Here is a 461373-nt window from a genome sequence, read left to right as displayed (position 1 = left end):
CATTTTCACATTCTTTTTAATAATAGAGAATAACGCTGCTAATAAAAATACGAACGTAAAGCTATTAAAAATCGCGTTTAACATTGGTAAAATCGTTACATCAAAATGTACTTCTCCTTCATAGCCAACAGGTCCAAAGAACAAAAATAAAATAATCGCATTTACAATTACAGAAAGCGTTATCACAATAGGAGCATAGCTTTTCTGATTTGTTGATTGATCCACCAAAATGGTCACTCCCTCTTCCTTCAAGTATGTATACATAACCTCACTATTTTAACATATTATTCACAGTGTAAATGTGACAATAGTTTGACACAGCAAGACAAGACAAAGAAAAAAATCCTTCTTAATAAAACTTCTTAAGAAGGATTTTATCGCTTTATTATTCAAATAGCAATGCGATTAGTTTTTGTTAAAAAATGTATCGCTATATGCTTGAAAAATTTCAGACACTTGATATCCCATTAATGAAATTGCTGTTAATGAAAAGAAACCAATCATAAGAAATCGAAACCACATATAAATCTCCTCCTTGTATTTAGCTTAAAAAACATTCGCTATATTACAAGTTGAGTGGCACTCTTCATCGTCACTTTCCTTTTTCCTTACAATTGCTGTAATAAATCGAATCATAAAGAAAACTACAAAAGGAAATTGTTCGTAATTCACATTGGCATAGTTTAGCAACGGCTCGCGCTGCACATCGAACGGAGATGAGAAGGAATAGAACATACCTTGCTCTTCCATATATACAATTACAATTTTCATGCAAAATACGATTCCTAGAAACGAAACAATATCTTGCCATTCTGTCGTATATAACAGGTTATACAGCTCTAATACATACTCTTCCATCATCATCCCCCCTTCCTTTTTTACCATTTTGCTCGCCTTCGTATAAAAAGTCAAGAAAAAAGTTTATATTCACTATGACAATAGTAATTACTTGTTTCTATGATTATATATGATTCTTTTATAGCAATGATTGGGTGTAACTCTCTTCGAAAATAAGAAAATTAGAATCGAACAGATTCCTCATTCTTACTTTTAGGATGCAAAACTGTGATATTTTTATTTCTATTAAAAATAAAATAAGAAAGTATTATAAGAACAGTAACAAACATTGTTAAAAATGCTTGTGAACGTAAAGTATCAATTGCGAACATCGCAACTAAAACTGCTATAATAGCAGCAATTGTAACATACGTTACATACGGAAAAAGCCACATTTTCACTTTCAAATTTTGTTGTTCTACTTTCCCCATTTTTTTACGCATCTTTAAATGCGAAACTGCAATAACGAGATAAACTAGTAACGCAATCCCGCCAGATGCATTCACTAAAAACAAAAAGACTTTATCTGGAGAAATGTAACTAAACACAACTCCAATATAAGCGAAGAAAGTTCCAAATAAAACCGCTCGAACGGGAACACCACTACTGTTCAATTTTAAAAATGACTTTGGAGCATCTCCTCTTTCTGCCATTGAAAAAAGCATTCTTGAATTTGTATATAAGCCTGAATTTAAGCAAGAAAGTACAGCTGTTAAAACGATAAAATTCATAATTTGTGCTGCCGCTGGTATTCCTATATGTTCAAGTACAGCTACAAATGGACTTTTTAATATGTTTGCTGAATTCCATGGCAGTAGCGTGACAACTACCGCTATAGACCCAATAAAAAATACAAGAATACGCCAAATCACACTGTTTGTTGCTGTTTTTACTGCTTTTACAGGTTCTGCAGATTCACCTGCGGCTACTGCTACAATCTCTGATCCCATAAATGAAAATATAACAACAGTAATTCCAAGCAGGACCGAACTTATACCGTTTGGCATAAATCCACCTTGTCCAATTAAATTCGAAGTGCCGGGTGCTTCTGTTCCTGGAACAAATCCTAAAATAACAGCAAGACCTAGACAAAGGAACAAAACAATACTTATTACTTTAATAAAAGAAAACCAATATTCAAACTCTCCAAATGATTTCACCGAAAAAACGTTCGTCAGCGTTAATAAAATTGTTAATATTAAACTTAATAACCAAAGCGGTATTTGTGGAATCCAATATTGGATAATACCAGCACCTGCTGTGGCTTCTATTGCAATAACAATTACCCAAAAAAACCAGTATAACCAGCCTATTGTATAACCCGCCCAAGGACCAATCGCTTCTCTTGCATACGTTGCAAATGAACCACTTGTCGGATTAACAGCTGCCATTTCTCCTAGCATTCTCATGACGAAAATGACTAGAAGTCCTGCTAATGCATATGAAACGATAGAACCTGGTCCTGCCGAATGTACAACTGCACCACTTCCAACAAACAAACCAGCCCCTATTACGCCGCCAATTGAAATCATTGTAATGTGGCGTATTTTGAGGTCTTTCTTTAGATTTTTATCCAAATCTTGTACATCCCCTTCCAAACTAAATTTTGAAACTTATGTAAGAGTACTGTGCGAAAGATTTTGTCCTATACTTTAAAATATATCAAAATATTCTGAATTTAACAATTGCAATTCAACCTTCTTCAAAAATTATTACATTAGGTTTAATACTTTCCCATACACAATTGTTGAGAAAATTATAGTCCCCTTACAATAGAAAGAATTTTCAGATATTATTAAATAAACAAGATTATACATCTAGACAACTTTTTGTATAGGAGTGTTGATATGTTAAACAAGTTCAAATTTTTTTGTTGTATTTTAGTAATGTTCTTACTTCTACCGCTATCCCCTTTCCAAGCACAAGCAGCAAACAATTTAGGTTCAAAATTACTCGTTGGATACTGGCATAATTTTGATAACGGTACTGGCATTATTAAATTAAAAGACGTTTCACCAAAATGGGATGTAATCAATGTATCTTTTGGTGAAACTGGTGGTGATCGTTCCACTGTTGAATTTTCTCCTGTGTATGGTACAGATGCAGAATTCAAATCAGATATTTCTTATTTAAAAAGTAAAGGAAAGAAAGTAGTTCTTTCAATAGGTGGACAAAATGGGGTCGTTTTACTTCCTGACAATGCCGCTATGAATCGTTTTATTAATTCCATACAATCTCTGATCGATAAATACGGTTTTGACGGAATAGATATTGACCTGGAATCAGGTATTTACTTAAACGGAAATGACACTAACTTCAAAAACCCAACTACCCCTCAAATCGTAAATCTTATTTCAGCTATTCGAACAATCTCAGATCATTATGGTCCAGATTTTCTATTAAGCATGGCCCCTGAAACAGCTTATGTTCAAGGCGGATATAGCGCATATGGAAGCATATGGGGTGCATATTTACCAATTATTTACGGAGTGAAAGATAAACTAACATACATTCATGTTCAACACTACAACGCTGGTAGCGGGATTGGAATGGACGGTAATAACTACAATCAAGGTACTGCAGACTACGAGGTCGCTATGGCAGATATGCTCTTACATGGTTTTCCTGTAGGTGGTAATGCAAATAACATTTTCCCAGCTCTTCGTTCAGATCAAGTTATGATTGGGCTTCCAGCAGCACCAGCGGCAGCTCCAAGTGGTGGATACATTTCGCCAACTGAAATGAAAAAAGCTTTAAATTATATCATTAAAGGAGTTCCGTTCGGAGGAAAGTATAAACTTTCTAACCAGAGTGGCTATCCTGCATTCCGCGGCCTAATGTCTTGGTCTATTAATTGGGATGCAAAAAACAACTTCGAATTCTCAAATAACTATAGAACATATTTTGATGGTCTTTCCTTGCAAAAATAACAAAGTAAAACTATAATTAGCCCCCATCAATCGGACATTTATGGGCAATCAATGCAGGATAAAAACAACAATAGGACCCTTTATAGGTCCTATTGTTGTTTTTTATTTATGAAAATTACTTTGTCACATCTAAAGTTTTAAGAAACTGTTTTCCATCGCCCAACATCGCACGTTCCTCCGAATCATATTGTTAAATATTCTAGTCACTCTTTTGCTTCAACACAAAAACTGAAAGTTCAGGTACACTACAAAATCTAACAGGCATCCTAGTAGTCCCAATACCACGATTTACATATAAATATAACTGCTTACTCTTCCCCTCCACTTCATACATACCTTCAACATAACTCTCAGCTAGTTTGGTAGTAATTAACGGACCTACAAAAGGGATTTTGACTTGTCCTCCGTGACTATGTCCTGACAGTTGAAGATCAACTGGGTAACGATTTATTTTGGTTACAACATCCGGCTCATGTACTAATAACATGTTGAAATCATTTTGTTTCAAGTTTTTTAAAGTTGAATCTATTTTCGGCTTCCCTAATAGAAAATCATCCAAACCTGATATTGTAATATATTTGCCGTTTTCCACTTTAATTTTCTGCACTTCATTTACTAATACAGAAAAACCAGCTTCCTCCATATATTTTTTGTAAAATAAACTACCGCCCCCGCCCCTATCATGATTCCCAAACACAGCATATTTCCCTAAGGGAGCATAAATTTTCTGCAAAATAGCCTTCGCTCCCTCTCTTTCTGCACTATAAGAACCAAATTTATCTATTAAATCTCCGGTAAAAACTACTATATCTGGATGTAATTCATTCATCTTCTCCACCAAATGTTCAAGTTGCTTCAATGTAAACTCTGGCCCTAAATGTACATCTGAAAACTGTAATATTTTTTTATTATTAAATTCTTTAGGAATTGCAGAAGCTTCTATTTCATTCCATGTAACTGTTACGAGTTTTCGTTCTATTTCTGTCGCATAATAATACAAACTTACTAGTATCATTAATATACTTATAAAACTAATAATAAATATCTTTACGATTGATTTTTTTCGTTCTTTTTTTACATGATTCGTATTCATGTTTTCACCTCTAGAAACACTTTAAATCCTTATTGTTACATTAATGTGACAACATGAACAATGTTATTAATATGTAATTTCCTCCCTATTCACTTTGACAATTTTATACAGAAGTCATACCATATTTTTATAATACATATATTTTCGAATCTTTTTCTATTCATTCCATCATTTTATTACGGAGGGGTTATTCATGTCTGTATTTACACCAGAAGAAATTACGGAACTTGCTGCGAATTCCGGAAGGAAAAAAGCTCATTTATCATTACTCCCTATGCTAATTCTCAGTTTTTTTGGCGGTGCTTTTATCGCATTAGGGTATTTACTCGATATTCATGTTATTGGAACAATGCCAAAATATTGGGGATCATTTACTAGTTTTCTAGGCGCTGCTGTATTCCCTATTGGTCTTATTCTCGTTATTCTTGCAGGCGGTGAACTAGTAACTGGTAACATGATGACAGTTTCTATGGCTTGGCTTCAAAAGAAAATTACTTTATTTCATTTCATACGAAATTTAGTTATTGTTACGTTTAGCAATTTCATAGGGGCTGTATTTGTAGCCTACTTTTTCGGCCATATCGTCGGCTTAACTGAAGGAGCTTTTTTAGCGAAAACTATTTCTATCGCTCAAGCGAAACTACAAGATACACCATTGCAAGCATTTATTTCTGCAATCGGATGTAATTGGCTCGTTTGTTTAGCTGTTTGGCTCAGTATGGGAAGTAAAGAATTTATCGGAAAGATTATCGGTATTTGGTTCCCAGTTATGACTTTTGTTGCAATTGGATTTCAACACGTTGTAGCAAATATGTTTGTCATCCCAGCCGCAATTTTTGCCGGTCATTTCACTTGGGCTGAATATTTTCCAAACTTTATTTTTGTTTTCTTTGGAAATTTAGTAGGAGGTATGTTATTTGTAGCACTACCTTACTTCATATCTTATAATAAGAAACTATCTTCTTATCAAGAGAAGACTGAAATGAAGAACAAATCTCTGTCGGCTTAAATAGAATGTCTATAAAGAACCCTAAAAATATTACAAATTTCATTTTTTTTGCGAATATATGTACGTACACTTGTTCTCGAATGTTTTATACGTTATAATAACAACTTAAATAGCATTATTTACATATGAGGTGAAAAACATGAACAAAACAGAATTAATTAAAAACGTAGCACAAAATGCTGAGATTTCTCAAAAAGAAGCTACTGTAGTTGTACAAACTGTAGTAGAATCAATCACTAACACTTTAGCTGCTGGTGAAAAAGTACAACTTATCGGATTCGGTACATTCGAAGTTCGCGAAAGAGCTGCTCGTACAGGCCGTAACCCACAAACTGGTGAAGAAATGCAAATCGCAGCTTCTAAAGTACCTGCTTTCAAAGCTGGTAAAGAACTAAAAGAAGCTGTAAAATAATGAAAAAATATCCTTCTCATTTATGAGAAGGATATTTTTTCATAACATAATTAATAAAAATCTGACCATTATGCTGTTTCTTTTGTTCTTTTATGCAAATAAAATCTTTACTTTCAAAAAAAGGTTTTGCGGTAATGCTCGCCTCTGTATATATCTCCCTATGTCCCAAGTTCACTGCTTCTTTTTCTAACTTCTGTAGTATGTATGAAGCGACTCTTTTCCCTTGATAATCTTTATGCGTAAATAAACGATCTACGTAACGATCATCGTTATAATCCCCAAACCCCACAATCATACCTTTATGATCCGCTACATAGCTAATATTCTTTTCTAAAGACTGTAACCAATTTTCTCTATCTAGTCGCTCCGGTGCCCACGCCTGTAGCTGTAACTCATTATAATCTTTTGCATTAACCGTATGAACTGTTTCATAGAACAATTGTAATACTTGATCTAAATCTTTTTTCTGGAATGTTCTAATTATAATATCTTTTAACATATATAAGTCTCCTTACCAAACTACCTCTTAACTTTTCTACTACATACGATTCTATATTTCTGCTTTATTATATCGTTTTAATTTCTATACGAACAAAAAAACAATACTTATTCAAGTATTGTTTTTTAATTCTATTCAATTACTTAATGTAGCTTTTTAAGGTTTTAATTTAACTCTTTGTAATCGTAATGCATTTAATACAACGGATACAGAACTAAATGCCATCGCTGCTCCAGCAACCCAAGGGGCTAAGAAACCTAATGCCGCAATTGGAATTCCTAACGCGTTATAAGCTAATGCCCAGAATAAATTTTGTTTAATATTTCTTATCGTCATTTTACTCATAAATATCGCATCAGCAATACTATTTAAGTCACCGCGGATTAACGTTATATCCGCTGCTTCCATCGCTACATCCGTTCCCGTTCCAATTGCCATACCAATGTTCGCTGTAGCAAGAGCAGGAGCATCATTTATCCCGTCTCCAACCATCGCTACTTTCTTACCATTTGCTTGCAGTTTTTTCACTTCTTCTGCTTTTCCTTCTGGCAATACTTCTGCAATTACGTGATCAATACCAACTTGCTTTGCAATTGCCTGAGCAGTTTGTGTATTATCTCCTGTAATCATCACAACGTCTAGACCCATTTTTTTCAGTCTTGCGATAGCTGCTTTTGAAGTATCTTTCACAGTATCTGCAACGGCAACTATACCAGCATATTCTTTATCGATTGCAATAAGCATTGCTGTTTTTCCTTCTCGTTCTAGCGCTTCCATTGATTTAGAAACTTCTTCAATATCAATATTGAATTTCTTCATTAATCGACGTGTACCAATTAATAAGTGTTTTCCTTCTACAACTGATTCGATACCAAATCCCGGAATCGCTTCAAACGTTTCTGAACTTTGGATATCAATTTTCTTTTCTTTAATTCCTTCTACAATCGCTTCTGCAAGCGGATGTTCAGAATTTCTTTCTGCTGCCCCTACTAATCTAAGCAGTTCATTTTCATTGAATCCATCTGCTACAATTACATCTGTTAATACCGGCTTCCCATTTGTCACTGTACCCGTTTTATCTAGAATAACCGTATCTAATCGGTGCGTTGCTTCTAAATGCTCTCCACCTTTAAATAAAATACCATACTCAGCCGATCTTCCTGATCCTGCCATAATAGATGTAGGCGTTGCAAGACCTAATGCACATGGACAAGCAATAACAAGTACTGCTATCATTTTCTCAAGTGCTCCGCCAAAATCACCAGGTGTAACAAATATCATCCATACTGCAAATGTGATAATCGCAATCACAACTACAACCGGTACGAAAATACCTGAAATTTGATCTGCTACCCTTTGAATAGGAGCTTTTGAACCTTGTGCCTCTTCTACTACTTTAATAATTTGAGCTAATGCAGTATCTCTTCCTACCTTAGTTGCTTTCACTTTTAAAAATCCATTTTTATTTATTGTCGAACCTATTACTACATCCCCAATTGACTTATCAACAGGAATACTTTCACCCGTTAACATCGATTCATCAATTGCTGACTTTCCTTCTACAATCTCACCATCTACTGGTATTTTTTCACCAGGCTTTACATAGACGATATCACCAGCTACTACTTCTTCAATCAAAATTTTTATTTCTGTTCCATCTCGCACAACTGTAGCTGTCTTCGCTTGTAAACCCATCAATTTTTTAATTGCTTCTGATGAGCGCCCTTTTGCTTTCGCTTCAAATAATTTACCTAAAATAATTAATGTAATAAGTACCGCACTCGTTTCAAAATATAAATCTGTCATATGTTCCGAAGAACCAATAGATTGAATACTTAAATATACACTATAGAAGTACGCGGCCGACGTTCCAAGCGCCACGAGAACATCCATATTAGCACTTTTATTGCGTAACGCTTTATAAGCCCCAACATAAAACTGTCCACCAATGATAAATTGAACAGGAGTTGCAAGTGCTAGTTGCACCCAAGGGTTCATTAACATATCCGGTAAATAAATAAATGACGTAAATGAGAAATGACTAACCATTGCCCACAATAATGGGAAAGATAAAATAAACGAAATAATAAACTTCTTCTTTTGTCTTTCAATTTCTTGTAATCGATGATCAGTTGATGCATCTTGATCATCTGGTTTCACTTCTAATTTATATCCTAGCTTCGTAATCGCACTCTTCATTTCATTTACATTAACTTCATCAGGGTTAAAGTCTACTGTGGCTGATTCTAAAGCAAAATTTACTGTCGCCTTGTTCACACCATCTAACTTATTTAAACGCTTTTCAACTCTATTTGCACATGCTGCACATGTCATTCCTGAAACAGTAAATTCAGCTTTATCACTTACAATTCCATATCCTAATGATTCAACTTTTTCTTTAAATTGTTGCGGATTTGTTTTAGTTGGATCGTACATTATTTTTGTTTTTTCAAGCGCAAAATTTACATTTGCCTCATGAACACCTTCTACTTTTTTTAGACCTTTTTCAATTCTATTTGCACATGCCGCACATGTCATTCCTGATATTTGAAGATTGGCCTCTTTTTTTTCATTCATGTCTCTCACCTCTATATACCCTTATGAGGTATAATGATTAGCAAAATAAATCGTACTTCATTTAAAGTACGATTTATTTCCATATCTAAAAATAATTATTGAACATCGTATCCTTGATCTTCGATTACAGCAACGATATCTTTTAATGTTACAGCAGACGAGTCGATAGTAACTTCAACAGTTCCTTCTGCTAATTGAACCTTCACTTGTTCAACACCGTTTAGCTCTTTCACACTGCTTTCGATAGCATTTACACAATGTCCACAAGACATACCTTCAACCTGTAATGTTAACTGTTCCATTTAAAATCCTCCTCTTGTTTATTCATTGTTTGTTAATCACAATTACATCTTACCATACCCCCCTAAGGTAATCAATGGTTTTGTATCATGATTTTTCAATTATTTTCTAAAAGTTTATTTTACACACACTTTTTCACTACAATACACCCAAATCCAATATGAGGGTAAACAAAAAAACAAGCCAGTTAAATACTAGCTTGTTTTTACGCTTTTGAAAAACGTTCAAATACTGTCATTAATTCTTCAATTGCTTCGTCACCATTTCCATTTTTAATAGCTCCTGAAACACAATGACTCGTATGATTTTTGAGAACGCCCATTCCTACTTTTTTCATCGCTGCATTAATCGCTGAAATTTGCACTAAAATATCTACGCAATAACGATCATTTTCAATCATGTTTTGAATACCGCGGACCTGTCCTTCAATTCTCTTTAATCTATTTATAATCTGTTCTTTTTCTTTTTCTGATCTATGTGTTACTGCTTCATGCTCTTTATGATCCATATTATCACCTTCTTAAAGTTTCTCTTCATCCAATAAAACAATTGTTTTTTATGAGTATACCAATTATAGCATTAAATATCTACGCATGATACCCCATAAGAGTATATTTACACTTTATGATTATTCTTAACAACGCATTAGCTTCTTAATCTCAATTTTCAGTATACCCTTTCCTTTTTGTCAAAAAATCATTATATCTCTCATCAAAATTCAATAAAGTGAAACAAGAATAAGCGGAGATTACCCGCCCCCGCTTATTCTTCGTCTATAATGTTTTAATTTAAATTTTCAGATATTTAACCCGAGAATTTTTTCTTTCCATATATAATTATTGCTGATCACATACTTTTGTATCATTCACTACTGAAGTTCCTTCAACGGTTACCGTATGAAAACAGTCATTTACTCGAACTGTCACAACATTATCTTGCCGATCAATGATATGATATTCATTAAAATTTTTATTTAGAGCACTGCGAATTTGTTCTCCTTCATAAATTGGAATGCCATGTGATAGAACCCAAATAAGTCCAGCGATAGCAAGAATAGTTTTCATACGATCTACCTCCTTGGGAATATAGTGAACTTTTCATCCATACTTTTTCAGCTCTACAAATCATGATCGGAATAAACCAAGCCTTTTTGGAAATAAGTTCATTTCGTCTATTTTATGTTTATGCTAATTGTGACCGTTTTGTGACAACTTTTTGTCTCTTTAGACGAAAAGTTGAAACAAAACTTTCGAAAAGGACAATTCTACACATTAAAAAAGGTTATGGAATGTTTCATCCATAACCTTTTTTCCTATACGTAACTAATAAACCTCAATCCTTTACTTAAAGACGTCGGCACAACAGATGCATGATTCTCCCCTTCAGCTTCATAAAACTTAAATTTAAGTTTATCGTGGTTTACTTGGAGAAGGCGCTCTGATAATTCATTTGCACCTACAACCATATGCTCTCGTTCAAGTGATCCAACTGTAAGGAACACTCCTGTTTCAAACTTAGCATTGTTTAATTCATGTATAAGGTTCTCTTCTTTTTCAAGAACGGATTTATTATTCCACCATATAGATGGACTACTAATAAAATAATTTTGAAAAGCGTTTAAGTTTGTAAATAGTATATGCAAAGCAAATAGTCCACCTAAAGAATGTCCAAATAACGTTTGCTTACTTTTATCAATCTCAAAATTCTTTTCAATTTGTGGTTTCAGTTCTTCTTCAATAAAAGTAAAGAAATTATGTGCTCCTCCTGTTTTAGGCCACGGTTTACCGTCTGGTTTTAAAGGGGCATCTTTTGAAATTACGCTAGGCGTAAAATCATAGCACCTTTCTTCCCCTGAAAATGCGCCTTCAATCGGATAACCCACTCCAACTATAACAGCTGGTGAAACACCAGTTTTTTCCGCTCTTACTGATTGTATTTTAACTGCTTCATGAAATGTTTGAAAAAAGGCATTGCCATCTAATACGTAAATAACGGGATATCCTGAATCCGGTGCTGGTTGCCTCGGCTTTGAAATATGAATTTGATATTCCTTACCTTCTAATTTTGAATACATTTTCCACTGCTCTGTATTAGATGTTATAATCTGCTGTTTTTCAATTATAGTATTCACCCTATCCCCCCCTTTTAACTTGTTACATATATTTCGATTTTTTCTTCTTGAGATACAACGCTATCATAACCGAAACAAACAGGAGCCCCATTATACGGATCAATCATGACACGCGCATCAATATGAAATACTTCTTTTAACACTTCATTTGTAATGATTTCTTCTGGGCTACCAGTTGTAACAATTTCGCCTTCCTTCATTGCAATAATTTCATCTGAAAACCTTGATGCATGGTTAATATCATGTAATACCATAACAACCGTACAATTATGTTCTTTATTTAACTTCTCCACAATTTGTAATACATCTAATTGATGAGACATATCAAGGTATGTAGTTGGCTCATCTAATAGCAAAACTTCTGTCTCTTGTGCTAATGCCATCGCTAGCCATACCTTTTGTCTTTGACCACCTGATAAATTTGCAATTTGTCTCGTTCGAAATTCAGAAGTTTTCGTTATATCTAATGCCCAATCAATCATTTCTTTATCTTTTGTCGTTAACTTATTTACGTTATTTCGATGTGGATAGCGTCCATAAGAAATTAATTCTTCCACTTTAAGCTCACCTGGTGCAATTGGAGTTTGCGGGAGTAAAGCTAACTGCTTCGCAATTTCTTTCGTTGGAATTGTATGTAAATCCTGTCCTTGCAAATATACTTTACCGCTTTTTTGTTTTAAAATTCTTCCCATTGTTTTTAACAATGTCGATTTACCGCAACCGTTTGGACCTATAATTGTCGTTACTTTTCCTTCTTGTATTTCCACATTTAAATCGCGAAACACTGTAAGCTTTTCATAACTTGTTTCTAAATTTTTTGCACTTAAAATACTCACTTTTATTCCTCCTCTTACGCTTTCGCCTTATAAAGTAAATATAAGAAATACGGTACACCGACAATAGAAATAACGATTCCAACTGGTAGCTCTACAGGTGTAAAAACTGTTTTCGCAATAAAGTCTGAAGCAATTACAAGAAACATTCCGATTACGCCGCACGTAGGAATTATATACTTATGTTGAATACCGACAAGCCTTTTCGCTATATGCGGTGCCATTAAGCCAATAAAACCGATACTCCCTGAAACAGCAACACATGCGCTCACAAGCCCGATACTACTTAATAGTAAAATCGATTTCTCTCTTTCTACTGAAACACCTAAACTTGTAATACTCGTTTCTTCCAATTGAAATAAATCTAATAAATAAGCTTTCTTTTGTATAAGCGGAATTAAGATAATAAGCCATGGTAACATAGCCACAATATACTTCCAGTTTGCACTATATATGCTTCCAGACACCCACACTGCGGCCATTTCAAAATCAGTTGACTTCATTTTGAGTGATAAGTACATAGAAAAGGCTCCAAATCCTGATCCAATTGCAATCCCTGTTAATAAAAGTCGCTGCGAATCTAATTTACCGTTTTTCCAAGAAAACAGATAAATGATGATAGCTGCACCTAATCCGCCTACTAAACCAAACATTGGCATCATCATAATAGAAACCCAGTCTGTGCTTTTTAATTGCCCTTGAAAGAAAAACATAAAAATGACAATCGCTGTTCCTGCTCCGGCATTTACGCCTAAAATACCTGGGTCCGCCAACCCATTTCTCGTAATCCCTTGAATAACGGCACCTGCAACACCAAGGCCTAATCCTACTAATCCAGCAATTACGATGCGCGGAAGGCGAAACTCAAAAATAACTAAATCATGTTCTGGTACTGGATCAATTCTAAACAGTGTTTTAAATACATCTGTAATCGTAATGTCGAACGTACCATTTGTTAAACTAATATAAATAGCACATAGTATTAAAAATATAATAATCCCCATCGTCATTCCGAAACGTTGACTTGAACTTTTAAGCATGTCTCTCTCCTCCTCTAGTACGGATTAAATAAAGGAAGAAAGGAATTCCAATTAAAGAGGTAACGACTCCAATAGGTGTTTCAAATGGATAGTTTACAAATCTACTCAAAACGTCACATAACGCTAAGAAAATGCCACCAATAACACCTGCACATGGCAAAATCCACTTATAATCTACCCCAATTATAAAGCGCGTAATGTGCGGAATAATTAAACCTACAAAACCAACTTTCCCCACTAAAGCAACTGCTGTTCCTGTTAAGAAAATTACCGATAAAATTGCCATCGCTTTAACTAGTTTTGTACGTTGCCCTAAATTAATAGAAACCTCTTCGCCTAATGAAAGAATGGTAATAGATTTTGATATTAACAATGCTAAAATTATTCCAATTATCCCAAACGGTATCGTGATTTTAATGATATTAGGATCTACTTGATCTAACTTTGCATTAAACCAAAAACTAACATTTTGAGAAATTTGGAAATACGAAGCCATTGCAGCCGATACACTACTTAAAAATGTTCCAATAACTGTTCCTATAATCGCTAACCTAACTGGTGATAAGCCATTTTGAAGGAGCGAACCAAAACCAAACACGATACCGGCTCCTAGTGCAGAACCAATCATTGAACATACAACCATACCAATTGATGACATTCCCGGAAGAAAAATCATGCTAAGTGTAATAACAAAGGCAGCGCCATCCGTCACACCCATAATAGAAGGGGATGCAAGATAGTTTCTTGTCATCCCCTGCATAAGTGCTCCTGATATGGCTAGAAATGCTCCGACTAAAAGAGCTGCAACTACCCTTGGTAAACGTGAAGTAATAATAATATTATGATTTACATCGCTTGAATCAAAATGAAATAATGCGTTCCACACTGTTTCAGCGTCAATACTTTTTGCCCCATACAAAATCGAAAGTATAATTGTAAATAAGATGAGTATGGGTGCTATACATAATATAGTTACTGGTACTGCATTTGTTTTCTGCATATCATTCAACGCACCTTACTTATTGTATTATTTAGATAAATTTTTCACGGCTTCTTTTAAGAATGCTGTTTTACTCCAAGCTGTACCACCTTGTGCCATTGGATCTACAACATTTACAAATACTTTCTTTTCCTTCGCAGCATTCATACTTTGCCAAATTGGATTACTTTCAATTTCTTCTAACACTTTCGGGTTTTTATTTTCACTTGCCTCATATTGTAAGAAAATATAATCTGGGTTAAGTTCAGCAAGTTTTTCAAATGAAATTTTCTCTTGTGCTTTTACAGTTTTCAATTGTTCTGGAGCAGTTAGTCCAAGATCTTTATAAATTACAGGGTTGAAGTATACTCCTTCTGGATATAGGAATAATTCATTTGCTCTTAGTCTTATGACAAGTACTTTTTTATCTTTTAACTTATCTCCTAGTTTTGCTTTTGCTTTTTCAGCGTCCGAATTGTAATCCTTAATAATTTTTTCTGCTTTATCTTTTTTACCAGTTAATTCTCCCATTAACTTTAAGTTATCTTCCCAATTTGTTGAAACGTGTGATACCGGGAATGTAGGAGCTACTTTCGTAAACTTTTCAGCTGTTTCTGCTGGGAATTTCGTACTCGATGTAATAACATCTGGTTTTAATTGTAGTAATGTTTCGAAATTGGGTTGCATTTTCTCACCAACAGATTTAGCACCTTCTAACTCTTTTTCAAGATATTTTGGTAATTTACCACCTACAGTAATGGCACCAACTGGTTTAATTCCAAGTACTGCCGCATCTTCCATTGACTCTAAACTAGCTGTCGCAATTTTATCTACTTTTGCTGGCACTGTATACTCTTTACCTAAATATGTGATTTTTCTTTTTTCATCTTTTTTCGTTTCCGTAGCTTTTGTCTGTTGTTTTTGCTCGCCTGAAGTTTTATCCGCACTATTACATGCCGCTAAACCTACACTTAAAACTGTAACCATCCCTAAAGTAAATAATTTCTTGTTCATCTTTATATATCTCCTCTCGAATTTTCAAACTATATTCTCAATAAAATTTAACTATATGAACCTTGTCCCATATATATATTTCATTAGATTAATAATTTTATCCAGAACTCATTCCCGTTCACTTCCCCTAGACTATAATTCTTTTACGCCTTCATCACTTGATAATCATTTTCACTGATAATGATTATCGTTACTAAGTATATATTTAATATGAAATTATTTCAAGAATGATTTGAAAAATTTTAACAAACTGAATTAAAAAAAGAAGTATCTCCCTAATATTAGGGAGATACTTCTTTTTTTTAGAAATTTATATGTAATTCAACTGGACAATGGTCTGCCCCCATTACTTCACTATTAATTTTCGCTTCTGTTATTTGGTCTTTCATTCTTTCCGAAACAACAAAATAATCTAAACGCCATCCGATATTTTTCGCTCTCGCGCCCATACGATACGACCACCACGAGTATGCACCTTCTTGATTAGGATAAAGGTAACGATATGTATCAATAAATCCTTCTTCTAAAATACATGAAAATTTCTCTCGTTCCTCATCAGAGAATCCAGGATTTTCACGATTACTTTTCGGATTTTTCAAATCGATTTCTTTATGAGCAACATTTAAGTCTCCACAAAAAATAACTGGTTTCTTCTCATCTAATCGTTTGATATAGGACCTGAAATCATCTTCCCATTTCATTCTGTAATCTAATCGTTCTAATCCACGTTTTGAATTTGGTGTATATAACGTTATCATGTAAAAATCTTCGAATTCTAAAGTAATAAGTCGCCCTTCTTGATCATGCTCTTCAATGCCTAAACCATATGTAACTGAAAGCGGTTCTTTTTTCGAAAAAATAGCAGTTCCTGAATATCCTTTTTTCACAGCATAATTCCAGTATGTATAATATCCCTCTAAATTTAAATCAATTTGCCCTTCTTGTAATTTAATCTCTTGTAGACAAAATATGTCAGCACTTGATTCCTCAAGATATTCCAAAAATCCACCTTTTGCGATAACAGCTCGCAAACCATTTACATTCCATGAAATTAACTTCATTTATAGTCCTCCTCTTGATGTTTATTTCCAAATTTCATGCTATCACAAAATAGAAAACAATCATATTTTCACCTTTGTAATCTTGCTCTTACATTTATGAATACATACATACGCACTTTATTCAGGTTATACTAATTTCAGAGGTGATGTTCTATGCACAATGAAGGAGTTACATTAACAAATGAGTATTGGCAAGCAATTATTCATAATGATTCTTCCTATGATAGCAAATTCTTTTATGCTGTGAAATCAACTGGAATCTTTTGCAGACCATCATGCAAATCAAGAATACCGAATAGAAACAATGTACGAATTTTTCATCATGCAGAGCAAGCATTAAGTGAGAACTTTCGCCCGTGCAAACGTTGTAAGCCAAATGGGATCACTTTACCTAATGAAGAGTGGGTAGAACAAATTAAAGACTATATCGAAAAGCATTATGACGAATCCTTAACTCTCGACATGCTTGCGGAAATGTGTCACGGTAGCCCTTTTCATTTACAACGTACTTTCAAAAGAATAATAGGGTTAACTCCTATAGAATATATACAACAATTCAGGGTTCTTAAAGCAACCGAATACCTTTTACACACAAATCAATCTATTAAAGAAATTAGTACTGCTGTCGGGATAGAAAACCCAGAGTATTTCGCAACTTTATTTAAAAAGAAAACCGGATTTACTCCTACTGAATATCGAAAAAAGAACGAAATGAAAGAGGGATACGATAATGAATTCCTACAAAAATAATTATATATATTGGACGCTACTTACACATAAAAATTGGCGATTTCATATTGCTGCAACTGAAAATGGACTATGTTTCATTGGATCACAAGACGAAAACTTTGAAGAATTAAATATATGGGCTAGAAAAAAACTGCCCCAACATATATTGACCCATAGTCCAGATTACTTGCAAATATATACGCAAGAAGTTATCGAGTATTTAGAAAACAAGCGAGAAACTTTTACATTTCCTATCGATGCTTATGGAACTAATTTTCAATTATCTGTTTGGAATACGGTACGTGAAATTCCTTATGGAAAGACATATTCTTATACAGAAATTGCTGAAAGAATTCAAAAACCTAAAGCTGTGCGCGCCGTTGCTTCTGCTATTGCTGCTAACCCTCTTCTTATCACCATTCCTTGTCACCGCGTTATTGGGAAGAATGGGAAACTAACCGGATTTAGGGGTGGATTAGAAATGAAGAAAAAATTGCTTACATTAGAAAAGTTGCAGGTGGAATTCATATGACAGCAGAATATAATAGCGTATTATCTATAGCAGTTCCAAAAGAATTTTGTTTCCAAGAAAATTTACGTTATCTATCACGTTCTAACAATGAATGTATGTTCCATATTGAAGATAACAAAATTTATAAAGTTATCTCTGTTCAAGATGTAAATCCTTTAGTTGAAATTAGTGTGAATACAGATGGCAATATTCAAATACATTGTTTAGAAGAATCATATACATCTGAAAAATCGATACGTGAAGCTGTAGCTAACTATGTAAAAGAATGGTTTGATTTAACTACTGATTTAGCTCCCTTTTATACATTAGCTAAACATGATTTACTCCTTCAAGGACCAATTGAACAATATTACGGCCTTCGTACTTTAGGTATTCCAGACTTATTTGAGGCACTTTCCTGGGGAATTATCGGTCAACAAATTAACTTAACATATGCTTATACGCTAAAAAGAAGATTAGTTGAGCAATTTGGAAGTTATGTAGAATGGGACGGTAGAAAGCATTGGATATTCCCATCACCTGAAACAATTGCAAATCTACATGTAGAAGATCTCCAACAATTAAAAATGACGACTAGAAAATGTGAATATTTAATCGGTATTGCGAAGCTTATTACAGAGAGAAAACTATTAAAAGAGGATTTACTGCAAACACAAGATGTAAAGGTTGCTGAGAAACAATTAACTGCTATCCATGGTATAGGGCCATGGACTGCCAACTATGTTTTAATGCGTTGTTTAAGATTTCCTTCGGCTTTTCCAATTGATGATGTTGGTCTGCATAATGCAATTAAATTTATAACAGGTTCCGAAAATAAACCGACAAAAAATGAAATAAAAGATTTCGCGGCAAACTGGGCTAATTGGGAGTCTTATGCGACTTTTTATTTGTGGCGAGTACTATATTAAAAGAACCAAGTAGCACATTCGTACTACTTGGTTCTTTTTTAAGCTTGCTCCTCAAAACGTCTTGCAATTTCCACAATAACTTGAACAGCTTTTTCCATAGTATCTACCGAAACATACTCAAATTTACCGTGATAGTTTTCACCACCAGTGAAAATATTCGGCGTCGGTAATCCCATATATGATAATTGTGATCCATCTGTGCCTCCGCGAATCGGATGAATATTTGGTTCAATGTCTAAACTTTTCATTGCTTCATATGCAATATCAACAATTTCTCTTACCGGTTCAATTTTTTCAAGCATGTTATAGTATTGATCATTCATTTCTAAAACGACTGCATCTTCGCCATATTTTTCTTGCATAGTCTTCACAATATTTTTAACGTTATTTTTACGTGCCTCAAAATTTTCACGATCAAAGTCTCGAATAATATAATACGCTTTACTTTGCTCAACATCACCATTTAAAGAAAGTAAATGATAGAATCCCTCATAGCCTTCTGTATATTCTGGCGCCTCTTCTACTGGTAAATACCCGTTAAACTCCATAGCCAGTTTAGTAGCATTGCGCATTTTATTTTTCGCTGTTCCAGGATGTGTATTCGTTCCGTTAAACGTTAACTTAGCACCTGCAGCATTAAAACTTTCATACTCTAAACCACCTAATGGACCTCCATCCATCGTATAAGCGAATGATGCACCAAACGCTTCTACATCAAAATGCGCTGGCCCACGACCAATTTCTTCATCCGGTGTAAATGCTACTCTTATTTTCCCGTGCTTAATTTGCGGATTATGTATTAAATGGTTCATTGCAACCATAATTTCTGTAAGACCAGCTTTATCATCTGCTCCTAGAAGTGTTGTACCATCAGTTGTAATAATGGTATGTCCTTTATATGATGGTAATTCCGGGAACTGCTCTGGTGTTAACACAACATTTAGCTCTTCATTTAACGTAATTGCATTACCATCAAAATTTTCATGAATTTGTGGTTTGACGTTTTTCCCTGTAAAGTCTGTTGCCGTATCTAAATGGGCTAAAAATCCGATTACAGGAACATCCTTGTCCGTATTAGCTGGAAGTGTTGCCATTACATAGCCATTATCATCCATCGTTACTTCTGTTAAACCAATTTCTTTTAGCTCTTCCACTAATAACTTACCAAACTCAATTTGTCCTGGTGTTGTTGGTACTGTATGACTTTCTTCATTTGATTGCGTATCAATTTTTACATATCTCGTAAATCTTTCAATAAGTTCTTGTTTCAAGTTCATTCACTCCCTTTTATGTTCCTCCCTCCATTATAATCCTTAAAACGAAATATTTTAACTTTTTTGACTGTGAAGATGTATATTTCATTTACATTGTTAACACTTTTACATAACAAAAAGAAAATTAGTGAACATATTTAAAGTACAGCTTAATACAAATAAATTCACCCTATTTACGACTCTCATCGCAAATAGGGTGTTTCTGTTTTTATCTCGCAATTTAAGAATATATACTACTCATTTACAATAAAAGTATATACATCATCATAAATACAGCCATTTACTTTAATCACATACTTCCCAGGTTTATTAAAACTAATTGTGTATTTATTTAACTGAATTGCTTCTTTATCTCCAGAAAGAATATCAATGCTTCTGCCACTTAATACATACAATTCATTTAGATTCATCGTTACATCAATTGTATTGAAATTTTCTACTTTCACTTGCTGTGCTTCCGCAACGCTTACACTTGGTTCTAAAAACAGTAATCCACTTAATCCAATCGTCCCCGCTAAAGCAACTCCCGCAAACTTTTTAATCTGTTTCATTACAATGACCTCCTTATAGATTTTACGTAAAGGCAATGTCCTCCCTTACACCACAAAGCCTATATGTAATGAAATGAAAAGTAAACGGGGACTGTAAGACAAAATTCTACATCTTTTTCTCCTATTGAATATAAATCCAACGTTTGGAATTTTGACACATTTAAAATTGTTTCCCTAAACCAATTTCTCCATAATTTATTCAAAGACTGAATAATTACTTATTTATTTAACATTCTAACAATAGTTGATAAAGATGCTTTCTATTCAAAAAAAGACTTTGCTATAAAAATAACTTTTACAACAAAATCCATGCAACTAATTTTATTCAGCTTTCCATAATCTCTCTACATTCATTAATTGTTCTTCTTTAAATTCCATCTTATATATATCCGGTTTTGACGTATTCATTAAAAATTCAAAACCATATTGTTTATCAAAATAGTTCATCATTAATGTCATGACAAGCCCATGTGTACCAATTACAATTTTGCATCCTCGAAAATCCATTAAGATTTCTTTTAATACTTTCACTACTCTTCTCTGGCAATCTGCATATGACTCTCCTTCCGTTCGTGCAAAGTCCGGATTAGAGAACATCTTCTGTACAAGTGGATACACCTCTTTGTCTGATATAACCTGATCCTCACTTGAAAACATACACTCTTTAAGATTTTCATATACTACTATTTCTTTTTCATGGAAATTAGCTGACTCCTCTATCGTTAGCATAGCCCGATTATAAGGACTGGAAATAAAAGTATCAATCCTCTCCGCTTTTAATATGTCAGTTACTCTACGGGCATCCATATGTCCCCTCTCAGTTAATCCACGCATTCTTTCATTTCCTTCTAGTTTTGGTGATTCACCATGTCTAACCATATAAATATATGTGCTCATAATTTCTCCTTAAAATTTTTTATAAAGTGAAACTTTAATCAGCCCTCACTAATCGGGCTGCCCGGCAAATAGCGAGATAAGTTAATAAATCACGTTCATTTATCCCATTTCAACACTTAGGGTAATACTAAAATACTTTATAAACTGTGCTGATTTGTTCGTCTAATCCATTCTCCTACTAAACTCTCAAATAATTCAGGCTGCTCAATTTGCAAATTATGCCCTGCCATATCTAACACTGCTAATGTTGCCCTTGGATATTCTTCAATAATTTCTATAATATTTTGATAACCTACTGATATATCTTGTCTTCCAGTCAGTAAAAGAACGGGATTTTCATATTTTTCATGCTGAAAATCCATAGTAAGAGAGTAATTCTTTTGCAACCTTTCAATAAATTCATAATTAGCAACATCTAACCCAGGCTTAATTTCTTCTTTAAATCGCTTATATGTATATTCATTTGCTATTACAGCTAACTCACAAAACTCCTCTCTTTCTGTGGAAGTGAGCGTATTTAAAAATTCCTCATCTTGTACAATTACCTGTTTATCTGGAAGAATCCTTTTTTCTGGCTCCGCTACAACAACAGGACATACTAATAGTAATCCGCTAACTCTCTCAAACATCTTTGCAAGTATACCTTTGGCTAAATAGCCTCCATATGATTCTCCTACCAATAAAAATTTTTCAGTAGAAATGATTTCCTCAATAAATGTGATAAGCACTTCTACTATACGATCTGAACTATTTATCCAATTTGGAGCATTCGATTTTCCCATTCCAGGTAAATCAATATATATTCGCTTATAACCTTCATATTTCTGAAATACTGATTCCATACATTTCATCATTAACCTATGGTCAGGGGCGCAGCCATGTATGATAATGACCGGTTTACCCTCTCCCACAATTTCATAGTATATTTCTGCATCTTTAATTCGATATATCATAAAAAAGCCTCCCTATTTAGTGGCAATACTATTCCACTCTGTAAGAATACACGTTCTTATTTTATATCTTTTCTCAACATTTTCACAAATATTAATCTTCAGATTAAAAATAAAAAGCTCACAAAAAAAAGATACTCATCATTTTATATGCAATTTTGCATCTCCACTTACAAATCACTAAAAAAACTTTACAATTCAAAGGATGACTAAATATACAATTTCTATTTAAAGTCTTGATACAGTCTATACTATCAACTGCAATATTTTTTCAACTTTAAGAATACTTACACTCTTTAACACTTTCCTTATAAACATGATTTTTATAAGGAAATCTGATACAATTCTTAAATAATATTATTATGTATAGATATAACGAACATAGTGCATAATTAAAGAAGGTGATTTCATTGAAATTAAATAAAAATTTACAATTATGTATATTAATCGGAACATTAATATGCTATTCAATCTATTTTATGTTTTTCTATCTGTTCCCTACTCATTTTTCAAATTCAGATGTACGCTTCGCTTCACTTGTCGTTGAAGCCATTACATTTGTATCACTGATTTACTCTATATATTCTAAAAAAGTCAGTTCAAATCCGTTTTGGATATGTATTACAATAGCAATTGGTAGTTTTTTATTAGGGAAAATAGTATATACATATCAAGATAGCTTCTTCGAAATTCCAATACATCGTTTTACGGTTTCTGATGTATTTTACATGTTTTTTCTATTTTTCTGTCTTATCGCTTTCTGCTATAAAATCTTAAAGGAATGCAATAAATGGGAAAAAGCGTTCTTTATTTGTGATATATGCATAGTGCTTACTTCCATATTTACATTAGAATGGTATTTATTTAATCAACCAAATTTAAATATATTCGCTCTTTCACTAGGAGATGTTTTCCTTTCATTTTTATACCCAATTGCAGATTTATTATTTCTACTGCTAGGTGTTAGTCTCTTTTTCCGTCCAACAATTTTTAATTCCAAACGGAAAATTTATATCTTTATTTTTGTATTAATAAGTTCTGCAACTTTTAACTATATTTATTTTTACTTAAATAACCACTTATCAACTGAAACGATAATATTATTACGTCTTTTATATAGAATACCTATATTACTTATTGCAATAGCTGGCTCTATTTCAGAAGATCATAATAGCCATAAAAATTATTTCCTTGTAAACCCTATAATAGGAAAAAAAGCTTTAGTTGTATTTCCCTATCTTGCTGTTGCAATACTAATCGGGTTTACATTAAAAGAACAAACATCATCTTCAACTCTCATTACAGGAAATTGTATTACTTTTATTTTCGTACTCATTCGTCATTCTATCGTACGTATGCAAAACAATTCCTTAACAAAACGTTTGCAGGCATTTAATGCCCAACTAGAAGAAAAAGTTACTTTACGGACTTCTGATTTAGTTCATAAATCAGAGGCTCTTTCTCAAAAACAACAAAAATTCAAATCATTATATGAATATCATCCTGACCCTATTTTCACCATTGATTTAAATGGAATATTCTTAAATGTAAATAAGGCTGGGAGTGTACTACTTGGAGCACCAACAGATGAGTTACTCGGTGAAACTTGTTTTTCGATTATTTTAGATGAAGATAAGCATAAGCTAGCATTGGCGTTAGAGAAAGTGAAACAACAAGAATCGGCATCCTTACAACTTAGTTCTCAATATAAAGATGGCTTTACTTATTTTTTATACGTTACAATCATTCCTATTATAATAGACGGACAAATTTCAGGAAGCTATATTATGGTGAAAGATATTACTGCACTAAAAAAACAGCAAGAAGAAATAAAATATTTAGCATTCCATGACACTGTAACGAAAATTGGTAACCGTGCCTTTTTCCATAAGAAATTAAAGAGAGTTATAAAAAATGCTGAAATAACAGAAAGCGAGTTTGCATTATTATATTTAGATTTAGATCGCTTTAAAGCAATTAACGATACACTTGGACATTCATCAGGAGACTACATATTAGAAGAAGTAGCAAAGCGCTTCCAATCATGTCTTCCATCACATACTCATCTTTCAAGAATCGGTGGCGATGAATTTACAATCATAATTGAAAACTATACTGACGAAGATTACTTATTCCAATTATGTAACCAATTATTTAAATGCATGAAAAAGTCATTTATCATACATGAGCATAAATTAACTTTATCACTGAGTATCGGCATCGCTATTTATCCACATTCCGGAATCGATACCGCTACACTTCTGAAAAACGCTAATGTTGCAATGTATGATGCAAAAGCAAAAGAACTTAACTCTGTATCTATTTATGACGATGTAATCGCTAAAAAAATTGAAAGACGATTGCGATTAGAAAAAGATTTACCAAACGCACTACAAAATGAAGAATTGTTCCTTTTGTATCAACCTCAAGTTGATAGTGAATCTAATAAAATTATCGGTGCAGAAGCTTTAATTAGGTGGAATCATCCTGAATTAGGTATTATTTCTCCATACGAGTTTATTCCGATTGCAGAAGAAACACTACAAATTATTTCAATAGGTAAATGGACATTAGAGCAGGCTTGTAAACAAATGAAACGTTGGCACGCACTCGGATATTCACATTTAAAAATAGGTGTAAATTTATCTGCTAAGGAATTTGAACAAGAGGATTTTGTAAAATCTATTTCTTCTACTTTAACAAATACAGGTTTACCAGCAAGCTCTCTTGATCTTGAATTAACAGAGCGAATTGCAATGATGGATGAGCGAGAAACATTGATAAAACTGCGTACACTAAAAAGTTTAGGGATTCACATTTCTATCGACGATTTTGGTACAGGTTATTCTTCGCTAGCCTACTTACCTTTGTATCCAATTGATACGTTAAAAATCCCGAGAGAATTTATTACAATGTCTGAAACATGTGATGATGGAATGGAAATTATTAAAACGATCATCACATTAGCAAATACATTAGGAATGTCTGTCATTGCTGAAGGTGTAGAAACGAAAGAGCACGTAAATTTCCTTCAAAAAAATAAATGTCAGTTTATTCAAGGTTATTATTACAGTAAACCTATTCATATTCATGCATTTACTGAGCTATTAGAAAACGGCATTCACCCATAGTACATAACTAATTAGAACAAATATAGCAAAAAGGAAAGAAGATACCTTCTTTCCTTTTGTTTTTCTATTTACATTTCTATTACTTCACCACTTCATTTATTATATCTATTATTTGATGAATTCCCTCATCATTTGTTTTCTTATATCCATTCATGTTTTGAATATATTTCTCCTTATTTGTATACAACTTATTTACTGCATGTATAAATGTATTCGTACTTACTCTGTCTTGGAGTATAACTTCAGCATATCCTTGCCGTGAAAAATATTCAGCATTTAAAACTTGATCTCCCCTACTGGAACTGTTAGTTAACGGGATAAGCAACATCGGTTTCTTCAAAAATAACAATTCAGAAATAGCAGTAGAACCCGCTCTGGAAACTACAACACTTGCCATATTTAGTATATGCGGCAACTCGTCGCCTATATATTCAAATTGCATATACCCCTCCATGCCAATAGATGGGTCTACCTTTCCTTTACCACATATATGAATAATATTAAAGTTTAATAGTATTGTATCTAAACATTCCCTTACCATATCATTTATCCACTTAGCACCTTGACTCCCACCCATAATTAATAATACTGGTTTATCTTGCTGAAATTCACAATATCTTCTTCCTCGTAATACGTTACCCTTCTCAATTTCTTCCCTTACAATTGGTCCTACATAAACCTTCTTCTCATTACTTACATTTTCTCCTGTCTGAGGAAATGTTGTGCATAGCTTTGTAGCAAAAGGTAATGCTATTTTATTGGCAAGCCCTAATGTGCTATCTGGTTCACGTATAATTATAGGCACACGATTTAACCATGCTCCTATAGCTACAGGAACTGAAACAAATCCTCCTGCTGAAAAGATAACGTCAGGCTTTGTTTTCTTAATTAAATTATAACTTTGTAAACAACCGCGTATAATTTTAAAAGGATCTTTAAAATTCTCCCAATCCCAATATCTCCTAAGCTTTCCCGTTGAAACACTATTGTATTTAACATTTTGCACTAATGATTTTTCAATTCCATTTTTGGATCCAATATACTCGACTCTCCAGCCTTTCTCTATAAATTTAGGAATTAATACAATATTAATCATAACGTGTCCGGCTGTACCGCCCCCAGTAAAAAGAATCGTTTTGCTCATAACTTATACCCACCTTTATTATTAAAAATCTAGCTTTCTCTTTACCTTTTAAATGTAAATAAACTTATTATTTTTTATATAAATCTTTAACTCCACCTCTATATCTTGTAAAAGATCGTTAATGAGTTCATAAAAATCATTTCCATACTCACTACACTCGTATTGAGCAAAGATTTGAATCACATATCTAGTTTCCGTCTCTAATGCTGACTTTATTCGATTAACCCTTTTTTCTTCTACATACGCTTGATATTTATGTATTGCCTCATAAATAAGCAATACATGCGCTTCTTCATCTCTCCAGTCCAGCGTATCAACAATTGAAAGAAATAGCGTATTTTGATTATCTATTACTTCATAACCATTCATATATTTCTTACACCCTTTTTTGTTTTTCATTGCACGCAGATGTCACTACACTTCGCATACTCAAGTACATCTTTTAATGATTGATGAAATTCAATTTCTGGGATCCAACCTAAATTTTTTATTTCCTCTGTTGCTAAACTCTCATTTGAGTCGCTCCCACTTTTCTCTGTTTCCTCTATAAAAAAATTTAGCTGTGTTAATTCTTTATATTGTTCTAGTACATCTAATAAAGATCGTTTTACTCCTGATCCGATATTATATTGTTTTCCATTTATTCCATCTCGTAATAACACATGATACGCTTTGACCGCATCACGTACATCTAGAAAATCTCTACTATCTTTCAAACTGTTTACTTCGATAATAGCCTTACTTCTACCTGATTCTATATCTATTATTTTCTTTGCGAGAATCGAACAAATACCATTCGATACCCCTGGACCAATTAAGTTTGAGGGCTTTGCAATGATAATATTTGAATCCATTAATCCTCCCCAAGCCTCTGCAATAATGACTTGCATCGTTTTACTTAAACTATATGGATTTGAAATTTTCATTTCGTTCATACTATCTGCTTGCAAAGCAGATCCTATAACTAATGTTCTACAATGCGAGGCTTCTTGCTTAATTGCTTCTAATAAATATAACGTTCCTATTACATTAATCTCTATATACTCAAGAGCAGCTGTCCAAGATTCTATAACCGAATTCCTTCCCGCTAAATGCAATACGTAGTCTGGCTTTATTTGTTTCATTACCTTCATTACTTCGCTCTTATTAGTTAAATTACACGTAATACCATTTCTAATTTTTTCTCTATGTGCACGATTTTGAAACATAGGAATTACATGAAAGCCCTGCTCTAAAAAATAGTGGCAAGCATGGCGGCCTGTGAAACCATTTGCACCAGTTATTAAAAGGCTCGCATTTTTTTTCATCGCAAAAACCCTCCTTTTAATAGCATTTGTTTCACCTCATGTTTTGCAAGTAAATCTTGTTGAGAACTAAAACTCTTCACATCCACTAGCGGATAGCTAGAATAATATTCTTGAAGTCCTTCGATAGGAATCGTCGGTAGTACCACAAAATAATTTTGATCAAAACTTATACTTGTTTTACTCTCTACCTCAGATAGAAGCATTTCACTTAATTTTTCACCCGGTCTTATCCCTACCTCTTTCACCTTAATATTTTCTTTTTTTGAATCTTCAATTAATATTTCCGCTAAATCTGTTATTTTACATGCCGGCATTTTCATAACAAAGATTTCCCCGCCTCTACCTTGATATACGGCTTTAAATAACAATCCAACAGCATCTTCAACTGTTAAGAAAAATCTAGTCATATTCGCATCGGTAATCCCTACTTCTGAAGATCTTTTAATTTGTTGTTTAAAAAGCGGTACTACACTTCCACTCGTTCCTAAAACATTTCCACCACGAACACAAATGAATTTTGTTTTCTTCGTTTGTATATTCGCATGAACCATTAATTTTTCACCAATTGCTTTTGTCATCCCATACGTATTTGATGGATCAGCTGCTTTATCCGTTGAAACATATATAACTTTTTCAACTTGCATCTGTGTAGAGGCTTCAATTACATTTTGCGTACCATGTATGTTAGTTTTTATAGCTTCATAAGGATAATACTCACATACTGGAACGTGTTTTAAAGCTGCAAGATGGAATACATAATGTACACCTTGGCATGCATAGACTAGTTGATCTTTATCACGAATATCTCCAATAATAAATTTTAGCCTATCATCATTTATAAACTGTTGCTGCATTTCAAACTGAACCGTTTCATTTCTTGAAAAAACTCTAATTTCTTTCGGTGATTTTTCTAATAGTTGTTTTATAAGTTCATGCCCCCACGAACCTGTACCACCAGTAATTAAAATTATTTTATTTAACATTCCTTTTCCTCCTACGAAACATCTCAATTTAAATAATATTTATTGAATTATTTTCAATTGATTCAAATCATAATCGTCGTTTGTTACATTTAATTGACAAAATAAAAAAACAGAAACTATTAAACTTAGTTTCTGTTTTTCATTTCACCTCACAACAGTAAGATTTTCCATACTGTTTGCATGATAAATAAATTCCTTGTAAAAAAACACCGCTCATTTATTTCTTATACTCGTAATAAAATAAATAGAATGATTCATAGCCAATAATCATGTTTAAATTTATGAAAAAGGGAGGTAACGGAATGGACCGAAGCAATTCAAATCATACATATAACGGACCTTCCAAAGCACTGCCTCTCTCCCTATTCGACGTAAAAAATGAATTAAAACAAAAAAGCAAGCTTATTCCTTCTGACACCATGTATAAATTAACGAAAGAAGAACAACTCATCATCAACAAAATTAAAATACAAACAGAACAACTAAATAAAAATAATGTTACAAGAACACGCGCATACTACCAATTTTACATTCAATATCCAGAAATACATTGGGCACTGCTTGGACATATGGTATCACGTAACGGCGGTTGGAATATGACTGATTTAAAGGGGGATTTATATACGAGAATTTTATCAGAGAAAGATCAATTCATATTTTTTTCTTTTTTAGAAAGAGGGAATTGGCTTATTTTCCAAGATGTATACCCTCAATTTTTACTTTACGAACAAAGTGTAAAGAGATCACAAAAGTTATTTCACCTTCTCCCTCACCTAAATGTTTCTACATTTATGGAAACGATGTGGAACGATTTTTGGAAAACAGGCAACAAAAAAACATTAGCGATTGCAACTATTGTTAATGAACAAAACTACTTAGAAAAAAGAGTGATTCAAAATGTACAATTTAAAAAGACTGTACTAAATAGTATTGGATTTAAACTCTTTGATTTCTTTCAGTTTAATCATATTCTTTTCCCATTCTACGAAAATGATAAGAAACAAAAAGTATTACTATTTGGTGATACAATGAAACATTTCACTTCCTTACATGAACGGATATTAATTGGAAAAAGATTGTACTCATTATTATTTCGAGATACACATGTTTTATCTCAAATAATAAGCTGGGCTCAACACCATCCACATACAGGATCAAGGAAAGATTACTGGCCCCATTTATTTTCAAGTGTAAATGAATCTTTTTCCCGTGAGTTTTATAAGCGCCGAATAAAGAAATGCCAGTTACGAAATGGCGCTTATCGCATATACAGCCCTGCACTCATCTATGCATGGCGAGATATGAAGCATGAAGAAGTTGACAGTGAAGATTGGTTTACCGATTGGCAAGTTGTAAATTACTTAGTTGATAAGGAGGAAAATATAAATGGACAAATTACAGAAGACTACTGCAAAACACTCGAAAAAATTGAACTCGCCATTCTCGCAAAGAAAAATGTCCTCCTCCGAGAAGAAGAATGAGTTTCTAGCATTAGTAGTTACAATCTTTCTCTCTTCTATTATTGGAACTTGCTTAGATGCTTTTTTTGTTCATAAACAAATATATTCCTTTCCGGCTAGGCCCTTCTCATCCACATTTTCGGTTAATATAGCTTTTACATTGTTCGTACTGCCGATTTTAACAGTTATCTTTATACACATTTCAAAAAAATTATCTAAAGTTTCTAGAACTTTATTTATTATTTCAATCGGTATTTGTGCTAGCCTTTTTGAACAGATTGCTGAAAGTTTAGGTTTATTTGTACATAACGCGAATTGGAACCATACATATTCTTTATTTGGTTATATGATTTTTCATTCTTTTATTTGGAACGTATATAATTGGATAAAAAAATAAAGAGACCATTATAGGTCCCTTCTTAAGCATACTCTTCCGTTATTGCTAATGGTGCCAATGTTTGAAGGCTTTTAGAGCGTAAACGATAGGCAACGACTTTCTTCTTATATTGCTTAATGACATCAACATGTTCTTCATAGCTATATAGCGAAAATCTAATCTCTTTATTCCCTTTCTTCGTATCAATGACTATGGGTGTCCCTTCTCCGTGCGGCGGGAAATAATGTTTATCTAAAAACAAAGCCTCATTAAATTCATGAATAACTTGTAGTTTCATTTCTCCCTCTATATTTTTTCCATCTATCGATATAGAAGTATTTTCCGCCTCAAGCTTTTGATGCAATTCAAATTTACTAATAATTGATTCCACAACAGAAGTGGGCATGCTAGAAACTAATACTTTAATAGCTCCAAAAACAAATAATGTAACTATAAACCATGTTGTCATTGTTATCATCTCCATTACATTTAAAAAATAAATTTCGTTCCATACGGTATTAGTATACTAATGAGTATTCCAGTTACAATCATCGTTACCGAACCGATTGTCGCCTCTTTCTCGCCTTCCTTCACGAGACGGCTCACACCGATAATATGTGATGCACAGCCCATTCCAACTCCTTTTCCAATCGTACTTGTTATACTGAAAAACTTAAGTACTGTTGGTCCGATAATAGCGCCTGTTATTCCTGCAACAACTACAAAACTAGAAGTCATAGATGGAATACCACCAATTTGATCCGCTAATGATAGGGCAATAGGCATCGTTGCTAACTGTGGTAAAGTAGTTAATATAAGTTCCTTATCTATATTTAAAATTCCGCCAATCACTACATTCATACTCGTTACAGCCACTATACCTATCACTACTCCAATAAGTATCGATAAAAAATTTTTCATAAGTATCTTTCGCTCTTTAAATAGAGGTATGGCTAATGCTACAATTGCAGGGCTCAATAAGCTTGAAAGAATGTCTCCTCCATTTTCCCTATACTCATGATGAGAAATACCAAAAATGAAAAATAAACAAATCATAATTGCCGTAACTGTTAACACCGGTAACGTAAATGCAAACGTAAATTTTTTATATAGCTTTGTCGCCAAGAAATAAATTGCTACAGTAATAATAATTAAGACCATTTGAATCGTGCACCTTGTCGATTTTATTTTTTTGTTGTTATTAATAATTGACTTATATACCCTGAAACAATCAAAGTTACTACAGTACTTGCAACTACTAAAAAGAATATAATACTCTCCTTACTGAAAAGAAAAGACCCGTATTCCATGAGCCCTGTTGTCGAAGGGATTAAAAATAACGGTAAAAATACGATTAACTTTTCCGCACCTAACTCAAACCATTTTAACGGTAAAACGCGAGTGGAAAGAAGCAGGAACAGTATTAACATCCCTATTAAACTTCCTGGCATTGATAGATGGAATACTCCTTGAATCCACGTACCCACTAGGCTAAATACATATAGCACGCCTACTTGAAGTAAAAGCGTCACGTACTTCATTTCTTTCCCTCATTTCACTATCACACATCCATATTATGAAATCTCATTTAGCGTGTCGGCAAACCGTTTAATTCCAAGTTGAATTTGTTCTATATTCGCTCTACCAAACGTAAATCGTATATATTCATTTTTCGAACCTAAAACACTGCCCGGAACAAATGCGACACCATTCTGTATAGATTCACCTAATAAGTGATATTCATCAAACTTTCCTTTCACTTTACACCATACATGTATTCCACCCTCTGGCACGAAACATTCAACTCGGTCTCCCAATGTTCCTTCAAGCTCTGCAATTAATACATCTCTTCTTTGCTTCAATTGTCCACGAAGTATCGTAATATGTTTATGGAAATCCTTTGATTCTAAAAATTGATTTGCTACCCACTGCGTAAATACACTATGGCCAAAATCAACTTGTTGCTTTGCATCTGCTAAACGCTCAATTACACGTGTAGGACCAATTATCCATCCAATACGTAATCCTGATGCAACAATTTTTGATAATGAACTTATATAAAGAACATTTCCATTTTGGTCCATTGATTTTAATGTCGGGTTCACTTCTCCATTAAAAGAGATTAAACTATACGGATCATCTTCTACAATTGGTATACCGAACTCAGAAGACAGTTCTAAAATTTTTTTACGTCTCGCTAATGAAAGCACAGTCCCCGTCGGATTCTGATAATCTGGATTCAAAAACACCATACGAATGCGATGCTTTTTGTGCAAATCGATTAAGTCATCTGGATTCATTCCATGCTCATCAACAGGTAAATGAAATATGTTCAAACCGGCCGATTTAAACATTGGAAGCGAAAAACAATACGAAGGATCTTCAATCGCGATCGCATCACCAGGTTTTAATAAACATTGAACGATAAGATTAAGCGCCTGTTGTGCTCCTGACGTAATAAGAATAGAGCTTGAATCTGCTTCAATTTGTTTATATTGCTGAACATGTGCTGCAATTGTTTTTCTCAACATCTCATTTCCAAGTGGATGATCATAACCGAGGTTTTCCATAAATGTTTTCTCCGACAAAATTGTTCGAAATCTATCACTTGGAATTAATTCTGGTGACAGTTCACCGCTTGCTAAATTAATTAAATCATCTTTTTGTGTTTCCGTTCGAATTTGTTGAACGAGTGGTACGTTAGGTAAGAACGATCCATCCTCCACGTACCTACCCCAGTTCGGTATTCGTTTATGTGAGACACCCCATATGTCTGTATTGACCCGTGTTCCGCTTCCCTTTTGCCGTTCTACTACTCCAAGTGATTTTAATTCTTCATACGCAGCTACTATTGTACTCCGGTTCACCTGTAATTCCTTTGCTAACATACGCTCAGAAGGTAACTTACTATCAGAAGGAAATTCACCTGAAGAAATGCCTCTTTCAATATAATCCGCAATTTGTTTATATACAGGTGTCTTATCTGCACGATTTGGTTTCCATTCCATCTAGTTTCCTCCTTTCAAAACGAACTATCCTCATTTTTTACTAACAGTATTCACCGTAAAAATAGTATTAATTAGTCACATTTTCTTATCCGTAAATGGATATATCCAAAATGGTTCTCTTTCTGATTACTCAATAGCTTCTGAAATTCCAACTTCATACTCTCATTTCAATTCTTTTACAAACTATTAAATCATTACCGCGTACCATGTTACCCCGGCCAGTAGAACAAAAAGAAGAAGAATATAGATTGCAGATAAGTTTTTCACATTTCTTTTTGTAGACTTACCGTAATTCTCCTCCACGTTTCTTGCAACTAGTACAGTCCCAAATAGCGATACAATTACAATAATAACGACTAGTGAAATTGCAAAACTCATTGTCTTTTCACCTCTCTAAGACCCATCTATTTTAATTAAAGAACTTACATAAAAACCTTCCTCTTTAAAACGTCGATAACATACTACCTTTCTTCTCTTATCATAATAGATGTTTACAAAAAGCGGACCAACCACTTTCATGTTTTTTTGCTCATCCACTTAAAAAATAAAAAGCAACTGATCACTTAGGACCAGTTGCTTTTTTCACACGATAATTTTTCATTTAAAATTAATTCGATTTAAAAGTTTCGCCTTTTCATAATGAAACATCGACTGAGATAACTCAAAAATTGTTCCATTTACAAGATACACTGTATTTTCAATAAGAAGCGCCGGATCACCTTCATTTAATTCTAAAAGCTGTGCATTTTCTTTATTTACTTTTTCACAACTAATAACTTTATCAGCAAAACCAATATTTAATCGTAAATCTTCAATGAAATAACTGTATACAGAGCTTAATGCTATTTCTTCGTTCAAATATGGAATAATATCCTTTTTGAAATAACTTACTTCAATAGAGAATGGTTTAGCATCTACAATTCTTAAGCGCTTCAAAAAATACAACCTAGTTCCAGCTTCGCATTGCATCCGCTTTGCTATCTCTTCGTCCGCATCTATTACTTCCAGCTCTAACACTTTCGTTTCAATATTTTGTGAAACAAGATTTTTCGTTAATCCACGTAAACTTCCTAAATTAATGTAATCTGTTACAGAAGTTTCGCGTAAAAACATGCCACTACCTTGCACTTGAAAAATATAACCTCTATTCACAAGCTGACTAATTACTTTACGTATCGTATTACGGCTTACTTCAAATCGATTCATCAACGCTTCTTCTGTAGGTAGTTTTTTCGTTTCATTAAAAAGCCCATCTCGAATGTTTTGCTCTAACACATCTGCAATTTGTTTATACTTTGCACTCATACACTTTCTCCTAAAATACGCTTTTATCTGTTATAACTCTTCCCCTCTCGTTTCGACCACACGTTTATACCAATGAAACGAAAGTTTCTTCTTACGTTTTAAGTTATCATTATGATCGACAAAAATAAAGCCATATTGCTTTTTATATCCATTTAACCAACTTAAAAGATCAATCACTGACCATGCATAATAACCTTTTAAGTTAATTCCCTCTTCAATTGCACGCTTCATTACTTTTAAATGCGCTTCAATAAATTTAATTCTCGGAACATCTACAATTTCTCCGTCAATGATTGGATCTTCATCACCAAGTCCATTTTCCGTTACATACATCTTTATGTCACCGTAACGCGCTTTCAACATATGCACTCCCTCTAAGAAACCTTCGGGAGATATTTCCCATCCCCATTTTGTATATGTTTTATCATCCATTTTAACTGTTCGATAAAAACCATCAAAAGAAGGGTTACCTGGAGCAAGCGTTGAGTTTTCTCGAGAATGTTCCTCACTCTTTATATCCATATCGTATCTTTCTACTCGTATTGGTTGATAATAATTCAAGCCAATAAAATCATTTTCTTCTGCATTTTGTTTAATGATTTCTAATTCTTCAACCGTCCAATTAGGAGTCCATCCTTTTTCCTTTAATTGTTGTACAACATAAGACGGATACTCGCCTTTTAAAATTGGATCATAATACCAATACGTTTCATATTCATTCGCATGATTTGCTGCTTGTATATTTTCTTTTTGATCATCCACACTATAAGCTGGTAAGAAAACATGTGTAATCCCAATCTCACCATATTGTTTCAGCTGCTTGTACACCGCAACTGTTTTCGCGTGTGCATAAAATACATAATGAGTCGCTTGAAAATACTTTGGAACATCATTTTGTATTCCTGGTGGATGTGCACCTTTTAAATAACCTAATCCACAAAACATTACGGTCTCATTAAAAGTAATCCAATGCTTAACTCTGTCACCAAATGCCTTAAAACAAGTTTCTGCATATTTTACGAAAGCCTCTGCTGTTCTTTTATTCGTCCATCCACCATCTTTTTCTAACGGTAATGGTAAATCCCAATGATATAAAGTGACAAACGGCACAATCCCGTATTTTAAACATTCATCAATTAAGTTGTTATAAAATTCAATCCCTTTTTCATTTACCTTTCCATCTCCAGTCGGCAATATTCTCGCCCAAGAAATAGAAAAACGATACGATTCTAATCCCATCTCAGCCATTAAGCGAACATCTTCCTTATATCGATGATAATGATCAACAGCTACATCACCATTTGTTCCATTGTATGTTTTGCCAGGAATTTTTGAAAACTCGTCCCAATTCGTAACACCTTTTCCATCTTCATTCCATGCACCTTCTACTTGATAAGAAGCTGAAGCAGCTCCGAATAAAAAATCATGTGGAAACTTCATAGTATATACCTCCATTTCATTACAACAAATCAAATTCAATCATACATATAAAATTTATAGGTACAAATTTTATATGTATGATTATATCTTATGTTTTTATTTTTTTCTATTATAAAAGTACAATTTATATTGTTGGTTATTGGAAAAGAAATAAGAAGCGATATATTTTATCGCTTCTCACTCTCATCATCTTTATTCTTTTATTAATGACTTATTCGCTCTTATAACTTCTTGATACAATAATGGTGACCACTTTTCATTTATGTAGTCTTGAATTACCCAGCCTACTCTCGCAGGATTCTTTTGTTTTATATGGTTTGCAATTTCAGGATTTATATAAGAGGCATAGTAATATGGACTATTCCATGCTGTACCACCAGAAGACAAGCTTGTAAAATTTATATATAGATGATTTAAATCCTCGCTATTGTTCATCGTTTCATTCATTGTATCTTTAATAGATTTTACTTTCTCATCATAACTCACTTTATATTTATCTTGTACTGTTACATTTACATTTTGATTTACAGTTGTGGTAAACGTCTCATTATCTGGCCAATAAAAATTATTATATCCTCCAGATTCATTACTACCACTATATCTTTTTAGTAGTACAATTTTCCCACGAGCATCTCCAAGTTTTATATTTCCTTCTGTTTTTAAAAAGATAGGATCAACAAAATAATTTTTTTCAAACGTACTACTAAATGAATCTTCTGCCCCTTTCATATCCTCATACTCTTTTTTTAAAGACATAATAATCGTTTCACTCGGGTTATCTCTTAAAAATTGTTTCGCTTCGTTTATGAATTCATGCAGTGTTACATAAAGATATAATGGCCCATGATGAAGAACTATCGTATTATCATCTGTTAAACGTCCTCTTATATCAAAAATGCGAGCTCCATGGTCCATTTGATAGCGAAAATCATATTCTTGCGTCATTCCCCATACTTGCTTAATCGGATTTTGCAACTTGAACGTCCCACTATCGTGTGTTCCTGGAATTGAAATTCGTGCTAACGGGATATTATCAGGTATAGGTTGCATCCATTTCGACCAATTTTCAAGCTCATTAACAGAGCTAGCTGCAACTACTTGCTTATCATGTAAAGCAAATACAAATGTGATAAATATTGTACTACATATGAATAATTTCAAAATTAACTTCTTATTGCTCATTATTATCCCTCTCTTTTTCTGTTTTTATATCAAACTTATTGAATATAATATAAGCTAGTTCAGAAAAAATAAATAACATTTCATCAATATGAAATATTGCATAGAAGTAAAGTTAAAAAATCATTCACATATACTAAATTAGAAAAATTTAAAGGAACTTCATCTGAAGTTCCTTTTACTTATTTTATGTTCAATACGTATGAACCATCTGTATTCTCATATTTATAGACGTATAAATAATATTTACCTGGCTTTGCATTATAAGTTCCTTTAACTACATTGCCTTCATTTTCACCATATGCTACATAGTTATTTAAATCTGATTCATGATGAAGTACCCATGTCATTCCGATATTTTGTTCATTTAATAGAGAAATATTAATATTTTCCGGCGAGTCAATTTGGAAAGTAAATACATCTACTCTATCACTATTATGTAGCATTCCTTTCACCGGTGTATGAAAGTTAACTTTATTTGCCTGTCTAGGCTCATTATTTGGTTCATTTTCTGTTACTTGTAATTCATTCCCACCGTTTGGTTTTCTTTGTTCATAGCCTAAGTTTACTAGTATAGACTTCAAATCTGGTAAAACACCAATTTTATCTGCATATGGATCTTTAGATTTTGTTCCTGTGCTCTGGTTGCTTAATATTGCTCTTAGTTCACTAGGTCTATATGGTTGTCCTAAATTTTCTTTAGCAATGCTTTGTACTAAAGTCGCTGCCCCAGCAATAATTGGCGAGGCACTAGATGTTCCGCTAAAGCTTGAAGTATATAGATTTACAGCACTTCTACTTTGTTCAGCTGTAGTTGTATCTACATTTTCTCCCCATCCGTACACATCAATACGGCTTCCATAATTCGAAAACCACATACGTTCATGAGGGAAAGATGAAGAGCCAGCGCCTACCATAATTGCACCCGAATCTTTAAAATCTTTACTATTACGATTTAAGACTTGCTTACCTTTTCTATCTTTGAACTGGTCTAAATCATTCCACCCATTTGCTCCAGCCTCTATAATTACAATCCCTTTATCTGTACCAGCACGAATTGCATCAAAAATATCTGGTTGTACTTCAACAGGTAAATATTTATCACCATATCCATCAAAGGATGCTTGCGCCTCTAATAATAAAACATCCCCAGCTTCTAACTGATTTACAGCGCTTAATATTGCATCAGCCGTATTATACTGTCCGTTATCTCTTATTTGAGAGATAACCTTTGCTTTCGCTTTTGGCGCAATCCCAATATTCCCGACTTCATTGTCCTCAGAGGATACAATTCCTAGTACAGACGTCCCATGACCGACATGCTGATCTATATTTCTTCCAGACATTAATTCAATATTTTGATGTAATAAATCCTCATGATTTAATAGCCATCCGTATTCCATATCAACAAAAGTAATACCATTTCCATTACCGCCTTGAATTCCCCAGGCGAAAGGCGCATTAATACCGTATGGGGCTGCTTCAAGATAACCTTGTTTTTTAAATCTAGGATTGTTATTAGGATTAAGAGCTACACTTGATGATTGCACTTCAGGTGGCATTATTTTCTCTTGTTTCTTCATATACGCATCTTCTATTAAAGAAGATGCCTTTAACTTATCTACTATTTCTTCTTCATACCCACTATTTTGATTTTGAAGAATATAGTAGTTTAATAGACTTGTAGATACATGATTAGGTGCTTTCACTTCAAGGTTTTGTATTTGTTCCGGGCTTACAGATGTGAATAAACGAGTAAATGTTACATCTGGATATTCTGTCAAAAGATCTTTTATTATTTTATCATTCGTTTGAGATTGTATTTGCTTTTCAATACCATCTTCATATGGCAAATCCAAATCCGCTTTAAATTTTACAATGATTTGCTTATCTGTTTCTTGTTCTATCCCTAATTTACTCTGCTGTTCTATAGAATCAGCATATACACTATTGATAGTGCCTCCTGTTCCTAAAAGTGTTGTAATGATTACAGTTGACGCACACATTTTTTGAAATATTTTCATTACATCAATCCTCCTATTAATAATTATTAATCATTATATTAATCTATAATGATTAATTCTATAACGTATTCCCTTTCTACTAAATAGATTATAGTAATCAGAAATATGAACTTCAATGTATTTTCATATGCAATATTTCATATTCTGACTCTACACTAAACGAATATGAAACTTATAGTGATTATTTATTTTATATGTGCTAATATACTTACATTAATATATTACGCATATACACATTTCAAACTACATTACTTAATCGTTTCACCTTAATTTTTTCTTAGGAGGATTTACAATGAAATTACTAAAAATAAAACATATAATTCCTTTATCTGCGGCCGCAATTACATTCGTATGTAGTCAAAGTACAGCTGAAGCTTCTACCATTCATACAGTAAAAAAGAACGATACACTTTGGGGCATTAGTAAACAATACGGAGTTTCAATACAATCCATTAAACAGGCTAATAATAAAGGAAACGATAAAACCTTTATTGGCGAACAGTTACATATTCCAGGGTCCGTGAAATCAAATGAAATCACTGTTCCTCAAAATGCCAAGCCTGCGAACATTTCTGAACAAATTATTTATCAAGTACAACCGGGAGATTCATTAGAAACGATAGCAAAGCGTTACAATGTCACTGTCCAATCTATAAAACAAATGAACAATACAGTCGGAAACAAGCTTTATACAGGACAACATTTAAAAATCAACTCAAGTATTTCACAAAAAGAAAAAGACTTAATGGCACGCTTAGTTACCGCTGAAGCAGGTGGCGAATCCTATAAAGGAAAAGTAGCAGTAGCCAAAGTTATACTAAATCGTGTAAATGCAAAAGGTTTTCCAAATACAATAACAGGCGTTATTTATGAACCTATTAAATACGGATATGCATTTACTCCTGTTACAGATGGAAGAATTAATCAACCTGCAAGTGCAGAAGCAAAAATGGCTGTAGAAGAGGCTATCTCCACAAATGGAGTAGATTCAGACTGGATTTATTTCTACAATCCAAAAACATCAACGGACAAGTGGATTACGACACGTCAAACAGTAGCAGTAATTGGTAATCATGTGTTTGCTAAATAAGATTTAAAATCATTAACAGACCTCTTCACTTAAAAGGTCTGTTTTTTTCTATGTAAGATGTTATTAATCATATGACATAGTTATTTTTTAAACTGTTTCTTCTTTCAAATAAAAATTTTTGTATTTACTCCACCACTCGTAGAAATTAATAAAGCATCAAGTTCAAAAACTCCCACTTTATTAATAAAAGCTATTTCTTAACTTCATAAAATTGTTATACACTAGAAAAATAAAAAACAAACTATTCGTTAGCAGGTGGAAGAATATGTATGATGTTACGATTATCGGCGCTGGAGTAAGTAGCATTTTTATGGCTTATTCAATAGCTAAAAGTAACAAAAAAGTTTTAATTCTTGATAAAGGTAAAGCGCTAGAAGATCGCCATTGTCCTTTAGACGAAGGAAAAGTGTGTAATTGTACTACATGTGATAAATATTTCGGGTTTGGTGGTTTAGGCAAATCTGAAGGGAAATTTAATTATACAAACGGATTTGGCGGAGAACTTGAGAAAAAAGTCGGTAAAGAGGGTTTTTTACAACTCATGGCTGAAGTAGATGAAATTCTATGTCAGTTTGGTGGAAGTTCGGTTTCAAAATATTCTACTGAAAATTCAAGTCTCACTAAGAGAGCTGAAGCGTGTGGTTTACAAATGCTAACAACAGAAGTAAGACATCTTGGTACTACACTTTCCAGTAACATTTTTCAGCAGCTCTATGAATTTTTACTGACGAAAATAAAGATTCAATTTCATATAGATGTACAACATATTCTGAAACAGGAAGATCATTTTACAATAGATACAAATCAAGGAACAGTTCAAACTAAGCAACTAGTATTTGCAACTGGGCGCTCTGGGGCCGATTGGTTAAAAGAAATGTGCAGTTCCCTAAATATTTCTCAGGAGCAAACACGTGTAGATTTAGGAATTAGAGTAGAAATGAAAGAACATCAATTACGTTCTATATTAAAAGATACTTTTGAAACAAAACTTTCTTATCAAGGTGAGCATTTCACAGCAACTACTTACTGTATGAATCCAAAAGGACGCATCATTCGAAAGTACGAAGAAGGTTTAGTTATGCCTGACGGTCAAAATTTTCGAGAGCAAGGAACTGGCACTTCTAATTTAAATTTCACTTTATTTATTCCTAGCTATTTTCCAACTCTCAAAGAAGCAAATGTATACGCAAGTTCAATTATTAAAGGCATTAACCAAGGACGAGATCGGATTGTTATACAGCGCTTAGAGGACTTACTAAAGAAACAACCTACGGCGGAAAACAGCATGGAACATAGCCGTATACAGCCTACACTACAGGGGGATTATGGAGATTTGAATCAAGAAATTCCTCAATTATATATTGAAGGGCTCAAAGAATTTTTATTACGTTTAGAACAATTTATACAAGAACCTATTGATCAACATACTTTACTATATGGAATTGATGGAAAGTTCTATGCTCCTACGATAAAAATTAATAATCATTTTGAAACTAGTATACATGGGCTATTTTTAATTGGAGATTGTTCAGGCGTTACGCATTCATTATCTCAAGCAGCTGCAAGTGGTCTGTATGTTGGAAAGTACTTATCTGACATTTAATTTCTATCATTAAAATGTCAGTCAAATATTTTCAATTTCAAAACACTTTACTTACATATAGTAAAATTATATTAATAAACCCCCTATCCTTCCCTGCTAATAATTAACCGACAAAAAATCGGGATTTTACAAAATACATATGTAATATAACTGTATATTTAAAACGATTGACATTCAATTCTAATAAATTGAATGTCAACAGTTTTAAAAGTCTCTATCCATTTTCACTTTTATTTGTTCGATATTTTGTAACATCATCATAGTGTTTAATATGGTAGGATGTCTATAAGTCAATTTCACTACAACTATGACTTGTTCTGCCCGTTTCTCAAAAAGAGTTATATTTATGCTACTACGCTTTAAAAATCCCCATTGTATATATATGAATACTTCAAATTATTCCCTTTAGAAAACAAAGTCTAAATGGTTCATTACACTCTAATAGTTATAAAAACATAATATATAACTTTAGTTAAATAAATTATATAAAGAAGGTGTAAAAATGAAGAACAAAATAAATTTACAAATGCAAAATATAAGTTTTGTTATAATAATGGCTTTAGCGGTATGGTTAAAAACATATCTTATTACGCGATTCAGTTTTGATTTAAAAATCGAGTCTTCAACGCAAGAGCTCATTTTGTTTATTAGCCCTCTAGCCGCATCATTAGCATTTGTTGGATTAGCATTATTTGCAACTGGTGAAAAGCGAAATTATATAGCGCTCTGTATTAATTTCTTATTAACAATCGTGCTTGTTGGAAATGTAATGTTCTATGATTTTTATAGTGATTTCGTTACATTACCAGTACTTGGACAAACCTCAAACTTCGGCCAATTAGGCGGCAGTATTATAGAAATATTAAACTACAAAATTATACTCGCATTCGTAGACATTGTTTTCTTCTTTATTTTATTAAAAAAGAAATCATTGGTCTTTAAAACAGAACGTGTAACTCATTCTACGCGCTTGTTATACTTTCTTTTAACGATTGGTGTATTCTTTGCGAATCTACATCTTGCAGAAAAAGAGCGCCCTGAATTATTAACAAGATCATTCGACCGAGTCATGCTTGTCAAAAATTTAGGCTTATATACTCACCAAGTATATGACTTAACACTGCAAGTAAAAGCTGGGTCACAAAAAGCACTTGCTGATAGTAGTAAATTACAAGAAACTGAAAACTACGTAAAAGCAAATCAAAGCGAGCCAAACCCTAATATGTTTGGTGCAGCGAAAGGAAAAAACGTAATTGTCGTCACTCTTGAATCCTTGCAGACCTTCTTAATAGGCGCATCAGTGAACGGGCAAGAAGTTACACCATTCCTAAATGAATTCATAAATGAAAGTTATTACTTTGATAACTTTTTCCATCAAACTGGTCAAGGGAAAACATCTGATTCTGAATTTCTAATCGATACGTCGTTGTATCCATTAAATCGAGGAGCTGTATTCTTTACACACGGTAACAATGATTATACTGCAACTCCAGAAATTTTACGTCAGCAAGGTTATTTCACTTCTGTATTTCATGCGAATAACGCAACATTTTGGAATCGTAATATCATGTACTCTGCTCTTGGTTATGATCGTTACTATAATGAGCTTGATTACAAAATTACACCAGAAACAAATTTAAATTGGGGATTAAAAGATATCGAATACTTTGATCAATCAGTAGATATATTAAAAACTGTTAATCAACCATTCTATGCTCGTTTCCTTACTTTAACAAACCATTATCCATTTACGTATGATGAAGATACAAAATTCATTGAACCATACAACTCTGGTAATGGCGTATTTGATCGTTACATCGTAACAGCACGTTACTTAGACGAATCAATTAAAAAATTTATTGAACGTCTAAAGGCCGAGGGGCTTTACGATGATTCTATTATTGTCTTATACGGTGATCATTATGGTATTTCCGAAAAACATAATCGTGCAATGGCACAGTTTTTAGAAAAAGATCAAATAACAGAATTTGATACTTTAAATTTACAACGTACACCTTTATATATTCATATTCCTGGACAAACAGAAGGTCAAACTATTTCAAAGCCTACTGGACAAATCGATATGAAACCTACTATTCTAAATTTATTAGGTGTTGATTCTACGAATGATATTCGTTTTGGCCATGATATGTTTTCAGATGAATATACTGGCTTTGTTGTTTTACGTGATGGTAGCTTCGTTACAGATAAGTATGCATACAAAAACAACACTTTCTACGACCGTATAACAGGTGAAATTGTAGATTTACAAAAAAAAGAAGCTCAAGCCCTCATTAAACGTGCCCAAAATGAATTACGAATGTCTGACAAAATTATTGAAGGCGATTTATTACGCTTCTCAGAAAGCAATAAAATTAAAACTGGCGAAGTACAAACTAAAATTAAAGAAACAGAAAAATAATCTATATATGAAAAAGGAGCAACTTATTACAGTTGCTCCCTTTTACTTTTATTCTACGCTTGTTTCTAAAGCTACATCCGTATAGGTATTATCATTACCTATATTTAAAATTACTTCACATTGACGCAATCTCAATTCAAAGAGCATGATAGAATCATGATAGATTTCAGGATTTGATTTCATCTTATGTAATATCTCTTGTTTTTCTTGTATTTCTAAATGCGTGTTTTCTACAGCTTGCTTTAAAGAGTTAAATGGATTCCTAAAGAATATATTAATATCTCGCTCTTGTGTGTTTTCAAACAGCTCAAATTGCAAGAAAAATTTCTTCATAATAGAAGCCGTTACTTCAGTATAATCTTCATTTTCTACATACTGTTTGTATTTGTTATATAGCATAGATTTATTTTTAGGAAGAACTCCAAACAATTTACCGGCACTTTTCAGTAAAAATTGTGCTGGCGTAAATCGACGTAAAATATTTACTTCATCCATTTGTATTCTAGTCGTCATCCTGTCAGTATCTCTGCGCCAGTCATCAAGCACTTTAAAGTCACATTCTAACTGTATTCTATTTTCTCCAAATAGTGAATTAAGCCCTTCACTAAGTTCTTCTAAATACGTTTGACTTTGAAGAAGCTCATTATTAGAAGTTGCAATCCAATTTTGCATAGAAAGAGCCAGATTAGGTAACACAGTTTGTTCTAAATATTTATGCACTCTTTCATTCATTGCTTTATTTAGTTCCGTATCCATGTGCCCGAAATCACTTTCTTCACTAATTAAATTAGAACAGCTCTTTAATATCTTCGGAATATTTTCAGTAAGATCATTTGTAATTTCAGTCTTCATTGAACGATATGATTGTGTAATGAAATGAATTTTTTCCCTCTCAAATGTAGTAAGGTTATTAATGCTACCGTTTAGTTTCACTAGCATATCTTCATTCCAATTAATAGCATCCACCAGATTATTTTCTTTCTCAACACGTTTATCCAAAAGATATGTAATTGTTTTTCGAATGAAAAATAATAACTTTTCAGTACGTTCTGCATCGATATTTTTATGATTAAAGTTAAAATGAATAAACTCAGTTAAATCATTTAATTGTTGACTACTTGTATATAACGAGGAATAAGGGAAAATTCTCGCATACGGGAAATATGTGTTTATTCTCGTTGCCGTATCATGTAATACCCTTTTCACTTCTGCTTCACTGTAAATGTTATCGATTTTATTTAATAAGAAATGAATTTGTAAATTTGGCGTATGTTCTTGAATACTTAATAGAATGTCACGTTCTTTATCAGTAAAAGGTGAATCCGCATTCAATACGAACAGTAATTCGTCTACAGAATTTAAATATTCGAATATCTCATCTCTAGTGTCGTTATTCCTATTAAAGCCAGGTGTCACTACAAATGTAAGTTTATTTTCATTTAAAAATCTGCATGGTAATTTAAATTCAACACACGCTCTATCTCTATATGTTTGATGGTGCTGAGACATCATATTATGGTAATCAGAGACATCTTCCGTTGTTGTAATTGCTGAGTCTGTTATAGCGTTTATTTCTATATGAGCATCATTTTTTAAAACTACTACATTTGAAATTGATTTTTCTAATATATTTTCTCCTAATATAGAGTTAATAAATGTAGTTTTTCCGTTCCCTGAAGTTCCCGTTACTAAAATACGATTTGTTCTTAAATCTGCGAGCTCGTCAACTAACCATTTAAATCGGTGACCTATTTCTATATTCTGCTTTTGTGCCCACTGTGTAATAGATTCAAAAAGGTGTAAGCTGTACTCTAAGCCATTTACATGATTAATAGAATGTGACAGTAAGTTTTCCGCATGTTCTATATTTGCTGAATCTATTTTGGAAGGGAAAATCTCATCCCATGCCAATACAGCTGCAGATGGAAATACAGCATAAGATGGATTGACTACCTTTAACCAATTTGCTAACAGATTTGGTATGATATCGTTTAATTGTCTAAGCGTATATTGACCTTGAATTAATGCAAAGTACGTTTCTTCGTAAAGAGCAGAAACTTTGTTCCATATATCGGACGAATGTATTTCAATATGTAAGAAAAATTCATTTATTGTGTTAAGCCACAATAAGTAATTTTTTTCATTTTTATAACTGTTCCAGAGTGATGAAACCATTTGCGTAAATTGTACTTGATCTACATTATTTAATGTAGCTAATGCATCATAAAAATAGTCTGGTGAAATATGTTTAGTAAACCCTTTATCGATATATCCTTTTAACACCTCAAACCAAGGATACGATTCTATGCGAATTAACTCATTCACAGCAAGCTCTACTGCACTATCAAAATCTTGCTGTTCCTCATAAAAGGAACGGGCAATTTTTGTGACATTCGGATAATCAGGATTTAAAGAAACTGCTTCTTTAATAACACCGAAAGCTGAGTCAAAATTATTTTGCTCAATGTAAAGAGAAAGTAATTGTAGTCTAATTTCGGTCATCAATATTTTATTATCAGTAGTAATAGAAGTATAAATATTTTCAGCAAATGATAACTGATTCAGTTCGAAATAAGCATCCGCAATATTTTTTTGTGCCCATGGTGCTAATTCATTACTAACCTTCTCCCATTTAAAAATAGCTGCTTCAAAATCTTGATGACGATAATAAAATTCACCTTGTGCAAAACGAATATAAGACCCATCAGAAATCTCATTTTTTTCTTCGTTTACATAAGCTTGTCCAAGTACGTCAAGAGTTGGTTTTGTTTCATTCTCCATTAGGAATGTTTCATAATACATCTTTTTTATTAATTGTTTTTCTAATCTCATCTTTTCCCCCACTATATCTTGAAAATACATTTTTAAGATATGTCAATACTTTTTGTATGTATGCTTTTTATCTTAACAAAGAATATCTTTTGGAAAATTTCATTTTCCTTTCATTTTTCAAGTTAGATTGAATTTTTATGAGAAAAGTTTCAGTTTTTTTTCAATTACCTTTCAGTTATGAAACAGCATTAAATGTTCCTAATAACCTAATAACACTATAATATTCCACATTATATTATCAAGAAAACCCCATATAAACCATATTATAAAAACAATCTATATTGAATTTATATACATAATTAACTGTGCTGTCAAACAAAAAAAACAACAATAGGAGCCAACAGCTATTCATACCATTTCTTTCTCAAATTGTTTTCCTTTAAAATGTTTCAGTAGTTATGTAATTAAATTCCATTAACCTATATAAATAACTAGTCCAAAAAATATCTATATGCATATCATGTTATAGTAAAGAATTTAGGAGATCCTAAAAGGAGGCATTTTCATGTTTGAAGATAAATCTAAAATAAATTACCCATATGAATTTACTGAAACTACAACAGTTCCTCTAAAGAACCCCATTGATAAAAAATTCAAGAACGGCACAGGTACACATAACTTCCCAATTAAGAAGCACTATAAAGAGCAAGTTCTATACACTGAAAAAATTAATAATAATAAAAATAAGTAATTGTATAGATCTTTATAACAATTAGCTAAATAAGAAGCAACATTCAACCATGCATAGTTATTTAGTTAGTAATGATACAATTCATGCACATTTTAAAAAGTGCTGTATACAGCGCTTTTTTATACATAGATAAATTTAAGCTAACACAACCAAGAAATAAACGGTAAAATTACTCCACCATATTCTCGTTTAACTATTAAATCTACATATGAAAAGGGAGCAACAGTAAATGTTGCTCCCTTTTGAAATATAATTTATTCACTCTACATAACCCTCTTAAACATCTTCTCCAACTCATAAGTAGAATGATGCACAAGAATCGGTCTTCCGTGTGGGCATGTGTATGGGTTTGTTGTTGTACGTAATTCTTCCAGTAAGGCAAATATTTGATCGTTCGTTAAATATTGATTCGCTTTAATGGATGCTTTACAGCTCATCATGATGGCTGCTTCTTCACGTAACTTTTTAATATCCACTTTTTTTAGTTTGACAACTTGCTCCATCATTTCATCGATAATTTCTGTTTCTTGTCCTTTCGGGAACCATGTTGGATGCGAGCGGACGATAAAGGATTGATGGCCGAATTGTTCTAAAAATAGCCCAACTTTTTTTAGTTCTTCTAACTGTTCTTCGACACGTAAAAATTCAGTAAGAGATAGATCAATACGGTACGGTACAAGTAACTCTTGTACTTCTTGCGCTACCCTTCCTACTTTATCACGGAAGTATTCATAATTAATACGTTCCTGCGCGGCATGCTGGTCAATCATATATAAGCCTTTATCATTTTGAGCGAAAATATATGTTCCATGCATTTGTCCAATTGGATAAAGCGGTGGTAAGTCATTCCCGTTCATTTCAATCTCTTTTATTTCCCGAACTTCTTCTTCTAATTCCTCTAGTTCAAAATCCTCTTCATTACTGTCCCACGATTTCTCTTCTTGAATTGGTTCTTCGATTATCGGTTTAGTGGATGGTTGCCAACTTTGTTCTTCTCTTATGAGCGACTGTGGTGGTTGCCATTCTTGTTTCGGCGGTTGCCACAGTTGTGGTGGCTGTTTCACAGCCTGCGGTTCTTCTTGTTTTGCATCCATGCCAGTTGGTAAAACAATGTCCGGCATAGATGGTTCTTTCGGCTTCGCATGCTCAAACTGGAACTGTTCTTGCACACTTTCGTCTTTTTCTTTTTTCTTCGTTGTTACGCCTGCATCTGGAATGAGCTGTATTTTTTTAAATGCAGCTTGCAATGTTTCTTCGATCAGCTTTAGCAATTCTTGTTCTTTACTAAAACGAACCTCTAACTTCGCTGGATGTACGTTAACGTCAACTAGCATTGGATCCATTTCAATCGATAAGAAGCCAATTGGATACCGGCCAACTGGCAGTAATGTATGGTAGCCTTGCTGAATTGCTTTCATTAGTACAAAGTTTCGAACGTAACGACCATTTACGATCGTTGACATATAATTACGAGATGCTCTCGTTACTTCTGGTAATGTTACATAGCCTTTAATTGTAAAGTCTAAAGATTCAGCTTCAATTGGAACAAGCTTCTTCGCAACTTGAATACTGTAAATCGATGCAAGTACTTGTCTTACATCACCGTTACCTGATGTATGAAGCAATTTCTTTTCATTATGAAACAGTTTTAACGATACTTCTGGATGTGACATTGCAATACGATACACGATATCTGTAATATTCCCGAGCTCCGTATGAATGGTTTTCATATATTTAAGACGCGCTGGTGTATTAAAGAATAAGTTTTGTACTGTAATATCTGTTCCTTTTCGGCTCGCAGTTTTCTCTTGTTTTATAATGTCTCCACCTTTAATTATGAGGTGTGTACCAGGCGCATCACCTGTGCTAGTAATTAATTCTAATTCACTAACAGAGGCAATACTCGGCAATGCCTCACCGCGGAAACCGAGTGTTCTTATGCGAAACAGATCGTTTTCATCTTTAATTTTACTCGTCGCATGGCGTTCAAAAGCGACGATACAGTCTTCTTCTGCAATACCATCACCGTTATCAATGATACGAATTTTCGATAACCCAGCTTCTTCTAAGTGGATTTCAATAGATGTACTATTCGCATCGATAGAATTTTCCACAAGTTCTTTTACGACTGAAGCAGGGCGCTCTACTACTTCCCCTGCCGCAATTAAGTTAGAGAGTTGGTCATCGAGTTTGCGAATTTTCCCCATCTACTTACTCATCCTTTCTTTAACTTTTTCTGTAAGCGATACAATTCGTTCATCGCCTCTAAAGGTGTCATATCAAGTAAATCGATTTTTTTAATTTGCGCCAATACTGCTGTTTCTTTTTGATCTAGCAGAGGTTTGTCTTGTTTCTTCGAAGACTGTTCTCCTCCAAAGAAAGATAGTTGCGATTCTTCTTCAGTCTCTACTTTCGTTTCCTGTATTTCTGCTATTTCCTCTTTTACAACTACAGGTTCTGGAGCAGCTTCTTGTACTTTCACTTCTACTCGTTTTGGAATAATAATTTCTTCCTGTCCTTCTAGCTGTGCTAACACTTCTTTCGCGCGGGCGATTAAGCTATCTGGAAGCTCTGCAAGTTGCGCAACGTGAATTCCGTAACTTTTATCAGCTGCCCCGTCTTGAATTTTATGAAGGAATACTACTTTTCCATTCTCTTCAATTGCTGAAACGTGTACATTTTTCAGTTGATCTAAACTCTCTTCTAACACAGTCAATTCATGATAATGCGTAGAGAATAACGTTTTTGCACCAATTTGGTCATGAATATGTTCAATGATTGCTTGTGCAAGTGCCATACCATCATAGGTAGATGTACCTCGTCCAATTTCATCGAATAAAATTAAACTTCTTTCTGATGCGTTTGCAATTGCATTTTTCGCTTCTAACATTTCGACCATAAATGTACTTTGACCTGATATTAAATCATCCGCTGCACCAATTCTCGTAAAGATTTGATCAAATACAGGTAATACTGCTTCTGTTGCTGGTACGAAACAACCGATTTGCGACATAACAGTTACAAGTGCTAATTGTCTCATATACGTACTTTTACCAGACATGTTCGGTCCTGTAATTAAAAAGACATCCATCTTCTCTGGCATAATACAATCATTCGGTACATACAATTTCCCGTTCAATACTTTTTCAACGACAGGATGACGACCATCTTTAATAAAGATTTCACGCTTCGTTGTTAGTACAGGTTTTACAAACTGTTCTTCTTCACTAACTGTCGCAAAACTTTGCAGTACGTCTAATTCACTAATTACTTTTGCTAAATGTTGTAATTTCGGAATAAATACTTTTACTTCTTCACGAAGCGCTGTAAATAAATCGTATTCTAGTTGTACAATTTTTTCTTCTGCTTCTAAAATTAACGTTTCTTTTTCTTTCAGTTCATCTGTAATGAAACGTTCAGCATTAGCAAGCGTCTGTTTACGTTCATAGCGACCTTCTGGAAGTGCTGCAAGATTCGCTTTCGTTACTTCAATGTAGTAACCGAAAATACGGTTGTATCCGATTTTTAACGATTTAATTCCAGTAATATCACGTTCTCTTTTTTCAAGCTCAGCAATCCACGTTTTCCCGTTTTTACTCACGTAACGATATTGATCAAGCTTGTCATTATAACCATCTTTAATAATATCTCCATCTTTAATTGAAAGCGGTGGGTTTTCTTGAATACTTCTTCCTAGTAATTCTGTTAAGCTTTCACATGGATCTGCACCTTGAATTAATCTCGATGCATAAGCGTTATCTAACAAACTAATTGCTTCTAAAATAGCTGGCACTTGAAGTAATGAACGTCTTAATTGTAATAAGTCTCTTGCATTTACGTTACCAAATGCAACTTTTCCTGCTAAGCGTTCTAAATCATATACTTCTTTTAACTTTTCTTTTAAATCTTCACGTAAGAAGTAATCATTTACAAACGTTTCAACCATTTCTAAACGCTCTTCAATTCTTTCTTTCTGTATAAGTGGACGTTCCATCCACTGTTTTAACATACGACCACCCATAGCTGTTTTCGTCTTATCCAATAACCATAATAGTGATCCTGTTTTTTCTTTCGTCCGAAGTGTTTCTGTCAGTTCTAAGTTTCGCTTTGAATGTACATCAATTTTCATAAATTGATTCGTATAATAAATTTCTACTGGTTGCAAATGATCTAAAGAACGTTTTTGCGTTCTTATTACATAGTTAAATAAACGTCCAACTGCTTTAATTAATTTTGCTTGTGAAACATTTTTCACAAGATGTTCTAATCCTTCCGGAATTGCCGTTGCATCTTCATACGAAATCGTCATTTTCAATGTTTCAGTTAACTTGTTTAGTTCATCTTTAGAAAATGAAGAATCAACAACAATTTCTTTCGAACCAGTTGCATACACTTCTAATAAAATATCTTCTACTGAACCAGTCAGTAACGTTACTGTATTTTGTCCAGTCGTTAAGTCGTTACAAGCTAATGCATATGATCCATCTTCAAAATGTGTTAATGCGGCTAAGAAGTTGTTTTCTTTCTCATCAATTGTACGCCCTTCCATCATCGTTCCTGGCGTAATTAATTGTACTACTTCACGACGTACTACACCTTTAGCTGTTTTCGGATCTTCTACTTGCTCACAAACAGCTACTTTATATCCTTTTTCAACAAGTTGTTCAATATAGTTTTTAGCCGCATGATATGGTACACCGCACATTGGTATACGTTCACTACTACCACCATCTCGGCTCGTTAATGTAATTTCAAGTTCATGGGCTGCTTTAACAGCATCCTCAAAGAACATTTCATAAAAATCGCCTAAGCGAAAAAATAAAAAGGCATCTTGATAATCTGCCTTAACCTTTAAATATTGCTGTATCATAGGCGTATATTGAGTCATACTTTTCCTCCATAATTCTTACATGATAATCTATTTTCATATATGTCGCATTTCACGGACACTCTTATCTCCTATTTCAGGAGTCTTTCTTCATTATAACATATTTCATAAAGAATCATGTTCATTCAGCGCCACTTATGTAAAGTAAAAAGCTAGGAAGAACTTCTCCCTAGCTTTCTATTACTCTTCTTCTGCATCAACGATAAAGTTCGGATCTAATTCTTCAAATTCATCATCAGCAATTTGGAAATCATCATCTGATTCTACGCAGCCTTCAGGATTTACACTTACACAAATTTTCGTTTCTCCAACTACTTCTGTTACAAATTCACGTTCTACAGTTACAACAATTTTATTACCATTTGGTGATACAAGTGCTTCTAAACAATTTGGCGGCTGAATAACACGAGCAATAATTTCTAAATCGTCACCAGAAAAGTTTTTATCACGATAACCAATACTTACTTCGTCCGTGTAGTTCACACGTTCTGTTACAACTTCAGTCTTTGTATTTCCATCAAATGAATACCAAGTGTTCACATCATAGAAACCTTCAATTTCCACATGTTTTCCATTCTTTCTTGCTTCGTACGAGTGGTTAATTACCCAGCACCCTAAAATACTTGTTGGCTCATTATTCGATTCACATGTATGCGTTGACTTTGTATACTTACGTCCTTTTCCAACCACTGCTTTTGTAATAATCTCTCTAAATTCGGACATTCGTAACCCTCCTCAATCACTATTCACTTAATCATATGCGTGACAATAGCGGAATGTGTCATTCTTTTTTTTGAGAAGACCTTACGTTTAATCCACAAAAAAAGAGATGTCAATATGACATCTCTTTAACAACCACAATTTCCTTTTTTACTTTCTACTGCTGCGCCAGTTTCACCCTTTAGTACATCGCCACCAGTTGAAATTAATATTTCATCTGTTACGTTGTTAGAAATTGTACTAGCAACTAACTGTAATAAGTCATTTACGTATGTTTGTGAAGATTTAAATTGTTGTACGACTGGAATACTGTCTAACTTATCTTGCAATGCATCAATTTCAGCTTCTACCTTTTTTAAAGCTTCCCATTTCCCGTAATGTTGCAAGTTTACTGCTTGTTTTTGCAGTGCTTTAATTTCATCGATTGCGCGCTTTACATTTTCATTTTTATGAATTTGCGCCTCTGCTTTCTTAAAAAAATCAACTTCTTCTGTTTCAGAAATCATTTTTGCTAATTCTTTCGCTTGTTCAACAATGTCATCTTTCGAATATACTTTCATCTATTATTTCACCTCAATCGGCTCTTCAACTAATTCCCCGTTAAGAGACCAAGTTTTTGCTTCCGTTATTTTTACTTTCACAAGCTGACCAATTAAAGATTTTGAAGCGACGAAGTTTACAAGTTTATTCCTACGAGTATAACCTGCAAGTACTTCCGGATTATTTTTACTTTCCCCATCAACTAACACTTCTACAATTTGACCTTTGTAACGACTATTCTTTTCAATTGCCAACGTATTTACTAGTGTATTTAAGCGTTGAAGACGTTCTTTCTTTACTTCCATCGGTACATTATCTTTCATTTTTGCAGCTGGTGTACCTTCGCGAGGAGAGTAAATGAATGTAAAGGCAGTATCAAACCCTACTTCACGATATAACGACATCGTTTCTTCAAATTGCTCATCTGTTTCATTTGGAAAACCAACGATAATATCTGTTGTTAATACTGCATCTGGAATTGCTTCTTTAATTTTTCTTACAAGTTCTAAATAATGCTCACGCGAATATTTACGTGCCATAATTTTCAGCATATCCGTACTTCCAGATTGAACTGGTAAATGGATATGTTCTACTAGGTTGCCACCTTTGCCAAGCACTTCAATTAAGTGATCATCGAAATCACGTGGATGGCTCGTTGTAAAACGAATACGGGCAATATCAACTTTACGAAGTTCGTCCATTAAATCGCCAAGACCGTATTCTATATCTTCAAAGTCTTTACCATATGCATTTACGTTTTGACCAAGTAAAGTAATTTCTTTATAACCATTTGCAGCTAAATGACGAATCTCTTGGATAATATCTTCTGGACGTCTACTTCGCTCTTTTCCGCGTGTATACGGTACAATACAATACGTACAGAATTTATCACAGCCATACATAATATTTACCCAAGCTTTAATATCACCACGACGTACTTTCGGAAGGTTTTCAATTACGTCACCTTCTTTTGACCATACTTCAACTACCGTCTCTTTCGAGAACATCGCATCTTTTAGAATGTACGGTAATCTATGAATATTATGCGTTCCAAATACCATATCTACATGCTGATTTTTTTGCATAATTTTATTTACAACAGATTCCTCTTGAGACATACAACCACATACACCAATTAAAAGGTCTGGATTTCTTCGTTTGAGTGACTTTAAATGGCCTAGCTCACCAAACACCTTATTTTCAGCATTTTCACGAATTGCACAAGTGTTTAATAAAACTACATCTGCATCCTCAGTTGAAAAAGTTGGTTCATATCCAAGTGCGGTGAAAATACCTGCCATTACTTCCGTATCATGCTCATTCATTTGACAACCATATGTACGAATATAGAACTTTCTTCCTGTACCAAAATTGCGAAACTCTTCAGGTAAGCCAAAATCCCGTTCAATTTTAACTTCTTCTTTCCCGCGCTTTTTCGCATCCTTTAAGGAAGGTGGTTGATATACATTTTCAAAGTATTTACTATAATCTTTCTCTTCTTTTTTCGTAGAGGAATTTGCTTGTTGACTTGCTAATCGTTGTTGCTCGTTCATCGGTAATCTCCTTTCACCCTTAACTATACATACTCTATAGTCCATTTTAATGCGCCTAGACTCACCTCAAAAATGGTTAGATAGCTTGAGAGATAACTTGTCCTTTGAAACTTGAGTAATCAATCTAATCATTCATAAGAATGAAGTCTTCCCCACGCAAATAGACATTCCCTTTTTATCATTTCTTGTTGTCCTACCAAAAAGCATATTGCTTTATCCCTATAAACATTACCATAGTATGATGTATTTCGCCAATTTTAACAATAAAGAGGCCCTTTATTATCTTACATTTCATAAGCAATGAACTTGCCATTTTCATACAACGATTTATATATTATTTTATCATTCTGAATTTTCTAAGTAAATAAGACTACCCTATATTTTTGTACATAAAAAAAGGTTACCAAATCGGCAACCTCCTCTTCTTACATTACATAAATTCAGCAACAAGCTCATCAAACATTTTCTGATCCATATTTAAATCAGATTTCACTAAAGGCTCTTCACTATAGCCTTTAACAAGTTCTTGATATGATGGTTGCTTAGTATTTTGATAAATTAACCCTGTTACTAAACCGTTATTTTCCATTAAAGTTTGCATAGCCATCATGCGATTAGATGGATCATATCCCTCTACTGTGCTTAGTTTCGTTAAATTCTCTTTAAACCAATCGTAAGTATTTACTTTATTGTAAGTAACACATGGGCTAAATACGTTAATTAATGAAAATCCTTTATGGTTAATACCAGCTTCAATAATTTGTGTTAATTCTTTTAAATCACTCGAAAAGCTTTGCGCCACAAATGTCGCACCAGCTGTTAAGGCCATTTCCATTACATTTAGTGATGGTTCAATTGAACCTTGTGGTGTACTTTTCGTTTTAAATCCAGCTTCACTACGTGGTGAAGTTTGCCCTTTTGTTAATCCGTAAATTTGGTTATCCATTACGATGTACGTAATGTCGATATTACGACGAATAGAATGGATTGTATGACCCATACCAATCGCAAACCCATCACCGTCACCACCTGAAGCGATAACTGTTAAATCACGATTTGCCATTTTCACACCTTGCGCAATTGGAAGGGCACGACCATGAATACTATGCACACCATATGAATTAATATAACCTGAAATACGGCCTGAACAGCCGATACCAGAAATAACAGCAAGTTCATCTGGATTTAGGCCAACGTTAGCTGCCGCACGTTGAATTGCAGCTTGCACTGAGAAGTCTCCGCAACCTGGGCACCAGTTTGGCTTTACACTGTTACGAAAGTCCTTAAATGTTGCCATTTAATACAACCCCTTTTTTGCATTCGTTGTAAATCTCTTTCGGCAAGAATGGGTTTCCATCATATTTTAAAAGACTAGAAATTTTCTCACCATTACCAAGATTCATTTTCATAATGTTAGCAAGCTGACCTGTTGCATTGTTTTCTACTACTACAACACGCTTCGCCTTTTTCACAAGTGGATCGATTTCAGCTGTTGGGAACGGGTGAATTAAACGCACATGAGCATGGTTTACTTTCATACCCTCTTGTTCTAAACGCGTCATTGCCTCTTCGATCGCACCACGAGTTGAGTTAAATCCAACAAGCAATACGTCTGCTTCTTCATGCTTAACATTTTTATAAACAGGGGTATTAAACTTCAAGTTCTCCATTTTACGGAAACGTTTGTCCATTTGATCTTTACGGTTTATTGCTGATTCCGATGGTTTTCCAGTTTCATCATGTTCTACACCTGTAACATGGTGAACACCATTTTTCATACCAGGTAAAACACGTGGTGAAACGCCGTCTTCTGTTACTTCATAACGCTTGAAGTATGCTTTATTTTCACGTTCTGGTAATTCTACTTCTAAATCAAGCTTACCACGACGAATTTCCACTTTATCTAATTTAAGTGGTTCTACTGTTTGTTTTCCTAAAGAAAGCTGTAAATCTGTTAAGAAAATAACAGGAACTTGATATTCTTCAGATAAGTTAAATGCTTCTACAATGTCATAGAAAGCTTCTTCAACTGTACTTGGCGCCATTACGATTTTTGGAATTTCACCATGCGTACCGTAAATCATCGCCATTAAGTCAGACTGTTCTTGCTTAGTTGGTAATCCTGTACTTGGGCCGCCACGTTGTGTATCAACAATTACTAATGGAGTTTCTGTAATACCTGCTAAACCGATTGCTTCCATCATTAATGAAAGACCTGGACCAGCAGATGCCGTTAATGTACGAACACCAGCATAGTTTGCACCGATTGCCATTGTACAAGCTGCGATTTCATCCTCAGTTTGGATTACTGTTCCGCCGACTTTCGGTAATTTTTTAATTAAGTATTCCATAATTTCTGATGCAGGTGTGATTGGGTATGCTGACATAAAACGAGCACCACCAGCTACCGCACCAAATGCGATTGCATCGTTTCCAATCATAAACATGCGTTTTTTACCATCAGCTTTTTCAAGCTGCATCATGTTTACTTTCTCACCTAGTAATTCTTTCATATATTGAGAGCCGCGTTTAATTGCGTCCATATTCTTTTGAACGACTTGCTCTCCTTTACGACCAAAGATTTCTTCAACAACATCTAAATAAGCTGTTTCATCTAATCCTAATACTGCACTTGATGCTCCAACAGCAACCATGTTTTTCATTAATGATGTGCCTAATTCTGAAGCAATATCTGTAAACGGTATCACATATAGATTTACATCTGTATTGTCAGGTATTGTTGGATTAAATTTCGCATCCGCAACTACAATTCCACCTGGACGTAGTTCGTGGAAATTAAAATCAATTGTTTCTTGGTCAAAAGCAATTAAAATATCTAAATCATCTGAGATCGCTCGTACTTCTGTTGTACTTACACGAATTTTATTATTTGTATGGCCGCCTTTTATACGTGATGAGAAGTGGCGGTAACCGTATAGGTAATATCCTAATCGGTTTAATGCAATACAGAAGATTTCTCCTGTACTTTCAATTCCTTCACCTTGTTGGCCTCCAACTTTCCATGAAAGTTGACTAATCATCTCCTACACCCCTTTTGGCTGCATTCATTGTAGTGTATTTTTTTACAGTAATAGTTTAGCATTTTTTATGCAAATAAACTACAACGGACGCAAATTATGCCTCTTCTGATTTCCCTGAATCTTTAGTATAAAGCTATTTTGTTTTTCATTCTAGTATTAGGTCTTAAAAAAAGCAATAAAATCAAATGAATTAATTTTAATTTTTCTGAATTTTAAACCAAAACTTAAAAACTCATATGTTCTACAAAATTATCATATAAAAATCGTTCTACAGTAGATGCAGCATAGTGTTTACAAAGCTCATTCATTACATTTTCATAATCTCGATAAACTGATACATTTACAACTGTTTCTAAAATCCCATCAAAATCTGAACCAAATCCTATATTGTACTCTCCACCTAATGAACAAATATATTCGATATGTCTTACTATATCTGTTATATTTGCTTCATTTTCATTCGTTAGAAACTGCGGTACAAAAGTGACACCGATCATGCCATTTTTCTTTATAAGAGCTTTAAGTTGTTCATCGTTTAAATTACGTGGGTGCTCGCAAAGTTTCATACAATTTGAGTGGGAAGCAATAGGATTTTTTGCAATCTCTATAACATCCCAAAAACTTCTTTCATTCAGATGAGACACATCAGTCCATACATGTAGCGCATTCAGTTCTTGTACAACCCGTTTACCAAAATTCGTTAAACCCGCCCCACGTGTCTCTAGCGCACCATCAGCTAAGAGATTGGCATAATTCCATGTTAGTCCAAAAGAACGTACTCCTAGGCGATACAACAACCGTAATTTCATTGCTTCTTTTCCAATTGCTTCGCATCCTTCTAGTGTTAATATCGCTCCAACCTCGTCCTGTTTTAACATGTTAATATCATCTTTTGTCTGAATAAACTTTACACCTGGTAGGGATAAAATTTCATTATAAAAAATATCTACCATTTGTAATGCTGCTTCAAATCGGTTTTCATATGCCACTGTTTCTGGTACATATATAGCAAAACATTGTATACTTCCTTTTCTTCTCTTTAACTGTTCAAATGTAATATGTAATTGTGAATCATCGTTAAAATTCCTTTTCCCTTGTGCACTCCATAACTGAAGAAGCACGTCACAATGAGCATCAAAAATTTTCATTTTCATTCCTCCATTATAAAAACAACCTGTTTGCATACTGCAAACAGGTTGTTTAAAACTTAACGAGGTTCTACAATTAATTTTATTGCTGTACGCTCTTCGCCATCAATCATAATATCTGTAAACGCTGGGATACAAATCAGGTCCAAACCACTAGGCGCTACAAATCCTCTTGCAATTGCTACTGCCTTTACCGCTTGGTTCAATGCACCTGCACCAATAGCTTGAATTTCTGCTGTTCCGCGTTCGCGAATAACACCTGCAAGTGCACCAGCTACAGAATTAGGGACCGACGTTGCTTTAACTTTTAATATTTCCATTCCGCGTTTCCTCCTCGTTTCTTTAAAAAGTATTAGCAATTATTTCACTTTAACTTATATTCACGAGGAATGGCGCGTATTCCTGCTAAATTTTCGTAATTTTTCTAAAAAATTAAAATATAATAACTTACCTAAAATTTAACGAGAATTTACTCAAAAAATGGTTGATCGTCATTAATTAAAATACGTTCAATTTTCTTTGCTTTTCCTGTATTTGGATCCACATCAATTAACACTGCACTTAATTGCGTTCTACCATTTGTTACTTCAAATCGTACTGGTAAGTTTGTTAAAAACTTCTTCAATACTGCTTCTCTGTCCATACCTAATATTCCGTCATATGGCCCTGTCATCCCAACATCTGTAATGTATGCTGTTCCGCTTGGTAAAATACGGTTATCTGCTGTAGGGACATGCGTATGCGTACCTACTACTGCTGTAGCACGCCCATCTACATACCAACCTAGCGCTTGTTTTTCACTTGTAGTCTCCGCATGGAAATCAACAAAGATAATATTCGTACGTTTTTTCGCAATATTAATTAATTCATCCACTTTACGGAATGGACAATCAATCGGAGGAAGGAAAGTACGTCCTTGTAAGTTAATAACTGCAACTTCTGTTCCATTACAGTTCACAAAGATAAGTCCTTTTCCTGGAGTTCCTTCTGGGAAGTTAGCTGGTCTTGCAAGATATTTTGCATCATCGATGAATTCAAATACTTCACGATTATCCCAAGCGTGGTTTCCAAGTGTAACTGCTTGCGCCCCACATTCTAAAAAGTTTCGATATATTTTTTCTGTAATCCCACGGCCACCTGCTGCGTTTTCTCCATTAATGATTGTTACTGTAGGTGTATATTTTTTCTTTAATGCCGGTACGTATTGTTGAATCATACCTCTACCAGGAGATCCTACTACATCCCCAACAAATAATATTCTCATATGTCTTACCCTTTCTATGTACTGCATTTTTTATTGCTATAGCATCAAGTAAATTCCTTATAATATGTTTATTATAAGTTTGTTTCACTTTTATACTATATAACTAACTGTCTTTATTTTATCCAATTCCAACACAAAAAAATAAAGTGGTGTTTCACCACTTTATTTTGCGTATTCCACTGCACGTGTTTCACGAATAACAGTTACTTTAATATGTCCTGGGTAATCCAGTTCATTTTCAATACGTTTTCGGATATCACGAGCTAAACGATGAGCTTCTAAGTCATCGATTGTATCTGGTTTTACCAAAATACGAACTTCACGTCCTGCTTGAATTGCAAATGACTTTTCAACGCCTTCATAAGACTCTGAAATCTCTTCTAACTTTTCAAGACGACGAATATAGTTTTCAAGTGTTTCACTACGAGCTCCCGGTCTTGCAGCTGATAAAGCATCTGCTGCTGCAACTAAAACTGCAATGATAGAAGTTGGTTCTGTGTCACCATGGTGAGATGCGATACTGTTTATAACTACAGGATGCTCTTTATATTTCGTTGCAAGTTCAACACCAATTTCAACGTGACTTCCTTCTACTTCATGGTCAATCGCTTTTCCGATATCATGTAATAGACCTGCACGTCTTGCTAGTTTTTCATCCTCGCCAAGCTCTGCCGCCATAAGTCCAGTTAAATATGCAACTTCCATAGAGTGTTTTAAGACGTTTTGACCATAACTTGTACGGTATTTTAAACGACCTAAAATTTTAATTAAATCTGGATGTAATCCGTGAACACCCACTTCAAACGTTGTTTGCTCTCCGACTTCGCGAATATACTCGTCCACTTCACGTCTTGATTTTTCGACCATCTCTTCAATACGCGCTGGGTGAATACGTCCGTCCTGTACTAGTTTATCAAGAGCGATACGAGCTGTTTCACGACGAATTGGGTCGAATCCAGAAAGGATTACCGCCTCTGGTGTATCATCGATAATTAAGTCAATACCCGTTAACGTTTCTAACGTACGAATATTACGACCTTCACGCCCGATAATACGTCCCTTCATTTCGTCATTTGGAAGATTTACAACCGAAACGGTTGTTTCAGCAACATGATCAGCTGCACATCTTTGCATTGCAAGAGATAAAATCTCTTTTGCTTTCTTATCCGCTTCTTCTTTCGCGCGAACTTCACTTTCTTTTACCATAACAGCGATTTCATGAGAAACTTCACTTTCTACTTTACCAAGAATAATTGCTTTCGCTTGTTCGCGTGTCAGATTGGAAATGCGCTCTAATTCTGTTTGTTGCTTTTGAACTAACTCTCCCACTTTGCTTTCCAACTCTTCAATCTGTTGTTGTCTCGCTACAAGAGATTCCTCTTTCTTCTCTAACTGTTGCTCGCGTTTATCGAGCGTTTCGTCTTTACGATCAAGGTTCTCTTCTTTTTGCATTAAACGATTTTCTTGTTTTTGTAATTCGCTTCTACGGTCACGAATTTCTAATTCAGCTTCTGTACGAAGTGTATGAATTTCATCCTTTGCTTCTAAAAGCGCTTCTTTCTTAAGTGCTTCAGCATCACGATTCGCTTCGTCTAAAATACGTCTCGCTTCATTAGCCGCACCATTAATCTTCGCTTCAGCAATAGACTTTCGAACAAAAAAGCCAACAACTGCACCGACTGTTGCAAGCAAAATGGAGATGAGTATCCAAACTGTACTCGTCATGATTTCACCTCCCCTTGCTATGAATGAAAAAAGACTGTCGGCATGTACATTGAATTACAACATACAGCAAAGACCGTCGTCCCGCTTTTTTAAGGGACTTTCTTCATTTCACAATTAAAATGTCATATTATTATTTCGGTAAGATTTAAACCTTACTCCGAATATTACTTCTCTTCTTGAGAAGAGTATATTGTATATAAGAAAAAATATACATTCTCATTGTATCTATCGTAATTTTCATTGTCAAGCGTTGTCTACTTTTACTTTCTTTGCCTTCAGCCTTGAATGTGACCTAAATTTTAAAAGTAAGGAGCCTACTATACTGGAAAACCTTAGTAATTCCCATTTCTTTTACTTAAAATATTTAAATATCCCTCTTTACACAACGCATTTGAAGTAAAAAAATATTTTTTATCTATAATATTATGCTCCTTAATAGTAGATAAAAAAATAAAAGACACGAGGCCGTGTCTTTTATTTTTTTAATCAAGAAGAGTTGAATCTTCTGCGCCCTCAGCACCAGAATCTTCACTAATTCCGTGATGCTCACGAATAAAGAAGGCAATTTCTTCTCTTAAATCTGTATTTTCTTTTAAGAACTGCTTCGAATTTTCACGACCTTGTCCTAGGCGTTCTTCATTATAAGAATACCAAGCACCGCTCTTTTGAACGATATCAAGCTCAGAAGCCATATCCAAGATTTCACCTTCTCTTGAAATACCTTCTCCGTACATAATATCAACTTCAGCAACACGGAATGGTGGTGCTACTTTATTTTTCACTACTTTTACTTTTGTTTTATTACCAACGATGTCGTTACCTTGCTTTAATTGCTCCGCACGACGCACTTCAAGACGAACAGTTGAATAGAATTTCAACGCACGACCACCTGGAGTTGTTTCTGGGTTTCCGAACATAACCCCAACTTTTTCACGAATTTGGTTAATAAAGATTGCAATTGTTTTTGATTTGTTGATTGCTCCTGAAAGCTTACGAAGTGCTTGTGACATTAAACGTGCTTGTAAACCTACGTGTGAGTCACCCATGTCGCCTTCAATCTCTGCTTTCGGTACAAGAGCTGCTACAGAGTCAATTACGATAATGTCAACCGCACCACTTCGTACAAGTGCTTCCGCGATTTCTAATCCTTGCTCCCCTGTATCAGGCTGTGATAATAGTAATTCATCTATGTTAACGCCTAATTTTTGTGCATATACAGGATCCATTGCGTGCTCCGCATCGATGAATGCTGCTTGTCCACCTTGACGTTGTACTTCTGCAATTGCATGTAATGAAACTGTCGTTTTACCTGAACTTTCAGGTCCGTAAATTTCGATAATACGGCCACGTGGATATCCGCCTACCCCTAGTGCCACATCAAGTGCTAAAGAACCACTAGAAACCGTAGAAACTCTACGCTCCGCTTGTTCTCCTAATTTCATAATTGAACCTTTACCGAATTGCTTCTCTATTTGTTTTAACGCCATATCTAACGCTGCTTGACGATCACTCATTCAAAATTCCTCCTTAACTGAATTGCTAATCTTATTATACCTATTTTCAATTCAATTTGCCAACAAAAATCGAACATTTATTCGATTTTTTTATTTTCTATCAAATAATATCTAAATTTAACCGTAAAAAAACTAGAAGAAACTTATATCTCTTCTAGCTTTTTATATAAATGATAAAATCCATATTTTGCTGTTCGTTCTCTAATTTGTTGACGACTTCCGCTTAAATTAAGAGGAAAGACTACAGTTGGTTCATCCTTAATAGAAAGCCCAACAAATACTGTTCCTGGTTCTTTCTGTTCTGAAGCATCTGGCCCTGCTACACCAGTGAAACTAATTCCGATATCCGCTTTTAGTACATCCTTAACATTTTCAGCAAGATAACGAGCACATTCTTTACTAACTGCACCATCAGTATGCAACACTTCTTCAGGCACACGTAAAACATGTTGCTTCACATCATTATGATAACAAATGACACCGCCTTTAAACACAGAAGAAACACCAGCGTTTTCAGTTACTTGATTTCCAAAAAGACCACCTGTTAAACTTTCTGCACACGCTAAAGTTAACCCTTTTCTCTTCAATAACTCGATTGCCTTATAATGCAAAAATTCTTGGTCATATCCGTAGAAAAATTCTCCTACTCTTTCTAAAATCAAATCTTCCACATATTGAATTAGTTTCTCCGCTTCGCTAACATTTTGATGCTTAGCGGTTAAACGTAATGTCACTTCTCCATCATTTGCTAATGGGGCAATTGTTGGGTTTGTTTGTCCATCAATTAAATCTTGAACTTTCACCTCTAATTGGGACTCCCCAATACCGAAGAAACGAAGCACACGAGAATAAATGTTTTCTCCTGTTGTAAAATTACGTAAAAAAGGCTCTACGTAACTTACATACATTGGTTTCATCTCTTTTGGCGGCCCTGGTAATAAAATATAAACTTTTCCGTTCTTATTTACCCCCATACCCGGCGCCATACCGTGGTCATTTGCAAATACTGTTGCTCCATTTAAAACGAGCGCTTGCTTTTTATTATTCTCCGTAAATTCACGGCCTGTACGCTTAAAGTAATTACTTATTAAGGCTAATGCCTTTTCATCATACACAAGCTCTTCATCTAAACTAGCAGCTATCGTTTCTTTCGTTAAATCATCTTTTGTCGGTCCTAATCCACCTGTAAAAATAAGTATATCAGCACGTTCTTCCGCAGCTTCAATCGCCTTTTGCAATCGCTTATTATTATCACCAACAACAGTATGATAGTACACGTTAATTCCGATTGAAGCTAACTTTTCAGATAAAAACTGGGCATTTGTATTTGCAATTTGTCCAAGTAATAATTCAGTTCCAACCGCAATAATCTCAGCATTCATCCCAATTCCCCCATAAACTTCTATTTTGAGTTTACAAAAGCAGCTCTATTTTTCCAGAAATAATCCCATCCTGAAATAACAGTAAAGATTAATGCAATCCATATGAAGATATCCGCAACTGGAATATGGATTAAATTTAAAGGTACATCGTGTAATAAATATGCTGCAATCGCAATAATTTGTGTCCATGTCTTAATTTTTCCTAGCTGGTTTGCTGCAACTACTTCCCCTGTTCCAGCAAGTACAAGACGTAAACCAGTTACCGCAAACTCACGACTGATAATTACAATAACAATCCAAGCCGGTACATATTGCATCTCTACCAATGTAATAAGTGCTGCCGAAACAAGTAATTTATCAGCTAACGGGTCAAGAAACTTCCCTAAATTCGTTACAAGATTATATTTTCTTGCGTAATGTCCATCAATCCAATCTGTAGCTGAAGCAATGATAAAGATAAGTGCCCCCACTAAATGTTGAATCGGTAAATCAACATCACCAATTTTGTATGAACCCCAATCAAAGGGTGCTAACATAATTACCATAAAAATTGGAATTAAGAAGATTCTAGATATTGTAATTTTATTTGGTAAATTCACAGCTATTCCTCCATCATATCAAAAACATTTGTTCATCGAAAAAAAGTCATCGAAGCGATGACTGTTATTGTGCAGGTTGCTCTATCCCTTGGTTTTTTATCACCAATCTTTGGTGAAGTTCTTTTTCTGGATCCAATGGATAAGCGACCACTTGGCCATTCAGTTTAACTTCAACATTCGTTGCATTTCCAATATTAAGTCGCACTTCTTTTAATGTTGATACATCACGTTTTTCTATTTGGCCCTCTTGTACTGTAGCGTTTAGAATCACATTCCCAGCATCATCTTTAACATCTACATAACTCGCACCTTTACCCGATAATTCCAGTTCTAATGTTTTATTATTATGAATTTCCAAAGTAGATACCTTTCCAGTTGTTCCAACTACTTTCACTTCTTGCTGTCCAGTTGGTTGTGCTGGTTGCTCCTCTTTCTTTGGTTCTTCTTTCTTTGGTTCCTCTTTTTTTGGCTCTTCCGCTTTCACTTCATCTTTCTTCGTATCTAACGGAGAATCTTTCGCTTTTTGAACTTCAATTTTCTCACTTTGAGCACTCGGAACTTTTTCATCATCTTTTCCAGTTAACGCTTGAAACACAAACCAGATTACCACTCCAACTGCGATTACTAACAGCGCAACTAAGATTTTCGGCATGTGATCTGCAATTGGCCATGATGAAGATTTTTGCATTGTTTCTTGTGTTTTTTGTCCCGTTGATACTTGTGGAACTTCACGCTTTTCAGATTGTGGTATCGTACTCTGATGTTCTACGAGCAGTTCCTCTCCATTTAATCCAACCGCATCTGCGTATTGTTTAATGAATGCACGCGCATAAAAAGCTCCTGGCAATACATCATAATTGCCTTCTTCAATTGCCACTAAATGGCGTTTTTGAATTTTTGTAATCTCATGTAGCTGATCAATAGACAAGCCTTTCGCTTCTCTTGCTTCTTTCAGCTTTTGTCCCAATTCCGTCACTACTAACACCTCAATATTTCTTTAAAAGTCAAACATAGAGAAATTATTTTGCGTACCTTGCTCAATTTCATCTACTAAATTATATTGAATTTCTTCATCATAATCGTTACGCAACTCGATAATATAATCAAAATCATCCAATGTGTATTCTGACTGACTCACAAATACATCAGGATGTTCCACAACTTTCGTTGCAGGCAATCTCATAATTTCACGAACGAGCTGCCAATGTCTTTCGTTAGCACGCTTCGTTGACACAATTCCATCTAGGATGAAAATATTGTCATCGCTATACTCATCTTCAATTAATTGACTACGAACAGTTTGCTTAATAAGAGTAGATGATACAAATAACCACCTTTTATTTGCACAAACACTTGCAGCAACAATGGATTCTGTTTTTCCGACACGAGGCATTCCGCGTATCCCAATTAGTTTATGGCCTTCTTTTTTCATAATTTCTGCCATAAAGTCTACAAGTAAGCCTAATTCATCACGCACAAATCGAAATGTTTTCTTATCATCTGCATCTCGTTGTATGTACCTACCATGTCTAACCGCTAGCTTATCTCTTAGCTTGGGCGGACGATATTTCGTTACCGTTATGTTATCCATCGTATTTAAAATTGATTCAAGTCTAGAGATTTGCTCTTGATTATCACACATAAGAAGTAACCCACGTCGTGCATTATCTACACCATTAATTGTGACAATATTAATGCCGAGCATACCGATTAACGAAGAAACGTCACCAAGCAAGCCAGGTCGGTTTTTATGTATTTCATATTCAAAATACCATTCAATCATCCAAGATCACTCCCCTTGCTTACTTTACACCTACGTACTATATTATATGATTTCACCTTAATAGGGAAGCTAAATGTATAATCTACCCTGTGTAATTATTATACAAAAAAAGTAGAGAGGAGAATCTCCTCTCTACTTTTACTTATGTTGTACGAACTTAACCATTAAATTTGCAATTGTATGTTGCTCCTGTTCATCAGCAACTTTCCAAAGCTCAGCTAATAATTTCTCTTGGTCATTGCGTCCTTCTACCTCATTAGCAAGATAGTCGCCAACACGAAACGCCATATCTGATACCGCACCGCCATCTAAACCTTTGTCTTGCGCTTGCTCTAAACGTTCTCCTAAAAAGCTCTTCCACTGATCAAAATTATCTAATACTGACATAATTAAGCACCTCACTATTGAGTAATAAAATCATCCTTAATTTGTGCAACTATTCATTTTTTATGTAAGAATTTTTTAGCAGTGCCAACCGCCATTCACTCCGATAATTTGTCCAGTTATGTAAGACGCTCCTGGTGATACGAGGAATGAAACTGTTTTCGCTACTTCTTCTGGTAATCCTATTCTACCTAATGGTATATCTTCAGCAATTCCCATTTTATCTTCTTCAGAAAAAACACTTAACATTTCCGTTTCAATTGCTCCTGGTGCTACTGCATTCACACGTAATCCACTTAAAGAAACTTCTTTCGCTAAAGCTTTCACATATGAATTTTGTGCCCCTTTTACCATTGAATAAAGCACTTCACAAGAAGCCCCTATTTGTCCCCATATAGATGAAACAATTACAATATTACCACTTCTTCTCCCGATCATAGGCGGAAGTGCCATAGAAAGTAATTTATATACGTTCTTCACTTGAAGTTCTACCATATAATCCAATTCATCGTTTGTTACATCTGTTACTAGTCCAAAAATACTCTTCCCAGCTGCGTATACAATAACATCAATAGGATGTTCAATTTGTCCCCACAATTGCTCTGCTCCATCACTAGAAGCTAAATTCGCTTGAACAGGGATAACTTCTCCCCATGCCTTCTGCAATTCCAATACCTTTTCTTCACTGTTATTGTAATGAACATAAACTGTATATCCATCTTGAATTAATTGTTTCGAAATAGCAGAGCCAATTCCTCCGCTCCCTCCAGTTACTAACGCATACTTTTTCATAAAGTCCCTCTCTTATCTCTACAAGTTCAATTTTCACATAACTAAATAATACCCTCATCTTACAATTTTTCAATGATAAGATGAGGGTATCTTTTTAATTTTATTTTTTCGGTAACACCTGACAAATACTCATTTTGTCTTCTGATAACAATAATTTCGCTACTTCTTGTAAGTCTTGAACGGTTAGTCCTTCTAATACAGTCAATGCGTCAAATAGGCTAGATTCATTAAACGCGTATCGTGTAAATTGATTTGCAATATATTCTGGTGAATTCAACGAGCGTAAAAAACCACCAATTTTCTTTTTCTTCACTCGTTCTAATGCCGCCGCATCTAATTGATCATAATCTGTTTTTAATAAAATATCTTTTAAACGATTTGCCAATTCATCAGGTTGTTTCGTATCACCGCCAACCATTGCAAAACCGAAGTTATTTTCTTCTGTATAGTCATACGAGAATGAATCATCAATAAGCCCTTCATTATATAAAGTTTCGTAATGAACAGAACTTTTCCCAAATAAATAATCTAAGAGTAACGTAAGCGCAATTTCTTGTTTTAAAAGCGCTTGCCCCTTTTCCTTTAAATTAGTCGCTTTAATACCAACTAAACATTTCGGTGTTTGCACAGGCATTGAAATAATTTTTTTCTTTTCATTTACCTCATTTGGTTCTTCTTCAAATGAACGCACAATTTCTGGCTGGTTTTTATAATCTTTTTTCGCTTGATTTTCACGTACTAAATCCATTGTTTTCTCTGGATCAATTGCACCCACAACAAATAATAACATATTGCTCGGATGATAAAATGTTTCATAACATTCATACAATAAATCTTTCGTAATTTTACTAATAGATTCGATTGTCCCTGCAATATCAATTTTAATTGGGTGTTTTACAAACAAGCTATCAATTAACCCGAAGTACAAACGCCAATCCGGGTTATCTTGATACATTTGAATTTCTTGCCCAATTATCCCCTTCTCTTTTTCAACCGTTTTTTCAGAGAAATAAGGCTCTTGCACGAAGTTTAGCAATGTATTTAAATTTTGTTCTACGTTTGAAGTACATGAAAAAAGGTAAGCTGTTCGTGTAAAGGATGTAAAAGCATTTGCCGATGCTCCTTGTTTACTAAACAATTGGAAAGCATCGTGATCTTCTTTTTCAAATAATTTATGCTCAAGAAAATGTGCAATTCCATCAGGCACACGAATCATTTCTTCTTTCCCTAATGGTACAAATGTATTATCTACAGAACCATATTTCGTCGTAAACGTCGCAAATGTTTTATTAAATCCTTGTTTCGGTAAAACATATACATCTAATCCATTAGGAAGTTTTTCATAATAGAGTGTTTCTTTTAATTGCTCATAAACAATTTTCTCCATTTACTCTCCCTCCGTTCCTTGTAAAAAGTAAATTGTATCTAGTTCAATATTTTTAGCAACTTTTACAATTTCTTCTTTCGTCACACTTTCTATGCCTGTAAGCCATTCTTCAACTGGACGTGTACGATCTGAAATAATACCATGATATAGCATTTCTACAAAGCCACGTGGTGTATCAATTGCCTCTAATATTTGATTTTGGATGACACTTTTTGTTTGATGTATTTCTTCTTCAGAAAACTCTCCGTTTTGCATCGCAAGCATTTGTTCTTTAATAATCTCAACTGCTTTTTCATAATTTTTCGCTTCGATTCCTGACATAACAAATAATAAACCTTTATGACTTTCAAAGCGCGATGCTGCATAGTACGCTAAACTATTTTTTTCACGCACATTTACGAATAACTTCGAATGAGAAAAGCCACCAAACAATCCATTGAACAATTGCAATGCAAAATAATCTTCATCTTTATATGTGACAAATGTACGATAACCGATGTGTAATTTACTTTGTTTTAATTCTTGTTTTTCAACAACTTCTTTTTCTTCATTATTTCGTCTATGAAGGAGTACATTTCTTTCTCTCACTGGACGAGTTGAAATAGAAAAATACTTACTTACAAGATCAACGGCGTTTTCTGAAATATCACCAATAATATATAGATCCATTTCATCTTCCGCTAACACCTTTTGATAATATTGATACAAACTTTCATTTGTAATAGACATAACACTCTCTTTTTTTCCATTTGCACTTAAACGATACGGTTCTACTTTGCACATTTCTTCAATTAAACGCTCGTTTGCATAACGCATTTTATCATCATAAGTAGCTTCAATTCTCTGTAACAGTGCTCTTTTTTCACTTTCTACGATAGAAGATAGGAAACCGTTCCCCTCCGTTGCTGGATGTAACACAATATCTGACAACATAGAAAGCGCTTTTTCAAATAACGGTGGTGCATCATGTAAATAAACTTCATTTGCAATGTCTACATAAATGGAGATAATATGGTCTTCCCCTTTTTTACTTACATCTACCGCTAAAGAAGATCCGTATAATTCTTCTAAATATTGACGAAGACGAATTACAGAAGGTAATTTTTCTGTCGCACTTTGCAATACGTATGGCAATAGGGCACGCTCTGTCACCGTCTCCTCATTTAAAGGCGCTTTAAAACGAAATACAAAGGTATTCGTTTTATATTTATCAGTCGGAATAATATGTACGCGCAAACCACCTAACTCATGTAGTTGTTGTTCCATTAGTTTCATTTATAGCCCTCCTTTACGTATATAGGAATATTCCTCTTCAATATACAGTTTTTAGAAATAAAAAATCAACTTTTCTCCCTTATTATGCTTACATATGATTCTTTCTAAAAACTTTAATATGTAAGGAACATAGTAAAATTCCGTATTAAATATATTCTATGTAAAAAAGCCCACACTAATGTGCGAGCTTTTTTATACTTATAAAATACTTATCGTTTTCCTTTTTCATAAGGAGTTCCTAAAGCTTTCGGAGCTTCAGAACGACCTACAAAACCGACAAGCGCTAATATTGTGAATATATATGGTAATATCGTTAATAAAACACTTGGAATTTGATCTAATACAGGGATTGTTCCGCCCGTTACACTTAGAGATTGCGCAAAACCAAAGAATAGAGCTGCACCTAGTGCGCCTAGTGGATTCCACTTTCCAAAAATCATAGCAGCTAAAGCTAAGAAACCTTGTCCTGTAATAGTTGCCCCTGAGAAGTTATTAGAAATTGACATTGCAAAAATCGCTCCACCAATTCCAGCAAACACTCCTGAAATACAGACTCCAATATAGCGCATTTTATATACGTTAATCCCCATCGTATCCGCTGCCATTGGGTGTTCACCAACAGCACGTAGACGAAGACCGAACGGTGTTTTATAAATAACATACCAAACAACGAATGCTAAAATAATGGCAATATATGACGTTATTGGTACGTTCGAGAAAAATATTTTCCCTAAAACCGGAATATCCGAAAGGCCTGGAATATCAATCTTTTCAATACGATACTGAATAAAGTCAGTCTGCCCTTTATCAAAAATCTTCTTAATTGCAAATACTGTTAAACCAAGAGATAAGAAGTTAATGGCTACACCACTTACAACTTGATCTGCTCGGAATGTAATAGAAGCTACCGCATGAAGTAATGCAAATAACCCACTACCAATTGCCGCAAATAGTAACGCAATCCACGGAGTCATCGTTCCCCAAGTATCACCCATTAATAAGTTTGTAACGACTCCAATAAATGCACCAAATAGCATTAGTCCTTCTAATCCGATGTTTACAACACCCGATCGTTCACTAAATACACCACCTAGTGCTGTGAAAATGATAGGTGCCGATGTATATAACGTACCCGTCACAAGAATGGCTAATATATCTAAAAAGCTCATTTATTTCCCCTCCTTGCTCATGCGTGTAAGCGCCCATCTTAACACATAACTACATGCAACAAAGAAGATGATACATGCAATAATTACATTAATAAGCTCTGACGGTACATCTGCCTCAAAGTTCATTTGAGGGGAAGCACTTTTCAAACCACCAAATAATAAAGCTGAAAGGATTATACCAAACGGATTATTCCCTCCAAGTAATGCTACGGCAATCCCATCAAATCCTACTCCTGTAAACGAAGACATCGCTGTCATACTCTGGAATGTCCCTAATCCTTCCATCGCTCCACCAATCCCCGCAAATGCACCAGCAATTGTCATGGAGAATACTACATTACGAGAAACTTTCATACCTGCATATTGAGAAGCATGCTGATTAAATCCTACTGACTTTAATTCGTAACCTAAAGTTGTTCGATCTAATAAGAACCACATTAAAATAGCGATTAAAATTGCTACAATAATTCCCCAGTGTAGACGTGAACCATCAGTAATAGAAGCAAGCCAGTCTGAAGATAGTGACGCACTCTCTTTAATATCATACGTTTTGTCATTACCCGCATGTAAGAAACGCTTAATGATGTCATACGTTACATACAAAGCGATATAGTTCATCATAATAGTTACAATAACTTCATTCACTTGAAACTTCCCTTTTAAATATCCCGGAATGAAGCCCCAAATTCCGCCCACCAATGCTGCAAATAAAATAGATAATGGAATATGAAGGAAAGCTGGTAGTGAGACTGCATAACCGAACCAAACCGCTGCAAGCCAACCAACTAACAATTGACCCTCTACCCCGATATTAAATAAACCTGTACGAAATGCAAACGCCACCGATAAGCCAGCAAGAATAAGCGGTATCATTGTACGAAGCGTTTCACCAATCGCACTTGCGCTGCCGAACATTCCTGTCCAAAGTGCACTATAACCAACAATTGGATCATAGCCACTAACTAGCATTACAATCGCTCCTACAAGTAAGCCGAAAATAACGGATAGTACTGGGACTAAAATATTTATCGTTCGTTCTGTTAAAAGCTTTTTAGCCATTTGTACCCACCTGCTCCTTCTTTGTTCCTCCAGCCATTAACAATCCAAGCTGTTGTTCATTCGTTTCTTTCGCATCAACTATTGCTACAATTTCCCCTTCATAAATAACAGCAATTCGATCGCTAACATTTAAGATTTCATCTAACTCTAATGATAAAAGTAATACACCTTTTCCTTTATCCCTTTGCTCTATTAATCTCTTATGAATAAATTCAATTGCTCCTACATCTAAACCACGTGTTGGCTGTGCCGCAATTAATAAATCTGGATTTCGGTCTACTTCACGTGCAATAATTGCTTTTTGTTGATTCCCCCCAGATAGAGCGCGTGCTAACGTTTGCTCACTAGGTGTACGCACATCAAACTGTTCAATAAGAGCCTTTGCTTTTTCTGTAATTTTGCTGAAATTTAAAATCCCTTTCTTTGAAAATGGATTTTTATAATACGTTTGCAGAACTATATTATCTCTAACAGAAAAATCAAGAACGAGTCCGTGTTTATGACGATCTTCTGGAATATGACCAATTCCTTCTTCTGTTATTCTTCTAACAGGCCAATTTGTTATTTCTTTTCCTTTAATTGCAATAGAACCTGACTCAACTTTTCGTAAACCAGTAATTGCTTCTATTAATTCACTTTGTCCGTTTCCATCAATCCCTGCAATCCCAACAATTTCCCCCGCACGAACAGTTAAGTCAAGGCCTTTTACAGCAGGTAGTTGACGTGCATCGTGAACAACAAGGTTTGCAATTGAAAGTACCTCTTCTTTTGGCTTCGCGTCTATTTTTTCTGTTTTAAAATTCACTTGACGTCCGACCATTAATTCTGCAAGTTTATTTTCATCCGTATTTGCAACGTCAACCGTTCCAATCCCTTTTCCTTTACGAATAATCGTACAACGATCGCAAACTTCCATAATTTCTTTCAACTTATGTGTAATAAGAACAATAGATTTTCCTTCTTGCACAAGCTTTTTCATAATTTGAATTAGCTCATGAATTTCTTGCGGTGTTAACACAGCTGTTGGTTCATCAAATATTAAAATTTCTGCACCGCGGTAAAGAGTTTTCAAAATCTCAACACGCTGCTGCATACCAACTGAAATATCCTGTATTTTCGCATATGGATCTACAGATAAACCGTATTGTTCAGACAGTTTTTGAATTTCTTTAGCAGCTTCCTCAACAGCAATTTTCCCTTTTTTCTTCGGTTCATTTCCGAGAATAATATTCTCTGTAACTGTAAAATTATGAACAAGCATAAAGTGTTGATGGACCATTCCAATACCAAGGTCATTTGCTATATTCGGATTTGTGATTTTTACAGGTTTACCTTTAATTTTAATTTCACCCTGCTCTGGTTGGTACAAACCAAATAGTACATTCATCAATGTGGATTTCCCTGCACCATTTTCTCCAAGTAAAGCATGTATCTCACCCTGCTTTACTTGCAGCGTAATATCATCATTCGCTACAATGCCTGGGAATACTTTCGTAATGTTATTCATCTCAATTACGTATTCCATTGTGTTCCTCCTTTTAACAGGGAACATTCCCTATTACACTATTAACTTATTAAGCAATTCGGAAGTTTTATACATACAAAGGTTAGTTCTATGAACTAACCTTTGCTATTTCTCTATTTATTTTTTTAGAGAAGCTTCATATTCTTTATACTCTTTATCTGTAGCTGGCACTTTAATTTCACCGGCTGTAATTTTCTTTTCAAGCTCTTCTACTTTTGTTAAAATTTCAGGGTTAACTTTTTTCACGTTATCAGTTGTTTTTGAAATACCAATACCGTCATCTTTTAAGCCAAACTCTTCAATTTTCCCGCCTTTTAAATTCCCATCTTTTGCTTCTTTAGCTACTTTTTCTACTGCTACATCAACACGTTTAATCATTGAAGTTAATGTTACATTTTCAGGCATACCTTCTTGATGTTGGTCACGGTCAACACCGATTACCCAAACATTTTCACCTTTTTTCTTACGGTTTTTCGCTTCTGTGAACACACCGTTACCTGTACCACCAGCAGCATGATAAATTACGTCTACGCCTTGACCATACATTGCTGAAGCAAGAACTGTACCTTTTTCAGGCTTATCGAATGCTTCTGCATATTCAGATACGATTTCAATGTTTGGATTTACTGCCTTTGCACCAGCTTTAAATCCATTTTCAAATTTACTAATTAAATCACTTTTCATTCCACCAACAAATCCTACTTTATTCGATTTTGTTGACATAGCTGCTACCGCACCTACAAGGAATGATCCTTCATGATCTTTAAACGTAATACTCGTTACGTTCGGTGCATCTACAACAGTATCTACGATTGCAAATTGTTGTTTTGAAGATTCTTTTGCTACTTCTTTAATTGCACCTTCTAATTTATAACCAATTCCGAATGTTAAATCATATTTATCTTTTGAGAATTTTTTTAAATTCGGAATATAATCAGCTTCTTTTTCAGACTGAAGGTAACGATAATTTGTCTTTTCTTTTAAACCATTATCTTTACCAAACTTTTGTAACCCTTCCCAAGAAGATTGGTTAAATGACTTATCATCAACGCCCCCAACATCCGTTACGAGACCAACCTTGAAGTCTTTATTGTCTTTCGTGTCTTTCTTGTCACTGCTCGCCTTATCCGAGTTACCACATGCACCTAAAACTGTACTTGCTGCTAAAGTTAATGATAATAAAAGGCCTGCTTTTTTCTTCATACTAGAAACCCCTCCAAAAATGATATATATTTATTTATTCTTACGCTGCTGTTCCTTACTTCTTGCTGTCACCTCCCTAAAAAGGAATTTACCTACATACGCTTTCTTAATACGTGGAAGCTAAATTTATCAGCTCTAAAGTAATTGATAGAATATAAGATTGGCTCATCATTTTGATCATAGTGCATTTGTTTTAATACAAGCAGTGCTGTTTCAGGCTCACATTCTAAAATTGGTGAGATTTTAGGGTGATAGCCAATTGGCTCAATGTGAGCAACCGCATATGTTATGCGCTTATGCGTGTTATTATGTATCACCGTTAATAATGATTCCTCATTGTAACCCGATAAGTCTGGCAATATTTCTTTTGCAAGTTTATCGATACAATACACAACAGGTTCCCCATCTGCTGTACGCACGCGTTCAATCATCACTGCATTAAAACCATCTTCACTATTAAACTTCTCTTTTTCCTCTTCTGTTAAAGTTGTAGTAGATGATGATAAAAAGATTGTTCCTGGTGTTTTCCCCACACTAGAAATCATATCTGTAATACTAGAAAGTTGTTCTATTCCAGAAGAAAATAATGGCTTTGCATTTACAAATGTCCCTACACCATGTCTACGAATGACAACATTTTCTTCTTCTAAAATACGCAACGCTTCCCTTAAAGTCGCTCTACTTACGCCAAGTTCTTTCGCTAAATCAAACTCTGATGGTAACTTTTGTCGTTCTTTATAAGCGCCATCTTTAATTTTTTCTTTGATGTGATCAATCACCCGTAGATATAGGTGACGACTATCAGATTTTACTGACATAAGACTCCCCCGCATTTCAATTATTCGACCTCTGATGTAAGACTTCTTTTCTCTTTTTTCAACTTACAACATAGTACAAATGACTAAACACCAAAATAAGTGTAATTGTCGAATAAATAATAATAATTTTTTAAAATAAAATTTTCACTCTTTATTGCATAAAAAAAACTTTGCACCATAAACATTCCTCATTTCGAGAAAAAGTTCGGCACAAAGATCCTTTACATCCTTTGTTACACACTTTTCCCCTCATAGTCTAGCAATTCATGGTTGCCAGGTAGAAACTTATGGACCTTATCTCCAAGATTATATGAGGCAGTGATTCTTTTCGAAGTAATCTTACCACTTGCTCTCATACGTGTCAACAAAATCTAACATTTTTCTGCATTAAATATCGAACATTTACATAAAACATACTCAAAGTATTCGTATTCTAAAGGGCACCCCTAAATGTAAGCCCTTTCTTTATCGCTGAGTATAGTATATAACAAAAACACTATATAAAAAAGCCTAATTGTAAAAACAATTAGGCTTTTTTTAAGAACTTTTTTCTTGTACATCATTAATGAGTACTTCTCTCGGTTTACTCCCTTCATACGGACCTACTACACCATTCATTTCCATTGCATCAATTAGGCGAGCAGCTCGCGTATAACCTACTCTAAACCTACGTTGTAACATAGAAACAGATGCTGTTTGCATTTCCACTACAAGTTGAACCGCTTCATCATATAATTCATCTTCTACTTCCTGCTTCGTATCAGGAACATCTTGCGGAATCATATCTTCTTGATATTGTGCTTTTTGCTGTCCAATAACATATTCTACAACTCTCTCAACTTCATCATCTGATAAAAATGCGCCTTGTACACGTACAGGTTTCGATGCACCAATTGGTATAAACAGCATGTCTCCACGACCTAGTAGCTTCTCTGCACCACCACCGTCAAGAATTGTACGAGAATCTGTTTGAGAAGATACAGCGAATGCAATACGTGATGGAATATTTGCTTTAATAACACCCGTAATAACGTCAACTGACGGACGTTGCGTTGCAATAATTAAATGAATACCAGCAGCACGAGCCATTTGCGCTAGACGCATAATCGCATCCTCTACATCAGACGAAGCAACCATCATTAAATCTGCTAACTCGTCCACAATTACTACAATATAAGGTAATTCGGGTTGTTTCGCTTCTGATTGACTATTATGCTCTTTTATATAATCGTTGTATCCTTCAATGTTACGTGTACCACTATGAGCAAACAATTCATAACGACGTTCCATTTCACTCACAACTTTTTTCAATGCTTGCGATGCTTTTTTCGGGTCAGTTACAACTGGCGTTAACAAATGAGGCACACCGTTATATACATTTAGCTCTACCATTTTCGGGTCAATCATCATTAATTTTACTTCATGTGGTTTTGCACGCATTAAAATACTAACAATAATACCGTTAATACATACACTTTTCCCGCTACCTGTCGCACCAGCTACGAGTAAATGAGGCATTTTATTTAGCCGGGCTAATACAGCTTCACCTGTAATATCTCGGCCAAGACCAATTAACAACTTCTCTTCCGGATGATTATTAGCCTTAGAGTCAAGAACTTCCCTCAGCGTTACCATCGAAACTTCTGAGTTTGGAACTTCGATCCCTACAGCTGATTTCCCGGGAATTGGCGCTTCAATACGAATGTCCTTTGCAGCTAAAGCAAGGGCTAAATCATCACTTAAACTGACAATTTTGCTTACCTTTACCCCCATATCAGGATACACTTCATATTTTGTAACTGCAGGACCTCTATGCACTTTTGTTACTTTCGCTTTCACTCCGAAACTTTGGAATGTACGTTCTAATTTACGAGCATTCTCATAAATTTCCGCATTTTCATTTGTAACTTGCTTATTCTTTGGAAATTTTAATATATCAAGTGAAGGAAGCTTGTAATCTTTATTTTCTACATTTGAAAATTGAATAGGAGGTGCTTGCGCTTCACTCTCTAACGATTCAACAATTTTTTCTCCACGCTTTTTCTTTGGTTCTTCAATTGGCGGAGTCTCTTCAATAAACGGTGAAGTGATCAACTCTTCTTGCTCTACTTCGATTCGTTTATCCTCTTCTTCATTTACAGGATAATTCTCAGTGAAATTCGAAATAATCGGAGGATCAATTGAGATTTCTTCCATCGGCTCAATAATTTCTTCTTGTTCTGCAGCACGTTTGCTTCTTGTGCTTCTTGTTGTTTTTTTCTTTTCTGTTTGTTCAGCCGTTCTTTTGGCTCTCCAATCTTTATAATCCCCTTGCATCACTTGAAACTGACTTCTAAGAATTCTACCAACTGGAGCTAACACTTCTCCAATATGCTTATTTGTTATACAAAGTATACCGAGAATAACTAGAATAATACCAATGATATAAGCTCCTACTTCGTCAAATAAGAAGTAACATGTTGCGAACATAAGCGCACCAAACATACCACCACCTAAATGAACGCTATCTGGCCCCTTTTTCATTTCAAGAAAGAAGTTATCTTTCGTACTCACAATAACAGAAGTATTTTGCACTGCTCCATCTTTTGTAAGAAGGTTAAATAATGTAATATGACTAAACATTAATATCGCCAATACAATTAAATAAAATCCAATTAATCGTTTATTTAAAAGGTTCGGCCATCCGCGTTTTATAACAAAGGAAACCGATAAAGCTATTACACCTAACACACCAATTATGTACCACTCACCAAAGAAGAAGCGAAAAAATAACACAAACGATTTCCCTACAACGCCTAGCTGTAAAATCGTAATGATTGAAAGTGCAAAAAGAGTTAAACCGACGATTTCATAATACAAAGTTGGCTTTATCGTACGTCTTGCCTTTGCCTTCGTCCCTCTTTGCTTTTGTTTTGCCATTTCTTCACCTCGTGTTCTACATATAAGTAAAGCTCCCTTCAAAACGCTCTATTTATATGTCTGTTTTCTCTATTTTTCTGGTCTTTATATCTTCTATTTTTACACTTCTTGTAAAATGCTAAATAAACAGAAGAAAGCAGCCTACTCATGGCTGCTCAACCGTCTTGTTTTTTATATTATACCATAGCTTCTAAACAAAATCCTTCTTTTTGCTAAAAGGTTATTTTCTGACCGGGCTCAAACTCTAAATAGTGAAGTGGGTCCGTACTTAGCACACGTACAATAGAATAACATCCATGTTCCTCTTCAGAAACCATTAATTCCACACCATTTATATTTACAACTTTTTGACTTTCACATTGTGAATAATCGACCGGATACACAAGTTGCTCTGGCATAATTGTATATAAAATCATTGTAGCATTGTCCCTTCTGTACTATCTTCCGCACGAACATCTATTAATTCGTTTAATTTTCGAATCGCATTTCCAATACCGCCGACATCATCTATAAGACCGTACTTTACTGCATCCCCACCAATTACATTCGTCCCAATATCTCGCGTTAAATTTCCTTTCGCAAACATAAGCTCTTTAAAACGATCTTCTGTTACTTTCGAGTGCTTCGTCACAAAACGAATGACTCTTTCTTGCATCTTATCCAAATACTCAAATGTTTGTGGCACACCTATGACAAGACCTGTTAAACGAATTGGATGAATTGTCATCGTCGCAGTTTCCGCAATAAACGAATAGTCAGTAGAAACAGCAATCGGTACACCGATGGAATGTCCCCCACCTAAAACTAGAGATACTGTTGGTTTTGAAAGTGAAGCTACCATTTCAGAAATTGCTAGCCCAGCTTCAACGTCACCTCCAACTGTATTTAATATTAAAAGCAAACCTTCAATTTTCGGATTTTGTTCAATCGCAACAATTTGCGGAATGATATGCTCATATTTTGTTGTTTTATTTTGCGGTGGTAATTGAACATGACCTTCCACTTGTCCGATAATCGTTAAACAATGAATACGTGATTCATTCATCTGTGGTACATTTGTCTGTCCAAGCTGTTGAATTTTTTCAACTATTGAAGCCTCTTTTCCAGCTTCTTTTGGCTCAGCTTCTTTTTCTTCATTTGTATATCGATCACGTTCTGTCATTTCGCATCCCCTTTCACTCGTATATAACTATTATTTCTTAAGTTATAAATTTCATTCGATAGGGTTAAAAAGAAAAAAGATCACCCATAAGGGTGATCTTTTTATACTTCCATAATAATCGGTAAAATCATAGGTTTTCTCTTTGTCTCTTCGTACAAGAACTGTCCTAATAATTCACGAATATTTTGTTTTAACATTGACCATTCAATTGAATATTCTTTAATTGACTGCTCAACAATCATACGTACAATCTCTGTAGATCGTTCAATTAACGCTTCTGATTCACGAACATATACGAAACCACGTGAAATGATTTCTGGGCCAGAGATAATTTTCTTTTCATCTTTACCAAGCGTTACAACAACTACTAGTATTCCATCTTGAGATAACATCTTTCTATCTCGAAGAACGATATTACCAACGTCACCTACACCTAATCCATCAATTAAAACATTACCAGCTTGTACTTTACCGACTAAGTTTGCTTCATCGTCACCAAAAGCAATTACATCGCCTTTTTCTACGATAAAGATATTTTCTCTTGTAATACCTACATCTTCAGCTAAATATGCATGTGCTTTTTGCATACGGAACTCACCATGTACGGGTACAAAGTACTTTGGTTTCATTAAATTTAACATTAATTTTAATTCTTCTTGGCTACCGTGACCTGACACGTGAACTTTTCGTTCGCCGTAATAAACAACTTCAGCTCCAGCTCTAAATAACAAATCAATAATTTTTGATACAGATATTTCATTACCCGGAATTGGCGAAGCAGCAATGATAACAGTATCACCTTTACGAATTGAAATTTGTTTATGCGCTTGTTTTGCCATTCTAGATAGAGCAGCCATCGGTTCACCTTGACTACCTGTCGTTAAAATAGCTACCTTTTTCTCTGGGAAGTTGTCTACTTCTTGTAATGAAATAACCATACCTTCTGGAACATCTAAATAACCAAGACGTCTTGCAATGTCTACTACTTTCACCATACTACGTCCTACTACTGCTACTTTTCGCCCTGTTTCAGCAGCTGCATCAAATACTTGTTGAATACGATGTACATTCGATGCAAATGAAGCAACGATAATGCGACCTTCTGCGCCGTAGAACACTTTAGAGATTTCTACACCAACTTCTTTTTCTGAACCTGTATAGCCTGGGCGCTCTGCGTTTGTACTATCAGATAATAAGCAAAGTACGCCTTCATTTCCGATTTGTGCCATTTTACCAAGGTCTGCTCCACTATTTCCAATTGGAGTTTGATCGAATTTAAAGTCTCCCGTATATACGACTGCACCTTTTGATGTATGGAAACAAACGCCAACAGAATCCGGAATACTATGTGTCGTTCCGAAGAATGACACCGTTGTAGTGTTAAATTCTACTGTTGAATTTGAATCGATTGTTTTTAGGTCTACACGGCCTAACATGCCCGCTTCACCAAGTTTTTCTTGTATAAGTCCTACTGTTAATTTCGTTGCATAGACTGGAATAGATAATTTACGAAGTACATACACAATTCCACCAATATGATCTTCATGACCGTGAGTAATAAATAAACCTTTTACTCGCTCTTGATTTTCCACTAAATATGTAATATCAGGAATAACGATATCAATTCCAAACATTTCATCTCCCGGGAACATTAACCCTGCATCTACGATAAAGATTTCAGAATCAATTTCAACACAGTACATGTTTTTCCCGATTTCACCTACTCCACCAAGAGCAAATACTTTAACAGACTCATTCTCTTTTCTCTTCATGTTGTTGCCTGGTTTAAAAATCTTGCAAACACTGATTTCACTAAAATTGCAGAGACACCAGGGGAAACTCTACAACCACCATATTTTCACCGTCCAAGACGAATGTCCTTACCGTTATGCGATATCATGTCCTTGTTTATTTTTTAAACCAGGTTTCACCTCTCTTTCATTATATAAATCAAATATCTTATTCGATATGATATGAAAATTTAATTAAATTATAATTTTTCCCAATTTTGCTAAGCATACCCGTACTAAGCTACTTAGCCATATTATACCTGATACAAGAAATAGAACACAAGTTAAATCGTGCGAAAGAAAGAGGAAAAGAACGGAATGACAACAAAAGTATCGAACGTATTTCCTTTATATTTACTCCGATTTTATACTCCATATTATTTTGAAGAACTAGCCATACATACGCTAAATTCATTTCATAATAGGGAGTTTCAAGATTTATTTTTCTAGAATCCAACAAAAACACTTACAAAATGGAGTTTTTTTATGAATTACGTCACATTTGAGGGGATTTCTCTAAAAACAGACACCGTAGTTTATTACGTTTATGCCATAATATCTATCATTTTTTGACTCAGTTAAAGGGGTACGATTATTTTCTTATACACATAATGAAGAAGCGATTAATATTCTTATAAGAACACATATAAGTAAGAAAAAGAGGAAAAGATTTGCATATAGTAAAAAATGACCTAGTTCTACACTAGGTCATTTTTTATTAACGAGGGATAGATTGCATTACAGATTGTAACGTTACTCTTTCTTCTTCTGTTAATGGAAGAAGTGGTAAACGTACAGAACCTACATCTAATCCAACCATTTGTAACGCTGTTTTTACTGGAGTTGGACTTGGCGCCATAAATAATGAATCAGTTACTCTTACAAGTAATTGATGTAATTTTTGTGCCTTCTTAAATTCTCCTGCTTGAAATGCTGTAATCATTTCTTGCATTTCGTTTCCGATAACATGAGAGGCTACCGAAACGATACCTTTCGCTCCAACTGCCATAGCTGGTAACGTTAAACCGTCATCACCGCTGTATACCGCAAAGTCGTCCGCTGTTTTTTCAATGATTTCTGTCATTGTTAACACATCGCCGCCGGCATCTTTAATAGCAACAATGTTTTCTATTTCTGATAAACGAACAACTGTATCAACGGAGATTTGTACAATAGATCGTCCTGGAACGTTATATAGCATAACCGGAAGCGGCGTGCTTTCAGCAATTGCTTTAAAATGCTGATACATTCCTTCTTGACTCGGTTTGTTATAATACGGTGCTACTAGCATTACTGCATCCACACCAACTTCTGTTGCCTTTTTAGTTAAGTCAATAGAAGCATGCGTATTATTGCTACCTGTTCCAGCGATTACGGGCACTCTTTTATCGACAACAGATACGACATGGCGATATAACGCTACTTTCTCTTCTGAAGTTAATGTAGGAGATTCTCCTGTCGTTCCTCCTACCACGATTGCTGTTGTACCGTTATCAATTAAATAATTTACCAATTTCGTTGTCTTTGCAAAATCGATATTCCCGTTTATATCAAACGGTGTTACCATCGCGGTTGCAATTGTCCCAAAATCTATCATGGTCTCACTCCTTATTGTTCCAGTTGCTTTTCTTTTGAAAGCTCAAACGCACTATGTAATGCATTTACAGCCTCCACTAAATCAGTTTCTTTTACAAGAACCCAAATTGTTGTATGACTATCTGCCGATTGCAGGATTTGAATACCTTTTTCCGCTAAAGCTGTAACGATTTTCGCAGTAACCCCTGGGTATCCTGCCATTCCAGCCCCAACGATAGATACTTTCGCACAATGTTCTGTCACAATTGGCTCATATCCAAGGTTCTGTAATAATTTAACTGCATGACTTGATACATTATCACTCACCGTATATGCTACGCCAGTAGGTGAAATATTAATTAAATCAACACTTATTCCTTCGTTCGCCATCTCTTTAAACACATGTTGTTGCAAATCATATGCCGTTTCTTTTGCAAGCACTTTAATTTGCGTTACGTTTGATACGTGGGCAATGCCTGTAACAGGACGTTCTTCTACATCACGACCTCTTGTAGCACCGTCATATGCTGAAATAAGCGTACCTTCACTATCAGAATACGTAGAACGTACACGAAGTGGCACTTTTGCATGCATCGCAATTTCAACTGCACGTGGATGAACGACTTTCGCACCTTGATAAGCCATGTTACAAATTTCGTTATACGTTACAGTTTGAAGATGACGTGCATCTTTTACAATACGAGGATCCGCAGTCATAACACCTTCTACATCAGTGAATATATCGATGTATTCAGCATGAAGTGCAACACCTAATGCTGAAGCTGAAGTATCACTACCTCCGCGTCCAAGTGTTGTCGTATCACCTTTTTTCGTTTGTCCCTGGAATCCTGTAACGACGATTACATCTACATTTTCTAACTCTTCATGTATACGATCGCAATTCATTTCAATAATCTTTGCATTCGTAAAGTCATCATTCGTTACAAAACCAGCTTGTGCACCATTTAATGCTGCTGCTTTTATACCGTTCTCATTCAACATATTAGAGAAAACAATTGCAGAGATTAACTCTCCACACGATAATAATAAATCTTGCTCACGCTTAGAAATAGTAGATTCCTCTTGATTTACAAGACTTAATAACGTATCCGTTGCATATGGTTCACCTTTACGGCCCATAGCAGATACGACAGTAACTACTTTATAACCAGCAGCTAATGATTTTTTTATATGATGAAGCGCATGCTTACGTCCATTGTCATCACGTACTGATGTGCCACCAAATTTTTGAACAATTATTTTCATATTTTGCACCTTCTCTTAGCCGTTTACACTAATTGTAATTTTACTAAGCGCTCTGCAATTTGAACAGAATTCCATGCAGCGCCTTTTAATAAGTTATCAGATACGACCCAAAGATGGAATCCTTTATCGTTATTTAAATCTTTACGGATTCTTCCAACGAATACTTCGTTTTTACCTACTGCAGTAGCTGGCATTGGATATAACTGCTCTTCTGGATTATCTTGTAGAACAATACCTTCCGCATTTGCAAGTAAGCTCTTTAATTCTGCTACTGTTACGCCTTCTTTTTCTACTTCGATGTAAACAGACTCAGAGTGTCCTGATACAACTGGTAAACGTACACATGTTGCCGCTACTTCTAATTCAGGCATATGCATAATTTTTTTCGTTTCGTTAATCATTTTCATTTCTTCAAACGTAAATCCATTATCTTGGAATTTATCAATCTGTGGAATCGCATTAAAAGCAATTGGGAAATGCTTCTTATCACCTGATACAGGAAGAACATTTGCCTTAACTTCTTCGCCATTTAAGATTGCTTGTGATTGTTCATGCAGTTCTTCAATAGCTGCCGCACCAGCACCTGATACAGCTTGATATGTGGAAACGATTACTCGTTTTAAACCATATTGCTGACGAACTGGCTCAAGAGCTACTACCATTTGAATTGTAGAACAGTTTGGATTTGCAATAATACCATTATGTTCTTTTAAGTCGTTTTCATTTACTTCAGGTACAACAAGTGGCACGTTTTCTGTCATACGGAATGCACTTGTATTATCAACAACAATCGCACCGCGTTTTGCTGCTTCTGGCGCTAATTGTTTCGATACAGATCCACCAGCACTAAATAGTGCAATATCTACTCCTTCAAAGCTTTCAGGAGTTGCCTCTTGAACTGTAAATTCTTCGCCTTTAAATACAAGTTTCTTACCTGCAGATCGTTTAGATGAAAGTAACGTTAATTTCCCGATTGGAAATTCTCGTTTCTCTAAAGTATTTAACATTTGTTCACCAACTGCGCCGGTTGCTCCAACTACAGCGACATGAAAAGTTTTTTGCTTTTCCATCACTATGCCCCTTTCTAGATACCAATCCTTCTATAACTTAGAATCAGAAGGAGTATACAATACCCCTTCTAATCTTAATAACGTTAATTTTATCATATTCTACAGTAAGAATGATGGTTTCATCAAAAATTGTCCGTTTTTTTTCGTTTTTTAATTCATATATCTGAATTTTTCTACGACCACCGGTTGCAATTGCTTCCCTTGCAGCGCTTCTAATACTGTATCTTCAAGCAACTCCATACGAGCTACCATTGAGTTCGGTTTTTTCTCTGGTGCATCTTGCCCGAATGGGACGAAGTAGATGTTTTTTGTGGCCATTAGGCGCATGAGATTTACCCCATTTAATCCTAAAGCATCATTCGTCGAAACTGCCAATACGACAGGCTTGCCATTTCTTAGCGTCGCTTTTGCTGCCATTAGTACTGGAGAGTCTGTCATTGCATTTGCAAATTTACTCATAGAATTTCCTGTTAAAGGAGCGATTACCATGCAGTCTAATGGAATTTTAGGTCCAAGTGGCTCTGCTCCAACAATTGAATTAATTGCTTTAAAACCTGTTATTTCTTCAATCTTCTTAATCCACTCTGCTCCTTCTCCAAATCTAGTATTTGTTGATTGAACAGTGTATGAAACAACAGGACGTACTTCTGCTCCTTCAGCAATTAATTTTTCTAAGTGCGGCATAACTTCCTCATACGTACAATGTGAACCTGTAAATCCGAAACCAATTCGTTTCCCCTTCAAACTCATTTCTTTTCCTCCTCCTTTGCGATTGCATCTGCTGCTAATAAATGAGAAAGAACATTTGCTAAGATTTGCCCAGCCGTTTTTGGGGCAACAATACCTGGTAATCCAGGTGCTAGCAATGCTTTGACTCCTCTTTTTTCTGCATATCTAAAGTCGGTACCGCCTGGTTTAGAAGCTAAATCAATCACTAACGTATGAGCTGGCATTTTTGCAATAACATTCGCTGTTACAACGAGGTGCGGAATCGTATTAATTACAATATCGATATTTCCTACTTCTTTCTCTATGTCTTGCATATGAAAAGGAGAAAACATCATTTCTGTAATACGTGCAATATGTTCAGATCGTCTTGCTCCAACTTTGACATGGGCTCCTAATGATTGAAATGCTCTCGCAACACTCATTCCTGTTCTACCAAATCCTAGAACCATTACATTGGACCCATGAATTGTATAGTCGGTATGTTGAATTACCATCATTAATGTACCTTCTACCGTTGGAATAGAATTGTATATTGCTACATCATCACGATCAAATAATTTAACAAGTTTTCGGTTCGTAGTAGATACGAGATTTTCCAAGTAAGGTGTACCAATACCTGAATATATAGTAAAGTGTTCTGGTGTATTTTCAATTTGTTCTTTCGTTATTGAAACTTTTTCATTTGAAAAAATAGTATCTACTTCTCCTTTGGCATTTGTACCGGCAACCGGCAAAATAATTGCGTCTACAGAAGTGAAATCTAAATTTTGTATACTTTCTTTTGCTGCCCCTGTGAAACCATGATCTAACTGATCAAAACCTATCAAAGAAAGTTTCGCATCCAATTCAACTAGCTTACGAATTACTTCTAGCTGTCTTGCATCTCCTCCTATGACAGCAATATGCATCTCAGTCAACATTCCCTAATTCACCTTCTTTTTCTGTCATTTATAAGAAAAGTGCCTACTTTTTCTTTTTCCTCCACATCATATGTAATGTACGAGTTTATGGTGATTGAAAATCCAAATGCACATATGATTTATCAGGTTTCTATGTAGATACAAAAAAAGATGACCAAAATGGCCATCCTTCACTCCGAATTTGAACGATCTATACTATCACAAAGGAGCACGTGTCCGACTTTCTTTATTTGACTCCATGCCACCCTTACTTCTTGTGGTTCCTTTTTAAAACCTCCCCACTTCCCTACAGGTATTATAAGTGTTTGTATTTGTCCGTCTTTCTCATTAATCTCTAAATCCATATAACCTAAGACTCCCATTTTTTCCGCTTTTTCTATATCTACAACCTCTTTACCACTTAATTCACTTAATCGCATACACACTCCACTCCCCTAATGAATTTTTCATTTGCATTGTCTATAATTAGTACCTATTCTATATGTATAAAAAAAATAACCTTCTCTCATTTAAAAAGAAAGAAGGTTATTTTCAGATACATCGTAAAAATTGATTATAGTTTTATTCCTTTTGGAAGTTTTCCGTCTGGACTAATAAGTGCCGCAGAGAACTCGTCAGTAAACATATTGCGAATTAATCCGTCCACATTTTCTTTTGTTACAGTGTTTACACTTTCAATAATCTCATCAAGTGAACGATGTTTACGAAGAAGCAATTCATTTTTACCGTTACGGCTCATACGGCTATTTGTACTTTCTAAACTTAACATTAAGTTTCCTTTTAATTGCTCTTTACTATTCATAAGCTCTTTTTCTGTAATACCTGTATTTTTCAATGTCTCTAATGTTTCTTGCATTGTTTCATACAATGTATCTAATTGTTGGCTACCTGTTCCACCGTAAAGTGTTAACATGCCTGTATCTTCATAAGAAGAGTGGTAAGAAAATACTGAGTAAGCTAATCCACGTTGCTCACGTACTTCTTGGAATAAACGGCTACTCATGCTACCGCCTAAAACATTATTTAATACAATTAAGTTATAAATATCTTCGTGTCCCATTTGTAAGCCTTTATATCCTAGACATAAATGAGCTTGTTCCGTTTCTTTTTTACGGGCTACCTTATTGAAATGGAAAATTGGGCTATGTACTTGTTCACGGTTTGTTGTTCCTTCATAACTACCGAAATATTGCTCCACTGTTTGTAAAAATGCTTCATCAATATTTCCTGCGATTGATACAACTACATTTTCAGGTGTGTAATGATCTTTTATATATTGACGTAACGTATCACCTGTAAACGTATTAAGCGTTTCTTCTGTTCCTAAAATAGGATATCCAAGTGGATGCGTTTCATATGTTGCTTTCGTTAACATATCATGCACAATATCATCTGGAGCATCTTCGTACATTTTAATTTCTTCACATACGACATTCTTCTCTTTTTTCAGTTCTTCCTCATCAAATGTTGAATTAAAGAACATGTCTGCTAAAACATCTAAAGCATATTTAGCATGTTCATCTAGTACTTTTGCATAGTAACAAGTGTATTCTTTTGAAGTAAAAGCATTCACTTGCCCACCAATGCTATCAAATGATTCTGCAATTTCGCGTGCACTACGTGTTTCTGTCCCTTTAAAGAACATATGCTCTAAAAAGTGAGAAATCCCGTTATTTTTTTCATTTTCATTTCTTGATCCCGCATGGATCCAAATACCAATCGCAACCGATCTTACAGTTGGTATATTCTCCATAACTATTCTTACACCATTTTTACAAGTATATTTTTTAATCAAAAACTTTCCTCCTACTGCCAGTTTCTCTAAATAAGTGCTATTATTTAATGATAACAAGTTTAAGGATGAATGTCATGCAAATGTATTTAATCCACACGTTTTTCATCCAGTAATTCTGTTATATTCCCCACTTTATATCCTTGTTCCTTCAATTTTTTAATCATTGTATCTAATGCTTCTGCCGTTGACGAAGTAGGATGCATTAATACGATAGCACCTGGGTGTATTTTTCTCATTACTCTCTGCAATAGTACATCTGGCTCAGGTCGCTTCCAATCGATTGTATCGACAGTCCACATAATCGTTCCCATTTGGAAATCATCAGCGATTTTCACGACTTCATCCCGAAAACTTCCACTCGGCGGGGCAAACCATCTTACTTTTTGATTCGTTACTACTTCTATCATTCGATTTGTTTTTTGTAACTGCTCTCGTATTTCATCAGACGATAGCGTTTTCATATTAGGGTGAGTATAAGAATGATTTCCGACTTCTTGATTTGCATCGACAATCATTTTTGCAAATCGTAAATTTTCTTTCACCCAACGTCCTTCTAAAAAGAAAGTGGCCTTCACATCATGCTTTTTCAATATCTCTAATATGCGAGGCAAATACTCATTTCCCCATGCCACATTTATTGTTAATCCTACCATCTTTTTATTTGGATGGCCTCTATAAATTGGAGCGGGTGATAAATCTTCTAAATGAACACTCGGTGAGACTTCTTTGAATTCAAGATATTTTTGATCAAATTCCTTTAGCTTCTTCATATTATTATACGATGCTTCAATATCCACTTGTCTTCCATTATATCCAGGTGTTGCCTTCCATATTTTATCAATCATCGCATTTTGAGGTGCAATCTCATACTTTTTTGCATGCTTTTGAATTTCTTCATGCAAGTTATCTTGTGCAAAAACAGAATAAGAGCCTAAACTGACATATAAAGAAAATATACATATGTATGCCAATATACGAACTTTCATATAAACCCTCCCAAATTAACTATATAAAAACATTTTCTTCTTATCTTTGTTAATTTGAGCGTTATAATGAAAACTATACCTATGCTGACATAAAAATATATATAAATCATATTTTTACATAACAAAAAAAGCCAGTTAAACTGGCTTTTACTTATTGCTGCTCTTGTTTGTTTTCTTCTTTAGCAGCTTCTTTTTCTTGCTCTTCTTTTAGCAATACTTTTCTAGATAGATTTACGCGACCTTGCTTGTCAATCTCGATAACTTTAACTGTAATTACATCACCGATTTTTACAACGTCTTCTACTTTACCTACACGCTCAAGTGCAAGTTCAGAAATATGAACTAATCCATCTTTACCGCTGAATAATTCAACGAAAGCACCGAATTTCTCAACACGTTTCACTTTTCCTTCGTAGATTTCACCTACTTGTACTTCGCGAACGATATCTTCGATAATTTTCTTAGCTTTGTCGTTCATTTCTTGGTTTATTGAAGAAATGAATACTGTGCCATCTTGCTCGATGTCAATTTTAACGCCAGTTTCTTCAATAATTTTATTGATTTGTTTACCGCTCGGTCCGATAACGTCACGGATTTTATCTGGATTAATTGTCATTGTAATAATCTTTGGAGCGTACGCTGATAATTCAGTGCGTGGCTCTGGAATAACAGATAACATATGATTTAGAATGTGCACACGACCAACTTTCGCTTGTTGTAATGCCTCTTCTAAAATTTCACGAGATAGACCATCGATTTTAATGTCCATTTGTAGTGCAGTTACACCTTGTGCTGTACCTGCTACTTTAAAGTCCATATCACCTAAATGATCTTCCATACCTTGAATATCAGATAAAATTGTGTAATGCTCACCAGTTTTAACTAGACCCATTGCAATACCTGCAACTGGAGCTTTAAGTGGAACACCAGCATCCATCATTGCTAAAGTACTACCACAAATACTTGCTTGTGAAGTAGAACCATTTGATTCTAAAACTTCAGATACAAGACGTACTGTGTATGGGAAATCTTTTTCAGATGGAATTACAGGCTCAAGTGCGCGTTCTCCTAGTGCACCGTGACCGATTTCACGACGACCTGGTCCACGCATTGGTCTTGTTTCACCAACACTAAATGATGGGAAATTGTAATGGTGCATAAAGCGTTTTGATTCTTCTACACCAAGACCATCTAAAATTTGCACATCGCCTAATGCACCTAATGTACAAATACTTAATGCTTGTGTTTGTCCACGAGTGAACAAACCAGAACCGTGTGTACGAGATAAAATACCAACCTCTGATGCTAATGGACGGATTTCGTCACCTTTACGGCCATCTGGACGGATTTTTTCAACTGTAATAAGACGACGTACTTCTTCTTTTACAATTTTATATAAAATCTCATTTACTTGTCCTAATGTATCAGCGTCAGCTTCCTGCGCTTCGTAATGCTCAATAACACGCTTTTTCACTTCGTTAATTGCATCTTCACGTGCATGTTTCTCATGTACTTGAATTGCTGAATGCATATCTTCTTCAGCCATTTCACGTACAGCTTGGTTAAGATCAGCGTCAACTTCATAAAGTTTCACTTCTGATTTCTCTTTACCTACAGCTTGTACAATCTCTTCTTGGAATGCAATTAGACGTTTAATTTCGTCATGACCAAACATAATTGCTTCTAACATTGTTTCTTCAGGTACTTGATCTGCTCCTGCTTCAACCATGTTAATCGCATCTTTCGTACCAGCTACAACTAAGTGGATATCACTTTGTTCTTGCTGTTCTACTGTTGGGTTAATAACGAATTCGCCATTAATACGGCCAACTGTCGCACCAGCGATTGGACCTTCAAATGGAATATCTGAAATCGATAACGCTAATGAAGAACCAAGCATAGCTGCCATTTCAGAAGAACAATCTTGATCAACACTCATTACAATGCTGACAACTTGTACTTCGTTACGGAAGCCATCTGCGAATAGCGGACGAATTGGACGGTCGATTAAACGACTTGCCAAAATTGCTTTTTCACTTGGACGACCTTCACGCTTAATAAAACCGCCAGGAATTTTTCCGACTGCATATAAACGCTCTTCATAGTTTACTGTAAGTGGGAAGAAATCTACATTTTTTGCTTCTTTTGATGCAGTTGCTGTAGATAGAACCGCTGTATCGCCATATCTTACTAATACTGCTCCGTTCGCTTGTTTTGCAAGCTGACCAGTTTCAACTGTTAGCTGGCGACCAGCTAAATCTATCGAGAAGACTTGCTTTTCTTGACTCATTTAAGTACCCCTCTCAATTTAAAGTATTCAATTCTTCTATGTAAATGGATAGTATATCACAATATTCTACCTCTAGTATTGCCTAAAATTAAGTAAGCTATAAAGCGTAGAAGATATATTTTTACCTAACAAAAAAGCGGGAATATTCCCGCTTCTTTGACTATCGACGTAAGCCAAGCTTTGTGATTAATTCACGGTAACGTGTGATATCGCTATTACGAAGGTAAGTTAGTAAGTTACGACGTTTACCAACCATCTTTAATAGACCACGACGTGAATGATGATCTTTCTTGTGAGTACGTAAGTGCTCGTTTAGAGTGTTAATTTGCTCCGTTAGGACAGCAATTTGAACCTCTGGAGAACCAGTATCAGTCTCATGAGTTCTAAATTGTGCAATGATTTCATTTTTACGTTCTTGTGTTAAAGCCATCCTATTTCACCTCCTATTAATTAAACCCCCAATTACCTAGCAAGCGTCGGTGAGTCGCAATGCCAAGCAATGGTTGTCATAAAGTACATAACATAGAATACTACTTTTCATTTGAAAAAGCAAGTATATTCTTTTCGCTCATAAAATATTCTTGTGCTGTTTTCTTATCTTTTGCGATTTGTTCAACTAACTCATCAATACCGTTGAATTTCTTTTCTGCTCTTATACGCATATGCCACTCTACTGTAACATTTTGATCGTATATATCTTTGTTAAATTCAAATAAGTGCACTTCAATTGATAATTGACGCTCATCTTCTTTAAAAGTCGGTTTATATCCAATATTACATACACCATCGTACCATTCATCGTGAACTTTTAATCTCACTGCATAAACACCTACAGGTGGCAATAAATACTCATCACTTAAACCTACATTAGCTGTCGGGAAACCAATTTGACGCCCACGTTTGTCGCCGTGTATAACTGTTCCCGCTACAGTATAGGCTCTACCTAAAATAGATGGAATTTGCTCCATTTCGCCATTTCGAATTAACTTTCGTAATGCTGTAGAACTTACTTTCTCTTCTTGAAATTCAACTTTTTCAATCACAGTCTGTGTAAACTCCCCTCTTGCATGAAATGGTAAAGTCTCCATCTTTCCTTTTCCTAAACGTCCATATGAATAATCAAACCCTGCTACTACATGCTTTACATTTAAACCAATAATATAATCATCTACAAATTGTTGCGGTAATAACCCTGCAAATGATTCATCAAATTTAATCACATATAATATATCGATTCCTAAGCTTTCGACTATTTTTTCTTTATCACGCATTGGTGTAATATACTCCACATGCGCATCCTTTTTCCCTAAAACAACAGATGGATGAGGATGAAATGTCATAACTGCACTTTTATATCCTCGTTCGTCCGCTATTTTTTTCGCAGTTCGAATTACACATTGATGTCCTAAATGAATGCCATCAAAAAATCCTAATGCCATTACAGTAGGTGGTAATTCTAATTTATTTTGTTCATGTGGATGAGTTAAATGAATAAGTTTCACGCTTGAATTCACCTTTTTCTGTAATAATCCTTCCAATAATTCATTATAGCTTTAGTTCTTGATTATTCACAAGTACTTTCATCGGCTTTAACATGCCAGGATGTTTCGGATGATGTTCATAAATTGCTAAGCAACGATCATTTTTATCAAACACTGTAATAAATGGTGCTGTTATTTCTAATTCATTCTTTAAGAACATACCATTCTTTATTTTCTCTGCTTGCTTTTCATCTACAACCATTTTTGGAAACTTACTTAATGCTTCATCAATTGAAATGAAGATAGACTCTACTGTTCCATTTTGCACGTTTTCTTCAATTTCTTCAAATGATATGCAATCTTCTAATAAAAATTCACCAGATGCCGTTCTTACAAGGTGAGACATATGTGATGGGAAACCAAGTTTCTCCCCGATCATTACAGCTAACGTTCTTACATATGTTCCTTTACTACACGTTACACGGAAACGGAATGAAATATTTTCTCCTTCAAAAACTTCACGATCATCAAGTAATACGAATTCATGAATTGTAATTGTACGAACTGGACGTTCCACCTCTTGTCCTGCTCTTGCATATTCATATAATTTTTTCCCGTTTACTTTTACAGCCGAGAACATTGGTGGCATTTGTTCAATCGTGCCTGTTAATTCCGCAAGGACTTTCTCTACTTCCATACGAGTAATAGTACGATCTACATTTTTCGTTTCAACAACCTCACCAGAAGCGTCTTCAGTTGTCGTTGAAAACCCTAATGTTACTTCACCTTCATATGTTTTCGTTTCACTTGTTAAAAATTGTGCAATTTTCGTTGCTCTTCCAACGCAAATTGGTAATACTCCTGTTACATCTGGATCTAATGTTCCCGTATGACCAATTCTCTTTTCTCGCAATATCTTTCTTAATTTAAATACACAATCATGTGATGTCATGCCTTTTGGCTTATGTAATAATACTACACCTTCCATATATGTTCACCTCATCATAATTCTTTCGTATTAAATATCCAAAACTTATTTTGCATTGAAAAAATGGATAGACAAATGTCTATCCATTATTCTTCACGTTTACCGTCTTTATTAATTTCATGTAAAAGTGTATCAATTCGATGACCATATCCGATAGACTCATCAAACTCAAAGGTAATTTCCGGTGTTTTACGAAGACGAATACGTTGGCCAATTTCTGAACGAATAAAGCCTTTTGCCTTCGCTAAACCTTTTAAAGTATTTTCTTTCTGTTCTTCGTCACCTAAAACAGAAATATATACTTTAGCAATTTGTAAATCACCACTCACTTGTACATCTGTTACTGTAACAAATCCAATACGTGGGTCTTTGATTTTACGACTGATAATATCGCCTAATTCTTTTTTCATTTGCTCGCCCACACGGTTCGCACGTAATTTCATAACTCTTCACCTCATTCAATACCATTCCAAATGTGTTATTGTACGTTCAATTTCAGGAAATGAATCGATGTACTCAAGTACACGATTCATTTCTTTTTCACAGATAACACGATTTGAGGATACGGAAACAATTGCAATTTCTGTACGTTGCCATACATCTTGGTGCCCAACTTCAGAAACAGCTACATTATAGCGCTGTTTCACACGAGTTAACACACGTTGTAAAATTGCACGTTTCTCTTTTAAAGAATGCACATCGTAAATCATACACTCGAATGAGAGTGAAGCGATAATCATCGCTTCACTTCTTCCATAATGTACGCTTCAATGATGTCCCCTTCTTTAAGATCATTATATCTCTCAATTGTAATACCACACTCATAGTTTTGTGCAACTTCTTTTACGTCGTCTTTGAAACGTTTTAACGTATCAAGTTGTCCTTCGAAAATTACTACGCCGTCACGGATAATACGTACGCCACTATCACGCGTAATTTTACCGTCTGTTACATAACAACCTGCGATTGTTCCAACTTTTGTTACTTTAAACGTTTGACGAACTTCTGCTTGACCGATTACTTTTTCTTCGAATTCTGGATCAAGCATACCTTGCATCGCTGCTTCAATCTCTTCGATTACTTTATAAATAATACGGTGTAAACGAATATCAACGTTCTCTAATTCAGCTGTACGCTTCGCGTTCACATCTGGACGTACGTTAAATCCAATTACAATTGCATTAGATGCAGAAGCTAAAATGATATCAGATTCTGTAATCGCACCTACACCAGTGTGAATGATTTTAACTTTTACGCCTTCAACATCAATTTTACGAAGTGATGCTGCCATCGCTTCAACAGAACCTTGTACGTCTGCTTTTACGATTAAGTTAATTTCTTTTACATCGCCCTCTTGGATTTGTTGGAATAAATCTTCAAGGCTTAATTTAGATTTCTCACCACGTTGTGCAACTAACGCTTCTTGTGCACGTGATTCACCAATTTGACGAGCTTTCTTCTCATCAGCGAATGCCATGAAACGATCTCCAGCCTGTGGTACTTCGTTTAAACCAGTAATTTCAACAGGAGTTGATGGACCAGCAACTTTTACACGACGACCAATATCACTTACCATTGCACGAACACGTCCGAATGAAGTTCCAACAACGATTGGATCTCCAACTCGAAGCGTACCGTTTTGAACAAGTAATGTCGCGATAGTTCCTTTACCTTTATCAAGCTGCGCTTCGATTACTGTACCAGTTGCATAGCGGTTTGGATTTGCTTTGTATTCTTCTACTTCACTTACAAGAAGGATCATTTCTAGTAAGTTGTCAATGCCTTCGCCTTGAATTGCAGAAATTGGTACGAAAATAGTATCTCCGCCCCAAGCTTCTGGAACTAATTCATATTCTGTTAGTTCTTGCATTACGCGATCAGGGTTTGCAGCTGGTTTATCCATTTTATTCACAGCAACAATAATTGGTACTCCTGCTGCCTTCGCATGGTTAATTGCTTCAACCGTTTGTGGCATAACACCGTCATCCGCTGCAACAACAAGGATTGTAATATCCGTTACTTGTGCACCACGAGCACGCATCGTTGTAAATGCTGCGTGACCAGGTGTATCTAAGAATGTAATCTTCTTATCGTTTACTTCAACTTGATATGCACCGATATGCTGAGTAATTCCACCCGCTTCGCCTGCAGTTACTTTTGAGTTACGAATAGAATCCAGTAATGTTGTTTTACCGTGGTCAACGTGTCCCATGATTGTAACTACAGCTGGACGTTCTTTTAAGTTCTCTTCATCATCTTGCTCATCAATGAATGTTTCAAACTCAGTCTCGCTCACAATTACTTCTTCTTCTACTTCAATACCGTAGTCGTTAGCAATTAACTCAATTGTATCTTTATCCAAGTCTTGGTTAATTGTTGCCATAATTCCAAGCATGAAGAGCTTCTTAATAATTTCAGATGGCTCTTTGCTTAATTTTTTAGCAAGATCTCCTACTGTAAGGCTTCCAGAGAAAGTAATTTTATCTGGTGTTTCTACAATTTGAGTTTGTTGTCTACCAGCAAAGTTCTCTTGACGTTTGTCTTCGTTTCCTTTGCCTTTTTTCTTTTTCTTATTGCTGTTCTTTTTACTGCGAACAACTTTTTCTTCTACTTCAAACTCATCTGCAACAGAAGGTTTTTCAGTTTGATATTCATTATCTAATTTATTTACTACTTCATCGTCTAACATTGTCATATGATTCGAAACCTCGATATTCATTTCTTTTAGTTTTGTCATAAGATCTTTACTTGAGATATTATGTTTTTTTGCATATTCATGCACTCGAATTTTACTCATACCTTCACCCCCGGTAATTTGTATCGAGCATGCTACGCAGCTTTTTCGCAAAGCCTTCATCTAACACAGCTACAACGACTCGCTCATCTCTCCCAATCGCATGCCCTAATTGTTGTCGATTTTCGACCTTTCTCATTGGTACGTTGTAGTACGTAGTTTTATCTGTGATGCGTTTTGTAGTATTTACTGACGCATCTTCAGATAGCAATACAAGTTTTGCTTTGCCACTTCGTACTTCTTTTAAAACGAGTTCTTCACCCGAAATAATTTTCCGAGCCCGGTTTGCTAGTCCTAAAAACGATTTCCAATCGGACACTTATTTCGACTCCTTCTCAACAAGCTCAAGAAGCTCTTCATATAAAGAACCGTCGATTTTCGCTTTTAGATGATGTTCCAAAACATTTTTCTTTTGAGCTTGAAGAATGCTCTCCTTGTCCTTCGACAAGTAAGCACCTCGTCCTGATTTTTTCCCAGTTAAATCAATGGACACTTCTCCCTCTTTGGAACGAACAATGCGAACGAGCTCTCGTTTTGATTTCATTTCTTGCGTTGCAACACATTTTCGTAACGGAACTTTTCGATTGCTCATACTCATCACCTCTATTCGATTTCGTCTTCCACTGAATCGAATCCAAATGCGATTACGCTATCTTCTTCTGTTACAATACCAAGTTGTTTCGCATCAGACTCACTCTTAATGTCAATTTTCCAGCCTGTTAATTTAGCTGCAAGACGTGCATTTTGTCCACGCTTACCGATAGCTAATGATAGCTGGTGGTCTGGAACAACTACTGTTGTCGCTTTTTCTTCTTCATCTACAAGTACTTTAACAACTTGTGATGGGCTTAATGCATTTGCAACATATTCAACTGGATCATTTGACCAGCGAACGATGTCAATTTTTTCACCTTTTAATTCGTCTACAATGCGTTGTACACGTTGCCCTTTTGGTCCTACACAAGAACCAACTGGATCAACATCAGTGTTCTCTGCATATACAGAGATCTTAGAGCGATCGCCAGCTTCACGTGCTACAGAACGAATTTCTACAGTTCCATCATAGATTTCAGGAACTTCCATTTCGAATAAACGTTTTAAAAGACCAGGATGTGTACGTGATACGTAAATTTGTGGTCCTTTTGTCGTTTTTTCTACTTTCGTAATGAATACGCGAATACGATCATGTGGTTTGTATTGCTCATTAGGCATTTGCTCACTTACAGGTAATAAAGCTTCTACTTTTCCTAAGCTTACATAGATGAAACGAGCATCTTGACGTTGTACAATACCTACCATAATATCTTCTTCACGATCACTAAACTCAGAGTAAATAACACCGCGCTCTGCTTCACGCACTCGTTGTGTTACAACTTGTTTTGCAGTTTGTGCTGCAATACGACCAAAGTCTTTTGGTGTTACTTCAATTTCTAGTACGTCACCATCTTGGTAGTTTGGATTAATTTGTCTTGCTTCCTCTACAGAAATTTCAAGACGTGGATCAAACACATTGTCTACTACGTCTTTACGTGCTAAAACTTGAATTGTTCCCACTTCTGGGTTAAAGCTCACACGAACGTTTTGTGCTTGATTAAAATTGCGCTTATAAGCAGAGATTAAAGCTGCTTCAATCGCATCAATAATAATGTCTTTGCTAATGCCTTTTTCAGATTCTAATACGAGCAAAGCATCTAATAACTCAGTGCTCATGAAGATCCCCCTTCTAACTAAAACGTAACAGCAAGTCGCGCATTTGCGACTTTATCCATCGAAATTTGGATTTCTTTTTTACGTGTTTTAATTGTTAATAATAATGTTATTGTTGTACCATCGTAAGAAAGCAGTTTTCCTTCAAACATCTTTTCACCATCAATCGGCTCATATGTTTTAATTGCCACTTGTTTTCCTACCGCTTGCTGGAAGTCTTTTTCTTTCTTTAATGGGCGTTCCGCTCCAGGAGATGATACATCCAAAAAGTAAAGATGAGGAATTGGGTCCTCTTTATCTAAAGCTTCGCTTAAACGTTCACTTACCGCACCGCATTCTTCAATGTCGACTCCCTTTTCAGAATCGATGAATACGCGTAAGAACCAGTCTTGTCCTTCTTTCACATACTCTACATCTACAAGTTCAAGATTTAACTCTTCAACGATCGGCTGCGCAAATGCTTCTACAACTTCTGTGACTTTCTTATCCATAAACAGCCTCCTTCCTGCCGTCATGTACCATTTAAAAGAAGAAGACCCCGCCAATTTAAAAACGGTCTATCTTATTCTTTCTCGTTAGCTAACAAAAGCCCCTGCTGTTCAGCAGGGATTATCTGTCTTAGTATTACCAAATTTAAGAAGTAAAACTTGTAACAAAATATGTATATACGACAGAAATCTTTTACCTATCTACGTAGATAAAACATAGATAGTAACACGAAAGAGTGGGTTTCCCCACTCTTTTCTTTACACAATATACATGACATGGTTATCTCGGTTAATAGTATATCATAGGAAATGTTGATTTGCAAAGACTTTTCCTACCTACTAGAACAGTGATAACTGGTTTTGATCTGGTAAGTCTCCTAAACAACCTTGGCTATCTAAATACTCAATAATTGTTTTCGAAACCTTACTTCGCTGTTGCAAGTCTTCTTTTGATAAGAAGTCTCCATTTTTACGTGCTTCTACAATACTTAAAGCTGCGTTTGTGCCAAGACCAGGTACTGCATTAAATGGAGGGATTAATGTATCTCCATCAATAATAAATTCTGTTGCATGTGAGCGGTATAAATCCACCTTTTGGAATGAGTATCCACGCTCACACATTTCAAGTGTCATTTCTAGTACCGTTAATAAACTCTTCTCTTTCGGCGCAGCATCGAGTCCCTTTTGAGCAATTTCATCAATTCTTGCACGTATAGATGCTGAACCTTTCGCCATTGCCTCTACATCAAAATCATCTGCACGAACTGTAAAATATGCGGCATAGAATAACAGTGCAAAATGTACTTTAAAGTATGCGATACGTACAGCCATAAGTACGTAAGCAGCCGCATGGGCTTTAGGGAACATGTATTTAATCTTCTTACATGAATCAATATACCAACCTGGTACATTATTATTTTTCATGTCTTCTTCCCATTCTTCCGGTACACCTTTACCTTTACGAACCGACTCCATGATTTTGAAGGCTAATGATGGATCTAGACCTTGATAGATTAAATATACCATGATGTCATCACGACAACCGATAACTTCGCTCAGCGTACATGTACCGTTATAAATTAACTCGTTTGCATTACCAAGCCATACGTCGGTACCATGTGATAGTCCAGAAATTTGGACTAACTCTGAGAATGTCGTCGGTTTTGTCTCTTCTAACATCTGTCTTACGAATTTTGTACCAAACTCTGGTATACCAAGTGTACCTGTTTTACAGTTAATTTGTTCTTCCGTTACCCCTAACGATTCTGGACCAGAGAAAATTTTCATTACTTCTGGATCATCCGTTGGGATTGTTTTCGGATCAATACCACTTAAATCTTGTAACATACGAATAACGGTCGGATCATCGTGTCCTAGTATATCAAGTTTCAATAAATTATCATGAATCGAGTGGAAATCAAAATGCGTTGTTCTCCATTCAGCACCAATTGAATCAGCTGGATACTGTATTGGTGAGAAATCAAAGATATCCATGTAATCTGGCACAACGATAATACCGCCTGGATGCTGTCCTGTTGTACGTTTTACACCGGTACACCCTGCTACTAAGCGATCAATCTCTGCATTTCGAATCGTTAAGTTATGATCATTTGCATAACCTTTTACATATCCGTAAGCAGTTTTTTCCGCAACTGTACCAATCGTTCCTGCACGATATACATAGTCTTCACCGAACAGTACTTTCGTATAGTTATGGGCACGTGGTTGGTATTCCCCGGAGAAGTTCAAATCGATATCGGGTACCTTATCTCCTTTAAATCCAAGGAATGTTTCGAACGGAATGTCATGTCCATCTTTTACATATGGAATATTACAAGCAGGACATTCTTTATCTGGTAAGTCAAAACCAGAGCCTACAGAACCATCATTAAAGAATTCTGATTGCTTACACTTCGGACATACATAGTGTGGTGGTAATGGGTTTACTTCTGTAATTTCCATCATCGTTGCAACAAATGATGATCCTACCGATCCACGCGAACCTACTAGATATCCGTCTACTAACGATTTTTTCACAAGCTTATGTGAAATTAAATAAATTACGGCGAATCCATGCCCAATAATACTTTTTAATTCTTTTTCTAAACGTGCTTCTACAATTTCCGGTAGCTCTTCACCATAAATGCTACGCGCCATTTTATAACTCATATCACGCGTTTCATCATCAGCACCTTCAATTTTCGGTGTGTATAGATCGTCTTTTACTGGATGCACATCACCAATTAATGACGCAATCTTTTGTGTATTTGTTACAACAACTTCTTTCGCTTTATCTTCACCTAAGAATGAAAAACATTCTAACATTTCATCAGTTGTACGGAAATGTACTGGCGGTAATGAATGTCGATTTAACGGATTGGCTCCGCCCTGCGAACTGACTAAAATTTTACGATACATTGCATCCTCAGGGTCTAAATAATGCACGTTTCCTGTAGCAACAACTGGTTTATCTAACGTCTCACCTAGTTTTACTAAGTTAGAAATAATTGTTTTTAATTGACCTTCGTCTCGAACAAGTTCACGTTCTACTAAATGACGCAACACCTCTGGAGGCATTACTTCAATGTAATCATAGAACTGGGCAATTTCTTCTACCTCTTCAGGTGCCTTTTGCATCATTGCCTCGAAAACTTCACCTTTATCACAAGCCGTTCCTACTAAAATTCCTTCACGGTATTTTTTTAATAGTGACCTCGGCACACGTGGTACACGGTAAAAGTAATTAAGGTGAGAATATGAAACAAGTTTATATAAATTTTTCAATCCAACATCTGATGTGGCAAGTAACGTCATATGACTTGGACGGCCACGCTTATACGCATCCCCTTGTCCCATGCTATCATTTAATTGATCGTGATATTCAAATCCCTTTTCAATTACGTCTTTCAACATTTTCACAAGTAAATATCCCGTAGCTTCTGTATCATAAATCGCACGGTGATGTTGTGTTAATTCAATATCAAGTTTTTTACACATCGTATTTAATCGATGATTTTTCATTTCTGGGAATAAGAATCGTGCAAGTTCTAACGTATCAATAACGGGGTTATTCGTTTTTTCTAGTCCAGCCTTTTTAAAACCTACGTTAATAAAGCCCATATCAAAGCTCGCATTATGGGCAACAAGTGTATGGTCGCCCATCCATTCCTCAAACTTTTTAAACACTTCGTCCACTTCAGGTGCATCAGTTAACATATCATCTGTAATACCTGTTAATTCAATGATCGTCGCCGATAATGGTTGATGCGGATTTGCAAAAGATTCAAAGCGGTCAATAATTTCGCCACCCTTTACTTTTACAGCAGCCAACTCAATAACTGTATCGTATACAGCTGATAAACCTGTCGTCTCAACGTCGAAAACAACATACGTTTCCTCTGCAAGTAAACGATGCGCTTCGTTATATGCTATCGGTACACCATCATTAACTAAATTTGCTTCTACACCATATATAACTTTAACTCCAGCCTTCTTCCCCGCAGAATACGCCTCTGGGAAAGACTGAGCCACGGCATGGTCTGTAACCGCAATAGCCTCATGTCCCCATTTACCAGCTTGAGCAACAAGCTTAGAAACTGGAGTGACAGCGTCCATTTGACTCATCGGAGTATGGAGATGCAGCTCTACTCGTTTTTCGCCTTCTGGTGCTTTATCTTTACGAGACGGTCCTGTGATTTCATTAATATCATTTGCAATCATTACTAAATCTCGAACGAATGTATCGTTTTGAACAGAACCACGCGCTTTCACCCACATTCCTTTTTTCAAGGATTGCAGCATTGGAATATCTTCTTTGTCACGCGAGAACATTTTGATCATAATAGAATCCGTATAATCCGTTATTTTTAAAGTTAATAACGTACGTCCACTACGAAGCTCTTTTGTTTCTACATGGAACACATATCCTTGAACCGTTTTTCTTCTTTCTTCATCTTGAATTTCTCGCATCGGTGTAATCTCTTCATCTGGCTTAATAAGATACCCGAGTGTAATCGGTCCTTCATACACAACGCTGCTTTCTTCAGCTTGCTTCTTCGCCATTTCTTCCATAGCTTGTATAACACGCTCGCGGTCTTCTTGCTGCGTTTGTTCACGAAACTTTTGCATTTCTTCTGTATTTTGCTGTATATGTGTGTCTAACTGAAAACGCGGGAATCCAAAAACTTCGTATTGATCCCCTACTGGTTTCGCAACGTTTTTCTTTAAAGCAGTAGACTCCAACTCGTTATTCACATTTATTAGCAACTTCACTCCATTCACCTGTGGAAGCTGCTTCTTTAAGTATGCGAACATAGGTGAAAATGTAATTCGTTCCGTACAAAGCGGCCAATACGCCCTCACTTCTTCTTCTGTAAATTGTTTATTCTCTGTTTCTAATGCAAATGTTGTTCTTGCAATATGAGAAAATGATTGCTTAAGCTTTGTTTCTAGCAATTCATATAATTCTGTAGGCAAAATACGTGGCACTTGTAAATCAAAATGCCAACTTTTATTCGCTTTATCAATAACGAGCCTTTCAATACCACCGCCTTGTAAATATTGATTTATAAGGTCGTCTGGTATTTGCAACTGCTGGAGCAAAATTTGAAATCGCTCTTGTTGTTCATTTGTTAAAGACATAAGCACTCTCCTTCCATTTGCTATTATAAATTGAAACGTACCACAAAGAAAGATTTCTCACCTCTTCTTTTACAAAATACGTTTACAAAGAAAGAGAAGGTACCCCATTACGAGGTACCTCTTCTTATTTTAAAATATTTGCAATATATGTTTGAAGTTCTTCTACTTTTACTTCTTCAGACTCACCTGTAGCACGTACTTTCACTTCTACAATACCTTCGTCTGCTTTTTTACCAACTGTAACACGAACTGGAAGACCAAATAAATCTGCATCTGCAAATTTAACACCTGCACGTTCTGCACGATCGTCTAATAACACTTCATAGCCTTGTTCTTGTAATGAGTTGTAGATATTTTCACCCATTTCACGTTGTGCATCCGATTTCATATTTACTGGAATTACATGCACATGGAACGGTGCTACAGCTTTTGGCCAAACTAAGCCGTTCTCATCGTTAAACTGCTCTGCAATTGCTGCCACTGTACGAGATACCCCGATACCGTAACAACCCATAATAAGTGGTTGTGTTTTTCCGTTTTCATCCAGGAATGTTGCGTTCATTGCTTCACTATAACGAGTTCCTAATTTGAATACATGACCAACTTCAATTCCGCGTGCAAAAAGAATTGTTCCGTTTCCATCTGGAGATTGGTCTCCTTCTTGGATGAAGCGTAAATCTGTATATTGACTTACTTTAAAGTCACGTTCTGGATTTACATTTACATAATGGAATCCTTCTTCATTCGCTCCTGAACATCCGTTAACAATTGATGCTACAGCATGATCAGCAATAATTTCGATATCACCTGTTACATTAATCGGTCCTAATGAACCAACTTCACAATTTAATAATGCTTTTACTTCTTCATGAGAAGCAAGCTCAACAACTGAAGCGCCGTATACATTTTTCACTTTCACATCGTTTACTTCGTGATCACCACGAACAAGTACCACTACTAATTTCTCATCTACTTTAAACACCATAGACTTAATGCACTTGTCAGCTGCAATGTTTAAGAATGCGGATACTTCTTCAATTGCTTTTTGGTCTGGTGTTGCTACTTTTTCAAGTGCTTTTTCTGCTTCGTCACTCTTCGTATACGTAGCTACAACAGGAGCCATTTCGATGTTTGCTGCATAATCAGATGTGTCAGAGTATGCAATTGTATCTTCACCAACATCAGATAATACCATAAATTCATGTGTATCTTTTCCGCCCATTGCTCCAGAATCAGCAATAACTGCACGGAAATTCAAGCCACAGCGAGCAAAAATGTTAGAGTATGCTTTATATAAACGATCGTATACTTCATCTAAGCTCTCTTGTGTAGCATGGAAAGAGTATGCATCTTTCATTAGAAACTCTCTTCCACGTAATAAGCCGAAACGAGGTCTTTGCTCATCACGGAATTTTGTTTGAATTTGGTATAATGTTAACGGTAATTTTTTATATGATTTCACTTCATCACGCACAAGATCCGTAATTACTTCCTCATGTGTCGCTCCTAATGCGAATTCACGAGCATTACGATCTTTCATACGCATTAATTCAGATCCGTAAGAATACCAACGACCTGATTCTTGCCATAATTCCGCAGCTTGCATAGCTGGCATTAATAATTCTACAGCTCCTGCGCGCTCCATTTCTTCTCGAACGATACGTTCTACTTTGTGTAATACTTTTAATCCAAATGGTAGAAAGCTATAAATACCAGAAGCATTTTGACGCATAAAACCTGCACGAAGTAATAGCTGATGACTCTTAATTTCAGCATCAGCTGGAACTTCACGTAATGTAGGACTGAATACCATACTTTGTTTCATTTATTTGCACCTCTTCATTTTACTCTTACACGCAGTAAAACCCCTCACCTCGAGTTAGGTGAGGGATTTTATTCTACGAGCTCTATTTCATTATAAGTTTCACTTTATTTTACAAGAAAAACTTACGAATGTCATTCCAAGTTACAACTAACATAAGTAACATTAATAATGCAAAACCAATAAAGTGAACCATTCCTTCTTTTTGGCGATCAATTGGTTTCCCTCGTAACGCTTCAATTAAGAAGAAGAATAAACGGCCACCATCTAAAGCAGGAACTGGTAATAAATTAAATAAACCAAGATTAATGCTTAGAACTGCAGCTAAACTTAGTACACGCGTAAACCCATAATCTACAACTTGATCTGTTAGATTATAAATTCCTACTGGACCTGATAACTCATTAATAGAAAATTGACCAGTTACTAATTTAACAAGAGATTCAAAAATTAGTTTCGTCCATTGGTACGTTTGTTCAAATCCTGATTTAATAGAACCCATTACTGTTTTCTCTACAGGAGAATACACACCGATTCTACCAACTTCGTCTTTTCCTTCTTTATCGAGTGTTGGCGTTACTTTCACATTAAACTGTTCATTATCACGCTTTACTTGTAACGTAATTTCTTTATTTGGGTTTTCACGTACAATAGTAACAACATCTTTCCATGTACTTGTGTTTTTCCCATCAATAGCTTGAATTGTATCATTCTCTTTCAATCCAGCTTGCTGTGCTGCACTGTTATCCATCACTTTTCCGACCATTGGTTTGTCAATAGGAACCCCTTGTACAAATCCAAGAATCACAAAAATAACAAATGCTAAAATGAAGTTCATTGCAGGACCCGCAAAGATTGTTAAAGCGCGTTGCCCTAGTTTTTTCGAGCCAAATTGTCTATTATACGGAGCAATTTGAATTTCTTCCCCCGCAGTAATAATACGAGCCTTTTCATTCACTCGGAATGTTTGAAGCTCTTCCTCGTACTCTTCATAGCCCGAAATTGTTAAATTATGCTCCAAATCAGCTTGTTCGACTTCAATAACACGAACATTTGGATACTTTTCATATCCATCAAAAACTAATTTCACAACTTCATCTTTTTCATTTAATACAAGGCCAACCTTTTTCCCAGGCTTTAACTCAACTGTGTCCGCATCCTCGCCGGCCATTCTTACATAGCCACCAAGGGGCAGTAATCGAATCGTATACACCGTTTCATTCTTTTCAAATGAGAATATTTTCGGACCAAAACCAATCGCAAACTCGCGGCATAAAATACCTGCTCTTTTTGCGAAATATAGATGCCCTAGCTCATGGAAAAATACGAGTGCACCGAAAATTAATATAAAGGCAATCGCTGTATTCAATTCCATAACCACCTTTGCTAAATTTGTTCCATCACAAACCGTCTTGTGGCCGCATCAATTTCCAAAATTTCCTCTAAGCTCGGTCGTGCAATGACATTGTGATGGTTCATTGCTTTTTCAATGAGGTCTTCCAATGTTAAGAAACCAATTCTCTTTTGTAAAAAGGCTTCAACAGCTACTTCATTCGCTGCATTCATTACAGCTGGCATACTTCCACCTGCTTTTCCAGCTTCATACGCAAAACGTAAACAACGGAATCGTTCTTGGTCCATTTTCTCAAAATGCAACGTCCCTATTTCCCATAAGTTTAACTGTTTTGTGTCTGAAAGAGGCAATCTATCAGGATATGTAAGTGCGTATTGAATTGGTACTCGCATATCAGGTGAACCAAGCTGCGCCATTACACTACGATCTTCAAATTCAACCATAGAATGGATAATACTTTCTTTATGTAAAACAACATCGATTTGCTCATAAGGGATACCAAAAAGCCAATGTGCTTCAATTACTTCTAGTCCCTTATTCATCATTGTAGCAGAATCAATTGTAATTTTCGAACCCATTGACCAGTTTGGATGTCGAAGCGCATCTTCTACGGTCACATGATGCAATTCATCCCTCGTTTTATCACGGAAACTTCCACCAGAAGCCGTTATAATAAGACGAGAAATTCTTTTTTCATTTTCACCATTCAAGCACTGAAAAATAGCCGAATGTTCACTATCTACTGGAAGTAACGAAACATTATGTTTTCGTGCTGCTTCCATTACAAGATGTCCTGCAGTTACTAACGTTTCTTTATTTGCAATTCCAATTGTTTTTTTCGCCTCAATTGCACGAAGTGTTGGTAACAACCCTACGCTACCTACAACAGCATTTACTACAATCTCCGCATCTGGATGTAATGCTACTTCTAAAAGTCCTTCACTACCATATACAATTTTTGTATTACCAGAAACAGATTGTAATTTTAAAACATCTTCCTCTCTTTGCACAGAGACGATTTGCGGAGAAAATTCTTGAATTACCTTTACTGCGTAGTCAATATTTTTCCCTACAGAAAAAGCAACGAGACGGAATTGGTCTGGGTGCGAGCGTAATACATCTAAAGTTTGTGTACCAATTGATCCGCTTGCACCTAATAAACTAATGTTTTTCATGACTCCAACCCCTCGTTCATTTATTAATTGTATTGTAATAAAAAGTAGAGAATTGGTAAAACGAATAACCAACTATCTGTTCGGTCTAATATACCACCATGCCCAGGTAAAATTGTACCTGAATCCTTTACGCCATAATGACGTTTAAAAGCAGATTGTACTAAATCACCAATTTGTCCAAAAATAGAAATGATAATTGTCAGCACAATTAAAATTACTACATTCGATTCGACTGGGAAGAACACGTTGTAAACAAGTGCCACAATAATTCCACAAACGATACCGCCTAATGAACCTTCAATCGTTTTATTCGGACTAATTTCTGGCCACAATTTTCTCTTGCCCAATGCTTTTCCTACGAAATATGCGCCTGAATCAGTAGCCCATATAACAAATAATGCGCAAAATACATATTTAATTCCTAATATTCTCGTTTCATTTAAATATAAGAATCCCATTGCCACATATGTCGTTGCCATCAGTAAAAATGAAGCATTATCAAAAGTAAATGTATTCTTAGAAAGGACTGTATATGATAAAAGTAATAAAACAATCACAAATGTGATTTCCAATTTACCTAATCCAATCCATGTAAACAGTTCTGATGCACTACTTGGAATTAAAAGAATCCACAATAATACTGCAGCTAAAACTGTCGGTACTGAAATAAGCGTAAGCTTATTCATACGAATTAATTCATATAAACCTATAGAAGCAAGTGCATACACTAAAACCGTAAAAGGCACGCCACCGTATATTACGATGGGAATGAATAGCGCGGCAGCAACCACTCCAGTAATAATTCTCTGTTTCACTATCAAACCCTCTCTTTCTACACGCCTCCGAATCTGCGCCCTCTATGTTGAAAGTCAGTAATCGCATTTAGCAAATGTTCTTCTTTGAAGTCTGGCCAATACACGTCTGTAAACCAAAACTCCGAATATGCAATTTGCCATAACATGAAATTACTAATACGTAGCTCTCCGCTTGTTCGGATTAACAACTCTGGATCAGGTAAAGAACTCGTCATTAAGTAGGAGGAAAGCATTTCTTCACTTACCTCTTCAGAACGAATTTTTCCTTCCTCATTATCTTTCATCATATGTTGCACAGCAGAAACGATTTCATCTCGACTTCCATAGTTTAACGCGAAATTAAGAATTAATCCCGTATTCTCTTTCGTATCTTCCATGGCTTTCTCCATCGCTCTGCGTGTATGCGTAGGAAGACGATCTTTTTGCCCTATTACTCGGACTTGTACGTTTTCTTCAATCAATTCTGGTAAAAATGTACCTAGAAATTCTTCTGGAAGCTTCATTAAATAATCAACTTCCTTTTTCGGTCTTTTCCAGTTCTCAGTTGAAAAAGCATAGAGAGTTAACACTTTCACATTAAGTTTACTTGCAAATTTTGTAATTTTCTTTACAACTTGCATACCTTCATGATGTCCCGCAATACGAGGCATTGCTCTCCTCTTTGCCCATCTTCCATTCCCATCCATAATGATGGCAATATGTTCTGGGATATATCCTTTTTTCACTTCTTCAACGAGATGATCAAACGATGTGTCCTTTTTACCTTTAAAAAAAGGAAAGTTTTTAAACATCATTCATACCCTCCAGCAAGCAGACGTATGCCTAAAAGTGTAAAAAGACCCCCTTAAGAAGAGGGTCATATTTGCGAAGTTATCGCTATTACACTTCCATGATTTCTTTTTCTTTGTTTTTTGCGATTTCGTCAACTTTTGCAATATATTTATCTGTTTCTTTTTGGATATCTTCAGTATATCCTCTTAAATCATCTTCTGTAATCTCGCCAGCTTTTTCAAGCTTCTTAAGATCATCATTTCCGTCACGACGTACGTTACGAACAGCAACTTTTGCTTCTTCAGCATATTTTTTCACAACTTTTACAAGATCACGACGACGCTCTTCTGTTAGTGCAGGGAATGCAATACGAATTACAGTTCCATCATTAGAAGGGTTTAAGCCTAAATCTGCTTTTAAAATTGCTTTTTCAATATCACCGATAGAAGTTTTATCATAAGGTTGAATTACTAGTAAACGCGCTTCTGGAACTGTAATGTTCGCTAATTGCACAACTGGTGTTGGTGCACCATAGTAATCAACTTGTACCTTATCTAATACAGACGCGTTTGCACGACCAGCACGAACTGTTGCTAATTCACGAGAATAAGCAGCAACTGCTTTTTCCATTTTTTCATTTGAAGACTTCAATACTTGTTGTCCCATATTTATTTCCCCCTTACCACTGTTCCGATATTTTCGCCTAAAACGGCACGTTTAATATTACCTTTTTCCATAACTGAGAATACAATTAGTGGAATATCATTATCCATACATAGAGAAGAAGCTGTAGAATCCATTACACCTAAACCTTCTTTTAATACATCTAAGTAAGTAAGCGTTTCGTATTTTGTAGCTGTTGGATCAATAGATGGATCCGCATTATATACACCATCTACATTGTTTTTCGCCATTAAAATTACATCTGCTTCAATTTCTGCCGCACGTAATGCTGCTGTTGTATCTGTAGAGAAGTATGGGTTACCTGTACCTGCTGCAAAGATAACAACACGCTTTTTCTCTAAGTGACGAACTGCTTTACGACGAATGTAAGGTTCTGCAACTTGACGCATCTCAATTGAAGTTTGTACACGAGTTTGAATTCCGATATTCTCCAAGCTATCTTGAAGAGCTAATGAATTCATAACTGTCGCTAACATGCCCATGTAATCTGCCCCTGCACGATCCATGCCCATTTCACTTCCAATTTTTCCACGCCAAATGTTACCGCCACCAACAACAACAGCAACCTCTACATCAAGTTCTGCAATTTCTTTTACTTGTTCCGCAACTGACTTAATAACAGTTGGGTTAATTCCAAATCCTTGCTCTCCAGCTAAAGCTTCTCCACTTAGCTTTAAAACGACACGATTATATTTCGGTTTACTCATAATGAACCTCCAATTGCTTACATCTTTATTTTAAAAAAGGGAACACAATGTGTTCCCTAATCTGTATTAGTTACTACCTTTTACTTGGTTCATTACTTCTTCAGCAAAGTTGTCTTCGCGTTTTTCGATACCTTCACCAACAGCGTAGCGAACGAATCCTTTTAATGTTCCGCCTTTAGACTCAACGAACTGACGAACTTTCATATCAGGGTTTTTAACGAATGCTTGGTCAAGTAAGCAAATCTCTTCGAAGAATTTGCCTAGACGGCCTTCCACCATTTTCGCAACGATTTTCTCAGGCTTGCCTTCGTTTAATGCTTGTTGTGTTAATACTTGACGCTCATGCTCAACTTCTTCAGCTGTTACAGCATCGCGGTCGATGTATTTAGGGTTAACTGCAGCGATGTGCATTGCAACATCTTTAGCAGCAGCTTCATCAGTAGAACCTTCAAGAACTGTTAATACACCAATGCGTCCACCCATGTGTAGGTAAGCGCCGAATGCATCTGCATCAGTTTTTGATACGATTTCGAAACGACGAAGTGTAAGTTTTTCACCAATTTTAGCGATTGCTTCGTTGATGTGCTCTTCAACTTTTTTACCGTTTTCCATTGTTTGAGCCATAGCTTCTTCAACGTTAGCTGGTTTGTTAGTTAATAAGTGAGCAGCTAATTCTTTAATTAGTGTTTGGAAACCTTCGTTTTTCGCAACGAAATCAGTTTCAGAGTTTAATTCTAAGATTAAAGCGTCGTTACCGTTTGTTTCGATGAAAGTTAAACCTTCAGCAGCAATGCGGTCTGCTTTTTTAGCAGCTTTCGCAATACCTTTTTCACGTAAGAAGTCAATTGCCTTCTCCATGTCGCCATTAGTTTCTGTTAAAGCTTTTTTGCAGTCCATCATACCTGCGCCAGTTTTTTCACGTAATTCTTTTACCATTTGAGCAGTGATTGCCATACTTTTCATCCTCCTAAAATATGTATTTATACCTTTTATAAAGGTGTTTATACCTTAAAAAAGGTGATAAAAGGCCGAACCCCTTATCACCTTTCCAACTTTGTTACGCAGTAACAGTTTCTTCACCTTGTTTTGCTTCAAGGATCGCGTCTGCCATTTTAGATGTAAGAAGTTTTACAGCACGAATTGCATCATCGTTTGCTGGGATAACGTGATCGATTTCGTCTGGATCACAGTTTGTATCAACGATACCGATGATTGGAATGTGTAATTTGCGTGCTTCAGCAACTGCAATACGCTCTTTACGAGGGTCTACTACGAATAATGCACTTGGAAGACCTTTCATATCTTTAATACCGCCTAAGAATTTCTCAAGACGCTCTAACTCTTTTTTAAGTTGAACAACTTCTTTCTTAGGAAGTACTTCGAAAGTACCATCTTCTTGCATTCTTTCGATGTCTTTAAGACGCTTGATACGCTTTTGGATTGTTTGGAAGTTTGTTAAAGTTCCACCTAACCAACGTTGGTTAACGAAGTACATACCAGCACGAGTTGCTTCTTCTTTAATAGCTTCTTGTGCTTGTTTTTTAGTACCTACGAATAAGATGTCTCCGCCTTCAGCAGCGATGTCGCGCATCGTTCTGTAAGCTTCCTCAACTTTTTTCACAGTTTTTTGTAAGTCGATGATGTAGATACCGTTACGCTCTGTGAAAATGTAACGCTTCATTTTTGGGTTCCAACGACGAGTTTGATGTCCGAAATGAACACCAGCTTCAAGCAATTGCTTCATAGAAATTACTGACATAATATAGTTCCTCCTAAATGGTTTTTGATATCCTCCGTTTACTTCATCTCTAAGCGAAACTACAAACGTAGCACCAACACTTAAATCAGTAAACGTGTGTACTTTGTACTGACACCACTGCTTACTATATCATACTGAAATATTACAATCAAGTCGAAAATGCGAACAATGTAAAACTTTCTTTGTTCATACTCGAATTCTAGTATTACCAACCTTCTTTTCTTTTAAGCAAAAAAGTAAATACAATTAATAGTTTTCCCAGAAAACACGCTTATGACACTTTTCACAACCATCTTCTATCCATTGCACAAAAAAACTCTCCTCAATTGAGGAGAGTTTTTTATAAATTAGTTTGTTTTTAATTTAGCAAGTTCTTGTAGAAACTTGTCGTTTAGCACTTTAATGTATGTTCCTTTCATACCTAAAGAGCGAGACTCAATAACACCAGCACTTTCTAATTTACGTAGTGCATTTACGATTACAGAGCGAGTAATTCCTACGCGATCAGCAATTTTACTTGCAACAAGTAAACCTTCTGTTCCATTTAATTCTTCGAAGATATGCTCAATTGCTTCTAACTCACTGTAAGATAATGAGCTGATTGCCATTTGAACAACAGCTTTACTACGCGCTTCCTCTTCGATTTCTTCTGCTTTTTCACGTAAGATTTCCATACCTACAACAGTTGAGCTGTACTCAGCAAGGATTAAATCATCATCTAAGAACTCTTGACCAAGACGAGCTAATACTAATGTACCTAGACGCTCACCGCCGCCAACGATTGGTACGATTGTAGTTAAACCTTGACCGAATAATTCTCTGTTTTCTACTGGGAATGCTGTGTAAGCACTGTTCACATCTAAGTTTGAAGATGTTTCTGTAATGTTGAATAAGCTTTGTGTATATTCTTCTGGGAATTGACGTTCTGCAAGCATTTGCTTCATGCGTTCGTTTTCGATTTGTTGGTGAATTGCATAACCTAGTAATTTACCACGACGGCTAACTACGAATACGTTTGCTTCGATTACTTCACACATTGTGTCAGACATTTCTCTAAAGTTTACAGGCTTCCCTGCTGCGCTCTGTAATAACGCATTTAATTTTCTCGTTTTTGCTAATAATTCCATTTCAAAAGTTCCTCCTACATGTTACTCACATATTTTTTCATCACTTGGAAACTAGGGCGAGTCACCTGATGACACTATTACAAAATAAACTGGCTCACATCTTTATTTTTAGCAATTGTTGCTAATTTCTCCTCAACGTATTGAGGTGTTATCGTTATTTTCTCTAACGTAATTTCAGATGCTTCAAACGATAAATCTTCAAGGAGCTTCTCCATAATCGTATGAAGTCTTCTTGCTCCAATATTATCTGTATCCTGATTAACTTGATAAGCAATCTCAGCAATCTTACGAATAGCTTCGTCTGAAAATTCAATTTCTATACCTTCAGTCGCTAATAATGCCATATATTGTTTAATTAACGCATTGTCAGGCTCGATTAATATTTTAACAAAATCGTCTGTCGATAATTTTGTTAATTCTACTCGAATCGGAAATCTCCCTTGCAATTCCGGAATTAAATCCGACGGTTTAGACATATGGAACGCTCCAGCTGCAACGAATAAAATATAATCCGTTTTTACTGATCCGTATTTTGTCGCAACATTCGACCCTTCTACAATTGGCAGAATGTCACGTTGCACACCTTCACGTGATACATCTACGCTATTCGACTGCTTACCAGCAATTTTGTCAATTTCATCGATAAAAATAATCCCGAGCTGTTCAGCACGATAAACAGCCTCTTGTGTAACTTCATCCATATCAATTAAGCGCTGTGCCTCTTCATTTGTCAAGAGTTTTCTTGCTTCTTTTACAGAAAGTTTACGTTTTTTCGTTTTTTTCGGCATAAAACTTCCTAGCGCATCTTGGAAATTCATTCCCATTTGTTCCATGCCAGTTCCTTGTAACATATCAAACATGGAAGACTGTTGTTCAGTCACTTCAATCGATACAATTTCTTCTTCAAGAAGCCCTGCAGCAAGCTTTCTCTCCACATCTTGACGTTTCTTTTCGATTTCAACATCTTCTTGTGTATCAGACGTTTGATTCGAATTTTGAGCGCCTCCAAAAAGCATCTCTAATGGATTTTTGAATCCAGATTGCTTCTCCGGACTCGGCACTAAAATTTCAACAAGACGTTGATTCGCTTGCTCTTCTGCTTTATCTTGAACTTTCACTACCATTTCTTCTTTTACGATACGAACCGATGTTTCCACCAAGTCACGTACCATCGACTCTACATCTCTACCCACATATCCAACTTCTGTGAATTTTGTAGCCTCAACCTTAATAAAAGGTGCTCCAACGAGTTTCGCCATTCGTCGTGCTACCTCTGTTTTCCCAACACCTGTCGGTCCAATCATTAAAATATTTTTAGGCGCAATTTCGTCACGTAAATTTTCAGCTAATTTACTGCGGCGATATCGATTTCTCAACGCTACAGCAACCGCTTTCTTTGCGTCTTTTTGACCGATGATGTATTGATCTAATTTTTCCACAATTTGGCGCGGAGTAAAATGTAAATGCATATAAAATGCCTCCCTTACGATTCTACAATTCTTCAACAATTATGTTGTGATTCGTATAAACACAAATATCGCCAGCAATCTCTAAACTCGCTTTCGCAATTTGCTTCGCTGTTAAGTGTTCACTTGCATATTGCTTTAAAGCACGACCTGCAGAAAGTGCATAATTCCCACCAGATCCAATTGCTAAAATACCATCATCCGGTTCAATCACTTCTCCTGTACCTGAAACAAGGAGCATAGTTGTTTTATCCATGACAATGAGCATCGCTTCTAGCTGACGTAACATTTTATCGCCACGCCATTGTTTTGCCATTTCAACAGCAGCACGCTGCAAGTTGCCATTATACTCTTCTAATTTCCCTTCAAACATTTCAAAAAGAGTAAATGCGTCAGCAACTGATCCTGCGAAACCAGCTAAAACTTTACCTTGGAAAAGTTTACGAACTTTACGAGCTGTATGTTTCATTACAACAGCATTTCCCATTGTCACTTGGCCATCTCCAGCCATTGCACATTCTCCATTATGATGAACTGCAAATATCGTTGTAGCGTGGAAATTTCCCATAGAAAAAACTCCTTTATTTGTTTTTATAGCTTTTAAAGCAATTTATGCCCGCGGGTGATGCTTCATGTAAACAGAACGCAATCTTTCTTTAGAGACATGCGTATAAATTTGTGTCGTCGACAAATTTTCATGGCCTAATAGCTCCTGTACAGTACGTAAATCCGCCCCTTCATCTAGCATATGTGTAGCAAATGTATGCCTTAACATATGGGGACTTATCCGCATTGTCAGCGAAGCCTTTTTAATGAGTTCATTTAAAACATAACGAACCCCACGACTTGTTAGCGGTGTACCTTTCGCATTTAAAAATACCATATGAGAATCTTCGTCAGTCTTATTAACTAACTGTTTTCTCCCATTCTCTATATAAGTAATTAAAGAATCTTGCGCATAGCTTCCGAACGGAATATACCTTTGTTTTTTTCCTTTTCCCATTACTAAAATTGTTCCCACCGCAAAGTCAATATCGGTAAGTTGTAAATTGACACATTCACTCACACGGATCCCAGTCGCATACATCAACTCTAATAAAGCTTGATTCCTTTGACCTAATGGCGTTTCCGTGTCAGAAACTTCAAATAATTCCTCTAACTCTTCAGCATATAAAAACTTTGGGATTGACAATTCTTTTTTGGGGAGTGACGCAAGTGCAAACGGATTATCCTTTCGATAACCTTCACGCATCAAAAAACGATATAAACTTCGTAAGCTTGATACTTTTCTTGCGACAGATTTACGGGCTAACTTTTCATCGTGCAACGTCGTTAAGTACAAACGAACATCCGCGTATGTAACGTCTAAAAAAGAGGATATGCCTTCTCGTTCCATAAATTGCACAAAATGTTCTAAATCATTTTGATAACTTGCAATTGTATATTTTGAATAATTTCTTTCAATTTGTAAATATCCAACGAATAATTGTAACAATTTCTTCACATTCACACAACTCACCTCAATAAAGGCTACTAAATCGTATCACAACTTAGTAGCCTTTGCAAGAAATTTAACTAAATATTTACAAAATTTCGAATCGTTTCTAAAGCGCGTGCTGCGTACGCTTCATTTCGTTCTACTTTCTTTTTAATCTTCTTCTCTAACGGTGCAAATAGACCGAAGTTCGCATTCATCGGCTGGAAGTTTTTAGCGTTCGTTGCCGTAATGTAATTTGCCATGCTACCCATCGCAGTTACTGGCGGTAATACAACTGGCTCTTCACCTTGCACAAGACGCGCAGCATTAATTCCTGCTAATAATCCTGATGCTGCTGATTCAACATATCCCTCTACTCCAGTCATTTGACCAGCGAAGAATAAATCATCACGTTGTTTATATTGATATGTTGGACGAAGCAAATTAGGTGAATTAATAAACGTATTACGATGCATTACACCATAACGTACAATCTCTGCATTTTCCAATCCCGGAATTAACTGTAGCACTTCTTTTTGCGGTCCCCACTTTAAATGAGTTTGGAAACCTACGATATTGTATAAAGTTCCCGCTGCATCATCTTGACGTAACTGAACAACAGCATATGGCGTTTTCCCTGTTTTGGGATCTTCCAATCCAACAGGTTTCATAGGTCCAAATACTAACGTCTGTCTCCCTCTACTTGCCATAACTTCTACTGGCATACAACCTTCAAAGAAAATTTCTTTTTCAAACTCTTTTAAAGGCACTGTCTCAGCAGCAATTAGAGCCTCATAAAAACGATCAAACTCTTCTTCTGTCATTGGGCAATTTAAATATGCAGCTTCACCTTTGTCATAACGCGACTTTAAATACACTTTATTCATGTCAATGCTGTCTTTTTCTACGATTGGGGCTGCAGCATCATAGAAGTAGAAATAATCTTCTCCTGTTAATTCTTTCAATTTTGCAGAAAGATCAGGAGATGTTAATGGACCTGTAGCAATAATTGTCGGTCCCTCTGGAATATCTGTAATTTCTTCATTCATTACAGTTACATTTGGATGGTTCTTTACGTATTCTGTTACTTTAGCTGCGAACTCATGACGATCTACAGCTAAAGCACCTCCAGCTGGTACAGAGCACTCATCCGCCGCACGAATAATTACAGAATCCATTAAGCGCATTTCCTCTTTAATAACTCCAACTGCATTTGTTAAAGTGTTTGCACGAAGTGAGTTACTACATACTAATTCAGCGAATTTATCTGTGTGATGAGCTGGCGTTTGTCTTACCGGTCTCATTTCATATAATCTAACTTGGACACCACGTTTTGCAATTTGGTAAGCTGCTTCACTTCCTGCAAGACCTGCGCCAATGACGTTTACTACTTGTGTTGTCATTTATATCACCTTTCCTTTTCTTCCCGAAAAAAATGTGAGCAGTTACGCTCACATTTGTTGTTCTTCTTCATAATCGCACGAAATACATTGTACTTGCACGCCTTTTTTCAACTTTTTCTCTACAAGCATGCCTTCGCACTTCGGACACTTACGACCAATTGGCTTATCCCAAGATACAAAGTCGCATTCCGGATACGTACCGCACCCATAGAAAAGACGTTTCTTTTTATTACTACGGCGTTCAATAATTTGACCCTTATCACACTTTGGACAAGTAACACCGATTTCTTTCACAATCGGCTTTGTATTACGACAATCTGGAAAATTCGAGCAAGCCATAAATTTCCCGTATTTACCCATTTTAAAGACCATTGGGTGATTACATAATTCACAATCTTCCCCAGCTGGTTCATCTTTAATTTCCACTTCACGCATTTCTTTTTCCGCTTTTTCTAAACGCGGTTCAAAACCTACGTAGAAATCATCAACAATTTTTACCCAATTCGCATTTCCTTCTTCTACTTCATCAAGGCTTTGCTCCATATTGGCAGTAAATTCAATGTTAATAATTTCTGGGAAAAACTCTAAAATAAGTTCAATTACTATTTCACCAAGTTCAGTCGGAACGAAGCGTTTATTATCCAAACCTACATACCCACGCTTTTGAATTGTTTCAAGTGTAGGTACATATGTTGACGGTCTTCCAATTCCAAGTTCTTCAAGTGTTCTTACTAGGCGAGCCTCTGTATAGCGCGGAGGAGGTTGTGTAAAATGTTGCTTTGGTTCTAAATCCTTTGAAAATACAGTTTCCCCTACTTCTAAAGGTGGCAACATCTTATCCTTTTCTTCAGCACCATCATCTTTTGACTCTACATACACTTTCATAAATCCTGGGAACTTTACAACCGATCCACTTGCACGGAACTGAACATTGTTATTAATGAGTCTCGCTGTCACAGTATCCATTATAGCAGACGCCATTTGACTTGCAACAAATCGCTCCCAAATCAATTTATATAATCGAAGTTGATCACGACCTAAGAAACTTTTTAGTTCCTCTGGCTTTCTCATTACCGAAGTAGGACGAATTGCCTCATGCGCATCTTGTGCATTTGACTTTTTCGTTTCTTTCTTCTTTTCTGTTCCTATGTATTCCGTACCATACGCTTCAGTGATGTAAGTACGAGCCTCTGTTTGAGCTGTTTCTGAGATACGTGTTGAATCAGTTCTCATATACGTAATAAGACCTACAGTTCCTTGTTTTCCAAGATCTATCCCTTCATACAATTGCTGTGCAAGCATCATTGTTTTCTTTGCTCGCATGTTTAACTTACGTGCTGCTTCTTGTTGCAAGGAAGATGTTGTAAAGGGTAATGCAGGATTACGTTTTCGCTCTTTGCGCGTTACATTTTCAACTGAAAACGCATTATCTTTCATCTGTTCAATTATTTCATTCACTTGCGTTTCATTTGTTAATTGAACTTTTTCACCCTCTACACCGTAAAAGCTTGCTTCAAATGTGTCTTTTCCTTTTACAAATTCTGTTTTAATTGTCCAGAATTCTTCAGGTTCAAAGTTTTGAATTTCCCTTTCACGCTCGATGATTAAACGAACTGCTACAGATTGTACACGCCCTGCACTTAATCCTTTTTTTACTTTCTTCCATAATAAAGGACTAATATTGTAACCAACAAGACGATCAAGTATACGTCTTGCTTGTTGTGCATCCACTAAATCCATATTAATTGCACGAGGATGTTTAAATGATTCTTTGATTGCATCTTTCGTAATCTCATTAAACACAACCCGACAATCTGATTCAACGTCCACATTTAACGTATTCGCTAAATGCCAAGCAATCGCTTCCCCTTCACGGTCTGGATCGGCCGCGAGATAGACTTTCTTTGCTTTTTTCGCCGCTGATTTTAAATCTTTTAAGACGGGACCTTTACCACGAATGGTAATATACTTCGGAGTGAAGTTGTTCTTTACTTCTATCCCCATTTGACTTTTTGGCAAATCGCGAACATGTCCCATAGACGCGACAACTTTGTATTTTTTCCCTAAATATTTCTCAATGGTCTTCGCCTTAGAAGGCGACTCCACGATTACGAGGTAATCTGACATGCTAGTGCCTCCTTAAGAGGTGGATTCAAGTCTTCATTAATCTTATTGATTTCTCTTGTTTTTGTCAATCAAGAATGAATATACCATACAGTGCCAATCTACCATTTGTCAATAATTGTTTAATAAAAACATAAAAATATAAGGTTAATTTAAAATCTCTTCCAAGATATCTTCTGCATTTCTTACTAGTTTTGCTCCTTGCTGAATAAGATGATTCGTTCCCGATGCCCCCTCTACAAATATAGGTCCAGGAAGCGCAAACACCTCTCTATTTTGCTCTAACGCAAGGTCTGCAGTAATAAGTGTTCCACTTCTCGATTTCGCTTCTACAACTAAAACACCTTTACTTATACCACTAATAATCCGGTTCCTTTTTGGAAAATACCATTTTTTCGGTGCATAGTGCGGCGGATACTCTGTCAATAACAATATATATTCCTTCCACATTTCATATAAATGTCTATTTTCTTTCGGATACATAAAAGACAATCCATGCCCTAATATCGCAATAGTCGGGCAATGATGCCTTACTGTAATCTCATGAGACATTGTATCTATCCCTTTTGCAAACCCACTGACAATAAGCCACTCTCTTTCTAATAAAGGGTGTAAAATAAACTTCAAACTCTCATGACCATATAATGATGGTTCTCTCGTTCCAACAACTGCTAATTTATTTACTTTATTCAGGAAATCTTTCTCTCCTTTTCCATATAAAACGAAGGGAGGGTCTTGTATTTCACGTAATAATTGCGGATAATCTTCATCCCATATCGTTATATAAAAAATACGATTTCTCTCTAAATAAGATATATATTGCGGAAGATTTGAATTTTGAAGAAATTTTACTAGTTCTGAAGATTTTTTCGAGGATATTCCAGTGTAGTGTTCCATTTGTTTTTCGTTAAAATTATATATGTTCTTTAATTCTGGATCGACATATAGTAGCCTCTCCATCGCTTTCCAATAATCTGCTAGCAAGTAATGAACATGTAATAATCTCTCTCTTTTCATCTTGATTCTCCTTACCCATAATTTTTATTATGTAAACAGAAAAAAGTGTAAAAAGACACCCTCAAGTAAGAAGGTGTCTTTCAACAGATTAATAGTTTTTACAAGTCTCAAATAAACCTTTTTCTTTTAAAACAGAGATTAGCGTTTCTCCCATAACTGCTGGAGTTTCAGCTACTTTAATGCCACAAGCTTCCATTGTTTTAATCTTTTCAGCAGCAGTTCCTTTACCGCCAGAAATGATTGCACCAGCATGGCCCATACGTTTGCCAGCAGGCGCTGTTTGACCACCAATGAAGCCTACGACAGGTTTTGTCATATTAGCTTTTACCCATTCAGCTGCCTCTTCTTCTGCTGTACCGCCGATTTCACCAATCATAATTACAGCATGTGTTTCTTCATCTTCATTAAATGCTTTTAACGCATCAATAAAGTCTGTACCGTTAACAGGGTCTCCGCCGATACCTACAGCAGTAGATTGGCCAATACCTTCTTGTGTTAACTGATGTACAGCTTCATAAGTTAATGTACCAGAGCGAGATACGATACCAACATGACCTTTTTTATGAATATATCCTGGCATAATACCAATCTTACATTCATCTGGTGTGATTACACCTGGGCAGTTTGGTCCAAGTAAACGTGTATGTTTACCCGCCATATATCTCTTTACGTTTACCATATCTAATACAGGAATCCCTTCAGTAATACATACTACTAAATCAATTTCTGCATCAACAGCTTCCATAATTGCATCTGCCGCAAAAGCGGGTGGAACGTATACAACTGAAGCGTTTGCGCCTGTTGCTTTCACTGCATCTTCTACTGTATCAAATACTGGTACACCTTCAATATCAGTGCCGCCCTTACCTGGTGTTACACCACCGACAATTTTCGTACCGTATTCAATCATTTGTTTTGTATGGAATAAACCTTGAGAACCTGTAATACCTTGAACAATAACTTTTGTATCTTTATTAACTAATACGCTCATTTTTCTCCCCCGCTTTCTATTAGCCCACTAGTGAAACAATTTTTTGTGCACCGTCTGCCATAGATTCTGCTGCAACAATATTTAAGCCAGACTCATTTAAAATTTTCTTACCTAGTTCTACGTTTGTGCCTTCAAGACGTACAACTAAAGGTAACTCAAGACCTACTTGTTTCGTTGCTTCAATAACACCTTCTGCAATAACATCACACTTCATAATGCCACCAAAAATGTTAACGAAGATACCTTTTACATTTTTGTCAGAAAGGATAATTTTGAATGCTTCTGTAACTTTTTCTGCAGTTGCACCGCCACCAACATCTAAGAAGTTAGCTGGGTCACCGTGGTAATGTTTAATGATATCCATTGTAGCCATCGCTAAACCTGCACCATTAACCATACAACCGATATTTCCATCTAAAGGAATGTAGTTTAAGTCGTATTTTGAAGCTTCAATTTCTTTTGAATCCTCTTCATCAAGATCACGAAGCTCTAAAATGTCTTTATGGCGATATAACGCATTAGAATCAAAGTTTAATTTTGCATCTAATGCCATAACTTTACCTTCGCCTGTTGTAACAAGTGGGTTAATCTCAGCGATAGAGCAATCTTTTTCGATAAACGCACGATATAAGCCCATCATAAACTTCACAGCTTGTCCTACAAGCTCTTTTGGAATATTGATGTTAAATGCAATTCGGCGCGCTTGGAAACCTTGCAAGCCTACTGCTGGATCAATATATTCTTTAAAGATTTTTTCAGGTGTTTTTTCTGCTACTTCTTCAATTTCTGTTCCGCCTTCTTCAGACGCCATTAAAACAACTTGAGAAGTTGCACGATCTAAAACTAGACCTACATAATATTCTTTTTTAATATCGCAACCTTCTTCGATAAGTAAGCGTTTTACTTCCTTACCTTCAGGACCTGTTTGATGTGTCACAAGTGTAGTTCCTAAAATGCTTTCTGCATATGTACGAACTTCATCTAAATTTTTCGCAACTTTTACTCCGCCAGCTTTGCCGCGTCCACCAGCGTGAATTTGTGCTTTCACTACACATACATCTGTTCCTAATTCTTTCGCTGCTTCTACAGCTTCTTCTACTGTAAATGCAACCTTCCCGTTCGGAACGCTAACCCCATAGCTTCTAAGGACTGCCTTACCTTGGTACTCATGGATATTCATGGTCCCATCCTCCCCTGTTTTCCTGTTTTACTCGAAAAGTTTTTTAATGTTTAAAAAACATTACATTGCCATTGTATAAGATGATTGGCACGCTGTCTACAATAAAGTGTCAGAAAACTGAAATCGCTTTATTCTTTTTCGAAAATAGTAATGTTTATATGCCAAAATAAAAAAATAAGCTGTATATTTACAGCTTATTTTTGAATCATATCTTTAATTGGTGCGAATGACTTGCGGTGTTCATCTAGTACTCCATGCACTTCAATTGCCTCTAAATGTTGCTTTGTGCCATATCCCATATGTTGCTCAAATCCATATTCAGGATACTTCTCTCCCAGTTCTTTCATCATACGATCTCTCGTTACTTTTGCTATAATGGATGCTGCTGAAATCGAAACACTTTTCGCATCACCTTTAATAATTGATGTTTGCGGAATTGGTGTAGGAAGCTTCATCGCATCAATTAATAAATGTTGAGGTGTACAAGATAAATTTGCAACTGCATCTAACATCGCTTGTTTCGTTGCTTGGTAAATATTAATGTCATCAATAACTTGCGGTGATACAATTCCTACTCCAATTGCAATTGCTTGTACTTTTATTTCATCATAAAAACGCTCACGTTTCGCTTCACTCAACTTTTTCGAGTCATTTAACCCTGGAATATAAAAATCCTCAGGAAGAACGACAGCTGCCGTCACAACAGGCCCAGCCAATGGCCCGCGCCCTACTTCATCAATACCCGCGATATATGTGACCCCTTTTTCACGCAAAGCATTTTCATACTTGGACATTTCAAAAAACTTCTCTTTTTCTTTCTGTTCTAACTCTTTTTGTTTATACCACTTCAAAACGAGCTTTTGAACACCTTTTCGATCATCTTTCATTAACAGTTGAAAGCGATCATCTTCTTCATTCATAATTTCTTTCAATACATTTTCCGCTTCTTTTATCGTCATAGTTTGCATTTATACAAGCTCCTTTTTAAACATATCCAAAAAGAAAAGACGCACAAACGCACGTCTTATACTTCTTCTATTTTTTCCACATCTTCCACTTGCTCTCCAAACTCTTCCGGTGTTTCAAACGTCATTTTTCCAAGTTTGCCACCACGAAGCTCACGAAGCACAAGCTCAGATGTCTTATCATAATCAATCATTCCGCCGCCCATTAAGCAGCCTCTATTTTTTCCAATTGCATCGAATAATTCCACAATATCTTCTGGAATCTCATTTAAATTATAGCGTTCTTTCAAGCGTTCTGGATAATGTTTCTCCATAAAACGTAATGCGTAAACAGCTACATCTTGTAAATTTAAAATTGAATCTTTAATTGCACCCGTTGTCGCTAAACGAAGACCCACTAATTGATCTTCAAATTTAGGCCACAGAATACCTGGTGTATCTAACAATTCCATTTCCTTCCCAACTTTAATCCATTGTTGAGCTGTTGTCACACCTGGACGATCTCCTGTTTTAGCAATATTTTTCTTTGCCAATTTATTAATCAATGTAGATTTACCAACATTTGGTATACCTACAATTAATGCACGAATCGCTCTCGGTCTAATACCTTTTGCAACCATTTTATCAAATTTTTCTTTAACAAGCACTTTACAAGCTGCTGCAATTTCCTTCATACCTTGTCCAGCTTGCGCGTTAATCGAAATTGCCATATGGCCTTTTTCTTTAAAATATGCGATCCATTGTTTTGTTAAACGATCATCCGCCATATCCGCTTTATTTAAAACAACAAGCCTTGGCTTATGTGTAATGATTTCATCAATCATTGGGTTTCGAGATGATAATGGTAATCGAGCATCTACAAGTTCAATTACAACATCAATTAATTTTAATTTCTCCGTTACTTGGCGTCTAGCCTTCGCCATATGCCCTGGAAACCATTGAATTACCATGTTGCCACCTTCTTTTTCATTTATTTCACAATACGTGCGTCTTCTAACGGCCAATATAACATATTAGCTTTACCAATTACTTGATCCATTGAAATCGTACCGATTGAACGGCTATCTTTACTAAAACGACGATTATCACCTAAAACAAATAATTGATCTTTTGGAACGGTTTTCTTGCCTGTCATTTCTTCAAGATTAAAATCATATGTAAGCGGTCCGTCAGCAATTTGCTTTTTCTGCTTGTCTAAATACGGCTCCTCATAAGCCTTTCCGTTAACATACAGTTTATCATTACGATACTCTATTTCATCGCCTGGCAGGCCTATAATGCGCTTAATGTAATCTTTATCTTCTGTTGCTCGAAATACGATAATATCAAAGCGTTTTGGATCTCCAATGTGATAACCAATTTTATTCACAATCATTCGATCACGATCATGTAAAGTAGGTGCCATCGATACCCCGTCTACGAGAATTGGCGCAAAGAAAAACTGTCTAATAACACCAGCTAATACAACAGCAATCAAAATTGCCTTAATCCATTCCCAAAGTGAACTCTTCTCTTTTTTCATGCATTTCCCCTCCACGGTTATGTAAACTGCTCGTATTATACCAAAATTTCATATAGATTGGAAAAAGGGAGCTTGTGCATTTACAAGCTCCCATACATGTCTTATCGAATTTCTTTAATACGTGCTTTTTTACCGCGAAGGTTACGTAAGTAGTATAACTTAGCACGACGTACTTTACCACGGCGAAGTACTTCGATTTTCGCGATTCTTGGCGTGTGAACTGGGAATGTACGCTCAACACCTACACCGTAAGAAATCTTACGAACTGTGAATGTTTCACTGATTCCGCCACCACGACGTTTAATTACAACACCTTCGAAAAGCTGAATTCTTTCACGAGTTCCCTCAACAACTTTTACGTGTACACGTAAAGTGTCACCAGGACGGAATGAAGGAAGGTCAGTTTTTAATTGGCCTTTTGTAATTTCTGCGATTAATTGTTGCATATTAAATTCTCTCCTTTAAACAGATGCTCTTATAAAGTCTTAATAAATTACAGCGGAACATCGTTAATACGGCTACTGATTTCAGTAGCACAAATGTTATAATAGCATATTACTAGGCCTGTTGCAATAGCAAATATATGAAGTTATTACTGCTCTCGCTTTATTTCCTCAAGCCATTTTTTCTCTTGTTTAGATAACTCTCTCTCATCTAACAAATCAGGTCTACGCGTATACGTTCGACGCAAAGATTCCTTATGTCGCCATTCATCAATGTTTTTATGATTCCCTGACATTAATACATCCGGTACCTTCATACCACGAAAATCAGCCGGACGTGTATAATGAGGATGCTCTAATAAACCTGTACTAAACGAATCCTCTACTTGTGAAGCATGATTTCCTAGCACACCTGGCAAGAGACGTACAACACTATCAGTAATAACCATAGAGGCTAATTCTCCGCCCGTTAATACATAGTCACCAATAGAAATCTCATCCGTTACGAGATGCTCACGAATTCGTTCGTCATACCCTTCATAATGCCCACATACGAAGATCAAATGTTCTTCCCCTGCAAGCTCTTCCGCTTTCTTCTGCGTAAATCTTTCGCCCTGCGGACACATTAAGACAACTCTAGGCTTACGCTCTGTCTCTTTCGTCAAATCTTCTACAGCATCAAAAATAGGCTGAGGAGTAAGCACCATACCAGCTCCTCCGCCGTAAGGATAATCGTCTACACTATTATGCTTACTTGTTGTATAATCACGAAAGTTAACAACACGAAGGCTTACCGCTTCTTTTTCTTGTGCCTTCTTTAATATAGAAGATCCAAATACACCGGTAAACATGTCTGGGAACAACGTTAAAATATCAATTTTCATTATAGCAGCCCTTCCATTACATGAATGGTTACTAATTTATTTTCAATATTAACTTGAAGTACAACATCATCGATATAAGGAATTAAGAGATCTTGACCCTTCGGGCGTTTAATTACCCAAACATCATTTGCACCAGGAGATAGAATCTCTTTGATTGTCCCTAGCGCTTCTCCTTCTTCCGTTACAACACTGCAACCAATAATTTCATGATAGTAGTATTCACCTTCAGCAAGTTCACCTAACTGCTCTTCTGGTACTTTTATTAAAGAACCTTTAAACTTCTCTACTTCATCTACATTGTTATATCCTTCAAATGTTAATAAATCGAATGTCTTATGTTGGCGATGAGAAGTTACCTTCACCGGAAGGTAGTCTGTGCCTTTCTCATTCGATATGTATAACGTGTTTCCTACTTTATATCGCTCTTCTGGAAAATCAGTACGAGAAATAACACGGATTTCTCCTCTTACGCCATGAGTATTTACAATTTTCCCTACGTTAAACCATTTTGTCATAAATAGTATGTCACCCCTGGTTTCTATATAAATTAAGCATCTCCATTTCACAGATGGAACATGCACTCTCTATTTAAATGTTAAAAAAGGGAGAGGAATAACTCCTCGCCCTTTTTTACGTTTATTGAATTTCCAGTGTTACTTTTTCATCATTATGATGTCCCACTGAATACAAGAGCATTCGAATCGCTTTCGCAACTCTCCCTTGCTTTCCAATGACTTTTCCAACATCCTCAGGATGTACAGTTAATCGATACTTTATCTCTCCGTTGCAAAGTTCCTGTGTAACTTTTACATCTTCAGGATAATCGACAAGAGGCTTGACAATCGTCTCGACTAACTTCTTCATAGTCATTGCCTCAATTACTTACCTTGTTTAGATAAGTGGAATTTCTCCATGATACCTTGGTTAGAGAATAAGTTACGAACTGTATCAGATGGTTTAGCACCATTTCCTAACCATTTTAATGCTGCTTCTTCGTTGATCTTAACTTCAGCTGGTTGAGCAACTGGATTGTAAGTTCCGATTTCCTCAATGAAACGTCCGTCACGAGGAGAACGAGAATCTGCAACAACTACACGATAGAAAGGAGTTTTTTTAGCTCCCATACGTTTTAAACGAATTTTAACTGCCATTTATAAAGCACCTCCGAATTTATTTCACACAGATAATTATATTAGCAAAAAGACTATTGCTTTGTAAAGTATTTTTTCTTAACAGAGCCATCTTTTTTTCCTTACATGAATGGAAACTTCAATCCACCTAGTCCTTTTTTCTTACCTTTTTGCATTCCCGTCATCGTCTTCATCATTTTTTTCATGTCATCGAATTGTTTAATTAGACGATTGATTTCTTGTACAGTTGTACCGCTACCTTTGGCAATGCGCTTTTTGCGACTAGCATTGATTATTTCCGGTTGTTCTCGTTCTAATTTAGTCATAGAACGAATAATTGCCTCAATATGCCCAATTTGTTTTTCATCAACTTGTGCATTTTTCAGCCCTTTAATTTTATTTGCACCAGGAAGCATTCCTAACAATTCATCAAGCGGCCCAAGTTGACGCACTTGTCCAAGTTGTTCTAGGAAATCGTCAAGCGTAAACGAAAGCGTACGCATTTTTTGCTCAAGTTCTTTCGCTTTCTCTTCATCAACTGTAGCTTGCGCTTTTTCAATCAATGTTAAGACATCGCCCATCCCTAAAATACGGGATGCCATACGCTCTGGATGGAACGCTTCAATTGCATCTAGTTTTTCACCCATACCAGCAAATTTAATCGGCGTGTTTGTTACAGCCTTAATAGATAATGCAGCACCACCGCGCGTATCACCATCTAATTTCGTTAATACAACACCTGTTAAACCTAACTGTTCATGGAAACTTTGCGCAACATTTACCGCGTCTTGTCCCGTCATCGCATCGACAACAAGGAAAATTTCATCCGGTTTCGCAACTTCTTTAACTTTCGCTAATTCATCCATTAGTTCTTCATCAATATGCAGGCGACCCGCTGTATCGATTAAAACATAATCGTGATGATCTTCTTTTGCTTTTGCAATCGCTTGTTTCGCAATTTCAACAGGACTTACTTGATCTCCTAAAGAGAATACAGGCATGTCCAATTGCTTCCCTAATGTTTCAAGCTGTTTAATCGCTGCTGGACGGTAAATATCCGCTGCAACAAGCATCGGTTTACGGTTATGCTTTTTACGAAGCAAATTCGCAAGCTTACCTGTCGTCGTTGTTTTACCCGCACCTTGCAGACCAACCATCATAATAACAGTCGGTGGCTTATTAGCAACAGCAATTTTGCTTTGCTCTCCGCCCATAAGTTCTGTAAGTTCTTCCTGTACAACTTTAATTACTTGTTGTCCAGGTGTCAAACTTTTCATTACATCTTGTCCGACAGCACGTTCAGACACACGCTTCACAAAATCTTTTACTACTTTAAAGTTAACATCTGCTTCTAAAAGAGCTAGACGAACTTCTCTCATCATTTCTTTCACATCGGCTTCAGAAACTTTTCCTTTGCCGCGGATTTTTTGCATTGTCTGTTGAAGTCGGTCGGCTAATCCTTCAAATGCCATATTGCCGCCCTCCTAATCTAATTTTTCGATAGCTTCAACAACTTGTTTCATTTCTTCATTTACATGCTCTTCTTCGCTGATTAGCTGTTTTAGCTTTGCAACAAGTCGCTGTCGCTCTTGAAACTTTTGAAGTAATACTAATTTTTCTTCATATTCTTCAAGCATCGCTTCAGTCCGTTTAATGTTATCATACACGGCTTGGCGACTTACATCAAATTCTTCCGCAATTTCACCAAGAGATAAATCATCTAGATAATAAAGCGACATATAACTTCTTTGTTTTTGCGTTAACAACGATTGATAAAAATCAAATAAATAGTTCATTCTCGTTGTTTTTTCGAGCATGTTGGATCATCCTTTGTTAAGTGATTTCCCTTTACATGAATTAGTTTACATGTAGTCCAAAAGAGTGTCAAGTTTTTTTCTTAACATCATATATTTTTTATAGAAAAAGAAGCGGAAATACCGCTCCTTTCACTTATACTTCTTCTGTTTCTACTAAGTTCGCAAATAAACCATACACATATTGTTCTGGATCAAACTGTTGCAAGTCATCCATTTGCTCTCCTAATCCAACAAACTTCACTGGTACATCCATTTCGTTACGAATCGCTAATACAATACCACCTTTAGCAGTTCCATCTAACTTCGTTAAAACAATACCAGTTACATTCGTTGCTTCACGGAATGTTTTCGCTTGGCTTAAACCGTTTTGTCCTGTTGTTGCATCAATAACAAGTAATACTTCATGAGGAGCACCTGGTACTTCACGCTCAATTACACGCTTCACCTTCTCTAATTCTTTCATTAAATTTACTTTATTTTGCAAGCGTCCTGCTGTGTCACATAGTAATACATCTACCTTACGTGCTTTCGCAGCTTGTACAGCGTCATACATAACCGCCGCTGGATCAGATCCAGATCCTTGTTTAATCACTTCTACACCAACGCGATCGCCCCATACTTCTAATTGTTCAATCGCTCCAGCACGGAATGTGTCTCCTGCCGCTAATAGGACTGACTTACCTTCTGATTTAAACTTATGCGCCAGTTTACCAATTGTCGTCGTTTTTCCTACACCATTAACACCAACAAATAAAACAACCGTTAATTGGTCCTCTTGCATATTAATTTCGTTACTAAAATCGCTGTCGCCTTTGTAAATTCCTACTAGTTTTTCTGAAATAACAGCTTGTACTTCTTTTGGATCTTGAATGTTACGACGTTGTACTTCTTCTTTCAATTGGTCAATTAATTCCATTACCGTCGCAACGCCAACGTCTGCACCGATTAAGATCTCTTCTAACTCTTCGAAAAAATCTTCGTCCACTTTACGGTAACGATAAACTAAATCATTCACTTTATCCGCAAATGAATTTCTCGTTTTTTCTAATCCTTGTTTAAATTTCTCTGTAACTGTATCCGTTTGTTTTGAAATTTTTTCTTTTAGTTTTTTAAAAAAACTCATACTTTCCCATCCTTCCTATTCACTTGCAATAAGTTCTTCTCCGGCGTCTAAACGAACCGAAACAAGTTTAGATACCCCTGATTCTTGCATTGTTACACCGTACAACACATCAGACTCTTCCATTGTACCTTTTCTATGTGTAATTACAATAAACTGCGTCTCATTACTGAATTTCTTTAAATACTGTGCAAAACGAGCTACATTCGCCTCATCAAGGGCTGCCTCTACCTCATCTAGTACACAGAATGGTACTGGGCGTACTTTTAAAATACCAAATAAAAGCGCAATTGCTGTTAAAGCACGCTCTCCACCTGAAAGTAAACCTAAGTTCTGCAGTTTCTTCCCTGGCGGTTGTGCTACAATATCAATACCCGTATTTAGTAAATCCTCTGGATTAGTCATTACTAAATCCGCTCTACCGCCTCCAAATAATTCAGAGAATACCGATTGAAACTCCATTCTAATGCCTTCAAACGTAGTAGAAAAGCGTTTTTTCATTTCTTCATCCATTTCGGTAATAAGCTGGTGCAATGTCGCTTTCGCTTCTTCTAGGTCGTCTCTCTGCTCTAGTAAGAATGTATGACGCTCCGCTACACGTTCATATTCATCAATTGCCCCTAGGTTCACTGTACCTAACTCTTCTATAGATAATTTGATTAATTTTACTTTCTTACGCGCATCTTCTGCAGGCATTGTCATTGTATATTTTAGTTTTGCCGCTTCAAATGAAATCGTATATGTTTCACGTAAATGTTGTAATCTATTTTCCAACTCTACATCAAGTCGATTTATTCTCACTTCTTGATCTTTCAACATTTCAAGAATATATTTATGTTTACCTGTCGTTTCTTTCAAATTGCGCTCTAAATGTTCTACCCTCTCTTGCAACGATACACGTTGTTCACGACGAGAGCGAATTAATTCTGAAGTTTGATTACGATCATATGCTTTCTTCTCAATCATATTCGTAATTTGCTCTTCACCACTTGAATTAGATGTCATTTCTTGTTTTAAGAACGCTAAATCCTCTTTCGTTTTTACAAGTGTCGCATCCGTTTCTTCTTTTTCCTTCGTCAATCGTTCAACTTTTTCTTTTTGATTAAATAAGCGTTGTTGCTTTTCAGCTACCAGCACTTTTAACTCCGTCATTTCTTTTTGAACTTTTTCTTTCGAAGAATGTTGCTCACTTTTTTGTTTTGTTAAAGCTACAATTTTACTATCTAACTTAGTGATATCAGCTTGAAGATTCGTTAAAATCCCTTCTAACTCCTCTTTACGCCCTTGCATTTTTACTCGATCTTGTAAAAACCCTTCAATCTCTAAATCATAAATAGACAATCGATCATTAATACGATGTTCTTCTAATTCTAGACGATTAATCTCTTCTCTTAATTTCTGCTCATCTACACGATCTACTTCTACAGTTTGCCTTAGTTCGCGTATTTTCACTTCTTTTTCTTGAATCTCTTGTTTTACTGCTTTAACAAAGTTTTCTAACTTCATTGTTTTTTCTTCCATATCAGTTAACTTGCGAGTCCACTCTTCCAGTTCACGTTGGCGTCCTAATAAAGAAGATTTCGCTTGCTTTACCGCCCCACCAGTCATAGAACCGCCAGGATTCACTACATCACCTTCGATTGTTACAATGCGATAACGGTATTGCAGTTGTTTCGCCAACTCATTTGCTCCGCGTAAATCTTTCGCAACAATAACCGTACCTAATAAATTTGAAACTACATTTTCATATTTATTGTTGTACTGCACAAGTTCTGCCGCCACACCTACAAACGATGGGTGTTGATTTGCAATGCGTAATTGCTCAAATGATAAAGACCTGCTTTTAATAACAGCTTGCGGTAAAAACGTTGCACGTCCATGTTTATTTTGCTTTAAAAATGCTATCGCATTACGAGCATGCTCCTCTGTTTGTACAACAATATGCTGCATCGCTGCACCTAGAGCAATTTCCATTGCAACTTCGTATTCTTTCGGTACCGTTAACAGTTCCGCAACAGCACCCTCGATACCTTGCAACCTATTTTCTCTAGCTTTCAATACTTCACGTACACCTTGATAGAATCCAGAATAATCTTCTTGCATCTCTTCAAGCATTTCTTTTCGAGAACGTGCCTGTTGCACAAATTGATATGCTTGATACAGTTTTGTTTCATTTTCACTATACTGCGTCTTACATTTCCCAAGCGCCGCCTCTGTCTTCTGTATATTTGAGAGTATGCCAGCTACTTTTTCTTTCGCTTGTTCGTAACTTTCTACAAGTTTCGTCTTTTTCGCTGTAATTTCCATACGCATTTCTACATATTTCGCATTCTCTTCATCTAGACGCTCGTTTTTAGACGTTTGCTGTTTAGATTGTTCTTCAATCATAGATAATTCATTACGATGACTAGCTTGTTGATTTAAAAGCTCAATATAGTCACCTTTTAAATTCTCAATCTGTTCCTCTAAATTGTCAGCAAAAGTAGCAAGCAGTTGCTCATTATCATGCAATTTTTGCTCCAACTCTTTTACTTCATTCACAAATTGCATTAAAGCTTCTGTACTTGACTCAATCTCACCATCGTAACTTTTAGCTTTCTCTGTTAATTCAACAATTAACTGCTCAAGTTGCGCACAATGCGTCGTAGCATTTTGCTTTCTCTCTTTTAACAACTCGCGCTGCCCTTCAAGTTTTTCTAGCTCTTTACTAGAAAGAAGAAGTACTTCTTGCAACGAGTCTACAGACTCATCTACCGCTTGTAATTGTCCTCGTAATTCCTCAAGCTCTTCTTCACTTTTTTGTAAATTCGTTGACATTTTAGCTTCTTCGTTTTTATTATGCCCAAACTGATTTCGAAGCGCTTCCCATTTCTCGTGCAATTCTTCAATTTCATGGACAATAAGCGCAGCTTCTACTTTCTCTAATTCTTCTTTATTCTCAAGATAATCTTTCGCAATAGAAGCTTGTCTTTCTAAAGGTTCTACTTGACTACTTAATTCATGAATTATATCTTGTACACGATTTAAGTTTTCTTGTGTTTCTGCTAATTTCCCTTCAGCTTTCTTTTTGCGAAGTTTGTATTTTAGTACGCCTGCCGCTTCTTCAAATACACCTCGACGCTCTTCTGACTTACTACTTAAAATCTCTTCCACTTTCCCCTGGCTAATAATTGAAAAAGCTTCTCTTCCCATACCAGAGTCCATAAATAAATCGATAATATCTTTCAATCTACATGATTGTTTATTAATATAAAAATCACTATCACCTGAACGAGATACACGACGTGTTACACACACCTCATTGTATTCAATTGGTAAACGTTGATCTTCATTATTTAAAGTTATTGTTACTTCAGCAACATTAACCGCTCTCCTCGTATCACTGCCTGCAAAAATAATATCCTCCATCTTTGCACCACGTAATGATTTTGCAGATTGTTCACCAAGTACCCAGCGAATTGCATCAGTAATATTACTTTTCCCGCTTCCATTAGGTCCTACTACAGAAGTTACACCTGGGACAAAATCAACAGATACACGCTCAGCAAAAGACTTAAACCCTGCTATTTCTAATCTTTTTAAAAACACGAAAGGCCTTCCTCCTATTCTCCGTCGTTATAAATGTTCTCTATACAAAAACAAGTATTATACGGATTTACCTTCTTTTTCATTATAAACAAAAAGAAAGTTTCATTCTATGCACAAGGAATCCCCCTCATTCAAAGGGGGATTCCTTATAGTTGTTCTTTTAATTTTTTCAATGCTTCTGCAGCAGCTTGTTGCTCTGCTTCTTTTTTCGACTTACCACTACCAAGACCTAAAGCTACGTTATTTAACGTAACACGTGACACAAATTCTCGATTGTGAGCTGGTCCTTTTTCTTGCAAAATTTGATACTCAACATTGCCACTGCCATCACGCTGAATCAATTCTTGCAACTGACTCTTATAATCCATCACATGAGAAAAAGCACCCTCATTAATTTTCGGATATACAATTTCTTTTAAGAATTCCCAAACTGTTTCTAGCCCTTGATCAAGATAAAGGGCACCAATAAACGCTTCAAAGACATCCGCTAATAAAGCTGGTCGTTCACGTCCACCTGTCATTTCTTCACCTTTTCCTAATAAAACAAGGCTACCAAATGACAATTCGTTCGCAAAACGAACAAGAGATGGCTCACATACAATAGCTGCACGTAGTTTTGTTAACTCTCCTTCGCTCATTGTCGGATATTTTTGAAACAGATACTGCGATACAGTCAGTTCCAATACTGCATCTCCAAGAAATTCAAGACGCTCATTATCTTCATGCGGTTTTTTTCGATGCTCATTCACATACGATGAATGCGTAAATGCTTGAATCAATAATTTTTCATCTGTAAACGTAATACCTATCTTTTCTTGAAACACTTTAAATGCTTCACGATATTTTGTTTCGTATTTTTTTTCTCTATATTTTCGGTACGGCATAGGTCCCTCCAGATATAAGCCAGAAAGCCCCGCTAAAAAACGGGACTTCACTTAAGCATTATAGATGACTCTCTATGTAAGTCACAGCATCGCCAACAGTAGCAATCTTTTCAGCATCTTCATCAGAAATTTCCATTTCGAATTCATCTTCTAATTGCATTACAAGTTCTACTACATCTAGGGAGTCTGCTCCTAAATCTTCCTTGAAGCTTGCAGCTGGTACTACCTCAGTCTCTTCTACTCCTAAACGATCAACGATGATTTTTGTTACGCGCTCTAAAACATCTGCCATTCCATTCACCTCCCCTCAAATATTATATTAAATATTGACCAAAAAAACTAGGTGAAATCGATTCTTTTATTACATTACCATACCGCCATCAACATTTAACGTTTGACCTGTAACATATTTGCTTTGATCAGAAGCAAAAAACGTTACAGCATTCGCGATATCTTTCGCTTCACCAAATTGAGCAGCTGGAATAACTTTTAACATTTCGGCTTTAATATTCTCATCTAGTACATCCGTCATATCAGTCGCAATAAAGCCCGGCGCAATTGCATTCACTGTAATATTTCGACTTGCTAACTCTTTTGCAGATGTTTTTGTTAATCCAATAACACCCGCTTTAGCAGCAACATAGTTAGCTTGTCCTGGGTTTCCTATAACACCAACAACCGAAGCGATGTTTATAATTCTACCGTGACGTTGACGCATCATATAACGAGATACTGCTTTTGTACATAAGAATACACCTTTTAAGTTTGTATTAATAACTGTATCCCATTCTTCTTCTTTCATACGCATTAATAAATTATCTTTAGTTACACCAGCATTATTTACAAGAATATCAACTTGTCCAAATGTATCTACTGTTTGTTTCACCATATTTGTAACATCATCAGCATTTGCAACATCTGCTCTTACCGCAATTGCATCAGAACCTAATTTTTTAATTTCATCTACTACTTCATTTGCTTTTTGTTCATTACCAGCATAATTTACTACTACATTTGCCCCTTGTTTCGCTAAATCAATCGCAATCGCGCGACCAATTCCACGTGAAGCGCCAGTTACTAATGCTACCTTCCCTTTTAACATCAGTTTTCTCCTCTCAAATTTGAAATGGTATCTTTTAATGTCTCTTCATCGTATATCGCATATGCTTTTACTGATGAATCAATTGACTTCATAAGTCCAGCAAGTACTTTTCCAGGTCCAATTTCAATAAATGTATCTACTCCCTGGTTCACCATATATTCAATAGACGGGTACCATAATACAGGCGAATAAAGCTGTTCGATTAACTTTTCTTGAATGTCTGCACCACGTGTAATAACTTCCGCCGTAACATTTGCAATAACAGGAATATTCGTGTCATGAATTGTAATTTCATTTAAAACACTTTGGAACTTCTCAGCTGCCGGCTTCATAAGTGAAGAATGGAATGGCCCACTTACTTTTAGTGGAATCGCTCTCTTTGCACCATTTTCTTTCGCTCTTTGAGAAGCAACCTCTACGCCTTGCTTCGTTCCAGAAATCACAATTTGCTTCGTACTATTCATATTAGCGATTTGCACTGCATATCCTTCACTTGTTACTTCTTCTGTAACTTGTTTCAGCATATGTGGGTCAGCACCTAATATAGCTGCCATTGCGCCTTCCCCGCCCGGAACAGCTTCTTCCATATATTCGCCACGTTTCCTTACAGCATATACAGCATCTTCAAAAGTTAATGCACCAGCTGCTACAAGAGCACTATATTCACCTAAACTATGACCAGCGACAAAGTCAGGTGTAATGTCATACTCTTTCAAAGCTGTCAAAATAGCAAAACTCGTTGTTAATAATGCAGGCTGCGCATTTGTTGTTAATGTAAGCTTTTCCTGCGGTCCTTCAAAAATCACTTCTGAAAGTGAATCTTCCAACACCTCATCTGCTTTTGCAAACACTTTTGCAACCTCTTTATTATTCTCTGCTAATTGTTTACCCATTCCAACTGCCTGTGAACCTTGGCCCGGAAAAAGAAATGCTATTTTTCCCATTTCAAATCCTCCTCTTATTGGAGTGACTCTTTCTCCATTACGCTTGAAATCGTAGGAATTACTTCTTTCGCTACCATTTCTCTCGTTTGACGAATCGCACTAAATATCGACTGATCATTAGAAGAACCGTGAGCCTTAATGACAGGTGCTTTCAATCCAAATAATGCAGCTCCTCCATACTCCGAATAATCCATTTTATCTTTTAATACCATAAGTTTTGGCTTTAATACCGCCGCTGCTAATTTGCTCGTAAATGAACTCATTAACTGTTCTTTCAACATAGAGAATAGCGCAAGTGCTGTTCCCTCTAATGATTTCAACGCTACATTCCCTGTAAAACCATCACATACAACAACATCTGCTACACCTTGCAATAAATCTCTTGATTCAACGTTCCCCACGAAATTAATTGGCGCATCTTTAAGCATTGCAAATACTTGCTTTGAAAGCTCGTTTCCTTTTCCATCCTCTGTTCCAACGTTTAATAGTCCAACGCGAGGATTTTCAATTCCTCTTACCTTCTCAGCATAAACAGATCCCATTACTGCATATTGATATAAATGAATTGGTTTTGCATCAACATTTGCTCCAACATCTAACATAACAAAACCTTTTCCATCTACAGTTGGCATTGTAGGCGATAAAGCTGGTCTCTCAATTCCTTCCATACGACCGACTACAAATAATCCAGCTGCCATTAAAGCTCCTGTACTACCTGCGGATATACAAGCGTCTGCTTCTCCATCCTTTACTTGTTGTGCCGCAAGCACCATTGAAGCTTGTTTTTTTCGACGAACCGCTCTTACTGGTTCCTCCGTTGATTCTATTTTTTCGTCTGTATGAAGAATAGTAATTCGTTCATCACTCGTTAAGTATTGACGAATTTCCTCTTCTTTCCCTACTAACGTAATATGTAAATCAGAATATTCCTTAATAGCTTTCATTGCCCCTAATACTACAGCCTTTGGAGCGTGATCTCCGCCCATTGCATCTATTGCGATTTTCATAAGTTGTTACCTTCCTCACTATAATTACTAGATCGATACATTTCAAAAGTGCCTGTAAAAACAAGTTCTTCTCCAACGAAGCTACGCACTTTGACAACCGTCCGTCCTTTATCATTCTCTACATCTTCAACGCGCGCTTTTGCAACAACACGCTCTCCTAATTTTACAGGGCGAATGTATCGAATGGTAGACTTTGCAGTTAAAGCTAATTCTTCATCAATAACCGCAACAGCTAGTGAGTTTGCTTGCGCAAACAGATGATGCCCACGAGCGATTTGATTTCTTTTAAATACATGTTCTATCTTTACTTCAAAGATAGAGATTGCATGTCTATCTAATTCAATATCAATAATTTCTCCAACAACCTCTTCTAACGGTAAAGATTTCACATCTTCTTCATGTTGCTTTGTAGCTACATGTTTAATTCTCTCTCTTAATTCAGGAATAGACAATTCCATACGATCAAGTCGTACCGTTTGTATACTCACTTGAAATTTTTCCGCTAAATCTTCATCCGTAATAAAAGGATTTGATTCGATTGTTTGTTGTAATAACTCTTGTCTTTCTTTTTTACTTCTTCTTTTTTTCATACCGCACCATCCATTTTTATGACTAGGTACTAACAGTAGTATATAATCATTAAAAGTAGAATGCAACAAAAACTTTTGTTGACTCCCTTTAATCGAGCTTCTCTCCTTGGAACACACCTGTCCCATCAAGATACATACGCAAGGCAGCATACTGATCATTGTGCCAAAACGCTTCTGAATCTACTAGTATCGCCGCATCTTGCCTTGCCGTTTCTAACGCTCGATAATCATGTACCATGTCAGCAACCTTAAATTCTGGTAAGCCACTTTGCTTACTCCCAAAGAAATCTCCAGGACCTCGTAATTCTAAATCTTTTTCTGACAATACAAATCCATCATTTGTTTCAGTCATTATGCGCATTCTTTCTTTCCCTGTTTCTGATTTAGGGTCTGCTATTAATAAACAATATGATTGTTCACTACCACGGCCGACACGCCCTCTAAGCTGATGAAGCTGCGATAAACCGAAACGTTCTGCATCATAAATAACCATTACAGTCGCATTCGGTACGTTCACACCTACTTCAACAACTGTTGTCGATACAAGAATTTGTACTTTATTTTCACTAAACTGTCCCATTATCTCTTCTTTTTCCTGAGACGATAATCTCCCATGCATCAATCCAACTTGGCATTTCCCTTGGTAATGATGCGTCAGCATACTATGTAAGTCGATAGCATTTTGCACATCAAGTTTCTCAGATTCTTCAATTAGAGGACAAATAACGTATGCCTGTCTTCCTTTTTTTATCTCCTTTTCAACGAAACCGAGAACGCGATCTAACATATCATGTTTTGCCCAGTATGTTTCAATCACCTTTCTACCTGCTGGCATCTCATCGATTATCGAAACATCCATCTCTCCAAATGCAGTAATTGCAAGCGTACGCGGAATTGGTGTCGCTGTCATAAATAATACATCTGGACTTTCACCTTTCTCCCGTAAAACTCGGCGCTGCGCTACACCAAATCGATGCTGTTCATCTGTAATAACGAGACCCAACCTATGAAATATAACTTCATCTTGAATTAAGGCATGCGTTCCAACAAGAATATCTATTTCTCCTTGTTCTAACTTCGCTAAAATTTCTCGACGTCTCGCCCCTTTAACAGAACTTGTTAACAGTTCCACCTTCATACCAAAATGCGAAAACGTTTCAGCAAGCGACTGATAATGTTGCTCAGCTAAAATTTCTGTAGGAACCATTAAAGCACCTTGATAATGAGCTAATTTCGATGCATAAAGACCAATCGCAGCAACAACTGTTTTCCCAGAACCAACGTCACCTTGCAATAGTCGGTTCATCCGATAAGGAGATGTCATATCTTTCAAAATTTCATCTACAACTCGGCGCTGCGCACCCGTTAATGGAAACGGCAGTGCATCGATAAATTCTTGTAATTCTGCTGACGGAATCTCTTTCTTCGTCCCTTTTGAATTTTCCCTCTCCATTTTCCGGAGCGTTTGCATTTTCAGCTGAAATAAGAAAAATTCTTCATATACAAAACGGCGACGCGCTTGCTTCAAATCTTCCTGTCCTACCGGAAAATGCAATGCCCTGAGCGCTTCATATCTTGGTAATAATTTATATCGCCCTAACAAACCATCCGGTAACACTTCGACTATAGAATCTCCATATTCCTTTAACGCTTGAGCAATAAAACGACGCATCTGTTTTACTGTAAGTTTCCCCTTTACTGAATAAACAGGTTCCACTTCTTGTTGACGTACAACCGGTCCAAAATGAAGTTCTGATACAGCAATTGTTTGACGATGTTGATCCCATTTACCAGTAATCGTTATCGTTTCATCTAACTTTAATTTTTGCTTATAGTAAGGCCTATTAAAACATACCGCCGTAATTAAGTAACGACCGACGAGAACACGAACTGTTAAACGCGATTTCTTCTTACCATAATATTGCAGCAAAGGAGCACTATGAACCTTCCCTTCGACCGTTACACGTTCATCATGCTTTACTTCAGCAAGATCTTTCATCGCATAATCTTCATAACGGTACGGAAAATGTTCTAATAGATGAGAAACTGTATAAATACCCATCTCATGTAGTAACTCAGATGTTTCTCCTCCGATCCCCTTTACATCCGTAACAGGAACTTGTACAACATCATTCAAGATTCTCACACCCCGTCACATTATTTTCTTTATTGCATTTTATTTGAGTACCAATTAGCATCTGTAATCGCTCTCTTTCACCTTATATATTCTATCATAGGCATTCTAAGAGAAACTACTCAAATCCCTTATATAAAACAAGTAAAAAAGAGCCTCACTATTAGCAGCAAGGCTCTTTTCTCTCTTCAATATGCTAGCCTTTTGAATAAAAACTAGTAATAAACTTCATATTACTACTTCTTATCCATTAGCAAGTAAGTAATCCATTTATTTTCAAAACGAATCTTATCTTATTCTACAGAGAAGATGAAAGAATACACTGGTTGGTTTCCAGCATGTACTTCTACTTCTGCATCTTCAAATTTCTCTTCTACAAATTCAACTAACTCCGCTACTTCTTCATCAGTTGCATCTTCCCCTTGTAGAATCGTTACGATTTCAGAATCTTCATCAATAAGCGCTTCTAGTAATTGCTTCGCAGCTCCTACTTTTTCAGCATTTGTAGATACAATTTTCCCATCTGCAATACACATGAAATCATCTTTTTGAATTGCTACACCATCAATTTCCGTATCACGTACAGCATACGTAATTTGACCTGTTTTCACATGAGATAAAGCTTCTTGCATGTTTTCTTCATTCTCTTCTAACGTTCCAACTGGGTTAAATGCTAACATTGCTGCCATACCTTGAGGAACTGTTTTCGAACGAACAACAATAACTTCTTGATCTACAACTGATGCCGCTTGTTCTGCTGCCATTACAATATTTCCGTTATTCGGTAAAATAATGATTTTTTCAGCATTTGCTTCTTCAATTGCCTTCACGATATCCTCCGTACTTGGATTCATCGTTTGACCACCTTCGATAACTTTCGTTGCGCCGATGCTCTCAAATAAAGTTTTAATACCAGATCCCATAGCTACAGTTACGATACCATATGGTTGTTTTTCTTTCGATTGAGCTGGTTGCTCAGGAACCATAGTAGGTTCATCTAACAAAGCAGTATGCTGTTCACGCATATTTTCTACTTTAATCTTAATTAAACTACCGTATTTTTGCCCGTAGTTCATAGCGTCTCCAGGATGTTCTGCATGGATATGAACTTTTACAATTTCATCATCAGACACAACTAGTAGAGAATCACCATATACACTAATATCTTCACGGAATTTTTGTTCAGAGAAATTATGCTCTTTCACCTTTTCAGCCTCTAATTTCACCATGAACTCCGTACAATATCCATACTTAATATCTTCTGTACTCAATTGGCTTTGTACACTACGGTGATGTTCTGCGCGTACCATTTCATTCATAGATGGTTGCGTCGGTGCATCAGAAGAAATCGTTTCTCCTTTTAAGTCAGCTAAAAACCCTTCGTATACCACTACAAGACCTTTACCACCGCTATCTACAACGCCAACTTGTTTTAATACAGGTAATAAATCTGGCGTACGATTTAACGATGCGTTTGCTTCTTTCACAACGTCTTCCATAAACAAAACAAAGTCGCGCTGTTTTTTCGCAACTGTTACTGCATATTTACCCGTTTCTCTTGCAACCGTTAAAATCGTTCCTTCAATCGGTTTCATAACCGCTTTATAAGCCGCCTCTACTCCAGCTTCTAGTGCTGCAGCAAAATCAACTGTTGTTAATTCTTCTTTTTGTTCAATGGATTTAGAGAAACCACGGAACAACTGAGATAAAATAACTCCAGAGTTACCACGAGCTCCCATTAATAATCCTTTGGCTAAACTTACGCCGACTTTACCAGCATGCTGTGAAGGATTTGCTTTCACTTCACGCGCACCTGAAGTCATAGATAAGTTCATGTTTGTACCGGTATCGCCATCTGGAACTGGAAATACGTTTAATGCATCAACAAGCTGAACATTATTTGTTAAATTATTCGCTCCTTGCATGATCATTTGTGATAAACGTTTTCCATCAATTTTTTGAATTGACACAGATTTTCCTCCTTAATGCACATTACAAGTTTATTACTTTAACTCCTTGTACGTAGATGTTTACAGAATCTACTGCTAGTCCTACAGTTTGATCTAATGTATATTTCACTTTCGTCTGCACATTATGTGCCACTTCTGAAATTTTCGTACCATAGCTCACAATAATATACATATCAATATGTACTTCATCTTCATCTTTACGAACAATAACACCTCTAGTGAAGTTTTCTTTTCGTAAAATGTCTGTTAATCCATCTTTTAACTGATTTTTTGATGCCATACCTACGATACCGTAGCAATCTACCGCGGCACCTCCAGCAATTGTTGCAATTACATCTGTACTAATATCAATTTGACCGTACTTCGTTTTAATTTCAATTGACATCTCGTTTCCCCCTTCATAAATGGTGAAAGTGAGCTAGACTACTTTAGTTACTATCATATAATCTTTTTAAAGAAAATTCCATCGTTCTTTCTTTTCACTCTCATATTTTATGTTTTAAATTACACTTTTTTATGATGAGCAAAATAGTCCATTGTTATTATACAACATGTACCACTATAATATGTCAAGCAATTTTTATGGATTTCAACTTTTCTTCATTGACATATAGTGTCAAGTAAATTTTCTTGATTTCTTTTTTCTACGGTGTTGCATTCTCTTTTTAGTTGTGTTAAATTATAGTAGTGTTTTTAGCATCGCATAAAAGACTAACATTGAAAAATTACGTATGGTAAGGTATCAAGGGAGGGAAATATAAATGGCTCGTGTTTGTGCTATTACTGGAAGAAAAGCTCGTTCTGGTAACTCTCGTTCTCACGCAATGAACGCTACAAAACGTAAGTGGGGCGCTAACCTTCAAAAAGTTCGCGTACGCATCGACGGAAAAGTTCAACGTGTTTACGTTTCTGCTAGAGCATTAAAATCTGGCAAAATCGAACGTGTTTAATAATAAAAAAAAGAGCCGATAGGCTCTTTTTTTACTATAACAATGGAAAAAGCACCGGTGATAGGTGCTTTTTTTAATCTTTTTTGAAGGTATTTAACATTGCACGAACAATTCCACCAAGAAATTTAGGTAACTTAATTGTATAAAATCTCATGGTTTCCCTCCTAATCCCCATTACTCCACTTGGTCACTATATGATGTAAGGAGCAAAATTGTTTCTTCAATCAGTGCTTCTTATCAACATTAATATGCCAGAAGTAAATGAAAAAGTACCTTTTTCCTCAACGAGTTCGTTACTAATACAAAGTGTTGATCCCCACTCTATTGTTTTATTAGTAAGCGGGTACTTAAAACCAAACAATGTAATCCCTTCCACTATTTCAGTAACTGGTACAAAAGATACATAAGGAAAATTTTTATTTTCTTCAATTATATGTGTACCCACTTTTTTAACTGTTATTTCATTTTTATTGTCCACAATACACATTTCTATCTCTACTTCTAACCCTTTTAAAAGCATCTGTATATTTGCCAAACCGTGATCAAGCCTTCCACCGGTAGCACCAAAAATACGAATTAGTGCCGGCTTCTGTCCTAATGCCCAGTTAATTGCAATTTCTAAATCCGTTTGATCTTTTTCTCGTGGAACAATATGTAATTCGTTCGTTTGCTGTCCCATCCATACTAATTCTTCTTCGGTAACTGAATCGTAATCTCCAAACGCAACAGCCGGTGTAATCCCTTTCTTTAATAGACGGTATACTCCCCTATCAACCGCTGCCCACACTACTTCCTCATCCTCATATCGAGCAAAATCTGCACAATATTCCGAAGGTCCTCCTGCCAAAATATGAATAATCATTTTTTCTTCCCCTTCCATTGTAAAAAGGCAATCTGCCATTCGGTAGATTGCCTTTTTACATATTTTTACGCTATCCTATGAATACCTTACTAGGATAAAGTTCATCACTACCCACGAATTACGCGAATTGCTTCACCGCGGTCTTTTTGATTGTATACTGCTGATCCAGCTACAAGTACATTTGCTCCTGCTTCCACACAAAGTCTTGCTGTTTCAGCATTTACACCACCATCAACTTCAATTTCTACTTCTAGATTGCGCTCTTTCACCATGTCTGCAACTTGTTTAATTTTCGGTAATACAGAATGGATAAACTTCTGTCCACCAAATCCAGGGTTTACTGTCATAAGTAATACCATATCTATATCTTCTAATACATGCTCAATTACTGAAACTGGCGTATGTGGATTTAATACAACGCCCGCTTTAATACCATGAGATTTAATTAACTGAATTGTACGATGTAGATGTGGACACGCCTCTACGTGAACAGTAATAATATCCGCTCCCGCTTGTGCGAAAGTCGGGATATAGTTATCAGGATTTTCAATCATTAAATGTACATCTAATGGTAATGATGTAATTGGACGGATAGCTTCTACAATTAACGGTCCAATCGTAATATTTGGTACGAAATGTCCATCCATTACGTCAACGTGAATGTAATCCGCTCCGCCCTTTTCTACATCTTTAATCTCTTCCCCTAATTTTGAAAAATCTGCTGATAAAATCGATGGTGCAATTTTAATCATAACTAATACCTCGGCTTTCTCTCTCTAATTTCTTCTACGAATTGTTTATAGTTCTTATAGCGATATTCTGTAATCTTCCCTTCTTCAACCGCAGCTTTCACCGCACATTTCGGTTCAGAAAGATGTGTACACCCTCTAAATTTACAGTATTGGCTCGCTTCTTTCAACTCTGGAAAACAATATGTAAGATCTTCTACTTCTATATCAATGAAATCTAGTGAACTAAAACCCGGTGTATCTGCTACTAGTCCACTCCCAATTGCAATTAATTCTACGTGTCTTGTCGTATGCTTCCCGCGTCCTAAATGGGAGGAAATATCATTTGTTTTCAGCTCTAATTCTGGACGTAGCACATTAAGCATTGAAGATTTCCCCACACCAGATTGACCCGCAACGACAGAAACACAATTTTCTAAGTATGGTTTTAATATATCAATACTTTCTGACGTATTAATAGAAGTAAATAAAACATCATAACCCATCTCACGATAATCATTCGCATAAGCTTCAACAGTTGCTTTCATCTTTTCATCTACTAAATCCATCTTGCTAATACAAATAATTGGCTTAATGTTATGATATTCAATCAGCACTAAAAATCGATCTAACAGTCCAGGATTAAAATCTGGTTCTACTGCAGAGAACACAAGGATCGCTTGATCGACATTAGCAATAGGAGGTCTAACAAGTTCATTTTTTCGATCAAACACTTCAAGCACATAACCTTCAGTTGGATTATCTGCCTGAAAAACAACTTGGTCTCCTACAAGTGGTGTAATTTTATTTTTTCTAAATACACCTCGTCCACGACATTGCGTAACCCCTTCTTCATGCTGCACGTAATAAAACCCACTTAAAGCTTTTATAATTTTTCCTTCTGGCATAGAATTCTCCTTTTTTGTATAAGGTGATGCTGAATTTAAAAATGAATGGATTTAAATTTTCTAAATAACGATTTCAAAACCTACCATATATACTTTTGCTAATATTCATTAAATTTCCCATTAAATGCAAAAAAATATTTACAGCTGCATCACTTTACTAGCTTTTTGAATCATATATTTTTGCCTGCTATACCGTCCACTTTGTAGACAGCATAACAGGCAATAATAATAAGTAGACTTTCACTATTATTGAGTTGGATATGGTACTTCTTTATCAATAATCGTTACTCCATCTCGTACAATTTTATAGTGTCCCTTTGAACCTTCTTGAATTACAAATTCTAAAGAAATAGTCGCTGATTCAGTAATTGTTCTCGTTTCAACCGGTCTATCCATTTTTTGCTGCATGTCTTCTTTATAAATTTCTATTGTTTGCGGCTTTTTTTCACCTGTTACAGCAGGCTCATATGGGATAGAGATATTGTCCAATTTTACCGTTTTAGTCACTTTAGGCTTTTGACCATCAGAGATAATAATAGTTACTTTATCTCCCTCTTTTAATGGTGTACCTGGTTTTGGAAATTGCGAAATTACAAGTCCTTTTTCGACTGTATCTGAATACTCTCGTTTTATATCTGACGTTAGTTTTCTCTCATTCAAATAACCAGTTACACTATTTTCAGTCCACCCCGAAAAGTCACCTGGTCTAATTTGATAAGGACCTTTACTTACCCAGATTTTCAGTTCTTGCTCCGCTTCTATAACCATTTGATCAGGCGTCGGAATTTGCTCTACAATTTCACCTTTCGGCTTATCATTTTCAATATAATTTACTGTAACTTGTTTATATTTTTCTTCTAACTCAGCTTTTACACTCTCAAAGTTTTGCCCTGTGAAATTCGCCATCTTACTTTTCTTTTTCCCACCTGATTGATAGATAGTAATTTTAGCGTTTTCTTTTACGACTCTTCCTGCTACAGGGTCCGTTTTTATTACATCCCCAACTTCAACATCATCTGTATATACAATATTAGGCTCCGTCACCTCAAAGCCCTTTTCTACTAATGTATTTACAGCTGTCGTGTATTTCATACCAGCCACATCAGGAACTTTCACATCTTTCGGAATAAATAATCCTGGAATAACCGTAAGCGCTAATGTTATTCCTATTGCTAAAAATAAAAATGTTGAAATTAAAACTTTAAGCCACTTGTTACTCCGTTTTTTCTTCTTATCTAACTCAGCTGCTTCTGCTCTTATCGGTTCTTCCACCTTACTCCCTTTTAAAACAATCGTTTCATCACTTACATTTTCAAATAATTGTTCTTGTTGAATAATCGGAATCGCTTTCGTCGCTTCCATATCTTCTGGTATGTAAAACGGTTGCTCATTTATCCTCTCTGGATATAGCGCAGTTTCAATATCTCGCTTCATCGCATTGGCAGATTGATATCGATGGAACGGATCTTTTGCAGTTGCTTTTAATATAATATTTTCAACACTTTGCGGAATATTTTCATTCCATCTTTTTGGTGATGGGATTTCACTTTGTAAATGTTTTAAAGCTATAGCAACAGCAGATTCGCCAGAAAACGGTTGTCTTCCTGTTAACAATTCAAACATAACTATCCCAAGAGAATAGATATCTGATTGTTTATTTGCTATTCCGCCACGTGCCTGTTCTGGTGATAAATAATGGACTGAACCGAGCACTGAATTTGTATGTGTAATTGTTGTTGCACTTGTAGCTGTCGCAATTCCAAAATCTGTTACTTTTATTATTCCATCAGCTCGAATTAAAATATTGTGCGGCTTTATATCACGATGCACAATTTCAAAATGATGGGCGTGTGCCATAGCGGATGTTAACTGCTCCATAATATCAAGAGCTTCTCCTATAGGTAACATCCCTCGCTCAATTATGTATTGCTTCAATGTTTGCCCTGGTACATATTCCATGACAAGATAGTATATACCATCTTCTTCTCCGACATCATACATATTCACAATATTTGGATGCGACAACGTTGTAACAGACTGCGCTTCTCGATGGAAACGTTTAATAAACTCTTCGTTATTTGAGTAGTCGAGTCTTAATATTTTTACCGCTACATCTCGGCCAAGTATATCATCATGAGCTAAATATACATTGGCCATTCCGCCACCACCAATCATTTTCAGCAGCTTATAACGGTCATTTAAGCGTTTTCCAATCAGCACGTTGCACTTCACCTACTTTCGTTTGTCGAACCCGCATAATCAATAAGAACAAGTGTGATATTATCTTCTCCACCGCGATCATTTGCCAATTGAATGAGATACTGCCCTTTACCTTCAAGCTGTTCATTTAACTGTAAAATTTGTCGCATATCATCAATAGAAACTTTGTTTGATAACCCATCAGAGCAAAGAAGTAATTGATCATCTTCCTCAATCACCAACGTTTTAACATCTAACCCAACTTTTTCTTCTGTTCCTAATGCTCTTAATAACACATTCTTTTTCGGATGATACTCTGCGTCTTCCTTTGAAATTTCACCATGTTTCACCAGCTCATTTACAAGTGAATGATCTTCCGTTACTAGCGTCATTTCTCCTTCTGATACCATATAGCAACGACTATCTCCTATATGCCCTATTGTCACAAAGTTTGGTGTACAAACAGCTATTATAAGCGTTGTTCCCATACCATTACATTCTGCATTTTGCTGAGCATATTCATATATACGCTCATTAATAATCCCAACACTAGTATGTAACCATTGTTCTACTTTTTTCGGCTCATTCATATTATGTGTTTGCTTCCAATAATCATGGAATAATTGAATGGCCATCGAGCTAGCTACATCACCAGCTCGATGACCTCCCATTCCATCTGCTACTACCGCTAATACATTTCCATCTAAATTGTGAAAAACTCCTGCACTATCTTCATTATGTTGACGAACTTTTCCTTTATCCGATAGAAATACGGCTTTCATCTCGTCACCTCGTCTCTTCTTTGCGCTCCTTCGCACGCAACTGACCGCAGGCTGCATCAATATCATGACCTTGTTCACGGCGAATCGTTACATTCACTCCACGATCTTTTAACGTTTTCTCGAACAAGAAAATTTGTTCACGTGGCGTACGTACATAATCACGTTCAGGTACGTAGTTTACCGGAATCAAGTTCACATGACATTTTACACCTTTTAAGAGCGCAGCAAGCTCTTCAGCATGCTCTACTTGGTCATTTTCTCCTCCAAATAATCCATATTCAAAAGTAATACGACGCCCCGTTCTATTTACATAGTATTTAATAGCTTCCATTAAATCTGGTAATTTATAAGCACGGTTAATCGGCATTAATTTTGAACGTAATTCTGAGTTTGGAGCATGCAACGAAATCGCAAAATTAATTTGTAGATCTTCTTCAGCAAACTTATAAATTTTCGGGATAATTCCACTCGTCGAAACAGTCATATGTCTCGCACCAATATGAAGTCCTTTTTCATGGTTAATGATGCGTAAGAATCCCATTAAATTATCATAGTTATCAAATGGTTCTCCAATCCCCATAACAACAAGAGAACTTACACGTTCTTCTGTTTCATCAAGCGCACGCTGAACTTCTACTACTTGCGCTACGATTTCTCCAGCTTCTAGGTTTCGCTTTAATCCACCAAGTGTCGAAGCACAGAACGTACACCCAATACGACAACCAACTTGCGTTGTTACACAAATGGAATTTCCATATTCGTGTCGCATTAATACCGTTTCAATAGAATATCCGTCATATAATTGGAATAAGAATTTAATTGTTCCATCCGAAGACGTTTGTTTTACTAACGTTTTTAAAGTAGTAATATCAAAGGAATTCGACAATTTATCACGCAATCCTTTAGAAAGGTTTGACATATCCTCATAATTTTTTACACGTTTTTTATATAACCAATCAAAAATTTGTCCAGCACGGAACTTCGGTTCTCCTTGTTCCTTTAACCAATCTTGCATTTCATGAAGTTGTAAAGAGTAAATTGATGGTTTCTTCGTTTCTAAATTTTTCTTTTGTTTTCTTACAGTCGTTTCCATGATGCTACACCTTCTTCCTTAAACAAGCAATATAAAAGCCATCCGTCGCAAAATAATGCGGTAAAATTTGCACTTGACCTTCATCAATATACGGAGTTAATTTTTCTGGCATACGCTCTTTAAGCGTAGTATCCCATTCAAATTCAGGATGTTCTTGTAAAAATTTCTCTATTACTTGTTCATTTTCTATTTTCTCAATTGTGCACGTACTATAAACAAGACGACCGCCTTGTTTTAATAATGGTGCTATTTTTTCTAGTATTGCAATTTGAATCGTCGATAATCTTTCACTATCGCCTTTATCTTTTCCTAACTTAATATCAGGTTTACGTCTAATTACACCAAATCCAGAACACGGTGCATCTACCAATATTTTATCAAACGTTTCATTTGCAAAGTGCTCTTGCACTTTTCTAGCATCTAGCGCTTTAGTTTCGACATTTTCTAGACCAAGTCGCTCTGCTTGCTGTTTAATTAAACGTACTTTGTGTGCATGTAAATCAAGGGACATGACCTTACCAGTTCCCTTTAATCGTTCCGCGATATGCGTTGTTTTTCCGCCTGGAGCAGCACAACTATCAAGAACTGCATCTCCCGTATTCGGTTCTAAAGCGCGTGCTACAAGCATAGAACTTTCATCTTGAATAGAAAGAAATCCTTTTTTAAACGCTTCTGTATGCGCTACATTTCCTCTTTCAATCTGAATAGCATCATCTGATAAGTCACCACGTTTTGCTTCTATACCTTCACTTGCTAACAACTCAATCGCTTCTTCTACAGTTACCTTATCAACATTCACACGCGCTGTTGGTACAGGGGGTAACATGTTTACTTCGCACATTTTTTCTGCAGTTTCTAAACCGTATTCTGAAGTCCACTCTTGGACAAGCCAAACTGGATGACTTGTTGTAATTGCAAGACGTTCTACTGGATCCTTGATTTCATCTACAGAAGGTACACCTTCTCTCTGAATCGAACGTAATACACCGTTCACCATACCAGCAATTCCTTTATGCCCGCGACGCTTTGCAATCTCAACCGCTTCATGAATAGCCGCTCTTTCTGGCACTCGGTCTAAATAAATCATTTGATATAAAGATAAGCGAAGCAATACTCTTACCCACGCCTCAACCTTCTTTTTTAAAAAAGGCTGTAAATAATAATCTAATGTGTCACGACGTTGAATCGTTCCATATACAATTTCAGTTAATAAACCAATATCTTTTCTATCAATTGCACTTTTTTCAATTAGATTATTTAAAAGTAAGTTGCTATATGCACCACTTTTTTCCACTTGAATTAAACCATCAAGAGCTAATTCACGAACATTTTGTCTCATGCATTTTCTCCTAACTTCGTTCCAATTTCAGGTTTTGTTCCACGTAAAAATTGTGAACAACTCATACGCTTTTTACCAGAAGGTTGCAATTCAGTAATTTTAACACCTGTTTCATTACTCGTTGCTACAACAAAACCATCTTCTTCGATTGCAACAATCGTACCTGCTTCAGCCGGTTCAGTTATAGGCACTTTTTCCCCCCACCATACTTTAACAACTTGTCCTGCTAAAGTTGTATAAGCAACTGGCCATGGATTCAATCCGCGAATGTGATTGTATACTTCTTCACCTGTTTTTGTCCAATCAATTTTCTCTTGCTCACGTTTTATATTGTACGCAAACGTTACTTCTTCTTCGTTTTGTTTAATCGGTTCTAACTTACCTTGAATTAATAAAGGCACTGTTTTAGATAGAAGGTGTGCTCCTGCTTCACTTAATTTATCAAATAATGAGCCTGTCGTTTCACGCTCTTCAATTTCAACTTCCACTTGCGTTAAGATATCACCAGCATCCAATTTTTCTACCATATACATAATTGTAATACCTGTTTTTTCTTTACCTTCCATAATTGCATAATGAATTGGTGCACCACCACGAAGTTCAGGAAGTAAAGAAGCGTGAACATTAATACACCCATACTTTGGTGCTTCTAAAATTTCATTTGGTACAATCTGCCCAAATGCAGCTGTTACAATTAAATCTGGCTCTAATGCCAATACTTTTTCATATTCATCTTTTTCACGAATTTTTAACGGCTGTAACACAGGGATACCATGTTTTTCCGCTTCAACTTTAACAGGTGTAGGTGTTAATACTTTTTTTCTACCTACTGGACGATCAGGTTGCGTCACAACACCTACTACCTCATAGCCATCTTCAATAAGACGACGAAGCACCGGCACTGAAAAGTCCGGTGTTCCCATAAACACTACTTTTATCATTTAAAAACCGCTCCTTTTAACACCTATTCTAGTTCGTTTTCTTCATAATATCTTGTCACTTTCGATGTAAATAAAACACCGTGTAAATGATCAATTTCATGTTGAATTGCACGCGCTAAAAATCCTTCCGCTTCTAATAAGAATACTTTCCCACGGCGATTTTGCGCTCTTACTTTAATATAATCGGCACGTTCTACTTCACCATAAAGTCCCGGGAAGCTTAAACAGCCTTCGGGACCTACTTGTTCACCACGTTTTTCTAATATTGATGGATTGATTAACTCGATTTTTCCAGTATCATCATCGACATCAACAACCGCTACTTGCAAGCTTACACCTACTTGAGGCGCAGCTAAACCGACTCCGTCCGCAATTAACATTGTTTCATGCATATCTTTCAACAATTTCACTAACTTTTTATCAAAGTTAATTACTCTTTCGCATGGTGTTTCTAACACTTCATTTGGATGCTTTATTATTTCTAAAACTGCCATATTTCCCTCCGCTACATTAACATTGTTGGATTAAAATCAATTGAGATTTGTAGCTCTTTTTGCATTTCTGCTTGATAATGTTCATTTACCATTTTGAGCACGTTCTTTAAGTTTGGTTCCCGTTTGTATTTTATCATGCATTGATAACGATATCTATCTTTTATCCTTGGAATCGCTGAAGCAACTGGTCCTAGCACCATTGTTTGCTGTGAGCAATGCGTTCGTAAATACGAGGCAATTTTTTCCGTCACTTGTACCGCTTTTAATAATTCTGGATGAGATACAGTTACGAGTACAACATAGTAATATGGGGGATATTGTCTTGTTCGTCTCATTTGCATTTCTTGGTCAAAAAACACATCATATTGTTGGTTCTTCGCTAACTCTATACTGTAATGTTCTGGCGTATACGTTTGAATCACAACTTCCCCTGGCAATTCATGTCTACCCGCTCGTCCACTTACTTGCGTCAATAACTGATATGTCTTTTCACTCGCCCGAAAATCAGGTAAGTGAAGCATCGTATCTGCAGTTAAAACCCCAACGAGCGTTACTTTCGGAAAATCTAATCCTTTAGCAATCATTTGTGTTCCAAGTAATATATCTGCTTTTTCTTCCCCAAACGCCTTTAATAATTTTTCATGCATTCCTTTTCGACTTGTCGTATCTACATCCATTCGAATGACTCGCGCCTCTGGAAATAGTTTTGTAATTTCTTCTTCTACCTTTTGTGTACCTGTACCAAAGAAACGAATGTATGTACTTTGACAAGCTGGACACTCAGTTGGCATATTCTCTTCGTAACTACAATAATGACATTTTAAACGATGATTCATTTTATGATATGTCAATGAAATATCACAATGCGGACATTGGACAACATACCCACAATCACGGCACATAACAAATGTAGAATGACCTCTTCTATTTAAAAAGAGTACCATTTGTTCTTTCTTTTCTAATCGATCTGCTATTTTTTCATGCAGCGCCTTAGAAAACATTGATCGATTCCCGTCACGAAGTTCTTCTCGCATGTCAACAATCTCTACCGTTGGTAAAGCTTGTTCATTCATACGTTTTTCCATTGTTAATAGTTCATAAACACCTTTTTTCGCCCTTGCAAACGATTCAAGTGTTGGTGTCGCACTACCAAGAACGATAGGACATTTATGATATTGTCCTCTCCAGACAGCTACATCTCTTGCATGATACCTCGGATTATCTTCTTGTTTGTAACTTGATTCATGCTCTTCATCAATAATAATAATCCCTAAATTCTCAAAAGGCGCAAAAACAGCTGAACGCGCACCAACTACAACTTTCACTTCTTTTCTTAAAATCTTACGCCACTCGTCATACTTTTCTCCAACAGACAACGCACTATGAAGAACTGCAACTTGCGAGCCAAACCTACCTTTAAAACGATCCACCATTTGGGGCGTTAGTGCAATTTCAGGAACAAGAACGATAGCTTCTTTTCCTTTCTTGAGCACTGCTGCTATAGATTGTAAATATACTTCTGTCTTTCCACTTCCTGTAACACCATATAGCAAAAATGGATTATAAGTTTCATTTGTAATTGATGATAAAATCGGTGTAATAACTTGTTTTTGTTCCTCCGTAAGTGGAAATGGTTTTGTTTGTTCAAAATCATCATCGTCATACGGATTTCGGTATACTTCCACATACTTTTCTGAAATGAATCCCTTTTTAACAAGTGCTTTTATTGGAGCATCTGTTATTTGTAACTCTTCTGTAATTACTTTCAACGGTGTACTTTTATAATTTTCCACAAAATAATAAAGTACATCTTGTTGTTTTTTACTTTTCAGTTCAAATGCCGCTAATTCCAATTTATCTTCTGGCAACTCCGGCTGAACCACTCTTTGCTTCTTCTTTTGTACTTTATCTTTCACTTGATAAACGACTTCAACCGTACCATTTTTAATTTCTTGTTGAATAGTTCGGTATAAATGTGGCTGTTGCTCGATTACTTCAAAATCAATTGCTTCTTTATCCTGAAATAAATATAGTATTTCAGGTGCTATTTCTTCCTGTTTACAAAGTTGTAGACGTTTTTTATACGTTGCTTTTATCGCAGTTGGAAGCATCACTTGAAAAGCTGAAATCATGTAGCATAACGTTTCACTTGTAAGCCAATATCCAAGCTTTAATAATTCATCATTTAAAACCGGTGTTACATCTAATATTTCATGGATTGTCTTTAACTTCTTACTTTCTACATCCACCGAATCTTTAATCCCAATAATAAAACCTTGCAATTTTCTTGGCCCAAACGGAACTACTACACGCATTCCTGTCTGTACAATATCTTCCCATTTTTTAGGAATAATGTAATCAAATGGTCGATCTGTCTGACGGGCAGGTACATCAACAATTACACTTGCAAATTTCATAAACGATCATCTTCTAACATCATTTCAATTTGCTTCAATATTTCACGAGCTACCTCTTTTTTCATTAAAAGTGGCAACTCAATAACTTTTCCATCTTTTCTATACATTGTTACAATATTCGTATCCGTGCCAAATCCAGCTCCTTGCGCTTTTACATCATTCGCGACAATCATATCTGCATTTTTCTCACGTAGTTTTTTCGTTGCATATTCCTCTACATTTGTCGTTTCAGCAGCAAAACCGATAAGTAACTGTTTATCCTTTTTCTGACCTAACGTTTTTAAAATATCCACCGTTCTTTCAAGTTCAATGACAGCATCACCATTTTGCTTTTTCATTTTATTCTCATGCACATATTTCGGACGATAATCTGCAACTGCTGCTGTTTTAATGACAACGTCTACGTTTTGATAATGTTGAAGAACTGCTTCTAACATATCTTGTGCAGATTCCACTTGCACTGTCGTTACATGTAACGGTGGATTTAATGCTGTCGGTCCTGAAACGAGTATAACATCAGCGCCTAAATTCGCTGCCACTTCCGCAATCGCATACCCCATTTTCCCAGAAGAAAAATTCGTCATAAAACGAACTGGATCAACCTTTTCACGTGTTGGGCCAGCAGTTATTAATATTCTTTTTCCCTGCAATGGTTTGTGTTCTGAGAAAGCTTCCTCTAACCGTGCAATAATTGCTTCAGGTTCTTCTAGTCGTCCCTTCGCTACATATCCACATGCTAAAAAGCCTTCCCCAGGCTCAATAAATGTATATCCTAGCGTTTTCAATGTCATCATATTTTTTTGAACTATTTTATTTTCATACATATGCACATTCATAGCAGGCGCAATCCATACCGGAGCTGTAGTAGCTAACAAAGTAGTTGTAATCATATCATCTGCAATACCACCAGCTAACTTTCCAATACAATTGGCAGTAGCAGGTGCGACAAGTACAACATCCGCCCAATCTGCTAAATCAATATGAGCAATAACAGCTGAGTCTTTCTCATCGAATGTATCCGTATATACATCATGGCGAGAAAGCGCTTGGAATGTAAGAGGCGTAACAAACTTCATTGCCGACTCACTCATCATTACTTTGACAATCGCGCCAGATTGTGTCAATTTACTCGTTAACGCAGCTGCTTTAAAAACCGCAATGCCTCCTGTTACACATAGAAGTATCTTTTTCCCTTTTAGCATATGACTCGTCCTCTTTCTTTTTCAAACTTATAATACTGAAATAGAATTCTCAGCTCGTCAGTACCGATATTTCATTCCTTTCGTAAAAAAATAACAACCTACTTGTAAATAGGTTGTTACCGTTACATAGAAAATTATAAAGTCTATGTTTTATTTTGTCGAAGGCAAAGGCTTATTCAGCTACTTTATCTTCACTTGGTACGTAGCTTAATGCTTCTGCATCGATTTCTTCTAATGCTTTACCTACACATTTATGAGAAACAGGTTTTTCTACAACACAGTTATTAGCAAGTTGCATTTCACGTGCGCGTTTTGCAGCCACTGTTACTAAAGTGTACTTAGAATCGATTTTTTGTAGTAATGAGTCAATTGATGGATTTAACATAATTATAGACCCTCCGTCATTTCTTTATAATATTTTGCTACCCTTTCGCGGCGGCAATGTTCGCCAACCACAATTGCTTTAATTCTATCACAAGCTAATTCAACTTGATCGTTTTCTACTACATAGTCGTAAGCGTCCATCATCTCGATTTCTTCTTTCGCTACAGTTAAACGATTTTCAATAACATCTTCAGTCTCTGTACCACGTCCGACAATACGGCTCTTTAGTTCAGATAAACTTGGAGGTGCTAAGAAAATAAATACACCTTCTGGGAAAGCTTTCTTAACTTGAATTGCTCCTTGCACTTCAATTTCTAAGAATACATCTTTTCCTTCTTGTAATGTTTTTTCAACATAGTCAATCGGTGTTCCGTAATAATTACCTACGAACTCAGCCCACTCAAGTAATTTTTCATTACGAATCATTTCCTCGAATTCTTCTCTTTCTTTAAAGAAATAATCCACACCATCTACTTCACCTTCACGCGGCTTACGTGTCGTTACTGAAATAGAGTACTGAAAACGTGTATCCTCATGGCTAAACAGCTCTTTACGAACCGTCCCTTTTCCAACCCCAGAAGGCCCTGAAAGAACGATGAGCAATCCTCTTCTACTTCTCATAAATATGTAAAACCTACCCTTCCTCACTTAAATCTTCTTTATTATTCAAACGATGTGCAATCGTCTCTGGTTGAATTGGACTTAATACAACATGCCCATCATCCATAACAATAACCGCCCTTGTTTTTCTCCCATACGTAGCATCAAGCAAAGCATTATGTTCCCGTGCTTCTTGTACTGTTCGTTTAATAGGAGCTGACTCCGGACTTACAATAGCAATAATTCGATGAGCAGATACAATATTTCCGTATCCAATATTTAAAAACCGCATGGCCATAGTTTGCGCCTCCTAGTAAGTCTATCCGATTTCTCCACCACGTATAACTTTATATATTTTTTGAAAGCTACTCAATATTTTGTACTTGTTCACGAATTTTTTCAAGGTTATTTTTCATTTCTACAACATATTTTGAAATTGTTAAGTCATTTGCCTTAGAACCAATCGTATTAATTTCTCTATGCATCTCTTGCACGATGAAATCCATTTTCCTTCCAACAGGCTCTTCAATCTGCAATGTTTCACGAAATTGCTCTAAATGACTTTGCAAACGAACTAACTCTTCATGAATATCACAACGCTCTGCAAAGATTGCGACTTCTGTTAGCAATCTTTGTTCATCTAGATCTTGATTATGTAATTCTTTTAAGCGATTTTCTAATCGTTCACGATATTTTTGTGTAACAATTGGTGCATGTGGAATAATCGCATTTACACAATTGCTAATCTCTTGTAAACGATACGCTATATCTTTATGTAATCGTTCTCCTTCGCCATCTCTCATCGTTTTCAACATATGAGCAGCTTGACGAACAGCCTCATATAAACTGTTCTCAAAATGTTCATTTACATTTTCTATTTCTTCAATTGCTGTTACTTCTGGCATTGCCATTAATTGTTCGAGTGTAATAGAATCTTGTAATTGAAATTTCCCTTTTATATCTTCCATCATCGATTGGTACTGCTCAAGAAGTGACCAATTCACACTTAATTTTCTTTCAACAAGTCCTTCACCTGCTATACTAATAGACACTTCGATGCGCCCACGTCGAACTTGCTGTGCAATTATTTTACGAATTTTGTCCTCAAATACCATCATTTGCTTAGGAAGTCGAATACTCATCTCTAAAAAACGGTGGTTCACCGATTTCATTTCTACTGTAATTTGAAAAGTATCACTTTCTACTTTCGATCTTCCAAACCCTGTCATACTAGAAATCATTTTTATCACATCCAAGCCATAAAATAACTCAATGAAAAAGGTAATAGAGACAAGGCTCTACTACCTTCTGTAAATTATATCACATTTTCATAACATTGACTATTTCAAGTTTAATCCCTTCTTATATAACATCGGCTTTTTCTTCTTAGCCTTTTTCCCTGTTAATAAAGAACCTACTAGTAAGAAAGTCGGAATTGATGACAAACCTCCAATTAATAACCAATCTCTTGCTTGTATCGGCATTGTGCTAAAGATCGGTTGTAACGGTGGATAATATATAACCACTAGCATAAGTAGTAACGAAATAATAACCGCCCCTACTAAATACACGTTCCCAAATGGATTACGGTGAAAGACAGAATGCTCACTACGACAATCAAATACATGAATAAGCTGTGCAAGTACCAACGTCGCGAACGCTACAGTTTGTGCATATTTCAGTTCATTTGGATGTTGGTTATACGCAATAATAAACGCCACTAACGTCACTGCTCCAATTAAAAACCCTCGACTTATTATTTTCCACGCAAGCCCTCTAGCGAATACCCCTTCTTTCGGGTGACGCGGTGTTCTCTTCATCACATCTCCTTCAGCCTTATCCAAACCTAATGCCATCGCTGGTAAACCATCAGTAACTAAGTTCACCCATAAAATTTGAATAGGAACCATCGGCAGTGGTAATGCAAGTAACATCGCAAATAACATAACTAAAATTTCTCCAACATTTGACGCCAATAAGTAGCGAATGAACTTACGTATGTTCTCGTATATATTTCTTCCTTCTTTAATCGCTGACTTAATTGTAGCAAAATTATCATCTAGTAAAACAAGTGAAGAGGCTTCTTTTGCAACATCTGTCCCTGTAATCCCCATCGCTATCCCAATATCCGCTGTTTTTATAGCTGGAGCATCGTTCACTCCATCACCTGTCATCGCTACTATATGTCCTTGATTTTGCAATGCTTTAACAATTTTCAATTTATGCTCAGGTGATACACGAGCGAATACATACGTATCTTCTACAACATTTTCTAATTCCTCCACATCCATATTCGCGAGTTCTACTCCTTCAACAACGCGTCCATCTGGTGGTAAAACTCCTAATTGTTCAGCAATCGCCATTGCTGTCACTTTATGATCACCTGTAATCATTACTGTTCGAATACCAGCTTCTTTACACTCTTTTACCGCCTGCGCGACTTCTGGCCTTGGCGGGTCAATCATACCTTGTATCCCAACCAACATAAAATCTTTTTCAACGTCTCTTTCATGTTCAATAGAATCCGTGACTTTTAAAGGTTTAAACGCAACTGCAATTGTTCGAAGCGCTTGACTACCTAAGCTATGAATAGCCGCCTGTACTTCTTTTCTATATAGCTCACTTAACGGCTGCTGCTTATCCCCCCATAAGATTGTTTGACTCAGTTGCAAAAGAACATCCGGTGCTCCTTTCGTAACAATAAACTTTTTCCCCTCTCGATCTCGTACAATAACACTCATCATTTTTCGAGTTGAATCAAAGGGAAATTCACGAATAATTTCAAATTTCCCTTTCAATGCCTCACGTGTTATCCCAGCTTTCATTGCCGCAGCTACAAGCGCTCCCTCTGTTGGATCCCCATCTAATACGTACGCCTTTTTCTTTTGAATAATATTTGCATTGTTACATAGTGAACCAAATGTAAGTAGCTGATAAAGTGATTTTGTCTTAGCTGGATTCACTTCTTTTTCACCTTTCATAAAAGAGCCATTAGGTTCATATCCTTGCCCTGTCACTTTCCACAATTCTCCGCCTGACCACATATGTGTTACCATCATTTTGTTTTGTGTCATTGTTCCCGTTTTATCAGAGCATATAACAGAAGCGCAGCCTAACGTTTCTACGGCCGGTAACTTCCTTACAATTGCTCTCTTTTTTATCATACGCTGTACACCAAGTGATAAAGCTACTGTAACAATTGCTGGCAATCCTTCTGGAATAGCCGCAACAGCTAGCGATACGCCAGCTAAAAACATATGATATACTTCATTCCCTTGATACACACCAGCCAATACAACTAGCGCTGTCAAAATAAGAGCTACAATAATTAATATTTTTCCGAGCTGTTCTAACCTTCTTTGCAGTGGCGTTTCCATTTGCTCTGCATTTTGCAACATATTTGCAATTTGCCCCATCGCTGTATTCATACCAGTTGCTACAACGACTCCTGTACCAGATCCTCGCGTAATCATTGTCCCCATAAAAGCCATATTTTTTTGATCCCCAATTGCAACATCTTGCCCTTGCAGTGCTTCTACCTTCTTTTGTACAGGTACGGACTCCCCTGTCAAAGCAGACTCTTCAATATATAAACTTGATGCCTCAACAAGACGCACATCAGCCCCAATACGATCACCACTGGAAAACTTAATAATATCACCTAAAACAAGTGCTTTAGATGGTGCTTTTACCCACTTTCCATTCCGCATTACAGTAACTTGCGGGGCAGCTAGTTCCTTTAAAGCTTCCAATGATTTTTCAGCTTTTCTTTCTTGAAAAAAGCCGAGAATACCATTGATAATAACAATGGCAACAATAGCAATAGAATCAATGTATTCACCTAAAAACGCAGAAACAATTGTTGCTCCAAACAAAACGAGTACCATGAAATCTTTAAACTGTGCTAAAAATACCATTAGTGCAGAAGGCCTTTTTGCTTCTTCTAATTCATTAGTACCAAATTTCTTTACTCGCCCTTCTGCTTCTTTCTCTGTAAGTCCAACCTTTACATTCGTATTCGTTCTTTCTTCCACTTCATGTGCTCGCATTCCATACCAGTTCATCCTGCTATCGACCTCCTGATTCCAGACATACTCTATTGAAAGCTTATTCAGCCTCGTCCAAAAAAATGCTATAATTAACATTTAGTTAGAAAGGAGTGTTCATTTATGGCATTCGATGGATTATTTACAAGAGCGATTACACATGAAATTGAAAATTCTCTTTACACAGGAAGAATTTCCAAAATATATCAACCTTCAAAATACGAGATTTTATTACATATTCGAGCGAATGGAAAGAACCAAAAACTAATTCTTTCATCTCATCCTACATATGCGCGTATGCACTTAACGAATCAAAACTACGATTCGCCAGCAATACCGCCGATGTTCTGTATGCTTCTTCGCAAACATTTAGAAGGTGGATTTATTGAAAAAATTGAACAAATCGACTTAGAACGCATTATTCAAATTACAGTTCGCAGTCGTAATGAAATCGGAGACGAATCATTAAAAACATTAGTAATTGAAATAATGGGACGACATAGTAACATTATCTTATTAGATACGAAAACAAACGTGATTTTAGATAGCTTAAAACACGTTTCATTAGCCGTAAACCGTCACCGAACTGTATATGCTGGTGCTGAGTACGTCGCGCCACCAGCCCAACATAAAATCAATCCTCTGCAAATTGAAACCGCAGATGATTTTATTAGACCGCTAGACTTTCTATCTGGAAATATGGATAAACAACTCGTCGGTGCTTTCATGGGAATATCCCCATTATTTGCAAAAGAAGTAGTAAAGAAAGCCGGTATGGTAAACGAGAAAGCATTATCAGAAGCATTTTTCTCTATACAAACACCATTACTATCTCATGCATATACACCTACAATGATTACTGCAAATGGAAAAGAATTCTTTTATCTTTTCCCTCTTACACACTTGCAAGGAGAAGAAAAAACATTCTCATCAGTGAGCGAATTGTTAGATCGTTTCTTCTTTGGCAAAGCAGAACGTGATCGTGTAAAACAACAAGCTCATGATTTAGAACGCTTTATGCAAAACGAAAAAAATAAAAACGAGAAAAAACTCATTAAACTCGAAAAAACACTGCAAGATGCTGGAAAAGCAGATAAATATCAACTATTTGGAGAGCTACTTACAGCCAATATGTACGCTTTAAAAAAGGGCGATAAAGATATTGAGGTCGTTAATTATTACGATGAGGATGGTGGAACTGTAAAAATCACATTAGATCCTTTAAAAACACCATCTGAAAATGCACAACGCTATTTCCAAAAGTATCAAAAAGCAAAAAATTCGGTTGCTGTTGTAGAAGAACAAATCGAAAAAACAAATGAAGAAATTCTTTATTTTGATAGCTTACTTCAACAAATGGAAGCTGCTTCTTCAAAAGACATTGAAGAAATTCGTGAGGAATTAGCTGAAGAAGGTTATGTGCGCAATCGCAAAACGAAAAACGCAAAGAAAAAGCCTACTAAACCAGTATTAGATAAATATGTAGCAAGTGATGGCACAGAGATTTTCGTTGGTAAAAACAATAAACAAAATGATTATTTAACAACGAAGTTTGCCCGCCGTGATGAAATTTGGTTACATACGAAAGATATACCTGGCTCTCACGTTGTCATTCGTTCTTTAGAGCCTGCTGAAGAAACTTTACTAGAAGCCGCCAAAATTGCTGCCTATTACAGTAAAGCGAAAGAGTCTAGCTCTGTACCTGTTGATTTCACCAAAATACGCCATGTCAAAAAACCGAGTGGTGCAAAACTTGGTTTTGTTACGTACGACAATCAGCAAACCGTATATGTAACACCAGATGCTGATATTGTAATGAAATTAAAAGCATAAATAAAAAAATGCGTTGCTTGTATGCAGCGCATTTTTTATATGTTTTCAATTTCGTTGCTATATCCATTCAATATTGTCAAAAAAATTGACAGTATCATTTCACATTTGTATAAAATTTTTTACAGCATGTAAATAAAGTACAAGTGTAACTCCAATCATTTTTCCCCATCCCCCTGCTATTCATTGAAGCAATCTAGATTTTATGAACAAACCGTCTCCCACAAATTACGGGCTATTTTTTTATCTCCCCTAAAATATATGTTGTCCCTACTATCCTTTCTTCAAATATACATTTTGGCACGCTATTTGCTTTATTCAATACTATGAATAGGAGGAATTAACATGACTTTAAAAATTAATAAAATCCAAAATCAACTACAAAACTATGAAATTGAGGGGTTACTTATTACAAAAAAAGAAAACCGCCAATATGCAACAGGCTTTACAGGTAGTGCTGGCGTCGTCTTACTCTCTGCCGATCAAGCTGTTTTCATCACTGATTTCCGCTATGTAGATCAAGCGAAATCACAAATAAAAGATGCTGAAATTATTATGCATAAAGGAAATTTAGAAAAAGAAATTGCACATCAAGTATCGAAATTAAACATTCAAAAACTTGGAATTGAAGAAAACAACATGACATTGCAACAATATAAAAACTTGCAAAAATACGTACAGGCGGAAATGATTCAAGTGTGCGAAATTATCGAAAATATTCGTATCATTAAAGACACGCCTGAAATAGAAACAATGAAAATTGCAGCTAATATCGCGGACGAAGCATTTCATCACATTCTTACGTTTCTAAAACCAGGAATAAGTGAAAATGCTGTACGAGATGAATTAGAATTTTTCATGCGAAAAAAAGGTGCTACATCTTCATCATTTCAAATTATTGTAGCTTCTGGTGTTCGTTCTTCTCTTCCACATGGAGTTGCATCAAATAAAATAATTGAACGAGGCGACATCGTTACATTAGACTTTGGTGCACTTTACGACGGATATTGTTCCGATATAACACGTACCGTAGCAATAGGGGAACCATCGGAAGAATTCAAAAAAATATACAATGTTGTACGAGAAGCGTTAAAACGTGGGACTGAAGCGATTAAGCCTGGAGAAACTGCGAAAAATATCGATGATGTAACAAGAAACTACATTACAGATTGTGGATATGGTCAATATTTTGGTCATTCTACTGGTCATGGTCTTGGCTTAGAAATACATGAACCTCTTCGCTTATCCCAAGAAAGTAAAGCTACATTAAAAGAAGGTATGGTTGTTACAGTTGAACCGGGCATTTACATACCGAACTGGGGCGGTTGTAGAATTGAAGATGATATCGTCATTACAAAAGACGGATATGAAGTTATTACAAAATCAAATAGAGAACTAATTGTAATCCCTTGTTAAAATCATGGCCTTTTTAAAAGGAGTTTTTTTCTACACATAGAATTCCTTCTCTGGAGTGTTCATTTAAAGAGGGGGAATTTAAATTGAATTTTGTAATTGATAAAATAGATGGTTTACAAGTTGAGTTTTCAAAACTTGTTTCCATGATGAATTACGCTCGTTATACAACAATGCAAGCAGTGGAAAGTTTAACAATTGAAGAACTTGATTATTTATATGATAAAGAAGCCAATTCAATTGGCATGCTGTTATATCACATGGCTGCTATTGAATTTTACTACCAAATCCATACCTTTGAGGATCGTGAACCGACGGAAGCTGAATTAGAACATTGGTTGCCAGCTATTGAGTTAGGGAATCTTGGACGAGAAAAAATAAAAGGAAACTCTTTAGAATTTTACATTAATACATTACAAGAAGTACGCTCTAAAACAATTGAAACATTTCAATCTTTACCTGATGAATGGCTATTTAAAACGACAGACTTTTGGTATGACAAACCAGCTAACAACTACTTTAAATGGTTTCACGTATTTGAAGATGAAATCAATCATCGCGGACAAATTCGCTTAATTAGGAAGATGCAAAAAGCTCATGCAGTAAAATAAGAAAGTGCCACCAGATAAGGTGGCACTTTCTTTTATTCATTTTTTAGGATTAACTGTATTGTAACATCCATTTATCGTTCTCATCATTACAGTACATGAAATTTTACTTTTTTCTTTTTCCTATACTCACATACTTTCACTGCTTTCATACAATAAACTACACGAATGCCTAAAGGATGTGAATGTTATGGGAGTTGAATTAACGCTATTACACGCTCTCTACATTATTTGTTTACTCACTATTATTACCTTTTTTATTCTCCGGAAAGATACGACTATCATTTGTATCGTTTTTATCTTTTTATTAGCATTAACTGCAACAAGTTCTATCCCTCTTGCCATTAGCGGGATTTTTCAAAGTTTCATTTACGCCATTACTGAGCTATTACCAACTATATTAATCATCTCCATTATCGTATCAATGAGCAATTTACTCGTTCATACTGGCATAAATGATACGATGATTTCACCATTTACAAAAATGATTCGTACACCTACACTCGCCTACTGGATTATCGGCCTTTTAATGATGACCATTTCTTTCTTCTTTTGGCCTTCTCCAGCTGTCGCCTTAATGGGAGCTATTTTATTACCGGTTGCTGTACGTGTCGGCCTTCCTCCAATTGGGGTTGCAATTGCTATGAACTTATTTGGACACGGCATCGCCTTATCTGGAGACTTCGTTATTCAAGGTGCACCGAAATTAACTGCAGACGCGGCTGGTCTCCCTGTTTCCAGCGTCGTATCTGCAAGTGTTCCACTCGTTATCGTTATGGGCGTTGTGACAACTTCCGTCGCTTTTTTCTTCTTACGAAAAGAGTTTCATACAGGCTTAGCTATACAAGAATCTATTCTATCAACTGAGTCTTCTAAAACGCTCACTTCATTATCTCCTCGCACAAAGAAATGGCTCGCTATTTGTATCCCTATCGTATATATCATTGATATCCTTTGCATGATTCAATTTAAACTACAAGGAAGCGACGCAACTGCACTTATCGGCGGAACAACTGTTATTATGATTATCATCATTTCTCTCATCGCCTACAAAGGTAATGGACTGAATAAAACAACCGATTATTTCATAGAAGGGCTCCAATTTGGCTTTAAAATTTTCGGACCAGTTATTCCTATCGCTGCACTCTTTTATTTAGGAGATAGTGGCTTTGTGAAAATTATCGGAGACTATTTACCGAAAGGTTCACACGGAATCATTAACGACTTAGGCATCGCTTTATCTCAAACTGTTCCTTTAAATCAATATGTATCGGCAGGGACATTAACCATCGTGGGTGTCATTACCGGCTTAGATGGATCAGGTTTTTCAGGTATATCACTTGCTGGTTCCATTGTCAATCTTTTTGGAACAGCACTTGGCCATGGAACAGCTACATTAACAGCACTCGGGCAAATTGCAGCTATATGGACCGGGGGCGGGACGTTAATTCCTTGGGCACTTATTCCTGCTGCTGCGATTTGTAAAGTCGATCCATTTGAACTTGCACGCCGAAACTTTTTACCGGTTGTTATCGGTTTAATTGTCACCACGATCGTTGCGATGTTTATCCTATAACGTAAGCAAGTGTTCTCTTGCTTACGTTTTTTGCTTGTAAAATTCATCATGAATTATCAGTTTTCAAGAGGGATTCGTTATTACTCAGCGAAATTATATTAGGAGAGTAATTATTTCAAAACGTTTACGAGAAACAGATTACTGCAATTAGAAAAGGGGACATACCTATGAATGAATTGATTTTCGTCTTATTAATTTGTCCATTATTTATCTTTATCGTATCTGTTATTGGAACACGCAAAACGAAAACGTATTACGTAATGCCGATTGTAACGTTTGCTAGTTTTTTAATAATAGGTGTTATCGCCTTTACTCCAAAATTTTTCTTTTGGGTCGGCATGTATAGCATTTTCTCATTTATTGTTTCTTATGTGACTCTATTGTTTGTAAAAAGATATAAGCTTGCAGAAAGCACTAAGTAGTTAAGGAGATTGTAATATGATTTTCTTTGATATTGATGGAACTTTACTTGAATTTTTAACAATAATATAAAAAAACGACCGCGTTCCCCCGCAGTCGTTTTTTTCGTGTTACGCTGTGATCCAAGCTTCGTTTGCTGGATTTTTACGCCACTCTTGTAATTTTTTCGTTTCAGCTTGTCCAATCATACCTTTTTCTGCTGCAACTTCAGTTAATGCACTGTAATCACTTAAAGAATATGATGCTACGTTAGCTGCTTCTAGTTTTTCTTTTCCTGCTTCTAACTCATATGTGAAGATTGATACGATTCCTAATACTTCACATCCAGCTTCGCGAAGTGCTTCTACACATGTAATTGCACTACCGCCAGTTGAAATTAAGTCTTCTACTACTACGACTTTTTGACCTTTTTCAGCTTTTCCTTCGATTTGGTTCCCTTTACCGTGACCTTTTGCTTTACTACGTACGTAGCACATTGGTAAATCCATACGATCGCTTACCCATGCAGCGTGCGCAATACCAGCAGTTGCTGTTCCTGCAATAATTTCTACAGTTGGGAAGTGCTCTTTAATTAACTCTTCTAATCCAGCTGCAATCGCTTGACGTACTTTTGGATAAGATAAAGTTAAACGGTTATCACAATAAATTGGTGATTTCATACCTGAAGACCAAGTGAATGGATCATTCGGTTGTAAAAATACTGCTCCAATTTCTAATAAATGCGATGCGATTTCTTTTTTCATACTGTTACACCTTCCCACTGTTGTTTTACTGTTTTATACGCTTCAAGCGGATTTTCTGCTTTTGTAATACTACGTCCAACTACGATGTAGCTTGAGCCAAGTTCCCTCGCACGTTTCGGTGTTGCTACGCGCACTTGGTCATTTACATCATCGCTTGCAAGACGAATCCCCGGTGTTACTGTTACAAATTCATTTCCGCATACTTCACGTAATTTTGGAACTTCAAGTGTTGAACAAACAACGCCATCAAGTCCACTTTCTTTCGTTAATTTTGCATAATGAGCAACCGCTTCTTCTAACGTTTTCTCAATGCCGATCTCTTTTTTCATCATAGCTTCCGAAGTGCTTGTTAGTTGTGTAACTGCAATACAAATCGGTCTCTCTTTTCCTTCTTGCTTACCTTCCTCTAATCCCTCAATCGCAGCTTTCATCATGCTGCTTCCCCCAGCAGCATGAACATTTACCATATCAACATCTAGACTAGCTAGGCTACGCATAGCGCTTTTTACTGTATTCGGAATATCATGAAGTTTTAAATCTAAGAAGATCTTATGTCCCTTTTCTTTTAAGTACGTAATAATCGCAGGGCCTTCTTTGTAAAATAACTCCATACCTACTTTGACAAATAACTCTTCCCCTTCAAAGTGGTGTAAGAATTGTTCTACTTCTTGTTTCCCTGGAAAATCTAGTGCAACGATTAACGACTGTGACATGTTTGCTTCCAGCTCCTTCCTTGACATTCCGAAATGTGATCAAATCCTAATTCATCTAATAATGCTGGTAACTCTTCAATAATTGTCGGACATACGAACGGATCGATAAAGTTCGCTGTACCTACTGCAACTGCGCTTGCGCCAGCATAGAAGAATTCAATTACATCTTCAGCTGTTTCAATACCACCCATTCCGATAATTGGAATGTTAACCGCTTGGCTTACTTCATGTACCATGCGAATTGCTACTGGCTTAATCGCAGGACCTGATAATCCGCCTGTACGGTTTGCTAAAATTGGTTTAGCTGTTTTTAAATCTAGACGCATACCAAGCAATGTATTAATCATCGTTAAACCATCTGCACCTGCATTTTCAATCGCTTTTGCAATTTCTACTATGTTTGCCACGTTCGGTGACAATTTCACGTATACAGGTACTTCAGAAACCTCTTTTACTCGCTTCGTTAAATCAGCAGCAATTTCAGGATTTGTACCAAAGGCGATACCACCTGTTTTTACGTTCGGACAAGAAATGTTTAATTCTAGTGCATGGACATTAGGCGCTTTAGAAATTTCCTTCGCAACCGCTACGTAATCCTCAGCTTGTGAGCCTGCAACGTTTGCAATAATTGGAAGGTCAAATTGTTCTAACCATGGTAATTCCGAATTCATTACTTTGTCTAATCCCGGGTTTTGAAGTCCGATTGCATTTAGCATGCCCCCTGGTGTTTCAGCAACACGAGGCGTTGGATTTCCATAACGTGGTTGTTCTGTCGTCGCTTTAATCATGATTGATCCTAGTACACTTAAATCGTAAAACTGTGCATATTCACGACCAAACCCAAAGCATCCAGATGCCGGTATAATTGGATTTTTTAATGATAATCCTGGTAATTCAACTTGCAATCTGTTCATAGTACAACCTCCCCGATTGGAAATACTGGTCCGTCGCTACACACCTTCTTGTAAGAATGTCCACTTGGATCTTCTTGTAAGTGGCATACACATGCGAAACAAGCTCCAATACCACAGCCCATACGTTCTTCTAATGAAATATAGGCTTTTTTCTCTTTGTAACGTCCTTCTAGTGCACGAAGCATCGCTAGCGGACCACATGAATAAAGAATATCAAAGTCAATTCCGTAATTATCAATTACATCTGTGACAAATCCTTTTGTACCGTGTGTACCGTCTACTGTCGCAACGTACGTATCACCAAGTTCTGCAAATTTTTCTTCATAGAAAACTACATCTTTCGTTTGAAAGCCTAAGATGTGAATAACACGTACACCTTTTGCAACGAGGCGCTGTGATAATTCATAAAGTGGTGGTACACCAATTCCCCCACCTACTAGTAAAGCTGTTTGACCAGCTTCTGCTTCTTCTACAGGAAAACCGTGTCCTAATGGTCCTAGTACATCTACCATTTCACCTTGTTTTCTAGTTGCTAATGTTTTTGTCCCTTGTCCTTCGGCACGATATAGCATTGTAAATTCGTTCTTCTCTTGATCTACATTACAAATACTAATTGGGCGGCGCAGAAGGGGCGCAATGCCCTCTGCTACCTTAATGTGTACAAACTGCCCTGGTTCGTTCATTTGCTGTACTAACGTTCCTTGAAGCACTAATTCGTAAATGTTTTTTGCGATTTCTTTTTGGTTAACGACGATCATATTTTGCTTTTGCATCATGCATGTACCACCTCGTGACGCTTTGTTTGCGTAATTTCTTTCATTGAATGAGCTGAGAATGTCATAGATTCTAATACTCGTAAGATTGCTCTTGTTGTATCAAGTGATGTTAAGCAAGCCACACCATTTTCTACTGATTCACGGCGAATGCGGAAACCATCACGCGCTGGTTGTTTACCTTTTGTTAATGTGTTAATTACAAACTGTGCTTTTCCTTGACGGATAATATCTAGTAAGTTGTAGTCTTCAGAATCAATTTTGTTTACAACTTGTACTGGGATATTTTGCTCTTCTAATGATTGTGCTGTTCCAGCTGTTGCTAATAAGTTATAGCCGATTTCGTGGAAACGTTTTGCAATTTCCATCGCCTCTTCTTTATCTTTATCCGCTACAGTAATGATTACTGAGCCGTGCGTTGGGATGTTAATTCCAGAAGCAACTAATCCTTTATATAATGCTTTTTCAAGCGTTAAGTCTTTACCCATTACTTCCCCTGTTGATTTCATTTCAGGTCCTAATGTTGTATCAACTGAGCGTAGTTTCGCGAATGAGAATACCGGAGCTTTTACATATACTTCTTTCTCTTCTGGGTGATAGCCAGTTCCGTATCCTTGCTCTACTAGGTCTTGCCCTAAAATAACTTTCGTTGCAACATTCGCCATCGGTACGCCTGTAATTTTACTTAAAAACGGTACTGTACGGCTTGCACGTGGATTTACTTCAATTACGTACACTTGATCTTTGAATACTACAAACTGGATATTTAGTAATCCAACAATGTTTAATCCTTTTCCAAGTGCAATTGTATGTTCAATGATTTGTTCTTTTAGTTTTTCAGATAAACTTTGTGGTGGATATACTCCAATTGAGTCACCAGAGTGAACTCCAGCGCGTTCAATATGTTCCATAATACCTGGAATGAATACATTCTCACCATCGGAAATTGCATCTACTTCAATTTCTTTACCAACCATGTAACGGTCGATTAATACTGGGTGATCTGCATGAACTTTAACTGCATTTTTCATGTAGTGCAGTAGTTCTTCTTGACGATATACGATTTCCATCGCACGTCCACCTAGTACGTAAGATGGTCTTACTAATACTGGGTAACCAATTTCTTCTGCGATTGCTACCGCTTGTTCTACAGTCGTTGCTGTTTTACCAACTGGTTGCGGGATGCCAAGTTTTGTTAAAGCAGCTTCGAATTTATCACGATCTTCTGCACGGTCTAAGTCTTCAAGTGATGTTCCTAAAATTTTCACACCGTGTTCTTCTAGTTTCGCTGCTAAGTTAATTGCCGTTTGTCCACCGAACTGAACGATAACACCTTCTGGTTTTTCTAAATCGATAATATGCATTACATCTTCAATCGTTAATGGTTCAAAGTATAATTTGTCAGAAATACTGAAGTCTGTTGAAACTGTTTCTGGGTTGTTGTTAATGATAATTGCTTCATATCCAGCTTCTTTAATTGCCCATACTGAGTGAACTGTTGCGTAATCAAACTCAACACCTTGACCAATACGGATCGGACCAGATCCTAGAACTACTACACTCTTACGATCTGTTACAATCGATTCATTTTCGTCCGCATATGTGCTGTAGTAATATGGCGTTGCAGATTCAAACTCTGCCGCACAAGTATCTACCATTTTGAATACTGGCATCATATTATTTTCTTTACGCATATCGTAAATTTCGCGCTCCGTTTTGTTCCAAGCTGCTGCAATGTAGTGATCGCTGAAGCCCATTTCTTTTGCAGTTTGTAGTACTTCCATATTTCCTACATTCGCTTTTACTTCACGTTCCATATTTACGATGTTTTCAACTTTTTGTAAGAAGAAGAAGTCCATTTCACACCATTCATTGATTTCTTCTTTCGTTACACCTTGGCGAATTGCTTCTGCTACAATAAACAGTCGTTCATCATCCGCTTTAATGATACGTTTTTTCATCGTTTCTTTATCAAGTTCTTTTAAGTGGTCTAATTCTAAGTGATAAATGCCAAGCTCTAAAGAACGAACTGCTTTTAGTAATGATTCTTCTAAGTTACGTCCGATTGACATAACTTCACCAGTTGCTTTCATTTGTGTTCCAAGCGTTCTGTTCGCTGATTCAAACTTATCAAACGGCCAACGTGGAATTTTTGAAACAACATAGTCTAACGCTGGCTCGAAGCAAGCGTAAGTTTTTTGTGTTACTGGGTTTACGATTTCATCTAACGTTAAGCCGACTGCAATTTTTGCTGCTAATTTCGCAATTGGATATCCAGTTGCTTTAGATGCTAGTGCAGATGAACGACTTACACGTGGATTTACTTCGATTACATAGTATTGGAAGCTATATGGATCTAGTGCAAGCTGAACGTTACATCCACCTTCAATTCCTAGTGCACGAATAATTCGTAATGACGTGTTACGTAACATTTGGTATTCACGGTCGCTTAGCGTTTGGCTCGGTGCTACAACGATTGAATCACCTGTATGAACACCAACTGGATCGATATTTTCCATGTTACACACTACAATCGCGTTATCATTTGAATCACGCATTACTTCGTATTCAATTTCTTTACAGCCAGCAATACTTTTCTCTAATAAACATTGTGTTACTGGGCTATGTTTTAAACCACTTGTTACGATTTCAATTAGCTCTTCTTCGTTATGACAAATTCCGCCGCCCGTTCCTCCTAATGTGAACGCTGGTCGAACGATTACTGGGTAACCAATTTCGTTTACAAATCCATATGCTTCATCAAGGTTATGAATAATTTCACTTGGTGGTGTTGGTTCATTTAAATCTTGCATTAATGTACGGAATAAATCACGATCTTCCGCTTGCTCGATTGCTGATAATTTTGTTCCTAAAATTTCAACTCCGCACTCGTCAAGTACGCCTGATTTTGCAAGTTCAACAGCCATGTTTAAACCTGTTTGACCACCTAATGTTGGTAGGATTGCATCAGGACGTTCTTTACGAATAATACGGCTTACGAATTCTAATGTTAATGGCTCGATGTATACTTTATCTGCTGTTGCAGTATCCGTCATAATTGTTGCTGGGTTAGAGTTAACAAGGATTACTTTGTAACCTTCCTCTTTAAGAGATTGACAAGCTTGTGTACCAGAGTAGTCAAACTCCGCTGCTTGCCCAATTACAATTGGTCCTGATCCGATTACTAAAATTGTGTTAATGTCTAGGCGTTTTGGCATAACTCTTCCCCTTCTTTCTTGAAGTTTTCAATCATTGTTAAGAAATCTTCGAATAAATCATTTGCATCTTCTGGTCCCGCTGAAGCTTCTGGATGGTATTGTACTGTAAATGCCGGGAACTTCTTATGACGAAGACCTTCTACCGTTCCATCGTTTAAAGCAACATGTGTAATTTCAAGATCTGTATTTTCAACTGATTCTTCTTCTACTGCGTATCCGTGGTTTTGAGATGTAATTGCTACTTTTCCAGTTGCAAGATTTTTTACTGGATGGTTTAAACCACGGTGACCAAATTTCAACTTACTTGTATTTGCACCTGATGCTAGAGCGAACAATTGATGTCCTAGGCAAATTCCGAATAAAGGAACTTTACCGATAATGTCTTTTAACATTTCAATTGCTTCTGGTACATCTTTCGGATCTCCAGGTCCATTACTTAACATAATTCCATCTGGGCTAAGGCGTAAAATTTCTTCCGCTGTTGTGTTGTAAGGAACTACAATTACATCACAGTCACGCTTATTTAATTCTCGTAAAATACCATGTTTCATACCGAAGTCTACTAGTACAACTCGGTGACCACGACCTGGGCTTGGGTATGGATCTTTCGTTGATACGCGTTTTACATGATCTGTAAATACTGTCGCTTTTAATTGGCTTACAATGTACTCTACATCTGCATCCATGTTACAAAGGCGTCCACGTAATGTACCGTATTGACGAATTTTTCTCGTTAATTTTCTCGTATCAATCCCTGCTAATCCTGGGATATTTCTTTCTTTCAAGTAATCATTTAACGAAATTTCATTACGGAAGTTTGATGGGTGATCACAAATTTCGTTTACGATTAAACCATTTACAGATGGGTGAATGGATTCAAAATCGTCACGGTTAATGCCGTAGTTTCCGATTAATGGGTACGTGAATGTTACGATTTGACCGCAATATGATGGATCAGATAATGTTTCTTGATATCCAGTCATTCCTGTTGTAAATACAACCTCACCTGACTTTTCGATTTCGCCTCCGAAACCTGTTCCAATTAATACTGTTCCATCTTCTAAGATAAGTTGTCTTTTCATACTAATGCACTCTCCTTTTGCCATGCGATCTTACCACCAACGATTGTCATTACCGGCCATCCTTGGCATTTCCAACCTGCGAATGGTGTATTTTTTCCTTTTGATAAGAATGTTGTTGGGTCAATCTCTTCTTCTTGTTCTAAATCAATGATTGTAATATCAGCTTCTCTACCTTCTTTTAGGCGACCTGCTTCTAAGCCGAATGTATCAGCTGGCTTTTCTGTTAAGAATTGAATTAACTGTTCTAGCGTAATAACTCCCTTTTTCACAAGGTTTGTGTATAGAAGCGGGAATGCTGTTTCAAAACCAGTAATTCCAAACGGTGCTCTTTCAATTCCTTGTGCTTTCTCTTCCGCTGTATGCGGTGCATGGTCAGTTGCGATCATATCGATCGTTCCATCTAATAAACCTTCAATTAATGCTGCATGGTCTTCTTTTCCACGAAGCGGTGGGTTCATTTTAAAGTTAGGATCAGCTGATGGGATATCATCTTCACATAACACTAGGTGATGCGGTGTTACTTCTGCTGTTACTTTAATTCCAGCGCGTTTCGCATCACGGATTACACGTACAGAACCTTTCGTACTTACATGACATACGTGATAGTGGCAATCTGCTGCTTCAGCAAGCAGTATATCCCTTGCAATATGTACAGATTCACATACTGATGGGATACCGTTTAATCCGTGTTTCTCAGAAAACTTCCCTTCATGTACACAACCTTTATTAATAAGCGTATTCTCTTCACAGTGCGCAACTACTGCCATATCTAATTTTGCTGCACGTTTCATAGCCGCTAACATCATGCTCGCATCTTGTACGCCTACGCCGTCATCTGTGAAAGCAAATGCTCCAAGTTCTTTTAATGTTTCGAAATCTGTCATTTCAGAACCAGCTTGACGTACTGTAATTGCTCCGTATGGTAGTACGTTAACATGAGCTTTTTCTTCAATACGTTTTTGCAAGTCTTCCATATGTTCTCTGCAATCTGGTACCGGGCGTGTATTTGGCATTGCGCAAATTGTAGTGAATCCACCTTTTGCCGCTGCTAGTGTACCTGTTTCAATTGTTTCTTTATGTTCACCACCTGGTTCACGAAGATGTACGTGTACATCTACTAATCCAGGTGCGATTAACTTTCCGTTCACATCGATTACTTCAGCATTATCTGCCGTAATATTTTCTGCTACCTTAGCGATTTTACCGTCTTGTACGAGAAGATCCGTTGCTACGATTTTTCCTTCTTCATTCATATAACGACCATTTTTAAACAAATAATTCATGTTTCATTCCTCCTAATACATTTGGTAAGGCGCGTTTTAGTACAGCCATTCTTACGTAAACTCCATTTTCCATTTGTTTAAATATACGTGAACGCTCACACTCAACAAGTTCACTTGCAATTTCAACATCACGGTTTACAGGAGCTGGATGCATAATAATGCTTCCTTCTTTCATACGCTTTTCTCTTTCTACTGTTAATCCGTGTTTCTCATGATATTCTTTCATAATGTCTGTTTCATAATGATCATGACGCTCATGTTGTACACGGAGTAACATCATTACATCAACTTCTGGAACAAGTTCATCTAATGGTTTGTATGTTCCAAATGTGTTGTCTTCATCTTTCCACTCTTCTGGACTTGCAAAGTAAATTGTTGCACCAAGCTTCGTTAATGCTTCTGCATTAGAACGTGCTACTCGGCTATGACGAACATCTCCTACTATTGCAATCTTCAAACCTTCAAATCTTCCAAACTCTTGTTTAATTGTAAGAAGGTCCAGTAGGCACTGTGTTGGGTGGTTTCCGCATCCATCTCCAGCATTTAAGATTGGAATATTCACCTGATCTTTTAGTTCATCGAAGTAGCGATCTTGCTCGTGGCGGATGACCACTGCTTTTGTTCCGATTGATTCTAGTGTTCTTATCGTATCGTATAGAGTTTCTCCTTTTTGTACGCTAGATGCATCAGCTGAAAAGTTTAAAACATCAAGTCCTAATCTCTTCTCAGCAACTTCAAAGCTAAATCTCGTTCTCGTACTATTCTCAAAGAACAAGTTCGCAACAAAAGTTTGCTCTGTCGTTTTGCTCTCTTTTCCATTCGCAAAATCTTCTGCATCTTTTAGGATTTCTGAAATTTCTACTTCCGATAATTCACTCATCGTTAACAAATGGCTCATCGTCATCCCTCATCTTTCTGATTTTTATGTTACCACTTTCGAATTTTTATAACAACCTTTGCATAAAAATACCCTAATCGTGTGAGACTAGGGTGCAAGAAAGAAGCCACCCTTTCCGGTCTCACAGGACTGAATTAAAAGGTTATTATTATGAAGCAATCTGCTTAGATTGTTTTATTTGTTTCGTTTCCGGTAGTAGTAGATTTAACAGTACACCTACAATTGCTGCTAGTGCCATTCCTTCTACTTGGAATGATTCTCCTACGTGAAGTACCGCTCCACCAATACCGATTACTAATATTACTGATGCAATCATTAAGTTTCGTTTGTCACTTAAATCTGTTTTATCATCTACCATCATGCGTAATCCGCTTGATGCGATTACACCGAATAGTAAGATTGATACACCACCCATAACTGGTGTTGGGATCGAATGAATCAGTGCAGAAATCTTACCGATAAATCCGAACATGATTGCGAATACTGCTGAACCGATGAATAAGTATACACTGTATGCTCTCGTAATTGCTAGCACACCGATGTTTTCACCATACGTTGTATTCGGTGGCCCACCGATTAGTGACGCGATTAATGTTGCTACTCCGTCACCGAAGATTGAACGGTGTAAACCTGGTTTTTCAATTAAATCTCTTTTAATAACATTTCCAAGAACAATTTGATGTCCGATATGTTCTGATATTGTTACTAGTGCAACTGGTACCATCAAGAGTACAATCTTCCATGAAAACTCTGGTGTGTATGTTACAAATGGTACTGTGAAATCTGGTACAACAAACCATTTTGCCTCAGCTACCGGCTTTAAGTCTACTAGCCCTTGGAAGTAAGCGAAGATATATCCGCCGATAATGCCAAGTAACACTGGTATGATACTGAAAAATCCTCTTCCAAATATCGAGCATATAATTGTAATTGCTAATGTTACTAACGCTACTGAAAAGTGTGTAAAGCTATATTTGCCATCCGCACCGTTCATCGCCATGTTAACTGCTGTATGTGCTAAAGCTAGACCGATTACCATTACTACTGGACCAACTACGATTGGTGGTAGTAATTTCATAATCCACTCTGATCCTGATTTCTTAATTCCGAGTGAGATTAAGATGTACACAAGTCCTGCTAGCAAACCACCAAGCATTGCCGCTCCCGGTCCACCTGCCGTTTTCGCTGTTATAATCGGTGCGATAAAGGCGAATGATGATCCTAGATAAGCAGGTACTTGACCTTTCGTTATAAGAAGGAATGCTAACGTTCCTAATCCACTTGATATTAATGCTACTGATGGATTCAATCCTGTTAAAAACGGAACAAGCACTGTTGATCCAAACATCGCGAACAAATGTTGTATACTTAAAAATAACCATTTTCCCGGTTTCGGTACTTCATTAACGTCTAACACTGGCTTTTGTTCCATTGTTACATCCTCCTTCAGTTTAAATCTTTGCAATAAAAAAACTCCTTGTGCCTGTGCACAAAGAGTCCTACACTTTCGTATGCCAAATTTGACATATGAAAGCCAAGACCCTTTGGCAGCCTCACAGGACTACATTTAAAAGGGCTTTACTTATCGTATATGCTTACTCGATCTTGTTGATCTGTCTCTTGCAAATCAACTTCGATACGCTCTTCACTTGATGTTGGAATATTCTTCCCTACATAATCAGCGCGAATTGGTAATTCGCGATGACCTCTATCAACAAGAACCGCCAATTGGATTTGAGATGGTCTACCTAAATCCATAAGAGCATCCATTGCTGCTCGAACTGTTCTTCCTGTATATAATACGTCATCCACAAGGATAACTTTTTTCTTCGTAATATCTACAGGGATATCAGAACCTTTTACAAGTGGTTCTTTATTTTTCGATTGTAGTGTTAAATCATCACGATATAACGTAATGTCTAACTCTCCAACTTTCATTTCTTTTCCTTCAATTTGACCAATTCGTTCTGCCAAACGTTGTGCAATAAAAATTCCACGAGTTTTAATTCCGACAAGAACACAATTATCGACACCTTTATTTCGTTCCACGATTTCATGACTAATTCGTGTTAAAGCGCGGCGAATCATTTGGTCATCTAAAACGACAGCTTTCTCTTGCATGCTCTACACCTCCAAGCTTTTTTCTTGCGTGAGAGTAATGGTATAAAAAAAGTCCTCTCAGCGTGTGCGAGAGGACTTTTGAAAAAAGGGTACAACATACCCTAAGTATTTCAAACCGTTACCTTCTCAACCTCACGGGGCTGTGTTAAAGGATCATTATTTAACTGTTGTCAGTATCTCAGTTTTCTTATGATTTGTCAATACTATTTTCGTAAAATATTTAATGCGTCTTCAAACACTTCTGGAATCGGTGCCTCAAACTGAATATATTCACCCGTACGAGGATGATCAAAGCCTAAAATACCCGCATGAAGTGCTTGTCCATTCATATCTAACGTTTTCTTCGGACCATACTTCGGATCTCCTGCAAGTGGATAGCCAATATATTTCATATGAACACGAATTTGGTGCGTACGTCCCGTTTCTAAGCGACATTCTACAAGTGTAAAGTCTTTAAAGCGTTCTAACACTTGGAAGTGCGTAACAGCGTTCTTACCGTTTTCATCAACTGTCATACTTTGACGCTCTTTCTTATCACGAGCAATCGGAGCATCAATCGTTCCCTTATCATGCGGAATCACACCGTGTACAATCGCTTTGTAACGTCTCGTTACTGTTTTTGCTACAAGCTGATTTACAAGCGATTCATGTGCCATATCATTTTTAGCAACCATTAATAGTCCAGATGTATCTTTATCAATACGATGCACGATACCTGGACGCATTACACCGTTAATGCCTGATAAGTCTGTACAATGATGCATAAGGCCATTTACAAGTGTACCACTTGTATGCCCTGGTGCTGGATGTACAACCATACCACGTGGCTTATTTACAACAAGCACATCTGCATCTTCATAATAAATTTCTAAATTTAAATCCTCTGGTTGAATATCTAACTCTTCTGGTTCAGGAATTGTTACTGTAATTTCATCTTCTTCTTTTACTTTATAATTCCCTTTTACCGCTTTCCCGTTTACTGTCACAACGTCATCTTTAATCCATTGCTGCACTTGCGTACGTGACCATTCGTTATTTATCCCTGCAACGAATTTATCAATTCGCTCGTTTTTTTGCTCTGCTGCAACTGTTACTTGTACTACTTCACTCATTCAATTACTCCTTCGCTTTCTTGCCTTCTAATAATGTTTGAATAATAATTAATACAACACCAATACATAATGCTGAATCAGCTATATTGAATACTGGATAGTTGTACGAGAAAATATACACGTGAATGAAATCCACTACTTCTTGTCTAAATACACGATCAATAAAGTTACCAATTGCCCCGCCCAAAATTAGGCCTAACGAAATACCTAGAAGCCTGTCTGTTTTCGCATACTTTTTCAAATAAAATACAATAAACACTACAAAAACAACTGTAATAATGTAGAAGAACCACATTTTATTTTCTAAAATACCCCAAGCAGCGCCTCTATTTCGATGTGATGTTATGTATAATACATTGTCGATAATCGGAATACTCGTACCCAATTCCATGTTCTTTACAATTAACCACTTCGATATTTGATCGATAGCAATGACGAATAACGCTATTACATAATATATCATTTTCATTTCCCCCACAAAGACAGTGTACCTCAAAATTTTAGCATAGCTGCTACCTTTTCACAATGAACCTTTATAGAAGAATAAAATAAATTAAAAAAAGGTAATATAATATCGTTGTGCGTATTCATACATTTACCTTTTCATAAAAGAATTCATGAATCGTACGGGCAGTCGGCATTGTCTTCATTTGCTTTGTCGAAATTAATCTCCCCGTCTCTTCACAAATACCATACATGTCTATTTCCATTTTAAATAATGCGCGTTCTACATCCTTTAAATCCTCTTTTATATCATGTAATAGCAATTTTTTCTTTATCTCTTCCTTAATTCCATATCCAAGCTCTTGGCTGAACTCGACATCATATTTGTGCATTACTTCTTTAGCTAGTCTCTCTTGCAACTCTTTTCTCATCAATTGCAATTCTTCTTTTATTTCCATGTAAATTTCATTCACGTGTACATTCCTCCTAGCTGTAATGTACAGTTAGTGTGTCCGAAATTTATTTGCTTACCTCACACACATTTTTCCTTCACAGGAAAGAGTCTGAAAGTGATTTTGATATGCCATAAACAAAAAAACTGACTGCATCAATAGCAGTCAGCTTTTTTTATTATTTTACATAGTTTTCTTTAACAACTGTTGCACAACGCTCACATAATGTTTCATGTTCAGCATCTTTACCAATTGTTTCTGAAACTACCCAACAACGTTCACATGTTTCACCAGTTGCTTGAGCAACAACAACCGCTGTATGTTCATACTTCGGTGCATCTGCTGGCGCTTCATCCATCATACCACCAAGTTTATACTCAGAAACGATGAATAATTGCTTTAAGTCTTCGCTAATAGACTCTAACATAGCTTTCATTTCTGCAGTTGGATATAGCGTAATGCTTGCATTTAATGACTTACCGATTACTTTTTCATTACGAGCTACTTCTAGTGCTTTTAACACGTCATCACGTAATGTCATAAATGCATCCCATTTTGTTTTTAACGCTTCCGCGTCATCTAATTGTACAGCTTCTGGCATATCAGTTAATTGTACACTTTCTTCTGTTACGCCTGGAATGTATGGCCATACTTCATCAGCTGTATGCGGTAAGATTGGTGTTACAAGTTTCGTTAACGCAACAAGAACATCATATAATACAGTTTGAATCGCACGACGATCTTCGTGGTTTGCACCTTCAATATATAAAATGTCTTTTGCAAAGTCTAAATAGAATGAACTTAAATCAATTGTACAGAAGTTATGAATTGCATGATACACAGCAGCGAAGTCGTATGTCTCATATGCTTCTTTAACTTTTGTAATTAAGTCATTTAATTTCACTAACATGTAACGATCTACTTCACGAAGTTCAGCTACAGCTACTGCATTTTCACTTGGCTTAAAGTCGTCTAAGTTTCCTAATAAGAAACGGAATGTGTTACGGATTTTACGATACACTTCTGCTACTTGTTTTAAAATATCATCTGAAATACGTACGTCAGATTGATAGTCAACAGAAGATACCCATAAGCGTAAAATGTCTCCGCCTAATTGATCCATAATTTTCTTCGGTACGACAATGTTTCCAATCGACTTACTCATCTTACGTCCTTCACCATCTAGTACGAAACCGTGACTTAGTACGCCTTTATATGGAGCTTTACCTGTTACAGCAACTGCTGTTGATAATGAAGAGTTAAACCAACCACGATACTGGTCAGATCCTTCTAAATATAAATCAGCTGGACGCTGTAAATCTTCGCGCTCTTCTAATACCGCTTGGTGAGAAGAACCTGAATCGAACCATACATCCATGATGTCTGTTTCTTTACGGAATTCGCCATTTGGGCTACCTGGATGTGTAAATCCTTCTGGTAATAGATCTTTCGCTTCACGCTCGAACCATACGTTAGAACCGTGTTCACGGAATAAATCTGCTACATGGTTAATTGTTTCATCCGTAATAATTGGATCACCATTCTCAGCATAGAATACCGGAATTGGCACACCCCATGCACGCTGACGAGAAATACACCAGTCACCACGGTCACGAACCATATTATGAAGACGAGTTTCTCCCCATGCTGGTACCCATTTTGTTTCTGCTACAGCTTCTATTAATTCTTTACGGAATGCTTCAATAGATGCAAACCACTGTGCTGTCGCACGGAAAATAATTGGTTTTTTCGTTCTCCAATCATGTGGGTATGAATGTGTAATGAATGTTAGTTTCAGTAACGCGCCTACTTCTTCTAATTTTTCTGTAATTGGTTTATTAGCTTTATCATAGAATAAGCCTTCAAATCCAGGTGCCTCATTTGTTAATACACCTTTATCATCGACTGGGCAAAGTACTTCTAATCCATACTTTTTACCAACAACGAAGTCATCTTCCCCGTGTCCTGGTGCTGTATGAACACAACCTGTACCTGCATCTGTTGTTACGTGGTCTCCTAGCATAACTAATGAATCACGATCGTAGAATGGATGTTTTGCAACTGTGTACTCAAGTTCGCTACCTTTTACTGTTTTCACAACTTCAGCATTTTCCCACTCTAACGTTTTTGCAACTGTCTCAAACAGCTCAGAAGCAATGATATATTTCTCATCGTTTACTTTTACAATGCTATATTCAAGCTCTGGGTGAACAGAAATACCTAAGTTTGCAGGTAATGTCCAAGGTGTCGTTGTCCAAATGATGTACTTTTCATCACCTTCTAATACGTTCTTTCCATCTTTTACAGGGAATGCTACGTAAATAGATGCTGATTTTTTATCTTGATATTCAATTTCAGCTTCCGCTAAAGCAGATTCACTCGTTGGAGACCAGTAAACTGGTTTTTGACCTTTATAGATATAACCTTTTTTCGCCATGTCACCAAACACTTTGATTTGTTGTGCTTCATAAGCTGGCTCTAAAGTAATATATGGATTATCCCAATCTGCACGTACACCTAGACGCTTAAATTGTTCACGTTGACGTTCTACTTGTTCATATGCATACTCTGCACATAACTTACGGAACTCAGCAACTGTCATTTCTTTACGTTTTACACCTTTATTTGTTAAAGCTTGTTCAATTGGTAAACCGTGCGTATCCCATCCTGGAACATATGGCGCACTAAAACCAGTCATTGATTTATAACGAACAATAAAGTCTTTTAATACTTTATTTAATGCATGTCCCATATGAATGTCACCATTCGCATATGGAGGTCCATCATGCAATACAAATAAAGGACGTCCTTTTGTATGTTCTTGTACTTTTTCGTAAATATTCATTTCAGCCCATTTTTCTTGCATTGCAGGCTCACGTTTTGGTAAATTCCCACGCATTGGGAACTCTGTTTTTGGCATCAGTAATGTATTTTTGTACTCCATGCTCAATTCCTCCTTACATGTATAAAAGAAACACTTAAAAAACGGAATAAAAAAGAGACCTTCTCATCCCAAAAAGGGACGAGAAAGTCTCCCGCGGTACCACCCTAGTAGATCATATACATATGTATAGAATCCTCTTTATATTCTTAACGCGAATACACGCCTACGCTTACTCTATTTGTTCAGCGCGGAACTCCAGGGTGATATTCCCACTATCTCCTTATCCTGAGCTTACACCATCCTCAGTTCGCTATATAAGGTTTGAAAAGGTACTTATCCCTATCTTCGTTTTTCTTAATAAATATGTTGTTTAAAATTATATGTAATAATGAGAAAAACGTCAAGCTTACACTGTTTCTTCTTTTTTCAACAGTTCATCTACTTCGTCTTCTAATTCAATTAGTTTATCCCAATCATCGTTGTTTAACATCTCAAGCTGTGTTTCTAATAACATACGGAAACGAGTTCGGAATACTTTCGCTTGTTTCTTTAGCTCTTCAATATCAAAAGCAACTTTTCTTGATTTTACTAATGCTTCGTTAATAATACGATCAGCATTCTTTTCAGCTTCACGCACAATTAATTTCGCTTCTTTTTGCGCATTACGTTTTACTTCTTCCGCTGCTTCTTGTGCAACGACGATAGATTTGTTTAACGTATCTTCAATATTAGAGAAATGATCTAACTTCCCTTCTAACTGCGCAACTTTTTCTTCCAAAGCTTTTTTCTCACGAATGACCAATTCATAATCTTTGATAATTTGATCAAGAAACTCATTTACTTGATCTTCATCATAGCCACGGAATCCGCGACCAAATTCTTTGTTATGAATATCTAATGGTGTTAACGGCACAACGCCACCTCCAAGTAGTTATCTAAATTTCCTCTTTCAATTATATCTTTTCTTCGACAAAATAGGAGGATTTCCTTCTAAAAAACCAATCATTTTAGTATACCATACAAAATTCTCCATTTGTCGCGTTTTGTTCTACCTTCTACAGAAAATAATTTACTTCGGCCATACCCTCTAACAGAAAAAACATCTCCTGGATAGCATTCATAAGAAGTTTGCTCCACTGTTTTCCAATTGACTTTTACTAAACCATTTTTTATGAAAGGTTGTACTTTCTGTCTAGATAAATGTAACATTTCAGCTAACATAACATCTAAACGAAGTGAAGAAACCGTTCCAGATTTCTCTCCCCACGTTTCATCTATCTGTAGAATTTGTTCTCCTTGCACTGACGCTAAAGAGACTTTTACTTTCCCTATTGATTGTAAGTTCATCTCAATATACGATACAATTTCTTTCGCAACTACAATTTGGGCACGATTTTCTTGCAGCAAAATATCACCACATTTTTCTCTTGTTAAACCAAGAGACATAAATGTACCTAATATTTGCCTATGTTCTAGCGTATAAAACTTGGAAGGATAGTCAATTTCTAATACTTCTACTTGAAATTCTTCTTCATTTAATTCTAGATAGTCTGGATAAATAAGTGCTCTTTTACGCTCTGCATTAGGCGTTGCACCACCAAATTGTACAGCAACATCACCTTGTCCTATTACCATAGAAACAATTTGTTGTTGCCTAGGATCAAGAAAATCCGTTAACTTCACTTGATGGTACTCCGCCGCTCGCTTCCACTCTAGCACTTTATCCACAAAGACCTCCTCATCAGGCCTAAAATGTTCGTAGATGCTCATGTATTTACCTTCTTACTATAAGAAATAGCTTAATAAACTGAACAAACCAGTTTTAGCAAGTTTCAACGCAAAGATCGCAACGATTGGAGAAATATCAATCATTCCAAGCGGCGGAATAAAGCGGCGGAATGGTTCTAAATACGGTTCACAAATACGTGCCAGGAACTCTCCAAAAGATGATTCCTTTGCACCAGGAAACCATGATAGGAGAATGTAAATAATAAGTGCCCACGAGTAAATCTCGATAGCATAACTTAACACTATAAAAACTGTTGTCATGGCGTATTACCACCTCTTTATATTTGTTTCTTCTTCTTCACCGAATAACTCTGAAATCGCACCAACAATATCTACATTTTCAGGTGTACACATAAATGTTTTCGGCCCTATTTTTTGAATGTCCCCGCCTATAGCGTATACAGTACCACTTAAAAAGTCAACGATACGTACCGCTTGATCAGTAGACATTCTCTGCAAATTAATTACAACAGCTCGTCTACCTTTTAAGTGGTCCGCAATCCCTTGTGCTTCCGAATATGTGCGTGGTTCTAATAAAACAACTTTTGAAGATTGTTTTGCTGTTTCAATACTCACAACATTTTGCTTCGGTTGCGCTTTCGGAAACGTAACGTCTTGTTGTTCTGGTGGATCTTGCTGCTTTTTCATGTCTGTTTGCTCCTTTTCATAACCATATTGAGCTGCTTCTTTTTCTTCCGGTGTATCAAAAAAGAAGTATTTTACTTTTGACCAACTCATAATAAGATTCTCCTTCCTTTTACGCTTTTCCTACTAAAATCGTTCCCAAACGAATATATGTAGCCCCTTCTTCAATTGCAATTGTGTAATCGTTGGACATTCCCATTGATAATTCTTTACATGGCGCATGTAATAACTCTAGCTCCTGCACCTCTGTTTGCAGCATACGTAATTCCTTAAAACAGCGTCTGATTTCTTCCTCTTCTTCTGTAAATGGAGCCATCGTCATTAGTCCAACCACTTCAATTTTATCGAATTCTTGCAAACTTTGAATAAAAGAAACAACCTCTTCTATTGCCAATCCTTGCTTCGATTCTTCAGATGAGGTTTTCACTTGAATAAAGCATTTCACTTTCTTATCAGCACGTTTCTGAATTTCTTTCGCCAGCGAAAGACGATCTAACGAATGTAAATAATCAATTTCATTAATGATTTCTTTTACTTTTCTCGTTTGTAATGAGCCAATAAAGTGCCAATTAACTTTTGAACCGAAATGCTCGTATTTCTGTAAGAAACCTTCATTTCTATTTTCACCTAAATCGATAATTCCAGCTTCAATTACTTCGTTTGTTTTTTCAATCCCTACAGTTTTTGTAACTGCAACAAGTTTAATATCTTGCAACGAACGTCCAGCTCGAGCGCAAGATTCTTTAATAGCTTCATTTACAATTACTAAATTTTCTTGTACTGTCACTTGCTTCCTTCCCCCTTAAAACCTATGAAACTCAACATTCTTCCTGTCTTACCTTGATCACGACGATGAGAGAAAAATAGTTGCTCTTCACAGCTTGTACAAAGAGATGACATTACAATATGCTCTTCTTTTATGCCTGCTTGTACACATAATATACGATTAATTTCTTTTAAATTAATTGCGTACTGCCCGTCAGAAATTTTTTGATGAGGAACAGCACCGCTAACTACTTCCTGTGCTGCTGTTAATACACGATCATCCACAACATAACAACAAGATCCGATCGACGGCCCAATTGCAACATGAATTTCATCACTTGAAATACCTTCTGCATTCCACTTTTGAATCATTTCCTTTGCAATCTCTTGTACAGTGCCTTTCCATCCAGCATGCGCAAGTCCTATCATACCATGTGATGGTGCATAAAAATAGAGCGGAACACAATCCGCGTAACAAGACGTTAACAGAACATCTTCATTACTCGTATAAATGCCATCTGTTTTTGAAATGCCGTCCTCATATGAATAGACACCACTTCCCTTTTCCTGTTGCCCTACTTTTTCAACATGATGAGCATGAACTTGTTCAGAGCAAATCCAGTTTTCTAATGGTTTTTGTAACTTATTTGCTAAAATGCGTCTGTTTTCATGAACGTTCTCCACGATATCATTCACATGTAATCCTAAATTCATCGCATGAAAGGAGCCCGTACTTATCCCACCATCTTTTGTCGTAAATCCAGCAGTAATGTTTCCAAGTTCTTTCCACGCTTGTAAATACAGTATACCGTCCACATATTTAAATGGTTCTCTCATAATAAAGCGGCTCCTTTTAATTAAAATAACAGAAAAAAGCATGGTACTTCCTGTCTATTTTACCATACTTTTATTTTTTCATAATCCTAACAGAAAAAAAAGAGGAATTTGTAATATTCTTTATGAAATTGTCGGTGTTTGTATTGATTCTGTTACAGAATTAACAGGATTTACTCTTACAAGTATGACATCTTCCCCAATTTTCACAATTTCCTTCCAAGGAATTACAATCTCAACATCTTTTCCAAAAATACCTAGCATACGTGTCTGTTTGGAAATAATAACAGAACAAATTTTCCCTGTGTTCATATCAATTTCAATATCTCCAATATTCCCAATCCTTTTTCCATCTGAAATATTTATAACATCCTTCATCTGTAACTCTGAAATTCGTATCACCATTTTTATCCTCTCCCTTATATGACAAATTGGAAACTGTTTCTCATATTTACAGGAAGCCACCTATACGAAACACCATGCTAGTTTCATTATATGAACACTAATCCCCTACTATGAGCACAAACCATATTACATATAAAAAGGTCTCACCATAATTGGTGAGACCTTATCCTTGAATCGTTTTATTCATTTGTTTAATGGCTGACTTCTCTAAACGTGATACTTGCGCTTGGGAAATCCCAATTTCTTCTGCAACTTCCATCTGTGTCTTTCCTTGGAAGAAACGTTTTCTAATAATCATTTTCTCTCTATCATTTAAACGCTTCATTCCTTCTTTCAATGCTAATTCTTCAACCCACTGCTCGTCCTTTTGTTTTTCATCACTTAACTGATCCATAACAAAGATAGGATCTCCCCCATCATTATAAATCGGTTCAAATAATGAAACTGGATCTTGAATCGCATCTAAAGCAAATACTATCTCTTCATGAGTTACTTCTAGCACTTTTGCAATATCCATTGCTGTTGGTTCTTTTGAATTTTCTGCAATCAATTTTTCTCTTACTTGCAAAGCTTTATACGCAATATCTCGCAATGAGCGCGATACGCGAATCGGATTATTATCACGCAAATATCTGCGTATTTCCCCAATAATCATCGGCACAGCATACGTTGAAAATTTTACATTTTGGCCTAAATCAAAATTATCAATTGATTTCATAAGTCCGATGCAACCAACTTGAAATAAATCGTCAACATATTCTCCTCTGTTATTAAATCTTTGGATGACGCTCAGTACAAGACGTAAGTTTCCATTCACTAATTTTTCTCTTGCGCTTATCTCTCCACTTTGCATTTCACGAAATAATTTACGCATCTCTTCATTTTTTAATACTGGAAGTTTAGCTGTATCAACACCGCAAATTTCTACTTTGTTTCTCGTCAAAGTGTTCCCTCCTATCGGGAGTTGCTGTACAGTGTAAAGTATTTCCTTTGAAGGGGATTTTATGCATGTGGTTTTTTCACGATTTATTATTTAAATTATCTTTCCTAATACAACTAAATAGAATAAGACCAGCCTACATAACGGCTGGTCTTATTCTTTACACCATTTTATTAAATTCTTTTCGTAATCTTTTTATAATTCTTTTTTCTAAACGCGAAATGTATGACTGTGAAATCCCAAGCATATCAGCCACATCTTTTTGCGTCTTTTCCTCTCCTCCAGCAAGCCCAAACCGAAGTTCCATAATTTGTTTTTCACGATCATTTAATTGGTGTAATGCTTTCATTAAAAGGTGACGATCTACAGTAGCTTCTAAATCTTTTGTAATAATATCATCATCTGTACCTAACACGTCAGACAATAACAGTTCATTCCCATCCCAATCAATGTTTAGTGGTTCATCAAAAGAAACTTCCGAACGATTTTTGTTATTTCGACGTAAATGCATTAAAATTTCATTTTCTATACAACGCGATGCATATGTTGCTAATTTTATTTTCTTTTCTGGATTAAATGTATTTACCGCTTTAATAAGGCCGATTGTTCCTATACTAATCAAATCTTCAATATTTATCCCTGTATTTTCAAACTTTCTTGCTATATATACAACGAGCCTTAAGTTACGTTCAATAAGTAATGACCTTGCTGCCTGATCTCCTTTTGGCAATTTATTCAAAAGAACTTCCTCTTCTTCTTTTGTTAACGGTGGTGGCAACGCTTCACTTCCACCAATATAATAAATTTCATCGGTCTTAATTCCTAATTTCAGCAATACTTTATACCAAAGGTATACTAAATAAAATTTTAATTTCATCATATTATCCCGCCTCTCATTTATTAAGCGATCACCATTTTTTGCGAAATCAACATTTTTGGATGCACAATACATTGATACTCCCCATTAGTAGACAGCTGTTGTGTATTTAATCCAATTAATGCTTTGTTTACAACAATAGAACTACCTTCATGGTCAACTTGCACACTGTCAGGCTTAATTGCCCACAAAAATTGACTCTCTACTCCTACTGCACGGAAAGGAATTAAGCGTAATTTGGTCGCCCAACCAGAATCATTTTCTGGTATTTGAGGAATTTCTGTTTTGGAATAAATTTGTTCTGTTAACCAAGATGGTAAGCAATGTTCTAATGATGAAACATGCATAATCATAACAGGTGTTTTTGTTAATGGGTCATAAAGTTGGTTCCCACTGTCAATAAGACCTGCGAGTTCTAGTTCTTCTTCGGCTAATTGAATTTTTACTTTCACAATTTGATCATAGTGTATTTTCGTGACCTCTACGCTTTCAATACGCTTTTTAGAAAAATAATAAATTACTGGAAAACCAAAAATAACAAATAACCAACTAATTGGATCACCGTAAGAAATTGACTGAGATTGAACCAATCCATTTACCATTTCATTCGTTTGCAAAAAGAAATGAGTTCCAATTAATCCTCCGCCAACCATAAAGGTTACAAAGTAAAAAGTAAAAACAGTTTGTGCATAATTTCTAAATGTCGTAAACCCAAATGCTGTATACACAATAAGTAACGAGTACAGTAGTTTCATAATTGGATGTGTCATCATAGAAGCAAAAGGAGTAAAGGCAAAAATAACAATAGTTGAACCTATAAATGCCCCTAACACAAGCCTCCATCTTTTGATTTTCTTTTTTAACACGGTAGCTGTTAATAAAAGCAAAAGAAAATCAATGCAGGCGTTTAACAACCAAACAACGTCGGCGTAAACAACCAAACAATTCACCTCTTTTTTCAAGTTGAGACTAGTATAATGCATATCCAATAGGAAAGTGTGTCAATTTGCGGAGGTGTTTTTTTGTTATTTTGTGATTTCTAGACATAATCTGTCGGTAAAAAATAAAAGTACAAATTCATAGAATGATATACTCTTATTTTCACAAACAAAATATATTGAAATATACGAAATAAAAAAAGACCTGCTTAGCAGGTCTTTTCCATAAAAAATAAAAAGGAGCATGAAAGCTCCTTTTTTTATCGTCTACGACGGTTACGTAAAAATGCTGGAATATCGATATCATCTGAATCTGAATGACGCTCATGTACAACTGGCTCTTCACGCTTCATTTCACGTTTTACTTCACGCTGTTTTGAAGGTTGAGCTACTGGGTGTTGCTGTTGTTGCGTGTGGTTCGCATTCGGACGAATAATTGGTTTTGGTGGTTGAGTTGCAATGCTATCATCAAAACCAGTTGCAATTACAGTTACAACGATATCATCTTTTAATCCTTCGTTAATAACAGAACCGAAGATCATATTTACTTCTGGATCTGAAGCTGAAGCTACGATGTCTGCCGCTTCTTGTACTTCATATAAGCTTAAGTTAGCGCCACCCGTAATGTTCATGATAACACCTTGAGCTCCATCAATAGATGTTTCTAGTAATGGGCTAGAAATCGCTTTTTTCGCAGCTTCTGCAGCACGATTTTCCCCATTACCAGAACCAATACCCATTAAAGCAGAACCTCTATTAGACATAATTGTCTTTACGTCTGCAAAGTCTAAGTTAATTAAACCTGGCGTTGCAATTAAATCCGAAATACCTTGAACACCTTGACGTAATACGTTATCAGCTTCACGGAATGCTTCTAACATTGGCGTATTTTTATCAACAATCTCTAATAAGCGATCGTTTGGAATTACAATAAGAGTATCTACATTTTCTTTAAATGCTGCAATACCAGATGCTGCTTGCGTCGCACGCTTACGTCCTTCAAAAGTAAATGGACGTGTTACAACACCTACTGTTAAAGCACCTAATTCTTTTGCAACTTGAGCAACAACTGGAGCTGCACCAGTTCCAGTTCCACCGCCCATACCGGCAGTTACGAAGACCATATCCGCACCACGAAGTGCTTCTTGGATCTGTTCTTTACTTTCTTCTGCAGCTTTTTTCCCTACTTCAGGGTTTGCGCCTGCACCAAGTCCACGCGTTAATTTTCCACCAATTTGCATTTTTGTTTCAGCTTTTGATAGATTTAATGCTTGTGCATCAGTGTTCACAGCGATAAAGTCTACACCTTGTACACCGTGTTCAATCATACGGTTTACAGCATTGTTTCCGCCACCGCCGACACCGATAACTTTTATATTCGCTAATTGATCTTGAGTAGTATCAAACTCTAACATGTCGAAATCCCCCTAGAACCTCATTTTTCGTGTCCAATTTTAATCCCATAAATAACGGAATACACGTTTTACTTTTGACATCATGCGGTCATCATTTTGATTATTATTGTTTTGATTACGAGTTTTTTGTTTCGTGGGTTGCTGTTGTACCGGCGTTGGTGCTGGTGCTGGTACTGGTTCAAAATGCTCTTGCTTTTCCTGCACATTTTTCCCACGTAATTTAGCTTTTTGATAAGAATGTTTAATTAATCCAACTCCACTTGTATATTGGGGCTCACGCACACCAATATAATCAGGAGTTGCTACACGAACATTTTCATGTAAAATATCATATGCAAGATCAAGAACACCTGGCATAGAAGCAATTCCGCCAGTTAGTACATAACCAGAAGCCACTTGCTTTACTCCTAACTTACGCACTTCATCTTGAACAAACATTAAAATTTCCTCTACACGAGCCTCTATTATATCCGATAATTCCAACTGAGAATATTGTTCTGTTTGATCACTTCCCATAATAGGAACCGTAAACATCTCTTCTTCAGATGCTGTATCATAAAAAGCATGTCCATATTTCAACTTAATTTGATCTGCATTTTCTGTTGAAGTTTTCAACCCAATCGCAATATCTTTCGTTATATGGTCTCCACCTAATGGTAATACGCTTGTCGCTTGTAACTCTCCATCTTTAAAAATAGATAAAGTTGTAGATCCTCCCCCCATATCAACAAGGGCTACTCCTCTATTTTTTTCATCTGAAGATATTGCAACTGTTGCAGCCGCTAAAGGTTGAAGACAAATATCAACAATTTCAAGACCTGCTTTTTCTACACAACGAAGTAGGTTATGTAGTAAAGTTCTCGAGCCTGTAATAAGTGTACCTTCCATTTCTAATCTTACACCGATCATCCCGCGTGGATCGTTAATCTCGTCAAGACCGTCTACGATGAACTGTCGAGGTACCACATCAATAAACTCACGTTCTGGAGCAATTGACACAACTTGTGCTGCATCTAGAACGCGTAAGACATCTTCATTCCCGATTTCACGATCTTCATTTGAAACAGCGACTACTCCGTGACAAGGAAGTAGCTGTACCTGGTTTGCATTGACACCTACTACAACTTGCTCAATGTGGATTCCCACCATGCGCTCAGCTTGTTCAATTGCTTTTTTAATTGATCGAACAGTCTCGTCTATATCAACTATCGATCCCTTCTTTAAACCATTTGATTTTACATTTCCAACACCAATAATGTTTAAGCTGTCATTAACCATTTCACCAATGATGACTTTAACATTGGATGTACCGATGTCAAGACTAACATATATTTCATTGCTGTTCATTCTTTGGCACCTCCTTCTTTATTTATACCATACAACTCAATATATGGAACAACAATCGCAACTTTACTATTTATAAGAAAAATATTCAACGTCTTTATACGTTTCCCTTTTTTAACCCTATATTTTTCTTATTTTTATTTAGCATTCAATTAAGAATATCGCAGTAAACCATGAATAACTGCTTATCTTGAAATAATTCTATTTCGAGTGTAAAGTTTACCGCCAAGTATAAGTCTACACTAAGATGTACTCATAGAAAAGTGAAACTTGTACCAATACTAGTATGAATCTAAGAATTTTTACATATTTTTCATCAAATGAACCATTCTTCTAAATTCGTATACACATAATAGAACATTCGTTTCGTTTTTTCTGCTATAAGTAACGAAAACTACCATTCTATTCTTTTTTTTCTTCCGCACCTAATTCTTTCGTATATGCACCTACTTCTAAGTCAATTAATACCTTCTTACCTGGCTCAATTGTTTTTAAAATAAGCGGATAGGCTTCCATACGTTTTGCGAAATTTTGAATTGTAGTGCTCACTTCATAACCTTCATTCATATATAAAGTAAGATGATCTTCATTCGCATTCGTTGGTGAATAGCGAATCTCCGAAATAGATTTTAAAATAGCTGGTGTTAATTTTTCTAGTTCAGCGATTAACTCCTTCATTTTCTCTTCTTTAAAAGGTTCGAAAATCGGTGCTGCAACAGGAAGTTTTCCATTAGGTAGTACATCAAGCGTTTTTCCATTCTCTAATAACGGTTGTAATTTTCCCTCTTTATTTATATAACCAATCGTTAAATATTCTTCGATATGAATATCAATATTGTTTGGAAAACGTTTTTTTACATTTACTGCTTTAATTTCTTTTCGCTTCGTTAAGTTTTCTTCAGCTTTATGTGCTGTCACTCGGAAATAACTTGTATCATATGTCACGCCTGAATCCTTCATTACTTGTTCATCCGTCATATAGTGATTTCCAAACACACTAATCTTTTTTATATTACTAAGCGGAGACCGAAAATAAATTAAAAAGAGCACTAATAAAAATAAAATTGATATGTATAAAATCAATCGATGATTAACATTTTTTTTGTTTTTTTTCTTTTGATTTTTCAATTTTGGTACACGATCTTGTAGTTTAATCACTTTACTATTATTCATGTACGATCCCCCTATGTAACATAAAGAACGGCATGTTCCTCATGCCGTTCTTATCTTCTTATTATAACATAAATGATAATGAGCGGAACGAATAACCGTTATCTTCCAATGATTTCTACTTCTGTGTGCATATCTACATCAAATTTATCCTTAATTGTATGTTTTATTAATTCAATTAAAGACAATACATCTTGCGCTGAAGCTCCCCCAGTATTAACAATAAAATTGCCATGCATTTCAGAAATTTGAGCTCCACCAATCCTATAGCCACGAAGCCCTGCTTTTTCTACTAAATCTCCTGCAAAATGTGGGATTGGATTCCGAAATACACTTCCTGCACACGGGTGATTCCATGGTTGCGTTTCACGGCGGTAATCTTTATTATTTTGCATGCTACGTACAATTTCTTCACGTTTCCCCGCCTGTAATTGAAACACCGCCTCTAAAACAATACCAGGACGTTTCGTTTGCAATACAGATGCCCGATAAGAAAACTCCAATTCTTTATTCGTTAACCAGTCAATTGCACCGTCTTCAAACAGAATGAGAGCCTTCGATAATACACTCGATATATCCGATTTATGTGCACCTGCATTCATATATACTGCACCACCGACACTTCCTGGAATACCGCTTGCAAACTCCAATCCAGCTAACCCTTGACGACTAAGTAAAGTTGACAATTTAATAAGAGGATATCCACTACCAACTCTTACCTTATGTTTTTCGACCTCTAAGTGATCTAATCCTTCTCCTAAACGAATAACAACACCTTCTATGCCTTGATCAGATACAAGAAGGTTTGAACCGCGACCAATTACAGTCCACTTCGTTTTGTATTGCTTTACTAACTGTAATGTTTTTTCAATACCGGCTACATGCTTTGGCACAATTAAAATATCCGCTGGGCCACCTATTTTCATAGTTGTATAACGTGCTAACGGCTCGTTAGCCAAAACACGACCAACGTCTGCTTCTATAAGCTCATTTACTAATTGTTCCATAGACAATCTCCCCCATATTAAGTCTCCTTATGACAATAATATGCAGGGCGTTCACCTAACGTTATCCCTCTATTTACGGGCAGTACAGCTCCTAAATCAAAATTAGGTGATAACAAAGAAATTAGGCGGAATGAGGATACCAGTAAACATCCGATTAGTGAAAGGTAATAATCAAAGAGAGAGAATCACTCCCCACTGATTAAAGCCTCACTTTATTTTTTTACAAGTTTATTCATTACTTCATACAGCTTATTTGCTGCATCTGGAATACCTAGTTGCTTAGCAGCTAGCTTCATATTTTGTAATGTTTGTGCATCTAATAAAATCTCATCAATATCACGAATAAGCGTTTCAGCTGTTAAATCTTTTTCAAGTAACATTTTTGCCGCTCCTTTATCAACAACTGAACGTGCATTCTTTTCCTGATGATTATTTGTTACATACGGACTCGGTATTAACACACTTGGTTTTCCTAACGCTGTTAATTCTGCAAGTGTTGTTGCCCCAGCCCTTGAAACAACAAGGTCTACACCAGTTAGTACCTCTGGCATATTATGAATGAACGGCTTAATAATAACATTGCTTGGGTTCCCTTTTTGCTTCACGGCTTCCATCACTTTGTCATAATGTACTTCACCTGTTACATATAGTATTTCGTAGCTTTTGTTCCCAAACTGTTCAATTGCTTCAACGAAGGCATCGTTAATCGGTCTAGCCCCACGACTTCCACCAAATATAAGTACAGACTTTTTAGGAAGAGAAAGCCCAACTGAACGTTTCCCCTTCATTCCATTTTGTTCCATTACCTCTGATGCTCGTGGATTACCTGTCATTACCACTTTTGACTCCGGAAAATGCTCTATAGCTGCTTCAAAACAAACAGCAACTTTATCAACATAACGGCTTAAAAACTTGTTCGTTACACCTGGTACACTATTTTGTTCATGTACAATAGTTGGAATACCTAATTTGGCTGCAGCGTATACAACTGGTCCACATACATATCCACCCGTTCCAATTACGATATCCGGATTAAAACGACGAATATATCGTTTACTATCCTGTACACCTTTTAGAAAACGCATTACTGTTTTCACATTATCTAATGATATTTTTCGTTTAAATCCACTTATAACAATAGATTGAAATGGTATACCTGCTTTTGGAACGATTGTACTCTCTAGTCCATTTTCCGTACCAATATATAAAAATCTTGCTTCTGGATTTAACTTTTTTATTTCTCTAATTAAAGCAAGAGCTGGATAAATATGACCACCAGTACCCCCACCACTCACTAATACACGCACTACTAACTCCTCCGCTTCTCTTTTCTTATTTCCATTATATTTATTTCTATATACATATTGCATTTTTACACACATACGAAAAACCCTGTCTTATAAACAGGGTTTAGTAGCGAGAATGGCGACTTATATTTAATAATACACCTACTGCCATTAACATTAATGTCAAACTTGATCCACCATAACTTAAAAACGGCAAGGTAATACCCGTAACAGGCATTAGTCCTGTTACAACACCAACATTAATCATTACTTGAATCGCAATCATCGCCACAATACCTACTGCTAAAAACGTACCATATAAATCTGGCGCTCCTAATGCGATACGAATCCCGCGCCATAATAATAGACTAAATAATAATAACACAAATGAACCACCAATAAAACCTAATTCCTCGGATAAGATCGCAAATATAAAGTCAGTTTGTGGTTCAGGTAAATAAAGAAATTTTTGTCTACTTTGTCCAAGTCCAAGCCCAAATAATCCACCAGGTCCAATTGCAAGTAATGATTGGATAATTTGAAATCCACTCCCGAGCGGATCTGACCACGGATCTAAATATGATGTAATGCGTTTCATTCGATACGGTGCTGATGCAATTAACCCTACAAATCCTGCTACACCAATCAAACCAAACATTGCAAAGTGAAAAACTCTCGCTCCCGAAATGAATATCATAATGATACATGTCCCAACCATTACCGTTCCTGTCCCAAGGTCTGGCTGTAACATAATCATCCCAAAAGCAAGAAACACAAAACTAAGAGCCGGTAATAAACCACGTTTAAAAGATGTAATCAATTTTTGCCGTTCTGCTAAAAACTTTGCCAAGAAAATAATCATCGCAAACTTCATAAATTCTGACGGCTGAATCGAAAATGCCCCGATTCCAATCCAACTTCGTGCTCCTCCTCGAACAAGACCTACTCCAGGAATAAGAACGAGAATAAGAAGAATGAAGCAAACTAGCAAAATCACTTTTGAATACGTACGCCACACCCAATAATCAATTTTCATAATAAAAAACATAGCTACTACACCAAGACCCGCAAACAGTAATTGTCTTTTTGCAAAAAAGAATGAGTCCCCCATTTTATAAGAGGCCCAAACTGCACTCGCACTATAAACCATAATCATTCCGATTGTCAACAATGAAAGTGTTACGATGATGAGAATAAAATCAGGCGTTTTCTTCATTACCCACAAACACCACCTCTTTAGGCAGAACCTTTTGCCCTATGTAACAAAACATCAGTAGGTGTTAGCCTACTGATGTTTTGATTTACTTTATATAAGTTTATGCACAGCTTGTATAAAAATGTCTCCTCTTTCTTCAAATGTTTTAAATTGATCCCAGCTTGCACACGCTGGAGAAAGAAGAACGACATCACCATCTTTAGAATGAGCATAAGCTTTCACCACTGCTTCATCTAAAGTATCGACACTTTCAATTATATCTAATCCCGCTTTTTCTGCCGCTCTTACTAGTTTAGGAGCTGTTTGTCCAAATGTTACAATCGCTTTTACATTTTTGAAATACGGAATTAAATCATCGAATTCATTTCCGCGATCAAGCCCACCTGCTAGTAACACAATCGGTTGTGTAAACGCAGATAGTGCTTTCTCAGTCGCTAACATATTCGTTGCTTTTGAATCATTATAAAACTTACGGTTGTTAATCGTTGTTACATATTCTAAACGATGTTTTACACCCGTAAAACGTTTTAACACGACCGTAATTGCTTCATTAGAAGTACCTAATAATTTCGCAATACTCATCGCAGCTAAAATATTTTCTAGATTATGTTGACCAGGTAAAACGATATCGCTTACTTCAATAACTTTTTCACCTTTGAAATAAAGAGCGTTATCTTTTATACACGCACCATCTTCAATTTCTTTCGTTGTCGAAAACAGGATTTTTTGACCTTTAGAATACGCAGACAAAGCCATCACATCTGCATCATCCGCATTTATTACACTATAATCATTTTCTGTTTGGTTTTTAAAAATATTTGCTTTTGCTAAACCATATTCTTTCTTCGTCCCATGATAGTCTAAGTGGGCCTCAAATAAATTTAAAAACGCAGCAATTTTAGGTTGGAACAATTCTACTCCCATCAATTGAAACGATGAAAGTTCTGTAACTACAACTTCATTTTCTTTTGCATCCTGTGCTACTTCACACGCTACAGTTCCAATGTTCCCTGCAATTACAGGATGCTTTTGTCCTTCTTTTAGCATTTCAAATGTCAGCATTGTCGTCGTCGTTTTACCGTTAGACCCCGTAATCCCAACAAATGGTGCTTCTGAAATACGATATGCTAATTCAACTTCCGTAACAATCGGAATTTGCTTTTCTATCGCAGCAACTAATATTGGATTAGAATACGGGATTCCTGGATTTTTTACTACAAGAGAAATATTTCTCTCTAATAATTCTAAAGGATGACCACCGCATACAACGTCCATTCCTTTTGCTTGTAATTCTGCAGCAAGTACATTCTCTGCTAAAGGCTTTCCGTCATTTACAATAACATTTGCCCCTAACTTTTGTAACAATGTAGCTGCTGCATAACCACTTTTTGCAATGCCCAATACAAGAATATTCTTATTTTGAAATTCAGTTACAGTTTTCAATTACATCCACACCCCGATATAAATTCCTAACACAGCTAATAAAAATCCTGCAGACCAAAACGTCACAACAACACGCCACTCTGACCAACCACATAATTCATAGTGATGGTGTAATGGACTCATTTTAAAGACACGTTTTCCTGTTGTTTTAAATGAAATGACCTGAATGATAACCGATAAAGTTTCCATTACGAATACTCCGCCAATAATTACAAGTAGCAATTCTTGTTTTAATAAAATCGCTACAGCTGCAATGGCTCCACCTAAAGCTAATGAACCTGTATCTCCCATAAACACTTTTGCTGGATTCGCATTGAATACTAAAAATCCAAGTACAGCTCCTACAACTGCCATACAGAATATCGCTACTCCAAATTGCTCTTGTGCCACAGCAATAATACTAAATGCTCCAAATGCAATAGCAGCTGTTCCTGATAATAAACCATCTAAACCGTCAGTTAAGTTAACTGCATTTGATCCACCAATAAGCATAAATAGTACAAGTACGAAATACGCCCAACCTAATTCAAACTTAACATCCGTTCCCGGAATCATGATGTATGTGTGGAACGCTTGCCCTTTTCCAATTAAAAAGAATGCAATAGCAATAACAAGCTGACCTACTAATTTTTGCTTTGATGTTAAACCAAGATTTCTCTTCTTAACTACCTTTATGTAGTCATCTAAAAATCCAATCAATCCGTAACCAAACGTCACTAATAGTAATAACGAAACCTCTGCACCTAAATAATTAAACTTAATCGCCATAATAAGTGAAGTTACCATCATAGATACGTATATGACGATACCACCCATTGTCGGTGTCCCTGATTTTTTTTGATGTGACTTTGGTCCCTCATCACGAATACTCTGTCCGAACTTTAATTTTCTTAAAAATGGAATAAACAATGGCGAAAGGGCAACAGAAATTAAGAATGCTACCCCAGCCGTTACTAATAAACCTTGCTCAAGCACATGTAGTCCTCCTCTCACGTTGTTACTCTTCGTTGTTTAAACGCCCTATAATTGCTTCTTTAGCAACTTCACGATCATCGAAATGATGAACTTCTTTACCAATAATTTGATACGTTTCATGCCCCTTACCAGCAATAATAATGATATCATCTGCTTTCGCTTTAGCGATTGCATGGTGTATTGCTTCTTTTCTATCAATGATCATTTCATAATTTTTCCCGCTTGCACCATGTACCATATCATCTAAAATAGCCGCTGGATCTTCACTTCTTGGATTATCTGATGTATAAATTGCATGAGTTGCATATTTTGTTGCAACACTTGCCATTATCGGTCTCTTCGTTCGGTCCCTATCGCCACCACAACCAACGATACAATACACATCACCTTTTGCAAATTGTTTTGCAGTTTTTAATACATTTTCTAAACTATCTGGCGTATGTGCGTAATCAACAATAACTGTATAATTTTGCCCTCCATCAACAACTTCAAAACGTCCTGGAACCCCAGCTAAATCCTTTATAACAGCAATGATTGTTTCTAATTTCACACCCGAAACAAGTCCTGCTGCTGTTGCTGCAAGTACGTTATATACATTAAATTTACCTATTAATTTCATCGTAACATTTACACTTTCATATGGTGTGACAAGCGTAAATGTAGTCCCGCCACTCGTCATAACGATATTTTTTGCCATAATATCACTTGTTGTATCAATACCATATGTTACAACTGTTGCTGCAGTACTTCTCATATACTCTTCTGTTACATTATCATCGCTATTCAGCACAGCGTACTTTTCACGATTATGATTATAACTATTGCCAAGCTGTGCAAATAGTAACCCTTTTGCATGTTTATATTCTTCCATCGTTTTATGATAGTCTAAATGATCTTGTGTTAAATTCGTAAACACCGCTACATCGTAATCACATCCGTGTACACGACCAAGATCTAACGCATGTGACGAAACTTCCATTATCGTGCTGTCCACACCTTGTTCAACCATTTTTGAAAACGTCTGTTGAAGTGTTAGTGCATCTGGTGTTGTATTTTTCACCTCAAATGTTTCATCACCGATTTTCATATTAATCGTTCCAATTAGCCCTGTTTTATGACCATGCGCTCGCATAATCTCATCCATAATATGCGATGTTGTTGTCTTTCCATTTGTACCTGTAATTCCGATTAAATGTAACTTGTGTGTCGGTTGACCATAAAAATAATCAGCTAAAACCGCTAACGAACGAAAAGTATTTTTCACAAGTACAACTGGAACGTCAACATCAATTGGTCTTTCCGCAACAATAGCAGCCGCTCCTTGTGCCGCTGCTTGCTTAGCAAAATCATGGCTATCAACCGTATATCCTTTCATACATACAAATAAGCTTCCCTCTTTCACTTTACGTGAATCAGCTTCTATAGATGTGATTTCTGGATTTTCTTTTGGAACAACTGGAAAATCATGCAAACATGATACAAGTGTATGCAACTTCATTTCACTAAACCCTCTCTACATTGTTTATTTATCTTTTTTCAGTAAGCAACACATTACCTCCTATATAAGGAGGTAAGTGCTACTGACCTATTTATGAATGAGACACTTACTGTCTCAAATTAAGTAACTGTTCTATAAAGAACTCACTTCCACCAATTGTACCATAAAACGTACTATGTTACCTTTAATTCCCGAAGTAAATTCTAATTTTTGAGCCTTCTTTTACTTTAGCTCCCGCTTCTGGTGATTGTTTAATTACTTTCTCTCCATCTCCACTTATATCAAGCTTCAAATCGACGAGTTGTGTTTGTAAGTCTTTCTTTTTCATTCCAATTAAATTCGGAACTTCCACAGTTGGTGTATCGCCCCATTTATATTCTTTCTCAACTTGTTCTTTTCTCGGTTTCACTCCCATAACAGGAAGCGCATCTCGAAGGATATTCCCGACAATCGGAGCTGCTACCACTCCACCAAACTGTGTAACCCCTTTTGGATTATCAACAGCAACATACACAACAATCTCTGGATCATCCGCTGGAGCAAATCCGATAAAAGATACTATATAATTATTCTCTAAATATTTACCATCTTTCACCTTTTGAGCAGTACCCGTTTTTCCACCTACACGATATCCATCAATATAAGCACCTTTACCAGAACCTTTCGCTACAACATTCTCTAATGCATAACGAACTTTTTCTGAAGTTTCCTTGGAAATAACTTTTCTTTTCTCAACAGGTGTCTTTTTACTAACAACTTGATTATTTTTCGGATCAATAAACTCCTTAGCTATATACGGCTGATACAATGTTCCACCATTTACAGCCGCCGCTACAGCTGCTACTTGTTGAATCGGTGTAACAGAAACCCCTTGGCCGAATGAAGTTGTTGCTTGCTCTACTGGACCAACTTTATCTAAATTAAATAAAATCCCACTGCCTTCACCTTGCAAGTCAATTCCAGTCTTCTGCCCAAAACCAAAATTACGAATGTATTTAAATAATCGGTCTTTACCAAGGCGATCACCAAGTTCAATAAATCCCGGGTTACATGAGTTTTGAACGACTTCTAAAAACGTTTGACTGCCATGACCTCCTGCTTTCCAGCATTTCAATCTAGCTCCACCTACTTCAGCTGCTCCATCATCATAAAACGTATCCTTCTCTAAGTCTACTAAATTTTCATTCAATGCTGCAGCTAATGTAATGATCTTAAATGTTGAACCAGGCTCATACGTACTCCATACAGGTAGATTTCTGTTATACACTTCTGGAGAGACACTTTGAAAATCCGCTGGGTCAAAACTCGGTCGACTAGACATACCTAAAATTTCACCATTTTTAGGATTCATTGCAATCGCAATCATACCGTCAGGATTATAAGTTGACTCCGCAATATTCATTTCTCTTTCCATAATCCTTGTAATACGCGCATCGATTGTTAATCCTAAATTTAAACCAGCTTCTGGCTTTTTGAAATCATCACCAACATTAGGCATCCTTTGTCCTTTCGCATCTGCAAAAAAACGCACATGACCTTTGTCCCCATTTAGCTCTTTATCATAATATTTTTCTAGTCCCATAAGACCTTGGTTATCGCTACCTGCAAAACCTAATACATGTGATAAAAAGTTTCCAAATGGATAGTACCGGATAGAATCCTCTGCGATATACACGCCCTTCAAACTTAATCCTCGTACTTCTTTCGCTTTGTCATGTGATATTTTCCTTCCGCCTTTATCTAACCTTACAATCGATTCTTTTTTTGTAATCCTTTTATAAATCTCATCTTTTTCCACACCTAATACTGCAGCTAACTTCTCTGCAGTCTCTGCTGGTTTTTCAATTTGCCTCGGTACAACAAAGACAGTTGGAGCACTTTTATTCGTGGCAAGTTCCACACCATTTCGGTCTAAAATTTTCCCACGTTCGGGTTCAAAAGTAATATTACGACTCCATGAATCTTTCGCACGATCCGTTAACATATTCCCAAGAAAAAATTGCACATATCCAAGACGAATATCGATAATAGTGAAAATAAGTATACCTGATATAAGTATAAAAATAAGTCGTTTTCTAACTGTTACATTTGATACACGCATATCGGAACAAGCCTCCCTTACGCCTAGCTTGTTCCAATATATGCTTGTACTTATTTAATTAGAACTTATTCTCTTTTACCATTACGGCTTTTCTGCTTCTTGCTGTGGTTCGAGTGGCGGTACGAGTGTGACACCTAATTCTGTACCAGGTTGTAATAATGTTCCTTCCGCCACACTTTGTTCTGTTACGTATCCTGTACCAGAAGGTTTCAAGTTAAGCTGTAATGTCTTCGCTAAATTCATAACATCACGCAGTGCCCATCCTTGTATATTTGGCATTGTAGGCTTATCTCCTACCAAGAAGACTCGGTCGCCTTTTAATGTTTGTTCAGTCGCTTTTGGTACTTGTTGCTGTACTTTGCCTTCACCTAGTACGATTGGACGAAGTTTTGCTTTATCAATCGCTTTCCCCGCTTCAGCCATCGTTTTACCAGTTACATCTGGAACAGTAGTTTGTTGTTCTTTCAGATGTTTTTTCGGATCTTTCACTTCATTTGGCTTAATCTTTAAATACTCTAAACTATTTTTTGTTACATATTTAAAAATATCAGCTAAAGGTTGTGCGCCGTTCTCATCATCTTTTAATTTCGGCTGTTTAACAGCTACATACACGACAAGTTGTGGATCGTCCATTGGTGCCATACCTAAGAATGAGAATATATAATTCTGTCTTCCTGTCATATAGCCGCCTTTTCCATCCGGAATTTGCGCTGTACCTGTTTTACCACCAACTGAATATCCATCAATTTTATAAGCTGTCCCTGTACCTTTCGGAGATGTAACAACACGTTCTAATAACTGTCTTACTTGCGCTGCTGTTTCCTTTGTAACAGGTTTTCCTACTTCTTCTGGCTTATGTTCTAATTTTACTTTGTCTGTTATCGGATCTACAATTTTATCAATTGCATAAGGTTTCATCATTTTCCCATCATTTGCAATGGCCGTTGCAGCTTGTACAAGCTGAATTGGTGTTACAGTGGAACCTTGTCCAAAAGCTGTTGTCACTTGTTGTATTTGCTGATCAAATAAAATTGTATTCGATCCTTCACCTGATAAATCAATGTTCGTTTTTTCATCTAATCCAAAACTATGAATATATTTTCGGAAACGTTCTGGACCAAGTTTTTGATCTCCTAAAATTGCAAACGCTACGTTTGAAGAACGCTCTACCCCTTCATCAAACGTGATAGAGCCCCAACCAGCACCGCCATTATGATCTTTTATTTTCCTATTTCCGACTTGATATGTCCCGGATTGATAATAATCTTGTCCTTTGTACACACCTTCATTAATAGCTGCCGCTAACGTAAAAATTTTCATTGTTGATCCAGGTTCAAATGCATTGGCAATCGCGTCATTGAAGAAATATTTAATTTGGCGATCATTAGGGTCATAACTAGGTTTAGTAGACATCGCTAATATTTTCCCAGTTTTCGGATCTGCAACAATCCCTATTAAACTTTCTGGCTCATATTGCTTACTTGCTGCTTTCATCGCGTCTTCTAAATAACTTTGGACACGTTGATCAATTGTTAAATAAGCATTATCTCCATTTTTAGGTGCCTTTACATTAACTTTTCCCCCATCAAGGGACACACCTTTACGATCACCTGTATATGCTACTTCTCCGTTCGAAGCACTTAAGTATTTATCCAAGCTTTTCTCTATGCCAAATTGACCTACCGAGGTTCCATTCTCATTTGGTTTTGCATGACCTATAACGTAAGATGCAAAATCACCGTTTGGATACACCCTTGCATTTTCTGTAATAAAAGATATTCCCGGCAACTTCAACGCTTCTATTTGTTCCTTCTTTTCTTTCGTCAAATCCTTGCCTAACGTTCCAAATTCGACTTGACTTCTACCTTCCTTGTTTAAAGAAGCTAAAATATCCTCTTCGCCTTTTCCAAGTACTCCTGCAATTTTCTTTGCAGTATCTTCTTTATTCTCAACTGAGTTAGCACCTTTTAGTGCAGCTACCATTTTGTAAGAGTTTGCGTCTTGCGCTAACACATGACCGTTTTGATCATAAATGGTTCCTCGGTTCGCTTCAAGAACTCCTTTTTTACTATGCTTTTGTTTAGCAAGTGCATCTAAATCCTGATTATGAACGGTTCCTGTTGATTGTATGTAAAAAAATCGGGCTAATAACAGCAAAAAGAGCAGGAGGAAAAATATCATAAAATAACCTGCTCCCTTATTGGTATGAAATTTAGTCATATTCTTCTTCATCGTTCCTTCACACCTATTGCCTTATTTGAGGCCTTTCACATTATTCGCATTAATTTCTAGCCCATGTTTTTTTGCAACTTCAGCGATTCGTTCATAGCGACTTAACTTCTCTACTTCAGCTTGTAATTCTTGATTTTCTTTTTGCTGCTGTACAATTTTTTCTTCTATCGTCGCTGCTTCTACATTAACTTGATAAAGGCCTGCTTTATTTCCAATAAACGCGACACAGGCATACAATAAAAAGCCAATAAACGCTACATACAACAGTTTTTCGATTCTTGTAATTTTCGCTTTAACCTTCGGCTTAGCCATCTGCTGTGGGGGCGTTTGAATTTGCACCTCTTCTTGCGCTTGTTGTTTGTACTTTACAGCTAAATTAGTCATACCTCTCTCTCCCTTTTATCGTTTTTCAGCGATTCTCAACTTCGCAGAACGCGCACGATTATTTTCTTCTAACTCTATATCAGAAGGTAAAATCGGTTTTCTTGTAATAAGCTTTAATTTCGGCTTAAATTCATCAGGAATAATCGGTAATCCTGGCGGCAATTGTGGCGTTGTACTATTTCGCTTAAACGTTGTTTTACAAATACGATCTTCTAATGAATGGAATGTTATAACACTAACCCTTCCACCTGGCTTAACCATCTCAATAGCAGATTCCAATGCTTCTTCAAATACTTTTAATTCATCGTTTACAGCTATACGAATTGCCTGAAACACTCGCTTAGCAGGATGCCCACCCGTTCTACGAGCAGGAGCCGGAATACCTTCTTTAATTAGCTCTACTAATTCTCCTGTCGTTTCAATAGCTTTATTCTCACGATAAGCTTCAATTTTTCTTGCAATTTGTTTTGAAAATTTCTCTTCACCGTATTGGAAGAAAATCCTTACAAGTTGTTCATATGACCAGCTATTTACAACATCGTACGCTGTTAATGGGGCATCTTGATCCATCCGCATATCTAGCGGTGCATCATGATGATAACTAAAGCCTCGTTCTGGTGTATCTAATTGTGGGGATGAAACACCTAAATCAAATAAAATACCGTCTACTTCTGTTATACCTATTTCCTGCAGTTTTTCAGCTAAATAACGGAAGTTACTCTTTACTGTTATAAACTGTTCACCGTATGAAGAGAACTTTTCTTTCGCGTTTTGAATCGCTATCTCATCTTGATCAAACGCTATTAATTTTCCACCTTCAGTTAATTGGGATAATAAATAAGAACTATGTCCTCCTCCCCCCAGTGTACAATCTACATATGTACCATCTGGCTTTATATCTAAGCCGTCTACTGTTTCCTTTAAAAGCACTGTTACGTGTTTAAACATTGTTGCACCTACTCTTTTTCCAATTAATTATGTTGAATGTATCCCTTCCTCTAAACACATAATTCACGCTTAGAGAATGAAATAATACGAAAGAACGACTCATTTAACTTACCAACAAAGGCAACATACTATACAAATCGCTATTTTCTTTTATTATATACTAAATTTTATCATCTTTTGCGGGAATTTAAATAAAAAACTGTCGAAAAAGCGAATAATACGTTTACATTTTGTGCTATTTTGTCATATATTTAAGTATCCAACACAATTGCCATATTTAACACTTTTTGATTGATAATTCAGAAAAAAATCACTTCACAGTAAATTCAACGGAATAAAAATAAAATCCTGCTCCAAAGAGCAAGATTTTATAGTTTTATAACATGATGTTTTCCGTCCCAAGAAAAAGGGTTTTCCATTACACGATCAACGAAATCCAAACCAAACTGATTTAAATAATAACATACATTCCACACACGTTCTTGCGGTGCACCTAATGGACGAAGTGCGAATTGTATACGGCGGAATTTATTTAGCTGAACCTCATACTTTTTCTCAACATTTCTTTTCAACATTCTTTCCAGCAGTTCAATTTGTTCATTAATTTTCAATTCGTTTTTCCCTGCAAACGCACCTAACCCTGGCTCTATTTTCTTTACAAATTGCTGTAAAGATGTATGAATATCGGCAATTTCTTTTTTCGCCTTTTCAAAATGATCATCAATCGGTTCCTCTATTTGATTAGACAACCAGTTTTCACGCAATTTATCGACATCATTTAAAAACGGATCACTTTCTCTCAATTGCAAATCAAATAAATCCGTCGCTATATCTCTCTCCACATAAGTAATTGTAAGACGAGGAACGACAGGTGGCATTTGAAAACCGACCGTATGGAATACTTGTTGTAATTCACTCCAATAAGCTAATTCTCCTGGACCTCCAATAAATGCGAGCGTAGGAAATACATACTCTTGCATAAGAGGACGTGTTACAACATTATTACTAAAACGTGCCGGATTTCTCTCCATCTCTTCAATCAACTCTTCGTATGAAAAGGAATGCGCCCCATCCTTTCCAACAAACTTACCTTGTTGATCTTCAAGCAATACTCGTTCATTATCTATTTCCATGAATATATGCACTGCATGAGACTTCGTTTCAATAATCGGTTTGTATCCTAGTTCTTTAATTACTTCTTGCTGATTACGAAGCCCCTCTTGTACCTCTTTATACTTACTTATAATTCGCTTGAAAAATGGAATTTCTAACTTTCTTAATTCAGGATGATGTGAATCAACAAGGATTAAACCAGAATTAGCAAAGATTTTCGTAATAAGATGAGCAAAGAAATCTACATACGTATTCGATTTTTTCAAAGCATCATCAACAAATTTTAATACATCCTTTGTAAAATTTGTTTCTGGGTATGTTTTAAAAATCTCTTCAATCCAATTTCTACAATCTTCAACAGAAAGTTCAGACTCAGAAGCACTCGCCTTTTTCGGATTACGGTCATAAAAAATAGTTTTTTTCATCTTTTTATTTTTCGCTACAAAAGTATGGTTAATCTCATCCATATCATGGTCTTCACCCGCAATCCAGAAGACAGGGACAACTTTAACTCCTAAACTTTCTTCCTTTTCCTTTGCAAGCTGTAAAATTGAAATAACTTTATGAATTGTATAAAGCGGTCCAGTTAATAACCCTGCTTGTTGTCCAGCTATAACAACATATGTATTTTCATCTCCAAGCGCTTTTACATTTTGAAGTGTAGATTCTCCCGCTTGTAATTTTGTATTATATTCTAATAAATGCGCTACTAAATCTTGGCGGAAAAACTCCCTTTCACGCAAATCATGTAAACGTTGTTTAAAAGCACCTTCTGTTAACATATAATCAAAACATGACTGTATCTCTTTTTTACCGTTCATATAGTCCGCTACAACACCTTGTTGCGGAACAGAGATTTCTTTTATCTCCATATAATTCTTCCTTTCGTATCCAGTTCTCTCACCAATCCACATTGTAGTCAATGTTTCACGTAAAAGCAAAGAATAACACTTATACTCTTGTTTCTAACCCTTTTATTGCATCGAACAAAAATTGAAGTGTCGGAACTGGTAGTTGCTGTTTCTTAGCTTCTTCTAATACATATCCAACAATCGCATTAATTTCCGTCTGTCTATTCGCTCTTACATCCGCTAACATAGAGGATGTATTACGAGACGTTCCTTCACACACATTTCGTACCATTTGCCATACCATTTCTTTTTCTCCTCTAATAAGAAATGCGACCTCCTGAAACACTTGCTCCATCATTTGATAAAAAAAACGATTCGTGATTAATTCACCATTCTTAACTCCCAATAGTGCTGTCAATGGATTGATACATACATTTACTACTAATTTTTTGTGCATAATCTCTTCCCAATCCGTTTCTATTTGAACTGGAAAATAAGTAACAGGAAAATAACGGAATATTTTCTTGAAATGTATAGATTGACCACAAACCACTCCAAATTTTGTTACCCCTATCCCAGTATGATGAACGATATGCCCTCCCTCTTTTTTCGCACCATGTTCTACAATACCAACAGCTATATTTTCACTCCCTATTTTCAGCATCTTTTGAAGATGCGACATTCCGTTTTGCAAAAAGATTAATGATGATGCCCCTTCCACAAACGGTAGTACGTCATCTATATGATATTGCTTCACAGAAATAAATATATAATCTAAATTTTGTGCTACCATACTTTCTATCGGTAAAACAGATGGATATACTGTTTCACATCTTCCATCTCTAATACAAGTTACACCTGTTTCATTCAACTCTTCAGCCTGCTTAGCCGTTCTTGTAAACAACGTAACATCTTGGTTACTTTTTTGTAAATAAAATGTATACAATAGACCAATAGCACCTGGTCCGACAATTCCAATTTTCATTTTCACACAAGGGATTCACATTAAGCGCCCTTGCCTCCCCTCCTTTTTATATCTTTTTAAAGTACATGAGCACGCCCTATAATTTCGTTGTCCTCTGTCAAACAAATACACTCTCTTTTTTCGCTATGTATAATACTGCCTATTAATACACTTATACCCTTAGTTTAGCAAATCCTCAAAAAAATAATAAAAGAAATATACTATCTTCTTCATAAAAATAAAAAAATGAGTTATAATATTATTGTAAATATTTTTACTTTTCTGCATTCAACAAGATAACAAAAGGATGTGATGTAATGGGATTCCCAAAAGTTGAGCGCTTGCTCATCAATTATAAAACGTTAGATGAATTCAAAAAATTTAAAGGGTGCGGAGCCCAAGAACTATCTATGCTGGAAGAATTGCAAGCAAACATTATTGAAAACGACAGTGAATCTCCATTTTATGGCATTTATTATGGTGGATCACTAATCGCACGTATGAGTCTATATATGAAAAGAAACGGCGGAGAACCATTCGAAATTACAGGTCCTTACCTAGAACTTTATAAACTTGAAGTATTACCAACTTTTCAAAAACAAGGATTCGGGCAAATGCTTGTAAATCATGCGAAACAAATGCAATTTCCCATTAAAACAATAGCACGTATTCATTCAGCTGGTTTTTGGGATAAATTAAATTTCAACCCCGTATCAGTAACTGATGGTGATTTTTATATTTGGCATCCAGAAACAAATTTGAATGCGGTTACAAACGAAGAATCGGCTTAAAAAATAAAAAAACAGCTGTATAACAGCTGTTTTTTATTTCTTAAGCTTCTCTAACTTCTCATTCGAGCGAGCATTGTTTCTTTCCGCTACCATTACACTTCTTTTTTGATCGATATAATCAAGTAATGTTCTATACTCTTCTTCATATACTGATAATCGCTCCAGAAGGCGCTCTCTTTCTGTTTGTAATGATTCAACTTGTTGTTGCAACACCGTTAAAGAGTTTTCATCTTTATAATTTTGCAAGAAATCAATAACATCATTCAACGTAATTGACGTAGGTTCTAACACCTTTGTCTCTTTCACTTCATAATGTTCTACTTTACGAAGTTGCTTTGCTTCCTCAATACGTTCTTTATATTGCTTTCTTACGTAAGAATTCCATCTAAACCCACATGCTGCTGGTGTACGAGATAAATTTTTTCCCACTTCCTTAAAGGCAGAAAGTTGTGTTCCACCTTCTCGAATATGCCGGAGTACTACTTCTGCCAGAAGCAAATCTTCATCATCAGTCCAAGCATCTTGTCTTGTTGTCGCCATCTCTCTAGTCCTCCCTATGCATTTTTTATTAAGCATATGCAGTTACTAGAAAAGATAGAATACAACAACTAAAGATTAAGACAAAAAAAATAAACGCAGAAGATATCTTCTGCGTTTATTTTCCCGCAATTACTTGCTGATTACTTCTTTACCTTTGTAAGTACCGCATGCTTTACATACACGGTGAGCTAATTTCGCTTCACCACAGCTTGGGCACTCTACCATACCAGGTACTGATAATTTGAAATGCGTACGACGCTTTCTTTTTACTGTTTTAGAAGTTCTTCTAAAAGGTACAGCCATTCTTCCCACCTCCTTAAAAGAAATAGTTATTTTCATATGAAGGCCTGAACCAGTCTTCCGATTATTTGTCAAAAAACTTTGCAAGTCCTGCCAATCTTGGATCAACAGTCTTTTCTTTGTCTTCTTCCGAAATCACTTGCCAGTCTTGACCTTGCGTCGGTGCTCCACCAGAAACATCATCACTGAAAATTTGCATTGGAATCTCCAAAAGTATATTTTCCTTGATTACGGGCAGTAAGTCAAGTACTTCTCCTTCTAAAGAATGAATTTCAGCTTCAGTTTCAAATTCTTCTTGTGAAGTTTGGAACACCTCAGTTGTTTTAATGTCAAATGGTAATGTCACATCTACTAAAGAGCGAGAACATGGTAAAACCATGCTTCCAGTTATATGTAGATGAAACGTAAACTTACCGGAGCCAAAATCAACTCTTCCCGTTACATGAACAGGATTAATTTCACGAATATCTTTCTCGACCTCTTTTAGCTCACTTACATCTACCATCTCATCCAATGTCAATCCTTTATTTCTCAATTTATTCAATTGATGGATGGACCATTTCATATCATATCACCTCAAGGCAACAAACAAAATTATAGCTAGCCATTTTATATTTGTCAATGTTTTTTCTTTACACTATAATGAAGTCATCATAGTAAATAATATATAGAGTATCACGTTTTTCAAAAAGATGCTACATCGAAAGGAGAGATTACCATAAAAGCTGGTGGTATTGTTGTTGAATATAACCCTTTTCATAACGGTCATCTTTATCATGTGCAACAGACAAAAAAGTTAACACAATCCGATATAATAATTGCCGTTATGAGTGGTCCTTTTTTACAGCGTGGTGAGCCCGCACTCATTTCCAAATGGTATCGCACTAAAATGGCCTTAGCAAACGGCGTAGACCTTGTTGTAGAGCTTCCATACGTCTTTGCAACACAAAAGGCTGAAACCTTCGCAAATGGTGCTATTTCCATTTTAAATGCCCTACGTGTTTCCGAAATTTGTTTCGGTAGTGAGGATGGACAAATCGAAAATTTTTATAATACCATCTCCATACAAAAAAACGAAGAAGAGACTTTTAACTGCCTTGTAAAACAATTCATGGACGCTGGTAATAGTTATGCAAAAGCAACATCGGATGCTTTCTCACACATTTTAACATCTGAAAAAAACATAGATATGTCACAACCAAATAATATTTTAGGCTTCCAATATATGAAAGCAATTCTGTCACAAAATAGCTCTATACAAGCTCAAACTATAAAAAGATTTGCCTCTCATTATCATGATGAAACATTTAATGACCAACATATTGCAAGCGCGACAAGCATCCGAAAACAACTCTTTAGCGAAGAAGGATCATTTACAACAATTGAACCTTTTCTCCCACAGGCAACCACTTCGCTTTTAGCAAATTACAAACAAAACTACGGGATATTACATAATTGGGAACAATACTTTTCATTTTTTAAATATAGACTCATGACGATGTCTCCAGGGGACTTACGACATATATATGAAATAGAAGAAGGTTTAGAGCATCGTATTTTATCAAAAATACAAAACAGTTCCTCCTTCTATTCATTCATGGAAGCATTAAAAACAAAACGTTATACATGGACTAGATTACAAAGAGCTTGTACACACATTTTAACAAACACAACAAAAGAGGATATACGTAGCGCAAATATAGAACAACACGCACCATATATTCGCCTGCTAGGCATGTCACAAAAAGGACAAACTTACCTTTCAAAAAATAAGAAAAAAATCGAACTTCCAATCCTTACTCATACAAAAACATTCGACCATGCCGCTTTAGATATAGAGAAAAAAGCAAACTCTGTATATTTCTCCATCATGCACGAACCGTTACGCACACAACTATTAAAACAGGATATAACACACCATCCTATTCGCTATGATGAAACAACTACAAAATTCCTATAAAAAACCTCTCTATTTCAGAGAGGTTTTTTCCTTATCCATCTTTTCTAAATATGTTAACGCATCATCCAGCGTATCCACTGGTACAATTTTCATTTTTGTTTTAATATCCTTTGCAGTCTCAAGTGCATCTTTATAGTTCGATTTCTCCGCACCTTTTTCATTTGGCGCAAAGAACACTTCAGCCCCAGCATCGCTAGCAGCCACCACTTTTTGATTTATACCACCAATCGGGCCCACTTCTCCTTTTTCATTAATTGTACCTGTTCCAGCTATTTCATGTCCTTTCGTTAAGTCTTCTTCCACAAGTTGATTATATATTTCTAATGTGAACATTAAACCTGCGGATGGTCCACCAATTTCATTAGAATTAATTTTCACTTTCGGATCGACCACTAGTTCTCTTTCCGTAACGATAGAAACACCTATACCGACACGTCCATTCCCATTAGGAATCGTCTTTACATTTAAATTCTCTTTCAATTGTTTTCCATTTCTCATGTACTCAATACTTACAGCATCATTTTCTTTTTTCCCTGTCATATATTCAATAAATTGCTCCGTCTTTTCAAATGTTTTTCCGTCAACAGCTATAATAACATCACCAAGCTTAAGCTTTCCTTCTGACGGCATTCCTTTTGCCACACCAGCAACTAATACACCTTTATTTTCAAAAGATACTGAGCGATTTGCACGTTTATATGCATTATAAATCGCTGCATTTTGTGAATCTTTCATCGCATAATTTTGGCGAAATTGATATTCTTCATCACTCTCACCTTTTTGCAATATTTCTTCCGCTTTCGAAATATGTGTATATTTATTAAACTGTGCCGCTATTAAATTCACCACATTTGCTGGTCCCATTGAAACCGTAACAAGCATAAAATCACCAGATTCTTTCGTTCCACCCTCAACTTGAACATAAGGCTCTAATTTGGCAGCCATTCCTGGTTTTGTTATATAATACGGTAAACGTACGTAAACAAGTAACATCGCCAATATAACCCCTATTAAGATTGCATATATAAACCGAAAACGCTTAAACATTATGTTTCTCCTTCCACTGCTCAATTAATAAATAAATATTTGAAATATGTTTTTCTGCTTCTACTTCTCCAACTCGAATAATGTCTTCAATGTTTGTAAAAGCACGTGAACTAAATTGCTCTACAGCTGGTCGCATCATTAAATCCGATGCAATTTGCCGATTCATTACAAGCTCATGCTGCATAATTTCAATACTTTGCATGATTACGTCATAAATGGACGTAACATCGCCATTTACCTTAATTGGAGATACATCAACAGCGATAACAATATCGGCCCCTAACTCTTTCACAACCGATACTGGGATGCGATCAATGACTCCACCATCCACTAATAATCTTCCATCTATTTTTTCTGGTACAAACACTCCAGGAACAGATATGCTAGCCCTCACCGCATCTGCAACTGGCCCACTTGTAAAAACCACTTTTTCCCCCTTCAATATGTCAGTAGCCACAACAGCCGTCGGGATATCTAACTCTTCTAAATTTTTATTATATGTAAACATTTTAATCATATCTTTGACACGTTTTCCAGCAATAAATCCCATTTTCGGTACCGTGAAATCTAAATAATACTTCCGCTTAAAAACAGATGCTAATTTATACAATCTTTCAACGTTACTACTTGCCGCATAAAACGTACCTATTAGCGCCCCCATACTACTTCCTGCAATCATGTGAATAGGGATACCCGCTTCCCTTAAAACCTTTATTACACCAATATGAGCAAACCCTTTCGCTCCTCCAGACCCAAGTGCTAAACCAATCTTTGGTTCTTTCATTTTTCTCACCCTTTAATTTTTTTCATTCCTTTTTCATACTTATGGTCTAAATTCACTACGTATCCACGTATACTGAAATGAACGTTTTTTGGGACAAAGGGGGATTTACTTACATGTATGAAAAATGGAAAACCGCTTTCCTTACCATATCAACGCTATTTTTAACCTTTTCTCTTGTACTCCACCCCCAAGCCGCTTTGCAAGCTTCTATTCGCGGGTTAAATATATGGTGGGAAGTTGTATTCCCTTCACTACTACCGTTTTTCATCATTGCGGAACTTCTAATTAGTATCGGTGTTGTAAAATTTATTGGCGTTATATTAGAACCACTCATGCGCCCACTTTTTCGCGTTCCAGGGATAGGCGGATTTGTTTGGGCGATGGGAATGGCTTCTGGTTTCCCTGCAGGCGCCAAATTAAGCGCTAGACTACGAAAAAGCAATCTTTTAACTCAGATTGAAGCAGAGCGCCTCGTTTCTTTCACAAATTCTTCTAATCCACTTTTTATTTTCGGTGCTGTGTCTATCGGTTTTTTTAATAATCCGAAATTAGGAATTATATTAGCCGCTGCCCATTATTTCAGTAACTTTGCTGTCGGATTAATTATGCGTTTTTACGGCGATAATACCGCTTACAAAATTAATACACACACTACAAAAAAACGTCGCTTTCAAAACCCTTTTTTAATCCTTCACGAGACACGCTTACAAGAAAAAAGACCAATTGGTAAATTACTTGGGGATGCCATTGTTTCTTCTATTCAAACATTACTTATGATTGGCGGATTTATTATTTTATTCTCTGTGTTAAATAAAATGATTACTGTATTTCACATTACAGCAGCTCTTTCTTTTATTATGCAACATATTTTATCATTCTTCCAACTAAGTACAGATTTTAGTATACCTATATTATCAGGTATTTTCGAAATGACACTCGGAAGCCAAATGATTAGTCAAATAAATGAAACACCGCTCTTACAACAAGCTATGGTAACAAGCTTCATTTTAGCATTTAGTGGTCTTTCTATTCAGGCACAAGTTGCTAGCATATTAGCTGAAACAGATATCCGATTTAAACCCTATTTTTTCGCACGAATTATTCAAAGTATTCTTGCCCCTATTTTTACATTTGTATTTTGGACACCATTTTATGAGAAAGTGAGTTCTTTCTCGCCTATGCCAAAAGATATTCCTGTATTTTTATCCGAACATCCTTCTATACTACATGAAATTTGGACATCTTTTATACATTATGGACCAATTTTCACATTATTTTGTCTATACTTATATGTTATTTTATTATTTTTGCGCACATATAAAGAAAAACCCCGTTCACTTTAACGGGGTTTGAAACTTTTCTTTTAAAGCACGTTCTACAATAGGAGGTACAAGATCTACTACACTTCCTCCATACCTCGCAACTTCTTTTACAATACTCGAGCTTAAAAATGAATATTGATTGTTTGTCATAATAAAAAATGTTTCAATATTTTCATCTAATTTTCGATTCATAGAAGTAATTTGCATCTCATATTCAAAATCAGAAACTGCTCGTAAACCACGTAATATTGCATTTGCATTACGCATTTTTGCATACTCTACTAATAGCCCACTATGTGAATCTACTTTTACATTCAGGATATCCTTTGTCGCTTCTCGAATTAATTCTAATCGCTCTTCAACTGAAAAGAATGGTTTTTTTGATGAATTGTTTAAAACGACTACGTACACCTCATCAAATACTTTTGCTCCCCTTTTAATAATATCCAGATGCCCAAGGGTAATTGGATCAAAACTTCCTGAAGAAATAGCTATACTTGTCATTCTGTCCCCTCACCTTCATACTTATAAATCGATATTGCAGTAATCCCATAATTCTCAGCTCGTACTTTTACAAGCCTTCCTATTGAATTAGGTAAAACTACATCATTACCATGCTCTGCCATAATTAATCCATCACTATGTAGCAATCCATGTTGATCCATTATACTAATTAAAGATACAATTTTTTGCTCTTTATATGGAGGATCTATCAATATAAGATCGAATGACATTTCACGTTTTATTAGCGCCTTTACTGCACGTTCAGCATCATTTCGATATACTTCAGCTTGTTCCTGTACTCTACAACTTTCTAAATTTTGATGAATTACTTTTATCGCTTTACTATCCCGATCAACAAAAATTGCTTTATCAATCCCTCTGCTCAAAGCCTCAATTCCAAGACCACCACTACCACCAAATAAATCAAGGGCGATACCACCATCAAAATAAGGACCTATCATATTAAAAATAGATTCTTTTACTTTATCTGTCGTTGGACGTGTTGTATTACCAGGAACCGCTTTAAGCGGGTGTCCTTTACATTTTCCTGAAACTACTCTCATCTGTTGTCACTACCTTTATTTCAATCTATCGAGCGATTATAGAAAGCCATTCCCACTTCGGTAACCGTTAACAAACCACATTCACCTAACTATAGGAAAACTCGGCCTCAAATAACCTCTCGTTATTTTTATGTATTCATCTCATCATTCACTAATATGAACCCAATATGTATATTAGTTCCACTTTATCTTTTTTATCCTATCACAAAATAAAAAAAAGAAAAATAAAAAGCCCAACATAAAATTTAATTTCATTATGTATATCTTCATTTAGATTGGACATAAATAATTATAACAACATCACCTTCGATGTTGTTGCCAACCGCGGAGAAGACTTACGTTTCCCCATAAGTTCTTCCTCCGGTTTCTCCTCTCCCTTTGCCTTCTTACTAGTACATGCTAGTATAAGAAGGGCCCTGCTATGCAGGGTTTTTTTTCTTTGTGTGCTTTTCATTTAAAAAGTGAAATGGTACAGTAAAAGAAAGAGGAGGAAAAGATATGATTCAACGCTTTATAGAACTTGGAGAAGGCTACTCTGATTTATATGAATTACTTGAAATTGCCAAAACAAATCAAGAACGTATAGCACATATGTTACAATTTGAAACGATAAAAAACGATAAAAAAGTATGTTCGCTTGTTGTAATATTAAAACCAACTACTACTGGTGATTTCCAACCATTATACATATGTCGTGAAGGCATTCCTGTATTTGAAAATAAAAAAAGTAAACGTGTCATTTTATTTGAAGAAACGGCAGAACAACTCGGAAAAAAAGTGGCTACCTTTACTGTAAAACCATCTACAACTTTCCCAGAAAAAGAACTATTTTTTAATCATTTAATTGGTATTTTACGAATGAACAATTTCATTCCTCCGATGAAATAACACGTTATTTCAAGTGAAAAATCCCCGGCTAAATTTAGCCGGGGATTTTTTCTATTAGCTATAATCGTATTCTTTTGCTCGATCAGGACGGGAATTTTCAAATTCCGTTTTTAAATACGGGCGATACGACTGTTCTATCTTTTTCACAAAAGGAAGTTTGTTCAACTTATGCATCATATGCTCAATTTGTTCCATATCACAATATACTACAGCATATTTTAATCGTTTTGATATGTAATGTATGTTACCATATTTCCTTAAAATCTTGGCATGTTTCAATGAATGTAAATAAACAATCATACTTTGTCGTTGCCCGAACATAATCTTCTCCATCTTCTCCTTTTAAAAACATATATTTTATATTCTATGAAAACCAATCAGAAATTTATAACATTACAGGACAAACTCTGTATACGTTTTCTTCCAACTTCTAAAAAACGGGGTACATCACCCCGTTTTTTTACAACCACAACCTCCGCCAGTACCACAACCTCCACCACAGCCACCAGCATCAAAGAATGGATTTCCTGTTGGCACTTTAATGGAAGAAGACACTTCCGAACCGATTGCTACACTAACTTCGTCTAATAACTTCTGCAAAGCAGTTTCTGCTCTTTTAAAAGCTGCAACCTTATCATGTAAGTCCACAGAACGCTTTAATTCTCTCATTTTCATTGACACGGTAGTATAGTCAGGATGGTATTTTCCAAAACGCTGTACTTCCTCATACCGTTCTTTCATCGCTGTAAATTGCTGAATGAGCGTCTGAAGTTCCATATCTTCATGTAATTCTCTATAATACTTACGATAATCTTCTGCTATATCTGAACAGATAATCGCTTTTGCAAGCTGCTCTGCCTTATCTAATATTAATACGCTTTCTAGCGTCGCTACAATCATGAGAGACACCTCCGAGTATCCATCATACCACATTTAGATTAGAACTACTAATTGAAGTGACTTACTCAAAAGAAAGATATAATGAAACTATTTTTACACTATATCCGTACACACTTATACATTAATATGTTCCGCTATATTATATTTAAGAACATCCCACTTTCCACTATTTTGTTTCACATAACTAATACACGCATTTTTTAATGGTGTCTTAAATGTAATTTCATCTGGTTCAATGGCATGTAAAATCGCTTTTATCGCGTGTGAGTGAGCAACAATAATAATACGTTTGCCAAAATGAGTTGTCGCAACATCTTCTAAAGCAGCAAAGCAACGAGCTACAATCTCTTCATCTCGCTCCATACCTTCTACTTTACCTTCAGCAATCAACTCTCTAACAGCCGCAACCGGCTTCCCTGAAGCTTCTCCAAAATTCCGTTCAACAAATCGCTCATCTAATAAAATCGATTGTAATCCAACTGTCTTTGCAATTTCATTAGCCGTTTCTTGCGCTCTAATTAACGGGCTACTTATAATGATATCCCACGTTTCTTCTTGTAAAGCAGCTGCACTCTGACTCGCTTGCTTCTTACCAACTTCATTAAGCGGAATATCTTCTCGCCCCTGAATAATTTCTTGAAAATTCCAATCAGTTTGTCCATGTCGTACTAAACAAATTTCCGTCATGCTGCAACTCCTTTTTAAATAATCAACCTCTATTGTAACAAAAGTTCTGCATGACGGACATATTTTTCACTTCCAATTAGGTTGCATTTTGTTGCTTCATATACTGAAACATATCAATCATGATCGAAGCAACGGCCAATTGATTTTGAAACTTTTCCACTTTATCTGGTATTGTTTTTTTGAAATGTTGCATCGCCGCTAACTCAAAAGCCTCTTTTTCTTCAGGATTTCGTGTTAATTTTCTATACCAGTACGGTTGCTCTCTAATATAGCGAGATAAATCCTCATCAGCCTTTATAAACTCCATAATTTCTGCTCTCATCATCTTTCCCCCTAATCCTTTTGAAAGAAAAATGGGTTATTTTCTGAAGTACTTTGCTCTTGCTGCGTACGGTTACCTTGAAATTGCTGAATAACTTGTTGCACGCTCCCGATTGCACTCGTCACATTGGCTAAATGGTTCTGCATTTGTTCCACGTCCAACTTTTTAAAAAAAGAAAGCATTTGCCCCATCACATCAGCAGTTTTTTCCTCTTCAGTTCGATTATCTTTTTCTTTTTTATTTTCTTTTACCGAAGAAAACGCAGGCGCTCCATCCGGTCTATAAGTTGCCCATATTGGATCTTCTTCACCAAGTAAGTACCATTCTTCATAAAATTGTTGCCATGTTTTATGACCACTTCTAACCTCATGAACCATTTTAGGGTGATGGTTTACAAATTCTTTAAACTGTTGAACCGATGGATGTAACGGTCCTTTTGTTGTTGGCATAATCCTCACCTCTCCATGTATATCTACTATATAGTAAGAAAAAAAAGGCGCATGGTTCGCCTATTTTTAGACGATTCATGCACCTTTTTTTCTGCTATTTGCATACGGTCAGATTCCCACCTACAATTCAGTGAATACGAAGTAACTAATTTGGTGATGTTAACACCCCACCGCTTACAATTTCACTTTATTTTCGAATAAAGTTTTGTGTATAAAATTTATCGTATACACCAACACCTAATCCTGTAAATTGTTCATTTAATAAATTCTTTCTATGCCCCTCACTATTTAACCAACCTTGCACTGCCGCAATTCCATCACTATGTTGCGCCGCTATGTTCTCACCAGCAAGTTGAAATCCTACTTTCCCGCGCTGCAAACGATCTCCTAGTGTACCTAATGTAGGTGAGTCATGAGAAAAATAATTATTGTCTTTCATATCTTTACTGTGACCAACAGCAACATCTGCTGTTTCCTGATCCCATGTTAATAATGGTAATTTATGACGACTTCGAATGATATTTGTTAAATCAAAAATTTGTTGCATATTCCCATTTTCTACTTGTTTTATTTTTTCTGGAGTCAATGGTTGTTCTGCTATTAATTCACCTGAATAAACGAGCTGATACGGTCTTTGGCGTAATAAAGTTTCATCATCCATATAACGAACACCAATAAGCTCATGTGTAAATTGATCAAAATACAATTGCGCCCATCCATCTTCTACAGGTATTAACGGTTGTTCCATGACTTCGGTATCAGATAGCTCAAATTGATAACTATTTTTCCCTCTTTTTAATGAAATTTCATGCGAAAGCGGACTTTTTTTATATACTTCTTCATATTTTTCATTTATATAATAAGGTGGAACCTTAACTTGTTCACCAGCTGCGTATGCCGTTACAACTTTACGTTCAGAAACTCCAAATTGAACATACTGAGTTAAATCCTGGTTGTATACCCACCATTCATATCCGTATGCAGATGGCTCTATTCGAGAGGGTTCTCCCCACTTCGCTAATAAGTTTTCAGAGTCTTCACCAATCATATTTAAAACAGTGTCTGAGGAGTCTTCCTTAATTTGCTTTTTCTTTTTCACAATTTTATTTTCTTGCTTTGATTGAGATGGGGTTAATATATATTGTGAAACGAGTAATTTCCCGTATAAATCAACAGCTAAAATTAAAAATGTAATCATTACGATACGCAATAATTTCTTCAAACGATATACCTCCTGAACAAAACATAAAATTGAGATATACACAAATCCTTTTCTTTCTTTTTGTGTGTACCGTACTCTTTTCACTATATCATATTTTTGTGAAAAAAGTCTGGATTATCCCTTTTCTCTCAATATGAATTGCACTTTCTTATTATTCATACTATTATAAAAATAATGGTGTAACATTAAAAAAGGAGGTATTATATGCAATTTACAAATACGCAATTTAATGGAGCCGTCGTTGAATTAACTCTTTTAACTGAAATCATGGAAAACAACCACTTCGTACTTGCCGGACAGTGGGATTATGAGCGAGTTACATACGATTATAAATTTGAAATATTAAAGGATGTTTATTATTTACGAGTGCAAGGAGTTGCTGTTGAAGGTGACATTGGCAGTAGACACGCTGAAGTAAAACTACTTCCCCCCTTATTAGGAAAACATTATTATCCTCACGGCGTTGAATATGGTGATGATGAGACTTTCCCAACGAATGTACTTCAAAAAAGCGAACAACTCCTACAAAATGTCGAAAAAGAGTTAAAAGAATTTCAAATTATTGATTAACAAAAACAAGCGCATCAATATGATGCGCTTGTTTTATTTCCCTTCCCTAAGAATGAATCGTTTTTTTTACTGGATATCCATAAATAGATCCATCTTTTACTTTAATCTCATCTTCCCAAGGAACCTTATATTTACCTTCAGCTAAATCTTTTACAAACGTATATGGATTTTCTTTCACCCCACCAGGAGTTGCTACATATCCTCTTGAACCTAGATTATATATATTATTTTCCAATCCCCATCCTAATCTAGCCTGATCTGCTAGTTCTGGATATACTTCAGCAGTAACAATCTCCCAAGGATTTCGATGTCCCTGTACTAAAGTAGTCCCATCAAAATTACATACTTGTCCTTCACCAAAGTAATAAAATACGCCATCATAACCCGCTAAGTTTACCGACAATGTATACATTAAATTCTGCCATGCATTTGAACGATTGGTTAGCATCCATTGTTCACTAACTTGTGTACTATATCCAGAAATACGAATTAAGACATTTGCACCTTTATAGGCCGCTTCACGAGCTACTTCAGGGAACATGCCATCATGACAAATACAAACAGCTAATTTACTTCCTCCAGGTCCATCACAAACAGGTAAGCCTAAATCTCCAGCTTTCCAAGGCTCGACTGGCACCCAAGGATTTAGCTTACGATACTTCAAAATCATTTCACCTTGTGGATCAATAATAACTGCTGTATTATATGGCTCTCCACCATCAGGATTTTTCTCCATTATTGAAAAAACACCATATACTTTAGATTCTTTACATGCCTCAGCAAATAAGTCTGTTTCTGGCCCAGGCACTGTGCATAAAAATTCTTCTGTAGTCCATTTTTTTGTATTGAGCCCTTGTGTACTATATTCAGGAAATACTATCAATTCTAAACCAGGGTAACCTGATTTGGTCGAATGAATTGTTTTTATGATTTGTTGAATTTGTTTATCAATGTCTGCACGCGATTCTACTACTGGTACTGGATATTGAATTAGTGCTGTCAAAAAACCACTAATCGGCTTTACCATACTTCCACTACTACCCATTTAAACTCCCCCTTAAAATAGTTCGTGTTTATTAAAGATAACAATATATATTTGTAACTCTCTAAAAAACTTGCACTACATATGGAATTATTACGCATGAAAGCTAGTAGTAAATTTTATCTCCACTTTTAGTACACGCCTACACTAACTTAACATAAAAAATTAGAAAATTCAATCTTTTTAAGGTAGCTAAAACTAAGTAAAAAAAGCGCATGGAATCCCATACACTTTTTTTACTTAGTCTGTAAATACGGCGGCAATTGTTGCAACTGCTCCTTATCCTTTTCACGTTCTCTACGTGCCCATCTAAAGAATACATAGCCTATAATTGTACCGTACACTATTTCCTGGACAATTTTCATTATGATACCACCAGTTTGCTGGTCTTGTACGACTGGCATCCAGTGCAAAAATTCTGGTCCCGTTATATTTAAATCTGATAAAGTGCCCGCTGGTACACATAGTTCCATCGCTTTCATCCAAGCAGCCGGATCCGTATACGTTGCAAATAACGGGGCTGTCGCAAAAATGATTAACGCACAAGCAGGCGTTAATAATATGCCATTAGCAAACATATAACCAAGTTTCTTTATATCACTTAATGTTTGATATTCTGGTAATGGATTTAACATCGGCCACCACATCATGATTGCTGTAAAAAACAATATAGCGAGACAAATAGGATGAGCTATTTGACTTTGTTTTACCGTATCAAAAACAACTGGTAAATGATAAAAAGAAAACAGGCCGTTAAATACAAATAACGCAATAAGCGGTTTAGCAAATGCCTTTAATATAATTTGAACAAACTTAAAAGAAGTAATGTAACGATATAACCAAATTGGTATACCAAGCAACAGTAACGGTGGAACTGCAATATACATGACTGCCATTTCAAACATATGAGCACTAAATATAATATGGCCAATTAAATCAATAGGCCCTCCCTTTACAAAATACAAAAGAACAATACCAGTCGTAAAATAAAAAATTTGCTTCTTACTTACCTTCGTCGCATTTTCAAATCGCATTCTATATGGCCCAATAATTAAGAAGTACCCAATAAGAATCGAAAGCATAAATAATAAAAAGATTGGACTCCATAAAGCCTGAAAACCAAATATCCACAAGTTACTCATTTTCACACCTACCTTCGTAAGGTTATCTCATAATATGAAGAGGGAGCTGTGACAACACAAGCTCCCTTATTTTTCACTTTTCAAATCCACACGATTGTCATAAAAGCTAAAATTGTAATTAACCCTATTAGCAGACCAGAGTAAAGAAAGAAACTTGCTGCTTCATGTCCTTTATGACTCATATGCATAAAATAATACAATTGAAAAATTACTTGTACCACTGCTAATAGTAAAATAAACGGTACAGAGAAAATCGGACTAAAAGTTTTTGGATACGCCACCGCTACAAATGCAACTAATGTTAAAAAAATCATTAATGCAAACGTAATAACTTGATGCCTCATTTCCTCCGCACTTTTTCTCTTCCGATAAACAAGATCAACTTTAGGATTATTCGTTTGCTTTATCGCCATTGTTTATCCCACCATTCCCATTAAATATACTACAGTGAAAATAAACACCCAAACTACGTCAATAAAGTGCCAATAAATCGATGCAACATAAAACTTCGGTGCATTGTATAAATTTAGACCTCTCTTCGCATTTCTAAAGATTAATGTTAGAATCCAACATAACCCAAACAATACGTGGAGTCCATGTGTACCAACAAGAGCATAAAACGCAGAGCCAAACGCACTACTTCTCATAGTATGCTTAAATTCATGTGTATAATGATAAAACTCATATATCTCAAACCCTAAAAACCCTAAACCTAGCAATACTGTTACTAGTAACCAAAGCTGCATTTTCTTAAAGTTAAAGTTTTTCATGTGATACATCGCATATACACTCGTTAAGCTACTCGTTAATAAAAGCATCGTCATAATGAAAACGAGTGGCATTTGGAACATCTCTTGAGATGTTGGTCCACCATTTGTAGAATTCTTTAACGCTAAATATGTTCCGAATAAGGAAGCGAACAACACTGTTTCGCCTCCAAGAAATAACCAAAAACCGACAAACTTATTTTTCCCTTCAAGGGTTGCTTTTTCAGGCTCTGCTGGAAATGTTTCATTCGTTAATTTTTCATCTACATGCATTATGCCTTGCCCCCCTTATCCTCTAAATCTTCTTTATGAATATGATACCCATGATCATCAATTACTGAACGTAGGAACATTGCGCCAAATGTAATGATTAAACCAATAATTGCTACTAATAACCAGAACTTATCTTTTCCGCCCTGCATATACATCGCACCAAATGCCGCTATAAACAATCCGAAAGAAATGACAAATGGTGAAAACGAAGGATTTGGCATATGAATATCACCAACTGGTTCCGCTGCTGTCATCTCTTTATTACCTTCACGTTTTTCAATCCAAAACGGATCTAATCCGCGAACAAATGGTAATTGTTTAAAGTTATATTCTGGTGTCGGTGCTGGCATTGTCCATTCTAATGTACGTGCATCCCACGGATCACGACCAGCTTTTTCTTTTGATACTGTCGTTTTAATTACATTGAATAGAAGAACAATCGTTCCAAGAGCCATAAACACCGCTCCGATGGAACTAATCATATTCCCCATTTCCAACCCTTGCCCTTCAAGATATGTGTAATAACGGCGTGGCATACCAATCAAGCCAAGGAAATGCTGAATAAAGAACGTTAAATGGAAGCCGATAAAGAATAGCCAGAACGTTATCTTTCCTAATGTTTCATTTAATACTTTATTAAACATCAGTGGCCAATAATAATGAGCTCCTGCAAGTAAACCAAATACAACACCGCCAACGATTACATAATGAAAATGCGCTACTACGAAATAGTTATCATGAAATTGATAATCAGCTGGTGCAGATGCTAGCATAACCCCTGTAACTCCACCCATTACGAATGATGGAATGAAAGCTACTGCCCACATCATTGGTGTCGTAAAACGAATACTTCCGCCCCACATTGTAAAGAGCCAGTTGAATATTTTGATACCAGTTGGAACCGCAATCGCCATTGTTGCGACCGAGAAAATAGCATTAGCAACTGGACCAAGTCCAACAGTAAACATATGGTGCGCCCATACCATAAATCCTAAAAATCCAATTAATACAGTCGCAAACACCATCGATGAATAACCAAACAATCGTTTTTTCGAAAATGTCGCGAAGATTTCTGAGAATATTCCGAAAGCTGGGAGTATAAGAATGTATACTTCTGGATGACCGAAAATCCAGAATAAATGCTCCCATATAATTGTATTCCCGCCCAATGCCGGATTAAAGAAACTTGTTCCAAATAAACGATCTAACATTAAAAGTCCTAATCCTACAGTTAACGGCGGAAAAGCGAATAATATAAGCGAAGATGTTACAAATGTCGTCCATGTAAACATCGGCATACGCATGTACGTCATTCCTGGCGCCCGCATATTAATAATGGTTACAAGGAAGTTAATACCTCCAATTAATGTACCAATACCTGAGATTTGCAAGCCGAGTACATAGAAATCAACACCATGACCTTTAGAGGCTAAAGCTAAAGATGCATAAGATGTCCATCCTGCATCAGGTGCTCCACCTAAAAACCAACTTAAATTTAAAAATACTCCACCAAAGAAAAATAACCAAAATCCGAGTGAATTCAAAAACGGGAACGCTACATCACGTGCACCAATTTGAAGTGGTACAGCGGCGTTCATAAATGCAAACACGAGTGGCATAGCTGCGAGGAAAATCATTGTTGTACCGTGCATCGTTAATACTTGATTATAAGCATCCCCAACAAGAAAAGCGTTGTTAGGAATCGCTAATTGAAGGCGAATAAATAGAGCTTCTATTCCGCCTATTACAAAAAACAATCCACCTGCAATTAAATAGAGAATGGCAATCTTTTTATGGTCTACTGTCGTTAAATAATCCCATATGACAGCACCCATCCCCTGTTTTTTTGCTACAGAACTCACGTTTTCAACCTCCCCTTCGCGAATAATCCCTCTTTACTTTTCAACTTTTAACGTTTGTAAGTATGCATTTAATGCATCAATTTGATCATCCGTTAAGTTGCCATATTTGCCAGTCATTTTGTTTCCTGGCTTCATATTTTCAGGATCTTTCAGCCATTTTTTTAAGTTTTCTTCATTGTTTTCGGCAATACCGGCAACCATATCGCGATCCGCAAAGTTTGCTAAGTTTGGTGCGATACGAGCGGAAGGTGGTCTACTATCATTAGATCCAACTGCATGACAACCAATACAGCTTTTATTAAATATTTCTTGGCCCTCTTGCGCCTTTGTTGAAGCTACTTCTTTCTTCCCATCAATCTTCTTCATATCAGCAAGCCATTTTTTGTACTCGCTTTCATCTAAAGCTTTCACTTTAAATTGCATTAAAGAATGTGATGGGCCGCAAAATTCTGTACAAAAACCATTATAAGTGCCCGATTTATCTGCCTTTAACCACATTTTGTTCACATTGTCTGTATTTGTATCCATTTTCCCTGCTAAAGATGGAACCCAAAATGAGTGTTTAATATCGGCACCCTTCAAATTTAAATACACTTTCTTACCTGTGGGGATGACCAAATCTTGCGAAGTTACTATCTTTTCTGATTTATAAGAAAATTCCCACCAATAAAGATTCGCTGTTACATCAACAACGATAGTATCTTTATCAATATTCTTTTTCTCCATCGCACTTACATCAGCAAGTTTGAATGTATATGTAACTGTTGGAACAGCTAAGATTAGTAAAAGAATAATCGGAATAACTGTCCATATAATTTCTAGCTTGTGATTCCCTTCAACTTGCTCTGGAATATAATCTTCCTCACCCTTCTTTTGTCGGAAACGCACAATTACATATAAGAAAATAATAGTAACTACTAGTACTACTCCTACCATGATTGCACTCGCCAGTAGAAGTAAATCATATTGCATTTTTGCTACTTCTCCTTGCGGAATTAAAGTAGATTGAAAGGCTTTACCGCATCCCCCTAACAGTAAAGCCAGCAGTGAAACGAACGAAAGCAGTCGCCACTGTTTCTTCATACAAACAACCCCCACTTTCCTTGTGAATTAGATTGTACTTTATAGTTAAGTAAAGTAAATCTCAACGTAAAGAAATCCAATTATGTCGTTGTCTTAGAAGAATGTAACTACAATCATTGATACAAATAAGATTGTTAAATAATTTAGGGAATAAACAAACATTTGCACGGACCATTTGATGTCATCTTTCTTACGGAAGCCATAAAATCCTAAAACGATCCATCCGATGTTAAGCAGTGTTGCAATTACCATAAATGTTATCCCTAGTCCACTCATATAAAATGGTAGTGGTAATAAACATACTGTCCAAATCATAATTTGGCGTTTCGTAATTTCAAATCCATGAACTACAGGAAGCATTGGAATTCCTGCATTTCGATATTCATCAACACGTTTCATTGCTAATGCAAGGAAATGTGGGATTTGCCAAATAAACATAATTAAAAATAACATCCAAGCAATTGGATGGCCTAAAGATGGATCGATTGCTGCCCATCCAATTAAAGGAGGAACTGCACCAGATATACTACCTACAACAGTATTTAGTGTATACTTTCTCTTTGTCCATAAACTATATAGAACAACATATGTGAAAGCACCAATAAATCCCATTAAGACTGCCATTGGTGTTGTTAATAATAAAAATACAAAACCAAGAAGTAATATGACTAGTCCAAATGTAAGTGCAAATCCTGGTTTATACTTTCCAGTAACCGTTGGACGGGTCTTTGTTCTTTCCATTAATGGATCGATGTCTCGATCAATGTAGTTGTTTAAACAACATACCCCTGCCATAACTAATCCAGAACCAACGATTGTAAAGAATAACTTATCCAGATTGTCCATTACACTTAATCCATTAAAGTGTAATGCCAACCAAAATCCTGTAAATACAGTAAGTGTATTTGAGTTTACAATCCCCATTTTAACGAGTGCTTTTAAATCTTGTAACCGAGTTGTTTCCGGTACACTTGTAACAGCGGACTCATCATGCAGCTCACTTGTTGCATGGTTCATCACTCTAACCCCCTCTTAAAACTTTCATCTTTCTTTTTGCGCATATTTCAAATGAAATAATTCGCTTCTATATAGCAATATTATTACAGTAGAAACATTGTTAACCCATTCTACTACTAATCTACGCCCATACTCCAATATATTAAATCATATTTCCCGAACATTTTGTGAAGAAAACATGAACTTTTTGTGTCGAATATAAAAAACTTCATTCTGACTTGTCCTTATCATAACATGATGTTACCTTCTATAATAAACTATTTTGTCTTATTTAACACGTATTCTCCCCATTTCTTTTCAAAATAGCCTATTTTTCACCTAAAATTTTCCTTATGAACCCTGTTTTTACACCTATTTTCTCCCCCTTTCCTTCCCCCTCCATTTCTTTGCTATTTTATTATTTTTTATATATCATAGGAACTAGCGCGTTTTATTCTATACATAATGGAATGAAAATATTTCGCAATAACTTCATAGCAGAAAGATGGTGAAAGAGATTGCAACGCTTTATTAAATGGTTAGCAGTCATTACAAGCCTTGATTTATTAATAGTTTTATTAGGAGGCGCTTTAGTTACAAAAACAGGTTCTGGTCAAGGTTGTGGTAAATCATGGCCACTTTGTAACGGTGAATTTGTTCCATCTAATTTATCAATGGAAACTATTATTGAACTTAGCCACCGATTAACATCCGGATCAGCTGGAATTCTTGTCACTCTCCTTTGTATTTTGTCCTGGAAATATTATAAACATGTGCGTGAAACAAAAACGTTAGCAATTTTATCCTTCGTATTTTTAGTTGCACAAGCATTAATGGGAGCAGCAGCAGTTGTTTGGGGCCAAATGCCAGCTGTACTTGCTATCCACTTCGGTATTTCCTTAATTTCATTTGCTTCTGTCATTTTATTAACGTGTCTTATCTTTGAAATTGACCAAAAATTTGATGCACGTTCACTTATTATGGACAAAAAAATGAAATTTCATATTTATGGTGTAACAATTTACAGTTATATCGTCGTCTACACAGGTGCTTTAGTACGTCACGAACGAGCTAGCTTAGCCTGTCCAGACTTTCCTTTATGTAGCAAAAACAGACCTATGCCAACTCAACTACATGAATGGGTTCAAATGGGCCATAGAGTTGCAGCGATGTTAATTTTCGCTTGGATACTATACGCGATGATTCTCGCTATTCGCCATTACAAACAGCAACCTGTCGTATATTGGGGATGGATCATTTCATTTATCCTTGTTACACTTCAAGCTGTAGTAGGAGTTTTAGTTGTATTTACAAACGCTAGTTTAGCAATGGCATTGTTACATTCTCTATTCATTTCTTGCTTGTTTGCCGTACTATGCTATTTAGTTATGTTAGGAACAAGAAGTAAAGTGAATGCAAAAGAAGCCGAATTAACTTCTAAACAAACAAAATAATTTAAAACTAAAATCCCTTGCCAATTCGGCAAGGGATTTTTTGCAATAAAAAAAGAGCTGTATTTTACACAGCTCTTTTTTTATTTTAGTGATCTAATTCAATAAGTAAATCACCCGTTTGAATCGCATCACCATCGTTAACATATACTTTCTTCACTTTACCATTGAACGGCGCTTGAACTGTCGTTTCCATTTTCATCGCTTCTGTAATTGCCATAGAATCGCCTTTTTTCACTTCATCGCCTTCTTTTACAACTACTTTAATTACCGTTCCTGGCATCGTTGCACTAATATGATTTGGATTCTCACGGTTTCCTTTCACACGTTGTGCAACTGTTGCTTTTACACTCTCGTCTTTCACGATAATTTCACGTGGTTGACCGTTAAATTCCAAGTAAAGGACACGATTTCCATCCGGCTGAGGTTCTCCAATTGATACTAGTTTAACCATCAATGTTTTACCCTGTTCAATTTCTACATCAATTTCTTCACCTAGTCTCATACCATAGAAGAACGTCGGTGTATCAAGTACAGATACATTTCCATAAAGCTCAGCAACTTTTTCATAATCCATAAATACTTTTGGATATAAAGCATATGCAACTACATCAAAAATCGTTACTTCGCGTCCAAGTTTATGGAATAATTCTTCTTTTAACGCTTCGAAATCTACTGGCTCTAGTAATTCACCTGGTCTTACTGTTAATGGCTCTTTCCCTTTTAAAATAATCTTTTGTAATTCTTTCGGGAAACCACCGTACGGTTGACCTAAATCACCAGAGAACATTTCAACAACAGATCCTGGGAAGTCCATAGCATGTCCACGCTCTAAAACATCTTGTTCTGTCAGATGGTTTTGAACCATAAATAATGCCATATCACCAACAACTTTTGATGATGGCGTTACTTTTACAATATCTCCAAACATGTCATTCACACGGCGGTACATTACTTTCACTTCATCGAAGCGATCTCCTAAACCAACCGCCTTCGCTTGTTGCTGAAGATTACTATACTGCCCACCCGGCATTTCATGCATATATACCTCTGTATGAGGCGCATTCATACCACTTTCAAACGGTGCATAGTATTTGCGTACATCTTCCCAATAATGAGATAGTTTTTCTAAAGAATCTATATTAACATCTGGTTGTCTTTCGTTTCCACCTAATGCATAGTATAGCGTGTTCGCACTTGGTTGTGACGTTTGACCAGCCATAGAACTCACTGCTACATCGACGATATCAACACCCGCTTCAATTGCCTTCGTATACGTTAATATACCATTTCCACTCGTATCGTGCGTATGCAGGTGAATCGGAATCGACACTGTCTCTTTTAATGCAGAAACTAAATCATATGCTGCATTTGGTTTTAATAAGCCCGCCATATCTTTAATACCTAAAATGTGAGCTCCTGATGCTTCTAACTCTTTTGCTAAATTTTTATAGTAATTTAAATCATATTTACTACGCAGTGGATCATGGATATCCCCTGTGTAGCACATTGTTGCTTCTGCAATTTTACCAGTGTCTCGTACAGCGTCAATTGCAACTCTCATGCCTTCCACCCAGTTTAAGCTATCAAAAATACGGAATACATCAATGCCTGCTTGAGCAGAACATTCCACAAATTTTTGAATTAAATTATCTGGATAGTTTTTGTATCCAACTGCGTTTGAAGAACGAAGTAACATTTGGAATAAAACGTTCGGCATTTTTTCACGAAGATCTAGTAATCGTTCCCATGGATCTTCTTTTAAGAAACGATACGCAACATCAAACGTTGCACCGCCCCACATTTCCGCTGAGAATAGGTTCGGTAACATTCTCGCTGTTGGCTCCGCAATTTGATGTAAATCTTTTGTACGAATACGAGTTGCAAGTAATGACTGGTGTGCATCACGGAATGTTGTATCCGTTAAAAGTACACGTTTTTGATCCTGTACCCATTTTACTAATCCGTCTGCTCCACGCTCGTCCAAAATTTGTTTCGTTCCATTTTGGATTGGCTCTGAATGTTTTAAACATGGAATACGAGCATCTGGGAATATTGGTTTTTCTTTTTTACCTACTCCTGGGAAACCATTTACTGTTACTGTACCAATGTAATTTAACATTTTCGTTCCACGGTCTTTACGTTTCGGGAACAAGAACAATTCAGGTGACGCATCGATAAATGAAGTATCATATTCTCCTGATAAGAAGTTTTTATGTTTTACTACATTCTCTAGGAATGGAATATTTGTTTTAATACCACGAATACGGAATTCTTTTAAGTTACGTTCCATTTTTGCAGCAGCTTGCTCAAAAGTAAGTGCCCAAGTTGTAACTTTTACAAGTAAAGAATCGTAGTACGGTGTAATAACTGCACCTTGGAAGCTATTTCCTGTATCAAGACGTACACCAAAACCACCGCCTGATCGATACGCCATAATTTTTCCTGTATCCGGCATAAAATTATTTAGCGGATCTTCAGTTGTTACACGAGATTGAATTGCAAATCCATGTACAACTACTTCCTCTTGCTTCGGAACACCTACCATTTTGCTATGTAATGAATGTCCATCAGCTATTAAAATTTGTGATTGAACAATATCTACTCCCGTAATCATTTCTGTAATCGTATGTTCTACTTGAACACGTGGATTTACTTCAATAAAGTAAAACTCATCATCTTTTACAAGGAATTCTACTGTTCCTGCATTTAAATAATTTACATTTTTCGTTAACTTCACAGCAGCATCACAAATACGCTGACGCAGATCATCTGAAAGTGATACACTCGGTGCAATTTCTACAACTTTTTGATGACGACGTTGTACAGAACAGTCACGCTCGTATAAATGAACAACATTGCCTTCTTCATCTGCTAAAATTTGTACTTCTATATGTTTAGGTTTTTCAACGAATTTTTCGACGTAAACTTCATCATTACCAAAGGCTGCTTTCGCTTCTGATTTCGCTCGATTATATGATTCTCCTAATTCCTCACTAGTACGCACAATACGCATACCACGACCGCCACCCCCAAGGGATGCTTTAATAATAATCGGGTAATCATACTTTTCAGCAAATTTTTCGACTTCTTCTAATGAATTTACTGGACCATCACTACCAGGTATAACTGGAATTTGTGCTAGCTGCGCTTGTGTTCTTGCTTTCACTTTATCTCCAAACATATCTAAATGCTTACTTTTCGGACCGATAAAGATAATTCCTTCTTCTTCACAACGTTTAGCGAATTGAATATTTTCTGACAAGAAACCATATCCAGGGTGGATTGCATCTACATGATTACTTTTTGCAATCTCAATAATGCCTTCAATATCTAGATAAGCATCAATTGGTTTTTTTCCTTCCCCAACTAAATAGGACTCATCGGCTTTATAGCGATGATAAGAACCACTATCCTCTTTAGAATAGATTGCAACTGTTTTTAATCCAAGTTCCGAACAAGCTCGAAACACACGAATTGCAATCTCTCCACGGTTAGCTACCAATACTTTTTGAATACGTTGCAGCTTTGTCATGATTTTCCCCCTCTACTTTCCTACCACTCTAGAGATAAAATATATACACACCTTAAAAAGCGTGAAGTTCTTCACTTTCCACATTATATTATACTTAGAAAGCTTCACTTTATTTTTATCCATCATACCTTATTTTTTAACAAATGATAAGTTTTCTGTGCAATTTGTTTCACAAAAATAGTATAGCATACCTCTTCCTTTTCTAACAACTTAATTGTATATCACATTAAACTAAATGTGATATATTTTTTAACCGAAAAATACATTAATACATCACATTTAAAACTACTTAAAAATAAAAACACATCATGCTCTAAAGCACAATGTGTTTTTATTTTACAACTACAAGATGTGGTCCATTTTGTTCTTTTTCTTTCATTAATCCATTCTGTTGTTTCTCTTGTCGTTTCACGTGACTAGCAATATTGAGTAGTATCCCCATCGCAAGTAGATTAGCTAATAAAGAACTACCACCGTAACTGACAAACGGTAATGGTACTCCGGTAAGTGGTATTACTCCAGACATACCACCAACATTAATAAACGTTTGAACTCCAAACAAGCTTGCAATTCCGATAGCTATTAAACTTCCAAATGGATCTGTACACTTTTGTGCGACTCTAAATGATCGAATAATTATAAGCAATAAACAAATCAAAATGATTGCTACGCCTATAAAACCAAGTTCTTCCGATATAATTGCCATAATAAAATCCGTTTGTGGTTCTGGTAAATAACCATACTTTTGCACACTATTTCCTAATCCCCTACCATTAAGCCCTCCAGAAGCAATTCCAATAAATGAATTCACCAATTGGAATCCATCCTTTTGAGGATCATTAAACGGATCAAGGAAAACAGAAAAACGTGCCTTTTGATATGGATTTAATGCATAATTGCCAAGAAGATATAGTGCCGGAATCCATACTATAGAAGTTAAAGCAATTCGTTTAATCCATAAGTTAACCTGTACTCCCGAACAAAGGAACATAATTCCTACTGTTCCTGCAATTAACAAATCAGTACCTAAATCATTTTGCTTTAATATTAAAAACATGATTATACCAACACCAATGAGTACTGGACCTGACCCTTTGAAAACAGGTGTATTCGTTTCTTGTCTTTTCGCAAAAAAATGAGCTAATATGAGGATAACCGTTATCTTTACAAATTCCGCAGGCTGTATTCCAAATATCCATCCGTTTGCACCGTTTACTGACTTAGTGAAAAAGGCAGCTGCAGCTAATAAAGCAACACTAGCACCGTAACTCCCCAACAAAAAAATTCGTTTTCTCCAAACTTTATATGGGATAGTAGCAATAATTATTAATACTATTGTCCCAACAACTAAAGTAATTAATTGTCTTTTAAAAAAGAAATTTGCTGGTTTATCAAATCGCGAAATCGCAACAATGGAACTAGAACTATATACCATTATTACTCCCAGCACACATAAGATAACAAGAGGAAGTAACAATGAATAATCCATTGATTTCCATACTTTTTTCATTTCATTTCCTCTTTCTGTTTCAATTTAATTATTGTTGTATTCCATATGTACATTGATTCTTCCTGCTTTATTATACAAATAAAAAGCTCAAACTAATTTAGTTTGAGCCCCCTTATTTGAACCCGTTATTGTTGTTTGTTTGTAAATGCTTCATGAAGTGCAGATAACTCACGTTCGAGCTCACCTAACATTGCTTTCCCTTGTTCTTCTGCAATAAGACCAAGGCGAACTGCAAAATCGACCTCGCGGGATAGTCCAAACATTTGTGTGTCTAACACTTCTTCATATAATGGACATTGCGGCATTGTAAGATGGTCCATTTGCACCTTAATAAGTCTTAAAATCTTCTCTGCATCCGCTTGTAGAAGGGCTAGTGCCTTTTCCTGATGATTTGCTACTGTCTCAGACGCCAAATTGATTCCCTCCGTTTCCGTCCTACTCTCCTCTATCCTATCTATTAATATTAGCGATAGTTTTAATAAATTGCAATAGAAACATTTTTTGTGACAACAGTGTCTAATACTATTATACTGAAAAGTGGGAGTATAACACAAATGGGGGAACAACAATGAGCGAAATTTTATTTATTAACGGAAAAGTACGTTTTCCAATCACTATTGATCCAACTGTTTGGATCTTTGATGATCGAAAAGTAGATTTGACAACTTACTTTGATGAAACTAGAGAAAACACGTCTGAACTAGAAACTTATTTAAAAAACACTTCAGAACATTGGGATCGCGAAATCCGTGATGGTGCCGCTTTTCCTCCAATACAACAAAGTGTGAAGAAATATAAAAAAGAACAGCTGATTACTGGAACATTTGGTATACCATTTCATCCATTCCTTGCTAACGCTGAAATTTTAGAGGACGCTACGCAAGTTGAAATTGAAACGGTAGATCATACAATGACACTTCCATTAGAAACTGTCAAAAATGCTATACTAGGCTTTTCAAAAGAAGGAAAACCATTAAAAGAAGACGGGCCTGTTCATCTCTATTTCAACGATGGATCTAATCAACAAAATCCAATCCGTAACATCCGTAAATTTACAATTATTTAAAGAAAAGGAGTGAGCTTAAGCTCACTCCTTTTTACAATAAATCTGCTGCTAGTTGAGCTAAATTAGATCGCTCCCCTTTAACAAACTTCACATGACCACTAATACGCTGTTCTTTAAACTTCTCTACAACATACGTTAAGCCATTATTATATTCATCTAAATATGGGTGATCAATTTGCTGAGGATCTCCCATCAATACAATCTTACTCTTTTCCCCTACCCTAGTTAATATCGTCTTCACTTCATGCTTTGTTAAATTTTGTGCTTCGTCAATGATAATGAACTGATCTGGAATACTTCTCCCGCGTATATAAGTAAGGGCTTCTACTTCAATCGAACCCATTCCAGCTAAAATAGCATCTAACTCTCCTGGCTTTTTCGTATTAAATAAATACTCTAGGTTATCAAAAATTGGCTGCATCCATGGTCTTAATTTTTCTTCTTTTTCTCCTGGTAAATAACCGATATCTTTTCCGACTGGAACAATTGGTCTTGCCACAAGTAATTTTTTATATAACCCTAAGTCTTCTGTTTGCATAAGTCCCGAAGCTAACGCAAGTAACGTTTTTCCTGTGCCGGCTTTCCCCGTTAACGTTACAAGCGGAATATCTTCACGAAGCAACAATTCTAATCCCATAATTTGCTGCACGTTTCGTGGTCGTATCCCCCACACTTGTTCATTGTGAAAAATAAGTTTCTTTACCTTCTTCCCTAAGTGATCCACAATGCCAAGCGCAGAACTAGAGCCCCCTAATGCATCTTTCATTACTACAAATTGATTTGGGTAAAAAGGATGATTCGCAATTTCAGATAGAGGCAATTCACCTTTCTCATAAAAATAATCCAATTGTTCTTTTGATATATATCCTTCTAAAAAACCAGAATATATATTTTCTACTTCAATTACGCGATCACTTAAATAATCTTCAGCCTTCAAACCAATTGCATCAGCTTTTACCCTTACGAGTACATCTTTACTTACTAAAATAACAGACTTCCCGTCCTCTTTTTCCTGTTCTTCTAAAGATAGATTTTTTGCTACAGCTAAAATTCGATTATCATTTGTTTTTTCTACAAAAATATCTTGTAGTTGCACAAATGAACGATGGTTCAATTCAATACGAAATGTTCCGCCGTTTTCTAGCGGGATACTTTCATGCAGCTTTCCTATTTCACGAAATTTATCTATTAACTTAGATACATAACGAGCGTTTCTTCCTACTTCATCCATATAACGTTTTTTCGAATCAACCTCTTCTAATACAACTGCTGGAATCACTACTTCATTGGTTTCAAATGAAAAAATAGATAAAGGATCCTGCAAAAGTACATTCGTATCTAACACATAAATTTTATCCAACCTGTTACCCCCTGACTCCACTTTTAAATTTGTAGAACAAGGGTTTCATCCATAAAATACGGACGAACCATTGTTATAATTATATGTACCGTGTAAACGAGGTAGAATCGAAAATCATAGTCATTAAACCTTTTATTTATTCTTTATTCATTTCTATTCAATATATTACTTTTTATTATAATTATTAACGTTAAATCACAATAACCGACTACAAAAGTGAATAAACGAATTTCTTATTTAGCATCTTTATAATTCTCTTATCCCTACTAACACTTCGTTATCCAGCTTTTTCGCTGCCCGAAGATCATATGTTTTTTCATATGTTGGTTCAATTGCAAGTTTCGCTCCATAAAACATAACATCACGCACTTCTTGCACCTTTACTTCTATTACAGTTAATTTTAGAGAAATACCTTCCATTCTATCTGTCAAAATTTCACCTGCACCACTTATAGAAAATACGGATTCATTCGCCATTATAGTCAATACCACACCTGTATTATGACGTATATTTTCCACAATACGTGAACGTTGATCTACTGCAAATCGAATACTAGTTTCACTCACTGCATACACCCAAGAAATAGCACTTACGTTAGGAACTTGTTTTTCGAAATCTGTCGTTGCTATCATAACAATACACTCTTTACGCAACGTTTGTACTAAATCCTCTGTTAAGGTAGGCTCTACTACATTCGCCATATTTTCACCTCCAAATATACTTGGTATATCCTTATCATAACTTATTTTTTGAATTGCGAAAATATTATTTTTTCCCACTATTATTCAAAAACATTATACTTCCATGATATACTTATACTGATAGAATTCGTATTGAGGTGACGAAATGAGAGTCAAATGTATGATTTGTGATAAAAAAGATATGTTAGATGATGAAAATCCTATGGCAAAAAAACTGCGTAATCGCCCTATTCATACATATATGTGCATGGAATGTTCGGAACGAATTGCAGAGCGTACAATGGAACGTCATGCAAGTGGTAATTTCCGATTATATCGTGATAAAAAAATCGAAGATGATTGGTAAAATGTAAATAAGTCCTTACTCATATAGATAAGGACTTATTTATATTTTTCTGGTTCACGATTCATCTGATCCAAAAAACAATCAATGGCTTCTAACGGAAACCTTGCAGATTTCCGTTCTCCATTTATTTCATATGTAATTAAATACATTTCCTCGTTCTTTTCGACTTCCACATTTCTTAATTTATGTTCTTCATATACCATATTTTGAAATAACAAATATGTTTCTTTTGCAGCACTATCATCTGGACGTGCTTCCGCAACTGTTTTAATTGTTAACCAATTATATAGTGCATCTTGTACTGAACGCATGAAAACTCCCCTTTCTTATCCTGCTTTTTGTTGTTTCGCTTGACGCAAACGCAGTCTATAAATTCCAAGTACAATTGCCGCTACAACAAGTCCTTCTCCAACAGGTAAAAACACAGCAAAAAAGGTTAATACTGTGCATCCAATTGCTAATGATATGTATATCACAATATTTTTTAGTACAGACAACTTTCTAGCAAACCCTAAATTATAAACGAGAGCACTTAATATAATAATCGTCCCATAAAGTAACCACATTCCTAACTCTGGATTTTCATCTACCTTACACAATTTTGCAAAAAAAGACATCCTTTCTAACACACTCTTCCCCCCCTAGCAGTAAAATGCAATTTTCTTTATACACTTAATACAAGAGTAACTCGCAAAAAAAATACTGTCCACAAAAAAGAGTAAATATTCTAAAAAATAAACAAAATAAAAAAACAACGCCCTTTATAAAGGGCGTTGTTTTTTTATTTTTACGCTTCAACAGATTTCTTTTTCTTAGCAGCTCTTTCGCGCTCACTCTTATCAAGAATCTTTTTACGTAGACGAATTGATTCTGGAGTTACTTCACAGAACTCGTCATCGTTTAAGTACTCTAATGATTCTTCTAAAGTCATTAGGCGTGGTTTCTTCATTGTTGAAGTTTGATCTTTCGTCGCAGAACGAATGTTAGTTTGTTGTTTCATTTTCACAACGTTAACTGTTAAGTCGTTCTCACGAGTGTGTTCTCCGACAATCATACCAGCATATACTTCTGTACCTGGTTCAACGAAGATTACACCACGGTCTTCAACTTGCATAATACCGTATTGTGATGCTTTTCCTGTTTCAAGTGAAACTAGAACACCTTGGCGACGTCCACCAACTTGTCCAGCGTGTACTGGTTGGTAGCAATCGAATGTATGGTTTAAAATACCGTAACCACGAGTTAATGTTAAGAATTCTGTTGTGTAACCAATTAAACCACGTGCTGGAACCATGAAAGTAAGACGAACTTGACCGTTTCCGTTATTCACCATATCTAACATTTCACCTTTACGTGCACCCATAGATTCCATAATAGAACCAGTGTATTCTTCAGGTACATCGATTTGTACGCGCTCTACAGGCTCACATCTTACGCCATCAACTTCTTTAATGATTACTTCTGGCTTAGATACTTGTAATTCATAACCTTCACGACGCATGTTTTCAATTAAGATAGATAAATGTAGTTCCCCACGTCCAGATACGATCCACGCATCAGGAGAATCTGTATTATCTACACGTAAACTTACATCTGTTTCTAATTGTGAACGAAGACGCTCTTCAATTTTACGAGATGTAATGTATTTACCTTCACGACCTGCAAATGGGCTGTTATTTACAAGGAACGTCATTTGTAGTGTTGGCTCATCAATACGTAATAATGGTAACGCATCTTGATGTTCAACTGGACATACTGTTTCACCTACGTTAATGTCTTCCATACCAGAAACGGCTACTAAGTCCCCTGCTTTTGCTTCTTCAATTTCTTGACGTTTTAATCCCATGTAACCGAATAATTTCGTTACGCGGAATTGCTTCACGCTTCCGTCTACTTTCATTAAAGCAACTTGTTGTCCAACCTTCATTGTACCGCGGAATACGCGACCAACTCCAATACGTCCAACGTAGTCGTTGTAATCAAGAAGTGCTACTTGGAATTGAAGTGGCTCTTCGCTGTTATCAATTGGTGCTGGAATATGTTCGATAATTGTATCGAATAATGATTTCATATTCTCTTCTTGATTTGCTGGATTTGAATCTAAGCTTGCTGTTCCGTTCATTGCTGATGCAAATACAACTGGGAACTCTAATTGATCTTCGTTTGCACCAAGCTCAATGAATAAGTCGATTACTTCATCAACTACTTCATCTGGACGAGCGAAGTCACGGTCAATTTTGTTTACAACTACGATTGGAGTTAAGTTTTGCTCAAGAGCTTTCTTTAAAACAAATCGTGTTTGTGGCATACAACCTTCATATGCATCAACAACAAGTAAAACACCATCGACCATTTTCATGATACGTTCTACTTCTCCACCGAAGTCAGCGTGACCAGGTGTATCTAAAATGTTAATTCTTTTATCTTCATAGTGAATCGCTGTATTTTTCGCTAAAATTGTAATACCGCGTTCTCTTTCTAGATCATTTGAATCCATTGCGCGTTCTTCAACGTGTTCGTTCGCACGGAAAGTCCCCGCTTGACGTAATAACTGGTCAACAAGTGTTGTTTTACCATGGTCAACGTGGGCAATAATTGCTATATTACGTAAATCTTGTCGTTTTTTCAACATGTCCAACTCCTAATGTCTTTTTAATCCTTCTCTATTATAAGAGCGAAGGGGATACAATAGCAATTAAAATAAAAGCAAGAATGAAAATATAGTTGTATTCTTACTTTTGTGAAAGTAAAATGAGATTGGAGGGTGAAGAAATGGAACACATTCAATATCGCTTTTTATTAACTGCAATTATCGGTGTTATTTTCTTAATCGGTATCGGCATTATGATTGCTGAAAATAGTCCAATCGGTATTATTATTTGCATTATCGGCACATTTGTTACAGTTGGATACGGTTTTGTAACAAAAAGAAAAATGCGCAAATCACAATAACGCTAAAAAGTAAGAAGCTTATACACAGCCTCTTACTTTTTTTGTTGCTCTCATATAAACGATAACACTTCTTCATACACTCCTGGTTTTGCAACTAACACACTGCTCTTCTCTATGATAGAAAGTGGCGCTCCAGAGAATGTCGTCACCTTACCTCCAACTTCTTCTACAATTATCTGCCCTCCGCCAAAATCCCATGGTGATAATCTCGGCGTTACATATGCATCTATTCTTCCTGTTGCAACGTATACCATCTCTAACGCTGCACAGCCGTATGACCTTGTGCCCCTTGCTTTCTTAACAAGTGCCATCATACTTTCCATATTAAGCAATGGATTATCTGTAAGCCATATCGCATTTAAAGCTACAATACCTTGCTCTACAGTTCCTTTTTCCAATGGAGGAATTGATATATCATTACAAAAAGCTCCAGATCCCTTGACTGCATGATATAGTTCATCATGCACTGGATCATATATAAGTCCAATCTTTCCGATACCGTTCTCATAAATCCCAATTGAAATCGCAAAATTTCTTTTTTGATGAACAAAGTTCATCGTGCCGTCAATTGGATCAATTAACCAAACAACCCCGTCAGAAGACGTTATCTCGTCTCCATAACCCTCTTCTCCTAAAATATTATGATTCGGGAATGTTTCTTTAATTTTCCCAATTAAAAACTGTTCTATCTCTCGGTCCATATTTGTAACTAAGTCAGCTGCATTTGATTTTGTTTCTATAATAAGTGCTTTTTTCATTGATGCCATTAAATGCTCTCCTGCATCCCGAATCCACCGTTTGGCGTGTGCATCGATGTCTTTCCATACTTCTTGCATGTTTAAACACTCCGATCTATACTGTTCACAGAAAAAACGAACCCTTTATAAGGTTCGCACCAACTAATTTTTTATACATATACTATTATTACGCTTCTAAACGAATCATTTCAAGTCTTAACACTTCTAACTTTTGTACACACTCTTCTTTTTTCTGGTTATCATCTTCCATCATCGCATCATATAAAGTTGCTAATTCATAATCTAGCTCCAAACGTAGCACCGGTATTCTCTTTTCAGCATCTGTTCTCTTTAACGCATTAATCACCTGTCTCATATTATTTGCCTCCTCCCAATATTCGTCTGCCCTCGGACTAGAATTAATTCAATTTTCTGATTTTTTGTTTTATACTATACTATGTTGGATAAATCATCTATGCAACAAAATTATATTTTTTTATTTAAATTTTTTTGTGCTGTTTTTTTTATGAATAGTACAAGCTATGCTAAAATAAAAGCAAAATAGGAGTTGGAGGAACAATCATGACAATACAAACATTCAAGTCAACTGATTTTGATGTCTTTACAGTTGATGGTCTCGAAGAACGAATGAGTGCAATTAAAACGAACATTCATCCTAAGCTAGAAGCTTTAGGGGAACAATTTGCAGAATACTTATCCAAACAAACTGATGAGAACTTTTTTTATCATGTTGCAAAACACGCACGCCGCAAAGTCAATCCACCAAACGATACTTGGGTTGCTTTTTCAACAAATAAACGAGGATATAAAATGCTACCGCATTTCCAAATCGGCTTATGGGGTACTCATGCCTTCATATACTTTGGTTTAATCTATGAGTGTCCACAAAAAGTTGAGACGGCTCATGCCTTCTTAGAACATTTAAATGATTTAAAAACAAATATTCCAAATGACTTCGTTTGGTCCATTGACCATACTAAACCAAGTGTGAAATTACATAAAACACTTGAAACCGAAGACTTACAAAAGATGATTGAACGATTAGCTACTGTAAAAAAAGCAGAATTATTAGTTGGTATTCATATATCACCAGAGGAGTTTTCAGCAATGACCAACGAACAATTCCTTGCTAAGATTGAATCTACGATGCAATCACTCCTTCCTTTATATGCACTTTGTAATCGATAGTAGAAAACGGACAATTTATATTGTCCGTTTTTAGTTGTTATCACATTATATCACTTCAGTTTTTATTTTTCAAAATATTTTTTACATTTTTACAAGCTTTTGTTCTTCGACTTCTTTTGCCCTTTGAATAGCACGATATATAGAGTATCCACTTACCTCTTGAAATTCTTTATCAATTTTCTTTTCTTCTGCTTTCGATGGAACAATCTCTTTAAAACGACGATATAAACCCATTAACTCTTCTCTTATAATTCCTTTTTCATAAGCTTTCTCAATCGCTTCATAAAACTTCACCATTGTAACCATTTCCTCATTTGACCAATCATAATCTAACGGATATTGATATTCCATTTTGCACCTCATTTATCATTTCTTCTTGTTTCATTATGCTATCTTAAAGAGAATATTTTATTCTTCATTATAGCCACTCTGCATTATACACTATTTATTCATTTTAATGGAATTGTCTTCCTCTATTCATTAGTTGAGGCTAACTATTAAACATACTCACCTTAAAAAGATTTTTTTCTATACATCTATAATTATTGGTGATATAATGCTTTTGTTTTATAGAAAATAAAGTGAAGCTACCATCTCAAAAACGATTTTTTGAATGGCAGAAAAACAAGCCTTATTCTAAAAAGGGCTACACTTTTTTAGAGCAGGATTATATAAAACAAATTACACTAAATATTATGAAGAAGAAGGGGTGTATAGATTGTCCCAATACGAAACACCATTGTTTACCGCTTTAGTTGAGCACAGTAAGCGAAATCCAATTCAATTCCATATTCCTGGTCATAAAAAAGGACAGGGCATGGATCCTACATTTCGCGAATTTATTGGGCATAATGCATTAGCAATTGATTTAATTAATATTGCGCCACTCGATGATTTACATCATCCAAAAGGTATGATTAAAGAAGCACAAGATTTAGCAGCAGCCGCATTCGGTGCAGATCATACTTTCTTTTCTATTCAAGGTACAAGTGGCGCTATTATGACAATGGTGATGAGCGTTTGCGGTCCTGGTGACAAAATCCTAGTACCACGAAACGTGCATAAATCAGTAATGTCAGCTATTATTTTCTCAGGTGCAAAACCGATTTTCATGCATCCTGAAATCGATCCGAAGCTCGGTATTTCTCATGGAATCACAATTCAATCTGTCAAAAAAGCACTTGAAGAGCACTCAGATGCAAAGGGCTTACTTGTTATTAACCCAACGTACTTTGGGTTTGCTGCAGACTTAGAACAGATTGTACAATTAGCACATTCTTATGACATCCCTGTACTAGTCGACGAAGCTCATGGTGTTCATATTCATTTTCACGATGAATTACCTATGTCAGCGATGCAAGCTGGTGCGGATATGGCAGCAACAAGTGTTCACAAATTAGGAGGCTCTTTAACTCAAAGTTCTATTCTTAATGTGAAAGAAGGCTTAGTGAATGTAAAGCATGTCCAATCTATTATTAGCATGCTTACAACCACATCAACTTCTTACATCTTGTTAGCATCCCTTGATGTTGCGAGAAAACGTCTTGCTACAGAAGGAACAGCACTCATAGAACAAACAATACAATTAGCTGAGCATGTTCGTGATGCTATAAATTCTATTGAGCATCTTTACTGTCCTGGAAAAGAAATGTTAGGTACAGATGCTACCTTTAACTATGATCCTACAAAGATAATTGTATCTGTAAAAGATTTAGGTATTACCGGCCACCAAGCTGAAGTATGGCTTAGAGAGCAATATAACATTGAAGTAGAACTCTCAGATCTATACAACATACTATGTCTTATCACTTTGGGAGATACAGAAAGTGATACAAATACACTTATTGCAGCATTACAAGATTTAGCAGCAACATTTAGAAATAGGGCAGATAAAGGTGTTCAAGTACAAGTAGAGATTCCAGAAATTCCAGTGCTAGCACTTTCTCCTCGAGATGCTTTTTATTCGGAAACAGAAGTCATTCCATTTGAAAATGCAGCGGGTCGTATTATAGCTGATTTTGTTATGGTTTATCCGCCAGGGATTCCAATCTTTACTCCGGGGGAAATTATTACACAAGAAAACTTAGAGTATATTCGTAAAAACTTAGAAGCAGGTTTACCTGTACAAGGTCCTGAAGATATGACATTACAAACATTACGTGTTATTAAAGAGTACAAGCCTATCAGTTGATAGGCTTTTTTTTCACCTTTTTTCCTTTTCTTCATACGATACTTAAGAATGTAACGTATAGGTGGGGATACTATTATGATTGTAATAGGCCGTTCTATTGTACATCCTTATATTACAAATGAATACGAGCCATTTGCAGCAGAGAAACAACAAATTTTATCAATAATGGCAGGAAATCAAGAAGTTTATTCCTTCCGAACAGCTGATGAACTCAGCTTTGATCTCAATTTACGAGTTAATATTATTATCTCTGCACTAGAGCTTTTTCAAAGTGGATTTCAGTTTCGTACATTTCAGCAATCCTTTTGCAACCCCCAGTATTGGAAAAGAACGTCTCTTGGAGGATTCGAGCTTCTTCCAAACATACCACCTTCTATTGCCATACAGGATATTTTCAAAAACGGAAAACTATATGGAACTGAATGCGCAACCGCTATGATCATTATTTTTTATAAAGCTTTACTATCATTGTATGAGGAAGAAACTTTCAATCGTCTATTTGCAAACCTTTTACTTTATACATGGGACTACGACCAAGATCTAAGGCTCATAACAAAAAACGGTGGCGATCTTGTTCCAGGTGACCTCGTTTACTTTAAAAACCCACAAGTAAATCCAGCTACGATTGAATGGCAAGGAGAAAATACAATCTATTTAGGAAATTTCTTTTTTTACGGGCATGGCGTAGGTGTAAAAACAAAAGAAGAAATTATTTATTCATTAAATGAACGACGAGTCCCTTACGCTTTTATTTCAGCTTTCTTGACCGATACTATTACCCGTATCGATAGTCGTATAATGAGCCAATACGCTTCTTCTAGTACACCACAGACCTCCATAAGCTTTATTCCGATTAGGGATGATGCAATCGTTGCAACAGTTGGTCAAACAACTACAATTTATTAAAAAAGCGCCTACACATGTAGGCGCTTTTTCTTATTATTAAGCTTTTGTATGTTCTTTATGGTCACATTCGCAATGAGATCCACATTTCCCGTATAGTACTGTTGATTTTTCATCTTCAAAATGTCCAATTGTTCCTTCACATACTTGGCATACGATTGTTCCCATTTTCATTTCCCCCTGAGTTTCAATAGTAATCTATTTATTTATCATTAAGCTTTCGCATTATCTTTTCTAGCACAGTCACAATTTGTTCCGCATTTTCCGTAAAGTACCGTCGTTTTCTCATCTTCAAAATGTCCGATTGTTCCTTCACATACTTGGCATACGATTGTTCCCATTTTTCATTTCCCCCTAAGTTTATGGTCCTAAAAACTTTTAGCTGTCCATTTCCTATCAATTATTGGGCTTTTGTATGCTCTGTGTGATCACATCCGCAAGATCCACATTTCCCGTAAAGTACCGTTACTTTCTCATCTTCGAAGTGTGCAATTGTACCTTCACAATCTTGACATACGATTGTTCCCATTTTTCATTTCCCCCTAAGTTTATAATCCCAAAAACTTTTTGTAACCGCTTAACTTTCTGTCTTTATTTTAATATGTTATACTTTTTACGTCAATAGGTTTTTAGTATAACACATTAAATATTTTAAATTTAAATTAGTATGCGATATTCAAATAAAAAACAGCCATATTTATAAGTACGACTGTTTCACATTAATTATTCTTCATATTCCGCATGTAAAGAAGTTGACGGAACTAGAAATTTGAAAAACTGAGCTAACTCCTTTGCTTCCTCTTCTGATCCTAATTTAAAAATCTCCTGTATATATTGAACATTCTCTACATCATCTCGTCCGAGTAAAGTAGACCTTCCTGTTTGCATACAAACAATGAGCGGCTTTCCAAAAAACATATTTGTATAAATAACACCAAAATCATAACGTGTATCATGTGTCATAAACCCTAAAAATCGTACCTTCACACTTTCATGCTCATCATACAATTTTTCAAACATTGGTTTCCACCTTTCTACATCACGTTTCATTAATAGTATATTAAACAAAACATGTAATACTCCTTTTAATTGTCAAAAAATTCAGTAGGATGTAGAATGATAGTATTCTACTAAGTTAGGGGGAACTTATATGCAACACGCCTTTATTACGCTTGTACCGAAATCCAACCAACAATCAGTTTCAATAGATGATATAAAACAACTTTTTCATTATTATAAAACAGTTACTTCTAAAACTGGTGCCCAAATTAATTACACGTATACAAATACCGCTTTTCCTTATGAAATTTTAGATACATCTACAACAACATTAAAACTTCAATCCAATCACGACCGGTATGACTCAATTTATATTGGTGTTGGTATAGAAAATGAACAATCTTTCATCCAAGTTTCTTTACCACCTAATGCAACATTTGGTGACAAAGGGAAAGCAAATGAATTTTGCCGTTTTTTAGCGAAGAAATTAGAAGGAGAGTTACAATTATTTAATGGAAGAACAATGTATTTTTATAAACGCTAATTTAAAAAATAGATAATATGATTAAAAATAATATACAATTCGAACATGTAAGAAATAAAGCTTGCTTTCTTACGTGCAATACAAAATATGCTATTACATAGGCTAAATATAGAAATACGAAAAAAAGAATAACTTTATAATGAAACTTATCACCATTCGATAATCTTAATACAGTGGAAAAGCCACTCCATAGTAGTAAATGATAAAATATAACATGTAATATTTTCATGGAACCTTCTCCTTTGACATGCTCTATTTTATTAATATATGGGGTTACGTTTGAATCAATTACATATTATAGGATGATATATATTACCTTTGAAGTAAGTTAAGCCGGAATCATTTGTTAAAGTATTATATATTCATTCGACAAGTACGTTTAAAGACCTTGCAAGTCATTTGATGAAAATAAAAATAGCCCCTCTCTTACAATAAGAGAAGGGCTATTTACATTACTTAAATTATTTTACAATGTGAATTGGCATTCCAAGAGCAACTTCAGCTGCTTCCATTGTGATTTCACCTAATGTTGGGTGAGCATGGATTGTTTGAGCGATATCTTCAGCTGTCATTCCAGCTTCGATAGCTAAACCAATCTCAGAGATAATATCAGAAGCACCTGCACCTGCAACTTGAGCACCTACAAGAAGACCATCTTCTTTACGTGTTACAAGTTGTAAGAAACCGTCAGTGCTGTTTAATGATAATGCACGACCGTTAGCAGCGAATGGGAACTTAGATACAGTTACAGTCATTCCAGCTTCTTCAGCTTGTTTTTTAGTGTAACCAACAGATGCTAATTCTGGATCAGTGAAGCATACTGCAGGAATTCCGATGTAATCGATAGCTGATGCATGGCCACTAATTGCTTCTACAGCTACTTTACCTTCGTAAGAAGCTTTGTGAGCTAATGGTGGTCCAGGAACGATATCACCGATTGCATAGATGTTTGGTACATTTGTACGACATTGCTCATCGATTTCGATGATGCCGCGGTCAGTCATTTTAACTCCAACTTGCTCAAGACCGATTTCTTGAGTGTTTGGACGACGACCTACAGTTACTAATACGTAATCTGCTTCTACAGTTTGGATTTCACCTTTAACCTCAAAGCTAACTTTTACGCCAGTTTCTGTCTCTTCAACGCCTTTAGCCATAGCTTTTGTATGGATATTTACGTTACCTTTTTTCTGTAGAGCGCGTTTAACAACAGAGCTCATAGCTTTTTCGAAACCAGCTAAGATTTCGTCGCCAGCTTCTACTACAGTAACTTCTGTACCGAAGTTAGCATATGCAGTACCTAATTCCATACCGATGTAACCGCCGCCGATTACAACAAGTTTTTTAGGAATTTCAGGTAAGCTTAAAGCACCTGTAGAGTTGATAACACGTTTAGAGTATTTGAATCCTGGAATTTCGATTGGTGTAGAACCAGTTGCAAGAACAGCATTTTTAAACGTATAAGTTTGAGCTGCATCTTCAGTCATAACGCGTAATGTATTAGCATCTACGAAGTAAGCTTCACCGCGAATGATTTCAACTTTGTTACCTTTAAGAAGGCCTTCAACACCGCCAGTTAATTTCTTAACTACGCCGTTTTTCCATTCTTGAACTTTTGTAAAGTCAACTTTTACGTTTTCTGCAGTAATACCCATGTCATCAGAATGCATTGCATTCTCATAACGATGACCTGCATTGATTAACGCTTTTGAAGGAATACATCCAACGTTTAAGCATACGCCACCAAGGTTAGCTTTTTCAATGATTGCTACCTTTTGACCTAATTGTGCTGCACGAATTGCCGCAACGTATCCACCAGGACCTGCACCAACAACGACTGTATCTAATTCAATTGGGAAATCTCCTACTACCATTGTTATTACGCCTCCATTACTAATAATTGTGGGTCATTCAATAGACGTTTAATTTGGTTTAACGCTTTTTGAGCAGTTGCACCGTCAATTAAACGATGGTCAAAGCTTAGAGATAATGCTAATACTGGAGCTGCAACGATCTCACCGTTTTTCACAACTGGTTTTTCAGCGATACGGCCGATACCAAGGATTGCTACTTCTGGGTGGTTGATAACTGGAGTGAACCATTGTCCACCTGCAGAACCAATGTTTGTAATTGTGCAAGAAGCACCTTTCATTTCAGCTGGAGCTAGACGACCTTCACGTGCTTTACCAGCAAGATCATTGATCTCGTTAGAGATTGTGAAGATAGACTTACGATCTGTATCTTTAACAACTGGTACTAATAGACCTTTGTCTGTATCAGCTGCGATACCGATATTGAAGTAATGTTTATGAACTACTTCTTGAGATGCATCGTCTAAAGAAGTGTTTAACATTGGGTATTCACGTAATGCAGATGTTAAAGCTTTAACAACGTACGGAAGGTAAGTTAATTTAATACCTTTGTCAGCTGCTACTGCTTTGAACTTCTTACGGTGAGCAACAAGTTCTGTTACATCTACTTCGTCCATTAATGTTACGTGAGGAGCTGTGTGTTTAGAGTTAACCATTGCTTTCGCAATCGCTTTACGGATACCACTCATTTTCTCACGAGTTTCTGGATATTCACCAGCTGGGATTGGTTGTGCTTTTGGTGCTTCTTCTTTCGCTGCTGCTGGAGTAGCTTCTACTGCTGCTGGAGCCTCAGTTGCTGCTACAGTTTGTCCACCATTTGCAAATGCATCGATGTCAGCTTTTACGATACGGCCATTCTTACCAGTACCAGCTACTTTATGAATGTCTACACCTTTTTCACGAGCGTATTTACGAACAGATGGCATAGCGATTACGCGCTCATTTACTACTTCTGCAGTTGCTGCTGGAGTAGCTTCCGCTGCTGGAGCTTCTACTGCTGCTTCTTCAGCTTTTGGAGCTTCATCATGATCGTCACCTTTAAATTTAAGGTTTTCGTATCCAGGAGCATCAAATTTAATTAATGTATCTCCTACGATTGCAACTGTTCCTTCTTCTACAAGTACTTCAAGTACTTTACCTTTAACAGGAGAAGGGATTTCTACTACTGCTTTATCATTTTGTACTTCAAGAAGTACATCGTCTTCGTTTACTTCATCGCCTGGTTTAATAAACCATTTTACGATTTCACCTTCGTGGATACCTTCACCGATATCTGGTAGTTTAAATTCAAATGCCACGGAATTCAGCCCCCTGATTCATTTCATTATTATGGAATATGTACAAAAGAAACCAGCATGTGCTGATTTCTTTTGCACATGAAAAGCTAAAAATTAGAAGTTCATTACTTTGTTTACAGCTTCAACAATATCTTTGTGGTTTGGTAACCATACGCTCTCTGCTTGAGAGAATGGGAATACTGTATCAGCAGCTGCAACACGTACAACTGGAGCTTCTAAGTTTAAGATTGCACGGTCGTTAATTTCCGCTACAACGTTAGCTGCAATACCAGCTTGTTTTTGAGCTTCTTGAACTACAACTACGCGACCTGTTTTTTCAACAGAAGCGATGATTGTTTCGATATCTAATGGTTGAACTGTACGTAAGTCAACAACCTCTAAAGAGATACCTTCTTTTTCAAGTTCTTCAGCAGCTTTTAATGCAGCGTGAACCATAGCACCGTAAGCGATAACAGATACATCTGTACCTTCACGTTTGATATCAGCTTTACCTAAATCAATTGTGTAATCACCTTCTGGTACCTCTTGACGGAATGAACGGTACAATTTCATATGCTCTAAGTAGATAACTGGATCGTTGTCACGAATCGCAGAGATTAAAAGACCTTTAGCATCGTATGGAGTAGATGGAATAACAACTTTTAGACCAGGTTGTTGAGCCACTAATCCTTCTAAGCTATCAGCATGAAGTTCAGGAGTATGAACACCACCACCGAATGGAGAACGAACTGTTACTGGAGCAGTCCAACGTCCACCAGAACGGTAACGCATACGAGCTAATTGACCAGAAATTGAATCCATTACTTCATAAACGAAACCGAAGAATTGGATTTCTGGAACTGGACGGAATCCTTCAAGTGCAAGACCAACTGCAAGTCCACCAATACCAGACTCTGCAAGTGGAGTATCCATTACACGATCTTCACCAAATTCAGCTTGTAAACCTTCAGTAGCACGGAATACACCGCCGTTTACACCAACGTCTTCACCAAATACAAGTACGTTAGGGTCATTTTTCATTTCAACGCGTAAAGCATCAGTGATTGCTTGAATCATTGTCATTTGAGCCATGGCTTACTTCGACTCCTTTTCTTTGTAGATTTCATATTGTTCAGCTAAGTTGTAAGGCATTTTTTCGTACATGATTTCCATTAAATCAGTTACTTTTTGTTTTGGAGCTTGGTCAGCCTTAGCAATTGCTTGTTTGATATCTTCTTTTGCTTCTTCGATTACTGTCTCTTCAACTTCTTGAGACCATAGGCCTTTAGCTTCTAAGAACTTACGGAAGCGTACGATTGGGTCTTTTTGTTCCCATTCGTTTTCGATATCTTTTGTACGGTAACGAGTTGGGTCATCACCAGCCATTGTATGTGGACCGTAACGGAATGTTAAAGTCTCGATTAAAGTAGGGCCTTCGCCATTTACTGCGCGCTCACGAGCGAAAGCAGTTGCTGCGTATACAGCTAATGGATCCATACCGTCTACTTGAATTCCGTAAATACCTGCTGCTACTGCTTTTTGTGCTACAGTTTTAGCTGCAGATTGCTTTTCTACTGGAGTAGAGATTGCATAACGGTTGTTTTGAACAACGAAGATTGCTGGAGCTTTGAATGCACCTGCAAAGTTCATACCTTCGTAGAAGTCACCTTGTGAAGCACCACCGTCACCAGTGTAAGTAATTGCAACAGATTTTTTACCACGTAGTTTCATACCTAACGCAACACCAGCAGTTTGGATGATTTGCGCACCGATAATGATCTGTGGAGCTAATGCATTTACATTCTCAGGCATTTGGTTACCCATGAAGTGTCCACGAGAGAATAAGAATGCTTGGTATAATGGTAATCCGTGCCATACTAATTGTGGTACATCACGGTATCCTGGTAAGATGAAGTCTTCTGCTTCAAGTGCGAAATGACTTGCTAATTGAGAAGCTTCTTGTCCAGCTGTAGGTGCGTAGAAACCTAAACGTCCTTGACGGTTTAAAGAAATAGAACGTTGATCTAATACGCGAGTATACACCATACGACGCATTAATTCTTTTAATTGATCATCAGATAATTCAGGCATAGCTGCTTCATTCACAACTTCACCGTTTTCATTTAAAATTTGTAATGTTTCAAATTGAGCTGCGATAGCTTTCATTTGCTCATCAACATTAAATAGGGTCTTTTTTGTTTTAGTACCCATTCCGTTCACCTCTTCCTCTCTTGAACCATATTCTGAAACGCTTTCACTGGCTATTTTCCAGTTTAAAAAGCGCAACGATGTAAACCAACATGTTTGTATGTCGGTTGAGAATAATTTTGTGTACCTAACAATCTGTACTAATGTTTTTTCAGAAACATATTAATACAATCTTGATCACGTTTTTTAGTTTACAACTATTCTAATTACGATGTCAATTACTTTGAATACGTTTTTTTATAAATAATATGCAGGTTTCTACTACACAAACGTGTTTTTATTTTTTACATCTGTATTAGTAAGCATTGACCTACTGTTATATTATTCCCTTTTTCACTTATTTTTTCTCTTAGAATAATATGTAAACGATTTAATTCTCTTTAGTTTTTCTCTCTTCGTAACAAAAATATACAAACTACTCTTCCTTTTTTAGGTAAATACCTATACATTTCTACCCTCTCTTCCATACATTATAGTAACCGCAGTATTAGCGGGAAATGATAAAGGAGGTCATCTCATGTACGGATACTCATATTGCTATCCAACTTGTTCATATCCTTCCTACGGTTATGGCGGTTCTTGTGGCGGGTCTGGACGCGGCTTCGCCTTAATCGTTGTGTTGTTTATTCTTTTAATTATCGTTGGTGCTGCTTGCATTCGCTAATTGTAAAACGAAACAACTATGGAAAGAAAAAGACGGCTTTGCCGTCTTTTTCTGTTTATCACATACATAACTACTCTATAATAGAACGATTTCCAAAATGCCTTCCCTTTCTTGCCGATGACTTTTTCCATCTCCTTTGGTAGACTAAAGAGGAAAGGAGAGATTACATATGCTTACAATGAAAGATGTTATTCGCGAAGGAGATCCTATTTTGCGCAACGTTGCAGAAGAGGTGTCCTTACCGGCAAGCGAAGAAGATACAACTACCTTAAAAGAAATGATTGAATTCGTAATAAATAGCCAAGATCCTGAAATGGCTGAAAAATATAGTTTACGCCCTGGAATCGGATTAGCGGCTCCGCAAATCGGTGTTTCAAAAAAAATGATTGCAGTTCATGTAACCGATGCGGATGGTACATTATATAGCCATGCATTATTCAATCCAAAAATCATTAGCCATTCTGTTGAACGTACATATTTACAGGGTGGTGAAGGCTGTCTATCTGTAGACCGCGAAGTACCTGGTTATGTTCCTCGTTATACAAGAATTACAGTAAAAGCAACTTCTATTAACGGAGAAGAAGTAAAATTACGTTTAAAAGGTTTACCAGCAATCGTATTCCAACACGAGATTGATCATTTAAATGGCGTTATGTTCTATGACCATATCAATAAAGAAAATCCTTTTGCCGCTCCTGATGATTCCAAACCTCTAGAGCGATAATAATAAAAAGGCGGAAGTTAATCTTCCGCCTTTTTATTATGAAATGGGTTCCATATTCACTTATAGCAATCCAGCCCACTTTAGTCCATGATATATACCGTCTTCATTAACATCCTTTGTCACATGATTTGCAAGTTTTTTCAAGTCTTCATGGCCATTTCCCATCACAATACCTGTGCCAACGGCTTCGATCATTTCTAAATCATTTAAGCCATCTCCAAATGCATACACTTGATCACGATTAAAACCTAACTTTTCAATGTATTTCTCAATTCCTTTTGCCTTAGAACCACCATTCGGAATGATATCCATTGAATATGCATGCCAACGAATAAAATGGAAATCTGGATAATGATTAATAAACTTTTCCTCTTCATTTACTTCACAAAAAAGTAGTGTTTGATAAATATTACGTTCCTCATAAAAATTAGGCTCATATGCTGGATGCTCAAAGTTTAAGCTTCCAAAGCCTTCTTTCACATAATCATGATATTCCACTGATGCTCTCATATCTTGATGGTCAAGATATACAAGTGGATATCCTTCTTGTTTTGCAAACTGAGTAAACTTATGTAAAGCATCTGGATGTAACGGATTATTAAATATTACCTCATCTTCAAAGACAACATATTGTCCATTAAAACTAACATAATTATGTATATCAAGTTCCTTACGAATATCTTCGAACATAAATGGCGCGCGCCCTGTCGCAATTGCTACATGTACACCTTTTTCTTGTAACTGTTTTACTGCATCTCGTGTAGATTGCGGAATTTTTTTATCATGATCTAATAATGTTCCATCAATATCAAAAAAGACAATTTTATCATTCATTTGTCAAAATCCTTTCTGAGACTCTATATTCCTATTTTGAATATCACTTTTCAAATTCTAAAAAAAAGTATAACATATTAAACATCTGTGAAGAAAGCGTTCCCTTTCTGACCTTATTTGTAAACTTTGCATATATATATTAGTAAAACATGTAGATACTTGTTCGGATGAATTTTCTTTTCCATTCTTCCTCATACTATACCTATAACTAACGGCTACTGATCGTTACTATAGAATAACTTTCACTGTATGGGAAAGGACAAGATTCACCATTCACTTTTGTCCTATCTCTTATATCAGAGATAGAGTTTTCACTAGTAATAGGCATGTTTAAAATAAGGAAAGGAAGGAGTAATCATGCTGAAGAAGCTGAAGAAAAAGCTCAAGCGTTATTTAAATGGTCTAGTCCGTAAAAAGACAGTCGCTTAAATTGTGCCCATTTCGGGCTTTTTCTTCATTCTCATTCGAAAAAACATGAAAATCGTGACTGTTTGCTTTATAATAAGTAACAGATAATGCAAAACATAGACAAGGAGAGGTTTTCCAAATGATTTTTAAAGTATTTTATCAAGAAAAATTAACTGAGGTTCCAGTACGTGAAAATACAAAAGTTTTATATTTAGAGGCTACGTCTGAAAAGGATGTTCGTACAAAATTAAATAAGTTCGCATATAATATCGAGTTTGTTCAGTCTGTTACTGGCGCTCATCTTGAATATGAAAAAGAAAACGCTGATTTAACATTAGCGGAAATCGTATAGCGATATGAAATTTCTAAAAAACGACCAAGTTGCTGTATTTGCTCTCGGTGGGCTTGGTGAAATCGGTAAAAATACATACGCTGTTCAATTTCAAGATGAAATTATTATAATTGATGCTGGAATTAAATTTCCAGAGGACGAACTTCTCGGAATCGATTATGTAATACCAGACTACACTTATTTTGTGCGAAACGAAGATAAAATTAAAGGGTTATTCATTACACATGGTCACGAAGATCATATCGGCGGAATCCCTTACCTATTACGTCAAGTGAACATTCCAATTTACGGCGGAAAATTAGCAATTGCACTCATCAAAAACAAATTAGAAGAACACGGCTTACTTCGTAAAGCAAAACTTTACGAGATTCAAGAAGATGACGTTATTAAATTCAAAAAAACGTCTGTATCCTTCTTCCGTACAACTCACAGTATTCCAGATTCGTACGGCGTTGTTGTGAAAACACCTCAAGGTCAAGTTGTTCATACAGGTGACTTCAAATTTGACTTCACACCAGTTGGTGAACCAGCTGATTTAACAAAAATGGCTGAAATCGGTAAAGATGGCGTACTATGTCTATTATCTGATAGTACGAACAGTGAAGTTCCAAACTTTACTATGTCTGAGCGTCGCGTTGGTGATAGCATTCAAGACATTTTCCGTAAAGTAGAAGGACGGATTATATTCGCAACCTTTGCATCAAATATTCACCGCTTACAACAAGTTGTTGAAGCTGCTGTTGAAAACAACCGTAAAGTAGCTGTGTTTGGTCGAAGTATGGAAGCAGCGATTGAAATTGGACAAAACCTTGGTTATATTCGTTGCCCGAAAGATACATTCATAGATGCATCTCAACTAAACCGCTTACCAGCTAATAAAGTTGTTATTTTATGTACAGGTAGTCAAGGTGAACCGATGGCAGCACTTTCACGTATTGCAAACGGTACACACCGCCAAATTCAAATTATTCCTGGAGATACAGTTGTTTTCTCTTCTTCACCAATTCCAGGAAATACAATTAGCGTAAGTCGTACAATTAACATGTTGTACCGCGCTGGCGCTGATGTAATTCATGGGAAACTTTCAAATATCCATACAAGTGGACACGGTGGACAAGAAGAACAAAAGTTAATGTTACGTCTAATTAAACCGAAGTACTTCATGCCAATTCATGGTGAATATCGTATGCAGCGTATGCACATGAACATAGCAAATGATTGTGGCATCCCTGAAGAAAATTGCTTCATTATGGATAATGGCGATGTTCTTGCTTTACGTTCGGATGAAGCTAGCGTAGCTGGAAAAATCCCATCTGGTTCGGTCTACATTGATGGAAACGGTATTGGAGATATTGGCAATATCGTATTACGCGATCGTCGTATCCTTTCTGAAGAAGGACTTGTAATTGTAGTTGTAAGCATTGATATGAAAGAATTTAAAGTTGCAGCAGGACCTGATATCATCTCACGCGGTTTCGTTTACATGCGTGAAAGTAGCGATTTAATCAATGATGCACAAACATTAATTACAACTCATTTAGAAAAAGTAATGGAGCGTAAAACAACACAATGGTCTGAAATTAAAAATGAAATTACAGACACATTAGCTCCATTCCTATATGAGAAAACGAAACGCCGTCCAATGATTTTACCAATCATTATGGAAATATAAGAAAAGGACAATGCCATGAAGGCATTGTCCTTTTCTTTTCTCTTATCTTAAAAAGTGTTTAAATCGATCCACTTCATCGTCATGACCAATGACAATTAATATATCTCCTGCTTGAATATTCTCCGTAGCTCGAGGGGATACGATAACTTCTTTGCCTCGTTTAATTGCTACAATATTCAATCCAAACTTCGCACGAATATCTAATTCAATTAAAGAGTGCCCATCAATTTTTTTATTCGCAATAATCTCTACAATACTATGCTCATCTGAAAGCTCAAGGTAGTCTAGCACATTGCTTGATGCAATATTATTAGCAATCCTTTTTCCCATATCACGTTCTGGATGCACAATATGATCTGCACCTATTTTACTTAACACTTTTTCATGATAATCATTTTGAGCTTTTACAGTAATATTTTTTACACCCAACTCTTTCAAAATCAAAGTCGTTAAAATACTTGAATTTAAATTATCTCCAATAGCAACGACTACGTGATCAAAATTTCGAATACCAAGGCTTTTTAATACCATCTCATCTGTTGAATCTGCAATTACAGCATGCGAAGCTATATTTGCAAATTCATTAATTTTATCCTCATCTGAATCGATTGCCATTACTTCCATACCTAATTGAGCTAGTTCTCGGCAAATACTTCCACCAAAGCGACCAAGTCCAATGACAGCAAATTCTTTTTCTTTCTCACCCACGGGAATTCCTCCAATAACTTCAAGTACTATTTATTTTCAGTGTAACACACTTTATATGCGTCACAAAAACTATGATTAGCTCTTATTTTTGTTTTTGTATATAAAAATATTGTTGCAAGTAAAAAGCGATACCAACAAGTAGCATAGCAAATACAAATATATTTCCAAAAGAACTAAATGTTTCAAAAACGAATAATAATGTTTCTTGACCAAAAAAGGCAAATAGAAGCTGTGTGAATGCAAATAACAACGCCCATATGTAATGATGTTGATGGAATAAATAATGCGTTGCACCTAAAAAAGCAATAAACGAAAAGATAAAGATCCACCAATTTTCTAAAAATAGTTGCCAATTAGAAAATTGATATCCATTTACTAATATCGCAATAAGCGCGATAACTACCATCGTCGGCACACTCCAAAATAATGCCCGTCCTCTAAAGAAACGAGTGCCTTTAACATCTCCTTTTTCATGTGCAATATATGTTAGTACTACTGTGCTTATATACAAAACAGAAAGAATTGTTAAAACGATAATAAGCCAAAAATGTAATTGATAATATTCATGCTCTATATTTGTCACGATTGCAGCTAACATGCACGGAATTAACATTCCCGTCCAACCATCTACTTTTCTTTCATTCCAAAAGACCGTATTACCAATCCTTATTCCTAACAACATAAAAATAATGATACCCAATACAAATAACGTAGTTTTATTCCCTACTAAACTCGTTGAAAAAGCAATTAATCCAATAAATAAAAAGAGCACAAACCCATTCATAATTTCTAGTACAGGTGATAAATATCTCTTCACCCATTTGTATGTTTCGTCATATTCATTATTATCTACTAGACGATAGGCATAAAAACTTATCCCAAAATAAACCGCCGCAATAATAACATACGCATATAAGACGAAACATAAAATCGCACTGCTAATTTGCACGTAATTCCCCACCCTTTTTTCTATGTTTCACATTGATTTTACACACTTTTCATACTAAAAGTAAACATATATAAGTTAGTCAAATAATTAATAATGAGCAGTGGCTAAACCCCCTGCTCATTATTAAAACAGTACAATTAACTTTAATTCTTTCATTTGTATATAAATGTCTAAAATCAATCTATACGAGCGTTACTTACACCTCAGAACAAAAAGTTTTTTGGAACCTTCAAGAAAGTGGAAGTTTTATTTTCTATTCCCTTTCCACTTTACATATTGGCTTAAAAATGTAATTGCCTTTTCAATCACTTCTTCGTCTGGTTTTAATTTTGCATGATGTAAACCATATTCTGAATTTACTCCAAGCCAAAACATAAATCCAGGGATTTCTCGAAGCATATAACCAAAATCTTCACCCGTCATTGCCTCAGTACATGTAATAACATTCATATCAGTTTGTTTATGTACAAATTCCATAAACTCTCTCGTTAACTCTTCATGGTTATATACTTGATGATACATTGCTCCGTAATCTATAATCGCCTCACACTGGAAAGAAGCTTCGATACCTGCAACAATTGACTCAATTCTGCTTTTCACACGCTTCATTGATTCCACTGATAATGTTCGAATCGTTCCTTCTAAACGAGATTTTTCTGCAATAATATTTTGAACCGTACCACCAGTAATTTTCCCGATTGTAATTACTGCACTATCAAGAGGATTTACATTGCGACTAATAACGGATTGAAGCTGTGTAACAAGATGACTCGCTGCAACAATCATGTCATTTGCAGTATGCGGATAGGCAGCATGGCCACCTTTCCCTTTTAAATCAATATATAATTCTGAAGTATTGGCAAATAACAGTCCTTCTTTCGTTGCAATTGTCCCCACAGCGTATTCTGGTGCAATATGAAGACCAAGAATTATATTCGGTTTCCATTCTTTTAACTCTTCACTTTCTAACATAGGAAGAGCACCGCCTGGTCCTTCTTCTGCTGGCTGGAATAGAAATACAAGGTCATCATCTATTCTTTCGCTCACAGCTTTCGTTAGAAGGCCTAAACCGATTGTTGTATGTACATCATGGCCACATGCATGCATCATTCCTTCATGAATAGAAGCAAACTCGTATCCAGTTTCCTCTGTAATTGGTAAACCGTCTATATCTGCACGATAACCTATTATTTTTTCGGGATTTTTTCCATTTACTTTAACGATTACACCCGTTTTCCATGTCTTCACTTCCACAAATTCATGAGAAAGTGTTCCTATATAATCTAAAATATACTGTTGTGTTTTCCATTCCTTAAATCCGATTTCTGGAATTCTATGTAGATCTCTACGAATTTGGACAAATTTGCTTACTGTCATTTTTGCACCTCTATCTATAAAAAGCGTAAGAGCCCATTTACGCTCTTACGCTTTTTTTACTTTTTATTTCTCTGGGTTTAATTGACGAAGCTCTTGTTTAATTTCTGTTTTTGCTTTTGTCTTCTCATCAATTTCTTTGATTACACGTGCTGGAGTACCTGCAACAACTGTGTATGGAGGTACATCTTCTGTTACAACAGCTCCCGCTGCTACAACTGCACCTTTACCTACTGTAACACCCTCTAAAACAACTACATTTGCACCGATTACTACATCATCTTCAACGATAACTGGTTTTGCAGAAGGTGGCTCAATAACACCTGCAAGTACAGCACCTGCACCTACGTGACAGTTTTTACCGACTGTTGCACGTCCACCAAGTACTGCGTTCATGTCGATCATAGAACCTTCACCAATTACAGCACCAATGTTAATTGTTGCATTCATCATAATTACAGCGTTGTCACCAATTTCAACATGGTCACGAATAATAGCACCTGGCTCGATGCGAGCTTTAATACCTTTTAAATCAAGCATTGGGATTGCAGAATTACGACGATCGTTTTCTACAACGTAGTCAACGATGTGCTTATTATTCTCATCAAGAATTGTCTTAATTTCAGACCATTCTCCGAATAATACACCTGATTTTTTATTCACAAATGCTTGTACTGTTTCAGGGAATGTTACTTCTTTTAAATCCCCTTTTATGTATACCTTTACAGGAGTTTTCTTTTCACTTTTTTGAATAAACGAAATAATTTCGTTAGCGTCCATCATTTTCATTCTTGTTGCCTCCTAAATCCATTTATAATGTTACTCTACCAAACGAAAGAGCGAGTAGCAAGATAATAATCTTATTTTTCCCTTTGAATTTCTTCTATAATTTCTAAAAATGCTTGTACTTGCTTCAACTGCCTTGCCGAGTCACTTGTTAACAACCATGTTTCTCTCGTCAGTTGAACAGGTGTTTTATACATATTTTCCTGTACTTCCTTTAAAACAGTAGAAGGTAAAAGGGCATAACCTATACCATTTAAAACAAGTTGTTTACATGTTTCAATTTGGTCAACTACAATCGTTCGCTTAGGCGGATTAGAAAATAAACCATACCACCAATTTTGTATTTGTCCATAATAAGTCGAGTCACTTTTAAATTGAATGAACGGCCTATTTGTTTCTTTTAACATCGAAATATCTTTTATTTCTTTATCAACTAAATACAGTTCATCTTCAAATAATTGTTGCTTCTGACCTTTATATTCTTGTGTTCCCCTCAGTATAGCAACATGCACGTCTCCTTCATAAAACTGCTTTTGCACTTCACTACTCCATCCAGTAAACAGCGATATCTTTACAGAAGGATATTTATGCACAAACTTTTTCAAAACAGGAGGGAGCCAATATTGACCAATAACTGATGCAACAGCTATTTTTAACGTTCCATGAGTTTCCGTTCTGAAAACAGCCAGCTCACTTTTTATATCTTCTTCCCTTTGCAACATTTCTTTGGCATAATTTGCAACTTTTTCCCCTTCAGGTGTAATTGTCAATCCTTTTTGTGAGCGAATAAAAAACTTCATTCCCCATTGTTTCTCCATAGATTGTAATCGTTGACTCAGCGCAGGTTGGGAAACAAATAAACGTTCCGCCGCTTTTCTCATATTTGATTCCTGAGCTAACACAACCATCATTTGAAAATCATCAATTTGCAACTTTCTCCCTCTTTCCTTAGCTTCCATACACCTTATTTCAATAAGCTTTTCATCCTTAATTTACCCGAATGCTTTCATTCAGAAAATACAATTGTCCAGCGCAAACTTTCCTTATGTTTTATGTCTTTTTAAATATAATACATACACAAGTGATATGCACGAAAAAAAAGTGACTTCTTCGTTTCTATGAAGTCACTTTTTTCACTTTATCGATTATGTTGCCTTACTTTCTTATTCAACAATTTTAAAATAGCCCGACGTGTTAAAATCCCCTCAAAATAGCCTTCTTCATTAACAGCGCAAATAAAAGGATGATCAATTGTCATTTCTAAAGCTTTTGCAAATGAATCGTCTAATTTAAGAACAGGTATATCTTCTTTCATCACCTGCTCTACTTTCATATCATCGAGCCTTTCAAACTCAATACGTTCTAATCCTAACATACCATCTAATATCATGGCAGTACTAATCAAACCATGTAGTTTATACATTGGATCTAAGACAGGTATCGCTGAATATCCAGATTTTACAAGAACGAGTAAAGCATGTTCTAAACTATTTCCAATTTGGACATGAGCTACTTTTTCCGATGAAATCATTAAATCCTTCACAAGAATTTGTTGAAATTCGTCTTTCGGAATACTAATCATATTACATCCCCCATTTTCCCTTTTTCCTGCTTATGTTCACAACTCTATTCACATTTTATGACAGCGTTTTCATATTATTATTTTGTCCTAAATTTATTTCAATAAAAATACAATCACACAGCTATTTTAGCATACCGCACAAAAAAAAGACTACCATTCCGGTAGCGCTTAATACCCTTTATTTTTTAATCTGTAAAATAACCTTGTGATTTTTTTATATTGCATCACATCTGTCTGTTTCAAACCATTCTCAATATCTGTAAGTTCCACAGCTAAAATTTCACTTGCGTAATTTTGCTGAAATAAAATATCTAGTAGTAAACTTTCTTCTTCCTTCGTTAAAACAACTTCCCTTTGCATATACCCCTCTCCTTACACTCGCATCGTTACTCTTATTATATAAAAAATTCAACCTATTTAATAGATGTAATATTCAGTTTTTATTAAAAGATATGTAACAATCGTACACATACAAAAAAATCATTTCGTATATCGATTTGCATAGCTAAACGCCGCATAAGCATCCGGCTTAATTTTTGCAGTTAATCCCATCGCTCGAATTTTTTCTGTCATATCTAAAATAAATTCTTTTGTTAAGCCATCATTCCCAATGTCTAAATGAATTTCCATTATGAATCCAGCCCCATCTTGAGCATAAGGATGCAATAACTCCCATATTGTTTGTATATGAGTAGGCGTAAATAGACATGCGATTTCTTGACTAAACTGCGTTTCTAAATATATTTTCTCACGTAAGGTCGCTGGCTTATCTTTTACTGATCTATGGTGTAAACAACCCCAGGCACCTTTTCCAACACGATGAATATGGATTGCTGTAATAAACCTCGTATCCTTTTGATGCGCTTGCGAGTCTGTCCCAATGGATAATCGATACAAATTTCGCGGATCCTTTTCAATGAAACTACAAATACGGTTAAAGACCATATCAAAATTTAAATGTCTCTCTGAAACATTGTAAAATTTATGTGCACCGTCCACAGAGTCACGTCCTTTCAATTAGACAGACTTTTCGTATTCTCATTGTATGGGACAAAAACTAAAATTATAACTTCCTATCCTTTATTCGTTTCAATATTTCGAATTACAAAGTGACAAACTTGGCACGTATAAATTACATTTTGATTAGATTGAGCCGTTAATACATGAATAATCTCAGCAGAACTTTGACAATTAGGACAAATCACAACTGGTAAACGTTCCATACGATAACCTCCTAGTTATATTTCTCCCGCTATTTGCAAAACCCAGCGATAGTGAGAAGTTTAGCTTCACATATTCACCCGGTTGACGGGACTAATTATCCACATGGATAAGCAAACTTGCACGGATTAAATTTTCATTTTAATACCATTGTAGGAAAAATAAAAAACTTCTATACATTATGCTAGAAAGTAATAGAACTAAAAAAGGTACTGCCATGTGGCAGTACCTTTTTTATATGTATCAAGAAATGATATCGTAAATCTCAATTGCAACCATGTCGATATTATCGAATTGATATACTTGAGGTTTTTCACCTTGTTGATACACTTCTAACTCATACATTTCACTTTTATCGAAAAATTTCACGCTACATTTGCGCTCACCGTTCACTTCAAAATAGCGTTGTGCTACTTCACCGCTTTCAGCTTGTTCTTGTAGACTAACAAGTCGAGTTAAAATTCCTTGGAGTAGAGACATGAAATCTCTCCTTTCTCTGATCTTCCTACCAATAGGTTTTACAGCTATACTCATTCTATCCGTCATAACAGAAAAAATGTTCCACACTCTAGGATAAAGGTTATTGGCCAGAAACTCAACTAAAAATTTGTCGAAATGCGAAGGAAAAAACAGAAAGAACATATTTCTCCTTCATTATTGCGGTTTTTATACTGGAAGAATATAATAAAAAACAGAAAAAAGGAGGAATTACAATGAAAAAAATTGAGGTTTATACACAACCCGATTGTCCGCCATGTGTTATTGTAAAAGAATTTTTGAAGCATAATAACGTTGCATATGAAGAATTTGACGTAAAAAAAGACGCTGCTGCTCGCAATCGTCTTTTATACGACTATGATTCTTATTCAACTCCAACAGTCGTAATTGATGGCGAAGTAGTTGCAGGTTTTCAAATTGAAAAGTTACAACAACTACTCAATATAGAATAGGAATAGGTAAATACCTATTCCTATTCTTATCCCGCTATTTGTAGGTAGTAAAACTCCCACCCACTGATTAAAAGTTTCACTTTATAATTGTTGCAACCTTTTTATTTCAGTTAAAAGTTCCTGACTTTCATGATATCCTGCTAACTTCCATTTATCTTGATCCCTTTTCAATGTTACAATTTGATATTGTCCACTTTTTGTCCGCTCATATACATATAAATTTTTATGTTCTTCATCATACGACATTTTCGTTTCTGAATTAAAAGAAAACGGTGCTTCTTTTGCCGGAAGTAAATATTCACCACTTTGTTTATCACTTCTGCTATTTTCATCTGTAAATACTTGAAGGAAATTATCTGTAAAATACGGTGATAACGTCTCTATCATCTTATTCATCGGCAAATGCTTCCCACGAATTGAAAACTGGGTTTCATAGCCTTTTTGTATCGTTGTAAATACTTCTTTCCGATCGACTTCCACTTCCTCTTTCCCTAAAACAGTCGTAACACTATAACCAACTAGAAAGGCAACACATACAAATAGAACAAGCCATATTCCATATTTCCTCATTTTTTCACCTTCCTTTTAAAAGAACTTGTCTTTGTAGTATTCATTGTAACAATGATTATGCAAAGAAAGGACAGATTTCGTTCGTAAAATCTTTACAACGATAGACAGCATTTTCATCACCATTTTCACTATTACCAATTTATGATAAAAACAAACAAAAAATGCACGAATCTCTTCGTGCATTAAAATAAAACATCTTCTTCATATAAATATTCATAAGATAAATCTATAAATAAAAAGTTGTCATCATCAATCGGGAAAGAAAATGTTCGTACCATTTCTCCCGTTTCAATATCTGCATATAAATCTGAAAGCCTCGCCTTATTCTCAAAACGCATTTTCATTATATTCTCGAGAAAATACGGGCGCCAGCTCCAGTTCTTCATATAATAATCCGGCATCACAATCCATTCTCCATCTTTTTTCATAACATTTCCTGATTGTTGGAAACCATCTTCATTACAAATAAATATACGAAAACTACACTGTGATACACTTTGACTAAATTGTAATAACCAATCATTTATATCTTCATTCTTTTTTTGTTTTGATAAAACATCGCCAATGCGATCGCGTAACATCTCTGTTAAATTATAAATTTTTTGTAACTTCTTCTTTTCATGCTGAATAAACTGATGACATTCATTACCTAGTCGCTCTTTCAAAACATTCGTTTCAATAAAATCAGGTAAACATTCTTTTAAATAATTACCTTGATAATATCTTCCGCCGTTCTTCCAAGCATATTGCAGTTGATAAAAAGCATCTATTTCTTCATATAATAAAGTTGCACCAATTCTTCTAGCAAGTAATGATAAAGAATATAAAATATCTTGATAAGATTGTAAAAGTGCTGTTTGCCTTAAGTTCGTTAAATCTACTTTTAAAATATCAGGTGCTAACACGCTAATACGCTCTAAATTACTTGTACCCGTTCCGACTTTATTAATCGAAATTTGAATACCATATGTACGATAATACATAAGCAAATGATTAAATTGCTCTATATCTTCTTTACATTCATGCTCTGTAATCTCTAAAACAATTTGTTTTAAATTTAAACCTTGTTCTTCATACCTCAATAAAAGTTGAAGCAAGCTTTCATCATCATCATTCATTAATACATTAGCATTCCGATGTATAAATAATAATAATTTTTGATCGCTTTCTAAATAACGATTTAAAGCTTTTTCTACTATAATATTATCCGCTTCCAGTTGAAATTCACTTGGAATCGAATCATCGTGAAAGAAAGAAGCTAAACTTTGTATGCCCTCTTCTGTTTGAATACGTCCTACTACTTCATATCCAATTACAGTATGCTCATCAGCACTAAAAATAGCTTGATAATAAGGAAGGACTTTATCCAAGTTACTCATTACATCTAATGCATCTATCAACGTGCTTCCCTCCCTTTACTTTTCAAAAATTATAACATGATATTTACGGAAAAATAATAAAAAATCCCTTCAGTTTTCCTGAAGGGATTAGAGGGGTAAAATGCTAAGGGGAATTAGCAATTCTACTATGAAGAAAAAAGAGGTCTTAAATATAACGTATATATGACCTCTTGTAAACACTTTTCTTTCATATGTCACAATTCCGTCACATTTAACCGTAAAAAAATGAATCAAACATTCATTTTTTTATCCCTTTTAAAATGGATATTGATGTAAATGTTGTCCTCCATCCATTGTCATGCAAGTTCCATTTATGTACGCAGCTTCATCTGAGCATAAATAATAAGCTAGACCAGCGATTTCTTCTGGCGTACCCAGCCTTCCAAGCGGAACACTTTGTATCGTACGCTTAGCCATTTCTTCTGAAATCCATAATTTATCAGCACCGCCCGTACGTTCAATTGGTCCTGGAGCGATAGCGTTAACTCGTATTCCATATTTACGTCCCCACTCAACAGCGAGCGTCTTCGTCATCGCTAATACTCCTGCCTTCGCTGCAGCCGAATGAATAACTCCTGGACCTGCATCCCATGCATATGTTGCTACCATATTAATGATATTCCCTTTTATACCTTTTTCAATCCAATATTTTCCGACAGCATGGCTACAGTAAAATGTACCGTTTAATACAATATTAATGACCGAATTCCAGCCATTCACGGATAAATCTTCTGCTGGACAAATAAAGTTTCCAGCTGCATTATTTATTAAAACATCAATTCGACCAAACTTCTCATCAATCTGTTCAATCATTTTCTGAATGTCATCCGTATTTCTTACATCCATTTGTACAGGTAATACTTGCCCTGGAAATTGTTCAATTTCCAACTTTGTTTCCTCTAGTTTTTCTTTTGTACGTCCTGTAATAACAACTCGTGCCCCTTCTTTTGCAAAGCGAGTCGCCATTCCTTTTCCCATTCCACTCGATCCACCTGTTATAATAACTACCTTTTCTTTCACATACATCCCCTCCAAAAAATGAATACACATTCATTTTATCACTTTATTTAATAGAAATCTTTATATTTTTAAACTTTTCTGATATTTTAATGTAAAGAACTTTCTTTTTATTCATTTTTTTCGTAATCTATACTAATTTTTTATTATGTAAAATATATTTTTAAATAAACTGAAAGGAGATTTGAGTAGCCTGTAAATGGAATAAAAACATTGAGGTATACTCATATTTTTATGACGCACATTACAAGAAGAAATTTTTTGAAAATTGGTATGCGTACTTGTCTCTATTCATTTATAACCAGTGGCATCGGATACTACTATGCTAAATATATAGAACCCCATTTCATTTCTTTTACACAGCACACATTAAAATCACAACTCATCCCAAAAAGTTTTCATGGTATGAAAATTCTTCAATTCAGCGATTTACATCTCGGATACTATTTCTCGCTTCAACATTTATCTCAAGTTGTTTCTAAAATTAATGCTGTAAATCCAGATATTGTCCTTTTTACCGGAGATCTCATTGATAATTATCAAACGTATACTGACACTCCTTTTGTCGCATCCATTTTAAAAAATATACAAGCCCCCTTCGGTAAATTCGCTATTTATGGTAACCATGATCACGGTGGATATGGAACTGAATACTATGAGCACATCATGCGTGAATCAGGATTTGAACTATTGCTAAATAGTGAAAAAAGAATTCGTCTAATGGATAATAGTGAAATTTCTATTTTCGGTCTCGATGATATACTACTAGGCAAACCAAAAATAGAGAAAACATTACAACATGCACGGCAAAATACTTATAACATCGTTCTTGTTCACGAGCCAGATATCGCGCCGCAAATTTCCAAATATCCAATCAACTTGCAACTTTCTGGTCATAGCCATGGCGGACAAGTACAAATTCCTTTTTTAGGTGCTATTATTACACCATCACTCGCCAAAGACTATATTGAAGGCTTCTATACGATGCAGGATTTAACTCTCTATGTCAATCGAGGTCTTGGAAGAACACGTGTCCCATTTCGTTTTATGTCAAAACCTGAAATCACAATTTTCACACTCCAACATTCGTAATAATTCGCCTATTTTCTTACATATCCTTTCTTGTACGCGCTCATCCATGTTTCGTTTACCATATGATAAAAGTGAGTCCAATAAAGGAGGTATGTTCATGTATCCATATTATCAACCAATTCCAGTCCGTTCAGCACCTATTGGTCCAGTAGGCGACTCACGCTTCTTCCCGTTTTTTGGCGTTCCCTTTCTAGCTGGAATTGCTGGTGGATTGCTCGGCGGAGCATTAGCTTTCGGCCCTCGACCATTTTATCCACCTTATCCACCACCTTTCCCGCCGCCAGCACCTTATCCTTGTTACGGTGGACCATGTCAGCAACCATACTATTACTAGGTTAAAGTAACGATTCTTTCAAATATTATTCTCTCAACGAGCCATCTCATTACACGCTTATAATAAAACTATTGTTTCTACTCATCCTTCCATTTTTGGAGCATATGAGTAGAAAAAAGTAAAAACCTCTTATGGACATAAGAGGTTTTTACTTTTTTTCATTATTCAGCGTCTGTATTTTGATACGCCATCTTAAACAACTTCACTTGGCTATCAATTTCTTCTGTACTACCATTAATAACATAATAGTAATCACCATCTTTATTTTGTTCACGTGTTTTCACATTATCAGCTAATGTAAGCTGTAAAATCGCCTTAATTCGTGCCTTCATTTCAATATCTAATATCGGGAAAGATATTTCCACTCGCTTCTCCATATTTCGCGTCATCAAATCAGCTGAAGATAAATATATTTTCTCCTCCCCATTATGATGGAAATAATAAATACGGCTATGTTCTAAATATCTTCCAACAACACTAACTACACGAATATTTTCACTTACATTTGGAATACCAGGTCGTAGGCAACATGTTCCTCGAACAATGAGCTCTACCTTTACTCCAGCTTGTGATGCTTCGTACATTTTTTTTATTAACGGTTTATCTGTTAATGAATTCATCTTAGCGATAATATATCCATTTCCATATTGCCTATGATAACGGATTTCTTCATCTATTAAATCCATAAATTGCTCTCTTATATCAAATGGAGCAACCGATAAATGATGAAAATGTGGCTTTGTTGTATAACCACTTAAATAATTAAAGAAATTGGTTGCATCGACCCCAAAATCTTTTCTTGATGTAATATATCCAAAATCAGTATATAACTTCGCTGTTGCATCATTATAGTTCCCAGTTCCCAGATGTACGAACCTTTCGATTTTTCCGTTTTTTCTCCTTACAACTAGCGTAATTTTACTATGTGTTTTCAAGTGACTGACACCGTAAATAACATGACAGCCTGCCTGTTCCAATTCTTTAGCCCAGTGAACATTGTTTTCTTCATCAAACCTTGCCTTTAATTCAACTAATACCGTCACTTGTTTTCCCTTTTCAGCCGCTATCTTTAACGCCTGAATAATCGGTGAATCACCACTTACACGATATAACGTTTGTTTAATCGCAAGTACATTCGGATCGTCTGCCGCATCACGGACAAAATCAACTACCGGCTGAAATGATTCAAAAGGATGATGTAATAAAATATCATGCTCAATTGCTTTTTCAAATACATCTTCTTCATCACCTAAATCTTGAGGCGGTTGCGGAATAAGAGCTGGATATACAAGATGTTCATATAAAGGAGCTAGTTTTTTATATAAAGAAAACAAACATGTCAAATCTAATGGGCCATCCATTATATATACATCTTCATCTTTTACTTCCAGAACCTCATATAATAACGCTAATACTCTTTCATCAATGTGTTCTTTCCCAACTTCTAAACGTACAGCAGCCCCCCACTTACGCTTTTTTAATTCTTTTTCAATTACCTTTAATAAATCTCTCGCACCTTCTTCATGAATCGTTAAATCTGCATTGCGTGTAATACGGAAACGAGTAACAGATGATACTGTATATCCCGTAAATAATTTATGAGTAAAGCTACTAATTACGTCTTCTAATAAAATAAATTTATGCTTTTGCCCTTCGCTCGGTAAAATTATGAAGCGCTCAAGTAATGAAGGAACTTGTACAATCCCTAACTTCGTCCTGTTTTCTTCTTCCGCTTGCTTCTCATCATATAAAAGAGTAGCCAAATTCAAACTTTTGTTTAATAACATTGGAAATGGGCGATATGCATCAATAGCTACAGGAGTTAACACCGGAAAAATTTGCTCGTCAAAATACTCTTCTATAAATTCTCGCTGCTCTTTCGTCAAATCATTGAATGTTAAACGTTCAATTCCCTCTAACTCAAGTGCTGGTAATACATAATTTTTAAATGTATCATATTGTACTGTCATTAGTGCATGGGCTTTTATCGCAATTTTATTTAATTGCTTTTTCGGTGTTAAGCCAGCTTTATTTTCTGGTTGATTAAATCCAGCACTCACTTGATCCTTTAATCCCGCTACACGTACCATAAAAAATTCATCTAAATTCGAACTAAAAATACTAATAAATTTCAATCTTTCCAAAAGTGGATTATTTGCATCTTGCGCTTCTTGTAAGACACGTTCATTAAATGCTAACCAACTTAACTCTCGATTATTGTAATAAGCTGTATCATTTAAATTTACTGCATTCCCCTTCAATAATTCCATTCTCTTCACACTTCCCCTTGAAACTTTTTTACTATAATTTAGTTAATTTCATTTTATCAAATTACAATATTACAAAGTGTAAATTTTTCGTAAAGACATCCGTACAACCTAATGTTTTAGTTCAAATAATAAATTAATATTCGTTTTTAATACTCTTTCTAACTGTTTTTTTTGTTTTTCAGCTTGTACTTTTTCTGCTAATGCCGATTGTTCACATAAAACTTTAAACGTTAATCCCTCTTCGCTTTCTGTTATAGATATGGTATCAATAAGCGATCGTTGCCTTACATTTAAAGTAGCTGAAAATTGTAAAACAGCTCCTAACAGGCGGATTTTTTTTTGTTCGCTTTTATCAAACCAACCTTCAAATGGAGATAAATGTTGTTTAAATAACATTTTTGATTTATACGATGCAATAAGCGCTAGCCTTACTCGATCTTTATGCATCATGCCATCAATTGTCTTATTCGCTAATAAATAAAACGTATGTAAACGGCTCGCTTCTTCGTCTATATATTTGCCTATATTAAATACTTTCGCAGCTTGATGGAACACTTCCCAGTCTTTTACTGTCATAGAAATAAGCCCTATTTCCTCAAGTTGTTTGCAAATTAATCTTCCATGTTTAATAAGTTGAATAACAAATTCCATGTCCATTTCGTATTCATGTGATAGTAAATGCAAACTTTCTTCAACTACGTTCGGATAATATGAAATCCCCAAATCTTTTGTCAACTCTTCATAGAAAACACCTTCTCTTAACCCTTTTCTACTTAATACAAATGCCGGTGCCTCTATAACATTAACAAGTGTATGAAATACTTCAACCGCTGGAATAATCGTATCTGCTCGATCTTTTGCTAATCCTTCCAATTTCTGAAGTTCTATGAACGACAATTTTTCCAATTCCTCTTTTACACTTTCAATATCTTCTTCTTTCATCTTGTATAAATGTAATCCTGCTATAGGATAACATATTAAATTTTGATGGATTTTTACTAAGTTCCTAGCACTACCACCAATTGCAATAAGAGGCAATTTCTTATTGATTAACCATGGTAACGTTCGAAATTGAAACTCTAAATACTGTTGCATTCCCTCTAACTCATCTTTAGTAGGAATATCACCTTTAATAAATTGTTGCTTTAAAGAAAGTGCCCCAAAAGGAAAACTATGGTACTCTAAAATCTCTCTATTTCTAAAGTATGTAACTTCCGTACTTCCCCCACCAATATCTACCGTTATTCCTTCTGAAAACGATGTAGAATTCATAACCGCCAAGTATCCGTAACGCGCTTCCTCATACTCTGATAATACTCTAAGAGTAAAGTCCGTTTGTCCTTCAACAAGCTTTTTAATTTCCTCTTGATTCTCCGACTGTCTAATTGTTGCTGTTGCAACACAAAGTACATGATGCAACTGATGGAATCTTGTACTTTCTTGAAATTGAAATAATGTCTGTAATAATACTTCTATTCCCTCTTCATTCAATACACCATCAATTAAGTAATTCCTTAACCTAGCAACAACTTTCGTATTTTCAATCTCTTTATAAAAACCTCCATTTTGCTTTTCATAAATAACTAAACGCATTGTATTAGATCCAATATCTATAATGGCATACTGTTGTTTTAATATTTCTTTCAAACTTCTCACTCTTTCATTATCAAATTTCAAAAACATATTCTATTACTATTATACAAAATAGTTGTTTTTTGTAACAATATTGCTTTAATATTGAAAATATATACAATCACTTTTTGCGTATAATAAATACCTATTTTATTTATGGTATAATAATGAAAAATTGAAAGGAGATTCAATATGAAACCTTCACAACCACAATCTCAATTACAAAACCAACATTCTATTAATCGACTAGCTCAATCTATTTTCGTTGTGAATCGTCATGCTAAAGCAGCTACTAATCCTAAATATTTATACTGGTTAAAAAAGACAGCTTTAGAACGTTTGATCGCTGAAAAAAAAGCAATTAAAGAAGGATTGCATTTTTCTAGAAACCCACGTTTTAGCCAACAACAATCTGATGTCCTTATACGTTTAGGCGATTATTTTTTCCACATCCCTCCTACGAAAGAAGATTTTCGAATTCTACCGCATCTTGGTCATCTTGAATCCTCCTATCGAAATCCGAAAACAACCTTATCTTTAACAGTAGCAAAAAAAACACTTCAAGATTATATTGGTCCTGAAGCATTAAAACAAGAAAAAAAATTAAGTGAGCCTGTTCCATGGTATAGTCGTACTTATACAAAAAAATAAAACAGTTTGGCCAAGTGTAGGCCAAACTGTTTTATTTTTTCTCTTCTTTAATTTTAATATTTGCTTGTTTATAAAAAGCTACTTTTTCTGTATTATAAGACTTTGTAAATTCATTAAATTTATCTTTTTCTGACTCAATATCCTTATAAGATTGATTTACTACTTTTACTTTGTCACTAATATCTTTTAATTTAGTACCTTTATCTTGTAACATTGTATATAACTCTTTTTCTTGTTTTAAAGATTTGTTATAGCTGTTATACATTTTATTAAATGAATCGTGGCGTTTCTCATACGTGCTTTTCACTTTATCAGCTTGATCTTTCAATTTCTTATCTTCAATTTTCTTCACATACTTATCAGCTGACTTCACTTCTTCTTGCGCTTTATTTAAAACTTCTTTTTCTTTTGTAAGCACTTTTTCTCGTTCAGTTGTATTTTTCACTGCTTGATTCAGTTTTTCTTTAACAGTTTGATTATTATCTTTTCCTTCTTGAACAATCTGGTTATATAATTCTTGTCCTTCTTTCTCTAAAGTCTCAAGTTTTTTTGCATCTTCAAACATTGTTTTTTCTTGTTTAGCAGCGTTTTCAAACGCTACATATAATTCTTCTTCTGGTTTCGGGCCGAAACAACCGGCTAATAAAATCATTGATAATGTAGTTACAATTGCTAATTTACTATATTTCAACATCTCTTCCTCCTACTTATAAACGACCATCGTGTAATATAAAAAAGTTATAAAATATGTAATTGTTCTATACACTCGCATCTTTTTTACGAAGATCATTAATATTGTTTGTACAAATTATTACTTGATATTACATTATTCTTTTTAAATTATTTAGCAATTCCATATCCATCTTTAAGTATACTACTTCGTGTTTTTTAAGGCCTGTTCACACTATGTATTACTTTAATATCCACGGAATTTCACCTCAGTCTTAATAAGACTATAATAGTTCACCTGATAAAAGGTGATCGCTCCGCTCTCACGTCTATCATTCCCTTTCCAGCTTTCTATCAATTAATCTCTTTGTTCATTTTACACAGTACAATCGATATCTCGCAACAACTTACAAATATTCTTTTCATTTCCTAAAAAGGAAAAGTGTAGAGCTTGCTTTCCTCTACACTTTTAAAATAAAACACACTGTGCAAATTGCATTGGCACTACCATCATAATTATATGCTTATTTCATATATTTTTAAAGACTTTTATTACAAACGCGGCGTTTTTTTGTAATAAAAGTCAAAAAAATGTTACAAATAAAACATCTTCCTATCATATATCTTCAAATCAAAGCTTCACTCATTTTCCTACAAATTTCTATACTGGTACAATTGATTTTGCGACTTTCTCAACAGTTCTTCAAACGTTTTTCCTTCTACTGGATAGCTAGCTGCTCCAAATAAAAGAGTGACACTGAGTAAATCACCTTCTATTTCACTTTCAATATTTTTCATTAATCGTTTTGTTATTGTTGATGTTTCATGACCATTATCAATTGCTACAATAACGTACTTATTTTCATCCCACTTTGTAACAACATCACCCTTCCGAATTGTCTTTACAATGGTACTCTCTAATTTTTGTACTAACACTCCCAACTTTTTTTCTTGCAACGTGTCTTTTAATCCTTCCCATTCTTTTACAGAAAGAATGTACACTGTAATATTACGAGAATCTCTTTCAGATAAAGCAGCTACTTTCCCAAAAAAATCAACAACAAAATCATTGCTTGCCATTCCTCCTACTTCCATACCCATACGCTCGTTCGCTCTTTTATCGTACCAATGTCCAAAATAATAACTTAGTATCATTTGCAATATATAAATAATAAAGACGGTATAAAATGATCGTGAATCCAGTTTTGCAATTACATCCTGAAGTGCAATCCATTCTGTAACTGCCACAGTATTGCCAAGCAATAATCCACTAATTTTCCCTTTATGTTTCATACTTTTCCCCCTTTTATACCAATATATGTTTCTATATCAATAATGTTTTTCTACAAAATAAAAAATGTACATATGCAATGTACATTTCTGCTTAAGCTTGTATACCTTTTCTACTCTATTTCATATATATAATATATAACTTTTATAGAAAGGAGTAATCTATATGCTACAAAAAGAGAATCTATCAGATGCTATGCGTTTACTAGCTGGTTTTCTATTATCATTAAAATTATTATTTACCTCTTTCGGAATACACTTTATTACAAACGATCAAATCGACGCTATTGTTAATGTTGTTTCATTTTTATTTATTCTATACTTTGGCTACAAAAATAACTATGTAGGAAAAAAAGGAATGGAGCAAAAGAAAATACTCAAAAAACACAACCTTCACTAAAAAAGGAACCTTTTGTACAGGTTCCTTTTTATCATTGACGCACAACAACTTCATTTGTTTGCAGTGGGCCATATGATATCTCTTTATCTTGAAATGTATATGTAGCCTGAAAGAATGTTTGTTTAAGAGCTTTATCTTTATTAGCTTTTATTTTACAACGTAGTTCCACCTTCTCATTCGGTAACAAATCATCAATTCGCCATCTAACAAGCTGGAATAAAAACTCACTTATCCCCTTATCAACTTTTAAAGAATTAGGAATATAAGCAAAGTAATCTCGAATCATATGACTTACAACAACTCTCGAAATCATTTCTACCCCTTTATTTTCCACTTCAATTCGCATAATAAGTATGTCGTTTACATCGTAGGTCAATTCATACGAAAACTGTTCTGTATACATACTACCAATTTGTAATGTAACGGCTACTTGAGGAAATTCGTTTTCCTTTTTCGATCCGTCAATCCACAATACTGGTTGTAGCGGTATTGAATACTTTCCTGTATCCGAAATTCGTCCCCATATTTTCATAATATATATTCACCTCATTTCAGATGTAACATACACACAATGAATTCCCCAAATTACTAAAGCTTGCTACAAGCAATGTTTAATATTTCTCTTCCTTTTATCCTATTCGACAATATGAAGAAAAAACCATTTTTCATCTATTAACAGAAGGTGTTCTTTATGAAATTTTTTTACAATTTACTTCATTCCCTTCATAGCAATATTCAGTATGGCTCACTCGTTCTCTACTCATACGAAAGAATATTTTGACGTAAGAAAAAGTTTGCCTTATAGTCAAATTTGACTATAATATTCTTTATGGCATATCAGTGCACTTATGGAAAAGAAATTAAAATCAACTATACATTAAAATTTTTTATCCACTGCACTCAAAACTTAATATAGTTTACTTATTTCTAAAGGAGGGTTATATTTGGAAACTCAACCATTAAAAAAAGAAGCCAACAAGACAAAATTTGTTGTTGCTGGTTTACTGCTTGGTATATTAATGGCCGCAATGGATAATACAATCGTTGCAACCGCAATGGCAACAATCGTTGGAGACCTAGGAGGATTTGATAAGTTTGTTTGGGTCACATCAGCTTATATGGTAGCAACAATGGCAGGGATGCCTATCTTCGGGAAACTTTCTGATATGTACGGGCGGAAACGTTTTTATATTGGGGGCCTCATTCTTTTCTTATTCGGTTCTGCTCTTTGCGGAACAGCTTCAAGTATTGAGCAATTAAGTATTTATAGAGCTATTCAAGGGATCGGTGGTGGTGCCCTTATGCCTATCGCCTTCACAATTATGTACGATATCTTCCCACCAGAAAAACGCGGGAAGATGACAGGACTATTCGGTGCTGTTTTCGGGACATCTAGTGTATTCGGTCCTTTATTAGGTGCTTATATTACAGACTATATAAGTTGGCATTGGGTCTTCTATATTAATATTCCATTAGGACTTATCTCCTTTTTCTTCATTACTAAATACTACAGTGAGTCTCTAGAATTTAGAAAACAAAAAATTGATTGGGCTGGTGCTATTACACTTGTCATAAGTATCGTTTGCTTAATGTTCGCATTAGAACTTGGTGGTAAGGAATATGCCTGGAATTCTACTGTAATTATTGGCTTATTTACAACAGTAGTTATTACGCTTATTATTTTCTTCTTTGTAGAACGAAAAGCAACCGAGCCTATTATTTCGTTCCATCTATTTAAAAAACCTTTATTCGCAGCTAGTCAAGGAGTTGCCTTTTTCTATGGTGCCGCTTTTATTATCTGTACAGTTTATATTCCAATCTTCATTCAAGGCGTTCTTGGAGGTTCCGCCTCTAATGCTGGATTAATTTTAACACCAATGATGGTTGGTTCTGTAATTGGAAGTCAAACAGGAGGACAATTAGCTTCTCGAACAAGCTATCGTAACATTATGATGGTATCTGGTGTCTTCTTCGTTCTTGGTATTTATTTATTAAGTACTTTAACAATGGACACACCTCGTTTACTCGTAACACTATTTATGATTCTCGCTGGGCTTGGTGTTGGCTTCTCATTCTCAGTATTAAGTATGTCTTCTATTCACAAGTTGGAAATGCGGGACCGTGGTTCGGCGACATCAACAAACTCATTCTTCCGATCACTCGGTATGACCCTTGGTGTAACGATTTTCGGTACAATTCAAAATCATATTTTTACAGATAAACTAAACTCTGTATTCCCCCCTGAACTAGCAAAATTAGCTCCAAAAGGCGGAGACACAAGTTTCTTATTATCACCAGGCGCTACCGCAAAAATTCCTGCTGAAATATTAGCGGGTATTAAAGAAGCTCTCGCTACATCTATTGCGAATACATTCTTCTGGGCACTCATCCCGGCTGTACTAAGTATTATTTGTATTTTACTTATGGGAAATGAACGCCTCTTTACAGGCCCTAAAAAGAAAGAAAAACAAAAGCAAGTTAGTTAATATAAAAAAGAAGCGGCATATTCCTTTATGAAAAAGGATATGCCGTTTATAATATGTATAAAGTGAAACTTTAATCAGTGGGGGGATGTTCATCCCCCACTGATTATTAGCCCACACCAATCGGGCTTTTACGGGCAGTTAATCCCCACCTAACTTCTTTGCTTCCGCTGAATTTTTGGGTGGGGATCTTACTGGATAAAGTTTTTATATACAGGAGTTGAGACAGCATGAGCATGAAATTAGTCATTCTCGGCTTGCTACTCGAAGGAGATAAACATCCATATGAAGTGCAGCATATTATGAAAGAACGACAAATGGATTGTTATATTAAATATGCTAAAGGATCACTTTATTACGCCTTCGAGCAATTAGAAAAGCAAGGGGCAATTCATATTACAAATGTAATTAGAGACACAAATCGACCTGACAAAACGATTTTTCATATAACAGAAGAAGGCAAAAAACTATTCCACACTTTACTATTAAAACAATTCGAAGCCAAAAACCAAATATATAAACCTATTTATTCAGCCTTATCTTTCGCTCACTTTAGCAATGATCACGAATTAGTTCCTATTTTAGAAAAAAAGAAAAACGATACTCTTCAATATTTACATACTATGCAAACGATATATGATTGTAATAAAGGAAAGGTTCCACGTGCACAACTATATATTTTGCAAAGTGTAATTGAGCATATTACAGTTGAATTACAATGGCTAAACACCCTCCTTAAAGATGCTATAGCAGGCCGACTTTCAGAAGTTGCTATAGATGAAGATTGAGCTATGAAAGAAGACATCCCTACTTCTTTCATAGCTCAATTTCTCTTTTCATACTGTAATATTATTCGTTACTCCAGAATATAAAAAGTCAGAATACTAAGAAATAAAAACTTTAGAATTTTCTTATTTTAAAACAGTAGACAAAATTCCAAAAATTATGTTAAAATTTGTTTCAATATCATATCGCTTGTTAAATTCCTTTCAAAAGGAAAATAGGTACACGAAAGTTTTGTTTCGTGTTTAAAAGGGAAGCTTGGTGAAACTCCAACACGGTCCCGCCACTGTAAATGCTGAGATTTCTTTTTGGTGCCACTGTGAAAACGGGAAGGTAAAAGAAATTATATGAAGCATAAGTCAGGAGACCTGCCTGTTTTAACAACACTGATAGATTCACGGATGATGATGAGGTGTTAAAACAAAAAGGAAGGCTTATTTTCTATGTCTTTGTACTTTTTGTTATAGGTATTTCCTAGTAAACGGAAATGCTTACTTTCAATTAGGGAGGAATTTAAAATGGCAATTCAAACAAGTAACTTAGGTTATCCACGTATCGGACTACAACGAGAGTGGAAAAAAACATTGGAAGCTTTTTGGTCCAATAAAATCGATGAAGAACAATTTTTAACAACAATGAAAGAAATTCGCCTTCAACACGTAAAAGTACAGCAAGAAAAAGGGATTGAACTCATTCCAATTGGCGACTTTACATATTATGATCACGTTTTGGATACTGCCTATATGCTAGGATTTATTCCATCACGTTTTTCTGAGTTTACATCTTACCTTGATGTATATTTCGCAATGGCGCGTGGCTCTAAAGATCACGTAGCTTCCGAAATGACAAAATGGTTTAACACAAACTATCACTATATCGTTCCTGAATATGAAGAGGGATTACAAATCTCTTTAAAAGATAATCGTCCACTTCGCTTATACGAAGAGGCAAAACAAGAATTAGGAGTAGATGGAAAGCCTGTTATTTTAGGACCATATACTTTCTTAAAATTAGCTAAAGGCTATACACAAGAACAATTTCCTACCATTTTAAAACAGTTAGTTGCACCTTACGTACAACTGCTTTCAGAACTACATACAGCTGGTGCACCAGCCATTCAAGTTGATGAACCGATTTTCGCTTCTTTAACTAAAAAAGAAGTTCAACAAGCAAAAGAAATTTATGAAGCTATTCGTAAAGAAGTTCCAAATGCGACTCTTCTTTTACAAACATATTTTGATAGCGTAGAAGAAAACTATGAAGAAATTATTACATTCCCGGTATCCGGTATTGGATTAGATTTCATTCATGGTAAAGAAGGTAATCTAAATGCTATTTCAAAATATGGATTCCCAGCTGATAAAACTTTAGCTGTCGGTTGTATAGATGGCCGTAACATTTGGAGAGCTGACCTTGATGAAGTTCTTGAGTTATTTACAACGTTACAAAAACAAGTCCAAACGAAAGATATCATCGTTCAGCCTTCTTGTAGCTTATTGCATACACCAATCGATAAAACAGAAGAAACTCACTTATCGACTGAGCTGTTTGATGCGTTAGCATTTGCAAATCAAAAATTAGAAGAGTTAGTTCTTATTCATTCCGCTCTCACTCAAGGTACAGAAAGCATTAGTAATGAGCTGGAAACATATCGAAACGTACATCATACAATTCGTTCATCTGCTGCACGTAACCGAGAAGATGTCAAAGCAGCACGAACAGCACTAAAAGAAGAAGATTTTTCACGTCCTCTTCCATTTGAAAAACGATACGAATTACAACAAGTTGCTCTAGAGTTACCGCTATTACCAACAACGACTATTGGTAGCTTCCCGCAAACAACTGAAGTTCGTCAAACGCGAAAAGAATGGCGTAACGGTGTTATTTCAAATGACCAATATGAACAATTTATTGAAAAAGAGACAGAAAAATGGATTCGTTACCAAGAAGAAATTGGGCTTGATGTACTTGTACATGGTGAATTTGAAAGAACTGACATGGTCGAATATTTTGGTGAGCGCCTTGCTGGTTTCTCATTCACTAAAAACGGTTGGGTACAATCATACGGTTCCCGCTGCGTAAAACCACCTGTTATTTATGGTGATGTAGCCTTTATTAACGGCATGACTATTAAGGAAACAGTTTATGCACAAAGCTTAACAGAGAAAGTTGTAAAAGGAATGTTAACCGGACCTGTTACAATTTTAAATTGGTCCTTCGTTCGAAATGATATTCCAAGAAAAGAAGTTTCGTATCAAATTGCACTAGCTCTTCGTCACGAAATTGAACTACTTGAATCTTCTGGAATTAGAGTAATCCAAGTCGATGAGCCCGCACTTCGTGAAGGAATGCCACTAAAAGAAAAAGATTGGGATGCTTATATTACATGGGCAGTACAATCCTTCCTTTTAGCAACTTCTTCTGTAGCAAATGAAACACAAATTCATACTCATATGTGTTACAGTAACTTCGAAGATATTGTTGACGCGATTCGCGCATTAGATGCAGATGTAATTTCTATCGAAACATCAAGAAGTCACGGAGAATTTATTGATACATTAAAACATACAACATATGAAAAAGGCATTGGCCTAGGTGTATATGATATTCATAGCCCACGTGTACCGAGTAAAGATGAAATGTATAAAATCGTAGAACAATCTTTAGAAGTATGTGATCCTAAATATTTCTGGATTAATCCCGATTGTGGTTTAAAAACGAGAAGAACAGAAGAAGTTATTCCAGCTTTAGAACATATGGTGCAAGCAGCGAAAGATGCTCGTTCCCTTTTAAAAACAAACGCATAACAAAAATGGGTTATCCTTTTCTCAGGATAACCCATTTTTTATTCTTTACTTTCAAAAAAGAATTCATATTGTATTTTATATAATTCATCATCCGTTGGCTCTTCAAGAGGAATTGCTTGTAATACAACTGTATACTCACCATTTGGAATAGGTATTTGAAATTTATTAGAAAGAATACTCGTTATAACGATACTTTCATTTTCAACTGTAAAAGGAACCGTAATCGTTCTAACTACTTCTTCTTTTTCAATATGTTTCCCTGGGGTCACTTTCACTTCACAAGTATAATCAGAAAGTGCTTCAAAAATAACAGTTCCATCTGCCTTAGCATAACCTCTTTCAAAATCTTCATCAGTCCAATCTACATAAGGCTGCTCACCGTCATAGTTCATCAACATTAATTGCGAATAAGAAATCGTTAACTCCATAGTTCCCCTTCTCCTTCATTATGAAATATACAACTACTACTTCACTTCAAATTTTACTCGCGTACCATCTGGGTATTTATCTAACTTATTCCCTACCCAAGAACCTGCTCCGCGGTTATCCGCCGGACTTATATATTCAATATGTGCTCCTTTTCCGCCTTCCTTGCACATCGCCATTGGCCATTCATCACGATCATACCCTTTTTTTGATGGATATGGTGCTAAGGACAATTTCCTTCTATCTGCAGCACCACCACGATCGATTGTACAAACTTCTGAATGCCCTTCTTTTATAGCATCCGTAATATGTTTTCCTGTCTCTGGATAACGTTCTTTCGGAAATTCTAACACTTGATCATACGTATTCGTTTTCTTTACACTTGTTTCCTCTGGCACAAGTACTTCATAAACTGCTACTAAAATAGACAGAATTGCGATAATTGAAATGATAATACCTTTTAATTGCTTCATGTATACCTCCATGTTTCTACCAGTTTCTTTTCCTCCGTTATTATAACAAACTTCTCCTGTATATGTTTTCAGACATTATTTTAGTTATTCCTTGCCATTCCGCCAAAAATTTTCATTTTTTCACTAATGTTGTAGAAAACTAATAGCCTTCCGACATTCTTTTTCAAAGGAAGTCCTCATAAAAGATTGAAATGATATATACGATACTTTTTGGGGAGGAAATATGATGGAAGCTACCTATAAAACGAAAGATGTCACGAATAAAACAGGCATCCCAAAACATATAGTTCGCAAATATAGTCAGCTGTTAGAGGAACATGGTTATATGATTTCCAAAACAGCTGATGCTCGTATTTATAAACTTGATGATTTAAAACTATTGAAATCTATACACGAAAGAGCTGCTACATTACAAGAAGATATTTCAGAAACGATACCGATTATTTTAAAAGAAAAAGAGGCCCCACCTGTACCAGTTATACAAGATAAGCAAGAGATACAAACGAAAGAAAAAGAAGATGGGCGTAACTTTGAGGAGTTCATGTTAAAACTTGAAATGCTAGCTCAATTAAATGAAGCAATTATTCATCAAAATTCTACTCTAATTACACAAAATCGTTTAAAGGATGAGAAACTAGACGAATTGATGCAACAAGTTTATGTAAAAGAAGGCTCTCAAGAAAAAATGCTTCAAGAGTTAGTCGATCACGCCGCTCAAACAGATGCACTGCAAAAAGAAAAGATGGACTTATTAATGAATCATATGTATAAACGAGAATCCAAACAGGAAGAAAAAATGAATAAACTTGTTAGTCAAATTTATAACAAAGACAGTAACCGTGATGCACAGCTTATGCAAGTTATTCGAGAAATTCAAGAAACAAAAAGAATGGTTGCTGCCTCAAAAGAGCAAAGCTTCTTTCAATCATTTAAAAGTTTATTTAGCCGAGCAAAACAAGAAAAAACAAATGAATAAACAATATAAAATAAAAAGTTACCTTTCATCGGTAACTTTTATTCCTTATTTTGTACAGCTGGTAATATAATAATTGCTTCAGTCCCTTTTCCACTTTCACTCTTATATTCCAATGTACCATTATGCGCTTGTAAAATACTAAATGTTACCATAAGTCCTAATCCTGTCCCTTTTTCTTTTAAAGAATAATATGGTTGCCCAAGCCTTGCTAACTGTTCTTTCGTCATACCAACACCACTATCTTTAACTCTTATTATGATTGTTTCATCTTTTTGAATAGCTGTTACTTTTAAATATCCTTTATTTCCTTGAATTGCTTCAATACCATTTTTAACAACATTCATAATAGCTTGCTTCAATTTTGTCTTATCACCAATCGTATAAAGACTTTCTGAAATTTCAACTTGTAAATATACACCTTGCATCGCTGCAAATGACGACATAAGAGTGGTCATTTCTATTAATTGGGCTGATAAACAAATGTGTTCTTTTTTCTCAATTTGCGGCCTTGCTAAATTTAAGTAATCTGAAATAATTTGTTCCGCCCGATCCAATTCAGCTAATACGAGACGCATATAATCCTTATTCTTCACATCTTCCGTACTTTCTAGCAATTGGATAAATCCACGAACAACAGTTAGTGGATTTCGAACTTCATGTGCCACACTTGCTGCTAACTCACTTACAATATTAAGCTTTTCTGATTTTTGCATCTCTGTACGTAGCAATGCATTTTCATTTAAATATTCAGTTAAATACACCTGGAATACCATTGTCATGACCATGATAAGCGAGGCAAATATAAATCCGCTATATATTTGCGAAATATACGGTGTAAATCCTGTTTCCAAAAGAACATTAATCATGCCTAATACTAAAGAAACAAGCACATAAAATGATGAAATCATAAATGCTAAAATTAATTTCTTATCCCTTGAAAAAAGAGACCATTTCTTTGATAAAAATAGCGGAACTATCAATAAAAATATTACTTCTAAAACTGGAAGAAAGCTCATTCCCTTTAGTAACCATTCATATGCAACAAAAATAACCGCTGGGATTAAACCAACAATCCCACCATATAAAAAACCACTGACAATTGGAATGGGGTGAAAGTTATACCCACACACATTGCCAAAACAAATAGAGTATGTCATGGAGAGAACGAGCGTAACGCTAGATAAAAACATAATAAAGTAACGATTTGGCTTCGGAGGCATTTCTTGATAGCGATTTAAACGAATCGCTTCATATAAAAATAGTGGCAAAATTATGATGGCAATTTGAATCAATAAATCACGGATAAGCTCCATAACCTCTCATCCCCTATATGTATTTTGATATGATTATATCATTTTATAGGTGTATTTGTTTTAAAATTTTGATTTTTCTTAACATATTTGTTAATTCTTTGTTAACAACTCATAATAATTGTTACAGATTTTCGAAATGATTGTAAACCCTGTACCAAATTTCCTTCGTGCAGTATACAATGAATACGGATTACAAAGAAAATATAAAAATACTTTTTTAGACGGACAACTATAGCAAAATACAGCATATAATCCATACTATCTATGTTTACAAATAAGTGATCATTACTTTAGTAGGAGGAAGATAAATATGGCGGGTACTACGCTTGTTTTAAAAGAAGAAAATTTGGTTGTTCTAGAAAATGTTGAAAAATCAGTATATGAAGAGTTACAGCATAAAGCGGGAGAAGAAAACTGCACATGTGCTGTGAACGAATCAGTTGTTCACCTTGGCAAGGTATCCTCTGTACTCTGGAATGAAGATGAAATAGATTGGGAATACGGATATTAAAAAGTCGCTTATAGCGGCTTTTTTTCTCTTTTCTCTCTCTTTCTAAATAACATATACAAAGCGTAATCATAGAAAATATGATAAAATGAACTTAATTTTCAAACGGAAGAAAGGGAGATACAATGGAACAATTCATTAACCCTAGAGTGAAGGATATCCAAATTTCTGGAATCCGTCAATTCTCTAACATGATTCAAAACTATGGTAATTTGATTTCTTTAACAATTGGACAACCCGATTTCCCTACACCTTCTCTCGTGAAAGAAGCGGCAAAACGGGCTATTACAGAAAACTATACAAGCTATACACATAACGCTGGTTTACTAGAATTACGTAAGGCAGCTTGTAACTTCGTAAAAGATAACTACGATTTACATTACTCACCTGAAAACGAAACCATCGTTACAATCGGTGCTAGCGAAGCAATTGATGTTGCATTCCGAACGATTTTAGAGCCAGGAACAGAAGTAATTTTACCTGCTCCTATTTATCCAGGCTACGAACCTATTATTCGATTATGCGGTGCAACGCCTAATTTTGTAGATGTTCGTGAAACTGGATTTCGTTTAACAGCTGAAGCGCTTAAAAATGCTATTACAGAAAAAACAAGATGTATCGTACTACCGTATCCTTCTAATCCAACTGGTGTAACTTTATCCACAGAAGAATTAAAAGATATTGTAGATGTTTTAAAAGATAAAAATATTTTCGTCCTTTCAGATGAAATTTATAGCGAGCTTGTATATGAACAAAAGCATACATCTATCGCACATTTCCCAGAAATGCGTGAAAAGACAATTGTCATTAACGGTTTATCTAAATCACATTCTATGACCGGCTGGCGTGTTGGACTTTTATTCGCACCAAGCTATTTAGCAGGACACATATTAAAAGTTCATCAATACAATGTAACGTGTGCTACTTCAATCGCTCAATACGCTGCAATTGAAGCATTAACAGCAGCTAAAGACGCACCAAAAATGATGCGCCACCAATATAAAAAACGCCGTGATTACGTATATAATAGACTCACTCAAATGGGATTAACAGTTGAAAAGCCAACAGGTGCATTTTACTTATTCCCATATGTTGGTCATTTGACATCTTCATCATTTGATTTTGCACTTGATCTTGTCAAAGAAGCGGGACTAGCTGTAGTTCCTGGAACAGCATTCTCTGAATACGGTGAAGGCTACCTTCGCTTGTCCTATGCGTATAGTATCGAAACTTTAAAAGAAGGCTGCGACCGATTAGAAGCCTTTCTAATGAAAAAAGCTAAGAGTTAAACTCTTAGCTTTTTTATGCATAATGATCACAAGTTTGACGTTTTAGTAATTTATGAGGGATAATGATACACTTTGCAGCGGATTCTGCATTCTCTACTTTATCAACTAAAGCTTTTGCTGCCTCATATCCTAGCTGATAAATATTCACATCAACTGTCGAAAGTGGAGGGCTCGCAATTTCTGATAATAAAGCATTATTAAAGCTTACAATAGAAACATCTTTCGGTACAACGAATCCTTTTTTAGAAAGAGCACTTAACACACCAAGTCCAATTAAGTCATCCGTTGCCATAATTGCCGTTGGCGGTTGCTGCAGTCCCATTAATTCCTCAACAGCTTGTTGACCACTTTCCCTCGAAAAATCAAAATGTAAAATATATTCTTTTGGTAATACAATGTCTGCTAATTTCAAGGCATCACTCATACCAGCTAAACGATCTCTCGTTACAAGTAAATCTGATCCACCACCAATGAACGCGATTTGCTTATGCCCTAATGAAATTAAATATTCTGCCACTTCTCTTGCAGCTGTATAATTGTCATTATCTACATATGTAATTTCATCTTTTCGATCATATGGTTTTCCTATTAAAACAAACGGGAAATTTTGTTCATGTAAATATTGAATAATCCGATCATTCTCCCTTGAATATAAAAGAATAATGCCACCAATTTGGCGTCCCTGTACCATCTTTACGACACCATTAAAAATTTCTTCTTCCGTTTCACCTGTCGACATGTAAAGCGCATAACCTTCTACGTGTGCAAATGAACTAATCCCTCTTATAACTTCTGGGAAAAATGGATTTTGAAAAGCTTTACTTGCAGAACTTGGCATAACAAGACCAAGTGTTTTCGTCGTTTGGTTCGCAAGATTTCTCGCATTTAAATTGGGATGATACCCTAATTCACTCATCACTTTCCTAACACGGCGCTTTGTCTTTTCACTTATACTTGGATTATCAGCAATTACACGAGAAACTGTTGATGGTGCAACATTCGCTTGCTTCGCCACATCTTTAATTGTAACTGTCATAAAAATCCCCCTCCTCTCATTTCTCTGCCATTTTTCATATATTTTATCTCGCACTCATTGCAAGTCATAAACTTTCATTTCTTATATCTTGCAAAACTAATCCTATTCTCCCTCTTCATGTATTGTAAGGGATATAGCTATTTTTTCCTATACTATAATATACTATTTATTTCACTTCTTTTCACATGTGATGTCAAATCTCTTTTCATCTCCCTATAAACTTATTTATAGGGAGATGAAAAGAAAAATGGGACGTAATGTCCCATTTTTCATCCTTTTGTACCTCCAGCTGTTAAACCAGAAATAAAGTATTTTTGTAGTGATAGGAATAAAATTGAAATTGGGATCGCAATTAACACAGAACCCGCTGCAAACGTTGTAAATTCATTACCGAATTTCTTCGCAACCATTTCATATAATCCAACTGCTAAAGTATAATTTTCTGGTGTTCGCAAAATAATACTCGCTAAAATGAAATCTGTAAATGGACCAATGAAAGTAAATAACGCTACAACCGCTACGATTGGCTTTGCAAGTGGCATAATGATTTGCCAAAAAATACGAAAATGTCCTGCTCCATCCATTCGAGCTGATTCATCCAGTTCTTTCGGAATCGTATCAAAATACCCTTTCATAAGCCATGTATTCATCGGAATAGCCCCGCCTACATAAATTAAAATTAATGCAAGGTGTGTATCAATTAATCCTGTTAATTGAGCTAATACGTATAAAGCAATTAACGCTGCAAAGTTTGGAATCATTTGCAGAATTAAAAATGTTAATAAACCATTTTTTCTTCCAACAAAACGATATCTCGAAAATGCATAAGCGGTAAAACTAATTGCTAACACTGAGAAAATCATCGTTAAAACACTTACTTTTAATGTGTTTTTATACCATAGTAAGTAATTACTATTCTCTAGATCTAATAACTTACGATAATGATCTAACGTTGCATTTTGTGGAATAATACTTGATCCAGATAAACTATCACCTGGATTAAACGATGAGCCAATAATCCATAATAACGGATAGAAAATGATGGCACACATTACGAAAATAACTAAATAACTTAATGAGAGACGTAACATCTTCTGTCTTTTAATATTCATTTACATCATATCCTCTTCTTGGAATGATTTTGTTCTCTTAAATTGCCATAACGCAACTGTAATAACAATTAACGATAATATCATTGTAAGAGCTGCTGCTTTTCCGTACTGCGCTGAAGTCATCGTTAACTTATAAATCCATGAAATTAAAATATCCGTTCCACCTGCGTCTTGTCCAGCTACAGCAGGACCTCCACCATTAAATAGATAGATGATACTAAAGTTATTAAAGTTAAACGTATATTGCGTAATTAATATTGGTGCTGTTGCATATAACACAAGTGGCAATGTAATTTTACGAAACTGTTGCCAAGCTGTCGCTCCATCTACTGTAGCCGCTTCATATAATTCTCCCGGAATCGATTGCAGTATACCTGTTGTCATCGCAAAGATAAACGGGAACCCAAGCCACGTTTGAATCATAATTAAAGCAATCTTCGCCCAAAATGGATCTGTCATCCAAGCAATCTTTTCAATTCCGAATAAAGCTAATACTTGATTGTTAATCGCTCCGAATGTTTCATTAAACATACCAGAGAAAACAAGAATAGATACGAATGCTGGAACCGCCCACGGTAAAATGAAGATTGTTCGAATAATCGCCTTTCCTTTAATACCAGGCTGATTTACGATAATCGCTAAGAAAATACCAAGTGCAACTTGTAATGTTGTTGCAACGAATGTCCAAATGACAGTCCAAGAGAATACACTTACAAATGTCTCTCTCCACATCGGTAAAGTGAAAATATCAATAAAGTTTTTAAAGCCCACCCAATCTACTAATTTAGCTGGAGGAGAATGATATAAATCATAGTTTGTAAATCCAATTAAAATTACGAAGATGATTGGAAATACGACAACAAAGATAAGTAGTAGAAAACCTGGTGAAACCATTAAATAAGGAAAACCTTGATCTAACAAATTACGATATTGCTCTTTTACAGAATTTAACGGTGTTCCGCTATCACGTTTCTTTCCATTTTGGTATGCATCATATAAGTTAAATGCATATATGCCTAGCCCAAAAGCGATAACGATAAGGGCCAAGATTCCTTCTACTAATAGAAAGACAGAATGGTCACGTGGAACTTCTGTACCAAGCGTTACAATACCCCATAATCCCATATTTAATAAATCAGCAAAGGCTACAATAAAAGAACCTGTTAATACTAGAAAAATAAGACCTTTTACAAATTGTTTATTATACATTTGGCCCACGCCTGGAATGATTGATAACATGGTTGCCATTTTCCTATGCTTTGAATGGTTTAACCCATTTGCTGGTTCCATAGATGTTTGCATGTTCCTTCCCCCTTTTTTCTTCCTACATGGAAGGGAGAGAATTCGTGCCTCTCATATTAGAGGCACGAATTTCACCTTATTTTTTCTTGTTATGATTTGCCTCAATATTACCTTTAATTTGTTTCACTGCACTATCAAGCGCCGCTTTTGGTGCCTCTTTATCTGTAACAACTAATTGAAGCGCATCTCCAGCTGGTTTCCAAACTTCTTGCATTTCTGGAATGTTTGGCATTGGAATTCCATTTTCAGATTGCGTTGCAACTGCTTTTGCAGCTTCGTTATCTTTAATAATTGGATCTTCCATTACTGATTTTACTGGAGGAATTTCTTTTGTTTTCTCAAATCGAATTTTTGCGTTTTCTTCATTTGTTACCCACTCAGTGAATTTTGTAGCTAAATCATTTTGTTTAGAGAAACTTGTTACATGCCATCCTTTAACCCCAACAAACGTTTTCATTGGTTGACCATTTGGTAATTTCGGCATTGGAGCAACGCCATAATCAATCCCGTTCTTTTCCATTGCTTGGAACGCCCATGGGCCATTCATGATAGAAGCTGCTTTTCCTTCATTGAATAGTCCATCAGCAGCAGGCCCACCTGATTCACCGATAATACCTTTTGGGAATAATTTTTCCTTGTACCATTTTTGAAGATATTCAGCACCTTGTACTGCTCCGCTATTATTTAATCCAACATCACTTGCATTTGGCTTTCCATCTTTTTCACCAAATACATAACCGCCCATACCTGCCATGAATGCATTAGCAAAGTAGAAGTTATCTCCTAATGCTAAAAATCCGTACTTGCCATCTTTCGTAAATTCTTTTGAGAAGTTAAACAGCTCGTCCATCGTTTCTGGCGCTTTTGGCATTAGTTTTTTATTGTAAATAAAGACTGGTGTCTCAATTGCTTTTGGTAAACCATATAATTTTCCATTATATGTCTGTGCTTCTATTGATGAATTAGTAAATTTACTCTTTACAGCATCATCTGCTTTCACTTCAGAAAGTAAACCTTCTGTTACTGCATTTCCGATTTGATCGTGTGGCAATGTTACAACATCTGGTCCAGTCCCCGCTGGCCCGTCAAGGCGTAACTTCTTCACTTGATCTGTCATTTGCATTTCAACAACTTTTACTTTTACTTTATATTTTTCCTCAAAGCTTTTCACTGCTGGTTCTAAACCAACACCTTTTTTATCATCTTCCCAAACAAGAAGATCATAGTCTTTTTTCGCTTTACTTTCCTCTTTTTTCCCTGAATCTTTCGGTCCACATGCAGATAACATACCAATAGATAATGCTGAAACCGTTAATAATGATAATGCTTTCTTCATCCCAAAAACCTCCCTAAATTGTCTATGTACCTCAGTAACTGAAAACGTTTGCATTTAATAGTTTAATTGAAGCGCAAACAATATCTCAATCTATGAAAACGTTTGCGCTATTTGTCTATCATTATACATTCTTTTATTCATTTTGCAAATATTAATTTAAAAATTATGTCATTATACTCTTTATACATTGACTTTATATGAAATGAATACTACTCTTATAAGCAATATTAAAGCTACGAGAAAGGCAATCGTTTGCAATATAGGCTTTATTATTACACTTAAGGGAATACTATGTATAGAGATATTGAAGGGGGATTTTCTATATGTTTAAAGAAGCCATTTATCATAGGCCGAAAGATAATTATGCATACGCTTATGATGAACAAACAATTCACATCCGAGTACGTACTAAGAGAGATGATATTCAAAGCGCCGATCTTATTTACGGTGATCCTTACGAATGGAAAGACGGGAAATGGATATCAGCAAGTACACCCATGAAAAAAACGGGTTCTACTGCATTATTTGATTATTGGTCCATTTCAATCGAACCAAAATTTAAGCGCTTACGTTATGGGTTTGAATTAAAATCTGAAACAGACACTCTTATTTATGCAGAGCGAGGATTCTTTTCTAGCATTCCAAATGATGATGTTGGTAACTTTTTCTGTTTTCCATTTATTCATGCAGATGATGTATTCAAAGCACCATCTTGGATTAAAGACACCATTTGGTATCAGATTTTCCCTGAGCGATTCGCTAATGGCGATAGTAAGCTGAATCCAGAAAACACCCTCCCTTGGGGAAGTGCGAATCCAACTCCAACTAACTTTTTCGGCGGAGATTTTTCTGGTGTTATTCAAAACCTTGATTACCTTGTTAAGCTTGGCATTTCCGGAATATATTTCACACCTATTTTCAAAGCTCATTCAAACCATAAATATGACACAATTGACTATATGGAAATTGACCCACAATTTGGGACGAAAGAAACTTTTAAAGAGCTCGTTGAAGAATGTCATAAGCACGGTATAAAAGTAATGCTCGATGCTGTGTTTAATCATAGTGGATACTTTTTCGAGAAATTTCAAGACGTACTAGAGAATGGTGAGAAGTCCGCATATAAAGAGTGGTTCCACATTCATGAATTTCCGATTATAACAGAACCACTTCCAAATTATGATACTTTCGCCTTTACACCGTATATGCCAAAATTAAATACAGCTCATCCAGATGTAAAAGAATACTTACTTGAAGTAGGACGTTATTGGGTACGAGAATTCAATATAGATGGCTGGCGCCTTGATGTCGCCAATGAAGTCGATCACAACTTTTGGAGAGAATTCCGAACTGAAATAAAGACACTAAATCCTGAAGTATATATTTTGGGAGAAATTTGGCACGATGCCCTTCCGTGGCTACAAGGCGATCAATTTGATGCTGTCATGAGCTATCCTGTTACAAACGCTCTACTTTCTTACTTTGCTAACGATTCCATTAAAGCAAGTGAATTCATGAAGCAAATTACAGAATCTCTACATTCCTACTCTATGAATGTAAATGAAGCAGCATTTCATTTATTAGACAGCCATGATACTCCAAGAATTTTAACAACATGCAACGGAGATAAAAATAAGTTGAAATTGCTCTATGTATTCCATCTTTCTTTCATCGGCTCTCCTTGTATTTATTACGGAGATGAAATTGGTATGGATGGCGGCATGGACCCTGATTGCCGTAAATGTATGATTTGGGATACTAAAGAACAAGATCATGCATTATTTACCCATATACAAACATTGATTTTATTACGGAAACAACATAAAGCATTTGGAGGACATGGTACTTTTCAATTCATCGAAGCAAATGATGAACATAATTATATTTCTTATACGAAAACATATGAGGATGAAACTATCTTTTTCGTTTTAAACCCTACTAATAGTGAAGTTACAGTTTCACTCCCTCTTCATGTTACTGGTAAGAAAATAATTAACATTTATACAAACGAAGAATTTTCAGCAGAAGCAAGTGTATTACAAGTTACACTTCCTCCATATGGATTCTCCATATTAAAATGGTAATCCAAAAAAGCCTTATGCCAAGTTTGAAGTGGCATAAGGCTTTTTCTTATTTCAATTTGAACACTATCGCTTCATACGGACGTAATGGAATGTTATCTATTGATCCGATTTCTACATCGTAATTGTGTATAAATAACTCTGATTCACTATAACTAATATCCTTAGGCATTTCAAATACACTTTCATCCGCAGTAAAGTTTGCAATGACAAGTAGTTTTTCATCTCCATATGTTCTTACATAAGCAAAAATAGAAGGGTCATTATCTAATATTAAATCATATGATCCATACACAACTATTTCATTATTTTTGCGTAGTTCAATTAATTTCTTATAGTAATAAAAAATTGAACCTTCATCTTGGATTGCTTGTTTCACATTAATCTCTTTATAGTTAGGATTTACAGTAATCCAAGGTTCACCTTTTGTAAATCCAGCGTGATTCTGATCATTCCACTGCATCGGAGTTCTAGCATTATCACGACCCTTTATATAAATAGATTCCATTACTTTTTCTATATCTTCACCATGGTCTATCACTTTTTCTTTATACATATTTAACGTTTCAATATCTCGATATTCATCAATTGATTGGAACCGAACGTTCGTCATTCCGATTTCCTCTCCTTGATAAATATATGGCGTTCCTTTCATCATATGAAGAACTGTCGCTAACATTTTTGCTGATTCAATGCGATACATTCCATCATTACCAAAACGAGATACAACGCGAGGCTGATCATGATTATTCCAATAAAGGCTATTCCATCCGGTATGCTCTAATGCTTTTTGCCACTTTGTTAAATTCTCTTTTAAAGTAAGAAGTGAGCATGGTTTTACATCCCACTTTCCACCTTCTCCTGAATCTAAATCCATATGTTCAAATTGGAATACCATTTGCAATTCTTTTCGTTCTTCTCCAGTATACAATTTCGCTTCTTCTGTCGTTACACCAGGCATTTCACCAACCGTCATAATATCATAATGCGATAATACTTCCTCATTCATTTCATGTAAATATTTATGAATGTTTGGACCGTTCATAAAATGCTTATGACCTGAAACATACCCCTCTTCTTCTGTTTCAACAGCTGGTAATCCCTCTTCTTTAGAAATAAAATTAATAACATCCATACGGAAGCCATCAATTCCTTTTTCTAACCAAAACTTCATCATTTCATAAACATCTTGTCTTACCTTTTCATTATCCCAATTTAAATCTGGCTGTTTTTTAGAAAACAGATGTAAATAATATTCATCTGTCATTTCATCATACTGCCATGCTGATCCACTAAACGCTGCTCCCCAGTTATTCGGCTCTTTTCCTTCTTTTCCAGGGCGCCATATATAGTAATCTCTATATTTATTATCTTTTGATTTACGTGATTCAATAAACCAATTATGTTCATCCGAAGTATGATTAACAACTAAGTCCATCATAAGTTTCATATTACGTTCATGCATTTCATGTAATAGCTCATCCCAATCTTCCATTGTTCCGAACTCGTTCATAATTTTACAATAATCGCTTATATCATAACCATTATCATCATTTGGAGATTCATAGACTGGTGATAACCAAATCACATCAATCCCTAACTCTTTTAAGTAATCTAGCTTTGAAATAATCCCTTGAAGATCTCCTATACCATCACCATTACTATCCATAAAGCTACGAGGATAAATTTGATATACTACACTTTCTTTCCACCATTGTTTTTCCATTATGCTACCCCATTTCATTCATCATTCATTTTTCTCTTTTTTAAGGCGCAAACGTTTTCATTAATGAATGATAACAGATTCTATCTCAATTTAAAATAGCGCTTACAATTTTTATTGTTCTTTTTCTAAGAAAACATATGAAAACCACTAATAAATCTCCAATAAATGAAAACGTTTTATTTTTTTATTTATTTTTTGAATCTATTCGTTTATAATGAACTCAAAGAAAACGTTTGCATAATTATTTCTAGGGGGAAATACCATGGCAGAACTTAAATTAGAAAACATTTATAAAATATATGATAATAACGTAACAGCTGTAACTGATTTTAATTTACACATTCAAGATAAAGAATTTATTGTATTTGTCGGTCCTTCTGGATGCGGAAAATCTACAACATTACGAATGGTAGCTGGACTTGAAGATATTTCAAAAGGCGAGTTTTCAATTGATGGTAAACTAATGAATGATGTTCCTCCAAAAGATCGAGATATCGCTATGGTATTCCAAAACTACGCTCTTTATCCACATATGAGTGTATATGATAATATGGCATTTGGATTAAAACTTCGAAAAATACCAAAAGATGAAATCGATCGTCGTGTGAAAGATGCAGCAAAAATTTTAGGACTTGAACAATATTTAGATAGAAAACCGAAAGCATTATCAGGTGGACAGCGCCAACGTGTTGCTTTAGGTAGAGCAATCGTTCGAGATGCAAAAGTTTTCTTAATGGATGAACCATTATCAAACTTAGATGCTAAACTCCGTGTTGCAATGCGCTCAGAAATTTCTAAGCTACATCATCGTCTTGGAACAACAACAATTTATGTAACACATGATCAAACAGAAGCAATGACTATGGCTTCGCGTCTTGTCGTTATGAAGGATGGAAAAATCCAACAAATTGGAACTCCAAAAGAAGTATATGAAACACCAGAAAACATTTTCGTGGGTGGATTTATCGGCTCACCAGCTATGAACTTCTTCCGTGGTAAATTGACTGAAACCGATTTCGTTATAGACAATACTATAAAAATTAAAGTATCTGAAGGAAAAATGAAGATGCTACGTGAACAAGGCTATGTAAATAAGGAAATTGTTTTAGGTATTCGTCCAGAGGACATTCATGATGAACTACTATTTTTAGAAGCTTCACAATCTACTGCCTTCACAACAAAAATTGAAGTTGCTGAGTTATTAGGTGCTGAATCCATTTTATATATGAAACTTGGGAATCAAGATTTTGCGGCACGTGTAGATGCAAGACATACGTTTTCACCTGGTGACCAAATTAAATTAGCATTTGATATGAATAAAGCGCATTTCTTTGATAACCAAACTGAACAACGTATTCGCTAAAAAATTTATCTTTACTATACACATACAAAAAACCGTCCACATATATTGAGGGCGGTTTTCATTATTATACTAGGGCTTCTACTGTATGAAATGATTGTCCTTTCGTGCTAATAATACCGAAAATCGGTAAATCACTAAGCACCACTTCTTCTTGCTGTTTCATAAAAGATGACGTTAATTGTTTTATCTCTATCCAAACGTCATTAATACAAAGTACATTGGAATCGTTCTCTTGTTGGCGAGAAAAAATAGAATCTATTTTATATAAACCAGCATTTTGAAAAAGCATATCAATGCGACTGAATGCATTCAAAGTAATGCTAATAACGCGTTGCCAATCTCCTTGCTTTCCCATATCATAGGATACAAAAAGTGCTTCTCCGCCTAGATTCATAATTTCCTCCACTGTTGCTTGTCCACTCTCTTGATCAATGTCCGTCACAATAACTTTTGCGCCTTGTTTAGCCAACAAAAGAGCTGTATTACGTCCAATACCGATGCCACCGCCAGTTACGATAGCAACTTTTCCTGCAAGCTTCATTTTCATTACCCCTTCTATAAGTCTTACCGTCATTCAGTATACTCCTTTATAAGATTAATCTGCAAGCAAGAAAAATTGCTATTTAATTTGTAAACGTTTACTTTTTATCCTTCTTTTTTCTTATTATTACGCTGATCGAAAACTAGACCGATAAAAATGAGAATACCCCAAAAAATTATGCTACCTCCTGTCATTTTAACTTCCCCCTTATTATATAAAGTGAAATTTTACTCAGCCCCAATATGGCGGAATAAAGATATTATTTTTAATCATTATATCATTTTCTTAATTTTCAATCTATTATAAATAGAAATAATACATTTTGGCTTTTCCTTACTGTAAACATTCCCCATATACTTATAAAATCAAAAAGACCCTTTTATATATAAAAAGGTCTTTTTTTCATTATACAAGACTTATTACTTTCGTTTTTGTAATTAAATCCTGAAAACCACAATTATCTTTGCGGAACAACATCATATATACATTACATATTAATGGAATTCCTAATAGCAATACGTTCGGTAATAACACTACAAAAAATCTTATAATTAATGTTTGCAATGTTAGCTTTTCACTCTTCAATGAAATTAGTTTTATTCTCGTTATCTTTTTTCCAAGTGTAACACCGTTCCAAAGAAAGGGTAATACAATAAAATATATCGCCATTAATATGAAAACTACTGCAAAATCATATCTAAAATCACCTAAGCTTATATTAAAGCGCTTAAACATAGCACTATAGTTTCCGGTCATAATAGCTACTACTGCACCATACATAACCGAGATTAAAAACATGTCAATTAGGGAAGCACCTATGCGATTCATTACAAGCGCTGGACGATGCATCTTTAACTTCATTTTATGTCGACTCCTTCATATCCTTCTTTACCCGTCTCATCGTACCACTTCTAAAAAACATTGTAAACTAGCGTTTCTCTTACTTTTCTTGTACAATTTGTTACAATAGCATTATAAAGGAGGTTCCCATATTGAAAAAATGGATAATCCTATTCGTCGCCTTCCTATTAACTGGTTGTGCAGGAAACACAAGTCACTTAACTTATATGGTTAACGATGAATACGAACTCATACGTACTTCTGGAAATGCATTTGAACTTTTCCCCTCGCAAGATGCTGTATATGCCACACAATACATCCCTGCAAAAATTACAGACATTGCTTGGGATGATAAATACATTATTGCAAAACAAACTGAGGAAAAATCAGATCCAAATAACCCTGACGCAGCAATTGCAAATAAAAAAAGTGAACATTATTGGATTATTGATGTAAAGCACAATAAACGTTTCGGTCCCTACAATGAAAAGCAATTTAATGAACAAAAAGATGCGTTTAAAATTAAGGTGCCTTTTCAAAATGTAGATTCATACATAAAAGAAATAAAAAAACAGTCAGCATAATATTTGTATGCTGACTGTTTTGTCTTACATTATTTTAGTGAGATGTTAAACGTTTGTGGCTCTTTTACAACATCTTGTGTTTCTGAATCTCCTGCAAGTAAATCATCAGTTGTAAACTGAATATCCTTTACCTTGTCTTTTCCATCGTCAAGTATTAAACCAATAATACCATCTCTTATTTCACCAGGCTTATAGTCTTCTCTTGATACATTTTTTGTACCAACTAACGTATCTTCGTCATATAAAAAGTTTTGAGTGGCTACTTTAAAATGTTGCTTACCATTAATCATAACATCATTCATAGAGAAAAATTGCATATTTTTATTTCCGCTATTCTCCACTTTATATGTAATCTCAACGTAACGAATTGTATTACTAATCTCTGTTCCACTTAGCGATGCATATAATTCTGCATCTTCTTGGCTTACTTTATCCCCTAATCTACGTTTTACTTCTTCAGGAGTTAGTGCCGTATATACTTTCAATGTATTTTTTGCCTTTTCACTCATTTGTGATAAAGAGATTACTTTCACATCTTGTACGTGAATTTTCATTGGCGCTACTTCAAATGTTTGATTCACAGAATGCATCTGCTCTAACTTGAAATTACCCCATCCTGTTTCTTTCACTTTTTGTCCTACTTTTTTCAGCTCACGCCCACCATATTCTTTCGTTTCAGGAATAGATTCTTTCTTCTTCGGTTCAGCTTTCTTTTCTTCTTGATGGAAGCAACCACTTAACATAAGAAGAAAACTACATAAAACAAAAATACTTTTCCATGCTTTCATCATTTCATTTCTCCTAACGCTATCATTCATGAATATAAAATTAGTCCCTTGCTTTGTAAACTATAGAAACAATGACAATTCCACAAAATGAACTTGTCAATCCAGATACTATTATACCTCCAATTTGGAAAATATGAAAATAGGGATCTAGGAACGCATGCACGATAAATATAAAAGCTGTCACAATGATTATCGAAACCCAATACTTTCTTTTTTCTAAAGCTACAATCATATCTTTCCCTGTTTCATCTTTATACTTCCATAGTACGTATAATAGCAATAATAAGCCAACACATGTACTCCCATGTTGCATATATTTATACAATGGAATACTGCGTAATTCAATTTGTAACAATGCTATTTTCATAACGAAATAGCCTGTATTATGAGTAAATGCATCCCAAACAACATGCGTGAGCATACCGAATAATGCAGAATAGCAAAATACAAAGAATTCTTTCCAGGTATGTAGCCCCCACCTCTCATCTATTGCATATGAATAATAACCAGCAAACGGTTTAGGCAAATGCGTTATAAACGGCTTTTTTAAAATGTAATGATATATGTATGCGATTAGAAATACAAGCGGTAAATTTAAATATAAGAACCCAAGCCATGTATGGCCAATAACACCATAGGGTCTAAAGTGCAAAAAATATTCAAAGTCAGGCGCCATACTACCTAATATAAGAGCCGTTACTGAAATATGTTTAGAATGCTTTTTCGCAAAAGGAAGAACTGCTGCTGGATGTGCAAATGTAAACGGCATACTTTAACTCCTTCTCACATTTTCAATAGAATACCATATATCATAACGAGAGAATGAATCTTCATGCAATATTTATTTTCACATTGGAATATGATAGTTTAAATGATATAATCCACATAAAATATTCAGAAAACAAGAAGGGATCCAGGTGTCATTAACACTTGTATTTGCTGCCTTTTTAAATTCAAAATCCGTTATGAATTGAGGTTTATATATTGATTGACGTACCCTTTTTACAAAATGTCACATTAAAAAAAGAAAATATCCCTAGTTTTTCCGCATATCCTTACTGCTTACCCGCTATTCGAACATTACAATCACTAGATTTCCATCCAAATGTAACATTCATTATTGGAGAAAACGGAACAGGTAAATCAACATTACTTGAAGGAATTGCAATTGCGTTAGGTTTTAATGCAGAAGGTGGAACGAAGAACTTCCGCTTTAGCACAAACGATTCCCATTCATCTTTACATGAATACCTTCGAATTTCAAAAAGTTTCAATACACCAAACGACGGTTTCTTTCTTCGCGCTGAATCATTTTATAACGTTGCTTCTTATATTGATGAAATAGATGCTGATAGAGAAGCACGTGGGAATCCGGTTATCAACTCTTATGGTGGTATCTCACTACACAAACAATCACACGGTGAATCATTCTTCTCATTATTTATGAACCGTTTTTCAGGACAAGGTTTATACATTTTAGATGAGCCTGAGGCAGCTTTATCACCAATGAGACAACTTTCCATGCTCATTCGAATGCACGAACTAGCTGAACAAGGTTCACAATTTGTTATCGCGACGCATTCTCCTATTTTAATGGCTTATCCTGAATCCACTATATATTCTTTAACACAAGAGGGAATTCACGAATCCACATTAGAAGAAACTGAGCATTACCAAACGACGAAACTTTTCTTTGAAAATCGCGATCGATTATTCCATCATCTATTTGAGTCGTAAAAAAAGAAGCAGCAATAGCTGCTTCTTTTTTATAGTGCTTCTATAAATAAGGCAACCCCGATACCGCCACCGACGCATAAAGAGGCAATTCCTTTTTCTAACCCACGTCTTTTTAATTCGTGAATTAAACTTACTGTAATACGAGCCCCTGTACAACCAATTGGATGCCCAAGTCCTACGCCACTACCGTTTACGTTCACTTTTTCACGGTCTAAGCCTAACTCTTTCTCTACAGCTAAATATTGAGCCGCGAAAGCTTCATTAATTTCAAGTAAATCTGCATCTTCCAATGACCAATCTACTTTTTCTAAACCTTTACGAATTGCTGGTGCTGGTCCAATACCCATAATTTTCGGATCTACTCCAGCTACTGAATATCCAACAATTCTAGCTAGCGGTTGTAAACCTTTTTCTTTCGCTTTTTCTTCGCTCATTAATACTAGAACTGCACTCCCGTCATTAAGGCCAGATGCATTTCCAGCAGTCACTGATCCATCTTTACGGAACGCCGGCTTCAATCCAGCTAATTTTTCAGCTGTAATATCTGCACGTGGATGTTCATCCTTCGAAAATACAACTTCTTTTCTACGCTCTTTTATTGTAATAGGAACAATTTGATCGTCAAAGTATCCAGACTCGATTGCCTTCAGTGCCAATGTATGACTGCGAAGAGCAACTTCATCTTGTTCCTCTCTTGTAATTTCATATTGTTTAACTAAATTTTCCGCTGTTTCACCCATCATAATATGGTGAATCGGATCTTCTAACACTTCCCACACCGTATCACGAATTTCTCCGTGCTGTAGACGTTGTCCCCAGCGGTGCTGTTTCAATGCATAAGGGCTCGAACTCATCGCTTCTACCCCACCTGCAACAACAACATCACTTACACCTAATTGGATTTGCATTGCAGCTGACATAATTGCTTGCATACCTGAAGAACATTGACGTTGGATTGTATATCCCGTAACTGTGTCAGGAAATCCTGCCGCTAATGCAGCTGTTCTCGCCGTATTTGCTTCATCAGTTCTTTGAATACAATGACCTAAAATTACTTCATCAACTTCATGTGGTTCTACCCCGCCTCGTTTTACAGCTTCCTGAAGTACAGGAACAGCTAATTCTACTGGCGTTACATTTTTTAGCGCTCCTCCAAAAGTTCCAATTGGCGAACGAACTGCAGCTGTAATAACAACATTATGCATTTTGCACTTGCCCCTCTCTTATGTACCCTAGTCAGTTTTTAGGTGAAATTCCATAAGATGTATATCTATAACTATCATACTATAAACATACTAAAAAATCAAAATATTTAATATAATAAAAATAGAAGGAATTAACCTTCTATTCTGTCAGCGCATATAAAAACTTTTGTAAAATTTTCTCTGTCGTTTCATTCAATTTTGGCAACTTATCTACTGGAAAATATTGAAGTTTTAACCCTTCATGATCGAGCTTTAATTCCCCGCTCACATGATGTGCCTGATACAGATGAATAACATTGAAAATTTCATCGCCATTCGGATAACGGAAATATACTTCTTTTCCTGATAGAACACCAAGAAATTGCATTATTTTTGCAGTTAACCCCGTTTCCTCAAATAACTCTCTACGTGCAGTTTCTTCTGTCGTTTCGCCCAGTTCCATCGCCCCACCAGGTACACCCCAATCATATGTATCTGAACGATATTGAAGCAATACTTCTTGATTATCGTTTAATATAATAATTGCTGATCCTACGAGAATAAGCGGCCTTGTACCAACGACTTTTCGTAACTCTTCAATATACCCCATATGTAAATTCCCCTTTCCCTAACCTCCCTTATCATAACAAAATTTTGCTCTTTTTGTTCATGTAATTTTAAAGAAAAAAAGAAGCTTTCGCCTCCTTTTTTTCACCTTTATTTCTTAAAACTTTCATATTTTACAGCTTCAAAAGCTTCCTCAATTTCATCATTACGATAATGGACATATGTAAAACGCCCCAATTCTACTAATCTTGCTATTTCCTGTAACGCTTTATGCTGCTCATATGTTTCTTTCAGCTTAATATGTACATAAAACTTCATTAACGGATGTTCATATAAAGGTTCTCCCACCTCTACATATACATCTTCCACCCCTTGTACAACTCTTACATAACTTGCAAATTGATAAAGAGCTTCTCTGTCTGAAACGATTTTTAATGTATACATATATTCTCCCCCTTTTCTTTACTATATCAAAAAGATGATCACACTACGTTATAGAACTATGAAATTTTTTCGACTTGTCATCTATATATTCAATAAAGAAGGCGTTTATCCATACATGACATCTTTTCCCCACATATATTATAGGAAGAACTTTTTTTCAGTTGAGGTGTTCCTTATGGATCCATACGTCAATATATGTATTTGTATTACTCCCGGCGCCGATATTTCTGATGACCGCATCGCAAAAGATTTAGCTGTTGCAGAATCAATTTGGCACCCCATTACATTTCAAATTCAAGAAGTAATTGTATTAAATGAACTTTTCCGTTTTTTTGACCGTGAAATCAGTTATAAAAATTCCATTCAAAGTCAAGAAAAGCTGGCATCCTTTTTCCAAACATGTGTAAATGAAGCTCCTGAATGCGACCTTTATATTTGTTATATTGGCAGTGATTATTTCAAAGAAACAGCAGTAATTGCCTGCGCTTACTCTTTAGCAAAACAGCAACAACTTACCGGATATATCGTTTTAACAAACTCGGCTGCTCCTATGAAAAATATATATACGCTTGCTCACGAAATCGGTCATATTTTATTTACAAGACGTGTTCACGGAAAACTTACTCACGCAGATCCTCATTCCCCAACTGGCTCGGAGCACCATCCTTCTCCAACCAATCTTATGTATCCGATAGTCCCGCGCCCTGAAAATGTTCCTATTCAGTCTCTATTGACGAACGAACAAAAAACACTCTCTTTACAAAGCTCTTTATTGCAAAGAAAAAAACAGTAACCCTCATGTTACTGTTTAAAACAACTTATTCCAATCAACAAAACAAATCCCGGCTGCTAGAAATAAAAATAGACAACTAAATGTAAATGTAATCCCTCTAAAAATCCCTATATAATATTTCTTTGGAAATAATTTTTGGTATATCCAGAGCAGCCGCTTTTTATTGAATTTCTAGTTCACACTTTTTCTTTCTTCAATTTTTAAAGACCATCTCATTAATCCATATATACTTCCATACATAAGTAATATCTTTGCAATTCCCCAAAATACATTTCTTTCTTCTAAGTCTTTAAATAAGAACATAATCGCAAGAGGAACAATTAGTACCAAAACACCCATCCAACCAAGAACATATACTTCACCAATAAGAAGTAATAAAAATATACTTACTGCTAATATATATGTCTGCATTGTCGACAATTGTAAAATTGGCGTCCCATACCATTTATTCATAAACATTAATAACACTAATAATAAAATAGGTATCATTACTATTACATAAATAATTCCAAACTCTACTGATTTACTTTTAAAAGAAGACATTCTAAACGCAAAAACCGTTCCAATAATTGTAATAATTAAAACGATAGGATAACCAATTACCTGTACATTTGTTAACGTAAATTGTTGATTCGGATTTCCAAATAAAATATTGGTTAGTAACCAATACCCACCTATCCCAATAATCATTCCTAAAACACTCTTTATACTTCCGCCTTTATCCTTCTCCATCTCTTTCGCTAATTCTTCCGCATACTCTTTTGGCGAATCACCAAATATATTACTTACCGTTTTTACTTCTTTCTCACCTTCAATTAAATGAGGTTCTGCATCTTCTAAAAAAGCGTCAACATCTTCTTCTTTAATTCCTTGTGTTATTAAATATACTTTCGTATCGATTAAGAACTTTTCTCCTTCTTTAGAAATCTGCATTATAGCCCCTCCCTTATTTAACCATTTCTCTTTTATTCGCCTTCACCATAATTTCAACAAAAATTAAAATAAATAAACTTCCGTATAAACATATAATTTGAAATAACATTGGAACAAGATCTTCCGTTGTAAATGTTTTAAACACTAACATAATTGAAAGTGGAATGATTAAATATAAGTTTTTAAACCATCCTTCAAAGTATATATTTATAGCTACTGTGATGATAAAAATCCCACCAGCTACTATATAACTTTGCACTTCGGTGAATGTGAGCATTTTTGTCGGATATATCACGTCTAATATCGTAACAGCTCCTAATAAAAACATTGGAGCGATCATAACTAAAGACCACATAGAAAACCATGTTTTTGTAAAACTTGTTACGAAGGCCATTTTGCGAAGTAGAAAATTAGGACCTATAACAACTAAAATCAATGAAAAACTATAACCGATACACTGAATAAGTGAAATCTGTAACATTCCATGATTCACTATTAAGATAGAAGCAATAATCCAAAACGATACGATATTCATTACTGTAAAACCAATTTGCTTCCACGTTTCCTGTCTATCTTTTTCCATCACTTGTACAAGTTCATTTGCATATTCTTTCGGTGAGCTTCCGAAAATATCTTCTACACTTTTCCCATCACTCTCACCCTCAATTAAATGGAGTTCCGCATCTTCTATAAAATTTTCAATATCGCTTTCTTTCACACTCTTTGCCGTCAAAAATAATCTCATATCTAACAAAAACTTTCGCGCTTCACTTGATAGCATTATTTTCTCCTTCCCTTCCCTTCAAGTAGACGTTCTACACTACTTTGCATCGTTTCCCAGCGATCCATAAATTCATCAAGTGCTTCCTCGCCTTTTTCTGTTAATGTATAATATTTTCTCTTTGGACCAGATGGAGATTCCTTCATTACGCTTGTTATTAGTCCTTCTTTTTGCATTCGTATTAATAACGGATAAATACTTCCCTCACTCGCCATTGTAAAACCATACTTCGCTAGCTTTTCACTCATTTCATAACCGTATATTTCGCCTTCAGAAATAATAGCAAGTAAGCATCCTTCTAAAATCCCTTTCAGCATTTGACTTGTCGACATAATTCAAATCCTCCTACTATCTTGTTTTACAAGATAGATAAGCGTAAGTATCTTACTTTACAAAATAGTATAGCAAAGACTATTTTGCAAAACAAGATAGCTAACGATATTTTTTCCAAATGTTTGCAGGAATTTCATTATAGCTTCTCTAAATAGAGCACTATGAAAACTTTATTATGAAGGGATGTTTTTCATCATGGTTACAAATCGAGTTGTCTTTTTAACAGGTGCTGCAAGTGGTATTGGTTATGAAATGGGAAAGGCTTTTGCAAAAGAAGGTGCAAAAGTTGTGATTACCGATCGGCTTGAAGAACGTGCAAAAGAAGCTGCTGAACAATTACAAAATGAAGGTTTTCAAGCTATCGGTTTAAAATGTGACGTTACATCTGAAGAGGAAATTACAGCAGCAATTTCTCAAACAGTTGATCATTTCGGTTCATTACATATATTAATTAACAACGCAGGAATGCAACACGTTTCACCCATTGAAGACTTTCCAACTGAAAAGTTCGAGCTACTAATTCAAATTATGCAAATTGCTCCGTTTATTGCAATTAAGCATGCCTTTCCGATTATGAAACAACAAAAATATGGTCGTATTATTAATGTCGCTTCTATTAACGGCCTTGTCGGGTTTGCTGGAAAAGCTGCCTACAATAGTGCAAAACATGGCGTAATTGGATTAACAAAAGTTGCCGCTTTAGAAGGTGCTACGCATGGTATTACTGTTAATGCCCTTTGCCCTGGTTATGTTGATACCCCCCTTGTACGTAATCAACTACAAGACTTAGCTACTACACGAAATGTACCACTTGAAAATGTTTTAGAAGATGTTATTTATCCACTCGTTCCACAAAAGCGCTTATTACAAGTACAAGAAATTGCAGATTATGCGATGTTTTTAGCGAGTGAAAAAGCTAAAGGTATAACTGGTCAAGCTGTCGTTATCGATGGTGGTTATACCGCTCAATAAAAATAAAGTTTGCTCAAGAAGAGCAAACTTTATTTTTTATCCCGAGGATCTTAGTACTTTAGTAATTGCCGCGGGAGCTTCTCAATTGCAACAATTACCCCCTCTAATTTACTTTCAATACGGTGGAGTAAATATAATGTTACAACAATCGGAAACCCTACATTACCTATCATCTTGATCCACTCTTCCACCCTCTTCCCCTCCTTTCATTATATAAGTAAGAGAAAACACTGCATTTAGGCATAAAAAAACAAGCTATTATGTATTAGCTTGTTTTTCAAATAATGATGCAATTTCTCGTTTATAGTCCCCGCGTATAATACCTTTCTCAGTAATAATTCCTGTAATTAATTCATTCGGCGTTATGTCAAATGCTGGATTATAAACATCCGTTCCAATTGGTGCTACTTGTTTTCCAAAGATTTTCGTAACTTCTGTTTCATCTCTTTCTTCAATAATAATTTCGGCTCCAGTTTCTTTCGTAACATCAAATGTTGACAGTGGCGCAGCAACGTAAAATGGGATATTAAAGTACTTTGCTAAAATAGCTAAATTCATTGTCCCTATTTTATTGGCTGTATCTCCATTTGCGACAATTCGATCCGCCCCCACAATAATTGCGTTTATTTCTTTCGTTTGAATAGCATGAGCTGCAGTATTATCTGTTATAAGGGTTACATCAATATTTGCTTGCTTCAATTCCCACGTCGTTAAGCGACCACCTTGTAAAACTGGTCTCGTTTCACACGCATATGCATGTAAACGCACACCTTTCTCTTTTCCAATATAAAAGGGAGCTAATGCAGTTCCATATCTGGCAGTTGCGATACTTCCAGCGTTACAGATTGTTAAAATATTATCGCCAGCTTTAAAACATGTTAACGCATATTCCCCAATATTTCGACACACCTCTTCATCTTCCTGTTGAATGCGAAGCGCTTCTTCTTCTAATATTTTTTGTGCTTCTTTTATTGTAGTAATCTCTCGAATAGATTCTCTCATACGATCAATTGCCCAAAATAAATTTACTGCCGTTGGGCGTGATGTCCCTAAATAGTTACAGTCTCTATTAAACTTCTTTTGAAATTCTTCGATATGTAAAGTATGATATTTTTTCGCTGCAAGCGCCAAGCCAAATGCAGCTACAATTCCAATTGCAGGCGCTCCGCGTACTTCTAACATTATGATACTTTTCCAAACCTCTTCAATAGTCGTTAATGTTTTGTATTCTGTGCTATGTGGCAATTTCGTTTGATTTAATACCGCAATTGCATCCCCTTTCCAACTTACAGATCTCGGAACAGTAACGATTGTACTCATGCTTTTACACCCCTTGAAACTGTCTGTTGAAATAATGTTCGAAACAGTTGAATATCAGCACTTTTAGATTCATATTTTATTAGTTCTTTTCCTAAGGATAGCGCTTGTTTCTTAGCTTGAATTCTTGTTTCTTTATTTTCTATTTCATCTAAATCTGCTACATGAGCTAAACCAATTGTTCTACGAATTAGTTCACATCCGGCAAATCCAACAGCATCAGTAAAGATATTTTGCAAAATAATTGGTAACCATTGTTTTTCTTTCGTATATGCTTCTACACCTTCTCCAATCCATAACTTTGTAAAAGTCTCTACAAAATAACTCCACGTCTTTTCTATATGGAAAAATAGTACACTTCTCTTTTCTTCTTCTCTAGATAACGCATTTAATAATAGATTTGCAATAAATTGACCTATGTCAAACCCAAATGGGCCATATGCCGCAAATTCTGGATCAATCACTTTCGTTTCAGAAGGTGACGAAAAAATACTACCAGTATGTAAATCACCATGAATAAGAGTTTCTTTTCTTGTTAAGAACTTATATTTATATTGTGCTACTTTTAGTTTTAAAGTTTTATCACTCCAAAGTTCATCAACCACGAGCTGTAAATCTCGCTCATAATCATTTGTATCATAATGTCCAAACGGATCTGTAAACACTAAATCCTCTGTAATTTTACAAAGGTCCGGATTTACAAAGGTACCTTCTAGTACCCTTTTCTCTTTTGACTGTAAACCAAAATCTGAAGTGTAAAATAAAACATGTGCTAGAAAACGACCAATATGCTGGGATAAAAGCGGATATTCTTCTCCGTCTATTAATCCTTTTCTTGTAATTGTTAGTCTTGATAAGTCTTCTATTACCGTTATCGCTAACTCTTCGTCATGACTGTACACTACTGGAACATAATCCGGTACATACTGCGCAAAAATTTGTAATGCCTTGCTTTCAATCGTTGCTCTTTTTATAGACAATGGCCAGCTTTCACCAACTACTTTCGCATAAGGCAGTGCTTGTTTTATTATAATGGATTTCTCTCCATCATCTAATTTAAACACGTAATTTAAGTTTCCATCTCCAATTTCATGACAAATGACATTTGCCTTCTCTTCAAAATAGCCATGATCTTTCGCATATTGTACAGCTGTTATTTCTGTTAATGAATAATATCCCATCTTCTTCTCCCCCTTTTTAAATTCAGAGGTTTTTCTAACATAGAAAAACCTCTTTCCACTAAGAAAGAGGTTTGAAGTTTATCTTCTCCCCTCTTATCTGCCAGAAAGTTTTACTTTCTGCTGGAATTAGCACCGTGCCTTTTGGCGTAATAAACGCCCCATTTCACAATGGTATTACGGTCGGTTGCTGGGCTTCATCGGGCCAAATCCCTCCACCTGCTCTTGATAAGAGTTGTATAATTTTTTGAATTTTTAACTTTATGTTGAAGACTATACCAAGAATAAAAATCACTTGTCAACATTTTATTTGTATAATTCTGGACGGCGATCCGCAAAAACTGGAATTCCTTTACGTACTTCTTTAATTTTCTCGAATTCAAGCTCTCCAAATAAAATTAATTCCTCTTCATTCGCCTCTACTACAACTTCACCCCAAGGATCCACAATTAAAGAATGACCTGCAAACACATTATTCGGATCCTTCCCTGCTCTATTACACGCAACAACATAACACTGATTTTCAACTGCTCTTGCTTGCAATAGCAAACGCCAATGTGCTAAACGAACTAATGGCCATTCAGCTACAACAAATAATACTTTTGCCCCTTTAGCAGTATGAACACGCATCCACTCTGGAAAACGAATATCATAACAAATTGTTCCAGCGCATTCAACATCATCTAGCTTAAATTCGCCCGTACCATTACCAGCTATTAAATATTTATGTTCATCCATAAGCTGAAATAAATGTACTTTACTATATTCGTTGACTAACTGTCCTTCATTATTTACAACATACATCGTATTTGTAACGCCTTGCTCTGTTTGCTTTGCTATGGACCCACCAACAATATGTACATCATATCGCTTCGCCCATTCTATTAACTTTTCTTTCGTTTCCACTCCATCCCTATCTGCAATTTCAGAAAGTCTCGTTAAATCATATCCTGTTGTCCATAGTTCTGGTAAGACGATAACATCTGGCCTTTCCTTCATAGCTTCACTTATTTTATTTTTAGCATTCTCAATATTTTTTTCTACATCTCCAAAAACAATATCCATTTGAATACATGCGACTTTCATTTTTTCAGCCCCATTCTTATTTTTCTCTTTACAAAATACTGGAAAGATTATATCATTTGTCACTAGAATTGTAACAACTTTCAAAAGAGGTGGAAAGTATGAAATTATTTCAACCTTCTGAGATAGTAACATCATTGCCAACACAATTTTTCGCTTCACTTGTTGCAAAAGTTAACAAAGTCGTTGCAGCTGGTCACGATGTTATTAATCTAGGTCAAGGTAATCCAGATCAACCAACACCGCAGCATATCGTAAAAGCTTTACAAGATGCTGCCGAAAAGACCATTCATCATAAATATCCGCCATTTCGCGGACATGAAAGCTTAAAGGAAGCCGTGGCTACATTCTATAAACGTGAATATGGCGTCGAATTAAACCCAAAAACTGAAGTTGCTATTTTGTTTGGTGGGAAGGCTGGACTAGTAGAATTACCGATTTGTTTTACAAATCCTGGTGATACGATTCTCGTTCCGGATCCAGGTTATCCAGATTATTTATCCGGGGTTGCTTTAGCAAAAGCACAATTTGAAAGAATGCCACTTATTGCAGAAAATAACTTTTTACCAGATTATACGAACATTGATGACTCTATTGCAGAGCGTGCAAAATTAATGTTTTTAAACTATCCAAATAATCCTACCGGTGCTACTGCATCAAAAGATTTTTTTGATGCAACCATTCACTTTGCTAATAAGCATAATATATTAGTTGTTCACGATTTTGCTTATGGCGCTATCGGCTTTGATGGTCAAAAACCTGTTAGTTTCTTGCAAGCAGATGGTGCGAAAAATATAGGGATTGAAATTTACACATTATCAAAAACTTTCAATATGGCTGGCTGGCGCATCGCTTTTGCTGTAGGGAATGAAAGTGTGATTGAAACAATTAACCTATTACAAGATCATATGTATGTTAGTATATTCGGTGCAATTCAAGATGCTGCTCGCGAAGCACTATTAAGTTCACAGTCTTGTGTAGTAGATCTTGTAAATAGTTACGAATCTCGGAGAAACGCTCTTATTTCAGCTTGTCACTCAATTGGTTGGAATGTAGACATTCCAACCGGATCATTCTTTGCATGGCTTCCCGTTCCAAAAGGATATACCTCTGAGCAATTTTCTAATATTTTACTAGAAAAAGCACATGTCGCAGTTGCTCCTGGTGTCGGATTTGGTGAGCATGGCGAAGGGTATGTCCGTGTTGGTCTCTTGCATACAGAAGATAGATTACGAGAAGCCATTAATCGAATTGATAAATTAAATTTTTTCAAAAAGTAATTGACAACACGAAAAATATCTGACAAAATTCAGTTATCTTAAAAATTTAAACATTTCTAAATACTTCTTATCAAGAGCAGGTGGAGGGACGAGCCCGACGAAACCCGGCAACCGATCTACAATTGTAGACACGGTGCTAATTCTCGCAGCATTACGCTGACAGATAAGGAGCTGGTTGTAAAAAAACCTCTCCTTAGCTGAGAGGTTTTTTTATTTAACTAGGAGGTTATAACAATGAGCGGAATTATAGCGACGTATTTAATCCATGATGATTCACATAACTTAGAAAAAAAAGCTGAGCAAATTGCACTCGGTTTAACAATTGGCTCTTGGACTCATTTGCCACACTTATTGCAAGAACAATTAAAGCAGCATAAAGGCAACGTCATTCATGTTGAGGAATTAGCTGAACATGAACATACCAATTCGTATTTACGTAAAAAAGTAAAACGCGGAATTATTAAAATCGAATATCCGCTATTAAACTTCAGTCCAGATTTACCAGCGATTTTAACGACTACATTTGGAAAGCTATCACTTGATGGCGAAGTAAAATTAATTGACTTAACTTTTTCAGACGAGTTAAAAAAACATTTTCCTGGTCCAAAATTCGGGATAGATGGTATTCGAAATCTTTTACAAGTGCATGATCGTCCCCTTTTAATGAGTATTTTTAAAGGAATGATTGGACGAAACATTGGGTATTTAAAAACGCAATTACGCGATCAAGCAATTGGTGGTGTAGATATAGTAAAAGATGATGAAATATTATTTGAAAATGCATTAACACCACTTACGAAACGCATTGTATCTGGAAAAGAAGTTTTACAATCCGTATATGAAACATACGGACATAAAACGTTATATGCCGTAAATTTAACAGGACGAACTTTTGATTTAAAAGAAAATGCTAAACGTGCAGTGCAAGCTGGAGCTGATATTCTATTATTTAACGTATTTGCTTACGGACTAGATGTACTACAATCACTTGCAGAAGATGATGAAATCCCAGTTCCTATTATGGCACATCCTGCTGTAAGTGGTGCTTATTCAGCATCCAAGTTATATGGAGTTTCATCTCCATTATTACTTGGAAAGCTACTACGTTATGCTGGGGCTGACTTTTCATTATTCCCATCTCCATACGGAAGTGTTGCGCTAGAAAAAGAGGAGGCTCTTGCTATCTCAAAATATTTAACTGAAGACGATGCATCTTTCAAGAAGAGCTTTTCTGTTCCGTCTGCTGGTATTCATCCTGGTTTCGTTCCCTTTATTGTACGAGATTTCGGTAAAGATGTTGTTATTAATGCTGGCGGCGGGATACACGGACATCCAAATGGAGCGCAAGGCGGCGGTAAAGCTTTCCGTACTGCAATTGATGCTACTTTGCAAAATAAACCACTCCATGAAGTAGACGACATAAATTTGCATAGTGCACTACAAATATGGGGAAATCCCTCTTATGAGGTGAAATTATGAGTATTCAAGTATTTTGTGATTTCGATGGCACGATTACAAATAATGATAACATTATGTCCATTATGGAAAAATTCGCACCACCAGAAGCCGAAGAAGTAAAGAATAAAATTTTATCACAAGAACTATCCATTCAAGAAGGTGTTTCTCAATTATTTCAATTAATACCTACTAATCTGCACGATGATATTATTCAATTTTTAATAGAAACTGCTGAAATCCGTAGTGGTTTTCATGAGTTTATACAATTCGTAAAGGAAAATAACATTTCTTTTTACGTGATATCAGGTGGAATGGATTTCTTCGTCTATCCACTCTTACAAGGAATCATTCCAAAAGAGCAAATTTATTGTAATGAAACAGACTTTTCAGCAGAGTTTATTACAGTTAAATGGCCCCATTCTTGTGATGATCATTGTCAAAATCATTGCGGATTATGTAAATCATCATTAATCCGTAAATTAAGTGATACAGATGACTTTCATATTGTAATTGGAGATTCTATTACTGATTTACAAGCCGCGAAACAAGCTGATAAAGTATTCGCTCGCGATTTTCTTATTACAAAGTGTGAAGAAAATCATATTGCTTATACACCGTTTGAAACATTTCAAGATGTGCAAGCTGAATTAAAACTTTTGTTGGAGGTGAAGGCATGAAACAACTTTTTCGTCAATGGTATGACTTAAGCGAGATAAAAAAAGAGTTAACAACACGAAATTGGTTCCCAGCAACAAGTGGTAATATTTCTATAAAGGTTAGTCATGAACCACTTACTTTTCTTATTACGGCAAGCGGTAAAGATAAAACAAAAACCACTCCAGATGATTTTCTATTAGTAGATCATGTAGGAGTTCCCGTTTTAGAGACTGAATTACGCCCTTCAGCAGAAACAATATTGCATACACTCATTTATAACAATACGAATGCCGGTTGCGTACTTCATGTTCATACAACCGATAATAATGTCATCACAAATTTATATAGTGATGCAGTCACCCTTCAAAATCAAGAAATTATTAAAGCTCTCGATATTTGGGAAGAAGGTGCAACCATTCACATTCCTATTATCGAAAACCATGCCCATATCCCAACACTTGGAGAAAACTTCCGAAAGCATATACAAGGAGATTCGGGTGCAGTATTAATCCGTAACCACGGTATTACCGTATGGGGCCGAGATAGCTTTGATGCAAAGAAGAGATTAGAAGCTTATGAGTTTTTATTCCAATTTCATATAAAACTATTATCAATTCAAGGAGGCGTTTCTAATGGCGCAAATTCGTATTCATGAAGTAAATACTCGTATTGAAAATGAAGTGGAAGTATCTAAATTTCTACAAGAGGAAGGCGTTTTATATGAGAAATGGAATATTTCTAAACTTCCTACTCATTTAAATGAAAATTATTCGTTAACAGATGAAAACAAAGCTGAAATATTAGCTATTTTTTCAAAAGAAATCGCTGATGTTTCAGCACGTCGAGGTTATAAAGCACATGATGTAATCTCACTTTCAAGTAGCACACCTAACCTTGACGAATTATTAATTAATTTCCAAAAGGAACACCATCATACAGATGACGAAGTTCGCTTTATCGTCAGTGGTCACGGCATTTTCGCTATTGAAGGTAAAGATGGGAAATTCTTTGATGTTGAGCTTGAGCCAGGCGATTTAATATCTGTTCCTGAAAATGCAAGACATTATTTTACCTTGCAAGATGATCGCCAAGTTGTAGCTATTCGTATTTTTGTGACAACTGAAGGCTGGGTTCCAATCTATTAAGGTAGTTAGTTGAATAAAAGGACTTGGACCCCCTTTTCCAAACTTTTATTCACTCTACATATATACATCCTCCTATGGAACAGGCTTATTTCATTTTGAAATAAGTCTGATTTTTTATTTACTTGAAAGTACCATTTCATCACAAATTTACACCTTAATTTTTCAAGTGCATTTTTCGAACATTTTTTGAACATTTATTGAATTTTTTCTGAAAATTCTGTTTTATATGTGATATACTACAATTAACTTAGAAGGAAAATAATATCGCAAACAGAGGGGGATAATCATGAGCTTACTTATCGCACTTATACTTGGAGTTACATGTGGAGCATTTCCTGTTATTTTAGGAGCTATTATGGAAGAGTTAGAAATTGGTGTTTTAGGATTTGTCGCATCTTGTGTAAGCGCTTTATTATTTGGTTTATTCGGCGCTATTCCTGTTTCAATTCTGTGTGCTTTTTATATAATACGCCATGCTCGTACAAAACAATTTGGTCCTAATCACATCGCACAAATTATCCCGTTCCCGGTTGAACGATGCCGACGCGCTTCTAACTTATAATTATAAAAATTAAAGATGACTAAATAAATAAAAGTCCTCAAATGAGGACTTTTATTTATTTTCTTCTAGAAATTGAAACAATTCTTGTAGATGTAGGGCATCTTCACCATAGCTAACAGATACATGAAATATACCATCAATCTCAGCTTGCATATAAAGATCCACTCCATCACGATCATATTTCAATGCCAAATAAAACTCCATTTCTTCTAACATCTTTTTTGAGGTTCGAATTACATAATGTCCCTTCTCATCTCTTCCATATTCAAATTCTGGTTCAAAATCATATTTTTGTTTAAAAGCTTCTTTTTGTTTTTCATTAATTTGCATACAAGTAGCTCGCTGTACAGTATCAATCATCTCATCAAACTTTTGAAGGTCCACCTCGTTTACCCCCTTATATATTTTTTATATAGTACTTGTGTTCCACTATTTTCTTCGCCATCCTTAATTAACTCTTCATACAATTCTTTCGCCAAACTTAAGCCTGGGACTGGTAATTGTAATTTTTCTGCTTCCTCTAAAGCAATTTTCATATCTTTCATAAAATGCTTTACATAAAATCCTGGCTCAAAGTCTCCTTTTAACATTCGAGGAGCTAAATTACTTAATGACCAGCTACCTGCTGCCCCTGTTGAAATACTCTCTAACACTTTATCTGGATTCAGTCCAGCCTTCTTCGCGTAAGCAACAGCTTCACATACTCCAATCATATTGGAAGCAATCGCAATTTGATTGCACATTTTTGTATGTTGTCCACTCCCAGCTGGTCCTTGTAATTGAATGTTTGTTCCTAACTTTTCAAGTAAAGGTAAGCATCTATCATATATTTCTTTCTCCCCACCTACCATAATTGCGAGTTTTGCTTCTTTCGCACCAACATCTCCTCCTGAGACAGGTGCATCTAACGTATATATATTTTTGCTTTTTGCAACTTCATTAATCCGTTTTGCTAAAGTAGGTGTAGATGTCGTAAAGTCAATTGCTATCGTACCTTCTTTTGCATGTTCTATAATTCCTTCTATACCAAAATACACTTCTTCTACATCATGTGGATATCCAACCATTGTCATTACAATATCAACTTGCTTTACTAACTCTTTTGGCGTATTACACCAATTTGCACCATCTTGCACTAAAGAATCTGTTTTTGCTTTCGTTCTATTATATACATATACTTTATGACCATCTTGCATTAAGTGATAAACCATACTTTTTCCCATTACGCCAATACCAATGAAACCTATTGATAAAGTTTTATGTTCCATTTTCTCATCCCCTTTGTTCTAATAAATCATTTACCATCTTTCGGAACTCTTTATTAAAGTCATCATCCATACTATTTTTCACATTTGAAAATAAAATAACAAAAGTTCCTTTTTCTTTATTAAAATTATTGAAAGTGTTCCAACCAGATAATACACCATGATTATGAAAATAATCTGGATATATATAAAAACTAAATGCATATTTCCGTTCTGCTGAAGGTGAAAACATTGCTTGTATACTTTGTTCAGAAAGAAGTTTTCCATTTATAATTGCTTCGTCTAATTTCTTCATATCTCCAACTGTCGTATACATCTCACCACAACCATATAGCCAATCCATGCCTAACTTCTGCGCTGGTACAAGCTCTTGATCTTTTTTCACATAACCCTTTGTAAAATTTTTATCTCCAGGTACCATATTTCCCATACCGGATTCATGCATATCTACTTTTACAAATATGTTTTCTTTTATGTAATCTCCTAAAGGTTTTTTCGATATATGTTCTATTATATAAGCAAGCACCATATAATTATAATCTGTATATCTCCAACCTGTTCCTGCAGGAAATTCTAAATTTTGACGTCCAATCCAATTAATTAATTGTAAGCGGGAAGCCGCATTAATATTGTCTTTTGCGTGTTCAGGTAAACCAGAGGTATGCGTTAATAAATGATATAGCGTAATATTTTTATTCTCCGGAAATGAAGGAATATATTTATTTACATTATCTTGAATATTCAATTTCCCTTGTTCTTGCAGCTGTAAAATAGATGTGGCAACGACTGTTTTCGTAATAGAACCGATACGATATTTTGTTTGAGGCGTATTTTCTATTTTATTTTGAACATCAGCATACCCATATCCTTTATTCAATATAACATGCTCTTTATCTGTTACCAAAACTGTTCCATTGAATTGCTTTCCGACTAAATATTGATCTAATTTTTGAGATATGCTAGCATAATCAATTTGTTGCTCTTCTTTTTCTTCTATATTCCCTTGTACTTCCGATTCAATAGTAGGATTCACTTTAGTTGTTAATACAGTGTTTTCCTTTATATTGGGGCTAACAAGAAAATAGTATACTCCGCCGCCAACTATAGCAGACAGTGAAGCCACCACCATTACTTTTTTTATCATATTGATCCTCCATAATTCCTTCGCTAAAAATTGTCCCCCTATTCTATTATCAAACAATAAAAAAAAATCGCAACAATTTGTTGCGAAAAATCACATTTTTTCTTTTCTATACACACATACTTGATTCTTTCCATTTTTTTTCGCTTCATATAATGCAATATCCGCTCGTTGCATTAATTCTTCTCTTGTAGTTCCTTGTTCATATAACGCAACCCCAAAGCTAGCTGTTAACTTCGAAATTCCAGTGAATTGCTTTGTTTCAATGAAGAATCGTAATGATTCCGCAACTTGAAATGCTTCCTTTTCTACTGTATTTGTCACTAATATAATGAATTCTTCCCCTCCCCATCTTGCAAATACATGTTGCTGCTCCACTTTAGATTTCATAAGCTCTGCAAGTTGTATTAATGCCAAATCGCCAAAATCATGACCATATGTGTCATTAACTGTTTTAAAATTATCTATATCAAATAAAATAATTGCTATTTTCTCATCATTACGTATTACCTTTTCCCATTCTACCTCTAGTATTTGTTGAAACTTTAAACGATTATAAATCTCTGTCAATGAATCTATCATAGCAAGTCTTTCTTGTTCTTGATAGATTTCATCTAATTCTGTAATTTCCGTGCACTTTACAATAAATCTTGATAAATCTTCTGGCAATGGTGTCGCACGTAATAGAAAAGTAGATACTGCCCCTTCATAATTTGACATCTTAATTCTTCTACCGCTTGATAAAGTATCGTCTAGCCATGTTATATCATGCGTCGTCGAGTAGTATCCATTTTCTCTAATAAAATGTTCAGCAAATACTAAATGTTGCTCGCGATAGGCAAACAAATTTTCATATCCGAAAAACGTTAAAAAATTTGTATTACAATCAACAATTTCATCATCTTCTACTATAAATAATAAATCATTTTGAAAATCAAACATCGTTTGAAGCAGTTCCTGTTGTAAACTAACTTGCCTTACTAAAGAAAGTTGATACAAACTCTTATTCACTTCTTCTAACACTGCTTGCGGAGTTACAGGGGCTATTACAATATTACGTATTCCTAATGCAAGTACATCTGTAAATTCCTTTGTTATTTGTTGATCCCAAATGACAATGAATGTACTTTGCGAGGTATACATATTCTTTATATATTTTATTTGAGAATAATCTGTTACATACATAATTATAATGTGCGGTTTCGTTCTTTGAAATAATAGTTCGCCCTCTTCAAAACTATTTGCTATAAACATACATTTTGGATGAATATTTTCTATCGTTTGTTGATGTTTACATCCATTTTCTATATAAAGGACATTTAACTGCAGATCTTGTAACACATTTTGGAAAACCGTATTCTCTAATAAAAAATGTAGTATGTTCATCACTAGTCTTCACTCACTTCATATATCTTGTTCTACTGAATTCCTCACAAACATTTTTAAAAGACTGTTCTCCAATAAACTTTAATTTGTGAGAAATACATATTAACAAGCTAATTGAGAATGTTATCTTCCCTTTTCACTCTATAAATTCCTTTTTTAGTGTATGATTATAGGAATTATATCGTTTGTATGAATGCCCTAGCTTATTTCTTAAAACTTGACAATTAAAATAAAGATATTATATTCTTAAATTCGATAACTTACAAAATGTAAGTAATATACATTGCGTTTTCCCGATAATTTTATATACAATTTGGAGGATATATTATGACAAACGACAACTTTTTTAACGTTCTATATGAACGCACATCTACACGTGCATTCAACCCAAATAAAGAAATCTCATCTACAGAATTACATGAGATTTTAAAAGCAGCAGCACAAGCACCTTCCGCTTGGAACTTACAACACTGGAAATTCCTTGTTTTTCAAGGTGAAGATGTACAAAAACGATTACACCCAATAGCTTATAACCAACAACAAATTCTTGATGCTTCTGCAGTAGTCGCTATTTTAGGTGATTTAGAAGCTTATAAAAATGTTGAGCCAGTATATGGTCCAATTGTAGAACAAGGATTTATGAAAGAAGAAGCAAAAGAACGCTTAGCTAAAAATATTGAATCTGCATATGCTCGTGAACAATTCCCAAGAGATGCTGCCTTTTCAAATGCATCTTTAGCAGCAATGCAACTTATGCTTGCAGCTAAAGCAACTGGTTGGGATACTTGTGCTATTGGTGGCTTCAATCCACAAGCACTGACAGACGAATTTAACGTTTCATCTCGTTACGTTCCAATTATGCTTATTACAATTGGTGAATCAACTTTAAAAGGCCACCCTGCACCTCGCATGAGCGTAGAGCAAGTAAGCGAGTGGGCAAAATAATAAAAAACGAAGGCAACTACATTGCCTTCGTTTTTTTATTCCCTGTCATACTTTTGTAATATTACTACAAATCATTCGACATTTATACTTATGGAAAAGTATATTCTATTCCCTTCTCATAAATAAACGTGACGTTTCATGTCGAATTTTGTTAAGGCGTTGAAATATACCCGTGTATTTTTGTTACAATTGTGATACAATGATAACAAATAGATAACAAGAGAGGGATTTTCATTGAGTTCATACGGAAGCTTTATCGCACTTTTATGTTACATAGTAACTGTACTGCTTCTATATTTTATTGGTGATGCCGCAAACATCTCCATTTTACAATTTCCAAAAGAAGAAGCATTCCAATTAGAATCAGAAAAACATACTGCACGATCCATTGTACCACTACTCCTAGCTCTTCCTGTATATATCATCGTTTTATATAAAAGTAAAAAAGTGTAAAGGCTACCCATTTCATTTATTTCGGTGGTTTTTACATTTTTTTGTTATATTCCCCCTATTTTAAACATCATTCCATACTAAACACCCAGCTAGTCATTTAAAATGAGAAAATCCCCTAGAAAAAATTCCACTCTCTGTCCAGTCACTAACTACCGAACTTACATAGATTATAAGTGTGAAGGGGGTGATGAGGATTATGTTTGGATCATTTGGATGCTGTGATAACTTTAGAGAATGTCATCATCATGAAAGAGAGCGCGACCATCGCGAGAAAGAGAGAGAGAGAGAGGTTAGACCACAACAACCAGCTGTATGTAACGTACTTGCTAGCATTTCAGTTGGAACAGAACTTTCTCTTTTAAGCATTAGAGGTAATGGTACTTTCAACAATGTAATTTTTGAAGGTTTCGCTAACGGTGTTGCTCTTTTCTCTGCTTTAGCTCGTAATGACAAAGACAACAAAGATAACAATAAAGACGATAAGAACAATCAAAATCGAAATACTTTTACTGGTATTTTACGTGTATGCCCAACTGATATCGTTGCAATCGCTATCTAATTCTGTCTCTTATCCTCGATAGTAAGCAAATAAGATTTACTTTTCTCATAGAAAAAACCTGAGACCGATTTCAAATCGACTCAGGTTTTTTTATTAATTATATGCTTTTAACTAGTTCAACAACTTCTTCAGCAGTTGACATCATTAATGCTTTTTCTGCTAATGTTTCCATTTCTGCTTTTGACAACTTGCTTAGCTGTGTTCTTGCAGGAAGAATAGATGTTGCACTCATACTGAACTCATCTAAACCTAATCCTAATAATAATGGGATAGCAAGTGAATCGCCCGCCATCTCACCACACATACCAGCCCATTTGCCTTCTTTATGAGCAGCATCGATAACCATTTTTACAAGACGTAAAATAGATGGGTTATATGGTTGGTATAAGTATGATACTTGTTCGTTCATACGGTCTGCAGCCATTGTGTATTGGATTAAATCATTTGTTCCGATAGAGAAGAAGTCAACTTCTTTCGCGAATTGATCTGCTAATACTGCTGAAGCTGGGATTTCAACCATCATACCAACTTCAATAGAATCAGAAACAGTTGTACCCGCTTCTACAAGTTTCGCTTTCTCTTCTAATAAAATCGCTTTCGCTTGACGGAACTCATCAAGAGTTGCAATCATTGGGAACATAATTTTTAAGTTACCGTATACGCTAGCACGAAGTAATGCACGAAGTTGTGTACGGAACACATCTTGCTCATCAAGACATAAGCGAATTGCACGGTATCCTAAGAATGGGTTCATTTCTTTTGGTAAATGTAAGTATGGAAGCTCTTTATCTCCACCGATGTCAAGTGTACGAACAACGACTGGTTGCCCTTCTTTTACACCTTCAAGAACTGCTTTATACGCTTCGAACTGCTCTTCTTCTGTTGGAAGATTGTCACGGCCCATGTATAAGAATTCTGTACGGTATAAGCCAACGCCTTCTCCGCCATTATCGATAATACCTTGTACATCATTTGGTGTTCCGATATTTGCAACAAGCTCAACGTGATGTCCGTCACTTGTTACAGTAGCTTGGTCTTTTAATTTAGCCCATTCAGCTTTTTGCTCTTCAAATTTCGCTTTCTTTTCTTCAAACGAACGAAGAGTTTCTTCTGATGGGTTTACAATTACTTCTCCATCTAAACCGTCAATGATAACGATATCGCCGTTTTGGATTTTCTCCATAACAACTTTCGTACCAACAACAGCTGGAATTTCCATAGAACGAGCCATAATTGCAGAGTGAGATGTACGTCCACCGATATCAGTAGTGAAACCTTTTGCATACTTACGGTTTAACTGAGCTGTATCAGATGGTGTTAAATCTTCAGCAATGATGATTACCTCTTCAGAAATTGTACCAGGATTTGAGAAGTTAATTCCTAGTAAATGTGCAAGAACGCGTTTTGTTACGTCACGAATGTCCGCAGCACGTTCTTTCATATATTCGTTATCCATGTTTTCAAACATAGAAATAAACATTGATGCAACTTCATCCATTGCAAATTCAGCATTTACTTTTTCGCTATTTACTTTATCTTTTACTGGGTTTACTAGTTCTGGATCATTTAACACTAATAAATGTGCTTCAAAGATCGCAGCTTTGTCAGCACCTAGCTCAGCAAATGCGTGGTCCTTAATAGCTTCTAATTCAGTTTTTGCTTTCTCAAGCGCAGCGTCTAAGCGTGCAATTTCTGCAGCTTCGTTTGTAATTGATTTTTTTTCGATGTTAAATTCAGGATTTTCAAGTCTGAAAGCCTTTGCAATAGCAATCCCACTTGATGCAGCGATCCCTTGAATGTTAAGAGTCATTATTCTCCTAATCCTTCGTTTTTCATAGTTTCTTCGATAGCTGCTAGTGCTTGAGCTGCATCATCACCATTTGCAGTGATTTTAATTTCTGCGTTTTGTTGAATGCCTAAAGACATAACGCCCATGATTGATTTTAAGTTAACGTTCTTTCCGTTATACTCTAAGTTAATGTCAGAACCGAATTTGCTTGCAGTGTTTACAAGTAGAGTTGCTGGACGAGCATGAATTCCTGAGTCGCTAGTTACTTTAAAGATTTTTTCCATGATAATTTATCTCCTTTAAATTACAGTATTTTTTAGTTGTATAGACGTGAGTACTACATCATCTATTGTATATAATAGGCGATGTTCGGTCAACCACATCGCCTATTATAATTATAAACATTTTGCGTCAAATTCCTACTGAATGTCAATAATAGCGGTTTCGCCCTTCTTAACATTTCCATCTTTTTTCAATTCGACTTGTTGCCCTTGTTGTAAGTTTGTAAAGACAATTGGTGTAATGATAGATGGTGCATTTTCTTTTACAAATGCAAGATCTACTTTTAATAATGGTTGGCCTTGTTTCACCTTGTCGCCTTGTGCTACAAGCGCTTCAAAACCTTCACCATTTAATTTTACAGTATCAATACCGAAGTGAATTAAAATTTCTTTTCCGCCTTCTGATTGAATACCAATCGCATGTTTTGTAGGGAATACATTGACAATCTCACCGTTCACTGGAGAAACTACTGTTCCTTCAGTTGGCTCAATTGCAAATCCGTCTCCCATCATTTTTCCTGAGAATACTTGGTCAGGTACTTCTGTAATTGGTAAGATTTTCCCTTCGATTGGTGATACAATTGTTTCATTTTCATCAACTTTTTGAGGAGTTTCTTCCACTTTTACAGGTTCTTCTTTTTCAACATGAGGTGTACGACCTGACATAATATCATGAATTTGTGATTTTAATGTGTCAGATTTCGGTCCGAAAATAGCTTGAATGTTATTTCCAACTTCAAGTACACCAGCTGCTCCAAGTTCTTTTAAGCGGTCTTTGTTTACATTCTTTTGTTCGTTAACTTGAACACGTAAACGAGTAATACAAGCATCTAAAGAAGCAATGTTTTCTTTACCACCAAGTGCTACTAATACTTCACGAGGGAGTTCGCCTGCTTCTGCTTTTCCTGCGCCGTCATTTGCATTTGCCACTTCACGACCAGGTGTTTTTAGATTCCATTTACGAATTGCAAAGCGGAATCCGAAGTAGTAAATAACTGCTAGTACAAGACCAACAATAATTACCCACCACCATGCTGTACGGCCTGGTAGTACACCGAATAATAGGAAGTCAATTAAACCACCAGAGAATGTCATACCAATTTTAACACCTAAAATTTGCATTGTCATAAATGATAGACCAGCAAATACAGCGTGAATTCCGAATAATACTGGCGCTACGAATAAGAATGAAAATTCAAGTGGCTCTGTAATACCTGTTAAGAAAGATGTTAATGCTGCAGAACCTAAAATACCTGCTGCTAATTTTTTATTTTCTGGACGTGCTTCATGGTACATTGCTAAAGCTGCTGCTGGAAGACCGAACATCATGAACGGATACTTACCAGTTGTAAATGTCCCTGCTGTTAATTCTACACCGTCTTTTAACTGTGCCATAAAGATTTTTTGGTCACCACGGATTAATTCGCCAGCTGCATTTGTATACTGACCGAATTCGAACCAGAACGGTGAATAGAAAATGTGATGTAATCCAAATGGAATTAATGAACGTTCAATTAAACCGAATATAAATGCTGCAATTGTTCTATTTGCATCAATCATTTGATGTGAGAACGTGTTTAAGCCACCTTGAATGTATGGCCAAACGAAGCACATGATAATACCTACTATTAAAGAGAATGTTGCAGTTGCAATCGGTACGAAACGCTTACCTGCAAAGAAACCTAAGTATGATGGTAATTCAATATTGAAGTATTTATTATAGCAATATGCCGCTACTATACCGACGATAATACCACCAAATACCCCTGTTTGTAGCGTTGGAATACCTAATACGTTTGCATACGCTGGATCTGCAAATCCAATTTTTACTGGGTCTGCTCCAGAACTTGTTACTTTCACTAGCTTATCTACTTCTAAGAACACACTCATCGTTTTGTTCATAATTAAGTAGCCGACGAATGCTGCTAAACCAGCTACTCCGTCTCCACCAGCTAAACCAATTGCTACCCCAACTGCGAATAATAATGCAAGGTTAGCGAAAATAATATCACCAGATTGTTCCATAATTTTTGCAACCATTACGAACCAATCTGCTTTTAAAGCAGGAATAACATTTGTTAACTGTGGATTTTGAAATGCATTACCAAATCCAAGTAAAATACCTGCCGCCGGTAAAATCGCTACTGGAAGCATTAACGCTTTTCCGACTTTTTGAAGAACACCAAAGATCTTCTTAAACATGGAAACCCTTCCTCTCTTATCTATATTGATACCTTCCGACAAACGCCAAAAAGACATGAGGAAAAAAAGATAGAACGATAGCTATACAAAGGGTAGTATATCCCTTTCTCTAGCTTACATTCCTTACTTTTCTCCACTCATGCCTGATCGAATCAGTAACACGTGTCAAAAATAGGTTTACGTATAAGTTCACTATAATTAAGGCAAACGTTTTCGTTACTCACCTTAATGTGTTTGTCGAAATTTGTATAACTTTGCAATAGTTATTATACATAACTATTGTAAGCGATTCAATCATTTTTTTTAACGTTTTCATTTTAGACAAAAATATATGGCTTTTTACACATGCTCTGCCTTTACTAAGCGTTGCAAGTGCATCGTTAAATAAATACTTTCAGCTTCATATACAGGTAGTTGCAACTCTTTTTGCATGACCTTAACTAGCTTCCAAGCCAAGTTATAGCAAGCTGGATACTCCGCCTTTAATAAATCAGCAAAACTTTGCGATTCCTCTACTTTTTCTCCTTTTTTCACCCTCTCAATAGCATATTGAAGATGACGAATAAGACGTAAATAATGAATGCTCTCTTGATCTAATGTAATTTGTAAGTTTGTCTCAATTAAAGATACAAGTTGTGCAATGAGACGGGAGTTTTGATTAACTGAAGATAAATCAGAATTTGTAAGCGAACTGTAAATGTGAAGTGCAATAAAACCAATTTCTCCTTCTGGCAATGTAATTTGCAAACGAGAATTTAAAAGTTCTACAACACCTTCCGCAATTTCATATTCCTTTGGATAGAGCATTTTTGTTTCAACTAAAAAAGGGTTATCAATTGTAAGTCCTTGTTTTAACCTTTTAATCGCAAATGAAATATGATCTGTTAACGCAATATGAATATGTTCATTTAGTGGCGATTTCGCTTTCCCTTGAATGTACAGCATAATATCGTTCATCAATTCAATTAATTTTTCACTAATATGCGGCACTAATAATTTGTATTGTTCACGATCACGTTCATTTTTTAAGACAAACATCTTTTCGATTTGTTCTTGCTCCAATACATCTTTCGCTTTTTTCCCAAATCCAATTCCTTTACCAATCACTACTACTTCCTCGTGTTCCGGATGGCTAGCAATGATGACATTATTATTTAAAACTTTTTTAATTTCTAGATAATTACTCATATAACACCACCCTCGTACTTAAATAGCCTACTTTTATGTTACAGAATATTCTTCTTTGTCGTCAATGTAAAACATCTGCCATTTAATAAAAATTCATTTTTTAGACATGTTTATATATGATGCGTATAATGTAAGAGCAACTGTACATAGAAAGGAGATAACAGCATGATTAAAATGTTTGTAAGTGATATCGATGGTACAATGATGCAACACGGAGGTCTTATTGACGAACAAGATGTTGCGGCACTGCGCAGCCTTGCCGAGCAAAATGTTATTCTTTGCTTCGCTTCCGGAAGACTTGATAATGAAATTGCAGACTTAATGAAAGCTGTAAATACAAATTTTCATCGCATTAGTGTAAATGGTGTTTTTGTATATACACATGAAAATAAACAACTATTATCTGCAACTTTTGATTCCAGCATACTTCCCGATTTGTTAGCTATGACGAATGAAGATCCTTATTTCCGTTATGTAAGTGATGAGCATAATTATTACATTGAAGAGAAAACACCTTTCATTCAAGAACTTGAACAACAAGTAACTATGACTTCTGTTGAAGAACCAAACTTACTACAGAAGATTGATGATACAATTTTCCCAAATAAAATTTCTGTCGGTGGAACAAAGGAGAGCTTACAACTCCTTCAGAAAAAAATTGATGAAAAATTCCACGGGAAAGTTAGTACTTTCATCTCAGCAGAACAATGTTTAGATGTAATGCCACCGAATGTTAGTAAAGGCTCTGCCATTTCTGTTTTATTAAATGAGTTTCAAATAAAACCTGAGGAAATTGCTTGTATAGGGGATTCTTATAATGACATTCCTATGTTTTCTTTAACTCCTCACAGTTTTGCTATGTCGCAAGCAGATGATGCAGTAAAAAAACACGCTCACTATGTAGTAAATCACGTCAAAGATGCTGTTAACCACGTAATTGCTCATAATAAAAATACGACTCATTCCTTATAAGGATGAGTCGTATTTTTATTTCTTTACATGTTAACCATTTTCAATTCCACTGTACTTCACAAACTGAAATATACTATTTGTTACGTGCGATATTCGTAATAAATTTATAACGATCTCCACGATAAATACATTTCACGTACTCTAGCGGTATCTCACCTTCTGAATATGACCATTGACGCATTACAAGTACAGGCGCCTTTTTAGGAATATGCAGATGTTCAGCTTCATTTTCCGTTGCAACGGAAGCTTCAATTGACTGAGTAGCGCTAACAAGTTTAAAGCCCAGTTTTTTCTCTAAATGTTCATATAAAGATTGTTGCAATATCTCTTCGTTAATATCTTTTACAAGAGCTGGCGACAAATATGTCGTCTCAAAAGCAATCGGTTCATCATCAGCTAAGCGAATACGCCTCACTTCATAAACCGATTCCCCCTCCTGTATTCTCAACCGGTCTGCTATTTTAGCAGTAGCTGGAACTAGGCGGAAACTAAGTAATTGACTACTTGGGTTCATCCCACGAGAAATCATGTCTTCTGTGAATCCCGTCATTCCTTGCAATTTTTGTTCCACTTTCGGAAGTTGGACAAATGTTCCAATTCCACGCTTCCGATATAAATAGCCTTGTTCCACTAAATTATTAATCGCCTGTCTGATTGTCATTCGACTCACTTCGAACTTATCACAAAGTTCATTCTCAGATGGGATTTTATCTCCCGGCTTCCATTCGCCGTCCTCAATTAGCTGTTTCACCCACTCTTGAATCTGATAATAGATCGGAAATGGTGAATACTTGTCGATGTTCATCAGCAATCGCCTCACTGCATAAAGATAGAGCTTCTTGATCAGCGATTACGGTTACATTCGGATGACGTTGTAAAACTGTAGCCGGACACTCTTCACTATATTCACCTTGCAATAATTCTTTAACAGCTTCTGCCTTTTTAGAACCCATAGCAACAAGTAGAACTTGTTTCGCTTTCATAATGCTTCCAATTCCCATTGTAATCGCATGAGTTGGCACATCTTCTTCTTTTTCGAAGAATCGAAGGTTTGCTTGGCGTGTAGATTCTGTTAATTCAACAATGTTTGTTGGAGAATTAAACGGTGTTCCTGGCTCATTAAATCCGATGTGACCGTTTTCACCGATTCCAAGAATCTGTAGGTCAACTGGGTTAGCAGCTAGAATGCTCTCGTAACGTTTGCACTCTTCCTCTAAATCACTTGCCATCCCGTTTGGTACATAAGTTTGTTTAAATGGAAGATGATCAAACAACTGTTCTTGCATGAAATAGTGATAGCTGTTTTTATCTTCATGTGGTAAATTTACGTACTCATCTAAGTTTACAGTGGTTACACGGCTTGTATCAAGTTTATTTTTTCGCATTTCTGCATAAATACCTAATGGAGAGCTTCCTGTAGCCATTCCTAATGTTGGATTTTCTTTTGTTTTTACAACTTCTTCAATTAATTTATAACCTGCTTCTGCTAATTCTTCTGGAGTTTTTACAACAAGAATATTCATTTAATTACTTCCCTTCCTTCATATGAATTCCTAAACGAACCGTATCATATACATGTAAATCTTCATTCATCACAACAAAGTCTGCATCTTTACCTACCGCTAATGCACCTTTATTATTTAATCCAAACTCTTCTGCTTGGTTAACTGATGTCATAAGTACTGCATCTTCGATTGAACAACCTGTAAATTCAATTACATTTCGGAAAGCTTGATCCATTTTTAGAATACTACCAGCTAACGTTCCATCTTCTAATCGAGCACTACCATCTTTTACATGTACTGGCTGTCCGCCAAGCTCATATAATCCATCTTCAAGACCTTTTGCACGCATTGCGTCAGTAATAACACTTACTTTTTTCGGTCCTTTTAACTTATATGCTAATTTCACCATGTCAGGGTGAATATGAATACCATCTGTAATTACTTCAACCATTACATCTGGATTTAATAACACATGACCCACAACTCCTGGTTCACGGTGATGTAATCCACGCATTTGATTGTATAAATGTGTCGCATGTGTAATCTTTCTATTTTTTAGTTGCGCATCAATTGCATCTGTATGTCCCATTGTGCCAACTACACCAGTTTCAGCAAGATATTGTTCAAACTCTAATGCTCCCTCTTCTTCTGGTGCATATGTTACTAATTTAATTAAGTTCCCACTTTCTTCTTGCCATTGTTTAAATTGCTCAATATTTGCAGGAACGATATGTTCAAGTGGCTGTGCACCTGCACGTTTCTTTGAAACATAAGGTCCTTCTAAATGAATATATTCGAAATGCGCTCCTTTTTCTTTTGCTTCTTTCGCAGCAGTTAACGCTGCTTCAATTGCCTCTGGAGCTTGTGTCATTGTTGTTGGGAAGTAAGTTGTAACCCCTTCTTTTAACATTTCTTTACCTAGAGTTACTAACCCATCGCTATTTGCATCCATCGCATCAATATCGTATCCACCATGAATATGAACATCGATCATACCTGGAATTATAATCTTCCCTGTAGCATCAAAAACAGTTTCATTTTCTTGTGGTACATATTGAGCCATCAAACCAATTTCTTTAATGGTTTCTGCGTAACGAATAAATCCGTTTTCCACTATTTCTTGACCTGTGTAAATTTTGGCATTGATGACAATTTGCGTTTTCATTTTCATCGATCCTTTCCCATGAATTACCTACTTGTTATTATTACCTTATTCGCCTAGTTCCATCTTAATATACGCACGAGTAGTTGTCTATACATTCTAATGAAATTTCCTTTTTATTCAACAGAAAAGGAAATTTCTTACGTCTCTTATAATTATAATATATATTATTCATTTTTCCAAAAAGGGACAGTATCGCCCCCTAATATAGAAATCACTTCAACAATGGCATTAATCCGCTAGATTCTAACATAATATGTTCACCATCTGTTTCCATTTCTACTGTACGTTTATTCGTTCTATATACCATTATACCGTGCCTTTTTAAGCGTTTCACTACACTTTGGTGAGGATGTCCATACGGATTATTACTCCCGTACGATAGAATAGCAAACTGCGGTTCCACTTTTTTTATAAACGTTTCACTTGTTGAAGTATATGAGCCATGATGCCCCACTTTTAACACATCTGCATGGACATCAAATTGTTTTAATATTTCATGTTCTGTCCGTACATCCGCGTCACCCATTAATAAAAAATCCGCTTTTCCATATCGCACCTTTAAAACAATTGAGGATTCATTATTTTCATCTTTTGATTTCCCGTTGTTTAATACTTGTATAGAAACATGTGGATCCAGCGGTATATATTGTCCTTCCTTTACTGAAACGAAAGGTATCCCTCTTTTTTTTATATTATTCCGATACGTACGATAAGTAAGAGAACTATATGTTTTTCCGCTATCTAGTATAAGCGATACCGGCATTTGCTCTACAATTGGAATTAACCCCCCTATATGATCCATATCAGGATGCGTACTGACAATTACATCTAAATGATTAATCCCTTTCTCAATTAATTTCTGAATAATAACCTCTCCTGCTTCATAAGGTCCTCCATCAATTAACATTGTTTGTCCATTTGGCATTATAATAAGTGTTGCGTCACCTTGCCCCACTTTTAAAAAGCTCACTTTCATTTTACTAAGATGTTGCCGATGCATATGTAAAGGAGACGTAGTATGAATGGACATCATATACCTTTTAGCTGATGCGCTATTTAAAGAAAAACATAATAAAACAGAAACTAATAATAAAATAATCCGCATACCTCTCATAACTCGTCTCCTTTTTTCATTTAGTATGGCACTGTAAATAATTGATATACAAAAAAAGCTTAGCAAAATGCTAAGCTTTTATTTCGATATCTCTTGTAAGGAACCGAAGAATAAATCTGCTTCATTCATTTGTTCATTCTCTTCAGAAAGCGGTGGTAAATCATCTAATGTTTTCAATCCAAATGTGTCTAAAAATTCTTTTGTTGTTCCGTATAAAATAGGACGCCCTGGTCCTTCTGCTCTTCCCATTTCTTTTATAAGTAAATGTGAAACCAACGTTTGTAACGCCTTATCAGTTTTAACTCCTCTAATCTCTTCCATTTCAGTCCTTGTGATTGGTTGGCGATATGCAACAATCGCTAACGTTTCGAGGGCAGCTTGTGAGAGTGAAGCAGCTGTTGGTGTATCTATTAATTTTTGATAATATGAAGCATGTTCTTTCTTTGTAGCAAAACGATATACTTTTGCATACTGTACAATTTGCAAACCACGGTTTGCACCTTCACATTCTTGTTGCATTTCTTCTAAAATATTAATTGCTTCATTCATTTCAATTTCAAGAACTTTCGCTATTTGTTCTGGATAAATCCCTTCATCACCAGAAACAAATAAAAGGCCTTCAATAATTGACTTTTGTTCTTTCCTATCCATTTCACGAGCTCCTTCCTTCTATTTTCTCATAAAAATACACATCAAAAAACCGAATCACAATTAATTGCGTTCGGTTCAATATTTTTTCTCTTGTTCCAAACGATACATTAAAACATAGCATGAGATAAAATGTTGCTATCCCATTTTCACATACTTGCTCTATGCAGATTTATTAGAGCTTGATACGAAAATTTCATCAAAATTATGTTCTTGCTCAATTATGATTTGTTGGTTTTTCATAAGTTCCAGAACTGCTAAAAATGTTACAACCATTATTTCACGTTCATCATCAACAAACAAATCATAAAAACTTTGGCGACCACCCTTTATTTTTAACTGTTTTAAAATATCAGTCATTCGCTGTTCAATTGGTATTTCTTGACGAGTAATACGTGTTGTTACAGGTTTTTTTGCCTTTTTACGGCGCATTAATTTTTGAAATGCTGCTAGCATATCATATAACGTAACATCAAGAGGTAAGCTTGTCTCCTCTTCTTGTTGCAACGATGTAAAGTCAATTGGTGGACGTGTATATAGCTGTGCTCTTTCTTGTTCTCTTTCTTTTAACTCAGTAGCAACTTGCTTATATTTCTTATATTCAATTAACCTCTCCATCAATTCTTGACGAGGATCATCTATAAAATCATCACCGTTATCAAGTACATCTTCTTCATGTTTCGGCAACAACATCTTACTTTTAATTTGTAATAACGTTGCAGCCATTACTAAATACTCACTTGCAACATCTAATTGAAGTTCTTTCATCGTATGCACATAAGATAAATATTGCTCTGTAATATCTGCTACAGGAATATTATATATATCAATTTCATAACGATGTATTAAATGTAACAATAGATCTAACGGCCCTTCAAAAGCCTCTACTTTAAAATTATATTGCACAAAGCATCCCACCACATTTTTTCTATAACAACATAAGTATAGAGCATACTCATGTTCTATCCAACCTTTTTAAGAAATTTAATTAAAAATAGACCGATGCCTATGTCATCATGCCCACCACTTCATATGATAACAGTGTAGTAAGAACAATGTAGGAGGTCAAAAAACTATGGGTCACGTTGATTGTGGTTTTAGCGGTGGGTTCGCATTACTTGTTGTACTGTTTATTTTACTAATTATTGTAGGAGCAGCTTGCTTCTGCTAATATGAACAATAACGGCTAGGGGGAAACCTCCTAGTCGTTTATTGTTCATATTTCTATGATACACTTATATGTATAACCGTTAGATAGGAGCGAGAAAACATGTATCCTACCGAATACATACAATTTTTAATTCATTTCCATGGAGATTATGACTATTTTGAATGCCACGAAATACTAGAAGAGTATTGGAAGACAAAACCAAGAGGTAATCGTGATCATTACTTAGTTGGTCTCATTCAAATTGCAGTTTCTTTATACCACCAAAGACGTGCTAATTGGAATGGTTCTACAAAAATGATGAAAAGCGCAATTACAATTTTAGAAAAAAGCGGTGTGCCTTTACAACGTTTAGGAATTAATCAAGTACAACTTCTTTCCTTGCTCAATGAAAGGTTGCAATCTATCCATAAAAAAGAACGTTTTGTACCTTTATTTTTACCCTTATCAGATTCATCGTTAGAGAAGCAGTGCATAGAGTTATGTCAAAAACAAAACCTCTCTTGGAAAGACTTGAATGCTATCCCAGGTGAATATATTATAAACAAGCACACTTTGCGTGATCGCACAGAGGTCATTACTGAACGAAACGAACAATTACAAAAAAGAAAGCAGAGATAATAAACTACTTATCTCTGCTTTCACGAATGTATATTTTGTTCTAGCCCTTTACATTTTTCGCAAAAACTTGCTGTTTGCTCATTTCCGCAAATTGTAAACTCAAGAAATTTACTCTTTAACTCTTGAACCATCTTCGTCCCAATCCCCACATGACGGTGAGACGGGTTCACACTCAAATGCTGAATTTCTAATACTTGATTCTCTTTTTTTACAATCCCCATTATTCCAACAAAATCTTCATTTTCTTTCCACAAATACAATTGCCAATCATCTTTTGCTTCATATTCTTTCATTGTCAATTGTAATGTTTTCACATCTTTTTCAGTTGGCATAAACGAAAGAAGCCCCATTGCAATTTTTTCATAACTTTTTTTAAAACGAATTAACATAACCCTTATCCCTTCTTACAAAAGTTACAAACTAGTAATCCCCTCAATCACTCTTTTCATATCACATTCATTTTACAATATTTTCAACAGAGTGAGAAGAGTCTAAAACAACTTGATAATCATACAAAGCGAAAAGAAGAAAGTCAAATCTATGTTTCAGCACTATTCCTTTAATAAATAGAGTTAAAAAAAGAAAATTTTATATGGAATGGAAAGAAACATATCATTCAACAGCACTTCATTTATAGTTACTCTAAAGCAGCACAATTCTAGCAAAATTAATATAACAAAAAATATTTATTGAAACATATAATGTAATGTATTCTATGTAATTGGTTAAAGGTTTGTTCTCACAAACAATATATTTTAGCAACAATACTACTTGTATGATGAGCTGTAGAAGTAGTACTCAATCTCATTAAAAATAAAAAAGAGAGCAAAAGCTCTCTTTTTCCTTACCTTATTCTTCCCAAACTTTAACTTCTTTCATTACATCGCCTTGACGCATTTTTAATACTGTTTCAATACCGCTTGTTGCTTTACCGAATACAGTATGAACACCATCTAAATGCGGCTGTGGCTCATGAACGATAAAGAATTGGCTACCGCCTGTGTTACGGCCAGCGTGAGCCATAGAAAGTGATCCTACAAGGTGTCTATGAGGGTTTCCATCAGTTTCACATGGAATAGAGTAACCTGGGCCACCTGCACCTGTACCTGTTGGGTCTCCACCTTGGCTTACGAAGCCAGGAATAACACGGTGGAATGTAACACCGTCATAAAATCCTTGCTCTGCTAATTTTTTAAAGTTTTCTACTGTTTTCGGTGCTTCTTCTGGGAAAAATTCCAAGTCGATTTTTTCACCGTTTTCCATTAATATGTATCCTAAAGTTTTCATACGTATATGTCTCCTTTCAACTATCTCAGCACTATATTACCACATTCATGACTAGAAACAAAAAGAATCCGACAATCTAGATACTTCTTTTTTGAAATGTGGAAAAAGCTAGGTGACAAATAAGAAATATATACTATAATAACTTTGTTGCCCGAAAATTTTAGAAAGAGAAAGGGAGCGATTTTTCGTGAAAACGAAATTATTAGCTCTGCTATTAGCTGTAACGGTATTTATGATGCCAACAGCTTCATTTGCAGACATCATTGAGGGAGAATCAATTGTTACATTAGGAGAGAACTTATCCGAACAACAAAAACAAGATCTGTTAAAAGAAATGAAAGCACCAAAAGATGCTACAATTATCACTGTATCTAATGCGGAAGAACATAAATTTCTAGAAGGCATTGTTCCAAAAGCACAAATTGGTACGAGAGCAATTTCTTCTTCTATGATTACATACACAAAACCAGGATCTGGTCTTATTGTACGATCAAAGAACATTAACTGGGTAACAGATGCAATGTACACTAACGCTTTGATTACAGCAGGTGTAAAAGATGCAGAAATTCAAATTACTGCACCTTTTAAAGTTTCAGGAACTGCAGCTTTAACTGGATTAATGAAAGCATACGAAACTGCGTCCAATAAACAAATTCCTGAAGAAGTTAAAAAAGTAGCGAATGAAGAAATGGTACAAACAGCCCAGCTTGGTGATAAAATTGGTGAAGAAAAAGCAGTTCAACTTGTTGCAAAAATTAAAGAAGAAATTGCAAAAGAACAGCCAAAAACAACAGAAGATTTACGTTCATTAATTAAAAAAATTGCTGATCAACTCGGCATTACATTGACAGATGAACAGTTAGATAACTTAGTATCGTTATTTGATAAAATGAAAAATCTTAATATCGATTGGAATCAAGTTGGTAGTCAATTAAACAAAGCAAAAGAACACGTTTCTGCCTTCTTAGGTTCTGAAGAAGGACAAAGTTTTCTAGATAAAGTGAAAGATTTCTTCTCAAGTATCATTGATTTTGTTAAATCTTTATTCAAGTAAAAAAGAAGCCCGCCAGTGACGGGCTTCTTTTTTATACAAGTAATGGTAATTTCATAACAGCCTCTTCAACCGAACGCACTATATGATTTGCTTTCTCCTTTACATATGGATGGGCATGATGAAGAGTAAATGAATGCGGGGTTACTTCAAACATAGAAATATCATTGAAAGAATCTCCAATACAAGCAACTTCATTTGCTTCAATTTGCAAATGGTCCATTAGTCGCTTTAGAGCACTCCCCTTACTCACGCCTCTTGGCATAATATCAACATAGCGGTTACCTGATATAAAAACTTCCGCTTCGCCTTGAAACGTATCTCGTAGCTCTTGATCTAACGTCACAATTTTCTCTTCTTCTCCAAAAACAAACAATTTTGCAGGGTGTACAGTCTTACCAAACTCTTCTTCTAACGCTTCAATTTCAGCGATATGCACGCCCATATACGCTTCAAAATTATGGTGATGTTCATTCTTCCTTTTTGTATATCGCTGCTCATTTGCACAAACAATATCCGCTAGTCCTTTTTTATGTATATATCGATATATTTCCTGGGCAACCACATTTTCAAAACTCGATTCATGAAATAAATTTCCATCCGGAAGCAACATTGTCGCTCCATTTAAGCCAGTTGTATAATATGGGAATGAAAACCTTTTTACAACTTCATCAATTCTGTGTGTAAAGCGGCCAGAGGCAAAACAAATATTTGTCCCTTTCTCAGCTAACCAACACAGCGCACGTTCATCTTCTTTTTGCATATGATTCACATCGTAAACGAGCGTGTCATCTAAATCACTTACAAATAATTTAATCATGTCCTCTTCCCCTTCCATACACAATATCTACTCTAAGTGTACACAAAAAATGTTTGATTTTTGTTAAAAAATAATAAATTTTTGCTAAAAAAAATAAACGGGTGTATAATCCCGTTTATTTTTGTCTTTTTACATTTTGAGGTCTTACAATACTTGGTCGTACTTTTAAACTAGACATCGTTGGACGGAGTAAAATTTTTGTTAATGCGCCCCAATCAAATGGTAAAAACGGCCATAAATAAGGTGTTTGTAAACTTTTTATAGACGTTAAAAATAAAATTAATATCGTCATACCAATTACAAATCCCATCTCATGGAAGAGACCTGTTAAAATAATAACAAACAATTTCCCAACCTTATTCCCTAATCCTAATTCATAACTCGGTGTTGCATATGCACCAATCATCGAAACTGCTACATACAAAATTACTTCTGGCACAAACAAACCTACATCAATTGCAATTTGACCAATTAATATAGCGGAAATCAACCCTGCTGCAGACGATAACGGCGTTGGAGTATGAATGGCTGCCATCCTTAAAAACTCAAGTCCGACCTCTGCCATTAACACCTGTAATAAAATTGGTAAATGCGTCATCTTAGTCGGTCCAATAAAAGCAAGATTTGCTGGCAAAAGAGTTGGATCAAATACAAACACTAACCAAAATGGTAATAAAAATAACGAGAATATAACACCTAAAAAGCGCACCCAGCGTAAAAATGTACCGACAGCTGGATTTTGTCTAAACTCTTCCGCGTGCTGTAAATGATGAAAATATGTTGTCGGTGTAATCATAGCACTTGGCGATGTGTCAACAAGTACTAACACATGTCCTTCTAGTAGATGATTTGCTGCTACATCTGGCCTTTCTGTATATCGAATAAGTGGAAATGGGTTATAGCTTTGCTTTACAACAAATTCTTCTACTGTTTTATCCGCCATCGTAATTCCATCTACATCGATGTTATTTAATTCTTGTTTTATAATCTTTACTAAATCTGGATTTGCAACATCTTGAACGTATGTAATGCAAATATCCGTTTGTGATCTATCTCCTACTCGAACCATTTCATTTCGAAGACGTGGATCTCGAATTCTTCTACGGATTAATGCTGTATTTACAACGATATTTTCAACAAATCCATCCCTTGCACCGCGTACTACCTTTTCGGTATCTGGTTCTGTCGGCGTTCGCCCTGGATAACTACGAACATCGATTGCAAACGCTTCCGTTTCACCTTCCACAAATATCACGATGAGTCCTGATAATACTTGGAGCATTACCTCATCCATCGTTTTCACTTTACTTACTTGTTGATGGATTAAGCGATTCTCTAAAAGCTTCACTGTATCTTCTTCTACATCCCTTATCTCATTTGTATCCACCGCTTCTTCTAAAATAGGGATAATATAATTTGTATCACAAAGTCCGTTTACAAATAACACACCAATTTCTTTATTCAAAATTTGAAATTTACGAATGCCAACATCGTATGTAACGCCTAGCCCAACTGTCTGCTTTAAATAATTTTCATTGTCACTTATGAAAGTTGATATAGGGATATCCACTTTTTTAGGCTTCGTCATAAAAACCACTCCTTTCCAAAATTAATTGAATTGCTTTCTTCGTAATAGGTGATCCCCTCTCCCATTCATCATTTCCACACATCTTACCAATGTCACCGACTCCAACGATGACAGGAACATTCAAGTCATCTAAACAATAAATTGTATCTCCGCTAATTCTGCCAATTTCGCCATCTGGAAGTCCAAATTTATCAACACCGTATTCGGTTAAATTCCCATTCCGATCTACACTTACATCTACACGTGCCCATTCCCAATGATGCGTATTAGACGCTACCGCTAAAATACCGAGCACATCAATTTGTTTATGGGTAGCCACATATTTTAAAGCCTTTTCACCAGATCCTTCTCCAATAAATCCACTGTCATCAAACATGACAAATACAGGGTCATATGGCGTTTGCATAATAAGCTCAACAACTTTTTTCCCTGTCAATTTGGTTGGATTACTTTGTGATGCTGAAATACACCTTCCCCCAAATTCCTTCGTTAAAAGCTCAATTGTCCGCTTTGCATATTCATCTCCATCTGTGACCAAAACAACCCTTCGTCTCATTTGATTTATCCTTTCGGTTTACATATAAGTGCTATAAAAAACGAAAACAATATCGCTGCGGAAATGCCCGCAGACGTTAAACTAAACATGCCAATACCAATTCCTAAATATCCATGTTTTTCTGCTGCATGCATTGCTCCGTGCAATAGTGAATGTCCAAAACTTGTAATAGGGACTGTTGCTCCAGCACCTGCAAACTTTATTAGTTTATCGTACAATCCAAATCCATCTAAAATTGCTCCGATGACTACAAAAGTTGCCATTAAATGAGCTGGTGTTAACTTTACGAAATCTAACAATAGTTGCCCAATTAAACAAATAACTCCACCTACAAGAAATGCATATATAAAATCCACAATTCACTCTCCTTTAACTCTCTCAAATACGACACCATGTGCAATTGTTGGAATCGTTTCCTTCTGTTGCATCATCATCGGGCTTAATAATGCACCAGTCGCAACGACAAAAATTCGTTGTAAATTCCCTTTTTGCATCTCGTGTAATAAATGACCATATGTGACAACTGCTGAACAAGCGCAACCACTACCACCTGCAAACACTTCTTCTTGACTTGATTCATAAATCATCAATCCACAATCATTGTATATATGCCCAAGATCATAACCTTCCTCAAGTAAAAGTTGTTTCGCAATCGGCGTCCCAACAGCTGATAAATCACCCGTAACAATCAAATCATAATCATCGGCACTTCTTCTTAAATCTTCAAAATGTTGTTGAATTGTATGAGCTGCTGCTGGAGCCATCGCTGCCCCCATATCCAAAGGATTTGTAATTCCTAAATCTTGCACTTTTCCAATTGTAGCCGACGTAATTTTAATTGCACTTTTTTCATTGCTAATTAATATAGATCCTGCACCAGTCACAGTTGAATTTGCTGTCCCTGGCTTTTGTCCACCGTACTCTGTTGGATAGCGAAATTGTCTTTCAGCCGTTGCATTATGACTACTTACTGTAGCTAAGACACGATTTGCAAATCCACCGTCTATAAAAGCTGAGCCAACTGCTAAAGTCTCCATAGACGTCGCACAAGCGCTAAACATTCCTAAAAAAGGAATGCCCCACTTACGCGCAACATAATTTGCTGTCACTGTTTGATTTAATAAATCTCCCGCTAAAAAGAAATCAATTTGCGATGTTTTTATATTCCCTTTTTGCACTGCTTGTTGAATTGAGTCTGACATTAATCTTCGTTCGGCAAGCTCCCAATTTTCTTCTCCACAATGCAAGTCACCATATGAAATATCAAATTTTTTCCCAAGAGGGCCCTCAGCTTCTTTCGGACCGACAGCAGTACCCGTTGCATTCACATATATATCATTTTGAAATACCCACGTTTGTTTTCCGGTCAACCTCATACTAGCCCTCCTTTAAGACATAAAAATTTTAAAGGTATACCTTATTAACCCAATGATATATGCACCAACAACCCCAAATACAATCACACTTCCTGCCAGTTTAAACATATTTGTAGCAATCCCTAGAACAACCCCTTCGCTCTTATGTTCTAAGGCAGCGCTTGCCATAGAATTTGCAAATCCTGTTACCGGTACCGCTGATCCTGCTCCAGCAAATTGACCGATTTTATCATATACACCACACCCTGTTAAAATCGCGGATAATAAAACAAGGGTTGCAACAGTTGGGTTTCCTGCCTCTTGTTCACTGAAGTGAAAATAATGTATATAAAATTTCATCAATACTTCTCCAACTGTGCAAATGAGTCCACCTACAAGAAATGCTTTGATACAATTTAGTAAATAGTTTGGCTTTGGATGATACTCCTTCACTTTATTTATGTAATCATCCTTCAATTTCTGACTTGTCATTTATATACTGCCTCCTACTTTACGAAATAAATCCAGTGAAACAACGATCCTATTACTTTCCCAAGTACAAGAGCAACGAGTAAAACAATAATCTTCCCCTCTACCCCTACTCGTTTCGCTAAAATAGGCAGAACATTTAACACCTCTGTTAATGCCGCAGCAAGCATTCCGATGAATGTGCCACAAAATATCCCTAATATAACGAGCCAATACTGCGACGTTTGAAATGTAATGTTTTTCAAACTGCACCAAGCCCCTGTTAAAGTACCTGCAATGACTGCCCACTCAAAATATTGAATATGCTTTCCACTTCTCGTTAATTGGGCTAAACGGGGGATTATACCAAGTACAGCTAAAAATGCGACATATCCGCTACCTACCGCAATCCCTCCAGCTAAACCAATTAAAATAACAAATCTAGACTCAATCATCGGCAAGTTGTTTCATATTATCCTTGTTTTCATTAACGATTACATACTGATCAAGTGACTGTTGGTATTGAAACATCTCAACTTCTAACGGACTCGGCTCTTCATTAATTCGCTTTTGAAATACATGATTAAAAAATAAAACCATCCCTAAGCCAAGACCTAAAGAATAAGGGATTTGAAATAAAAGTGGTTGCGCATTAAATTCTCCAGTAATCATGTAATATAACCGTTGATGTACTTGTTGCATACTTACATCTTCATGGAAATAAATGATCGCAAGGGCCGCTCCAATGAACAGTAACAGCCATACAAGCCCGAAAAAAATTGGGTGTGTCTTCTTTTTTTCGTATATAATTTCAACAAGAGTTTGTCCAGAACCGAGTAAATTAATTTGTACATGAGATGCTTTCTGTTGAATAATCTCAATTACTTTCATAACATCAATTACAACATGCGTCTTATCATGCGCTGTTATTTTGTAAACTATCTCATTTTGTAACAACTCAACTACGGAAGAATCTCCGGCAAGTTGAGCAACATCGCCCAGCTTTACTTCATAAGTAGGAGAAACTTTTAAACGATTGCGCATTTTAATATAAATCGTTTGTTCCAACTTTCATTCACCCCTTCACTCTTCCTCGTAGTTGTAGTATGGTTATTGAATTTTTTTCTAATACAATTTTTTCATAAAAAAACATCTGCACCATTTCGGTACAGATGTTTTTTACTTATGCCTTTTTCTTAAATAAGTTTACAATACTTAATGCAAGCCCTCCCCAAATGACTACTATTCCAATAACCATCATCATAATCGCTGATCCACTCATTATGAAACACCTCGATCTTTCCATTCTTTTTCAAGCTTGGCAGAATCCGAATGAATTTGTGCATCCCATTTTTTCAGGCCAATGATTATTGCAACTATGAGGAATGCTGCTGCTATCGACCAACCATACGTTACAACAAACTCAGTCGGATAATCTCCGTAGTTCTTTTTAATATTTTGGATTGTACCATCAATTAGCATATACCCTAACATAAGCGGAGTAATAACGAGTAAACTCACTCTCCAAAACGTTCCTAATTTAATATCAGATACAAAGTTTGCATGATTTTGATAAACTGGTAAACGGCGTAAAATGAGCCCTATCGTAACTACTTCCGCAAGTGCAATTGTAATTAATCCGAAATTATTAGCGAAATAGTCGACAACATCTAAGAACATAAGTCCACCACGTGTTGCAAAAACAAGAGAAACTAACACGAGAAGGGTTCCCATAATTCCAATAGTTTTTTCCCGACTTAAACTGAATTTTTCAGATACAGCGGCAAAGCATACTTCCGCGAGTGAAATAAGTGATGTAATTCCAGCAACCGTTAACGATAAGAAAAATAAAACACCAAACAACGGTGACATCGGCAATTCATTAATAATTTGGGGAAATACTACGAACGCAAGCCCAACGCCAGCACTTGCTACTTTATCAACCGGTACTCCCATATTATTTGCCATAAATCCAAGAGCTGCAAAGACCCCAATACCTGCTAATAATTCAAATCCTGAGTTTGCAAATCCAGTAATAAAGGCATTATTTGTTGTATCCGAGTTTTTCGGTAAATAACTAGAATACGTAATCATAATTCCAAATGCTAAAGATAAACTAAAGAATATTTGACCGTAAGCAGCAAGCCATACTTTCCCATCAAAAATACGACTCCAATCTGGTTTAAAGAATGCATCTAGTCCTTGCATAGCACCTTCCATCGTCACTGCACGAACAACGATAATAAGGAACATAACAACTAATAAAGGGATAAATATACGGTTAACAACTTCGATTCCTTTTTTAACTCCTTTAAATGCAACGCCAAGCACAATAATCCAAACGAGAGCTAACGGAATTAATACTTCTGGTACAAGTCCTCCAAATTGTCCTGGCTTATCTGCAACATGTAAGTACTCTTTAAATAAAAATGATTGCGTGTCTTTTCCCCATGCTCCAGTAATTGCAAAGTATGTATACGATATAGACCAAGCAATAATCACTGCATAATATGTTGAAACAATAAATGTTACGCACATTTGCCACCATCCAATAAATTCTGCACGCGGGCTAATACGGAAAAATGTAAGTGGTGCTGAGCCACGATGACGATGACCAAGGGCAAACTCAAACGCTAACAATGAAATACCAGTCGTTAATAATGCAAATAAATACGGTAAAAAGAATGCTCCTCCTCCATTTTCATACGCTGTATAAGGAAAACGCCATATGTTTCCTAATCCAACGGCAGATCCGACCGCTGCGAAAATAAATCCAGCTCTCGTTCCCCATTGTTGCCTCGTTTCCATGTTTCCTTCCCCCTTTATGACAAGTTCATACTTGGATTATATTTTAAATTGACTAAATTATCAATAAATTCTGTTAATTTTTGCGAAAATTAACATCTCTCTCCTATTAACGGCATAAAAAAATCGAATAGACAATTATTCGTCTATTCGATCTTTCATCTGTTTTAATATTTTCTTTTCAAGTCTTGAAACTTGTACTTGCGAAATGCCTATGCGCTCTGCTACTTCTGACTGTGTTTGATCTTTATAGTAACGCAAGTATACAATTAAGCGCTCTCGTTCATCTAGTTCTCTAATCGCTTCTTTTAAAGCAATTTTATCGAACCATTTCGTTTCAGATTGATCTGCAATTTGATCTAAAATAGTGATTGGATCTCCATCGTTTTCATATACAGTTTCATGTATAGATGAAGGGGCCCGGCTCGCTTCTTGTGCTAGAACAACTTCCTCTGGCGTTAGTTCTAGTGCCTCTGCCACTTCATTAATCGTTGGAGCCCTTCCGAATTCTTTCGAAAGCTCATCTCTCATCTTTCGAATTTTGTTTCCTGTTTCTTTTAAAGACCTACTAACTTTCACTGATCCATCATCGCGTAAGAAACGTTGTATTTCACCAATAATCATTGGAACTGCATATGTTGAAAATTTCACGTCGAAAGATAAATCAAATTTATCTACCGATTTCAAGAGCCCAATACATCCAATTTGAAATAGGTCGTCTGGTTCGTATCCTCGATTAAGAAACCGCTGTACAACCGACCAAACGAGGCGCATATTACTTTGAACGATTGTATCTCTCGCTTGTTGATCTCCATCTTGACTTTTTTGAATTAACGCTTTTAGCTCGTGGTCCTTTAACTGAGGTTTCTTCTTCTCATTTTTGACCTCTATGTCCATAGGCTATTCTCCTTAATTGCATAGAGCGTTACTATTTGATAAGTATTTTGTCAAATGGATTGTTGTCCCGAAAGATTCGTTTGAAATAACTTCTACTTCATCCATAAAATTTTCCATGATAGTAAATCCCATTCCGGAACGCTCTAATTCAGGTTTAGTTGTAAAAAGGGGTTGTCTCGCTTCATCTAAGTTAAAGATTCCAATCCCTTCATCTCGAATCGTGAGTTTCACCATTGCTTCTTCCAAAATTACAGAAATATAAACAATACCTTCTGCATTTCCTTCGTATCCATGAATAATTGCATTTGTAACCGCTTCTGACACAACTGTTTTAATCTCCGTTAATTCTTCCATCGTTGGATCTAGTTGTGCAATGAAAGCCGCCACTGTAACGCGAGCGAATGATTCATTTTGACTTAATGCTGAAAATTGAAGGTTCATTTCATTTCTCATCTATGCCACCCCCAACGTCGCGAGCGCGTGCGCTTCACTTTCTTCTAAGCGAACGATTTTGAATAAGCCCGACATTTCAAATAAACGCTTAACAGGCGGTGAAATTGCACAAACAACCATTTCTCCACCTAATCCCTTTACGTGTTTATATCGGCCTAATATAACACCTAGACCAGAACTATCCATAAACGATAAGTTCTCTAGGCTCAAAACAATATGATGAACACCATGTGTCTCAATCATATCTGTTACTTTCGTTCGCAACTCTTCAGCCGTATGATGATCTAATTCACCCTCTAGTCTCACACATAGGACGTCACGTTTTACTTCTAATTGCATGGAAAGACTCACACGATTTCCTCCTTATGCTCAAACTTTACTTATTCACATACATAAAGATTTTCGTGATACAAAATAAGAATCCTTCCTGCTGACAAAAGAAGAACTATTTCGTCATAAAGTGAAACCTTTCAGCATTATTCACTTACATACGAATAGAAAAGCGGCAAAATATTTGCCGCTATTTTGATGTTGAAAACATCCCAAAACTTCTTTTAAATAACTCCCACCAGCTCGCTGCAGCAACATCTTCTTTTGCTACAATTGTTTGTTTTAATAAAACATCTTTATCTTTTTTAATAACAAGTGTACCAAGCGCGTCACCTTTTTTAATCGGTGCTTTTACTTTCTTTTCAGCAATTACTTCTTGTTTTACCTTGTCCATATTCTCGCCCTTCTTCATAAGAAGAGAAACATTATCTGACGCAACTAAATCTACTTTTTCTTTTTTCCCTTTTCCTACTTGAACTGTCTTAATTTTTTCGCCGCGCGTATACAATTTCTTTGTCATATATTGTCCAAATGCATAGTCAAGAAGCTTCGTCACTTGGTTGTTCCGTTCTTTTGATGTTGGTGCTCCCATGACAACTGAAATGACACGCATGCCATTTTTTTCAGCCGATGCTGTTAAACAATATTTCGCTTCTGTCGTAAAACCTGTTTTTACTCCATCTACGCCAGGATAAAAACGTACTAGTTTATTCGTATTAACGAGCCAAAACTTTTTATCCGTATCTTCACGTAAATAATCTTCGTACTTACCTGTGTATTTACGAATAAGTGGATACTTCATCAATTCTCTCGCCATTATAGCCATATCATTTGCTGTCGAATAATGGTCTTTGGCCGGAAGACCTGTTGGATTTTGAAAATGTGTATTTTTCAGCCCTAAATCTTTCGCCTTTTTGTTCATCATATTTACAAATCCTTCTTCTGAACCTGCGATGTGCTCGGCTACTGCAACAGATGCGTCATTTCCAGATGCAATTGCAATACCCTTTAACATCTCATTTACAGTCATCTCTTCCCCAGGTTCTAAAAAGATTTGCGATCCACCCATTGAAGCTGCATGTTCACTCGCTCTAACTTTATCGGTCAGTTTTAGTTTTCCTTTTTCAACTTGTTCCATAATTAAAAGCATTGTCATAATCTTTGTCATACTAGCAGGTGGTAATTTTTCATTTGGGTTTTTATCAAATAAAACTTTACCTGTATCTTGCTCAATTACGATTGCTGACGACGCTTGTTCCGCTAACTTCGGCGTTGTTTCTTCTGTTTTCTCCTGCTTCGTTTTTTCAGATTGCGCAAAACTCACTGAAGTTCCAGAAAGCAATAACATGAAACAAACAAGTATTCCAAAAACTCGCTTCATGACTAACCCTCCATTCTATATCAGACCTATTTTTTCCAATTCTCCTTTTTTTAATACCAATTTTTTCTATTATTTTCAGTTGACAAATACATTCGTCCCCTATATTGTATTAAGTGTATTACATATAGTAGTACACTTAATACATATGAGGAAGGAGACATTGCTCTTGCATATTCAACTTGACCCAAGAAGCAACACTCCGATATGGGAACAAATTGTTCAAAATATAAAAGAACTCGTATTGAAAAGCATGTTGGCTCCAAGTGATAAACTTCCTTCTGTACGCGAACTCGCTTCTTTACTCGTTATAAATCCAAATACAGTGAGTAAAGCGTATCAAGAGTTAGAGCGACAAGGAATTATTGAAACGTTACGAGGAAAAGGAACATTTGTATCCCAATCGATTACCCCAACATTAGACGAAAGGAAAATCGCTATGGTTGAAAAGCAATTTCATCAATTACTATTAGAAGCCTCTTATCTTGGTGTTACGAAAGATAAAATTCATGATTGGATAGATTCATACTATAAAGAGATTGGAGGAAATACGGATGCTGAAAGTGACAAGCTTGAAGAAAACAATTGATACTCAAACAATTTTAGACGATGTTTCTTTCACATTACAAAAAGGTAGTATCATCGGGTTACTTGGAAGAAACGGCGTGGGAAAAACAACTTTATTACGAACGATGGTCGGCATTTTAGACCCAGACGAGGGAACTGTTACATATGAGGATATCGACATTCATAAGAATCCTGAAACGAAACAAAAAATCGTATATGTTCCGGATTCTACTAACATACTGAACGGTTATACAGTAAAAGAAATCGTGAAGTTTTATAAAGCAGTTTATACAGCTTTTGATGAACCATATTTCTATGAACTACTAGAACATTTCAACTTACCAAATAAACGAATTCGTAGTTATTCAAAAGGAATGAAAGCACTGCTTGCCATCATTTTAGCTGTTGCTGCAAAAGCAGAATATATTATTTTAGATGAACCAACAAACGGACTTGATCCTATCGTTAAAAGACAGATTTTACAGTTTCTCGTTGGAGAAGTTGCAGAAAAAGAAATTACCATTTTCATCTCTACCCATCATTTAGATGAAGTGGAACAAATTGCAGATACAATCATTATGTTAAAAGGACATACTGTAGCATCTATTACGTCACTAGACGATGCAAAATCACAATTTGCAAAAATACAAGTAGCTTACGAGCGTTCATTACCTCAAAAACTAGAAAACTTAAGCAATATTAAAATATTAAATCAAACAGGAAAAGTATATACAATCTTAATTGAAGGAAATGTGGCTACAACACTCGAGAAGTTTTATAAAGAACAACCACTGCTCATTGAAGAATTAACAATGTCACTTGAAGATGTCTTCGTTACGACACTGGAGGAGGATGGATATGTTTCATAAAGCGTTATGGATGTGGAATTGGAAGCGTGGGAAATATGCTGCGTTACTTTTTCTCTTCAGTTCACTTTATTTTTTATCTTTCGAATACTATCAAGCAGCAGAAACTCAACAGTCTCTCTTTCTCCATCCAGAAAAAATAGGTGAAGAAAAGTTCTACTATCATTATTCTTTTTATTCTTCTAATAGCTTTTGGTTAAGTATTATTACAATTATCCTATCCTGTATATTAATTGGCTGGGAGCGAAGTAATCAAAATGGAGATTCACTTATGACATTTCCATTTAAAAGACGTGATATGTTCTTATCGAAGTGGGTTTTCGGTGGATTTTTCATTGTACTATCATTTCTAATCAATTGGGGTCTTATGTATTTTATTTATAAATCTACGATTCACTTTGAATATCAATCTTTCGAACCGTTTCATCGATATTTCTTGTATGCAATTTTCACATATATCGCTATCTATACTGTCTCTTTATGTATAGGTACATTTACTGGCAGTATTATTTCACAAAGCATCTTCAGCATTACTTTTTGCATAATGGGAATGGGAATCTTTTCACTCTTACTCCTTTTCTTTACAGCTCATGCTGAGGCAATACAAGGGAATAAAAGTTATACGAATTTCGAAAACATTTATAAATTCAATAAAAAGACCAACATTTCAAGCGCTATATTAGACTTTTCAATTAGTTATAATTACCACCCTACTGTCCAATCAGATGAAGATCATGGAAAAGTAATACAAAGGGGACCCACTTTTCATAGTTACTACTCTGCAAAAGTAATACTTGTTCCTATCTTCTATACTATTTCCAGCTTACTAATTGGTATGTTTCTTTATGCACGATCACCTAATGAACATAATAAGAAAATTTTCCTTTTCCCAAAATACAACTCACTCTGGATGTGGGGTACTACCTTTTATTTTGCATTAATAGGTGGGCAAATGTTAAAACGTTTTGATTTATTATTTAGTTACTATGTTGGGTTCTTTTTATTTGGAATCGTCACTTATTTTATATTATCACGTCTTACAAACTATAAAGTTTTTTAAAGGAGAGATCCTATGTTTCAAAAAGCATTATGGGTGCATACCTACAAACAAAGTAAATATATTATTTGGCTATTTTGGTTAGTAAGTTTTTATGTACTATCATATAAATACTATTTAGCAGCTGCCGAGCAATTAAAATATTTTCATGAACATAATGAATGGAAATATATATACCGATATAATTATCAACTTTCACTTCCCGATGCTATTATGGTTCAAGGAGGACTCCTTATTATATTAGCCTGCATTCTTATTGGATGGGAACGTCAAAATCAATCAAGTGACATTTTATGGTCTATGCCATTTAAACGAACACATCTCTTCATAACGAAATGGCTTTTTGGCGTGTGTAATATTGTAGCTATCGTTATACTAAATTGGGGACTTTTTGCTATTATGAAAAAGACAACCTTTCATAATAAGTATCAAATATTTTCACCATTTCATACTTACTTCTTGTACATGGTTATCATCTTAGTTGCTATCTATACACTTGCATTATGCATAGGAACAATTGCTGGTAATATGATTTCACAAGGATTCTTCAGTGTTGCTATACTTGGATTCCCTTTTATTTTGCCGACTCTAATTGCCGGAGCTATTTCTATTCATACGGTTGGACTTACTTCCAATCATACCGTCTATACGGAGGAAAATGTAGATCGTTACGGTTCAGTAATAGAAAAAATGAGTATTTTAGCGCCAGTTCGCGGATTCAATATTAATTTTAATTACGATCCTCAACGTGCTTATACTGATCAACAAGGCGTACGTCATGATGAACCTAATTTTACATATATTCCTTCAGCAACAAAACTTACCGGTCCAATCGCAAATATGCTTATTCTATTCCCTTTAGGAATGTACTTATATACAAGATCACCTAATGAACAAAACGGAAACTTTTTATTATATCCGAAGCTTAAAACACTATGTATGATATGTTGTGTAATCTTTATTGGAATGTTTGGAGGAATGGCAGCGGGCGGAAGTCGTTCTATCTTAAATTATTATATTGGTTTTATAGGGACCAGTATGATAGTCTACCTACTATTATCTCGCTTATTAAAATTTAAATTTTCTTGGCGTGTAAAATAACCTCCTCTTTAAGAGGAGGTTATTTTAAATTCTCTCTCCTATCCCCATACACCATCTCTTCTTTCATTCCAAATCCATCACCATTTTGCACAATTTGCTCTGTCGGGGCAACTACACTTTCGGCAATTTTCCATTCCCCACGCTCTTTTACGAATACTTGTAGAAAATAGTTCATGCCATCTAATTGATATGCATTTTCTTTTTTCACATTATAGTGAATCGCAATGTAGTACACTTGAATGTTTTCTTTCCCTATTTTTGATACGTATTGCGATAGTCTCGGTATATAAAGTGCTGCTTTCTGAAAAGATAGTTGCTTCGCTTTAACAAGCGATGAACTTGTTACATTACGTAATGTGTCCCGATTACGAATATTATCGCTATGGTGGAATAATACTGCGTTTTGCATAGAACGAACCCATAATTTCGAATATAAGACTGTATTATCATTTTCAATGTACTTCACTTCTTTTCGCACTACTTGGATAGGCGTATCTGCGTACGTGAATGTTTGAAAACAGAAAAAACCACCAAATAAAATGGTAAGTGCAGCAATATATTTCATAATCTTTCCTCCAATCTTTTAATTAAAGTATCGGAGTTTCAAAATATTTTTATTCAAAAGAAAAAGGATAGGAATGCTTTCGCTTCCTATCCTCATTTATTATAATACGCGGCCAAATAGTTCTAAGACCATTTCTATTTCTTGGTCGCTCCAACCTTTAAATCTCTCTTTATAATATTCTTTACGCACAGCTTCAAGTTTTTCAGTTACTTCTCTTCCGTGCTCTGTAATTTCTAAGTACACGATTCGACGATCTGAATTAGAACGTTTTCTTTCTACTAATCCTTTTCGTACGAGACGATCTGTAACAGCTGTAATATGACTGGAGGTTACGTTTACTTCACTCGCAATTTGCGAAGCCATCTGTGGACTGTTTAAAAATAACGCACGTAATACAGAAAATTCATTATATGGCATATGTTCTGCAAAACGTGTATTAATATCATTTTGTAATAAACGTATCATTTTTCGAAATGATGCAGATAAATCTAAAATCAGCGTTTCTCTTTTTTCGTTCAATAGCCTCGTCCCTTTTTTATCATATTTACACATATTATAATCTATAAATACCTATGTTGTATATGCTTTCTTTCCTCAACATTCTCATTTATGTAACTTTTTTCATATAAATTTCTTTTTTGTTCACACATATACATATAAAAAGGATGGTGATGGAAAATGCAGGGTGGAATGAATCCTTATTTACACAACGTACGCACTGCTAATACTGGTAAAGAAGCTACTATTACTGTACAAGGAGAAGGTGTTGTAAAAGCAAAACCGAATGTTGTTATATTAACACTCGGCATTCGAACAGATGATAAAAATGTAAAACAGGCTCAAGAAGAAAATGCAGTGCAATCCAAACAATTGCTGGATGCACTTAAACAGCTTGGTATTGCCGATAAAGATATAGAGACGATTTCTTATACAATTACTCCTCAATACGAATATGTAAATGATAAAGCATTGCTGCAAGGATACCGCGTGGAGCATTTGTATGAAATTACCGTTTTAAATGTACAAAAAGCTGGGGAAGTATATGATATAGCCGTTTCAAATGGTGCAAATGTAGCAAAAGGTTTACGTTTCCGAGTATCTCATCCAAATAAATATTATGAGCAAGCTCTCATTCAAGCTCTGCACCAAGCAGTAGAAAAAGCTCGTGCTATTGCGAGTACATATAATTTAAATATTAATCCTGTTCCCCTCTCATTCGTTGAAGAATCTGCCCAATTACCAAGGGAGGTTACGTCTTATGCTACTTTACATGCGCAAGCAGCCCCGCCTATTCAATCGGGAGAGTTAGAAATTATTTCAACAATACGGGCAATTTTTACGTATTTATAAATAATTTCATTTATAAGTAAACGTTATCATTTTCCTTGTTGTAAAAACATGATGTTCTGATATAATAAAGGACGGTGAGCTCTTACGAAAGAGATATCACGGGTGGGAGAGGGATATGAAAAAGAAGGTTTAACATGAAAGGAATACTTGAAAGAACATTTAAATTAGGTTTACACGAAACATCACCAAAACAAGAAGTTTTAGCTGGAGTTACGTCATTTTTCACGATCGTATATATTATGATTGTAAATGCATCAATTTTATCCGATGCTGGCATTCCTCTTGAAGCTGGAATTTTAGCAACTGTTTTCAGTTCATTTGTCGGATGTCTACTCATGGCATTTTGGGCAAATGCACCTGCTATTCTTGTCCCTGGTATGGGTGTAAATGCATTCTTCACGTACACAGCTGTGCATACGCTTGGACTAACTTGGCAAGAAGCATTGGCTGCTGTCTTTATCTCTGGTATTATTTTTGCAATTGCCGCTTTTACACCAATCGCTCGCGTGCTATCAGTATCAATTCCAAAGTCATTAAAGGAAGCAATTACTGTCGGCATCGGATTATTTTTAGCGTTTATCGGATTGCAAAAAGGTGGCTTAGTCGTTTCGAACCCAAATACTGCTGTTGCAATGGGTAAATTAAGTAACCCTGTCGTTCTTGCGACCGTGCTTACTCTTATCGTTGCACTTGTACTATTTATTCGTAACGTACGTGGAAACTTTTTATGGACGATTGCAATAGGAACTGGTATTGCATGGCTATTTGGCCTTGTTGATACAAGTCAAATCGGAAATAGTTCATTCTCATTCGCTAATTACGGCGATGTGTTTGGAGCTATGTCATTTGGCAAACTTTCTTCCTTACCGTTTTGGATTGCAACATTCTCCTTAAGCATGGTGCTTATTTTTGAGAACATGGGACTTCTGCACGGTTTATTAGAAGATGACCGTAAATTCCCACGTGCTTACGAAGCCAATGCAATTTCAGCAATGACATGTGGTATATTTGGCACAAGCCCTACCGTATCAACAGTAGAGAGTGCCGCAGGTATTACTGCAGGCGGAAAGACAGGTCTGACGTCTATCGTTACGGGGTTGTTATTCTTTGCATCATTGTTTGCACTTCCGTTTGTCAAACTAATTCCTGATAGTGCCATTGCACCAATCTTAATTATTATTGGCGGCCTGATGATTACAAGCATTCAGCAAATTCCTCTGAACGATTTTTCAGAAGGATTTCCAGCGTTCTTAATTATCGTCATGATCCCGCTCACATATAGTATCGCTGATGGCATTGCGTTCGGATTTATTGCTTACCCTATCTTAAAAGTTGCTCTTGGAAAGCGTAAAGAAGTCGCACCATCTATGTATATCATTACATGCTTATTCTTAGCTATGTTTGTATTACATGCTATTGGTTGAAAAAAAACACCGAGGAAATCCTCGGTGTTTTTTTACTTAAACCATCCTTTTTTATAAAACCAGGCCATCATTCCGCCGCCAATTAATGCCATTAGAAGAAGACAAATAAAATAACTATATTGTCCACCAAGCTCTGGCATATGCGTAAAGTTCATTCCATATACTCCCGCAATAAATGTTAATGGCATGAAAATAGTCGAGAATACAGTTAATGTTTTCATAATGTTATTCATATGATGTGAGTTTAATGAAAAATAACTATCCCGAATATCCGCCGTTAACTCTCGACTTGCCTCAATCATTTCCGTAAGTTTAAGTAAATGATCATGTATATCTTTAAAATAAATCTCATGATCACTTATACCGTAAAAACGAGTGGAATTCAAAATACGATACAATAAATCACGCATTGGAATAATTGTACGTCTTAACTTAGATAAATCTGCCCTAATATCAAATACTTCTTCTAGTACGGCTCCTGCTGTCTCACCTGTTAAATTATCATCAATCGCATTTAAATGATCTTCAATGTAATATACAGGTGCGAAATAATCATCTACAATTTGATCAGTGATCGTATGTGCTACATGTAAAGGTCCTTTCTTAATCCGCCTCTTCTCACCAAGTGTTTTCCATACTCTTTCAATTGCATTATTATGAGAAAAATGGAAAGAAACAATATAGCGATCACTAACAAACAAATCAATTTCATGTGGTTCTAGCCCATCTTCTCCAAACGCGTGAAGAACTAAAAAGTTATATCCATCATAAAAATCAACTTTTGGCCTCTGTACGTATTCTAGACAGTCTTCAATTGCAAGGGGATGGAACTTAAAATGGTCTTGCAGAATATATGTATACTCTTCTTTCGTTGGCTTATATAAATCTAGCCAATACCATACAATATGGTCTTTCTTTGTTTCTTCTAAAGAAACATCATATAATACTTCATCTGTTTTTGTTACTGCACAAATTCTAATCATAATTTCACCCATTATTATTATAAACAAAAAATAGTAAAAAAAGCCAAGGAGAAATCTCCTCAGCTTTTTTTATTACTTCGTTACGATACCGTGTACTAAAGTTGGTGCATCTACGTGTTCTTTAGAGATCTTCATGTTCTCATAAATTTTCGCTTTTACATCTTCAACATTTTCGCGGTTTGCGTAAATTGTAACGAGAGATTCACCTTGCTTCACGCTATCGCCTACTTTTTTGCGCAGCATTAGACCAACTGCTAAATCAATTTCAGACTCTTTCGTTGCACGTCCTGCTCCTAAAAGCATTGCTGCTGTTCCGATTTCGTCTGCAACGATTTCTGATACATATCCGTCTTCTTTCGCTTCCACTTCAATTTTAAATTGTGCTTGTGGCAATTTAGAAGGGTCATCAACAACAGATGCGTCACCGCCTTGCGCTGATAAGAACGTTTTAAATGATTCTAGCGCTTTTCCGTTGTTCATTACTTCAATTAGCTTTTCACGTGCATCTTCTAAAGATGAAGCTTGTCCAGCAAGGTACACCATTTGACTTCCAAGTGTTAAACATAGCTCTTCTAAATCTTTCGGCCCTTTACCTTGTAATGTATCAATTGCTTCTTGAACTTCTAATGCGTTACCGATAGCTTCACCGAGTGGTTGACTCATATCAGAAATAACTGCCATCGTATTACGACCAACGTTATTACCGATACGTACCATTGCTTCTGCTAAACGTTTTGCATCTTCATCCGTTTTCATAAATGCACCTGCTCCAGTTTTTACATCAAGAACAATTGCATCTGCACCAGCAGCAATTTTTTTACTCATAATCGAACTTGCAATAAGCGGAATTGAGTTTACTGTTGCTGTTACATCACGAAGTGCATATAGCTTTTTATCAGCAGGTGTTAAGTTACCACTTTGGCCGATAACAGCGATTTTGTTTTCATTTACAAGACGCATGAATTCATCGTTTTCAATTTCCACATGGAATCCTGGAACTGCTTCTAATTTATCAATTGTACCACCAGTATGTCCTAAACCGCGTCCAGACATTTTCGCTACTGGTACATCTAAAGCAGCTACTAATGGACCTAATACAAGTGTCGTTGTATCACCAACACCACCTGTTGAATGCTTATCTACTTTTACACCTTCAATAGCCGATAAGTCGATTGTATCACCGCTATTTACCATTGCCATCGTTAAATCAGCACGCTCTTGATCGTTCATATCTTGGAAGAAAATTGCCATTGCAAGTGAACTTACTTGATAATCAGGAATATCACCATTCGTATATCCTTCAACAATAAAGTTAATTTCTTCTGTCGTTAATGCATGTCCGTCACGTTTTTTTGCAATTAGGTCCACCATTCTCATTGTGAAGTCACCCCTTCATTTGTTTTACGATTGCTTTTACTAATGCTAAGAAGTTAGCTTTAACACGTTCTGTCGTTTCAATTACTTCATCGTGGTGAAGTGGTTGATCTAAAATACCAGCTGCCATATTTGAAATACAAGAAATACCTAATACTTTCATACCAGCGTGACGCGCTACAATTACTTCAGGTACTGTTGACATACCAACTGCATCTCCGCCAAGTGTACGAAGCATACGAATTTCAGCAGGTGTTTCATATACAGGACCTGTCATTCCTACGTATACACCTTCTTGTACTTTAATATTTAAGTCTGCTGCAACTTGTTTCGCCATTTCGCGAAGTTCTACTGTATATGATGTAGACATATCAGGGAAACGTACGCCCATTTCAGAATCATTCGGTCCGATTAATGGATTCGTACCCATGAAGTTAATGTGGTCTGAAATTAACATAAGATCGCCTGGCTCAAATGATGTATTTACACCACCAGCTGCGTTTGTTACAACTACTGTTTCTACACCTAGTTCTTTCATAACACGAACTGGGAATGTTACTTTTTGCATGTCGTATCCTTCATAGAAGTGGAAACGTCCTTGCATTGCTACTACTGTTACACCTTGAAGTGTACCAAATACTAGTTGACCTGCATGGCCTTCTACAGTTGATACTGGGAATTCAGGGATTTCACTGTAAGGTACTGTTACTGCATTCTCAATTTCGTCTGCTAATACACCTAGTCCTGATCCAAGGATTAGTCCTACTTGTGGTGTCTCTTGAAATTTCTCTTTTAAGTATGAAGCTGATTTTGTAATAAGTTCACGATTCATTTGTTTATCCCCCTATTTCTTTAGCTCGTTTAAGAAGCTTGTTCCGTATTCTGGCATTTTCACACCGAAGTTTTCTGCTACTGTTGCACCAATATCAGCAAATGTTTGACGAAGTGGTAACTCTTGTCCGCCTTCTTTCATGCTTGGGCTATATGCTAATAATGGTACATATTCACGTGTATGGTCAGTACCAGGGTGAATTGGATCATTACCGTGGTCTGCTGTAATTAATAATAGATCATCTTCTTTTAGTTTTGCGAATACTTCTGGAAGACGTGCATCATATTCTTGCAGAGCTTCTCCGTATCCTTGTGGATCACGGCGGTGGCCGAATAATGCATCAAAGTCAACTAAGTTTAAGAAGCTAAGACCTGTAAAGTCCATATTTAATGTATCTACAAGCTTATCCATTCCATCCATGTTAGACTTCGTACGAAGTGATTCTGTTACCCCTTCACCATCATAAATATCAGAGATTTTACCAATAGCAATTACATCGTAGTCACTATCTTTTAATTCGTTCATTACTGTACGGCCGAATGGTTTTAATGCATAGTCATGACGATTTGGTGTACGTGTAAAGTTTCCAGGTTCACCAACGAATGGACGAGCAATAACACGACCTACCATGTATTTCTCATCTAATGTTAATTCACGTGCAATTTTACAGATTTTATATAACTCATCAAGTGGCACTACTTCTTCGTGTGCTGCAATTTGCAATACGCTATCAGCAGAAGTATAAACGATTAAAGAGCCTGTTTCCATTTGCTCTTGACCAAGTTCATCAAGAATCTCAGTTCCAGAAGCTGGCTTATTACCGATAATTTTACGGCCTGTTTTTTCTTCTAATTCATCAAGTAATTCTTTTGGGAATCCTTCTGGGAACACTTGGAATGGTGTATCAATGTAAAGGCCCATGATTTCCCAGTGACCTGTCATTGTATCTTTACCAGTAGATTTCTCTTGCATTTTTGTGTAATATCCAAGTGGTTTCTCTACTTTAGAGATACCTTTCATTTCTCGAATGTTACCAAGACCTAATTTCACCATGTTAGGCATTTGTAACCCATTCATATGTTCAGCAATGTGACCAATTGTGTCAGATCCTAGATCACCAAATTGCTCAGCATCTGGTGCTTCACCGATTCCCACAGAGTCCATTACGACTAGGAATATACGTTTATATTTATTCATAACTGCGACCTCCTATAAGTTCAGTTCTACTTCTTGTAGTATGTTCAAAACGCTATAAAGTGAAACTGTTATCCAAAAGAATTCTCATTGTCAAACAGTACTTCTTTAAATCATTTTCTAACCTATTTCGTTTACTTGAAACGATTCAAAAACATTTCTAGTTTTTTCTAAGTCAGATGTCAGACATCTGATACTGATATCATAACATGTTTACGCTTTCTTTTTAATACATTTTCGTAGAATTTCTCATTTTCTTCACACTTCTATTGTAATCCATTCTGCAACGAAGTGCTAATTTTTTTATGATTTATTTCTTCATATTAAAAATAAAAAGTAGCTCTAAAGAGCTACTTTTTATTTTACTTCTATTGTTTCTTCTTTATGTTCATGCAATTCGCCTTTTCTTACATGTACTTTCACTTTGTAAGCACCGTTCTCTTTGAAAGTATGTTTCGTTTCATACTCTCCTTTATTCCCTTCTTTCGCTGGAATAAATTCGTGTTTTTCAACACCATCTTTCCAAATCTCTAGTTGTACTTCTGCACCAGTTAATGCTTCTTCTTTTTGCTTTAAATGAACTTTCATTGTAGATTCAGCATTTGCCTTTATGTCTCCAGCCATAAGATGGATCATTGTGTCACTTTTATGATCTCCATGTCCTGCACTGTGATCACTATTTTCTTTTTTCGCATCTTCTACTTTCGCATTTCCTACAGCAACTTTCACTTCTGGCATAACGTGCATTTCACGTGCATTTGTGTGAGCAATAATATGGTATACTCCATCCGTTTCGAATGTTTTCTCTACTGCATAAACACCTTTTCCTTTATGCTTACCATCTAACATCTCGTGCTTTTCGTCGCCATCTTTCCAAATTTCAAACTTTACATCATCGGCATCCGTTACTTTTTCTTTCCCTTGTGTAACAAGTGCTTGTACTTCTGTTTTTTCACCTGGTTTAATTTCTTTCGGATTTGTTTGGACTGCTACTTTTACAGCTTCAAGTTTCTGTTCTTTTTTCGGTTCTTCTTTGTTTGTATTACAGCCAGCCAACGCTAGCATCGCGATAAATAAAGTTATAATCAGTTTTTTCATCATCATTTCCTCCTTTATACTTTATTTAGTATAGAGGAAATACATTGTAATATTCTAGTCTTCTGCTGAAAACAATATACGAAATGTTTGTGAAGTTTCTGTGAAACGGTCTTCCCCTCTTAATCTATGAAAAAAAGAGCATAGTAACTATGCTCTCGGATGAAACTGTTTATATACATCTTTTAATCTAGTTTTTGAAACGTGCGTATAGATTTGCGTAGTTGAAATATCTGCATGTCCAAGCATTTCTTGTACAGCACGTAAATCTGCTCCATTTTCTAATAAGTGCGTAGCAAACGAGTGACGCAACGTATGAGGTGTAAGTTCTTTTTCAATATTTGCCTCTTTCGCTAATCGTTTTAATATTTTCCAAAATCCTTGTCTTGATAATCGATTACCATGATGGTTTAAAAAGAGTGCATCCACTACTTTTTTCCCCATTAATTCTCTTCTTCCTTTTTCAATATACTTTTGAATCGCTTCCGTTGCTAAACTTCCTAGTGGAATAATTCTTTCTTTATTCCCTTTCCCTATGCAACGAACAAATCCCATCGTTAAATGTACATCTTCTAAATTGAGTGCAATCAATTCTGAAACACGAAGTCCTGTCGCATACAGTAACTCTAGCATCGCCTTATCACGAATACCAAAAGCACTTGTCATTTTTGGTGTTTGAAGTAACGCCTCTACTTCATCAACTGATAATACCTTTGGTAATTTCCGTTCCCCTTGTGGCGTTTCAATATGTACGGATGGATCGTGTTCTACCGCTCGTTCACGAAGTAAAAATTGGTGGAACGAACGAATTGATGCGATATGACGCGCCAATGTTTTCGAAGATTTTCCGTTCTCTTTTAAATACTGCAAAAAGTTAACAATGTGTAAACGGGTCACTTCATGAAAAGTTTTCGTCTGTTCCACATTTTGCAAATACTTTACGTAGCTTTTTAAATCCCGTTCATAAGATACTACTGTATTCTTTGCTAATCCTTTTTCGACAACCATATAATGAATAAAATCTTTTAATTGATCTTCCACTCTACACTACTCCCCATTTTCATAGAAAAACATCATTCTATTTACGAAAGCATCCTTTGCCGGTTCTTCATTCCCTGATACTTTTTCTACAGTCTCTTCTTTAGGTTTTTCATAACGATGATAGCTTTCATATTCTTCATTTATCCATAGTATAGCGAAATAAAACAAAATCGTACAACTTGTAAATAATAAAAATACTTTTATTCCATCAAAAGTTAATTTTAAAGCTCGGCGCATTGTAAATTCCTCCAAAATATAAGTTATTACAACATATGCCAAGCTTTCACCAATTTATACCTTATTCAAATAAAAAACCTCTTCCTAGATAAATAGGAAAAGGTTATTTTTCATCCGTTTCATTTTCTTGACAATTTTTACAAATCCCATGGAATGTTAAACGATGATCTTTCACCTTAAAGCTCCAGTCTCGTTCTACTTTCCTTTCCACTTCACCAAGTAAATCTTCTTGTATTTCTTGTACAGCACCACATTGTGTACAAATCAAATGATGGTGGAAACGCTGCGCACCTTCTTGGCGTAAGTCATAGCGTGAAACACCGTCTCCGAAGTTAATCTTATCGACAACTTTTAACTCAGATAATAGTTCTAAAGTTCGATAGACGGTTGCTAATCCGATCTCTGGCGACTTTTCTTTTACAAGGAGGTAAACATCTTCTGCGCTTAAATGATCTTCTTCATTTTCTAGCAGCACACGAACTGTTGCTTCACGTTGCGGTGTTAATTTGTAGCTCGCTGCATGTAATTGCTTCTTAATTCGTTCAATTCTTTCTTCCATTCGGTACTACTCCCTCCTCGCCACTCTTACACCATTATATCAGAAGAAGGGCTTCTGTCAAAAGAAAAAACAATAAAAACAAATTGATAATTATTCTCAAAAAGTATTTATTTTTTATTAATAGCCTCAACGACTTCTTTCATTAAAACTGGTGATGCGTAAGCCTCCACACTAGAAGCAAGTGCTAACACCACTCCAATTACGAGAAAGAAGCATGTATAACGGATTAATAATGGTAATAGTGGCTCGGTTATTTTTCTAATAAATTGATGCCTAATCATCCGTAAAGAAAAACTTGCAGCAATGGTTGTCATAACGAGAAAGACTGGAATGATAATTAAATTTTGTGGCAAAACAGATACAAATGCTAATAATAGTCCATTCCATCCATGCTGACTTACTAAAAAACCAACTGTAAATCCAACGACAACTCCTTTTACAAATAATAAAATAAAAATAAGTGGTAATCCAATAATTGAAATTCCTAAAATCCAAATAAATCCGATGTATTTTAATTGCGAAAAGTAACTTTCTCGAAACATTTCGCCCGCAATGGCAAATTCTCCTTTAGAGACTTGTCCAAAAAAACGTTGTAAATAAAATGATAAATCTTGTTTTTGATTGATTTGTAAACTATTCACGAGAATGGCTCCGAATATTACTCCCATCAATAATAAAACAGCGTTAAATATATATAATGAAGAGTTTTCCTGTATGTGAGACATTACACGGTCTTGCCAATTTTTTCGCCACATTTTTCTTCCCTCCGTTCACACTCTTATTAAAAATGTATGAAAGAAAGAAAAAAGTATGACGAATTAACATTGAAATTCCGCTCTACTTTGCTAAACTAAAAAGTAGAGAATAGGAGGGATTTCTCTTGAAACCATTATTATTAGATTTTCCAACATTATTTCAAACTGAACGCTTGCAAGTTCGTAAACCATTTCCAGGTGATGGTGCAGAAGTATATGAAGCAATCCAAGCTTCTCTAGAAGACTTAGTACCGTGGATACCAATTAACGCTGAAACAGAAGAGAGTGCTGAAGAAATTGTTCGCGAAGCTCACGGACAGTTTTTACTTCGTGAAACACTTGATTTTCACTTATACGATAAAGTATCTGGTACATTCATCGGAGCAATTACACTAAAGCCTGAAAACTGGGATATTCCAAAGTTTTCACTTCACTTCTGGCTACATAGTGCCTATACAAAACAAGGCTATATGACCGAAGCTGTTAAAGGTGCAATTCAGTTCGCCTTTGATAAACTAGGCGCTAGAAGAATTGAAATTCGTACTGATGCAACAAATATAAATGCATGTAGCTTAGCAGAACGTCTAGAATTCATTCTAGAAGGGACAATGGAAAATGACTTCCTAGCACCAGATGGTAGCTTACGTGATGCACGTGTATATGCAAAAATCAATTAAAAAACACTCGCCTTTGGCGAGTGTTTATTTTTGTAGTTGTAAATATTGTACTGCAAACATCGTCTTCGCATCATGAATACGAAGATCTTTCATAAGAGTAATCGCTTCTTCTAACGATACTTCCATTAATTCCACAAACTCATCTTCATCTAACTCAGCTTTATTTTCTTTTCTTGTCAAACCTGTCGCTTTATATACATATAAAATTTCATCTGCGAATCCTGGAGATGTATAGAAAGAAGTAATGAGCTCCATATTTTCACATACATATCCTGTTTCCTCTTCTAATTCACGAACTGCTGTTACCTCAGGTTTTTCACCAGGTTCTAACTTGCCAGCCGGAATTTCTATAATCGCCTTTTCAAGTGCTTTACGATACTGCTCAACAAGCACAATTTTCCCCTCATCAGTAATAGCAATAATAGCAACTGCACCAGGGTGATTTACAATTTCACGTTTACTCATTGCTCCATTTGGTAATACTACATCATCAACACGAACTTTTATAACTCTACCATCAAAAATTGGCTCAGTTTTTACTGTTCTTTCTGCAAGATTACTCATACTACTTCATCTCCCTGTTCTATTTCCTATTCTTTCCTCATACATTTTACCACATTGAAAGGAGCGTGATAGAAATGAAAGTTTATATTTTACCAAATCGCGTCACTTTAGTCGGAAAAGCATGGCAAATTCGCCATAAGCTAAAGCAATATAGCAAAGAGTATACAACTGTACAAGAGTGGATTATAGCAAATAAAGTGAAACATTAATCATGCTTTTACGGGCAGTTAATGCGAAGCGGAAAGTAAACGTTTGTCAACCTCTTTTCCCTCTCGTACAATAAAGGTAAGGAGGTTGACCTATGAAAAAACGTCAATTAGGAAACTCAGATTTGTTTGTTACAGAAATGGGCCTTGGCTGTATGTCTCTCGGTACATCTGAAACAGAAGCTATGCATATTATCGATGAAGCGATCGATTTAGGAATTAATTTTTTTGATACAGCAGATTTATATGATTACGGATTAAATGAAGAATTTGTTGGAAAAGCCTTGAAGGGAAGAAGAGACCAAATTGTACTTACAACGAAGGTTGGAAATCGTTGGACAGAAGAAAAAAATGGCTGGTCTTGGGATCCTTCTAAAGCTTACATAAAGACTGAAGTAAAGGAAAGTTTACGTAGACTTCAAACTGATTATATTGACCTTTACCAACTTCATGGCGGAACAATTGAAGATCCAATAGATGAAACAATTGAAGCTTTTGAAGAATTGAAAAAGGAAGGTATTATTCGCCATTACGGTATTTCTTCTATACGCCCAAATGTCGTTCGTGAATATGCAAAACGCTCAAACATCGTTAGTGTACTAATGGAATATAACCTTTTAAATCGTCGTCCAGAAGAATGGTTCCCCCTTCTAAATGAACACCAAATTAGCGTCATTGCCCGCGGGCCACTTGCAAAAGGAATTTTAACTGACAATAATGCAAGAAAGATAGAAAGAGTAAAGGAAAAGGATTATCTCTCTTATTCTTACGATGAATTACATGCAACTCTAGCAAGTGTAAAAGAAATGATTGGAGAACGCTCTTTAACAGGAACAGCTATTCAATATTGCTTACATAATAAGACCGTTGCAGCTGTTATACCTGGTGCAAGCTCTCTTCAACAATTACAGGAAAATATACGAGCTAGTCAACAGTTACCTTTAATGAAAGAAGAATATATACAACTTCAAAAGATTGTTAAATATGACACATATGCTTTGCATCGTTAAAAATATCGAATTACCGATAAAACAGAAGACTGTCTCCAGTATTAGGAGACAGTCTTTTTTATAACGTATCATATTTATCAGGATTCGTTCCTACATGTAAATCACGATTCAACGTGTTAATTTGACGTATCTCTTCTTCAGTTAGTGCAAAATCAGAAATAGTAAAGTTTTCTTTAATACGAGATGGTGTAACAGATTTAGGAATTGTAACAATCCCGCTTTGAATATCCCACCTTAATATAACTTGTGCAGGTGTTTTTTCATATTTGTTAGCAATAGCCTGAATGATTGGATGCTGGAATACTTCTCCGCCCCTCATTAACGGACTCCATGCTTCCATTTGAATTTGCTCATCTTGACAATAATTTCGCAACTCAAATTGCGTCAACATCGGATGAAGTTCCACTTGGTTTACCATCGGCTTCACTTTGCAATTTGGTAATAATAGTTCTAAATGATGTTTATGAAAATTAGAAACACCAATCGCACGCACTTTACCTTCTTCATACAATTTCTCTAAAGCTCGGTACGTATCAACATACTTCCCTCTTACCGGCCAATGTATTAAATATAAATCTACATAGTCCATTTGTAATTTTTTCAAACTCTTTTCAAACGCCTCGAGTGTCTCCTCATATCCTTGATCGTCGTTCCATACTTTTGTTGTAATAAATATATCTTCTCTTGGAATTCCTGATTCACGTACCGCCTCTCCGACACCGCTTTCATTTTCATATACAGTTGCTGTATCAATCGAACGGTATCCAACTTCTAACGCTGTTTTTACTGCTTGCTTTACTTCGTCTCCTTCTTTCGCTTTATATACGCCTAGACCAATCATCGGCATTTTCACGCCATTATGAAGTGTAGTTGTTGGAATATGCACAGTCGTCTCCCTTTCATTGTTACATTTTTTATAAGCCACAATTTTATTTCAACAAGATTCATCCCAAAAGTCAAAACATACGTACAGTTTACATAACACTTTTATATAGCTAAAAAATAGCGTGAACTCATTCATTCACGTTATTTTTTCTCCATTCTTTCGCTTTTTCATCCACATTGCGCACAAACTCATTTTTTCCTTCCGTATATAACGCGCCATCATATGTATACTTTTCGGCTAATTCTTTCTTTAAGGTTGCATATGCCTCTGCTTCTTCACAATGAGCCATCATATAATCACGAAATGCTAAATGCCTTACTATCTCTGGATTTCCTTTTTCAAACACGTGTAAATGATACGAGCGTTTTTCTTCAGTTCCATGAATAAAATATCGGCGTCTTGAAATACCATTTTCCCCTTTTACGATGTAACCAAGCTCTATAAATCGTTCATTCCACCCATCTACTCTTTCGATATTTTCTACTTCCATGATCATATCAATAATAGGTTTAGCTGCCAGTCCGGGAACTGACGTACTTCCAATATGATAAATTTTTACCGTTTCTGGCATCGCTGATTTTAATCTTTTAGCCTCCATTTGAAATTTTTCACTCCAATGGTTTTCATGTGGAACAACGACAATTTTTCTCATTCTAACTCCCCTTTTCTTACAAGCTCGTCAAAAAATGATCAGTGGTATTTCACTGATCATTTTTTTATTATTTAAAGTCTTTCCAAGTAAGGTTACTTTCACTTAGCAGTTCTTCAAATGATTTATTCTTTTCACGTTCTTTTTGTTCTTGGCGCTTTCTTTCCAGTTCAGCTGCCTCTTTTTCCTCTTCCCTCACTTGCAACTCTTTCTTCTTACTCTTTAATTGTTGCATGAGTGAATCATTTAATTGATCGCCTAATGTAAGTGTTTCTTTCTTTGGTTGATTCACTTGTGATTGTCTTTGCATTTGTCTTTGTTTCTTTTTCTTCATGCTACTCACCTTTTACTTTTTTCTCCATTATAGTAGATACACAATGAAATCGACAATAAAAAAGGGTCTTTACTCTATTATTCACTTTTTGTAAATATGTTAATTTTTCGAAAAGACTAAATTTTTATGTAGCTATAATCCTATGAATCTATTAAAATTATGTCGTATGATGTCAGATTATAAAAAGGAGAATTATATTATGTGGAAAAAAATTATTCCTGCCGTTGCTGTTTTAAGCACCATTACTTTTTCAAGCGTATTTGCCGCTCCCCCATCTCAGAATCCAGCTGAACAAAACCGCTACATAGACGTACAAATGCTTGGTATTAATGATCTCCATGGACAACTAGATACTGTTAAAAAAATCAATAATAAAGAAGCTGGTGGCGCTGATTACTTAGCTACTTATTTAAAAGAACATAAAAAACAAAACCCTAATACACTTCTCGTACATGCTGGTGATATCGTCGGAGCTAGTCCACCAGTTTCAGCATTATTACAAGATGAACCGACGATTGAATTTTTAAATGACTTAAAATTTGATGTCGGTACAATCGGGAACCATGAATTTGATGAAGGCATTGATGAAATGAAACGCCTCATTTACGGTGGATATCATGAAAAAACAGGAAATTTCAAAGGGGCTAACTTCCCCTATGTAGCTGCTAATTTCTATAACAAATCAACTGGCCGCTTATTTTTACCACCATTTACTGTAAAAATTGTAGATGGTGTTCCTGTAGGATTCATTGGGGTTGTTACAACTGATACACCAAATGTCGTTATGCCTACGATGCTTAACAATGTACAAATTACTGATGAAGTAGAAGCAATTAATAAATCAACACAACAATTAAAACGCCTCGGCGTTAAATCTATCGTCGTTCTTGCTCATGTCGGTGGAACAACCGATGAGTCTGGGGTAACAAATGGCGATCTTACTCGAATTGCAAATGAAACAGACCCAGAAGTTGATGTTATTTTCGGTGGACATAGTCATACGTATGTAAATGGTACAGTAAACAATAAACTAATTGTCCAAGCAAATTCATACGGAATGGCTTTCTCAGACGTCGATGTAACAATTGATCGTAAAACAAAGGATATTGTAAAGAAAAAAGCTGAAGTTGTTACAACGTATCATGAAGGTGTAGAACCTGATAAACAAGTAAAGAAAAAACTAGATCAATATAAAGAAAAAATCGCACCACTTGTAAATGAAGTGGTCGGAAAATCTACAGCACCTATCGACCGTAAACAAAATGATGCTGGTGAGTCCACTCTTGGAAATTTAGTTGCCGATGCTCAGCGTCAAACGATGCAAACTCAAATCTCCCTCATGAATCCTGGTGGCATTCGTAATGACTTAGATGCTGGTGATATTACGTGGGGTGAGTTATACGGCATTCAACCTTTTGGAAATCAATTGATTAAAGTAGATTTAACAGGTCAAGACATTCGCGATATTTTAAATCAGCAATGGCAAAAAGGAACAACAAGAATGCTTCAAATTTCAGGTATTCAATATACGTGGGATGCAAATAAACCAAACGGTGAAAAAGTTACAAATATACGTTTAACAAACGGAGAAGAATTATCTCCATCTACAACGTATAGCGTAGTTGCAAATGCCTTCTTAGCTTCTGGCGGTGATGGATTCGTATCATTTAAAAATGGTAAAAATGCAGAAACTGGGCCAAACGACTTTGAAGCGTTAGTCAATTACGTAAAACAATTAAAAGAACCAATTCAGCCAGTTATTGATGGAAGAATTCAAAAAGTAAATTAAGTGTTTCTCTAATAATAAATTTCATTTTTCACGTATAAAGGATTTGTACTGATCCTCTATTTTATACGTAATATACATCATAAAAAGGATACTCGTTCTTCTAATGAACATAGTATCCTTTTCTTTAGTTATCAAAATGTGATGTTTTGTCAACTTCATATTGCTGTAAAAATTGTTGCAACGCCTCTTCTACAAGTTTAGATTTTTGAATTCCTTTCGATTCTGATATAAGGTCCAATCTTGCTAATATTTCTGTATTAATAGAAAAAGTTCGTCTCTTTTTCTCTGTACTTTTACTCACAATTGGTGCAATTACTTCTTCTCTTTTTCTTAATAACTCATAAATGCTTTGTAATTGCTCATAAATTAATAATTGATAATCTGTTTTCTCATATTGAAGGGCGGTCGCTTCTTGGAGTTGTAAGTGACGTGGTTCTTCTCCATCTCCTACAAAAATACGTTTCTTCTGCTCTCCATCATATTCGTATCCAATCAATCTTAATTTCTTCGATAATGTATACGGGCTTATTTCAAGACGTTTTGCTATAATAGCGATGGATTCACGTCTATTTAAACCATCTATAATTTCTCCAATCGTCACAATTTCCCTCCTCCCGTGTTGAAATGACACTAGTATGGTATGTTACAATGATTTTCTAACAGTATATGCAAAATGAATAGCCTGTGCGATTCATACGATTTCACAAAAGGAGGTTTTCAATATGCTTTTTCGTAGCTACACCCCTCAGTTCTATAACGAAAACAAACAACTCATTCCTAATAGTATCGCTACGATAGAAAGCGTTATGATTAATAATCGAAAACAAACTCTCCTTATGCGTGGACAAAACGTAGAGCAACCTATTTTATTATGCTGTCACGGCGGACCTGGGATGGCACAAATCGGATTTATTCGCCATTTTCAAAAAGAATTAGAGAAGCAATTTATTGTTATTAATTGGGATCAGCGCGGAGCTGGTAAATCCTTTTCAATGAAAGATTTCGGAGCAAATTTCACAATCGAACAATTCGTTTCCGATGCAAAAGAAGTGATTCAATATGTACTTAAAAAGTTCAACAAACAAAAACTATTTCTCGCTGGTCATTCTTGGGGAAGTATTATTGGGCTTAACATAGCACATCAATATCCAAAGTATATCGAGGCTTACATCGGTATTGGGCAAATTGTACATATGAAACAAAATGAAGAATTGCTATATCAACATTTAATTCATTCTGCAAAAAAACATGATCATAAAAAAGCATTAGCTTCCCTTTTAAAATTAGGCAAACCACCATTTTTAGATACGAGACGTCTCATTATTCAAAGAAAGTGGCTTGGCACATTTGGAGGCGCAATCCAAAACGGATCTTCCTTTTCTTTCATACGAAAAGGTTTCTTTTCTCCCGAATATACGCTATTAGATTGGTTCAAGTTTCTCGCAGGAAATTTAAAATCTGGCATTTTATGGGAAGAAATGCTAACAATCGATTTCTTTTCTTCTATCTCAAGTTTATCTATTCCAGTTTATTTTTGTTCTGGTCGCTATGATTATCAAACTCCTTATGCACTCGTTCAGGAATATTGCGATATTATTGAAGCGCCTATAAAAAAGATGATTTGGTTCCCAAATTCAGCACATTCTCCTGATTTAGAAGAACCAGAATTATTCGCTAATTCTTTACAATCAATTAAACAAGAGCTAGCTTTTCAGCATTAGTAACAAAAGGCTCTTTTACATTTCATAGAAAACATTTTATAATAATATGTCGCAAGTATGTATAAACATAGCAAAATGTTTCATATTTACTTGTCTTAACAGAATAAAAATTTAGGGAGATTACATTTATTATGAACGCTGTACTCGTCGCAGTAGCAATTATGCTATTGCTTAGTTTGTTACGTGTCCAGGTCATTGTCGCCATCATTGTTGGAGCTTTAACAGGCGGACTTATCGGCGGACTCGGTATTTCAGAAACGATTAACACTTTTACAACTGGTCTTGGAAACAGTGCTCCAATCGCTTTAAGTTATGCAATGCTTGGTGGTTTCGCTATTTCCCTTTCCAAAACAGGACTTCCAGATGCTATGATTCAAACTGCATTAAAATGGATTGGCAATGAACAAGACACGAAAAAACAAGTTTATTCTAAAATACTTATTTTATTCATTATTTTAACGATGGCTTGTTTCTCACAAAATGTGATTCCTGTTCACATTGCTTTCATCCCCATCTTAATTCCAGCACTTTTAAAAGTATTAAATGAGCTGAAAGTGGATCGCAGACTTGTCACATGTATTATTACATTTGGATTGATTACTCCTTATATGTGGATCCCTGCAGGGTTCGGAAAAATTTATCATGACGTATTGCAAACCAACGCTGCGCAAAGCGGCCTTACATTTGATGTCACACTTATTCCAAAAGCAATGACTATTCCAGCAATCGGTATGATTATTGGATTATGTGTAGCGGTATTCATTACGTACCGAAAACCTCGTACGTATGAAACAGAACAAATTCATACTACCGAAAATGAAATCGTTCCCTATACAAAACGTAGCATTACTTTCGGGTTATTATCTATCATTGCTACATTAACTGTTCAATTAACAACAGAATCAATGATTTTCGGTGCTTTAGCAGGTATTATCGTCTTATCAGTTAGTGGCAGTCTACCACTTAAAGAAGCAGATGCGATATTAACAAGCGGAATGCGTATGATGTCCTTTATTGGCTTTGTTATGATTGCTGCCGCTGGATTCGGCGCTGTTCTTCGAAAAACAGGACATGTTGAATCTCTAGTGCAAACGAGTGCACATATAATCGGAAATAACAAACCACTCGCTGCATTTCTTATGCTCGTTATTGGACTTCTCGTTACGATGGGAATTGGTTCATCCTTTTCAACCATCCCTATCTTAACAACCATTTTTGTACCTCTTTGCATTCAGCTTGGATTTAGTCCAATGGCCACAATTGCAATTATCGGTACAGCCGGAGCACTAGGTGACGCAGGATCTCCAGCATCGGATAGTACCCTTGGACCAACATCCGGTTTAAATGCTGATGGTCAGCACCATCATATATGGGATACATGTGTACCCACTTTTCTACATTACAATATACCGTTACTTATATTTGGCTTTATTGCCGCAATTACATTATAAAAAGGTGCGTATAAAACGCACCTTTTACTTTTTTATTTTTCCTTTTAATTGTTGAAAAGCTACTTTTCCGTTATCTTTGACATAGCTTTCAATTGTCGGTAGTGATGAACCTATCCATTCACACTCTATACTCCCATTCGGTCCAACAATTTTTAATTTATCTGGTATATGTATATTTAGAAATCTCGCTGACCGAATTAACTCAATAGCAATCTGATCACTTGAGGCTACAATTCCATCTATATACGGATTGTTTTGCAATAATGTAATAAATTGTTTATTTGTATACCCTTGTACACATTCTTCTCGATAAGAGATTCCTTCATCCCAAACAGCGTCTAAAAACCCTGCTATATGATCTTCCATTTCTTCACTTCCTTCTCTCTCACCGAAATATGCAAGAAAGTGACACCCTTTCTCTTTTAATAAAGAAACAGCTCTCTGTCCACTTTCATAATAATTTACATGTGATTGTTGCTCATCGATCACAACAAACGGAAATGGAATTTCTCCTACACTTTTAAAAACTGCTCTCGTCAAAATAACACCTGCAATGTTATTTTGCTTCAGCATATGTATGTATCTATCTTTATTCTCTATATTACAAATAATGATTTGATAGCCTTCTTTATATGCTATTTCCTCAATACAATGTAGCAAAGTGATGTTTGATTGGTTACATAAATTATCTACAAGTAATGCAATTATCGTTGAACTCTCTTTAAATAGTGGCTTCGCTGCACTGTTTGGCCTATAACGTAATTCTTCAATTGCTTCCTTTACTTGTTTTACTGTGTCCTCATGAACGTATCCTTTTTCATTAATAACTCGTGAAACGGTTGCGACTGAAACACCTGCCAATTTTGCAACATCACGTATAGTTGCCACATCGTCACCCCTTAATATGGTAATAGATTACAATTTTACGGTAACCTAAATTACACTATCCGTCAAGATTAATAACTCACATTTCTGAAAATTGTTACATCATTTCACTAAACGATACTCCAACTTAATTTCATGTAAAATTGGGATATTATCATATCCCATACGTGGAATTTCTTTCTTTATTTTTCGTGCCTCCTCTACCGCATTCACATATAAATTAGTCATTACAAAATTACGTTTTTGGTAAAATCGTAACGCATTCATATTATCATTTGTTGTAATAAGCCAAACCTGTCTGCACCGTTCTTCTTCTGCAACTTGTAATACACAATCCACAAGTTTCGTCCCTATTCCTTTTCTTTCTTCAAAGCTATCTAGCGATACAATTTCGCATATATTTCCGGTCACTTCATACGTTATAATTCCGATTATTCTGTCATCTGAGAGCGCAACAAATCCTGGCAACTCTTCTAACTGATGTCCCTTACCACGTGAAACCATCAATGAACTTCCCCAGTTCTCACACATGAACATTCGGATTGTTTCTTTCATCGCTGGCGTAATTTTTTGTATATGCAGCATTTCCTATTTCTCCCCTTTTATATCATTGTGATACAATATAAGTGTATCACATGTAACGGTATTTGGAGGATGAGGTAAAGTATGAAACGTTTTTTTGCAGCATTGTTTACTATACTAGGTGCAATAACTGCCCTTGGGATTTTCTTTACAAATAAAGTGATGTACTTAAAGAAAAAAACAGAGGAAGAAGTACTCGAAAGAGAAACGAAAAAACATTTTCGTATAGAGGATTTTGATGCTCTTCATAAAGAAGAAATTCATATCCCTTCACAATTCGGATACGACCTTCACGGATATTACATTCCTGCTGGTCATTCCACCAATAAGTTTATGGTTTTTTGCCACGGTGTAACTGTAAATAAAATAAACTCTGTAAAATATGCAAACTTATTCTTAAAAAGGGGATATAACGTCCTCATTTACGATCATCGTCGTCATGGTAAAACTGGCGGAAAAACAACAAGCTATGGATACTATGAAAAACATGATTTAAAATCCGTAGTTGACTGGCTAAAAAACCGTTTTGGCACCAATATTACACTTGGTATTCATGGTGAATCTATGGGAGCTGCAACACTTCTTCAATACGCAGGACTTGTAGAAGATGGTGCTGATTTCTATATTGCAGATTGTCCTTTCTCTGATTTTCACGGACAATTACAGCACCGTTTAAAGGTTGAATTCCATTTACCAAAATGGCCTTTATTACCTTTAGCAAACGCATTTTTGAAAGTTCGTGACGGTTATACAATTCGTGAAGTTTCACCAATCGACTGTATAAAAAACATTAACAATCCCGTTCTCTTTATTCATAGTAAAGATGACGACTATATTTTAGCTGATATGACAAAAGCGTTATATGAAGCGAAAGAAAATAATAAGCAGCTTTATATTGCAGAACACGGTGCACACGCTTGCTCTTATAACGAAAATAAAGAAGAGTACGAAGCAGCCGTCGATCAATTTTTAAACACATATGTGAAAGAAACAAAAAACAGGCTTGCATAAGCCTGTTTTTTATTGCGCTAAAACGTCTGTAACTTGTTCCATATTTTCAGAAATCCATTGCATTGCATCATCTAACGTTGGGAATTCTGTCGTTTGAAATGTTACTTCATCTTGAAGTAACCAAACATCCTTTGCCTCTTGCCCTACACCTGCAATGGACCAATGTAACAAACTATATGGATGATTATCATTCAAAAATGATGCCCACGTGCGCTCATTTGCAATGTTTCGTAATGTATGTAATTGTTTATCCATCTCTCGTCACCTTACTCTAGTCAGTTATGAAAACTATTATAACACTCTCTTCTTTCTCAAACAAAGTGCTCTTTTTATATTGTCAAGCACTTCCCTTGATTATATGATGAAATTAAGCGTTTGGGAAGGAGGGATAACGTTGGCAAAAGTACAAATTAAAGTAAATGATAATGGCTCTTTTCGCGTTACAGGGGACGTGGAATTAGTCGACTCACAAGGGAATGTATTCCCAGCAAAACCGGCATTTTCTTTATGCCGTTGTGGTTTATCAAAAAATATGCCTTATTGCGACGCTTCGCATAAAGGTAAATTCGAGTCTGTTGTTAGAGCACCAGAGGCAGAATAATTTTACATGTGACATGCACATTTTTTTGTGCATGTTTTTTCTTTTTAGCAACTCCGTTATATCCCTTCTCCTTACAACATTTCTAATACTTTTATTTCCATTCCAGCCTGCATATATTTTCACACAATTCTTCACATTCGAATATTTTTTACTAGCCTTTTATTTTTTTTGTGCTATAATTTGAGCAAACAGCATCCTTCGGGGTCGGGTGAAATTCCCAACCGGCGGTGATGAAGTGAAAACTTCTAAGTCCGTGACCCGTTTTCAACTCGAAAACGGTGGATCTAGTGAAACTCTAGGGCCGACAGTATAGTCTGGATGGGAGAAGGATATGTTTCTAGTTTTTTATATAGTGAATACACTTTTATTTCAGTATGCATATTTTTAAAGATTCATTTTGATTCTTTATATATGTTTAATTTTCTATACTTATTTTTTATACTGAAATAAAAAGAGACAACTAGCGTTTAAAAATTCGATATTTTGCTAGGTTTTTTCCTTATGCAGAAATATCAATTATCGTTAGGTTTCTTTCCTATGCTTTCGTATTCAAACTATATTTCTAGAAATCACGTCTCCCAAACCCCAAGGATATTAAATCCTTGGGGTTTTTTGATTTTTTTAGGAGAGGTGAAGAAAATGACAGATCAAGAATATATGAGGATTGCCCTGCAGTTAGCAGAAGGGACATCAGGACAAACAAGTCCAAATCCTATGGTTGGTGCTGTTGTTGTAAAAGATGGAAACATCGTTGGTATGGGGGCTCATTTACGAGCTGGTGAAGAACACGCAGAAGTTCATGCCCTTCAAATGGCTGGTCAGAACGCCAAAGACGCTACCGTTTATGTAACACTGGAACCGTGTAGCCACTTTGGAAAAACACCACCTTGTTGTGAATTGCTCATCGAAAAAGGAGTTAAGCGTGTTGTAATTGCTACTCTCGATTGTAATCCGCTCGTTTCTGGTAACGGAAAAAGAAGATTAGAGGAAGCTAGAATTGAAGTAACGACCGGTGTTCTTGAAGCAGAAGCAGTTTTATTAAATCGCTACTTTTTTCACTACATGAAAACGAAGCGCCCTTTTGTAACAATCAAAACAGCGATGAGCTTAGATGGAAAAACAGCAACTGTAACTGGTGAAAGTAAGTGGATTACAGGTGAAGAAGCACGTGCTGATGTTCACCAATATCGCCATACACATGATGCAATTCTTGTTGGAGTGAATACAGTTATAGCTGATAATCCTCATTTAACAACAAGAATTCCAAATGGTGGGAAACATCCTATTCGCGTTGTTTTAGATACCCATTTACGAACGCCACCATCTTCTCATGTTATAACAGATGGTTTAGCACCGACATGGATTATTGTCGGTAAGGATGTAAAGGAAGAGAAGATATCTTCTTATGAATCTAAAAATATAGCTATATTCCAAATGGAAACGAAACATATAGAAATCGAGGACCTTCTTTCCTTTCTTGGAGAGAAACAAATTCTTTCTCTATTCGTTGAAGGTGGCCAATCGATTCATGCAAGTTTCTTAAAAACAAACAATTTTAATGAAATTGTAACCTATATAAGTCCGAAATTAATTGGTGGGAAAGATGCTCCTACTTTATTTGGAGGAAATGGTTTTTCAAAATTACAAAATGCGCTTTCCTTGAAAATTCAAGAGATGAAACAAATTGGTGATGATATAAAAATCGTTGCGAATGCCCGAAACGAGGTGACGAAATGTTTACAGGAATTGTAGAAGAATTAGGAACGATAGCAAACATGCAACAAAGCGGAGAAGCGATGAAATTAACGATTCATGCAAAAAAAATTTTATCAGATGTTCACTTAGGTGATAGTATCGCGGTTAACGGTATTTGCTTAACTGTAACAAGCTTTACAACTACTTCATTTACAGTTGATGCAATGCCTGAAACGATGCAGTCGACATCACTTCGCATGCTTAAACCGCACTCTAAAGTAAATTTAGAGCGCGCAATGGCTGCAAACGGACGATTCGGTGGACATTTCGTTTCAGGACATATTGATGGAATCGGAACGATTTTAAATAAAAAACAACATTACAATGCCGTCTATTACAAAATAGCAATTTCTGATGAACTACTGCGCTATTGTTTGCAGAAAGGGTCCATTGCTGTTGATGGAACGAGTTTAACGATATTTGATATAGACGAATCTTCCATAACGATTTCACTCATCCCGCACACAGTAAGCGAATCTGTCATTGGAGCAAAAAATGCCGGAGATATCGTAAACATTGAGTGTGACATGATTGGTAAATATATTGAACGCTTTATTACTAAACCTACAAAACGAGTAGGTTCAATGACCGAAAGCTTTTTACAAGAAAACGGATTTCTATAAGGGGGAAGCACAATGTTTCATCGTATTGAAGAAGCTCTAGAAGATTTAAAAAAAGGTAAAGTCGTTATCGTATGTGATGATGAAAACCGAGAAAATGAAGGCGATTTTATTGCTTTAGCAGAGTACATTACACCAGAAACAATTAATTTTATGATTACACATGGCCGTGGTCTCGTTTGTGTACCGATTACGGAAGGGTACGCAGAACGTCTACAATTAGAACCAATGGTATCTCATAATACAGATTCACATCATACTGCGTTTACAGTGAGCATTGACCATGTCTCTACAACAACAGGGATTAGCGCTCACGAACGTGCAACTACGATACAAGAATTGTTAAACCCCGCATCAAAAGGTGCTGATTTCAATCGACCTGGACATATCTTTCCATTAATTGCGAAAGAAGGCGGTGTCATGCGTCGTGCAGGTCATACAGAAGCTGCTGTTGATTTAGCAAAGCTATGCGGTGCCGAACCAGCTGGAGTTATTTGCGAGATTATAAATGAGGACGGCACGATGGCACGTGTACCTGATTTAATAGAATGCGCAAAACAATTTGATATAAAAATGATTACAATAGAAGATTTAATTGCTTACCGCCGCCATCATGAAACACTTGTGACGAGAGAAGTGGAAATTACATTACCTACAGATTTCGGTACTTTCCACGCAATTGGCTATTCTAACTCATTAGATACGAAAGAACATATCGCACTTGTAAAAGGTGATATTTCAACAGGTGAACCGGTACTTGTACGTGTTCATTCTGAATGCTTAACAGGAGATGTATTCGGTTCACATCGCTGCGATTGCGGACCACAACTCCATGCAGCACTTGCTCAAATTGAGCGTGAAGGAAAAGGTGTTCTTCTTTATATGAGGCAAGAAGGAAGAGGCATTGGGCTTCTTAATAAGCTTCGTGCTTATAAATTACAAGAAGAAGGATTCGATACTGTAGAAGCAAATGAAAAACTCGGCTTCCCTGCTGATCTTCGTGATTACGGTATCGGTGCTCAAATATTAAAAGATTTAGGTTTACAGAGTTTACGATTATTAACGAATAACCCAAGAAAAATTGCTGGCTTACAAGGTTACGATTTAGAAGTAGTCGAGCGTGTACCGTTGCAAATGCCAGCAAAAGAAGAGAATAAATCGTATTTACAAACGAAAGTAAACAAATTAGGACACTTACTAAACTTATAAATTAAAGGAGAGATTTATTATGGTATTCGAAGGTCATTTAGTTGGTACAGGATTAAAAGTTGGAGTTGTTGTTGGACGTTTTAACGAATTTATTACAAGTAAGTTACTTGGCGGCGCTTTAGACGGATTAAAGCGTCACGGTGTAGAGGAAAATGATATTGATGTTGCTTGGGTTCCTGGTGCATTTGAAATTCCTTTAATCGCTAAAAAGATGGCTAGTAGCGGAAAGTATGATGCTGTTATTACATTAGGTACTGTAATCCGAGGTGCTACAACTCACTACGATTACGTTTGTAATGAAGTAGCAAAAGGTGTTGCGTCTTTATCACTACAAATGGACATCCCAGTTATTTTCGGCGTATTAACGACAGAAACAATTGAACAAGCGATTGAACGCGCAGGTACGAAAGCTGGTAATAAAGGATATGAATCAGCTGTTGCTGCAATTGAAATGGCTCACTTATCAAAACAATGGGCATAAAAAAAGAGGCTGCGGCCTCTTTTTATTTTTTCACCTTTTTTTGTACATCTTTTATTAATTCATTCATCGTTTTTCCTTCTGTTTTTATATGAAGAGCTTGTGCCGTTCTCCATACATTCTCTCTTTTTTTCGCTTCTTCTATAATAGTAATTTCTTTTCTAACTTCCTTTAAATCTTTTCCTTCCGTTTTCAATCCAAAATGTTCAGCTTTCGTTCGAAAGTGTTGTTCGATTCTTTGTTGCATTTCTTTTTGTTCAGGATTTTCAGCAGCCTTAACTGGATCAGAACTTATTGCTTTTATTAAAATTAAACAAGTCATAATCGCTAATATGTATTTGTACATGTAAAATCCTCCAACCCAATATAAATTACATATTTACTATGTACAACTAGGGCTTGGAAAATTCGTCCACAAAAATTCTTTTTTTCGCTTAAAAACCAATAATATCAAGCGTTCACAACTATTTATTACATTTTATTTACAAAAAAAGCAAACCCTTTTACAAGTTTGCTTTTTCATCTATCTTATAATGCACATTCTTCAATCTCAAATCCTAAATCTGCAATCATACCCCAGTCCGCAGTCGGCTCTTGTCCAGCTGTCGTTAAGTAGTCCCCGACAAAAATAGAATTTGCTGCAAATAAACCGATTGGCTGTACAGAACGTAAATTGATTTCACGTCCTCCTGAAATACGAATTTCTTTTGTCGGGTTTACAAAACGCATCATTGCCAGTACTTTTAAACATTCTACTGGAGTTAACTCTTTTTGTCCTTCAAGAGGTGTCCCCTTTACAGCAACAAGGAAATTACAAGGGATAGAATCTGCATCTATACGTTGTAATTCAAATGCAATTTCAGCACGCTCTTCAATTGTTTCTCCCATGCCAAAAATCGCTCCCGAGCATGGGGAAATGCCCGCTTGTTTTGCTTTTTGAACTGTATCAACACGATCATCATACGTATGAGTTGAACAAATACTATCGTAATTATTTGCATGTGTATTTAAGTTGTGGTTATAACGATGCACGCCTGCTTCCGCTAAACGTCCTGCTTGATCTTCATTTAAGAAACCTAAACAACAACAAATCTTCAAGTCTGTCGTTTCACGAATTTCCTTAACTGCTCCAATTACGTGATTTACCTCTTTATCCGTCGGACGACGACCAGACGCTACAATACAATATGTACCTGCTTTACGGCGTATTGCTTCATGTGCCCCTTCTACAATCTTCTCCTGCGTTAACCATGCATATTTATCAATCGGTGCTTCTGAAATAATAGACTGTGAGCAATATCCACAATCTTCAGGACATAATCCAGATTTCGTATTAATAATCATATTCAATTTTACTTTCTTACCAAAGTGATGATGGCGAATAATGTAAGCCGCATTCATAATTTCTAAAACTTCGGTATCATCAGCTTCTAATATCGCTATTGCATCTTCTTTCGTAATCATCTTCTCTTCCACTACGTCGTATGCAAGTTTTTTCCAATCCCTTTTTGTTTGTACTTGTTTCATTTCATCTCTTCCCCTCTTTTGTTATATGTATAAATAAAGCATGATACGTTGCCATTATCCCTTCATTTCCCGTGAAGTCTCTTTCGTATATGCGTAGCATCGCACGAAAGAGTGAGGGACTTTGACAATATGATCCTTCATTGCTATTAGTTGCTCCTACTTTTCGAATAGAATGCAGAAACTCCTTAACTTCTGTAAAACTCTCTATGTAACATGTTTCAGAAACATGCACATCCCCTGTTTCTATCTTACATATATGAAGCAACTGATCTTTTGAATAAAAACGTTGACCAATCGATGTTTCATTTTTTATATTTCTTTCTTCTTTCGCACGTTGGAACGAAGCATGCAATTCTTGAAACGTTTCATGTCCAAACGTTGAAAAGAGTAATATCCCATCTATAGACAAATGTTGAAATAAATTTCTTAACACTTGTTGTAAATTATTTAACCATTGAAATGTAGCATTTGAAATAATGACATCATATGATTCTTCTAATCGTAATCGCTCAATATCTTCACAGTGAAACGTTACATTTTTTACATTTTGTCTAGTTTGCGCAATCGCAATCATACTTTCAGCAAAATCAACTGCTGTAATATGTGCTTTCGGAAATAACTTTGATAATTGCTCTGTTACATACCCCGTCCCGCATCCCAGTTCTAAAATACGTATTGATGCCGTTTCACTATATCGTTCCTTTAAGATTGAAAGTAATGAATGTGCCATCTTTTTTTGTACATTTGCATATCGATCGTAAGATACGGCTGCCCCATTAAACCGTTTTTGTAGTAACGTTTTGTTGATCATGTCGTATCCCCTCTACAAATTGAATTATCTCATTTGCGCAATATTCAAAATTCGTCACACATAATGCATGCCCTGCTTCACTTACTACTTTCAGCTCGCTGCTGCTATTTTCCGTCATACTACGTGCCGCAGACAATGGGCATATTACATCCTGTTCTCCGTGAATAAGTAGTATAGGTACTTTAATTTCTTTTAGTTCTTCTCTCATATCTGTTTCTATTAAATAATCCAAACCTAGTTGTAAAGACTGAATAGAATCACCTTTAAAACGGTCTACAATGTCTTCAAAGTTTTTATTCTCTTTTAGCTCATCTTTCGTAAACATATTTTCATAAAACCGCTTGAGCGTATCTTCTTTCCTTCTCGCCAAATTCCTTTTCAGCCGTTCTACATGCAAAGCATTCCATCCGTTACTGTAATCGCTCGTATTTGTAAATTTAGCAGTACCACCAATTAATACGATGCCTTTTGCCTGAATCTTTTTATAAGCTTCAACTGCTGCTAACGCTCCTAGTGACCATCCAACCAATATTACGTTGTCATTATGCGCTACATCTATAATTCGTTCCGCAAATTCACTTCGTTCTTTCACATTACGCCAATCTATGCATTGAACAGAATATCCTTTAAAATACGGAAGTACTAAATCCCAAATATTCTCTTCCATTCCCCATCCGGGGATAAAAATAATCTTTAGCTCATTCATACGAAAAGCTCCTCTTCTTTCGCAATGTGGATAATTCGGTCAATAGCCCATTTTAAATCAGCTATTGTATGTTGCGATGTAACTGCAAAGCGAATTCGAGAACTATGAACCGGCACAGTTGGCGGACGAATTGCAATAGCCGCAATCCCTGCCTCTTGCAACCTTTTACTAAACCGTAAAGCATGTTCATTTGAACCGACTACAATCGGTACAATATGAGTTGAACTATTCCCAATATCAAAACCAGCATCCCTTAATTTAGTTCTGAAGTATTCTCCGTTTGCTATAAGGTTCTCTCTTCTTTCGTTATCTTCTTTTACAATTTCAATTGCTTTTTGCACCGCTCCTAACGTACTTGGTGGTAAAGCTGTAGTAAAAATAAAGCTTCTCATCATATTTTGTAAATACTCTATATAAATTTCATCACCTGTCAAATACGCACCATAACACCCTAAAGCCTTGCTAAACGTCCCCATATGTATATCAATTTTTTGAGCAAGATTTTTTTCTATATGAGATAACCCAGCTCCGCCGATTCCATATATTCCACTCGCATGTGCTTCATCAACTATAATGATTGCCCCGTATTTCTCTTTCAGCTGTACTAAATCTCTCAAATACGCAGTATCACCATCCATACTAAAAACGGTATCTGTTACGATTAATTTCCTTTTTTCAGGCGAAGCCATTTTCAACAACTTCTCTAAATGATCCAAATCATTATGACGATACCTTTTATGCTCTGCCCCGCTTAATATGATTCCATCAACAATACTTGCGTGATTTAACTTATCACTAAAAACAATATCGTGCCGAGAGGCTAAAGAAGATATGGCACCTATATTTGCCGTATACCCACTATTTACAATTAAAGCTCTTTCAGTACCTTTCCAGTCACATATGCTTCTCTCAACCTCTTCATATAATGGATGATTTCCTACAACGAGACGAGAGGCAGTCGCTCCAGTTCCATATCTTTTTGTACAGGCAATAGCAGCTTCTTTTAACCTTTCATCTCCAGCTAACCCTAAATAATTATTTGACGCTAAATTTAACATCCTTTTTTTATCTCGAATAAGCCAAGTCTCTTCTGCCTTCTCTGTTACATATAAATCACGATACTGCCCTTGCTCATGTAATTGTTGTAATTTAGATTGAAGGTGCGCCCGCCACGTTTGATTCATTTTGGATAAACTCCTCTAATTTTGAAATCATAATATGTTCTTTTGCAGATTCTAATACTTCTTCTTTCGTAAACTCACCTGCAAAGAATGGCAATAATCCTAAAACTGGTACCCCGCTCAGCTCTTCAATCATCTCTTTATTTTCTTGCACTCTTTCCATTTCACATTCTTTGCAACCTGATAAAATGACACCCGCTACGGTTAAACCATGCGCCTTTGCGTAAGCAATCGTTAACACTGTATGATTTACTGTTCCTAATGTAGGACGAGCTACTACAATAAGAGGCAACTGTAATTCTTTTGCAAAATCAATTACTAAAGCATCTTCTGTATATGGGACAGCAAGCCCACCTGCCCCTTCTACAAATAAGCTATTAAACTCTTTTAATAGTTCATTATAATAATCAGTAATTTCTTTTAACTTTACTACTCTTCCAGCTCTTTTCATGGCAAGTCTCGGAGCAAGTGGTTCTTCAATAGAATAAGGGCAAATTTCATTTTCTGGTGTCGGTACACCTGATAATGCTTTTAACCTTGCCGCATCTCCCTCAGGGTTTGATGCAACATGCCCACTTTGCAACGGTTTATACACCCCTACGTTATATCCTAATTCTCTAAATACACCTGCTATAGCACCTGCAACTACTGTTTTTCCAACTTCAGTATCAGTTGCTGTTATGAAAAAACCACTCATTATTCTCCCTCCGTAACATCCGAGATTGCCTTATATAAAATGCGTAACATATCATCAATCTCTTCAAAAGTAGAAGCAAGTGGTGGCATAAATACAATCGTGTTACCTAGCGGTCGTAAAATCATACCCAGCTCTCTTGAGCGTTTACATACTTGAACACCGACTCTTTCTGTCCAGTCAAACGCTTCTTTCGTTTTCTTATTCTTCACAAGCTCAATACCAACCATTAATCCGCACTGACGAATATCACCTACATGTTTATACGCAAAGAGCTTTTCTAATTGCGCTGTCACATAATCCGTTTTACGTGCCACTTCTTCTATTAAATTTGTTTTTTCATATAGTTCTAGATTCGCGATTGCTACGGCACACCCTAACGGATTACCTGTGTAGCTATGTCCATGGAAAAATGTTTTTTGTTCTTCATATTCTCCTAAGAAGGCATTATATATTTCATCTGTCGTTACCGTAACTGCAATTGGTAAATATCCACCTGTTAAACCTTTCCCAGCAGTTAAAATGTCTGGTGTCACATTTTCATGTTCACACGCAAACATTTTCCCTGTACGCCCAAATCCAGTCGCTACCTCATCTGTAATAAATAATACATTGTACTTTGTACATAAATCGCGCAGTCCTTTTAAATATCCTTTTGGCATTGTAATCATTCCGCCAGCACCTTGCATTAATGGCTCTACAATGATGGCAGCTACTTCTTCATGCTTTTCTTTCAACAATTCTTCCATTTCTTCTAAATGGATTTTTACAATTTCCTCCTTATTATTTCCGTAAGGAGAACGATATGTATATGGATACGGCATTTTAATCGCATCAAATAAGAGCGAACTATACACTTGGTGAAACAAGTCTATTGCTCCTACTGAAACAGCTCCAATTGTATCACCGTGATATGCTTCTTTTAATGTAACGAATCTTTGTTTCTTTGGTTTCCCTTTATGCTGCCAATATTGGAAAGCCATCTTAATTGCAATTTCAACAGCGGTAGAACCTGAATCAGAATAGAATACCTTCTTCAATCCATCTGGTACAACCTCAATAATTTTTTCTGCTAATAAAATAGATGGAACGTTAGCAAGTCCTAACATAGTAGAATGAGCAATTTTATTTAATTGCTCACGAATTGCTTCATCTAATTCCGGTACTTGATGTCCGTGAACATTTAACCATATAGATGAAACACCATCCCAATATTCATTACCATTTACATCGTATAGTTTTCTTCCCTCTCCACGTTCAATAATGACAGGATCTTCTTCTAAATAATCTTTCATTTGTGTAAATGGGTGCCATACGTAAGCTTTATTTTTCTCTGCTAATTCTTCATATGTATAAGATGATTTTTCAATCGTTCTACTATTTATTGTCACAATTGTCACCCCTAATGTTAACTTGTTTATAAATATAGTTAACATTAAATCCGAATGACTGTCAATTATTTTAAAATCAAATAGTTCTTAAAAAAGAACAACTTATCCTACGATAAGTTGTTCTACTTTCCATGCTGTATCTTTCCAATTTCTAAAATAATTTCTTCATCTTTTTTCCCCTCTGTATCAATTCCAAGTTGCTTAGCGTGCTCAATTAATAAATCATGACGCTTCTCAAATCTAGCGGTATTTACTTCTTTCGTAACCTCTTCTTTTGTTTTCCCCTCAGTAGAAACTCCTAGTTTTTCTGCTGCTTTTTCCATTGATTTCTTCTCTTCTATTTCTTTTACTTTCTTCACTTCTGACTGTTGTATTTGCTTTTGTTTCAACTGCTCTGATTCAGCCGCAAAAACTGTGTAAATTCCAGCACTTCCTCCAATAACTAATAAAGTGGTAAAAAGAATTATTTTTTTCTTCACTCTTTCATCCCCCTTTCAAATTCATTATAACGTACATTTTTACAGCGTTAAAAACAATTATCCTTTATTTCCCTAAAAAAACATTTAATATTTTTATTGACATGCAAGATGAAAATATGATAAAAATTTAACTAACATCATATGAATCGGCGTTGATAGGATTTAGTAGTATTTCGATTTCTGATTTCAGAGAGCTGGTGGTCGGTGCGAACCAGTACAGAGCGAATTATGAATTACCCCCTGGAGCTTCTTTTACGAAACGTGAGGAGTAGTGAAAGACGGTTATAGACCGTTATGTCTAAAGAGTGGTGAAACGACACTGTTTCACAATTTAGGGTGGTACCGCGAATTTTTCGTCCCTGCATATATTGCAGGGGCGTTTTTTATTTTATAAGCGCATATCATATGACCCTTTATTTTGTGACGCATTCATTTCACAAGCTAGGGTGGTACCGCGATTTCTTCGTCCCTGCATAATTATATGCAGGGACGTTTTTTTATCCAATCATTTCCGTATCATATAGAAGGACTAACAATTACCGGTAATTTGTCACAAAATTCTAAATTTTAGAAGGAAATATACAATATTGGCGAATTTTATATAAAAAAGAGCTATTTTACATTACTTAGGAGGGGAAAACAATGGTTTCAAAAATTGAGTCTGTTCTTTTAACAATTTTTATCTTTTTCTGTATTGGTTTTAGTGTTATTCAATTAGAAGTTTCACCACACATTCCAATTTTATTTGGTATCGTTCTTTTATTAGCATTTGGATTCCTGAAGAGAATCTCTTGGTCTACTATGGAGAAAGGGATGATTAGTAGTATTTCAGCTGGTATTCCATCTATATTTATTTTCTTACTTGTAGGCGTATTAATTAGCGTTTGGATTGCAGCTGGAACTATTCCCACTTTAATGGTATACGGCTTCCAACTTGTATCTCCAAAAATTTTCGTTCCAACTGTTTTTGTTGTTTGTGCAATTGTTGGAACGAGTATCGGTAGTGCTTTTACAACTGCTGCAACTGTAGGACTTGCCTTTATGGGAATGGGTACTGCCCTTGGATACGATCCAGCTCTTATTGCTGGTGCAATTATTTCTGGTGCATTCTTCGGAGATAAAATGTCTCCTTTATCTGATACAACAAACTTAGCGCCTGCTGTAACAGGTGTAGATTTATTTGAACATATTCGTAACATGCTTTGGACAACAGTGCCAGCTTTCATTATTGCTTTTATCGCATTTTTCATTTTAGGAAGCGGATCTGGTGGAAACGTTGATTTCTCAGCATTTATTAACACACTAGAAAAAAATGCAACGATTTCTATCGTTACACTGATTCCTATTTTATTACTGTTCCTATTCGCATTTAAAAAGGTACCCGCAGTTCCAACATTACTTGCAGGAATTGTGGTAGGGATTATTATTCTCTTTATTTTTAAACCTAGCACTTCTTTAGCTGATTTAATAAAAATTATGCAAGACGGTTACGTTTCTAAAACTGGTATCAAAGACATTGACAGCTTATTATCTCGCGGTGGCCTGCAAAGTATGATGATGTCAATTGCTCTTATTTTCCTAGCTCTTTGTATGGGAGGATTATTACAAGGAATGGGTATTATAGCGCAGCTGATGAATATTATCTCTAGCTTCGTAAAAACTAGTACACGCTTAATTATTTCTACTGCTTCAACTGCAATTGGTGTAAACTTCTTACTTGGTGAGCAGTACTTATCCATCGTTTTAACAGGACAAGCATTTGCTAATAAATACGATGAAGTCGGTTTAGAACGTCGTAATTTATCACGAGTATTAGAAGATGCTGGTACAGTAATTAATCCACTCGTACCATGGGGTGTAAGTGGCGTATTCTTAACAAACGTTCTTAGCGTTCCAACATTCGATTACCTGCCATACGCAATCTTCTGTTTAGCATGTCCAGTCGTAACCATTATCGTCGGCTTTACTGGATTCGGTCTTTCATGGAAAAAAGAAAAAGCAGTACCAGTTTCATAATATAATAAAAAGGATTACCAAATCGGTAATCCTTTTTATATTTCTCGACTATCTATTCGCTTTCTTTCTTCTAAATAACAGAAGTAATCCCGCTCCAACAAACGCAAGACCCGCTCCAATTGTAGAAGCAATACTTGCACCTGTTTTCGGTAAATCACGTTCATCTTTTTCAGCTTCTTTATTTTCACTTACAGTTGTTGTTTCTTTTGTATTTTGATCATCTGTTGTAGTTTGTCCAGATCCGGTATTGTTTCCATCTTGCTTTGGTTCATTACCATTATTACCTTCTTCTGTTGGTGGTGTTGGGTTTTCTCCATTACCTGTTGGCGGTGTCGTCGGATTTTCTCCACCACCTGTTGGCGGTGTTGTTGGGTTTCCTTCACCAGTTTCTTTATCATCATTTTTCTTCGTTATATCAATTGCATATTTCGCAAATTCATTTTCAGATGGTCCAACATATGAAATCTTTCCATCTTTCTTTATATACTTTTGTGCATTTGGTGAAGAATCAAATGTTGTATTTAATTTATCTGCAACAATCGGTTTAAATGTCCAATTTTGATCAGCTGCTGGATCAATATCTTTTATTTTTTGCATATACTTCACAATGATTTGACGTGTTTCATCTTGTGATTGGTATACAACTTCCCCTTTACTTACACCTGGGAACGTCTGGCTACTTCCACGATAGTTATTTGTAGCGACGATGAACTCTTGCTTGTCAGCTACTGGCTTACCTTCATATGTCATATTTACAATACGATTCGTATTTGCATTTACAACTTTTCCATCTTTATCGTATTTCGCCGGTTGTGTTACATCAATTTCGTATTTTAAGCCATCTAAAATATCAAAGTTATATGTAGGATACCCTATATTTACTAACGGCTGTTCTTCTGTTTTCTTTGGATCAATTTGATTAAACTGACCTGCAGACATTTCAAGCCATTCTTTCACTTGTGCCCCATTTACTTTTACAGCATATAACGTATTTGGATATACATATAAATCTGCAACGTTTTTAATCGCTAACGTTCCAGCTGGAATATCCGTATAATATGTAGCACCGTTTCGGCCACCTGCTTTAAATGGTGCGCCTGCAGATAAAACCGGAATATCTTTAATCTTTTCGTACTCTGGTTTTTTAAGTTCTTGTTCTACATACCATTTTTGCGCATTGGTCACAATTTGTACGGAAGGATCATCTTGTACTAATGAAAAATAACTATTAATTGGTGCTTTCGTTTCACCTACATGTGTATTTACATATTCGATTGTCTTTTCATGTTCATCTTTAATTTCATTAACTAATTTTTGATCAGATTCTACTAATGGGGTACCTTTACTATTAGCAATCGGGCGAAGTTGTGGCTTAGATTGATCTTTTTGCACTTCCCATTTTCCGTTTACCTTTTTCAATTGCATATCAATAATACCTAAGTTACTACCAAAAACACCCGGCATTACAACTGGAACACCATTAAATACATCCTGCACTTCAGTATGTGAATGTCCCATTAATACTGCATCTACGCCAGGAACTTGTGTTGCTAAATGATATGATGCATTTTCCATTTTATTCGCTTCTTTATATTCGCTCTTATCGACGCCTGAATGAGCCAATGCAACGATAATATCTGCACCCTCATCTTGCATTTTTTTCACCATTATTTTTGCTGTTGCGACGATGTCTTTCGCTTTTACTTTTCCTTCTAAATTCGCTTTATCCCAGTTCATGATTTGTGGTGGAACAAATCCCATTACACCAATTTTCACTATTTGTTTTTGGCCTGCTTCATCCACTACTTCTTTCTTTAAAATATGATATGGTTTAAAATAATTTTCATCGTTCTCTTCCTTATCATCATGGTCATCTTTATATACATTGGAGTTAATAACCGGGAAATCCGTTTTTTCAATCACTTTGTTTAAATAGTCTAAACCGTAGTTAAATTCATGATTCCCAAGAGAGATGACGTCATACTTCATTAAATTCATTACACGATATAATGGATGTGTATAACTAGGATCCACAGGATTCTTCGGATCTTTTATTTTATTTGCTACATAATCTCCAAGCGGTGTCCCTTGTAATGCATCTCCATCATCAAATAGGACAGAGTTTTTCGCTTCTTCACGTGCTTTATTAACGAGTGTTGCCGTTTGTACGAGACCTACTTTATTATCTGTTTTCGTTTGATAATAATCGTAATTCATTAAGTTAACGTGAATATCTGATGTTTCTAGAATTCGTAAGTTAACTGTACTCTCCCCAGCGTTCTCATCTGCATGAGCTGTTGTTGGCATTACTTGCGGTGCTATAACACCAATCGCAAGAGTTGCTCCAGCTAGCATTTTTTTTGACTTTTTCACAAAAAATCCCCCTTATACAATTACCAGAAATAATGAAATGAATCCCTATCTGTCTCTAACCACATACCTTTTTTCTTCTATTAGAGACACAATTTTCATTTCACCCTGCGCTAACGAGTAGTCCCCTTAAACGCTCGATTGATGAAGACTAACAATTAATAGGAAATAAAGCTCCCACTAATTAAAATTTCACCTTATCTGACATTATCATATATAAAGTTCTTTCCTATCGTCAATATTTTTTGACAAACTTCAACAAATTTTCTGTAAAGTTATTATAAACTTTTCATAAACATATAATATGCCCTTACATTGCTAATACTGCTGAATATGATACAATTACCAATTACAAGGAGGATGAATTTATGAAAAAAGTCATCTTAACAATTGTTTGTCTCCTCCTTCTGATCATTTCTTATTCTTATTTTGAAAAGAACGACGAGACAAAACAAAATGAACCCGAAGAAAAAACAGAAAAAACATCTACTCCAAGTTGGATTGATAAGCAAACAAACGATTCCTTTTATCATCTCGTACTAGGTGATTCGCTCGCCAAAGGATATGGATCAACACAAGGTGGATTTGCTGAATTAGCCTCTAAACAAATAGAAGCACAAATTCATAAACCAATTACTGTAGAAAACCTTGGGATAAACGGTCTTACAACAGATCGTCTCGCTAAAAAAGTTCAATCAGAAGATGTAAAGCAAAAAATTAGAGCAGCAAATATCATTACAATTAATATTGGGGGAAATAATTTATTTCGCTTAAATCGTGATGTCGGTGTTATAGACGGTATTAAAATGTTAAATAAAGAAAAAGCTCATTTTGAAGCGGATGTAAAAAATATTGTAAAGACAGTCCGAGATCAAAATCCGGATGCTTTACTCATTCTTTCTGAACTCTATAACCCGTTACAACTCGATGACTCCATCGCAAGTTATGCAGATATGTTTTTAGACGGCTGGAATGAATCCGTTTATTCCATTGCAAAAGTGAATCAACCATCTATCGTTTTGCCAATTCGTAAATTAATATCGAATGATAAAAAAGAATTGCTCTTTGACCAAGTACACCCAAATGATAAAGGCTATACGATTATTGCCGATTCATTTACAAAAAAAGTATTGGCCTACAAATATTAAAATTCCCATGAAACAATTCTATTTTTATAACATGTCTTTTTTGTTACAATGATAGTGGAAGGGGGCCTTTATATGGAATCACGCGAGTGGGAACGTATTGTTGATCATCTTCTTTCGCTAGTGCCTCTTTTTTATCGCAAATTTATGCTTCCTGGAGAATTTTCTTCTCAAAGACATATGCCGCCATCACATACACAAGTATTACTGCTTTTGCATGAAAACGGCACATTAGCAGTTTCCGAAATCGGCAAGCGGCTAGCGATTTCACGGCCTAACATGACACCTCTATTAAACAAACTTATTCAAGAAGAACTAATAGAGCGTCATTATAGCGAAAAAGATCGACGGGTCATTTTAATTTCCCTAACAGCTGAAGGGAAATTATTAGTAAATCAGTATCAGCAATTCATTTTAGACAAACTAAAAGAAAATTTCCAAACATTATCTGAGGAAGAGCGCGAAAAGCTCATCCATTCTCTTCAAACCATTCAAAATTTAATTTTGAAAACAAACGTATAAAGCTGCTTCTAAATAGAAGCAGCTTTATGATTCGTAATAGTTACCATAGTACACATTGGAATATGGCCATGTTGTTAAATATGGTTTTTTTTCCTGTGTAGGCTGTTGTTGTGGTAATTGTGGTATTTGTGATAATTGCTGTAATTGTTGTTGCCGATATAATTCGTATTGTCTACTCGTATCATAAACCGGATAATAATTTACATATGGATATACTTGAGGTACGTAATAATAATACATTATCCTCTCCTCCTTTTTCTTAAACATATTCAAAGGAGAAAATGGATGTGACATTGTTTATAATTGTACAAGTGGTTCTCTCACTCGTTTCTTCCTTTTCTTCAAGCGTAACTTACGGTTCTTTTCGTATAAATAATGCACAACGAAATACGAAATGAGACCAAACACAACTCCTAAAATCGTCATTCCAATTAATACATACACTTCACTTTGTAATAAGCTCTTTAATATCGTAAAAATGTGACTTGAAAACAAGTCCGATATCGTAAATGGTTCATGATGAATTTTCTGTACATGAAATGGATAAATCATTTTTCCTAGCGCATACGCAAGCGGAAATAAAAATACTGGGAGAAACGATATTTTCCCAATAATATTGCCAATAACTGCCGCAGGAAAAGATCCCTTTGCTAACCTGACGATTGGATAAAATATTACATATACGAGCGATGCCGTATAAATGACTAACATTTCTAAGCCGAATCCTATAGCAAACCCTAACGATACTTTCTTTGCGCCTTCTGGCGATCGAAGCAACTTATAATATTGAAACTTTAATATTCTCCACATCCGCTGAAAAAACGAATATGTTTTCTTAGTTGTTTTCACCCTCATCATCTCTTTAACTATATTTTTATATGTAGTATGTCCTTACACACTCTGAAAAACAAATTTAGTTTTCTCTTTTATTATAAATGATATCGAAATGGTTAACTAAATATACATATGACATTTTAATATAAAAAAACCTCCCTTTTAGGAAGGCTCTTCTACATTTTTAAATAAACTCACTAATAACGCTTTTTGAGCATGCAATCGATTACCAGCTTGCTCAAAGACGATAGACTGCGGTCCATCTATAATTTTTCCTGTTACTTCTTCTTCACGATGGGCAGGTAAACAGTGTAAGAAACGATATGTTTGCTTCGCATGCTTAACAAGTTCGTTATTGATTTGGTAAGGTTGAAATAAAGAATATTTCTCTTCTTCGCCCTCTTGCCCCATGCTCATCCAAACGTCAGTATAAATGAAATCTGCTTCATTCACCGCTAATTCAGGATTATGCAAAACTTCAATTTCAGCTCCTGTTTCCTTGGCAATCGCTAACGCTTTTTTTACAATCTCTTCATTCGGTTCATATCCTACAGGCGTTGCAACAGTCATATGCATTCCGACTTTTGCACTCGCTAGCAACAATGAATGACATACATTATTTCCGTCACCTACGTAAGCCAATTTTATTCCTTTAAATGTATTTGTTTCTTCATATATTGTCATGAGGTCTGCCAATGCTTGACAAGGATGATGATCATCCGTTAAACCGTTAATAACAGGAATACTCGATTCTTTTGCAAGCTCTTCTACATCCGCGTGCGAGAATGTACGTATCATAATCCCGTCAATATACTGCGATAATACTTTCGCAGTATCTGAAACAGTTTCTCCTCTTCCCATTTGCATCTCTTTTCCACTTAAAAACATACCATGTCCCCCGAGTTGTACCATTCCCGCTTCAAAAGATACACGAGTACGAGTTGAATGCTTATCAAAAATAAGCCCTAATATTTTGCCTTGTAATAAAGGCTCTTGCTTATTCTTTTTTAAATATATAGCGAACTCAATTAAAGAAATAATTTCTTCTTTCGTTAATTCTTCTAGTGTTAAAAGATCTTTCGTATTTAATTTCGGTACTTGTACAGTTGACATGAAACTTCCCCCTTATATGATTGATACGTTTTTTGTACAAACTACTTTTTTTATTATATATACTGCCTGTTCTAACTCTTCATTCGTGACAATGAGTGGCGGTAATAGTCTTATAACATTAGGGCCTGCTTGTAATACGAGAAGTCCTTCGTTTTCTAGTTGTTCTATAAAACTTGCAACTTCATGCTTACACTCAATCCCAATTATAAGCCCTTTACCACGTATATTTTGAATACATTCGACATGCTGTAATTCCTCTTGCAACTTCTCTAATACGTACTCGCCTTTTTCTTGTACTTCTTTTAAAAACGATGGTTTTTTACTCACTTGCAATACTTCTTTCGCTGCAGCCATCGCGATGTAATTCCCGCCAAAAGTTGAACCGTGTGATCCTGCAGTAAACGACGTTCCGAGCTCTTTCCCGCCAATCATCGCTCCGACAGGAATCCCATTCCCAAGTGCCTTTGCAACGGTAACGATATCAGGCTCTATTCCCACTTGTTCATAAGCGAATAGTGTTCCAGTTCTTCCTATCCCCGTTTGTACTTCGTCTATAATAAATAAGGAACCGAACTTATTACATAATGTTTCAATCTCTTTCAAAAAAGATAGATCAACAGGTATTACTCCTCCCTCTCCTTGAACTACTTCTACCATTACCGCCGCAACTTCTTCATTCATTACTTCCTCTAATGCTTTAATATCGTTAAAAGGGATATGTAAAAAAGATGGAAGTAATGGACCAAATCCTTCTTTTACCTTATCTTGGCCTGTTGCACTCATCGTTCCAAATGTTCTACCGTGAAAAGACTGCTGGCATGTTACGACGAGAGATTTTCCAGTATGCTTACGTGCTAACTTTAAAGCCGCTTCATTTGCCTCTGCCCCACTATTACAGAAAAACACATAATCTAATGCTCTATTTTCTGTTAATAATGACGCAACTTCTTCTTGTAAGCTGTTTGTAAACAGGTTAGATATATGCCATATATCATCAAGTTGCTCTTGTACACCTTTGAGAACAGTAGGGTGACAATGTCCTAAATTACATACGCCAATTCCTGATGTAAAATCTAAATATTCCTTACCTTTATTATCAATAACTTTCGTTCCAGTTCCCTTTACAAACTCAATAGTTCTTCTGCCATACGTTTGAAAAAGATGACTCGTCATGCAATACTCACACCTTTCGTTACCGTCGTTCCAATACACTCTCCCGTAACCTCAGTAAAATCTTTTGTACCATTCACAATACTTATCTTTTGCACTCCCATTTTTAATGATGCTAGTGCCGCCTGTACTTTTGGAATCATCCCACCTGTAATAACACCTGTTTCTATAAAAGTTGCAATTTCAGATTCATCCGTTTCCTTTACCAAATTCCCTTCATGTAATATTCCATCTACATCCGTAATAAAAACAAGCTCTTTTGCTCCTAACGCGGCCGCAATCCCAGCCGCAGCATTGTCCGCATTTATGTTATAAATTTCATTACCATTTACCCCGATTGGAGCAATAACAGGAATATACTCCATATTTATTAATCCTTTTAATAAAGCTGTTTCTACATAACTTACTTCCCCTACATATCCTATCTCTTCGCTGACAGGTTGAATTTGAAGTAAATTGCCGTCACACCCTGAACAACCTACCGCAAGTAAATTATGCTTTTGTAAATTCATTACGAGTTTTTTATTCGTACTTCCGCATAGCACCATTTGAACAACATCCATAACTTCTTTTGGTGTTATCCGTAATCCATCTCTTTTTTCTACGTTGATGTTACAATCTTTTAATTTGGCATCAATTTCTGGTCCACCACCATGAACAATCACTACTTTATACTTCTGTTGCAATTTCTTTATACATTCAAAAAACACATCATTTAATTGATTCAACATACTACCGCCGCATTTCACTACAATATAATCGCTCATCTTCTCTCTCCTTATGTACGATAACAAGCATTTATTTTCACATATTCATAGCTTAAGTCACAGCCCCAAGCTGATCCTGTCTCTTCACCTAAGTGTAAGTACACATTAATGACTATTTCATCTTCTTGTAACCTCTCTTTCATTTTTTCTTCAGAAAATGTTTGAGGCTCACTATTTTTTAATACCGATATAGATTGAAGAGTAATGTCAATTGTGTTCGGATTAATAGCTACTTCACTTTGTCCAATACTGCTAATAATTCGCCCCCAGTTTGGGTCTTCACCATGTATTGCTGTTTTCACAAGACTCGAACCGACTATTTGCTTTGCAATTTTTTTTGCCTCTTCATTCGTTTGAGCTCCTAGCACATTTACTTCTATTAACTTCGTAGCGCCTTCACCATCTTGCGCAATTTTTTTCGCTAAATCTTCACATACCTTCTGTAAAACACCTACGAAAGTTTCCCAATCTGTATGTTCCATATTTATCGGCCTTGTTTCTGATAATCCACTTGCCATAACGATGACCATATCATTCGTAGAAGTATCTCCATCCACCGTAATTTGATTAAATGTATGATTCGTTATTTGTGATAACGCTGTTTGCAATACGTTATGCTCTATATGAGCATCTGTCGTAATAAAACTAAGCATCGTTGCCATATTCGGATGAATCATCCCTGAACCTTTTGCAACACCCGCAATCACCACTTTCTTCCCATCAATAATCATTTCATAGCAAGTTTCTTTCGTGATAAGATCCGTCGTTAAAATTGCTTCAGAAAAAGAATATGCTTCACTTTCTTCCTTCGTCGGTATAAGAGTTGCAACCCCCTTTCGGATTATATCCATCGGCAGTGGAACACCAATTACACCTGTTGAAGCTACTGCAACGTAATTTTCTTTCATCCCAAAATGTTCCGCCCCTAACACGCGCATCTCGTATGCGTCTTGTAATCCTTGCATTCCAGTACAAGCATTTGCATTTCCACTATTAACGATAATTGCTTGTAACTTCCCTTCTGCCGTTATACTATCCTTCGTTACTTGCAAAGGGGCTGCTTGTATTTGATTCGTTGTATACACAGCGGCACATGATGCTGGTACGTCACAAACGATTGCCCCTAAATCCTTTTTCTCCTTTTTCAGACCATTTACAGTACCAATTGCCGAAAAGCCTTTCGGCGTTACAATTGAACCATTTTCTAATTTTGTAATAGACGCTACTTTAATCATCATGTCCCCCTTATAGATAAAGCGGCATATGTTGTAAACCTGTTGTCTCTTCTAGTCCCGCTATTATGTTTGCATTTTGAATCGCTTGCCCAGCCGCGCCTTTCATCATATTGTCTATAACAGAAACGACCGTAACTCTTTCAGTTCTTTCATCGTAAGCTATGCCAATATCACAATAATTTGAGCCTCTCACTTCTTTTGGACTTGGAAATTTCCCTTGCGTACAAATTCGGATGAAAGGCGATTGTTCATACGTTTCTTCATACAATTTTTGAAGTTGCTTTATTTCCATCTTTTGTTTTACTTTTGCATAAAGTGTAATCATAATTCCTCGTGATATCGGTATTAAATGTGTGCTAAATGTAATTGGCTGTGATTCACTATTCCATTCTGTAAGCATTTGCTCAATCTCCGGAACGTGCTGATGCTGGTTTACTTTATAGATATGTAAGTTATCGTATAGCTCAGGAAAATGAGTCATTGTTGTTGGTGTTTTTCCTGCTCCTGATACCCCTGATTTCGCATCAATAATAATCGAATCTTCTTCAATCATGCTACTACGTATTAACGGCGCTATCGCTAGCAATGTGGCTGTAGCAAAACATCCTGGGTTTGCAATTAAATTTGCCTTTTGAATCTCAGTCCTTTTCCATTCACTTAACCCATACACTGCTTTTCTAAGAATTTCTTCTTTCGCTGCTGGCCTTTTATACCACAGTTCATATGACGAAGGATCTATCATACGAAAGTCTCCAGATAGGTCAATTACTTTTAAACCTTCTGCTACTAACTTGGGAGTTAACTCCGCCGATACTCCTGCTGGTGTTGCTAGAAATACGATTTCTGCTTCTTTCCCTATTGTCTTCACATCAATTTCTTGTAACGTATGAACGAGAACATTTCGAAGATGCGGATATACATTTGTTATACACTCACCAACTTGCGAAAAAGAATGAAGAGATGCTATCGAAAAATATGGATGTTGTTCTAATAAACGAATTAATTCAATGCCCCCATATCCAGTGGCTCCAATAATTGCGACTTTCATAAGTTCCTCCTCAAATCGATTCTTTAAATTAAGTATGATTATAATATTGTATATTTATAGAGTCAATTAAATATTTATAAATTTTAAAATCTAAAAAAACTTAATTTTATTAGAAAAATAATATACTCAACCGAATTTTTATACAAAATAGTGCATAGTAGTTTTTTTATTTCACTTCAAGTACAATAAAACAATACATACGTACATACAGGCGGGAAAAAATATGAACGAAAAATTAATTGAGAAAATGATTATAAAAAGTTTTCAGCAATATCAATGCAGTCCAATATCAAAAGAAGATCAGGAAATGCTAGTGAAACATATTCAAACGGTGACTCATTCAAATATTGAAATTGATTTATACGAGGAGATTGAGGATATTGTTTATGATTATGTGACTGGAAAACAATAAAAAATAGGAGATTTCCATGTGGAAATCTCCTATTTTTTACTTAATGATTTACCTGCTACACGTTCAAATAAACCTGGGAATAAAGCATAAAGTTTTGGACCAATTCCCATCCACTTCGGTAAGTTTACTTCACGTTTTTTCGTGTGCATCGACTTTACGATTTGTTCTGCTACGTATGTTGGTTTTAACATGTAACGTCCCATATTCTTTACATATGTACCAGATTGATCCGCTATTTCAAAAAAGTTTGTATCTATCGGACCTGGATTAATTGCTGTAACATAAATATCTGTATTCGCTAATTCCATGCGTAAACTATTCGTAAATCCTAATACAGCATGTTTCGTTGCTGCATACGCACTTGATTTCGGAGTTGCAATTTTTCCGGCAAGTGAAGCAATATTAATAATATGTCCTTCGTTCTTGTTTACCATATAAGGTAGTACCGCTTTCGTACATGCTACTAATCCAAATACATTTACTTGGAACATATCTTTTACTTCACCCATTGACGCATCTTCAAACGTTTTAAAAATACCAAATCCCGCATTGTTTACTAATATATCAATACGTCCCACTTCTTGTAATACCTTTGAAAAAACAGACTGTACTTCCATCTCTTCACTTACATCTAATACATAATAATAGCAAGGCGTATTATAAGTTTCTTTAATTTTGTCTACTAACGCTTGTAGTTTCTCTTCTGTTCGAGCCATTAATACTGGAGTCGCTCCCTGTGCTGCAACTTGCATTGCAACTTGCTCACCAATCCCACTAGAAGCACCTGTAATGACGATTACTTTATTTTGTAAACGTCCTGTCATTGCTGTCACCTACTTTGCATAATAAATCAATTGTTGCGATGACTCATCAATCATCACTTGTTGATTATATGCTAAATAGTCCAATTGTCCAACCGTTTCTGAAATAGTAAGTGGTAATTGTTCTTTATATAATACCGGAAATAGTTTTACACATACTTCAAATGCTGTCATTGGTTTTTCCTTTAATAACTCAAGCACTTTAAAAGCACGTGTTTCTTGCTTTTGTAATCTCGTTTCAATAAGTTGTTTCACATTTAGAACATCTTCCCCATGCCCTGATAAAATGCGTGAAATATTCATTTCGCTTAAACGCTGTAATGTTTGATTATATTGTAGTAATGGGCGTGCCCGCTCTGTTTGCCCTTCATATGGCGGTTCTAGTATTGGATTCGAAGAAATATGACTAATGAGAGCATCTCCACCAATTAATATTCCATCAGATTCTCTATATAAAGAAATATGAGTAGAAGCATGACCTGGTGTTTCAAGTACTGTAAATCCAGGCAAAGAATCAATACGATCTCCTTCTCTCACAGTATGCGTTAACGATCTATTACAAGAATATTTAAGTGTCCTCGTCGTCAATAACGACTCGTCTTTCAAAAATGCTGCTGGCACACCAAACTGTAAGGCCGTCTCTCTAAAAAATTCATGATACCGCTTTAAAAATTCTGGATTTTGTGTAATCCAAGGCTCATTCCAAGGATGTCCAATAATATTCGTCTTCTCAGAAAATATATTTAAAAGTCCACAATGATCTGCATGATGATGCGTAATGACTACTGTTTCAATATCTTCTATCGTATGTCCTAATGCACCTAATTGACTTTCTAACGCATTCCTTGCCTCTTCTGTATTCGTCCCTGTATCAATTAATGTTAATGTCTCCCCCTCAACTAAAAACACATTCACAGTTTCCACTGCAAATGGTACAGGAATCTCCATTCGGTGAATCGCCGTCATGCTTAGCCCCCCTGTCTCTTTCCGGTTCAAAAATGAATACTTCTTCAGTTTACAACTTCTATATATATTTGTCATTATTTTCAGATAAAAAGAGGTGTTTCCTATAAAAAAACGAATGTATGTACATTTATAAGAATTTCTAACCAAAATTAAAGGAGGAACATCATGTCTATTCAAAACATTTCCTTTCTCGGTGCAGGCTCTATTGCCGAAGCTATTATTGGTGGCTTGTTACATGCAAATGTCGTTAAAGGTGAACAAATTACTGTAAGTAATCGTTCTAACGAGACAAGATTACAAGAGCTACATAAAAAATACGGTGTCAAAGGTACTCATAATAAAAAAGAATTACTTACTGATGCAAATATTCTTTTTCTAGCAATGAAACCAAAGGATGTTGCAGAGGCGCTTACCCCTTTTAAAGAATACATAAATAATAACGTGCTTATTATTTCATTACTAGCAGGTGTTTCTACTGACTCAATTAGAAAACTACTTCAAAAAGACGTTCCAATTATTCGTGCAATGCCAAATACCTCCGCAGCCATTTTAAAATCAGCTACCGCTATCTCCCCTTCAAAACATGCAACAGCGGAGCATATTCGCACTGCAACATCTTTATTTGAAACGATTGGTCTCGTCTCTGTTGTAGAGGAAGAAGATATGCATGCTGTCACTGCATTATCCGGAAGTGGACCTGCTTATATTTATTACGTAGTGGAAGCTATGGAAGAAGCTGCAAAAAAAATTGGTTTAAAAGAAGATGTTGCAAAATCACTTATTCTTCAAACGATGATTGGTGCTGCTGAAATGCTAAAAGCAAGTGACAAACACCCTTCTATTTTGAGAAAGGAAATTACTTCTCCTGGTGGAACTACCGAAGCAGGTATTGAAGTATTACAAGAACATAAATTTCAACAAGCACTTATTTCTTGTATTACACAGGCAACGAAACGATCACATAATCTTGGAAAAACATTAGAACAACTAACAAAAGAAAAATAGAAAAAGGAGCTCAAGTTTATTTGAGCTCCTTTTTCTATAATTACACTTAGTTATTGTTCTTCCCAAAAATCTCTTCTTGCAGGCGACGACCAGTCGGCGTTGCTGCAAGTCCACCTTCTGCTGTTTCACGAAGTGCTACTGGCATCGTTTGTCCGATTCTAAACATTGCCTCAATTACTTCATCACATGGAATTGTACTCGTTACACCAGCTAATGCTAAATCTGCTGAAATCATCGCATTCGCAGCTCCTGCTGCATTACGTTTTACACAAGGTACTTCTACAAGTCCTGCAACAGGATCACACACTAAACCAAGCATGTTCTTTAATGAAATTGCCATCGCTGTAGCTGCTTGATCTTGTGTTCCACCAGCCATCTCAACTGCAGCTGCAGCCGCCATTCCACTTGCTGAACCAACTTCAGCTTGGCATCCTCCCGCTGCACCAGAAATACAAGCGTTATTCGCAACAACCATACCGAAAGCTCCTGCTGTAAATAAGAATTCAATCATTTCTTCACGTGTAGGCTGCAATTTTTCTCTTAGTGCAAATAGTACACCTGGCACTGTTCCAGCAGAACCTGCTGTTGGTGTTGCACAAATAATTCCCATCGCTGCGTTTACTTCATTTGTTGCAACAGCTTTGCTTACTGCATCCAAAATCGTATCTCCAGATAAGCCTTTTCCGCTCTTCATATACGCTTGAACTTTTACAGCATCTCCACCAGTTAAACCAGTTGATGATTTCACGCCGCGAATACCACGTTCTACTGCTTGCTCCATCACGACTAAGTTCTTTTCCATACCAGCAATTACTTCTTCACGTGAAATACTTCTTGTTTCCATTTCACATTGAATCATAATTTCTGCGATTTTTACATTTTGTTCTTTAGCTTGCGCCACTAGTTCCGCTGCGTTCCGAAACATGGTGTGTCCCCCCTGCAATTATTCCATAATAGTTACTTGACAAATATTTTGTTGCGCTTTTATTTCTTCAATTACTTCATCTGCTAATAATTCATCTGTTTCAATGACCATAAGCGCTCTTCTTCCTTTTTCTTTACGAGAAACACTCATTGTGCTAATGTTAATCTCATGTTTCGCAAGGATTGAAGCTACCGCTGCAATAGCACCGAAGCGATCGTTATTTACAATAAGTAGTGCTGGGCTCGTGCCTGATAATTGAAGATCGAATCCGTTTAATTCTACAACTTCAATTTTACCGCCACCAATTGAGCAAGCAACAACTTCAATTTCATCTTCACCTTTATACAAACGAATTCTCGCTGTATTTGGGTGAGGTGCATTGGCATCTTCTTCAATGAATTCCACTTCAATTTCGCGCTCTTTTGCTATTTCTAGCGCCTCTGGAATACGTAAGTCATCTGTTTCAAATCCTAATATTCCACCGATTAGTGCTACATCCGTACCATGCCCTCGATACGTCTTTGCAAATGATCCATATAACGAAATGCTTACTCTTTCTGGTTCATGACGAAACAGCTGGCGAGCAACTTGCCCCATTCTTGCTGCGCCTGCTGTATGTGAACTTGATGGTCCAATCATAACTGGACCGATAATATCAAATACTGAGCGATACTTCATCATAACTCCCCCTAAACCTCTATGAAAAAATTTATTCTACTATTCTATTAAGCTGCTACATCTGTCGCTTTTCCAGTTGTACCACGAATTTGTTCTGCTGTACGAATTGGATAGTTTTTGAATAAAAGTAATCCAATATAACCTGAAATAATACCAGTTATCATAATACATAAGAATCTTAGCATTATTTTCATTTAAAAATGATACAAGATAATCCAGAATAAAGTCTGGTAGCAATCCAAAGTTTAACACAGAAGCCATTGCAAGCATAGCATAAACAAGTGATATAACCATTGCTAATGCAACTAAATTTGCACCCGCTATTCCGCCTAGACTACCTGCTGATGTTCTGAACTCTTTTAAAGAGTGGTGTACCAATTAAATCTCCACCACCTTATTAATAAAAAGCTTCTACTAAGGAACTCGCAATAGCTACACTTGCTAATCATATCGTTTAGCTAAAAAGTGAAAAAGACTTATGACAAATAATGGTAATATCTTTCCTATTATAATTCTCGTGTTACTCTCTCATGATTTAGTCAACTTCACTTGTTACGATAATGACTAAAATACATGCGACTTATCATAAATTATAATCTGCCCTCATTATAGCTTGTTTTTTATAAAACGCTTACTTTTGTTGAATTTTAAAAGTTCTGAATAAAAGTCCATTTCTGCTATTTGTATCACTTGTATGTCATCTGACTTATATAACAGTTTTTCTAAATAATCATTATTTCGTATTTTTATCCTATATATTCAAACCATCCTAATTTTCTGTATCATCCAAGTATAAGTATAAAATAATAACAGTTTTATTTTTAAATTTTTTTAGACATAAAAAAATGGTAACCCGCTGTTACCATTTTTTACAAAATAATTATTTTTCTACTGGGAATGATTTCAAATCTGTCGCTATTTCTGTATTAGAAAACAACTCTCTAGCCTCTTTCAATAATTCCTTATATGTATCTCCTTGATAGCGAGAACTAATGTGAGTTAATATTAGTCGCTTCGCATTTGCCTGAAGTGCAATGCTCGCAGCTTGCTTAGATGTAGAATGAAAATAATCATACGCTTGTTGCTCATCTTCTGCTGCGAAAGTCGCTTCATGGACAAGTACATCTGCATCTTGCGCAAGCTCCCTACTCGCTTCGCAATATCGCGTATCACCTAAGATAGTAATAATTCTTCCTTTTTGAGGTGGGCCGATAAACTCATTTCCATTTAATATCGTGCCATCCTCTAATTCAACTACTTCACCATCTTTTAAACGTTTAAAGATTGGACCTGGTTTCACACCCATCTCAAGCAACTTATCAACTAAAAGAGCACCTTGTATATCTTTCTCTACAATACGATATCCAAAGCATTCTATACCGTGTGACAATCTTTTCGTTTCTACATAAAATTCATTATCTTCAAATACGGTACCTTCTTCTGTTATCTCCACAACTTCAAGTGGATATTTCACATGTGTCGTACTTACCGATAATGCCACTTCAATAAATTGTTTAATTCCTTTCGGTCCATACACCGTTAAAGGCGTAGTTCCTCCTTGAAATGAACGGCTACCTAATAAACCAGGCAATCCAAAAATATGATCGCCATGTAAATGCGTAATAAATATTTTTTCAATGCGGCGCGGACGTACAGATGTATGTAATATTTGATGTTGCGTGGCCTCACCACAATCAAATAACCAAGTTTGTCCTCGTTCTTCTAACAATTGTAAAGCAATTGCTGAAACGTTCCTTCCTTTTGAAGGAACACCTGCACCAGTTCCTAAAAATACAAATTCCACTTTCTTTCCTCCAGCTCTAAATATACTCTATCTCTCATCTTACGGAATGTTATTTCAAATGGCAAATTGAATTTACATAACCAAACATCTAGACAACTATATAACACGAACGTTATACTCAAAAAATTTAGCTATCGTTCGTGTTTTGTGTTAAAATAATTATACTACATTTTAAGGGAGCGTTTTATTATGAAAGAAGTATTTCGTTTACAAACTGATTTTTCATCTTCATTTGATCGCTGGGTAAGTTCTTTCGTGTCTGATCACCCAGCACAATTAGAATGGACAACTTTAAAGGAATTAATCCATGAATATACAACATCACATACAAATGATACGTTACCAGCATATATTTCTTCAGCTTTAACATATTACGCCCAACGCGTTTCAACTACAAACAGTTCAGAGATTGTTATTTTTGAAAACCCTACAATCTCGTAATCTATAATAAAAAAGCACTGGTTACAGTGCTTTTTTATTTATACTTATTTAACAAATGATCATATTCCATCCAAAAGTCGGTATACATACTTCGCTCAAACTCATTTAAAATTATCTTTTCACTTGATTTATTGAATAATTCTTTTGCCTGTAGCGCAAAAGAAACAATTTGTTTTCTATATTCATTTTCATTTACTTCTATATGAATCCCTTCATAGTATATAGCCTTTTGATCAGTAGAAATAACTTTGACAAAATCCTTTAAAACCACATTTTCACCTATATGGTTTATAGTCCAATGAATTGAAATTGGGCATCCTAACATGAGCATAGTGCCACATCCGTGCAAAATAAGCCCCTCTTCATTTTCAATATCACAAATATATTCTTTATCTAAAGTTCGTAACAGAGCTAAAGCTGATTCACTTATTCCCCATTCCTCATCCATACCTGTTTGTGTAATAATCGTTCCATCCACATTTAAATAAATTTCCCCGTGAGAACATAAATCTTCCTGCTCATTAAACAACCACTTTTGATTCTCAATATTTATAATAAAATTTTGTGGTACCATTACAAATTCCCCTTTTATAAAAATATTTATTTTTCATATTATTTATAATCAATATCATACATTTCATCCCACATATCTATTATAAATCCGTTTAATATTTTAAAAACACAGATAAAAAAGATATTGACACTACAATTTTACAGCGCTAACATTCAACATGTAATTGAATATGTTCTCTGTTAGGTGAGGCTCCTGTATAGAGAAACGCTGCTGCCCAAAAATGTCGAGAGACGCCAATGGGTCAACAGGAAAGGTCGGAATGAAGGCCTTTTTTAATGTAGCTGGTTTCAGTACCTATGCTATACAGTGCTAAAACTCAACGAGGGAGAGGTGCATGTATTTTGTCATACACAAAAACTGTTTTTATTTATGTCTACTAACAGTCTTTGTTGTGGACTCTTTTAACTGCGAATTCAGACCTTTACTCGTTTTGAGTAAAGGTCTTTTTACGTCTATATGCACCTTACTATGAAACAAACATAGCATATTCAGAAACTACTAAATTGTACGGAGGTGAGGAACAGTTGGCAATTGATGATTCGGCCCAGATACCCATACGTTTTACATTCATATTTCATCATGTAGGTAGGAAAGAAACTGTTCCTCACCATTTCAAATAGTTAGGTAACAGATTGTTTCCTCCTTCATGACAGAGGAGGAACTACCGATGTTTAATTTACAAAGACAAGAAACAAAGCATGCTTATGAGCAAGATAGCATGAAAACAAATAACGAATTATTAGTGGAGGTTGCAACACAAGATGTAAGCTCTGCGTTAAAACTTTTAGAAACAACACAAGATGGATTATCTAAACAAGAAGCGTCTCGTAGACTTTCTTTATATGGTCCGAACGAAATAGCTCATAATAAAATGGCACCGTGGTACATTCAATTTCTGTCGGCATTTAAAAATCCATTTATTTTCGTTTTATTAGCTCTTGGAGCACTCTCCTTTTTCACGGATGATATGCAAGGAACAATTGTCGTATCTGCAATGGTACTACTTAGTGCAACAATTCGGTTTTCCCAAGAATTTCGTTCTCAAAAAGCTGCCGATAAGTTAAAGGCTATGGTTCGAACAACTGCGAGCGTATTTAGAATAAATGGATTTGTACATGAAACAAAAAATGTAACGAATTTAAATCGAAATTACACAACAGAAATTCCAATTGAGGAACTTGTACCTGGCGATATCATTTCCCTTTCAGCCGGTGATATCGTTCCAGCTGATGTGCGTATTGTATCCGCTAAAGATTTATTTGTTAATCAATCTTCTTTAACAGGGGAAGCACTTCCTGTAGAAAAATACGAACACTGCTACCATACAGAAAATAAGCATATCTTACCGACAAACATGAAAAAAAATTACAATCCACTCGATATGGAAAACCTTTGTTTCATGGGAACAAATATTGTAAGTGGTAGCGCAAAAGCTGTTGTCATCTCAACAAGTACCGATACGTATTTCGGCTCTTTAGCCAATAAGGTAATTGGAAAGCGTGTAGAAACAAGCTTTGATAAAGGTGTAAACAAAGTAAGCTGGCTCTTAATTACATTCATGCTTATTATGGCACCTATTGTCCTTCTCATTAATGGATTCACAAAAGGTGATTGGCAAGAAGCTTTCTTCTTCGCTATTGCCGTCGCTGTCGGCCTTACACCTGAAATGTTACCGATGATTGTAACTGCTAATTTAGCTAAAGGTGCCGTTAACATGTCTAAACAAAAAGTAATTGTAAAACAGCTAAATTCTATTCAAAACTTAGGTGCTATGAACATTCTTTGTACAGATAAAACCGGAACTTTAACAGAAGATAAAGTTGTCCTTGTTCGTCACTTAGATCCCAAGGGAAATGAATGCAATCGCGTCTTGCAATTTGCCTATTTAAATAGTTTCTATCAAACTGGATTGAAAAATTTAATAGATAAAGCTGTTATTAAGCATACAGAGGAAAACAATACATTTAATCCATCAGCTTTTCAAAAGCTAGATGAAATTCCATTCGATTTCGCCCGCCGGCGTATGTCAGTCATCGTAAAGGATATTTCAGGTGAACATACAATGGTTTGTAAAGGTGCCGTAGAAGAAATTTTATCAATTTGTAACTACACTGAAGTGGATGAAAAAATCGTTCCACTCACCGAGGAAATACGTTCAAATGTCAAAAAACTAAGTGAGACACTAAATAGTGAGGGTATGCGGGTTATTGCTGTGGCTTATAAAAAAGATAGAAGAATAAATGATACAGAGTACGCAGTAAAAGACGAAACTGATATGATTCTCGCTGGATATATCGGCTTTTTAGATCCACCGAAACCATCTGCAGCAGCTGCAATTCAAGCATTACAAAAACATGGTGTACAAGTGAAAATTTTAACTGGCGATAACGAAATTGTTACAAGAAAGGTTTGTAAAGAAGTTGGATTAGATATCTGCGAACCAATCCTCGGTTACGAGATTGATTCTTTACCAGATAAAGCATTAGCAAGACTTGCCGAAGAAACGACTGTATTTGCGAAGCTTAATCCCATGCAAAAATCTCGTATTATACACGCATTACAAGGAAATGGACACACTGTAGGTTACATGGGAGACGGCATTAACGATGCTGTAGCATTACGTGAAGCTGATGTCGGAATATCTGTTGATACTGCTACTGATATTGCGAAAGAAGCTTCCGATATTATTCTACTCGAAAAAAGTTTAACTATATTAGAAGCAGGGATTTTAGAAGGACGTACTACATTCGGAAATATTTTAAAATATATTAAGATGACAGCTAGCTCTAACTTCGGTAATGTGTTTAGCATGTTAGTAGCAAGTGCTTTCATTCCTTTTTTACCGATGCTTGCCATTCATCTTTTAATTCAAAACTTACTTTATGATATTTCACAACTTTCTATTCCATGGGACAAAATGGATAAAGAGTTTCTAGAAAAACCACGAAAATGGGATACTGCAAACTTACGAAACTTCATTATTTGTATCGGCCCAATTAGTTCTATATTTGATATTATCACATACGTAGTCATGTGGAATGTATTTGGTGCAAATACATCGAGCGAGCAATCATTATTCCAGTCCGGTTGGTTTGTCGTTGGATTGTTAACACAAACTTTAATTGTTCACATGATAAGAACACAAAAGATTCCATTTATTCAAAGCACTGCATCAACACCAGTCGTTTTATTAACCGCTCTTATTATGGCAATCGGGATTTATATTCCATTCTCACCACTTGGTGCAGCCGTTGGTTTACAAGCATTGCCACTTAACTATTTCCCTTGGTTAGTAGGAATACTATTAGGCTACGCTTTTTTAACACAATTCCTGAAAAAGCTTTATATTAAAAAGTTTCATAGCTGGTTGTAAAAATAAGAATGAGTATCCCCCGCTCATTCTAAAAAACATAACACATATTATATATGGAGGTGACCATGATGGTATGGTACGACATTGTATTCAGGTTAGTTATAGCAATTATTGTAGGAGCTTGCATTGGAATGGAAAGACAATGGAGACACCGAATGGCTGGGTTACGGACAAATGCTCTCGTATCACTTGGTGCCTGTATAATAGGAAAGGTGTCATGATTTTACTACTTCATGACACCTTCTACATAAACTTATTTTCTAACTTTTGTTGAAACGACTTCTCTTGCTTACGTAGTAGTTGACTACCTCGTTGTAAAATCGGTGTTCCATACTTATCGTTAATTTGATCAATGACAGCAAGTAGTGGTTCTTTTTTCGCATCCTCTTCAAATGAAAATAAATCTAATTGTTTCACCGATTCTGTCTTCCACTCTATTTCAGTAGCTGTAACACCTAGTAAACGAACGGAATCACCATCCCAATGTTGCTTCCATAAACGGGATGCTGCTTGAAAAATATCGCGTTCTTCCCAAATTGCATTTTTCAATTGCTTACTCCGTGTTACTGTTCGCCTATCATGGTATTTAATCATAATTTGAATATTATAACTAACAAGGGTTCGCTTTTGTAATCTTTTACTCACTGATTTTGATAACCGTTCTAACATATCAAGTAATTCTTTCTCTTCATCCATATCCTTTGAAAAAGTCATCGAGTTACCGACACTTTTATGTTGGCCCATTTGACTCGGATCCACTTCCCTATCATCCGTACCTTTTGCACGCTTTTGTAAATCAATACCGTGCTTGCCAATTTTAGCGCGAATGATATGCTCGTCTCCCTTCGCTAACTGTTCAATTGTATGTATATGAATTTCATTTAATTTTTCAGCTGTTTTTTCTCCAATCCCATGCATTGCTTCAACTGAAAGTGGCCAAATCATTTCTGGAATATCACGTTTTCGAAGTACGGTAATACCGAGAGGTTTTTTCATATCAGAAGCTGTTTTTGCTAGGAAAAGATTTGGAGCGATTCCGATACTACACGGAAGCTGCAACTCTGTTAATAATGCTTGTTGAATCATCTTTGCTATTTCAAGAGGCGAACCAAGTGCGTAGCAATCTGTAATATCTAAATATCCTTCATCTATTGAGACTGGTTGTATCTTTTCTGTAAAACGAGAAAGGACTTGAAACATTTGAAATGAAGCTTCGCGATATAATGTGAAATTAGGACGCCTTACAACTAATTGCGGGCATAACCTTTTCGCTTCCCAAAGGGGCATCGTCGTACGTATTCCGTATTCCCTCGCCTCATAACTACATGTTATAATAATTCCTTTTCTCTCTTTTTCATTTCCAGCAACCGCTAATGGCTTTCCTTGTAATGATGGATCATGAGCAATTTCAACAGATGCGAAAAAGCAATTCATATCTACATGTAAAATAACGCGACCATTTTTCGGATACATTTCTCGCATAGTACTCACTCCCTAATCAGAACGTTCGTTCTTTTATTATATCAAATTTTGCACAATAGTTATAATAATTACTTGTTCTTTTTTATAATCGATATAAATCGAAACTTTAATCAACTCTCACTAATCGGACTTTTACGGGCAGCAGGGCCCCCACCTAACTTCTTTACTTTCGCTGAATTTTGAGGTAGGGGTCTTACTGTCCGGCAAATAGCGGCATAAACTCAACTATACATTCCTTGTAGTTATATTAATCATTGCAATTAATTATTTACTACTTCCGATTTTCAATATGAATACGTTAGGGTTATTCCCTCGTCTAGTACATGTAGCAACAACGTATATACTTCCATAGTTTTTCTTATATTCGCTTATACGTCTTGTCAAAGCAATCGAATCAAAATAAAAAGCGTGTAAATCATAATTGATTTACACGCTTTTTATTTTCCATTACTTCGCTACTTCTTCAATAATTGCAACAACTAATTCTGCTGTTTTTGCTAATTCTTCAACAGGAATCTTCTCGTTTGTTGTATGAATTTCTTCATAACCAACCGCTAAGTTAACTGTTGGGATACCATGTCCTGCAATTACGTTTGCATCACTTCCGCCACCACTTTGGTGAAGAGAAGGTGTACGACCAATTTTTTCAGCTGCACGTTTTGCAACTTCTACAACGTGATCGCCATCAGCAAATTTAAATCCTGGGTACATAACGTTTACTTCAACGTCTGCATGACCTCCCATTTCTTTTGCAGTTGTTTCAAATGCTTCTTTCATTTTCGCAACTTGTGCTTCCATTTTCTCATTAATTAAAGAACGAGCTTCTGCAAAGATTTGTACATGATCGCAAACGATATTCGTTTGTGTACCACCTTCAAAACGTCCAATATTTGCAGTCGTTTCAGAGTCAATGCGACCAAGTGGCATCTTCGCAATTGCTTTCGCTGCGATAGTAATTGCAGATACACCTTTCTCCGGCGCTACACCAGCGTGAGCTGTTTTCCCGCGAATAATTGCGTTCACTTTCGCTTGTGTTGGAGCTGCAACAACGATTTCACCAACTTTTCCATCGCTATCTAATGCGTAGCCATATTTCGCTGTAATACGCTCACGGTCTAATGCTTTTGCACCAACAAGACCTGATTCTTCTCCGACTGTAATAATAAATTCTATTTTACCATGAGGGATATTTTTCTCTTTTAAAACACGGATTGCTTCGAACATTGATGCTAATCCAGCTTTATCATCCGCACCTAAAATTGTTGTACCATCTGATACGATATATCCATCTTTAATAGAAGGCTTAATTCCATTACCAGGAACTACTGTATCCATATGAGAAGTAAAGTAAATTGTATCAACACCATCTTTTGTTGCTGGTAAAGTACAAATTAAGTTACCTGCACCATGACCAGTTACAGCCATTGTGTCATCTTCAAATACTTCTACACCTAAATCTGTAAATTTCTTCGTTAATACTTTGCAGATTTCTGCTTCAAATTTCGTTTCAGAATCTACTTGTACTAATTCCATAAATTCATTTACTAAACGTTCTTGATTAATCATAAGACTGCGCCTCCTGCACTACCATTATGTATGTAACACTATTAATTATAACAGAATTTCGCAAAAGTTTCGAAATACAAGACAAAAAACAGATGGTTTACATGTCTAGATAACCATCTGCTTTCTATTACTCATTTAACAATACCCAGCGCATATGATCTTCCCACACGCCATTTACCATTAACATCTTCCTAGACACGCCTTCATATTGAAAACCTATCTTCGTTACTACTTGTATAGATGCTAAATTACGAGGCATAATCGGAGCTTCTATACGATGTAACTGAAATTCCCCAAAAGCAACTTGAATTGCTTTTCTAAGCGCTTCTGTCGTATACCCTTTGTTTAACTCTGCTTTATCTAATTTATAACTGAGTACACAAGATTGATAAATGCCACGAACGATTAAATTAAATGAAATACACCCAATTATTTTCGTATCATCACCCTTTTTAAAAATCCATAGTCTGATGATTTTCCCTTCTTCGAACTCTTTTCTATCCTTTTGCAACTTTTTCTTTTGATAATCTAGCGTAAAAAAATCATCCGGTCTATACTCTTCCCAAGCTTTTAAAAATTCACGATTTCTGTCGTAATATTGAAGAACTGTTTCAGCATACGACTCATCAATTTCCCTTAAGTATAAACGATCTGTTTCGTATATTTTCATCATCGTATCTCCATTCTTCAGCTTGCCCAACTAAAAATTAACAATATACCCTTTTACTATATTCTCTATACACACTCAAATTTCCTGTTATATTTTGCAATCCCCTCCCGAATTTTGTCCTCACTCTCCCCTTGTCCATAATTTCATTTCTCGTTACAATGAAATTGTACTGATTTGCAAGGAGGTATAACGATGCATAAAAAAGCTCAAAAAGTTATGGTTTATGTGATGCTGATTTCTATGCTTGTAACAACATTACTTGCTGGCGCGAGTATGTTTTGGTAAAAAGGGCGATGTGTTCGTCCTTTTTTTACTTTTTACACATGACAAAATAAACCATCTCGACATCGAGATGGTTTATTTTATATAAAACACAATCGCTACAATACTAAAGGAAAATGACATTACAAGTGCTATTACAAAACTTGTATATTGTTTCTGCTGAAATGCTCCAATAACAAAAGTTAGATTAAGTAATGCCATACATACAATCGCTACCAGATAAGAACATATATTAAAAGTTGCCAATATGAATGTAATAACAAATAGAAATCCCATAAAAAACTGCATATACGAAAGTTTTGGATTCAAGTACATATGAGCAACCCCTTTATCTAATTTTATCTTTCTATATTCTCATTAACGCACGGTTATGTACACATGTCAAGACAACTTATTATAATAGAAAAAGCCAACCTTTTCGTTGGCTTTTTCATATGCAACGGCTCCTTTTTCTTTTGCCAATTGCTGAAATGATTTTTTCGATTTCACAATCCATACTTTCGTTCCAATTGGAATGCGATCAAACAAATATTCCACATCGTTTTTCTTCATTCTTATACACCCTTGTGAAATATACTTTCCAATTGAACTCGGTTGGTTTGTTCCATGTATTCCATATTTACTTCCATCAGTTCCTCTTGCATTAAATCCAATCCACCTTGACCCAAGTGGATTTTTTGGCGACCCACCTGGAATATCCTTCGCAATATAATACGGATCCTTCGCTTTCATTACAACATCAAAAGTTCCTTCTGGAGTTAATTCATTCGTTTTCCCTGTCGCTACTGGAAAAACCTTTTGAATCTTTCCATCGTCAATGTAAGCTAATTTATTCGTTGCTTTATTTACAATAATAAAAGGATCTCCGGCACGTGGATTATCCCCAAGAGGCCAAATCGGCGATAAAGAAAGACATAATATGATAGAGAGAAGATACGGCATAGATAATTCCTACCTTCTATATAAGTTCTTTTATATTATCCTTTCCCTTAAAGCGACTTTTAATGAGTAAATATTGTTCCATTTCATACACAAGTTGAACAAGTTTCGCACGTATCTCAAATTCTTCGCGTGTAGCTGGTAATGGCATGTCTCTAAATAATCCCCTCATTTCTTGAAGCTGCCTTAAGGAAATAACGCCAGTACTCTCAGGGCTAATAGCATTACCAATGTTTTCAACAACATCTGCAATCATATCAGCTTGTTCATATGTCCATGATAAAGAAGCTGCTAGTGGTATCATTCGCTCTAAAATTTCGAATTGTTGCATACGCATATTAAAATAACGATAGTAATAATCATCTTCTCGCATAAATGCATTCTCAAGTTTTTTAAACGATAAATCTCTTGCTTCATTTAACATATTCTCGGTTTCAATGAGTTCTGCCCCACTCCAACTACTTTCTCGATTTCGTAAATACACAACCATTTCAAACAAAATCGTTTTAAAATTGCTCTCTATTTTATCCTGATACTCTTTTAGCTTATTTTCACTACTCGGCATATACATATTTACTAATAACGCCACGCTAATCCCTATCGTTAATATAGCAATTTCATTTCCAACTATAAGCCATGTAATTTGCTTCAATGAATATAGATGCATAACAATAACTGAACTCGTGACAATGCCTTCTTGAATTTTAAGCATTACTGCAGTCGGAATAAATGTAAGTAACAATATGCTAATTGCAAGTGGTGTATAGCCGATCGTTTCAAAAATACAAAACGCGAATACCATTGATAATATACAAGCTAGAAAACGATGTAACGACACTTGAAGCGATTTGCGCTTCGTATTTTGTACACATAAAATAACTAAAATACCTGCTGAACTATAAAATTCCAACCCTAATAACTGAGCAATAAAAACTGCCGCGCCTGTCCCTATTGCTGTTTTTACTGTACGGTATCCAATTTTAAACATATCATTACTCCTATATGTATAAACGTATTTACAGCTAGTATAAAAAAAGGATGACACAATGTCATCCTTTTCTACTTATTATTCACATAACCTTTTCATATTACAATATTTTTTGTAAAAATTGTTGCGCACGTTCACTTTTCGGTGCTGCAAAAAATTCTTCTGGCGCACTATCTTCTACAAGCTTTCCTCCGTCCAAGAAAAGAACACGATCTGCCACTTCTTTTGCAAAGCCCATTTCATGTGTAACGATAGCCATCGTCATTCCTGTCGTAACTAACGATTTCATAACTTCTAACACTTCTTTCACCATCTCTGGATCTAGCGCCGATGTCGGTTCATCAAATAACATAACTTCGGGTTCCATTGCTAACGCTCTTGCAATTGCTACACGTTGCTTTTGTCCTCCCGAAAGACGATTTGGATACGTATCTTTTTTATCTACTAATCCAACCTTTTCTAAAAGTTTCTCAGCTTTCTTTTCAGCTTCTTGCTTCGTTATCCCTTTTACATTGATAGGAGCATACGTAATGTTTTCTAATACAGTCATATGAGGAAATAAGTGAAAATGTTGAAATACCATACCGACATTTTCACGAACATGCATAACATTCGTTTTCGGATTCGTTACTTCTTCCGTTCCAATCCAAATGTGACCATCCGTTGATGCTTCTAACATATTCATACAACGTAAAAATGTTGATTTTCCTGATCCAGAAGGTCCTATAATTGCAACTACTTCCCCTTTTTCAATCGTTGTTGTAATTCCTTTTAATACTTCGTTTTTACCAAATGATTTATGAAGGTTTTCAATTTTAATCACTTTTCTTCATTCTCCCTTCAATTGCCTTCCCGACTAATGTAAGAATAATGACTAACATATAATAAATCAGTCCAACAAAAAGTAATGGTTCAAGATATTTAAATGTCTCACCGCCTACAATGTAAGCACGACGCATTAAATCAGTCGCGCCTATTACCGTTACTACAGCCGATTCTTTTGTAAGTGTCGCAAATTCATTCACAAGCGCTGGTAATATATTTTTTAATGCTTGAGGGAAAATAATATTTCTCATCATTTTTCCGTATGGTACCCCTAAAGCCATTGCTGCTTCTGTTTGTCCTTTATCAACCGCTTGAATACCAGCACGAATTACTTCTGACATGTATGCACCTGAATTCAAGCTAAATGCAAGTACAGCAGCTAAGAATGCTGGTATTTCATAACCAATTATTTGCGGGACACCAAAATAAATAATCATTAATTGCAATACAAGGGGTGTACCACGAAAAATTGATGTATAAAAATCTGCTGCTATATATAATGCTCGTATTCTAGCAATTTTACAAAGTGCTAATAGCGTTCCTAAAATAAATCCTGCTAAAGCTGATACTGCTACAATTTTCAAAGTAACTTCTAAACCTTTTAGTATATATGGTATCGAAGGCGTAATCGCCGAAAAATCTAAGTTCATTCTTTTCATTCCCCTCACAGAAAAGTGAAAGGCAGCTTATTTTCCGCTGCCAAACCATTTCTTCACTAATTTATCCATTTCTCCATTTTCTTGCATTTTTTTAATTACTTTATTAAATTCTGCTGTTTTATCACTGTTTTTCGGAAGGGCAATTGCTGCTCCAACTTCTTCTGGTGCTTCTTTAATTTCAATTCCTTGTAAATCTTTCATTTTCTCTAAATAATTTTTAGCAACTGTGTCTTCTATAATTGCAGCGTCAAAACGACCAGCTTTAATTTCTTGTACGATTTCTGGTATACGGTCACGTCCCTCAACTTGGAAATCTACTTGTTTTTTAAATTCTGCTGCTTTCTCTTCTTGAATAGACCCTGTTTGTACCCCTACTTTTTTCCCTTTTAAACCCTCTACAGATTGAATGTTAGAATCCTTTTTAGAAACGACCATATTTTTCGCAACAAAATAAATATCTGTAAAATCAACATTATTTTTACGCTCTGCAGTTGGCGTCATGCCTGCCATTACGAAATCAACTTTTCCTGAACTAAGAGATGCTAATAAACCACCAAAATCCATATCTTTCACTTTCACTTCATACCCAAGTTCTTTTCCGATATATTTAGCAACATCAACATCAAAGCCGATAATTTCATCACTTTTTGAAGCTTCTACGTATTCATATGGTTTATAATCTGCTGAAGTTCCCATTACGAGTACTTTCTTATTTCCTTTTGTTTCTTTCGATTCCCCATTACTACAAGCGCTGAACATACTTAAAATTAAAATAAGTGCAAACGATATTGATACTAACTTCTTCATCTTTCTTCCCCCTAATAATGTATATTTAAAAGTTTAATAGAATATTTATTCGATGTTTGTATTGTATCAGCACTTTTATTTTTATGCAATATATAAAATAAAAATAAATAAACAAACAATATAAACGCTGTTTTTTATGTATAAAAAAATGCATAAAATAACACAACTATGCATATCTCAGAAATTTTAATAATAAATAAAAAAGGCGGCACATCCACTTGATTGTGGACGTGCCGCCTTTTCTCTTATTTTTTATAGTTCTTCACAATTCTCTTCGAAATATGATTGTAGTTTGGCAATAACTTGCATCGGTTCATGACCTTCAATTTCATGACGCTCTACCATCGTTACAATTTTTCCATCTTTTAATAAAGCAAATGATGGAGAAGAAGGTGGGTACCCTTCGAAATATTCACGCGCTCTTGCTGTCGCTTCTTTATCTTGCCCTGCAAACACCGTTACAAGGTGGTTAGGACGTTTATCATAATGTACGGAATGCGCAGCAGCAGGACGAGCAATACCACCTGCACAACCACATACAGAGTTTACCATTACAAGTGTTGTTCCATTTCTTTTAAACGCTTCTTCTACCGCTTCTGGCGTCGTCAATTCTGTATATCCAGCAGAGACAATCTCTTCACGCGCTTGGCGGACAACATCATTCATAAAAAAGTTAAAATTAATCACTCTTTTCCCTCCTCTAAAACTACCTATTTGTATCTTACCAGTTAATGTTTATGAAATACAAGTAAGTTTACTTGTATTTAAGTATAGAAAAGGTGTTAGAGCTCTTGCTCTAACACCTTTTCTTTAATGACCACGATGTTTTTGCTTTGCTTTTTGTACTTTCATTAAACGTCTTCTTTCTTTTTCAGCTTCTCGCTTCTCTTTAGACTGCACTTTCTTTTCTTGTTTATGCAATTCATAAGATAAACTAATCGCCTCTTGCGCCTTAGTAAAACGTTTAATATTTATTTCTTTTGCTGCTTGTCGTATGGTACGCTTTATGTTTTTAGGACGCTGTTTTTCTTTAATTTCTACACCACATTTTGCAAAGTGCTGAAAATGCTCTAAAAGTGCACTATTCACAAACATAAGCACTTCTTCATCTGACGGTTCCGCCCCAAAAATATACCTCGCTCCATACAATTTCCCTTTTTCTTTGCATGTAATGATTCCAACAAAAAATTGGCCATCGTGATATACTGTCAAATCCATTGACAGCCCCTCCTTTAAAAGATTAGAAATACGGGACATCCCGGAGGGGAAGGTTACTGACATGAAATCATGCGTCTGGACTACCAACCAGAACTGTGTTTTTGTATTTCTTTCACTATGATTATATCTTTTTTTCCATAATCTTCATATATTCAGCAATCATTTTTTTATGCGATCCTACAATATAGTCAGGTAGTTCTGTTACTGAAAAGAATTTAAGCTGAACTGCTTCTTCTTTATTCATAACAAAATCCCCTTCGTATTCATCTGTATAATAGGCGGTTGTTACAGATTGAAATTCATCACCGTTTGCTAATTTTGTAAAGTAGTTCGCTCCAGAAAATACATTGATTAGTTGCAAGTTCTTCACTTTTATTCCTGTCTCTTCATATACTTCACGATAAGCTGTTTCTTCTGGTGATTCACTAAGCTCCATTAGCCCACCAGGTAGTCCCCATTTTCCGTACGGCTCTGTCCGCTGCTGCAATAAAACATATCCATTTTCATTTATAACGAGTACAACAGCACCAACTAAAATTAAAGGGCGATGACCAACTATTTTTCGTAATTCTTCTACATATCCCACCGTATCGCCTCCTTTTTCGTTGTCCACACTATTGTATCATATGTACGAAACGACAAAATGCGTATATTTTTCATTTTTTTAACAAAATATTTATTTTATGTGATTCATCTACTGTAGCTAACATAATGGATTCGACTTCTGTACTCTCCTCTAGAAATTTTCTCGCCCACGCTTCTGTTTTTCCTAATAATGCAAGAACATCTTTCTGTATCCTCCCATCCTTTACTAATACAAAAGAAACTGGAGATTTTTTTCCCGCCACTTTAAGATCAAGCCGTGAAACTGCTTCATATTCTGGATACCGAAATATAGAAACGACACCGTTCGCTTCCCATAATGCTAATTTAATCGTTTGAATATCGCTCACATTTCGCATACGAAGTTCCGAAAACAAATATTCCACGGTAATTCTCGCCTTTTTCAAATTGCTAAAATCAATGGAACCATTATGTATAAGAATGATAGGTGCTGGCTCTAAAAAACGTCTCCATCTATCCCATTTCAGCATTAAAACTGAGCTTATAATATGAAGTACAACGAGTATGAACGTTGTAATCATCGAGCCCAGTAACCCTACTTTTTCATCAGACAATGCGTTAGAAATATTCCCACCAAGCAATAACACTAATACAACATCTAAAAAACGAAGTTGTGCGATAGACCTTTGCCCCATCGCTTTCGCAACTAATATTAAAAATATGTATGCTATAATAGCCCGAATAACCCATTCACTATTAGAAAGATGCCGTGCTCCTTCAAAAATATGCATATGCATCACTTTGCACTCCTTACCCGTCTCAAACTGCTATCCTGTTTTAGTTTGCAACGTTTATGAGCATATATGTAAAAAAGCTGGTTCGTTTAAAAACGAACCAGCTTTTTTTACTTAACTGAAAACATATATTTTTTATACGTTTTCCGTACCGATAGTATGAGCCCCATCATAATCATATTCGAGAATAAGGAACTTCCCCCATACGATAAGAAAGGTAATGCAATACCTTTTACAGGCATTAATCCAACGATCATACCGATGTTTTGGAATATTTGAACTGTTAATATACCGATCGATCCAGCGCATAATAATGTACCAAATAAATTATCAGCGGAATAACCAATAATAATTGTTCGATATAGTAGTAATAGGAACAAGAAGACAACTAAGGCTGCTACGATAAATCCACCTTCTTCGGCAATTGTAGCGAAAATAAAGTCAGTATGCTTCTCTGGGATATAGACGCTTCCTCCCCCAAACCCTTTACCTTCCATTCCTCCACTACCTACAGCTAAAATCGATTGTTGCGTTTGATAACCTTGATCTGCATTTTCAAATGGATTTAACCAACCTACAATACGCGACTGTTGGTGAGGTTTTAGTAAAGTAACTAAATTATTATAGAAAAAATCTTGATACTTAAAGAAAATAAATATTAAAGCAGATAATATGGTCAACGGAATAACTGTACATAATGCTATCAATTTCTTTTGAATACCTGACATAAATAAAATACATGCAATAGCAGCAGCATATAAGAACACCATACCTGTATCAGGTTGACTATATACAACCGCCATAGGTGGAAGTGACACTAGCATAATTTTACCTACTAGCTTTAAATCTGTTTGGAATGTCCTTGCCATATACTGTGCATTATGTTTTACTGCTATACTCGCTACTACAAGTAGCAATGCAATTTTGAAAAACTCAGACGGCTGAATTTGTCCAAATACTGGGAAAACAAACCATCTTTTTGCACCTAATTTTTCAGGTGTAAAACCTGATGGTGGTAATACTTTCAAAAGAATAAGTGAAGCAAACCCGGCAATATAAAGTGGCCAAGACAATTTTTGCAATTGATCTAAGTCGATGCTTGCAACAAGAAGTAACAATACAACCCCAATTATGTAGTTAACACCTTGTTTCATAGCAAAGTTTGCAGCTCCATACTGTCCCGTTTGCTGACTGCTATATATAGCAGCTATACTCGTCACACATAGTGCACACAAAATTAAAATTAATTTTACATCTAAACTTTTTAGAAACTCGGTACTTCTTTTCATGACATCCTCCTGAAACATTGTTACGGCAAAAATAAAAAACCAGGAGTCAACATTCTTCATGTTTTGACGACTGATTACACATTATCTATAAAACACTTATATAGAATAACTCTCTTTTTCATACAATACAATATATTATACTACAGTTTCATCAGTAAGATTTGCCAAAAAAATTATTCTTTTCTTATTTTATATCCATATACCATATATCAGCAATGTATTTTCGTAAATTCCTAATACATAATCGTTTATTGTAAGATTACTGGGAAAGGTATTTATACATATAGTAGGATGTAGATGAAGAAATAAGATAATAAAAAGCTCGCATAAGCGAGCTTTTTATTAATATACAGATGTATTGTTTTCTGACATGTTTTCTAAAATTTCTTTAACACGTCCTAAGAACTTACCACAAATTAAACCATCAAGTACTCGGTGATCAAGTGATAAACATAAGTTAACCATATCACGAGCACCGAACATACCGTTATCCATAATTACTGGGCGTTTTACAATTGATTCAACTTGTAGAATAGCCGCTTGTGGGTAATTAATAATACCCATAGATTGAACAGAACCGAATGATCCTGTGTTATTAATTGTAAATGTTCCACCTTGCATTTCGTCTGCTTTTAACGATTTCGTACGTACTTTTCCTGCAAGTTCTGTAATTTCACGAGCGATACCTTTAATTGTTTTCTCGTCCGCTTGCTTAATTACTGGTACAAATAGTTCTTCCTCTGTTGCAACAGCGATAGAAAGGTTAATATCTTTCTTCTGAACAATTTTATCGCCAGCCCACATTGAATTAATTTGAGGATACTCTTTTAACGCTTGTGCTACTGCTTTTACGAAGAAAGCAAAGAACGTTAAGTTAAAGCCTTCACGCTTCTTAAAGTCACCTTTAATTGAGTTACGGTATGACACAAGGTTTGTCACATCTACTTCAATCATCATCCAAGCATGTGGTGCTTCATGTTTACTACGTAACATGTTTGCTGCGATTGCTTTACGCACACCTGTTACTGGAATTTCGATATCTCCAGGCATTGTAGGTACAGAAACTGGTTTCGCAGCTTCTACTTTTTGCGCTACTGGTGCTGCTTTTGGTGCTTCTGGGCGAGCTTCTACTACTGCCGCTACACCTTCCTCTTTCTTCGCTGCACCTGCTTGCGGAATATTTCCAGATTCCACTAGCTTTAAAATATCTTTACGAGTGATACGGCCGTTTGCTCCCGTACCTTCTACTAGATCTAAATCAACGTTATGCTCACCCGCAAGTTTTAACACAGCTGGTGAAAAACGTGGTTTTCCATCAGTTGGTTGTTTTACTTTCGGTGCTTTTTCAGACGTAGCTACTTCTGCCTTTGGTTCTTCTTTCGTTTTTTCTTCAACAGCTGTTGCTGCTACTTCATCTGCGCCTTCTACTTGAATCACACAAACTACTTCACCTACAGCTAACGTATCACCTTCACCAGCGATTAACTCTTTTACAATCCCCGTGAAAGAAGATGGTACTTCAGCATTTACTTTATCAGTCATTACTTCTGCAAGCGGATCATACTTGTTTACGTGATCGCCAACATTAACGAGCCATTTACTAATTGTGCCCTCTGTAACGCTCTCCCCGAGCTGAGGCATTGTAATATTTTCTACAGCCATGTATAGTCCCCCCGATTAAAATTCCGCAAGTTCACGCATTGCTTTTTCAACTTTATCTGGATTTACCATAAAGAATTTTTCCATTGTTGGTGCATATGGCATTGCTGGAACGTCTGGACCTGCAAGACGTGCGATTGGCGCATCTAAATCAAATAGACAGTTTTCAGCAATAATTGCTGCCACTTCACTCATAATGCTTCCTTCTTTATTGTCTTCTGTTACAAGAAGAACTTTACCTGTTTTAGAAGCTGCTTCAATGATTGCTTCTTTATCTAATGGATATACAGTACGTAAATCAAGAATGTGTGCAGAGATGCCATCTTGTGCTAACTTTTCAGCCGCTTGAAGAGCAAAATGAACACATAATCCGTACGTGATAACTGTAATATCATCACCTTCACGTTTTACATCTGCTTTTCCGATTGGTAATACGTAGTCATCCTCCGGCACTTCACCTTTAATTAAACGATATGCACGTTTATGTTCGAAGAATAATACTGGATCTTCATCACGAATGGCTGCTTTTAATAAGCCTTTTGCATCATATGGTGTAGAAGGGATAACGATTTTTAAACCTGGTTGGTTTGCAAACATCGCTTCTACAGATTGTGAATGATACAATGCACCGTGAACACCCCCGCCAAATGGTGCACGAATTGTAACTGGACAAGTCCAATCATTATTAGAACGATAACGAATTTTTGCTGCCTCAGAAACAATTTGGTTTACTGCTGGCATGATGAAATCAGCAAACTGCATTTCAGCGATTGGACGCATACCATACATTGCCGCACCAATTGCTACCCCAGCAATTGCAGATTCTGCAAGCGGTGCATCAAGCGCACGATCTTCACCAAATTGATCATACAAACCGTGTGTCGCTTTAAACACGCCACCTTTTTTACCAACATCTTCTCCTAAAACGAATACTTTCTCATCGCGTTCCATTTCTTCGCGCATTGCTAATGTAATAGCATCAATATAAGACATTACAGCCATGAAACGTTCCCCCCTATTCTGCGTATACGTGCTTCAATGCATCTTCAGGTGCTGCATACGGAGCATTTTCTGCATATTCTGTTGCTTCATTTACGATATGCATAATTTCGTCTAACATTTGTTTTTCCGATTCCTCAGTTAATACACCAGCTTCTTTTAAATAAGCCGCGAATGTTATAATTGAATCTTTTTTCTTTGCTTCTTCTACTTCTTCTTTATCACGATAAACACGATCATCATCGTCACTAGAATGTGCTGTTAAACGATATGATACTGTTTCAATTAAAGTTGGGCCTTCACCACGACGACCGCGATCTGCTGCTTCTTTTACAGCTTTATATACTGCAAGCGGATCGTTTCCGTCTATTGTATATCCAGGCATACCGTAACCAATCGCACGATCTGATACGTTTTTACATGCTAATTGTTTTTCAACTGGAATAGAGATTGCATATTTGTTATTTTCACACATAAAAATAACAGGTAGTTTGTGTACACCAGCAAAGTTTGCCCCTTCATGGAAGTCACCTTGGTTTGAAGAACCTTCTCCAAATGTAACGAACGTTACTAAATCTTTCTTCTCCATTTTTCCAGCTAATGCAATACCAACTGCATGTGGTACTTGCGTTGTTACTGGAGATGAACCTGTAACAATACGATTTTTCTTTTGACCGAAGTGACCAGGCATTTGACGACCACCAGAGTTTGGATCTCCAGCTTTCGCGAAAGCAGACAACATAAGCTCTTTAGCTGTCATACCAAATGCTAGTACAACACCCATATCACGGTAGTATGGTAATGCATAATCTTTCTCTCTATCAAGAGCGAACGCCGCTCCAACTTGTGCAGCCTCTTGTCCTTGACAAGAAATTACGAATGGAATTTTACCAGCACGGTTTAATAACCACATACGTTCGTCTATTTTACGTGCAAGTAACATCGTACGGAACATTTCTAATACTTGCTCATCACTTAAGCCAAGCTCTTCATGGCGCTTTTCTTTTACTTCTGCCATTTTTCATAACCTCCTAAATCCACATTTTTATGCGTGTAACGCTCTTCCATCTACAGCAAGTGCTGCTTCACCAATCGCCTCAGATAATGATGGATGCGGATGAATTGTATGTGCTACTTCCCAAGGTGTTGCATCAAGTACTCTTGCAAGACCCGCTTCAGAAATCATATCTGTTACATGCGGTCCAATCATATGAACACCAAGAATGTCATTTGTCTCTTCATCAACTACAAGTTTTACGAAACCATCTGATTCTCCGTATACAAGTGCTTTTCCGATTGCGCGGAATGAGAACTTACCTACTTTTAACTTATAGCCTTTTTCTTTCGCTTCTTGTTCTGTTAAACCGACAGAAGCAACTTCCGGACTGCTATATACGCATTTTGATACCATAGAGTAATCGATTGGTGTAACTTCTTTCCCTGCAATATGTTCTACTGCAGCAATTCCTTCGTGAGAAGCAACGTGAGCGAGTTGCAGGCCACCGATTACATCTCCAATTGCGTAAATATGCGATTCTTTCGTTTGATAAAACTCATTTGTTTGAATGTATCCTTTTTCCACAACGATATCTGTGTTCTCTAAGCCAATATTTTGCGTATTCGCTTGTCTTCCTACAGATACAAGCATTTTTTCTGCTTTAAATTCTTTATTTTCACCGTTGTGTTCAGCTTGGATTGTTACTCCATTATCTTTTACCAATGTTTCTGGTAATACTTTTGCACCAGTTACCACTTTAATACCTTTTTTCTTGAATAGACGTTGCATTTCTTTTGAAACGTCTTGATCTTCTAGTGGTAATATCGTTTTCGCATACTCTAATACTGTAACTTCTACACCGAAGTCAGCAAGCATAGATGCCCACTCAATACCGATTACACCGCCACCAACGATAATAATCGAACTAGGAAGCGTTTCCATTTTTAGAGCATGATCTGAAGACATTACGTACTCTCCGTCTAATTCTAAACCTGGTAATGAATTTGGACGAGAACCTGTTGCAATAAGTACATTTTTTGGAATTAACATTTCATTCTCTTCTCCACTTGCAAGTTCAACTGAAATTGTCCCTGGCATCGGAGAGAAAATAGATGGGCCAAGAATACGGCCAATACCTTCAAACACATCAATTTTACCTTGTTTCATTAAATGTTGAACGCCTTTATGAAGCTGCGTTACTATCTTCTCTTTACGCTCTTGTACTTTCGCAAAGTTTAGTTCTACATTGCTTGCAATAACTCCGAACTCTTCGCTTTTTTTAGCAGTTGCATATACTTCCGCACTACGTAAAAGAGCTTTACTAGGAATACATCCTTTGTGTAAACAAGTACCACCAAGATTTTCTTTTTCGACTAGTGCAGTTTTTAACCCTAGTTGTGATGCACGAATTGCAGCAACATATCCACCAGTACCGCCGCCAACGATGACTAAATCATATTCTTTTGCCATTATCTCAACCCCTAGCTACCGTTTCTTTTTCACGTACAACGTATTCTTTTGGAGCTTCTTCTTCACGTAATACACGAAGTGCTCCTTCTGCTAACGCTTCTAACTCATCTTCGCCTGGATGTACGATAACATCTGCAATCCAGTCCACTCGCTCTTTTATTTCATCGACAAGAATTTTACTGTATGCCAGTCCACCAGTTAATACGATTGCATCGATTTTCCCGTGAAGTACAGCGCTAGCTCCGCCAATCTCTTTTGCAACTTGATATGCCATTGCTTTATAAATAAGAGTTGCTTCAGGATCACCTTTTTCAACCATTTGCTCTACTTTAATCGCATCATTTGTACCGATTAAACTTACAAGTCCACCTTGTCCGACAAGTTTTTTAATCATTTCATCACGGTAATACTCACCAGAGAAACACATTTCTACTAGTTGCCCTACTGGTACTGTACCAGCGCGCTCTGGACTAAATGGTCCTTCTCCGTTTAAACCGTTATTCACATCGATTACTCTTCCTTTTTTATGAGCACCAACTGTAATACCGCCACCCATATGTGTAACTAATAAATTTAAATCCTCGTATTTGTGATTTAACTGTTCAGCTACTTTACGAGCAACTGCTTTTTGATTTAATGCATGGAAGATACTTTTGCGTTCCATACCAGCAATGCCACTTATACGAGCAACCGGCTCCATCTCATCTACAACGACAGGATCTACAATGAATGCAGGAATGTTTAATCCAGAAGCAATTTCATATGCTAAAATGCCTCCAAGGTTTGAAGCGTGATGACCGCTAAAGCCATTTTTCAAATCTTCTAACATCGCATCGTTTACTGTATACGTACCGCCTTCGATTGGACGAAGTAATCCACCACGCCCACAAACAGCGTTTAATTTTGAAATGTTAATACCATGAGAATGTAGAACTTCTAAAATCGTTTCTTTTCGAAACTCATATTGGTCGATAATTCTCTTATATTTTCCAATCTGTTCTACGTCATGACGAATCGTTTCTTCTAGAACGGGTCTTTCATTATCAAAAACACCAATTTTTGTGGATGTACTACCTGGGTTAATAACAAGAATTCGATTTACAGACAATGTTGCTACCTCCACTAATAAATTCAAAAGGAAGTGGAAACCTCATAAGAGGTAACCACACCTTTTGTAAAAGTTATATATGAATGATTAGCGACGGCTAATAATATCGTGACCGTTGCGTAAGTAAGTGCTACGAGAATTCTTCAAGCTTGCAATGCGCTCTTCAGCTAGACGATCTGCCGCTACATAAGTTGCTATGCCATCGCGTTTTGAAATTTCGATTACTTTTGCAATCGTGTCATAAATAGACTCAACACGTTTTAGTGCACGTTCTCTATTGTATCCATATAATTCGTCTGCTACGTTAATTACGCCACCTGCATTAATTACATAATCTGGTGCGTATACAATACCCATTTCATGAATGATGTCACCATGACGATCTTCTTTTAATTGGTTATTTGCAGAACCTGCGATTACTTTTGCTTTAAGTTGTGGAATAGTTTCATCATTAACTGTTGCGCCTAGTGCACATGGTGCGTAAATATCGCATTCAACACCGTAAATTTCATTTGGTTCAACTGCTGATGCACCGAATTCTTCTACAGCACGTTGTACAGCTTCTTTATTAATATCTGTAACAATTAATTTTGCTCCTTCAGCGTGTAAATGTTTGCATAGGTGATATGCTACGTTACCAACGCCTTGAACAGCAATTACTTTTCCTTCTAAATTGTCAGTACCGAAAGCTTCTTTTGCAGCTGCTTTCATACCACGGTAAACACCGTATGCCGTTACCGGAGATGGGTTACCAGAAGAACCGAATGATGGTGAGATACCTGTTACAAAGTCAGTTTCTTCATGGATAATATCCATATCATCTACTGTTGTACCAACATCTTCAGCTGTAATGTAACGTCCGTTTAGTCCTTGGATATAACGTCCTAGTGCACGGAACATTGCTTCGCTCTTATCTTTACGAGGATCACCGATAATTACTGTTTTCGCACCACCTAAGTTTAAACCAGCTGCTGCGTTTTTGTATGTCATCCCTTTTGCAAGACGCAATGCATCTTCAATCGCCGCTTCTTCAGAATCATATGTCCACATTCTTGTTCCACCAAGAGCCGGTCCAAGTGTTGTATCATGAATTGCAATAATTGCTTTTAAACCAGATTCTTTATCTTGACAAAATACTACTTGCTCATAATCATATTTTTCTAAGTATTCGAAGATTTCTAATGTCATTGTCGTTTCCCCCTAATGTTTTACCCTTTTTGGTTTATTTTGAAGCAGTCGCAACTGCCAATGCTAATGAATATACTTTTGTTTCTGCTGAATCAGCACGAGATGTTAAAACAATCGGTGCTTTTGCGCCAGCAATCATTGCTCCTACTTTTGCATCCGCAAAGTATACGAGTGATTTATATAGCACATTTCCAGCTTCAATCGTTGGGACGAGTAAAATATCTGCCTTACCTGCTACATCACTTACTATGCCTTTATGCTCTGCTGCAATTTGTGATACTGCATTATCTAAAGCAAGTGGTCCATCAACGATACAATCTTTAATTTGTCCGCGGCGATTCATTTGTGTTAACATCGCTGCATCAATTGTCGCCTGCATCGCTGGATTCACAACTTCTACTGCTGCAATTGGTGCCACTTTTGGCAAGTCGATTCCTATTGCCCGGGCAACTTCTACAGTATTTTGTATAATAGCAGCTTTTTGTGTTACATCAGGTGCGATGTTCATCGCTGCATCTGTAACGAAAATAAGACGATCGTAATTTGGAACTTCAAATGCTGCTACATGTGAAAGTACGCTACCTTTACGTAGGCCCCACTCTTTGTTTAACACAGCCTTCAAAATATTCGCTGTTGGGATGTTCCCCTTCATAAGCACGTCTGCTTCACCATTTCTCACAGCTTTAACAGAAAGTTCTGCAGCCTCTGCACTAGACATTGCTGCAATCACTTCAACATGTTCTGAAGTTTGTAAACCATGTTCTTGTAGCATCCCCATTATTTTTTCTTGATTTCCATATAGACGAAATTGAGCTAACTGTAATTTAATTGCTTTCGCTACAGCTTCAATTACTTCATGATCTTCAGCTACTGCTACAGCTACAGTTTTTTTAGGCTGCCCTGCTGCTTGATCAATTAAGTATTCTAACTTCATATTTTGTAATCAACCCTTTCCGTCGTCCCTCGTCTATTTATAAAGCAAATACCGTGCCAACTTTTAAAAGTGGTCTTACCAATAATGAAAACGCATTCAAAATGCAGTAAAATCAATACTTTGGAAAATAACAAAAGATTCTGTCTTATTTTGTCACTTTTTGTATACCATGCAATAAATTGCACGGTACGCAATTTATTGCATGCTATTTTTTGCATGGTCATACTTTTCTAGCTTGTAATATAAATTTCGAACGGAAATTCCTAACGCTTTTGCAGTTTGCGTTTTATTCCCATCAAATCTCTCCAAATATTCATGAATAATATTCCCTTCAAACTCTGTCACTAAATGTTCAAGTGGCTTTTCTTCTAATTCAGGTAATAAATGAGATTGCTTTGACTCCACCTGCTCTTCGTTATGTAATGGCGGTAAATGGTGTACATCAATATAGGTCTCGTTATAATTCATAAAGATAATAGCTCTTCCCAGAATATTTTCAAGTTCCCTCACATTCCCTGGCCATTCGTATGATTGTAAATATAAAATGGCTGAATCAGTGAGCCCTTCTACATTACGACCGTAATCTTGATTAATTTTTTGAATCAATCTGTCCGCAATTGTCGGTATATCTCCTTTACGTTGACGAAGAGATGGAATTTGAATTGGGATTTTATTTAATCGATAATATAAATCCTCCCTAAACTTCCCTTCTAGAATAGCCTTTTCTAAATTCACATGCGTCGCTGCAATTACTCGAACATTAATAGGTATCGCTTTCGTTCCACCAACTTTTACAATTTCTTTTTCCTGCAGTACACGAAGGAGTTTCGCTTGTGTATTTGCAGATAACTCCCCTATTTCATCTAAAAAAATACTACCGTTATTTGCTTCCTCAAAGAACCCACGTTTCCCGCCTCTTTTCGCTCCAGAAAACGCCCCTTCCTCATAACCAAATAATTCACTTTCTAACAACGTCTCCGAAATGGCCGCACAGTTTACACGGACGAACTTATTGTATTTTCGATTACTTCCATTATGGATTGCATGTGCAAACAATTCTTTACCAGTCCCAGATTCACCGCGTAACAGTACTGTTGCTGGTGTATTTGCTCCTAGCTTCGCCTGTTCGATAGCTGCCGTTGTTTCATCTGAATTCCCGACAATATCATCAAATGAATATTTCGCTTCTAATGTGCGAATAATTTGCCTTGCTCTATTCAATTCATTTGTTAACTTTTGAATTTCCGACACGTCACGGATAACGCCGACGCTTCCTTTCAATATTCCATCCACAATGACTGGTGCCACGTTTACAATTACATCGCGCTTTTTTTGCCCAATCTTCATATGTATTCCGCGCACCGCACGACGCGTTCGAAGTACTTTCATATGCATACTTTCGCCTTCTACAATATCAGTTGTAGCAGGCTTCCCAATAATATCTTCTTCTGTTAAACCCGTTAATTTCGTATATGCCGGGTTAATGACTAAACCTCTTCCTTTTTCATCCACAACCGAAATTGCTTCTTCAGATGAGTTAATAATTGCCTCTAATAGTGTTTGAATTTCCTTTAAATCTGTAACTTCTTCCGCTAAATCTACAACTTCTGTTATATCTTTAAAAATTGCAAATGCCCCTTGTACCTCTCCGCCCTCTTTTAATATCGGTATACGCGTTGTAATAATTTTCTTTCCATTCTCTAATGTTAGTTCATAATTTACTTCTATTTGTTTCGTACGTATAATGCGAAGTAATTTACTAGTTGGAATGACTTCTAAAATATATTTTCCTATCGCCTCTTCTTTTTTATATCCGATAATACGCTCTGCACTTTTATTAAAAAGACGAACTTGTCCCTCTCGATCAATTACGATCATGCCATCATGTGTAGAATTTAAAATTAATTCTCCTTGTTGCGTTTGTTCCTCTAATCGCCCAATTAGCCCTTCCTTCTCATGCGCTAATCCTGTAACAATTTTTGCGATATCACCTGGTATAAGAAGAGTGTCTTTTTTCTTTTTTTCCAATAAAACCTTATGCACATCATCTTCACCTGTCATATCAAATATTACATCGATATGCATAGAAAGAAATGGAGTTACACTTTCTCCAATTGCAATCCCGTATTCCTTAGCAATTTGTAGTCCTTTTGCCAACGGATTTATATCAATAATCCCTATAATTTGAAATATATTCGAACTTTGTAACAGATTCAGCAGTGCGCTCCCGCCTTCACCTGCACCAACAATTAATACTTTTTGTTTCATATATCCCACTTCCTCTCGAAGTAACTCTGCAAATTTTTTCACACTTTTATCTTACTCGTTCAGCACCCTCTTGACAAACCCCCTTTCCCTATAACATCATTAAAATATACGAAATAATCTGAAAAGGAGCGTTATGTATGCAGCGTTACGTTGCTCTACTATTAGCACTCATCCCTATTTCATTAGCTGTGTTTGGTATAAAGTTAATGAGAGATACTGTATTCGGGATTCTATTTCCACCAATCTCTATACTGTGGTTACAATTTTTAATCGGCGCTCTCTGCTTCGGGCTCGGGTTTTATATCTTCGGTGGCTTCGTCTTGCACCGAGACCGTAAACGAAATAAAGTACAAGCTCGCTTTAGAAGATAGGAATGCCCCACTATTTATAAATAAAAAAATGAGACCGTTACACGCGGTCTCATTTTTTTATTGGCATTAACGTTCTTGCCGTTTCAGGGTAATCAGTAATAATCGCCGATATATTCATATCAAAATATTTACGCATAAGCGTTTCTTCATTAATTGTATAAGGGCGAACCTCTACACCACTTTCCATCGTTAGTTCGGCAATAGCATCTTGAAGGTAACGATAATTCGGATGTACTGCTGTAGCCCCCATTTTTTTCGCGTATGCCCACGGACTATGCAAACCTTCGCGATATAAAATTGCTGTTTGAATATCAGGAGCCATCATATGGCACCGTTTCATACTGTAGTGATTAAACGAAGAAAATATAACACGATCCTCTAGACTAAATTTCCGCACAAGCGTTATAACTTCTTCCTCTAAACCTCTGTATGGAATTTTATTATTTTTAAGTTCAATATTAAGTAGCAAACTCGTTTGTTCAAGCCATTCTAATACCTCTTCTAAAAGTGGTATTTTACAAAAACCTACTTTATCACCAAATTTATAACTTGCATCTAACTTGCATAAGTCCTCATATACATAATTCCGAACCGCGCCTTTTCCATTTGTTGTCCGGTCCACCGTTTCATCATGAATGACGACAACTTTTCCATCTTTCGTTAATTGAACATCAAGTTCAATTCCATCCGCTCTAAAAGACTCAGCCGCTTCAAATGAAATCATTGTATTTTCTGGGTACGTTCCAGCCGCACCACGATGTGCAAATATAAGAGTCATCCTCACTCCCCCAATCTTATGCTATACTATACGAAAAAGGAGGTACTTCTATGAGACCATTACAAATCTCTCCAGATACTGCAGTCCGCTTATCAAAAGCACTAGGTGTTCCACTTGAACAACTCATGCATATGCCGCAGCACATTTTAATTCAAAAGCTAGTTGAATTAGAAAAACAAAATAAAGACGAAGAATAATACAGTCCTGTTTTGCAGGACTTTTTATTATTTTCTATTATATCACGGATGCCTTTCCTACTAAAATCCTTTAACAGATGTACTACGATGTGATTTAGCCGTTCCTTCATCATTTAATAATGAATCACATCTTTTCTTTTTTTGTTACACGTCATAAAGAAAGCAGACTATTTATTTATAAGTCCCCATTGCGTTCTAAAAACACGATCATAAAAAAACTAGAAGCCCTTTATATTATTTTTTATTGAACGTGCGGAGCATCCCCTGATTCGTATAGTTCTTTCGCTTTTCCCTCCCCGAATGTAGTTAAAATATAATGTTGCTCTTCTAACGCATCCATTGCTCTAGTTACTTTACAAACGCTATCTTCTTGAGCATCCGAGAAATAATTGTGATCTTCTACAATTTTACTAAAATCTTTTTTCGCCCATCTATCAGCAATTGCTAAAAGTTCATTTTTCTTCGTAAAGCTACTCTTATTTATAATTTCTTTTAATTTTTTAGCATTACTTTGAATCATTGGGATAGAGCCCGATTTTCGTTCTGCCACCACTTTTTGATGAGTCATGCGATGCATCGCTGTAATGACTTCGCTTTCAGTAGAATTTTCAGTAACATACACATCAACAAAGACCCCATCCACCTCTCTACCTACTATTGTTTGGTCTTCTTTTTTATCTATTTGAGCGCTCACTTCTTTATCTACTGGATTATCTGCAAGTTCTAACATTCCAAATGTAACTGCAATAGCAAGAACTCCCATAGCTGCTACTATTCCTAGCCAAGTTGAAATTTTATTTTCCATTCCCCTTCTCCCTATCTATATCTATTTTATTGCCTTATAAAAAACTCACTTACATGTAATATTACTGAAAATAGGTTTTATTTTCCACACTATCAAATAATCTCTTTTTCTCAACAAAATAAAAAGACCAACGAATTATAACATTCATTGGTCTTTCATTAAAAAGTTTATTGGCTTTAAATTTGATATCGAGTATCAATTTCAAGAATTATTAAGCTTTACTAAAGCTTAAATCCCTTACTACTTTTACTCTCAACTAGCTTTATGTTCAAGTCTCAGCTTATCCGCAACCATTGCGATAAACTCAGAGTTCGTAGGTTTTGCTTTTGACATGGATACTGTATAACCGAATAAGGACGAAATAGAATCAATATTCCCACGGCTCCAAGCTACTTCAATTGCGTGACGAATTGCGCGCTCCACACGGCTTGCTGTGGTATTATATTTCTTTGCGATATCTGGATACAATACTTTCGTAATCGATCCTAATAATTCGATATCATTGTATACCATGGAGATTGCTTCTCGTAAATACATATATCCTTTAATATGAGCGGGTACACCAATTTCATGAATGATACTCGTAATACTCGCATCTAAGTTTTTCGGTTTTCCATCTACTGTTGTTGCTGATCGGAATGATGGTAGTGGACGCTTAATCATAGCGTTTGCTTTACCACTCACTTGACGAATATGACTCGTTAAATTCTCCATATCAAATGGTTTTAATATGAAATATGAGGCACCTAAGTCAACTGCTTTTTTCGTCACATCTTCTTGCCCGAATGCTGTCAACATAATTACGCTAGGCTGTTTTAACCTTTCAATATGTCGCATTTTTTCCAATACAGCTAAACCATCTAAGTGTGGCATAATAATGTCTAAAACGAGTACATCAGGTTGCTTATCTGTTAATAAGTTTAAACACTCTTGACCATTATAAGCAGTACCGATTACTTCCATATCATCTTGAGCGGCTACATAGCTCTCTAACATTGATACTAATTCTTTATTATCATCCACAAGACATACTTTAATTTTCTCCACAGCTTTTCCTCCCTTACCGAATCGATTCTCCGACATGTGTATCCTTCTAGGCTACATGAATTGTTCGACAATTGTGTGAAAATTCCCTTTTAAAGTTTCTTACTTTCCGATAAAATCACAAAAAAATATGTTTATCGTTCATTTATTCCCTTTCGCAACACATTCCATCATAGAAATACAACGAAACGTTCAACCCTTTCCTTTTATTTTACAACAAAAAACACCTCTTGCGGAGCTTTTACAAAATTTCAACGAATTTTTCAACAGAAAAAGCGAGCTAATAATATATATTAGCTCGCTTTTTTCTCTTGATCATAAATATTAATTCCAGCTTGATGTAACATCCATTCAATATGAACACCATATCCTGATGTTGGATCATTTACAAATACGTGTGTAACAGCACCAATTACTTTTCCATTTTGTACAATTGGACTTCCACTCATTCCCTGTACGATACCGCCCGTTTTCGCTAATAGACGTTTATCTGTTACTTTTATTACCATACCCTTTGTGGCTGGGAATTTTTGTTGCACTGTACTAACAACTTCAATATCAAACGCTTCTACTTTATCTTGATCAATAACTGTTAATATTTTTGCCGGTCCTTCTTTTACTTGATGAGATAATGCGATAGGCATCGCTTTATCCATTATACCGTTTTTCATATTCGTATTTAATTTTCCAAAAATACCATATGGACTATTAATTGTAATATTGCCAATCACTTCACGGTCTGGTGAGAATCTTGCTAATTTCTCCCCTGGATTCCCATGACTACCTCTTTCAATTGATGTAACTGTCGAGCGCATAATTTGTCCATCTTCGACTTGAATCGGCTTTTTCGTATCATTATCAGAAATAACATGACCAAGTGCCCCATATTTCATAGAATCTGGATGAACAAATGTCATCGTTCCAATTCCAGCTGCCGAATCACGGATATACAAGCCAATTCGATAAGACGATTCACCGTTGTCTTTTTGTGGAGTTAGCTTCGTACGAATATATTTTCCATCTCTTAACAATACAAGATTAAGCGGTTCACCTGTTTCTCCACTATTATGAATAAACGGTGCTACATCACTCATTCTTTCAATTGTTTTACCATTAATTTCAGTAATCATATCTCCAATTTGTACACCTGCTATTTCACCAGGAGATATTTTACCTTTTTCAGTTTGAATTAAATGATGGCCTACAACAAGTACACCTTTTGTATTTAATTTCACACCAATTGATTGTCCACCTGGAATCACTTTAAAATCTTTTAACACTTTCACATTTACTTTTTTCACTGGAAAACCAGCAAGCTGAAATACCATATCAGCTTCACCATTTTGATGAGAATTTACCATAAGTCCTTGTTTTTGTTCATTCGAACTCACTGTAAATACATGACGATTTGTGGATGAAGCTTTGAAAACTGGTAATGATGATATTTCTGATTGTTGTCCTTCAAAAACAACAAGTTGTTTCGGTGATGAAATAAACGTTCGAAGCGGTTTAAAACATCCAATAAAAACTAAAGAAACAAGGAGACAAAGACCTATTATTTTTCGAAATTTTTCTAATTTCAACTTGTTCACTCTCCTCGCTCCTACCCCACATTCAGCCTCTTGGCTTCACTTTTTAATCTCTCCTTGCAGTGCTTTATTTATAACCGGAAGAATTAAGAAATCGTCATTTGAGAAAAAAAGCTATCCATTACTGGATAGCCTCTGCTGTCTGTTTAAAATGATGCGCTTGCGTAAGTAATTCTTTCGCATGCTCTGTCGTTAAATCTGTGATTTCCACACCAGAAATCATTCGAGCTATTTCTGTTACTTTATCCTCCATAGTTAAAACAGTAACCGATGTAATTGTCCGATCATTCGCTACTTGTTTTCGAATAAATAAATGTGAATCTGCCATTGAAGCTACTTGAGGTAAGTGCGTAATACAAAGTACTTGCGAGTTTACTGATACTCGATAAATTTTTTCCGCAATAGCCTGTGCGACCCGGCCACTTACACCCGTATCCACTTCATCAAAAATAACAGATGCAACCCCTTGATGCTTAGAAAAAATGCTTTTTAAAGCTAAAATGATACGAGATAACTCTCCGCCAGATGCAACCTTTGAAAGTGGTTTTAGCGGCTCTCCTGGGTTCGTCGAAATATAAAATTCCACATGATCGTAACCATCCGCCGTAAGTCTTACCGGCGCACCTTCCACAAGGGGCTCTTCTACATTTCCTTCTCTCTTCATAATTCTCACTTCAAATTTCGTTTTTTCCATATATAATTCTTTTAATTCCTGATGAATTGCATTTGTAAGGTGTTCTGCAAGCTCATGACGCATATTACTTAACAACGTTGCTTCTTTCAGAATAACACTTTCTAATTCCTTCAACTGTTTCTTCGTCGTTTCAATATGAACGTCTTTATTTTGAATCGTAAAAATTTCCTGTTCAATTTTATCAGCATACGCTAAAATCTCTTCTACAGTATTTCCATATTTTCTCTTCAGCATACGAATTTCATTCAAACGTGTTTCGATTTCATCTAAACGATTTGGATCATATTCCATCATATCGAGCTTTTCTCTCAGTTGATAGGCAACCTCTTCTAATAAGTAATAGCTATTTGCAATTGAATCATGATTCTCCTGATACACTTCATCTAAATGTGTAATACTTTCCATTTGCCCCATTGCACTTCTTACATTATCTAACCCTTGTCCGTCGGCACTTAACGAACGATATGCATCACCTAACGCTTTATAAATCTTTTCAAAATTAGAAATTTGCAATCGTTCCTCAGTTAATTCATTTTCTTCATCCATCTTTAAATCCGCCTTGCGAATTTCTTCATGCTGAAATTGAATTAAATCTAAGCGATGTGCCATTTGTTGCTCATTTTCACTTAACGATTTCAATTGTTTTTTTAATTTTTCATAGTCAGCGTATACGTTTTGATATATGTCTAATTGTTTAACGATTCGATCCCCATCAAAGTGATCAAGCATAAACAGATGTCGTTCTTCATTCATTAAATCTTGCGTTTCGTGCTGTCCATGAATATCAACAAGTGTTTTCCCAATTTCTTTTAATATGCTAAGTGTAACAAGCTTCCCATTTACACGACATACACTCTTCCCGTTCGCAGCAATATCACGCTTTAAAATAATCATGCCATCTTCTATTTCTATATCTAACTCTTCTGCCTTTTCAATACATGGATGCTTCTCATCTTCAACATAAAATAGCCCTTCAATCTCAGCCTTCTCTGTTCCATATCGAACAAATTCTGCTGACCCACGGCCACCTACAAGTAAACTAATTGCATCAATAATAATCGATTTTCCGGCCCCTGTTTCACCGCTTAAAACCGTTAAACCTTTTTGAAAAGAAATATTTAATGCTTCAATAATAGCAAAGTTTCTAATCGATAATTCCGATAACAATGCCCCATTCACCTCGTTATAAAATAATCCCTTACTAAAGGATTTTCTCAGTTCTTCATTCAAATAATCATGCTATATATTTGTATGTATATACTCTTCTAACCCGCTTCATTGTACCAAACATTTGTTTTACGGGTCAATCCATCTATTTTCTAACTTTATGCAAACAAAATATTATATTACAATTGAAAATTCATATTTTTAACCAATAAAAATATCTTGTTCACTTTCCACTTTACGATGGAAAGCAAACAAGATTTTTTGTTACAACATATTTAAGAAACGATCAGAGACAACACCTGTATCGTCAGGTGTACGGCAAATAATTAAGCAAGTATCATCACCACAGATGGTTCCGATGATCTCATCCCACTCTAAATGATCAATAAGTGCTCCAAGTGAATGAGCGTTACCAGGCAATGTTTTTAGCACAAGCATATGTCCTGCCGTGTCTAATTTTACAAATGAATCCACTAGATTTCGTTTTAATTTTTGTAACGGGTTAAATCGTTGATCTGCTGGCAAGCTATATTTATAGCGCCCATCATGTAATGGCACCTTCACTAAGTGCAGTTCTTTAATATCGCGCGATACTGTTGCTTGCGTTACATTAAATCCCTCATTACGTAAAATATCAACTAATTCATCTTGTGTTTCAATTTCTTTGTTTGCAATAATTTCCCTGATTTTAATATGGCGCTGACCTTTATTCATACATTTGCACCTCACACTATCTCTTACCATAGTTTAAACATTGGTATACTTCACTTATTTATGTTAACTTATAATTCGTTTCTTGTACACAATTGTTTTTACAATCATTATACAATTACAGCAAAAAGAGGAACAACATATGTTATTCCCCTTTCCCTTTTTGTTTTAGAACTTCATGCGCTTCTGTAACAACTTGCTCTATAGAAATCGGAGAATGATTTTCGCCATTCTCACGTTCACCATGCCATTTCAGATGAATTAAAAATTCAATATTACCATCCCCACCCGTAATTGGTGAGAATGTTAAACCTTCCACATCATAGCCTTCTTTTAAAGCAAACTCGACAATCATTTCTACAACAGCTTCATGTACTTTTCTATCACGAACGATACCTTTTTTCCCAACTTGCTCTCTTCCAGCTTCAAACTGCGGTTTAATTAACGCTGCTACATCTCCGTTAGGCATAAGCATTGTTTTTAAAACTGGCAGTATAAGCTTTAATGATATAAATGAAACATCAATACTTGCAAATTGAGGTAAACCACGTTCTAAGTCTGCTGGTGTCACGTAACGGAAGTTTGTTCGTTCCATTACAACAACACGCTCATCTTGACGTAATTTCCACGCTAGTTGATTATATCCTACATCTAATGCATAAGATAATTTCGCTCCATTTTGAAGCGCGCAATCTGTAAAGCCACCAGTTGATGAACCAATATCTATCATAACTTTATCTTGTAAATCAAGATGAAATGTCTCTAATGCCTTTTCAAGTTTATAACCACCACGACTTACATACGGCATAACTTGTCCCTTCACCGTAATCTCAGTATCTTGCGAGATTTTCTCTCCTGGCTTATCAAGTCTCATCTCATTCGCATATACGAGTCCGGCCATAATGGCGCGCTTTGCTTTCTCACGCGTTTCTATAAGTCCTCGCTCTACTAATAGTACATCTACTCTTTCTTTTTTTACGCTCATTTGTTACGCCCTTTTTTGTTTTGATGGAATCATTGTATGAATACGGTCTACAACAGCATCTGTCGTTAAACCAATTTCTTCCAATAATTTTGTTACACTTCCGTGCTCTATGAAGCGGTCTGGAATACCCATTCGTTCAACTAATGCACTATGGTAACCATTTTCAGATGCAAATTCAACTACTCCTGTTCCAAAACCACCGATTAAACAAGCTTCTTCAATCGTTAAAATCGGTATATTCTTTCCTAGAAGATCATGTAAATATGCTTCATCCATTGGTTTAATAAAGCGAGCATTCACTACTTTCACTGAAACCCCAGCTTTTTCAAGACGCTCAGCTGCTTCCATTGCCATTGGTATTGTCGTACCAAACGTTAAAATAGCTGCTTGTGTACCCTCTTTTAACGTCTCCCACGTACCGATTGGAATCGCCTTTAATTCTTCATCCATATGAACGCCAAGTCCATTACCGCGCGCATAACGCAATGCGATTGGTCCATCTTCATATTGCATCGCCGTATAAACTAAATGTTGCCCTTCATTTTCATCTTTCGGCATCATAAGCACCATATTCGGCAAGTGACGTAAGAATGAGATATCAAATACGCCTTGATGCGTTTCACCATCTGCTCCTACTAATCCCGAACGATCTATTCCGATGAAAACATTTAAATTTTGGCGGCATATATCATGAACAACTTGGTCATATGCTCTTTGTAAAAATGTTGAATAAATCGCTAAGAATGGCTTCATTCCTTGCGTTGCCATACCTGCTGCCATTGTTGTAGCATGCTGTTCTGCAATACCTACATCAATCATACGATCTGGGAATTCTTTTTGGAATTTCTCAAGTTTTGATCCCACAGGCATTGCAGGTGTAATTGCTACGATACGCTCATCTGCTCTCGCTAGCTTAAGTACTGTTTCACTAACGACAGCACTCCATGCTGGTGCAACTTCTTTCGGCTTAACGAAGTCACCTGATTCAATTTTATAAGGTCCTGTTCCATGCCAAGTTCCAATAACGTCACTCTCAGCCGGTTTATAACCTTTTCCTTTTTTCGTAATAACATGAACGAGTACTGGGCCTTTTGTTTTCTTTGCATATTGCAACGTTTCGAATAACTTTTCATAATCATGCCCATCGACTGGACCTAAATATGTAAAGCCTAACTCTTCGAAAAAGACACCAGATACTAGTAAATATTTAAGACTATCTTTTATTTTCTCTGCTGTCGCAGCCACTTTCCCGCCAACTGCTGGGATTTTCTTTAATATATACTCTAATTCATCTTTTACCCAGTGATATTTTCCTGCGGTACGTAAACGACCGAGCACATTATGAAGCGCACCAACGTTTGGTGCAATTGACATTTCATTATCATTCAAAATAACAATCATGTCTGTTTTTTCATGTCCAATATGGTTCAATGCCTCTAAAGCCATTCCGCCTGTTAAAGCACCATCTCCAATAATTGGTATAACATATTCTTTCGTTTTCTTTAAATCACGTGCCAGAGCCATTCCCATTGCAGCCGATAACGAAGTCGAGCTATGACCAGTTTCCCATACATCGTGCTCACTCTCACAACGTTTCGGGAAACCACATAGACCTTGATATTGCCTTAATGTACCAAACTCTTTCGCGCGTCCAGTTAAAATTTTATGTACATAGGATTGATGTCCTACATCCCATAAAAATTTATCTTGCGGGCTATCAAATAATTTATGCAGAGCAATTGTGAGTTCTACTACACCTAAATTAGGTGCAATATGTCCACCTGTTTGAGAGAGCTCTTCAATTAAAAACTTACGAATATCCTCACTCAATCCCTCTAGTTCACTGATAGACATATCTTTCAAAAAACTAGGGTTTTGAATTTGCGTTAGATCCACACGGATCACTCACTTTCATTTCATAATCTGTCAACATGTCAAATATTATAAAAAACATTTACACAAAACAAGAAATTCTCTTTTCTATTTTTCGTCTTGTCCCGCTATTAACCAGTCTATTGCGCCTTAATCCTATTATAAACCATATTTCTTTAGGCGATGAAAAAAATAGCCGCTAACACGAAGTGATAACGGCAATGTAATCTACATATATTTTTGCCAATAACAAGAAAAGAAAAACCTTTTCCTACATTTATATCATAAAATGATGAATGACTCAACAAATGAAAACGCTGTTATATTAGTTATTACGTTTTGCAATCAAATCGCAAATAGATAGTAAATATTCATCTTGTAATTGCAAGGAGCTAATCGCACCTTTTGCTTCTGCAATTGTTTCTTCTAAAATATCCTTTGCTCTATCTACAGTAAACAACGTCGTATATGTGCTCTTTTCATTAGAAAGATCACTACCAATCGGTTTTCCAATCTCTTCTTCAGTTCCTTCGACATCTAAAATATCATCTCGAATTTGGAAAGCTAGACCGATATATTTGGCAAACGTAAGCAACTTTTCTTCTTGCTCTTCTGTCGCATCAGAAAGTATCGCACCCGCAAGTACAGCAAATTCAAGTAGTTTTCCGGTCTTATGTTTATGGATGTACTCCAATTCATCAATCGTAAGGCGTTTCCCTTCCGCTTCCATATCTGCCACTTGTCCGCCAACCATTCCTTCTGGTCCTGCTGCTTTTGCGAGTTCAAGTACAAGTCTTACTTTTTTTTCAGCAGAAATTTCTTTTTGCTCATATGCCATAATAACTTGAAAAGCGTATGTCAATAAGCCATCTCCTGCTAAAACTGCCATCGCTTCACCAAATACTTTGTGATTTGTGGGCTTTCCTCTTCTTAAATCATCATCATCCATACAAGGTAAATCATCATGAACTAACGAATATGTATGAATCATTTCAAGAGCACAAGCTGCACCTACTCCAAGATTTCTTTCTTTCCCAAACGCTTGTAATGTTGCAAACAAAAGTAACGGGCGGAGACGTTTTCCACCCGCTTCCAAAGAATATGCCATCGCTTCACGAAGTACATTTGGACATTGTAATCCATTTGCATAGCTTACAAGTTTTTCTTCTACGAAAGTTTTACTTTCTTTCAAAAAAGTATCAAAAGCAATCGTCACTATGCTTCATCTCCTAAAGCAGTAAACGGTTCAAGCTCTCCATCTTCCCCAAGAATAACTGCCATTTGTTCTTGTACATTCTTCAACTTCTCATCACAAAGCTTAGATAATTCCATACCTTCTTTAAAATAAGAAATCGCTTCTTCTAAAGGTACGTCACCTTGTTCTAGCTTAGAAACAAGATGCTCAAGTTGCGAAATTGCCTCTTCAAAGCTTAATTTATTTTCCATTATTCAATTCACGCTCCTCTATGCCTGATACGCTACAATCTAGTATTCCATCTTGTAATTGAACTGAAACAGCATCTCCAAGGCTTACATCTTTCACACTTTTTAACACTTGCTTCTCTTCATCATATACAAGCCCGTACCCTCTCATCATTACTTTAAGCGGACTTAACGCTTCAAGTTTTTGAGCAGCTCTTACAAAGGCAAATTCTTTCGTTTGAAGTAACGTTTGCATTTCACGTTGTAATTGCTTTTGCAACGTTTCCACAGCTACCTTCGTTTGCATAATTTTTTGAGATGGGTGGTGCTTCTCTAAATAAAATGAAAGTTGCTTTAACTGATTCACCTTTTTATCAATATAGCGCTCTTTCGCTAAAACAAGCTGTTCTAGCGCTCTATCTAATTGCTCTTCCTTTTGCTCATATACTTGTCTTGGATAACGGAACGCATACGATTTTTGCAACACTTGTAGTTTTTCTTCTTTTTTATGTACTAACTCTCTCATTGCTCTTTGCAATCTCAGAGTTCTTTGTAATACCTTTTCTTGTAACTCTATAATGTTAGGTGCTGCCAACTCAGCTGCTGCGGTCGGTGTTGGCGCGCGTAAATCTGCAACAAAATCTGCAATTGTAAAATCTGTTTCATGGCCTACTGCCGAAATAATAGGAATTTCACTCTTAAAGATTGCTCTTGCAACCATTTCCTCATTGAAAGCCCATAATTCCTCAATAGAACCTCCACCACGACCAACGATTAGTACATCTATCTCTCCCATTTCATTCGCTGTACGAATCGCTTGTACAATCGAGGGAGCCGCTGACTCCCCTTGTACAAGTACCGGAAATACAATAACATTCCCAATTGGATAACGACGTTTAATCGTTGTTATAATATCACGAATCGCTGCTCCTGTTGGCGACGTAATCACACCTATTGTTTTAGCGTAAGGAGGAATCGCTTTTTTATAAACTTGAGAAAAAAGTCCTTCCTCTTCTAAACGAACTTTTAACTGTTCGTACGCTAAATGTAAATTTCCGACTCCGTCAGGCTGCATGTCTTGAATATAAATTTGATAAGAACCACTCGCCTCGTAAACAGAGATTTTTCCTTTCACGAGTACCTTCATCCCATTTTCAGGTTTGAATTTAATATTACGATTATGGCCCGCAAACATAACCGCTGCGATTCTTGCATTTTCATCTTTCAATGTAAAATACATGTGGCCACGGCTATGATTTTTAAAGTTGGAAATTTCACCTTTTAACCAAACAGACTGCAAATGCGGATCATATTCTATTTTTGTTTTTATATAGCGTGTTAACGCTGTAACGGTTAAATATTGCTTCTCCATTTCTCTCTCCTCATAGCCGACTCAAATTATTTACAAACGACACCTGCACGTTTGGCAGATTCAACAGTATTATGAAGAAGCATTGTGATTGTCATTGGACCAACACCCTTTGGCACAGGTGTAATGTAACCCGCAACATCTAACACGTTGTCAAAGTCAACATCACCACAAAGTTTTCCTGTTTCTAAACGGTTAACACCAACGTCAATTACAACCGCCCCTTCTTTAATATAATCCGCTGTTATCATTTTAGGTCGTCCAACAGCTACGATTAAAATATCAGCTAACTTCGATAACTCTTTCATATTTTGCGTCTTAGAATGACAATATGTGACAGTGGCATTTTCATTTAAAAACAATTGCCCCACTGGTTTACCGACAATATTACTTCTTCCAATTACTACTACATGTTTTCCAGAAATATCAAGATTTGTTTCTTTTACTAATTCTACAATACCATGCGGTGTACATGGAAGGAATGTATCTTGTCCCGTCATCATACGTCCCACGCTGATTGGGTGAAATCCGTCTACATCCTTTTCTGGTGAAATTCTTTCAATGATAGCTTTTTCTTCAATATGTTTTGGTAAAGGTAATTGCACTAATATGCCATTAATACGGTCATCGCCATTTAAGCGATCGATTTCAGCAAGCAAACGTTCCTCAGTAATTGTTTCAGGAAGTTCAATTAGCTCTGAGTAAATCCCTACTTGTTCACAGCCTTTTTCTTTTCCTTTCACATAAGAACGAGATGCTGGATCTTCTCCAACTAAAATAACTGCTAATCCTGGTACAATACCTTGCTCTTTCAACTTCACAACTTCTTCTGTTAATTGTGCTCGTTTTTTCTCCGCAACTTCATTTCCTTTGATGATTACTGCTACCATTTTAAGATTCCCCCTTAAAGAATTTACAGTGTATCTTTTATATTAGATAAAACGCCGTTAATAAAACGACGAGATTCCTCATCCCCAAATGTTTTAGCAATTTCAATTGCTTCGTTAATTGTTACGTTGTGTGGAATTTCTTCCATGTATTTCATTTCATACACAGCTACACGTAAAATACTGCGATCAACAATACTAATACGCTCAAGCTTCCACTTTTTTAAATTTTGACGAATCGCTTCATCGATTACTTCTTTATTTTCTACAAAACCTACTACAAGTGACTCTAGAAACTCATTTGTTTCTTCGCCTTCATCTAGCGTGTTTTCCACTGCTACTTTCGGTTCTAATTCACCTGTAATATCCATTTGGTATAATGCTTGCATTGCTCTTTCTCTAGCCGTCCTACGTTTCATTGTAACTCTCCTTTATGCTTCAAGTCTTTCCTTATACTTTGTTATATTATTATAATTTATAAGCCGTCAATTCACTTACTCTTACAGTTTTCATTGATTTTCCAACCTTATAATACAATGATAATAACACAATTTATCGTTTCACACACGGGTTACAAGGCTGAAAAATAATAAAAAGATTAACTTCAAGTTCCATATCTTATCACAATGTACGTTTTTTGGAAAAACGACACATTTTCTTGTTTATTTCTTATTTTTTGAAATAGTATAATAATTAGAGGGTTGTAATTTGTGAAGAAATGAAACGATAAAAAAGATGCCTATGTTACTAGGCACCTTTTCATTCTTACACTGGTTCGATTTCTGTTTTTTGTGTTTCGAATGTTACGCCAACGATGTGAACATTCACTTCTTTTGGCTCAAGTCCTGTCATTGTAAAGAGTGCTTGGCGAATATTGTCTTGAATCTTTTGTGCAACAACTGGAATTGCTACACCAAAATACATTACAACATAAAGGTCAACGATAATATCTTCGTTTGCTAATTCAACCTTTACACCTTTACCATGATTTTTCTTACCTAACTTCTCAACAACATCTGTAGCAAAATTACCGCGCATTGCCGCTACACCTTCTACTTCAGCAGCTGCAATACCTGCAATTACTTCAATTACTTCTGGTGCAATTTCTACTTTACCAAGAGTTGTATCTTGACCCATATCTAACATATGTTCAGCCATGAAAAAAACCTCCTTTAATGTATCACTGCGTCACAAGTTCATGCTCTTCCAAAAATTTCGTATTAAACTCACCTTTTACAAAATCAGGATGATCTAGCAATTGCAAATGGAACGGGATTGTTGTATGTACGCCTTCAATGACAAATTCACTAAGTGCGCGCTTCATTTTTGCAATTGCCTCTTCACGTGTTTTTCCGTGAACAATTAATTTAGCAACCATCGAATCATAGAAAGGTGGGATTGAATATCCCGGATATACAGCTGAATCGACGCGAATACCAAATCCTCCTGGTGGTAAGTACATTTCTACTTTACCTGGAGATGGCATAAATTTTTTGGCAGGGTTTTCCGCATTAATTCGACATTCAATTGCCCAACCATTAAATTGTACTTCTTCTTGCTGTAACGATAACTTTTCTCCTGAAGCAACAAGAATTTGTTCTTTAATTAAGTCCATTCCTGTTACCATTTCAGTAACCGGATGCTCAACCTGAATTCTCGTATTCATCTCCATGAAGTAAAAGGTTTTCGTTTTATATTCATAAATAAACTCAACCGTACCAGCACCTGTATAATCAACCGCTACCGCCGCTTTAACTGCCGCTTCACCCATCTGCTTGCGAATCTCTTCATCAAGTGCAGGTGATGGACTTTCTTCTAATAGTTTTTGCAAACGGCGCTGAATTGTACAATCACGCTCTCCTAAATGAATGGCATTTCCATGTGTATCTGCCATTATTTGAATCTCAACATGGCGGAAATCTTCAACGTACTTTTCTAAGTATACACCAGGGTTCCCAAAAGCGGTACTAGCTTCTTGCTGTGTAATTTGAATTCCTTTTATAAGCTCTTCTTCATGGCGTGCAACACGAATACCTTTTCCACCGCCACCTGCAGTCGCTTTAATAATAACTGGATATCCAATTTGATTAGCAAGCTCAATCGCTTCTTCGGTATTTTTAATAATCCCTTGTGAACCTGGTACAATCGGAACCCCTGCTTCTTTCATTGTATCACGAGCAACGTCTTTTGTGCCCATCTTTGAAATAGCTTCTGGACTTGGACCGATAAAAATCAAGTTACATTCACGGCATAACTCTGCGAAATCTGCATTCTCTGCTAAAAATCCGTATCCCGGATGAATAGCATCGCAGCCTGTTAACTTCGCAACGCTAATAATGTTTGTCAAATTTAAATAGCTTTCTTTCGAAATCGTTGGTCCTACACAATACGCCTCGTCTGCAATCTGTACGTGAAGTGACTCTTTATCTGCTTCTGAATAAATTGCAACTGTTTCAATATCCATTTCTTTACAAGCACGAATAATTCGTACAGCAATTTCCCCACGATTGGCTATTAATACTTTTTTTATCATCACAAAGACTCCCTTATTACGCTTTTACAAGAAATAGCGGTTGTCCATATTCAACAAGCTGTCCGTTATTAACAAGAATTTCAACAATTTCGCCCTCTACATCAGCATCAATTTCGTTAAATAACTTCATAGCCTCGACAATACATACGATAGAATCTTTCGATACTCTATCCCCAACACTTACATATGGAGGTGTATCAGGCGAAGAAGAAGAATAGAATGTACCTACCATCGGTGATGTGATTTTATGTAGGTTTTCATTTTGAACAACCTTCTTCTCTTCTTGTTTTGGCACTTCTGCTTGCGCTGCTGCTACTGTCGTTTCAACTTCAACAGGCGCTACTGGTTGCATAGCTTGTTTTGCTGCAGGTGCTTGCACAGCAACAACTTCATTACCACGCTTTTTCATTTTGATTGTTGTACCGTCTTTTTTGTATTCAAATTCATCAATATTAGAGCTATCAATTAATTTAATTAATTCACGAACTTCTTGAATTTTAAACATGTAAAATCCACTCCCATACTCTTGTTTGTCCCGTTTTTACAGATTCTCGTCACGAAAACTAGATTGACTGTAAAAATACGATGTACTCTATTAGAAAATATATTTCATTAACTAATAGAAATATTTACTATTTCCATCTTACGATAAATTTTTTAAACATTCCAATTTATATTTCTTTATAATAAATCGAAATTCCTGTAAAAATATTATTCCAATAAAAATTTAATACCTAGTAATAATACCAAGTTTCACATGAAATTGGCAAGACCACTTCTTAAAAAACATTCACTACTTTTGCAAAACGTTACAAAGCAAACATGCCATTCCCTCCTCACTCTTCACCACACCTATAGTCAATAACATATTTTTACCAAATATTATTTTTTTGTTTACACGCCGTTCATCATTCCTTCATATAAGAATAGTATGTTCAAAGTGTAGAAAATATATTGTGTTGAGGTGTGGAAATATGATATGGCTCATTCTCTTTTTACCTGCCGTAATCGTTTGGGCATGCGTTCTTTTCATCCACGTCAAATCCGGAAAAAGTAATCATCAGTACCATGAACCATTAATCTTTTACTCACAACGTGTTTCTCCATTCCGAGTTGAACATAGTAAAAATAATTACAAAGACGACATAGAAAAAAGCTATCGAAAATGATAGCTTTTTTCTATTCACACATTTACTTGCATACTCTATTTTACTATTTGCATACCCTTTGCTTAGTAAAAGATAATAATCCGCAGGGAAATCCCTACGGATTAAAGTTTCACTTATTTCGCTGGTGGATCAAATTTCACACCTACATCTTTTGATCCGCCTTCACTTCTTACAAGTTGAATAATTTTATTTGCTTCTTTCTGTGAATGTTTTGCCGCTTTAACCGTTACTCTAATATCAGTGCCATCAGCTCTTACAAGAGCATCTGGATATCCTCCTTGAGATTTAATTACTGTCTCAAGTAATTCTTGCTTCGTTTCCATTGTCGTAATGGCATCAAAATTTTCTTTCGCTTTATTCTTTTCTGTTGCTGAAGCTTTTGTTGAACTCATCACTTCTTGTAATTTTGCTTTTTGTTCACTACGCTGATCTTCCATTTGCATACGTAAAGCTGTGAAATTCTCATCACTTGATTGAACTGATACATTGCCCTCTTTTTTACTTGTTTCTTTTTTTGCATTTTCTTTTTTGTCTGTTTCTTTATTTGTTGTTTCCTTGCTTGTATTTTCTTTTTTCGGAGTTTCTTTAGGCGCTTCGTTTGTTACTGCTTTATCAGTACCTTGTTTTTCTTGTCCAATCTTTTCACCTGTTGCCGGCGATGCTGTATTCATTTTGTCAGGAGTTGTCACGTAATACACAGATAGTACAACAACTAAACTTAACATCGTTAATAACCAAACTGTTTGTTTTTTTAACACTTTATTTCCTCCCTATCAATTTTTCGGTGAAACTGAAACGCGATGGGCCGGTACATCTAGCAGCCTTATCACAGCTTCTTTTACCATTGCTTTAACTTGTATATTATCCACTCCCTTTGCTACGACAAGAACACCACGTACTTTCGGCTTCTCTGTTCGTAAAACAACAGGAGTTTCTTTATCCCCTTCACGTATAATGACAGTCTTTTCATCAAGAGACTCGTCCTCTACTTCTCTCTTACCGCCTGTTTTATCTGTTTCACCTGTTGTTTGTGAGCGTTTCACTGTATTTTTTTCTAAAATTTTTTCTTCAGATGAATCTAAATTCACTTTAATCGTTACGTCTTTTACTCCTGCTATTTCTTCTAAAGCAGTTTTTAATTCTTGTTCATACGCTTTTTCATATTTTTCTACATTTGACATATTATCATTATTTTTTTGTCCAAAAGTTGGTACATCTTTTTCCTGGTTTTGAGTTTTTTGTTCTTTAAATACAGGTACTTCTTCTTTTTTACTTGAAAAAAAACTACTAGAAAACATAAGCAAAATTCCAAGTATGAGTAGGACAAGTAAGAACTTAGGTGTTACCTTTCTTCCCTTCTCATTACTTTCTTTTTCATCTCCATTCAATAAGTTTCGAAAAAATGAGAACTTCGAATTTTTATCTTTATTGTCCATTTACTCTACCTGTCCTCCCTTCCATTTGAACTTGGATTTGTTTATTCTCTAGTTGCCACCTGCTTGAAAAGAAGTCTTTCATTTCTACATTCGTTTCCTCTACTTTTTTCGGTGGTTCTTTCGTGTTAATTTCAACTGGTTTTACTGTTTCGATTGCATCATTTTTACTACGTTCTTTTTCTTTTAACGTCACAACAACAGATTGAATATCTTTCGCTGACTTTACTTCCGCTGTGCTTTCCGCTGCGACTATTTGTATTTCAGAGACTGACATACCATACTGTTTCTCAAACTCTTTTCCTACTTCTTTTTTCATTTTGGTAGCCATCTCTTCTAAACTATATGCACGTGTTAGAGCTTGTATTTCTTTTTTCTTCGAATCTATTGAATTTTTTACAGATCCTTCTGCTACGTACTTTTCTTCATTAAAATTTGCAATTACTTCATTTACATCTGTCTGCAATAGTTTAAAAAGGGGTGTTAAAATTAATACGACTAACAAAAGACTTACAACGAATTTAACGTATTTTTGCAAATTCGAATTTGGAAGAATAAGATGAAGCATTGTCGCTAAGAGCAAAAAAACGATAATATTTCTGATCCACTCTGTAACAAATTGCATACTCTTCACCTCCTACCGCATCATAAGTGTAATATTCCCCGCAGCAATAATAATTGTAATACTTAAAAAGAACATAAATGATACGATAGCTAAGCAAGCAAATACGTAAATGATGCTTCGTCCAATAATGTCTAAGCATTGAATAATTGCTCCGCCGCCAACCGGTTGCAATACTGCTGCTGCGAATTTATAAATAAATGCGATACAGAAAATTTGAATCGCTGGAAAAGCAACAATTAAACATAAAATGACGAGCCCAATAATTCCGACTGTGTTTTTCAATAATCCTGATGCGCTAATAACAGTATCTGCCGCTTCTGTAAACATCCTTCCGACTACTGGAATGAAGTTCCCTGTTACAAATTTAGCAGTTTTCACAGCTATTCCATCAGCAACGGCTGTTGCTGTTCCTTGTACAGATAATACTCCTAAAAAAATCGTTAAGAAAATACCGATAATCCCAACGCTAACGTTTTGCAGAAGCTTGGACAATTTCGTCACTTTATATTGATCACTCATTGTACTTACAATACTTAATATCGTTGCCAGTAATAAAAGCGGTAGAACGATATAATTCATAAGAAGCCCGCTTGTATTCATTAAGAAAATGATAATCGGATGAAAGAAAGATACAGATACAACCCCGCCACCAGTCGCTATAAGCGCCAATAAAATTGGCAATAGCGCTAATATGAAATCTACCATTGTTTGTATCGTTTCTCTTGCATATGTCATAACGACATAAAAACTATTTAAAGCAAAAATAATAAGTACCATATATACAACAGCATCAGCAATTTTACTTACACTACTTTTTGAAAAAGCGGATTGCAGTGATTGCAACAATGCACTAAAGATTGTGAGCATAATGAGTGTGCCAAGCAGTTTTCCATTAGCTGCAAGCTCATGAAATAAATATTTTAATAACCCTATCATCCACTCTTTTAGAGAGAATTCTTTTTCTCCCTTTACAAACTCCATAAAACTCCCTTTTTGACTCTCTGGCAAATAGCCTCCATATTTTGTAACAAGCCCGTCCCAAAATTGCTTCACATCTTCAATTCCGAGCTTATCCAATTGTTGATCAACGACGTTTGTTTCTACAGGAGAAGCTTGTACAACAACCGGTAAAGAAAAGAAAAGGAAGCAAGCAAATAGCAGCTTAGCTCCAAACCTCCTCAACATTCACTCCCCCTTATCCCGTCGGTAAAAATCCGAGAATAGTTTCAATTACAACCGTCAAAATAGGAATTGCCATAACGAGAATTAAGATTTTCCCAGCAAGTTCAATTTTCGAAGCGATGGCACCTTGACCAGCATCTTTTGTAATTTGAGCTCCAAACTCGGCAATATAAGCAATTCCAATAATCTTTAGTAACGTTTCCACGTAGACGTTACTAACTTTCGCTTCACTCGCTACTCTCTCAATCATTTGTAAAATAGAATGAATTTGATCGATTAAAATTAGAAACATCACGCTACCTACGAACACAATAAATAAAGATGTAATACTAGATTTATGCTGGTTCAAAACAGCAGCTAAAAACGTAGCAACGAGGCCTAATCCGACAATTTGTATAATTTCGATTCGAACCGCCTCCTTTACTGGAAGAGAAAGACACTTTTAATCTTGTCGAATAGCGTATTAATTAAAAATGCAACATGAAATAAAATGACGACAAAACCGACAAGGATAACCCAATTTGCAATATCCTCACGCTTCAATTCTTTTAGTACAGTATGAATGAAAGCTAAAACAATGCCGATTCCGGCGATTTGAAATATTAATCCAACATCAATGGACATCGCCTTTCTCCCCCCTATAGCAGTAAAATTACAATTAGTAGCCCTGCTAGTACCCCTAAGCTCTTAATCATTTTTTCGTATTGCAGTTGTAAAGCTTTCGCTTCCTCTTCTTCTCTCTCCAAATGTGTAATACATAAGCGAATATGTTTTTGTTGTGATTCACGATCATGTTGCCCGAGCGTTTCACCAAATTGCTGCAGTATTTCATACTCGGTTTGTTGAAAAGCCGTCAACTTCCAATTCTCTTTCAAACTATCTATCCAAGCTTCCCTTACCGTTTGTTCTCCACTTTCTAGTTTTTTAGCGAA

At 35.8% G+C, this 461373-nt stretch carries 470 protein-coding genes, 2 pseudogenes, 6 riboswitches and 2 other annotated features (2 of these 480 running past the window's edge); of the genes and pseudogenes, 96 read left to right on the top strand and 376 right to left on the bottom strand.

Going from position 1 to position 461373, the window contains the following annotated elements:
- From ACTFRM_RS18960 to gabP, 3 genes are all read right to left on the bottom strand, one after another.
- Window positions 1-228, bottom strand: partial view of a DUF420 domain-containing protein gene (locus ACTFRM_RS18960; RefSeq protein WP_000228315.1) — the 5' portion only. It extends 315 nt beyond the left edge of the window; the window shows 228 of its 543 coding nt (coding positions 1-228); its start codon is at window positions 226-228; its stop codon lies beyond the left edge, outside the window.
- Between the two features lie 318 nt (window positions 229-546).
- Entirely contained in the window at window positions 547-885 is a 339-nt protein-coding gene (locus tag ACTFRM_RS18955; RefSeq protein WP_002026213.1) for a hypothetical protein, read from the bottom strand.
- Window positions 886-1019: 134 nt separating this feature from the next.
- Window positions 1020-2414, bottom strand: coding sequence for a GABA permease (gene gabP, locus ACTFRM_RS18950; RefSeq protein ID WP_000360111.1), 1395 nt, complete (start codon window positions 2412-2414; stop codon window positions 1020-1022).
- A gap of 270 nt (window positions 2415-2684) precedes the next feature.
- Between gabP and ACTFRM_RS18945 the strand changes: the two genes are divergently transcribed.
- Window positions 2685-3767, top strand: a complete 1083-nt coding sequence (locus ACTFRM_RS18945; protein WP_088362770.1) for a chitinase — start codon at window positions 2685-2687, stop codon at window positions 3765-3767.
- A 199-nt stretch (window positions 3768-3966) separates the two neighbouring features.
- Here ACTFRM_RS18945 and ACTFRM_RS18940 read toward each other — a convergent pair whose 3' ends face one another.
- The gene (locus tag ACTFRM_RS18940; protein WP_134208217.1) at window positions 3967-4860 is read right to left on the bottom strand and encodes a metallophosphoesterase; all 894 of its coding nucleotides are present in this window, start codon (window positions 4858-4860) and stop codon (window positions 3967-3969) included.
- 193 nt (window positions 4861-5053) lie between these two features.
- On the opposite strand from ACTFRM_RS18940, the gene ACTFRM_RS18935 reads away from it, so the two are divergent.
- Entirely contained in the window at window positions 5054-5869 is an 816-nt protein-coding gene (locus tag ACTFRM_RS18935; protein WP_173600400.1) for a formate/nitrite transporter family protein, read from the top strand.
- A gap of 139 nt (window positions 5870-6008) precedes the next feature.
- Entirely contained in the window at window positions 6009-6281 is a 273-nt protein-coding gene (locus ACTFRM_RS18930) for an HU family DNA-binding protein (RefSeq protein ID WP_001043904.1), read from the top strand.
- 16 nt (window positions 6282-6297) lie between these two features.
- On the opposite strand, the gene ACTFRM_RS18925 is transcribed toward ACTFRM_RS18930, so the two are convergent.
- From ACTFRM_RS18925 to ACTFRM_RS18875, 11 genes are all read right to left on the bottom strand, one after another.
- Window positions 6298-6780: a GNAT family N-acetyltransferase gene (locus ACTFRM_RS18925; protein WP_000910167.1), complete on the bottom strand. Its 483-nt coding sequence runs from the start codon at window positions 6778-6780 to the stop codon at window positions 6298-6300.
- A gap of 156 nt (window positions 6781-6936) precedes the next feature.
- Complete coding sequence (locus tag ACTFRM_RS18920) at window positions 6937-9357, bottom strand: heavy metal translocating P-type ATPase (protein ID WP_001003179.1); 2421 nt, start codon at window positions 9355-9357, stop codon at window positions 6937-6939.
- Window positions 9358-9452: 95 nt separating this feature from the next.
- Window positions 9453-9659 (bottom strand): copper chaperone CopZ, encoded by a 207-nt coding sequence (gene copZ / locus ACTFRM_RS18915; RefSeq protein ID WP_000436973.1) that lies wholly within the window; start codon window positions 9657-9659, stop codon window positions 9453-9455.
- Window positions 9660-9862: 203 nt separating this feature from the next.
- Window positions 9863-10165, bottom strand: a complete 303-nt coding sequence (locus tag ACTFRM_RS18910; RefSeq protein ID WP_000349637.1) for a metal-sensing transcriptional repressor — start codon at window positions 10163-10165, stop codon at window positions 9863-9865.
- 328 nt (window positions 10166-10493) lie between these two features.
- A complete protein-coding gene (locus ACTFRM_RS18905) occupies window positions 10494-10721 on the bottom strand; it encodes a hypothetical protein (protein ID WP_000849103.1) in 228 nt (75 codons plus the stop codon).
- A 248-nt stretch (window positions 10722-10969) separates the two neighbouring features.
- The gene (locus ACTFRM_RS18900; protein WP_078420766.1) at window positions 10970-11788 is read right to left on the bottom strand and encodes an alpha/beta hydrolase; all 819 of its coding nucleotides are present in this window, start codon (window positions 11786-11788) and stop codon (window positions 10970-10972) included.
- A gap of 14 nt (window positions 11789-11802) precedes the next feature.
- Window positions 11803-12624 (bottom strand): ABC transporter ATP-binding protein, encoded by an 822-nt coding sequence (locus ACTFRM_RS18895; protein ID WP_000025766.1) that lies wholly within the window; start codon window positions 12622-12624, stop codon window positions 11803-11805.
- 14 nt (window positions 12625-12638) lie between these two features.
- A complete protein-coding gene (locus ACTFRM_RS18890; RefSeq protein ID WP_000920450.1) occupies window positions 12639-13661 on the bottom strand; it encodes a FecCD family ABC transporter permease in 1023 nt (340 codons plus the stop codon).
- On the bottom strand, window positions 13654-14661 hold the full coding sequence (locus tag ACTFRM_RS18885) for a FecCD family ABC transporter permease (RefSeq protein ID WP_173600399.1): 1008 nt from the start codon (window positions 14659-14661) through the stop codon (window positions 13654-13656). The genes ACTFRM_RS18890 and ACTFRM_RS18885 overlap by 8 nt, the downstream gene beginning before the upstream one ends.
- Window positions 14662-14688: 27 nt before the next feature.
- On the bottom strand, window positions 14689-15654 hold the full coding sequence (locus tag ACTFRM_RS18880; protein WP_001035506.1) for an iron-hydroxamate ABC transporter substrate-binding protein: 966 nt from the start codon (window positions 15652-15654) through the stop codon (window positions 14689-14691).
- Between the two features lie 302 nt (window positions 15655-15956).
- Window positions 15957-16715 (bottom strand): exodeoxyribonuclease III, encoded by a 759-nt coding sequence (locus ACTFRM_RS18875; RefSeq protein WP_173600398.1) that lies wholly within the window; start codon window positions 16713-16715, stop codon window positions 15957-15959.
- Window positions 16716-16868: 153 nt separating this feature from the next.
- On the opposite strand from ACTFRM_RS18875, the gene ACTFRM_RS18870 reads away from it, so the two are divergent.
- The 3 genes from ACTFRM_RS18870 to ACTFRM_RS18860 are packed head-to-tail and all read left to right on the top strand — an operon-like array spanning window position 16869 to window position 18884.
- Window positions 16869-17465, top strand: a complete 597-nt coding sequence (locus tag ACTFRM_RS18870) for a bifunctional transcriptional activator/DNA repair enzyme AdaA (RefSeq protein ID WP_000551322.1) — start codon at window positions 16869-16871, stop codon at window positions 17463-17465.
- The gene (locus tag ACTFRM_RS18865) at window positions 17446-17976 is read left to right on the top strand and encodes a methylated-DNA--[protein]-cysteine S-methyltransferase (RefSeq protein ID WP_001089840.1); all 531 of its coding nucleotides are present in this window, start codon (window positions 17446-17448) and stop codon (window positions 17974-17976) included. Before ACTFRM_RS18870 ends, ACTFRM_RS18865 begins: the two co-directional genes overlap by 20 nt.
- A complete protein-coding gene (locus ACTFRM_RS18860; protein WP_000123523.1) occupies window positions 17973-18884 on the top strand; it encodes a DNA-3-methyladenine glycosylase 2 in 912 nt (303 codons plus the stop codon). Before ACTFRM_RS18865 ends, ACTFRM_RS18860 begins: the two co-directional genes overlap by 4 nt.
- Before the next feature lie 38 nt (window positions 18885-18922).
- On the opposite strand, the gene pepT is transcribed toward ACTFRM_RS18860, so the two are convergent.
- From pepT to ACTFRM_RS18840, 4 genes are all read right to left on the bottom strand, one after another.
- A complete protein-coding gene (pepT, locus tag ACTFRM_RS18855) occupies window positions 18923-20155 on the bottom strand; it encodes a peptidase T (RefSeq protein ID WP_000807014.1) in 1233 nt (410 codons plus the stop codon).
- 236 nt (window positions 20156-20391) lie between these two features.
- Window positions 20392-20709, bottom strand: coding sequence for a hypothetical protein (locus tag ACTFRM_RS18850; RefSeq protein WP_000809495.1), 318 nt, complete (start codon window positions 20707-20709; stop codon window positions 20392-20394).
- Between the two features lie 321 nt (window positions 20710-21030).
- Window positions 21031-21606, bottom strand: coding sequence for a histidine phosphatase family protein (locus tag ACTFRM_RS18845; protein WP_000109179.1), 576 nt, complete (start codon window positions 21604-21606; stop codon window positions 21031-21033).
- Between the two features lie 137 nt (window positions 21607-21743).
- Complete coding sequence (locus ACTFRM_RS18840; RefSeq protein WP_000640334.1) at window positions 21744-22559, bottom strand: alpha/beta fold hydrolase; 816 nt, start codon at window positions 22557-22559, stop codon at window positions 21744-21746.
- Between the two features lie 407 nt (window positions 22560-22966).
- Between ACTFRM_RS18840 and ACTFRM_RS18835 the strand changes: the two genes are divergently transcribed.
- On the top strand, window positions 22967-25687 hold the full coding sequence (locus ACTFRM_RS18835) for a sensor domain-containing protein (protein ID WP_000773557.1): 2721 nt from the start codon (window positions 22967-22969) through the stop codon (window positions 25685-25687).
- Window positions 25688-25766: 79 nt separating this feature from the next.
- Here the strand turns inward: ACTFRM_RS18835 and ACTFRM_RS18830 are convergent, their stop codons facing one another.
- The 4 genes from ACTFRM_RS18830 to ACTFRM_RS18815 are packed head-to-tail and all read right to left on the bottom strand — an operon-like array spanning window position 25767 to window position 29121.
- Window positions 25767-26831, bottom strand: coding sequence for an undecaprenyldiphospho-muramoylpentapeptide beta-N-acetylglucosaminyltransferase (locus tag ACTFRM_RS18830; RefSeq protein WP_000047562.1), 1065 nt, complete (start codon window positions 26829-26831; stop codon window positions 25767-25769).
- Window positions 26832-26879: 48 nt separating this feature from the next.
- A complete protein-coding gene (locus ACTFRM_RS18825; RefSeq protein ID WP_002164458.1) occupies window positions 26880-27230 on the bottom strand; it encodes a DUF6572 domain-containing protein in 351 nt (116 codons plus the stop codon).
- Window positions 27227-28138, bottom strand: a complete 912-nt coding sequence (locus ACTFRM_RS18820; RefSeq protein WP_000739078.1) for an NAD-dependent epimerase/dehydratase family protein — start codon at window positions 28136-28138, stop codon at window positions 27227-27229. The genes ACTFRM_RS18825 and ACTFRM_RS18820 overlap by 4 nt, the downstream gene beginning before the upstream one ends.
- Complete coding sequence (locus ACTFRM_RS18815; protein WP_000932609.1) at window positions 28135-29121, bottom strand: UDP-N-acetylglucosamine 4,6-dehydratase family protein; 987 nt, start codon at window positions 29119-29121, stop codon at window positions 28135-28137. The genes ACTFRM_RS18820 and ACTFRM_RS18815 overlap by 4 nt, the downstream gene beginning before the upstream one ends.
- 302 nt (window positions 29122-29423) lie before the next feature.
- Between ACTFRM_RS18815 and ACTFRM_RS18810 the strand changes: the two genes are divergently transcribed.
- Both ACTFRM_RS18810 and ACTFRM_RS18805 read left to right on the top strand, forming a co-directional pair.
- Window positions 29424-30602 (top strand): DUF2515 domain-containing protein, encoded by a 1179-nt coding sequence (locus tag ACTFRM_RS18810; protein ID WP_059303505.1) that lies wholly within the window; start codon window positions 29424-29426, stop codon window positions 30600-30602.
- A complete protein-coding gene (locus ACTFRM_RS18805) occupies window positions 30577-30978 on the top strand; it encodes a CBO0543 family protein (RefSeq protein ID WP_440043479.1) in 402 nt (133 codons plus the stop codon). The genes ACTFRM_RS18810 and ACTFRM_RS18805 overlap by 26 nt, the downstream gene beginning before the upstream one ends.
- A gap of 22 nt (window positions 30979-31000) precedes the next feature.
- Here ACTFRM_RS18805 and ACTFRM_RS18800 read toward each other — a convergent pair whose 3' ends face one another.
- The 9 genes from ACTFRM_RS18800 to ACTFRM_RS18760 form a co-directional block, all read right to left on the bottom strand.
- Complete coding sequence (locus tag ACTFRM_RS18800; protein ID WP_000214634.1) at window positions 31001-31426, bottom strand: YfmQ family protein; 426 nt, start codon at window positions 31424-31426, stop codon at window positions 31001-31003.
- A gap of 20 nt (window positions 31427-31446) precedes the next feature.
- Window positions 31447-32118, bottom strand: a complete 672-nt coding sequence (locus ACTFRM_RS18795) for an LrgB family protein (RefSeq protein WP_000242939.1) — start codon at window positions 32116-32118, stop codon at window positions 31447-31449.
- 23 nt (window positions 32119-32141) lie between these two features.
- Complete coding sequence (locus ACTFRM_RS18790; protein WP_173600396.1) at window positions 32142-32498, bottom strand: CidA/LrgA family holin-like protein; 357 nt, start codon at window positions 32496-32498, stop codon at window positions 32142-32144.
- 33 nt (window positions 32499-32531) lie between these two features.
- On the bottom strand, window positions 32532-33965 hold the full coding sequence (gene pdxR / locus ACTFRM_RS18785) for a MocR-like pyridoxine biosynthesis transcription factor PdxR (protein ID WP_000454965.1): 1434 nt from the start codon (window positions 33963-33965) through the stop codon (window positions 32532-32534).
- 186 nt (window positions 33966-34151) lie between these two features.
- Window positions 34152-34343 (bottom strand): hypothetical protein, encoded by a 192-nt coding sequence (locus ACTFRM_RS18780; RefSeq protein ID WP_000006458.1) that lies wholly within the window; start codon window positions 34341-34343, stop codon window positions 34152-34154.
- Window positions 34344-34562: 219 nt separating this feature from the next.
- A complete protein-coding gene (locus tag ACTFRM_RS18775; protein ID WP_001274912.1) occupies window positions 34563-35270 on the bottom strand; it encodes a GntR family transcriptional regulator in 708 nt (235 codons plus the stop codon).
- Between the two features lie 30 nt (window positions 35271-35300).
- Window positions 35301-36710 (bottom strand): glycoside hydrolase family 1 protein, encoded by a 1410-nt coding sequence (locus ACTFRM_RS18770; RefSeq protein WP_320480867.1) that lies wholly within the window; start codon window positions 36708-36710, stop codon window positions 35301-35303.
- A gap of 192 nt (window positions 36711-36902) precedes the next feature.
- Window positions 36903-37892 carry a phosphatidylinositol diacylglycerol-lyase gene (gene plcA / locus ACTFRM_RS18765; RefSeq protein ID WP_000066288.1) on the bottom strand — a complete coding sequence of 330 codons (990 nt, stop codon included), beginning with the start codon at window positions 37890-37892 and terminating at the stop codon, window positions 36903-36905.
- A gap of 179 nt (window positions 37893-38071) precedes the next feature.
- Window positions 38072-39913: a S8 family peptidase gene (locus tag ACTFRM_RS18760; RefSeq protein WP_000689195.1), complete on the bottom strand. Its 1842-nt coding sequence runs from the start codon at window positions 39911-39913 to the stop codon at window positions 38072-38074.
- Between the two features lie 292 nt (window positions 39914-40205).
- Between ACTFRM_RS18760 and ACTFRM_RS18755 the strand changes: the two genes are divergently transcribed.
- From ACTFRM_RS18755 to ACTFRM_RS18745, 3 genes are all read left to right on the top strand, one after another.
- The gene (locus tag ACTFRM_RS18755; RefSeq protein WP_000771005.1) at window positions 40206-41003 is read left to right on the top strand and encodes a cell wall hydrolase; all 798 of its coding nucleotides are present in this window, start codon (window positions 40206-40208) and stop codon (window positions 41001-41003) included.
- Between the two features lie 265 nt (window positions 41004-41268).
- Window positions 41269-42606, top strand: coding sequence for an NAD(P)/FAD-dependent oxidoreductase (locus ACTFRM_RS18750; RefSeq protein ID WP_440043478.1), 1338 nt, complete (start codon window positions 41269-41271; stop codon window positions 42604-42606).
- Between the two features lie 502 nt (window positions 42607-43108).
- Window positions 43109-45028 carry an LTA synthase family protein gene (locus tag ACTFRM_RS18745; protein WP_134208440.1) on the top strand — a complete coding sequence of 640 codons (1920 nt, stop codon included), beginning with the start codon at window positions 43109-43111 and terminating at the stop codon, window positions 45026-45028.
- Window positions 45029-45076: 48 nt separating this feature from the next.
- Here ACTFRM_RS18745 and ACTFRM_RS18740 read toward each other — a convergent pair whose 3' ends face one another.
- Entirely contained in the window at window positions 45077-47860 is a 2784-nt protein-coding gene (locus ACTFRM_RS18740) for a dynamin family protein (protein WP_001235309.1), read from the bottom strand.
- Between the two features lie 505 nt (window positions 47861-48365).
- On the opposite strand from ACTFRM_RS18740, the gene ACTFRM_RS18735 reads away from it, so the two are divergent.
- Window positions 48366-48551: a hypothetical protein gene (locus tag ACTFRM_RS18735; protein WP_000461138.1), complete on the top strand. Its 186-nt coding sequence runs from the start codon at window positions 48366-48368 to the stop codon at window positions 48549-48551.
- Between the two features lie 263 nt (window positions 48552-48814).
- Here the strand turns inward: ACTFRM_RS18735 and mutL are convergent, their stop codons facing one another.
- From mutL to ACTFRM_RS18295, 88 genes are all read right to left on the bottom strand, one after another.
- Entirely contained in the window at window positions 48815-50758 is a 1944-nt protein-coding gene (gene mutL / locus ACTFRM_RS18730) for a DNA mismatch repair endonuclease MutL (protein ID WP_000516465.1), read from the bottom strand.
- Window positions 50759-50766: 8 nt separating this feature from the next.
- Window positions 50767-53439 carry a DNA mismatch repair protein MutS gene (gene mutS, locus ACTFRM_RS18725; protein ID WP_000196021.1) on the bottom strand — a complete coding sequence of 891 codons (2673 nt, stop codon included), beginning with the start codon at window positions 53437-53439 and terminating at the stop codon, window positions 50767-50769.
- A 180-nt stretch (window positions 53440-53619) separates the two neighbouring features.
- Complete coding sequence (cotE, locus tag ACTFRM_RS18720) at window positions 53620-54162, bottom strand: outer spore coat protein CotE (RefSeq protein WP_001288799.1); 543 nt, start codon at window positions 54160-54162, stop codon at window positions 53620-53622.
- A gap of 125 nt (window positions 54163-54287) precedes the next feature.
- Entirely contained in the window at window positions 54288-54719 is a 432-nt protein-coding gene (locus ACTFRM_RS18715; RefSeq protein WP_000870461.1) for a RicAFT regulatory complex protein RicA family protein, read from the bottom strand.
- 3 nt (window positions 54720-54722) lie between these two features.
- On the bottom strand, window positions 54723-56252 hold the full coding sequence (miaB, locus tag ACTFRM_RS18710) for a tRNA (N6-isopentenyl adenosine(37)-C2)-methylthiotransferase MiaB (protein WP_440043477.1): 1530 nt from the start codon (window positions 56250-56252) through the stop codon (window positions 54723-54725).
- A gap of 430 nt (window positions 56253-56682) precedes the next feature.
- Window positions 56683-57549: a 2-oxoacid:ferredoxin oxidoreductase subunit beta gene (locus ACTFRM_RS18705; protein ID WP_000190155.1), complete on the bottom strand. Its 867-nt coding sequence runs from the start codon at window positions 57547-57549 to the stop codon at window positions 56683-56685.
- Window positions 57536-59293: a 2-oxoacid:acceptor oxidoreductase subunit alpha gene (locus tag ACTFRM_RS18700; RefSeq protein ID WP_000625418.1), complete on the bottom strand. Its 1758-nt coding sequence runs from the start codon at window positions 59291-59293 to the stop codon at window positions 57536-57538. Before ACTFRM_RS18700 ends, ACTFRM_RS18705 begins: the two co-directional genes overlap by 14 nt.
- A gap of 224 nt (window positions 59294-59517) precedes the next feature.
- Window positions 59518-60441 carry a dipeptidase gene (locus ACTFRM_RS18695; protein WP_102955954.1) on the bottom strand — a complete coding sequence of 308 codons (924 nt, stop codon included), beginning with the start codon at window positions 60439-60441 and terminating at the stop codon, window positions 59518-59520.
- A 59-nt stretch (window positions 60442-60500) separates the two neighbouring features.
- Complete coding sequence (spoVS, locus tag ACTFRM_RS18690) at window positions 60501-60761, bottom strand: stage V sporulation protein SpoVS (protein WP_000404341.1); 261 nt, start codon at window positions 60759-60761, stop codon at window positions 60501-60503.
- Between the two features lie 149 nt (window positions 60762-60910).
- Complete coding sequence (locus tag ACTFRM_RS18685) at window positions 60911-61705, bottom strand: TIGR00282 family metallophosphoesterase (RefSeq protein WP_001221095.1); 795 nt, start codon at window positions 61703-61705, stop codon at window positions 60911-60913.
- Window positions 61706-61867: 162 nt separating this feature from the next.
- On the bottom strand, window positions 61868-63430 hold the full coding sequence (gene rny, locus ACTFRM_RS18680; RefSeq protein ID WP_000204911.1) for a ribonuclease Y: 1563 nt from the start codon (window positions 63428-63430) through the stop codon (window positions 61868-61870).
- Window positions 63431-63912: 482 nt separating this feature from the next.
- Window positions 63913-64944: a recombinase RecA gene (gene recA / locus ACTFRM_RS18675; RefSeq protein ID WP_001283860.1), complete on the bottom strand. Its 1032-nt coding sequence runs from the start codon at window positions 64942-64944 to the stop codon at window positions 63913-63915.
- Window positions 64945-65087: 143 nt separating this feature from the next.
- Window positions 65088-66326 carry a competence/damage-inducible protein CinA gene (gene cinA, locus ACTFRM_RS18670; RefSeq protein ID WP_325851890.1) on the bottom strand — a complete coding sequence of 413 codons (1239 nt, stop codon included), beginning with the start codon at window positions 66324-66326 and terminating at the stop codon, window positions 65088-65090.
- Window positions 66327-66346: 20 nt separating this feature from the next.
- Window positions 66347-66925 carry a CDP-diacylglycerol--glycerol-3-phosphate 3-phosphatidyltransferase gene (pgsA, locus tag ACTFRM_RS18665; RefSeq protein WP_001052967.1) on the bottom strand — a complete coding sequence of 193 codons (579 nt, stop codon included), beginning with the start codon at window positions 66923-66925 and terminating at the stop codon, window positions 66347-66349.
- 64 nt (window positions 66926-66989) lie between these two features.
- A complete protein-coding gene (locus tag ACTFRM_RS18660) occupies window positions 66990-67901 on the bottom strand; it encodes a helix-turn-helix domain-containing protein (RefSeq protein WP_000137461.1) in 912 nt (303 codons plus the stop codon).
- A gap of 21 nt (window positions 67902-67922) precedes the next feature.
- Window positions 67923-68708 (bottom strand): DUF3388 domain-containing protein, encoded by a 786-nt coding sequence (locus ACTFRM_RS18655; RefSeq protein WP_000574107.1) that lies wholly within the window; start codon window positions 68706-68708, stop codon window positions 67923-67925.
- Between the two features lie 138 nt (window positions 68709-68846).
- Window positions 68847-69095: a DUF3243 domain-containing protein gene (locus tag ACTFRM_RS18650; RefSeq protein ID WP_000114450.1), complete on the bottom strand. Its 249-nt coding sequence runs from the start codon at window positions 69093-69095 to the stop codon at window positions 68847-68849.
- A gap of 75 nt (window positions 69096-69170) precedes the next feature.
- Complete coding sequence (ymfI, locus tag ACTFRM_RS18645) at window positions 69171-69884, bottom strand: elongation factor P 5-aminopentanone reductase (protein ID WP_000759604.1); 714 nt, start codon at window positions 69882-69884, stop codon at window positions 69171-69173.
- Window positions 69885-69984: 100 nt separating this feature from the next.
- Window positions 69985-71271: an EF-P 5-aminopentanol modification-associated protein YfmH gene (gene yfmH / locus ACTFRM_RS18640; protein ID WP_000411976.1), complete on the bottom strand. Its 1287-nt coding sequence runs from the start codon at window positions 71269-71271 to the stop codon at window positions 69985-69987.
- On the bottom strand, window positions 71272-72546 hold the full coding sequence (gene yfmF / locus ACTFRM_RS18635) for an EF-P 5-aminopentanol modification-associated protein YfmF (protein ID WP_000772418.1): 1275 nt from the start codon (window positions 72544-72546) through the stop codon (window positions 71272-71274).
- 209 nt (window positions 72547-72755) lie between these two features.
- A complete protein-coding gene (locus ACTFRM_RS18630; protein WP_000008856.1) occupies window positions 72756-73715 on the bottom strand; it encodes an ABC transporter permease in 960 nt (319 codons plus the stop codon).
- The gene (locus ACTFRM_RS18625) at window positions 73716-74774 is read right to left on the bottom strand and encodes an ABC transporter permease (RefSeq protein ID WP_001085254.1); all 1059 of its coding nucleotides are present in this window, start codon (window positions 74772-74774) and stop codon (window positions 73716-73718) included. It lies immediately after the preceding gene.
- Window positions 74767-76299, bottom strand: a complete 1533-nt coding sequence (locus tag ACTFRM_RS18620; RefSeq protein WP_000456914.1) for an ABC transporter ATP-binding protein — start codon at window positions 76297-76299, stop codon at window positions 74767-74769. Before ACTFRM_RS18620 ends, ACTFRM_RS18625 begins: the two co-directional genes overlap by 8 nt.
- Window positions 76300-76416: 117 nt before the next feature.
- Window positions 76417-77502 (bottom strand): BMP family lipoprotein, encoded by a 1086-nt coding sequence (locus tag ACTFRM_RS18615; protein ID WP_000725771.1) that lies wholly within the window; start codon window positions 77500-77502, stop codon window positions 76417-76419.
- Window positions 77503-77594: 92 nt separating this feature from the next.
- Window positions 77595-78320: a GntR family transcriptional regulator gene (locus ACTFRM_RS18610; protein ID WP_000114182.1), complete on the bottom strand. Its 726-nt coding sequence runs from the start codon at window positions 78318-78320 to the stop codon at window positions 77595-77597.
- A gap of 232 nt (window positions 78321-78552) precedes the next feature.
- Window positions 78553-78654: riboswitch (purine riboswitch) on the bottom strand.
- 203 nt (window positions 78655-78857) lie between these two features.
- A complete protein-coding gene (locus ACTFRM_RS18605; RefSeq protein WP_001118779.1) occupies window positions 78858-81239 on the bottom strand; it encodes a DNA translocase FtsK in 2382 nt (793 codons plus the stop codon).
- A gap of 212 nt (window positions 81240-81451) precedes the next feature.
- Window positions 81452-81655: a YlzJ-like family protein gene (locus ACTFRM_RS18600; RefSeq protein WP_000605036.1), complete on the bottom strand. Its 204-nt coding sequence runs from the start codon at window positions 81653-81655 to the stop codon at window positions 81452-81454.
- Window positions 81652-82401: a translocation-enhancing protein TepA gene (gene tepA / locus ACTFRM_RS18595; protein ID WP_000139806.1), complete on the bottom strand. Its 750-nt coding sequence runs from the start codon at window positions 82399-82401 to the stop codon at window positions 81652-81654. The genes ACTFRM_RS18600 and tepA overlap by 4 nt, the downstream gene beginning before the upstream one ends.
- Window positions 82402-82502: 101 nt before the next feature.
- Window positions 82503-84173: a ribonuclease J gene (locus tag ACTFRM_RS18590; protein WP_000823096.1), complete on the bottom strand. Its 1671-nt coding sequence runs from the start codon at window positions 84171-84173 to the stop codon at window positions 82503-82505.
- A gap of 736 nt (window positions 84174-84909) precedes the next feature.
- Window positions 84910-85788: a 4-hydroxy-tetrahydrodipicolinate synthase gene (gene dapA / locus ACTFRM_RS18585; protein WP_000564763.1), complete on the bottom strand. Its 879-nt coding sequence runs from the start codon at window positions 85786-85788 to the stop codon at window positions 84910-84912.
- 11 nt (window positions 85789-85799) lie between these two features.
- On the bottom strand, window positions 85800-87032 hold the full coding sequence (gene dapG, locus ACTFRM_RS18580; protein ID WP_000692451.1) for an aspartate kinase: 1233 nt from the start codon (window positions 87030-87032) through the stop codon (window positions 85800-85802).
- Between the two features lie 23 nt (window positions 87033-87055).
- Window positions 87056-88102 carry an aspartate-semialdehyde dehydrogenase gene (gene asd, locus ACTFRM_RS18575; protein WP_000414846.1) on the bottom strand — a complete coding sequence of 349 codons (1047 nt, stop codon included), beginning with the start codon at window positions 88100-88102 and terminating at the stop codon, window positions 87056-87058.
- Window positions 88103-88252: 150 nt separating this feature from the next.
- Window positions 88253-88852 carry a dipicolinate synthase subunit B gene (gene dpaB / locus ACTFRM_RS18570; protein ID WP_000053596.1) on the bottom strand — a complete coding sequence of 200 codons (600 nt, stop codon included), beginning with the start codon at window positions 88850-88852 and terminating at the stop codon, window positions 88253-88255.
- On the bottom strand, window positions 88849-89751 hold the full coding sequence (gene dpaA, locus ACTFRM_RS18565) for a dipicolinic acid synthetase subunit A (protein WP_048538893.1): 903 nt from the start codon (window positions 89749-89751) through the stop codon (window positions 88849-88851). Before dpaA ends, dpaB begins: the two co-directional genes overlap by 4 nt.
- A gap of 170 nt (window positions 89752-89921) precedes the next feature.
- Complete coding sequence (locus ACTFRM_RS18560) at window positions 89922-90170, bottom strand: YlmC/YmxH family sporulation protein (RefSeq protein WP_017656595.1); 249 nt, start codon at window positions 90168-90170, stop codon at window positions 89922-89924.
- Between the two features lie 134 nt (window positions 90171-90304).
- Window positions 90305-91546 carry a M16 family metallopeptidase gene (locus ACTFRM_RS18555; protein WP_000592996.1) on the bottom strand — a complete coding sequence of 414 codons (1242 nt, stop codon included), beginning with the start codon at window positions 91544-91546 and terminating at the stop codon, window positions 90305-90307.
- Window positions 91547-91632: 86 nt separating this feature from the next.
- Entirely contained in the window at window positions 91633-92532 is a 900-nt protein-coding gene (locus ACTFRM_RS18550) for a polysaccharide deacetylase family protein (RefSeq protein WP_000868217.1), read from the bottom strand.
- 151 nt (window positions 92533-92683) lie between these two features.
- Window positions 92684-94822, bottom strand: a complete 2139-nt coding sequence (pnp, locus tag ACTFRM_RS18545; RefSeq protein ID WP_000076737.1) for a polyribonucleotide nucleotidyltransferase — start codon at window positions 94820-94822, stop codon at window positions 92684-92686.
- Between the two features lie 160 nt (window positions 94823-94982).
- Window positions 94983-95252, bottom strand: a complete 270-nt coding sequence (gene rpsO, locus ACTFRM_RS18540; protein WP_001229392.1) for a 30S ribosomal protein S15 — start codon at window positions 95250-95252, stop codon at window positions 94983-94985.
- Between the two features lie 100 nt (window positions 95253-95352).
- Window positions 95353-96324 carry a bifunctional riboflavin kinase/FAD synthetase gene (ribF, locus tag ACTFRM_RS18535; RefSeq protein WP_000766706.1) on the bottom strand — a complete coding sequence of 324 codons (972 nt, stop codon included), beginning with the start codon at window positions 96322-96324 and terminating at the stop codon, window positions 95353-95355.
- A 43-nt stretch (window positions 96325-96367) separates the two neighbouring features.
- Entirely contained in the window at window positions 96368-97291 is a 924-nt protein-coding gene (truB, locus tag ACTFRM_RS18530; protein ID WP_000399352.1) for a tRNA pseudouridine(55) synthase TruB, read from the bottom strand.
- Window positions 97292-97377: 86 nt separating this feature from the next.
- Window positions 97378-97734 carry a 30S ribosome-binding factor RbfA gene (gene rbfA / locus ACTFRM_RS18525; protein ID WP_000776437.1) on the bottom strand — a complete coding sequence of 119 codons (357 nt, stop codon included), beginning with the start codon at window positions 97732-97734 and terminating at the stop codon, window positions 97378-97380.
- A 15-nt stretch (window positions 97735-97749) separates the two neighbouring features.
- A complete protein-coding gene (locus ACTFRM_RS18520; RefSeq protein ID WP_000582363.1) occupies window positions 97750-98031 on the bottom strand; it encodes a DUF503 domain-containing protein in 282 nt (93 codons plus the stop codon).
- Window positions 98028-100088, bottom strand: coding sequence for a translation initiation factor IF-2 (infB, locus tag ACTFRM_RS18515; protein WP_000036343.1), 2061 nt, complete (start codon window positions 100086-100088; stop codon window positions 98028-98030). The genes ACTFRM_RS18520 and infB overlap by 4 nt, the downstream gene beginning before the upstream one ends.
- Before the next feature lie 4 nt (window positions 100089-100092).
- Complete coding sequence (locus ACTFRM_RS18510; RefSeq protein WP_001286523.1) at window positions 100093-100404, bottom strand: YlxQ family RNA-binding protein; 312 nt, start codon at window positions 100402-100404, stop codon at window positions 100093-100095.
- On the bottom strand, window positions 100405-100677 hold the full coding sequence (gene rnpM, locus ACTFRM_RS18505) for an RNase P modulator RnpM (RefSeq protein ID WP_000071127.1): 273 nt from the start codon (window positions 100675-100677) through the stop codon (window positions 100405-100407). It lies immediately after the preceding gene.
- Window positions 100678-100688: 11 nt separating this feature from the next.
- Window positions 100689-101795 (bottom strand): transcription termination factor NusA, encoded by a 1107-nt coding sequence (gene nusA / locus ACTFRM_RS18500; protein WP_000102604.1) that lies wholly within the window; start codon window positions 101793-101795, stop codon window positions 100689-100691.
- A gap of 17 nt (window positions 101796-101812) precedes the next feature.
- Window positions 101813-102283 (bottom strand): ribosome maturation factor RimP, encoded by a 471-nt coding sequence (gene rimP / locus ACTFRM_RS18495; protein ID WP_000359096.1) that lies wholly within the window; start codon window positions 102281-102283, stop codon window positions 101813-101815.
- Between the two features lie 336 nt (window positions 102284-102619).
- Window positions 102620-106921, bottom strand: coding sequence for a PolC-type DNA polymerase III (locus ACTFRM_RS18490; RefSeq protein WP_000060005.1), 4302 nt, complete (start codon window positions 106919-106921; stop codon window positions 102620-102622).
- Between the two features lie 124 nt (window positions 106922-107045).
- On the bottom strand, window positions 107046-108746 hold the full coding sequence (locus ACTFRM_RS18485) for a proline--tRNA ligase (RefSeq protein WP_000814299.1): 1701 nt from the start codon (window positions 108744-108746) through the stop codon (window positions 107046-107048).
- Between the two features lie 109 nt (window positions 108747-108855).
- Window positions 108856-110112 carry an RIP metalloprotease RseP gene (gene rseP, locus ACTFRM_RS18480; RefSeq protein WP_001090243.1) on the bottom strand — a complete coding sequence of 419 codons (1257 nt, stop codon included), beginning with the start codon at window positions 110110-110112 and terminating at the stop codon, window positions 108856-108858.
- A gap of 17 nt (window positions 110113-110129) precedes the next feature.
- Window positions 110130-111272 (bottom strand): 1-deoxy-D-xylulose-5-phosphate reductoisomerase, encoded by a 1143-nt coding sequence (gene dxr / locus ACTFRM_RS18475; RefSeq protein WP_088321980.1) that lies wholly within the window; start codon window positions 111270-111272, stop codon window positions 110130-110132.
- Between the two features lie 23 nt (window positions 111273-111295).
- Window positions 111296-112087: a phosphatidate cytidylyltransferase gene (gene cdsA, locus ACTFRM_RS18470; RefSeq protein ID WP_000813592.1), complete on the bottom strand. Its 792-nt coding sequence runs from the start codon at window positions 112085-112087 to the stop codon at window positions 111296-111298.
- Between the two features lie 17 nt (window positions 112088-112104).
- Window positions 112105-112881, bottom strand: coding sequence for an isoprenyl transferase (uppS, locus tag ACTFRM_RS18465; protein WP_000971296.1), 777 nt, complete (start codon window positions 112879-112881; stop codon window positions 112105-112107).
- A gap of 85 nt (window positions 112882-112966) precedes the next feature.
- Window positions 112967-113524, bottom strand: coding sequence for a ribosome recycling factor (frr, locus tag ACTFRM_RS18460; RefSeq protein WP_000531501.1), 558 nt, complete (start codon window positions 113522-113524; stop codon window positions 112967-112969).
- 2 nt (window positions 113525-113526) lie between these two features.
- Entirely contained in the window at window positions 113527-114249 is a 723-nt protein-coding gene (gene pyrH / locus ACTFRM_RS18455) for a UMP kinase (protein ID WP_000042668.1), read from the bottom strand.
- Between the two features lie 66 nt (window positions 114250-114315).
- The gene (gene tsf / locus ACTFRM_RS18450) at window positions 114316-115203 is read right to left on the bottom strand and encodes a translation elongation factor Ts (RefSeq protein ID WP_001018578.1); all 888 of its coding nucleotides are present in this window, start codon (window positions 115201-115203) and stop codon (window positions 114316-114318) included.
- A gap of 103 nt (window positions 115204-115306) precedes the next feature.
- Window positions 115307-116008 carry a 30S ribosomal protein S2 gene (gene rpsB / locus ACTFRM_RS18445; protein ID WP_000111485.1) on the bottom strand — a complete coding sequence of 234 codons (702 nt, stop codon included), beginning with the start codon at window positions 116006-116008 and terminating at the stop codon, window positions 115307-115309.
- A 347-nt stretch (window positions 116009-116355) separates the two neighbouring features.
- Window positions 116356-117135, bottom strand: a complete 780-nt coding sequence (gene codY, locus ACTFRM_RS18440) for a GTP-sensing pleiotropic transcriptional regulator CodY (protein ID WP_000421290.1) — start codon at window positions 117133-117135, stop codon at window positions 116356-116358.
- A 77-nt stretch (window positions 117136-117212) separates the two neighbouring features.
- The gene (gene hslU / locus ACTFRM_RS18435; RefSeq protein ID WP_000550078.1) at window positions 117213-118604 is read right to left on the bottom strand and encodes an ATP-dependent protease ATPase subunit HslU; all 1392 of its coding nucleotides are present in this window, start codon (window positions 118602-118604) and stop codon (window positions 117213-117215) included.
- A gap of 22 nt (window positions 118605-118626) precedes the next feature.
- On the bottom strand, window positions 118627-119169 hold the full coding sequence (gene hslV, locus ACTFRM_RS18430) for an ATP-dependent protease proteolytic subunit HslV (RefSeq protein WP_000526272.1): 543 nt from the start codon (window positions 119167-119169) through the stop codon (window positions 118627-118629).
- 42 nt (window positions 119170-119211) lie between these two features.
- Window positions 119212-120111, bottom strand: a complete 900-nt coding sequence (xerC, locus tag ACTFRM_RS18425; RefSeq protein WP_001101243.1) for a tyrosine recombinase XerC — start codon at window positions 120109-120111, stop codon at window positions 119212-119214.
- A 65-nt stretch (window positions 120112-120176) separates the two neighbouring features.
- Window positions 120177-121481: an FADH(2)-oxidizing methylenetetrahydrofolate--tRNA-(uracil(54)-C(5))-methyltransferase TrmFO gene (gene trmFO, locus ACTFRM_RS18420; RefSeq protein ID WP_000213003.1), complete on the bottom strand. Its 1305-nt coding sequence runs from the start codon at window positions 121479-121481 to the stop codon at window positions 120177-120179.
- 48 nt (window positions 121482-121529) lie between these two features.
- Window positions 121530-123608, bottom strand: coding sequence for a type I DNA topoisomerase (gene topA / locus ACTFRM_RS18415; RefSeq protein WP_088321979.1), 2079 nt, complete (start codon window positions 123606-123608; stop codon window positions 121530-121532).
- A 144-nt stretch (window positions 123609-123752) separates the two neighbouring features.
- A complete protein-coding gene (gene dprA, locus ACTFRM_RS18410; RefSeq protein WP_000818059.1) occupies window positions 123753-124622 on the bottom strand; it encodes a DNA-processing protein DprA in 870 nt (289 codons plus the stop codon).
- Window positions 124623-124710: 88 nt separating this feature from the next.
- Entirely contained in the window at window positions 124711-125613 is a 903-nt protein-coding gene (gene sucD, locus ACTFRM_RS18405; RefSeq protein ID WP_000115178.1) for a succinate--CoA ligase subunit alpha, read from the bottom strand.
- Between the two features lie 19 nt (window positions 125614-125632).
- Window positions 125633-126793, bottom strand: coding sequence for an ADP-forming succinate--CoA ligase subunit beta (gene sucC, locus ACTFRM_RS18400; RefSeq protein WP_001020791.1), 1161 nt, complete (start codon window positions 126791-126793; stop codon window positions 125633-125635).
- Window positions 126794-126987: 194 nt separating this feature from the next.
- Window positions 126988-127761: a ribonuclease HII gene (locus ACTFRM_RS18395; RefSeq protein WP_001194265.1), complete on the bottom strand. Its 774-nt coding sequence runs from the start codon at window positions 127759-127761 to the stop codon at window positions 126988-126990.
- A 56-nt stretch (window positions 127762-127817) separates the two neighbouring features.
- The gene (gene ylqF / locus ACTFRM_RS18390; protein WP_000236704.1) at window positions 127818-128708 is read right to left on the bottom strand and encodes a ribosome biogenesis GTPase YlqF; all 891 of its coding nucleotides are present in this window, start codon (window positions 128706-128708) and stop codon (window positions 127818-127820) included.
- A gap of 20 nt (window positions 128709-128728) precedes the next feature.
- Window positions 128729-129280: a signal peptidase I gene (lepB, locus tag ACTFRM_RS18385; RefSeq protein WP_000711853.1), complete on the bottom strand. Its 552-nt coding sequence runs from the start codon at window positions 129278-129280 to the stop codon at window positions 128729-128731.
- Window positions 129281-129381: 101 nt separating this feature from the next.
- Window positions 129382-129726 (bottom strand): 50S ribosomal protein L19, encoded by a 345-nt coding sequence (gene rplS, locus ACTFRM_RS18380; protein ID WP_001186516.1) that lies wholly within the window; start codon window positions 129724-129726, stop codon window positions 129382-129384.
- A 146-nt stretch (window positions 129727-129872) separates the two neighbouring features.
- On the bottom strand, window positions 129873-130607 hold the full coding sequence (gene trmD / locus ACTFRM_RS18375) for a tRNA (guanosine(37)-N1)-methyltransferase TrmD (RefSeq protein WP_088321977.1): 735 nt from the start codon (window positions 130605-130607) through the stop codon (window positions 129873-129875).
- Window positions 130607-131122, bottom strand: coding sequence for a ribosome maturation factor RimM (gene rimM, locus ACTFRM_RS18370; protein WP_000170278.1), 516 nt, complete (start codon window positions 131120-131122; stop codon window positions 130607-130609). The genes trmD and rimM overlap by 1 nt, the downstream gene beginning before the upstream one ends.
- Before the next feature lie 121 nt (window positions 131123-131243).
- Complete coding sequence (locus ACTFRM_RS18365) at window positions 131244-131471, bottom strand: KH domain-containing protein (protein ID WP_000737401.1); 228 nt, start codon at window positions 131469-131471, stop codon at window positions 131244-131246.
- A 14-nt stretch (window positions 131472-131485) separates the two neighbouring features.
- Window positions 131486-131758 carry a 30S ribosomal protein S16 gene (rpsP, locus tag ACTFRM_RS18360; RefSeq protein ID WP_000268750.1) on the bottom strand — a complete coding sequence of 91 codons (273 nt, stop codon included), beginning with the start codon at window positions 131756-131758 and terminating at the stop codon, window positions 131486-131488.
- Between the two features lie 101 nt (window positions 131759-131859).
- The gene (gene ffh / locus ACTFRM_RS18355) at window positions 131860-133209 is read right to left on the bottom strand and encodes a signal recognition particle protein (protein ID WP_000863460.1); all 1350 of its coding nucleotides are present in this window, start codon (window positions 133207-133209) and stop codon (window positions 131860-131862) included.
- A gap of 12 nt (window positions 133210-133221) precedes the next feature.
- Window positions 133222-133554 (bottom strand): putative DNA-binding protein, encoded by a 333-nt coding sequence (locus ACTFRM_RS18350; RefSeq protein WP_000891062.1) that lies wholly within the window; start codon window positions 133552-133554, stop codon window positions 133222-133224.
- A gap of 133 nt (window positions 133555-133687) precedes the next feature.
- Window positions 133688-134677, bottom strand: coding sequence for a signal recognition particle-docking protein FtsY (ftsY, locus tag ACTFRM_RS18345; RefSeq protein WP_000007655.1), 990 nt, complete (start codon window positions 134675-134677; stop codon window positions 133688-133690).
- 15 nt (window positions 134678-134692) lie between these two features.
- Window positions 134693-138262, bottom strand: coding sequence for a chromosome segregation protein SMC (smc, locus tag ACTFRM_RS18340; protein ID WP_000478973.1), 3570 nt, complete (start codon window positions 138260-138262; stop codon window positions 134693-134695).
- Window positions 138263-138408: 146 nt separating this feature from the next.
- Window positions 138409-139146: a ribonuclease III gene (rncS, locus tag ACTFRM_RS18335; protein ID WP_001146875.1), complete on the bottom strand. Its 738-nt coding sequence runs from the start codon at window positions 139144-139146 to the stop codon at window positions 138409-138411.
- 58 nt (window positions 139147-139204) lie between these two features.
- Complete coding sequence (acpP, locus tag ACTFRM_RS18330; protein ID WP_000786062.1) at window positions 139205-139438, bottom strand: acyl carrier protein; 234 nt, start codon at window positions 139436-139438, stop codon at window positions 139205-139207.
- 69 nt (window positions 139439-139507) lie between these two features.
- Window positions 139508-140248, bottom strand: a complete 741-nt coding sequence (gene fabG / locus ACTFRM_RS18325; protein ID WP_000911773.1) for a 3-oxoacyl-[acyl-carrier-protein] reductase — start codon at window positions 140246-140248, stop codon at window positions 139508-139510.
- The gene (fabD, locus tag ACTFRM_RS18320; RefSeq protein ID WP_000515899.1) at window positions 140248-141192 is read right to left on the bottom strand and encodes an ACP S-malonyltransferase; all 945 of its coding nucleotides are present in this window, start codon (window positions 141190-141192) and stop codon (window positions 140248-140250) included. Before fabD ends, fabG begins: the two co-directional genes overlap by 1 nt.
- A 14-nt stretch (window positions 141193-141206) precedes the next feature.
- On the bottom strand, window positions 141207-142199 hold the full coding sequence (gene plsX, locus ACTFRM_RS18315; RefSeq protein ID WP_000684100.1) for a phosphate acyltransferase PlsX: 993 nt from the start codon (window positions 142197-142199) through the stop codon (window positions 141207-141209).
- A complete protein-coding gene (gene fapR / locus ACTFRM_RS18310) occupies window positions 142196-142789 on the bottom strand; it encodes a transcription factor FapR (RefSeq protein ID WP_000747348.1) in 594 nt (197 codons plus the stop codon). The genes plsX and fapR overlap by 4 nt, the downstream gene beginning before the upstream one ends.
- An 88-nt stretch (window positions 142790-142877) precedes the next feature.
- Complete coding sequence (gene recG / locus ACTFRM_RS18305) at window positions 142878-144926, bottom strand: ATP-dependent DNA helicase RecG (protein WP_088321976.1); 2049 nt, start codon at window positions 144924-144926, stop codon at window positions 142878-142880.
- A 290-nt stretch (window positions 144927-145216) separates the two neighbouring features.
- Window positions 145217-146893, bottom strand: a complete 1677-nt coding sequence (locus ACTFRM_RS18300) for a DAK2 domain-containing protein (protein WP_000027129.1) — start codon at window positions 146891-146893, stop codon at window positions 145217-145219.
- A gap of 22 nt (window positions 146894-146915) precedes the next feature.
- Entirely contained in the window at window positions 146916-147278 is a 363-nt protein-coding gene (locus ACTFRM_RS18295) for an Asp23/Gls24 family envelope stress response protein (protein ID WP_000021109.1), read from the bottom strand.
- 376 nt (window positions 147279-147654) lie between these two features.
- On the opposite strand from ACTFRM_RS18295, the gene rpmB reads away from it, so the two are divergent.
- Entirely contained in the window at window positions 147655-147843 is a 189-nt protein-coding gene (rpmB, locus tag ACTFRM_RS18290; RefSeq protein WP_000124776.1) for a 50S ribosomal protein L28, read from the top strand.
- Between the two features lie 73 nt (window positions 147844-147916).
- Here rpmB and spoVM read toward each other — a convergent pair whose 3' ends face one another.
- The 17 genes from spoVM to ACTFRM_RS18205 all read right to left on the bottom strand — a co-directional run bounded on the left by spoVM (window position 147917) and on the right by ACTFRM_RS18205 (window position 165856).
- On the bottom strand, window positions 147917-147997 hold the full coding sequence (gene spoVM / locus ACTFRM_RS18285) for a stage V sporulation protein SpoVM (protein WP_001213599.1): 81 nt from the start codon (window positions 147995-147997) through the stop codon (window positions 147917-147919).
- A gap of 66 nt (window positions 147998-148063) precedes the next feature.
- The gene (locus ACTFRM_RS18280; protein ID WP_002026234.1) at window positions 148064-148744 is read right to left on the bottom strand and encodes a thiamine diphosphokinase; all 681 of its coding nucleotides are present in this window, start codon (window positions 148742-148744) and stop codon (window positions 148064-148066) included.
- Window positions 148745-148812: 68 nt separating this feature from the next.
- Complete coding sequence (rpe, locus tag ACTFRM_RS18275) at window positions 148813-149457, bottom strand: ribulose-phosphate 3-epimerase (RefSeq protein WP_000589974.1); 645 nt, start codon at window positions 149455-149457, stop codon at window positions 148813-148815.
- Window positions 149458-149459: 2 nt separating this feature from the next.
- Window positions 149460-150341 carry a ribosome small subunit-dependent GTPase A gene (gene rsgA / locus ACTFRM_RS18270; RefSeq protein WP_001113932.1) on the bottom strand — a complete coding sequence of 294 codons (882 nt, stop codon included), beginning with the start codon at window positions 150339-150341 and terminating at the stop codon, window positions 149460-149462.
- Window positions 150342-150587: 246 nt separating this feature from the next.
- Window positions 150588-152561 carry a Stk1 family PASTA domain-containing Ser/Thr kinase gene (gene pknB / locus ACTFRM_RS18265; RefSeq protein ID WP_000904747.1) on the bottom strand — a complete coding sequence of 658 codons (1974 nt, stop codon included), beginning with the start codon at window positions 152559-152561 and terminating at the stop codon, window positions 150588-150590.
- A gap of 8 nt (window positions 152562-152569) precedes the next feature.
- Window positions 152570-153322 (bottom strand): Stp1/IreP family PP2C-type Ser/Thr phosphatase, encoded by a 753-nt coding sequence (locus tag ACTFRM_RS18260; protein ID WP_088321974.1) that lies wholly within the window; start codon window positions 153320-153322, stop codon window positions 152570-152572.
- A 4-nt stretch (window positions 153323-153326) separates the two neighbouring features.
- Window positions 153327-154415 (bottom strand): 23S rRNA (adenine(2503)-C(2))-methyltransferase RlmN, encoded by a 1089-nt coding sequence (rlmN, locus tag ACTFRM_RS18255; RefSeq protein WP_000450540.1) that lies wholly within the window; start codon window positions 154413-154415, stop codon window positions 153327-153329.
- Window positions 154416-154419: 4 nt separating this feature from the next.
- Window positions 154420-155754 (bottom strand): 16S rRNA (cytosine(967)-C(5))-methyltransferase RsmB, encoded by a 1335-nt coding sequence (gene rsmB / locus ACTFRM_RS18250; RefSeq protein WP_001249666.1) that lies wholly within the window; start codon window positions 155752-155754, stop codon window positions 154420-154422.
- Window positions 155751-156695 (bottom strand): methionyl-tRNA formyltransferase, encoded by a 945-nt coding sequence (gene fmt, locus ACTFRM_RS18245; RefSeq protein ID WP_000598804.1) that lies wholly within the window; start codon window positions 156693-156695, stop codon window positions 155751-155753. The genes rsmB and fmt overlap by 4 nt, the downstream gene beginning before the upstream one ends.
- 23 nt (window positions 156696-156718) lie before the next feature.
- Complete coding sequence (gene def, locus ACTFRM_RS18240; RefSeq protein ID WP_000279455.1) at window positions 156719-157189, bottom strand: peptide deformylase; 471 nt, start codon at window positions 157187-157189, stop codon at window positions 156719-156721.
- 11 nt (window positions 157190-157200) lie between these two features.
- On the bottom strand, window positions 157201-159606 hold the full coding sequence (gene priA, locus ACTFRM_RS18235; RefSeq protein ID WP_000666720.1) for a primosomal protein N': 2406 nt from the start codon (window positions 159604-159606) through the stop codon (window positions 157201-157203).
- The gene (gene coaBC / locus ACTFRM_RS18230) at window positions 159603-160808 is read right to left on the bottom strand and encodes a bifunctional phosphopantothenoylcysteine decarboxylase/phosphopantothenate--cysteine ligase CoaBC (RefSeq protein WP_000911750.1); all 1206 of its coding nucleotides are present in this window, start codon (window positions 160806-160808) and stop codon (window positions 159603-159605) included. Before coaBC ends, priA begins: the two co-directional genes overlap by 4 nt.
- A 172-nt stretch (window positions 160809-160980) precedes the next feature.
- The gene (gene rpoZ, locus ACTFRM_RS18225; protein WP_000933960.1) at window positions 160981-161193 is read right to left on the bottom strand and encodes a DNA-directed RNA polymerase subunit omega; all 213 of its coding nucleotides are present in this window, start codon (window positions 161191-161193) and stop codon (window positions 160981-160983) included.
- 2 nt (window positions 161194-161195) lie between these two features.
- Complete coding sequence (gmk, locus tag ACTFRM_RS18220; protein ID WP_001257741.1) at window positions 161196-161813, bottom strand: guanylate kinase; 618 nt, start codon at window positions 161811-161813, stop codon at window positions 161196-161198.
- A gap of 13 nt (window positions 161814-161826) precedes the next feature.
- A complete protein-coding gene (gene remA, locus ACTFRM_RS18215) occupies window positions 161827-162090 on the bottom strand; it encodes an extracellular matrix/biofilm regulator RemA (RefSeq protein WP_001251456.1) in 264 nt (87 codons plus the stop codon).
- A gap of 67 nt (window positions 162091-162157) precedes the next feature.
- Window positions 162158-163033, bottom strand: coding sequence for a YicC/YloC family endoribonuclease (locus ACTFRM_RS18210; RefSeq protein WP_000625866.1), 876 nt, complete (start codon window positions 163031-163033; stop codon window positions 162158-162160).
- Window positions 163034-163132: 99 nt separating this feature from the next.
- A complete protein-coding gene (locus ACTFRM_RS18205) occupies window positions 163133-165856 on the bottom strand; it encodes a calcium-translocating P-type ATPase, SERCA-type (RefSeq protein WP_001104776.1) in 2724 nt (907 codons plus the stop codon).
- A 105-nt stretch (window positions 165857-165961) separates the two neighbouring features.
- Here ACTFRM_RS18205 and ACTFRM_RS18200 point away from each other — a divergent pair, with 105 nt between their 5' ends.
- The 5 genes from ACTFRM_RS18200 (at window position 165962) to ACTFRM_RS18180 (ending at window position 171687) form a co-directional block, all read left to right on the top strand.
- Window positions 165962-167671, top strand: a complete 1710-nt coding sequence (locus tag ACTFRM_RS18200) for an Rqc2 family fibronectin-binding protein (protein WP_000863284.1) — start codon at window positions 165962-165964, stop codon at window positions 167669-167671.
- A gap of 342 nt (window positions 167672-168013) precedes the next feature.
- Window positions 168014-169084, top strand: coding sequence for a M24 family metallopeptidase (locus ACTFRM_RS18195; protein WP_173600361.1), 1071 nt, complete (start codon window positions 168014-168016; stop codon window positions 169082-169084).
- A gap of 83 nt (window positions 169085-169167) precedes the next feature.
- Window positions 169168-169692 (top strand): DinB family protein, encoded by a 525-nt coding sequence (locus ACTFRM_RS18190; protein WP_001012048.1) that lies wholly within the window; start codon window positions 169168-169170, stop codon window positions 169690-169692.
- A 187-nt stretch (window positions 169693-169879) separates the two neighbouring features.
- On the top strand, window positions 169880-171265 hold the full coding sequence (locus tag ACTFRM_RS18185; RefSeq protein ID WP_440043475.1) for a hypothetical protein: 1386 nt from the start codon (window positions 169880-169882) through the stop codon (window positions 171263-171265).
- Window positions 171266-171432: 167 nt separating this feature from the next.
- The gene (locus tag ACTFRM_RS18180) at window positions 171433-171687 is read left to right on the top strand and encodes a YbeF family protein (RefSeq protein ID WP_001003919.1); all 255 of its coding nucleotides are present in this window, start codon (window positions 171433-171435) and stop codon (window positions 171685-171687) included.
- Window positions 171688-171795: 108 nt separating this feature from the next.
- On the opposite strand, the gene pyrE is transcribed toward ACTFRM_RS18180, so the two are convergent.
- The 39 genes from pyrE to panE all read right to left on the bottom strand — a co-directional run bounded on the left by pyrE (window position 171796) and on the right by panE (window position 215482).
- Window positions 171796-172428: an orotate phosphoribosyltransferase gene (gene pyrE, locus ACTFRM_RS18175; RefSeq protein WP_000711440.1), complete on the bottom strand. Its 633-nt coding sequence runs from the start codon at window positions 172426-172428 to the stop codon at window positions 171796-171798.
- Window positions 172425-173141, bottom strand: coding sequence for an orotidine-5'-phosphate decarboxylase (gene pyrF, locus ACTFRM_RS18170; protein ID WP_000083510.1), 717 nt, complete (start codon window positions 173139-173141; stop codon window positions 172425-172427). The genes pyrE and pyrF overlap by 4 nt, the downstream gene beginning before the upstream one ends.
- Window positions 173126-174055, bottom strand: a complete 930-nt coding sequence (gene pyrD, locus ACTFRM_RS18165) for a dihydroorotate oxidase B catalytic subunit (RefSeq protein WP_001081049.1) — start codon at window positions 174053-174055, stop codon at window positions 173126-173128. Before pyrD ends, pyrF begins: the two co-directional genes overlap by 16 nt.
- On the bottom strand, window positions 174052-174831 hold the full coding sequence (gene pyrK, locus ACTFRM_RS18160) for a dihydroorotate oxidase B electron transfer subunit (RefSeq protein WP_000983359.1): 780 nt from the start codon (window positions 174829-174831) through the stop codon (window positions 174052-174054). Before pyrK ends, pyrD begins: the two co-directional genes overlap by 4 nt.
- The gene (carB, locus tag ACTFRM_RS18155; RefSeq protein WP_001126101.1) at window positions 174828-178046 is read right to left on the bottom strand and encodes a carbamoyl-phosphate synthase large subunit; all 3219 of its coding nucleotides are present in this window, start codon (window positions 178044-178046) and stop codon (window positions 174828-174830) included. Before carB ends, pyrK begins: the two co-directional genes overlap by 4 nt.
- Window positions 178031-179128 carry a carbamoyl phosphate synthase small subunit gene (locus ACTFRM_RS18150; protein WP_000828680.1) on the bottom strand — a complete coding sequence of 366 codons (1098 nt, stop codon included), beginning with the start codon at window positions 179126-179128 and terminating at the stop codon, window positions 178031-178033. The genes carB and ACTFRM_RS18150 overlap by 16 nt, the downstream gene beginning before the upstream one ends.
- Window positions 179125-180411 (bottom strand): dihydroorotase, encoded by a 1287-nt coding sequence (gene pyrC / locus ACTFRM_RS18145; RefSeq protein WP_001108368.1) that lies wholly within the window; start codon window positions 180409-180411, stop codon window positions 179125-179127. The genes ACTFRM_RS18150 and pyrC overlap by 4 nt, the downstream gene beginning before the upstream one ends.
- On the bottom strand, window positions 180395-181309 hold the full coding sequence (gene pyrB, locus ACTFRM_RS18140) for an aspartate carbamoyltransferase (protein WP_000018849.1): 915 nt from the start codon (window positions 181307-181309) through the stop codon (window positions 180395-180397). The genes pyrC and pyrB overlap by 17 nt, the downstream gene beginning before the upstream one ends.
- A 148-nt stretch (window positions 181310-181457) precedes the next feature.
- A complete protein-coding gene (uraA, locus tag ACTFRM_RS18135; RefSeq protein ID WP_000435928.1) occupies window positions 181458-182741 on the bottom strand; it encodes a uracil permease in 1284 nt (427 codons plus the stop codon).
- 146 nt (window positions 182742-182887) lie between these two features.
- Window positions 182888-183430, bottom strand: a complete 543-nt coding sequence (gene pyrR, locus ACTFRM_RS18130; protein WP_173600360.1) for a bifunctional pyrimidine operon transcriptional regulator/uracil phosphoribosyltransferase — start codon at window positions 183428-183430, stop codon at window positions 182888-182890.
- A gap of 203 nt (window positions 183431-183633) precedes the next feature.
- Window positions 183634-184542, bottom strand: coding sequence for an RluA family pseudouridine synthase (locus ACTFRM_RS18125; protein WP_000005829.1), 909 nt, complete (start codon window positions 184540-184542; stop codon window positions 183634-183636).
- A gap of 4 nt (window positions 184543-184546) precedes the next feature.
- Window positions 184547-185005: a lipoprotein signal peptidase LspA gene (gene lspA / locus ACTFRM_RS18120; protein WP_173600359.1), complete on the bottom strand. Its 459-nt coding sequence runs from the start codon at window positions 185003-185005 to the stop codon at window positions 184547-184549.
- Window positions 185006-185129: 124 nt separating this feature from the next.
- Entirely contained in the window at window positions 185130-185459 is a 330-nt protein-coding gene (locus ACTFRM_RS18115; RefSeq protein WP_139019690.1) for a molecular chaperone DnaK, read from the bottom strand.
- Between the two features lie 157 nt (window positions 185460-185616).
- Entirely contained in the window at window positions 185617-188382 is a 2766-nt protein-coding gene (gene ileS2, locus ACTFRM_RS18110) for an isoleucine--tRNA ligase (RefSeq protein WP_000455951.1), read from the bottom strand.
- Between the two features lie 71 nt (window positions 188383-188453).
- Window positions 188454-188677 (bottom strand) — a binding site (T-box leader).
- Window positions 188678-188728: 51 nt separating this feature from the next.
- A complete protein-coding gene (gene divIVA, locus ACTFRM_RS18105) occupies window positions 188729-189235 on the bottom strand; it encodes a septum site-determining protein DivIVA (protein ID WP_001131611.1) in 507 nt (168 codons plus the stop codon).
- 89 nt (window positions 189236-189324) lie between these two features.
- On the bottom strand, window positions 189325-190092 hold the full coding sequence (locus ACTFRM_RS18100) for an RNA-binding protein (RefSeq protein ID WP_002164454.1): 768 nt from the start codon (window positions 190090-190092) through the stop codon (window positions 189325-189327).
- Between the two features lie 15 nt (window positions 190093-190107).
- Window positions 190108-190371, bottom strand: coding sequence for a YggT family protein (locus tag ACTFRM_RS18095; protein WP_000214233.1), 264 nt, complete (start codon window positions 190369-190371; stop codon window positions 190108-190110).
- 6 nt (window positions 190372-190377) lie between these two features.
- The gene (locus tag ACTFRM_RS18090) at window positions 190378-190848 is read right to left on the bottom strand and encodes a cell division protein SepF (protein WP_000119129.1); all 471 of its coding nucleotides are present in this window, start codon (window positions 190846-190848) and stop codon (window positions 190378-190380) included.
- A gap of 19 nt (window positions 190849-190867) precedes the next feature.
- Window positions 190868-191542 (bottom strand): YggS family pyridoxal phosphate-dependent enzyme, encoded by a 675-nt coding sequence (locus ACTFRM_RS18085; protein ID WP_000218005.1) that lies wholly within the window; start codon window positions 191540-191542, stop codon window positions 190868-190870.
- Entirely contained in the window at window positions 191539-192357 is an 819-nt protein-coding gene (gene pgeF, locus ACTFRM_RS18080) for a peptidoglycan editing factor PgeF (RefSeq protein ID WP_017657591.1), read from the bottom strand. The genes ACTFRM_RS18085 and pgeF overlap by 4 nt, the downstream gene beginning before the upstream one ends.
- A gap of 120 nt (window positions 192358-192477) precedes the next feature.
- On the bottom strand, window positions 192478-192759 hold the full coding sequence (locus ACTFRM_RS18075; RefSeq protein WP_000236745.1) for a YlmC/YmxH family sporulation protein: 282 nt from the start codon (window positions 192757-192759) through the stop codon (window positions 192478-192480).
- Window positions 192760-192922: 163 nt separating this feature from the next.
- Complete coding sequence (sigG, locus tag ACTFRM_RS18070; RefSeq protein ID WP_000197755.1) at window positions 192923-193702, bottom strand: RNA polymerase sporulation sigma factor SigG; 780 nt, start codon at window positions 193700-193702, stop codon at window positions 192923-192925.
- Between the two features lie 157 nt (window positions 193703-193859).
- Window positions 193860-194579 (bottom strand): RNA polymerase sporulation sigma factor SigE, encoded by a 720-nt coding sequence (sigE, locus tag ACTFRM_RS18065; RefSeq protein ID WP_000976948.1) that lies wholly within the window; start codon window positions 194577-194579, stop codon window positions 193860-193862.
- Window positions 194580-194599: 20 nt separating this feature from the next.
- Complete coding sequence (gene spoIIGA, locus ACTFRM_RS18060) at window positions 194600-195517, bottom strand: sigma-E processing peptidase SpoIIGA (protein WP_173600358.1); 918 nt, start codon at window positions 195515-195517, stop codon at window positions 194600-194602.
- Between the two features lie 257 nt (window positions 195518-195774).
- A complete protein-coding gene (ftsZ, locus tag ACTFRM_RS18055; protein WP_440043474.1) occupies window positions 195775-196929 on the bottom strand; it encodes a cell division protein FtsZ in 1155 nt (384 codons plus the stop codon).
- A 39-nt stretch (window positions 196930-196968) separates the two neighbouring features.
- Window positions 196969-198276: a cell division protein FtsA gene (gene ftsA, locus ACTFRM_RS18050; RefSeq protein WP_001087558.1), complete on the bottom strand. Its 1308-nt coding sequence runs from the start codon at window positions 198274-198276 to the stop codon at window positions 196969-196971.
- A 399-nt stretch (window positions 198277-198675) separates the two neighbouring features.
- Entirely contained in the window at window positions 198676-199446 is a 771-nt protein-coding gene (gene divIB / locus ACTFRM_RS18045) for a cell division protein DivIB (protein WP_001065793.1), read from the bottom strand.
- A gap of 98 nt (window positions 199447-199544) precedes the next feature.
- Window positions 199545-200450, bottom strand: a complete 906-nt coding sequence (murB, locus tag ACTFRM_RS18040) for a UDP-N-acetylmuramate dehydrogenase (RefSeq protein ID WP_000437018.1) — start codon at window positions 200448-200450, stop codon at window positions 199545-199547.
- Window positions 200451-200662: 212 nt separating this feature from the next.
- Window positions 200663-201757 (bottom strand): undecaprenyldiphospho-muramoylpentapeptide beta-N-acetylglucosaminyltransferase, encoded by a 1095-nt coding sequence (gene murG, locus ACTFRM_RS18035; RefSeq protein ID WP_025689214.1) that lies wholly within the window; start codon window positions 201755-201757, stop codon window positions 200663-200665.
- Window positions 201758-201860: 103 nt separating this feature from the next.
- A complete protein-coding gene (gene spoVE, locus ACTFRM_RS18030) occupies window positions 201861-202952 on the bottom strand; it encodes a stage V sporulation protein E (RefSeq protein WP_000753520.1) in 1092 nt (363 codons plus the stop codon).
- A gap of 90 nt (window positions 202953-203042) precedes the next feature.
- Complete coding sequence (gene murD, locus ACTFRM_RS18025; RefSeq protein ID WP_000860111.1) at window positions 203043-204395, bottom strand: UDP-N-acetylmuramoyl-L-alanine--D-glutamate ligase; 1353 nt, start codon at window positions 204393-204395, stop codon at window positions 203043-203045.
- Window positions 204396-205370, bottom strand: a complete 975-nt coding sequence (gene mraY / locus ACTFRM_RS18020) for a phospho-N-acetylmuramoyl-pentapeptide-transferase (protein WP_000893060.1) — start codon at window positions 205368-205370, stop codon at window positions 204396-204398.
- Window positions 205371-205392: 22 nt separating this feature from the next.
- Entirely contained in the window at window positions 205393-206868 is a 1476-nt protein-coding gene (gene murE, locus ACTFRM_RS18015) for a UDP-N-acetylmuramoyl-L-alanyl-D-glutamate--2,6-diaminopimelate ligase (protein WP_173600357.1), read from the bottom strand.
- Between the two features lie 184 nt (window positions 206869-207052).
- Window positions 207053-208969, bottom strand: coding sequence for a stage V sporulation protein D (locus ACTFRM_RS18010; protein WP_001266234.1), 1917 nt, complete (start codon window positions 208967-208969; stop codon window positions 207053-207055).
- A gap of 81 nt (window positions 208970-209050) precedes the next feature.
- Window positions 209051-211201 (bottom strand): penicillin-binding protein, encoded by a 2151-nt coding sequence (locus ACTFRM_RS18005; RefSeq protein ID WP_000739960.1) that lies wholly within the window; start codon window positions 211199-211201, stop codon window positions 209051-209053.
- A gap of 21 nt (window positions 211202-211222) precedes the next feature.
- Entirely contained in the window at window positions 211223-211585 is a 363-nt protein-coding gene (gene ftsL / locus ACTFRM_RS18000; RefSeq protein WP_000182804.1) for a cell division protein FtsL, read from the bottom strand.
- 15 nt (window positions 211586-211600) lie between these two features.
- Window positions 211601-212533, bottom strand: coding sequence for a 16S rRNA (cytosine(1402)-N(4))-methyltransferase RsmH (rsmH, locus tag ACTFRM_RS17995; RefSeq protein ID WP_000472508.1), 933 nt, complete (start codon window positions 212531-212533; stop codon window positions 211601-211603).
- A gap of 368 nt (window positions 212534-212901) precedes the next feature.
- Window positions 212902-214518 carry a bacillithiol biosynthesis cysteine-adding enzyme BshC gene (bshC, locus tag ACTFRM_RS17990; RefSeq protein ID WP_173600355.1) on the bottom strand — a complete coding sequence of 539 codons (1617 nt, stop codon included), beginning with the start codon at window positions 214516-214518 and terminating at the stop codon, window positions 212902-212904.
- Between the two features lie 79 nt (window positions 214519-214597).
- Window positions 214598-215482 (bottom strand): 2-dehydropantoate 2-reductase, encoded by an 885-nt coding sequence (gene panE, locus ACTFRM_RS17985; RefSeq protein ID WP_002182931.1) that lies wholly within the window; start codon window positions 215480-215482, stop codon window positions 214598-214600.
- Between the two features lie 296 nt (window positions 215483-215778).
- On the opposite strand from panE, the gene ACTFRM_RS17980 reads away from it, so the two are divergent.
- The gene (locus tag ACTFRM_RS17980) at window positions 215779-216252 is read left to right on the top strand and encodes an N-acetyltransferase (protein ID WP_000506694.1); all 474 of its coding nucleotides are present in this window, start codon (window positions 215779-215781) and stop codon (window positions 216250-216252) included.
- A gap of 33 nt (window positions 216253-216285) precedes the next feature.
- Here the strand turns inward: ACTFRM_RS17980 and ACTFRM_RS17975 are convergent, their stop codons facing one another.
- From ACTFRM_RS17975 to ACTFRM_RS17965, 3 genes are all read right to left on the bottom strand, one after another.
- Entirely contained in the window at window positions 216286-216792 is a 507-nt protein-coding gene (locus ACTFRM_RS17975) for an RsfA family transcriptional regulator (RefSeq protein WP_000246467.1), read from the bottom strand.
- A gap of 129 nt (window positions 216793-216921) precedes the next feature.
- Window positions 216922-217095, bottom strand: coding sequence for a 50S ribosomal protein L32 (rpmF, locus tag ACTFRM_RS17970; RefSeq protein WP_001984764.1), 174 nt, complete (start codon window positions 217093-217095; stop codon window positions 216922-216924).
- Between the two features lie 61 nt (window positions 217096-217156).
- Window positions 217157-217657 carry a YceD family protein gene (locus ACTFRM_RS17965; protein WP_000872149.1) on the bottom strand — a complete coding sequence of 167 codons (501 nt, stop codon included), beginning with the start codon at window positions 217655-217657 and terminating at the stop codon, window positions 217157-217159.
- A gap of 213 nt (window positions 217658-217870) precedes the next feature.
- Between ACTFRM_RS17965 and ACTFRM_RS17960 the strand changes: the two genes are divergently transcribed.
- Entirely contained in the window at window positions 217871-219052 is a 1182-nt protein-coding gene (locus ACTFRM_RS17960; protein WP_002182932.1) for a nucleotidyltransferase, read from the top strand.
- A 9-nt stretch (window positions 219053-219061) separates the two neighbouring features.
- On the opposite strand, the gene ACTFRM_RS17955 is transcribed toward ACTFRM_RS17960, so the two are convergent.
- Both ACTFRM_RS17955 and ACTFRM_RS17950 read right to left on the bottom strand, forming a co-directional pair.
- Window positions 219062-220099 carry a SepM family pheromone-processing serine protease gene (locus ACTFRM_RS17955; RefSeq protein WP_000476281.1) on the bottom strand — a complete coding sequence of 346 codons (1038 nt, stop codon included), beginning with the start codon at window positions 220097-220099 and terminating at the stop codon, window positions 219062-219064.
- Window positions 220092-220883, bottom strand: a complete 792-nt coding sequence (locus ACTFRM_RS17950) for a patatin-like phospholipase family protein (protein ID WP_000662588.1) — start codon at window positions 220881-220883, stop codon at window positions 220092-220094. Before ACTFRM_RS17950 ends, ACTFRM_RS17955 begins: the two co-directional genes overlap by 8 nt.
- 113 nt (window positions 220884-220996) lie before the next feature.
- Between ACTFRM_RS17950 and ylbJ the strand changes: the two genes are divergently transcribed.
- Window positions 220997-222226 (top strand): sporulation integral membrane protein YlbJ, encoded by a 1230-nt coding sequence (gene ylbJ / locus ACTFRM_RS17945; protein WP_000273082.1) that lies wholly within the window; start codon window positions 220997-220999, stop codon window positions 222224-222226.
- Here the strand turns inward: ylbJ and coaD are convergent.
- Both coaD and rsmD read right to left on the bottom strand, forming a co-directional pair.
- A complete protein-coding gene (coaD, locus tag ACTFRM_RS17940) occupies window positions 222218-222709 on the bottom strand; it encodes a pantetheine-phosphate adenylyltransferase (protein ID WP_173600354.1) in 492 nt (163 codons plus the stop codon). The two genes, ylbJ and coaD, sit on opposite strands and share 9 nt — an antisense overlap.
- Window positions 222706-223272 carry a 16S rRNA (guanine(966)-N(2))-methyltransferase RsmD gene (gene rsmD, locus ACTFRM_RS17935; protein ID WP_001266978.1) on the bottom strand — a complete coding sequence of 189 codons (567 nt, stop codon included), beginning with the start codon at window positions 223270-223272 and terminating at the stop codon, window positions 222706-222708. Before rsmD ends, coaD begins: the two co-directional genes overlap by 4 nt.
- A gap of 498 nt (window positions 223273-223770) precedes the next feature.
- Between rsmD and ACTFRM_RS17930 the strand changes: the two genes are divergently transcribed.
- Window positions 223771-224160: a DUF7147 family protein gene (locus ACTFRM_RS17930; RefSeq protein ID WP_000616017.1), complete on the top strand. Its 390-nt coding sequence runs from the start codon at window positions 223771-223773 to the stop codon at window positions 224158-224160.
- A gap of 54 nt (window positions 224161-224214) precedes the next feature.
- Here the strand turns inward: ACTFRM_RS17930 and ACTFRM_RS17925 are convergent, their stop codons facing one another.
- The 6 genes from ACTFRM_RS17925 to ACTFRM_RS17900 form a co-directional block, all read right to left on the bottom strand.
- Entirely contained in the window at window positions 224215-224481 is a 267-nt protein-coding gene (locus tag ACTFRM_RS17925; protein WP_002082261.1) for a YlbG family protein, read from the bottom strand.
- Between the two features lie 126 nt (window positions 224482-224607).
- Window positions 224608-225060: a YlbF family regulator gene (locus ACTFRM_RS17920; RefSeq protein WP_000634366.1), complete on the bottom strand. Its 453-nt coding sequence runs from the start codon at window positions 225058-225060 to the stop codon at window positions 224608-224610.
- A gap of 114 nt (window positions 225061-225174) precedes the next feature.
- Window positions 225175-225747 (bottom strand): histidine phosphatase family protein, encoded by a 573-nt coding sequence (locus tag ACTFRM_RS17915; protein ID WP_000134946.1) that lies wholly within the window; start codon window positions 225745-225747, stop codon window positions 225175-225177.
- Between the two features lie 76 nt (window positions 225748-225823).
- Entirely contained in the window at window positions 225824-226069 is a 246-nt protein-coding gene (locus tag ACTFRM_RS17910; protein WP_001200990.1) for a YlbE-like family protein, read from the bottom strand.
- A gap of 11 nt (window positions 226070-226080) precedes the next feature.
- Window positions 226081-226518, bottom strand: a complete 438-nt coding sequence (locus ACTFRM_RS17905; protein WP_001143346.1) for a YlbD family protein — start codon at window positions 226516-226518, stop codon at window positions 226081-226083.
- A gap of 187 nt (window positions 226519-226705) precedes the next feature.
- Window positions 226706-227740 (bottom strand): CAP domain-containing protein, encoded by a 1035-nt coding sequence (locus tag ACTFRM_RS17900; RefSeq protein WP_000735375.1) that lies wholly within the window; start codon window positions 227738-227740, stop codon window positions 226706-226708.
- A 204-nt stretch (window positions 227741-227944) separates the two neighbouring features.
- Between ACTFRM_RS17900 and ACTFRM_RS17895 the strand changes: the two genes are divergently transcribed.
- Complete coding sequence (locus ACTFRM_RS17895; protein ID WP_001160952.1) at window positions 227945-228310, top strand: YugN family protein; 366 nt, start codon at window positions 227945-227947, stop codon at window positions 228308-228310.
- 46 nt (window positions 228311-228356) lie between these two features.
- Here the strand turns inward: ACTFRM_RS17895 and ACTFRM_RS17890 are convergent, their stop codons facing one another.
- The 7 genes from ACTFRM_RS17890 to ctaB form a co-directional block, all read right to left on the bottom strand.
- Window positions 228357-229355 carry a formamidase gene (locus tag ACTFRM_RS17890; protein WP_000535802.1) on the bottom strand — a complete coding sequence of 333 codons (999 nt, stop codon included), beginning with the start codon at window positions 229353-229355 and terminating at the stop codon, window positions 228357-228359.
- A 233-nt stretch (window positions 229356-229588) separates the two neighbouring features.
- On the bottom strand, window positions 229589-230494 hold the full coding sequence (ctaG, locus tag ACTFRM_RS17885; protein ID WP_000069023.1) for a cytochrome c oxidase assembly factor CtaG: 906 nt from the start codon (window positions 230492-230494) through the stop codon (window positions 229589-229591).
- 80 nt (window positions 230495-230574) lie between these two features.
- Complete coding sequence (ctaF, locus tag ACTFRM_RS17880) at window positions 230575-230907, bottom strand: cytochrome c oxidase subunit IVB (protein WP_000985706.1); 333 nt, start codon at window positions 230905-230907, stop codon at window positions 230575-230577.
- A 3-nt stretch (window positions 230908-230910) separates the two neighbouring features.
- On the bottom strand, window positions 230911-231534 hold the full coding sequence (gene ctaE, locus ACTFRM_RS17875; protein ID WP_000557861.1) for a cytochrome c oxidase subunit III: 624 nt from the start codon (window positions 231532-231534) through the stop codon (window positions 230911-230913).
- Window positions 231534-233369: a cytochrome c oxidase subunit I gene (ctaD, locus tag ACTFRM_RS17870; RefSeq protein ID WP_153579316.1), complete on the bottom strand. Its 1836-nt coding sequence runs from the start codon at window positions 233367-233369 to the stop codon at window positions 231534-231536. The genes ctaE and ctaD overlap by 1 nt, the downstream gene beginning before the upstream one ends.
- Window positions 233370-233429: 60 nt before the next feature.
- On the bottom strand, window positions 233430-234479 hold the full coding sequence (gene coxB / locus ACTFRM_RS17865) for a cytochrome c oxidase subunit II (protein WP_128281143.1): 1050 nt from the start codon (window positions 234477-234479) through the stop codon (window positions 233430-233432).
- Between the two features lie 93 nt (window positions 234480-234572).
- Window positions 234573-235496: a protoheme IX farnesyltransferase gene (gene ctaB / locus ACTFRM_RS17860; protein WP_001015058.1), complete on the bottom strand. Its 924-nt coding sequence runs from the start codon at window positions 235494-235496 to the stop codon at window positions 234573-234575.
- A gap of 497 nt (window positions 235497-235993) precedes the next feature.
- Between ctaB and ctaA the strand changes: the two genes are divergently transcribed.
- Window positions 235994-236929, top strand: coding sequence for a heme A synthase (ctaA, locus tag ACTFRM_RS17855; protein WP_001188743.1), 936 nt, complete (start codon window positions 235994-235996; stop codon window positions 236927-236929).
- Window positions 236930-237014: 85 nt separating this feature from the next.
- Here the strand turns inward: ctaA and pyc are convergent, their stop codons facing one another.
- The 3 genes from pyc to ACTFRM_RS17840 form a co-directional block, all read right to left on the bottom strand.
- A complete protein-coding gene (gene pyc / locus ACTFRM_RS17850; RefSeq protein WP_000164087.1) occupies window positions 237015-240461 on the bottom strand; it encodes a pyruvate carboxylase in 3447 nt (1148 codons plus the stop codon).
- 331 nt (window positions 240462-240792) lie between these two features.
- Complete coding sequence (locus ACTFRM_RS17845) at window positions 240793-241971, bottom strand: FtsW/RodA/SpoVE family cell cycle protein (protein WP_000758402.1); 1179 nt, start codon at window positions 241969-241971, stop codon at window positions 240793-240795.
- Window positions 241972-242096: 125 nt separating this feature from the next.
- Window positions 242097-242384: a YlaN family protein gene (locus tag ACTFRM_RS17840; protein WP_000135694.1), complete on the bottom strand. Its 288-nt coding sequence runs from the start codon at window positions 242382-242384 to the stop codon at window positions 242097-242099.
- A gap of 155 nt (window positions 242385-242539) precedes the next feature.
- Between ACTFRM_RS17840 and ACTFRM_RS17835 the strand changes: the two genes are divergently transcribed.
- Complete coding sequence (locus ACTFRM_RS17835; protein ID WP_001289809.1) at window positions 242540-243037, top strand: hypothetical protein; 498 nt, start codon at window positions 242540-242542, stop codon at window positions 243035-243037.
- Between the two features lie 31 nt (window positions 243038-243068).
- On the opposite strand, the gene ACTFRM_RS17830 is transcribed toward ACTFRM_RS17835, so the two are convergent.
- Together ACTFRM_RS17830 and ACTFRM_RS17825 are read right to left on the bottom strand one after the other, a co-directional pair.
- Entirely contained in the window at window positions 243069-244397 is a 1329-nt protein-coding gene (locus ACTFRM_RS17830; protein WP_000358083.1) for a PhoH family protein, read from the bottom strand.
- Between the two features lie 246 nt (window positions 244398-244643).
- Window positions 244644-245099: a pyridoxamine 5'-phosphate oxidase family protein gene (locus tag ACTFRM_RS17825; RefSeq protein ID WP_000024593.1), complete on the bottom strand. Its 456-nt coding sequence runs from the start codon at window positions 245097-245099 to the stop codon at window positions 244644-244646.
- Between the two features lie 145 nt (window positions 245100-245244).
- Here ACTFRM_RS17825 and ACTFRM_RS17820 point away from each other — a divergent pair, with 145 nt between their 5' ends.
- Window positions 245245-245445 (top strand): YlaI family protein, encoded by a 201-nt coding sequence (locus ACTFRM_RS17820; RefSeq protein ID WP_002082250.1) that lies wholly within the window; start codon window positions 245245-245247, stop codon window positions 245443-245445.
- Window positions 245446-245480: 35 nt separating this feature from the next.
- On the opposite strand, the gene ACTFRM_RS17815 is transcribed toward ACTFRM_RS17820, so the two are convergent.
- From ACTFRM_RS17815 to typA, 3 genes are all read right to left on the bottom strand, one after another.
- Entirely contained in the window at window positions 245481-245756 is a 276-nt protein-coding gene (locus tag ACTFRM_RS17815; RefSeq protein ID WP_001258151.1) for a hypothetical protein, read from the bottom strand.
- 15 nt (window positions 245757-245771) lie between these two features.
- Window positions 245772-246074 (bottom strand): YlaH-like family protein, encoded by a 303-nt coding sequence (locus ACTFRM_RS17810; RefSeq protein ID WP_000893662.1) that lies wholly within the window; start codon window positions 246072-246074, stop codon window positions 245772-245774.
- Window positions 246075-246232: 158 nt separating this feature from the next.
- Entirely contained in the window at window positions 246233-248077 is a 1845-nt protein-coding gene (gene typA, locus ACTFRM_RS17805) for a translational GTPase TypA (protein WP_000914762.1), read from the bottom strand.
- Between the two features lie 140 nt (window positions 248078-248217).
- Here typA and ACTFRM_RS17800 point away from each other — a divergent pair, with 140 nt between their 5' ends.
- The gene (locus ACTFRM_RS17800) at window positions 248218-248397 is read left to right on the top strand and encodes a DUF5325 family protein (RefSeq protein ID WP_000400127.1); all 180 of its coding nucleotides are present in this window, start codon (window positions 248218-248220) and stop codon (window positions 248395-248397) included.
- Between the two features lie 50 nt (window positions 248398-248447).
- Here the strand turns inward: ACTFRM_RS17800 and ACTFRM_RS17795 are convergent, their stop codons facing one another.
- Window positions 248448-249233, bottom strand: coding sequence for an inositol monophosphatase family protein (locus ACTFRM_RS17795; protein WP_001158701.1), 786 nt, complete (start codon window positions 249231-249233; stop codon window positions 248448-248450).
- A gap of 88 nt (window positions 249234-249321) precedes the next feature.
- Window positions 249322-249510, bottom strand: coding sequence for a hypothetical protein (locus ACTFRM_RS17790; RefSeq protein ID WP_001250165.1), 189 nt, complete (start codon window positions 249508-249510; stop codon window positions 249322-249324).
- Window positions 249511-249716: 206 nt separating this feature from the next.
- Between ACTFRM_RS17790 and ACTFRM_RS17785 the strand changes: the two genes are divergently transcribed.
- Complete coding sequence (locus ACTFRM_RS17785) at window positions 249717-250343, top strand: YktB family protein (protein WP_000155317.1); 627 nt, start codon at window positions 249717-249719, stop codon at window positions 250341-250343.
- A gap of 81 nt (window positions 250344-250424) precedes the next feature.
- On the opposite strand, the gene ACTFRM_RS17780 is transcribed toward ACTFRM_RS17785, so the two are convergent.
- Window positions 250425-250694, bottom strand: coding sequence for a UPF0223 family protein (locus ACTFRM_RS17780; RefSeq protein WP_000456562.1), 270 nt, complete (start codon window positions 250692-250694; stop codon window positions 250425-250427).
- Window positions 250695-251061: 367 nt separating this feature from the next.
- Here ACTFRM_RS17780 and speA point away from each other — a divergent pair, with 367 nt between their 5' ends.
- Window positions 251062-252534 carry an arginine decarboxylase gene (gene speA / locus ACTFRM_RS17775; RefSeq protein ID WP_000084899.1) on the top strand — a complete coding sequence of 491 codons (1473 nt, stop codon included), beginning with the start codon at window positions 251062-251064 and terminating at the stop codon, window positions 252532-252534.
- A gap of 75 nt (window positions 252535-252609) precedes the next feature.
- Complete coding sequence (locus ACTFRM_RS17770; RefSeq protein WP_173600353.1) at window positions 252610-253440, top strand: protein-glutamine gamma-glutamyltransferase; 831 nt, start codon at window positions 252610-252612, stop codon at window positions 253438-253440.
- A 36-nt stretch (window positions 253441-253476) separates the two neighbouring features.
- Here the strand turns inward: ACTFRM_RS17770 and ACTFRM_RS17765 are convergent, their stop codons facing one another.
- The 4 genes from ACTFRM_RS17765 to ACTFRM_RS17750 all read right to left on the bottom strand — a co-directional run bounded on the left by ACTFRM_RS17765 (window position 253477) and on the right by ACTFRM_RS17750 (window position 254457).
- Window positions 253477-253605 carry a GapA-binding peptide SR1P gene (locus tag ACTFRM_RS17765; RefSeq protein ID WP_000536796.1) on the bottom strand — a complete coding sequence of 43 codons (129 nt, stop codon included), beginning with the start codon at window positions 253603-253605 and terminating at the stop codon, window positions 253477-253479.
- 44 nt (window positions 253606-253649) lie between these two features.
- Window positions 253650-253778, bottom strand: a complete 129-nt coding sequence (locus ACTFRM_RS17760) for a GapA-binding peptide SR1P (protein ID WP_000536803.1) — start codon at window positions 253776-253778, stop codon at window positions 253650-253652.
- Between the two features lie 59 nt (window positions 253779-253837).
- Window positions 253838-253966 carry a GapA-binding peptide SR1P gene (locus ACTFRM_RS17755; protein ID WP_000536778.1) on the bottom strand — a complete coding sequence of 43 codons (129 nt, stop codon included), beginning with the start codon at window positions 253964-253966 and terminating at the stop codon, window positions 253838-253840.
- Between the two features lie 194 nt (window positions 253967-254160).
- The gene (locus ACTFRM_RS17750) at window positions 254161-254457 is read right to left on the bottom strand and encodes a DUF3055 domain-containing protein (protein ID WP_000462038.1); all 297 of its coding nucleotides are present in this window, start codon (window positions 254455-254457) and stop codon (window positions 254161-254163) included.
- 130 nt (window positions 254458-254587) lie between these two features.
- Between ACTFRM_RS17750 and ACTFRM_RS17745 the strand changes: the two genes are divergently transcribed.
- Window positions 254588-254980 carry a DUF1885 family protein gene (locus ACTFRM_RS17745; RefSeq protein WP_001163299.1) on the top strand — a complete coding sequence of 131 codons (393 nt, stop codon included), beginning with the start codon at window positions 254588-254590 and terminating at the stop codon, window positions 254978-254980.
- Window position 254981: 1 nt separating this feature from the next.
- On the opposite strand, the gene ACTFRM_RS17740 is transcribed toward ACTFRM_RS17745, so the two are convergent.
- The 5 genes from ACTFRM_RS17740 to pdhA form a co-directional block, all read right to left on the bottom strand.
- Window positions 254982-255209 (bottom strand): hypothetical protein, encoded by a 228-nt coding sequence (locus ACTFRM_RS17740; RefSeq protein ID WP_102955933.1) that lies wholly within the window; start codon window positions 255207-255209, stop codon window positions 254982-254984.
- 232 nt (window positions 255210-255441) lie between these two features.
- Window positions 255442-256854 carry a dihydrolipoyl dehydrogenase gene (gene lpdA / locus ACTFRM_RS17735; RefSeq protein WP_000260104.1) on the bottom strand — a complete coding sequence of 471 codons (1413 nt, stop codon included), beginning with the start codon at window positions 256852-256854 and terminating at the stop codon, window positions 255442-255444.
- A 5-nt stretch (window positions 256855-256859) separates the two neighbouring features.
- Window positions 256860-258149, bottom strand: coding sequence for a pyruvate dehydrogenase complex dihydrolipoyllysine-residue acetyltransferase (pdhC, locus tag ACTFRM_RS17730; protein ID WP_000863419.1), 1290 nt, complete (start codon window positions 258147-258149; stop codon window positions 256860-256862).
- 93 nt (window positions 258150-258242) lie between these two features.
- A complete protein-coding gene (gene pdhB / locus ACTFRM_RS17725; protein ID WP_000068168.1) occupies window positions 258243-259220 on the bottom strand; it encodes a pyruvate dehydrogenase complex E1 component subunit beta in 978 nt (325 codons plus the stop codon).
- Between the two features lie 3 nt (window positions 259221-259223).
- Window positions 259224-260339: a pyruvate dehydrogenase E1 component subunit alpha gene (pdhA, locus tag ACTFRM_RS17720; RefSeq protein ID WP_000536895.1), complete on the bottom strand. Its 1116-nt coding sequence runs from the start codon at window positions 260337-260339 to the stop codon at window positions 259224-259226.
- Between the two features lie 514 nt (window positions 260340-260853).
- Between pdhA and ACTFRM_RS17715 the strand changes: the two genes are divergently transcribed.
- Complete coding sequence (locus tag ACTFRM_RS17715) at window positions 260854-261000, top strand: YjcZ family sporulation protein (protein ID WP_000274562.1); 147 nt, start codon at window positions 260854-260856, stop codon at window positions 260998-261000.
- A gap of 169 nt (window positions 261001-261169) precedes the next feature.
- On the top strand, window positions 261170-261724 hold the full coding sequence (gene def / locus ACTFRM_RS17710; protein WP_000957048.1) for a peptide deformylase: 555 nt from the start codon (window positions 261170-261172) through the stop codon (window positions 261722-261724).
- Window positions 261725-261784: 60 nt separating this feature from the next.
- Here def (ACTFRM_RS17710) and ACTFRM_RS17705 read toward each other — a convergent pair whose 3' ends face one another.
- Window positions 261785-262558, bottom strand: coding sequence for a Cof-type HAD-IIB family hydrolase (locus tag ACTFRM_RS17705; RefSeq protein WP_000998268.1), 774 nt, complete (start codon window positions 262556-262558; stop codon window positions 261785-261787).
- A 547-nt stretch (window positions 262559-263105) separates the two neighbouring features.
- Between ACTFRM_RS17705 and ACTFRM_RS17700 the strand changes: the two genes are divergently transcribed.
- Window positions 263106-263318 carry a DNA-dependent RNA polymerase subunit epsilon gene (locus tag ACTFRM_RS17700; RefSeq protein ID WP_000576435.1) on the top strand — a complete coding sequence of 71 codons (213 nt, stop codon included), beginning with the start codon at window positions 263106-263108 and terminating at the stop codon, window positions 263316-263318.
- 4 nt (window positions 263319-263322) lie between these two features.
- Window positions 263323-264990: a ribonuclease J1 gene (rnjA, locus tag ACTFRM_RS17695; RefSeq protein ID WP_000670377.1), complete on the top strand. Its 1668-nt coding sequence runs from the start codon at window positions 263323-263325 to the stop codon at window positions 264988-264990.
- A gap of 42 nt (window positions 264991-265032) precedes the next feature.
- Here rnjA and ACTFRM_RS17690 read toward each other — a convergent pair whose 3' ends face one another.
- The 10 genes from ACTFRM_RS17690 to ACTFRM_RS17645 all read right to left on the bottom strand — a co-directional run bounded on the left by ACTFRM_RS17690 (window position 265033) and on the right by ACTFRM_RS17645 (window position 272090).
- Complete coding sequence (locus tag ACTFRM_RS17690) at window positions 265033-265698, bottom strand: potassium channel family protein (RefSeq protein WP_000504032.1); 666 nt, start codon at window positions 265696-265698, stop codon at window positions 265033-265035.
- An 82-nt stretch (window positions 265699-265780) separates the two neighbouring features.
- Entirely contained in the window at window positions 265781-266647 is an 867-nt protein-coding gene (locus ACTFRM_RS17685) for a cytochrome c oxidase assembly protein (RefSeq protein ID WP_001167324.1), read from the bottom strand.
- Between the two features lie 246 nt (window positions 266648-266893).
- Entirely contained in the window at window positions 266894-268024 is a 1131-nt protein-coding gene (locus ACTFRM_RS17680; RefSeq protein ID WP_000218672.1) for an N-acetyldiaminopimelate deacetylase, read from the bottom strand.
- Between the two features lie 63 nt (window positions 268025-268087).
- Window positions 268088-268810 carry a 2,3,4,5-tetrahydropyridine-2,6-dicarboxylate N-acetyltransferase gene (gene dapD / locus ACTFRM_RS17675; protein WP_000783241.1) on the bottom strand — a complete coding sequence of 241 codons (723 nt, stop codon included), beginning with the start codon at window positions 268808-268810 and terminating at the stop codon, window positions 268088-268090.
- A gap of 71 nt (window positions 268811-268881) precedes the next feature.
- Window positions 268882-269766: a LysR family transcriptional regulator gene (locus ACTFRM_RS17670; RefSeq protein ID WP_001987174.1), complete on the bottom strand. Its 885-nt coding sequence runs from the start codon at window positions 269764-269766 to the stop codon at window positions 268882-268884.
- Window positions 269767-269945: 179 nt separating this feature from the next.
- Entirely contained in the window at window positions 269946-270389 is a 444-nt protein-coding gene (gene cbpB, locus ACTFRM_RS17665) for a cyclic-di-AMP-binding protein CbpB (protein WP_000623579.1), read from the bottom strand.
- 168 nt (window positions 270390-270557) lie between these two features.
- Window positions 270558-270749 (bottom strand): antirepressor AbbA, encoded by a 192-nt coding sequence (gene abbA, locus ACTFRM_RS17660; protein WP_001188692.1) that lies wholly within the window; start codon window positions 270747-270749, stop codon window positions 270558-270560.
- A 120-nt stretch (window positions 270750-270869) separates the two neighbouring features.
- The gene (locus ACTFRM_RS17655; RefSeq protein ID WP_000348489.1) at window positions 270870-271388 is read right to left on the bottom strand and encodes a ribonuclease H-like YkuK family protein; all 519 of its coding nucleotides are present in this window, start codon (window positions 271386-271388) and stop codon (window positions 270870-270872) included.
- Between the two features lie 74 nt (window positions 271389-271462).
- The gene (locus tag ACTFRM_RS17650) at window positions 271463-271612 is read right to left on the bottom strand and encodes a hypothetical protein (protein ID WP_000440540.1); all 150 of its coding nucleotides are present in this window, start codon (window positions 271610-271612) and stop codon (window positions 271463-271465) included.
- 241 nt (window positions 271613-271853) lie between these two features.
- Window positions 271854-272090 carry a YkuJ family protein gene (locus tag ACTFRM_RS17645; RefSeq protein ID WP_000055151.1) on the bottom strand — a complete coding sequence of 79 codons (237 nt, stop codon included), beginning with the start codon at window positions 272088-272090 and terminating at the stop codon, window positions 271854-271856.
- A gap of 233 nt (window positions 272091-272323) precedes the next feature.
- Here ACTFRM_RS17645 and ACTFRM_RS17640 point away from each other — a divergent pair, with 233 nt between their 5' ends.
- Entirely contained in the window at window positions 272324-272560 is a 237-nt protein-coding gene (locus ACTFRM_RS17640; RefSeq protein WP_000717875.1) for a glutaredoxin family protein, read from the top strand.
- An 81-nt stretch (window positions 272561-272641) separates the two neighbouring features.
- Here ACTFRM_RS17640 and ACTFRM_RS17635 read toward each other — a convergent pair whose 3' ends face one another.
- The 3 genes from ACTFRM_RS17635 to fadH form a co-directional block, all read right to left on the bottom strand.
- A complete protein-coding gene (locus ACTFRM_RS17635) occupies window positions 272642-273130 on the bottom strand; it encodes a DUF3993 domain-containing protein (protein WP_001233804.1) in 489 nt (162 codons plus the stop codon).
- Window positions 273131-273312: 182 nt separating this feature from the next.
- The gene (locus ACTFRM_RS17630) at window positions 273313-274530 is read right to left on the bottom strand and encodes an EAL domain-containing protein (protein WP_000564306.1); all 1218 of its coding nucleotides are present in this window, start codon (window positions 274528-274530) and stop codon (window positions 273313-273315) included.
- Window positions 274531-274785: 255 nt separating this feature from the next.
- On the bottom strand, window positions 274786-275550 hold the full coding sequence (fadH, locus tag ACTFRM_RS17625; RefSeq protein ID WP_000660913.1) for a 2,4-dienoyl-CoA reductase: 765 nt from the start codon (window positions 275548-275550) through the stop codon (window positions 274786-274788).
- A gap of 231 nt (window positions 275551-275781) precedes the next feature.
- Here fadH and ACTFRM_RS17620 point away from each other — a divergent pair, with 231 nt between their 5' ends.
- Both ACTFRM_RS17620 and ACTFRM_RS17615 read left to right on the top strand, forming a co-directional pair.
- Window positions 275782-276639 carry a metallophosphoesterase gene (locus ACTFRM_RS17620; RefSeq protein WP_002024756.1) on the top strand — a complete coding sequence of 286 codons (858 nt, stop codon included), beginning with the start codon at window positions 275782-275784 and terminating at the stop codon, window positions 276637-276639.
- A 97-nt stretch (window positions 276640-276736) separates the two neighbouring features.
- Window positions 276737-276973: a hypothetical protein gene (locus tag ACTFRM_RS17615; RefSeq protein WP_000283738.1), complete on the top strand. Its 237-nt coding sequence runs from the start codon at window positions 276737-276739 to the stop codon at window positions 276971-276973.
- A 161-nt stretch (window positions 276974-277134) separates the two neighbouring features.
- On the opposite strand, the gene ACTFRM_RS17610 is transcribed toward ACTFRM_RS17615, so the two are convergent.
- Window positions 277135-279243, bottom strand: coding sequence for a polyphosphate kinase (locus ACTFRM_RS17610; protein WP_000421680.1), 2109 nt, complete (start codon window positions 279241-279243; stop codon window positions 277135-277137).
- 108 nt (window positions 279244-279351) lie between these two features.
- Window positions 279352-280926 carry an exopolyphosphatase gene (ppx, locus tag ACTFRM_RS17605; protein ID WP_002024754.1) on the bottom strand — a complete coding sequence of 525 codons (1575 nt, stop codon included), beginning with the start codon at window positions 280924-280926 and terminating at the stop codon, window positions 279352-279354.
- 141 nt (window positions 280927-281067) lie between these two features.
- Here ppx and ACTFRM_RS17600 point away from each other — a divergent pair, with 141 nt between their 5' ends.
- On the top strand, window positions 281068-281526 hold the full coding sequence (locus tag ACTFRM_RS17600; RefSeq protein WP_000804864.1) for a YkyB family protein: 459 nt from the start codon (window positions 281068-281070) through the stop codon (window positions 281524-281526).
- Window positions 281527-281557: 31 nt separating this feature from the next.
- Here ACTFRM_RS17600 and ACTFRM_RS17595 read toward each other — a convergent pair whose 3' ends face one another.
- Both ACTFRM_RS17595 and ACTFRM_RS17590 read right to left on the bottom strand, forming a co-directional pair.
- Window positions 281558-282220: a YkyA family protein gene (locus ACTFRM_RS17595; RefSeq protein WP_440043473.1), complete on the bottom strand. Its 663-nt coding sequence runs from the start codon at window positions 282218-282220 to the stop codon at window positions 281558-281560.
- Window positions 282221-282846: 626 nt separating this feature from the next.
- Entirely contained in the window at window positions 282847-283488 is a 642-nt protein-coding gene (locus ACTFRM_RS17590) for a diguanylate cyclase domain-containing protein (RefSeq protein ID WP_046392977.1), read from the bottom strand.
- A gap of 163 nt (window positions 283489-283651) precedes the next feature.
- Here ACTFRM_RS17590 and ACTFRM_RS17585 point away from each other — a divergent pair, with 163 nt between their 5' ends.
- Window positions 283652-283885 (top strand): SPP1 phage holin family protein, encoded by a 234-nt coding sequence (locus ACTFRM_RS17585; RefSeq protein ID WP_000939448.1) that lies wholly within the window; start codon window positions 283652-283654, stop codon window positions 283883-283885.
- A gap of 31 nt (window positions 283886-283916) precedes the next feature.
- On the opposite strand, the gene ACTFRM_RS17580 is transcribed toward ACTFRM_RS17585, so the two are convergent.
- The gene (locus tag ACTFRM_RS17580; protein WP_000708120.1) at window positions 283917-284417 is read right to left on the bottom strand and encodes a hypothetical protein; all 501 of its coding nucleotides are present in this window, start codon (window positions 284415-284417) and stop codon (window positions 283917-283919) included.
- A gap of 412 nt (window positions 284418-284829) precedes the next feature.
- Here ACTFRM_RS17580 and ACTFRM_RS17575 point away from each other — a divergent pair, with 412 nt between their 5' ends.
- The 3 genes from ACTFRM_RS17575 (at window position 284830) to metE (ending at window position 289958) form a co-directional block, all read left to right on the top strand.
- On the top strand, window positions 284830-286371 hold the full coding sequence (locus ACTFRM_RS17575) for an MDR family MFS transporter (protein WP_000449912.1): 1542 nt from the start codon (window positions 284830-284832) through the stop codon (window positions 286369-286371).
- A gap of 227 nt (window positions 286372-286598) precedes the next feature.
- Window positions 286599-287156, top strand: a complete 558-nt coding sequence (locus ACTFRM_RS17570) for a PadR family transcriptional regulator (protein ID WP_000062062.1) — start codon at window positions 286599-286601, stop codon at window positions 287154-287156.
- Between the two features lie 197 nt (window positions 287157-287353).
- A riboswitch (cobalamin riboswitch) is annotated at window positions 287354-287541 on the top strand.
- A 128-nt stretch (window positions 287542-287669) separates the two neighbouring features.
- Entirely contained in the window at window positions 287670-289958 is a 2289-nt protein-coding gene (metE, locus tag ACTFRM_RS17565; protein WP_088361873.1) for a 5-methyltetrahydropteroyltriglutamate--homocysteine S-methyltransferase, read from the top strand.
- 38 nt (window positions 289959-289996) lie between these two features.
- Here metE and comJ read toward each other — a convergent pair whose 3' ends face one another.
- Window positions 289997-290386, bottom strand: coding sequence for a competence protein ComJ (comJ, locus tag ACTFRM_RS17560; RefSeq protein ID WP_000424030.1), 390 nt, complete (start codon window positions 290384-290386; stop codon window positions 289997-289999).
- Between the two features lie 36 nt (window positions 290387-290422).
- The gene (gene nucA, locus ACTFRM_RS17555; protein WP_000811494.1) at window positions 290423-290857 is read right to left on the bottom strand and encodes a DNA-entry nuclease; all 435 of its coding nucleotides are present in this window, start codon (window positions 290855-290857) and stop codon (window positions 290423-290425) included.
- Window positions 290858-291083: 226 nt separating this feature from the next.
- On the opposite strand from nucA, the gene ACTFRM_RS17550 reads away from it, so the two are divergent.
- A complete protein-coding gene (locus tag ACTFRM_RS17550; protein WP_000388471.1) occupies window positions 291084-291833 on the top strand; it encodes a DUF3967 domain-containing protein in 750 nt (249 codons plus the stop codon).
- A 38-nt stretch (window positions 291834-291871) separates the two neighbouring features.
- On the opposite strand, the gene kinB is transcribed toward ACTFRM_RS17550, so the two are convergent.
- Entirely contained in the window at window positions 291872-293146 is a 1275-nt protein-coding gene (gene kinB / locus ACTFRM_RS17545) for a sporulation sensor histidine kinase KinB (RefSeq protein WP_000420369.1), read from the bottom strand.
- Between the two features lie 310 nt (window positions 293147-293456).
- Between kinB and ACTFRM_RS17540 the strand changes: the two genes are divergently transcribed.
- Together ACTFRM_RS17540 and ACTFRM_RS17535 are read left to right on the top strand one after the other, a co-directional pair.
- On the top strand, window positions 293457-293657 hold the full coding sequence (locus tag ACTFRM_RS17540) for a hypothetical protein (RefSeq protein ID WP_000929280.1): 201 nt from the start codon (window positions 293457-293459) through the stop codon (window positions 293655-293657).
- Between the two features lie 122 nt (window positions 293658-293779).
- A complete protein-coding gene (locus ACTFRM_RS17535) occupies window positions 293780-294943 on the top strand; it encodes an aminotransferase A (RefSeq protein WP_173600351.1) in 1164 nt (387 codons plus the stop codon).
- A gap of 13 nt (window positions 294944-294956) precedes the next feature.
- Here the strand turns inward: ACTFRM_RS17535 and malR are convergent, their stop codons facing one another.
- The 4 genes from malR to ACTFRM_RS17515 form a co-directional block, all read right to left on the bottom strand.
- A complete protein-coding gene (gene malR / locus ACTFRM_RS17530) occupies window positions 294957-295979 on the bottom strand; it encodes a maltose operon transcriptional repressor MalR (RefSeq protein WP_000219052.1) in 1023 nt (340 codons plus the stop codon).
- Between the two features lie 269 nt (window positions 295980-296248).
- Entirely contained in the window at window positions 296249-297091 is an 843-nt protein-coding gene (malD, locus tag ACTFRM_RS17525) for a maltosaccharide ABC transporter permease MalD (protein WP_001022608.1), read from the bottom strand.
- Window positions 297092-298393: a maltosaccharide ABC transporter permease MalC gene (gene malC, locus ACTFRM_RS17520; protein WP_001194996.1), complete on the bottom strand. Its 1302-nt coding sequence runs from the start codon at window positions 298391-298393 to the stop codon at window positions 297092-297094. It abuts the gene before it with no gap.
- Window positions 298394-298469: 76 nt separating this feature from the next.
- Window positions 298470-299729 (bottom strand): extracellular solute-binding protein, encoded by a 1260-nt coding sequence (locus tag ACTFRM_RS17515; protein ID WP_000709923.1) that lies wholly within the window; start codon window positions 299727-299729, stop codon window positions 298470-298472.
- Between the two features lie 323 nt (window positions 299730-300052).
- Between ACTFRM_RS17515 and ACTFRM_RS17510 the strand changes: the two genes are divergently transcribed.
- Window positions 300053-301813: an alpha-glycosidase gene (locus ACTFRM_RS17510; protein WP_000471780.1), complete on the top strand. Its 1761-nt coding sequence runs from the start codon at window positions 300053-300055 to the stop codon at window positions 301811-301813.
- Between the two features lie 46 nt (window positions 301814-301859).
- Here the strand turns inward: ACTFRM_RS17510 and malL are convergent, their stop codons facing one another.
- A complete protein-coding gene (gene malL, locus ACTFRM_RS17505; RefSeq protein WP_000415178.1) occupies window positions 301860-303536 on the bottom strand; it encodes an oligo-1,6-glucosidase in 1677 nt (558 codons plus the stop codon).
- 262 nt (window positions 303537-303798) lie between these two features.
- Between malL and ACTFRM_RS17500 the strand changes: the two genes are divergently transcribed.
- The gene (locus tag ACTFRM_RS17500; RefSeq protein WP_000818931.1) at window positions 303799-304899 is read left to right on the top strand and encodes an ABC transporter ATP-binding protein; all 1101 of its coding nucleotides are present in this window, start codon (window positions 303799-303801) and stop codon (window positions 304897-304899) included.
- Window positions 304900-304963: 64 nt separating this feature from the next.
- Here ACTFRM_RS17500 and ACTFRM_RS17495 read toward each other — a convergent pair whose 3' ends face one another.
- From ACTFRM_RS17495 to ACTFRM_RS17485, 3 genes are all read right to left on the bottom strand, one after another.
- Window positions 304964-305473, bottom strand: coding sequence for an SDR family NAD(P)-dependent oxidoreductase (locus ACTFRM_RS17495; RefSeq protein WP_000218410.1), 510 nt, complete (start codon window positions 305471-305473; stop codon window positions 304964-304966).
- Between the two features lie 71 nt (window positions 305474-305544).
- A complete protein-coding gene (locus ACTFRM_RS17490) occupies window positions 305545-305634 on the bottom strand; it encodes a hypothetical protein (protein WP_000145636.1) in 90 nt (29 codons plus the stop codon).
- A 211-nt stretch (window positions 305635-305845) separates the two neighbouring features.
- Entirely contained in the window at window positions 305846-306301 is a 456-nt protein-coding gene (locus tag ACTFRM_RS17485) for an RDD family protein (protein ID WP_000769082.1), read from the bottom strand.
- 131 nt (window positions 306302-306432) lie between these two features.
- On the opposite strand from ACTFRM_RS17485, the gene ACTFRM_RS17480 reads away from it, so the two are divergent.
- Window positions 306433-306864 carry a DUF3997 domain-containing protein gene (locus tag ACTFRM_RS17480; protein ID WP_000758787.1) on the top strand — a complete coding sequence of 144 codons (432 nt, stop codon included), beginning with the start codon at window positions 306433-306435 and terminating at the stop codon, window positions 306862-306864.
- Between the two features lie 29 nt (window positions 306865-306893).
- On the opposite strand, the gene ACTFRM_RS17475 is transcribed toward ACTFRM_RS17480, so the two are convergent.
- Together ACTFRM_RS17475 and ACTFRM_RS17470 are read right to left on the bottom strand one after the other, a co-directional pair.
- A complete protein-coding gene (locus ACTFRM_RS17475) occupies window positions 306894-307655 on the bottom strand; it encodes a hypothetical protein (RefSeq protein ID WP_173600350.1) in 762 nt (253 codons plus the stop codon).
- Between the two features lie 37 nt (window positions 307656-307692).
- Window positions 307693-308421 (bottom strand): DUF4184 family protein, encoded by a 729-nt coding sequence (locus ACTFRM_RS17470; RefSeq protein WP_001116855.1) that lies wholly within the window; start codon window positions 308419-308421, stop codon window positions 307693-307695.
- 215 nt (window positions 308422-308636) lie between these two features.
- Between ACTFRM_RS17470 and ACTFRM_RS17465 the strand changes: the two genes are divergently transcribed.
- Window positions 308637-309389, top strand: coding sequence for an AAA family ATPase (locus ACTFRM_RS17465; protein WP_000568006.1), 753 nt, complete (start codon window positions 308637-308639; stop codon window positions 309387-309389).
- 29 nt (window positions 309390-309418) lie between these two features.
- Here ACTFRM_RS17465 and ACTFRM_RS17460 read toward each other — a convergent pair whose 3' ends face one another.
- The 3 genes from ACTFRM_RS17460 to ACTFRM_RS17450 all read right to left on the bottom strand — a co-directional run bounded on the left by ACTFRM_RS17460 (window position 309419) and on the right by ACTFRM_RS17450 (window position 311584).
- Window positions 309419-310594, bottom strand: coding sequence for an acetyl-CoA C-acetyltransferase (locus ACTFRM_RS17460; RefSeq protein WP_000552081.1), 1176 nt, complete (start codon window positions 310592-310594; stop codon window positions 309419-309421).
- Window positions 310595-310733: 139 nt separating this feature from the next.
- Window positions 310734-311183 carry an NUDIX hydrolase gene (locus ACTFRM_RS17455; RefSeq protein ID WP_000540529.1) on the bottom strand — a complete coding sequence of 150 codons (450 nt, stop codon included), beginning with the start codon at window positions 311181-311183 and terminating at the stop codon, window positions 310734-310736.
- Between the two features lie 107 nt (window positions 311184-311290).
- The gene (locus tag ACTFRM_RS17450) at window positions 311291-311584 is read right to left on the bottom strand and encodes a DUF3928 family protein (protein ID WP_000288330.1); all 294 of its coding nucleotides are present in this window, start codon (window positions 311582-311584) and stop codon (window positions 311291-311293) included.
- A gap of 175 nt (window positions 311585-311759) precedes the next feature.
- On the opposite strand from ACTFRM_RS17450, the gene ACTFRM_RS17445 reads away from it, so the two are divergent.
- Window positions 311760-312377 carry an ImmA/IrrE family metallo-endopeptidase gene (locus ACTFRM_RS17445; RefSeq protein WP_000371608.1) on the top strand — a complete coding sequence of 206 codons (618 nt, stop codon included), beginning with the start codon at window positions 311760-311762 and terminating at the stop codon, window positions 312375-312377.
- Window positions 312378-312392: 15 nt separating this feature from the next.
- On the opposite strand, the pseudogene ACTFRM_RS17440 reads toward ACTFRM_RS17445, so the two are convergent.
- From ACTFRM_RS17440 to ACTFRM_RS17425, 4 genes and pseudogenes are all read right to left on the bottom strand, one after another.
- Window positions 312393-312536, bottom strand: a pseudogene (locus tag ACTFRM_RS17440) (DNA-binding protein); the annotation flags it as partial.
- A 12-nt stretch (window positions 312537-312548) separates the two neighbouring features.
- Complete coding sequence (locus ACTFRM_RS17435) at window positions 312549-313310, bottom strand: DUF1129 domain-containing protein (RefSeq protein WP_173600349.1); 762 nt, start codon at window positions 313308-313310, stop codon at window positions 312549-312551.
- Window positions 313311-313323: 13 nt separating this feature from the next.
- Window positions 313324-314091, bottom strand: a complete 768-nt coding sequence (locus tag ACTFRM_RS17430; RefSeq protein WP_173600348.1) for a DUF1129 domain-containing protein — start codon at window positions 314089-314091, stop codon at window positions 313324-313326.
- On the bottom strand, window positions 314091-314423 hold the full coding sequence (locus ACTFRM_RS17425) for a PadR family transcriptional regulator (protein WP_000107982.1): 333 nt from the start codon (window positions 314421-314423) through the stop codon (window positions 314091-314093). Before ACTFRM_RS17425 ends, ACTFRM_RS17430 begins: the two co-directional genes overlap by 1 nt.
- A gap of 196 nt (window positions 314424-314619) precedes the next feature.
- On the opposite strand from ACTFRM_RS17425, the gene ACTFRM_RS17420 reads away from it, so the two are divergent.
- Window positions 314620-315396: a 3-hydroxybutyrate dehydrogenase gene (locus ACTFRM_RS17420; RefSeq protein WP_000258428.1), complete on the top strand. Its 777-nt coding sequence runs from the start codon at window positions 314620-314622 to the stop codon at window positions 315394-315396.
- 50 nt (window positions 315397-315446) lie between these two features.
- On the opposite strand, the gene ACTFRM_RS17415 is transcribed toward ACTFRM_RS17420, so the two are convergent.
- The 4 genes from ACTFRM_RS17415 to ACTFRM_RS17400 form a co-directional block, all read right to left on the bottom strand.
- The gene (locus tag ACTFRM_RS17415; RefSeq protein ID WP_173600347.1) at window positions 315447-315587 is read right to left on the bottom strand and encodes a YvrJ family protein; all 141 of its coding nucleotides are present in this window, start codon (window positions 315585-315587) and stop codon (window positions 315447-315449) included.
- A 67-nt stretch (window positions 315588-315654) separates the two neighbouring features.
- On the bottom strand, window positions 315655-316716 hold the full coding sequence (gene mtnA / locus ACTFRM_RS17410) for an S-methyl-5-thioribose-1-phosphate isomerase (RefSeq protein WP_173600346.1): 1062 nt from the start codon (window positions 316714-316716) through the stop codon (window positions 315655-315657).
- Window positions 316713-317894: an S-methyl-5-thioribose kinase gene (gene mtnK / locus ACTFRM_RS17405; protein ID WP_000542684.1), complete on the bottom strand. Its 1182-nt coding sequence runs from the start codon at window positions 317892-317894 to the stop codon at window positions 316713-316715. Before mtnK ends, mtnA begins: the two co-directional genes overlap by 4 nt.
- Window positions 317895-317984: 90 nt before the next feature.
- Window positions 317985-318126, bottom strand: a riboswitch (SAM riboswitch).
- A 71-nt stretch (window positions 318127-318197) separates the two neighbouring features.
- Window positions 318198-319061 carry a carbon-nitrogen family hydrolase gene (locus ACTFRM_RS17400; RefSeq protein ID WP_173600345.1) on the bottom strand — a complete coding sequence of 288 codons (864 nt, stop codon included), beginning with the start codon at window positions 319059-319061 and terminating at the stop codon, window positions 318198-318200.
- Window positions 319062-319075: 14 nt separating this feature from the next.
- Here ACTFRM_RS17400 and ACTFRM_RS17395 point away from each other — a divergent pair, with 14 nt between their 5' ends.
- The 6 genes from ACTFRM_RS17395 (at window position 319076) to ACTFRM_RS17370 (ending at window position 324076) form a co-directional block, all read left to right on the top strand.
- A complete protein-coding gene (locus ACTFRM_RS17395) occupies window positions 319076-320254 on the top strand; it encodes a pyridoxal phosphate-dependent aminotransferase (protein WP_000765517.1) in 1179 nt (392 codons plus the stop codon).
- Window positions 320255-320318: 64 nt separating this feature from the next.
- Window positions 320319-320424: riboswitch (SAM riboswitch) on the top strand.
- A 64-nt stretch (window positions 320425-320488) separates the two neighbouring features.
- Window positions 320489-321733 (top strand): 2,3-diketo-5-methylthiopentyl-1-phosphate enolase, encoded by a 1245-nt coding sequence (mtnW, locus tag ACTFRM_RS17390; RefSeq protein WP_000014181.1) that lies wholly within the window; start codon window positions 320489-320491, stop codon window positions 321731-321733.
- Entirely contained in the window at window positions 321730-322389 is a 660-nt protein-coding gene (locus ACTFRM_RS17385; RefSeq protein WP_000027461.1) for a 2-hydroxy-3-keto-5-methylthiopentenyl-1-phosphate phosphatase, read from the top strand. The genes mtnW and ACTFRM_RS17385 overlap by 4 nt, the downstream gene beginning before the upstream one ends.
- Window positions 322386-323024 carry a methylthioribulose 1-phosphate dehydratase gene (locus ACTFRM_RS17380; protein WP_440043471.1) on the top strand — a complete coding sequence of 213 codons (639 nt, stop codon included), beginning with the start codon at window positions 322386-322388 and terminating at the stop codon, window positions 323022-323024. The genes ACTFRM_RS17385 and ACTFRM_RS17380 overlap by 4 nt, the downstream gene beginning before the upstream one ends.
- Window positions 323002-323514: a 1,2-dihydroxy-3-keto-5-methylthiopentene dioxygenase gene (locus ACTFRM_RS17375; protein WP_000057314.1), complete on the top strand. Its 513-nt coding sequence runs from the start codon at window positions 323002-323004 to the stop codon at window positions 323512-323514. The genes ACTFRM_RS17380 and ACTFRM_RS17375 overlap by 23 nt, the downstream gene beginning before the upstream one ends.
- Before the next feature lie 286 nt (window positions 323515-323800).
- Window positions 323801-324076 carry a hypothetical protein gene (locus ACTFRM_RS17370; RefSeq protein ID WP_000054659.1) on the top strand — a complete coding sequence of 92 codons (276 nt, stop codon included), beginning with the start codon at window positions 323801-323803 and terminating at the stop codon, window positions 324074-324076.
- A gap of 51 nt (window positions 324077-324127) precedes the next feature.
- Here ACTFRM_RS17370 and ACTFRM_RS17365 read toward each other — a convergent pair whose 3' ends face one another.
- The 4 genes from ACTFRM_RS17365 to ACTFRM_RS17350 all read right to left on the bottom strand — a co-directional run bounded on the left by ACTFRM_RS17365 (window position 324128) and on the right by ACTFRM_RS17350 (window position 327868).
- Window positions 324128-324460, bottom strand: a complete 333-nt coding sequence (locus ACTFRM_RS17365; protein WP_000365619.1) for a DUF3909 family protein — start codon at window positions 324458-324460, stop codon at window positions 324128-324130.
- Window positions 324461-324465: 5 nt separating this feature from the next.
- Window positions 324466-325344 carry an NAD(P)-dependent oxidoreductase gene (locus tag ACTFRM_RS17360; RefSeq protein ID WP_000400431.1) on the bottom strand — a complete coding sequence of 293 codons (879 nt, stop codon included), beginning with the start codon at window positions 325342-325344 and terminating at the stop codon, window positions 324466-324468.
- Between the two features lie 4 nt (window positions 325345-325348).
- Window positions 325349-326485 (bottom strand): serine hydrolase, encoded by a 1137-nt coding sequence (locus tag ACTFRM_RS17355; protein ID WP_173600343.1) that lies wholly within the window; start codon window positions 326483-326485, stop codon window positions 325349-325351.
- 90 nt (window positions 326486-326575) lie between these two features.
- Window positions 326576-327868 carry a GGDEF domain-containing protein gene (locus tag ACTFRM_RS17350; protein ID WP_001023185.1) on the bottom strand — a complete coding sequence of 431 codons (1293 nt, stop codon included), beginning with the start codon at window positions 327866-327868 and terminating at the stop codon, window positions 326576-326578.
- 327 nt (window positions 327869-328195) lie between these two features.
- Here ACTFRM_RS17350 and ACTFRM_RS17345 point away from each other — a divergent pair, with 327 nt between their 5' ends.
- From ACTFRM_RS17345 to ACTFRM_RS17335, 3 genes are all read left to right on the top strand, one after another.
- The gene (locus tag ACTFRM_RS17345; protein WP_000180387.1) at window positions 328196-328813 is read left to right on the top strand and encodes a nitroreductase family protein; all 618 of its coding nucleotides are present in this window, start codon (window positions 328196-328198) and stop codon (window positions 328811-328813) included.
- A 234-nt stretch (window positions 328814-329047) separates the two neighbouring features.
- Window positions 329048-329266, top strand: a complete 219-nt coding sequence (locus ACTFRM_RS17340) for a hypothetical protein (RefSeq protein ID WP_000100485.1) — start codon at window positions 329048-329050, stop codon at window positions 329264-329266.
- 196 nt (window positions 329267-329462) lie between these two features.
- Window positions 329463-329825, top strand: coding sequence for a DUF3915 domain-containing protein (locus ACTFRM_RS17335; protein WP_000468041.1), 363 nt, complete (start codon window positions 329463-329465; stop codon window positions 329823-329825).
- A 97-nt stretch (window positions 329826-329922) separates the two neighbouring features.
- Here ACTFRM_RS17335 and ptsP read toward each other — a convergent pair whose 3' ends face one another.
- From ptsP to glcT, 4 genes are all read right to left on the bottom strand, one after another.
- Window positions 329923-331635, bottom strand: coding sequence for a phosphoenolpyruvate--protein phosphotransferase (ptsP, locus tag ACTFRM_RS17330; RefSeq protein WP_000174207.1), 1713 nt, complete (start codon window positions 331633-331635; stop codon window positions 329923-329925).
- Complete coding sequence (gene ptsH / locus ACTFRM_RS17325) at window positions 331635-331898, bottom strand: phosphocarrier protein HPr (RefSeq protein ID WP_000411080.1); 264 nt, start codon at window positions 331896-331898, stop codon at window positions 331635-331637. The genes ptsP and ptsH overlap by 1 nt, the downstream gene beginning before the upstream one ends.
- A 135-nt stretch (window positions 331899-332033) precedes the next feature.
- Window positions 332034-334097: a PTS glucose transporter subunit IIABC gene (gene ptsG, locus ACTFRM_RS17320; RefSeq protein ID WP_000473178.1), complete on the bottom strand. Its 2064-nt coding sequence runs from the start codon at window positions 334095-334097 to the stop codon at window positions 332034-332036.
- A 339-nt stretch (window positions 334098-334436) separates the two neighbouring features.
- Complete coding sequence (glcT, locus tag ACTFRM_RS17315; protein WP_000073860.1) at window positions 334437-335285, bottom strand: glucose PTS transporter transcription antiterminator GlcT; 849 nt, start codon at window positions 335283-335285, stop codon at window positions 334437-334439.
- 165 nt (window positions 335286-335450) lie between these two features.
- On the opposite strand from glcT, the gene ACTFRM_RS17310 reads away from it, so the two are divergent.
- The gene (locus ACTFRM_RS17310) at window positions 335451-336257 is read left to right on the top strand and encodes a Cof-type HAD-IIB family hydrolase (RefSeq protein WP_000594243.1); all 807 of its coding nucleotides are present in this window, start codon (window positions 335451-335453) and stop codon (window positions 336255-336257) included.
- Between the two features lie 73 nt (window positions 336258-336330).
- On the opposite strand, the gene ACTFRM_RS17305 is transcribed toward ACTFRM_RS17310, so the two are convergent.
- The 6 genes from ACTFRM_RS17305 to scpA all read right to left on the bottom strand — a co-directional run bounded on the left by ACTFRM_RS17305 (window position 336331) and on the right by scpA (window position 341595).
- Window positions 336331-337062, bottom strand: a complete 732-nt coding sequence (locus ACTFRM_RS17305; RefSeq protein ID WP_014894892.1) for a GntR family transcriptional regulator — start codon at window positions 337060-337062, stop codon at window positions 336331-336333.
- The gene (gene nagB / locus ACTFRM_RS17300) at window positions 336992-337780 is read right to left on the bottom strand and encodes a glucosamine-6-phosphate deaminase (RefSeq protein WP_001024210.1); all 789 of its coding nucleotides are present in this window, start codon (window positions 337778-337780) and stop codon (window positions 336992-336994) included. Before nagB ends, ACTFRM_RS17305 begins: the two co-directional genes overlap by 71 nt.
- A 4-nt stretch (window positions 337781-337784) precedes the next feature.
- Window positions 337785-338927 carry an N-acetylglucosamine-6-phosphate deacetylase gene (nagA, locus tag ACTFRM_RS17295; RefSeq protein ID WP_173600442.1) on the bottom strand — a complete coding sequence of 381 codons (1143 nt, stop codon included), beginning with the start codon at window positions 338925-338927 and terminating at the stop codon, window positions 337785-337787.
- Window positions 338928-339138: 211 nt separating this feature from the next.
- Window positions 339139-340041, bottom strand: a complete 903-nt coding sequence (locus tag ACTFRM_RS17290) for a ComEC/Rec2 family competence protein (RefSeq protein ID WP_173600342.1) — start codon at window positions 340039-340041, stop codon at window positions 339139-339141.
- A gap of 78 nt (window positions 340042-340119) precedes the next feature.
- Window positions 340120-340692, bottom strand: a complete 573-nt coding sequence (gene scpB / locus ACTFRM_RS17285; RefSeq protein ID WP_000375168.1) for a segregation/condensation protein ScpB — start codon at window positions 340690-340692, stop codon at window positions 340120-340122.
- A gap of 159 nt (window positions 340693-340851) precedes the next feature.
- The gene (scpA, locus tag ACTFRM_RS17280) at window positions 340852-341595 is read right to left on the bottom strand and encodes a segregation/condensation protein A (RefSeq protein WP_001199753.1); all 744 of its coding nucleotides are present in this window, start codon (window positions 341593-341595) and stop codon (window positions 340852-340854) included.
- A 169-nt stretch (window positions 341596-341764) separates the two neighbouring features.
- Here scpA and ACTFRM_RS17275 point away from each other — a divergent pair, with 169 nt between their 5' ends.
- Window positions 341765-341860 carry a YjcZ family sporulation protein gene (locus ACTFRM_RS17275; RefSeq protein ID WP_000510194.1) on the top strand — a complete coding sequence of 32 codons (96 nt, stop codon included), beginning with the start codon at window positions 341765-341767 and terminating at the stop codon, window positions 341858-341860.
- 99 nt (window positions 341861-341959) lie between these two features.
- Window positions 341960-342478: a DUF309 domain-containing protein gene (locus tag ACTFRM_RS17270; protein WP_000283597.1), complete on the top strand. Its 519-nt coding sequence runs from the start codon at window positions 341960-341962 to the stop codon at window positions 342476-342478.
- A 20-nt stretch (window positions 342479-342498) separates the two neighbouring features.
- Here ACTFRM_RS17270 and ribT read toward each other — a convergent pair whose 3' ends face one another.
- Window positions 342499-342867: a GNAT family N-acetyltransferase RibT gene (gene ribT / locus ACTFRM_RS17265; RefSeq protein ID WP_000908401.1), complete on the bottom strand. Its 369-nt coding sequence runs from the start codon at window positions 342865-342867 to the stop codon at window positions 342499-342501.
- 460 nt (window positions 342868-343327) lie between these two features.
- Window positions 343328-343765 (bottom strand): peptidylprolyl isomerase, encoded by a 438-nt coding sequence (locus ACTFRM_RS17260; protein ID WP_000853782.1) that lies wholly within the window; start codon window positions 343763-343765, stop codon window positions 343328-343330.
- Window positions 343766-343952: 187 nt separating this feature from the next.
- Between ACTFRM_RS17260 and ACTFRM_RS17255 the strand changes: the two genes are divergently transcribed.
- Window positions 343953-344819 (top strand): DUF1002 domain-containing protein, encoded by an 867-nt coding sequence (locus tag ACTFRM_RS17255; RefSeq protein ID WP_000850515.1) that lies wholly within the window; start codon window positions 343953-343955, stop codon window positions 344817-344819.
- 31 nt (window positions 344820-344850) lie between these two features.
- Here ACTFRM_RS17255 and ACTFRM_RS17250 read toward each other — a convergent pair whose 3' ends face one another.
- The 14 genes from ACTFRM_RS17250 to dacF all read right to left on the bottom strand — a co-directional run bounded on the left by ACTFRM_RS17250 (window position 344851) and on the right by dacF (window position 355469).
- Window positions 344851-345654 carry a Cof-type HAD-IIB family hydrolase gene (locus ACTFRM_RS17250; RefSeq protein ID WP_322372408.1) on the bottom strand — a complete coding sequence of 268 codons (804 nt, stop codon included), beginning with the start codon at window positions 345652-345654 and terminating at the stop codon, window positions 344851-344853.
- Between the two features lie 97 nt (window positions 345655-345751).
- Window positions 345752-347224, bottom strand: coding sequence for a spore germination protein SpoVAF (gene spoVAF, locus ACTFRM_RS17245; protein WP_000165595.1), 1473 nt, complete (start codon window positions 347222-347224; stop codon window positions 345752-345754).
- Window positions 347211-347780 (bottom strand): stage V sporulation protein AE, encoded by a 570-nt coding sequence (locus ACTFRM_RS17240; protein ID WP_001254415.1) that lies wholly within the window; start codon window positions 347778-347780, stop codon window positions 347211-347213. Before ACTFRM_RS17240 ends, spoVAF begins: the two co-directional genes overlap by 14 nt.
- Before the next feature lie 5 nt (window positions 347781-347785).
- Window positions 347786-348136: a stage V sporulation protein AE gene (gene spoVAE / locus ACTFRM_RS17235; RefSeq protein WP_000345916.1), complete on the bottom strand. Its 351-nt coding sequence runs from the start codon at window positions 348134-348136 to the stop codon at window positions 347786-347788.
- 3 nt (window positions 348137-348139) lie between these two features.
- Window positions 348140-349156, bottom strand: coding sequence for a stage V sporulation protein AD (gene spoVAD, locus ACTFRM_RS17230; protein WP_001241166.1), 1017 nt, complete (start codon window positions 349154-349156; stop codon window positions 348140-348142).
- Between the two features lie 12 nt (window positions 349157-349168).
- The gene (gene spoVAC, locus ACTFRM_RS17225) at window positions 349169-349627 is read right to left on the bottom strand and encodes a stage V sporulation protein AC (RefSeq protein ID WP_000203810.1); all 459 of its coding nucleotides are present in this window, start codon (window positions 349625-349627) and stop codon (window positions 349169-349171) included.
- Window positions 349628-349641: 14 nt separating this feature from the next.
- Window positions 349642-350058 (bottom strand): stage V sporulation protein SpoVAB, encoded by a 417-nt coding sequence (gene spoVAB, locus ACTFRM_RS17220; protein ID WP_440043470.1) that lies wholly within the window; start codon window positions 350056-350058, stop codon window positions 349642-349644.
- Entirely contained in the window at window positions 350051-350671 is a 621-nt protein-coding gene (locus ACTFRM_RS17215; RefSeq protein WP_000438369.1) for a stage V sporulation protein AA, read from the bottom strand. Before ACTFRM_RS17215 ends, spoVAB begins: the two co-directional genes overlap by 8 nt.
- A gap of 115 nt (window positions 350672-350786) precedes the next feature.
- Complete coding sequence (locus tag ACTFRM_RS17210) at window positions 350787-350885, bottom strand: methionine/alanine import family NSS transporter small subunit (RefSeq protein ID WP_000016828.1); 99 nt, start codon at window positions 350883-350885, stop codon at window positions 350787-350789.
- Window positions 350885-352411, bottom strand: coding sequence for a sodium-dependent transporter (locus tag ACTFRM_RS17205; protein WP_000450088.1), 1527 nt, complete (start codon window positions 352409-352411; stop codon window positions 350885-350887). Before ACTFRM_RS17205 ends, ACTFRM_RS17210 begins: the two co-directional genes overlap by 1 nt.
- A 135-nt stretch (window positions 352412-352546) precedes the next feature.
- On the bottom strand, window positions 352547-353305 hold the full coding sequence (gene sigF, locus ACTFRM_RS17200; protein WP_000350729.1) for an RNA polymerase sporulation sigma factor SigF: 759 nt from the start codon (window positions 353303-353305) through the stop codon (window positions 352547-352549).
- A 12-nt stretch (window positions 353306-353317) separates the two neighbouring features.
- Window positions 353318-353758, bottom strand: a complete 441-nt coding sequence (spoIIAB, locus tag ACTFRM_RS17195; protein ID WP_001243398.1) for an anti-sigma F factor — start codon at window positions 353756-353758, stop codon at window positions 353318-353320.
- Window positions 353759-354109, bottom strand: a complete 351-nt coding sequence (gene spoIIAA, locus ACTFRM_RS17190; protein WP_000059135.1) for an anti-sigma F factor antagonist — start codon at window positions 354107-354109, stop codon at window positions 353759-353761.
- Between the two features lie 169 nt (window positions 354110-354278).
- Window positions 354279-355469 carry a serine-type D-Ala-D-Ala carboxypeptidase DacF gene (gene dacF / locus ACTFRM_RS17185; protein WP_000831998.1) on the bottom strand — a complete coding sequence of 397 codons (1191 nt, stop codon included), beginning with the start codon at window positions 355467-355469 and terminating at the stop codon, window positions 354279-354281.
- A gap of 166 nt (window positions 355470-355635) precedes the next feature.
- On the opposite strand from dacF, the gene ACTFRM_RS17180 reads away from it, so the two are divergent.
- From ACTFRM_RS17180 to ACTFRM_RS17165, 4 genes are read left to right on the top strand one after another with little or no spacing between them, the layout of a single operon-like run.
- Window positions 355636-356055, top strand: a complete 420-nt coding sequence (locus ACTFRM_RS17180; RefSeq protein WP_000548045.1) for a GntR family transcriptional regulator — start codon at window positions 355636-355638, stop codon at window positions 356053-356055.
- Complete coding sequence (locus ACTFRM_RS17175) at window positions 356021-356902, top strand: ABC transporter ATP-binding protein (protein ID WP_173600340.1); 882 nt, start codon at window positions 356021-356023, stop codon at window positions 356900-356902. The genes ACTFRM_RS17180 and ACTFRM_RS17175 overlap by 35 nt, the downstream gene beginning before the upstream one ends.
- On the top strand, window positions 356892-357959 hold the full coding sequence (locus ACTFRM_RS17170; RefSeq protein WP_059303470.1) for an ABC transporter permease: 1068 nt from the start codon (window positions 356892-356894) through the stop codon (window positions 357957-357959). The genes ACTFRM_RS17175 and ACTFRM_RS17170 overlap by 11 nt, the downstream gene beginning before the upstream one ends.
- Before the next feature lie 12 nt (window positions 357960-357971).
- Window positions 357972-359057, top strand: a complete 1086-nt coding sequence (locus ACTFRM_RS17165) for an ABC transporter permease (RefSeq protein WP_173600339.1) — start codon at window positions 357972-357974, stop codon at window positions 359055-359057.
- A 19-nt stretch (window positions 359058-359076) separates the two neighbouring features.
- On the opposite strand, the gene ACTFRM_RS17160 is transcribed toward ACTFRM_RS17165, so the two are convergent.
- Window positions 359077-359622: a hypothetical protein gene (locus ACTFRM_RS17160; RefSeq protein WP_033696439.1), complete on the bottom strand. Its 546-nt coding sequence runs from the start codon at window positions 359620-359622 to the stop codon at window positions 359077-359079.
- A 99-nt stretch (window positions 359623-359721) separates the two neighbouring features.
- Window positions 359722-360141 (bottom strand): MarR family winged helix-turn-helix transcriptional regulator, encoded by a 420-nt coding sequence (locus tag ACTFRM_RS17155; RefSeq protein ID WP_001003307.1) that lies wholly within the window; start codon window positions 360139-360141, stop codon window positions 359722-359724.
- A 159-nt stretch (window positions 360142-360300) separates the two neighbouring features.
- Between ACTFRM_RS17155 and ACTFRM_RS17150 the strand changes: the two genes are divergently transcribed.
- Window positions 360301-360972, top strand: coding sequence for an SIMPL domain-containing protein (locus tag ACTFRM_RS17150; RefSeq protein WP_001161449.1), 672 nt, complete (start codon window positions 360301-360303; stop codon window positions 360970-360972).
- Between the two features lie 134 nt (window positions 360973-361106).
- Window positions 361107-362396, top strand: coding sequence for an NCS2 family permease (locus tag ACTFRM_RS17145; RefSeq protein ID WP_173600338.1), 1290 nt, complete (start codon window positions 361107-361109; stop codon window positions 362394-362396).
- A 32-nt stretch (window positions 362397-362428) separates the two neighbouring features.
- Here the strand turns inward: ACTFRM_RS17145 and corA are convergent, their stop codons facing one another.
- The 9 genes from corA to spoIIM form a co-directional block, all read right to left on the bottom strand.
- On the bottom strand, window positions 362429-363391 hold the full coding sequence (gene corA / locus ACTFRM_RS17140; RefSeq protein ID WP_002026281.1) for a magnesium/cobalt transporter CorA: 963 nt from the start codon (window positions 363389-363391) through the stop codon (window positions 362429-362431).
- Window positions 363392-363451: 60 nt separating this feature from the next.
- On the bottom strand, window positions 363452-364756 hold the full coding sequence (locus tag ACTFRM_RS17135; RefSeq protein WP_001243069.1) for a pyrimidine-nucleoside phosphorylase: 1305 nt from the start codon (window positions 364754-364756) through the stop codon (window positions 363452-363454).
- A gap of 7 nt (window positions 364757-364763) precedes the next feature.
- Entirely contained in the window at window positions 364764-365585 is an 822-nt protein-coding gene (locus ACTFRM_RS17130; RefSeq protein WP_001078446.1) for a purine-nucleoside phosphorylase, read from the bottom strand.
- A 12-nt stretch (window positions 365586-365597) separates the two neighbouring features.
- Window positions 365598-366782 (bottom strand): phosphopentomutase, encoded by a 1185-nt coding sequence (deoB, locus tag ACTFRM_RS17125; RefSeq protein ID WP_001046079.1) that lies wholly within the window; start codon window positions 366780-366782, stop codon window positions 365598-365600.
- Window positions 366783-367136: 354 nt separating this feature from the next.
- On the bottom strand, window positions 367137-367877 hold the full coding sequence (locus ACTFRM_RS17120) for a FixH family protein (RefSeq protein WP_000733456.1): 741 nt from the start codon (window positions 367875-367877) through the stop codon (window positions 367137-367139).
- Between the two features lie 147 nt (window positions 367878-368024).
- On the bottom strand, window positions 368025-368915 hold the full coding sequence (xerD, locus tag ACTFRM_RS17115) for a site-specific tyrosine recombinase XerD (protein ID WP_000390088.1): 891 nt from the start codon (window positions 368913-368915) through the stop codon (window positions 368025-368027).
- Between the two features lie 6 nt (window positions 368916-368921).
- Window positions 368922-369152, bottom strand: coding sequence for a YqzK family protein (locus ACTFRM_RS17110; RefSeq protein ID WP_001250432.1), 231 nt, complete (start codon window positions 369150-369152; stop codon window positions 368922-368924).
- Window positions 369153-369255: 103 nt separating this feature from the next.
- On the bottom strand, window positions 369256-369711 hold the full coding sequence (fur, locus tag ACTFRM_RS17105) for a ferric iron uptake transcriptional regulator (protein WP_000392657.1): 456 nt from the start codon (window positions 369709-369711) through the stop codon (window positions 369256-369258).
- Window positions 369712-369818: 107 nt separating this feature from the next.
- Complete coding sequence (gene spoIIM / locus ACTFRM_RS17100) at window positions 369819-370436, bottom strand: stage II sporulation protein M (RefSeq protein ID WP_013142149.1); 618 nt, start codon at window positions 370434-370436, stop codon at window positions 369819-369821.
- A gap of 155 nt (window positions 370437-370591) precedes the next feature.
- Between spoIIM and ACTFRM_RS17095 the strand changes: the two genes are divergently transcribed.
- Window positions 370592-371143 (top strand): GNAT family N-acetyltransferase, encoded by a 552-nt coding sequence (locus tag ACTFRM_RS17095; protein ID WP_000803479.1) that lies wholly within the window; start codon window positions 370592-370594, stop codon window positions 371141-371143.
- Between the two features lie 24 nt (window positions 371144-371167).
- Here ACTFRM_RS17095 and ACTFRM_RS17090 read toward each other — a convergent pair whose 3' ends face one another.
- Complete coding sequence (locus ACTFRM_RS17090; protein WP_000067042.1) at window positions 371168-371707, bottom strand: NUDIX hydrolase; 540 nt, start codon at window positions 371705-371707, stop codon at window positions 371168-371170.
- Window positions 371708-371781: 74 nt separating this feature from the next.
- Here ACTFRM_RS17090 and mciZ point away from each other — a divergent pair, with 74 nt between their 5' ends.
- Window positions 371782-371916: a Z-ring formation inhibitor MciZ gene (mciZ, locus tag ACTFRM_RS17085; protein WP_139846712.1), complete on the top strand. Its 135-nt coding sequence runs from the start codon at window positions 371782-371784 to the stop codon at window positions 371914-371916.
- 92 nt (window positions 371917-372008) lie between these two features.
- On the top strand, window positions 372009-372923 hold the full coding sequence (locus tag ACTFRM_RS17080; RefSeq protein ID WP_173600446.1) for an aldo/keto reductase: 915 nt from the start codon (window positions 372009-372011) through the stop codon (window positions 372921-372923).
- 58 nt (window positions 372924-372981) lie between these two features.
- Here ACTFRM_RS17080 and ACTFRM_RS17075 read toward each other — a convergent pair whose 3' ends face one another.
- The 3 genes from ACTFRM_RS17075 to ACTFRM_RS17065 form a co-directional block, all read right to left on the bottom strand.
- The gene (locus ACTFRM_RS17075; protein WP_000548005.1) at window positions 372982-373809 is read right to left on the bottom strand and encodes an aldo/keto reductase; all 828 of its coding nucleotides are present in this window, start codon (window positions 373807-373809) and stop codon (window positions 372982-372984) included.
- Window positions 373810-373936: 127 nt separating this feature from the next.
- Window positions 373937-374461: a GrpB family protein gene (locus tag ACTFRM_RS17070; RefSeq protein ID WP_001227190.1), complete on the bottom strand. Its 525-nt coding sequence runs from the start codon at window positions 374459-374461 to the stop codon at window positions 373937-373939.
- A 67-nt stretch (window positions 374462-374528) separates the two neighbouring features.
- The gene (locus tag ACTFRM_RS17065; RefSeq protein ID WP_000727561.1) at window positions 374529-374792 is read right to left on the bottom strand and encodes a YqkE family protein; all 264 of its coding nucleotides are present in this window, start codon (window positions 374790-374792) and stop codon (window positions 374529-374531) included.
- Between the two features lie 199 nt (window positions 374793-374991).
- On the opposite strand from ACTFRM_RS17065, the gene ACTFRM_RS17060 reads away from it, so the two are divergent.
- The gene (locus tag ACTFRM_RS17060; RefSeq protein WP_173600447.1) at window positions 374992-376581 is read left to right on the top strand and encodes a bifunctional metallophosphatase/5'-nucleotidase; all 1590 of its coding nucleotides are present in this window, start codon (window positions 374992-374994) and stop codon (window positions 376579-376581) included.
- 124 nt (window positions 376582-376705) lie between these two features.
- Here the strand turns inward: ACTFRM_RS17060 and ACTFRM_RS17055 are convergent, their stop codons facing one another.
- Window positions 376706-377182: a ribbon-helix-helix domain-containing protein gene (locus ACTFRM_RS17055; RefSeq protein ID WP_000151931.1), complete on the bottom strand. Its 477-nt coding sequence runs from the start codon at window positions 377180-377182 to the stop codon at window positions 376706-376708.
- Between the two features lie 121 nt (window positions 377183-377303).
- On the opposite strand from ACTFRM_RS17055, the gene ACTFRM_RS17050 reads away from it, so the two are divergent.
- Together ACTFRM_RS17050 and ACTFRM_RS17045 are read left to right on the top strand one after the other, a co-directional pair.
- Window positions 377304-378302, top strand: coding sequence for an alpha/beta fold hydrolase (locus ACTFRM_RS17050; protein WP_000898969.1), 999 nt, complete (start codon window positions 377304-377306; stop codon window positions 378300-378302).
- Between the two features lie 131 nt (window positions 378303-378433).
- A complete protein-coding gene (locus ACTFRM_RS17045; RefSeq protein WP_000994816.1) occupies window positions 378434-379753 on the top strand; it encodes a Na+/H+ antiporter family protein in 1320 nt (439 codons plus the stop codon).
- Between the two features lie 24 nt (window positions 379754-379777).
- Here the strand turns inward: ACTFRM_RS17045 and ACTFRM_RS17040 are convergent, their stop codons facing one another.
- Entirely contained in the window at window positions 379778-380641 is an 864-nt protein-coding gene (locus ACTFRM_RS17040; RefSeq protein ID WP_173600448.1) for a LacI family DNA-binding transcriptional regulator, read from the bottom strand.
- A 99-nt stretch (window positions 380642-380740) separates the two neighbouring features.
- Complete coding sequence (locus ACTFRM_RS17035) at window positions 380741-381223, bottom strand: GNAT family N-acetyltransferase (RefSeq protein WP_173600449.1); 483 nt, start codon at window positions 381221-381223, stop codon at window positions 380741-380743.
- Window positions 381224-381304: 81 nt separating this feature from the next.
- Between ACTFRM_RS17035 and ACTFRM_RS17030 the strand changes: the two genes are divergently transcribed.
- Window positions 381305-382231 (top strand): alpha/beta hydrolase, encoded by a 927-nt coding sequence (locus tag ACTFRM_RS17030; RefSeq protein ID WP_000819234.1) that lies wholly within the window; start codon window positions 381305-381307, stop codon window positions 382229-382231.
- A 9-nt stretch (window positions 382232-382240) separates the two neighbouring features.
- Here ACTFRM_RS17030 and ACTFRM_RS17025 read toward each other — a convergent pair whose 3' ends face one another.
- Complete coding sequence (locus tag ACTFRM_RS17025) at window positions 382241-382486, bottom strand: DUF2552 family protein (RefSeq protein WP_000360793.1); 246 nt, start codon at window positions 382484-382486, stop codon at window positions 382241-382243.
- Window positions 382487-382625: 139 nt separating this feature from the next.
- On the opposite strand from ACTFRM_RS17025, the gene ACTFRM_RS17020 reads away from it, so the two are divergent.
- The 5 genes from ACTFRM_RS17020 (at window position 382626) to ribH (ending at window position 386897) form a co-directional block, all read left to right on the top strand.
- Complete coding sequence (locus tag ACTFRM_RS17020) at window positions 382626-382832, top strand: CDGSH iron-sulfur domain-containing protein (RefSeq protein WP_001151582.1); 207 nt, start codon at window positions 382626-382628, stop codon at window positions 382830-382832.
- Between the two features lie 190 nt (window positions 382833-383022).
- A riboswitch (FMN riboswitch) is annotated at window positions 383023-383166 on the top strand.
- Window positions 383167-383471: 305 nt separating this feature from the next.
- Window positions 383472-384584 (top strand): bifunctional diaminohydroxyphosphoribosylaminopyrimidine deaminase/5-amino-6-(5-phosphoribosylamino)uracil reductase RibD, encoded by a 1113-nt coding sequence (gene ribD / locus ACTFRM_RS17015; protein ID WP_000131986.1) that lies wholly within the window; start codon window positions 383472-383474, stop codon window positions 384582-384584.
- Window positions 384566-385210 (top strand): riboflavin synthase subunit alpha, encoded by a 645-nt coding sequence (gene ribE, locus ACTFRM_RS17010; protein WP_000493908.1) that lies wholly within the window; start codon window positions 384566-384568, stop codon window positions 385208-385210. The genes ribD and ribE overlap by 19 nt, the downstream gene beginning before the upstream one ends.
- Window positions 385211-385222: 12 nt before the next feature.
- Window positions 385223-386416: a bifunctional 3,4-dihydroxy-2-butanone 4-phosphate synthase/GTP cyclohydrolase II gene (gene ribBA / locus ACTFRM_RS17005; RefSeq protein ID WP_173600451.1), complete on the top strand. Its 1194-nt coding sequence runs from the start codon at window positions 385223-385225 to the stop codon at window positions 386414-386416.
- 19 nt (window positions 386417-386435) lie between these two features.
- The gene (gene ribH, locus ACTFRM_RS17000) at window positions 386436-386897 is read left to right on the top strand and encodes a 6,7-dimethyl-8-ribityllumazine synthase (protein WP_000230895.1); all 462 of its coding nucleotides are present in this window, start codon (window positions 386436-386438) and stop codon (window positions 386895-386897) included.
- Between the two features lie 22 nt (window positions 386898-386919).
- Here the strand turns inward: ribH and ACTFRM_RS16995 are convergent, their stop codons facing one another.
- From ACTFRM_RS16995 to ACTFRM_RS16960, 8 genes are all read right to left on the bottom strand, one after another.
- Complete coding sequence (locus ACTFRM_RS16995; protein WP_000280032.1) at window positions 386920-387240, bottom strand: hypothetical protein; 321 nt, start codon at window positions 387238-387240, stop codon at window positions 386920-386922.
- A gap of 182 nt (window positions 387241-387422) precedes the next feature.
- A complete protein-coding gene (gene bioB, locus ACTFRM_RS16990) occupies window positions 387423-388421 on the bottom strand; it encodes a biotin synthase (protein WP_000815856.1) in 999 nt (332 codons plus the stop codon).
- Between the two features lies 1 nt (window position 388422).
- The gene (bioC, locus tag ACTFRM_RS16985) at window positions 388423-389232 is read right to left on the bottom strand and encodes a malonyl-ACP O-methyltransferase BioC (protein ID WP_000608911.1); all 810 of its coding nucleotides are present in this window, start codon (window positions 389230-389232) and stop codon (window positions 388423-388425) included.
- The gene (locus tag ACTFRM_RS16980) at window positions 389198-389938 is read right to left on the bottom strand and encodes an alpha/beta fold hydrolase (protein WP_001004172.1); all 741 of its coding nucleotides are present in this window, start codon (window positions 389936-389938) and stop codon (window positions 389198-389200) included. The genes bioC and ACTFRM_RS16980 overlap by 35 nt, the downstream gene beginning before the upstream one ends.
- Window positions 389935-391122, bottom strand: a complete 1188-nt coding sequence (gene bioF / locus ACTFRM_RS16975) for an 8-amino-7-oxononanoate synthase (protein ID WP_001077294.1) — start codon at window positions 391120-391122, stop codon at window positions 389935-389937. The genes ACTFRM_RS16980 and bioF overlap by 4 nt, the downstream gene beginning before the upstream one ends.
- A complete protein-coding gene (gene bioD / locus ACTFRM_RS16970; RefSeq protein ID WP_000012470.1) occupies window positions 391088-391816 on the bottom strand; it encodes a dethiobiotin synthase in 729 nt (242 codons plus the stop codon). Before bioD ends, bioF begins: the two co-directional genes overlap by 35 nt.
- Window positions 391816-393249, bottom strand: coding sequence for an adenosylmethionine--8-amino-7-oxononanoate transaminase (gene bioA, locus ACTFRM_RS16965; RefSeq protein ID WP_002041775.1), 1434 nt, complete (start codon window positions 393247-393249; stop codon window positions 391816-391818). Before bioA ends, bioD begins: the two co-directional genes overlap by 1 nt.
- A gap of 77 nt (window positions 393250-393326) precedes the next feature.
- Window positions 393327-393683, bottom strand: a complete 357-nt coding sequence (locus tag ACTFRM_RS16960; protein ID WP_000726905.1) for a hypothetical protein — start codon at window positions 393681-393683, stop codon at window positions 393327-393329.
- A 143-nt stretch (window positions 393684-393826) separates the two neighbouring features.
- Window positions 393827-394047 (top strand) — a binding site (T-box leader).
- A 278-nt stretch (window positions 394048-394325) separates the two neighbouring features.
- Between ACTFRM_RS16960 and nhaC the strand changes: the two genes are divergently transcribed.
- The gene (gene nhaC, locus ACTFRM_RS16955; protein ID WP_000253736.1) at window positions 394326-395699 is read left to right on the top strand and encodes a Na+/H+ antiporter NhaC; all 1374 of its coding nucleotides are present in this window, start codon (window positions 394326-394328) and stop codon (window positions 395697-395699) included.
- 48 nt (window positions 395700-395747) lie between these two features.
- Here the strand turns inward: nhaC and cpdB are convergent, their stop codons facing one another.
- Window positions 395748-398072 (bottom strand): bifunctional 2',3'-cyclic-nucleotide 2'-phosphodiesterase/3'-nucleotidase, encoded by a 2325-nt coding sequence (cpdB, locus tag ACTFRM_RS16950; protein WP_173600452.1) that lies wholly within the window; start codon window positions 398070-398072, stop codon window positions 395748-395750.
- Between the two features lie 365 nt (window positions 398073-398437).
- Here cpdB and ACTFRM_RS16945 point away from each other — a divergent pair, with 365 nt between their 5' ends.
- Both ACTFRM_RS16945 and ACTFRM_RS16940 read left to right on the top strand, forming a co-directional pair.
- Complete coding sequence (locus ACTFRM_RS16945) at window positions 398438-399217, top strand: GDSL-type esterase/lipase family protein (protein WP_000755838.1); 780 nt, start codon at window positions 398438-398440, stop codon at window positions 399215-399217.
- Between the two features lie 72 nt (window positions 399218-399289).
- Window positions 399290-399736 carry a MarR family winged helix-turn-helix transcriptional regulator gene (locus ACTFRM_RS16940; protein ID WP_000445819.1) on the top strand — a complete coding sequence of 149 codons (447 nt, stop codon included), beginning with the start codon at window positions 399290-399292 and terminating at the stop codon, window positions 399734-399736.
- 24 nt (window positions 399737-399760) lie between these two features.
- Here the strand turns inward: ACTFRM_RS16940 and ACTFRM_RS16935 are convergent, their stop codons facing one another.
- From ACTFRM_RS16935 to argC, 7 genes are all read right to left on the bottom strand, one after another.
- The gene (locus ACTFRM_RS16935; protein ID WP_000291956.1) at window positions 399761-399976 is read right to left on the bottom strand and encodes a hypothetical protein; all 216 of its coding nucleotides are present in this window, start codon (window positions 399974-399976) and stop codon (window positions 399761-399763) included.
- Between the two features lie 57 nt (window positions 399977-400033).
- On the bottom strand, window positions 400034-400594 hold the full coding sequence (locus ACTFRM_RS16930) for a DUF2062 domain-containing protein (protein ID WP_002005691.1): 561 nt from the start codon (window positions 400592-400594) through the stop codon (window positions 400034-400036).
- Between the two features lie 138 nt (window positions 400595-400732).
- Window positions 400733-401683, bottom strand: coding sequence for an ornithine carbamoyltransferase (argF, locus tag ACTFRM_RS16925; protein WP_000108865.1), 951 nt, complete (start codon window positions 401681-401683; stop codon window positions 400733-400735).
- A gap of 12 nt (window positions 401684-401695) precedes the next feature.
- Entirely contained in the window at window positions 401696-402856 is a 1161-nt protein-coding gene (locus ACTFRM_RS16920; protein ID WP_440043469.1) for an acetylornithine transaminase, read from the bottom strand.
- A complete protein-coding gene (argB, locus tag ACTFRM_RS16915) occupies window positions 402853-403620 on the bottom strand; it encodes an acetylglutamate kinase (RefSeq protein WP_001286797.1) in 768 nt (255 codons plus the stop codon). Before argB ends, ACTFRM_RS16920 begins: the two co-directional genes overlap by 4 nt.
- Before the next feature lie 11 nt (window positions 403621-403631).
- Entirely contained in the window at window positions 403632-404855 is a 1224-nt protein-coding gene (argJ, locus tag ACTFRM_RS16910) for a bifunctional glutamate N-acetyltransferase/amino-acid acetyltransferase ArgJ (protein WP_140421509.1), read from the bottom strand.
- A 10-nt stretch (window positions 404856-404865) separates the two neighbouring features.
- Window positions 404866-405903 carry an N-acetyl-gamma-glutamyl-phosphate reductase gene (argC, locus tag ACTFRM_RS16905; protein ID WP_000861258.1) on the bottom strand — a complete coding sequence of 346 codons (1038 nt, stop codon included), beginning with the start codon at window positions 405901-405903 and terminating at the stop codon, window positions 404866-404868.
- Between the two features lie 223 nt (window positions 405904-406126).
- Here argC and ACTFRM_RS16900 point away from each other — a divergent pair, with 223 nt between their 5' ends.
- The gene (locus ACTFRM_RS16900) at window positions 406127-406315 is read left to right on the top strand and encodes a YqzH family protein (RefSeq protein WP_001003222.1); all 189 of its coding nucleotides are present in this window, start codon (window positions 406127-406129) and stop codon (window positions 406313-406315) included.
- 29 nt (window positions 406316-406344) lie between these two features.
- Here ACTFRM_RS16900 and ACTFRM_RS16895 read toward each other — a convergent pair whose 3' ends face one another.
- Both ACTFRM_RS16895 and ACTFRM_RS16890 read right to left on the bottom strand, forming a co-directional pair.
- Window positions 406345-407139: an SDR family NAD(P)-dependent oxidoreductase gene (locus ACTFRM_RS16895; RefSeq protein ID WP_000147794.1), complete on the bottom strand. Its 795-nt coding sequence runs from the start codon at window positions 407137-407139 to the stop codon at window positions 406345-406347.
- 9 nt (window positions 407140-407148) lie between these two features.
- Entirely contained in the window at window positions 407149-408102 is a 954-nt protein-coding gene (locus tag ACTFRM_RS16890) for an MBL fold metallo-hydrolase (protein ID WP_000125119.1), read from the bottom strand.
- Between the two features lie 165 nt (window positions 408103-408267).
- Between ACTFRM_RS16890 and proI the strand changes: the two genes are divergently transcribed.
- Window positions 408268-409107 carry a pyrroline-5-carboxylate reductase ProI gene (gene proI, locus ACTFRM_RS16885; protein ID WP_000027249.1) on the top strand — a complete coding sequence of 280 codons (840 nt, stop codon included), beginning with the start codon at window positions 408268-408270 and terminating at the stop codon, window positions 409105-409107.
- A gap of 46 nt (window positions 409108-409153) precedes the next feature.
- Here the strand turns inward: proI and sdaAA are convergent, their stop codons facing one another.
- From sdaAA to rnz, 3 genes are all read right to left on the bottom strand, one after another.
- Window positions 409154-410032, bottom strand: coding sequence for an L-serine ammonia-lyase, iron-sulfur-dependent, subunit alpha (sdaAA, locus tag ACTFRM_RS16880; RefSeq protein WP_173600453.1), 879 nt, complete (start codon window positions 410030-410032; stop codon window positions 409154-409156).
- Window positions 410033-410050: 18 nt separating this feature from the next.
- On the bottom strand, window positions 410051-410710 hold the full coding sequence (sdaAB, locus tag ACTFRM_RS16875; protein ID WP_000877445.1) for an L-serine ammonia-lyase, iron-sulfur-dependent subunit beta: 660 nt from the start codon (window positions 410708-410710) through the stop codon (window positions 410051-410053).
- An 880-nt stretch (window positions 410711-411590) separates the two neighbouring features.
- The gene (gene rnz, locus ACTFRM_RS16870; protein ID WP_000397455.1) at window positions 411591-412514 is read right to left on the bottom strand and encodes a ribonuclease Z; all 924 of its coding nucleotides are present in this window, start codon (window positions 412512-412514) and stop codon (window positions 411591-411593) included.
- A gap of 189 nt (window positions 412515-412703) precedes the next feature.
- Here rnz and ACTFRM_RS16865 point away from each other — a divergent pair, with 189 nt between their 5' ends.
- Window positions 412704-412955: a DUF3932 family protein gene (locus tag ACTFRM_RS16865; RefSeq protein ID WP_000665709.1), complete on the top strand. Its 252-nt coding sequence runs from the start codon at window positions 412704-412706 to the stop codon at window positions 412953-412955.
- 34 nt (window positions 412956-412989) lie between these two features.
- Here ACTFRM_RS16865 and ACTFRM_RS16860 read toward each other — a convergent pair whose 3' ends face one another.
- Complete coding sequence (locus ACTFRM_RS16860; protein ID WP_440043467.1) at window positions 412990-413529, bottom strand: hypothetical protein; 540 nt, start codon at window positions 413527-413529, stop codon at window positions 412990-412992.
- A 168-nt stretch (window positions 413530-413697) separates the two neighbouring features.
- A riboswitch (M-box (ykoK) riboswitch) is annotated at window positions 413698-413863 on the top strand.
- A gap of 333 nt (window positions 413864-414196) precedes the next feature.
- On the opposite strand from ACTFRM_RS16860, the gene mgtA reads away from it, so the two are divergent.
- On the top strand, window positions 414197-416902 hold the full coding sequence (gene mgtA / locus ACTFRM_RS16855; protein WP_173600454.1) for a magnesium-translocating P-type ATPase: 2706 nt from the start codon (window positions 414197-414199) through the stop codon (window positions 416900-416902).
- A 68-nt stretch (window positions 416903-416970) separates the two neighbouring features.
- A pseudogene (locus tag ACTFRM_RS16850) lies at window positions 416971-417105 on the top strand (MgtC/SapB family protein); the annotation flags it as partial.
- Between the two features lie 40 nt (window positions 417106-417145).
- On the opposite strand, the gene ACTFRM_RS16845 reads toward ACTFRM_RS16850, so the two are convergent.
- The 3 genes from ACTFRM_RS16845 to ACTFRM_RS16835 all read right to left on the bottom strand — a co-directional run bounded on the left by ACTFRM_RS16845 (window position 417146) and on the right by ACTFRM_RS16835 (window position 420623).
- Entirely contained in the window at window positions 417146-418384 is a 1239-nt protein-coding gene (locus tag ACTFRM_RS16845) for a DNA polymerase IV (protein WP_001208858.1), read from the bottom strand.
- Window positions 418385-418831: 447 nt separating this feature from the next.
- A complete protein-coding gene (locus ACTFRM_RS16840) occupies window positions 418832-419950 on the bottom strand; it encodes a tripeptidase T (RefSeq protein WP_000609803.1) in 1119 nt (372 codons plus the stop codon).
- A 127-nt stretch (window positions 419951-420077) separates the two neighbouring features.
- Complete coding sequence (locus ACTFRM_RS16835) at window positions 420078-420623, bottom strand: GNAT family N-acetyltransferase (protein ID WP_001987197.1); 546 nt, start codon at window positions 420621-420623, stop codon at window positions 420078-420080.
- A 189-nt stretch (window positions 420624-420812) separates the two neighbouring features.
- Here ACTFRM_RS16835 and prli42 point away from each other — a divergent pair, with 189 nt between their 5' ends.
- Window positions 420813-420905, top strand: coding sequence for a stressosome-associated protein Prli42 (gene prli42 / locus ACTFRM_RS16830; protein ID WP_000549040.1), 93 nt, complete (start codon window positions 420813-420815; stop codon window positions 420903-420905).
- A gap of 72 nt (window positions 420906-420977) precedes the next feature.
- On the opposite strand, the gene ACTFRM_RS16825 is transcribed toward prli42, so the two are convergent.
- From ACTFRM_RS16825 to ACTFRM_RS16735, 19 genes are all read right to left on the bottom strand, one after another.
- Window positions 420978-421217, bottom strand: a complete 240-nt coding sequence (locus tag ACTFRM_RS16825) for a DUF3894 domain-containing protein (RefSeq protein WP_000281167.1) — start codon at window positions 421215-421217, stop codon at window positions 420978-420980.
- A 66-nt stretch (window positions 421218-421283) separates the two neighbouring features.
- Window positions 421284-421844, bottom strand: a complete 561-nt coding sequence (locus ACTFRM_RS16820; RefSeq protein WP_001146566.1) for a L,D-transpeptidase — start codon at window positions 421842-421844, stop codon at window positions 421284-421286.
- A 16-nt stretch (window positions 421845-421860) separates the two neighbouring features.
- Window positions 421861-422829: an aromatic acid exporter family protein gene (locus ACTFRM_RS16815; protein WP_440043465.1), complete on the bottom strand. Its 969-nt coding sequence runs from the start codon at window positions 422827-422829 to the stop codon at window positions 421861-421863.
- A 100-nt stretch (window positions 422830-422929) separates the two neighbouring features.
- Complete coding sequence (locus ACTFRM_RS16810; RefSeq protein ID WP_000590211.1) at window positions 422930-423652, bottom strand: amino acid ABC transporter ATP-binding protein; 723 nt, start codon at window positions 423650-423652, stop codon at window positions 422930-422932.
- Entirely contained in the window at window positions 423645-424304 is a 660-nt protein-coding gene (locus tag ACTFRM_RS16805; protein WP_440043464.1) for an amino acid ABC transporter permease, read from the bottom strand. Before ACTFRM_RS16805 ends, ACTFRM_RS16810 begins: the two co-directional genes overlap by 8 nt.
- Before the next feature lie 36 nt (window positions 424305-424340).
- A complete protein-coding gene (locus tag ACTFRM_RS16800) occupies window positions 424341-425120 on the bottom strand; it encodes a transporter substrate-binding domain-containing protein (RefSeq protein WP_000737663.1) in 780 nt (259 codons plus the stop codon).
- A gap of 252 nt (window positions 425121-425372) precedes the next feature.
- Window positions 425373-425786, bottom strand: a complete 414-nt coding sequence (locus ACTFRM_RS16795; protein ID WP_001979317.1) for a BrxA/BrxB family bacilliredoxin — start codon at window positions 425784-425786, stop codon at window positions 425373-425375.
- 144 nt (window positions 425787-425930) lie between these two features.
- Entirely contained in the window at window positions 425931-426338 is a 408-nt protein-coding gene (locus ACTFRM_RS16790; protein ID WP_440043463.1) for a YjdF family protein, read from the bottom strand.
- Between the two features lie 121 nt (window positions 426339-426459).
- Entirely contained in the window at window positions 426460-426924 is a 465-nt protein-coding gene (locus ACTFRM_RS16785; protein WP_000542549.1) for an NUDIX hydrolase, read from the bottom strand.
- A gap of 70 nt (window positions 426925-426994) precedes the next feature.
- Complete coding sequence (locus tag ACTFRM_RS16780) at window positions 426995-427699, bottom strand: DUF421 domain-containing protein (RefSeq protein ID WP_000550961.1); 705 nt, start codon at window positions 427697-427699, stop codon at window positions 426995-426997.
- A 107-nt stretch (window positions 427700-427806) separates the two neighbouring features.
- The gene (locus tag ACTFRM_RS16775) at window positions 427807-428985 is read right to left on the bottom strand and encodes an FtsW/RodA/SpoVE family cell cycle protein (protein ID WP_000831181.1); all 1179 of its coding nucleotides are present in this window, start codon (window positions 428983-428985) and stop codon (window positions 427807-427809) included.
- A 342-nt stretch (window positions 428986-429327) separates the two neighbouring features.
- A complete protein-coding gene (locus ACTFRM_RS16770) occupies window positions 429328-430647 on the bottom strand; it encodes a dihydrolipoamide acetyltransferase family protein (RefSeq protein ID WP_173600455.1) in 1320 nt (439 codons plus the stop codon).
- A 15-nt stretch (window positions 430648-430662) separates the two neighbouring features.
- Window positions 430663-431646, bottom strand: a complete 984-nt coding sequence (gene bfmBAB, locus ACTFRM_RS16765) for a 3-methyl-2-oxobutanoate dehydrogenase subunit beta (protein WP_000290071.1) — start codon at window positions 431644-431646, stop codon at window positions 430663-430665.
- Between the two features lie 13 nt (window positions 431647-431659).
- A complete protein-coding gene (bfmBAA, locus tag ACTFRM_RS16760; RefSeq protein ID WP_000852551.1) occupies window positions 431660-432661 on the bottom strand; it encodes a 3-methyl-2-oxobutanoate dehydrogenase subunit alpha in 1002 nt (333 codons plus the stop codon).
- A gap of 27 nt (window positions 432662-432688) precedes the next feature.
- A complete protein-coding gene (lpdA, locus tag ACTFRM_RS16755; RefSeq protein WP_001051289.1) occupies window positions 432689-434110 on the bottom strand; it encodes a dihydrolipoyl dehydrogenase in 1422 nt (473 codons plus the stop codon).
- A gap of 4 nt (window positions 434111-434114) precedes the next feature.
- Window positions 434115-435218: a butyrate kinase gene (buk, locus tag ACTFRM_RS16750; RefSeq protein ID WP_000115781.1), complete on the bottom strand. Its 1104-nt coding sequence runs from the start codon at window positions 435216-435218 to the stop codon at window positions 434115-434117.
- Between the two features lie 87 nt (window positions 435219-435305).
- Window positions 435306-436406, bottom strand: a complete 1101-nt coding sequence (locus ACTFRM_RS16745) for a leucine dehydrogenase (RefSeq protein ID WP_000171355.1) — start codon at window positions 436404-436406, stop codon at window positions 435306-435308.
- Between the two features lie 34 nt (window positions 436407-436440).
- Window positions 436441-437340 (bottom strand): phosphate butyryltransferase, encoded by a 900-nt coding sequence (gene yqiS, locus ACTFRM_RS16740; protein ID WP_000764677.1) that lies wholly within the window; start codon window positions 437338-437340, stop codon window positions 436441-436443.
- A gap of 195 nt (window positions 437341-437535) precedes the next feature.
- Window positions 437536-439608, bottom strand: a complete 2073-nt coding sequence (locus ACTFRM_RS16735; RefSeq protein ID WP_033666632.1) for a sigma-54 interaction domain-containing protein — start codon at window positions 439606-439608, stop codon at window positions 437536-437538.
- 137 nt (window positions 439609-439745) lie between these two features.
- Between ACTFRM_RS16735 and ACTFRM_RS16730 the strand changes: the two genes are divergently transcribed.
- On the top strand, window positions 439746-439979 hold the full coding sequence (locus tag ACTFRM_RS16730; RefSeq protein WP_001190211.1) for a DUF2627 domain-containing protein: 234 nt from the start codon (window positions 439746-439748) through the stop codon (window positions 439977-439979).
- A gap of 49 nt (window positions 439980-440028) precedes the next feature.
- Here ACTFRM_RS16730 and ACTFRM_RS16725 read toward each other — a convergent pair whose 3' ends face one another.
- Window positions 440029-440757: a glycerophosphodiester phosphodiesterase gene (locus ACTFRM_RS16725; RefSeq protein WP_000172583.1), complete on the bottom strand. Its 729-nt coding sequence runs from the start codon at window positions 440755-440757 to the stop codon at window positions 440029-440031.
- Between the two features lie 50 nt (window positions 440758-440807).
- Between ACTFRM_RS16725 and ACTFRM_RS16720 the strand changes: the two genes are divergently transcribed.
- A complete protein-coding gene (locus tag ACTFRM_RS16720; protein ID WP_001247671.1) occupies window positions 440808-440954 on the top strand; it encodes a YycC family protein in 147 nt (48 codons plus the stop codon).
- Between the two features lie 241 nt (window positions 440955-441195).
- Here ACTFRM_RS16720 and ACTFRM_RS16715 read toward each other — a convergent pair whose 3' ends face one another.
- The 15 genes from ACTFRM_RS16715 to accB all read right to left on the bottom strand — a co-directional run bounded on the left by ACTFRM_RS16715 (window position 441196) and on the right by accB (window position 456537).
- On the bottom strand, window positions 441196-441759 hold the full coding sequence (locus ACTFRM_RS16715) for a PRK06770 family protein (RefSeq protein ID WP_000428230.1): 564 nt from the start codon (window positions 441757-441759) through the stop codon (window positions 441196-441198).
- Window positions 441760-442011: 252 nt separating this feature from the next.
- A complete protein-coding gene (gene spo0A / locus ACTFRM_RS16710) occupies window positions 442012-442806 on the bottom strand; it encodes a sporulation transcription factor Spo0A (protein WP_011110369.1) in 795 nt (264 codons plus the stop codon).
- Window positions 442807-443096: 290 nt separating this feature from the next.
- Window positions 443097-444395, bottom strand: coding sequence for a SpoIVB peptidase (gene spoIVB / locus ACTFRM_RS16705; RefSeq protein WP_002024767.1), 1299 nt, complete (start codon window positions 444393-444395; stop codon window positions 443097-443099).
- Between the two features lie 118 nt (window positions 444396-444513).
- Window positions 444514-446253, bottom strand: coding sequence for a DNA repair protein RecN (gene recN / locus ACTFRM_RS16700; RefSeq protein WP_173600456.1), 1740 nt, complete (start codon window positions 446251-446253; stop codon window positions 444514-444516).
- 264 nt (window positions 446254-446517) lie between these two features.
- A complete protein-coding gene (gene argR, locus ACTFRM_RS16695; RefSeq protein WP_001032580.1) occupies window positions 446518-446967 on the bottom strand; it encodes an arginine repressor ArgR in 450 nt (149 codons plus the stop codon).
- Between the two features lie 142 nt (window positions 446968-447109).
- Complete coding sequence (locus ACTFRM_RS16690; protein ID WP_000111875.1) at window positions 447110-447949, bottom strand: TlyA family rRNA (cytidine-2'-O)-methyltransferase; 840 nt, start codon at window positions 447947-447949, stop codon at window positions 447110-447112.
- Between the two features lie 3 nt (window positions 447950-447952).
- Window positions 447953-449845 (bottom strand): 1-deoxy-D-xylulose-5-phosphate synthase, encoded by a 1893-nt coding sequence (gene dxs, locus ACTFRM_RS16685; RefSeq protein ID WP_000366452.1) that lies wholly within the window; start codon window positions 449843-449845, stop codon window positions 447953-447955.
- A gap of 301 nt (window positions 449846-450146) precedes the next feature.
- Entirely contained in the window at window positions 450147-451037 is an 891-nt protein-coding gene (ispA, locus tag ACTFRM_RS16680; RefSeq protein WP_000150380.1) for a (2E,6E)-farnesyl diphosphate synthase, read from the bottom strand.
- A complete protein-coding gene (gene xseB, locus ACTFRM_RS16675; protein WP_000428423.1) occupies window positions 451037-451267 on the bottom strand; it encodes an exodeoxyribonuclease VII small subunit in 231 nt (76 codons plus the stop codon). Before xseB ends, ispA begins: the two co-directional genes overlap by 1 nt.
- Complete coding sequence (xseA, locus tag ACTFRM_RS16670) at window positions 451257-452615, bottom strand: exodeoxyribonuclease VII large subunit (RefSeq protein ID WP_000415249.1); 1359 nt, start codon at window positions 452613-452615, stop codon at window positions 451257-451259. The genes xseB and xseA overlap by 11 nt, the downstream gene beginning before the upstream one ends.
- A gap of 26 nt (window positions 452616-452641) precedes the next feature.
- Window positions 452642-453502 (bottom strand): bifunctional methylenetetrahydrofolate dehydrogenase/methenyltetrahydrofolate cyclohydrolase FolD, encoded by an 861-nt coding sequence (folD, locus tag ACTFRM_RS16665; protein ID WP_000226732.1) that lies wholly within the window; start codon window positions 453500-453502, stop codon window positions 452642-452644.
- A 23-nt stretch (window positions 453503-453525) separates the two neighbouring features.
- Complete coding sequence (nusB, locus tag ACTFRM_RS16660) at window positions 453526-453918, bottom strand: N utilization substance protein NusB (protein ID WP_000830249.1); 393 nt, start codon at window positions 453916-453918, stop codon at window positions 453526-453528.
- A gap of 346 nt (window positions 453919-454264) precedes the next feature.
- On the bottom strand, window positions 454265-454657 hold the full coding sequence (locus tag ACTFRM_RS16655) for an Asp23/Gls24 family envelope stress response protein (RefSeq protein WP_000807630.1): 393 nt from the start codon (window positions 454655-454657) through the stop codon (window positions 454265-454267).
- Between the two features lie 22 nt (window positions 454658-454679).
- Window positions 454680-456032 carry an acetyl-CoA carboxylase biotin carboxylase subunit gene (gene accC, locus ACTFRM_RS16650; protein WP_000592871.1) on the bottom strand — a complete coding sequence of 451 codons (1353 nt, stop codon included), beginning with the start codon at window positions 456030-456032 and terminating at the stop codon, window positions 454680-454682.
- A gap of 16 nt (window positions 456033-456048) precedes the next feature.
- Window positions 456049-456537, bottom strand: a complete 489-nt coding sequence (accB, locus tag ACTFRM_RS16645; protein WP_000472866.1) for an acetyl-CoA carboxylase biotin carboxyl carrier protein — start codon at window positions 456535-456537, stop codon at window positions 456049-456051.
- A gap of 469 nt (window positions 456538-457006) precedes the next feature.
- Between accB and ACTFRM_RS16640 the strand changes: the two genes are divergently transcribed.
- Window positions 457007-457201, top strand: coding sequence for a hypothetical protein (locus ACTFRM_RS16640; protein WP_002179810.1), 195 nt, complete (start codon window positions 457007-457009; stop codon window positions 457199-457201).
- A 113-nt stretch (window positions 457202-457314) separates the two neighbouring features.
- Here ACTFRM_RS16640 and ACTFRM_RS16635 read toward each other — a convergent pair whose 3' ends face one another.
- The 7 genes in view from ACTFRM_RS16635 to spoIIIAB are tightly spaced (at most 23 nt apart) and all read right to left on the bottom strand, a layout consistent with a single transcriptional unit that may run on beyond the window.
- A complete protein-coding gene (locus ACTFRM_RS16635) occupies window positions 457315-457959 on the bottom strand; it encodes a SpoIIIAH-like family protein (RefSeq protein WP_000914710.1) in 645 nt (214 codons plus the stop codon).
- 15 nt (window positions 457960-457974) lie between these two features.
- Window positions 457975-458637, bottom strand: coding sequence for a stage III sporulation protein AG (gene spoIIIAG / locus ACTFRM_RS16630; protein ID WP_000368880.1), 663 nt, complete (start codon window positions 458635-458637; stop codon window positions 457975-457977).
- Window positions 458627-459259 carry a stage III sporulation protein AF gene (gene spoIIIAF, locus ACTFRM_RS16625; protein ID WP_001161052.1) on the bottom strand — a complete coding sequence of 211 codons (633 nt, stop codon included), beginning with the start codon at window positions 459257-459259 and terminating at the stop codon, window positions 458627-458629. Before spoIIIAF ends, spoIIIAG begins: the two co-directional genes overlap by 11 nt.
- A 12-nt stretch (window positions 459260-459271) precedes the next feature.
- Window positions 459272-460444 (bottom strand): stage III sporulation protein AE, encoded by a 1173-nt coding sequence (gene spoIIIAE, locus ACTFRM_RS16620; protein WP_000946110.1) that lies wholly within the window; start codon window positions 460442-460444, stop codon window positions 459272-459274.
- A 10-nt stretch (window positions 460445-460454) separates the two neighbouring features.
- Window positions 460455-460838, bottom strand: a complete 384-nt coding sequence (gene spoIIIAD / locus ACTFRM_RS16615) for a stage III sporulation protein AD (RefSeq protein ID WP_077393170.1) — start codon at window positions 460836-460838, stop codon at window positions 460455-460457.
- A gap of 23 nt (window positions 460839-460861) precedes the next feature.
- Window positions 460862-461065 carry a stage III sporulation protein AC gene (spoIIIAC, locus tag ACTFRM_RS16610; RefSeq protein WP_000020914.1) on the bottom strand — a complete coding sequence of 68 codons (204 nt, stop codon included), beginning with the start codon at window positions 461063-461065 and terminating at the stop codon, window positions 460862-460864.
- Window positions 461066-461079: 14 nt separating this feature from the next.
- A protein-coding gene (spoIIIAB, locus tag ACTFRM_RS16605; RefSeq protein ID WP_000238702.1) for a stage III sporulation protein SpoIIIAB crosses the window boundary here: on the bottom strand, window positions 461080-461373 show its 3' portion. It continues 222 nt past the right edge of the window; 294 of the gene's 516 nt are visible here — the last part of the coding sequence; its start codon lies beyond the right edge, outside the window; its stop codon occupies window positions 461080-461082.

The organism is Bacillus cereus group sp. MYBK227-1 (genome assembly GCF_051916325.1).
Classification (GTDB): Bacteria; Bacillota; Bacilli; order Bacillales; family Bacillaceae_G; genus Bacillus_A; species Bacillus_A cereus.
This window is presented reverse-complemented; position numbering and strand designations above follow the sequence as displayed.

Bases quoted from the DNA above. Each gene is read 5' to 3' on its own strand.
- ACTFRM_RS17765 (WP_000536796.1), bottom strand. From the start codon at position 253,605: ATGGGAACAATCGTATGCCAAGTATGTGAAGGAACAATTGGACATTTT.
- fabG (WP_000911773.1), bottom strand. From the start codon at position 140,248: ATGTTAAAAGGGAAGGTAGCATTAGTAACTGGCGCTTCACGTGGAATT.
- ppx (WP_002024754.1), bottom strand. From the start codon at position 280,926: ATGTTTTTGAAATTTGATAATGAAAGAGTGAGAAGTTTGAAAGAAATA.
- ACTFRM_RS17120 (WP_000733456.1), bottom strand. From the start codon at position 367,877: ATGAAAAAACTGATTATAACTTTATTTATCGCGATGCTAGCGTTGGCT.
- ACTFRM_RS16780 (WP_000550961.1), bottom strand. From the start codon at position 427,699: ATGCATATGCATATTTTTGAAGGAGCACGGCATCTTTCTAATAGTGAA.
- bioC (WP_000608911.1), bottom strand. From the start codon at position 389,232: ATGATCAACAAAACGTTACTACAAAAACGGTTTAATGGGGCAGCCGTA.
- ACTFRM_RS18805 (WP_440043479.1), top strand. From the start codon at position 30,577: ATGTCCTCCTCCGAGAAGAAGAATGAGTTTCTAGCATTAGTAGTTACA.
- ACTFRM_RS17160 (WP_033696439.1), bottom strand. From the start codon at position 359,622: ATGAAATATATTGCTGCACTTACCATTTTATTTGGTGGTTTTTTCTGT.
- ACTFRM_RS17535 (WP_173600351.1), top strand. From the start codon at position 293,780: ATGGAACAATTCATTAACCCTAGAGTGAAGGATATCCAAATTTCTGGA.
- spoIIIAF (WP_001161052.1), bottom strand. From the start codon at position 459,259: ATGCAATTTGTTACAGAGTGGATCAGAAATATTATCGTTTTTTTGCTC.
- ACTFRM_RS18890 (WP_000920450.1), bottom strand. From the start codon at position 13,661: ATGCTTAAAAGTTCAAGTCAACGTTTCGGAATGACGATGGGGATTATT.
- yqiS (WP_000764677.1), bottom strand. From the start codon at position 437,340: ATGAAGTTAGAATACTTAATTGATCAAGCAGCAGGGCAGCCTAAAAAA.
- ACTFRM_RS16735 (WP_033666632.1), bottom strand. From the start codon at position 439,608: ATGAAACAAAAAGTATTAATTGTTGGTGCAGGTGAAGGCGGGAGCGCA.
- malD (WP_001022608.1), bottom strand. From the start codon at position 297,091: ATGAATATTAAAAGACAGAAGATGTTACGTCTCTCATTAAGTTATTTA.
- sigE (WP_000976948.1), bottom strand. From the start codon at position 194,579: ATGATGAAATTAAAATTTTATTTAGTATACCTTTGGTATAAAGTATTG.
- ACTFRM_RS17370 (WP_000054659.1), top strand. From the start codon at position 323,801: ATGAGCTTACTTATCGCACTTATACTTGGAGTTACATGTGGAGCATTT.
- ptsH (WP_000411080.1), bottom strand. From the start codon at position 331,898: ATGGAAAAAATCTTTAAAGTAACTAGCGACTCAGGAATTCATGCTCGT.
- ACTFRM_RS17965 (WP_000872149.1), bottom strand. From the start codon at position 217,657: ATGAAATGGTCCATCCATCAATTGAATAAATTGAGAAATAAAGGATTG.
- rnjA (WP_000670377.1), top strand. From the start codon at position 263,323: ATGAAATTTCTAAAAAACGACCAAGTTGCTGTATTTGCTCTCGGTGGG.
- ACTFRM_RS17895 (WP_001160952.1), top strand. From the start codon at position 227,945: ATGCAATTTACAAATACGCAATTTAATGGAGCCGTCGTTGAATTAACT.
- ACTFRM_RS18840 (WP_000640334.1), bottom strand. From the start codon at position 22,559: ATGATATATCGAATTAAAGATGCAGAAATATACTATGAAATTGTGGGA.
- panE (WP_002182931.1), bottom strand. From the start codon at position 215,482: ATGAAAATTGGAATTGTCGGACCAGGTGCTATTGGTCTATTGTATACA.
- ACTFRM_RS17380 (WP_440043471.1), top strand. From the start codon at position 322,386: ATGAAACAACTTTTTCGTCAATGGTATGACTTAAGCGAGATAAAAAAA.
- fmt (WP_000598804.1), bottom strand. From the start codon at position 156,695: ATGATAAAAGTAGTGTTTATGGGAACACCGGACTTTTCAGTGCCGGTG.
- bioB (WP_000815856.1), bottom strand. From the start codon at position 388,421: ATGAAACAAGTACAAACAAAAAGGGATTGGAAAAAACTTGCATACGAC.
- ACTFRM_RS18800 (WP_000214634.1), bottom strand. From the start codon at position 31,426: ATGACAACATGGTTTATAGTTACATTATTTGTTTTTGGAGCTATTAAA.
- malC (WP_001194996.1), bottom strand. From the start codon at position 298,393: ATGCAAACATCTATGGAACCAGCAAATGGGTTAAACCATTCAAAGCAT.
- ACTFRM_RS17975 (WP_000246467.1), bottom strand. From the start codon at position 216,792: ATGGCGACAACAAGACAAGATGCTTGGACTGATGATGAAGATTTGCTT.
- pyrD (WP_001081049.1), bottom strand. From the start codon at position 174,055: ATGAACAGATTGCAAGTTGAATTACCAGGATTATCATTAAAAAATCCA.
- rsgA (WP_001113932.1), bottom strand. From the start codon at position 150,341: ATGCCAGAAGGAAAAATTATAAAAGCTTTAAGTGGGTTTTATTACGTG.
- ACTFRM_RS16840 (WP_000609803.1), bottom strand. From the start codon at position 419,950: ATGATTAATCAAGAACGTTTAGTAAATGAATTTATGGAATTAGTACAA.
- ACTFRM_RS17275 (WP_000510194.1), top strand. From the start codon at position 341,765: ATGGGTCACGTTGATTGTGGTTTTAGCGGTGGGTTCGCATTACTTGTT.
- ACTFRM_RS17060 (WP_173600447.1), top strand. From the start codon at position 374,992: ATGTGGAAAAAAATTATTCCTGCCGTTGCTGTTTTAAGCACCATTACT.
- ACTFRM_RS18295 (WP_000021109.1), bottom strand. From the start codon at position 147,278: ATGTCAATTGAAATTAAAACGAAGTACGGTCAAATTGATATTAGTACA.
- pyrH (WP_000042668.1), bottom strand. From the start codon at position 114,249: ATGAGTAAACCGAAATATAATCGTGTCGTTTTAAAGCTAAGTGGAGAA.
- ACTFRM_RS17460 (WP_000552081.1), bottom strand. From the start codon at position 310,594: ATGCATAATGTTGTTATTACAGCTGCAGTTCGTTCGCCAATTGGAACT.
- ACTFRM_RS18705 (WP_000190155.1), bottom strand. From the start codon at position 57,549: ATGGCAACATTTAAGGACTTTCGTAACAGTGTAAAGCCAAACTGGTGC.
- infB (WP_000036343.1), bottom strand. From the start codon at position 100,088: ATGAGTAAAATTCGAGTGCATGAATATGCAAAAAAACATAATATCTCA.
- ACTFRM_RS17785 (WP_000155317.1), top strand. From the start codon at position 249,717: ATGACAATACAAACATTCAAGTCAACTGATTTTGATGTCTTTACAGTT.
- ACTFRM_RS18090 (WP_000119129.1), bottom strand. From the start codon at position 190,848: ATGAGTTGGTCAAAAGTAAAATACTTCTTTTTTGATACACCGGAAGAA.
- ptsG (WP_000473178.1), bottom strand. From the start codon at position 334,097: ATGTTTAAGAAGATCTTTGGTGTTCTTCAAAAAGTCGGAAAAGCGTTA.
- bioD (WP_000012470.1), bottom strand. From the start codon at position 391,816: ATGAGTGGTTTTTTCATAACAGCAACTGATACTGAAGTTGGAAAAACA.
- ACTFRM_RS17145 (WP_173600338.1), top strand. From the start codon at position 361,107: ATGAAAGGAATACTTGAAAGAACATTTAAATTAGGTTTACACGAAACA.
- ACTFRM_RS18520 (WP_000582363.1), bottom strand. From the start codon at position 98,031: ATGATTATCGCTTCACTCTCATTCGAGTGTATGATTTACGATGTGCAT.
- dapG (WP_000692451.1), bottom strand. From the start codon at position 87,032: ATGAAAATAATTGTTCAAAAATTTGGTGGCACATCAGTACGTGATGAC.
- rnpM (WP_000071127.1), bottom strand. From the start codon at position 100,677: ATGAGCAATCGAAAAGTTCCGTTACGAAAATGTGTTGCAACGCAAGAA.
- ACTFRM_RS18820 (WP_000739078.1), bottom strand. From the start codon at position 28,138: ATGAAAAAAAATGCGAGCCTTTTAATAACTGGTGCAAATGGTTTCACA.
- pgeF (WP_017657591.1), bottom strand. From the start codon at position 192,357: ATGAGAGAACCATTTAAATATGTGGACGGTATACTGTATTTACAAGCG.
- scpB (WP_000375168.1), bottom strand. From the start codon at position 340,692: ATGGATAGGAAAGAACAAAAGTCAATTATTGAAGGCCTTTTATTTGTT.
- ACTFRM_RS17345 (WP_000180387.1), top strand. From the start codon at position 328,196: ATGACAAACGACAACTTTTTTAACGTTCTATATGAACGCACATCTACA.
- ACTFRM_RS17210 (WP_000016828.1), bottom strand. From the start codon at position 350,885: ATGAGTGGATCAGCGATTATGATGATGGTTATTGGAATAGTAGTCATT.
- lpdA (WP_000260104.1), bottom strand. From the start codon at position 256,854: ATGGTAGTAGGAGATTTCCCAATTGAATTAGATACAGTCGTTGTTGGT.
- ACTFRM_RS17030 (WP_000819234.1), top strand. From the start codon at position 381,305: ATGAAACGTTTTTTTGCAGCATTGTTTACTATACTAGGTGCAATAACT.
- abbA (WP_001188692.1), bottom strand. From the start codon at position 270,749: ATGCAAAGGGAAGTTGTTTTAACGAAGGAAGAAGAAAGTTTACTACTA.
- mtnW (WP_000014181.1), top strand. From the start codon at position 320,489: ATGAGCGGAATTATAGCGACGTATTTAATCCATGATGATTCACATAAC.
- malL (WP_000415178.1), bottom strand. From the start codon at position 303,536: ATGGAAAAACAATGGTGGAAAGAAAGTGTAGTATATCAAATTTATCCT.
- gmk (WP_001257741.1), bottom strand. From the start codon at position 161,813: ATGAGAAGTAGAAGAGGATTGCTCATCGTTCTTTCAGGGCCTTCTGGG.
- ACTFRM_RS17800 (WP_000400127.1), top strand. From the start codon at position 248,218: ATGGAACACATTCAATATCGCTTTTTATTAACTGCAATTATCGGTGTT.
- ACTFRM_RS18200 (WP_000863284.1), top strand. From the start codon at position 165,962: ATGGCATTCGATGGATTATTTACAAGAGCGATTACACATGAAATTGAA.
- rpoZ (WP_000933960.1), bottom strand. From the start codon at position 161,193: ATGTTAAATCCATCAATTGACTCATTACTACAAAAAATCGATTCTAAG.
- ACTFRM_RS18010 (WP_001266234.1), bottom strand. From the start codon at position 208,969: ATGCGTGTATCAAATGTAACAGTTAGAAAACGACTTATTTTTATACTT.
- ACTFRM_RS18740 (WP_001235309.1), bottom strand. From the start codon at position 47,860: ATGAGATTAGAAAAACAATTAATAAAAAAGATGTATTATGAAACATTC.
- ACTFRM_RS17550 (WP_000388471.1), top strand. From the start codon at position 291,084: ATGGAAGCTACCTATAAAACGAAAGATGTCACGAATAAAACAGGCATC.
- ffh (WP_000863460.1), bottom strand. From the start codon at position 133,209: ATGGCATTTGAAGGATTAGCCGACCGACTTCAACAGACAATGCAAAAA.
- ACTFRM_RS18005 (WP_000739960.1), bottom strand. From the start codon at position 211,201: ATGAAGAAGAATATGACTAAATTTCATACCAATAAGGGAGCAGGTTAT.
- fapR (WP_000747348.1), bottom strand. From the start codon at position 142,789: ATGAAAAAAAGAAGAAGTAAAAAAGAAAGACAAGAGTTATTACAACAA.
- ACTFRM_RS17110 (WP_001250432.1), bottom strand. From the start codon at position 369,152: ATGCGCCGAGCTTTAAAATTAACTTTTGATGGAATAAAAGTATTTTTA.
- pdxR (WP_000454965.1), bottom strand. From the start codon at position 33,965: ATGGAATGGAAACCAAATCGTGCAGATAAGACACCTGTATATAAACAA.
- ACTFRM_RS17905 (WP_001143346.1), bottom strand. From the start codon at position 226,518: ATGCCAACAACAAAAGGACCGTTACATCCATCGGTTCAACAGTTTAAA.
- murE (WP_173600357.1), bottom strand. From the start codon at position 206,868: ATGAAGTTGCATACACTTGTATCATGTTTGCATGATTTTCCAGTTGTT.
- ACTFRM_RS17670 (WP_001987174.1), bottom strand. From the start codon at position 269,766: ATGGAAGCTAAGGAAAGAGGGAGAAAGTTGCAAATTGATGATTTTCAA.
- ACTFRM_RS18365 (WP_000737401.1), bottom strand. From the start codon at position 131,471: ATGAAGAAGTTAGTCGAGACGATTGTCAAGCCTCTTGTCGATTATCCT.
- argB (WP_001286797.1), bottom strand. From the start codon at position 403,620: ATGAGCGATTATATTGTAGTGAAATGCGGCGGTAGTATGTTGAATCAA.
- bioA (WP_002041775.1), bottom strand. From the start codon at position 393,249: ATGTTAACTATATTTATAAACAAGTTAACATTAGGGGTGACAATTGTG.
- ACTFRM_RS16935 (WP_000291956.1), bottom strand. From the start codon at position 399,976: ATGTATTATTATTACGTACCTCAAGTATATCCATATGTAAATTATTAT.
- ACTFRM_RS16945 (WP_000755838.1), top strand. From the start codon at position 398,438: ATGAAAAAAGTCATCTTAACAATTGTTTGTCTCCTCCTTCTGATCATT.
- ACTFRM_RS16790 (WP_440043463.1), bottom strand. From the start codon at position 426,338: ATGGATTTGACAGTATATCACGATGGCCAATTTTTTGTTGGAATCATT.
- ftsL (WP_000182804.1), bottom strand. From the start codon at position 211,585: ATGACTAATTTAGCTGTAAAGTACAAACAACAAGCGCAAGAAGAGGTG.
- remA (WP_001251456.1), bottom strand. From the start codon at position 162,090: ATGGCCATGCGGTTTTTAAATATTGGATACGGAAATATTGTATCTGCT.
- ACTFRM_RS18775 (WP_001274912.1), bottom strand. From the start codon at position 35,270: ATGAGTGCAAAGTATAAACAAATTGCAGATGTGTTAGAGCAAAACATT.
- fabD (WP_000515899.1), bottom strand. From the start codon at position 141,192: ATGGGAAAAATAGCATTTCTTTTTCCGGGCCAAGGTTCACAGGCAGTT.
- rimM (WP_000170278.1), bottom strand. From the start codon at position 131,122: ATGACAAAATGGTTTAACGTAGGGAAAATTGTAAATACTCATGGCGTA.
- ACTFRM_RS18350 (WP_000891062.1), bottom strand. From the start codon at position 133,554: ATGCTCGAAAAAACAACGAGAATGAACTATTTATTTGATTTTTATCAA.
- rsmB (WP_001249666.1), bottom strand. From the start codon at position 155,754: ATGAGACAAAATGTTCGTGAATTAGCTCTTGATGGTTTAATTCAAGTG.
- ACTFRM_RS18590 (WP_000823096.1), bottom strand. From the start codon at position 84,173: ATGAAGAGAAAAGAGAATGAGTCTGTTAAAGTATTTGCTCTTGGTGGA.
- ACTFRM_RS18755 (WP_000771005.1), top strand. From the start codon at position 40,206: ATGAAATTACTAAAAATAAAACATATAATTCCTTTATCTGCGGCCGCA.
- ACTFRM_RS18770 (WP_320480867.1), bottom strand. From the start codon at position 36,710: ATGAAGTTTCCACATGATTTTTTATTCGGAGCTGCTTCAGCTTCTTAT.
- ACTFRM_RS18945 (WP_088362770.1), top strand. From the start codon at position 2,685: ATGTTAAACAAGTTCAAATTTTTTTGTTGTATTTTAGTAATGTTCTTA.
- ACTFRM_RS17790 (WP_001250165.1), bottom strand. From the start codon at position 249,510: ATGAGACAGGTGATTAATGCGTTAAAGAGAACAGATGCTGAAAAGAGA.
- spoIIIAG (WP_000368880.1), bottom strand. From the start codon at position 458,637: ATGGACAATAAAGATAAAAATTCGAAGTTCTCATTTTTTCGAAACTTA.
- rpmF (WP_001984764.1), bottom strand. From the start codon at position 217,095: ATGGCTGTACCTTTTAGAAGAACTTCTAAAACAGTAAAAAGAAAGCGT.
- argJ (WP_140421509.1), bottom strand. From the start codon at position 404,855: ATGATTAAAGTAGCGTCTATTACAAAATTAGAAAATGGTTCAATTGTA.
- ACTFRM_RS17335 (WP_000468041.1), top strand. From the start codon at position 329,463: ATGTTTGGATCATTTGGATGCTGTGATAACTTTAGAGAATGTCATCAT.
- ACTFRM_RS18600 (WP_000605036.1), bottom strand. From the start codon at position 81,655: ATGATTTTATATACAATTATGCCAGAGCAACTTGTGTATCCGGTCGAT.
- dapA (WP_000564763.1), bottom strand. From the start codon at position 85,788: ATGATAGATTTTGGGACAATTGCAACCGCGATGGTAACACCGTTTGAT.
- ACTFRM_RS17375 (WP_000057314.1), top strand. From the start codon at position 323,002: ATGGCGCAAATTCGTATTCATGAAGTAAATACTCGTATTGAAAATGAA.
- ACTFRM_RS17635 (WP_001233804.1), bottom strand. From the start codon at position 273,130: ATGAGGAAATATGGAATATGGCTTGTTCTATTTGTATGTGTTGCCTTT.
- mtnA (WP_173600346.1), bottom strand. From the start codon at position 316,716: ATGAGTACAATCGTTACTGTTCCGAGATCTGTAAGTTGGAAAGGGGAT.
- ymfI (WP_000759604.1), bottom strand. From the start codon at position 69,884: ATGAAAAAGTATGCGTTAGTAACTGGAGGGAGCGGAGGAATTGGCTCT.
- ACTFRM_RS18655 (WP_000574107.1), bottom strand. From the start codon at position 68,708: ATGATTGAATGGTATTTTGAATATGAAATACATAAAAACCGACCTGGC.
- ctaE (WP_000557861.1), bottom strand. From the start codon at position 231,534: ATGCATGTAGATGAAAAATTAACGAATGAAACATTTCCAGCAGAGCCT.
- fur (WP_000392657.1), bottom strand. From the start codon at position 369,711: ATGGAAGAAAGAATTGAACGAATTAAGAAGCAATTACATGCAGCGAGC.
- lpdA (WP_001051289.1), bottom strand. From the start codon at position 434,110: ATGGCAAAAGAATATGATTTAGTCATCGTTGGCGGCGGTACTGGTGGA.
- ACTFRM_RS17540 (WP_000929280.1), top strand. From the start codon at position 293,457: ATGGCGGGTACTACGCTTGTTTTAAAAGAAGAAAATTTGGTTGTTCTA.
- ACTFRM_RS17570 (WP_000062062.1), top strand. From the start codon at position 286,599: ATGAGCATGAAATTAGTCATTCTCGGCTTGCTACTCGAAGGAGATAAA.
- ACTFRM_RS17585 (WP_000939448.1), top strand. From the start codon at position 283,652: ATGCTACAAAAAGAGAATCTATCAGATGCTATGCGTTTACTAGCTGGT.
- ACTFRM_RS16845 (WP_001208858.1), bottom strand. From the start codon at position 418,384: ATGCGAGAAATGTATCCGAAAAATGGTCGCGTTATTTTACATGTAGAT.
- prli42 (WP_000549040.1), top strand. From the start codon at position 420,813: ATGCATAAAAAAGCTCAAAAAGTTATGGTTTATGTGATGCTGATTTCT.
- carB (WP_001126101.1), bottom strand. From the start codon at position 178,046: ATGCCAAAACGCCTAGACATTAACACAATTTTAGTAATCGGATCAGGA.
- rpsP (WP_000268750.1), bottom strand. From the start codon at position 131,758: ATGGCAGTTAAAATTCGTTTAAAACGTATGGGAGCTAAAAAAACTCCT.
- ACTFRM_RS16770 (WP_173600455.1), bottom strand. From the start codon at position 430,647: ATGGCTGTAGAAAATATTACAATGCCTCAGCTCGGGGAGAGCGTTACA.
- coaBC (WP_000911750.1), bottom strand. From the start codon at position 160,808: ATGCTAAAAGGGAAAAAGATACTTCTATGTGTAACAGGAGGCATTGCG.
- ACTFRM_RS16980 (WP_001004172.1), bottom strand. From the start codon at position 389,938: ATGAATGAGCTAAAGATTATTTTTATCCCCGGATGGGGAATGGAAGAG.
- pnp (WP_000076737.1), bottom strand. From the start codon at position 94,822: ATGAGTCAAGAAAAGCAAGTCTTCTCGATAGATTTAGCTGGTCGCCAG.
- ACTFRM_RS17910 (WP_001200990.1), bottom strand. From the start codon at position 226,069: ATGAGAGCAGAAATTATGGAGTTTATAAAGGCTGATGAGGATTTATCT.
- argR (WP_001032580.1), bottom strand. From the start codon at position 446,967: ATGAATAAAGGTCAGCGCCATATTAAAATCAGGGAAATTATTGCAAAC.
- ACTFRM_RS17610 (WP_000421680.1), bottom strand. From the start codon at position 279,243: ATGGAATTATTGAAGGGGAATGCAGTAAATTTAAATGATACAGCTTAT.
- asd (WP_000414846.1), bottom strand. From the start codon at position 88,102: ATGGAAAAGCAAAAAACTTTTCATGTCGCTGTAGTTGGAGCAACCGGC.
- recA (WP_001283860.1), bottom strand. From the start codon at position 64,944: ATGAGTGATCGTCAAGCAGCGTTAGATATGGCGTTAAAACAAATAGAG.
- acpP (WP_000786062.1), bottom strand. From the start codon at position 139,438: ATGGCAGATGTTTTAGAGCGCGTAACAAAAATCATCGTTGATCGTTTA.
- sdaAB (WP_000877445.1), bottom strand. From the start codon at position 410,710: ATGAAGTATCGCTCAGTATTTGATATTATCGGTCCAGTTATGATTGGA.
- typA (WP_000914762.1), bottom strand. From the start codon at position 248,077: ATGTTGAAAAAACGACAAGATTTACGTAATATAGCAATTATTGCCCAC.
- ACTFRM_RS16900 (WP_001003222.1), top strand. From the start codon at position 406,127: ATGAACGAAAAATTAATTGAGAAAATGATTATAAAAAGTTTTCAGCAA.
- ACTFRM_RS16725 (WP_000172583.1), bottom strand. From the start codon at position 440,757: ATGACTCTTATATTTGCACATCGTGGTGCGGCTGGAACGTACCCAGAA.
- spoIIAB (WP_001243398.1), bottom strand. From the start codon at position 353,758: ATGAGAAATGAAATGAACCTTCAATTTTCAGCATTAAGTCAAAATGAA.
- ACTFRM_RS17500 (WP_000818931.1), top strand. From the start codon at position 303,799: ATGGCAGAACTTAAATTAGAAAACATTTATAAAATATATGATAATAAC.
- topA (WP_088321979.1), bottom strand. From the start codon at position 123,608: ATGTCAGATTACCTCGTAATCGTGGAGTCGCCTTCTAAGGCGAAGACC.
- ACTFRM_RS18550 (WP_000868217.1), bottom strand. From the start codon at position 92,532: ATGAAAGTTCGTATATTGGCATACATATGTATATTTTCTTTATATGTC.
- ACTFRM_RS17250 (WP_322372408.1), bottom strand. From the start codon at position 345,654: ATGGAAGGGGAAGAGGACATGATTAAATTATTTGTAAGTGATTTAGAT.
- ACTFRM_RS17580 (WP_000708120.1), bottom strand. From the start codon at position 284,417: ATGAAAATATGGGGACGAATTTCGGATACAGGAAAGTATTCAATACCG.
- ACTFRM_RS16805 (WP_440043464.1), bottom strand. From the start codon at position 424,304: ATGAACTTAGATTTTTCGGCGATTACGCCTTCGATACCATATATACTA.
- frr (WP_000531501.1), bottom strand. From the start codon at position 113,524: ATGGGACAACAAGTATTGAAGTCTTCAAATGAAAAAATGGAAAAAGCA.
- ACTFRM_RS17780 (WP_000456562.1), bottom strand. From the start codon at position 250,694: ATGGAATATCAATATCCGTTAGATTATGATTGGTCAAATGAGGAAATG.
- ACTFRM_RS17450 (WP_000288330.1), bottom strand. From the start codon at position 311,584: ATGTATACATTAAAAATCGTTTCAGACAGAGAAGCTCTTTATCAATTT.
- rimP (WP_000359096.1), bottom strand. From the start codon at position 102,283: ATGGATAAGAAAGTCACAGAAGTTGTAGAAGCATTTGCGCAGCCGATC.
- ACTFRM_RS17065 (WP_000727561.1), bottom strand. From the start codon at position 374,792: ATGAAGAAAAAGAAACAAAGACAAATGCAAAGACAATCACAAGTGAAT.
- ACTFRM_RS17430 (WP_173600348.1), bottom strand. From the start codon at position 314,091: ATGCTATCAAGTGAAGCGCGAAAGTTTTTGTTAGATATGAGATTATTT.
- glcT (WP_000073860.1), bottom strand. From the start codon at position 335,285: ATGAGTAATTATCTAGAAATTAAAAAAGTTTTAAATAATAATGTCATC.
- ACTFRM_RS18610 (WP_000114182.1), bottom strand. From the start codon at position 78,320: ATGTCAGTAAAATCTGATAGTCGTCACCTATATCTACGGGTGATTGAT.
- ACTFRM_RS18100 (WP_002164454.1), bottom strand. From the start codon at position 190,092: ATGAGCATCTACGAACATTTTAGGCCTGATGAGGAGGTCTTTGTGGAT.
- sigF (WP_000350729.1), bottom strand. From the start codon at position 353,305: ATGGACATAGAGGTCAAAAATGAGAAGAAGAAACCTCAGTTAAAGGAC.
- rny (WP_000204911.1), bottom strand. From the start codon at position 63,430: ATGACGAGTACAGTTTGGATACTCATCTCCATTTTGCTTGCAACAGTC.
- ACTFRM_RS17715 (WP_000274562.1), top strand. From the start codon at position 260,854: ATGTACGGATACTCATATTGCTATCCAACTTGTTCATATCCTTCCTAC.
- ACTFRM_RS16835 (WP_001987197.1), bottom strand. From the start codon at position 420,623: ATGATGAAAATATACGAAACAGATCGTTTATACTTAAGGGAAATTGAT.
- folD (WP_000226732.1), bottom strand. From the start codon at position 453,502: ATGGTAGCAGTAATCATCAAAGGAAATGAAGTTGCGGAGAAAAAACGA.
- ACTFRM_RS18790 (WP_173600396.1), bottom strand. From the start codon at position 32,498: ATGAAGTACGTGACGCTTTTACTTCAAGTAGGCGTGCTATATGTATTT.
- ACTFRM_RS17620 (WP_002024756.1), top strand. From the start codon at position 275,782: ATGACGCACATTACAAGAAGAAATTTTTTGAAAATTGGTATGCGTACT.
- ACTFRM_RS17150 (WP_001161449.1), top strand. From the start codon at position 360,301: ATGCAGGGTGGAATGAATCCTTATTTACACAACGTACGCACTGCTAAT.
- nucA (WP_000811494.1), bottom strand. From the start codon at position 290,857: ATGAAGCAATTAAAAGGTATTATCATTTCAATTATCGCAATTCTGTCT.
- ACTFRM_RS17955 (WP_000476281.1), bottom strand. From the start codon at position 220,099: ATGTTTAAGCGTTTTCGGTTTATATATGCAATCTTAATAGGGGTTATA.
- nusB (WP_000830249.1), bottom strand. From the start codon at position 453,918: ATGAAACGTAGGACGGCTAGAGAAAGAGCAATGCAAGCATTATACCAA.
- hslV (WP_000526272.1), bottom strand. From the start codon at position 119,169: ATGGGAAATTTCCACGCTACAACGATATTTGCAGTTCATCATAATGGA.
- rpe (WP_000589974.1), bottom strand. From the start codon at position 149,457: ATGATTAAAATTGCACCATCGATTTTATCAGCAGATTTTTCAAAATTA.
- ribE (WP_000493908.1), top strand. From the start codon at position 384,566: ATGTTTACAGGAATTGTAGAAGAATTAGGAACGATAGCAAACATGCAA.
- ylqF (WP_000236704.1), bottom strand. From the start codon at position 128,708: ATGGTAATTCAATGGTTTCCAGGGCATATGGCGAAGGCTAGACGCCAA.
- ACTFRM_RS16940 (WP_000445819.1), top strand. From the start codon at position 399,290: ATGGAATCACGCGAGTGGGAACGTATTGTTGATCATCTTCTTTCGCTA.
- ribT (WP_000908401.1), bottom strand. From the start codon at position 342,867: ATGTTAATTCGTTTTAAAAAAAGTTATGAAAAAATTGCAATGGGGCTT.
- ACTFRM_RS17680 (WP_000218672.1), bottom strand. From the start codon at position 268,024: ATGACAGTAAGCAAATTTGTCCAAATTCGTAGAGATCTACATAGAATT.
- dprA (WP_000818059.1), bottom strand. From the start codon at position 124,622: ATGAAAAGAGAGAGATTATTACATGTTCATTACTTGCTAGCAGATTAT.
- ACTFRM_RS18870 (WP_000551322.1), top strand. From the start codon at position 16,869: ATGCACAATGAAGGAGTTACATTAACAAATGAGTATTGGCAAGCAATT.
- ACTFRM_RS17925 (WP_002082261.1), bottom strand. From the start codon at position 224,481: ATGTTCGGGCAACGACAAAGTATGATTGTTTATTTACATTCATTGAAA.
- ACTFRM_RS18860 (WP_000123523.1), top strand. From the start codon at position 17,973: ATGACAGCAGAATATAATAGCGTATTATCTATAGCAGTTCCAAAAGAA.
- spoVS (WP_000404341.1), bottom strand. From the start codon at position 60,761: ATGGAAATATTAAAAGTTAAAGCAACGTCGGTCCCTAATTCTGTAGCT.
- tsf (WP_001018578.1), bottom strand. From the start codon at position 115,203: ATGGCAATCACTGCTCAAATGGTAAAAGAATTACGTGAAAAAACTGGC.
- ACTFRM_RS17745 (WP_001163299.1), top strand. From the start codon at position 254,588: ATGCAACACGCCTTTATTACGCTTGTACCGAAATCCAACCAACAATCA.
- ACTFRM_RS18615 (WP_000725771.1), bottom strand. From the start codon at position 77,502: ATGAAGAAAAAAGCAGGCCTTTTATTATCATTAACTTTAGCAGCAAGT.
- spoVM (WP_001213599.1), bottom strand. From the start codon at position 147,997: ATGAGATTTTATACAATTAAGTTACCTAAATTTCTTGGTGGAATTGTT.
- rpmB (WP_000124776.1), top strand. From the start codon at position 147,655: ATGGCTCGTGTTTGTGCTATTACTGGAAGAAAAGCTCGTTCTGGTAAC.
- yfmH (WP_000411976.1), bottom strand. From the start codon at position 71,271: ATGGAGAAAATTGTTTATGAGCAATTAAAAGAAACACTCTATTATGAA.
- ACTFRM_RS18845 (WP_000109179.1), bottom strand. From the start codon at position 21,606: ATGAGCACATATATTTATATGGTTAGACATGGTGAATCACCAAAACTA.
- ACTFRM_RS17615 (WP_000283738.1), top strand. From the start codon at position 276,737: ATGTATCCATATTATCAACCAATTCCAGTCCGTTCAGCACCTATTGGT.
- ACTFRM_RS17445 (WP_000371608.1), top strand. From the start codon at position 311,760: ATGGATCCATACGTCAATATATGTATTTGTATTACTCCCGGCGCCGAT.
- ACTFRM_RS17980 (WP_000506694.1), top strand. From the start codon at position 215,779: ATGGGATTCCCAAAAGTTGAGCGCTTGCTCATCAATTATAAAACGTTA.
- ACTFRM_RS17135 (WP_001243069.1), bottom strand. From the start codon at position 364,756: ATGAGAATGGTGGACCTAATTGCAAAAAAACGTGACGGACATGCATTA.
- trmD (WP_088321977.1), bottom strand. From the start codon at position 130,607: ATGAAAATTGATATTTTAACGTTGTTCCCAGACATGTTTACCGGTGTA.
- ACTFRM_RS18180 (WP_001003919.1), top strand. From the start codon at position 171,433: ATGAATGAATTGATTTTCGTCTTATTAATTTGTCCATTATTTATCTTT.
- ACTFRM_RS17355 (WP_173600343.1), bottom strand. From the start codon at position 326,485: ATGATAAAAAAAGTAATGGTGGTGGCTTCACTGTCTGCTATAGTTGGC.
- ACTFRM_RS18280 (WP_002026234.1), bottom strand. From the start codon at position 148,744: ATGGCAGATTGCCTTTTTACAATGGAAGGGGAAGAAAAAATGATTATT.
- sucD (WP_000115178.1), bottom strand. From the start codon at position 125,613: ATGAGCGTATTAGTTAATAAAGATACAAAAGTTATTGTTCAAGGTATT.
- plcA (WP_000066288.1), bottom strand. From the start codon at position 37,892: ATGAGCAATAAGAAGTTAATTTTGAAATTATTCATATGTAGTACAATA.
- ACTFRM_RS18700 (WP_000625418.1), bottom strand. From the start codon at position 59,293: ATGATTAGTCAACTTTCATGGAAAGTTGGAGGCCAACAAGGTGAAGGA.
- ACTFRM_RS17240 (WP_001254415.1), bottom strand. From the start codon at position 347,780: ATGAGACGAAGGGTTGTTTTGGTCACAGATGGAGATGAATATGCAAAG.
- ACTFRM_RS18940 (WP_134208217.1), bottom strand. From the start codon at position 4,860: ATGAATACGAATCATGTAAAAAAAGAACGAAAAAAATCAATCGTAAAG.
- truB (WP_000399352.1), bottom strand. From the start codon at position 97,291: ATGGAAGGTGTAGTATTATTACATAAGCCAAAAGGCATGACATCACAT.
- nagA (WP_173600442.1), bottom strand. From the start codon at position 338,927: ATGAAAACGCAAATTGTCATCAATGCCAAAATTTACACAGGTCAAGAA.
- lepB (WP_000711853.1), bottom strand. From the start codon at position 129,280: ATGAAAAAAGAGAAGAGTTCACTTTGGGAATGGATTAAGGCAATTTTG.
- xseA (WP_000415249.1), bottom strand. From the start codon at position 452,615: ATGGAGAAGCAATATTTAACCGTTACAGCGTTAACACGCTATATAAAA.
- ACTFRM_RS18395 (WP_001194265.1), bottom strand. From the start codon at position 127,761: ATGCAAACTATGACGATAAAAGAAGCGGAAAATGTATTGAAAGAAATT.
- ACTFRM_RS17350 (WP_001023185.1), bottom strand. From the start codon at position 327,868: ATGAACATACTACATTTTTTATTAGAGAATACGGTTTTCCAAAATGTG.
- ACTFRM_RS18715 (WP_000870461.1), bottom strand. From the start codon at position 54,719: ATGAAAGTATATTCGAAAGATGACATTGTTGAACAAGCGAAAGAATTA.
- ACTFRM_RS16690 (WP_000111875.1), bottom strand. From the start codon at position 447,949: ATGAGCGTAAAAAAAGAAAGAGTAGATGTACTATTAGTAGAGCGAGGA.
- ACTFRM_RS17175 (WP_173600340.1), top strand. From the start codon at position 356,021: ATGCTGAAAGTGACAAGCTTGAAGAAAACAATTGATACTCAAACAATT.
- nhaC (WP_000253736.1), top strand. From the start codon at position 394,326: ATGGTTTCAAAAATTGAGTCTGTTCTTTTAACAATTTTTATCTTTTTC.
- bshC (WP_173600355.1), bottom strand. From the start codon at position 214,518: ATGGAGATAAAAGAAATCTCTGTTCCGCAACAAGGTGTTGTAGCGGAC.
- nagB (WP_001024210.1), bottom strand. From the start codon at position 337,780: ATGAATATTCTTGTTGTAAAAACTCCAGAAGAATTAGCAGAAGCAGGT.
- comJ (WP_000424030.1), bottom strand. From the start codon at position 290,386: ATGGAGTTAACGATTTCTTATTCGCAATTAATGTTGATGAACTATGAC.
- ACTFRM_RS18695 (WP_102955954.1), bottom strand. From the start codon at position 60,441: ATGAAAATTTTTGATGCTCATTGTGACGTGCTTCTTCAGTTATGGAGT.
- ctaF (WP_000985706.1), bottom strand. From the start codon at position 230,907: ATGGCGATAAAGCAAACGAATAATCCTAAAGTTGATCTTGTTTATCGG.
- mciZ (WP_139846712.1), top strand. From the start codon at position 371,782: ATGAAAGTTTATATTTTACCAAATCGCGTCACTTTAGTCGGAAAAGCA.
- mtnK (WP_000542684.1), bottom strand. From the start codon at position 317,894: ATGGGATATTATTCATTAACAGAAATAACAGCTGTACAATATGCGAAA.
- ribBA (WP_173600451.1), top strand. From the start codon at position 385,223: ATGTTTCATCGTATTGAAGAAGCTCTAGAAGATTTAAAAAAAGGTAAA.
- ACTFRM_RS18810 (WP_059303505.1), top strand. From the start codon at position 29,424: ATGGACCGAAGCAATTCAAATCATACATATAACGGACCTTCCAAAGCA.
- mutS (WP_000196021.1), bottom strand. From the start codon at position 53,439: ATGACTCAATATACGCCTATGATACAGCAATATTTAAAGGTTAAGGCA.
- cotE (WP_001288799.1), bottom strand. From the start codon at position 54,162: ATGTCCGAATTTAGAGAGATTATTACAAAAGCAGTGGTTGGAAAAGGA.
- uppS (WP_000971296.1), bottom strand. From the start codon at position 112,881: ATGATGTTTAAAAACTTTCCTTTTTTTAAAGGTAAAAAGGACACATCG.
- ACTFRM_RS17750 (WP_000462038.1), bottom strand. From the start codon at position 254,457: ATGTTTGAAAAATTGTATGATGAGCATGAAAGTGTGAAGGTACGATTT.
- rpsB (WP_000111485.1), bottom strand. From the start codon at position 116,008: ATGTCAGTAATTTCTATGAAGCAATTGCTTGAAGCTGGTGTTCATTTC.
- ACTFRM_RS18875 (WP_173600398.1), bottom strand. From the start codon at position 16,715: ATGAAGTTAATTTCATGGAATGTAAATGGTTTGCGAGCTGTTATCGCA.
- ACTFRM_RS16720 (WP_001247671.1), top strand. From the start codon at position 440,808: ATGAGACCATTACAAATCTCTCCAGATACTGCAGTCCGCTTATCAAAA.
- argC (WP_000861258.1), bottom strand. From the start codon at position 405,903: ATGAAAGTCGCAATTATTGGAGCCACTGGATATGGGGGCATTGAATTA.
- pyrR (WP_173600360.1), bottom strand. From the start codon at position 183,430: ATGCAAGAGAAAGCTGTCGTTTTAGATGACCAAATGATTCGCCGCGCT.
- ACTFRM_RS17165 (WP_173600339.1), top strand. From the start codon at position 357,972: ATGTTTCAAAAAGCATTATGGGTGCATACCTACAAACAAAGTAAATAT.
- ACTFRM_RS18815 (WP_000932609.1), bottom strand. From the start codon at position 29,121: ATGTTAAATAAAATAATTTTAATTACTGGTGGTACAGGTTCGTGGGGG.
- ctaG (WP_000069023.1), bottom strand. From the start codon at position 230,494: ATGAGTAACTTGTGGATATTTGGTTTTCAGGCTTTATGGAGTCCAATC.
- def (WP_000957048.1), top strand. From the start codon at position 261,170: ATGCTTACAATGAAAGATGTTATTCGCGAAGGAGATCCTATTTTGCGC.
- ACTFRM_RS17475 (WP_173600350.1), bottom strand. From the start codon at position 307,655: ATGATGAAAGCATGGAAAAGTATTTTTGTTTTATGTAGTTTTCTTCTT.
- tepA (WP_000139806.1), bottom strand. From the start codon at position 82,401: ATGACAGAACGTGATCGATATACAAATGAAGAAAAAGAAGCTGAGCCA.
- ACTFRM_RS18735 (WP_000461138.1), top strand. From the start codon at position 48,366: ATGTTTGAAGATAAATCTAAAATAAATTACCCATATGAATTTACTGAA.
- dapD (WP_000783241.1), bottom strand. From the start codon at position 268,810: ATGAAAATGATGGACGCTAACGAAATTATTTCGTTTATTCAAAAAAGT.
- ACTFRM_RS18850 (WP_000809495.1), bottom strand. From the start codon at position 20,709: ATGAAACAGATTAAAAAGTTTGCGGGAGTTGCTTTAGCGGGGACGATT.
- dxr (WP_088321980.1), bottom strand. From the start codon at position 111,272: ATGAAAAACATTAGTTTATTAGGTGCAAGCGGATCAATTGGTACACAA.
- ACTFRM_RS17080 (WP_173600446.1), top strand. From the start codon at position 372,009: ATGAAAAAACGTCAATTAGGAAACTCAGATTTGTTTGTTACAGAAATG.
- ACTFRM_RS17755 (WP_000536778.1), bottom strand. From the start codon at position 253,966: ATGGGAACAATCGTATGTCAAGATTGTGAAGGTACAATTGCACACTTC.
- cbpB (WP_000623579.1), bottom strand. From the start codon at position 270,389: ATGATTAGTATTCCGAAAGACGAATTTCAACAAATTCTTGTGAAGGAT.
- mutL (WP_000516465.1), bottom strand. From the start codon at position 50,758: ATGGGGAAAATTCGCAAACTCGATGACCAACTCTCTAACTTAATTGCG.
- lspA (WP_173600359.1), bottom strand. From the start codon at position 185,005: ATGATATATTATGTAATAGCGTTATTCGTCATTGCTATCGATCAAATA.
- ACTFRM_RS16825 (WP_000281167.1), bottom strand. From the start codon at position 421,217: ATGTACTTGAATCCAAAACTTTCGTATATGCAGTTTTTTATGGGATTT.
- rsmH (WP_000472508.1), bottom strand. From the start codon at position 212,533: ATGTTTAAACACGTAACAGTGCTTTTAAAGGAAACAGTAGACGGCTTA.
- ACTFRM_RS16895 (WP_000147794.1), bottom strand. From the start codon at position 407,139: ATGACAGGACGTTTACAAAATAAAGTAATCGTCATTACAGGTGCTTCT.
- ACTFRM_RS17825 (WP_000024593.1), bottom strand. From the start codon at position 245,099: ATGGCGAATGTAGTAGAGCCTACCTTAACAGAGGATTTAGTACAAACG.
- ACTFRM_RS18830 (WP_000047562.1), bottom strand. From the start codon at position 26,831: ATGAGCAAAACGATTCTTTTTACTGGGGGCGGTACAGCCGGACACGTT.
- ACTFRM_RS17835 (WP_001289809.1), top strand. From the start codon at position 242,540: ATGAGCGAAATTTTATTTATTAACGGAAAAGTACGTTTTCCAATCACT.
- ACTFRM_RS16730 (WP_001190211.1), top strand. From the start codon at position 439,746: ATGCAGCGTTACGTTGCTCTACTATTAGCACTCATCCCTATTTCATTA.
- malR (WP_000219052.1), bottom strand. From the start codon at position 295,979: ATGACAGTTACAATTAAAGATGTGGCGAAGCAAGCGAATGTTGCACCA.
- ACTFRM_RS16995 (WP_000280032.1), bottom strand. From the start codon at position 387,240: ATGTACAAATACATATTAGCGATTATGACTTGTTTAATTTTAATAAAA.
- ACTFRM_RS16820 (WP_001146566.1), bottom strand. From the start codon at position 421,844: ATGCCGTATCTTCTCTCTATCATATTATGTCTTTCTTTATCGCCGATT.
- ACTFRM_RS16655 (WP_000807630.1), bottom strand. From the start codon at position 454,657: ATGGCTGAACATATGTTAGATATGGGTCAAGATACAACTCTTGGTAAA.
- ACTFRM_RS17510 (WP_000471780.1), top strand. From the start codon at position 300,053: ATGTTTAAAGAAGCCATTTATCATAGGCCGAAAGATAATTATGCATAC.
- sdaAA (WP_173600453.1), bottom strand. From the start codon at position 410,032: ATGTTTCGGAACGCAGCGGAACTAGTGGCGCAAGCTAAAGAACAAAAT.
- ACTFRM_RS16795 (WP_001979317.1), bottom strand. From the start codon at position 425,786: ATGAATGATGTTGTCCGCCAAGCGCGTGAAGAGATTGTCTCTGCTGGA.
- ACTFRM_RS16890 (WP_000125119.1), bottom strand. From the start codon at position 408,102: ATGACGGCGATTCACCGAATGGAGATTCCTGTACCATTTGCAGTGGAA.
- ACTFRM_RS17595 (WP_440043473.1), bottom strand. From the start codon at position 282,220: ATGTTGAAATATAGTAAATTAGCAATTGTAACTACATTATCAATGATT.
- spoIIM (WP_013142149.1), bottom strand. From the start codon at position 370,436: ATGTCTCACATACAGGAAAACTCTTCATTATATATATTTAACGCTGTT.
- mgtA (WP_173600454.1), top strand. From the start codon at position 414,197: ATGTTTAATTTACAAAGACAAGAAACAAAGCATGCTTATGAGCAAGAT.
- ctaD (WP_153579316.1), bottom strand. From the start codon at position 233,369: ATGGGTGCTGTCATATGGGATTATTTAACGACAGTAGACCATAAAAAG.
- ACTFRM_RS17070 (WP_001227190.1), bottom strand. From the start codon at position 374,461: ATGAGAAAAATTGTCGTTGTTCCACATGAAAACCATTGGAGTGAAAAA.
- divIB (WP_001065793.1), bottom strand. From the start codon at position 199,446: ATGAATAATAGTAAAGTGATTAAACTACAAGATCGTGTACCAAAATTG.
- xseB (WP_000428423.1), bottom strand. From the start codon at position 451,267: ATGGAAAATAAATTAAGCTTTGAAGAGGCAATTTCGCAACTTGAGCAT.
- ACTFRM_RS17130 (WP_001078446.1), bottom strand. From the start codon at position 365,585: ATGAATCGTGAACTTATTACAAAATCAGCTTCATACTTAAAAGAGAAA.
- ACTFRM_RS18780 (WP_000006458.1), bottom strand. From the start codon at position 34,343: ATGAGTTTTGCAATTTCACTAGTCGTTATTATTGTAATTGTATCGCTA.
- ACTFRM_RS18650 (WP_000114450.1), bottom strand. From the start codon at position 69,095: ATGTCAGTATTAGATAATTTTGATCAGTGGAAGAGCTTTTTAGGAGAA.
- ACTFRM_RS16800 (WP_000737663.1), bottom strand. From the start codon at position 425,120: ATGAAGAAGTTAGTATCAATATCGTTTGCACTTATTTTAATTTTAAGT.
- pyrE (WP_000711440.1), bottom strand. From the start codon at position 172,428: ATGAAAAAAGAAATCGCATCGCATTTATTAGAAATTGGAGCAGTATTT.
- ACTFRM_RS18930 (WP_001043904.1), top strand. From the start codon at position 6,009: ATGAACAAAACAGAATTAATTAAAAACGTAGCACAAAATGCTGAGATT.
- ACTFRM_RS18880 (WP_001035506.1), bottom strand. From the start codon at position 15,654: ATGAACAAGAAATTATTTACTTTAGGGATGGTTACAGTTTTAAGTGTA.
- ACTFRM_RS17050 (WP_000898969.1), top strand. From the start codon at position 377,304: ATGCTTTTTCGTAGCTACACCCCTCAGTTCTATAACGAAAACAAACAA.
- ACTFRM_RS18625 (WP_001085254.1), bottom strand. From the start codon at position 74,774: ATGGCTAAAAAGCTTTTAACAGAACGAACGATAAATATTTTAGTCCCA.
- ACTFRM_RS18925 (WP_000910167.1), bottom strand. From the start codon at position 6,780: ATGTTAAAAGATATTATAATTAGAACATTCCAGAAAAAAGATTTAGAT.
- ACTFRM_RS16920 (WP_440043469.1), bottom strand. From the start codon at position 402,856: ATGACGAGTCATCTTTTTCAAACGTATGGCAGAAGAACTATTGAGTTT.
- ACTFRM_RS17590 (WP_046392977.1), bottom strand. From the start codon at position 283,488: ATGAAACATAAAGGGAAAATTAGTGGATTATTGCTTGGCAATACTGTG.
- ACTFRM_RS18825 (WP_002164458.1), bottom strand. From the start codon at position 27,230: ATGAAAAACAAAAAAGGGTGTAAGAAATATATGAATGGTTATGAAGTA.
- ACTFRM_RS18490 (WP_000060005.1), bottom strand. From the start codon at position 106,921: ATGTCTTTAACAAATGAACAACAAGAGCGATTTCAAATTTTGCTCCAG.
- plsX (WP_000684100.1), bottom strand. From the start codon at position 142,199: ATGAAAATCGCAATAGATGCAATGGGCGGAGATCACGCTCCAAAGGCT.
- ACTFRM_RS17470 (WP_001116855.1), bottom strand. From the start codon at position 308,421: ATGCCGTTTACATTTGCACATCCAGCAGCAGTTCTTCCTTTTGCGAAA.
- ACTFRM_RS18095 (WP_000214233.1), bottom strand. From the start codon at position 190,371: ATGACAACAGTTTTTATAGTGTTAAGTTATGCTATCGAGATTTACTCG.
- ACTFRM_RS18745 (WP_134208440.1), top strand. From the start codon at position 43,109: ATGAAGAACAAAATAAATTTACAAATGCAAAATATAAGTTTTGTTATA.
- ACTFRM_RS17045 (WP_000994816.1), top strand. From the start codon at position 378,434: ATGAACGCTGTACTCGTCGCAGTAGCAATTATGCTATTGCTTAGTTTG.
- ACTFRM_RS18205 (WP_001104776.1), bottom strand. From the start codon at position 165,856: ATGAACTGGTATGGAATGCGAGCACATGAAGTGGAAGAAAGAACGAAT.
- codY (WP_000421290.1), bottom strand. From the start codon at position 117,135: ATGGAATTATTAGCAAAAACGAGAAAATTAAATGCGTTATTACAGAGC.
- rncS (WP_001146875.1), bottom strand. From the start codon at position 139,146: ATGCCGTACCGAAAATATAGAGAAAAAAAATACGAAACAAAATATCGT.
- ctaB (WP_001015058.1), bottom strand. From the start codon at position 235,496: ATGAACCATGCAACAAGTGAGCTGCATGATGAGTCCGCTGTTACAAGT.
- dpaB (WP_000053596.1), bottom strand. From the start codon at position 88,852: ATGAGTTTGAAGGGGAAACGAATTGGTTTCGGATTTACAGGTTCACAT.
- ACTFRM_RS16930 (WP_002005691.1), bottom strand. From the start codon at position 400,594: ATGATGAGGGTGAAAACAACTAAGAAAACATATTCGTTTTTTCAGCGG.
- ftsZ (WP_440043474.1), bottom strand. From the start codon at position 196,929: ATGTTAGAGTTTGATACTACTCAAGATCAATTAGCGAATATAAAAGTT.
- spoIIIAC (WP_000020914.1), bottom strand. From the start codon at position 461,065: ATGTCCATTGATGTTGGATTAATATTTCAAATCGCCGGAATCGGCATT.
- ACTFRM_RS17795 (WP_001158701.1), bottom strand. From the start codon at position 249,233: ATGCAAGAAGTATGGAAAGACATCGATGCACACGCCAAACGGTGGATT.
- ACTFRM_RS17760 (WP_000536803.1), bottom strand. From the start codon at position 253,778: ATGGGAACAATCGTATGCCAAGTATGTGAAGGAACAATCGGACATTTT.
- sucC (WP_001020791.1), bottom strand. From the start codon at position 126,793: ATGAATATCCATGAGTACCAAGGTAAGGCAGTCCTTAGAAGCTATGGG.
- cinA (WP_325851890.1), bottom strand. From the start codon at position 66,326: ATGAATGCTGAGATTATTGCGGTTGGAACTGAATTATTACTTGGACAA.
- ACTFRM_RS18750 (WP_440043478.1), top strand. From the start codon at position 41,269: ATGTATGATGTTACGATTATCGGCGCTGGAGTAAGTAGCATTTTTATG.
- ACTFRM_RS17205 (WP_000450088.1), bottom strand. From the start codon at position 352,411: ATGGAAACGAGGCAACAATGGGGAACGAGAGCTGGATTTATTTTCGCA.
- deoB (WP_001046079.1), bottom strand. From the start codon at position 366,782: ATGAATAAATATAAACGTATATTCCTAGTCGTAATGGACTCTGTGGGA.
- ACTFRM_RS17290 (WP_173600342.1), bottom strand. From the start codon at position 340,041: ATGAGAGGTATGCGGATTATTTTATTATTAGTTTCTGTTTTATTATGT.
- rsmD (WP_001266978.1), bottom strand. From the start codon at position 223,272: ATGAGAGTAGTTTCAGGAAAATGTAAAGGACACCCGCTTAAAGCGGTT.
- ftsY (WP_000007655.1), bottom strand. From the start codon at position 134,677: ATGAGTTTTTTTAAAAAACTAAAAGAAAAAATTTCAAAACAAACGGAT.
- kinB (WP_000420369.1), bottom strand. From the start codon at position 293,146: ATGGAGCTTATCCGTGATTTATTGATTCAAATTGCCATCATAATTTTG.
- ACTFRM_RS16640 (WP_002179810.1), top strand. From the start codon at position 457,007: ATGATATGGCTCATTCTCTTTTTACCTGCCGTAATCGTTTGGGCATGC.
- spoIIIAE (WP_000946110.1), bottom strand. From the start codon at position 460,444: ATGTTGAGGAGGTTTGGAGCTAAGCTGCTATTTGCTTGCTTCCTTTTC.
- ACTFRM_RS17740 (WP_102955933.1), bottom strand. From the start codon at position 255,209: ATGAAAATATTACATGTTATATTTTATCATTTACTACTATGGAGTGGC.
- ACTFRM_RS17360 (WP_000400431.1), bottom strand. From the start codon at position 325,344: ATGGAACATAAAACTTTATCAATAGGTTTCATTGGTATTGGCGTAATG.
- coxB (WP_128281143.1), bottom strand. From the start codon at position 234,479: ATGAAGAAACAGTGGCGACTGCTTTCGTTCGTTTCACTGCTGGCTTTA.
- ACTFRM_RS17820 (WP_002082250.1), top strand. From the start codon at position 245,245: ATGAGAGTCAAATGTATGATTTGTGATAAAAAAGATATGTTAGATGAT.
- ACTFRM_RS18125 (WP_000005829.1), bottom strand. From the start codon at position 184,542: ATGAGTGAAGTAGTACAAGTAACAGTTGCAGCAGAGCAAAAAAACGAG.
- coaD (WP_173600354.1), bottom strand. From the start codon at position 222,709: ATGACAAGTATAGCTATTTCTTCAGGAAGTTTTGATCCAATTACCCTT.
- spoVE (WP_000753520.1), bottom strand. From the start codon at position 202,952: ATGAAGAAAACGCCTGATTTTATTCTCATCATCGTAACACTTTCATTG.
- ACTFRM_RS18185 (WP_440043475.1), top strand. From the start codon at position 169,880: ATGGGAGTTGAATTAACGCTATTACACGCTCTCTACATTATTTGTTTA.
- ACTFRM_RS18150 (WP_000828680.1), bottom strand. From the start codon at position 179,128: ATGAAAAGACAACTTATCTTAGAAGATGGAACAGTATTAATTGGAACA.
- dacF (WP_000831998.1), bottom strand. From the start codon at position 355,469: ATGAAGCGAGTTTTTGGAATACTTGTTTGTTTCATGTTATTGCTTTCT.
- bfmBAB (WP_000290071.1), bottom strand. From the start codon at position 431,646: ATGGCTGTAATGTCTTATATTGATGCTATTACATTAGCAATGCGCGAA.
- spoVAF (WP_000165595.1), bottom strand. From the start codon at position 347,224: ATGACGAAGCCTAAAAAAGTGGATATCCCTATATCAACTTTCATAAGT.
- corA (WP_002026281.1), bottom strand. From the start codon at position 363,391: ATGGGTGAAATTATGATTAGAATTTGTGCAGTAACAAAAACAGATGAA.
- rlmN (WP_000450540.1), bottom strand. From the start codon at position 154,415: ATGGAAACGACTGTAAGAAAACAAAAGAAAAATTTAGAAACGAAGAAA.
- ACTFRM_RS17890 (WP_000535802.1), bottom strand. From the start codon at position 229,355: ATGGGTAGTAGTGGAAGTATGGTAAAGCCGATTAGTGGTTTTTTGACA.
- rplS (WP_001186516.1), bottom strand. From the start codon at position 129,726: ATGCAACAATTAATCGCAGAAATTACAAAAGGCCAATTAAAAACTGAC.
- ACTFRM_RS16715 (WP_000428230.1), bottom strand. From the start codon at position 441,759: ATGGAAAATAAAATTTCAACTTGGCTAGGAATAGTAGCAGCTATGGGA.
- spoVAD (WP_001241166.1), bottom strand. From the start codon at position 349,156: ATGAGGTTGACCGGAAAACAAACGTGGGTATTTCAAAATGATATATAT.
- ACTFRM_RS17495 (WP_000218410.1), bottom strand. From the start codon at position 305,473: ATGACGGTAAGACTTATAGAAGGGGTAATGAAAATGAAGCTTGCAGGA.
- accC (WP_000592871.1), bottom strand. From the start codon at position 456,032: ATGATAAAAAAAGTATTAATAGCCAATCGTGGGGAAATTGCTGTACGA.
- metE (WP_088361873.1), top strand. From the start codon at position 287,670: ATGGCAATTCAAACAAGTAACTTAGGTTATCCACGTATCGGACTACAA.
- pdhB (WP_000068168.1), bottom strand. From the start codon at position 259,220: ATGGCTCAAATGACAATGATTCAAGCAATCACTGATGCTTTACGCGTT.
- rbfA (WP_000776437.1), bottom strand. From the start codon at position 97,734: ATGAAATTACGTGCGAACCGTGTGGGCGAGCAAATGAAAAAAGAATTA.
- ACTFRM_RS18935 (WP_173600400.1), top strand. From the start codon at position 5,054: ATGTCTGTATTTACACCAGAAGAAATTACGGAACTTGCTGCGAATTCC.
- yfmF (WP_000772418.1), bottom strand. From the start codon at position 72,546: ATGAAACTAATGGAACAACAACTACATGAGTTAGGTGGTTTGCGCGTA.
- bioF (WP_001077294.1), bottom strand. From the start codon at position 391,122: ATGAATCAAACGTGGCGGGCGCACCTTCAATCTAAATTACAACAATTA.
- ACTFRM_RS17270 (WP_000283597.1), top strand. From the start codon at position 341,960: ATGTATCCTACCGAATACATACAATTTTTAATTCATTTCCATGGAGAT.
- ACTFRM_RS17035 (WP_173600449.1), bottom strand. From the start codon at position 381,223: ATGCTGCATATACAAAAAATTACGCCAGCGATGAAAGAAACAATCCGA.
- ACTFRM_RS18485 (WP_000814299.1), bottom strand. From the start codon at position 108,746: ATGAAACAAAGTATGGTATTCAGTCCTACATTACGTGAAGTTCCAGCT.
- ACTFRM_RS17310 (WP_000594243.1), top strand. From the start codon at position 335,451: ATGATTAAAATGTTTGTAAGTGATATCGATGGTACAATGATGCAACAC.
- ACTFRM_RS17640 (WP_000717875.1), top strand. From the start codon at position 272,324: ATGAAAAAAATTGAGGTTTATACACAACCCGATTGTCCGCCATGTGTT.
- pyrK (WP_000983359.1), bottom strand. From the start codon at position 174,831: ATGATGCAAAAGCAAAATATGATCGTCGTTAACCAAAAAGAAATCGCA.
- def (WP_000279455.1), bottom strand. From the start codon at position 157,189: ATGGCAGTTTTAGAAATAATAAAGCATCCAAATGAAGTGTTAGAAACA.
- spoVAC (WP_000203810.1), bottom strand. From the start codon at position 349,627: ATGACAAGTCAGAAATTGAAGGATGATTACATAAATAAAGTGAAGGAG.
- ACTFRM_RS18620 (WP_000456914.1), bottom strand. From the start codon at position 76,299: ATGGAATACGTAATTGAGATGAATAACATTACGAAAGTATTCCCAGGC.
- ACTFRM_RS18885 (WP_173600399.1), bottom strand. From the start codon at position 14,661: ATGCAGAAAACAAATGCAGTACCAGTAACTATATTATGTATAGCACCC.
- ACTFRM_RS17915 (WP_000134946.1), bottom strand. From the start codon at position 225,747: ATGACGGAAATTTGTTTAGTACGACATGGACAAACTGATTGGAATTTT.
- ACTFRM_RS17490 (WP_000145636.1), bottom strand. From the start codon at position 305,634: ATGACAGGAGGTAGCATAATTTTTTGGGGTATTCTCATTTTTATCGGT.
- ftsA (WP_001087558.1), bottom strand. From the start codon at position 198,276: ATGAACAGCAATGAAATATATGTTAGTCTTGACATCGGTACATCCAAT.
- ACTFRM_RS17920 (WP_000634366.1), bottom strand. From the start codon at position 225,060: ATGATTGTAGCGACGCTAGAAAGCGTATTAATATTAGATAAGGCAGAG.
- ACTFRM_RS18195 (WP_173600361.1), top strand. From the start codon at position 168,014: ATGACTTTAAAAATTAATAAAATCCAAAATCAACTACAAAACTATGAA.
- ACTFRM_RS17700 (WP_000576435.1), top strand. From the start codon at position 263,106: ATGATTTTTAAAGTATTTTATCAAGAAAAATTAACTGAGGTTCCAGTA.
- dpaA (WP_048538893.1), bottom strand. From the start codon at position 89,751: ATGTTGACTGAGATGCATATTGCTGTCATAGGAGGAGATGCAAGACAG.
- spoVAB (WP_440043470.1), bottom strand. From the start codon at position 350,058: ATGATTGAGTCTAGATTTGTTATTTTAATTGGTTTAGCTGGAGGGATT.
- ileS2 (WP_000455951.1), bottom strand. From the start codon at position 188,382: ATGGAGTACAAAAATACATTACTGATGCCAAAAACAGAGTTCCCAATG.
- proI (WP_000027249.1), top strand. From the start codon at position 408,268: ATGTCTATTCAAAACATTTCCTTTCTCGGTGCAGGCTCTATTGCCGAA.
- ACTFRM_RS17420 (WP_000258428.1), top strand. From the start codon at position 314,620: ATGGTTACAAATCGAGTTGTCTTTTTAACAGGTGCTGCAAGTGGTATT.
- ACTFRM_RS17170 (WP_059303470.1), top strand. From the start codon at position 356,892: ATGTTTCATAAAGCGTTATGGATGTGGAATTGGAAGCGTGGGAAATAT.
- ACTFRM_RS17515 (WP_000709923.1), bottom strand. From the start codon at position 299,729: ATGAAGAAAGCATTATCATTATTAACGGTTTCAGCATTATCTATTGGT.
- argF (WP_000108865.1), bottom strand. From the start codon at position 401,683: ATGTCAACTGTACAAGTACCGAAATTAAATACGAAAGATCTTTTAACA.
- accB (WP_000472866.1), bottom strand. From the start codon at position 456,537: ATGTTTAAAATTCAAGAAGTTCGTGAATTAATTAAATTAATTGATAGC.
- ACTFRM_RS18920 (WP_001003179.1), bottom strand. From the start codon at position 9,357: ATGAATGAAAAAAAAGAGGCCAATCTTCAAATATCAGGAATGACATGT.
- ACTFRM_RS17650 (WP_000440540.1), bottom strand. From the start codon at position 271,612: ATGGAACGTTTACCAGTTGTGATTTGTCCTAATTGTCAAAGTTCTGCT.
- priA (WP_000666720.1), bottom strand. From the start codon at position 159,606: ATGAAATTTGCAAGTGTAATTGTTGATGTACCTGCCCGTCAGACAGAT.
- ACTFRM_RS16860 (WP_440043467.1), bottom strand. From the start codon at position 413,529: ATGGTACCACAAAATTTTATTATAAATATTGAGAATCAAAAGTGGTTG.
- ACTFRM_RS18795 (WP_000242939.1), bottom strand. From the start codon at position 32,118: ATGGTCTTAATTATTATTACTGTAGCAATTTATTTCTTGGCGACAAAG.
- ACTFRM_RS18685 (WP_001221095.1), bottom strand. From the start codon at position 61,705: ATGAGAATATTATTTGTTGGGGATGTAGTAGGATCTCCTGGTAGAGGT.
- ACTFRM_RS18905 (WP_000849103.1), bottom strand. From the start codon at position 10,721: ATGAAAACTATTCTTGCTATCGCTGGACTTATTTGGGTTCTATCACAT.
- ACTFRM_RS17485 (WP_000769082.1), bottom strand. From the start codon at position 306,301: ATGAAGTTAAAGATGCATCGTCCAGCGCTTGTAATGAATCGCATAGGT.
- pyrC (WP_001108368.1), bottom strand. From the start codon at position 180,411: ATGAATTATTTGTTTAAAAATGGTCGTTATATGAATGAAGAAGGAAAA.
- hslU (WP_000550078.1), bottom strand. From the start codon at position 118,604: ATGCATTTACATTTTACTCCGCGCCAAATTGTGGAAAAATTAGATCAA.
- ACTFRM_RS17395 (WP_000765517.1), top strand. From the start codon at position 319,076: ATGAAATTATTTCAACCTTCTGAGATAGTAACATCATTGCCAACACAA.
- ACTFRM_RS16775 (WP_000831181.1), bottom strand. From the start codon at position 428,985: ATGAAAAGAAGTACCGAGTTTCTAAAAAGTTTAGATGTAAAATTAATT.
- ACTFRM_RS17455 (WP_000540529.1), bottom strand. From the start codon at position 311,183: ATGGGGTATATTGAAGAGTTACGAAAAGTCGTTGGTACAAGGCCGCTT.
- ACTFRM_RS18075 (WP_000236745.1), bottom strand. From the start codon at position 192,759: ATGGTGATACGAATTTCAGAGTTACAGATGAAGGATGTTATAAATATT.
- copZ (WP_000436973.1), bottom strand. From the start codon at position 9,659: ATGGAACAGTTAACATTACAGGTTGAAGGTATGTCTTGTGGACATTGT.
- ACTFRM_RS18865 (WP_001089840.1), top strand. From the start codon at position 17,446: ATGAATTCCTACAAAAATAATTATATATATTGGACGCTACTTACACAT.
- ACTFRM_RS17385 (WP_000027461.1), top strand. From the start codon at position 321,730: ATGAGTATTCAAGTATTTTGTGATTTCGATGGCACGATTACAAATAAT.
- ACTFRM_RS17645 (WP_000055151.1), bottom strand. From the start codon at position 272,090: ATGTCTCTACTCCAAGGAATTTTAACTCGACTTGTTAGTCTACAAGAA.
- pyrF (WP_000083510.1), bottom strand. From the start codon at position 173,141: ATGTCACAGTCGTTAATCGTTGCACTAGATTTTCCAGGGAAACAAGAA.
- ACTFRM_RS17950 (WP_000662588.1), bottom strand. From the start codon at position 220,883: ATGAAAGAACCAAAGATTGGTTTAGCACTTGGGTCTGGAGGAGCGAAA.
- pyc (WP_000164087.1), bottom strand. From the start codon at position 240,461: ATGACAAAGCTGCAACGTATTCAAAAAGTATTGGTAGCTAACCGTGGA.
- miaB (WP_440043477.1), bottom strand. From the start codon at position 56,252: ATGAACGAGCAACAACGATTAGCAAGTCAACAAGCAAATTCCTCTACG.
- ACTFRM_RS18630 (WP_000008856.1), bottom strand. From the start codon at position 73,715: ATGAGCTTTTTAGATATATTAGCCATTCTTGTGACGGGTACGTTATAT.
- ribD (WP_000131986.1), top strand. From the start codon at position 383,472: ATGACAGATCAAGAATATATGAGGATTGCCCTGCAGTTAGCAGAAGGG.
- ACTFRM_RS17705 (WP_000998268.1), bottom strand. From the start codon at position 262,558: ATGAATGATAAAATTGTCTTTTTTGATATTGATGGAACATTATTAGAT.
- ACTFRM_RS17435 (WP_173600349.1), bottom strand. From the start codon at position 313,310: ATGCAGATTTCTAAAGAAGGAGAAAAGTTCTTAATCGATACGAAAGTA.
- ACTFRM_RS16745 (WP_000171355.1), bottom strand. From the start codon at position 436,406: ATGACATTAGAAATCTTCGAATACTTAGAAAAATATGATTATGAGCAA.
- ACTFRM_RS18260 (WP_088321974.1), bottom strand. From the start codon at position 153,322: ATGAAAGCCGTATTTCTATCGGATAAAGGAAAAGTTCGTCAACATAAT.
- rpsO (WP_001229392.1), bottom strand. From the start codon at position 95,252: ATGGCTTTAACACAAGAACGTAAAAATGAAATCATTGCACAATTTAGA.
- ACTFRM_RS17930 (WP_000616017.1), top strand. From the start codon at position 223,771: ATGATTCAACGCTTTATAGAACTTGGAGAAGGCTACTCTGATTTATAT.
- ACTFRM_RS16865 (WP_000665709.1), top strand. From the start codon at position 412,704: ATGAAAGAAGTATTTCGTTTACAAACTGATTTTTCATCTTCATTTGAT.
- ACTFRM_RS18210 (WP_000625866.1), bottom strand. From the start codon at position 163,033: ATGATTTCTAGTATGACAGGGTTTGGAAGATCGAAAGTAGAAAGTGAT.
- nusA (WP_000102604.1), bottom strand. From the start codon at position 101,795: ATGAGCACTGAGTTATTAGATGCTTTGCTCGTATTAGAATCTGAAAAA.
- murB (WP_000437018.1), bottom strand. From the start codon at position 200,450: ATGGAACAATTAGTAAATGAGCTTATAGAAGCAGACGTTGGTCGTGTT.
- ACTFRM_RS18605 (WP_001118779.1), bottom strand. From the start codon at position 81,239: ATGGCAAAACAAAAGCAAAGAGGGACGAAGGCAAAGGCAAGACGTACG.
- ptsP (WP_000174207.1), bottom strand. From the start codon at position 331,635: ATGACTCTTAACATTCAAGGGATCGCTGCATCAAGTGGGATTGCTATT.
- ACTFRM_RS17090 (WP_000067042.1), bottom strand. From the start codon at position 371,707: ATGAGTAATCTTGCAGAAAGAACAGTAAAAACTGAGCCAATTTTTGAT.
- ACTFRM_RS18955 (WP_002026213.1), bottom strand. From the start codon at position 885: ATGGTAAAAAAGGAAGGGGGGATGATGATGGAAGAGTATGTATTAGAG.
- ACTFRM_RS17260 (WP_000853782.1), bottom strand. From the start codon at position 343,765: ATGAAAACTTTAGGATACATATTAATGGAAAACGGTGAAAAAATCGAC.
- ribH (WP_000230895.1), top strand. From the start codon at position 386,436: ATGGTATTCGAAGGTCATTTAGTTGGTACAGGATTAAAAGTTGGAGTT.
- ACTFRM_RS18910 (WP_000349637.1), bottom strand. From the start codon at position 10,165: ATGGATCATAAAGAGCATGAAGCAGTAACACATAGATCAGAAAAAGAA.
- bfmBAA (WP_000852551.1), bottom strand. From the start codon at position 432,661: ATGGCAGAAGTAAAAGAAAAGCGCCATGAAGAGCTTGGCTTAAGTGAT.
- ACTFRM_RS17025 (WP_000360793.1), bottom strand. From the start codon at position 382,486: ATGGATAAACAATTACATACATTACGAAACATTGCAAATGAGCGCACG.
- ylbJ (WP_000273082.1), top strand. From the start codon at position 220,997: ATGTATGAAAAATGGAAAACCGCTTTCCTTACCATATCAACGCTATTT.
- ACTFRM_RS17425 (WP_000107982.1), bottom strand. From the start codon at position 314,423: ATGTCGACAAGTCAAATGCTGAAAGGGATTTTAGAAGGATGCTTACTT.
- ACTFRM_RS17305 (WP_014894892.1), bottom strand. From the start codon at position 337,062: ATGAACATCGACAAGTATTCACCATTTCCGATCTATTATCAGATTCAA.
- ACTFRM_RS17815 (WP_001258151.1), bottom strand. From the start codon at position 245,756: ATGCGTTCAGTACAAGATGCACTATATAATTGGTTAACAATTAAAACA.
- ACTFRM_RS17845 (WP_000758402.1), bottom strand. From the start codon at position 241,971: ATGAAAAAAGTATGGAAATCAATGGATTATTCATTGTTACTTCCTCTT.
- ACTFRM_RS17770 (WP_173600353.1), top strand. From the start codon at position 252,610: ATGATTGTAATAGGCCGTTCTATTGTACATCCTTATATTACAAATGAA.
- uraA (WP_000435928.1), bottom strand. From the start codon at position 182,741: ATGGAACAAAAGCCAGTGTTAGACGTTAATGAAGTACCGAAACCGGGA.
- pyrB (WP_000018849.1), bottom strand. From the start codon at position 181,309: ATGAGCCATTTGTTAACGATGAGTGAATTATCGGAAGTAGAAATTTCA.
- ACTFRM_RS17600 (WP_000804864.1), top strand. From the start codon at position 281,068: ATGAAACCTTCACAACCACAATCTCAATTACAAAACCAACATTCTATT.
- ACTFRM_RS18560 (WP_017656595.1), bottom strand. From the start codon at position 90,170: ATGCGATTAAGTGAATTAAGTGGTAAAGAGGTTGTAGATATAGAAAAA.
- trmFO (WP_000213003.1), bottom strand. From the start codon at position 121,481: ATGACAACACAAGTAGTAAACGTCATTGGCGCAGGTCTTGCAGGAAGT.
- ACTFRM_RS16815 (WP_440043465.1), bottom strand. From the start codon at position 422,829: ATGTTTAAAATTGGATACCGTACAGTAAAAACAGCAATAGGGACAGGC.
- pdhA (WP_000536895.1), bottom strand. From the start codon at position 260,339: ATGGGTACTAAAACAAAAAAGACCCTATTTAATGTTGATGAGCAAATG.
- ACTFRM_RS18760 (WP_000689195.1), bottom strand. From the start codon at position 39,913: ATGAAAATATTTCAAAAAATGTGTGCGTCAACTGTAATCATTACAACA.